The sequence below is a fragment of the Pectobacterium araliae genome, assembly GCF_037076465.1.
In the GTDB taxonomy this organism is placed as follows: Bacteria; Pseudomonadota; Gammaproteobacteria; order Enterobacterales; family Enterobacteriaceae; genus Pectobacterium; species Pectobacterium araliae.
Genome location: NZ_AP028908.1, coordinates 1,095,429 through 1,556,801 on the forward strand (window position 1 = coordinate 1,095,429; position 461,373 = coordinate 1,556,801).

Here is a 461,373-nt window from a genome sequence, read left to right on the forward strand (position 1 = left end):
GACTCCAGGCTCCGCCTGCACCGACGCTAATTCCGGTGTAAATCTTGTTACCCAACGTTACGGCGACCGTTGCACCAGCAGCGATATTCACATTGCTGACAACGCCGCTGATAACCTGGCTGGTCGCGACATCCGCCGCATTCAGCGCGCCATCTGTAAACGCTACCACGGAATCAATGACTGGCAGGGATTTCAGTACGTCAATATTGACCAGTTGATTCTTCACGTTGCCGTGTGAATCGACGATGTCGACATTAACCGCCAGCAGGCCATTGGTGAGGCTGGTGAACAGATTTGGGGCAAGCGCGACGCTCCAGGCGCCGTTGGCTCCCACGGTGGCTTCCACCGTACTTCCCAACACGGTGACCTGTACTTTTGCACCCAGATAGTCCCCCGTCGCGTGACCGCTGATGACCTGCGTGACCAGTGATTCGGCCAGATTGAGGATGCCATCATTACCGAAGATATCGGTAATACCCGCGCCGAGCGTCTTGTTCAGTGCTACATCCAGCGTGACATCAAGGTGTGTGCTATTGCCGGAAATATCGGTCAGCGTCACGCCAATGACCTGCGGTCCGTCGAACAGGTTTTGCAAATTGGCGGACAACACCGGAATCGTCCAGGTTCCGTCAGAGCCGACGGTGGTTGTGCCGACTAACGGCCCTGCGGTTAGCGTAACGGTGGCACCTATCTCGCCTGTCCCTTTAATCACTCCGCCAGCCAGCGCCTCAGCCAGCGTCAGAATATTGTCATCGAACAACGTCACGCTGAGCAGTGGAATACCCGTATCAACGGTAACGACCTGCGTATCCGTGGTGGTATTTCCCGCTTTGTCCGCGAGTGTTGCCGTAATGGTGTGGCTGCCATCGCCCAACTGTGCCAGATCGGCAACGGATACGCTTACACTCCAGGTGCCGTCGGACTGAACTTGAGCGCTGTAGGTTTTGCCATTCAGCACCACGCTGACGAGCTGTCCGGCCTCCGTGGTGGATGCCGTCCCTGTAATCGTCTGTGCAGTACTGGCTTCCGTACCGTTCAGTACGTTGTTACCTGCAAAAGCCTCGATATCCAGCGTGGGCGCGATGGTATCGACCAGCACGGTTTTGGTGTCAGTTATTAGCGGTATGGGGAATACGGTGGTTGCCGAGACATTAACACTACCATCGGTCGTGAAATAGTCGCGGGCGGAAATGGTGATTTCCCAGATGCCATTGTTGTCGGTCGTGATCGCGCCAATAACGGGGGCGCCCCCGATTGATACGGCTATTGCGCTCATCGGCAGAATGCCAGTCACTCGCCCAGAGATAGTGATATTACCGTTTATCTCGGCGGCGTTGATGATGTCGTCGGTTGCTATTGCGTCGATCACCATGGTTGCAGGCGTTTGTGTCAGGTTGACGTCGAACCCCACGTTGGCTTGTGTCGGATTACCCGCTTTATCCGTCGCATCGGCGGTGATGGTGTACGCCGTATTCGCCAGAGCTTGCAGCGCAGCAGGAGGGATGCTTACGCTCCAGGTGCCGTCGGCGAGAATTTTTGCCGTGTACTCGACGCTATTCAACTTGACGGTCACGTTTTGCCCCACCTCTAACCCGGTGGAGGTGCCACTGACGGTCTGCGTGGTACGGCTTTCCGCATAGTCGAGAGTTTTATCCGCTCCGCCAACGTCGTTAATCGCCAGAGTCGGTGCGGTTTGCGCGATAGTCGCCTGAGAATTCAGCGTGGTGGTGTTACCTGCGGCATCCGTGGCTGTGATAACGATATTGTGCGTTCCGTCAGCAAGCAGGCTGAGTTGTGTTGGCGTCAGCGTAGCTGTCCAGACGCCTCCGCTAAGCTGTGTAACGAGTGATTCTCCACCAAACGTCACGGTCACGCTCACGGCATCCCCCGCGTTACCACTAAGCGTTCTGCCCAGCAGGGTGCCCGCTTCCGCGATACTCAGGTAGCCGTCGTCAAACGGCGTATTTAAGGTGATCGCTGGTGGTGTGAAGTCACTGGTAAACGGTATCGGTGTAGCGCCGATATTGCCCGCAGCGTCGGTCGCGGTGACGGTGACGGTATGTTGACCATCGCTCAGCGAGTTCAACGCATTTTGTGGGAGCGTCACCGACCAGTTACCCGCATTATCCACCGTGCCAGTGTAGCGAATCCCGTTGAGGTCGATCTCCAGTTTCACGTTTTGCCCATTACCGCTAATCTGGGTGCGACCAGAGAAGGTGAGGGGGGAGGCGGCTTCGGCGCTGCTCAGGATATTGTCGACCCCAAATGGGCTTACATCGACAAGCGGGGCAGGCAGCGTTTGCGCCGAACTGACATCGACTGAGGTACTGGTATTGCTGTTGCCCACCCAGTCGGTGACGGTGACGCTAATGCTGTAATTGCCTTCGGTGAAGAGTGCCAAATCGGCAGGACTCAGCGCTCTGGACCAGCCGCCTAACCCGTCTGCGGTGGCGGTAAAGGTGGTATCTACCTGCGTGGTTTTGTTGGTCACGGTAATGGTGACGTCCTGACCTGCGCTGCTAATACCGGTTTTACCCGTTAAGGTCTGGATGGCCTGAATTTCAGTAGTGTTAAGGATGCCGTCGCCAAATGGCAGATCCAGCGTTGCCACCGGCAGGGTGGTGGTCAGCACATTTGCCGTAGCCGCAGTCGTGCTGGTGTTGCCCGCCGTGTCGGTCACAGTGACAGTGAAATTCACCGTGCCATCCGGTAAGTCGATCAGCGTCTGGCGATCCAACGATAATGACCAACTGCCGTCGGCGTTCACCGTGGCAGGGAGGCTTGTGCCGTTAATGCTGACCGCCACGGTTTGCCCTGCATTGCTGGTGAGCCCGGTTTGCCCGGATAGCGTGGCGCCCGGCTGCGCATCGGCCAGACTCAGTTTGCCATCGCCGAACGGGGTATCCAGCGTAGCGACAGGCACGCCCACAATCACGCTGATGAACGTGTCGCTGCCTGTTCCTGTATTGCCTGCGTGATCAGTCACGGTCACGTTGATCGTGTGTGTGCCATCGCCGAATGCAGACAAGTCGGCGGCGGGCAGTATGACACTCCACTGGCCGTTTGCCGTTACCGTTGCGTTGTAGGTGGTGGTTATCGTGCCGTTGGTGATCGAGACAGACACGCTCTGACCAGGATCGAGTAGACCCGTAGTCCCTGTCAGCAGTTGATCCGTTGTGCTTTCTGTCTGGTTTAGCACCCCGTCAACAAACGGTGGGGTGATACTGATGGAGAAATTGGTGTGGATGACGACATCCAACGTTCCGCCCGCGCTGCCAGTATTGCCTGCGCTATCGGTTACCGTCGCACTGACCTGCACGTTGCCATCCGCCAGAATAGTAAGCGCATTGGCTGGAATGGTGGCACTCCACAAGCCGCCTGCAAGCGTGATACCCGTTACGGTGTAAGCCCCTATCGTGACCTGAATCGCTGTCCCGACGGGCAGATGGGTATAACTACCGCCGATCGTCGTTTCTGTCGCCAGTTCTGCGCTAGTGAGAACATTGTTGTCATAGAGTGCATTCAGCGTCAGCGTTGGAAGCGCCTGTGTTTTTAGCGTGATATCGATACTGATGGCGCTGGCATTGCCTGCACCATCGGTTACTCTGGCTGCCAGCGTTTTCACACCGTCACCCAGTGCCAGCAGGTCGTTCGCCGCAATGGCGATTTGCCAGATACCGTTGCTGTCGGCTACTGCACTATAAACGGCCGTACCGACTTTAATGGTGACTTGAAGACCGGCTTCGGCTTTGCCGCTTAGCGGTAGCCCAGCCAGCGCATCGGCTAAACCGATATCGCTGGAATCAACCAGCATATCGATGGACAGCAGCGGTGGAAGGGTATCGACCGTAAACGGATGCGTCGCTGTGGCCGGATTTTGTGCGAGGTCACTGACGGTTGCCGTCACATTCTGACTGCCTTGCGGCAGATTTTGCACATCACTGGCGGGAACCGTCGTGCTCCAGCTACCGTCAGCGCCAACGGTCGCCAGATACGTTTTGCTATTCAGCGTCACCGTGAGGTGCTGTCCTGCTGAAACATTCGTCGTTGAACCGGAGATGAGCAGATCGGATTGGCTATCCTGCGCGTTGATGACATCATCGTCAGATAGCGTCGCAATGGTGATACCAGGCAGGTTGGCGACATCGGTGATGACGGTAATCGAGTGGGTGGTTGAACCCAGGTTGCCGCTCACGTCGGTTACGCTGGCGCTCACGGTTTGCTTGCCGCCAGGTACATTGCCGACATCCGTGGCGGGAACCGTTGTGCTCCAACTGCCATCTGCTCCCACGGTGGCGAGGTAGGTTTGGTCGTTGAAGGTGATAGTGACCTGCTGGCCCTGCTCGACATTCTGGCTGCTACCGCTGATGGTTAACGGTTGGCTCGATTCGGCCAGGTTGAGGTAGTCATCGGTTGAGAGCGTGGCTATCGTCAGGGTTGGTGCTTGGGCTGGATCGGTATCCAGCGTAATCGAATGGCTGACGGTGCCGGTATTGCCTGCGGCATCGGTCAAGGTGGCGGTGATGGCCGTGATGCCGTTCGGCATGTTTTGCAGGTCGCCTGCCGGGACGGTAACACTCCAGGTGCCATCGGCCTGTGCCAGTCCCTGATAGATTTGCCCATTGATGGTGACGTTGACAATCACGGGGTGACCGCTGTCGTTGACGGGGGATGTCCCTGTGATTTGCAGCGGTAGCAGGCTTTCCGCGATGTTGATGATATCGTCGACGCCAACCGGATTGATGGTCAACACCGGCGGGGTTAAATCCACGAATGCGCTGCCCTGAACGGTGGAAGTATTGCCTGCTGCATCAGTAACAGTAACGGAAATGTTGAGTATGCCGTCTGGTTGCGTCGTCAGCATGGCGGATGGCAGTTGAAGACTCCAGTTGCCGTTACCGTCAACCGTACCAGAATAAACTGTGCTGCCAATGGTGATGCTGACAGTTTGACCCGAACCACGCAGACCGGTGGTACCAGAAAGTGTCTGTCCTGCCTGTGCGTCACTCAGATTCAGGTAGCCGTCGCTGAATGGCATATGCAGCGATGCCACCGGTGGGTTATTGATACTGACACCTAACTGCTGAGTACCCGACAGCGCATTACCTGCCTGATCGACGGCGGTGACATGCACCGTAATGACACCATCGCCCAGCGCTTTCAGGTCGATGGAGGGAATACCCGCACTCCAGGTCCCGTCTGGTTGCACCTGTGCCGTATAGGTTTTTCCGTTCAATATGACGTTGACATCGGTACCCGGTGCTACGTTGACGGCACCGCCGCTAATCGTAATGCCGTTGCCCGCTTCCTGCACATTCAGCTGGTTATCCCCGGTGATTGGCGCAATAGACAGCCCGCTCGCATTCGTATTAATCGTGACGGTACTGCTGGACGTCGCGGTATTGCCGGAGACATCATTCACGTTAACGGTAATGGTCTGGCTGCCGTTAACCAGCAACGCCATATCGGTATCCGAGATCGTGGTGCTCCAGTTCCCATTCGACAGAACCTGTGCGGTATACGCTTTGCCATTGAAGCTAATCGTCACCGTCTGGCCTTGCTCTACGTTTTTACTGGTGCCACTGAGTATTTGGCTGACTCGCGCTTCTGCACCGTCAATAATGTTGTTGCCCGCAAAAGTACCAATGACGATGACCGGTGCGTTGAGCGGGCTGGCATCGACGCCAATAGTTTGCGTGGTCGTGGTGGTATTGCCCGCGATATCGGTCAGACGTGTCACGATGCTGTAACTGCCATCGGACAAGTTACTCAAATCGGCAGAGGGAATACTGATGCTCCAGGTGCCGTCATTGCCGACGATACCGCTGTAAGTTTTGCCGTTCAGCGTGGCGGTCACGGTTTGCCCCGCGCTGGACGGTGAGGCCGTACCGGTTAACGGCTGATTGCTCAGTACTTCGGTACTATTCAGAATGTTGTCGGTAGCAAAACTGGCCGTCGTTAAGGTAGGCGGTGTGCGTGCCACGGTAACATTGCTGGTTAAGGTACTGCTGTTTCCGGCTGCGTCGCTGACGCTAACCTGCAAAGCAGCGGCGCCGTTCGGCAGGTTTTGCAGGCCGTTCACAGGCAGAGAAATCGTCCAGTTACCCGCCGTATCAACGATCCCAGTGTATGTCACACCGCCGAGTGTGGCGGTGACGGTTTGCCCTGGTGAGGCGATACCCGTGGTGCCGCTGAGCGTTTGAATAACGCTCGCTTCTGCGGCATTGAGTATGCCGTCGCTGAACGGGGTGTTCAGCGTCAGCGTCGGGTTACTGTGGGTGAACACATCAATGGTACGGCTACCGCTTAACACATTCCCGGTATTGTCTACCGTCGTTACGGTCAGGGTTGAGGTGCCATCGGCCAGTGCGCTGACATCCGCTGAAGACACGCTGATGCTCCACGTACCGTTTGACTGTATCACGCCATCGTAGCTTTTCCCGTTTAGCATGATCGTGACGGTGGTGCCCGCTGCGACGTTCTGGCTACTGCCGTTGACGGTGAGGGCTTGCGCGGCTTCGACCTGATTCAGTTTGTCATCGCCCGCGATGGTATCGATGGCAATGCCGCTCAACGCGGTATTCACCGTAATCGTCTGGCTGAGTGTTGCCGGGTTACCGCTGACGTCGTTGACGCCAATCGTGACGATATGCGTGCCTTGTGCCAGATGAAGGAGATCGACAGACGGCACGCTGACGCGCCATTGGCCGTCGCTGCCAACCGTTGTGATGTAGGTATTGTCACCGAGTGTCACGGTAACGCGCTGTCCCGCCTCGACATTCAGGCTGCTACCGCTGATGACTTGCGCGACGTTGATTTCACCGCCATCGATGATGTTGTTGAGTGCGATGGCGTTGATGGTGAGCAGCGGCAGGTTGGCAGGGTTAGCATCCAGCGTTAATGATCCGGTGCTGGTCGTGCTGTTGCCTGATGCACTTGTCAATGTTGCCGTCACGGTGTAATTACCGTCAGCCAAAGCCTGGAGATCGGCGGTGGGAATCGTCGTACTCCAACTGCCGTCAACCTGAATTTGCGCCTGATAATTTTTATTGTTGATCGTGACAATGACGGTGCGTCCGGCATCCGCCTGTAGTGCATTACCGGAGATCACCTGATCGTTCAGGCTCTCGGCGGCGTTGATGATGCCGTCGCTGGTCAGCGGTTTCAGCGTCAAAAGGGGACTAACCCTATCGACGGTAATATCACGAGTGCTTTCTATGCTGTTGCCTGCGGTATCCGTCGCCTCTACGCGGATGGTTTGTACACCGGTTAGCAGAGATTGCAGGTCGGTGGCAGGGAGTGTCGTACTCCAGTTACCCTGGCTATCCACGGTAGCCGTATAGGTTTTGCCGTTCAGCGTGACGATGACGCTTTGACCTCCTCCGCTGATTCCGGTTTTCCCTGTCAGGTTCTGCCCGCTGGTCGATTCAATGATGTTGAGTATTCCATCACCAAAAGGCGGGTCAATGGTGGGCTGTGGCAGGTTATTAATATGGATATCAATATTGCGGCTGACGGTCACCGGCACATCGCCGGGGTTGGCGACGCTAGCGGTAATGGTTGCGGTGCCATCCGGTAAGGCGAGCAGGTCACTGCTGTCGATCGCGACGGTCCAACTGCCGTTCGCGGCAATCGTACCACTATAGGTCTTGCCATTAAGCGTAACGGTAACGCTTTCTCCCGGTGTGACGTTGGCCGTAGAACCCGAGATGGTTAGCGGCTGTGAGGCTTCGAGGCGATTGAGCTGATTATCAAGTGCGACAATACTGATGGAGATACTGTCATTGCTAATATCCACATCGGACCAGATTTCATGGTTTCCTTCATTACCGGCTATATCGGTGACTTGTGCAGAGATGGAGACCGTCCCCTCGCTGAGTTCAGCCATATGCTCAGCCGGAATTTCCACACTCCACTTTCCGTCGTTCTGGATGGTGGCGAAGTAGAATTTACTGTTGAGAACAATGGTGGCGACCTGACCCGTTTCCACATTGTCACTGGTTCCCGTCAGCCACTGGCTGACTTTGAGATCTGCCGCACTAATGGCGTTATTCTCATCAACAAACGCGTTAACGAAGATTGTCGGCTGGAACGCCGGATCGGCGCTGAGCGTAATGGACTTCTCGACGCTAGTGGTATTCCCGACGGAATCGGTTAGCGAAGCAGATAGCGTGTAGCTGCCATCGGCCATGCCGCGCAACGCGGCCGTCGGTAAATTGATGCTCCAGTTGCCATTGTTGCCAACAACGCCAGTGTAGAACTGCCCATCAAAAGCGATCACGACGGTGCGACCCACTTCGCTGAGTGAGGCGGTGCCGTTAACAGATTGATTACTTTGTGATTCCACTAGATTAATGGTGTCATCACCTGCAATCGTACCGATAGTCAGGGTCGGGGCGGTTAAATCGGTATGGCTGACAAACGTATGGCCTGCCTGATTGCCTGCGGCATCCTGTGCGGTGACCCGCAGCGTGTTGTCACCTTCTGGTAGCTGCTGGAGGTCGGCCGCAGGCACGGTGACTTTCCAGTTACCTGCGGTATCTACAGTTCCCGTGTAAGATTTCCCGCCGAGGGACACGACGACACTCTGTCCTGCGCCGCTGATGCCCGTATGGCCAGTAATCGTCTGGCTGACCAATGCCTCTGTGCCGTTTAGGGAACCGTTGCCGAACGGGGTATCAATCGTCGGTTGAGGCAGGGTATGAATATGCACGCCGAGCGTATGAGCGTCTGTTACAGGAGCGCTTCCCGCCACATTCACGCTGGCGGTGACCGTCGCATTACCATCTGACAGGAGTTGGAGATCGGCGCTAGGGATTTGCAGCGTCCAACTGCCGTCAACGGCCACGGTGGTGGTATAATTTTTCCCGTTCAGCGTCACCGTCACCGTCTGTCCCGCAGGAACATTGGCGGTGTTGCCGCTGATCGCCAGCGGCTGGAGCGATTCTGCCTGGTTTAACAGGTTATCGCTGGCGATGATGTTGATGGCGATGCTGTCGCCAGATTTATCAACGCTGATAGTGTGACTTTCGCTCGCGGCATTGCCCGCTTTGTTATTCACGTTGACGCTAATGCTGTGCGCGCCGTCCGCCAGCAGGGCGATATCTGCGGTTGAAACGTTGACGCTCCAGACGCCGCCAGACTGGACGGTAGCAAGATACGTCTTTCCATTCAGGCTAATGGTAACCACTTGCCCAGTCTCAACGTTGGTGGTGGTCCCACTCAACTGCTGGCTGACTTTGGCTTCCGCGCCGTCAATGATGTTATCGCCCGCGACGTTATTGATGGTAATGGTCGGGGCGGTGGTCGCGCCGCTGTCAATGATCAGCGGGCGGGTAACCGTAGTGGTGTTACCTGCGGCGTCGGTGAGTGCTATGGTCAGATTCTGGCTACCGTCCGTAATAGCAACCAGATCGGCCGTTGGCAGCGTAATGCTCCAGTTGCCGTCGTTGCCGACCGTCGTGGTGTAGGTCTTGCCGCCGAGCGTCGCGGTGACCGAGCGACCCGCTTCGCTCAGCGATGCCGTTCCACTGATGACCTGATCGACCGCCAGTTCCGCACCGTTGAGGATATTGTCCTGCGCGACCGCAGAGACAGTGAGCGTCGGTGGCGTGGTATCAACGCTGATGTTTCTTGTTACCGTCGTTTCGTTACCTGCAATATCGCGGACGACAATCTCCAGCACGCTGACGCTATCCGATGGCAGGTTTTGCAGGATGTTTTTGGGGATCGTGACCGTCCAATGCCCGTTGGTATCCACCGTTCCCGTCACGGTATTCCCACCAATCGTCAGGCTGACGGTTTGACCCCTGCCGCTAATCCCCGTTTCTCCGCTGATGACTTGATCCTGCGCGGCTTCGGCTGCGTTTAATACGCCATCGGTGAACGGCGGGGTGGGGAGTGTGATCGTCGGAAGCGTATTGATGTGGACATCCAGCGTATGGTTGACGGTGACGGTTTCTCCGCTGATCCCTTGCACGCTGGCAGTGATGGTATTACTGCCGTCAGTCAGGCCAAGCAGGTCAGCGCTGGGGATACTCACAGACCATTTGCCGTCAGCGTCCGTCGTGGTGGTGTAGGACTTTCCGTTCAATGTGACAGTCACGGTTTGTCCTGCGGCAACATTGGCGGTCGTCCCGCTGACCGCCAATGGCTGTCCTGCTTCTGTGGCATTCAGGCGGTCATCGGTTGAGACGATACTGATGTTGACCGCTTCGGCGCTGGTGTCCACCGTGATGGTTTGCGGCGGTAGTGTAGTGGTGTTGCCTGCTTTATCCGTTAGTGACGCCACCAGAGTGTAGGTGCCGTTAGTTAGCGGCTGGATATCGCCGGCAGGAATGAGAACACTCCACGAACCATCACTTCCTACCGTTGTCGTGTAAGTGATGCCGTTAAACGTCACCGTTACGGTCTGTCCCACATCCGACAGAGAAGCCGTACCGGAGACAAGCTGTGAGGATTGGAGTTCGTCGATGGTGAGTTTATTATCCCCGGTAAACGGCAACAGAGACAGTTCTGGCGGCGTGGTGTCGACAATGATGGTGTGGTTGACCACGGTGATATTTCCGGCATTGTCACTAATCGTGAACGACAGGGCATGTTCGCCTTCGTTCAGCGCACGCAGGTCTGCGGCAGGAACGGTCAGAGTCCAGTTCCCGGCTGCATTGATGGTCGTGGTATAGGTTTTGCCATTGAGTGTGATGGTGACGTTTTGACCGGCCTCACCTGTGCCGTTGAGAACCTGGCCGTTTGCCAGTTCTCCTACGGTGAGGTAATTATCACCCGTAAATTTATCCACGGTTAAATGCGGAGGCAGGGTATCAATGGTGAGATCGAGGGTTTTCTCGTGGACGATGCCGTTCGCGTCTGGCACGCTCACTTTTAATGTGTAGATGCCATCTTCCAGTCCGGTAAAGGCATCCGCTGGTAGCGTCAATTGCCAGGTGCCGTCTGTGGCCACCGTCGTGGTGTAAACTACGCCGTTCAAGGTGATAGTGACGGTTTGCCCCGTGCTGACACCCGTCGTTTTCCCGCTGAGAATATGGGGTTCCCCGATCTCTGTGCGGTTCAGGATATTGTCTTCAGCGAAGGGGGTGATTGTTAAGGACTCAGGAGGGGGAGGCGTGGTGGAATGGTTGTCGTCACTTGACGAGCTGGCAGCGATGGCTGCTCCACCGATGGCTATGGCACCAAGAATACCCCCCAGTGTGGCAGCAGACACTGTGCTAGTGGCGGTACTGCCAATCAGTAATGACGTTATATCGCCCAGTGCGGCGTATTCTGGCGTGAGGGCAATGGCTTCTCCCGCGAGTGCTGCCCCTTCTGCGGCTGCCGCGCCGGAGAATTGTGCGTGGACCAGTCGGGTGCCATCATCAAAAACCAGCTCACTGTGATAGCCTGCGGCATCCAGGGTGAAGAAACTTTCGTAACGGACGGTGGTACCGTCTTTCATGTGCAAGATAAGATCGTCGCCGAGGCGCTCATAGCGAGACACCATGTCGGGTGTGCCATAGATTCTGACTGTACTGCTTTCCAGTAGTTCGATATTTTGGGTTCCGCCCGGCACGGCTCTGATGAATTGACCATCATGGCGCGACAGGATATTTGTATTTCCCGCAATAACATTCATATCTGACATGAAATAGCCTCTTACTTATCTGCAACCATCGTCTGCACACTTCTCCTGGCAGAACGAATGCCGTTTGGGAGAGGTATGGGTATATGCGCAACCAAGAGGAGCGCTAAAATAGACCTGGTTTAGAAATGGAAAACAGTAAAGCGTGGCTAGATATATCGCTGTTTATCTCTCTTCCATGAGGACTAGGTTATCGGGATGATGTTTACCCGATCCTTGATATTTATAGGTGTGGCTTAACTAAAAATCCAATTTTTTTGAAATGTTTTGAAAACAAAAAAATATAACAGCATTCTTATTGATTAGATGAGATATCGATTATTTTTTTTAAAATCATTACCGCGCTAATCACAATCATTAATTATCGTCAATTAGTGATTGGAAATCGTAATTTCATGGTTTTTTGTGCTGAAATGATCGGGATAAAATGGGATGTTCGTCTCGGTGCATGTTTCTATATCTTTATTTATTGTATCAATTTGTGTTTTTTATTTTTAACGGTAAAACGTAAATGTTAATGCGATACGTTGTTGGGGGAATGATAACCAGGCGTGATTATTTATCATTTTTTCTAATGCATTTTACTGACGATGTTGGATATGGAGTTTGAGTGGCGTCTGATGTAACGCCGGATATGAGAATTATTCTTGATATCACGGTTATCCCTATTACACTGCGGGCAATGTTTTCATTATAGAGATTAGGTTGTTATGGAGTTGCTCCGCATTGTTTACCAACAATACCGCTGGCCATTTCTTGCCGTTATCATTTTAAGTTTGCTGAGTGCCGCATTGGGTATTGGGTTGATTGCTTTTATCAATTTGCAATTGATTGAAACGGTCAATCACTCACTCCGTGTATTGCCGCAATTCCTGGGATTACTGCTGCTTTTGATGGGCGTGACGCTGGCGTCTCAACTGGCGTTGACCACGCTCGGGCACCATTTCGTTTATCGTCTGCGTGGGCAGTTTATCAAGCGCATTCTGGATACTAACATTGCGCGCATTGAGCAGATTGGCAGTGCGCAGTTGCTCGCCAGCCTGTCCAGTGATATCCGTAATATCACCATCGCATTTGTACGCCTGCCGGAGTTGATTCAGGGTATTGTGCTTACTATCGGCTCAGTGGCTTATCTTGCGTGGCTTTCTCCCAAAATGCTGGTGGTGACATCCGTCTGGATTGCGGTAACCCTCTGGGGCGGATTTATGCTGGTGTCCCGCGTCTACAGTCATCTTACTCAGGTTCGGGAAGCGGAAAACCGCCTCCAGAAAGATTATGAAACCGTGATTAACGGGCGTAAGGAGCTGACGCTCAATCGGGAACGGGCACAAAAACTGTATGAAGACGTTTATCAGGCCAATGCGCAGGATTATCGACAGAATGTGATTCGTGCCGACACCTTCCATCTCAGCGCGGTGAACTGGTCAAATATCATGATGCTGGGCGTGATTGGCGCTGTTTTTTTCATGGCAAACAATCTCGACTGGGCAGATACCAATGTTGCCGCGACGTATTCACTCATGCTGCTTTTTTTACGCACGCCGATGTTGCAAGCCGTTGGCGCACTGCCGACGTTGCTGAGCGCACAAGTCGCGTTTAATAAGTTGAAACTTTTAGATTTGGCGGATTATCAGGAAGCGTTTTCCGCAGCGGCTGCCCCTGCTGACTGGCACACGCTGGAACTGCGTGATGTGGTATTTCGCTATGACGATTCCAGATTTGAAATTGGGCCAATCAATCTGGTGATAAAGCGTGGTGAACTGGTGTTTCTGATTGGCGGCAATGGGAGTGGGAAATCTACGCTGGCGATGCTGCTGACCGGGATTTATACCCCGATTTCCGGCTCGCTACTGCTGGATAACCGCCCCGTTACGGCGGAAACGCGAGAAGATTACCAAAAGCTATTTTCTGCCATCTTTACCGATTTCCACCTGTTCGGGCAGATGATGGGGCCGCAGGGAACGGAGCCGGATACGGCGCTGGTGGATGGGTGGTTGGATCGCTTAAATATGCGGCATAAGTTGACGCTGGAGCATCATCAGGTGATGAACTTACAGCTTTCTCAAGGGCAGCGTAAGCGCGTGGCGCTTTTGTTGGCTGTCGCTGAGCAGCGGGACATTCTGCTGCTGGATGAATGGGCGGCCGATCAGGACCCGCAATTCCGTCGCGTGTTCTATCTTGAGCTGCTACCGCAGTTGCGTGCATTGGGGAAAACGATTGTGGCGATTAGCCATGACGATCACTACTTTGAACATGCCGATCGCCTGCTTGAAATGCATCAGGGAACGCTGTCAGAACTGACGGGCGACGCGCGCGAACAGGCCTCGCAGGATGCCGTGGCACAGATTAGTCGGTAACGTAAATCGGCGCGGCGGAACACCGCGCTGTGAGGTATCACACACCGCTAGCGTGAAGTCTGACAGGTATATATTAATTCGTTGAATTCTGGGGCATGATAAGCGCCAATGTTGGTGGTTTGCCAACAGAGTGAGGATTTTTACTTACAGATCAGGCACCTGACGTATCTGATCTGCCACCTAACTCAATAAATTGGTATAGGTTATGAAAAGGATGTTTAACGCATTATTTGTTGTTGTTTTTGTTTGTTTTTCGTCTCTGGCGAATGCGGCAGAAAATTTACCTAACATTGTCATTCTGGCAACGGGCGGTACGATTGCGGGTTCCGCAGCGGCCAACACGCAAACCACGGGATATAAAGCCGGTGCGCTGGGCGTAGAAACGCTGATTCAAGCGGTGCCAGAGCTGAAAACGCTTGCCAATATCTCAGGTGAGCAGGTTGCCAGCATCGGCAGTGAAAATATGACCAGCGATGTATTGCTGAAGCTGAGCAAGCGCGTGAACGAGCTGCTGGCACGCAGCGATGTCGATGGCGTGGTGATTACGCACGGTACGGATACGCTTGACGAATCGCCTTACTTCCTAAACCTGACGGTGAAGAGTGACAAGCCGGTGGTCTTTGCTGCTGCAATGCGCCCGGCAACGGCCATCAGCGCCGACGGTCCGATGAACCTGTACGGTGCGGTTAAAGTGGCTGCGGATAAAAACTCTCGCGGTCGCGGCGTTCTCGTTGTGCTGAACGACCGTATTGGTTCTGCCCGTTTCATCAGCAAAACCAACGCCTCTACGCTGGATACCTTTAAAGCGCCGGAAGAAGGTTACCTGGGCGTGATTATCGGTGACAAAATTTACTACCAGACGCGTCTGGATAAAGTTCACACCACGCGTTCTGTGTTTGACGTGACCAACGTTGATAAACTGCCCGCTGTCGACATTATCTATGGCTATCAGGACGATCCAGAATATATGTATGACGCCTCTATCAAACACGGTGTGAAAGGCATCGTGTATGCAGGGATGGGCGCAGGTAGCGTATCCAAGCGCGGCGACGCCGGTATCCGTAAAGCGGAAAGCAAAGGTATCGTTGTTGTGCGTTCCAGCCGTACCGGTAGCGGAATCGTACCACCAGATGCAGGCCAACCTGGTCTGGTTGCCGATTCTCTGAGCCCGGCTAAATCACGCATTCTGCTGATGCTGGCACTGACGAAAACGACCAGTCCGGCTGTTATTCAGGATTACTTCCACGCCTATTAATCGCCCGAGCGGTTTTTTAGTGTGATAGCCCCGCCTTTAAGCGCGTAATGCGATCGTTTAAGGATCGAGATACACGGGGCGACCACAGGGGTGAGGCCTCCCTGCGGGAACCTCCCCCTGTGTTTCCCCTAACAACGGGCTTAAGTGACGAGTATTAGCCTTTAAGCGCGGGGCTTTTTACTGTTGCTCATTTCAGCTTTTCATTCCCACTGAGAAGTCACTTCCCTCTCTGTCGATTTTATCGGTATGATTCAGTCCACGACAAAGCAGGTAATCACCCCATTTATCTTTGAGACCCGGAATAATTCGAGCGGCGGGACTGCCTACGCGCGTCCAGCTTGAAGTATGACGGAGTGGGTGAATAAAGAAGAAGGATACGTCATTACATGACACACCCCATTTTTATGGTTGGTGCCAGAGGCTGTGGGAAGACTACGGTAGGGCATCAATTGGCACAGGCGCTAGGATATGACTTTGTCGATACCGACCTGTTTATGCAGCAAACGACCAATATGACAGTGGCTGATGTCGTTGCACAGGAAGGATGGCATGGCTTCCGCCAGCGTGAAAGTCTGGCGCTTCAGCAGGTGACGTCTAACCGCTGCATCGTCGCGACAGGTGGCGGTATGGTGTTGGCGGAAGCCAATCGGCGCTTTATGCATGAGAAAGGCACGGTTATTTACCTCCATGCGGATGCGGAGCTACTAGCTCAGCGGTTGGAAGAAAACCCGCAGGATAACCAGCGGCCTACGCTGACAGGTCGCCCTATTGCAGAAGAAATGGCCGATGTACTGGCCGCGCGTGACGCGCTTTATCGCGGTGTAGCGCATCACGTTATCGATGCATCGCAGGCACCCGAAGCGATCGTAGCAAGCGTGTTGAAGGCGCTGCGTTCATCGGCAGCGTAAAGGCGTCGGTAAGGGCACTGGTAAAATAATCATCAGTCAGTGTTACTGAACACTAACTTTCAATGAATAGATCGTGACAGTGGCTCGACTCTCCTTTTAAGATGAATTTCCTGAATTTTTTCGACGATAGGTGCCGCGCTATGCTGAATGTAAATGAGTATTTTGCAGGGAAGGTCAAGTCAATCGGTTTTGAAGGCGACAGTATTGGCCGCGCCAGTGTCGGTGTTATGGATGCGGGTGAGTACACGTTTGGAACCGGGCAACCGGAAGAAATGACGGTCATCACCGGAGCATTGAAAGTGTTGTTGCCTGGCTCACCGGATTGGCAGGTTTTCACTCCGGGAGAAACGTTTTTCGTTCCGGGAAAAAGCGAGTTCAATTTACAGGTCGCCGAGCCGACTTCTTATTTGTGTAAGTACCTGTAATATCTATTCTATTGCTGTAATTTAGATCATTCTCGCCGCATTATGTGCTACATAATGCGGCGTTTTTTTATGCTGATTCTGCCTCATTCCCACTTTTCATCCCGCTCTGCGCGTACGCCTTTCTGCCATTCTTCCCCTGATGTGGGTAAATAATGCTGCAAAAATGTTAAGTGGTTCAAATAATGAACGCAAAGGTATTTAAAAGGTATTGTTAATTGGTATTTTAAAGGTGTACCTGACTCTGTCATGAAGGATGTAAATATGAAAACTACAGCAAAGCTGTCGTTCATGATGTTCGTTGAATGGTTTATCTGGGGAGCCTGGTTTGTTCCACTCTGGCTATTTTTGAGTAAAAGTGGGTTCACGGCAGGTGAAATCGGCTGGTCGTATGCCTGTACTGCGATTGCCGCTATTTTGTCGCCGATTCTGGTGGGATCGCTCACTGACCGTTTCTTTGCTGCGCAAAAGGTGCTGGCGGTGCTGATGTTCGCCGGAGCGATACTGATGTACTTCGCGGCGCAGCAAACGGAATTTATGTCTTTCTTCCCGCTGCTGTTGGCCTATTCGTTAACCTACATGCCGACGATTGCATTGACTAACAGTATCGCCTTCTCGCATGTGGCCGATGTGGAACGGGATTTTCCACGCATCCGGGTATTGGGAACGATTGGCTGGATAGCCTCTGGGATCGTCTGCGGCTTTCTGCCGACATGGCTTGGATTTAGCGATATTTCTCCCACCAATATTCCGCTGCTGATTACCGCTGCCAGCTCCGCGTTGCTCGGCTTCTTTGCGTTTTTCCTCCCCAATACGCCACCGAAAAGCACCGGCAAGATGGATGTTAAAGTCATGCTGGGGCTGGACGCGCTTGTGTTGCTGAAAGACAAAAACTTTCTGGTGTTTTTTGTCTGCTCCTTCTTATTCGCGATGCCGCTGGCGTTTTATTACATTTTTGCCACGGGCTTTCTCACCGAAGTCGGCATGAAGAATGCGACAGGTTGGATGACGCTGGGGCAGTTCTCAGAAATCTTCTTTATGCTGGCGCTGCCGTTTTTCACCAAGCGTTTTGGTATTAAAAAGGTATTATTACTGGGATTGGTGACGGCGGCTATCCGCTATGTCTTCTTCGTCTACGGCGATGCTTACCACTACTTCACGTACGCACTGCTGTTCCTCGGCATCCTGCTGCACGGCGTGAGTTACGATTTTTATTATGTCACGGCCTATATCTACGTTGATAAAAAAGCGCCGGTACATATGCGCACAGCAGCACAAGGGCTGATTACGCTCTGCTGTCAGGGCTTCGGCAGCCTGCTGGGATACCGTTTGGGTGGCGTAATGATGGAGAAACTTTTCGCCCACGGCGAGCCGGTGAATGGCCTGACCTTCAACTGGACCGGCATGTGGCTGTTTGGTGCGGTGATGATCGCGATTATTGCGCTGATCTTTATCCTGTTTTTCCGTGAATCGGATAAGACGATCTCGACCATTGATGTAGACGGTGCAAAAAACAAGTATTTCAGTACAGAGGAAAACAAATGAAACAAGAACGTATTCTCGGTGCCTTATACGGCCAGGCTTTAGGGGATGCGATGGGTATGCCATCGGAACTGTGGCCCCGGACGCGAGTGAAAGCGCATTTCGGCTGGATTGATCGCTTTTTACCGGGGCCAGCGGAAAACAATGCAGCGTGCTATTTTGGTCGCGGCGAATTTACGGACGATACGTCGATGGCGCTGAGTCTGGCCGACGCTATCATTGAGTGTGATGGGAAAATCAATGCCGATGCGATTGGTCGCCACATCCTGAAATGGGCGGAATCGTTCGATGCGTTTAATAAAAATGTGCTTGGCCCAACGTCTAAAATTGCGTTGAAGGCGATTCGACAGGGCACGCCGGTCAGTGAGCTAGAAAACAATGGCGTCACGAACGGCGCGGCGATGCGGGCGTCTCCGTTAGGCTGTCTGCTGCCTGCTCACGATCTCGATGAATTTATCGATCAGGTGGCGCTGGCCTCCAGCCCGACGCATAAATCCGATGTGGCGATTGCGGGAGCGGTCGTGATTGCCTGGGCTATTTCCCGGGCGATCGACGGTGCCAGCTGGCAGGAGATTGTCGACGCACTGCCGTCTGTGGCACGCCATGCGCAGGAAAAACGTATCACCACGTTTAGCGCTTCCCTCGGCGCACGTCTGGAGCTGGCGCTGAATATTGTGCGTTGTGCAAATGGTACGGAAAGCGCCAGCGAGCAGCTTTATCAACTGATTGGCGCAGGAACGAGCACCATTGAGTCCGTTGCGACGGCCATCGCGATGGTGGAACTGGCGCAAACCGATCCCAATCGCTGTGCGATCCTGTGTGCCAACCTCGGTGGCGACACCGATACTATCGGGGCGATGGCGACCGCAATATGCGGTGCATTGCATGGGGTAACGGCGATTGATGCCGGGTTGAAACAGGAGCTGGATGACATTAACCCGCTGGATTTTCAGCGCTATGCCAGTCTTCTCCTGCAATATCGCTCCGCACGGGAGGTGTGATGAAGGCCAGCGAACTTGCCGCAAAACTGGATGGACTAACCACATGTCAGCCGCTGACCATCATCGGGGCTGCGGTAATTGACGTGATTGCCGATGCTTATGCGCTGCCGTATCGCGGATGTGATATCGAACTGAAGCAGCAAAGCGTGAATATTGGTGGCTGTGCCTTGAATATTGCCATTGCGCTTAAACGCCTTGGAATGGAAGCACAGAACGCTTTGCCTGTCGGGCAGGGCGTGTGGGCGGATATCATTCGTCATAGTCTGGAAAAACAGAGCCTTACCACGGTGGTTCAGACCGATTCGGGCGACAACGGCTGGTGTCTGGCGCTGGTTGAACCGGACGGTGAACGGACGTTTATGTCTTTCAGTGGTGTTGAGAACCAGTGGAATGACGGTTGGCTGGCATCGTTATCCGTCGTAGCGGGAAGTTTGGTCTATCTTTCGGGCTATCAACTGGCGGCACCGTGCGGTGAGCGTCTGGTGGGCTGGCTGGAAACGTTGCCCAACGTCACGCCATTCATTGATTTTGGCCCACGTATCGCCGATATTCCGTCCGGTCTTATGGCTCGCATTATGGCGCTTCACCCGGTGGTTTCCCTTAATCGTCAGGAAGCGGAAGTCGCAGCGGAAATGCTCGGCGTGGCGGTTGATGTACAAACGCTGGGGCGTGCCTGGCGAGAGACGTACCGCGCACCGGTGATTATTCGGCAAGACAAAGCGGGAGCGTGGTATTTCGATACCGCTTCTGAAGGTATCATCGCGCCGTTTCCGGCAACGATGGTGGATACCATCGGCGCGGGAGACAGCCACGCAGGCGGGACGCTGGCGGGTCTGGCAGCGGGCTGGTCGTTGGCGGAGGCTGTCACGCTGGGGAATGCCGTTGCGGCATATGTCGTGAGCCATCGTGGCGGAGATTGTGCCCCCACAAAGGCTGAACTACATACCCAGTTACTCCTCGCAGACGAACACGTATAGATCGCTACGGCAATAGCTGATGCTGTACTCGATGGGGCGGTTCTGCGGGTCGAGCGCAATCTGCTTGATGACCAGAACCGGCACTTTATTATCGAGCTGAATGTGGGACTGAAACTCGGCGTCAGGCATTCGTGCGCTAACGCGGCTGCGTGTACGCTGCGGATTGATGTTCTGGCTGCGGAAATAGTCGTAAAGCGAGACGCCAATATCGTCAGCGTCAGCGATCAGATCAACCGGGACATACGACTCTTCAATTGAAACCGCGTCCTCATCCACATAGCGAATACGTTTCAACAGAAAAACGGGGGTTTCTGGCGCAATCGCCAATTGTTCGGCTACTTCCTTGCTGCTTTTGACGACCTGTTTGTTTACCCACAGCGTATTGGGTTTTTTGCCCCGCAGTACGACCTGCTGTGAAAACCCACGCGCTTCTTTCAACGAATACTCGAAAATATTATTGATTTGCGTACCGTAGCCGCGTACGCGGGTCACTACACCTTCTTCTTCCAGCGTCTGCATGGCTTTACGCACGGTAATACGTGATACGCCGGCCAACTGGCTCAGATCGCGTTCACCCGGCAAAATATTGCCATGCTCCAGCATGCCGTTGCGCACGGCATTTTTTACCGTTTCGGCAAATTTTAGGTAGAGCGGGGTATTGTCTGCTGCCGCAAAGCGCTGAGTAAGTTGTTCTATTAGTTGAGTATGCGCGTGTTCCATTCTTCTCTGATCCTAGCCAGCCTGCGTAGGTTCTATAATACCACTGGTATTATTACCGCTATATCGAAAATGGCAACCGTAGTGCCTCCATATAAAATAAAAGAGAATTAATTATTTTTAGCATTTTTATCTGTTACGGAATATTCACTATTTCTTGTAGCACGAATCATTAATTCCATATATGAGTTATTTTATTTAATTGTACTTATTAATTAATAATAAGACAGAATGGTGTGTTTATTAAGAATTATCCCTGAATTGTTAAAATAAAATGAATAATGAGTATCATCAATAATTTTTTATTATGGTAAATAATAAGTGATTTATTCTTATTTGTTGGAGAATTATGGGTTTTTATTTCGGTTTTTGAGGTGGTTATTCATTACGCCACTTTTTTTTTGTAATGGATTGGTCGAACGTATTAATTTTAAAAGCAGCTTTTAAGATAAATGGTGGCTGTAGAGTGTGATCGCATTCAAGTTTTATTTCTCTGTGCCGTTATGGGTAGTATAACTATTCTACGCAAAGAGTATTTTATGCTGAAAACGACGCGATCCCGCATTCTTGCGGCTTGTTCGACCATTGTTGTGCTTTCACTTGTTATCAACACCTTTCTAAATTACACCATTGCCAATAACGCCAATAAAGAATCGAACCAGAATACGCTGGATGCGGTTGCGACTAGCCATAGTATAGCCATTAGCGACTGGGTTGCTTCTAAAACCCTGATGATTTCCGCGCTACATGACCGCGCGATAAAGGATGAAGACCCGATCCCGCTATTTAAGCAGATTGTGGCATCTGGCGGTTTTTTGAATGTGTATATGGGCTACGCCAATGGTACGGCTAAGTTTGCCGATCCCGGCGGTATTCCTGCTGATTACAACCCGACCATCAGGCCGTGGTATCAACAGGCACTGAAAGAAGGTAAGCCGTTAGCGACTGCGCCGTATGTCGATATGGTGACCAATACGCTGGTGGTTTCTTTTGTTGCTCCCGTGCGGGAAGGAAGTACGGTGAGGGGCGTAGTTGGCAGCGATGTCACGATGCAAAGCGTGATCGAAAACGTAAAAGCTATCAATCCTAGCCCAGCGAGTTTCGGTGTATTGATTGATCGTAACGGTACGATCATTGCGCACCCAGATGAAAAACTGACGCTGAAAAATATCACCGATATTGCCCCTGCGATTAATCTGAATGACATTCTTTCCGCAGATAGCGCCCGCGATGTGGATTTTTCTGGATCGACAAAGCTGGTGTTGGCAAAACCGATCACTGGTACGAACTGGTACATGCTGGTGGCGCTGGATAAAGCCGAAGCGACTGCTGGCATGCGTTCACTGCTCTCCACATCGGTCATCACGCTGGTTGTTATCGCGCTGTTGGGGACGCTGATTATCGGCTTCATCATCACGTCAACGCTCAAGCGCCTGCTGCAAATCCGTGATGCAATGGATGATATCAGTAACGGCAACAATGATTTGACGCAGCGCCTGCCGGATGAAGGGCATGATGAAGTGTTACAAATTGCCCGCTCGTTTAATATCTTTGTCGATAAGATTAGCCAGGTAATGATGCAGATTCGCGATATTAGCGCATCGCTTCAGGTCGCGGCGGATGAAATCTCGGCGGGGAACAACGATCTCTCTGCGCGTACTGAATCTGCGGCGTCGAGCATTCAGCAAACCGCTGCCTCGCTGGAAGAAATCTCTGCGGCGGTGACCCAATCGGCAGGATCGGCGCAGCAGGTTAACGCGAAAGCGCTGCTGCTGTCGAAAGATGCGGGCACGGGCGGAAAAGTGGTGTCCGATGTGATTGTCACGATGGAAGAGATCGTGGTCGCGTCGGGTAAAATCGGCGATATTATCGGTGTGATCGATGGTATTGCATTCCAGACTAACATTCTGGCGCTTAACGCCGCAGTAGAAGCTGCGCGAGCGGGCGAGCAGGGGCGCGGTTTCGCCGTTGTTGCCGGCGAAGTTCGCAGCCTGGCACAGCGTAGCGCACAGGCCGCAAAAGAAATTAAAGAGCTGATTGAATCAACCGTCTCCAGCGTGACATCTGGCTCAGTGCAGGTGCGTCAGGCCAGCAACACGATGAATGAAATTGTCGGCGGTGTGTCTACGGTGAGCTCGGTGATGTCTGAAATTACGCATGCGGCAGATGAGCAAATGCGTGGCATCAACGAGATTAACAAAGCGGTCGCGCAGTTGGATTCGATGGTGCAACAGAACGCCGCGCTGGTGCAGGAATCGGCTGCTGCGTCTGGGGCGTTGCAATCACAGGCTGAAGAACTGAACGCCGTCGTTGGGGCATTTCGGGTCTAACAGGATTCGATACTGAGGATGTATTGCCCGCCAGAACGGTGGCGGGCAATAACGGAGAACGTTAACGTTGGGCTTCACCACCCAACGCTTCAATGAGATTCGCAATCAATGCTGCCAGCTCGCTGGTCATCAAAATGAAATCGGCATCAAACCGCTGAGCAAAATCTTCCCGATCGATATCGTCATTCTGTTCCCGTAATGTATCTGAGAACTTCAACCGTTTTACTGAACCATCGTCAGACAAGACCAGTTGAATGCGCTCCTGCCAGTCCAGCGCCAGCTTGGTGACCAGCTTGCCTGCTTCAATATGCACAGCAATTTCATCGCAGACCAAATCCTGTTTTTTACAGCGGATAACGCCGCCGTCTTCCAGAATAGCTTTCAGCTCGGCTTCATCTTGTAGCGCGAAACCAGCCGCTGGCTCACCTGAACGAACCCATTCGGTCAGCGTTAGCTCGATGGGGTTTTCCATCGTCAATGGCACAACGGGTAGGGAACCCAGCGTCTTACGCAGCAGCGCCAGCGTATCTTCCGCTTTTTTGGCGCTGGCGGCATCAACCATAATCAGGCCGTTAACCGTATCGATCCACAACCAGACCTGGCTGAAACGGCTAAATGCACGGGGTAGTAGGCTATGCAGCACTTCGTCTTTCAGCGAATCTTTTTCGGTTTTTTTCAGCTTGCGGTGCTGCTCCGCTTCCAGACGTTCAATTTTGGCCTGAAGGGTTTGCTTGATGACCGGAGACGGCAGGATTTTTTCTTCTTTACGGACACAGATAACGATTTGCCCATTAACGACGTGTGTTAATGCATCGCTATGCGATCCCATTGGCGATACCCAACCCGTTTTCATCATATCCTGACTGCCGCACGGGGTGAATGTGAAGGCGCTGAGCCGTTTTTCCATTTCATCCGCAGATAAAACGTTATCTTTGGACAGCACGCTGTCCCGGCTTAGACGGTAAATCATTAAGTTCTTAAACCACAACATGGTGTTATCCCTGACTGGGCGCGCAGATTTGCACGCGGGTTTGTAATGTTGCGCGCATGATAACGAATTCGAAGCCGTGATGTGGAATAAAATACCCGGATTCAGAGGAATACCTATCACGCTTTGGATTGCAGCTGATGGGTTTCTCTGGTTATCTCTATACCAGAAAGTTTTCAGGTCGGTGACAAATTTACTGCCGCTCGGCCAACTTTGTCGGCAACCTCATTATTTCGGGGAATCCGAGCCTATTTACCACACGTGGGGGGACATCATGAGAATCGGTATCGATCTGGGCGGGACGAAAACGGAAGTCATTGCGTTGGATGACGAGGGGAAAGAACGCTTTCGGCAGCGTATGCCGACGCCAAGAAATGATTATCCTGAAACGTTGCGGACTATCGCCACGCTGGTGGAGATGGCTGAAAAAGCGACTGGCAGCCGTGGCAGCGTTGGCGTGGGGATCCCCGGTACGCTGTCGCCGTTTACCGGTAAGGTAAAAAATGCCAACTCCACCTGGCTTAACGGTCAGGCGCTGGATCTCGATCTTGCCACGCTGTTAAATCGACCCGTGCGGGTTGCGAATGACGCGAACTGTTTTGCGGTTTCAGAGGCCGTTGACGGTGCAGGGGCAGGGAAGCAGACCGTCTTTGCAGTAATTATCGGTACTGGCTGTGGATCGGGGATTGCGCTGAACGGCCAGGCTCACGTCGGCGGTAATGGTATTGCAGGTGAATGGGGGCATAACCCGCTACCCTGGATGGATGACGATGAGCTGCGCTATCGGCAGACGGTCCCCTGTTATTGTGGCAAGTCCGGCTGTATTGAATCTTTTATTTCCGGTACGGGATTTTCGGGAGATTATCAACGCCTGAGCGGCCAGCCGCACAAAGGTGAGGCAATTATTGCCTTAGCGAAGCAGGGTGATCCTATTGCGGAACTGGCATTACAGCGCTATGAGCACCGTTTGGCAAAATCGCTGGCGCATGTGATTAACCTGCTTGACCCTGACGTAGTGGTGCTGGGCGGTGGAATGAGCAATGTTTCCCGCCTTTATCAGACCGTGCCAGAAAAGATTAAACAGTGGATCTTCGGCGGCGAGTGCGAAACGCCAGTGCGTCAGGCGATACACGGCGACTCCAGCGGGGTACGCGGAGCCGCCTGGCTATGGCCAAAGACGGAGTAATGGCTAAACGGCGTATTGAGACGCGAGTCGGCTGACGCCCAGTCCGTTCACCTTTTGCACTTTGATCTGTACGGGAATGCGTTCTTTCATCGCTTCGACATGGCTGATGACGCCGATGGTTTTACCGGAGGCGTTCAGGTTATCGAGCGCATCCAGCGCGATATCCAGTGTTTCGGCATCCAGCGTACCGAAGCCTTCGTCCAGAAACAGCGAGTCGATGCTGGCTCTATGGCTGACCAAATCGGATAACGCCAGCGCCAGTGCCAGACTCACCAAAAAGCTCTCGCCACCGGATAGCGTTTTTGTATCGCGCTCGGCATCTGCCTGCCAGGTATCCATCACCAGCAGTTCCAACTCGCCACCGGGTTTCCGTTTTAGCTGATAACGATCGTGCAGGCGTGAAAGCTGAAGATTAGCGAGATAGATCAGATGGTCCAATGTTAGCCCCTGAGCAAACTTGCGGAATTTATCCCCTTTGCTTGAACCGATCAGCGCGTTTAACGTATCCCAGTCGTCATATCTTTGCTGACTTTGGGCTATCTCGTTAAGCAACGCTTGCTGGTTCTGGCGCTGCTGTCGATCGTCAGATAGCTGCCGTTGGCATTCGCCCTGTTGTCGCAGGTTGGTTTTCAGCGTTTCATCCAGCGCTGCCAACTGCTGTTGCACTGATTCCTGCGTTGCTTCTTCTGGTTGAGATGTAGAGCGTTTTTGTTGATGGGCAAGCAGATCCCGCTCAGCCTGCTGGTGAAGTGCCGCCGTCTGCTGCAAGCTTTGATACAGCGTTTCCTTCCATGCCTGCAACGTCTGACGTTCTTGCTCATCAAGCAGCGCATTGAGGAACGTCGTTTCATCAGCGAAGGGGCTTTGCTGTAAAGCATGACTAAAGCGCTCCGTCGCACTTTCACGCTGGCGGGTGCTCTGCTCATACTGCTGTTGCGTGCTCGCTAGCTCCCCCGTCAGACGGCTCAACGTGGTTTCGGTTTGTTGCCGAGCTGACTGGGCTAGGCGGAGCATATCGTCATACTGTTGGCTGGTTCGCTGTAGCTGTTCGCGCACAGCCGCGATTTGCCTGCCGCCGAAAAGTGCCAGCCGTTCCTGTTGGCTTGTGCTGAGTAGTGCGAGGTGTTGCTCCAACTGCTGCCGCTGCGCCTGTAGTTGCTGCTTTGCCTCGGTTATGCTGTGATTCAGATGCTGAAGATCGCTGTCCAGCGTGGCTAACAGAGGAATTAAGCGAGATTGCTCCTGCTCTTTGGCTTTCCAGTCTTGCCATTCGCTTTCACGCTGAGCTAACCAGCTATTCTGTGCAGCGGTTTCTGGCAGAAGAAGGCCCGCATTTGCCAGCGTCTGTGTGATTTCCTGAGTGTACTGCTCTAGCTGCCGCTGTATATTTTGCAACGACTGGACGATTTCTTCCTGCGTAACGTTTAACGAGGTTTGTTGCTGGGTGTTTAGCGCGATTTTCTGATCGAAACCCCGTAACGATGCTTCTGCGGTAGTCAGTAAATCCTTACTTTCCTGCCACTGTTTTTGCAACTGTTCGCGTGCGGTGATCTGCTGTCGAATATTTTGTTCTTCGGCTTCGCGTTGCGCAATCCAGGCGGTAATCTCGCTCTGCTGCTCCAGTATGTAATTAACTTGTAAGCGCTCACTGACATCTTGCCACTGTTGTAACAGCGTTTGATGTTCGCTATCGAGCTGAGTGATGTCCTGTCGGTGTTGTTCTCGCTGCTGCTCTAGCGAAGCCAGCCGTGCTGTCGTATTCGCCAGCGCCGTTGTTAACTGATTCACTTCCTGCTGTAGCGCTGTCAGGCGGCTTTGGGTTTCAGACGGTTGCAGCGCCTGATAGCGTTCGATAGCGGGATGCTCGGTCGAACCACATAGCGGGCACGCCTCTCCGGCCTGTAGCCGTTGGCGTTCGGCTTCCAGCTTAACGATACGTTCTTCCTGCCGGTACACCGTTTCCAGATCGACCAGATGCTGGCTTCGTTGCTCATGCTCGGATTGCTGATGTTTCTTTAAGATTGCTGACTGGCTGATATGCTCTTGTACCTCATCCTGTTTGGCGAGGTACTGCTGCTTGCGAACATGTAGACGCTGGAACTGGTCGCTGATTGTCGCGAGCCGTTGGCGTTCAGCACGCTGGTCAATGTGTTGATTAAACTGGTGTTGCAGGACGGAAAGCGGCTGATGGGCTTCCTGATGCTGCCGTGTCTCATCGTGTTGCGTGAATTGCTGGCGGGCTGCATCAACGACCGCTTGTTGTTCACGCTGCTGTGCCGCCAGCGTCACCGTCTCTTGCTGTAGCGCTGCCGATTGTGCGGTATGTTGCGCCTGTTTTTGCTTCAGATTTTGCTGATCGTCCTGAATCTGGCGCAGTTGCCGAAACTGGGTGCGCCACAGAGGAAGTTGTTCTCCCCATTGCTGATGATGCGCGTATTGCTGACGGTAAAACTGGATCTGTTCAAGCTGTTGTTTAGCCTGCTGTTGTTCCTTCGCTGTCTGCGTTTGTTTGCTTTCATCGGCGTGCAGACGAGTCTGCGTTTTTGCCAGTTCATCCTGTTGCTGCGTTTTTTGCTGCTCCAGCGTGGTAATGCGGTGGTCAAGCGGCACAACCTGTTCGTTGATCACCTGCTCTTGCTGTTGTCGTATTTGCTTGTGCTCACTAACGTCCTGCTCTGCTTTTTCTTCCTGCTGGCGTAGCGCGGTTAACGTCACCTGCTCGGTGGCCTGCTTCTCGGTCAGTTGTTCAATCTGCTGGGAGAGTGCAAAGGACTCCTGTCGATAGCGCTCTTTTTCCTGGTGTAGTGGCCTCAGTTTTTCTGCCGGTTCGCTGCTGGCTAATTTGTCGAGCTGCGGCTTGGCCTGCTGAATAGCCGATTCGGCACTTGCATGTTGCACCTGCGTGTTGGTGAGTTGCGCCTGCCGCTGCGTCAATTGCTCAAACCAGCGCAGCGTAGTCAGTGCTTGCTCACGTTCGGCGTTGGCCTGTTGCTCTTGCTGTAGCAACTCGGCAAGCTGTACTTCCACCTGCTGACGCTGCTCATCGGTCAATAGCTGAATACCTGATGCACGGGCCTGTAGCGTGTTCAACGCGATGTTTGCCTGTTTGTGCTTGTCATAGACGCGCTCAGAAATCAGGCCATAAATATCTGTGCCAGTCAGTTCCTCCAGCAGTTCCGCTCTGTCGTCTGCTTTCGCGTTTAGGAACGCGGCAAATTGCCCCTGTGACAGCATCATAGATCGTGTAAAGCGTCCGAAATCCAGCCCGGTGAGCTGTGTGATCATCTCTTTCTTATCATTGAGCTTTTCACACAGAATCTTGCCGCCTTCAATGAGTGCGAGTTCAGCCTTCGGGGACTGTAAGTTACCTTCAGGGGTATTTCTTGCCCGACGCTGGCTCCAGAAAGCACGGTATCCCACGCCTTTAACTTCAAATTCGACCTCGGCGAGGCACTCCGCGGTGTTGCGCGTCATCAGGTCATTATTGCCTGCGGAAAGCTGACCCAACCGTGGTGTTTCGTGATACAGCGCCAGACAGATGGCATCCAGCAGCGTGGTTTTTCCTGCGCCAGTTGGGCCGGTAATGGCAAACAAGCCGTTGCTGGAAAAGGGCTCCTGCGTGAAGTCGATCTTCCATTCGCCTTTCAGCGCGTTGAGGTTTTTTAAGCGCAGACTGAGGATTTTCATTGGGCAGGCTCGCTATTTTCCAATTCATTAATAACCTGAGTAAACAGCGTGCGAACGCGCTGTTGGCGACCCTCTTCCATTGCCGTCTCCGTTGCCAGACGACGCTCAAAAACGTCATATACGCTCAATTCGTCCAGCGTTTCCTTGTCCTGTTGTGTAATTGTCTGCATACGCTGTTCGCGCGTGCGACGTAGCAGAAGCACCTCAACGGGCAGGTTCTCAGTCATCGCTTGAACGCGTTTTTGCATGTCGCTCAGATAATCCTGTGTACTGAGTTCGATATCCAGCCAGACGGGTTTATCGCCCTGATAGTTCTGGAAAACGGACAGTTGTTGCTCAATATCGCTCAGACTGCCTTTAATCAACTGCATCGGCTGGGTTACGGGAATGGGCAGTATGTCTATTTGCGGTGGCGTGTCTGGTGCAAAACTCACCAGACAGATGGACTTCTCGCTGTTGAGTTCATCAAAACTTAGCGGGATAGGCGAACCGCTGTAGCGAATGTGCTCACTTTGTGTCACGCGCTGTGGGCGGTGAATATGCCCAAGTGCAATGTAATCCGCAGGGGGAAAAGCTTGAGCAGGGAAGGCATCGAGTGTGCCAATATAGATCTCGCGCACGGATTCTGAGGCGGTTGCGCCAATCGTCGTCAGATGGCCGGTTGCAATAATCGGCAGTGGCAGGCCAAGCTCGTCGCGTTTTTGGCAAGCCAGTTGATAGCACTGCTGGTAGTGCTCGGTAATCGCTTCCTGTAGCGCCAGCTGTTTTTCATCACCGGATTGTCCAGCTTTGCTGGTTAGCACATCACGCGGGCGTAAAAAAGGAATCGCGCAGAGCAGGGCACCGGGCTGCCGCTGACGGTTTTCCAGCAGGAGTACCTGCTGGGCGGGATCGTCGCTGGCACAGGCAATGACGCGCGTATTCAGGCAGGCCAACAACTCGCGCGATTCATTCAACATTGCGACGGAATCATGGTTGCCGCCGAGAATGACAAGTTGGCAGCCTGTGCGCTGGAGTTCTACCACGAAGCTATAATACATTTCCCGTGCATAGCTGGGGGGCGAACCGTTATCAAAAATATCACCTGCGACTATAATGGCATCGACCTGATGGTGTTCCACCTGAGCGATAAGCCAGCGCAGAAAAGCCTGATGTTCAGCGGCGCGGCTTTTGGTATAAAAGTATTGCCCTAAATGCCAATCGGCTGTGTGGATAATGCGCATCGTGTTCTCTCGATATTCATGCCGCGTGGCGTTGTCATTATTCATGATGTGAAAGAGGGCGTTGTCGCTATAGCGCTTTGTCACCGTAATGCCATGATTATATATAGCAGGGATGACGGCTGTCGCGGTGGAATCAAGAGTTTGGAAAGCGGCTCGAAAAATCAGATGTATGCGCTGTAACACCAGACGATGAGTGGCCGTGTGTTTTTCATAAATCTGTCATAAAACTGACGCATAATGCCTTTCGCCTGCTAACAGCGACGATGATTAACGACAGGATTAACAATGGCAAAACGCATATTAGTCGTGGAAGATGAAGCACCAATTCGTGAAATGGTTTGCTTTGTACTGGAACAAAATGGCTATCAACCAGTGGAAGCCGAAGATTATGACAGTGCGGTCACGCAACTGTCAGAGCCGTTCCCAGAGCTGGTGTTATTGGACTGGATGCTGCCAGGCGGTTCGGGCCTGCAATTCATCAAGCATATGAAACGCGAGGCGCTAACGCGTGATATCCCGGTAATGATGTTGACCGCGCGTGGCGAAGAAGAAGACCGCGTGCGTGGGCTTGAAGTGGGGGCGGATGATTACATTACCAAGCCGTTTTCGCCCAAAGAATTGGTGGCGCGTATCAAAGCCGTGATGCGCCGAATTTCACCGATGGCGGTGGAAGAAGTGATTGAAATGCGTGGCCTGAGCCTCGATCCTTCCTCGCATCGGGTGACCACCGAAGAGCACGCGTTGGACATGGGGCCGACGGAATTTAAACTGCTGCATTTCTTTATGACGCATCCTGAACGTGTTTATAGCCGGGAACAGTTGCTGAATCACGTTTGGGGCACTAACGTTTATGTTGAAGATCGTACTGTCGATGTCCATATTCGTCGCCTGCGTAAAGCACTGGAAACCAGCGGACATGACAAAATGGTGCAAACCGTTCGGGGAACGGGCTACCGTTTTTCAACGCGTTACTGAGGTGATCGTAACCGGAGAAACATTAACGTGCTAGAACGTTTATCCTGGAAAAGGCTGGCATTGGAGCTGGCTTTTTTTTGTTTGCCCGCGTTGCTGCTGGGGCTGATTTTTGGCTATTTGCCCTGGTTTCTGCTGGTCGCCGTATTAGGCTTACTCTGCTGGAATTTTTATAACCAGCTTAAACTCTCTTATTGGCTGTGGGTTGACCGCAGCATGACGCCACCGCCCGGCCGCTGGAGCTGGGAGCCGCTATTTTATGGACTTTATCAGATGCAGTTGCGGAACCGACGCCGACGCCGAGAACTGGCGCTCCTGATCAAGCGGTTTCGCAGCGGTGCCGAATCCTTGCCGGATGCCGTGGTGATCACCACCGAAGAAGGGACGATCTTCTGGTGTAATCATTTGGCGCAGCACCTGCTCAATTTTCGCTGGCCGGAGGATAACGGTCAGAATATCCTTAACTTATTGCGCTACCCCGAGTTCACGAATTACATGAAAGGACAGGATTTTAGCCGTCCTCTCACGTTGCAGTTGAATAATTCCCACCATGTTGAATTCCGTGTGATGCCGTATTCTGAAGGGCAACTTTTGATGGTGGTGCGTGACATTACGCAAATGCATCAACTCGAAGGCGCCAGACGTAACTTTTTTGCCAACGTAAGCCATGAACTGCGTACGCCGCTGACGGTGTTGCAGGGTTATCTGGAAATGATGCAGGAAGAAACGCTGGATGCCGCACTACGCGGGAAGGCGTTGAATACGATGCAGGAACAGACTCGACGCATGGACGGGCTGGTCAAACAGCTGCTGACCTTGTCCCGCATTGAGGCGGCGACGGCGATCGATCTGAATGAAAAAGTCGATATTCCGTTAATGCTGCGCGTATTACAGCGTGAAGCGCAGACGCTGAGTCAAGGGCGTCATGAGATCGTCTTTCGTGTGAATGAAAATCTCCGCGTGTTTGGTAACGAAGAACAGCTGCGTAGTGCAGTATCCAACCTGGTGTATAACGCAGTCAACCATACGCCAGCGGGGACGCGTATCGAAGTCTGCTGGCAGAAGATCCCACAGGGGGCGCAGTTTCAGGTCAGCGATAACGGGCCGGGGATTGCAGCCGAGCATTTGCCGCGCCTGACTGAACGTTTTTATCGGGTGGATAAGGCGCGTTCGCGACAGACTGGCGGTAGCGGGCTGGGGCTGGCGATTGTTAAGCACGCACTTAGCCATCACGATTCCCGTTTGGAGATTATGAGTGAAGACGGTCTGGGATCGCGTTTTGTCTTTACGTTGCCGAATCGGTTGATTGTCCCTACCTCTGTGGCTGAAAATACGGCGAAACCTTCTGCCTGACGGAAAACGTTATTCATGATAGTCGCCACACGTATCGCAGTTGCTTTTTTACTGCTGCTCAGTGCGTTTTGCTCCGCGCAGCCCCGTCAAATGCTGGCGGGTAATCTCTCCAGCGCGGGGTCAGACACGCTGGCTAATCTGATGGCTTTTTGGGCGGCGGATTTCAGCCAGCATTATCCGAATGTGAATTTACAGATTCAGGCTGCGGGTTCGTCCTCTGCACCTACGTCTCTGGCGTCGGGTGCCGCCCAGCTCGGGCCGATGAGCAGAGCGATGAAGGCCAGCGAAATTGAGGCGTTTGTTCAGCACTATGGCTATCCGCCGCTGGCGGTGCCAGTGGCGATGGATGCGCTCGTCGTATTGGTTAATCAGGATAACCCGCTGTCTGGACTAAATTTGTCACAGTTGGATGCTATCTTTTCGATTACGCAGCGCTGTGGTAATCAGCAGCCGATAAAACAGTGGGGCGATCTCGGGTTACGCGGTAGCTGGGAGAAACGCACGCTATTACGCTATGGGCGAAATTCTGCCTCAGGAACCTATGGGTTCTTTAAACAAAAAGCGCTATGTCGCGGCGATTTCCTGCCTCAAGTCAATGAATTGCCAGGTTCGGCGTCCGTTGTACAAGCGGTTGCGGCATCAACGGATGCGATCGGTTATGCCAGTGTGGGGTTTCGTACCAGCGGCGTAAAGATGCTGCCATTAGCTGCACAAGGCACGGACTACATTTCCCCTTCAACTGAAAATATCCGCAGCGGTTTATATCCCTACACCCGTTATCTCTATATCTATGTCAACAAAGCACCCGGTCAACCGTTGGAAGCGCTGACGGCGGCATTTCTAGCACGCGTGTTGTCCGAAACGGGGCAGTCGCTGGTGAATCAGGACGGTTATTTACCGCTGCCGGAAGAAACGCGTCGTCAGGCGCATCAGATGATTGGCCTGCCAGAGTAATTCCTCTCCCTATCAATAATTGGTGCTATTTTCACACCATATGAATTTTATTCACATGACGTGAAAATTCTTCCATTGCCCTGAGATTCTTCACGTGACAGGATAGTTTCAAATTTAGACGTCCAGATGGCTAAATAAGATTAAATGTAACTATCCCTCTGGGCAAATATTTCATATTGAAACTATCTGCCAGTACACTTCTTTTCTAAATATAGGTGCTGGTAACATGTCAGGAGCGACAGATGGCGAATACCTTATCCCCTTTCCGTGCCGATATCGTCGGCAGTTTCTTGCGTCCGGCTGCAATTAAGCAGGCACGCCTTCAGCATCAGGCGGGCGAGATTGATGATGCCGCGCTGCGGAATATTGAAGATCGTGAGATTCTGCGGGTGGTAGAAAAGCAGCGTGAAGCGGGCTTGCAGGTTGTGACAGATGGTGAACTGCGTCGTGCCTGGTGGCATTTTGACTTCTTTGCCGACTTGCACGGCGTAGAGCGCTATGAAGCCGATCACGGTATTCAATTCAACGGCATTCAGACCAAATCCCATGCGATTCGCGTCGTGGATAAAGTGAGTTTCAATCCTCAGCACCCAATGCTCGATCATTTCCGCTACCTGAACAGCATTTCTGGCGATGCGGTCGCTAAAATGACGATTCCTAGCCCAAGCGTGATGCATTTTCGCGGCGGACGAAAAGCGATTGATGCGACGGTTTATCCCGATCTGGCTGACTACTTCGACGATCTGGCGCAAACCTGGCGCGATGCGATCCACGCATTTTATAATGCAGGCTGCCGCTTCCTACAACTGGATGACACCGTGTGGGCCTACTTGTGCTCTGACGATCAAAAACGTCAAATCCGTGAACGTGGTGAAGATCCTGCACAGTTGGTGCGGACCTATGCCAATGTCCTGAATAAAGCGCTGGCTGATAAGCCAGCCGACTTGGTTATCGGTTTACACGTTTGTCGTGGTAATTTCCGTTCGACCTGGATTTCTGAAGGTGGGTATGAACCTGTAGCAGAAATTCTGTTTGGTGAAGTGAACGTCGATGCGTTCTTCCTGGAATACGATACCGAGCGAGCGGGGGGCTTTGAGCCGCTGCGTTTTGTGAAGCCAGGCCATCAGCAGGTGGTGCTGGGGCTGATCACCACCAAGAACGGCGAATTGGAAGACACCGAAGTGGTGCAGGCACGCATTGCGGAAGCGGCAAAGTATGTCGATCTCAGCCAGATTTGCCTGAGCCCGCAGTGTGGTTTTGCTTCAACGGAAGAGGGCAACAGCCTGACGGAAGAGCAGCAGTGGAATAAACTGAAACTTGTCGTGGATATCGCCAATCGCGTGTGGTGACACCGATGAAGTAACTTTATCCCTATAATGGATATACAGAGGCTGGATCATACGATCCGGCTTTTTTTGTGGCTGTTATCCCGCTTTCCGTTCGCGACGATTTTGTGCAATATGTTTTTTTATGATCGAATGACGCATTTTATGCCGGTTTTTGTCAGTTATATTGCAATGAAATATTGATAAATGCGCAAATCATGTGTTATGCAAATCAGTATAAACCAATTTATATCCTTATTTTTTAGTATAAAAAGGCTAGATACTCTGGTTTTTAGATCTCCACTTGTCTTTTTACGCTATAAACGGTTTACTTAGCACCCGATATGGCTGCGCAAAAAATAACTCCTCTATGCTCGTCATACTTCAAGTTGCATGTGCGTTGGCTGCGTTTAGTCACCCGAATTATTTAGAGTATATGACCGCCATTTTCGTGTCGCCGGAGTGCTAGCGTCATGCTTCGAGCTAGCCCTTTGTGAACGACTTCTGGCGGCGATAAACGACACGATTTTCTTTTTATCGATTTGATACAGGCAACACGACATAACTATGAGTCATCGTTTAACTTCCAAAGATATTGTGGCATTAGGTTTCATGACCTTTGCTTTATTCGTGGGGGCAGGAAATATTATTTTCCCGCCGATGGTGGGATTGCAGGCTGGAGAGCACGTTTGGACGGCGGCAGTTGGCTTCCTGTTGACGGCGGTGGGTCTACCTGTGTTGACCGTCATCGCGCTTGCTCGGGTTGGCGGCGGCGTCGATGCGCTAAGTTCGCCGATTGGTAAAAAGGCCGGTGTGGTCTTGGCTACCGTGTGTTATTTGGCTGTTGGGCCACTGTTCGCGACGCCGCGCACGGCAACCGTCTCATTTGAAGTCGGACTGGTTCCTTTGGTTGGCAATGGCGCTTCTCCTCTGTTGATTTATAGCCTGATTTATTTTGCTATCGTCATCGGGATTTCTCTGTATCCGGGCAAACTGCTGGATACGGTCGGCCATGTGCTGGCACCGTTGAAGATCATTGCTCTGGCCGTGTTGGGCATTGCCGCAATGCTGTGGCCTGCGGGGACGCGAATTCCTGCAACAGAAGCGTATGAGCATCTGCCGTTTTCCAATGGCTTCGTTAATGGCTATCTGACGATGGATACGCTGGGTGCGATGGTCTTTGGTATCGTGATCGTCAATGCGGCGCGCTCACGTGGCGTGACAAGTTCAGTGCTGCTGACGCGTTACACCGTGTGGGCTGGGTTAATTGCCGGCATTGGCCTGACACTGGTCTATTTGAGCCTGTTCCAGCTTGGTTCTGTCAGTGGTGAACTGGTGCCGCAGGCGCTGAACGGCGCGGAGATTCTCCATGCTTATGTGCAACACACGTTCGGCAGCATGGGGAGCAGCTTCCTGGCGTTATTAATCTTTATCGCGTGTCTGGTGACGGCGGTGGGGTTAACCTGTGCGTGTGCTGAATTCTTTGCACAATATCTGCCGTTGTCCTATCGCACGCTGGTATTTGTGTTAGGAACGTTCTCGATGGTGGTGTCCAACCTTGGCTTGAGCCATTTAATCCAACTTTCCATTCCTGTACTGACGGCGATTTACCCACCGTGTATCATTCTGGTTTTACTGAGTTTTACGCTGCGTTGGTGGAATAGTGCTTCACGTATTGTGGCTCCCGTCATGCTAGTCAGCCTGTTATTTGGCATGATTGATGGTATAAAATCATCGGCTTTCAAATCGCTGTTGCCAGAGTGGAGCCTTAATCTGCCACTGAGTGAGCAAGGATTGGCCTGGTTGCCACCGTCGCTGCTGGTTTTACTGGTTGCAGTGATTTACGACAGACTTTGTGGTCGTCAGGAAGTTACGGTACATCAATAATATCGTTAACACCTGATAGCGCAGGGGCGGTAGGAGTATCCTACTGTTCCTGCACTGCGTTGGGTTTCTGCACCACAGGTTTCTGCCTGTGGTTTTTCTTTTTGTAATGTTTTTCTCTTAAAGACAGGGTTGCTTATCAATGGAACAACCATCTTCCAAGCTCAAGCGTGGGTTAAGCACGCGGCATATCCGCTTTATCGCCCTTGGCTCGGCGATCGGAACCGGTCTGTTTTATGGCTCCGCTAGCGCGATCCAAATGGCTGGCCCCAGTGTGTTGCTGGCTTACCTGATTGGTGGGATTGTCGCGTATATCATCATGCGCGCCTTGGGCGAAATGTCGGTGCATAACCCACAGTCCAGCTCGTTTTCTCGCTATGCGCAGGATTATCTCGGGCCGCTGGCGGGCTATATCACCGGCTGGACTTATTGCTTTGAGATGCTGATTGTCGCTATTGCCGATGTGACGGCGTTTGGTATCTACATGGGCGTTTGGTTCCCTGCGGTGCCACACTGGGTGTGGGTCTTGAGCGTGGTGCTCATCATCGGTGCCATCAACCTGGTGAATGTGAAAGCGTTTGGTGAACTGGAGTTTTGGCTCTCTTTCTTCAAAGTTGCCACCATTATCATCATGATCGTTGCCGGAATCGGCATTATCGTTTGGGGGATTGGCAACGGCGGAGAGCCTACTGGTATCCATAATCTATGGAGCAATGGCGGATTCTTCAGTAACGGTGTGATGGGGATGATTCTATCCCTACAACTGGTGATGTTTGCCTATGGCGGCGTGGAGATCATCGGAATCACCGCCGGTGAGGCCAAAGACCCGCATAAATCCATCCCGCGTGCGATTAACTCTGTACCGTGGCGTATTCTGGTGTTCTATGTCGGTACGCTATTCGTCATTATGTCGATTTACCCGTGGAATCAGGTAGGCACCAACGGTAGCCCGTTTGTGTTGACGTTCCAGCATATGGGGATTACGGCTGCGGCAGGTATTCTGAATTTTGTCGTGATTACCGCGTCGCTGTCGGCGATTAACAGTGATGTCTTCGGTGTGGGTCGTATGCTGCACGGGATGGCGGAACAGGGTCATGCACCGAAAGTGTTTAGCCGCATTTCCAAACGTGGTATTCCGTGGGTAACAGTCGTTGTGATGATGGCAGCGCTGCTGGTGGCGGTGTACCTGAATTACATCATGCCTGGCAAGGTTTTCCTGGTGATTGCTTCACTGGCAACGTTTGCGACGGTGTGGGTGTGGATCATGATTCTTTTTTCTCAGATCGCCTTCCGTCGGCGTTTGAGTCCGGATGAAGTGAAAGCGTTGGCGTTCCCCCTGCGCGGGGGGATAGCGACCTCTGTGTTCGGTATCATCTTCCTGTTCTTCATCATCGGTTTGATTGGCTACTTCCCTGATACCCGCGTATCGCTGTATGTCGGTATCATCTGGATAGTGCTGCTTTTAGTGGGCTATGTCTGGAAGAAGAAGCGTCAGAACGCGGTAGCTGTGCAGAATTAAGCTAGTAGCTTGCTATCAGAAGAAGCGCTTAGGTTATCTGTTGACTAACCTATTTGCCGAACGAAAACGGGAGTAACGGAATAGAAGAGTAAAGCGTTTGCGCCAGGGATGGCGCAATCCGAGCTTACAGGGACGTACTCGCAGCGTCTTTACGATCTATCCGTTACTTCCGCACTACGGACTTTGTTAGCAAGCTCAACGCTCCCATTGGAGCGTTCAGATTGATGACAAAGTCCTGGCCGTGAAGCCAGGATTTTGATCTAATAAGGTTAGTGCAAAAAACGGACTGACCGCCATGCTCAGAGAACCCTCCCCGCAGCAGTACCAGTTTGAAACCATCACCCTCGACGAACTTGTCCCAGAAGACCATCTGGTCCGTAAAATCGATGCTGCCATCAATTTTGAATTTATCCGCGATGCCGTTTCCCACCTCTATTGCCCCGATAACGGCAGGCCTGCTATCGACCCCGTTCGCCTGATTAAAATGATGCGGTTGGGCTACCTCTTCGGTGTCCCCTCTGAACGCCGTCTGGTCAAGGAAATCCAGGTCAATGTCGCTTACCGCTGGTTCCTGCGCATGGGCTTGACCGAGAAGGTCCCGGACGCCTCTACCCTTAGCCAGAACCGTATCCGTCGATTTAACGGCAGCGATGTCTTCCAGCAGATTTTTGACCATATCGTGTTACAGGCCCTGAGTCAGGGTATGGCAAACGGTCGTGTGCTCTACACCGACAGCACCCACCTGAAAGCCGATGCCAACCCGCGCAAAGCCGTGAATGAACTGCGCCCTGAAGGGGTCAGTGAATACTTCACGCAACTGAATGACGCGGTGGAGGCCGACAGGAAACAACGCGAAAAAAAGCCGCTGCCCGCCGCAAGAAAAGCAACCCAAAACGACGCCGTTAAAAACACCAAAGTGAGCACCACCGACCCGGAAAGCGGCTTTATGCACCGGGACAACAAGCCGAAAGGCTTCTTCTATCTGGACCACCGCACAGTAGACGGAAAGCATGGCATCATCATGGATACCCATGTGACACCAGGCAATGTGCACGACAGCCAGCCCTTTATCGGGCGACTCGAGCGGCAGGTAGAACGCTTCGGTCTGGAGCCGGTGGCGGTGGGCGTGGACGCGGGTTACTTCACGGCGGCGGTGTGCCAGCTCACTCAGGAGATGGGTATCGCGTTGGTTCCGGGCTATCGCCGGCCACACAAGGGTCAGAACGCGTTCCAGAAGAAGCACTTCAGGTACGATGAGGAGCGCGATGTGTATGTGTGCCCGGCAGAGGAGTTACTGAACTACAGCACGACAGACCGTAACGGCTATCAACATTACCGTTCAGACCCGACAGTGTGCCAACGGTGTGAGCAGAGACGGCAGTGTACGCAGAACAGCAAAGCGCAGAAAACGCTAACCCGGCACGTCTGGGAAGCATCGAAAGAGGAAGCCAACAGGTTACGGCTGACGAAATGGGGCAAAAAGATATACGCCCGGCGTAAAGAAACGGTGGAGAGAAGCTTCGCGGATGCGAAACAGCACCATGGTCATCGATATGCCCGGTTCCGTGGACTGTCGAAAGTACAGATGCAGTGCCTGCTTGCGGCCACAGCGCAAAATATGAAGAAGATGGCGCTGCTGGCGCTTCTTTATTGTCTTTATGTGTGGCTGAAAAGGTCTTGTGAAGGTCAATACGCCGTCTTGGGTAAGCAGAAAGCTCAAATGACGAGGTTGTGGAAAAATATCGCGATCGCGACCTGCGGTCGCTAAAAAAGAAGAACCCCACCTGAAAAAGTGGGGTTAGTCAGCAGTCTGAACGCTCCCATTGGAGCGTTTTTTTGTGCCTATTTTTACGCTTTCGGAGCCGTCATTTGCTGCCCCATGACCCGCATGTCGTGACCAGTAGGCGTTTGATGAACGCGGAGATCGAACTCCGGTAAGATCGCAAAGATATGGTCGAAAATGTCAGACTGAATGCTTTCATAATCAACCCAGGCGGTCGTATTGGTAAACGCATAAATTTCCAGTGGTAACCCTTCTGACGTTGGCGCAAGCTGGCGCACCATCAGCGTCATCCCTTTATGAATGCCCGGATGCGTGCGTAGATAAACCTGAAGATAGGCACGGAACGTGCCCAAATTCGTTAGACGACGGCCGTTTAGCGGTGATGTCAGGTCGGAATCGGATTGCGCGTTGTGCTGCTCCAGTTCGCTCTTTTTGTTCTGAATATAAGGCGACAGTAGCTTGCTGCGCAGCAATCGCGCCTGCTCGTCTTCCGTCATAAAATGCACGCTGGTGGTATCAATATTGATACTGCGCTTGATGCGTCGCCCTCCTGATTCTGACATCGAACGCCAGTTCTTGAAGGAGTCGGACACCAACGCATAAGTGGGTATGGTGGTGACGGTATTGTCCCAGTTTTTCACCTTTACCGTCGTTAGCCCGATGTCGATAACCGCACCGTCAGCGCCGTATTTCGGCATTTCGAGCCAGTCTCCCAGTGTCAGCATGTCGTTAGCGGAGAGCTGGATGCCCGCGACCAGCCCCATAATCGGATCTTTGAACACTAACATCAGCACGGCGGCCATCGCACCTAACCCACTAATCAGAAGCAGCGGCGATTTCCCGATGAGTAGTGATACCACCATAATGCTGATGACGACGGTGGCGATCAGTTTCAGACTCTGGAAGATTCCACGCAGCGGCAATTGAGCGGCGATTTTAGTTCGAGCGGAGACATTGAGCAGCACATCGAGTAGCGAGAACAGGGACAGCAACGCAAAAATCATGATCCACACTTGGGAGCAAATGATGAGCGCTTCACGGGTTTCACTCTGTGAGGGAAGCCACACAAAAACCTGAATATTCAGGATCACCCCTTGTAGCAAGAAGGCCAGCCGGTTAAACAAGTTGTGTTGCGTCAGTGCCTGTTTCCACCCGCGTCCCTCGGTTTTTCCCGGCTTATTCAGTGAACGAAGAACCATCCGTTTCAGCACAACCTGATGAAAAATCAGATGGATGACGGCAGAAATGAGCAATATCAGCCCAAGAACAATCAGTAACGCAATGATGCTAGCGTGTTCTATTCCAGCTTCTCTCAGCCACAGTGCGAGGTTTTGTTGCATGCGTTCTCCTTTTATTCCAATCAATCTGTCGTGCGTTAACACGATGTGATATTAAGGCTAAGGATTTAGCGCATTGAGTCAACCTTTTGTATTTTCTGGGATCGCGTAGGAAAGGTGAGCAGTGGGGACACACACATCACGAAAAAAAGCCAGTCACATAGCAACTGGCTTGATTATCACATTACCGAAAGGGCAACGGTGAAGGATTACAGCTTGTCGGCGTTTTCAGACAGGTATTTCGCTACGCCATCTGGTGACGCGCCCATACCTGATTTCCCTTTTTCCCACTGTGCCGGGCAGACTTCGCCGTGCTCTTCGTGGAATTGCAGAGCGTCAACGGTACGCAGCATTTCATCAATATTACGACCCAGTGGCAGATCGTTCACCACCTGATGGCGAACCACGCCGTTTTTGTCGATCAGGAAAGAACCACGCAGTGCAACACCCGCTTCAGGGTGCTCAATGCCGTAGGCCTTCTGGATTTCGCGCTTAATGTCAGCAACCATCGCATATTGCACTTCGCCGATGCCGCCTTTGTCCACAGGGGTTTTACGCCATGCGTTGTGAACAAACTCAGAATCGAAAGAAACACCAACCACTTCTACGCCACGTTTCTTGAACTCGGCATAGCGGTGATCGAAAGCAATCAGTTCTGATGGGCAAACGAAGGTAAAGTCCATCGGCCAGAAGAAGATCACGGCAGCTTTACCGTTGATGTGCTTCTTCAGGTTGAAATTTTCGACGATTTCGCCACTGCCTAAAACGGCAGCTGCTGTGAAGTCTGGGGCTTGACGAGTTACCAGGACCATAATTACTCCTGTAAATAGCGGTTAATGAACGGAAGATGTAAAAAACAGCGATCAGTATAGGGATTCTGCCTGAGTGAATACAGGCAAAGAGACCAATCAATGAGATAGTTTCTGCCTATTGAACTCATCGCTATTTCCTTTCAATAGACTACATTAACCCTTTTAATAGAAAGGACAATAGGTTGCGTAGAAAAACGGAAAAGTTGTGAGCTCACAGCTGTTGCGCCTTCGCTAACTGCATCATGCGTGGATAAAATTGCCAGAAAAGTGTTTCAAATTGGTGATAGTGCGGTTCGATATCCTGAAAAGAGCCGGACAGCGCGGCCAGCTTCGGGCGGCGTACCGACATTCTGTGCAGCACATCGGCGATAAACGGCAGTTCCGCATAGCGCGTCAACCAACGTTCTGGCCACAGATAGCGATTCAGGTTTTGAAAGCGTTCAGGCGTTTGCGCCAGATGCGGCTCGATTTGTGATTGTGCATCGTCGATAAAGGCTTGCAAGGGCGTATCCGGCACCAGCTGTAGCCAGTGACGCGCAAGATAGTGATCCCACAACACATCCAACGTAATTGGCGACACGCGGCGGAATTCATCGCTGAAATACTGACGCGCCTGTTTGACTTCCGGCAGGCTGTCAGTCAGCGAGTCAACGCGGCGATGTAGACGAATACCCGCGACGATGTCGTCAGCGTAGCTGTCCTGTGGGTTGCCGCGCACAAAATCCGCCATCAGATTACCTAATAGGGAGCTGTCGGCCAGCGTGGCCAGATGTAGGTGTGCAAGAAAATTCATCGTGACAGTATAACCCTTTTCTATTGGGTATAATGCATTCCGCGACTCAGATGCTTATTTCTTGCAGCCATGCGCTTGCGGCTCTAGACTAGGCCGCCCATTTTTATGTACTAACAGTTAAGTGAATTGCCATGCGTGTTGCTGATTTTTCGTTTGAACTTCCTGAATCATTGATTGCTCATTATCCACAAGCGGAACGCAGTGGTTGCCGTTTGCTGTCGCTGGATGGGCCGACGGGAAATCTGACGCACGGCGTATTTACCGATTTGTTGGAAAAACTGAACCCAGGCGATCTGCTGGTGTTCAATAACACGCGCGTGATTCCGGCACGTTTGTTTGGCCGTAAAGCCAGCGGCGGCAAGCTGGAAGTATTGGTGGAGCGCGTGTTGGACGATCGTCGGGTATTGGCGCACGTTCGGGCGTCAAAAGCGCCAAAACCGGGCACGGAACTGCTGCTAGGTGATGACGAAAGCGTCAAGGCCACGATGGCGGCGCGTCACGATGCGCTGTTTGAGCTGCATTTCGATGATTCCCGCGATGTTCTGTCGATCCTGAATGCTATCGGCCATATGCCGTTGCCACCTTACATTGACAGGCCTGATGAAGACGCTGACCGTGAGCTGTATCAGACGGTGTATAGCCAGCGTCCCGGGGCTGTAGCGGCGCCGACGGCGGGGTTGCATTTTGATGAGCCGATGCTAGCCGCGCTACGCGAAAAAGGCATTGAAATGGCGTTCGTCACCCTGCACGTCGGTGCGGGAACTTTCCAGCCAGTACGCGTCGATACGATTGAAGATCACATCATGCACGCCGAATATGCTGAAGTGCCGCAGGAGGTCGTCGATGCTGTTCTGGCATGCAAAGCGCGGGGGAATCGCGTGATCGCTGTGGGTACGACATCGGTTCGCTCACTGGAAAGCGCCGCTCAGGCCAGTCAGGATGCACTGATTGCACCGTTCTTCGACGATACCAAAATCTTTATCTATCCGGGTTATCACTACCGCGTTATTGACACGCTAGTGACCAATTTCCATTTGCCCGAATCGACGTTAATCATGCTGGTGTCGGCCTTCGCCGGTTACCAGAACACGATGTCTGCCTACCGTGAAGCGGTAGCAGAGCAATATCGTTTTTTCAGCTACGGTGATGCGATGTTTATTACGCACAACCCGATGGCTGAACAGGAAAAAGTGGGATAAATCCTGCTTTCCGCACAATAGAAACGTCACAGACCACGCTCTGTCAGGCGTTAATACATCATTATCATCAGACTGTTTTTCTGATGCCGGAGGTTAAGTGAAGTACGAATTACAAACAACGGACGGCCGTGCGCGACGCGGTAGATTGATTTTTGAACGTGGCGTAGTAGAAACCCCGGCTTTTATGCCCGTGGGGACGTACGGCACGGTGAAAGGCATGACGCCGGAAGAAGTGAAAGAAACTGGCGCACAGATTTTGCTCGGCAATACGTTCCATCTGTGGCTGCGTCCCGGTCAGGAAATCATGAAGCTGCACGGCGATCTGCACGATTTCATGAACTGGCACGGCCCGATTCTGACGGACTCCGGCGGTTTTCAGGTATTCAGCCTCGGCGATATTCGTAAAATTACTGAGCAGGGCGTGCATTTCCGTAACCCAATCAACGGGGATTCGATTTTCCTCAGCCCAGAGAAATCGATGGAGATTCAGCACGATCTCGGTTCCGATATCGTGATGATCTTTGATGAGTGTACGCCGTATCCTGCCGATTGGGATTACGCCAAGCGCTCCATGGAGATGTCCCTGCGCTGGGCGAAACGTAGCCGCCAGCGTTTTGACGAACTAGAGAATAAAAACGCGCTGTTCGGTATTATTCAGGGTAGCGTTTACGAAGATTTACGTGATGTATCCGTAAAAGGTCTGGTAGACATTGGCTTTGATGGGTACGCTGTGGGCGGTTTGGCAGTGGGTGAACCGAAAGAGGACATGCACCGCATTCTGGAGCACGTTTGCCCACAGATTCCAGAAGATAAACCACGCTATCTGATGGGCGTGGGCAAACCGGAAGACTTGGTTGAAGGTGTACGCCGCGGTGTGGATATGTTTGACTGCGTAATGCCAACGCGTAACGCACGTAACGGACATCTTTTCGTGACGGATGGCGTGGTGAAAATCCGTAATGCGAAGCATAAAGATGACGTCAGCTCGCTGGATGAACACTGTGATTGCTACACGTGTCGCAATTATAGTCGTGCCTACTTGCATCATCTTGACCGTTGCAACGAAATACTCGGAGCACGACTCAATACCATTCATAACTTGCGTTATTATCAGCGTTTAATGGCGGGTTTACGTCAGGCCATTGAAGAGGGTAAATTAGAGCACTTTGTGGTGGATTTTTACCAACGGATAGGCAAACCCATTCCGCCGCTTGCTGAAAAAGACGTTGCCGCAAGCAACTGACAGCCCGTTTGCTATGAAGCGTTTTTACGATTGTAAGGTTGATAATTTATCTTTTTGATAGCTTATCTTTTGACAAAAAAGAGGATATTTACATGAGTCTTTTCATCTCCGATGCTGTAGCTGCAACCGGCGCTCCGGCTCAGGGAAGCCCGTACTCTCTGGTTATTATGCTGGCCGTTTTTGGTCTTATTTTCTACTTTATGATCCTGCGTCCTCAGCAAAAACGCGCCAAGGAACACAAAAAGTTAATGGATTCCATCGGCAAAGGTGATGAAGTCTTGACGACTGGCGGTCTGGTGGGTCGCGTGACCAAAGTGTCTGAAACGGGCTATATTGCGATTGCGTTGAACGAAACCAATGAAGTGGTTATCAAACGTGATTTCGTGGCTGCCGTGCTGCCAAAGGGCACGATTAAAGCCCTGTAATTTTTGATTTTCCCGAAGGGAACTGCCGTGTTAAACCGTTATCCTTTGTGGAAGTATTTGATGCTGGTCGTGGTGTTATTTGTCGGCCTGCTTTATGCACTTCCTAACCTATATGGTGAGGATCCGGCGGTACAAGTTACTGGCGCGCGGGGAACCGCCGCCAGCGAAACGACGCTGATCCAAGTCCAGAATGTCTTAAAAGAACAAAATATTACCAGTAAGTCGATTGCATTAGAAAACGGTGCAATTCTGGCTCGCTTCTCTAACCCTGATATTCAGCTCCGCGCGCGTGAAGCGCTCGTTAATGAGCTGGGTGAAAAATTCGTTGTCGCACTTAACCTTGCTCCCGCCACGCCAACCTGGCTGCGAGTGCTGGGCGCAGAGCCGATGAAGCTGGGGCTAGACCTGCGCGGCGGCGTTCACTTCCTGATGGAGGTGGATATGGATACGGCGCTGGGTAAATTACAAGAACAAACCATGGACTCTTTGCGCAGCGACCTGCGTGAGAAGAACATTCCTTATGCCGCTGTGCGTAAGATTGATAATTACGGCGTCGAAATTCGCTTCCGTGATGCTCAAACGCGTGATGACGGCATCAACTATCTAACGTCCCGTCATCGCAATCTGGTTCTCAGTAGTAGCGGTAGCAACCTGATGCGTGCGGTGATGTCTGACGAACGTCTGCGTGAAGCACGTGAATATGCCGTACAGCAGAATATTAATATCCTGCGTAACCGTGTGAACCAACTGGGCGTTGCAGAACCACTGGTTCAACGCCAAGGTACTGACCGCATTGTCGTTGAATTACCGGGTATTCAAGACACCGCGCGCGCGAAAGAAATTCTTGGTGCAACGGCTACGCTGGAATTCCGTCTGGTCAACAGCGATGCTGATGCGACCGCGGCGGCAAACGGTCGTGTGCCGGGTGACTCCGAAGTGAAGAATATGCGTGACGGTTCACCCGTTGTGCTGTTCAAACGCGTCATTCTGACGGGCGACCACATCACGGATTCCACCTCAAGCAATGACGAATACAACCGTCCTCAGGTGAATATTTCTCTGGACAGCGCGGGTGGCAACACCATGTCCAACTTCACCAAAGACAGTATCGGAAAGCTGATGGCGACGCTGTTTGTGGAATATAAAGACAGCGGCAAGAAAGATGCGACGGGTCGTTCGATACTGGAAAAACACGAAGAAGTGATCAACGTGGCGACGATTCAGTCGCGGCTGGGTAACAGCTTTCGTATTACCGGCATTGATAACCCGAACGAAGCGCGCCAGCTTTCTCTGCTGCTGCGTGCGGGTGCGCTGATTGCTCCGATCCAGATTGTAGAAGAACGTACTATTGGGCCAACGCTGGGGATGCAAAACATCACTCAGGGGCTGGAAGCCTGTTTGTGGGGCTTGATCGCGTCGATTCTCTTTATGGTTTTCTTCTACAAGAAGTTTGGTGTGATTGCGACCAGTGCTCTGGTTGCTAACCTGGTGCTGATTGTCGGCGTGATGTCGCTGTTGCCAGGTGCAACGCTGACCATGCCGGGTATTGCCGGTATTGTGTTGACGCTGGCGGTCGCCGTGGATGCGAACGTATTAATCAACGAACGTATCAAGGAAGAACTCAGTAATGGTCGCTCAGTGCAACAGGCTATTCATGAGGGCTATAAAGGGGCATTCAGTTCCATTGTTGATGCGAACGTCACGACGTTGATTAAAGTCATCATCCTGTACGCAGTGGGAACGGGTTCTATCAAAGGGTTTGCTATCACCACTGCGATTGGGATTGCGACCTCAATGTTTACGGCGATCGTCGGTACTCGTGCCATCGTTAACCTGCTTTACGGCGGTAAACGCATCAACAAGCTGTCTATCTGAGGAGTGCGTTGTGGCACAGGAATACAACATTGAACAACTAAACCATGGGCGTAAAGTCTATGATTTCATGCGCTGGGACACATTGGCATTTGTGATTTCCGGTCTGCTGATCATTATCTCTATCGCGATTATGGGGGGGCGTGGTTTCAACTGGGGGCTCGACTTTACCGGCGGTACGGTCATTGAGATTAACCTTGAGAAACCGATCGATCTCGATGTCCTGCGCAGCTCACTGGAGACCTCTGGGTTTTCAGAGCCGCAGGTACAAAACTTCGGTAGCAGCCGTGACGTGATGGTGCGTATGCCGCCAGTTTCTGGTAGCGAGAACGAAGCGCTCGGCAACAAAGTGCTGACGGTGGTGAATGATACCTTCCAGCAGCATGCAACGGTGAAACGTATTGAGTTCGTTGGGCCGAGTGTGGGGAGCGATTTGGCACAGGCTGGCGCATTGGCGCTGCTATCTGCACTGGTTGCTATCCTCATCTACATTGGCTTCCGCTTTGAGTGGCGTCTGGCGTTGGGTGCTGTCTTGGCGTTAGCGCATGACGTGATCATTACGATGGGGCTACTGTCTCTGTTCAGTATTGAGGTTGATCTCACGATCATTGCCTCGCTGATGTCGGTAATTGGTTATTCACTTAACGATAAGATCGTGGTGTCTGACCGTATTCGTGAGAATTTCCGCAAGATTCGTCGTGGAACACCTTACGAAATTACCAACATTTCTCTGACACAGACGCTACACCGTACCATCATCACGTCAGCGACTACGCTGGCGATGATTTTAATTCTGATGTTCTTTGGCGGTGCGTTATTGCATGGTTTCTCGATGACGATGTTTATCGGTGTCATCATCGGTACTATCTCTTCTATCTATGTTTCTTCAGCTTTAGCGCTGAAACTGGGAATGAAGCGTGAACACCTGCTGATTCAGAAAGTGGAAAAAGAGGGGGCGGATCAACCGTCTATCCTGCCTTAATTTGCTGGTTGTAAACATAAAAACCCCGCGTCGCGGGGTTTTTTGCATCTTAGCGTTGGGAAATGCGTTAAGGAGATTCGGTTGCAGCAACAGGCGGCGGACTCTGTATTTCCTGAACCTGATGTAAACGAATAAAACCAAGCTCTTCCGGCGATAACCCGCTCAGACGCAATTCAATAATCGCTTCAGCTTTGGGTAACAATGTGGGCGAGACAACAAAGGACTGTGTTTGCGTATCCCCCACTAAAGGCTTCCCGCTCACGGGGTCGAGGCGTCCCCAGTCCAACTGTGCGCTAAAGGCGGGTAATCCCTTCGCATCAAGCGTGCGAATATGTAATAACGCGCTGGTTCCGTTCGCTTCTGTCTCTATATTGCGTAACGAGATGCTGAGCCTGCCAATGCTGCTTTCTAGCTGTATGCTCGTCTGCGCCGCCGGCAGTAAATAAACACCAGAGGTAGATTGGGAATTCAACGCATTTTGCCGCTCTAACGCCGTGGCCTGATCGGTCAGCGTTTGTAATTGGTGGTTTAGCTGACCTATCTGATTCTGCAATTTGGGCATCTGGCGTTGTTCGGCGCACCCCGCTAACAATAACAGCGCTGGCAGGAAGGTCAGTACGCGATATCGGGTTCTCATGTCTGTGGTTCCCCTTTCGATGTCTTATTCATTGATCCCTGTAGCTGAGTTTAGCCGTGATTAAGCCTAAGTCATAGGTGAGACAGCTTTTTTCATCCGCTTACCGGAAGAGATGCGAAACCCTTCGCAACGTGAATCAGGAGTTTTGGTTAGTCCGTTAATTCAGGGTAAACTGTCTTTACGTTAAGGATTACTGGTCAGGACGCATCATGCATTGCCCATTTTGTTCCGCTGTTGATACTAAAGTCATTGATTCCCGTCTGGTCGGCGAAGGTTCGCAAGTCCGTCGTCGTCGGCAGTGTCTGGTTTGTCATGAACGCTTCACCACGTTTGAAGTGGCTGAACTGGTGATGCCGCGAGTCATCAAAAGCAATGAAGTACGCGAGCCGTTTAATGAAGACAAATTGCGTAGCGGGATGTTGAAAGCGCTGGAAAAAAGGCCAGTGAGTTCTGATGACGTCGAAATGGCGATTAATCACATAAAATCTCATCTTCGTGCGACCGGAGAGCGCGAGGTGACGACCAAAATGGTAGGCAATCTGGTAATGGAAGCGCTGAGAAAGCTGGATAAAGTGGCTTATATCCGCTTTGCCTCGGTGTATCGCAGCTTTGAAGATATTCGTGAATTTGGCGAAGAGATTGCGCGTTTGCAGGATTAAGTCGTGTCGACTCGACAAAGATAAGAGGGACGGGAATGAGCGTTTTTCAGGAAAACGGCCAATTGCCGCAGGATGAATTCTACATGGCGCGTGCGTTAGAGCTGGCGCGTCGTGGCCGTTTTACGACGGCACCTAACCCCAATGTTGGCTGCGTGATCGTGCGTGATGGCGAAATTGTGGGCGAAGGCTACCATTTCCGTGCGGGTGAACCCCATGCCGAAGTGCATGCGCTGAGAATGGCGGGGGAACGCGCACGTGGTGCGACGGCCTACGTCACATTGGAGCCTTGCAGCCACCACGGCCGAACGCCGCCTTGTGCCGACGCGCTGATTACCGCTGGTGTTTCCCGTGTGGTGGCCGCGATGCAAGATCCAAATCCACAGGTCGCAGGTCGTGGTTTACATCGCTTACAGCAAGCAGGGATTACCGTTAGTCATGGCGTGATGATGGCTGACGCTGAGAAGGTGAATGTCGGTTTTCTGAAACGCATGCGAACGGGTTTTCCTTACGTTCAGCTCAAAATGGCGGCGTCTTTGGATGGACGTACTGCGATGGCCTCGGGAGAAAGCCAGTGGATCACCTCGCCGCAGGCGCGGCAGGATGTACAGCGTTTTCGCGCGGAGAGCGCCGCGATTCTGAGCAGCAGTGCGACTGTATTGGCCGATGATCCTTCTCTCACCGTGCGGTGGTTAGAATTGGATGCTGATGTTCAGAAGCGCTATTCAGAAGCGGATCTCAGGCAGCCAGTTAGAGTGATTGTGGACAGCCAGCAGCGGGTCACGCCGCAACATCGTGTTGTTAACCAACCGGGTGAGACCTGGCTGGCACGCGTGCAGGCAGATGAACAAGCGTGGCCGCAGGGCGTTGAGCAAGTCATGCTACCGCAGCACAATGGCGGTGTTGATCTGGTGGCACTGATGATGGTGCTAGGGAGACGGCAGATTAACTCCGTCTGGGTTGAGGCCGGAGCGAGTTTGGCCGGGGCGTTGCTTAATGCGGGTGTCGTTGATGAACTGATTGTTTATCTTGCCCCCAAACTGTTGGGTGAAAATGCCCGTTCGCTGTGCCTCTTGCCAGGGCTAGATCAACTGTCTCAGGCACCGGAATTTGACCTCGCAGAGGTTCGCCAGATTGGTCCAGATTTGCGATTACGCCTGAGACCCAAATTCTGATACAGATGTAAATACGTGGCACAGGCCCGACAAAACCGGATACGTGCCAACAAAAATTATGATAGAATCCGCCCCCCTGCGGGCCATAAAGACCAGATACAAGGAAAGCTATGAACGTTATCGAAGGTGTTGTTGCTACTCCTGATGCCCGTGTGGCGATTGCGATTGCGCGTTTTAACCATTTTATTAACGACAGCCTGCTGGAAGGTGCGCTTGATGCATTGAAACGCATCGGTCAGGTTAAAGACGAAAACATCACCGTTGTGTGGGTGCCGGGTGCTTACGAACTGCCATTGACGGTTCGTGCGCTGACCAAAAGTGCGAAAAATGGCGGATATGATGCCGTGATTGCTCTGGGAACGGTCATCCGTGGTGGAACAGCGCATTTTGAATTTGTTGCTGGCGAATGTAGCTCTGGCTTGTCCTCCGTTGCGATGGACAGCGAAATCCCTGTCGCTTTCGGCGTTCTGACGACGGAAAGTATTGAACAGGCGATTGAGCGTGCTGGCACGAAGGCGGGGAACAAAGGTGCAGAAGCTGCCTTGACCGCGCTAGAAATGATTAATGTATTGAAAGCGATTAAGTAAGCCTGATTAAGTAAGGGGAATTCCGTGAAACCTGCTGCTCGTCGCCGCGCTCGTGAATGTGCGGTTCAAGCGCTTTACTCCTGGCAATTATCTAAAAATGATGTTGCCGATGTTGAACACCAATTCCTGAGTGAGCAGGATGTCAAAGATGTCGACATTACCTATTTCCGTGAATTGCTGACGGGTGTTGCCACTCAAGCTGAGAAGCTGGATCAATTGATGGCTCCTTTCCTGTCTCGCCAAATCGAGGAATTGGGACAGGTTGAAAAGGCGATCCTGCGTTTGGCGATGTTTGAGCTGAGCAAGCGCGAAGATGTTCCTTACAAGGTGGCGATTAACGAGGCCATCGAACTGGCTAAAACTTTCGGTGCCGAAGATAGCCATAAGTTTGTAAATGGCGTGCTGGACAAAGCGGCTCCGAGCGTACGGAAAGGCAAGAAGTAAAATGAATCGAGTCAGGGCCGGATATCCGGCCCTGGTTGCTTTTGAATGATAGGCTGGCTGGAAAGGTTATGGTTGAAGGTGAGTTTGACCTTATTGCCCGCTATTTTAATCGGGTGCGAAGTTCACGTCGCGATGTTGAGTTAGGCATCGGTGATGATTGCGCGTTACTGACAGTGGCAGATAAGCAGATGTTGGCAGTGAGTACCGACACGCTCGTATCTGGCGTTCATTTCTTACCTGATATCGATCCCGCCGATCTGGGCTACAAATCTCTGGCTGTTAATCTAAGCGATCTGGCTGCAATGGGCGCCGATCCTGCCTGGCTTTCTCTGGCTATTACTCTACCTAAAAGCAATAGCCAGTGGCTGTCTGCCTATAGCGACAGCTTGTTTGAACTGCTTGATTATTATGGCATGCAGTTGGTCGGCGGCGATACGACGCGTGGTCCATTGAGCCTGACGTTGACTATCCACGGTCTGGTGCCTGTGGGTCGGGCATTGACGCGCCGCGGGGCGAGAATTGGCGACTGGATTTATGTTACCGGTTCATTAGGCGATAGCGCTGCCGGTCTGGCTATCCTCCAGAACTCACTGCATGTTGATGATGAGAACACGCGTCAGCGATTGATTCAGCGTCATCTGCGTCCTCAGCCTAGAATCTTGCAAGGGCAGGCGCTGCGCGATCTGGCCAGTTCAGCCATCGATCTTTCCGACGGCCTCATCTCCGATTTACAGCATATCCTTAAAGCCAGCGAGTGTGGTGCACGTATTCATCTGGATGCGATTCCGCAATCTGATGGATTGCGAAGCTGCACTGACGAAGAACAGGCGTTGCGCTGGGCGCTATCTGGCGGTGAAGATTATGAGTTGTGCTTTACCGTGCCGGAAATTAATCGCGGTGCATTGGAACTTGCGTTGGGGCATCTTGGGGCTGACTATACCTGTATCGGGCAAATCGGGCCATCATCCGAAGGGTTACGCTTTTTCAGAGATAATAAAGTGACCGAGTTGAGCTGGAAAGGGTATGACCATTTTAGCGAGCAAGACTGACGCCGCGAACAAAATGAAAGGTACTGGTGTAGCAAAATGCCGCTTACGGTTGAGTAACCCGTGGCATGTGCTGGCGGTGACTCTACTGTGTTATTACACCGGGGCTATGTGTCGCCCCGGTTGTCGGTAGTCTCTTATTTCATCCACTGTATGATTTTGCGCTCGATGCCTGCGGCATCCAGATCGAAGTCGGCGCGGATCTCTTCTTGCGAGCCTTGCGGGATAAAGACATCGGGTAGCCCGATGTTCAGCACCGAGACGGCAAGGCGTTTCGCCATCAGAAACTCATTCACGCCGCTCCCGGCACCGCCCATGACTGCGTTCTCTTCCAGCGTCACGAATGTGCTGTGGGACTGTGCTAACTCTTCAAGTAACGCTTCATCTAGCGGTTTCACAAAACGCATGTCGACGAGCGTGGCGTTCAACTTCTCAGCCGCAATTTGAGCTTCCGGTAATAGCGTACCAAAATTCAGAATAGCGATCGTTTTACCCTGGCGACGCACCACACCTTTACCGATTGGCAGTGCTGATAATGGCGTCAGTTCCGTACCCGTACCGTTTCCACGCGGGTAACGCACCGCTGTCGGGCCTTTCTGGTAGTGATAGCCGGTGTGCAGCATCTGACGACACTCGTTTTCATCGCTGGGTGTCATGATGATCATATTCGGGATGCAGCGTAAGAAAGAGAGATCGAACGCGCCCTGATGCGTTTGCCCATCTGCACCAACAATACCGCCGCGATCGATCGCAAACAGAACCGGCAGATTCTGAATTGCCACATCGTGGATAACCTGATCGTAAGCACGTTGCAGGAAAGTAGAGTAAATCGCGACGACGGGATGATAGCCACCAACGGCCAGACCGGCAGCAAACGTTACGGCATGCTGCTCGGCAATCGCCACGTCAAAATATTGTTGCGGATAGTCACGGGAAAATTGCACCATGCCGGAGCCTTCGCGCATTGCTGGCGTGACCGCCATGAGCTTGCTGTCTTTGGCGGCAGTTTCCTGTAGCCATTGTCCGAAGATCTTGGAATAGGTGGGTTGTGCGCCTTCTTTGCTTTTTGGCAATGTGCCGCTGGCAGGATCGAATTTTGGCACCGCATGCCAACTGATCGGGTCCTGCTCGGCGGGGGCGTAACCCTTGCCTTTCTTCGTCATGATGTGCAGAAGCTGTGGGCCTTTCAGATTACGCATATTTTTCAGCGTATGCGCCAGAGCCTGAACGTCATGACCATCAACTGGGCCAATATAATTAAAGCCGAGTTCCTCAAATAGCGTACCCGGTACGACCATGCCTTTAAGGTGCTCTTCGGTGCGTTTCACCAATTCTTTGATAGGGGGCAAGCCGGATAACACCTTTTTACCGCCTTCACGCAAACTGGCGTAGAGTTTGCCGGATAGCAGTTGTGCCAGGTGGTTGTTCAAGGCACCGACGTTTTCCGAAATAGACATTTCATTGTCGTTCAGCACCACCAGCAGATCGGATTTGATATCGCCTGCGTGGTTCATCGCCTCAAAGGCCATGCCCGCAGTAATCGCGCCATCGCCAATCACACAAACGGTACGACGGCCTTTGCCTTCACGCTCGGCCGCAACGGCCATGCCCAGTCCGGCACTGATTGAGGTGGATGAATGCCCGACGCTTAATACGTCATATTCGCTTTCATCACGCCATGGGAAAGGGTGCAAACCGCCTTTTTGACGGATCGTTGAAATACGATCGCGACGGCCTGTCAGGATCTTATGCGGATAAGCCTGATGACCAACATCCCATACCAGATGATCAAAAGGGGTGTTGTAGACGTAGTGCAGCGCAACCGTCAATTCAACTGTCCCCAATCCTGAAGCAAAATGTCCGCTTGAACGGCTGACGCTATCCAGCAGATATTGGCGCAGCTCGTCGCACAGCGTTGGCAGGCTCTCTTTCGGCAACAGCCGAAGTTCATCCGGTGTTTCCACTAACGCCAATGTAGGGTACTTCGCGGTATCAAAACTCATAGAGACTCATTAGGTAATTACTTATCGCGTTCAACGATGAAATTCGCCAGCGCTTGTAGTGGTGCAGTATTCAGGGACGTTGAGCCAGATGCAACGAGATCGTCCAGCGAGGCTAGTGATTCCTGATAAAGCTCCTGTGCTTTTTTTCGTGCGTTATCTAACCCCAGCAGGCTGGGGTAGGTGCTTTTACCTAACTGCTGGTCTGCCCCCTGACGTTTGCCTGTTGTCGCACTGTCGCCAACAACATCGAGAATATCGTCCTGAACCTGAAAGGCGAGCCCAATTGCGTTAGCATAACGATCCAGGTGAGGTAAGGCTGCACGTCCAGCGTCACCCGCGGCCAATGCGCCCAGTCGGACCGCGGCGCGGATCAATGCACCCGTTTTGTGGCGATGAATCCGCTCTAACGCAGCCAAATCAACCTGATGGCCTTCAGCTTCCAGATCGAAAGCCTGACCCCCGCACATGCCCGCTACACCACTTGCCTGGGCTAATTCTGAAATCATCGCCAGTCGATCGCGGTCAGAGACTTGCGGCATCGGTGCATCGGCCAAAATGGAGAATGCCAGCGTTTGCAGTGCATCCCCCGCCAGAATGGCATTCGCTTCACCAAATTTAATATGGCAGGTTGGTTGTCCGCGGCGTAAATCATCGTCATCCATTGCTGGCAGATCGTCATGAATCAATGAATAGGCGTGGATACATTCTACGGCCGCAGCCGGGGCATCCAAACTTTCTAGCGATATGCCAAACAGTTCGCCAGTAGTATAAACCAGAAACGGACGCAGGCGTTTGCCCCCTAAGAGTGAGCCATACTCCATTGCATTGACCAGTGGACTACTCTGAAAGGGGAGGTCAGCGATGAAATGCCCCAACATGCGGTTAGTGCGTTGGTAATGCGCATTTAGCTGCGTGTTGAAATCGGTCATAGCGTGTCATTATCCGGCGTAAACGGTGACAACGGTGCATCGGGATCGTCGCTCAGCAGGATTTGTACGCGCTGTTCCGCTTGTTGCAGCTTTTGCTGTCCCTGACGAGCGAGCTGGATGCCATGTTCGAACGCATTTAGCGCATCATCCAGCGGCAGTTCACCTGATTCGAGGCGGGTAACGATTTTTTCCAGTTCGTTCAGTGAGCTTTCAAAGCTGACTGGCTGCTCGGTCTTCTTAGGCATAGTGGTTTCAGAATCCTGGTGTTATACGCCGTTGGCTTGTGGCGGCAAAGCGTGGTATCGCGTTTAGTCATCTATGGATGGCGTGACGATTATACGGTTAAAACGCACAGTATATCTGCATATAATGATATACTCCGCGCCCTGGATGCTATTGGTAAAATCATCTCTGTTCTGGCTGATTTTACCGATAACGTGATTTTAGTGCTCAGGGTAAATTTATTTACACCTGTCTGACCAAGTAACGACAGCCACCATGAAGTTTATCATTAAATTGTTCCCGGAAATCACCATCAAGAGCCAATCTGTGCGGTTGCGCTTTATCAAGATTCTAACCGGAAACATTCGCAACGTATTAAAACACTATGATGAAACGCTGGCGGTTGTCCGTCACTGGGATCATATCGAAGTTCGGGCCAAAGATGAAAACCAGCGTGGCACGATTCGTGATGCGCTGACGAGAATTCCGGGTATCCACCATATTCTGGAAGTTGAAGATCACGCCTATACCGACGTGCACAACATCTTTGAACAGGCGTTGGCGCTCTATCGTGAACGGCTGGAAGGCAAGACGTTTTGTGTACGAGTAAAACGCCGTGGTAAGCATGAGTTTAGTTCACAGGACGTGGAACGCTATGTTGGCGGTGGGCTGAATCAGCACATTGAAACGGCGCGGGTCAATCTCACGGCACCGCAGGTCACGGTCCATCTGGAAATCGAGCAGGATCGTCTGCTGCTGATTAAAGGTCGTTATGAAGGGATTGGCGGCTATCCGATCGGTACGCAGGAAGATGTTCTGTCACTCATTTCTGGCGGTTTCGATTCCGGTGTATCCAGCTATATGTTGATGCGCCGAGGATGCCGCGTGCATTACTGTTTTTTCAATCTTGGCGGTGCGGCACACGAGATTGGTGTGAAGCAGGTGGCACACTATCTGTGGAACCGATTTGGTAGTTCGCATCGGGTGCGTTTTATTGCTATCGATTTCGAACCCGTTGTTGGTGAAATTCTGGAGAAGGTCGACGACGGCCAGATGGGCGTCGTGCTGAAGCGTATGATGGTGCGTGCGGCATCAAAAATGGCTGAGCGCTACGGTGTTCAGGCGTTGGTGACCGGTGAAGCGTTAGGGCAGGTGTCCAGCCAGACGCTGACTAACCTGCGTTTGATCGATAACGCCTCTGATACCCTGATTTTGCGCCCGCTGATTTCTCATGATAAAGAGCATATTATCAAACAGGCTCGCGAGTTGGGGACGGAAGATTTCGCCAAAACGATGCCGGAATATTGTGGTGTGATCTCCAAAAGCCCGACGGTGAAGGCGGTAAAAGCGAAGATCGAGGCCGAAGAAGGCCACTTTGACTTTGCTATCCTGGATCGTGTGGTGAGTGAAGCGCGGAATATTGATATCCGTGAGATCGCCGAGCAGACCAGACAAGACGTGGTTGAAGTAGAAACGGTCGCGTCGTTTGCGCCAACTGACGTGCTGCTGGATATCCGTGCGCCGGATGAACAAGATGATAAACCACTTCAACTGGATCAGGTCGAAATCAAATCCTTACCGTTCTACAAACTGGGTACGCAGTTCGGCGATTTGGATCAGAGCAAAACCTACCTGCTTTACTGCGAGCGTGGCGTGATGAGCCGCTTGCAGGCGCTGTACCTGCGTGAGCAAGGTTTCAGTAATGTGAAGGTATACCGTCCGTAATCTGAAAAGGCGCACAAGCGCCTTTTTCGTCAGTCTTAATCGCGGTAGTTATGAATTCCCGGCGGCAGGATAAGCTGCTCAGCAACCTCGGCCGCTTTTTCTTTCCCTAGTAGTAAATCGATGATCTTTAGTGCGAAATCCATACTGGTGCCCGGCCCTTGTGTGGTGAGTAGGTTCACGCGTGGATCGTAGACGACACGTTTTTCCATCCATTTTTCTGGTGCAATCTTATCCTTGAACGCAGGATAGCCCGTCATGTTTCCCACGGGGAACAGCTGATGATATTCAAGCACCAGCGCCGGTGTCGCGCACATTGCGGCGACAATTCTTCCTTCCAAATGCGTTTGTCGAATACATTCCACCAGAATTGGGCTATCGCGGAAGCACTCCGCACCTTTCAAGCCACCCGGTAGCACCAGCACATCGAAAGGCCGATCGGCAATGGTAGCCAGTGGAGCATCCGCCAGTAGCCTTACCCCGCGTGAACAGACGATTTCAAGGTTGCCATCGCTGGCTACGCTGGCAAGCGTTACCTGAATGCCCGCACGGACAAGCAGGTCTATAGTCGTGACGGCCTCAATTTCTTCACTACCAGGCGCCAGACACACCAGTGCCGATACGGTCATAATCATTTTCCTTTTGCTTAATGTAGTCAAATAGACGGGCATTTTCGGGGAGCGTCAGGCCATGGAGACGCGCACGGTGCAGCAAATACCCGGTAATGTAGTCAATTTCGGTATGTCGCTGAGCGATGATGTCCTGCAACATCGATGAGGTGTTTGCCGCGGTGTTCTGAATAATTTGATTAACGTAGAGCAGCAGGTTATCTCGTGATGTATGGAAGCCTTCCCGCTCCATGACGCTGGTCACTTCCTGACAAAGTGGTGCGATTAGCTCTGGATAGGCGGCAAGTTCGCCATTGGTGCAGTGATATTTCACCGTGAGCGGATTGATGATGCAGTTCGCTGCCAGTTTCAGCCAGCAAGTTGCGCTGATATTGCTGTGCCAGGCGACATCCGGTAAGGCTTGATGGAGTATTTCAGCTAAATGACTTTGGCTACTGTCCCCGTTAAACGTACCTATGTGCGTGGTGCCTGCGGCAACGTGTACAACGTTGGTGGCGTCGCGCCGTGCGGCATGGGTGGTGACGCCGAGCACCAATGGTTGCAGTAATCGCGGTAATTCTTCCTGTGTACCCATGCCGTTATGTAATAGCAGAATCGTGCACTGCGGGTTGAGTTGGGGCAATAGGATGGTAACGGCATCGGAAACCTGCCAGGCTTTTAGCGTGACCAGCAGCAACTCGCTCTGGGCAAGATGATCGGGATCGTTAGCCGTCAGGTTAAGATTACAGTGCTGGCCGTCCAGCAGGGTGACATTGACCGCACAATACGGTTGCGGAATGCGTAGCCATCCCTGGACATCATGCCCTTGCTGATGCAACGCTGCGAGCCAAAGTTGCCCCAGCGCGCCACAGCCAAGAACAGTGATTTTCATGTGCGTCTCCCTTATTTGATACGGGTACTGTCGATCTCCTATCACAGGCCATCATTCACACCATAATTTTGTGTTATTCGGCCTGCTTACCTGATACCGCGTAAAAATCGAGATCGTGTCTGGCATCTTGCTTATCGCAGAAGAGCGGTTATTATGCTCGCCAGCCAAATTTGTCAGGAGAGCGAATTATGCCATCTTTCGATATTGTTTCGGAAATTGATATGCAGGAAGTCCGTAACGCGGTGGAAAATGCGACGCGCGATCTGAGCACCCGTTGGGATTTTCGCAATGTTCCGGCCAGCTTTGAACTGAATGAGAAATCACAAAGCATCAAAGTGGCCAGCGAGTCTGATTTTCAGGTACAACAGCTGGTTGATATTCTGCGCGAAAAGCTGGTTAAGCGGGGTATTGAAGGCGGTGCGCTGGAGATCCCAGACGAAATGGAACACAGCGGAAAAACGTACAGCGTGGAAGCGAAGCTGAAGCAAGGTATTGAAACGACGCTGGCGAAGCAAATCATCAAGCTGATTAAAGACAGTAAACTGAAAGTACAGGCGCAGATTCAAGGGGAACAGGTTCGCGTCACTGGGAAATCACGTGATGATTTACAGGGTGTGATGGCGTTGATTCGTGGTGGAAATTTGGGACAGCCGTTCCAGTTTACTAACTTCCGCGATTGAGACTTTTCGTTCCACGCTGATGAACAATAAGGCCAGCGAACGCTGGCCTTTTGCTTAACTCAAACTTGACCTGCTACTTGTTCTAGCTGTTGCCGATTGGTCTTTTTGTTGTCGATCTTCACATAGGCGCTGTACTCATCCGGCACGATAACCACTTCAGCAACGCCGGGCTGGGTACGAATTCTCTGTTCTAACTCACTATCCTGCAAGGCTAAATCGGTCAGCGAGATTCTCAGACTACTGAGATAGGGCGGTTCCTGCATGGTGACGCTGAGGAATAGCCAGATAGCTGCAATGGCTGCGCCAGCCATAAACACGACAGATGCGCCATAAAGCTCAAACAGCCCGCCACCAAGACTCCCGCCAATTGCTACACCGATAAACTGTGTGGTGGAGTAAACACCCATTGCGGTGCCTTTGTATCCCGCAGGCGATTCTTTGCTGATTAACGACGGTAACAGTGCCTCCATGACGTTGAAAGCCAGGAAGAACAGCTGTACACCGATGATAATTTGCCAGAGGTGGTTACCTGCATCCCACAGGACGATTTCTGCGGCAATTAATACCACAATGCAGCCGATGAAAACCTGTTTCATCCGCCTTTTCACTTCGGCATAGATAATGAAGGGGACGACACCGGCAAAGGAGACCAGCATGGTGACGAGATAAACTTTCCAGTGATCCTGCGGTTCTAACCCTGCGGATTCCATTGCGCGGGGTAGGGCAACGAAGCTCGACATCAATAAAATATGCAGGCACATAATGCCGATATTTAGTTTAAGCAGGCGGCTATTACCGAGCACCTTGCGGAAACTGCCACGTACCATCGCTGATTCTCGATTCAGAACGTGTGCTGGCGCGGAAGGAATCAACGTCAGCGTGATAGCAATGCCTGCGAGTGATAGAACGGCGATGCCCCAGAAGAGCGCCTGTAAGCCGAAAGCGTGAGTAACAATGGGGCCAATGACCATGGCAATAGCAAAGGTAACGCCGAAGCTCACGCCGATAAACGCCATCGCTTTGGTTCGGTTCTGTTCACGCGTCAGGTCGGAAAGCAGCGCCATGACGGCGGCGGAGATGGCACCCGCGCCTTGCAATGCTCGGCCAAGAATAATGCCCCAAATCGAGTCACTCAGTGCAGCGATGACGCTACCAAGTGCAAAAACTAGTAGCCCCCCGACGATCAGCGGTTTTCTGCCGATGCGATCGGAGACTAAGCCGAAGGGGATCTGGAAAATAGCCTGCATCAAGCCATAGATACCAATCGCAATCCCGATCAGCGCTTCACTGGCACCTTGTAATGCCATACCGTAGGTGGTCAGAACGGGCAACACCATGAACATGCCAAGCATGCGTAGTGAAAAAACGGCACCCAAGCCCCATGTGGCGCGTAATTCGCCTGGGGTCATTTTATTATCGTTCATTCATTACCTCTGAAAACAATTGGCGCTATTTTAGTGCGTTATTGGCCAAACAGTAAACGGTAGGTTTGTTACGTGATTTGGCGGGAGAAAACACAGGGGAAGGTATAAAAACGCAGGACGCACGTCATAAAAAACAGGCGGACGAGCCACCTGTTTTTCTTAATGCATAAAACGCAGCTTGTGGTTAACGCAGGTAGGTCAGCAGAGCTTCATGCGCTGGCGCCATGGAATCCACAGACATCATCACGCTCAGTGAGGTAATCGCGACGATGGAGAAAACGAACAGCTTTCTTGCCCATATGCGGTCATCAATCGCGTTTTTATAACCTGACAACGCCATACCTAACCACCATACGCTAACTGCTGCGGCAACGATCAGGTATTTGTAGCCAGCATAACCGCCGAGAGACAGCATCAATGTTGCTACCGCAAACGCGACGATATAGAGCGTGATGTGGTTTTTCGCAACGGAGATACCTTTCACGACAGGCAGTACCGGGATATTAGCCGCTTGATAATCCTTGAAGCGGAAAATCGCGATCGCGTAGGAATGCGGCATCTGCCACAGGCTAAAGATCAACAGTAGAATCAACGCACCAGCGTCGAATTGATTGCTGACAGCGCAGTAACCAATAACCGGTGGTGCCGCGCCGGACAGGCTGCCAATCAGCGTGCCATAAACAGAGTGCCGCTTCATGTACAGGCTATATACACCGACATACACAACGAAACCCATCACCGCCAGCCACATCGCCAGCGGATTAGCCGCGATGTACAGCAGAGCAAAGCCCGCAATACCTAACAGCGATGCGTAAACCAGCGTTACCTTCAGCGAAATCAGTCCTTTTACCAGAACCCGATTTTTGGTTCTCTCCATTTTCTTGTCGATGTCGCGGTCAATGACGTTGTTAAACACGCAGCCAGACGCAACGACTAACGACACACCCACGAGTGTGGCGAGAAACAAGGGATAATCAATGCGGCCTTGGGCCGCAAGGAGAAACCCACCGATAACGGAAATCAGATTTCCGAAAATAATTCCTGGTTTAGTAACTTGCAGGTATTGCTTAATCATCTTTTACGGCTCTGTTACTGGATCATCATATTGTGGTGTGCGCTCATCATAATCCAGATGGAGCCCACGACGACAATCGCGATAATCAGGACGGCAAACACAAGAGCCACCACGTTCCAGCGCTCTTCTGAGGACGTATTCAGGTGCAGGAAGTACACCAGATGCACCAGAATTTGAACCACTGCACATCCCACCACGGTGAAAAGAATGGCGTTATGCGATACAGTGCCGCTCATGACCATACTGAAAGGAATGACTGTCAGAATAACAGACAGAACAAAACCTATCACATATGACTTAACGCTACCGTGGCTGGCACCTGAATGATCGGTAGTTGAATGACTCATTAGATTGCCCCCAGCAGATAAACAACGGTGAAGACACAAATCCACACCACGTCAAGGAAGTGCCAGAACAGGCTCAGACACATCAGACGCGTTTTGTTGGTTGCAGTCAGGCCACGTTTGGACACCTGAATCATCATGATGACCAACCAGATCAGACCGCCCGTTACGTGCAGTCCGTGAGTCCCGACCAGCGCGAAGAAGGCAGACAGGAACGCGCTGCGATCCGGGCCGTAGCCTTCAACGATCAGGTGATGGAATTCATAGATTTCCATCCCGATAAACACCAGACCGAACAAGAAGGTCACACCCAACCAGGCATTCACCTGAGATTTGTTGCCCTTGTTCATGGCGATCATTGCCATGCCGTAGGTAATACTACTGAACAACAGCGCAAAGGTTTCTACCAGCACGAAGGGCAGTTGGAAAATGTCCTTTCCGCTTGGGCCACCTGCTGTACCGTTAACCAATACTGCATAGGTCGCGAACAGTGACCCGAAAATGATCAGGTCGCTCATCAGGTAGACCCAGAAGCCAAATACCTTATTGGCGCCTGTGTCGTGGTGCCCATGCTCGGCATGGGCGGTATTGTGGTTAGTCAGAGTTTCAGTTGACATGTTTCACGCCTGCCTTACTGAGTTGATCAAAATTCTGATTCTCAATTTGCTCAATTTCTTTAACTGGCACGTAGTAATCCACGTCCTCATTAAAGCTATGCACAATCCAGGTCACAATCATGCCTGCGAAGCCGACGATGGCCAGCCACCAGATATGCCAGATCATAGCAAAACCGAATACCAGGCTGAATGCAGAGATAATCACACCAGCGCCGGTATTCTTCGGCATGTGAATCTCTTCATAGCTGGCAGGGCGCTTGTAAGCTTCACCTTTCTCTTTCGCTTCCCAGAAAGCATCACGCTCGTCAACATGTGGCACGATAGCGAAGTTGTAGAACGGCGCAGGAGAAGACGTTGCCCACTCCAGCGTGCGTCCACCCCATGGGTCGCCCGTCAGATCGCGGTTCTGGTCACGGTCACGGATACTGACGTAGAACTGGATAACCTGGCACAGTACGCCGATACCGATTAATACTGCACCGATGGAAGCCACAACCAACAAGGCGTGGAACTCAGGGTTGATTTGCTGGCTCAGACGACGCGTCATGCCCATGAAGCCGAGAATGTATAGCGGCATAAAGGCAACGAAGAAGCCGATAATCCAGAACCAGAACGCGCGTTTACCCCACGTTTCGTTCAGGGTGAAACCAAAGGCTTTCGGGAACCAGTAAGTAATACCCGCGAAGCAACCAAACACCACGCCGCCGATGATCACGTTATGGAAGTGAGCAATCAGGAACAAACTGTTGTGTAGAACGAAGTTCGCGCCTGGTACGGCCAGCAGTACCCCTGTCATCCCACCGATGGTGAAGGTGATGATGAAGCCCGTCGTCCACAGCATCGTGGAGTGAGACTGAATACGACCTTGATACATGGTGAACAGCCAGTTGAAGATTTTAACCCCGGTCGGGATTGAAATAATCATGGTGGCTATACCAAAGAAGGCGTTGACGTTCGCGCCGGACCCCATGGTAAAGAAGTGGTGCAGCCAAACGATGAACGACAGAACCGTAATCGCAATGGTTGCCCATACCAATGAGGTGTAGCCAAACAGACGTTTTTTACAGAAGGTAGCAACCACTTCGGAGTAAACACCGAATATCGGCAGCACCAGAATGTAAACCTCAGGATGACCCCATGCCCAAATCAGGTTGATGTACATCATCATGTTGCCACCCATATCATTGGTAAAGAAATGGGTACCGAGGTAACGGTCAAGCGTCAGCAACGCAATGGTAACGGTCAATATCGGGAATGCGGCAATGATCAGCACGTTGGTACACAGCGCTGTCCAGGTAAATACCGGCATTTTCATCAGCGTCATGCCTGGCGCACGCATCTTCAGAATTGTCGCGAAGAAGTTAACCCCCGTCAGCGTGGTCCCTATACCGGATATCTGTAGACTCCATATCCAGTAATCGACCCCGACGCCGGGACTGTACTCCTTACCTGACAACGGCGGATAGGCTACCCAGCCAGTTTGCGCGAATTCACCCACCCCAAGAGAGAGGTTGATCAAGACAACACCAGCCACAAAAAACCAGAAGCTGAGGGAGTTCAGGAAGGGGAAAGCAACGTCACGCGCACCGATCTGCAAGGGAACCGCAAGGTTCATCAAGCCAACAACGAACGGGGTCGCCACAAAGAAGATCATGATGACACCGTGCGCGGTGAAGATCTGATCGTAGTGGTGAGCGTTGAGGAAGCCCTCTTGCCCGGCAGAGGCAAGAACCTGCTGACCGCGCATCATAATGGCATCGGCAAAGCCACGTATCATCATCACCAAACCGACGATGATGTACATGATACCGATTTTTTTGTGGTCGACAGAGGTGAACCATTCGGCCCACAGCCATTTCCACTTACCGAAATAAGTTATTGCTGCCAGCAGCGCAAGGCCACCAACGATGATCGCCGCCACGGTGACCATAATGATGGGTTCGTGGTACGGAACCGCATCGAGTGTAAGTTTTCCGAACATCGTATTATCCCTCGGCTCCTTTGTGCGAGCTATGCTCGCCCATGTTCATACCCTCACCGTGTTGCATGTTTTCATCGGGCTTCATGCCTTCACCATGATGTTGCATGTTCATGTCGTTGCCTATGAATTTGCGAATAATATTATTGAACAAATCCGGCTGGACACTGGAGAAGTATTCGACAGGATGGAATTCACTTGGCTTAGCCAACGTATTGAATTCATCCATAGTATTCAGTGTTTTGGCGGACGCACGAACGTTCGCAACCCACTGATCGAATTCCTGTTGGGTTGGTGTGGCAATTGCAGTGAACTTCATACCAGAGAAGCCTTTACCACTATAGCCGCCAGAGATACCGTCATATTTGCCCGGTTCGTTAGCGATTAAGTGGAGCTTCGTCTGCATTCCAGCCATGGCGTAAATCTGTCCGCCAAGACGAGGGATGAAGAAGGAGTTCATCACGGAGTCGGATGTGATCTTGAATGCAACAGGCACATTGGCAGGGAAAGCCAATTCGTTAACCGTAGCAATACCAAGGTCTGGGTAAACAAACAGCCATTTCCAGTCAAGCGAAACCACTTCGACATTGATAGGCTTGACGTCTGATACCAGCGGCTTGTACGGATCAAGCGAGTGAGTCGTCTTCCAGGTAATGGTGCCAAGAATAACGATAATGATAATTGGTACAGTCCAAACTACGGCTTCTATCTTGTTGGAGTGTGACCAGTTCGGGGTATATTTTGCCTTTTCATTGGAAGCACGAAACTTCCAGGCAAAAGCTATCGTCATAACGATAACGGGAATCACAACGATCAACATCAGCCCGATGGCAGTCAGTATTAGCGATCTTTGTTCTAACCCGATCTCTCCTTTGGGGTTCATCAGCGCCATATCGCAACCGCTCAGTAGAACAGTGGCTGCAAATAAAGACAGCATCCCAAAAATTTTATTGTATTTCTTGAGTCTCATCTAGCGACCTCAATAACAAGGGCTCTATTGTCATTTCATGCGAGCGGGCATTTTACGGGAAGGTTACTGCACTGTAAACATGATTAAGGTTATGTCAGCCGATTGTTGCTGTTTTTTGCCCTTAATGTCACAAAGATAGCCAAAATAAAAATGATATTTAAAAACAGCAAATTAAATGGCTACCCAGATGAGAGTATGGATGGATAATAAGAAATTACAACGTACCGTAACGCTTATTTTCTATTTTTAGTTTGCAGGGAATTTTTCCCAATCTGTGTTTTTGATAACGAATGAAATTCGTTCTGGAGAGATTTTACGAGAAAATAAAATCCCCTCTAGCAAGATAATTATGAAAAAAATAATTAAATAAAGGAATGGGGTAATTGGTTAAGGCAGCAGGAGGCGCTGCCTTAACCAATATCGTTAGTGTACGGACGGCTTAGATGCACGTCTGAGCGACAGATAGTCCAGTAGGCTACCGAAGAAAATGCCCAACAGCGCGAGCGCACAGCCTGCGGCGAGCAGGTATTCCGCTAACCGCGGCAATGAAGACCATTCTAGCGCGTTACTGATGAGCAGGATGAGCCACAATGCCAGCAAGATCACACCCAATCCCAGCACGTGTAGAGCTTTCTTGTAATAATTCTGGAAGTTTGTGCGTAACTGAAAGGTGTCTGTTTTCTGGGTAAATTCCAGCGTCTCACGGCAAATCATCAAGATCGCCAGACCCGGTAATGCAGCAAAAATTGAGAACAGATAGAACCATGCCCAGCCGTAGGATTCGACAAACCAGCCTGCGATAGGGCCAACGTAAACCCGTCCGACGGCGGCAAGGGCAGAAAGCAGGGCAAACTGTGTGGCGGAGAATGACTTATTACACAATGTCATCAGCAGGGCGACAAATGCTGCCGTTCCCATCCCGCCACAGAGATTTTCCAGAAAAACCGCGCTGGCCATCGTGAACAGACTTTTGTCTGTGATAGCCAAGAGCCAGTACCCTGCATTGGAAACGGCTTGAAGGATGCCAAATAGCATCAGCGCTCTGAACAATGAGAGCCGTTGCATCAGTAATCCGCCATAAATTGCGCCGACAATGGTGGCGAAGAGTCCAAGGGTTTTGTTAACCAGCCCAACATCGCCAGCATTGAAGCCAACGCCGCGTATCAGGAAGGTTGTCGTCAGGCTGATCGCAAAAGCATCACCGAGTTTGTATAACACAATCAACAGAAGAATGAGCCAGGCGTTGTTGCGTTCGAAGAAATCGCGCAGTGGGGCAACAATGGCTTGTTCCATACTGCGCGGCGCGGGCTGACTATTCAGTGGTTCTGGAGCTAATAGGGTAGCAAATACACCGATCAGCATTAATCCGGCCATTAGCCAATAGGTTGACTGCCAGCCGAGGTAGCGATCGGCCATCCACAGTGCTAAGCCGCCAGAAACCAGCATGGCAACCCGATAGCCTAATACCGAAGTGGCCGCCCCCGTGCCGCGTTCTTCAGCGGGAAGTAGATCCGTTTTATAGGCATCAAAAACAATATCTTGAGACGCGGAGCAAAACGCGACCAGAACCGCTAGCGCAGCTAGCCACCAGAGATCGCGTGCCGGGTTCATAAATCCCATACCAATGATCGCAGCAATCAGCAGAAGTTGGCTGAGAATCAGCCAGCCACGGCGTCGGCCAAGAAACGGTGGGGTGTAGCGGTCCATCAGGGGAGACCACAGAAACTTGAATACGTAGGCTTGACCCACCAAAGAAAAGAAACCAATGGTTTTTAGATCGACATTTTCGACGGTCATCCAGGCTTGCAATGTGCCTGATGTCAATGCCAGTGGTAAACCGGAAGCGAAGCCAAGCAACAGCATAAAAAGCGAATTACGTTGGCTGAACAAAGCAATGATGCGACTAAACATGAAGAGTCCTTTCCCTTGCCCCGAGAGAAATCAGGAGCAAGGGAAGCGGCGTGCGGAAATTAACGAGCGTTTTCTTTGACGAAGCTACTTACGCTGGTGTCTTGCGCCATATCGTTGATGACATCGCCTAACACGGTGTTAACCGCATCGGTGATTTTTTCGTTGCTCGCAGTGAAAGCGCCCTGAACATTATAGGTTGAGCGGTAGTTTTTCACCTGTTTGTTGCCATTTGCTGCCTGAGAAATAATTGAGATATCTGCTTTGGTCGTGATGTTGTAGCGCAGGTTACCTTCGGAGACATCGGCATACAGATGGTTAACCACAATCTGCAAGGCGACTGGGCCGCCAGTGCCGATCATATAGCCACGCGCGGTCATTTGTTTTTCCAGCGCTTCTTGCAGTAGGAAACGCAGATCGCGGGAAGGTGTCAGCGTAAGCAGTTGACCGTCGCGATTCACTTTTGCCAAAGCCTGATCGGCACGCTGGTCTGCACCGTTGATGCTAATCGTTACGCCCATCAGCGTCGGATCCTGAGACGGCAGGCCAATTTTTGGGGTGATGTTCAGCGTGTTACTTTTTGCTGCACACCCGGCAAGCAGAATGACGGTCAGAAGAGGGAAAAATAATTTTTTTAACATTCGTATTTTCTCAGTAATGATTTAGTGTGGTGAGCTGACAAATATTGTTGATATCATATCATCGCCACTGGCAGGAAAAAGAGCAGATAGTAGGTAAATTGTCCTGAAACTCATCTTTTTCATGCTTTTGACATGAAAAAACGTTTTATCACATCAGGCTCGTCGATGACATATCAACCTGTTGCGAACATTTTTCTTCCTTTATATGCCGTCTTTTTGCGCACTTCAGTTTGAAAAAACGCTAAGGTTATAATGATTCGGGCATCGGTGAATGACAGTCATGTCGCGTTGATATCAATTTTCCCCAAGCTGAAAGGGTAGCCGTATGATGCGTGAAACAATAGAAGAAAAGCTGCGTGTGGGGTTTGAACCCGCCCACTTAGAGGTGATTGATGAAAGTTATCGTCACAACGTGCCTGCGGGAGCGGAAAGCCATTTTAAAGTTGTGCTGGTTAGCGATAAATTCATGGGCGAACGCGTGATTGGGCGACACCGTTCGGTCTATGCCGTATTAGCTGCGGAACTGGCAGGCTCCGTACACGCCTTAGCGCTACATACATACACGTCAAAAGAGTGGACCAGTTTGCAAAACGCGGTCCCTTCCTCACCCCCCTGTGGTGGCGCAGGCATCCTCTCTTAAGCCATGAATATGACCCGTTCCTGACATAATCGGAGCGGGTTACTGACAAAAGTGTGAATCTGTTGCTGTAATAGTCTGCCCGCCGTTCTCGACTCATCCTCTCTATATCGCTATAATGCGGCGTCTATTTTTCCTGAATGTATTCGGGACGCTTCTGACTACAAGGACGGGGGTTGGCAATTTCCCGGTTCTGCAGGGTTGATTCGGGCTGTGCGCCTTGGTGCTAGCCGTCTGAATTCATCTTGCTGTCGTGAGAGTTTTTCGTCGCGAGAATAGTTTTGGGGTTGACCGATCACTGTGATTTTTTGAGGTAACAAGATGCAAGTTTCAGTTGAAACCACTCAAGGTCTGGGACGTCGCGTAACGATTACCGTTGCTGCTGACATCATTGAGAGTGCGGTGAAGAGCGAGCTGGTCAACGCGGCCAAAAAAGTACGTATTGACGGTTTTCGTAAAGGCAAAGTGCCGATGAATGTTGTTGCTCAGCGTTACGGTGCCTCTGTGCGTCAGGACGTATTGGGTGATCTGATGCAGCGCAACTTTGTTGACGCTATCATCAAAGAAAAAATTAATCCGGTTGGCGCGCCTAACTATATCCCTGGCGAATACGCTGTCGGTGGCGACTTCACTTACTCTGTTGAGTTTGACGTGTATCCAGAAGTCGAGCTGAAAGGTCTGGAAGCTATCGAAGTTGAAAAACCGGTTGTTGAAGTGACTGACGCTGACGTTGATACCATGCTGGACACGCTGCGTAAGCAACAGGCTACCTGGAAAGAAACTGACCGCGCTGCGACGGCTGAAGACCGTGCCACTATCGATTTCACTGGCTCTATCGACGGTGAAGTCTTCGAAGGCGGAGAAGCGTCCGACTTCGTTCTGGCCATGGGTCAGAATCGCATGATCCCAGGCTTTGAAGATGGCATCGTTGGGCACAAAGCGGGCGAAGAATTCACTATCAACGTGAACTTCCCTGAAGATTACCACGCTGAAAATCTGAAAGGAAAAGCGGCTCAGTTCGCTATCGTCCTGAAGAAAGTTGAAGAGCGTGAGCTGCCTGAACTGACTGAAGAATTTATCAAGCGTTTCGGCGTGGCTGATGGTTCTCAGGAAGGTCTGCGTGCTGAAGTCCGTAAAAATATGGAACGTGAGCTGAAAGGCGCGGTGCGTAACCGTGTGAAAACTCAGGTTCTGGACGGTCTGATCAACGCAAATGAAATCGACGTGCCTGTTGCATTGATCGATGGCGAAATTGATGTTCTGCGCCGTCAGGCTGCACAGCGTTTTGGCGGCAACGAGAAGCAAGCGCTGGAATTACCGCGTGAGTTGTTCGAAGAACAAGCTAAACGCCGCGTTGTTATCGGTTTGCTGCTGGGCGAAGTGATCAGCACTAATGAGCTGAAAGCTGATGAAACGCGTGTTAATGCACTGATCGAAGAAATGGCTTCTGCTTACGAAGATCCGCAGGAAGTTATCGAGTTCTACGGCAAAAACAAAGAGTTGTTGAACAACATGCGTAACGTTGCGTTGGAAGAACAAGCGGTAGAAACGGTTCTTGCTAAAGCGAAAGTTGTTGAAAAATCAGTAAGTTTCAACGAATTGATGAACCAAACGGCTACAGCATAAGCCTTGTTGATATCAACATTGTTTATTGTGTAGCGGGGATGCTTCCCTATCAAAAGCCCGTGCCTTATGGCGCGGGCTTTTTGCTTATAGCGTTCTGATACTGATGATTAGCGTTTGGACGCTATGCTATCTCCGGTTTCCTGTCAGAGAAAGCCCAAGGCATGATTGCCTGAAATTGCACTATTATTAACCTGAGTGAAAAATTTATTAGGTCAGGCAAAGGGTTAAACTACAGATTTACTGTGCCGATAACGTGTTAATAATAAAATATTTGGCGCTTTAATACAGTGCGATTGATAGTGTAAGCTTGAAATACAATGTATGTGCCCCCACTCATTTGAAGAGGAAAAGCTGGCACAGCAGCAGGTAAAGATTATCGGCGGTTGGGTTGTTCAACAGAGGCTCAGGGACGGATAGGGCAGGGTTCCATAGTCATCCCCCTCTATCTCTAGTAGAATTGAGTAATACAATGATTGAACGACGCAATAAGAGTGCCGGACGCATTTTATCTAGGAGACGTGAATGTCATACAGTGGCGAACAAGAAAGACAAGCACCTCATATGGCGTTAGTGCCGATGGTGGTTGAACAGACCTCACGTGGGGAACGTTCTTACGATATCTATTCCCGTCTGCTAAAAGAACGGATAATCTTCCTGACTGGTCAGGTGGAAGATCATATGGCGAATCTGGTTGTGGCACAGATGCTGTTTCTGGAAGCCGAAAACCCAGAAAAAGACATTTATCTGTACATTAACTCGCCAGGTGGCGTTATTACGGCGGGTATGTCTATTTATGACACCATGCAGTTTATCAAGCCGGATGTCAGCACGATCTGTATGGGGCAGGCTTGTTCAATGGGCGCTTTCCTGTTGACGGCTGGCGCAAAAGGCAAACGTATTTGCTTGCCTAACTCGCGCGTCATGATTCACCAGCCGTTGGGTGGTTTCCAAGGGCAGGCAACGGATATTGAAATTCATGCCAAAGAAATACTGAAAGTGAAAGCCAAAATGAATGAGCTGATGGCGAAGCACACGGGGCAACCTCTTGAAGCGATAGAGAGAGACACTGAGCGCGATCGTTTCCTCTCCGCAAGTGAGGCGGTAGAATACGGTTTAGTAGACTCCGTATTCACTAATCGTGGGTGATAATTCGCCATAGTAGCGGTCTGGTGTGGCTAAAAATCAGTGTTCGACCGATAGTCTGTTGTGCGGGGTTGTTTTACGCGTATTGGCTATAAGTATCGGCGTTCGTTGTAGCGGTATCGCTGTGGTTGGCCTGCGGGCAAAAGACGAAAAGAGGTTTGACTCATGACAGATAAGCGCAAAGACGGTTCAGGAAAGCTACTGTACTGCTCTTTTTGCGGCAAAAGCCAGCATGAAGTGCGTAAGCTGATTGCCGGGCCGTCGGTGTATATCTGCGATGAATGTGTTGACTTGTGTAACGACATTATTCGCGAAGAAATTAAAGAAGTAGCGCCCCACCGTGAGCGCAGTGCGTTGCCGACGCCGCACGAAATTCGCCGCCACCTTGACGATTATGTCATTGGTCAAGAGCAGGCCAAGAAGGTGTTGGCCGTTGCGGTCTATAACCACTATAAACGCTTGCGTAATGGTGACAGCAGCAACGGGATCGAACTGGGTAAAAGTAACATTCTGCTGATTGGTCCGACAGGGAGTGGTAAAACGCTGCTGGCCGAAACGCTGGCACGCTTCCTGGATGTTCCATTCACCATGGCGGATGCGACCACGCTGACTGAAGCGGGTTACGTCGGTGAAGACGTTGAAAACATCATTCAGAAGCTGTTGCAGAAGTGCGATTACGATGTGCAGAAAGCACAGCGTGGTATTGTCTATATCGATGAAATCGACAAGATTTCTCGTAAGTCAGATAATCCGTCGATCACCCGTGATGTGTCGGGTGAAGGCGTGCAGCAGGCATTGCTGAAACTGATCGAAGGAACCATTGCCGCAGTTCCACCGCAGGGTGGCCGTAAGCATCCGCAGCAGGAGTTCTTGCAGGTTGATACCTCCAAGATCCTCTTCATCTGTGGTGGTGCATTTGCAGGTCTGGACAAAGTGATCGAGCAACGTACCGATACGGGACGCGGTATTGGCTTCAATGCGACGGTTAAAGGATCCGCTGAAAAAGCGACTGAAGGTGAACTGTTAAGCCATGTTGAGCCGGGTGATTTGATCAAATTTGGTTTGATTCCTGAGTTTATTGGACGTCTGCCGGTTGTCGCAACGCTGAGAGAATTGAGCGAAGACGCATTAATTCAGATTCTGCGTGAGCCGAAGAATGCACTGACCAAACAGTATCAAGCACTGTTCAATCTGGAAGGCGTTGAGCTGGAATTCCGCGATGAAGCACTGACGGCGATTGCGAAGAAAGCGATGGTGCGTAAGACCGGTGCACGTGGTTTGCGTTCTATTGTTGAAGCCGCATTGCTGGAAACGATGTACGACCTGCCGTCGCTGGAAAGTGTGGATAAAGTTGTTATCGACGAATCCGTGATTGCTGGACAATCGGAACCATTATTAATCTATGGCAAGCCAGAGACACAGCAGGCTTCCGGCGAATAATTAATCAATTTGGCAGTATCAAAAAATAAAAATGGGGGATTTATCCCCCATTTGTTTTTTACGTATGCTGGTCGTTGAATGTGAGACATTTATCCCCATATACTCAAATACCTATTTGATGAAACCGTGAAAACCGCGTTTCACGAGATTCCCATAACCTGGCGGAAACGAAACTAAGAGAGAGCTCTATGAACCCTGAGCGTTCCGAACGCATAGAAATCCCCGTATTGCCCTTGCGCGATGTGGTGGTTTATCCGCACATGGTCATTCCGTTGTTTGTTGGTCGGGAGAAATCGATTCGGTGCCTTGAAGCCGCAATGGATCATGACAAGAAGATCATGCTGGTGGCACAGAAAGAAGCTTCAACGGATGAGCCAAGTATTAACGATCTTTTCTCGGTAGGGACGGTAGCCTCAATTCTTCAAATGCTGAAACTGCCCGATGGTACGGTAAAAGTGCTGGTTGAGGGGTTACAGCGTGCGCGTATTACGACGCTATCTGATAGCGGTGAGCACTTCGCTGCACACGCCGAATATCTTGATTCTCCGGCGATTGACGAGCGCGAGCAGGAAGTGCTTATGCGTACGGCGATCAATCAGTTTGAGGGATACATCAAACTGAATAAGAAGATCCCGCCGGAAGTGCTGACATCGCTGAACAGTATTGATGATGCTGCGCGTTTAGCGGATACCATTGCTGCGCACATGCCGCTGAAATTGGCCGATAAGCAGTCTGTACTTGAAATGTTCGATATTACTGAACGTTTGGAGTACCTGATGGCGATGATGGAATCTGAAATCGACCTGTTACAGGTAGAAAAACGAATCCGCGGCCGTGTTAAGAAGCAAATGGAAAAAAGCCAGCGTGAGTACTATCTGAATGAGCAAATGAAAGCTATTCAGAAAGAGCTGGGCGAGATGGATGACGCACCGGATGAACACGAAGCGTTAAAGCGTAAGATTGAAGCGGCAAAAATGCCGAAAGACGCGCGTGAAAAAGCCGAAGCTGAATTACAAAAACTGAAGATGATGTCGCCAATGTCTGCGGAAGCGACAGTGGTGCGTAGCTATATCGACTGGATGGTGCAGGTGCCATGGAATGCGCGCAGCAAAGTGAAGAAAGATTTGCTGAAAGCGCAGGAAATGCTGGATACCGACCATTATGGTCTGGATCGCGTCAAAGAACGCATCCTTGAATATCTCGCCGTACAGAGTCGTGTCAGCAAAATCAGAGGACCTATTCTGTGTCTGGTGGGGCCTCCTGGTGTGGGTAAAACGTCGCTCGGTCAGTCTATTGCCAAAGCGACCGGCCGCCAGTATGTGCGCATGGCGCTGGGTGGCGTGCGTGACGAAGCGGAGATCCGCGGGCATCGCCGTACTTATATCGGCTCCATGCCGGGCAAACTGATCCAGAAAATGGCGAAAGTCGGGGTGAAAAACCCGCTATTCCTGCTGGATGAGATCGACAAGATGTCTTCCGACATGCGTGGCGATCCTGCTTCTGCCTTGCTGGAAGTGCTCGATCCTGAGCAGAACGTGGCGTTTAACGATCACTATTTGGAAGTCGATTACGATCTGTCCGATGTGATGTTTGTTGCCACGTCTAACTCCATGAACATCCCAGCACCGTTGCTTGACCGTATGGAAGTTATTCGTCTTTCCGGCTATACCGAAGATGAAAAACTGAATATTGCCAAACAGCATCTGCTGCCGAAACAGATCGAACGTAACGCGCTGAAAAATGGCGAACTGTCGGTAGAAGACAGTGCGATTGTTGGCATTATCCGTTATTACACCCGTGAAGCGGGTGTGCGTAGCCTTGAGCGTGAAATCTCCAAGCTGTGCCGTAAAGCAGTAAAAACGCTGCTGATGGATAAATCGACTAAGCATATCCAGATTTCGGGCGATAACCTTAAGGATTTCCTTGGGGTACAGCGTTTTGACTATGGCCGTGCGGACGATGAAAATCGCGTAGGGCAGGTGACGGGGCTGGCCTGGACAGAAGTCGGTGGCGATCTATTGACGATTGAAACCGCCTGCGTTCCGGGCAAAGGTAAGTTGACTTATACCGGTTCGCTGGGTGAAGTCATGCAGGAGTCGATTCAAGCTGCGCTTACTGTGGTTCGTGCCAGAGCGGAAAAATTAGGCATCAATGCTGATTTTTATGAGAAACGTGATATCCACGTTCACGTTCCAGAAGGTGCGACGCCGAAAGATGGGCCAAGTGCGGGTATTGCTATGTGTACCGCGCTAGTTTCTTGTCTGACAGGAAATCCGGTGCGTGCTGATGTGGCAATGACGGGTGAAATTACTCTGCGTGGCTTGGTGCTTCCGATCGGTGGTCTGAAAGAGAAACTGCTGGCTGCACACCGTGGTGGAATCAAGACGGTATTGATCCCGGATGATAACAAACGCGATCTGGAAGATATTCCACAGAACGTGATTGCCGATCTGGAAATTCATCCGGTGAAACGTATCGAGGAAGTGTTGGCGTTAGCGTTGCTGAATGCGCCTTCTGGCATCCAGGTGGTCTCGACCCCTAAAGCCAGAGCCAAGGCCAAGGCAAAATAGTGACCTGTCGCAAAAACCCTTGAGAAAATCAGGGCTGGTGAGTGAAATCGTGCTTGCCAGCTTTTTTTTGTACCGCTAAGTTAGAGCACTGTTAGTTTTAGCCGTAACTGGCTAAGCATGACAGTATTGATAATAAATTACGTGTCGCGTCTTGGGATATTGAAGCGCGATAAGAGAATTCCAGAGGGGATGACAGAGTGAACAAGTCACAATTGATCGACAAAATTGCCGCAGATGCTGATATTTCCAAAGCGGCAGCAGGGCGTGTGTTAGATGCAATTATTGGTTCCGTTACCGAATCCCTGAAAGAAGGGGATGATGTTGCTTTGGTTGGTTTTGGTACTTTCTCAGTGCGTGAACGTGCTGCTCGTACCGGCCGTAACCCGCAAACGGGTAAGGAAATCAGTATCCCTGCGGCAAAAGTACCAGGATTCCGTGCTGGTAAAACGCTGAAAGACGCCGTTAACTGATTATTACGTCACAGGTTTGGCTGATAACCACTTTGGGTGCCAAACAATACCTGACGCAATGATATTGGTAAGGTAAGATACGAGGCGCATCATTTTGTGATGTGCCTTTTATTTATATAGGATTTTACATACCCGACACATGGCAGAACGTGGCGGGCAATAAGCTTAAGTGCGCCCTAGCCTTGTATTGGGCTATAGCAATCGCAAGGATGCAGGCTTCGGCCAGCGCAGGGAGTTTTATCCATTCTACAGCGGAGTGTTGTCACATTATGATGGACAATTTACGTACGGCCGCGAATAACGTCGTGCTCAAAATTATTCTTGCTTTGATCATCGCATCATTCGTTTTAACTGGCGTTGGTGATTATCTTATTGGTGGTTCAGGAGATTACGCTGCAAAGGTGAACGGGCAGGAAATTACCCGTGGACAGCTTGAGCAAGCGGTACAAAACGAACGCAGTCGTCAGCAGGAAACCCTGGGTGAGAATTTCTCTATCCTGGCGAGTAATGACGGTTACATGCAGCAATTGCGCAAGCAGGCACTCTCCCAACTCATTGATGAAACCTTGCTGGATCAGTATGCCAATAAGCTGGGATTGAACATCAGTGATGAGCAAATCAGACAGGCAATCTTTGACGTTCCTGCGTTTCAGACAAACAACCGTTTTGATAATGAAAAATATCTGGATCAGGTTCGCCGCCTTGGCGTAACGCCAGAGATGTATGCTCAAATGCTGCGTAAGCAATTGACTTCACAACAGTTGATTCGTGGTTTTGGCAACACCGCATTCCTGCTGCCGCAGGAGATTGATAACCTGGTGAAACTGGCTGCACAAGATCGCGTTGTTCGTGTGGCGACGATTGATGTCGCAGCCAAGGCGAAAACCCAGACGGTCGCTGATGATGAAGTCCTGAGTTATTACGATCAAAACAAAGGGCGTTTCATCGCACCAGAAGAATTTAAGGTCAGCTATATCACGCTGGATGCGGCAAGTATCATGGACGGTGTGAAAGTGGATGATAAAGCCATCAATGATTTCTACGAACAGAACAAGAACGACTATTCTCAACCCGAACGCAAGAAATTCAGCGTCATTCAGGTGAAGAATGAGGCCGATGCAACGTCTGTTCTGGAGGCGCTGAAGCAAGGTGGTGATTTCGCGACGCTGGCGAAAGAAAAATCAACGGACGTTATCTCGCGCCGCAACGGTGGCGATCTGGGATGGATGGACGAAAGCAGCATGATTGATGAGCTTAAGCAGGCAAAACTGACGGAGAAAGGTCAGGTTTCCACAGCGATTAAATCCTCTGTTGGCTATCTGATTGTGCGTCTGGATGATGTTCAACCGCAGCTGGTCAAACCGTTGAGTGAAGTGAGTGCTGAGATCGCTGAGAAAGTGAAGCATGAGAAAGCACAGGATGGCTACTATGCGTTGCAACAAAAAGTCAGCGAAGCGGCCAGCAATGACAACGAATCTCTGGCTTCAGCAGAAGAAGCGGCTGGTGTGAAAGCCACGCAGACCGACTGGTTTACGCGTGAGCAGGTTCCTGCCGCGCTGAACTTCCAACCGGTAATGCAGGCCATCTTTAGCGGTGCGCTGCTGGGTGAAAACGGTGCCGCGGGCAACAACTCCGATGTAATTAACGTTGACGGTGACCGTGCTTTCGTTCTGCGCATCACTGAGCATAAGCCTGAAAGCACTCGCCCTCTGGATCAGGTGCGTACCGAGATCGTAGACGCGCTGAAGCGTCAGAAGGCTGAACAGCAGGCTCGTGTGGACGCTGAAAAAATTCTGGCTGAGCTGAAGCAAGGTAAAGATGATGCACTGAAAGCCGCAGGATTGCGCTTTGGTGAGGCAAAAACGCTGTCATCTATCTCTCAGGGCGATGCAACGGCCGAGACCATTTTTGCTATGCCGCATCCAGAGAAAGATAAACCATCTTATGCGATTACTCAGGATCAGGCTGGTAATGTCGTATTGGCTGCGCTGGATAGCGTGACGCCGCATCAACTCAATGATGAGCAGAAAACACAGTTTGCCAGCCAGGTTCAGCAAGGCTCTTTGGGCGCGCTGTTTGATTCTCTGCTGTCCAGCTTACGTAGTGAAGCGAAAATCAAGATGGGCAATGCGGCGCAAGAACAGCAATAAGCTCCGCAAAAATTTGCAAATCGTTGCAACAACCAAAGGCCGCTTTCGCGGCCTTTTCCACATTTAAATTCTGCTGTTTGCGGTGTTGATCGGTCTGCGGCAAGGTAGCCGTGCTGTCACACACAAGGAGGAAACAGCATGAAAAAATCAGGAATCAAAGCACTGTGCTTAATCATTGGGATGAGTTTGTCCGGGTTGCCGTTGCTGGGTCAGGCGGCACCTAAATCTGCCGACAGTACGGCGACAGCGGTGAAGTCTGCACCAGCAGATCAGAAAGCGGAAAAAGCAACGCTTCCTGATGGTGATGAGGATAAGGTAAGCATTAATGCAGCAAGCGCTGAGGATTTGGCTGAAATAATGAACGGTGTCGGCCTTAAAAAGGCGGAAGCGATCGTTAACTATCGTGAGCAAAATGGCCCTTTTACCCAGATCGATCAATTAACTGAAGTCCCGGGAATTGGAGCAGCGTTAGTTGAGCGTAATCTCTCTCGGTTAAAGCTGTAATGTTTTTAAAACCATGATGCTTTTAATACTGTGATATCAGTCGCAGCCCAGTTGAACGCTTTCTCTGGGCTGTGAACCTCTGCTAGGCTAATTATTAGGTCATACCAGTTGTCGGTTTCGTCACAGGAGCATCACCGCTATGCAGACTTTCATTACCGTTCGTGGTTATCACATTGATGTTTATCAGCACGTTAATAACGCGCGCTATTTGGAGTTTCTGGAAGAGGCGCGTTGGCAGTGGCTGGAAACGTTGCCCGCGTTTGGCTGGATGCAGCGTAACAATATTGCTTTCGTGGTGGTGAACATCAATATCAACTATCGCAAACCTGCCGTTCTCAGCGACGTGCTGCGTATTGATAGTGCGCTGCGACAACTGAATACGAAAAGTGGGGTGATCAGTCAGAAGATAACCCGAGTGTCTGATGACAGTGACGTGGTGGATGCCACACTGACGTTTGTCTGCATTGATTTATTGACGCAAAAAGCGCTGCCGCTGGAGGGAGAACTGCTGGAACACCTGGACGAAATTCGTCATTAACATCAAGCAGCAGGCCATCGCTATACGGAATAGTCTGCTGTTTTTTTATTGATGTAATATCTCAGTGCGATGGCGTGAAATATCAGCGTAACCCGACTTTCTGCTTCAGTGAGGCCATGATAGTCGCGGAATTATTTTGGTATTGTGCGAGCCCGTTTGCGCGTAAATGGCAGGCGGCACACTGGCCACATCCATCACCTTTGATGCCGTTATAGCAGGTTAGCGTGTGATAACGCACGGTATCGAGCTGCTGGTAGTATTCCGCCAGTGCCCAGGTTTCGGCCTTATTGAGCCACATCAGTGGGGTTTCAAAACGGATATCACGGGCAATACCTAAAACAATCGCTTGATTCAGTGATTTTACGAATTCGTCGCGACAGTCCGGGTAGCCGGAGAAATCGGTTTCGCATACGCCGGTAATGACGGCTTCTGCACCCACCTGGTAGGCGTAGATTGAGGCTAACGTCAGGAAAAGAATGTTTCTTCCCGGAACGAAGGTGTTGGGGATGCCTTGTGCATTGGCGTCATACTCAGGAACTGGAATGCTATCACGCGTTAGGCTGCTGGTGGCGAGCTCATTCAATAAGCCGACGTCCAGGACTTTATGCGCTGTTGCCCCCAATTTCTGGCTGAGTTCCCGAGCGACATCAATTTCCGCACGGTGGCGTTGCCCATAGTCGAAGGTGATGCAGTGGACATCATCATAATGTTGCAGAGCTTGGATCAGGCACGTTGTGGAGTCTTGTCCACCGCTAAAAACGACAACAGCACGCTTCATTCTTCATTCACCTTAACGTGACGTTAACCGCAATACATTTGTAATGCACTGCGGTACAAAGCCGCTATGTTACCTCAAAACCATGTTACCTGAAAAATAGCCTGTATTCAGCGCTGCAACTGCGTGCTGAATACACCAGCCTTACACCGGGCTGAGTTCCGGCATCATAGGTAACATTTCTGGGGTGTTCAGAGCATTAAGGTAGGGGCTTATGTCGCCGATATTTTTTTCTACCCAACTGCTGTTGTAGTAGGTATCCAGATAGCGTTCACCGCTGTCGCATAGCAAGGTTACAATCGCGCCTTTTTGACCCCGACTCACCATTGCTTTGGCCAGTTGCAGCATTCCCCAGGCGTTGGTGCCAGTAGAGGCTCCCGCTTTGCGGCCTAATACGCTTTCCAGCCAGTACAATGTTGCGATGCTGGCAGCGTCCGGTACTTTAATCATGCTATCAATAACGTCTGGAATGAAAGAAGGCTCGGCACGCGGGCGGCCGATACCTTCTATTCGACTACCGCAGGGGCCGATGAGGGAACGATCCCGTTTCTGGTAGCAGTCGTAGAAGACGGAGTTTTCTGGATCGACAACGACCAATTGCGTATTCAATCCCTGATAACGAATGTAGCGTCCGAGCGTTGCCGACGTGCCGCCAGTTCCTGCGCTCATCACGATGTAGTCCGGTACGGGATGCGGTTCACGTGCCATTTGTCGGTAAATGCTGTCAGCGATATTGTTATTGCCACGCCAGTCGGTGGCGCGTTCTGCATAGGTGAACTGATCCATATAATGGCCGTTCATCTCTTGCGCTAACTGTTCAGATGCGGCATAGATTTGTCCCGCCTGTTCAACAAAATGGCAGCGACCACCATAGAAAGCGATTTGCTCAATTTTTCTTTTTGCTGTGCAGGAGGGCATGACGGCGATAAACGGCAGGCCGAGCAAGCGTGCAAAATACGCTTCTGACACGGCTGTGCTGCCGGATGATGCTTCGATAATTGGTGTGCCTTCTTTAATCCAACCGTTGCACAGCCCGTAGAGAAACAAAGAACGAGCTAACCGATGCTTCAGGCTACCGCTGGGATGCGTGCTTTCATCTTTGAGGTAAAAATAGATACCGGGATAATCCGGCAGGGTCAGACGGATGAGATGCGTATCAGCCGAACGCTGAAAATCTGCTTCGATAGCGCTGATGGCATTTTTAACCCAGGTATTGGTCATGATGAAAACTCGGTTAGATAACTATGAGAATAGATTAACGAGTTTTCAGGATAAAAAAATTATCTTTTTATCTATTCATGACCGATTTGATAGAATTAATTACCTCTTTAATTTCTATTTGGAGCTTAATTTTCTATTAAAATACTCTTCAACATTACTACCCAAAGATCATAGCAATCGCGGCGGCTATTGCTACAAGAGCCATCAAAGTAAATGCCATATTGATGGCACTAATAATGAAGGGGAATGCGATGACGGCGATGCCGAGCATCGCTGCGCTTATGCAAGGTCTGGCAGATTCACGGCGAGAGAAGCCGAAAACGGCGAAAATAATCGCGAGACAGCCTAATGCGGATGTGGCGGCAATCACTAATCGCTGTTCATTGAATGAGGATTGTGGTGCGGGTGTGGGGGCAACTTTTCCCATTAGTCTATCCAACGTGGTATCACGGATGGAAACAATCTTCTCTGCTATTCGTTCTTCAATCGGCACTTCAGGTGTCAGTGGTCCAGTCCAAAAATAGGATACGGCAACGACTAATCCGATTGCGCCGAAAATCATACCTATCATGCTGAATTTATTATTTTTATCTTTTGTCATCGTTTCGCCACTCCTGGTTGGCATAAAATATATCACTGGCTGATACATAATGAATTGTAGAAATCAGTTTGCCAGTTTGTCGTATCACCTTTCGTGAAAGGCAATTAAATTCGATACTATACAATTTGTTATGTTTTTTCATTATCGAGTGGTGATGTGGTTTTCTGATGTCGTCAGTGAGTGTTGAAGCCAATTTGGGGCGGAAAGAACATTGCTTTTCTCTCTCAATGGCGGAAAGTAGAGCAAAATTTTCTATGGAGTGGCGCTATGTTGGATAAAATTGATCGCACATTGCTGAATATGCTGCAACAGGATTGCACGCTCTCGCTACAGACGCTGGCCGAAGCGGTCAATTTGACATCCACACCGTGCTGGAAACGTCTGAAGCGTTTGGAAGAAGACGGGATCATCAGAGCGCGGGTGGCGCTGTTGGATAATGAACGTCTGGGACTAGGGCTGACGGCGTTTGTCTTATTGAAGACGCAGCAGCACAATCGTGACTGGTATCAAACCTTCACCCGCGTGGTGTCAGACATGCCGGAGGTGCTGGCTTTCTATCGCATGGCTGGTGAGTACGACTACCTGATGCAGGTTCAGGTCGCTGATATGAAAAGCTATGATGATTTCTATAAGCGGTTGGTGAATGGTATTCCCGGGCTGGTCGATGTAACATCTAGCTTTGCTATGGAACGAATCAAACATACCACGGCATTGCCCTTATCCCTGTGATTCATCATCCATACTCGTCATACTTCAAGTTGCATGTGTGTTGGCAACGTCCAAATCTGCCTATGACAGATTTGTCAGTCACCCGAATTATTTAGTGTCTATCCGTCTTTTGTATAATCACCTTTCTGAGTCTGTCATGACCTGTCTGGTTAATGGAATGAGAACCACGTGAGACTGTTTGCTCAACTGAGTTGGTATTTTCGCCGTGAATGGCGGCGCTATCTGGGCGCTGTTGCGCTGTTGATTGTGATTGCCATTCTGCAATTATTGCCCCCTAAACTGGTTGGCGTGATTGTCGATGGTGTGACGCAACGTGGCATGTCGATGGCCGAAATGATGCAGTGGATTGGTGTGATGCTACTGACCGCCGTCATGGTCTATCTGCTGCGCTATGTGTGGCGTGTATTCCTGTTTGGGGCGTCATACCAGTTGGCGGTCGAGTTACGACAAGACTTTTACCGCCAGTTAAGCCACCAGCATCCTGCATTTTATCAACGCCATCGTACTGGCGATCTCATGGCGCGTGCGACTAACGATGTCGATCGCGTGGTCTTTGCTGCCGGAGAAGGCGTGCTGACGCTGGTCGATTCGATGGTGATGGGCTGTGCTGTGCTGGTGGTCATGTGTACTCAGATCAGTTGGGAGCTCACTTTACTGGCACTGCTCCCGATGCCCATCATGGCACTTTTCATCAAACGTTACGGCACCCAACTGCATAACCGTTTTAAATCCGCACAGGCGGCGTTTTCTTCGCTTAACGATCAGGCGCAGGAAAGCTTGACCAGCATTCGAATGATTAAAGCCTTTGGGTTGGAAAATTATCAATCTGCGCGTTTTGCGCAGGTTGCTGCGGATGCTGGTGCTAAAAATATGCACGTCGCTCGCGTCGATGCCCGCTTCGATCCCACGATTTATATTGCTGTCGGGCTATCGAATTTGCTGGCGATTGGCGGTGGCAGTTGGATGGTGATCAAGGGTTCGCTGACACTCGGTTTGTTGACCAGTTTTGTCATGTATCTGGGATTGATGATATGGCCGATGCTGGCGCTGGCCTGGATGTTTAATATTGTTGAGCGCGGCAGTGCGGCATATGGACGTATTCGGCAGTTACTCGCTGAAGAAGCGGTGGTGAAAGACGGTGAGGAATCATTGCCTGCCGGGCGGGGCGTGTTAACGGTGAATATCGCCGCGTTTCGCTATCCCGATAATACCCGTGATGCTTTAAAAAATATTCAATTTACCTTGGCGCCGGGTAGTATGTTGGGGCTATGCGGACCGACAGGATCGGGAAAAAGTACGCTGCTAGCTCTGATCTTGCGTCATTTCGATAGCCAATCGGGAGAGATTCGTTATCACGATCGTCCATTGAGCGCCATTCGGTTGGATGAACTACGGAGCCGTTTTGCCGTTGTCGGACAAATGCCTTTTTTGTTCTCGGATTCGGTGGCACAAAATATTGCACTGGGTCGCCCTGACGCTACCCAACAGCAGATTGAACAGGCAGCACGGCTTGCGAGTGTTCATGATGATATTTTGCGTTTGCCTCAGGGTTACCTGACAGAGGTTGGTGAGCGCGGCGTGATGCTGTCTGGCGGTCAAAAACAGCGGATCGCGATAGCCCGAGCGCTACTACTGGATGCTGAAATTCTGGTGCTGGACGATGCGCTGTCAGCGGTTGATGGGCGAACGGAGCACCAGATTTTGCAGAATCTCAAAACATGGGGCGAAAAGCGGACGCTGATCATCAGTGCACACCGCCTGTCAGCCCTAACCGAGGCCAATGAAATTGTGGTGCTGCAACAGGGGCAAACCGTGCAGCGTGGCACGCACCGAGCGCTGGCGGCAGAACCTGGCTGGTATCGGGATATGTATCGTTATCAACAGCTGGAGGCGGCGCTGGATGATGTGCCGCAGTTGGAAGGATCGAAAAATGAATAGCCCCCAACAGTTTTGGCCAACCCTGAAACGTTTGCTGGCCTATGGTTCCCCCTGGCGAAAACCGCTGATGTTCGGTGTCCTGATGCTGTGGGTTGCGGCTATCGCTGAAGTCTCTGGTCCCATATTGGTGAGTTATTTCATTGATAATTTGGTGGCTAAGGGGCAATTCCCGTTGGCAATTGCGGCTGGCCTGGCAATGGCCTATATCCTGCTGCAAATCTTGGCGGCTTCTCTGCACTATTTTCAGACGTTGTTGTTTAATCGGGTCGCGGTTGGTGTCGTGCAGCAACTGCGTATTGATGTCATGGATGCTGCATTGCGCCAACCGCTGAGCACATTTGATACGCAACCTGTCGGGCAGTTGATTTCACGCGTCACCAATGACACCGAAGTCGTGAAAGATTTGTACGTCATGGTGGTGTCAACCGTATTACGCAGTGCGGCGCTGGTTGGTGCGATGCTAGTGGCAATGTTCAGTCTGAACTGGCAGATGGCGCTGGTTGCGTTGATGATTTTCCCCGCAGTCGCGACGGTTATGGCGCTTTACCACCGTTTTAGTACGCCGATTGTGCGCAAGGTGCGAAGCTATCTGGCGGACATTAACGATGGTTTCAACGAAGTCATTAATGGTATGGGCGTCATTCAGCAATTTCGCCAGCAGGCGCGTTTTGGGAAGAAGCTAGGCGTAGCCAGCCATGAGCATTACGAAGCGCGTATGAAGGCTTTGCGTCTGGAAGGCTTTCTGCTGCGGCCGCTGCTTAGCTTATTTGCCGCGATGGTGCTGTGTGGGTTGTTGATCCAATTTGGTTTTAGCTCGATGGGATCGGTTGGTGTTGGTGTTCTGTACGCGTTTATCAATTACCTTGGTCGTTTGAATGAACCGTTAATTGAACTGACGACCCAGCAATCGATGTTGCAGCAGGCGGTTGTTGCCGGCGAGCGTATCTTTGAGTTGATGGATGGCACAAAGCAGAGCTACGGAAATGACGCTCTTCCTCTGGCCTCTGGCCGCGTTGATATTAACGATGTCTCTTTTTCATATGGCACAGAAAAACGCGTGCTACAGAATATTTCTCTGACAATACCCGATCGCGGGTTTGTTGCCTTAGTGGGGCACACTGGCAGTGGAAAAAGTACGCTAGCCAGTTTGCTTATGGGATATTACGCGCCGGATGAGGGGGAGATTCGGCTTGATGGACGCCCGCTATCGACGCTTTCTCATGCTGTTTTGCGCCAAAATGTGGCAATGGTGCAACAGGACCCCGTTGTGTTGGCGGAGTCTATGTTTGTGAATGTGACGCTGGGGCGTGATATCAGCGAAGAGGCTGTTTGGCGGGTGCTGGAAGTGGTACAACTCGCTGAGTTAGTTCGGGATTTCCCTGAAGGGCTGCATACGCGTGTCGGTGAGCAGGGGAATAACCTGTCTACCGGACAAAAACAGCTGTTGGCGATTGCGCGGGTGCTGGTGCAAACGCCTAAAATCCTGATCCTTGATGAAGCGACGGCGAATATTGACTCGGGTACGGAGCAAGCGGTACAAAAGGCGCTGCGAATTATTAGGGAACAGACAACCTTAATTATTATCGCACACCGGCTTTCCACCATCGTCGAAGCCGACACGATTATGGTGCTCCATCATGGACAAAGCGTTGAACGGGGAACACATAAGCAACTGCTGCAACAGCAAGGGCGCTATTACCAAATGTATCAGCTGCAACTGGCCGGAGAGGGTCTTGCTAGCACCAGTACCGAGTCTTGCACCGTATAACACCATTATCTGTAATTCCACGTTCTGCACCGCCTCGTGTGGTGCAGACTGACAGTCTATTCATGGCTTCGCACCATCAGCAAGCATCGTGATTCTGGTTTTCCCCCGCGCTGCACTAAAAATACCCCTGACGCACTAAAGTGGTGCATTTTTTGCCCAGATCTTCCTGTATTTCTTTCTCATACTGTTTGCTTTTTGCTCTTTTCTATCTCTAATCACGTTCTCCTTCCTGATTTATGCCAGATAAATCATTTATGGCACACCCTTTGCTTTAGTCATGATGTAGACCTACTTCATAGAGCGTGTAATCGAACAAGTGGCAGGCGAAAGTCTGAACGTAATGGCTAGGGGGAAGATAAATGAAACTGGTTACTGTGGTGATAAAACCATTCAAGCTGGAAGATGTACGTGAAGCGTTATCTTCTGTCGGCATCCAGGGGCTGACTGTCACTGAGGTGAAAGGATTTGGTCGTCAGAAAGGGCATGCGGAGCTATACCGTGGCGCAGAATACAGCGTTAATTTTTTACCCAAGGTAAAAATTGATATCGCGATTGCAGATGACCAACTGGACGAAGTTATTGATGTCATTAGCAAAGCTGCGTACACCGGAAAAATTGGTGATGGCAAGATTTTTGTCGCCGAGCTGCAAAGGGTTATCCGTATTCGTACGGGTGAAACTGACGAAGCCGCACTTTAACAACACCTAGCGTAGATACGTAAATAGGGATGGATGAAAATGAAAAAACTACTCTCTTCATTAGGTCTCGGTGTGGCGGCATTACTCCCGACCTGGGCAATGGCTGCGACACCGACGATTGATAAAGCGGATAACGCTTTTATTATGATTTGTACCGCGCTGGTACTCTTTATGACTATACCGGGCATTGCTCTGTTTTATGGCGGCCTGATCCGCTCAAAGAATGTTCTGTCTATGATGACGCAGGTGAGCGTAACCTTCGCAATGGTCTGTATCCTGTGGGTTGTTTATGGATATAGCCTGGCCTTCAGTGAAGGTAACGCGTTCTTCGGTGGGTTCAGCACCTTTATGCTGAAAGGCATTGGGATTGAGTCTATCAGTGGCACCTTCTATCAGTTTGTGCACGTAGCGTATCAGGCTTCCTTCGCCTGCATCACCGTTGCGCTGATTGTCGGGGCAATTGCGGAGCGCATTCGTTTCTCTGCGGTGCTGATTTTTGTTGCACTGTGGCTGACCTTCTCTTATCTGCCAATGACCCACATGGTGTGGGGCGGTGGTTATCTGGCTGCGGATGGTGCGCTGGACTTCGCTGGTGGTACGGTCGTTCACATCAACGCCGCAGTTGCTGGATTAGTCGGTGCTTACCTGCTGGGAAAACGTGCTGGCTTTGGTAAAGAAGCCTTCAAACCGCATAACCTGCCGATGGTGTTTATCGGTACGGCAATCCTGTATATCGGCTGGTTTGGTTTCAATGCAGGCTCTGCGGGCGCGGCGAACGGTATCGCTGCTCTGGCTTTCCTGAACACGGTTGTCGCTACTGCTGCTGCAATTTTGGCATGGGTTGGTGGTGAGTGGTTGGTACGCGGTAAACCTTCTCTGTTAGGGGCGTGCTCTGGCTGTATCGCAGGTCTGGTAGCGATTACCCCAGCGGCGGGTACAGTCGGCGTGGGTGGCGCATTGATTATCGGTCTGGCTGGTGGTGTTGCAGGTCTGTGGGGCGTAACCGTACTGAAAAGATGGCTGCGTGTGGATGACCCGTGTGATGTGTTCGGTGTTCACGGTGTATGCGGTATCGTTGGTTGTATCCTGACGGGGGTATTCACGTCGGCTTCGTTGGGTGGTACTGGCTATGCAGAAGGTGTGACGATGGCGCATCAGGTTTGGGTTCAGTTGTTCAGCGTCATTGTTTGTCTGGTATGGTCTGGCGTGGTGGCATTCGTTGCTTTCAAAGTGGCGGATATGGTTGTCGGTCTGCGTGTACCTGAAGATCAAGAGCGCGAAGGTCTGGACGTCAACAGCCATGGTGAGAGTGCTTACAATCAGTAATCGTACTTAAAACCAGTAAGTGGTGTGATAGACAGTAAACAGGCGTGGGGGGAACTCCACGCCTGTTTTATTTACGACATAATAGTGAATTTACGGCTGGCGGCGACGCATGACGCCTTCCTGCATGCTGGAGGCAACCAGCACGCCTTCCCGGGTATAGAATTGCCCACGCACGAAGCCACGAGCACCGGATGCGGACGTGCTTTCCACGGAATAGAGCAGCCAGTCATCCAGCCGGAAATCACGGTGGAACCACATTGAGTGATCGATCGTAGCGACCTGCATACCCGGTTCCAAAAAACCGACGCCATGAGGCTGCAAGGCGGTGAGTAAAAAATTACAGTCAGACGTATAACCGAGAAGATATTGGTGAATGCGCCTATCGTCCGGCAGCGTGCTACTGGCACGACACCAAACGTGTCGCACTGGCTCATCCACTTCTCCCTTCAGGGGATTGTGGAACTTAACCGGACGCATCTCAATCGGGCTGGCCTGAATAAATTTATCGCGAAAGCGGGGGGGGAGAAGGTGCTGCATATCTTGTGCGATTTCTTGTTCAGATTTCAGTGCTTCTGGCGGTGCGACGTCTGGCATCACATTTTGGTGCTCAAACCCTTCTTCATGGCTTTGAAAAGAGGCCGTCATATAAAAAATGGGTCGACCGTTCTGGATAGCGCTAACGCGCCGGGCGCTAAAGCTGTTGCCATCGCGTAGGTTTTCAACGTCATAAATAATCGGTTTCTGGCTGTCGCCGGGTAACAAAAAATAGCTGTGAAAAGAGTGAATGTTGCGCTCGGTAGGGACGGTCTGCTTGGCGGCTGACATCGCCTGACCCACGACTTGCCCACCAAAGACCTGGCGTAGCCCTAAATCATCGCTTTGTCCGCGAAATAGCCCTTCTTCGAGTTTCTCTAAATGCAAGAGGTCGAGAAGGTGTTGTAGTGATTGACTCATGGTATCGGCCTCAATGGATGCGGTGGTTAGTTATCTATTTGTTCTTTAAGGTTTAAAATATCTATTCGTGGCCTTTTACTATAATAAATATTCGGTTTTTAGAAAAATATCAGAATATTGCACCATCATTATTGTGTTGAGTGAATCATACTAGTAATGAGTGCCGGTTTTCGATGCCGGTAGCCTGACAATAATAAAGGAGACTGACCGAATGAAATTATGGCATATCTTAGGCGGTATCACGTTATCGATGACTCTGGTTGCATGTGCACAGAGAAGTGATTATGGCGTTTCTCCTCAGACCGGTGCACCTGTTACCTCTGTTTCCTCACAACGACCCGCTGTCGCGATGCCTGCGGTAACGGGTACAGTGAATATTCGTCAGCGTATTGCGCTACCTCACAACGCCGTTCTGACGGTTACCGTATCTGATGCATCGCTGGCGGATGCGCCTTCAAAAGTGATTGCTCAGCGTGTGACGCGTACAGAAGGAAAGCAGGCTCCTTTCCCATTCGAGTTGGCGTATAACCCAGCTGATATTCAGCCTAATGCGCGTATCTTACTCAGCGCTGCGGTTGCAATCGATAATCGCATCGTGATGGTGACGGAGAACGTCCTACCCGTTATTAGCAACGGGGTGAACAGTGCCGATTTGGTGCTGGTGCCTGTTGCGTCTGTCCCGTTACCTGCGAAAAATCAGGGACCGATGATATCCAATCCGACGAATCAGACTCCTCATATGCTTCAGGGGCAACCTGCTTCGTCATCTGTGGCTCCGCAGCCAGTCTGGTAATTCATCTGGATACGCGCCGTTATGGCGCGTATTGCCAGCGATATTTCGCAAGATCAACTTTTCCCTGACGATTGAAAATCACGCCTTCTGCCTGTAGCGCTGATTTTTGGCGTATGTAATCTCCGCCGACGAGTGATATTTCGCCTTTACGATTAATGACCCTATGCCAGGGGAGTTTGCTGTCTTTCGGTAAGCGTTTTAACACTCCGCCGACTTGCCTCGATGCTCTGGGTGAGTCGGCAAGTTGCGCGATGTCGCCATAGGTTGCTATTTTTCCATAGGGAATCGCCGCGACGATTTGAAAAACGCGTTGGCGGAAATTATCGTTTTCTTCTGACATCAGCGCATGTTCCTGGCTGTTCCTGAACCGATTGGATGCCATAGTGGCACAGCGGGGTGAGTAAGAAAACAACGGTTAGCGTGTGTTAGCTTGCAATTGCCTATCCCATCGCTGATAATGCCCACCGCTTTGTGACATGTTTTCGTTGTAGCGGAAATAGCTAACGCAAAAACGGTTATACAGTCGTCAATGGAGGCCCTGTCGGTTCTCCCGCAACACTAACCTGTGGACTCGGTCAGATCCGGAAGGAAGCAGCCGCAGCAGGAGACGTGTGTGCCGGGATGTAGCTGGCAGGGCCTCCACCATTTCTGCTCTTGTATGGATGTTTCATCATCGACTAGGTGTCCGTCCTCTACCTATAAACTCGACTTACTGCCATAACCCACTCTCATATATAAAATTTTGAGCCCTCATTCTCGTTTCTACTGGCTTGCTGCTTAATTCTATTTTTTTGGAGGATTTCTGGGTCTCTTTACTTCGCGATTAATCATTGCGCCAATTATTACGCCCCTGTTTTCATCACGGGATAAACTATTCATGATGATATCAATGCCATTGTTATATACTCGCCATACTTCAAGTTACATGTGCGTTGGCTGCGTTCATTCACACGAATCACTCACCGGAGTAAACTCATCGGGATGAAATGAGAGGTGTCCTATCTCTCACCGAAGGCCAGCAGTTGGCTGGTCAAATTCGTTCCCGACGAATTTGTCCTTTCCTTGCCGCGTTATTCAAAACGAACTCGTTTTGTCCTGAAACTCGAATTATTTAGGGGATAAATGATAAACGGTGGGGGTAATAAGTAAATGAGGTGAAATGGCATTTCATTTTCATATGATAAATACAATTTGTTACAAGTCTTGCTTAATTAATTCGTTAAAAAGATAATAAAAACAAAGGCCGATAATATTATCGGCGCAGTGTGTTTAATGTCAGTTTTTGTATGCGCACCGTTAGAAATTAACGGACGTATCGCCATACTGCGGTGGGAACTTTGTCGTAGAGTTTGTTCATCGTCAGCTCTGCCAGGCGATGATCGGCTGCAGAAAAGAACATCTCCAGCTCATCATTGGAGAGTTCATACTTGTTTTTTTCAATAACGCGTTCGAGAGTGTCTATGGTTGTGCATTTACGCAAACGCATCAAATAATCGATTTTTTTCATAATGGCCTATGCAAACAGTACCTGGTGGTTAAAAAATATAAATTATTGCTTAAGTTTTAGCAGGCGTACAGACGTTCTCCCCTGAGAACATTCCGAATAATTTTGCTTTAGACTTCTGCCAGCGTCGTAGTTCAGCATCATTAATACCATAGTTGCTAAACAAGACGTAAGTATCATCCAAATACTTTTCAACCTGCTCTGAAAGCTCACTTTCGTTAGGGTATTTTATTTTAAATGTGAGAATAAATGTAGCGATATGCTCAATAAGCTCATTTAATTGGAGATTGATCGCAGAGGTTGGATCATTGACCCAGCCATGGCTGCTATCGCCTAACGTTGCTATGCTTTCATCACACAGATTCTCACACAAGAATCTGAGTTGGGCAATATCATAATGTTTTGGTGTGTACTCATCCATATCAATCCCTCCGTTAAGCCGTTATTCAGTGTTACTGTGGTTAACACCTGGTAAACAGGTAGACTGATGAAGCCTGCAAGATAAAGATGTTAGCATTGTTTCGTATTGATGTTGTTACAGACAATGCGTTTAGCCATTGTGATTCGTTCAGCATTAAATGAGACAATGGCGGTTTTCGTACCTCTCACATATTACTATGTCGTGAAATAGGGTTGGCGTAAATACCAACATATCATGACTTAACCTTAAGTATAGTTCTACCAAGCTGGCTACGATTACGTCATTCTATATATGACTATAGCAAAAGCGTTCGTAAAATTCGCGGATAATAGGTAAGGTTTTCATCGCTATTTATTTTGATTAATCCTCTGTTTTTTTGTAACAATAAGCATGGAATAAACTCGCCTGCGGATTATTTAATTATTTCTATCTGAAAATATGAGAAAGGGTAGAAGGAAAGCGAAGAGAACATTCGGGGGGTAAGGTTGCGTGGTTGTTGTTATCTTATTGTTTAATAGGTTTTTTATGGAAGTGCATCCCGTACGGTCATACTCGCGTCATAACATAGACTGTATCGGGATGCGGTAGAGAAAGATTAACCTTTTTTCTTTTTTCCGCCCTGCACGGCCTTAAAGCGTGGATTGGATTTACATATAACGTAAACTCGTCCGCGACGGCGGACCACAATACAATCTTTGTGACGATTTTTTGCTGAACGCAGCGAACTAAGCACCTGCATTTAATAACCCTCTCTGATTACTTGAAGAAGTTCCCAAAGCGCTGCTGGAAGCGCGCAGTGCTGCCTTCCTTGGAATATTCTTTTTGCTTCCCAGTGTAATAGGGATGCGATGCCGAAGAAACATCAATGGTTACGTAAGGGTAGTTGACGCCCTCAAGTTCGATTGTCCGATCGGTTTTAATGGTTGACCCTGTCCTGTAATAGACATCCGCGCTGGTATCATGAAATACCACTGTGCGATAGTCAGGATGAATGTTCGCTTTCATAGTTATCCAACTTGTTATGTTATAACGCATCTTTAATATTGCGCTTTTTTTGCATCAGGATCAACCATTATGTGTGGCGAAGCGGCAGCACTCGCTAAGTAACGACAGAGACAAAGAAAGTGAAATGGTACTCACGCCGTTTAGTGCGAATTAGCCATCACTTTAACTTGGACTGATGGAGTAGGGTAGGATCGTAAAAAAGGCCGCTAGGCGGCCTTTCAGATTGATGACAAAGTCCTGGCCGTGAAGCCAGGATTTTGATCTAATAAGGTTAGTGCAAAAAACGGACTGACCGCCATGCTCAGAGAACCCTCCCCGCAGCAGTACCAGTTTGAAACCATCACCCTCGACGAACTTGTCCCAGAAGACCATCTGGTCCGTAAAATCGATGCTGCCATCAATTTTGAATTTATCCGCGATGCCGTTTCCCACCTCTATTGCCCCGATAACGGCAGGCCTGCTATCGACCCCGTTCGCCTGATTAAAATGATGCTGTTGGGCTACCTCTTCGGTGTCCCCTCTGAACGCCGTCTGGTCAAGGAAATCCAGGTCAATGTCGCTTACCGCTGGTTCCTGCGCATGGGCTTGACCGAGAAGGTCCCGGACGCCTCTACCCTTAGCCAGAACCGTATCCGTCGATTTAACGGCAGCGATGTCTTCCAGCAGATTTTTGACCATATCGTGTTACAGGCCCTGAGTCAGGGTATGGCAAACGGTCGTGTGCTCTACACCGACAGCACCCACCTGAAAGCCGATGCCAACCCGCGCAAAGCCGTGAATGAACTGCGCCCTGAAGGGGTCAGTGAATACTTCACGCAACTGAATGACGCGGTGGAGGCCGACAGGAAACAACGCGAAAAAAAGCCGCTGCCCGCCGCAAGAAAAGCAACCCAAAACGACGCCGTTAAAAACACCAAAGTGAGCACCACCGACCCGGAAAGCGGCTTTATGCACCGGGACAACAAGCCGAAAGGCTTCTTCTATCTGGACCACCGCACAGTAGACGGAAAGCATGGCATCATCATGGATACCCATGTGACACCAGGCAATGTGCACGACAGCCAGCCCTTTATCGGGCGACTCGAGCGGCAGGTAGAACGCTTCGGTCTGGAGCCGGTGGCGGTGGGCGTGGACGCGGGTTACTTCACGGCGGCGGTGTGCCAGCTCACTCAGGAGATGGGTATCGCGTTGGTTCCGGGCTATCGCCGGCCACACAAGGGTCAGAACGCGTTCCAGAAGAAGCACTTCAGGTACGATGAGGAGCGCGATGTGTATGTGTGCCCGGCAGAGGAGTTACTGAACTACAGCACGACAGACCGTAACGGCTATCAACATTACCGTTCAGACCCGACAGTGTGCCAACGGTGTGAGCAGAGACGGCAGTGTACGCAGAACAGCAAAGCGCAGAAAACGCTAACCCGGCACGTCTGGGAAGCATCGAAAGAGGAAGCCAACAGGTTACGGCTGACGAAATGGGGCAAAAAGATATACGCCCGGCGTAAAGAAACGGTGGAGAGAAGCTTCGCGGATGCGAAACAGCACCATGGTCATCGATATGCCCGGTTCCGTGGACTGTCGAAAGTACAGATGCAGTGCCTGCTTGCGGCCACAGCGCAAAATATGAAGAAGATGGCGCTGCTGGCGCTTCTTTATTGTCTTTATGTGTGGCTGAAAAGGTCTTGTGAAGGTCAATACGCCGCCTTGGGCAAGCAGAAAGCTCAAATGACGAGGTTGTGGAAAAATATCGCGATCGCGACCTGCGGTCGCTAAAAAAGAAGAACCCCACCTGAAAAAGTGGGGTTAGTCAGCAGTCTGAAAGGCCGCTAGGCGGCCTTTTAGAGTCGGTGTTGGGGCAGTCTTAGTGAGCGGTTGTATCGTCCACTTTTTTACCGAAGCGACGACGAACAACAACGAAGAATACCGGAACGAAGAAGATGGCCAGCACGGTTGCTGTAATCATCCCGCCCATTACGCCAGTACCAACGGCATTCTGTGCGCCGGAACCTGCACCACTACTGATTACCAGCGGCATTACGCCGAGGATAAAGGCAAGTGAGGTCATCAGGATTGGACGCAAACGCATACGAACCGCATCCAGCGTTGCCTCTATTAGCCCTTTACCTTCTTTTTCCATCAAGTCTTTAGCAAATTCGACGATCAATATGGCGTTTTTCGCCGATAGCCCAATGGTTGTCAGCAGGCCTACCTTAAAGTAAACGTCATTTTCAAGACTCGTCATATTCGCTGCAATCAATGCACCGATGATCCCCAATGGAACAACCAGCATGACAGAGAACGGTATTGACCAGCTTTCATAAAGTGCCGCCAGACATAGGAACACGACAATCAATGAAATGGCATAAATTGCCGGAGCCTGATTACCAGACAGCCGTTCCTGATAAGACATTCCCGTCCATTCGTAACCGATACCTTGCGGTAATTGGGTCACGAAGTTTTCCATCAATGCCATGGCTTCACCGGTACTCTTACCTGGAGCAGCTTCGCCCTGTATCTGCATGGATGGTTGGCCGTTATAACGCTCCAGACGCGGTGAACCATATTCCCAGTGGCTCTGCGTGAAAGCCGAGAATGGCACCATCTGTCCGTTGCTACCGCGGATGTACCAGTTTTTGATGTCATCTGGCAACATACGGAAAGGCGCATCGGCCTGAACGTAAACTTTCTTCACACGACCACGATCGATAAAGTCATTCACGTAAGAACCACCCAGCGTGGTTGCCAACGTTGAACTGACATCCGCCAGTGACACGCCAAGCGCTTGTGCTTTTTCCTGGTCGATATCAAGACGGAACTGCGGTGTATCTTCCATCCCATTAGGACGAACTTGTACCAGCGTATCAGGGTGTTGTGCCGCCATACCCAGCAATTGGTTACGTGCTTCTGTCAGTTTTGCATGCCCAAGGTTAGCCTGGTCAATCAACTGGAAATCAAAACCTGTTGCGGTACCCAATTCGATAATCGCAGGAACGTTGGCCGCAATCACGATAGCTTCTTTATATTGACTGAAAACCGCGTTAGCTCTGCCTGCAATGGCCTGGACTTTATTTTCCGTACCGCTTCGTTCACTCCAGTCATTCAAGCTGGCAAAGGCCAAACCGGCATTCTGCCCGCGACCAGAAAACCCGAAGCCCGTCACGGTAAACACAGACTTGACGTTACTTTTCTCATTTTCGAGATAGTACTGCGTCATTCTGTCCATGATTTTCTGTGTGTTTTCCTGCGTTGCCCCTGAAGGCAACTGAACAATATTCAGCAGAACTCCCTGATCTTCATCCGGCAGGAAAGACGTTGGCAAACGTAAGAACAACAGTGCCAGACCCACAACAATCAATAGATAGATGACCAGATAACGACCCGTGCTGCGCAGGATATTTGCCACGCTATCGGTATAGTGATTAGTGCTTTTCTCGAACAGTCTGTTGAACCAGCCGAAGAAGCCTTTCTTCTCACCGTGATCGCCTTTGGCAATCGGTTTTAACAGCGTTGCACAAAGCGCTGGCGTCAAAATCAACGCAACCAGAACCGACAGCACCATTGCAGAAACGATGGTGATAGAGAATTGACGGTAGATTGCCCCTGTGGAACCACCGGTAAATGCCATTGGGATGAATACGGCAGACAGAACCAACGCAATACCGACCAGCGCCCCCTGAATCTGCTCCATGGAACGTTTTGTTGCTTCTTTCGGCGGTAACCCTTCTTCCGCCATCACTCGTTCCACGTTTTCCACGACGACGATGGCGTCATCCACCAGAAGCCCGATGGCGAGCACCATTGCGAACATCGTCAAAGTGTTAATGGAGTAACCAAACACCGAGAGGATAGCAAACGTTCCCAGCAAGACGACCGGCACCGCGATGGTTGGGATCAGCGTGGCACGGAAGTTCTGCAAGAACAGATACATCACCAGGAAGACCAGTACGATGGCTTCCACCAGCGTTTTCACCACTTCGTTGATCGAAATCTTAACGAAGGGGGTGGTATCGTACGGGTAAACGACTTTTAGGCCAGAAGGGAAGAACTCTTCCAAATTGGTTAGCGCAGCCTTTACTGCGTTTGCGGTATCCAATGCGTTCGCACCGGTTGCCAGTTTGATACCAATACCGGCCGCGGGGTTACCATTGAAACGGGCTATAACGTCGTAGCCTTCTGCGCCCAACTCAACGCGGGCAACGTCTTTAAGGCGAACCTGAGAGCCATCCGTATTAACTTTTAGCAGTATTTTAGAAAATTCTTCTGCTGAGTTCAGGCGGGTCTGCGCAATGATTGATGCATTCAACTGTTGGCCAGGAACTGGCGGCGCGCCACCTAATTGCCCAGCGGCGATCTGGTTGTTTTGAACTCGAATTGCGGCGGTGACATCACCTGCAGTTAATTGGTAATTGTTCAGTTTGTTCGGATCCAGCCAGATACGCATCGCGTATTGGGAACCAAACAGCTGCGCGTCACCTACACCGGAGGTACGGCTGATAGGATCTTTAATGTTAGCAGCCACGTAGTCAGCGATATCTTCCTGTGACATTTTACCGTCTTCACTGATGAAGGCGGCAACCATGAGGAAGCTGCTGCTTGATTTCCGAACGTTAACCCCTTGCTGCTGTACTTCCTGTGGCAACAGCGGCATGGCCAGTTGCAGCTTGTTCTGCACCTGGACCTGCGCGATGTCTGGATCAGTACCTGCGTCAAAGGTCAGCGTAATCTGGACCGTACCTGAAGAATCACTGCTTGATGACATGTACATCAGGTTATCGATACCGTTCATATTCTGTTCGATAACCTGCGTAACGGAATCTTGCAGCGTTGATGCATCGGCCCCTGGATAAGTTGCTGTTACATCAATCGCAGGCGGTGCGATTGTTGGATATTGGGCAATAGGTAATTTAACAATTGCCAGCAACCCCGTCAGCATCACCATGATGGCGAGTACCCATGCAAAAATGGGTCGATCTATAAAAAACTTAGCCATGAGTTGTCCCGGCTCCTGTTAGAACGTCTTAAGACTTCGCGGGTTCTGCTGACGCTTGTTGCGCCTGCTGATTTTCTGGAGCGACTTCTTTAGCTTTCACCTGTGCACCGGGTCTGATTTTTTGCAGACCAGTGACGATAACGCGATCGCCCGCTTTCAAGCCCTCGGCAACCAACCATTTGTCACCAATTGCTTTACTGGTTTTCAGCATGCGAGGTTCTACTTTATCGCCTTCTCCCACTACCATCGCGGTAGCCTGACCACGAGGATCGCGCGTGACACCTTGCTGGGGAACTAATAAGGCAGTCGGGTTAACGCCGGAATCGAGACGAGCCCGGACAAACATACCGGGAAGCAGGTTATGCTGTGGGTTCGGGAAGATAGCGCGTAGCGTGATGGAACCTGTGGTTTCATCTACCGTAACATCAGAGAATTCCAATGTACCCGCTTCGGCATATTCAGTGCCGTTTTCTAACAGCAGACGGACATTCGCTTTGCCTTCATTCTGCTTCAGCGTGCCGCTTTCCAGTTCTCTTTTCAATTGCAGGAAATCGTTACTGGACTGCGTAACATCGACATAGATTGGATTAAGCTGCTGTACCGTCGTTAATGCTGTTGCTTGCCCGGTTGCCACCAACGCGCCTTCTGTGACCGTAGATTTACCCACGCGGCCTTCGATTGGCGAATTAACCTTGGTGTATGCCAGATTGATTTGTGCCGTGTCGACGGCTGCTTTAGCTGCCTGAACTGCCGCATCAGCCTGACGAGAGGTAGCGACAGCCTGATCGTAATCCTGCTTGCTGACGTAGTTGGTGCCCAGCAGCGGTTTATAGCGGTTGACTGTCAGGCGGGCAATTTCTGCCTGAGCCTGTGCCTGAGCGAGTGAGCCTTTGGCGCTATTGTAACTTGCCTGATAGGTCGCAGGATCGATTTGATACAGCGATGCGCCAGCTTTAATGTCAGACCCTTCAACGAAGTTGCGTTTGAGAATAATACCGCCAACCTGTGGGCGAACTTCGGCAATGCGGTAAGCACTTGTGCGGCCCGGCAGCTCGGTCATGACATTCAGTGCTTCCGTTTTTAACGTCACAATACCCACTTCAGGCATCTGCTGCTGCGCGCCGCCTTGCTGATTATTGCCGCTATCACATCCTGCGAGCATTAAGCCGCCAGAAAGCATCAGAACTGCCGCCAGAGGCGTTAGCCCTCTGTTTTTGTTCATAGATAAACCTCAAGTGTCCGATTTGAAATTGACCAATGGATCACAAGCTTAAAAACCCATTGCTGCTATAGTCTTATGTTCATGCTATGTTACATACATTCTCGAATGTATGTAAATCACGCTTTCCTTCAAATACAGCGATATGGCACGAAAAACCAAACTATCATGGTACGAAAAACTAAAAAACAGGCTCAGGAAACCCGACAACATATACTAGATACTGCGTTGAGAGTCTTCTCTGAGCATGGTGTGTCTGTGACGTCATTGTCTGACATTGCCACCGCTGCCGGTGTGACCCGCGGTGCTATTTATTGGCATTTTAAGAACAAAGCCGAAATTTTTGATGAAATCTGGGCGCTGGCTGAGTCAAAACTCAGTGAGTTTGAAATAGAGTATCAGACAAAATTCCCTGATAATCCACTCCGTGTGATGCGTGAATTGTTGATTTATATGCTGCGTTTAACCGGCAGTGATACTCACTGGCGCTCTATCATGGAAATTGCATTTCACAAATGTGAGTTTGTCGGTGAAATGTTGCAATCGTATAATGCGCGTAAAGCGCTTTATCTTTCCTGTTATATCGATATTGAAGAAAACCTGATTAAGTGTATTCGTATGGGAATGTTGCCGACGGATATTTATCCCCGCCGTGCAGCGATCGCGCTACGCGCCTACTTTTCCGGCGTGATGGAGAACTGGCTATTTATGCCAGAAAGTTTCGATCTCGATCAGGAAGCACCGGAACTGGTGGATGCTTTTATCGATATGTTACATTTTAGCCCTGCGCTGCGTAAACCCGCCGGGTAAGTGGCTGTTCGCTCGTATTCATCTACCTTACCCATTCGCACAGAGCTATTTGCGTCGTGCAGAAGATTCCGCGTTAGTTTCTCTTTGCGCGATCTTTTTTTCAAAATCAGTTCGTACCATGGCCAATGCCGCTAGCGCGATATCGGGTTCGATCTGGTTCTCTTCCAGTAGCATAATCAAATCAACCGCCAGCTTGACCTCGGGTGGGGCATTTTCAAGTGACATGAATCAACTCCTCTTTTTTCTCTGCGAAGCCGCCGCATTATAATCCTTGTTCCCGGCGTTCGATCTGACGTTCCAGACGTGATAGTGCCTGACGGCAGCGTGCAAGTCGTCCTTCCAGCGCCGCCAGTTCTTTTTGCAGCCGCTGTTGCTCGCTGAAGAGCGTCTGCGTGATGAGCAGACTTTCTCTATCCTGAATCATGGAAAGCAAACGGCGTTCATAATCCTGATGCTCCGCGAGCTTGTGATACACATCTCCATCTGGATGTGGCGTGGTACGTTGCTCTTGTCGGCGTAGTGACTGTGTTGCCAGTTCACGCTGCAAGGCGGCTATCTGACTGACCAGCTTTTCAGCCAGAAAGGCTACGCGATCGGTGCGCTGCTCTACCACCAGTTGTTTTATGGCGTACAGGTTTTGTTCAACCTCGGCGCGATAATCACGTAGCCGGGTGCCGTAGCTGCTAAACAGCTGACGATCAAAGCGTGATTGCGGCACGGCTTTATCCGCCAGCGGTTCCAGCGCTTTCGACAGCGTACTAATTTGTTGCTCAAGCGCCTGCAGCAATTGATGCGTGTTCACTTTTTTCCCTTACGGTTAAGGTCAATGATTCAGCCAGCCAACTCAGACGTAATATGTCAGCGTGGTAAGTTATACGGTGCTTTGTGGCTTGCATGAGGATATCTTAACTAATCCATTGGGCAAGGTGGTGATAAAGTGTGATGAACATTGTCGTCGACAAAACTTAGTGGTAGCGAACAAAGCGTAAAGGTGAATATGTATCGCGTGTTGCTGATTATTCTGGGGTGGGTTTCCGTTGCGCTGGCAACGTTGGGTGTCGTGTTGCCCTTATTACCGACCACGCCTTTCTTGTTATTGGCCGCCTGGTGCTTTGCTCGCTCGTCCCCGCGTTTCCATGACTGGCTACTGTACCGCTCCTGGTTTGGCAGTTATCTGCGTCATTGGCAACAACATCGGGCGTTGCCACCGGGAGCAAAATGGAAGGCTGTCACCTTGATTCTGCTGACGTTTGCACTTTCGCTCTGGCTGGTTAAGCTGGTTTGGGTCAGGATCTTGCTATTAGCGATTTTGGCGATTTTGCTGACCTTCATGCTTCGTTTGCCTGTGGTTGATCCAGAACAACAAATGCAAGGCGTGAATCCGAAAAGATAGCGTAAGCGGCGGTCTCTGTGACGGGAATACAAAAACTACCCACCCAGAGTGCGGGTAGTTGCATTTGTTCGCCACTTTGACTAGATTTGGGCGTTTTCGTGCGCGGGTCGCCATTTTCCTCTTTGTCATAATGCTTATTCATCACATCATGCGATGGTGAAAGCCTTGTGGCGACCGGCATTTGTATGTTTAGAACGTTTTATCAGGCACAATTATGATGACCGTAACAGCGCAGCAGCAGGCAGAATTAATTAAAAACAGTATCAAAAGCATCCCCGATTATCCGAAACCGGGCATACTGTTCCGTGATGTTACCAGCCTGCTGGAAGATCCTGTGGCCTATGCGGCCAGTATTGAGATGCTGGCGAACCGTTACCGCAATACCGGAGTGACGAAAGTTGTTGGCACGGAAGCGCGTGGTTTTCTGTTTGGCGCACCGGTTGCGCTGGCGCTGGGTGTGGGTTTTGTTCCCGTGCGTAAGCCAGGCAAACTACCACGTCCGACGATCAGTGAAAGCTATGAACTGGAATACGGTTCCGATACGCTGGAAATTCATGCCGATGCGATCTCTGCGGGTGATAATGTGCTGGTGATTGACGATCTGCTGGCAACGGGCGGTACGCTCGAAGCTACGGTGAAATTGATCCGTCGTCTGGGTGGTACGGTTAACGATGCCGCTTTTATCATCAATCTGTTCGATCTGGGCGGTGAGCAACGCCTGACCGAGATGGGTGTCACCTGCTATAGCCTGGTTGACTTCCCCGGACATTAATCATAACAGTCTCGCCGATAGCGGCGTGGCTGTGTTAGCATGATCGCCTCAATAACTCGACTGTTGCGGTATTGATGAGCTATCAGGTTCTTGCCCGTAAGTGGCGTCCCCAAACCTTTACCGATGTTGTCGGTCAGGAACATGTCCTGACCGCGTTGGCTAACGGCCTTTCCCTAGGCAGAATCCATCACGCTTATTTGTTTTCTGGCACTCGCGGTGTTGGGAAGACGACCATTGCCCGTTTGCTGGCTAAAGGGCTGAATTGCGAACAGGGCGTGACGGCAACGCCGTGCGGCCAGTGTGACAACTGCCGCGAAATCGAGCAGGGGCGTTTTGTCGATTTAATCGAAATCGATGCTGCGTCTCGTACTAAAGTCGAAGACACGCGCGATTTGCTAGATAATGTGCAGTACGCCCCTGCGCGTGGGCGATTCAAAGTGTACCTGATTGACGAAGTGCACATGCTATCGCGCCACAGCTTTAATGCGTTGCTGAAAACGCTGGAAGAACCGCCTCCGCACGTCAAATTTTTGCTAGCAACCACCGATCCGCAGAAACTGCCGGTGACCATTTTGTCACGTTGCCTGCAATTTCACCTCAAAGCGCTGGATGTCGAACAGATTCGTGCACATTTGGAACAGGTATTACAGGCAGAGAATCTGGTCAGTGAACCACGCGCGCTACAACTCTTAGCGCGTGCTGCTGATGGAAGCTTGCGTGATGCGCTGAGCCTGACCGATCAGGCTATTGCCATGGGGCAAGGGCAGGTGACGACGGATTCAGTCAGCCACATGCTGGGAACGTTGGACGATGAACAACCGCTGGCACTGATTGAAGCGCTGGCGAAAGGCGATGGCGCACAGGTGATGTCGCTGCTAGACCAAGTCGCGTCACGGGGCGTGGACTGGGAATCGCTGCTGGTGGAAACCCAGACGCTGCTACACCGTATCGCGATGGTTCAACTGCTACCTGCGGCATTGGGCGATGATTATGCTGCCGTTGAAGCGCGTATGCGAGAGTTAGCTCGTGCGCTGCCGCCTGCGGATGTACAGCTTTACTACCAGACGATACTCATTGGCCGCAAAGAACTGCCTTTTGCACCCGATCGCCGGATGGGCGTGGAAATGACGCTACTGAGAGCGTTGGCGTTTCATCCCAGTCAGATTATTGCCGAACCTGTTGCACCAATCAGCGTAGCGCCTGCTCAGGTGACGCGTATGCCTTCTGTGCAGAAGCCGGTTGCCACCGCGTCGGTGACGGCTCGTGCGCCAATGCAGCAACACACTGAATCTCATGATGATGTGCAGCCGTCATCTTATTCTCCTGAACCGACAGTGGATGCCTCTGCCTATGCACCGCCGTTAGGGGAAACGTCTGCTTCAACTGGTTCTGCGGATCAGCTGGGTGAGAGCGAATTGCCTGATGCGACGTCTCAGCTATTACAGGCGCGTAGTCAGCTCTTGCGAAAACAGGGGAGTACGCCACCAAAAAAGGCTGATCCGGCAGCGTCTGACAACACGCGGCCGGCAACCTCAGCGCTGGAGCGATTGGCTTCGGTGACTGAGCGCAGCATTCAACGGCAAAACGCGAAAACGTCTCCCTCCGAGCCCAAAAAGCCGGAAGCGTATCGTTGGCGGGCGCAGAATAAAGTCGAAGAAGAGAAGGTTGATGTCGCAACGCCAAAGGCGCTGCGTTCGGCCTTAGAGCACGAAAAAACGCCAGAACTGGCGGCACGGCTGGCGGAAGAGTCTCTGGAGCGGGATGCCTGGGCGGCGGAAATCCATCGCCTGACGTTGCCAAAGCTGGTACAACAGCTGGCGCTTAATGCGTTTAAAGAGAGTGACGAGGCAGGCAAGGTTCATCTGCATCTGCGTTCCTCCCAGCGACACCTGAATTCACCTGCGGCGCAAAAGACGCTGGTGGACGCATTGACGGCTCACTATGGGTATCCTGTAGAATTACTGATTACTGAAGACGACAACCCGGCGGTGCGGACGCCGCTGGAGTGGCGTCAGGCTATCTATGAAGAGAAGCTGGCGCAGGCACGTCAGTCAATTCTGGCCGATACAACGATTCAAACGCTGCGGCGTTTCTTTGATGCGGAACTGGACGAAGAAAGTATCCGCCCTGTTTAACCGCTGCGAGTGCGCAGCCCGACGTGATAGAGAGAAAACTATGTTTGGTAAAGGTGGAATTGGCAACCTGATGAAGCAAGCCCAGCAGATGCAGGAAAAAATGCAGCAGATGCAGGAAGAAGTGGCGAATCTGGAAGTCACGGGTGAGTCGGGTGCGGGTCTGGTGAAAATCACGATCAACGGTGCGCATAACTGTCGCCGTGTTGAGATCGATCCAAGCCTGATGGAAGACGACAAAGAAATGCTGGAAGACCTGATCGCTGCGGCGTTCAACGATGCCGCTCGTCGTATTGCTGAAACGCAAAAAGAGAAAATGGCGTCGGTTTCCAGCGGCATGCAATTGCCGCCGGGCTTCAAGATGCCGTTCTGATGCAGACCAGTCCGCTTCTTGAGTCATTGATGGAAGCACTGCGCTGCCTGCCGGGCGTTGGCCCCAAGTCGGCGCAGCGCATGGCGTTTCAACTGCTGCAACGCAATCGCAGCGGCGGTATGCGTCTGGCGCAGGCGTTGACGCGGGCGATGTCCGAAATCGGTCACTGTAGTGATTGTCGGACATTTACCGAGCAGGATGCTTGTGCGATTTGCTCGAACCCACGCCGCCAGCAAAATGGGCAAATTTGCGTGGTAGAAAGCCCGGCTGATATTCATGCGATTGAACAAACGGGGCAGTTTGCCGGTCGTTACTTTGTGCTGATGGGGCATTTGTCGCCGCTGGATGGCATTGGCCCAGACGACATCGGTTTGGGGCGGCTGGAAGAGCGACTGCAAGTGGAATCGATCAGCGAAGTCATTTTGGCTACTAACCCGACGGTAGAAGGTGATGCCACGGCGAATTATATCGCTGAGCTCTGCGCGCAACACGGCGTGATGGCCAGCCGCATTGCACACGGTGTTCCCGTTGGCGGTGAGTTGGAAATGGTTGACGGCACCACACTCTCGCATTCGCTCGCGGGTCGCCAGCCTTTCCGGTTTTAAGCTGTCGGCTGCCTGCGTCATTGTCTGGCAGCCGCAGTCCGCTTTTCTTTCCCCTTCATTTTCTCGAATCGCTGAAATTTACCCCTTGAAATCACCCCGATTTATCCCCATCTGCTACTTATCGTCAGTTTAATCAGCCTGAATAATATTAGGATTGAGGTAAGCAACAATGAGTATGAAAGGCCAAGAAACTCGCGGGTTCCAGTCCGAAGTTAAGCAACTCCTGCATTTGATGATCCATTCGCTTTATTCCAACAAAGAAATTTTTCTGCGTGAATTGATCTCTAACTCCTCCGATGCGGCGGACAAATTGCGCTTCCGCGCGCTGTCTACCCCTGAACTGTATGCAGGCGATGGCGATTTGCGCGTGCGGGTGTCTACCGATAAAGAAAAACGTACACTGACGATTTCTGACAACGGTATCGGCATGAGCCGTGACGAAGTGATTGATAATCTTGGTACGATTGCGAAATCCGGCACTAAGGCCTTTCTGGAATCCATGGGTTCCGATCAGGTTAAAGATAGCCAGCTGATTGGTCAGTTCGGTGTGGGCTTTTACTCTGCCTTCATCGTGGCGGATAAAGTGACTGTCCGCACCCGCGCAGCGGGGGCAAATGCCGATCAGGGCGTGTATTGGGAATCTGCTGGTGAAGGCGATTACACCATTGCCGACATCACCAAAGACGATCGCGGCACGGAAATCACGCTTCATCTACGCGAAGGTGAAGACGAGTTTCTGGATGACTGGCGTGTGCGTTCCGTCATTAGCAAATATTCCGACCATATCGCGCTGCCGGTAGAGATCGAATCCCGGACAGAAAGCGAAGAAGAAGGCGGTGAGTCCACCGTTAGCTGGGAAAAAATTAACAAGGCGCAAGCGTTGTGGACACGCAGTAAATCTGAAGTCAGCGATGATGAGTATAACGAGTTTTATAAGCACATCTCTCATGACTTTACCGATCCACTGAGCTGGAGCCACAACCGTGTGGAAGGCAAGCAGGAATACACCAGCCTGCTCTACATCCCTGCACACGCACCATGGGATATGTGGAACCGCGATCATAAACACGGCCTTAAATTATACGTTCAGCGCGTCTTCATTATGGATGATGCCGAACAGTTCATGCCGAACTACCTGCGTTTTGTTCGCGGCCTGATTGATTCCAACGATCTGCCGCTGAATGTTTCCCGTGAGATTCTGCAGGACAGCCGTGTGACGCAGAACCTGCGTAATGCGCTGACTAAGCGTGTGCTGCAAATGCTGGATAAACTGGCGAAAGATGACGCGGAAAAATACCAGACGTTCTGGCAACAGTTTGGACTGGTATTGAAAGAAGGCCCGGCGGAAGATGGCAGCAACCGCGAAGCGATCGCGAAACTGCTGCGCTTTGCTTCTACGCAATCCGACAGCTCCACACAGACGGTATCGCTGGAAGATTACGTCAGCCGGATGGTGGAAGGTCAGGACAAGATCTACTACATCACCGCAGACAGCTATGCGGCGGCGAAGAGCAGCCCGCATCTGGAGCTGTTCCGTAAGAAAGGCATCGAGGTATTGCTGTTGTCCGAGCGCATTGACGAATGGATGATGAGCTACCTGACCGAGTTTGACGGTAAATCCTTCCAGTCGGTTAGCAAAGCGGATGACACGCTGGACAAACTGGCTGATGAAGAAAACGATGCGCAGAAAGAAGCACAAAAAGCGCTGGAGCCGTTTGTTGAGCGTGTGAAAACCTTGTTGGGCGAGCGCGTTAAAGATGTGCGCTTCACCTACCGCTTGACCGATACACCAGCGATTGTCGTAACAGATGCCGACGAGATGAGCACCCAGATGGCGAAACTGTTCGCCGCAGCGGGCCAACAGGCACCGGAAGTGAAGTACATTTTTGAACTGAACCCGGAGCACGCGCTAATTAAACGTGCGGCTGACGTTTCTGATGAAGCCGAGTTTGGCGAGTGGGTTGAGCTGCTGCTGGATCAGGCTTTGCTGGCCGAACGTGGTACGTTGGACGACCCGAATCTGTTCATTCGTCGTATGAATCAGCTATTAAGCGCCTGATAGTCATGCCCTCCAGATCCCGGTGCCAACCGGGATCTTCCCCGACTTTTACGCTTCCTTCCTCTGACGAGAGTTTATTCGTCTACACTGAATGGCAACATTGGGCAGGCGGCAAACCGTATTTTTAGGTATCTGGCTTTTTTTCATCTGCCTACACATTGCTGAAGCGAGCCCGTTCCTTGAGCATAAGCGTCTGGAATGGTATGGTTTAGCGTTTTTCAAATTTATTTTATAAATATTACATAGCAAGGGGATTTACGCGATGCGTATTATTCTGCTGGGCGCTCCGGGCGCAGGCAAAGGTACTCAGGCTCAATTCATCATGGAAAAATACGGTATTCCGCAGATTTCCACGGGTGACATGCTGCGTGCAGCGGTAAAAGCGGGTACTGAATTGGGCAAGCAGGCTAAAGAAATCATGGACGCGGGTAAACTCGTCACTGATGAACTGGTCATTGCTCTGGTTAAAGAGCGCATCGCCCAGGAGGATTGCCGTAACGGTTTTCTGCTGGATGGCTTCCCACGCACCATTCCGCAAGCTGATGCGATGAAAGACGCTGGCATCAATGTGGATTACGTTATCGAATTTGCCGTTCCTGACGAACTGATCATCGATCGTATCATTGGCCGTCGCGTTCATGCGGCGTCCGGTCGTGTCTATCATGTAAAATTCAATCCGCCTAAAGTTGAAGGCAAAGACGACGTGACGGGTGAAGATCTGAGCATTCGTAAGGACGATCAAGAAGATACCGTGCGTAAGCGTCTGGTTGAGTACCATCAGCAGACTGCGCCGTTGGTTTCTTACTATCAGAAAGAAGCGGATGCGGGTAACACGCGCTATTTCAAAGTGGAAGGCACGCGTAAAGTGGAAGAAGTTCGCACAGAACTGGAAACTATTCTGGGCTAATTTTTCTCAGTGAATCATGCACCATCCTCTGAGTGCCAGACGACCGTCTGGCATTTTTTTCATCCTAACACCCTCGTTTGCTTATTTCCCTCTATTGATAGCATCGGCGTTACCCCTGTTATCTACCCGTATTTGTTTAGCTTTTTTTCGCTACAATAGACATTTGATGTTACGCACTGGTGGGCTGAAAGAAAGCCCGCTCTCCATAAAAGGAAGACGGCGATGAAACAAGAGAAATACGGCGTGTTGATGGTGAACTTAGGAACGCCCGATGCCCCGACGCCACAGGCGGTGAGGCGTTATCTTGCCGAGTTCCTGAGCGATCGGCGTGTGGTGGATACGCCGCGCCTGCTCTGGTGGCCGCTGCTGCGCGGCATCATTCTGCCAACTCGCTCACCACGTGTGGCGAAGCTCTATCAATCGGTCTGGATGGAAGGGGGATCGCCGCTATTGGTGATTAGCCGTCGGCAGCAGCAGGCACTGGCTGCACGTATGCCGGAAACGCCTGTTGAGCTGGGCATGAGCTATGGTTCACCGAGCCTGCGTTCAGCGTTGGATAAGCTATTGGCGCAGGGTGTAACGCAACTGGTGGTTTTGCCGATGTATCCGCAGTATTCCTGCTCAACGACCGCTGCCGTGTGGGATGGGCTCGCGGCACAGCTACGTGATAATCGCCAGTTGCCTGCGATTCGCTTTATCCGTGATTACGCTGAGCATCCTGCCTATATTGCAGCGTTGAAGCATCGTGTTGAACAGTCTTTTGCGGAGCATGGTGAGCCGGACAGGTTGGTGATTTCCTATCACGGTATCCCTGTGCGTTATGCAAATGAAGGGGATGACTATCCGCAACGCTGTCGGGCGACGACAGAAGCACTGATTGCTGCGTTGGGGCTGCCGGATGGAAAAATAATGATGACCTTTCAGTCGCGTTTTGGTCGTGAACCCTGGCTGACGCCGTACACGGATGAAACCATGCAAGGATTGCCTGCGCAGGGCGTTAAACATATTCAAATTATGTGTCCGGGGTTTGCTGCTGACTGCCTGGAAACGTTGGAAGAGATTCAGGAACAGAACCGTGAAATTTTCCTGCACGCAGGCGGAGAAGTGTTCCACTACATTCCTGCACTCAATGACGATCCGCTGCACATCGATCTGCTGGAAGAGCTAGTTGGAAAAGTGGAGTAGGGACAAGGTTGCTTTTGTTTGGCGATACTTAAAGGCATGGTATTTGTATCGTACAGCATAAAAAACGGCGGACCTGTTTGCCCGCCATTTTTTCTCTAGTGTGTAGCCAGTTAGATAGGGCACGCCTGAGGTGCTGGAGGGATTTCATCCAGCTTCAATAGCGTAATCATACTGTTGGCAATTTCTCTCTCGCCCATTACCACCTCGTTGGCACCGTGCTCGGTAATGTAGCTGACTTCATCGTCATAGTGTGCGCGGGCAATAATCTCCAGATCGGCGCGTTTCTCACGGGCTGCTGCGACGATTTCCCCTGCCTCATAGCCGTTCGGAATCGTCAGTAATAACCAACGGGCGCAGTCCAAACGCGCAATATCCATGATTTCAGGCTTGGTGGCGTTGCCCAATACGGCTTTAATACCCTGTTCGCGCAGTGCATCGACCCGTGTTCGGGAATTCTCAATCACCACGACGGGAATACCAGCCTGATGCAACTTAGCGCCAATCAGACTACCAACTCGACCATAACCGACCAGCAACGCATGGTTGCACATATCGACAGGAATCTGTTTCTCTTCCTCGATAGCTTCTTCCACGATCTGTTCTTCTATTGTTTCATGCTTTGCCAGATAGCGCTCAAGCAGCGTAAACAGCAGCGGGTTTATCATGATGGAGAGAATGGCGCCGGCGAGTACTAGACTTCGTCCTTCTTCGGATAACAACCCCAACACAATGCCGAGCCCTGCCAGAATAAAGGCAAATTCGCCGATCTGCGCCAGACTGGCAGAAATCGTCAATGCTGTCCGTTTTGAGTGACCAAAGAGACGAACCAGCGCGAAAGCGGCGGCTGACTTACCGAACACGATAATAGCCAGAGTGATCAGCACGGAAATCGGGTCGTTCAGCAGAATCATCGGATCAAACAGCATACCGACGGAAACGAAGAACAATACGGCGAAGGCATCACGCAGCGGCAGCGTATCATGCGCTGCCCGCTGGCTGAGTTCAGATTCGTTCAGTACCACGCCTGCGAAGAACGCGCCCAATGCAAAGGAGACATCAAACAGTTTCACCGCACCAAAGGCGATACCGAGAGCCATCGCTAACACTGCCAGCGTGAAAAGCTCGCGTGAACCGGTGCTGGCGCTTTTTGCCAACACCCACGGCACCAAACGACGCCCTACCACAATCATCAGGGTGATAAACGCGATGACTTTACCGATGGTCCAAGCCAAATCGGCCAGCAGTTTGCTGGTGTCGGCATGTTCAGCCCCGATCATGTCGCCGAAGGCGGGCAACAGAACCAGTGTAAGCACCATCGCCAGGTCTTCAACAATCAGCCAGCCGATGGCGATTTGGCCACGCTGGCTATCAATCAGCTGTCGTTCTTCCAGCGCGCGCAGCAGAACCACAGTACTGGCGGTGGATAGGCAAAGGCCAAAAACCAGGCCGCTCGCCAGGCTCCAACCCAACATGGCGGATAACCCCATTCCAAGTAGCGTAGCCACGGCAATCTGGGCTATCGCACCGGGAATGGCGATGGACTTTACCGCCATGAGATCTTTCAACGAGAAGTGCAGGCCAACGCCAAACATTAGCAGGATTACGCCAAGTTCAGCTAGTTCTGATGCCAGTGAGGCATCGGCAACGAAGCCGGGGGTAAAAGGGCCGACGAGTACGCCTGCGGCAAGGTAACCAACAAGGGGAGAGATACGCAGGCGGTGTGCCAGAATACCAAGGAGGAAGGCAAGAACGAGCCCCCCAGCGATAGTAGAAATTAGCGGTGTTGCAGCATGCATCCCAACTCCTTGTGCCATAGGTGAAACGTAATTGAGCGGATTTACCCTTCTTGCCTTGAAGTTACAGCGTGGTGAGCGGCCTTACGTACCCTTATCACTTTTATTATGTACCGAAAAGCGTATTGGGATTCGTTCGTTTGCTGTCTGGCTGCAACGCCAATTATTCTGGGTATACATAAATTCTATTGCATGTAGCGAAATGTTGCTTGGATAAAAGTGGTATTTTATTAAAAATATCAGTTTCTCCAGATAAAGATAGTGTAACACAGATTTAGTGATGGTTTCTGGCGATAAGCATTGATAAACATGCGTAATTATTCTGATAGCGTGATGTTCTGGCTGTAATGCCTTACTACTTTTCTGTGTATTCAGTGAAAAAAAATTTCCCACTGGTGTAAAACCTCGGAAAACAGAGAATAAACGGTGTGATACGGAGTTATTCCAATGAAGCATCCATATTAACAAGAGTTCATGACGGCGCGACGACAGTGCTATGCCAGCGCGACGTTACTCTCGCTGCGATACCTAATCTGATTTTGTTGGCTATCGCACATTGCTGACGAACGGCGTGAACGTGCTTGGCGCATTGTTCATCTGGCTGTGATAATTTGTGCAATGAATTTCTCAGTGGTTCCACTGTAGCTTTAAAATAAACGGAGATTTATCATGCGCTTTTCACTAAAAGCTCTGGGATGTGCGATAGCCGTATCGCTAGCGCTAACGCCTGTTATGTCAATGGCTTGGGAAAAAGATAAAACATACGCCATCACTATTTTGCATACCAATGACCACCATGGTCATTTCTGGCATAACGATCACGGCGAATACGGTTTGGCGGCACAAAAAACGTTGGTTGATCAGGTTCGTCAGGAAGTGGCGAGTCAAGGTGGTAGTGTACTGCTGCTTTCCGGCGGTGATATTAATACCGGCGTCCCTGAGTCTGATTTGCAGGATGCGGAGCCAGATTTCCGCGGTATGAACATGGTTGGCTATGATGCCATGGCACTTGGCAACCACGAATTCGATAATCCGCTGTCTGTCCTGCGTCAACAGGAGAAATGGGCGAAATTTCCGCTGTTATCGGCCAATATCTATCAAAAAAGTACCAGCCAGCGCTTATTCAAGCCTTATGCCCTGTTCGACAAGCAAGGTGTGAAAATCGCGGTTATCGGCCTGACAACGGACGATACGGCCAAATTAGGCAATCCTGAGTATTTTACCGATATCGAATTCCGTAACCCTTCCACGGAAGCAAAGCAGGTTGTTGAGCAATTGCGGAAGAGCGAAAAGCCAGATGTGATTATTGCCGCGACGCACATGGGGCACTATGACGATGGTAATCATGGCTCGAATGCGCCGGGTGATGTGGAAATGGCGCGTAGCCTGCCGGCCGGGTATCTAGATATGATTGTTGGTGGTCACTCGCAGGATCCAGTCTGCATGGCACAGGAAAATAAAAAACAGGTGGACTATGTTCCTGGCTCGCCTTGCGCACCCGATCGCCAGAACGGCACCTGGATTGTTCAGGCGCATGAGTGGGGTAAGTATGTCGGTCGTGCTGATTTCACATTCCGCAATGGTGAATTGAAACTTGAGCACTATCAGCTGATACCGATCAACCTGAAGAAAAAGGTAGAGAAAGACGGCAAAACCGAACGTGTCTTCTATACGCATGAAATCGCGCAGGATTCTGATGTCATGAAAATGCTGACGCCGTTCCAGGAAAAAGGACAGGCGCAGTTGGGTATTAAGATCGGTAGCGTGAAAGGGAAACTGGAAGGTGACCGCAATCAGGTGCGTTTCCGTCAGACCAATCTGGCACACGTACTGCTATCTGCACAGCTTGAGCGTGCAGAGGCCGATTTTGCCATTATGAGCGGCGGTGGTGTACGTGATTCGATTGAACCGGGTGATATCACTTATAAAGATGTACTGAAGGTTCAGCCATTTGCGAACACGCTGGTTTATGTCGATATGAAAGGCAGTGACGTCGAGAAATATCTGGCTGTCGCCGCCAATAAAAAGGTGGATTCCGGTGCCTATGCGCAATTCCTTAACGTCAGTCTGACTGCCGATGGTCAAGGTGTGCAGAGCGTGAAAATCAAAGGTGAACCGTTGCAGGCCGATAAAGTTTATCGTATGGCAACGCTGAACTTTAATGCGATGGGGGGGGATGGTTACCCACGCCTTGATAACCTACCGGGCTATGTGAACACCGGCTTTGTCGATGCGGAAGTGTTGAAGCAATACATCGAGAAACATTCACCGCTGGACGCAGAAGCCTACGCGCCGAAAGGTGAAATTGTTTATAAGTAACTCATAATTATGGCGGTTTTTGTCTCTTTGCTGATGGCGAAAACCGCTGTTTTTGTGAAGTAGAATTCTGAAATACGGTGTTGCATTTAGGCCCTTAATGACTCCTGTTGGATAAGTTTAATTTACTGATTTAATTGGATAAATGCGTTTAGTGAATTGCGTTAACTTAGTGCAATAGAACTGCCAAATAGACGATACTTCTGATGTACCCTCACTAACGGTCTCTCAGCCATCACTCCGCCGTTTCTCTCCAGCCACTTACTGCGCCATTCTAACCGCTTAGCGCGCTATTCTGCCGCCTACCTAAATACCCACCTCACGCGCGCGCACGATGACGTATTGTGCCGCCACTATCTTCCTGTATCTGAAATACGCGATGACTTGCGTTATCGCACGACGCTTTACCCGAGTTCCTTTTTCTACAGCTAATAAAATCAACCGATTACTGATTTTTAATTGAAGGATGTCTTATGAAGAGCAGTTCCATTCTTAAACACATCCCCTGGATGATTCTTGGAATCATTGGGGCTGCCAGCCTTGGCGTAGTCGCACTACGTCGTGGCGAGCATGTCAGTGCATTATGGATTATTGTTGCTTCTGTCGCCGTTTACCTCGTGGCTTATCGATACTACAGCCTGTATATCGCACAAAAAGTCATGCAGTTGGACCCAACCAGAGCAACCCCTGCCGTTGTCAATAACGACGGTCTTAATTATGTGCCGACGAACCGTAACGTCCTGTTCGGGCACCACTTTGCTGCTATCGCTGGTGCGGGCCCGTTGGTTGGTCCTGTACTGGCCGCGCAGGTCGGCTACTTGCCGGGCACCTTATGGCTGCTGGGCGGCGTGGTGTTGGCGGGTGCCGTGCAGGACTTCATGGTGCTGTTTATTTCTACCCGCCGCAAAGGGGCGTCGTTAGGCGAAATCGTGAAGGAAGAGCTCGGCTCAGTTCCTGGAACGATTGCACTGTTCGGCTGCTTCCTCATCATGATCATTATTCTTGCCGTACTGTCGCTGATTGTGGTGAAAGCGTTGGCGGAAAGCCCGTGGGGTGTCTTTACCGTGTGCTCTACGGTGCCGATCGCGCTGTTCATGGGTATTTACATGCGCTTTATCCGTCCAGGTAAAGTCGGTGAAGTCTCGGTGATAGGGGTCGTGCTGCTGGTATTGGCGATCTGGTTTGGTGGTGTGGTTGCACACGATCCGTACTGGGGCCCAGCGCTAACCTTCAAAGATACCACCATCACCTTTACGCTGATTGGTTATGCCTTCGTATCTGCACTGCTACCAGTATGGTTGATTCTGGCACCGCGTGACTATCTGGCGACCTTCCTGAAAATTGGTGTCATCGTTGGTCTGGCGATTGGTATCGTGATCCTGAACCCGGATCTGAAAATGCCAGCGGTAACGCAGTTTGTGGATGGATCTGGTCCGGTCTGGAAAGGTACGCTGTTTCCGTTCCTGTTTATTACCATTGCCTGTGGTGCCGTGTCTGGCTTCCACGCGTTGATCGCTTCCGGCACCACGCCGAAGCTGCTGGCGAACGAAATGGATGCGCGCTTTATTGGCTATGGCGCAATGTTGATGGAATCCTTCGTGGCGATCATGGCGTTGGTTGCCGCGTCTATCATTGAACCAGGACTGTACTTCGCGATGAATACTCCGCCAGCGGCGTTGGGTATTACGATGCCGGATCTGCATCGACTGGGCACGGCGGATGCGCCGATGATTCTGGCACAGTTGCATGACGTATCCGCACATGCGGCGGCGACCGTTAGTTCCTGGGGTTTCGTGATTTCTCCTGAGCAGATTCTGCAAACGGCGAAAGACATCGGTGAACCTTCCGTTCTGAATCGTGCTGGCGGTGCACCAACACTGGCTGTCGGTATCGCACACGTGTTCCACCAGATCATTCCTGGTGCCGACATGGGCTTCTGGTATCACTTCGGTATTCTGTTTGAAGCGTTGTTCATTCTGACGGCGCTGGATGCGGGGACGCGTTCTGGTCGCTTCATGTTGCAGGATCTGCTGGGTAATTTTGTTCCATTCCTGAAGAAAACGGATTCTCTGATTGCCGGTATGATCGGTACGGCAGGCTGCGTGGGTCTGTGGGGTTACCTGCTGTATCAAGGCGTGGTTGATCCGCTGGGTGGCGTGAAGAGCCTGTGGCCGTTGTTTGGTATCTCCAACCAGATGCTGGCTGCGGTAGCGCTGGTGTTGGGGACGGTTATCCTGATTAAAATGAAACGCGCTCAGTACATTTGGGTCACGCTGGTTCCGGCGGTTTGGCTGCTGATCTGTACTACTTGGGCACTGGGCCTGAAACTGTTCAGCGACAACCCACAGCTGGAAGGTTTCCTCTATATGGCGAATATGTTCAAGGGCAAAATTGCCGAAGGTGGTGCCGATTTGAGCGCCCAGCAGATTGCCAATATGAACCATATTGTGATCAATAACTACACTAATGCTGGCCTGAGCATTCTGTTCCTGTTCGTGGTGTACAGTATTATTGCGTACGGCATTAAAGCGGCGCTGGCGGCACGTAAAGTGGCTGAACGTACCGATCAGGAAACACCGTATGTACCAGTTCCTGAAGGTGGCGTTAAAGTCTCTTCCGGCCACTAAGTGACTCGCATCCGTCAGATTTTGCGAGACAGCTAGCAAGGCTGAACGTGAAAGATGACGGGTACAGATACCCTGTATAATGTATAACGTTATACAGGGTATTTTTTATCTAGCCGCTATTGCAGGCGTGGTCTGGAGGTAATGATGTTTGGCAATCTGGGAAAAGCAGGAAAATATTTGGGCCAGGCGGCGCGTATGCTGGTCGGTATGCCAGATTATGACACCTATGTGCAGCATATGCAGGCTAATCACCCGGATAAACCTGCGATGACGTACGAAGAATTCTTCCGCGAACGCCAGCAGGCGCGTTACGGCGGAGACGGCAAAGGCGGGATGCGTTGCTGTTAACGACTTGGGATCTGTTATGACTCAACCACTTTATGTCACTATTCTGACCGGGTTTCTCGGTGCTGGGAAAACCACCTTATTACGGCATATCCTGAATGCCGAGCACGGCTATAAGATTGCCGTGATTGAAAACGAATTCGGCGAAGTCCCGATTGATAATACGTTGATCGGTGAACGTGCCAGCCAGATTACGACGCTGAGCAACGGTTGCATCTGCTGCACGCAGTCCAATGAGCTGGCCGATGCGCTGCTCGATCTGGTTGATGGCGTAGATAACGGCACGCTGGATTTTGATCACGTCATCATCGAATGCACGGGTATGGCCGATCCGGGGCCAGTTGCACAGACCTTCTTCTCGCATGAGGTGATCTGTGAACGCTTTGTCCTTGATGGGATTATCACGCTGGTGGATGCGGTTCATGCGCAACAGCAGCTCGATCAGTTCACCATTGCACAATCGCAGATTGGCTATGCTGACCGCATACTGCTGACCAAAACGGATGTGGCAAGTGAGGACGAAACACTGCTACCGCGTCTTCAGCGTATTAACGCGCGTGCACCGATCTACCCTGTGGTACACGGCGATATCGATCTGAGCGTGCTGTTTAACATCGACGGTTTTGTCCTCAGCGATAAACTGGACGTGAAAACGCCGGTATTTCGCTTTGTTGCTCCCACGCAGAATAACGTGCAGTCGATTGTGGTGTATCTTGATGATGCCGTTGAGCTTCAGGCTGTCTCCGATGTGATGGAAAATCTGCTGCTGCAATTCTCCGATAATCTACTGCGTTATAAAGGCATTCTGGCTATCAACGGTGACGACCGTCGCCTGCTGTTTCAGGGCGTCCAGCGCTTGTATAGCGCCGACTGGGACAGAGAATGGCACGCTGATGAAGAAAGAAAGAGCGTGTTGGTGTTTATTGGTGTGAATTTACCCGAACAGGAAATCCGTGACGCTTTTTCCCGTCTGATGCCGTAACGTTTCTGTCTTATTTGTGCTGGTCACTCAGGCCAGCACCATTGATTCAATCCTATTCTCGCTATATTCCTGATTCTGCTTATGTCGCGTTCTGTCTGGCAGGGGAGTGCCGATTCTCAAAATGGGAATAGTGCAATTGCACTAAAAAATAACTACCTTATTGTAATTATTACGAATACATCTAAAACGTGATCGCCTCTCGTTTTTTAATGGAATATTGGTGGTATTTTATTAAAACGATATTTCATTATTTAGTGAGGTTAAGTATGCGTAGTGGTCTTGCTCTGTCATTAATGGCTTCCTGCATCACATTGGGTATCCAGGCTGGTTCGGCACAAGCGGCCAGTTCAGTAAAATTCCCGGATAAAACCTGTGACGTTACGCAATACGGGGCTGAGGGTCACCGCCTACAGATCGCACTGAATACTCAAGCTTTTCAGAAAGCGATTGATGATTGCGCTGCGGCTGGCGGAGGTACGGTACACGTCCCTCGCGGTAACTATCTGGTTGATCCGCTGTTCCTGAAAAGTAACATCAGACTGGATCTGGCAAAAGATGCCACGATTGTTGCATCGACGGAAGAAACGGCATATCGCGCAACGGAACAAACCAAATACGCTGAAGCGGAAAATGGCTGGCTTCCCTTTATCAGTATTGCTGATGCACAGAATGTGGCTATCACCGGTCAGGGCACCATTGATGGACAGGGGGCTGTCTGGTGGGAGCGCTGGCGTGCCAATATTCGTGCAACGGGCAAGAAGGGCGGGACCGATCGCCCCCGTCTGATTTATATCAAAAGTTCCAGCAACGTGCTGGTGGACGGTGTCACGTTAACCCATTCCCCGAGCTTCCATGTTGTGATGCGTTACTCGCATGATGTGGATGTCAACGGTACGCGAATTCTGTCGCCGTGGCATGCGCCAAATACTGATGCTATCGACCCGATCGACAGCCAGAACATCCGTATTACCAACAACTATATCGACTGTAATGACGACCATATCGCGATAAAAGCGGAGAGGCCGGATAGCCGCTTCCCGAATGGCGTTGTGGATAACATCTATATCGCCAACAATATTCTGAAGCAGGGACGCGGTATTTCCATCGGCAGCGAAACCTCCGGCGGCGTGAATAACGTGCTGGTTGAAAATAACCAGTTCGAAGGCTCCATGTATGGTATCCGCATTAAAACTCTGCGTGGTAAAGGCGGTGAAGTGAAAAACATCACCTACCGTAATACCAAAATGGTGGATGTCGAAATCCCGCTGGTGTTTGCTGCTTACTACAAAGCCGCGCCGATTGTGCAGGCAGAGGTAGACAAGATGCTGGCCGAAGGTGGCTTCACGATGGGCGAGCAGATTTATCCGCCGGATACCGATCCTGAACAGCCGTTTGATCAGTACAAGACGCCGCATTTCAGCAATGTGACGATCGAGAATTTGGAATCGACCGGCAAGACCAAAGCCGCGGCTTACATTATCGGCGTACCGGAAGCGCCACTCAGTGGTTTCCACTTTGATAATGTACGCATTGATGCGGATAAAGGCATTCGCATCAGGAATGCAGAGCTGCAAACCAAAGGACTGACGCTGAATGTGAAGGAAGGCCCGGTGATGCAGTTGGATAAAGGGGCAAAAGTCGATCAGTAATCGATTATGAAGCGATAGCAGGGGACACACTGGCCGTGGAGTCCTCTGCTATCTGCTTCGTTCTGATATGATAGTGTCCGACAGACTATGCGCGTTTTAGCTCGACATTAATCATTCTTGGCAATATCGGCAAAGGTGGCGCGCAGCAACCGAGCCAAATCGTCTGCTGACAGTTCAATGTCCAGCCCGCGTTTACCGCCAGAAATAAAAATGGTACCGAATTCGCGTGCTGGTTCATCAATCACCGTCGGCAGCAGTTTCTTCTGTCCAAGCGGGCTGATCCCTCCTACCAGATAACCTGTGACACGCTGAGCGATGATCGGATCGGCCATATCGGCTTTTTTGGCGGACAGTGCACGGGCGACTTTCTTGAGATCTAACATGCCAGCGACCGGCGTAACGGCCACGGCGAGGTTTTTCGCATCACCATTTAAGGAAACGAGTAGCGTTTTATAAACCTGCTCTTTATTCAGACCCAGCTTTCTGGCCGCCTCCTCGCCAAAATTGGTTTCGTCGCTGTCATGGTGGTAGCTGTGTAGCGTAAAAGCGACCTTGTTCTTCTCAAGTAAATTGACTGCGGGTGTCATGATTTCACTGTCCTTAAACCCTTTGTGGGCCTTATCTTGCGGGCGCGGTGGCGCGTCATCGTGTGTTCTTTTACGGGGTTTCTGAATGGCTATTTTTTAGCAGTGAAGGTAAATTTTCATCGCCATACAGATGCAGTGCGCCGACGGCCACAATGTAATTTCCAGGTGGTAGCGCCTGAAGCTGTTGTTGCCAGCGACGGTTGCGTTGACCCATCAGCAGGTCGGACATTTCATTGCTGAACGTCGCGGGAATATCCGGTTTATATTTTCCGGGTCTGCTGTCTAGCCACCAGCCTACCATCGTTTGCAGCAGACGGGCATTAGCGTGCCAGTGTTTAATCGTATCTTCCAGCAGTAGCTGGCCGCCCTGCGGCAGTTGTTGTAACAGATTAACCTGCGTCTGCTGTCCTTCCAGTTCGATAACCTGAATGCCATGAGATTTTGCCGCATTAATTAACTGATAATCAATGCCGTAGTCGGGGCGTAAGCCCAGAAGTTGGGCCTGTCTTGCTTGCAGCATTAGCGCGACCTGCCAGCCTGGCAGTGTATTGATCGTGTGCTCATCGAAAGAGAGCGATTCGCAGATTTTCTGCAACTGGCGATAGTTTTCTGGGCTGAGGCGCTGTGCAAGCGGTGGCTCAGCATCGTTCTTACCGAAGGGGGAATGAGAGTCTGAGATATCGGCTTCTACGATAAGAGCAGTTGCCTGTCGAAGTTGCTGTAGCAGCGTAGCGGGCAGCGGAGCCATATCCTGGCTACCCATATGAATGCTGCCGACCAGATGCAACTGTCGTTCGTTGGTGAGTTGAACATCTATCGCCGGGTAGGCATAAGCTAGTGGTGAAATAAAGCCAAGAAAAGTCGCGATCCTACGCAGCAGTTGCCCCATTGATTCTGCCTCCTGATGTGTGAATAACTATGCTAAACGCTAGGTGCGGAACAATACAAGAGATACCGAAGTTAGAGTGAGCGCGGTTAAATGGGGCTGGCGGACGGCGATAAAGATCACGATGATTTTCGGTAAGGGAAAATGCGGCGAGTCTTAACAACGCGCCGCATTTTTATTACTGATTTTTAGGTTTAAAACGCAACAGGCGATTGGCGTTGCTGACCACAGTGATGGAAGAAAGCGCCATTGCGGCACCCGCGACTACTGGGCTGAGCAGCGTTCCGGTCAGCGGGTAGAGCACGCCCGCCGCAATCGGAATACCCAATGAGTTATAGATAAATGCGCCCAGCAGATTCTGCTTCATGTTGCGCAGCGTGGCATTGGAGAGTGCCAGCGCATCAGCGACGCCGTGCAGGCTGTGACGCATCAGTGTGATAGCCGCGGTCTCAATGGCAATATCGCTGCCGCCGCCCATCGCAATGCCGACATCGGCCTGCGCGAGTGCGGGCGCATCGTTAATGCCATCACCAATCATCGCCACGCGTTTGCCTTGCGCCTGTAGCTTTTTGATGGCCTCTGCTTTGCCGTCTGGCAGCACCCCAGCAATCACCTGATCGATACCCGCTTCTTTAGCGATGCTCTTTGCCGTGAGTGGGTTGTCTCCCGTTAGCATGACGAGCTGATAGCCCTGTTGGTGCAGGCGCTGCAAGGCGCTGACGCTATCCATCCGCAGTGGATCGTGAATAGAGAACACCGCAATGATGTGACCATTTGCTGCGAGCAACACGGGTGTAATGCCGCGCTGAGCCTGCTCGCCGATCAGCATTTCACCTCCGGTGATATCGACCTTATGCTGTTTGAGCAGCGCGGGATTCCCCAGCAGCAGGTCGACATCCGAGATCTTGCCGCTGACGCCGAGACCGCGCAGTGTGCGGAACTGTTCGGTTTGCATGAGTGTCAGATTCTCTGCTCGTTCAAGAATTGCTTTTGCCAGCGGATGATTAGCACCTTGCTCCAGCGACGCTGCCCAGATCAGTGCCTGTGCTTCCGTCACATCACAGAAGGTATGAATCGCCACGACGCGAGGCTGCCCTTCGGTTAGCGTACCGGTTTTGTCAAACACCAATACATCCAACTTGCTGGCCTGTTGCAAGGCATCGGCATCCCGTACCAGAACGCCAAACTCCGCTGCACGTCCAACGCCGGAAATAATCGACATCGGCGTTGCCAGTCCAAGCGCACAGGGGCAGGCAATGATCAGAACGGTCGTGACGATAATGAGCGTATAGACCATCTGCGGTTGTGGCCCCACAAAGAACCAGACTGCGCCGCTGAGAAGCGCGATGGCCACAACGACGGGAACAAACACGGCAGAAATACGATCTGCGAGCTGGCCGATAGCGGGTTTGCTACTTTGCGCCTGCCTGACCAGCCGAATGATTCGCGATAGGGTGGTTTGGTTGCCGATTGCATCAGCCCGGAAGAGGACGCTGCCATCGGAAACCAGCGTACCAGCGTGAACCGTATCGCCAGTCGTTTTGGCTTGCGGGATCGGTTCCCCAGTCAGCATGGCTTCATCCACCCACACTTCGCCTTGCAAAATCTCGCCATCGACAGGAATTCGGTCGCCGGTTGTCAGGCGCAGCGTCATGCCGGACTGCACGTCAGACAGTGGAATGGATTTTTCGCCTTCTTCTGTCACGACGCGGGCTGTCGGGGGCGTCAGATCGAGCAGCCGCTCCAGCGCACGAGAGGATCGCTGGCGGGCACGCTGTTCCAGCGCATGGCCTAGATTGATTAAACCGATGATCATCGCGCTGGCTTCATAGTAAAGATGGCGCGCCGCCATGGGGAAAAGATCCGGCCACAGGTTGACGGTAATAGAATAAAGCCAGGCGGCGCCCGTTCCCAGCGCGACCAGCGTATCCATGGTCGCCGTGCCATTTTTCAGACTACGCCAGGCATTACGGTAAAAATGACTGCCAGCGAATACCATCACTGCCAGCGTCAGAATACCGATGACGAGCCACGGCGTTTGGCTTTCCGGCGTCAGGCTCATGCTGCCGCCCAATACCCCCCACAGCATCAGCGGCACACCAAGCAGTAAACCTAGCGTTGCCTGCCACTGAAAGCGTCTGATAGCCTGTTGAGAGGTTTGCTGCTGGCGCGCACGACGCGCCTCTTCATCCTGAATAATTTCTGCGCCGTAGCCCGCTTGTTCAACGGCTGCAATCAGCGCCTCAGGCTCAGCGTGACCGCTCACTAACGCGCTGCGCTCAGCGAGATTCACTCGCGCCTGCGTAACGCCGCTGACGTTTTGTAGCGCCGTCTGTACGCGATTCACACAGCTGGCACAGCTCATTCCCTGAAGCAAGATCTGCACGCTGTCGTCATCGTTAGTGAACGGTGTTGTCGTTGCCGGAAGAATACTCTCGGCCGCTGGCAGCGTTTCCGGCGTTGTCGCTACCTGTGCCAGCGGCTCAATTTTTGGGTGAACGCTCTCCTGCACGCTGGCGTGATAGCCAGCTTCTTCAATAGCGCTAATCAGTAGCGTGGCCTCGACGTTGCCGTACACGTCCGCCTGCTCTGTGGTGACATTCGTCGCTACGACACCGGGAAGGGCTTCCAGCACTTTACGCGTAGCGGCGACGCAGTGGTTGCAGCTCAGGCCGGAAAGCTGGAGAGAGACATCCGGTGTGGCGGCAAGCTGTGCTTCGTAGCCCGCCTGCTCGATAGTGTCGATCAACGTCTGCGAATCAACGTCACCGCTGACGCTGGCGTACTGTTGAGTGACGTTGGTTTGTTCAACCGCAGGCAGCGCGTCCAGGGCTTTTTTAACGCGCTGAATACAGTGCCCGCAGGTTAACCCCTGCAAGGACAACACGATGGTTTGTGACATAATAATTTTCTCCCGTGATCACAGCCGGAGGTGAAAGACGTTGACCGGCTATCTGATTTCTACTAGTTATTGAATAAGGTAAACCTTCTAGCAAGGGGAGGGTCAAGGGGAAATCATGAATATCAGTGATGTTGCGAAAAAAACCGGTCTTAGTAGTAAAACCATTCGCTTTTATGAAGAGAAAGAACTTCTGACTACACCGCTACGTTCTGAAAATGGTTATCGTAGTTACGACGACCATCATGTCGAAGAGCTGACGCTGCTACGTCAGGCGCGCCAGGTTGGTTTTAATCTGGATGAATGCCGGGAATTGGTCACGCTATTTAACGATCCGCTGCGGCGAAGCGCGGATGTAAAAGCGCGTACGTTGCAGAAAGTGCAAGAAATTGAGATGCATATCGAAGAGTTGAAAACGATGCGTGAACAACTGCTGGCGTTAGCCGATCAGTGTCCAGGGGACGGGAGCGCGGAGTGTCCGATCATTAATAATCTCGCAGGCTGTTGTCAAAAAACAAACCGTGAGAAAGGGGAGCCGGACTCCCCTAAATAGTGTGTTCTGTTAGTGCTCAATCGGCCGTACACGTAGTGTGATGCCGTCAACGGCAATCACTTCAACCTGCGTGCCAGCAGGCAGATCCTGCTCTGATTTCACGCGCCAACTGCTATCACCGATGTTGACCCGGCCAAATCCGTTAGTCACTGGATCGGTCAGTGTAGCGCGCAGGCCAATCAACTGTTGTCCGCGTTGGTTGAGCGTTGAAGGTGGGCGTGACAGCGTTCGCTTACGCAGCCAATACCACCAGAGCAGCGCCGTAATGATCGTCATGATGGCGAAAATTGCCCCCTGCCATGGCCAGCCCAGCGGCATAACCCACGTTAGTAGCCCAACCAATACGGCCGATAAGCCGCTCCACAGCAGATAACCACTGGCACCTAGCATTTCGGCGGCTAAAAGCAGGCCGCCGAGCGACAGCCAGAACCAGTGTGCATTTTCCATCACCAGTTCAACGCCCATTATTGACCTCGGCTGTCTTTGCTATCTTTAATCAGTTCGGTGATCCCGCCAATAGCTCCCATTAGGTTGCTGGCTTCTAACGGCATCATGATCACTTTGCTGTTATTGGAAGAGCCGATCTGCTGCAAGGCATCGGTATATTTCTGGGCGACAAAGTAGTTAATCGCCTGAATGTTACCCGCCGCGATGGCCTCGGACACCATTTTGGTCGCCTGTGCTTCAGCTTCTGCCGCACGCTCACGCGCTTCCGCTTCAAGGAACGCGGACTGGCGTTGGCCTTCCGCCTTCAGAATTTGTGACTGCTTTTCCCCTTCGGCTTTTAGAATGGCCGCCTGACGTACCCCTTCTGCCTCCAGAATATCGGCACGCTTGTTACGTTCTGCTTTCATTTGCGCATTCATCGCGGCAATCAGTTCAGCAGGCGGGCGAACGTCGCGGATCTCAATACGCGTGATTTTAACGCCCCACGGGTTGGTGGCTTCATCAACGATGTGCAGCAGGCGGGTATTGATGCTGTCGCGCTGAGATAACATTTCGTCCAGCTCCATGGAACCCAGAACGGTACGGAAGTTGGTCATGGTGAGGTTGACGATAGCCTGTTCCAGATTACTGACTTCATAGGCCGCCCGCGCGGGATCGATCACCTGGATAAAGCAGACGGCATCAATCGCTACATTGGCGTTATCGCGTGAGATAATTTCCTGTGAGGGGATATCTAACACCTGTTCCATCATGTTGATTTTACGACCAACACGATCCATGAACGGCACGACCAGATTAAGCCCCGGCATCAGCGTTTTGGTATAGCGACCAAAACGTTCTACAGTCCATTGGTATCCCTGAGGTACGATTTTGATGCCTGACCAGACGATGATAAGTGCAACAAAGATCAAAACGGGAATGACGGTAAGCATATTCTAAAACCTCCAGGTTGTTTTATAGCAGTCGAAAGACGATTCAGTGAACAGTGTAACTCACTGAGTATGAAAGCGGGCAGGAAATACGCCCGCCAGTTAAGCGTGATCGGTGGGGGCGGGAGCTAAATATCCAGCTCGATGTCGCCTTGCGGCATACAGCAGCAGGGTAGAATTTCATCCTGTTGGATACAGGCTAGCGGGGGTTGACGGTACGCGACGTTGCCTTTTATCAGACGCAGCCGACAGGAACCGCAATAGCCAGACCGGCACTGATATTCAATGTTGACACGGTTGGATTCCAGCACATCCAGCAGGGAAGGGCCGTCGTCTGAACAGGAAAACTGCGCACCGGATGTGCGCAGCGTAATCGTTGGCTTGCTCATTGATTACAGTTGGAAATCGCTCAGGTCGTCATCGCTGATTTCTGAATCGATCTGACCGACCAGATAAGAGCTGACTTCGACTTCCTGCGGGGCGACTTGTACGTTATCGGATACCAGCCAGGCGTTGATCCACGGAATGGGGTTAGTACGCGTCTGGAATGGCAGCGGCAGACCTACTGCCTGCATACGGATGTTGGTGATGTATTCCACGTACTGGCACAGAATATCTTTGTTCAGACCAATCATCGAACCGTCACGGAACAGGTATTCCGCCCACTCTTTTTCTTGCTGGGCGGCGAGTACAAACAGGTCATAACACTCTTGCTGACACTCTTCGGCAATCTGCGCCATTTCAGGGTCGTCATGACCGGAACGCATCAGGTTCAGCATGTGCTGCGTGCCCGTCAGGTGCAGCGCTTCGTCACGAGCGATGAGCTTGATGATTTTGGCGTTACCTTCCATCAGTTCGCGTTCTGCAAAAGCAAATGAACAGGCGAAACTGACGTAGAAACGAATGGCTTCCAGCGCGTTAACGCTCATCAGACAGATATACAGTTGCTTTTTCAGCGCATGCAGGTTCACGGTCACACTCTTGCCGTTAACCTGATGTGTCCCTTCACCCAGCAGATGATAGTAGCTGGTCATCTCAATCAGCGAGTCGTAGTAACCTGAGATATCCTTGGCACGCTTCAAAATCTCTTCGTTCGTCACGATATCGTCAAACACCAGCGACGGATCGTTCACGATATTACGAATAATATGGGTGTAGGAACGCGAGTGAATGGTTTCCGAGAATGCCCAGGTTTCTACCCAGGTTTCCAGCTCAGGGATAGAAATCAGCGGCAGTAGCGCAACGTTTGGGCTACGTCCCTGAATTGAATCCAGCAGCGTCTGGTATTTCAGGTTGCTGATGAAGATGTGTTTTTCATGATCGGGTAATGCCTGATAGTCAATGCGATCGCGAGATACGTCAACTTCTTCCGGACGCCAGAAGAAAGACAGCTGTTTTTCGATCAGCTTTTCGAAAATTTCATATTTTTGCTGATCGAAACGTGCAACGTTAACTGACTGGCCGAAGAACATGGGTTCTAGCAACTGGTCATTTTTATTCTGTGAAAAAGTGGTATAGGCCATTAATCTCTCCAAAAAAATGCCGTGAGCATTTTTAACGCCGCTTGCGGCTGCGGGTAGGACGCCCGCGCTAAAAGGATAAAAGGCTGCATCGCAGCCTTTTATTATTGGCTTAAATCTTACACGCGCCGCCTTCGCAGCCGTCGTCCTGCGGTTCTGCCAGCAGGTCGTCTTGTACGTCTTCAGCGCCGTCACGGGTGTTTTGGTAATACAGCGTTTTAACGCCGAATTTGTAGGCCGTGACCAGATCTTTCAGCAACTGTTTCATCGGCACTCGACCTGACGGGAAGCGGGATGGATCGTAGTTGGTGTTGGAGGAGATCGCCTGATCGACAAATTTCTGCATCAGACCCACCAATTGCAGATATCCATCGTTATTTGGCATTTCCCACAGCAGTTCGTAGGCATCCTTCAGCGTTTCATACTCCGGTACCACTTGACGCAGAATACCGTCTTTGGACGCTTTGACGCTGATGTGGCCGCGCGGCGGTTCAATACCGTTGGTGGCGTTGGAGATCTGAGATGAGGTCTCAGACGGCATCAGTGCGGACAATGTGGAGTTACGCAAGCCGTATTCTTTGATGTCACTACGCAGCGCTTCCCAGTCGAGATGCAGCGGTTCGTTGCAAATCGCGTCCAGATCGCGCTTATAGGTGTCGATCGGTAAAATACCCTGTGAGTAGGTGGTTTCATTAAACCACGGGCAGGCACCTTGCTCGCGTGCCAGCACATTCGATGCCTTCAACAGATAGTATTGAATCGCTTCAAACGTTTTGTGCGTCAGGCTATTGGCGCTGCCATCGGAATAACGCACGCCATTTTTTGCCAGATAGTAAGCGAAGTTGATGACGCCAATACCTAATGTACGGCGACCCATTGCACCACGCTCTGCGGCCTTGATCGGGTAATCCTGATAATCCAGCAGGGCATCCAGCGCGCGCACGGCCAGCGTCGCCAGCTCTTCCAGATCGTCTAAGCTATTGATGGCACCGAGGTTAAACGCTGACAGCGTACACAGTGCAATTTCACCGTTTTCATCATTCACGTCGTTCAACGGCTTGGTCGGCAGCGCGATTTCCAGACACAGGTTGGACTGGCGAACCGGCGCAATCAGCGGATCGAACGGGCTGTGCGTGTTGCAATGGTCAACGTTCTGAATATAGATACGGCCCGTGGAAGCACGTTCCTGCATCATCAGGGAGAACAGCTCGCCTGCTTTGATACGCTGTTTGCGGATGCTGGCATCCTGCTCATATTGCACATACAGGCGTTCGAATTCATCCTGATCGGCGAAGAAGGCGTCGTACAATCCGGGTACGTCTGACGGGCTGAACAGCGTGATTTCCTCACCTTTTACCAGACGCTGATACATCAGTTTGTTCAACTGCACGCCGTAGTCGAGGTGACGAACGCGGTTGCCTTCGACACCACGGTTGTTTTTCAGCACCAGTAGGCTTTCTACTTCCAGATGCCACAGCGGATAGAACAGCGTGGCAGCCCCGCCGCGTACGCCGCCTTGGGAGCAGGATTTCACTGCTGTTTGGAAATGTTTATAGAAAGGGATGCAGCCGGTATGGAACGCTTCACCGCCGCGAATTGGGCTACCGAGCGCACGGATGCGGCCCGCGTTGATGCCGATACCGGCACGCTGGGAAACGTATTTCACGATGGCGCTGGACGTCGCGTTGATGGAATCCAGACTGTCGCCGCATTCGATCAGCACGCAGGAGCTGAACTGACGCGTTGGGGTACGCACGCCCGCCATAATCGGCGTCGGCAAAGAAATTTTGAACGTGGAGATCGCGTCATAAAAACGTTTAACGTAATCCAGACGCGTCTCACGTGGATAGCCGGAGAACAGGCAGGCGGCGACCAGAATGTACAGGAACTGGGCGCTTTCGTAGATATCACCGGTGACGCGGTTTTGTACCAGATATTTCCCTTCTAGCTGTTTCACCGCCGCATAAGAGAAATTCATGTCACGCCAGTGATCGATGAAAGCGTCCATCTGCGCGAACTCTTCGACGCTGTAGTCTTCCAGCAGGTGCTTGTCGTATTTACCCAGTTCTACCATGTTGGTGACGTGGGTCAGCAAGGCTGGCGGTTCAAACTGGCCGTAGGCTTTCTTGCGCAGATGGAAGATAGCCAGGCGAGCGGCCAGATATTGATAATCCGGGCTTTCGCGAGAGATCAGGTCGGCAGCGGCCTTGATGATGGTCTCATGGATATCAGAGGTTTTGATGCTGTCGTAAAACTGAATGTGGGAACGCAGTTCCACCTGAGAAACGGAGACATTGTGTAAACCTTCTGCGGCCCAAGCAATGACGCGGTGGATTTTATCCAAATTGATTTTTTCTTTACTGCCATCGCGTTTGGTAACGAGCAAGCTCTGGTTCATGTTGGGATTTACCTGTTGATGAAAATAAAAAAATATCCCCCGTTTATTCACAGAAATTCCTCTGTGACTAACTCTGTGGATAAATACTAGATATGGATATTTTTTGATAAATGGCTACTACATGGTGAGTATTCTAGTCTGGATTCGTTTGAGTACAAGGCTTGATTTTGGTGTTGATTTCAGGTTGCTGAAGCGTTGGTTTCTCGAAATCCTGATTTTGTAAGGGCTAAGAGGATGTCAATATTCTGTAAAAAAAATAAGTCGCGGCCATTTTATTGGTTTTTCAGATAAACCCAGAAAATTGCGCGGTGAAAAACCACGCAATTTTTAAGAACATTCTTAATTGTTTTATTTATCGTGCCGGGTATGTAGCATGTAGTTCACGTCGACGTTTGGACCGAGTTTAAAATGGTCCGTCAGCGGGTTGTAGTGCAACCCGGTGATATGCTTTTCACGCAGCGGCGTGCTGTCAACCCAGTGCATCAGCTCCGCCGGACGGATGAATTTCTTGATGTCATGCGTGCCGCGCGGCACCATTTTCAGGATATATTCTGCACCCACTATCAACTGTATCCACGCTTTCGCATTGCGGTTGATGGTGGAGAAAAACACGTGTCCGCCAGGCTTGACCAACTTAGCGCAAGCCTGTACGACGGATTGCGGATCGGGAACGTGCTCCAGCATCTCCATGCAGGTGACCACATCGTAAAGGCTCGGGTGAGCGTGTGCATGGGCTTCTACCGTTTCCTGCACGTAATCGACAGTGATACCGCTTTCCAGCGCATGTAAACGCGCAACGTCTAATGGCTCTGCGCCCATATCCAGCCCGGTGACGTCCGCGCCTTCACGCGCCATGCTCTCGGCCAAAATGCCGCCGCCGCAGCCGACATCCAACACTTTTTTGCCGAATAACCCTTCTGCATGCTGCGAAATATAGCCCAGACGCAGCGGATTAATGCGGTGTAATGGTTTAAATTCACCCTCTAAATCCCACCAGCGGGAGGCGATAGCCTCAAATTTGGCAATTTCCTGATGGTCAACGTTCGGAGTTTGATTTTCTACATTCATCTGTCATCACTGCCTTTCGTTATCTTCAACTGCCGCGAGTATACTCCCTTCGTGTCGCAACGTGCAGCGCTGTCCGTTTTCACTAAGGCATATCCGGGGAATAAACGACCATTGGGAAAACCGTCTGTTCAGGGCGGAAGGGAGTTTCCCCCGAAACGGCGGTTTGTGATATAATTTTTCACCTTTTGAACAGTTCACCTAATCTGAACGGTTCACTTTTCTGAACACGGGTAGATGCCTAAATAGAGGGATAGCGGCTCCATGAGCGACCTTGCCAGAGAAATCACACCGGTCAACATTGAAGAAGAGCTTAAAAACTCGTATCTGGATTATGCGATGTCCGTTATTGTCGGGCGTGCATTACCAGATGTTCGTGATGGACTGAAACCGGTACACCGCCGCGTACTGTATGCGATGAGCGTACTGGGTAACGACTGGAACAAACCGTATAAAAAATCCGCCCGTGTCGTCGGGGATGTCATCGGTAAATACCACCCACACGGCGACTCTGCCGTTTATGAAACCATCGTGCGTATGGCGCAGCCTTTTTCACTGCGCTACATGCTGGTTGATGGTCAGGGCAACTTCGGTTCGATTGACGGCGACTCCGCGGCGGCAATGCGTTATACCGAAATTCGCATGTCGAGAATTGCTCATGAACTGCTGGCCGATCTCGAAAAAGAGACGGTCGATTTTGTGCCGAACTATGACGGCACCGAGCAGATTCCTGACGTCATGCCAACGCGTATTCCCAACCTGCTGGTTAACGGTTCTTCCGGTATTGCCGTCGGGATGGCAACGAACATTCCACCGCACAACCTGACAGAAGTCGTGAACGGCTGTCTGGCGTATATCGACGATGAAAACATTAGCCTTGAAGGGCTGATGGAACACATCAACGGCCCGGATTTCCCGACGGCGGCGATCATTAATGGCCGACGCGGCATTGAAGAAGCCTATCGCACCGGGCGCGGTAAAATTTACATCCGCGCGCGTGCCGAAGTGGAAGCGGACGCGAAAACCGGACGTGAAACCATTATCGTGCATGAAATTCCGTATCAGGTGAATAAAGCTCGCCTGATCGAGAAAATTGCCGAGCTGGTTAAAGACAAACGTATCGACGGCATTAGCGCACTGCGTGACGAATCCGATAAAGACGGTATGCGTATCGTTATCGAGATTAAGCGTGACGCCGTGGGCGAAGTGGTACTGAATAACCTGTATTCCCAGACGCAGCTTCAGACGTCATTCGGCATCAACATGGTAGCCCTGCATCAGGGCCAGCCGAAGATCATGCCGCTGAAAGATATTCTGGTTGCGTTTGTGCGCCACCGCCGCGAAGTGGTGACGCGTCGTACCATTTTTGAACTGCGTAAAGCCCGTGACCGTGCTCATATCCTGGAAGGTCTGGCGATTGCACTGGCGAACATCGATCCGATTATCGAACTGATTCGCCGTGCGGCGTCACCTGCTGAAGCGAAAGCGTCACTGATTGCTCAAGCATGGGAACTGGGCAGCGTGGCTACCATGTTGGAACGTGCGGGCGATGATGCTGCGCGTCCAGAGTGGCTGGAGCCAGAGTTCGGTATCCGTGACGGTCACTATTCCCTGACGGAACCGCAGGCGCAGGCGATTCTGGATCTGCGTTTGCAGAAACTGACCGGCATGGAACACGAAAAGCTGCTGGATGAATATAAAGCGCTGCTGGCGGAGATCGCCGAGCTGCTTTATATCCTCAATAGCCCTGAGCGCCTGATGGAAGTCATCCGCGAAGAACTGGAAGCGATCAAAACGCAATACAGCGACGAACGTCGTACGGAAATCACGGCGAACACCGCTGACATCAACATCGAAGATCTGATCAACCAGGAAGATGTTGTCGTTACGCTGTCTCATCAGGGTTACGTGAAGTATCAGCCACTGAGCGACTATGAAGCCCAGCGTCGCGGTGGTCGTGGTAAGTCTGCTGCACGTATAAAAGAAGAAGACTTTATCGATCGTCTGCTGGTGGCCAACACCCACGACACGATTCTGTGCTTCTCCAGCCGTGGTCGCTTGTACTGGATGAAGGTGTACCAGCTTCCAGAAGCCAGCCGTGGTGCGCGCGGTCGTCCGATCGTTAACCTGCTACCGCTTGAACCGAATGAGCGTATTACGGCGATTCTGCCAGTGCGTGAATACGAAGAAGGCCGCCATATCTTCATGGCAACCGCCAGCGGTACGGTGAAGAAAACGGCGTTAACGGAATTCAGTCGTCCGCGCAGCGCGGGGATCATCGCGGTGAACCTGAATGAAGGTGACGAACTGATTGGCGTTGACCTGACTGATGGCAGTGATGAAGCGATGCTGTTCTCTGCGGAAGGTAAAGTGGTTCGTTTCTCTGAGCAGGCGGTGCGTTCGATGGGGCGTACGGCAACGGGCGTCCGTGGTATCAACCTGCAAGGCGAAGATCGCGTCGTTTCGCTGATCATTCCTCGTGGCGAAGGCGATATCCTGACCGTCACACAAAATGGCTTTGGTAAGCGTACTGCGGTGAGTGAGTACCCAACCAAGTCGCGTGCGACGAAAGGGGTTATCTCTATCAAGGTCAGCGAACGTAACGGTAAAGTGGTTGGTGCGGTTCAGGTTGATGCCGCAGACCAGATCATGATGATCACCGATGCGGGAACACTGGTGCGTACACGCGTGTCTGAAGTCAGTATCGTTGGCCGTAACACACAGGGTGTGACGCTGATTCGTACGGCGGAAGATGAACATGTTGTCGGCCTGCAACGTGTTGCCGAACCGGTAGAAGATGAAGAGTTGGATGGCGTGGTAAAAGTTGAAGGCGAAATTGCCGAAGACGATGATGCTATCGACGACATTGATGGCGATGATGATATCGCTGAAGATGACGAGTAAGCCTTTTCCTTAAACCGGAATGAGCCGAGTAAGCCAGCGCGATGCGCTGGCTTTTTTTATCGACACTCGGTAGTGTATCGGCAAACGGGTTCTTCCATCATTCAACGGCATTCACTTGAAATATCTCGCCTCATTCCATACCACATTAAAAGTCTCCCGCTATTTGTTCCGGGTTTTGGCGATCATGCTATGGGTGTTGGGCGCGCTAATCTCTGTTTTCTATATAACTAAAGTATTGAATGAAAAAGAGTCGGAGCTGCGTCAGGAATATAATCTTAGCTTTGATCAGTCGCAGGGATACATCCGCCATGCTGCGGATATTGTGCGCGAACTTCAGTATCTGGCGGCAAACCGTTTGGTGCTGGCGAGAGAAAGAGCGGAACCGACAACGGAAGGGGGGCCGGGTGTCTCTGTTTATGCGCTTACGCCCGGTGCAAGCTGTCCCACGCAATATGGCGGGAATGCAGCGCTGCTCTCATTGAGTCATTTTTTCAATGGCTGGCAGGATAACTTCTCTGCTGTCTACGATCTTAATCGGGTCTTTTTTGTCGGCGGCGATCGGCGCTGTATGGTTGATTTCGGCATTCGTAACCAGTCGCTTGACCGTGATAACTTGCTTAAAAATGTGCAGGATCGGTTTCAGGATCAGAAGACAAATCGAACCCAAACCGGGCGTGATGAGACGCTCTATTGGATTACCCCTGCGTCCATTCCCGATGTCGGCTATTTATATGCACTGACGCCGATCTATGTAGATAACAAGCTGGAAGTCATCATGGGCATTGAGCAGACGATTCGTCTGGATGACTTGGTCACCGCCAGCCAATTTCCGCTCAATGCTAAACTGTTGGATCAATATAATCAGGTCGTTTTACAGTTTTCCGATGACAAAGGGCTCTCCGCTTCCTCGGTAGAAGGCTATCCCTCCGCTCATAACTATTTTGGTTATGCGAATGGTTATGATGAACTCATTCTGAAGAAGGCGCTGCCGCCGACTTCGTTCAGTATTGTGTACTCGTTGCCGCTGAAGGTGCTGTTGTCCCATATCAGTGCATTGATGATCAATATGCTCGTGCTGAATATGCTCTCGGCAATGCTATTGTTTGTGTTGGCGCTGGTGTTTGAGCGAAAAATGCTATTGCCTGCGGAAGTGAATGCCTTTCAACTGGAAGAGAACGAGCAATTCAACCGCAAGATCGTGGCGTCGGCACCGGTAGGCATTTGTATTCTGCGTATTAGTGACGGTACAAATATCCTCAGTAACGAACTGGCGCACAACTACCTCAATTTACTTACCCACGAAGACAGGCTGCGAATTACCCGCATTATTTGCGAACAGCAGTCTAAGTTTGTGGATGTGATGACCAGCCGTAACCACCACCTGCAAATCAGCTTTGTCCATTCGCGCTACCGCAACGAAAATGTGGCGATTTGTGTGCTGCTGGACGTTAGCGCGCGCGTCAAAATGGAAGAGTCGCTACAGGAAATGGCGAATGCCGCCGAGCAGGCAAGCCAGTCTAAATCGATGTTCCTTGCCACCGTCAGCCATGAATTGCGCACGCCGCTTTATGGCATTATTGGCAATCTTGATCTGCTGCAAACCAAGTCGCTGCCGCAGGATGCCAACCGTCTGGTTGTGGCGATGAACAACTCTTCCTCACTGCTGCTGAAAATCATCAGCGATATTCTCGATTTCTCCAAGATTGAGTCGGAGCAGTTGAAGATAGAGCCTTGTGAATTTGCACCGCATGAAGTGATCAGCCACATCGCCAGTAACTATCTCCCACTGGTGGTCAAAAAACGCCTGATGCTGTACTGCTTTATCGATCCCAATGTACCCGTCAGCCTGTTTGGCGATCCTGTGCGTTTACAGCAGGTGCTGTCTAACCTGTTGAGTAACGCTATCAAGTTTACGGATACGGGATGCATCATTTTTGAAGTTGGCTGCCGCGATGGTTATCTGGAATTTGTGGTGCGTGATACCGGTGTGGGTATTCAACCGCGTGAGGCAGTGAAGTTGTTTGATCCGTTCTTCCAGGCGGGGAGTGGTGTACAGCGCCATTTTCAGGGCACAGGGTTAGGGTTGGCAATTTGTGAAAAGCTGGTCAATCTGATGGATGGCGACATTACTATCGAGTCGGAACCCGGGCTTGGTAGCCTGTTTGGCGTCAGGATCCCGTTGTATAAAGCGCATTATGCTCCCGTGGCGATCAACGCCAGCCTGCAAGGGAAAACATGCTGGTTGAGCGTGCGCAATGCCCGACTTGAGGCGTATCTACTGACGTTGTTGCAGAACCAGGGCGTGCAGGCTGTGCGTTACCAAAATCAAACGGTATCGCCTGATGATGTCATGATTAGTGATTACACCCCGCGAGAGGATGTTACTGTTCGGGCACATATTATGATCAGCGGTGCACATAACGGGTCGGCACAGAAAGTGAGTGAGGGGCATTGGGTACAAGGGACATCGACACCTCAACACCTGCCAGATTTGCTGGAGAAAATCTATCGCTCAGAAAGTGAAGACAATACTCGTGAGGATATTTCGCCGCCGCTGGCGCACTATGAGCGGGTTGAGAATGGCGACATTATGATTCTGGTCGTTGATGATCATCCTATCAATCGCCGATTGCTGGCGGATCAGTTGGGTTCTCTGGGTTATCAGGCGATGACGGCCAATGACGGCGTAGATGGGTTGAGTGTATTGAGTAAGAACCACATTGATATCGTGCTGACGGATGTCAACATGCCGAATATGGATGGTTATTTATTCACCCAGCGCATGCGGGAGCAGGGGCTACGTTTCCCAGTCATTGGCGTGACGGCGAATGCGTTGGCAGAGGAAAGAGAACGCTGCCTTGGGGCAGGGATGGATCACTGTTTGTCAAAACCGGTGACGCTGGATACGTTGCAGCAGGCGCTGGCGTATTACAGTAATGTGGTACGTCAGGTGAGAACAGCCGAGAAGTGACCTGCACCAGCGCGGTTGCTGATGCAGGGAGCAAAATTTAGTCGACCTGCGTTGTGCCGCCGTTAACGGAGGACAGGTAGTTGAGCAGGGCAATATCGTTCTCGACGCCCAGCTTCGTCATGGCTGATTTCTTCTGGCTACTGATCGTTTTGATACTGCGATTCAGTTTTTTGGCGATTTCGGTGACCAAAAAACCTTCTGCAAACAAGCGTAGCACTTCACTTTCTTTTGGTGATAGGCGCTTATCGCCGTAGCCACTGGCACTGATTTTCTCCAGCACTTTGGATACGCTGTCCGGCGTGAATTTCTTTCCTTTTTGCAGTGCTGCTAGCGCTTTGGGTAAATCGGTCGGCGCGCCCTGTTTCAGTACGATGCCTTCGATATCCAGATCCAATACCGCACTCAGAATCGCCGGATTATTGTTCATGGTGAGAACAATGATAGAGAGATGAGGAAAGTGACGCTTAATATATTTAATGAGGGTGATACCATCGCCGTATTTATCGCCTGGCATGGATAAATCGGTGATTAAAACGTTAGCATCCAGCTTGGGCAGATTATTGATCAGCGCTGTTGAGTCTTCAAATTCGCCAACCACATTGACCCATTCAATTTGCTCAAGCGATTTTTTGATGCCAAAAAGGACAATAGGATGGTCGTCGGCAATAATTACGTTTAGGTTACTCATCGTTTTGGTTACTCATCTTGTTGGCTACCTTGCTGCCCTTTAGGTTCGCTTGGGGATAGTAATGCACTGACAAACCGTTCAATTTCATGAAGGTTAGTCTCAATCTGTATACTATCGTGCGCGGTAATATGCTGTTCAAGCTGTTCACACAACTGTTTGCCAGGGTGAAGATTCAGCATAGCAAACACGCCTTTCAGCCGGTGCGCCGTCTGCGAAAGTGACGGGAAATCGCCTGCTTCCACTTCAGTATACAGCCTCTTTAAATCATCCGGTACTGTCTCCACGAACAGCGAATAATAGTCGCTTGACGCCAATTGTGCGGCGTAAAATTCGACACCGTTCTGTTCTCCTTCCTGCGTCACATCGGGTGGTGTTTCCAGTTGCAGTTCAATCAGCTTAAGCAATGCCTCCAGCAGGAGGTGGCTGATATTGTAGTTCACCCGCAAACGGCGCGGGCCCAAAGGCGTTAACGTGTCATCGTCATGACTCAACAGCAGCGTATAATCTGCTTTTTTCTCTGGGTCATCGGTAATAAAAATATCGGCTTCCTGCGTAATCTGGCGTTCATCGCTGATCAGATAATTCGCTCCCCAGCCAGCCAGCATATTACCGACAATATTCTGCACTTCATCAGACGTCACATCCAGCAGAACGGTAATACCATCCAGCAGTTTTTCGTCCTCAACGGGCAGCGCTTCCGGTTCCAGTTTTAACGTCAGAATATAGTGTGTGCCTAGCCCAGATTTACTGTTGATGGCTAACGCACCGCCCAGTCTATTACAGAGTTGATTGCACAAAAATAAGGTCAATCCTGAATTTTGTCCGAAACGGTCGGAGGTGGCAGGATGAAGGAAAGGATGCCGAATGTTTTCCTGTTCTTTGCCTGAAATATGTGTTCCGGTATCGCTGACCTGAATAACCAGCTTGTCCGGTTCATTATTTTTTCTGTCAACCGATACCGTAATTTTTCCGTAATCCGTATTGGTCACTGAATAATTTAGCAGCAGTGCCAGCATTTTTTTCAACAGCTCGGCATCACCTACATAAGTTTGATTACTATCCAGATGATAATGATGGAATAGGGTTAACCCTTTTTGATTCAATCGTGGCAGCAGCTCAAGGAGAACATTATCGATAAGCGCTAACGGTGAAAAACTGGCGTTGACCACCGTCCATTCCCGCGCCTCCAGCTTTTCATGCAGGGCGATATTTTCCAGCAGCTCGATCGCGCAGTGGGTATCTGCTGTTAGTTGATCCAGCGTCTGTGCTTGTATGACCGCCGTATCACTGTGGCGTATCGCATGAATATGTTGTTGCAGTGAGATCAACGGTTGTTTGAATTCGCTGAGCAGGTTTTGGAATAGGCGTTTTCTGGCATGAATATTCTTTTCGTATTCACGTTGGGCGAGCAGTAATTTCCGCTGTACCAAAATCTCTTTATCCTGTTCGCGCAGCAGGAAGAGGCAATAATCTGGCGAATATTGGCTACGAATTTGGCGGATTTCATACATTTCATTATTAATGGTGACCTGAATAACGCCCTGATGTTCGTCAGCCATATTGGTGATTTTTTGCAGGCTCAGGTGAGGAAGCAGATGTTCTGCACGCTCATTTTGTATAATGATCTTGTTGCTGCTGAAATCATAAACCAACACGCCCATCGGGATTTCCCCCGTGGTTTCGCGGTAAATATCCAGCTTATTTTCCAACTGACGGGATACGTCTTCACTGGGGTGTGCATACCCCCGCCGGAAAAGATAAAAACCGATAACGGACAAACTCAGCAGAACCAGGTTCAGCAGCAGAAACCAGATGTTATTACGCAGTACATCAATAATCAGCGCTTTCACGGGCACCTGAAAAACGATTTTTAGCGGTGCATTAACGGGTGTGGCGGAGATTTCAAGATTAGAGCCATGAAGCTGCACATCAGCTGCGCCTTCGCCATTATTGCTGCTGTCAATATTGCTGGTCGCCGGTGTATCTGGCTTCAGCATAAGATGCTCGCGCAGGATCGTGTCCGGAATTAAATCGTTAATTGGCAAATCGAATGCCAGAATCGTTGCCAGATGGCCCGGCTGATTGAATGTGGTGCGTAGCGTAAAATAGTAGTCGTTATAGAAGCGTAATTTACGCAACGGGGAAAAGCTTTCGCGTTCGTCTAATATATTCGCCTGTTGCAGCATTTCCGTCCGGCGGGCTTCGGCGATGACGGTAATATAATTGCCGCGGAACTGTGAAGAGATATCTTTCAGCGTTTGCGTGGAAATCATCGTCAGGCTATTGTCGATACCATTCAGATAATACAGGGAATAGACGTTATTCTCTGCTCCCCAGAGAATATCGAGATAGCGTGATATCCGACGAACCGACGTCAGCGTTTCTTTATCGTGTTGCCCAAAAATCAACGCATCCGTTTTCTGACCGTTTTTTTCTACATAGAAAACATTGGGCATTAAATTAATCGCACTAATGTTGGCGTCACTGGCGGATGGTTCACTGTTCAAACTGCCGTAAATTTGATAAGTGAAAAAACGATAAGTATCGATGCGTTTCTGTATACCCTGAGCAATGGTCGTCAGTGCATGTTTTTTATCCGCCAGCAAATTGTTGATGTAGCTATAGCTAAACGTTCCGGTAATCAGGAGCGATAACACCGTAAGGAGGGAAAAATAACGCAAGATCGTGACTGGCATCAATTAACGCTCCTGATTAGCGGATGACTGCTCGTGCACTGGCGCTGACGGCCAGCAACAGCAGTGCGACAAACCCGAATGCGGTAGCCAAATTGCTGAGTTGTGCAATAAAGCCGAGAATGGTTGGGCCAATCAGAATGCCCGCATAGCCTACTGTGGTAATGGAGGCGATGGCCAAATTGGGTGGCATGATCTTTTGATTTCCCGCCGCACTGAAGAGGATTGGAACCACATTGGATGCGCCGATCCCCACCATCACGAAGCCAATAATGGCGGTCACTGCATTATCAATACTGATTGTTAACAGCAGACCGAGTGCGGCACAGAGGCTGCCGCCAGTAAGAATCGCGTAGCGCCCAAGCGCATTAACAATGCGATCGCCATTTAGTCTGCCTAGCGTCATCGCGACGGAAAATGCCGCATAGCCCATACCCGCCTGTGCGCCACTCAGGTTGCGCTCAACGGTTAGAAAAAGGGCGCTCCAATCCAGTATCGAACCTTCGGCGAGGAACATGATGAAGCACAGTGAACCAATAAACATCACCCAGCCGCGTGGGATTACAAACAGCGGACCGCCTTCATTTTGGTTTGTGGTGCGTAGCAGGTGCTTGTGCGCCGCTGCCATGAATATCAGCACCAACGCAACAATAGTCAGTATTGCCATTAACGGGGACAGGCCAAGCCACAATAGAGCGCTGACGCCACCAGCACCGGCAATCCCTCCGATGCTAAAGAAACCATGAAAACCGGACATCATCGCTCGGCCGCTGGCGCGTTCTACGATGACGGCCTGAATATTCATCGCGACATCGATCATACCTATAGACGCGCCAAAAAAGAGCAGCACGATTGCCATCAACGTCAGCGTTCCTGCTTGCGTCAGGGCGGGCAATATCAGACAAAGTAGCGCACTTGCCAGCAAAATAACGCTACGGCATCCCCATTTACTGGTGAGTAAACCGGTGAGCGGCATGGCCAATAGTGAACCAATGCCCAGAGAAAGTAACAACATCCCGAGAGAGGCATCACTGATAGCCAGTCGCGCTTTAACAAAGGGCACCAGTGGTGCCCAGGAAGCCATAGCAAAACCTGCAACAAAGAAAGCGATGCGCGTGGCCGCCTGTGCTTTTTTGCCTGGCAGATTCTGATTAATGTTTAACGAGTTGGAATGCAGTGTCGTACTCATCCTGAACGAGGCTATCCGGTATACGTAACAAGGGTCTATTTTTACCATAATTAGCGGCCTGAATGGAAAGAATCCTGCTGCCCATCAAGCCTATAATTGACAACCCGCTTTGCTGGCTATTCCCTCTCATACTCCTTTAGTTGCTTTTGGCTTGCAGATCATATGTGGCACGGGCTTGCTCGATGGTTTCAAGGTTTTGCTCAGCCCAGACCCACACGCCACAGAACGCCGCTCCAAGCCCAAGACCGAGATCCGTCAGGCGGTACTCCACTTTTGGGGGAATGACGGGATGTACGGTGCGGATTACCAGCCCTTCGCGTTCCATCTCGCGCAGAGTTTGCGTCAGCATTTTCTGGCTGATCCCGACCACTTTCTTTGCCAATTGTGTGAAGCGTAATTCTCCGTTTTCAGCCAAAACCTCAAGGATCAACATTGTCCATTTGTCCGCAACTCGGCCGATCACTTCATTAACCAATGCTTCTACGCGTGGGTCCTGTGTCGTTGATGAAAGCTTTCTCTGGACTTCTGCGTGTTTAACGAAGTCGATGCTCATAGGCCACTCTCTTTCTTTTGGGTAATCGTGATCATTATGGTGCTTTTCCTTCCCGAAGTTTGCGTCTGGCGGTGTTGAGAGTCAAGTATCGACGTTCCTCAAAGTACGTATCATCTATGCTTACTTTTTGGTGAGTATTGTACTTTATGGTGCCTACTTCCAAAAAGTTTGTAAGGTGCATATTCTTTGAAGCCTACCCACGTTCCGGTAGAAAAGTGCGTCAGGCATGGGGGCGAAACCTCTGTTTCTTTGTACTGTGACGTTGTTCCCTATTGCGCACGAATACTGTCGGAAGGTGGGCATCGACTATGCGGCTGCATAGTTCCTGAATTTAAGCGAGAAGGCGAAGCTAATCATGCAAACGGCAAATAACACAATACTCATTACGGGAGGCGGTTCCGGCATTGGTCGCGAGCTGGCACTGCGTTTCAACGATCTTGGCAACACGGTCATTGTGACGGGTCGACGAGCTTCTCTCCTGCATGAGACGATCCATGGACGGGAAAATATGTACGCGTTCGAATTAGATATCGACGATCCAAAGGCTATCAATGCGTTTGCACAGCGGATCGTGAAGGAATATCCATCCCTCAACGTCCTGATGAATAATGCGGGCATCATGCGTTACGACGATCTGAGTACTGGAAGCGATCTGTGCGATGCACAGGCGCAGATTACGACAAACGTGCTTGGGCCTATCCGCCTCACTAACGCCCTTGTCGATCACCTGAAGAGCCAGCAGCATGCTGCGATCGTCAATGTATCTTCCGGTCTGGCTTTCGTTCCGCGTGCTGATGCGGCGGTTTATAGCGCGACTAAGGCTGCGGTTCACTTCTACACGGTGTCATTGCGTCATCAGCTTGCGGACCAGGTAGAAGTCATCGAGCTTGTGCCACCAGGTATCCAAACTGAGCTCACGCCGGGGCAGTCGGATCGCGAAAATTATATTCCCCTGAACGCATACATCGATGAAGTTATGACTCTGTTTTGCCAGCAACCGACGCCAAGCGAGATCGTTGTGGAACGCGCTCAACGGCAACGCCAGGCTGAGCGGGAAGGGCGCTTCGAACAGGTGTTTGATTTGCTCAACGTGCAGGCAGTTAAGCAACTGCGTTAAGGGTAAATAAGCCGTACCCATAAAGGCGGTATCACTTTCTGCCGCAATCTCAAATCAACACTGAAGGGTTTCGTTATGTCTACACAAGATTTCAACAACCCCATTCGTTCTGATGAGACTCGCCTTTCCAGACGCAAGATCCTGACGGCTGCTGCTATAGCCGTGCCTGCCGCATTGATTCTTGGTTCGGCGAGTGGTGTAGCTGCCGCGGCGCAATCTAATGCTACCACTAACAAATCGGCGCTGGTGACGGGTTCATCACGAGGAATTGGCGCGGCAATTGCGAAGCGACTGGCTCAGGATGGATATGCGGTGACCGTTAATTATCTTAACAATCGTGAACTCGCGGCTGGGGTTGTGCGTGACATTGAGTCTGCGGGCGGAAAAGCTATTTTCGAGCAAGCTGATGTCAGTGACGCCAAGGCTGTGCGGCGTCTTTTTGACAAACACCGTGAAGCGTTCGGTCAGGTGGATATCGTTGTCGCGAATGCGGGAATCCAAAGGCTAGGGGCGTTCGCCGATATGAGTGACGACGACTATGTCAGGTTGATCGACGTCAACATGAAAGGTGTTTTCCACACGCTGCGTGAGGGCGCAAGGCAGGTCTCTGATGGCGGACGCATCATTGCTCTTTCATCAGGGACTACCACTATGCGCCCGCCCACTTACGGTCCATATGCTGCCAGCAAAGCAGCCGTGGAAGTGTTCGTCAACATCCTTGCGAAGGAACTGGCTGGACGGATGATTTCCGTCAATGCGGTGGCACCAGGTACCACGAATACGTCTCTTTTTACCGACGGTAAGACGCCAGAACAGATCGCGGGTTTTGCCCGGCAGACACCGTACAAACGACTTGGGGAACCGGAAGACATTGCTAACGTCGTCTCAATCCTTGCTGGAGGCCGCGGAGGCTGGATCAATGGCCAGGTGGTGAATGCCAACGGCGGTCTGGTCTAGGGTCATCCCTGTCAATACGTCGATGTGTCCCGCAGAGAGGGGCTTGTCGACGCAAGCTATGTGCTACAACGCCAAGTTAACCGATCTTCAATATTTGAGGAACATATCATGAGTATGAAAAATGACAACGAATACGCCGGTAGTGCCGGAGCTGAAACCAATCTCCATCGACGTAAAATGTTGACCGCTGCCGCCATGGCTGCACCAGCAATGCTGCTAATGGGAGCTGCAAGCCAGGGAGTTCAAGCCGCACAACCCAAGCCAGCTACTGGAAAAGTAGCATTGGTTACGGGGTCGTCACGTGGGATCGGCGCAGCCACTGCCAAGCGACTGGCTTTAGATGGCTTTAATGTCACCGTCAACTATCTAACCAACCGCGAACTGGCAGCAGGCGTTGTGCGGCAGATCGAGCAGGAAGGTGGCAAGGCCATCAGCGTACAGGCCGACGTCAGTGACCCTTCAGCCGTGCGCCGCTTATTTGAAGCTAATAACGAGGCTTTTGGAAACATCGACGTCGTGGTGAGCAACGCTGGCATCATGCAGTTGGCACCGTTTTCTGAACTCTCTGACGAGCAGTTCGATCGTATGATGGCGGTTAACGTGAAGGGGAGTTTCAACGTCCTACGCGAAGCTGCCAGCCGTGTACGCGATGGCGGAAGAATTCTTACGCTGTCTTCAAGCATCACGAAATTGCGCAGCCCTACCTATGGTACATATGCTGCGTCCAAAGCTGCACAAGAGCTCTTTGCCAATATCCTTGCCAAGGAATTGGAAGGCCGTATGATTTCGGTCAATGCCATTGCTCCGGGATTAGTCAACACGACCCTCTTTACCGATGGTAAGACGCCACAGCAAATTGCTGGTTTTGCCCAGCGCACGCCGCACAAGCGATTGGCTGAACCAGAAGATATTGCCAACGTCATTTCTATGCTTTGCAGTAACGATGGCGGGTGGGTGAACGGTCAAACCGTGTTTGCCAATGGCGGCATCATCTGACGGTGAGCAAGTGCATGTCTTTCTATAGATGATGGATGGCGACAACGAGCGCTTGTCCAGAGACACGATAAAACAAAAATGCCGATTAGATAATCGGCAAAAAATCGGTCAATTGAAGCAATAATAATGATGATGAAATAAGATTTTAGTGCGATCTGTATGTACTGTTTTGCCGTTTGATGCGATTTCACCCGTGTACCACGCCGCTGTGGTCATGTGGATAGTACTAGTGGGTAAAAAATTTCCAGGAGAAATTTTTAACGTTGCGCAAGCAACGGCCCGTAAGGGTGACGGCCAGGGATGGCACGTCATAAAAATGTGCTGAGGCGTACTCTGCTGGAGGGGGCTTTTGCGTCTTGTGTAACGTCTCACCCACGACGTGTTTTTTTCCCGTATAATCCCCTACTTTGTGTTAGGTCTCCGGGGTGACGGTGAAACAACTTTCCGACTTGCTGCGCCATATGCAGCAAGATTTGCGCGAGCCACAGCCTGAACGCGCAGGTTTCAGACAAATAACGCGTTCTTTAAGCCTCAGTGAGGCGTCAGAACTCTTGCCGTGGTTGGCGACTCAGCCTGTGTATCCCCAGTTCTATTGGCAGCACCGTCAGGATAGTGAAGAGGTTGCCGTTTGTGGCAAGGTGTGCGGGTTTCGTCATATTCAGGATGCTGAGGCATTCCTCGTTCAGCAACAGTGCGATCCCAATGTCCGCATCTGGGGGCTGAATGCGTTTAACCAGTCGAAAGAAGAGGGCGCGTCGTCACCTGGCTACCTGTTCTTGCCCCGTGCGGAATTGCGACGTCAGGATGATACGCTCAGCCTGAGTATTAACCTGTTCAGTGAAACGTCATTGCAACAAGATACCGTCGAAGCCTCGGCGTTTATTAACCTGCTGCTTCCACCCGCCTCATTGCCTCTTTTGCATGCGGAAGTGCGGTCTGTTGCGCATCAGCCTGAGCGCCTGGAGTGGATTGATTTGCTTCAGCGGGCGCTGCATGACATCAAAACAGGGCTAATGGAAAAAGTCGTTCTGGCGCGGGCAACCACGCTAACGCTGACACAACCACTACAGGCAACGACTTTTATGGCCGCCAGCCGTGCGGCGAATCATCACTGTTTCCATTTCATGCTGGCACACGATGCGCGTCATGCGTTTCTTGGTTCCAGCCCTGAGCGGCTTTATCGCCGACGGGGGGGCGAATTGGAAACGGAAGCCCTGGCAGGAACGGTGGCAAGCGATCGCGATGCACATAAAGCCGCTGAACTGGCCGATTGGCTGATGAAAGACACCAAGAATCAGTGCGAAAACATGCTGGTGGTGGATGATATTTGTCAGCGACTACAGCAATCCGCGCTGTCGCTGGATGTCATGCCGCCAGAAATTGTGCGTCTGCGTAAGGTGCAGCACCTGCGTCGCACTATCCATGCCTCGCTGCGCACCGCGTCCGATAGCGCGTGCCTGAATACATTACAGCCCACGGCGGCAGTAGCCGGTTTGCCGAGACAGGAAGCGCGCCGCTTTATTGCGGATCATGAACCGTTCGAGCGCGGCTGGTATGCGGGTTCTGCGGGTTACTTGTCGCGTCAGCAGTCTGAATTCAGTGTGGCACTGCGTTCGGCAGAGGTGCGAGATCATGTTTTAACGCTCTATGCCGGTGCTGGAATTGTGGCAGGTTCTGATCCAGAACAAGAATGGCAGGAATTAGAGAACAAAGCGGCTGGGCTGAGATCGCTGTTAGACGGTGATATGTCATAGTTTTGTTTTATGGTTGTTGTGCCAGGTACTGGTTTATATCAAAGTCAGCATGGTAAAAAAAAATATAATAAGGCTGATCGCGATAGTCGTTGAAGGGCAACCAGGCCGCCAACAGTTAGATCAAGAGTATTTGTTTTATAACCTGCAACCTGAGTTGTTGAGTACAACATGTCAACAAGTGTATTTAATCGCCGCTGGGCTACATTATTGCTGGAATCGCTGACCCGCCATGGCGTCCGGCATATCTGCATCGCGCCTGGTTCTCGCTCTACCCCGCTGACACTGTCTGCGGCAGATAACCGTGCACTGATTTGCCACACGCATTTCGACGAACGGGGGCTGGGGCATCTTGCGCTCGGGTTGGCAAAGGCTTCGCGTGAACCGGTTGCGATTATCGTGACGTCAGGTACTGCCGCTGCCAACCTTTATCCGGCAATTATTGAAGCCGGGTTGACCGGTGAGCGATTGGTGGTTTTGACGGCTGACCGCCCGCCGGAGTTGATTGACTGCGGTGCGAATCAGGCGATTCGTCAACATGCCCTGTATGCTTCACACCCCACGCTGGCGCTGGATTTACCGCGTCCTACGCCAGATATTCCCGCTAACTGGTTGGTCTCCTCTGTGGATAGTGCCATGGCGCGGCTGACGCACGGTGCGTTGCACATTAACTGTCCTTTTGCTGAACCACTTTACGGTGTCGATGACGGCACGGCGTGCCAGGACTGGTTGATGACGCTGGGCGACTGGTGGAACAGCCGTGAACCCTGGTTGCGTGAAATGCGCCAAAGTACGCTGGCGGTACAACTAGACTGGTTGCAGTGGCGACAGAAGCGGGGCGTCGTTCTCGCTGGGCGCGTGAGTCCTGAACAAGGGGCACAACTCGCCGCGTGGGCAAACGAACTAGGCTGGCCGCTGATTGGCGATGTCCTGTCGCAAAGTGGACAACCTTTGCCCTGTGCAGATATTTGGCTGGCGCATCCTGAAGCGGTAAACCTTTTACGACAGGCAGACATCGTCCTACAGTTCGGCGGTAGCCTGACCGGTAAGCGCCTGTTGCAATGGCAGGAACAGTGTCAGCCGCAAGAATTTTGGTTAATTGATGACCTGCCGGGACGGTTGGATCCGGCTCATCATCGCGGGCGCCGTCTGGTGGCTGACGTTGGCGAATGGCTGTCTGCGCATCCTGCACATAAACAAGCACCGTGGGCGGATTTGCTGGTGGATATTGCCGACCGAACGCAGCGGCAGGTCGACGCACATCTGGCTTCCCGTTTTGGTGAAGCACAACTGGCGCAGCGTATACCAGCGCTGTTGCCGCCGGACGGGCAGTTGTTTGTCGGCAACAGCCTTGTTGTACGTCTAATCGACGCATTGGCACAGATCCCGCAGGGCTATCCGGTGTACGGTAACCGTGGTGCCAGCGGCATTGATGGCCTGATTTCCACGCTGGCCGGTGTACAGCGTGCTACGTCAAAAGCCACGCTGGGCATCGTCGGCGATCTTTCCGCGCTATATGATTTGAATGCGCTGGCGCTGCTGCGTCAGTCCCCCGCACCGCTGGTGTTGATCGTGGTGAATAATAACGGTGGGCAGATCTTTTCCCTGCTGCCGACGCCGGTTGACCAGCGCGAAGCATTTTATTGCATGCCGCAAAATGTGGAATTCGGACACGCTGCTGCAATGTTTGGCCTGAATTACGTGCGTGCCGACAATTGGGAACAACTCGCGGATACGGTGTCCTATTGCTGGACACAGGGCGGCGTCACGCTGCTGGAAGTGGTGGTTGAACCGAAAGACGGCGCGGAAACGCTCAATGAACTGGTCGCGCAGGTGGCGGCATGGGCGCACTAGATTTTCATAGACCAGGTTTTCAGAGGCTAAGCTGCCGGAAAGTGACGCATGGCGCAGTTGCTTTGACGCAGCCGTGGCTGGTGTGCCTGCATGGTTTATTAGGCAGCGGTGAGGATTGGCTGCCAGTCCTTCCATTTTTGCGTGACTGGCCGGTGCTGCTGGTGGATTTACCCGGACACGGCGCGTCGCGAACGATTTCCACAACAGATTTTGCCGATGTCAGCCGCCAGTTAAGCAAGACGCTTTTGGATCAAGGCATTGAGAATTATTGGCTGCTGGGCTATTCGCTCGGTGGACGCATTGCGATGTATCACGCCTGCAACGGGCAGTATGACGGCATGCTCGGGCTGCTGGTCGAAGGCGGACATCCTGGTTTGGCGACGCCAGATCTGCGTACGGAACGTATTCATCATGATGCTCGCTGGGCGCAGCGTTTTCGTCAGGAGCCGTTGCCAGCGGTCTTACAGGACTGGTATCAGCAGGCGGTCTTTGCCGATGTGGATTCAACGCAGCGTGAACAGCTGATTGCTCGTCGGAGTGTGAATCACGGCGCATCCGTTGCCGCGATGCTGGAAGCGACTTCGCTGGGGCGACAGCCTTTTTTGGCCGAGCGCTTGCGGCATCTGTCGATACCTTTTGTTTACTTATGCGGTGCCAGCGATGTGAAATTTCAGACGCTGGCGGCGCAATACAGCCTGCCGTTACTGAGCGTGGCTCAGGCGGGTCATAATGCTCATCAGGCGAACCCAACGGCCTATGCTGAACGGGTTCGTACTTTTCTTTCGCCTCCCGTTAAGGATTGATAACTATGCTTTATCCGAGTGAAGACCTGCTTTACGCCCCGATTGAATGGCACGATTGCAGCGGCGATTTTGCCGATATTCTCTACCATAAATCTATCGATGGCATTGCTAAAATCACCATTAACCGTCCTCAGGTACGCAATGCGTTTCGCCCGCAAACGGTAAAAGAGATGATTCAGGCACTCGATAATGCCCGTCATGACGACGGTATCGGGACGATTATCCTGACCGGTGCAGGCGATAAAGCATTCTGCTCCGGTGGCGATCAGAAAGTACGTGGCGACTACGGCGGTTATCAGGATGACAGCGGTGTGCATCACCTGAACGTGCTGGATTTTCAGCGCCAGATCCGTACTTGTCCAAAGCCAGTCGTCGCGATGGTCGCAGGGTATTCCATCGGTGGTGGACACGTTCTGCACATGATATGTGACCTGACCATTGCGGCAGAAAACGCCATCTTCGGCCAAACGGGTCCGCGCGTCGGCTCCTTTGACGGCGGCTGGGGCGCTTCTTACATGGCGCGCATCGTGGGTCAGAAGAAAGCGCGTGAAATCTGGTTCCTGTGCCGCCAGTACGACGCGGCGCAAGCGTTGGATATGGGATTGGTGAACACGGTAGTACCGTTGGCGGATCTGGAAAAAGAAACCGTGCGCTGGTGCCGTGAAATGCTGCAAAACAGCCCAATGGCGCTGCGCTGCCTGAAAGCGGCGCTGAACGCAGACTGTGACGGTCAGGCGGGCTTGCAGGAGCTGGCGGGTAACGCCACCATGCTGTTCTACATGACAGACGAAGGGCAGGAAGGTCGCAATGCGTTCAACGAAAAACGTCAGCCCGACTTCAGCAAATTCAAGCGGAATCCGTAATGCGCCAGGTCACTCTCTATCGTTACAGCGTGCCGATGGAAGCCGGGGTGGTGCTGCGCAATCAGCGCCTGAAAACCCGCGATGGGCTTATCGTTCGCCTGCAAGACGGTGAGCGGCTAGGCTGGGGGGAAATTGCGCCGCTGCCGGAATTCAGCGTGGAAACGCTGGCAGAGGCGGAGTCCGCCGCGCTTGAACAGCTAAAATCGTGGGCGGCAGGGCAAGCATTTTCTGACGATCTTCCGCCGTCCGTTGCCTTTGGTTTGAGCTGTGCGCAGGCCGTGCTGGATCAGCGCCTGCCGCTGGCGGCGGACTACCGCAAAGCGCCGCTGTGTAATGGCGATCCTGATGAACTGTTTGAGATGCTTCAGGCGATGCCGGGCGAGAAAGTGGCAAAGATCAAAGTCGGCTTGTACGAAGCCGTGCGTGACGGGATGATCGTTAACGTCCTGCTGGAAGCTTTGCCGGATCTGAAACTCCGTCTGGATGCCAACCGCAGTTGGACACGAACCAAAGCGGACGGCTTCGCCCGCTATGTTGCGCCGTCATTGCGTTCACGCATCGCCTTTCTCGAAGAGCCTTGCAAAACCCGTGAAGAATCTCGCGAGTTTGCGCGGGAAACGGGCATCAACATTGCCTGGGACGAAAGCGTGCGCGAGGCGGATTTTCGGGTGGAAGCCGAGCCGGGCGTGAGCGCGATTGTGATCAAGCCGACGTTGGTCGGCAGTCTTGCACGCTGTCAGCAACTGGTGCTGGAAACACATCAGGTTGGATTAACGGCAGTGATCAGCTCCAGCATCGAATCCAGTCTGGGTTTAACGCAACTGGCACGTCTGGCGCACTGGCTGACGCCGGACACAGTTCCTGGGCTGGACACGTTGGATCTGATGCAGGCGCAGGTGATTCAACACTGGCCGGATAGCGCGTTGCCACTGCTGGCTGCCGAGCAACTGGACGTGGTATGGCAATCCTGACTGACTGGCCGTGGCGATACTGGGCTAGCCAGACGCCCCAGTCTGTCGCATTGATTGAAGATGAAACCCGCTGGAGCTGGCAGTCGCTTGCCCTGCGGGTAGATCAACTGGCAGAGCGTTTTACCCAGCAGGGCGTTATGCCCGACTGTACGGTCGCGCTACGCGGGAAAAATAGCGTCCAGATGCTGTTCAGCTATCTGGCGCTGTTACAGTGCGGCGTGCGTGTACTGCCGCTGAATCCACAGTTACCTGATGCATTAAGCGAGGCGCTGCTGCCTGCGCTGAATGTAACGTATGGCCTGTGCCTGAATGATAAATCGTGGGCGAAGGCTGTACGCACGCTTTCTTTGCCGTCTGACCCTTTCCCCCTGTGTGATGCTGAGGAAGGCCGCCGTACCGATCGATTATTCTGGCAGGCCGATCGGCTCGCGACGCTAACGCTGACATCCGGTTCTAGCGGGATGCCTAAAGCCGTGGCGCATACGTTTGCGGCTCATTTCTCCAGCGCGGAAGGCGTGGTTCAGATGATGGCATTTTCCTCCAACGATAGCTGGCTGTTGTCACTTCCGCTCTTTCACGTTTCCGGGCAAGGTATTGTCTGGCGCTGGCTGGCTACTGGGGCGACGGTGGTTGTCCGTGCGCATCAGCCTCTGGAAAGTGCGCTGCGCGATTGCACCCATGCTTCTCTGGTGCCGACGCAACTGTGGCGACTGCTGTCGGAGGAGACATTGCCTACGGCACTGAAAGCCGTATTGCTCGGTGGTGCGACGATCCCGCAGGCGCTGACGCAGCAGGCAGAGGCGCGAGGCGTCAGCTGCTGGTGTGGCTATGGTCTGACGGAACTGGCGTCTACAGTCTGCGCGAAACGTGCCGATGGTCGCTCGGGCGTCGGTACGCCGCTACAAGGACGAGAGATCCGGTTGTCGGAGGAGGAGATTCTGCTGCGTGGCAGCACGTTAGCGGCGGGCTATTGGCGTGACGGAAAACTGATTCCGCTGGTCGATGATGACGGCTGGTTTCACACGCGAGATCGCGGGCTATTTTCCGAGGACGAGTGGCACATTCTGGGGCGTCTGGATAATCAATTCTTCAGCGGTGGGGAAGGGGTTCAGCCGGAGAATATCGAAGCCGTGCTGTTGACGCATCCCGATGTGCAACAGGCCTGTGTTGTACCCATTGACGATGTGGAGTTTGGCCATCGCCCTGTTGCGGTAGTAGAGGTGGCTTATTCCACGACGACGCTTGATGCGGTACGTGAGTGGCTACAGCCGCAGCTTGCCGGATTTCAGCGTCCGGTCGCGTATTATGCGCTGCCCACTGAACTAAAAAATGGTGGAATTAAGCTTTCTCGCCAGTTGGTGAAAAGCTGGGTTAATGCCATGCGCCATCAGCTCAAACCGTAGTGTGACTTGGCTTTACACTATTTCATGCTGGAGTGAAGGTGCGTTTCGGGTAGAATCGGCAACGATAACATCTTTACACGCGCGTTTACGACGGTTTTAAGGATATTGAAAATGAAAAAATTTGTGATTGCCTGTGCGGGAAGCCTGTTACTTGCAAGCGCTTCTGTACATGCCATTAGCCTTTCTGGGGAAGCAGGCCGTGATTACGCGGGGGCTAGCGCGGGTTTCGGTCTGGGTATTCCTGGGCTTGCAGGTAACGTGAGCTATTCCCATGGCGACAACAGCAATGATGTATACGGTTTTGGTCTGGGATACACCCTCCCTGTTGGCCCACTCAAGCTAACTCTGGGCGGTAAAGCGTTGTACCTGAATCAGGATCATGGCAATGATGGCTATGGTGTTGCATTGGGCGGTGGCGTGCAGTGGCCGCTGAGCCGTCAGTTCTCGCTGTACGGCGAAGGTTACTATGCACCTGATGCATTCTCCAGCCATGTTGATCACTATGTTGAAGGGAAAGCTGGCGTACGTTGGCAGGTGTTTGCACCGCTGAGCGTCGATGTCGGTTACCGTTACATCAATATGGCACGTGAAAACGGCCCAGATAACAAGTTAGCTGATTCGGCCTATATCGGCGTTGGTCTGAACTTCTAGTATATCGTCATACAGTAAGCCGCAGGTGTACTGGCTTGATGTTGTGACCGGAAAGAAAAAAGAGCGTGAATGTTGAGTTCACGCTCTTTTTTATGGTGTGCATCCTGCACGCGATAGTAAAAAACGCGTCCTGCGTTTTTTACCCTGGGTCAGCCGATCGCGACGTTAATTGATTGATGGCAGCCAGCCCGCAACCATCGCCAACTGGATCAGAATAATGCCCACGCCGCTGGCGAAGATCAGCACCAACACGGGGGCGCCACCGCGCGTCGCGCGTATTTCAGGACACTGCTTGCGCACCTGCCAACTCAGCAGGGCAGGCATGAGTAACGCCAGCACGGCTAGTGCAATTGCTGCATAGCCCAACGCCATCACAAAGCCTTGCGGGTAAAAGAGCGCGAATATCAGTGGTGGAATAAAGGTCAGCAGGCCCGTTTGTGCACGCCCTACGACGCTATTCTTACGCTTAAACAGATCGGCTAAATAATCGAATAACCCTAGCGCTACGCCGAGGAACGAGGTCGCCAGAGCCAGATCGGCAAACAGGTGGACAGCCAGTTCAACGTGCGGTGAGGAAACCAGTGTGCGGATAGCCTGCATCAACCCATTCAACCCGGCCTGATCGGCCAAGATAGCATTGAATGTTGAAGAACTGAGGCTACCCAACATCACGAGCTGCCAGAAAATATAGGCAATCAGCGGTATCACGCTACCGATAAGGAATATCTTGCGCAGCTTGCGGATGTCTCCCCTCATGTAGTGAACAATGCTGGGGATACTGCCGTGAAAGCCGAATGAGGTCAGAATGACAGGCAATGCCGAGAGCGTCAGACCCTGTTGCAGTGGCAGCGTTAAAAGATTGACGCGTTGAATGTGCGGCACCATGACGGCGAGCATGATGACGAGCATCAGCACTTTGCCGCTAAACAGGATACGGTTAAACAAGTCGACTGAGGATGTGCCGATACAGACGACGCCGCCAGCAACCAGCGTGAAGAGCAGAATGCCCGCAGCCAGTGGAAGTGAGTAGCCACTCCACTGGCTGATGCTGCTGGCGAGTAGTTCGCCTGCGCCGCTGATATAGGCCGCTGTGAGCGCATACATCAGAAATAGCATGCTGAAACCGGTAATCCACTGTCCCCAGCGGCCGAGGTAGATTTTTGCCAATGTGCCTAATCCGGTGTGCGACGGTTGATGCTGATACACTTCAACGAGCAACAAGGCGCTGTAGCACATCAGTGCCCATAAACCGATTAATATCATCAGGGTAGTACCAAACCCGACGCCAGCTGTTGCCAACGGCATCGCCAACATTCCTGCTCCAATGGTGGTGCCAGCAACGATAAAAATGCTGCCAAGAGTACGATTTTTCACCTATTCCTCTATAAATAGCGTGGCTATCCAGATATTTTTGGCAGCAGGGTAGAGTATTCAGTGATTTCTGTCAAAACGCCGTTACGAGAAGTGTAATCTTATATTTACACTCGAAGCATCCCATCGGCTGCGGTGCGTAATTAGACAGACCGAAAGAAATATTGTGTTTGTTCATCCGACTTTCTAAAGTGGATTCAGGATTATCATCAGGAGTGAAAAAATGCTTAGGGTTGAGATGTTATGTACCGGCGATGAGGTGCTGCATGGTCAGATTATTGACACCAATGCGGCCTGGCTGGCGGATTATCTGTTTGTGCAGGGATTACCGATGACTAGCCGGATGACGGTGGGTGACGATCTCGATGCACTGGTGACCGCAATCACGCAGCGCAGCCAGATAGCCGATATCCTGATTGTGAACGGCGGCCTGGGGCCGACTAGCGACGATCTCAGCGCATTGGCGGCGGCCACCGCCGCAGGAGAAGGGCTGGTTGAGCATGCGGAATGGCTGGCGCGTATGGAGGCTTTCTTTGCCGAACGCGGTAGAGTGATGGCACCCAGTAACCGTAAACAGGCGCACATCCCTGCCAGCGCGGAAATGGTCGATAATCCGGTAGGTACCGCCTGTGGTTTCGCGCTGCAATTGAACAAGTGCCTGATGTTTTTTACACCGGGCGTACCGTCCGAATTTAAGATCATGGTCGATCAGCAAATTATGCCGCGCCTGCGTGAGCGTTTTGCCGGGGCGGAAGCACCACTGTGCTTGCGTTTGACGACCTTTGGCCGTTCAGAAAGCGATCTGGCAAGCCAGTTAGATGGTATGGCATTACCGCCGGGCGTGGTGCTGGGCTACCGTTCTTCTATGCCGATTATTGAACTGAAATTAACTGGTCCGGCGGCACAGCAGGAAAAGATGGAGCAATTGTGGGAAACGGTGCGTACTGTAGCTGGAGAGCATACCCTCTTTGAAGGCACGGAAGGCTTACCGGCACAGTTGGCACGACGTCTGGCCGAGCGCGATGTGACGCTGGCGGTGAGTGAACACTTCACGGCAGGATTGCTCAACTGGCAGCTCCAGTCGGCGAACGTTCCGCTGGCGGGCGGAGAACTGCTGGCAACCGTTGACGATACCAGCTTGTCTGGGTTAGTGGACTATGCTCGCCATCTGGCGGAGCGTCATGGGGCGTCATTAGCGCTGGTCGTGGGGAACCAGAACGATGCGGAGCTGTCATTAGCGCTGCATACGCCGGAAGGATCTTTTGCCCAAACCATACAATTCAACGTACAGCGCTACAGCCTGAAAACTCATCAGGAAGTCGTTGCGATGCTGGCGATGAACATGCTGCGCCGCTGGCTAAATGGCTGGTCTGCCTACGGTGGCCATGGCTGGATCACGGTGTTGAAGACGTTATAGTCAGCGGGGGATCTAAGACTGCCTCTGAGTCGCATTTTTATGCCGCTATCGAGGCTGTTTCGTGCGCGATGATACCGTCATTTTCATGCTACTTCATAGCACGCGCCCGACACGGGGCGTCTCAAGCGCCGCTCGCCCCGTGACCCCTAGGCTTTTTGGCGTGAATTACGCCGCTACGCGGTGCCTTCGGCGATCGTTCCCGCTTGTCGAGCCGCCAGTGACGCGTTCCCGACGCGGCACTGGCTTTCGCGGCGTCCATGCCGCTCACTCGGCGGTAACGCTCACCTCAGCGCAATTTTTACGCCGGGTTAGCACGCCCGAAACTATCATGGTAATTCAGCATAAGACGATAAAAAAGCAACGCTAATGCTTGCCTGCAAATAAAAAGGCCAGAATCAACGTTCTGGCCTTTTTCACAAGATAAATCAATATAATAACGAATAGAGCTGGCGGCGGTAGCGGGCGGCGAGGGCGTCACTGGTGCCGAGGGCGGCCATGATGTCCATCAGCGTTTTACGTGCGCTGCCGTTAGCGACGGCCAGGTCCTTCTTCAGGAATCCCATCAGCAGTTCAAGCGCTTCTTCGTTACGGCCGACCTGATGCAGTTGCAGAGCCAGCTGTACCGCCAGATCCGCATTTTGCGGGTCAGCGTCCAACTGCTGCTGTAAATGCTGAATTTCTGGCGTGTCTGCTGCCTGTTTCAGCAACTCAATCTGCGCCACGAGGCTGTGATAGCGTGTGTCCTGATCCTGCAAAGGAATGGTCGCCAGCACGGCTTCGGCGTCTTCACTGCGTTTAATTTGAATCTGCACTTCTGCCAGCATCAGGCCAATGTCGCTGCGCTGCTGGCTGAGGTGCCAGGCGTCTTTCAGTAGCTGCATTGCTTCCGGCAGTTTATCTTCCTGAATCAGCTGCTGTGCCTGTGCGACTTTCAGTTCTTCTTCTTTCGGCAGGGCGCGTTTCAGCAATTCGCGAATCGCTTCTTCCGGCTGTGGCCCTTGAAAACCGTCCAGTGGCTGTCCGTCTTTAAATAGGTAAACGGTTGGGATTGAGCGCAAACCAAACTGAGCCGCGACGCGCTGTTCGGCATCACAGTCAACCTTCGCCAGAACAAACTGTCCTGCGTATTCCTGTGCCAGTTTGTCCAGCACTGGCTCCAATTCCAGACAGTGCTGGCTACGTCCCGACCAGAAGTAAAACAGGACTGGCAGTGTCGCAGAGTGTTCCAAAACCTGATGCAGATTGGATTCGTTAACGTCAACGATAGTCGCTTGTTGTTCTAACATGAGTAGTCTCTCTTACTTCTTGAATTCACTTGACCTTTAGATGGGGCCTGTCGGTGTCACTTACAAGCCTCGTGCAGCGGTGAGTGTGCAATCCGTCACCTTCTGCTGCCTTATCCTCGTAAGACTTTATCCAGCAAACACCCGGGTAGCAGACGGCGCAGCCAGGTTAAGGCATGGGCTACCAGCGTCACGGGATAGCGTAATTTAGGCCGAGAACTTTCCAGCGCATGATGGAGTTTCGGCAAGATCGCCTCCGGCGGTAGCGTGAAGCGTTTGGCGATGCCGGGGTTGGTGACCGGTTTGTCCGTCTGCGTCTGTGCCACGTTGTTGGTAAAGCGTGTACTGATCGGACCGGGTTCGATCAGGCTGACGTGTAAGCCGCTGCCATGGAGCTCCATACGCAGCGCATCTGACCAGGCTTCTAGCGCATATTTGCTGGCGGCATACGCGCCGCGCCCCGGCGTGGACACCAGCCCTAGCACGGAACTGGTCTGGATGATACGACCTTCGCCATGCGACAGCATCGCGGGCAATAACAACTGCGTGAGCTGGTGCGTGCCGAACAGATTGCTGGAAAATTGTTGTTCAAGCTGCTGGCGCGAAATGGTATTCAGCGGGCCATACAGGCCGTATCCGGCGTTATTAAACACGCCGTACAAGCGATTATCGGTCAGCCTGATGACCTCCGCAGCGGCCTGTTCAACGCTGGTGCTGTCATCCAGATCGAGCGTGATTGCCTCCAGACCCAGTTCAGTCAAACGAGCGATATCCTCTGCGCGGCGGCAGGATGCAATCACGCGATAGCCGCGTTTTTGCAGATCCTGAGCGGCAATCAGGCCAATACCGCTGGAGCAGCCCGTAATGAAGACCGTTTTTTGCATAACTTTACCTAATTCAAAAGCCTATTTATTAAGACTCATGGTTAACTAAGGGTTCCAGCTGCTTCGCCATCCATTCTGCGATAAACGGTTGGGCATCACGGGTTGGATGGATGCCATCTTCCATCATCCACTCCGGTTTAAGATACACCTGCTCCATAAAGAAAGGCAGCAGCGGAAGCGTAAACTGCTCCGCAAGTGCGGGGTAAATATTGCTGAATGACTCGGTGTAGCGGCGGCCATAGTTGGTCGGTAAACGAACCTGCATGAGCAGCGGCTGGGCGTTAGCCTGTTTGGCTAGCGTAATGATTTTCGCCAGATCCTGTTCGATATTGGGTGCCGGAAACCCTCGAAGCCCGTCATTGCCGCCCAGTTCAATCAATACCCAACGTGGCTGATGCTGTTTCAGCAGGGCAGGAAGACGCGCCAGCGCTTGTGCGGTGGTGTCGCCGCTAATGCTGGCGTTAACTACCTCGATGCCTTTTTTCTGCGTCTGCCACTGCGTGTTCAACAGCGTTGGCCACGCGTTAGCGATCGGCATCTGATAGCCCGCGCTGAGGCTATCGCCCAGAATTAATAATGTGTCAGCGGCGAAAGCGCGTACGCTGCATAATCCCAGAAGCAAAAGGACGAAAACATGTTTGCGAAGACCAGCCCAGCGAGTGCTACGCCAAGCAAAACTGCGCACGTAGAAAACATTCTTGAAGTTCATCATCTTAGTAAGCACGTTGGTCAAGGAGAAAATCGGCTTTCCATCCTTACCGGAGTTGAGCTTATTGTCAAACCTGCGCAGACAATTGCCCTGATTGGTGAATCGGGTTCGGGGAAATCCACCTTACTGGGGATTTTGGCCGGACTGGATGATGGCACAGAAGGTGACGTTAGCCTGATGGGCAAATCGCTGAGCGCATTGGATGAAGAAGGCCGTGCGGCACTGCGTGCTCAACACGTCGGTTTTGTGTTCCAGTCTTTCATGCTGGTGCCGACGCTGAATGCGTTGGAGAACGTACAATTACCCGCGTTGCTGCGTGGTGAAAGCGACAGCCACAGCCGTGGACAGGCCGAACAGCTTTTGCAACAGCTCGGGTTGGGTGAGCGCTTACATCACCTGCCTGCTCAGCTTTCTGGCGGTGAACAGCAGCGTGTGGCGCTGGCGCGGGCATTCAGCGGGCGTCCTAACGTGCTGTTTGCCGATGAGCCAACCGGGAATCTGGATCGTAAAACCGGTGAGCGCATCGTTGATCTGCTGTTCTCTCTCAACCGCGATTATGCCACTACCTTGATTCTGGTGACGCACGATGAGCAACTGGCGGCACGCTGTGAGCGACGCTTGCGATTAGTCGACGGCAAGCTGCGGGAGGACGCATGATCTGGCGGTGGTTCTGGCGCGAGTGGCGCTCTCCTTCCTTGCTGATTGTCTGGCTGGCGCTAACGCTGGCAGTAGCCTGTGTGCTGGCGCTGGGCACCATCAGCGACCGCATGGAGAAAGGGCTCAGTCAGCAGAGCCGTGATTTTCTGGCGGGCGACCGCGTACTGCGTGCGTCGCGGCCCGTCGCGGAAGACTGGCTTGTGGATGCGCAGCAGCGCGGGCTGACGCTCAGTCGCCAGATTTCTTTTATGACCATGACGTTTGCAGGCGATACGCCGCAATTGGCACAGGTTAAGGCAACCGACCAGCGTTATCCGCTGTACGGTAATTTGCAGACGCGCCCTGAAGGGCTGCATGCGGAAGCGGGAACGGTGTTGGTGGCTCCGCGTCTGCTGGCGTTACTTGGACTGAAGGTCGGTGACATGCTGGACGTCGGTGATACCGCGTTGCGCATCAGCGGCGAGCTGATTCAGGAACCAGACTCCGGCTTCAATCCGTTCGAGACTGCGCCGCGTATTCTGATGAATCTGGACGATGTTGAGAAAACCGGGGCGATTCAGCCTGGAGGGCGCATTACCTGGCGCTACATGTTTTCCGGTGATGAGAAGCAGATTAGTGAATTCAGCAACTTCATCAAACCCCAGCTCAAGCCCGATCAGCGCTGGTATGGCATGGAAGATTCCGAAGGTGCGTTGAGCCAGTCGTTAAAGCGGTCGCAGCAGTTCCTGTTGCTGTCGGCGCTGCTGACGCTGCTGCTCTCTATCGCCGCAGTGGCGGTGGCGATGGGGCATTACTGCCGTAGCCGTTATGACTTGGTCGCTATCCTGAAAACGCTGGGAGCAGGCAAACAAGCGCTGAGGCGATTAATTATCGGGCAGTGGCTTTCCGTGCTGGGTCTGGCTGCGGTTTGCGGCAGCGTGCTTGGTCTGGGATTTGAGGCGTTGTTGATGAAAATGCTGGCGCCAGTGCTGCCTGCCGCATTGCCTGCATCCGGGCTGTGGCCGTGGGTATGGGCGCTGGGATCGCTGGTGCTGATCTCGCTGCTGGTTGGGCTACGTCCGTATCGACTGCTGCTGGCGACACAGCCGCTGCGCGTGTTGCGTCAGGATGTGGTGGCGAACGTATGGCCGCTGCGCTACTACCTGCCGATTGTTCTACTTATCGTTGTCGGGCTGCTGTCGGTATTGTCCGGCGGCGGCGTGCTGTTGTGGTCGCTGCTCGGCGGCGTGGCGGTGTTGTCGCTACTGCTGGGTGTCATTGGTTGGGGCGGTCTGTTGCTGTTGCGGCGTTTGACGGTTAAGCGGCTGGCGTTGCGTCTGGCGATTAATCGACTGTTGCGTCAGCCGTGGTCGACGCTCAGCCAACTGGCGGCTTTTTCGCTGTCCTTCATGCTGTTAGCGCTGCTGCTGGTGATGCGCGGTGATTTACTGGAACGCTGGCAGCAGCAGTTACCGCCGGGCAGCCCGAACTATTTCCTGCTGAATATCACGGCGGAACAGGTGCCGCAGGTGAGGGAGTTCCTCTCTCAGCATGATGTGGCACCGGAGACGTTTTTCCCGATTATTCGTGCGCGGCTGACGGAGATTAATCAGCAGGTTGCGACGGAAGTGATCCATGAGGACGATCCGGGCGGCAATACGGTGAACCGTGAACTGAACCTAACCTGGATGAACGGGATTCCACAGCACAACGTATTGGTGGAAGGCGAAGCGCCGAAGGCGGGGGAAGTCTCGATGGAAGCGAAAGAAGCCAAAGAGATGGGCATCAAGATTGGCGATACGCTGACCTTTACTGGCGACACGCAGCCGTTTAGCGCCACGGTGACCAGCTTCCGTCAGGTGGACTGGGAAAGCCTGCGTCCGAACTTCTTCTTTATTTTCCCCGCAGGGGCGTTGGATAACCAGCCACAGTCTTGGCTGACCAGCTTCCGCTACGATGGTGATGAGAAGATGATCACGCAACTGAACCGCCAGTTTCCGACGGTGAGCGTACTGGATATTGGCAGTATTCTGCGTCAGGTTGGACAGGTCTTGCAGCAGGTGAGTCGCGCGCTGGAGATTATGGTCATACTGGTGCTGTTCTGCGGCGTCCTGCTGTTGCTGGCTCAGATTCAGGTTGGGATGCGTCAGCGACGTCAGGAGTTGATGGTATACCGTACGCTAGGAGCCGGGTTGCGCCTGCTGCGTACCACGCTGTGGTGTGAATTCGCGGTGCTGGGACTGGTGGCGGGAACCGCTGCGGCGATTGGCGCGGAATCGGCTCTGTGGCTGTTGCAGCGTAAGGTCTTTAACTTCGCCTGGGAACCGAATATCGCGATGTGGATAACGCTTCCGTTAATCGCGGCGTTCCTCCTGTCGCTCTGCGGCGGCTGGCTGGGGCTAAGGCTCTTGCGCGGTAAAGCGCTATTCCGGCAATTCGCGGGTTAACATTGCGGATGAAATACGCCATTTTCTCTGTGTTTGCATAAAACGAGCTTAAGATACGTGCGAAAAGAGGAAGTAAATCGCTTGAGGCCAGCAATGCTGGCCTTCTTACCTTACTGACTGAGGGAGCTTCCTGGTGCTTCGCCGCCAGTTTCCGTCACGGTTTTGTGCTTCGCCAGATATTGATGTTGGAAAATGCACATGCGGATTGTGTTGCGGTATTCACCGTTGATGAAAAACTCGTGGATCAGTTCACCCTCGACCTCAAACCCTAGCTTGCTGTAGATATGGATCGCTTTTTGGTTTTCCTTATCCACAATCAAATACAGCTTGTACAGGTTCAATACCGAGAAGCCGTAATCCATCGCCAGCTTGGCCGCTACGCTGGCGTAACCGCGGCCCTGATAGGCGGGATCGATGATAATCTGAAATTCCGCGCGACGGTGAATATGGTTAATCTCCACCAGTTCAACCAAACCGACCTTCGTCTGCTCGTGTTCGATAATGAAACGCCGTTCGCTCTGGTCATGAATATGCTTGTCGTACAGATCGCTGAGTTCGACAAAGGCCTCATAAGGTTCTTCAAACCAATAACGCATCACGCTGGCATTGTTATCCAACTGATGAACAAAAGTGAGATCGTCTCGCTCCAACGGTCGTAGCCGAACGGAATTGCTCGTACCGGACATAGTGAATCCTTAATTGATTAGATAAACGTGAAGCGGCATTACCGGAGTCACGCTGGCATGAGTATGCCAACGCTAGTATAGCGGTGGAGAGGCTAGTGCTGAACTCCCAATGTGGAATGGCAAATCGCAAGATGCCCCGTATCGATGTGACACGGGGCTAAAATACACGAGAAATTGTGGCAGAATTACTCGGCAGCATAACCCTGTGGTGGAATGCGAACGCTGTCCAGCCAGGCTTCATTCTCACGCATCACCAGTCTGCCGTTCAGGAACCAGTTGATGACCATCGGGTAAATCGTGTGCTCGTGCGTCTTCACGCGCTCGCTCAGGCTTTCTTCCGTGTCGTCACTAAATACGGGCACTTTCGCTTGCAGAATCAGTGGGCCGCCATCCAATTCATCGGTGACGAAATGGACAGAAGTCCCATGTTCCCGATCGCCATTTTCCAGTGCCTTGCGGTGCGTGTGCAAACCGGGATATTTTGGCAGCAGAGAAGGGTGAATGTTCAGCATTTTGCCAGCAAACTGGGCAACAAATTCCGGGCTAAGAATCCGCATGTAGCCTGCTAAAATCACCAACGCCGGTTCATATTGCTCAATTTCGTTTGCCAGTGCGGCATCAAATGCAGCACGGTCGGCAAAATCTTCAGGATTCAAGACGCACGTAGGAATATCCGCATTTTGTGCGCGTTCTAGCCCGTAAGCCTCCGCATTATTACTGAATACGGCGACGATCTTTCCTTTAAGGCGTCCGTTCTTACTGGCGTCAATCAACGCCTGTAAGTTACTTCCATGACCTGAAATCAGCACAACGATGTTTTTCATCAATTAATAACCACTGCGTCTCCGGCATCGGTTTGAGTAATGACGCCGATTTTCCATGCGTTTTCGCCGCTGCTGTTGAGTAACGCAACGGCCTCGTCTGCCTGTTCGGCTGGCAGTGCGATGATCATACCAACACCGCAGTTGAAAGTACGATACATTTCGTGGCGGCTGACATTACCAGCCTGTTGCAGCCAGTTAAAGACAGCAGGCCATTGCCAGCTGGATTCGTCGATCGTCGCCTGCATGCCTTCTGGCAGCACGCGTGGGATATTTTCCCAGAAGCCACCGCCAGTCAGGTGAGAAATCGCGTGGACATCCACTTTCTCAATCAGAGACAGGATAGATTTCACGTAGATTTTAGTCGGTGCCAGCAGGTGGTCGGCCAGTGATTTGCCTTCCAGCTCGAACTGCTCTGGATCGGTTTTGCTGACTTCAAGCACTTTACGCACCAGCGAATAGCCGTTTGAGTGTGGGCCGCTGGACGCGAGAGCAACCAGAACATCGCCGTTCTGAACTTTGCTGCCGTCAATAATTTCTGATTTTTCTACCACGCCGACGCAGAAGCCAGCAACGTCGTAGTCTTCGCCGTGATACATACCCGGCATTTCAGCGGTTTCACCACCGACCAGTGCACAGCCTGATTGCTTACAGCCTTCCGCGATGCCGGTAATCACGCTGGCAGCGGTGTCGACATCCAGCTTGCCTGTGGCGTAATAGTCGAGGAAGAACAGCGGCTCCGCACCCTGAACCACCAGGTCATTCACGCACATCGCAACCAGATCGATACCAATGGTATTGTGGCGTTTCAGATCCATCGCCAGGCGCAGTTTGGTGCCGACTCCGTCAGTGCCGGAAACCAGAATCGGTTCGCGGTATTTTTGCGGTAAGGCGCACAAGGCACCGAAACCACCCAATCCACCCATAACTTCCGGGCGACGAGTCTGTTTCACTACACCTTTAATACGGTCTACCAATGCATTGCCTGCATCGATATCCACGCCTGCGTCTTTATAGCTGAGAGAGGTTTTGTCGGTCACTGCTGAGTCCCCACGAAGGTTACGGGTCGTATTCAGAAAACACGGTATTGAGAAAACATACTGTGGTAAAAATAATGCGCGCTAATTCTAACAGTGTAGGCAATCGTTTGCGAGTGATGAGTCATCGGCTGGCTATTTTTCGTTAATGACGACAATTTCTCTTATCGGTTGATCTGGATCAGGCTTAATCATATGGCACTAAGTAAAAAAGGCGGTATAATCCCGCGATTTTTTTTACGACGGGCTCTCGTGCCCGCCGCCCTGCGGGCCGCCGCAAGCGGTGTTTAAAAACGCGTTTGGCGTTTTTGTCCGTCCATTAGCCGATGGGGAGATAATGATGAAGATCGTCGAGGTGAAACACCCACTCGTCAAACATAAACTGGGTTTGATGCGTGAGAACGATATTAGCACGAAGCGTTTTCGTGAGCTGGCTTCCGAAGTGGGGAGTTTGCTGACTTACGAAGCGACGGCTGACCTGGCAACCGAAAAAGTCACCATTGATGGCTGGTGCGGTCCGGTTGAAGTCGATCAGATCAAAGGCAAGAAAATTACCGTCGTACCGATTCTGCGTGCAGGGTTAGGAATGATGGAAGGCGTGCTGGAAAATGTCCCTAGCGCACGTATCAGCGTTGTCGGCATCTACCGTAATGAAGAGACGCTGGAGCCTGTACCCTATTTCCAAAAGCTGGTTTCCAATATCGAAGAGCGCATGGCGCTGGTGGTTGACCCTATGCTGGCAACCGGTGGCTCAATGATCGCGACGATCGATCTGCTGAAAAAAGCGGGTTGTCACAGTATTAAGGTACTGGTGCTGGTCGCGGCTCCAGAAGGGATTGCCGCGCTGGAAAAAGCTCACCCAGATATCGAACTTTACACGGCATCCATCGATAAAGGCCTCAACGATCAGGGTTACATCATGCCGGGCCTCGGTGATGCGGGCGATAAAATATTTGGTACGAAATAACAGGTAAGCCGACGTGATAGTCGGCTTTTTTTTGGCGCAAACCTACGTATTTCCTATGGTTCGCCGCAGCCTGTGTGACGTCACACGCGGTTCTTTTATTACATAAGCAGTCAACATCATCCTGCTTCGCTACGGTGGGGCGGGATGAGTTTGGCTGTGATAAAAGTGTGGGTCTACCTGCACACACAAATAGCAACACTACAGAGGATATTGAAGATGACTCGTCGCGCCATCGGGGTGAGTGAACGACCCCCCTTGTTACAAACCATCCCGTTGAGCTTCCAGCATCTGTTCGCGATGTTTGGCGCTACCGTTCTGGTTCCCATCCTGTTCAAGATCAACCCAGCGACCGTACTGTTATTCAACGGCGTGGGTACGCTGCTTTATTTATTCATTTGTAAGGGAAAAATCCCTGCGTATTTGGGGTCGAGCTTTGCGTTCATTTCCCCGGTTTTACTGCTGCTGCCACTGGGGTATGAAGTCGCACTGGGGGGCTTCATCATGTGCGGCGTGTTGTTCTGTTTGGTGGCGCTGATTGTTAAGAAAGCGGGCACTGGCTGGCTGAATGTGCTGTTTCCGCCTGCGGCGATGGGGGCGATTGTTGCCGTTATCGGCCTTGAACTGGCGGGTGTCGCGGCGGGAATGGCTGGGCTGCTGCCTGCCGATGGCACATCCGTTGATTCCACCGCAGTAACGATTTCTCTGGCGACGCTGGCGATCACCATTCTGGGGTCGGTGCTGTTTCGTGGTTTTCTGGCGATCATCCCGATTCTGATCGGGGTACTGGCTGGCTATGCGCTGTCGTTCGCGCTGGGTGTGGTCGATTTGACCCCGATTCGTGAAGCGCACTGGTTCGCGATGCCGACTTTTTACACGCCACGCTTTGAGTGGTTTGCCATTCTGACGATCCTGCCTGCGGCGCTGGTGGTGATTGCGGAGCACGTTGGCCACTTGGTGGTAACGGCAAATATCGTGAAGAAAGACCTGATGCGTGAGCCGGGGCTGCACCGCTCCATGTTCGCCAACGGGATTTCTACCGTGCTGTCTGGCTTCTTTGGTTCTACGCCGAACACGACCTACGGCGAAAATATCGGCGTGCTGGCCATTACCAAAGTGTACAGCACCTGGGTGATCGGCGGTGCGGCGATCCTCGCGATCCTGCTCTCTTGCGTGGGCAAACTGGCCGCGGCGATTCAGGCTGTACCGGTTCCGGTTATGGGCGGCGTGTCGCTGCTGCTGTACGGCGTAATTGGTGCGTCCGGTATTCGTGTGCTGATTGAATCCAAAGTGGATTACAACAAAGCACAAAACTTGATCCTCACTTCCGTGATTCTGATCATCGGCGTCAGTGGCGCGAAAGTGCATCTGGGCTCGACCGAACTGAAAGGCATGGCGCTGGCGACAGTTGTCGGTATCGGCATGAGTCTGGTGTTTAAGGTCATCAGCCTGTTCCGCAAAGAGGAAGAGATCCTCGATGCGCCGGAAGAGAACGACGCGCGTTCATAACCGCGCTATTCCCCCTGTTGAGGCCGTGTGTATCGCGACCTCAACAGGGCCCGGTTTCTGTGATAAACTCGATCCGTTTCCTGCCCGTTTTGCTTGAGGTGATTCTGAACACGCCGGCACAGCTTTCATTGCCACTCTATTTACCCGATGACGAAACCTTTGCTAGTTTCTATCCGGGTGAAAACGCGTCTCTTCTTGCCGCCGTTAATAATGCTTTGTATCAGGAGCATGGTAGCTATATCTATTTCTGGTCACGCGAAGGGGGCGGGCGCAGCCATCTGCTGCACGCTGCCTGCGCTGAACTGTCGCGTCAGGAACGCGCGGTGGGTTATGTGCCGTTAGATAAACGCGCCTACTTTGTACCGGATGTGCTGGAAGGCATGGAACAGCTGGCGCTGGTGTGTATCGATAACATCGAATCTATCGCGGGCGATGAAGAATGGGAAATGGCGGTGTTTAATCTGTATAACCGTATTCAGGAAACGGGGCGTGCCCGGCTGTTGATTACTGGCGATCGTCCGCCGCGTCAGCTAAATTTACGTCTGCCCGACTTGGCTTCTCGTCTCGACTGGGGACAAATCTATAAGCTGCAACCGTTGTCGGATGACGAGAAAGGCGAAGCGCTACAACTACGTGCCAGACTGCGCGGGTTCGAATTGCCGGAAGACGTCAGCCGTTTTCTGCTTAAGCGTTTGGATCGAGAAATGCGCACGTTATTTATGACGCTGGATCAGCTTGACCACGCTTCTATCACCGCCCAGCGCAAGCTGACCATTCCTTTTGTGAAAGAGATCCTCGGGCTGTAATTGACGATCGCTTCCGGCTATTGTTTACAGTTATCGTTTACAACTACAGTATTTCCAGTACCTGCTCTGGCGGGCGACCAATACGTGCCTGGCCTTGCGCCACGACGATGGGGCGCTCGATGAGCTTCGGATTATCGATCATCGCCTGAATCAGCTGTGCTTCCGTTAGTGCGGCATCTGACAGCCCCAACTGCTGATAAATTTCTTCTTTGGTTCTCATCAATTCGCGTGCGCTAGTAAAGCCCAACTGCTTGATAAGCTGACCCAGCGTTGCGGCATCGGGCGGTGTGTTGAGATAGAGCACGACGTCAGGCGTAATATTGTGTTCCTGCAACAGCGCCAGCGTTTCACGGCTCTTGGAGCAGCGTGGATTATGATAAATCGTCACGGGTTTTTGGCTTGAAGGCTGTGTCATCGTCATGCTCCTTATCAGGATTTCTGGTACTGGCGGAAACGCTGCTGCAACTGGCGGAGCTGGTCGATGCGGGCATCGTAGCGAGCTTGTTCCAGGCTCCCCAACTTGACCAATGAACTCGCGTTGCTCAATAGCCGAATAGATTGATCAAGCTGACCGTTAAGCGCCAGACTTTCCGCTCGTGCGGCCAGTTCTTCCGCCCGCTGTCCTTGGGCTGCTGCGGCCTGCGCCAGCAGGTCCCAGCCGTTCGAATCGTCAGGGTGTGCGTAGGTATAGCGATACAGTATTTTGCTGGCGGCAGCAGGTTGTTTCCCTTCCACATAAGCATTCGCCAGATTAAGCTGAAGTACCGGGTTCGCCTGCATTCCGGGCACGTTTTGTAAGCGGGCGATAGCCTGTGTCGCACGGCTTTGTCCCAGATCGATGTCCGTCATCATATCCAGAAACCACGGATTTTCAGGTGTGCTGCTTAGCAGCGGTTGCAGTACATTACGCGCTTCATCGTACTTCTTCGCCTGATAAAGCTGAATCGCACGACCATACTTCGCGGCTAGCTGCTCCCGCACGTTGCCTTTTTCCCATTGCTCCAGCAGATCGTTGTTAAGCGGGCGATCCGGTGAGCCGTACATACCAAAGGTGCGTATTTTGGCGAACAAGAAATCCTGGGAGGATTGTACCGGCGTTGAACGCATTTGGTTGGCGCGGTTGCGTGCATCGGACAGACGGCTTTCCGGCAAGGGGTGCGTCAGCAACATTTCTGGCGGTCTGGACGCATAGCGTGATTGATCGGCCAGCTTTTGCAGGAAATTCGGCATGGCCTGTGGGTCAAAGCCCGCGCGCTGCAACACCTGAATCCCGATGCGGTCCGCTTCTTGTTCATTCGACTGCGTGAACGTAATCATGCCCTGCTGCGCACCCGCCAGCGTGCCGCTGAGCGCCGCCATCCCCAACTGTGGATTAGCCATTGCCAGCAAGATGGAGCCGAGTGCGCCGACCCAGGTGAGCGGGGCGCTACGCTGCTGTGATTCCATACTGCGTGCCAGATGGCGTTGGGTAACGTGAGAGATTTCATGCGCCAGCACCGAGGCCAGTTCGCTTTCACTGTCGGCATAGCGGAACAGCGCGGAATGCAGCACCACGTTGCCGCCGAAGAAGGCGAAGGCGTTGATGTCGTCATTACGGATCAGATAAAAATGGAACGGCGTGCGCACGGAGTCGGCCTGTTTGACCAATCTGTTACCGAGCTGATTAATGTAATTAGACAGCAGCGGATCGTTGATAAGCGGTGCGCCAGCTCGCAGTTGGCGGACGTAAAAATCGCCCATCGCCAGCTCCTGATTGATGCTGAGCGTACCGCCTGCGGTGGTGCCGATATCCGGTAGCCGATCCTGCGTGTCGGCTTGAGCAGGAAATAGGTTGCCAGCCAGTAATGTCCCAAACAGGACGGACATGAGCGTTTTTCTTAACCGAATCGCCATAACGGAAGATAACCTTATCAACAGCTAACGTGAAAGCATTCTGCCGACTATCTTAGCCAGCGATGGCGGACAAAGAAATGCCCGAGCGGGAAAAACGTGGAGAAGAGTGGATCGGCATGGAAGAAATTTCGTGGCACAAGGTTCAGTTTATCAGATCTGGGTTGGTTTCAATGCCTCCAGGCGCTGCAACCAGCATTCAAAATGAGGGCATTGCTGACGAATCGTATCCAACCCAATATCGGCGGCAACCAGTGGTCCATGTAGTGTTTTTTGATATTCTGGTATGGCAGCAAGAATACGTTTGGAGGGGGCGGTCTGTGGGCTATTATTAATGGATTCAGGAGAATCGAACGCAAGTTTAATACTGTTAAGTTGCGCTATCGCTCTTTTATCCTCAAGCCAGTCTGCGAATTTATCGGGTTCGCAAAACAATAGTGCTTCAAACTCATGTACTAAAAAATTAGGGATAAAATTAGGCTGAGCAATATCAGCATGAAAGGCATTTTCCAAATCTGAAACCCATGAATAAATATCACCGTTAACGGGTTTTCCTTGCCCAACCAGAGGGAAATCCGTCGGTAAGCCATAATAATCAATCAAGGTTGTTACCCAGGCTTTCTTATCTTGCTGACAAAGTTGGGTAATTTGATGCTTCACTTTCCCATAGCTGACTATCCCGCCTTTATGGCCTCGACTGGTTTGTGCCAGAATCGCGTTAAGGTAAATACCTTGCCGCACAAAGTAAGGAGCCAGCGTATCGCGAACAAATGTTTCTTCTGTTTGTCCTTCAACAAAAACATTAATCCTTGTCATGATTATCGCTGTGGCCTCCCGCCAAGTATATTTTTCTTCCACAGTTCCCCTAAGCTGTAATCTTCCAGCCAGTTTTTCAGCGTGTCCTGATCCAAACGTTTAAATGTAGATGCACCAAGGTGCTTATCGACGACGATAAGATCTTCGGCTTCGAATTCGTTAACCAGCTCAACAGATTGTGTTGAAACAATGAGTTGGTGCTGCTCGCTCGCGCTTCTGATGAGTGCGGCGAGCACTGTGATAGCATAGGGATGCAGGCCTAGTTCTGGTTCATCGATTATTATGGCGCTGGGCATGTAGGTTTCTGGTTGTAGCAGCACGGTCGCGAGAATAATAAAACGCAGTGTGCCATCGGATAATTCATTGGCTTTAAACGGAATATCCTGATCTTTTTCGACCCATTCGAGCTGAATATTATCTGGGTTATCCGGCGTTGAGCGGAGATAAAAATCACCAAAGAAAGGGGCAACCATCTGAATCGTTTTCACAATACGCTGATAATGTGCAGCATGATTTTTTTGCAACCGGAATAGAAACGCGGCCAAATTCGCGCCGTCTTCCCGTAAATAGTCATTATCATTAATGCGGTGGATTTGTTTTACTCTGGCGCTTTCACTGGTGTCGTTTAAATGATAAACCCTCAAGGTTTCCAGCAAAGGAAGCACATTATCAAGTTTGTTTGTGCCATCATAGCTACGATATTTTTTATGTTGTGATTCAAAATGACCATGGGTCGCTACTTTTTTGTCGAAAGAATTGTTAGATATATCCTCAGATTGAAACATCATCCGATTATCGTTCGTTGGCACTAGAGAGAAATGGTAGCTTGTTTCTGTAAAGAATACTTCTCCAGCCAGATAAGGGCTCTTTTTACGGCCAAAGTGAAGTAGCGCATCCGGCCCGCCATTCTTACCTACAAAAAGTTGCAGGCGTTGAGCGAGTAAATTTGTTATTAGGCGAAAGAAACTAATAAAGTTGGATTTTCCCGCACCATTCGCACCGATCAAAATATTTAACGTGCGCATTTCCACATCACAGTCGGCGATGGACTTATACCCTTTAATCACTATGCGGTTTAGATGATCGCTCTTAGTTACCGTATTCATGATGGTGTTGTTGCCTTATATGACAGAGTTACTCGCATTTCACGATGACGTTGCATGTTGGTCTACTGTGGTATAGCAGAAAGAGAAGGTGAGGTCTTGTGCTGCCTATCTGATTTAACGAACTATTGTGAGCGTTTTTCCAGAATCAGGAAAAAACCGGCACGTATGGCGGTGCCGGTGGACGAGCTGAAAACCGCGAATTAGGCGCTTTTCAGATAATCGAGAACGATGTCGTGGTGGTTGCTGGTTTTGAAGTCGTCGAACACCTTCTCCACCTTGCCGTTTTCATCGATCAGGAAGCTAATGCGATGAATACCGTCATAGGTTTTCCCCATGAAGGTTTTTTCTCCCCAAACGCCAAATCCTTCTGAGACCTGATGATCCTCATCAGAAAGCAGGGTGAAATTTAAGACTTCTTTCTCGACGAAGCGGGACAGTTTTTCTGATTTGTCCGTACTGATACCGAGAACTTCAACGCCATGTTTTTTCAAATCGTCCATGTTATCGCGCAGGCCGCAAGCCTGAACGGTGCATCCTGGCGTCATCGCTTTAGGATAGAAATACACCAACACTTTCTGTCCCTGGAAGTCGGTTAAATTTACTTGTTCGCCATCTTGGTCGGGCAAGCTAAATTTCGGTGCAATATCACCGGCTTTCAGTGTGTTCATCACGACTCTCCGTCTTGTTTCTCTTTATGCTGTGGATATACCCATAATCTTGCAGCGTTATGCTATTGGGCATAGTTAACGACGCTAATACTGCCTTGTGCGTGCAATTCTGTACATAGCTGATGAAAGGCTGGTTCAATAATTAAGCTATCAAGCGTTGCAGAGCTGTGTGCGGCAATCTGAATATACAGCTGCGGTGGTTTTCCGCCTTCTGCGGGCTGCGTTTTTGAAACTAGCTCGGCAATGTTTAACTGGTGAGAATCGAACAAATCAGTGAAACGTTCAATAATGTGAGGAGAATCGGCGACGTCAACCTTCACCCAAACGGTAGAGGGTGTAGGCTGGCTGGCCTGTGACTCCGTTCGTTTCATCACAATCAGTAAATCCATCTCCGCGCCTTTCAGCGGCAGGGTTGATTCAATCAGCGTTATCGCGTTCCAACTGCCGGACAGCAGCATAATAAACGTGAACTCTTTGCCCAGCATAGCAAGACGGCTATCTTCGATATTGCAGCCACAGCTACTGACGTGGCGGGTAATCGCATTGACAATACCGGGGCGATCAACCCCCAGCGCGGTAATAACCAGATAGTGTTCTTGTGAGCTTGGCAACATCATGCTTCCTGTCTTTTTCCCATGAATACATGGTAAACATAAAAAATTGCCTGGAGCAATTTTTAACGCCGCTTGCGGCGGCCCGAAGGGCGGCGGACAGGGATAGCCCGCCGTAAAAAACCTGGAGCAATTTTAGCTATCCTGGCCCACCTATTTCCCTAAAACGTCAGAAGCATTTTTAATTTCGTTTACTGCGTCATAAAAAAACCTGCGTCAGGCACCTACAACGCCCTTGTCCGCTTGCTTTTGCATAGAGGTCAAAAGTACCATGAAGCACTTGTTTGTGGAGGGGATGGCCAATGTTTACGGGAAGTATTGTTGCGCTAGTTACGCCGATGGACGCCAAAGGCGCCGTCGATCGGGCGAGCTTGAAAAAACTGATTGATTATCATGTCGCTAGCGGTACATCGGCGATTGTCTCTGTCGGCACGACGGGCGAATCCGCCACGCTGAGCCACGACGAACATGGCGATGTCGTGTTGTTGACGCTGGAACTGAGCGACGGGCGTATTCCCGTTATCGCTGGAACCGGTGCGAATGCTACCGCCGAAGGCGTTTCACTAACCAAACGCTTTCATGGCTCCGGTGTTGTTGGCTGCTTGACGGTTACACCGTACTACAATAAACCGACGCAGGAAGGTCTGTACCAGCACTTCAAAGCGATTGCCGAGCATACCGATCTGCCGCAAATCCTGTATAACGTACCTTCCCGCACTGGCTGCGATATGCTGCCGGAAACCGTTGCCCGTTTGTCCGAAGTGAAAAATATTGTCGCAATTAAAGAAGCGACGGGGAACTTAAGTCGGGTAAGTCAGATCCAAGAGCTGGTTAGTGAAGACTTCATTTTGCTGAGCGGCGATGACGCCAGCGGTCTGGACTTTATGCAACTCGGCGGTAAAGGTGTGATTTCCGTAACGGCGAACATTGCTGCGCGTGAAATGGCGGAACTTTGCAAGCTGGCGGCGCAGGGCAATTTTGTCGAAGCGCGCCGTTTAAATCAGCGCCTGATGCCACTGCATCAGAAATTATTTGTTGAACCCAATCCTATTCCGGTGAAGTGGGCCTGTAAGGAATTGGGACTCATGGCGACCGATACGCTGCGCCTGCCGATGACACCGCTGACCGATTCCGGCCGTACGGTGATGGGGCAAGCACTTAAGCAAGCGGGTTTGCTGTAATCGTTAGGGAGATTTAATGAGTTATTCATTACAAAAGTCGATGGTGGCGAAAGTTGTTGGCATATCACTCGTGATGTTGCTTGCGGCTTGTTCCAGCGATCAGCGCTATAAGCGTCAGGTCAGTGGCGATGAATCCTATCTGAAGGCACCGGCGCTGCACGCGCTGAATACGCCTGCCGGGATGATTTTACCGGTGCAGAATGGGGATTATGATATACCGCCAGTTACCCTGAATGGTGCGGTCGGCAAGGAGCTGGATATTCGTCCTCCTGTGCAGCCATTGGCCTTGTTGAATGGTTCTCGTACCCAGGTTTCGGGGGATACGGCCACGCTGTTGTTAGAAAACAGCGCGCAAAACAGCCAGCTCTGGTCTCAGGTTATCCGCGTGCTGCAAGACAAAGCATTTACCATTGCCAGCCGTCAGGATGCCAGCCAAACGCTGACAACCGACTGGATTTCATGGCCGCGTGAAGATGAAGACGTCCCGTATCAAGGGCGTTATCAGATTTCCGTGCAGCAACAGGGGTATCAGGTCGCACTGGTTGTGAAGCTGCTGGGATTACAGCTGAACGGTCAGCCGGTGACGACGGGCGATCAGGCTCAGCGCTACACGGGTCTGATGCTGAATGCGCTTAGCAATGGTCTGGATTCTCAGGCAACCGCACGCGAAAACGCACTGGCAAACCGCACCATCGGTTCGCTGGATGTGCAGAGTGGGGCGGATGATACAGGCTTGCCACTGCTGATTGTGCGCGGTCCGTATACCGTTGTGTGGGATCGTCTGCCTGTCGCATTGGATAAGATCGGCATGAAGGTTAACGATCGTAGCCGTCCGCAGGGTTCTGTCTCCGTGACGTATCGTGCGCCGAGCGGCGGAACCTGGGATGACCTAGGCGCGAAAAATCCTGAACTGCCTAACGGTGATTACAAATTGCAGGTCGGCGATTTAGACAACCGCAGCAGTCTGCAATTTATCGACTCCAAAGGGCATACGCTAACCCAGTCTCAGAACGATGCACTGGTGGCCGTATTCCAGGCGGCGTTCGGTAAATAACGCATAAACTAAGGGTCGGATTATCCGACCCTTCTTCATTCAAGCTCTCTACCCGAATTGGTGGGCGTTGTTGGCAACCGTTTGGGGAAGCGTTAAATATACGGGTCGTATTTTTGGCCCTCACTGTGTGGAGTAATTAAAGATGCAAAAGCTAGCTGAGCTGTATCGTGGAAAGGCGAAAACCGTCTACACCACCGAAGATCCCGATCTACTGGTGCTGGAGTTCCGCAATGATACATCAGCAGGAGACGGTGCGCGCATTGAGCAGTTTGACCGTAAAGGAATGGTAAATAACAAGTTCAACCATTTCATCATGAGCAAACTGGAAGAAGCAGGAATCCCAACCCAAATGGTGAGCCTGCTGTCTGACAATGAAGTGCTGGTGAAAAAACTGGAGATGGTGCCAGTCGAGTGTGTCGTGCGCAACCGCGCGGCGGGATCGCTGGTAAAACGTCTGGGTATTGAAGAAGGCATCGAGCTGAACCCGCCGTTGTTCGATCTGTTCCTGAAAAACGATGAGATGCATGACCCGATGGTGAACGAATCTTACTGCAAGACGTTCGGCTGGGTGAATGAAGAGAATCTGGCTCGCATGAAAGCGCTGAGCTACAAGGCGAACGACGTGCTGAGCAAACTGTTTGGCGACGCCGGGCTGATTCTGGTCGATTTCAAGCTGGAGTTTGGTCTGTTCAAAGGTGAAGTCGTGCTGGGTGATGAGTTCTCACCAGACGGTAGCCGCCTGTGGGACAAAGAAACGCTGAACAAAATGGATAAAGACCGTTTCCGTCAGAGCCTCGGTGGCTTGATTGAAGCGTATGAAGAAGTTGCGCACCGTATCGGCGTAAAATTAGACTAACTGCGCAATCGTTTACGTTTAATACGCGGAGCTAATGATGCTCCGCGTATATTGTGAGAGAATGCTTCTAAAGCTGAGGTGACCCAGTTTAAAATATGTGGGTAAACACTTTGGATAATCTTACTTCGTTGCGATCCTTGATGTGCCACAGATAAAAAGTATCGCTTTTCCCTACAGGCTTTTTCCACACTTCGGAATCACCAAATCGTTTGATTTCTTTCTCGTAGCCGAGTTTTTTAAGATAGTCCCGCAACGGGGCTAGGTCACTAGCATCGCTGAAGATAATTTCATTCATCGGTGCGTAGCCATCGCCAATATGATATTCAAAATAATAACGCTCTGAAATTTTTGGCACGCCTGCGATATCTGTATCGGTAAAATATCGATAAACCACCATGTCGCTTTTTTCGTAGGCTGGATTGTCGCTGATTCTCTTATCAAGCCAACTTTCCAGACTGAAAACACCTATGGTGTAAAGAACCAGCGCAATCAAGAGCCATTTTAAATATTTTTTCAAACTTAACATTGTCCTGGATACACTCGTTTTTTGGCTGAAAATGTAGTGCCATTATTTGTGAAGACTTCAACCTCGCCGGAAGTGAAATCATTCCAGGGAGTTATCCACGTAATGAAATGCGGTAGTTTCCCCTTATATGGAATATGACGAATACATAAATCTTGTGGATCGGGGTAAAGCGTTGGGACAAATCCCCTATTTTTGTTCGCCCCAACTGGACCATAGTGATCCCAACGTCGGAGTGCGGATGCATAGCTGACAGGTTGGACTTGATAGGCGTAGTGTCCTGGTATCAACGTCCTATAAAAACCGAACAGGTTAGAGACTAAATCCTCACCACTAAACCCGCTATCGGTATACCAGGAGAACTGTGGTAGAGACTGTAAGCCTTCAAAATTGGATGCCGTATTCTCATCATCATTGCCAGCATGATTCGATTTATTTCGTCGCGAGTTTTCCCTTTACGAATAACCCATGTTGAATATTTTCCTATTCCCAAACAGCGGTTAAAGCGATTTATATACATACTCTGATCATACATAATCGTGTAATAGGGAACGTTATTAGCTTCACCAGCCTGAAATTGGAGCTGAAGCGCCCTTATGTCGTCGCCCCTTGCATGCCCCATGTCGAGCCAACCTAAGATTTTGGTATAAACCAATCCATTGCGAAGCGAATCAAATAGAGCGCCATCTTTAATATCTTGTCTGCTACTCATAAACTATCCCTGTTTATCCGTCATTTTTCATTCTATTGGTGAGGGTGATGTGGGTCAAGTTGATGTTTCACATGAAATATTAAAAAATAAAATCAATTTAAGTATTAATGTCATAATATCATTCGATGATATTTGCTATGCATAAATAATATATTTCACTTTTTTGTTATTAATCATTGGTCGTTTATATTGAGCAATTATCGTGAGAACGATCTCCAGATTGCGCAGGTTGTACGAAGGCGAACCGGAAATTTTTATAGGAGAGAATCGACGGTCGGTTCATTAATGCTATCATCGCGGTTTGCTTAACGCGCAACCTGATGACTTTTCGGCAGACTCGCATCCATGGCTTACATCGATCCAACATTGTTAATTCTGCTCGTCCTGGCGGGGCTGGGTATCATCAGCCACAACATGACCGTCACACTGGCGATTCTGGTGCTGCTGGCGATACGCATCACGCCTTTGAATAGCTATTTTCCGTGGGTAGAAAAATACGGCCTGAGCATCGGTATCGTCATTCTGACGATTGGCGTGATGGCACCGATTGCCAGCGGAAAAATTACCGCCAGTGAAGTGATGCATTCCTTCCTGCACTGGAAATCCCTGCTGGCGATCCTCATTGGTGTTGTCGTGTCCTGGCTTGGCGGACGCGGCGTGTCGCTGATGAGCAACCAGCCTTCCGTTGTGGCCGGGTTGCTGGTGGGGACGGTCATGGGCGTGGCGCTGTTTCGCGGCGTTCCGGTTGGTCCGCTGATCGCCGCAGGGCTGCTTTCTCTGCTGATCGGCAAGACCTGATTGATCCGGCGCGTGTGATGATGTTTCGTGATTTTCTCCACAGTCAACGCCAGCAGCAGCGCTATGGCGTCCGGCGATTGCTGGTGCTGAGCGGTGAAGCGAACTGGTGTGAAGAGCAGGCATTGGCGCTCAGTGGCCAGTTGTCCGGCGACTGGCTGTGGGTTAGCGAACACGCGCCTGATTCCGTCACCGCGCTGCCAGCCAGTCGAGTGCGGACGCTGCTGGGGCGGGAGTTTCTTCACGCAGTGTTTGATGCACGTAGCGGCGTGGATGTCGAGGCGCTGGCGATGCTGTCAGGCACGCTACAGGCGGGGAGCTGGCTGATTATATTGGTGCCGTCGTGGCAGGCATGGCCGACACAGCCGGATCAAGACAGCCTGCGTTGGAGCGAACAAGAACAGCCGATTGCTACCCCGCACTTTATCCAACATTTGCAGCGCCAGCTGTTAGCCGATGAGGACGTTGTTCTCTGGCAGCAGGATCAGGCATTCGTGATTCGGCCATTGGCCGTGCGATCGGACTGGCAGCCAGCTAGCGGTGAACCGACAGCGCGGCAGCAGCACATTCTGCATGAATTGAGTGTTGCTGAATCTGGCGTATTGGTGGTTACTGCACCGCGTGGGCGGGGGAAATCGGCGATGGCAGGAATGCTGACGCAGCGGAGCCGCGGTGCCTGCTGGATCACCGCACCTTCCCGTGCTGCGACCGATATTCTGCAACAGCACGCGCGTGCTGATACGCAGTTTTGGGCACCGGATGCGCTATTGGCACACTGTTGCCTTCATGGTGCACCCAGTGTCGACTGGTTGTTAATTGATGAAGCGGCGGCGATCCCGTCTTCCGTGCTCTCCGCGCTGTTACCATATTTTTCCCGCATTCTGATGACCACGACGGTTCAAGGGTATGAAGGTACTGGACGGGGTTTCTTGCTGAAATTTTGTGCTTCGCTGCCGCAGTGGCGGGCGTTTACGCTGGACGATCCGCTGCGCTGGGCCGTTAACGATCCGCTGGAGAGGGTGTTGGAGCAGGCGCTGCTGTTCAATGAGCCTACTCTGTTGCATTCTCGGCTGAATCCCGTTGCGGGTTCGCGGGCTTTGCCCTCTGCCGAACTGGATATTCGCACCGAACGTGCCGCCGACTGGCTGATACATCCTGAGCGTCTGACGTGGTGCTACGCGCTCTTGTGCAGTGCGCATTACCGTACCTCGCCGCTGGATCTGCGCCGTCTGATGGATGCGCCGGGCATGCATATTGCCAGCGCACAGGTAGCAGGCGAGATGTGTGGCGTACTGTGGCTGGTGGAGGAGGGGGGGCTGTTTGCCTCATTGGCGCATGAGGTATGGGCGGGGCGGCGGCGTCCGCGCGGTAATCTGGTGGCGCAGTCGCTGGCAGCGCACGCTGGTTTGTGGTATGCGCCGATGCTGCGTGCGCGCCGCGTGAGCCGGATAGCGGTGGCATCGCCATCTCGCCGACAGGGTATCGGCAAAGCGTTAATTGCAGACCAGACACGCGAGGCGCAACGACAGGCGCTGGATTACCTATCGGTCAGTTTCGGTTATCAGCAAGACCTTTGGGCGTTCTGGCAATCGTGTGGCTTTCAACTAGTGCGCATCGGCAGCCATCTTGAGGCCAGCAGCGGCTGTTATAGCGCGATGGCCGTACTGCCGCTGAGTGAGGCAGGGCACAAACTGGCGGAGCAGGGAAGTCAGCAATTGACGCGTGACTGGTTTTGGTTACAGCGCCTGATTCCGCTGAACCTTGCGCTGCCGCAGACAGGAAATACCGAGCTGAATGAAGACGACTGGCGTGAACTGGCGGGGTTTGCGTTTGCACATCGACCGATGGAAGCCAGCTTTGCTTCACTTTGTCGTTTATTGCTGAATACTTCGTTGCCGCTGCCTGCGCTACGCCTGCTGGCGGAAAAACCGGGTGAAGGTGAGCAAATAGCGACGACGCTGGGGCTGAGCGGCAGGAAAACGCTTTTGAAGCGCTGGCGAGAAGAAACGGGCACTGCGCTGGTCGAGCTCGATGCACAGCGGTGTGAACATTGGCAACAATGGGGACTTTCAGCCCCTTCGGCGGAGGATGCGCCTCATCCCTGAGACGCAGGCTACGGCGTTAGCCCAACTGCGATTTGAAGGTAGGTGCGCGGCGAAGCAATCCCCACATCGTTTCTTGCCAGCGGATTTTTTGCGCCTCTAACAACTGCGGATAACGCTGATAAAACGCGTCCTCTTTCGCGGAAAAATCCGGGTTCTCCTGAAGCCATTGTTCACGTAGCGCAGTAATTTGCTCATCCGTGAGCTGTTTATTGGGCGTGGCGTCTTCCTGTTCTTTAAACCAACGGAAGCGCTGATCCGGCGTGGCGCGTTCTTCTCTGCTCCATCCGTCGTTAATTTGCAGGATCTGCGCCAGCGTGAAGCCGAGCGTGGTACTGATGCCTAGCCAGCTATTAACATCGGATGCGGCAGGTGGCGGCGATAGGCTGGCGAGTATTGTCGCAATATTTTTTTCCAGGCCGAGTTCGCTGGAGGCTTTCTCCCCCCAGCCGATCGCTTGCTGATGCAGCGTCGTCCATTCGCTTTCCGCCACGGTTTCACTCGCCAACAACCGCGAAATAGCGCTAATCCACTGCTGGCGCAGGTTGTCTACCGTGCTGTCTGCCAGCCAGTCTGACCACGGATTGCCCGCGTCGTCTAACCACTGCTGTAGCCATTGTAGCGCGACGCCGTCTACGGTTTTTCCGGGAGCGATGGCGGCAAAGAGGGCGTCAACCTGCGCGGGCGTGGTGCTCGGCAGTTTTTCCAGCAGCAAGCCGAGTGCGGCAGGCAGTCCGGTGACGCGTTCAAAGACACGAATGTCCTCGCTGTGCACCAACACGGTAGAGATTGAGCCTTTGTTATCCTGCCAATAGGGTGAAAAGGCGTGTTCAATATCGCCGTCTGCCGCATGCTGACGTAGCCGCTGGTGGAGAAACGCGTGCAACGAAGTATCGCCATAGAACGAGCCCCATTCCACGCGGGTATCAGCCAGCGGTTGGGCGGTATTTTGTATCGTAATCTGGTGCGATTCTAGCCAGCCGCGTAGCTGCGCCAGCGTTTTCACACCGATCTGCCGTGAAACCTCCTGTCCATTTTTAAACAGCAGTAGCGTAGGAATACCGCGCACCCCAAAACGCTGCATCAATGCCGGATATTGCTCCACATCCAGCTTGGCGACGGTCAAGTTGTCTGGCGTGTTATCCGCGATGGTGTCCAGCAGTGGAGCCAGCGTTTTACACGGCTGGCACCAGGGAGCCCACAGATCAAGCAAAATGGGTTTGTCGTTATTATTGAGTAATGCATCCAGCGAGGTATCGCTGGCAGTGATAATGGCGTCGGACATGGTGTCTCCATTCAGCGAAAAATTGTGAACAAATGCGCAGGAAACGGGCAATAAACCGTGGCGACATGGCTTATTGTGAGCCGCCTACGGTCATGTTGTCGATGCGAAGCGTTGGCTGGCCGACGCTGACGGGCAAGGATTGACCTTCCTTAGTACACGCGATATTGCCGTCATCTAAAGCCAGATCGTTGCCCACCATTGCGACGTGCAGCAGTGCTTCCGGCCCGTGACCAATCAGCGTCGCGCCCTTCACTGGACGGGTGACGCGCCCGTTTTCAATCAGATAGGCTTCTGTGGTGGAAAAGACATACTTCCCGCTGCTGATATCCACCTGTCCGCCGCCGAAGCCGACAGCATAGAGGCCGTTTTTGACCGACGCGATCACTTCTTCTGCCGGGTACTGTCCTGCCAGCATGTAGGTATTGGTCATACGCGGCAGCGGCAGCGCGGAGTAGGACGCCCGACGTGCGTTGCCCGTTAGCGCAGTATTCATCAGTCTGGCGTTGAGGCTGTCCTGTAAATAGCCGCGCAGGATGCCGTCCTCAATGAGCGTCGTACACTGTGACGGCGTGCCTTCATCGTCCACATGCAGCGAACCCCGTCGGTTGGCGAGCGTGCCGTCATCTACGACGGTAATACCCGGTGCGGCGACGCGTTCTCCTAATAAACTGGAAAATGCGGAACTGCCTTTACGGTTAAAGTCGCCCTCCAGACCGTGTCCGATGGCTTCATGCAGCAAGATTCCGGGTGAACCAGCGCCGAGAATCACGCTATAAGTGCCTGCGGGCACCGGACTGGCGTCCAGATTATTCAGTGCCTGATCGACGGCCTGATTGACCCAATGGCTGACCGTTTCTTCATCAAAGAATCGGTAGTCGAGGCGTCGCCCGCCACCGCCGGAACCATTCTCCCGCCGGCCCTGCTGTTCGACGACGACATTAATGACCAGATTCACTAGTGGCCGAACGTCGGTAGCGAGCCGACCGTCATGTCGGGCAATGAGAATAGTTTCATGTGAGGCATTCAGGTAGGCCGTTACCTGTGTCACACGGGGATCGCGGGCGCGCGCCTGACGATCGATAGTAAATAGCAACTGGCGTTTATGTTCTTCCGTGATAGCAAGCAACGGATTGTCTGCCGGATAGAGCGCGGTGGTGCCGTGCGGTAGCGATGCGGGTAATGCCACGCTAGCGCTTTGCCCCTGGCGACTGATTTCTCTTACCGTACTGGCAGCTTGCAGAATAGCCTGTGGACTCAGGTCATTGGTGTAGGAGAAGGCGGTTTTCTCACCGCTGACGGCGCGGACGCCAACACCTTGATCGCGATTGAAGCCGGTAGGACGCACAATCCCGTTTTCGAGCTGCCAGCCTTCCTGCTGACGACGCTGAAAATAGAGATCGGCATAGTCCACCTGACGTTGCATGATGTGGTTCAGCGCGCGCGTTATCTCCGTCGTTTCCAGCGAAAATGCCGACAGCGCAGGTGAGACTGACGCTCTGGAAGCGTGTATTGCCATGATGGTGATCCTGTTTCTATGACGCGATGTGGGATTACTGCCCGGCGATCTGCATCTCTTCAATCAATAGGGAGCCGCAGGAGAGGTTGCCCTGCGTGTGGATATCTGCACCGAGAGCGACGCATTGCAGGAGCAGCGTTTTCAGGTTGCCTGCAATGGTGATTTCTTCGACGGGATACTGAATTTCGCCGTTTTCGACCCAAAAGCCCGCCACGCCTTGAGAATAGTCGCCCGTCATCGGGTTCAGCCCATGCCCTAGCAGTGTGGTAACCAGCAGCCCCGTGTGCATACGGCGCAATAGCGTCGGCAAGTCGGCATCGGTGTGGTTCTGGCTGCTGCTGACGGCCAGATTGTAGGCTCCCCCAGCGTGCCCGGTCGTTGTTAGCCCCAATCGTCGAGCGCTGTAGCTGGAGAGAAAGTAGCCTTGCGCGATGCCATCATCAATGACGCAGCGGCGGGTGGCAGCGACGCCTTCGGCATCAAAGCAGGAACTGGCCAGTGCGCCGGGAATAAACGGATTTTCATGCAGGCTCAGATGGGGAGCGACGATGGTATCGCCAAGGCATTGTCCCAGAAATGACGTGGAGCGATAAAGTGCCACGCCGCTTAGGGCATTGACCAGATGATGAATCAGGCTGTGCGCCACAGGGGCTTCAAACACGACTGGGGAGCGACGAGTTGAGAGTTTTCGTGCCCCAAGTTGTGCTGCGGCAAGTTGTGCGGCGGTTTGCCCGATAGCTTCAGGCGAAGCCAGCAGTGACGGCGATCTGCCGGTGGTGTGCCAGAATCCCTGCTGGCGCTGCGTATCGTTACGGGCGATCGCATGGCTCCACAAGGAGTGTAGTGACGTTGGGTAGCCCGCTGAAAAACCGGCAGAGTTCGCCAGAATAAAGTCTCCCTGCTGCGAGGTGATTTCCGTACTTTCGCTGTAGCCATGCTGGTGTGCGGTATTGGCTGCTTGTTCGGTTCGTAGCGCCAGCGCCAGCGCTTGTTCTACCGTCAGCGTCTCCGCACTATGCAGCGCAAGATCGTAAATATCGCGCGCGAAATACTGCGTTTCTGGCAGGCCGCTACACGGGTCTTCATCGGCGTATTTTGCCAGCGTGCTGGCGGCGTCAACGGCATCCTGCAACGCTTCCTTGCTGAACAAGGTAGAGGAAACGGTGCCTGCACGCTGACCGAAGTAAACCGTAACGGACAGGAAGCGGCTTTGGTTTTGCGTCAGCGTATCAATATCTCCGTTCCTGACGCGGATCGTACGGCGGTTTCCTTGCGAGACGCTGACGACAGCCTGACTCGCGCCTTTGGCGGCGGCGAAGTCCAGTACGTTTCCAGCCAGCGACTGGAGCGTATCGGTCTGTGGTGTAGCAAAAACGGGAGATTCATCATGAGAAGGCATTATTCAGTATCCATGCGTGACAGTGTTCTACTCATGATGTGCAATGAAGAAAGAAAATCGTCACTGTGTGACGAAATTTTTTTATGCTGAGGGAGAATAAATAGTGGGTGCCCTGACGCTGGTTAGACCGTCAGCATCAGGGAGGAAGAGATCATCAGGGTGTTTTAACGGGTTGCAACACAAAATCAATTTTGCTCAGGCCGCGCTGCTGGGCGCTGGTCATCACATGGGCCACGCGTCCATATTCTACCGCCTGATCGGCGAACAGTCGGATGTTCGGGCGCGTCGTTTCTGACGCTGCCGCATCGAGCCGCACCAGTAACTGCTCGTCATCGATGGCTTCTTTATTCCAGTTGATTTGCCCGGTTGCGGTGATCGAAATATCCACGGCTTGTGGATCTTTCTTTATCTTTTCAACACTCGCCTTAGGCAGGTCGACTTTGACTGCATGATTGATAACGGGCAAGGTAATCATAAACACAATCAGCAGTACCAACATGACATCAATAAATGGTGTCATGTTGATATCGTTAAGCAGAGCCTCTTCCTGATTTCCAACAAAAGGGGATGACATACTCATGGCGATTTATCCTCTCAGGCTGAACGTTCAACGGGTGCTGACGATTCCTCATCTGCGACGAGACGTGATTCCGTGAGCGTGGTATCGACGCGGGCACCGGTCAACAGGTAGGCATGCAGATCATGTGCGAACCGATTCATGGCGTGCAATACCACACGATTGCGACGATTAATGGCATTGAATCCTAAGACGGCGGGAATAGCGACAAACAGCCCGAAGGCGGTCATGATCAGCGCTTCCCCTACCGGACCGGCAACCTGAGCCAGATCAGGTTGACCGATCGAACTGATGGTTTGCAAGGCGTGGAAAATTCCCCACACTGTTCCCAACAGGCCGATAAACGGTGCGGTACTGCCGATGGACGCTAATGTGCCGAGCCCCGATTGCAATTTGCCGACGTTAGTATCCAGTGTATTGCTCAAACCTCGTACCAGCCAATCACTAAGATCAACATGGCCGCCCAGCGTCGAAGAAAACTTGTGCGGATGTTTCAGCAAGGCATGCCCTTCAATCACTAAATCGCGAAAAGGGTTGAAACGCGCAGTGCCAAACTGATCCAAGCTTTCCTGTAACGATGACGCGTGCCAGAACGCCTGTCTGCTGTGGTTCATACTCTTATTCAGCATCACTAACTGCCATGCTTTAGCCAGCATGACAGTCCAGGAGAGCAGCGACATTACCAGCAGAATGACGGCTACGGAGTGGGTAACCGCATCGCCTTGTTGCCAAAAATGATAAATGTCTAACGTGTTCATGTATTACCTCTTAATAAATAACCTGTTTCAGTTGCTTCCAGAATATGACGTACCGTGCTGGCAACGGCTTAATGGGATAGTTTGAATTTCACCGGCTGTAGTGTCATGACAGTAATGGCTTGGCCATTTTCCCGATACGGCGTACAGCTTGTTTTGGCAATGGCATCCATAGCGGCCTCGTCCAGGGCTTCGTAACCGCTGCTCTTGGCAAGTTCATGTTTCAATAAACGGCCTTCCGGACTAATCACCAATCGAACCAATACATCGCCTTCTTGCTGGAACCGTCTGGCGCGGCGTGGATATTCCGGTTGCGGTACGGCGCATCCTACTGACGTAACATTTTTAGGTTCCGCACCCGGTGTGTTCTGCATCATCGTCCCTTTGCTAGCATTCGGAATAAGCCCCGAAGCTGCCGTTGGTGTGGCTGTCGCTGGCGTCGCTTTCTGTTCCGTTTTGGCGACAGGCAGTGGCTCAGTGATAGTTTTAGGCCGTACTGGCTTAGGTTTGACGACAGGCTTAGGTGGAACCTTTTTCACTTCCTGTTTGACTGGCGGCGGCTCAGGCAAGGGTTGCTGCTTTTCCACGATGGGTTCGATCTCACGTTCCCCTTGTTCCGAGGTTAACACCGGAGGTTCCGGTGAAATTTCGGGAACAGGTTCCGGCTCCGGTTCTTCAACCATCGTGGCCTGAATGCTGACACTCTCCGCAGGCGTGATCAGGTTTAGCGGTTTATATTCGGTTGTACGGGTAATGAGCCACGCAACGGTCACCATATGTAACAAAGCGACTGCAAGAAAGCTGAGAACGATTTTTCTGCCTTCACCATAAGCGGATTTTCTCACGCTATGATCGAGTCTCTGTGTATCTCCATCCAATGTGACGGGCAATACACGCTGTTTTAACAATGCCTGCTGCACGTTTTCCTCTGCTTTTCTTATCTTTGCCGGACAACCAAGCCTGTTCTGTTGGTCAAGAACACTCTCTCTTACTTACTATGTGCAGCGGGAAAGGAAAAGTGTCACCCTGATTGATAAAATTTTTATCTATATCTAAAGGTGTTTCATCGTTTAGCTGCGCGGATGTTGATCCAGTAGTCCGTGGTATGCACGATGGCGAGAGGCATGGTCTGTGCCAATGAATCCAGGGTGTAATTGATATCATCTAGCGGGAAGTTGCCGCTGACGCGCAGATCGGCAACCGTGGGATCAAGGCGGATCACGCCAGGGCTATAATCACGCAAGGTATGGATAACTGAGGCCAGTGATCGATCACGCACTTCCAGCCGTCCCTGAACCCAGGCAACTTCGGCTTCTGGGGTGATGGCGGTTTTGTAGAGCGAGGAACGATCAAACCAGGCACCATGACCGGCCTGAACCTGAATGCTTTGACCAAGCTGGTTGGTGATTTTGGCGATATTATCCAGGACACCGACATGTACGCCGCCGTCTTCATAACGAAGATTCACTTGAGATTGCAGCGCGACGATATTGCCCATGGTAGTGGAAATCATGAAAGGGCGCTGGGCGTCGTGAGCAATATTGGCCAGAATACCACCACTACGCAATGTTACCTGCCGTAAAGCGGCATCTGGCTGAATATTGATATCAACCGCAGTGCGCGCATTCAGCGTCAGCATGCTGCCATCATTGAGCGAAACATTCTGTCGCTGAGCGGTGGCGGTTTTAACATCGGATAAAATCGGTGAAAGCGGATAATACTGGTTTAATAACAAACTGCTCAGTGAGCATACCGAAATCATCCCCAGACCATATTGCAGCACTTTCCGCCGACTGGAAGGTGCCAACAGCGCTTGGCGGATTGGTTCATTCGGCAATGCTTGCAACAAGGGTTGGAACTGCCCCAGTGTTTTCTCAATCCGCAGGCACGCGCGATCATGCAGTATATCTGCGTGCCGCCAGTGCTGGTAGTCGTCATAGTCGGTCTGTGTCGCCTCACCTGAGCGCAACATCACCATCCATTCGATCGCCTGTTGGGCAATCTGATCATCCTTGTGTCGTCTGGCCATGATATTCACCTGTCATTCGTCAACATCTTGAGTAGCCAAATAACAATTAGTTAGCGCTTTAGCAATATATTTTCTGATCATACTGACGGAAACACCCAACTCGTTGGCAATTTCCGCATAGGTCATACCATCCAATTGGCTGTATAAAAATGCCTGTCTGGCTTTGATGCACAACCCTTCCAGCGCCTGATCGATGATGAACAGCGCCTCCATCAGCAACTCTTGCTGTTCGGGGGAAGGGTGGTACATTTCAGGCTTGTTCGACAATGCAGCCAGATAAGCCTTTTCCAGATCACGCTTACGCCAGTTTTCATACAATACGCGTTTGGCAAGCGTGGTCAGCATAGCGCGTGGTTCCTGCACGCTGGATAGATTGGGCAGTTGAGCCAGCCTTAAGAAGGCCTCTGAAGCCACATCTTCCGCTTCGCACCCATAAGCAATACGGCGCCGGAGTCTATCTGTCAACCAGCGGTAATCACTACGGAATATCAACGAAAGTAAATCAGGTTTTTTATCTAGCCTAGCGTCGGAATACATGGGCATCCTCAATAGCATAAATCACAACTGGAACTGATAATCTTTGAGTCTGGATACCCCAAGACCGCAAAACCACGATGAACATTGCGTCCAAAGCACGTTTTAAGGCAAATTTCGGATTAGTCAAACAACATTTTTCTTATATGTTTATTTACAATTGTTATTTTGCTAAGTAATTGGTAGACGAAATTTTTCTGATTTATCCCTGAAAAATAGCGAATGATATTGTTTTTTAACAAAAAATAAATGATTCGCTATTTTCATGTAAACCAAAATAGAATTTTAAAATTAATTCAATCATTTTTGGAAAAAATAATTTCAGAAAAAAATCCATTCCCACTGTCACTTTTGCTGCTTTGTTGCACAGACCATACGAAGATTAATAAAAATCTGATATGTCGCAATAATTGATGATGGAAGGGAAAATGAAAAAAAGCTACGACAGACAGAGTGGTTCAGCGCTTAGCCTAAAGAAACGTCTGTTTTTCGGTAGAATGCTGAGTATAAACACTGCGCTGTTATTGAGTGCAGCGGTGATACCGATGACCACGTATGCCGCAGGCGAAAATGACACCATTGCATTTTCTATTCCGGCTGGTGATTTGCAAAAAGGATTACTGGCGATAGCCAACCAAAGTAAGCAAACCATTTCCTTTAGTCCCGGATTGGTAGCGAATTACCAAAGTGCGGCGTTGACGGGCAATTATTCGACTCGACAGGCTATCTTACGTTTGTTGCAAGGTACGCCGTTATTATTAACCACCACGGATAATGGCACGTTGACCATTATTTCTTCCTCATCTCAAGATGTGGATGCGGCGAAAGCCAATGATAAAACGCTGCCGGCGATTACGGTTAACGCGGGCAGTGAAGATGAAACGGTGTTGAATCCGAATGCTTCCTCTTCGGCGTTGCGCACCAATACGTCACTACAGCAGACGGCACAATCTGTATCGGTAATCAGCAGTAAACTGCTTAACGATCGTCAGGTTACTTCGCTGGCGGAGGCGCTGAAAAATGCAGGTGGCGTAATTACAAGGCGTTCAAACCGTGGTGAGGCGAATTTTTATATCCGTGGTCAAAAGGTAACCTCCGGCTTGACGGACGGTGTATCTGGATCCAGTAACGTAGGTATTGGACAGGGTACCGCTATTGAAGGTATCGAACGCATTGAAGTATTGAAAGGGCCGCAGTCAGTGTTATCAGGCAGCAGTTCTCCTGCTGGCACGATTAACCTGGTACGTAAAAAACCCGTCACTGAACCTTTGCATCGTGTGAAAATGGAAGCCTCACAGTACGGTGAATTTAAGACGGCGATGGATCTGGGTGGCGCACTGACGGACGATAAAGCGTTCAGCTATCGGCTAAATGGCTCGACCATGAAGTCAGATAACGCTTTTCCTGATTACAACGGCGATCATGCCGACTATCTGGCCCCTGCGCTAGCGTGGAAGGGGGAGTCAACCCGGGTGTTGGTTGGCGCAGAGTTCAGTCAAGGGCGTAACTCGGGACCTGCAGGCACGGTTCACATCAATGGACAGATACAGAAACTGCCTAAATACCGCCTGGGAGACAAAGACGATCATTTCAAAAACAAAACGACCAATGCGTATTACGAAGTAGAGCAAGATCTGATCGGGGGCTGGACATTTAACAGCAAGGCCAATTACCAGAGCACTTATGGCCAGTTAAAAATGAATGAAACCCTGGCTGTTGACAACAATGGTTACAAAACCAGTCATCCGTTATCGACCAAATATACCAACCAGACCTGGAGCCTGCAAAATGATGTGCGTGGCGTGATTGAAACCGGTCCAGTCAAGCAGACGTTGTTGTTGGGACATGATTATAAATATGAGCGCTATGCCAGTTATGAAGGCAATTTTGTCACGCTGACCAACGGCAATATCTTTGTTCCAGGGTCATTGTCCTTTCCAGGTATTGGCGAACCCACCAATCAGCGGTATACCAGTAAGTTGATTCAAAATGGTCTTCTGCTCCAGGATCAAATTGATTTATGGGAGAGAACGCATCTGCAGCTTTCCTTAAAACATTCTAGTTGGGACAACAGTTACCTGACGAGCGGTAAACCTGCAACGTACTCCACCAGTAAGTGGATCCCAAATTACGGTATCAGTTTCGATATCACACCAGATGTTACGGCGTATGCTAACTATCTCAACAGCTTTGAGGGCAGTCCATCGATCAACTTGTCGACGGGGAAACCGATACCACCCTCGACCGGCAAATCGAAAGAGGTTGGCCTGAAATTTAATCTGTTGGAGGATGACCTGACGTTGACGACCGCCTTATTTGATGTACGGCAAAATAATATCGTGGTCTTTAGTAATGGCCGTCAGGTGGGCACGGAAGGCCGTGCCAGCAAGGGATTGGATATTGATCTGAATGGGATGCTGTTACCAGGATGGGAAGTAACGGGAAGCTATACGTATACTAAAAATAGCGATCCTGAAATAGCGCCTTCCGCTGAGACACCGCGCCATAGTGTCAGTCTATGGAGCTCCTATGAAATTCAGACCGGTGTACTTCAAGGCGCCGGGGCATCAGCTGGCTTCCGTAGCGAATCGAAAACCACTGAGAATGGTTATCAGGGGGAATACTTCAAAATTGGCAGTCAGACGTCGGTTGATGTCGCTATTTTCTACCGCCAGCCAGCCTGGTCGTTGCAATTTGGCGTGGATAACATTTTCGATCGCGATCTTTTTTATTCCACAGCCACCCCACTTTATCTTGGTGTCCAGGATGGTCGGACATGGCGCTTAACCGGCACTTATTCGTTCTGATAATCCGTTCGGCAACTAACAAGAACGGTCATTCACACGAATCAGCAGGTAGAAACGGCGTATGAACACAAGTGAGACGAGTACGGCAAGACCGGGCGTCAGCCAGATTCTGATGCCCTATTGGCTGACGTCGGAGAAATATCTGGCGCTGCTTATTCTGGCGATGATTATTAGCATCAATTTTGGCACGGCCTACATTAGTGTGGAGGCAAACCGGGTATCGGGCAAGTTTACCGATGCGCTGATTGGGCTGGATTGGGAGCAAATAAAACCGCTGTTTATCTTCAGTTTCGTACTCGGTTTGGGTGCCATGATGCTGAGATGGATAAACGTACTCGGTCAAGGCTATCTGGCACTGCGCTGGCGCACTTGGATGACACTCCACTATATCCGGCGATGGACGGGGACATCGGCTTATTACGAAATAGAAAGGGACGGTGCGCTGTCGAATATCGATCAGCGTATCGCCGATGATGTTAATGAGCTGGTGTCGGCCTCGCTGAATTTTTTTCTCAGCCTTATTTCGGTCGTCATCAGTACCGTAACGTACACGGCGCTGCTGTGGTCGGTTTCTGGGGTACTGCGCTTCTCGTTTATGGGCAGCGACTGGGCGATATCCGGCTATATGGTTTATGCCCTTTATATCGAATATTTTCTGCAAATTCTGCTGTCGCATTGGCTTGGTAAGGCACTGATAAAACTGAATATGAACCAACAGAACGCGGAAGGAGACTTCCGCTTTTTGGGCGTCCAATTACGTGAAAATGCCGAACAGATTGCCTTCTATCACGGGGGCGCGCGGGAAGGGGAACGGCTTGCCCAGCGGTTTGCTCGCGTGCGTGATAATGCGCTCTCTGTGTTGTTGCGCGGCTTCAAAGTCTCGTTTGGTCAAAGCCTGTTTAGCCATTTTCTTTCCCCGCTGCCGACGCTATTGGCGTTGCCGCAGCTATTGCGTGGGGAGATCACCTTTGGCGACTTGACGCGAATTCAGATGGCTTACGGTTCTCTCGGTGCGACACTGAGCTATTTTATGCAGGCTTATCAGTCGTTTACCCGCTGGTTGGCGCTGACGAAGCGTTTACAGGATATGGAGGAAGCGCTGAACAAAAGCGTGCGGACATCATCGCCTATTCGGGTAACGGAACACGCTGGATCTGAATTTTCCTGTCAGGGGTTGCGGCTGCGAACGCCGGATGGTCGGGCGCTGACGGCGTTAGACCACTGGCAGGTCTTACCGGGAGAACGTTGGATGATCAATGGAGCATCTGGCGTGGGGAAGAGCACGTTGCTACGTGCCTGTGCCGGACTATGGCAGCACGGTAGTGGCGTCATTACACGACCTTGTGGCCGTCGCTATCTGTTTTTACCACAAAAAAGTTACCTCCCGACGGGAACATTCAAAGCGGCGCTGTGCTACCCCGGCACTGCGCGTGATTTTACCGATGAGGAATGCCGACAGGTACTCATCGACTGCGCACTACCGGACATGGCCTTGCAGTTGAATGATGAAGATCGCTGGCAGCAGCGGCTATCCGGTGGCGAGCAGCAGCGATTGGCGATAGCTCGCACATTGCTGCATCGGCCCGATTTTATTTTTCTGGATGAAGCGACGAGTGCGCTCGACTCCGAGACGGAACAGCGGGTTTATCAGGCATTGGTTGCCAGTCTGCCTGATAGCGCGATTATCAGCGTGGCACATCGAGAAACGCTGTCTGCTTTCCATACTCATCATCTACATCTGACCCCACCAACGGAAAGTGATAATTGTGACGAACGGGAAACGCAAACAGGTGATGACGCACCGCAGCATCAAAGCGCTGACAGGGCTTTTGGCGAGCGCAGCCTTGCCTGGCGGGGCGAATAAAATTTTAGGCTAGAGGGGATCATCCGCGTTTTCCTCGGCAAATAATATATTCATCATGCTTTGTGGGTTGTTCAAAAACTGACGCGTGATTTGATAATGTTCCGTATCCTGCCACGCGACCTGCTGAATGCCGCTTTCATTAAACTGATAAATCACTGAATTGGGATAGGCCAGAATAATGGGCGAGTGGGTAGCGATGATAAACTGACACCCGGTGTTCACCAACTGATGGATACGCGCCAGTGCCGTGAGTTGTCGGGTGGGGGATAACGCAGCTTCCGGTTCGTCTAGCAGATAAAATCCGTTGGCGCTGAAACGATGGTTTAACAGTGCCATAAACGATTCGCCATGCGACTGCTGGTGTAGCGAAATACCACCGTAAGCCAGTTGAGCCAGAGCGGGATCAATATTTTCTATTTCCGTCGCCACGTTGAAAAAACTTTCGGCGCGCAAAAAATAACCGGTACGCGGACGTTTTACCCCTTTGACAGTACGGAGGTAGTCACTCAGGTTGGAATGGGAGTCACGGGTACTGAAATTGAAATTACGCGAACCGCCTTCCGGATTGAATCCCATCGCGATGGCCACGGCTTCTAAAAAAGTCGATTTACCCGATCCGTTCTCTCCCACCAGAAAGGTGACATCAGGGTGAAAGCGGATCTTTTCGAGATCGTTTATCGCCGGAATGGTGAAGGGATAAGCGTGCGGGTCGCGTGTTTTTTGCGGATGAAAGTAGACGCGCTGTAAATAGGGCTTATTACTCAGTTCCACGGTATTTCCCCTTTGATACTGAGAATCTTTTACTTGTTGCCGGAGGGGGCTTTTTTATTCGCTCGATGAAATATTTTCAGCGTAATAAGAGTGCCTACAAGTAGGACAGCACCGAACGTTAACGCTCTAATCAGCGGAGCCGAACCTTGCAGGAACAGGCTGGAAATAACCGTGCCCAGAGAGAATAATATCGTGATTATAGTAATAACGGAGACATCATATTCTGAGATTTTACGCTTAAAGAGTAGGGTTTTAATCGCCAGAACGATGATAGTGCCGATGAACCACCCGGCAATGGATATAGCAATATCTGAATAAGGATTCTCAGTGGCCGCAAGGTAGCCTGCGACGAGTACGATAAAAAGGCTGAAAAGAACAAATAATAAAACATTCCTGTTCATGGTTTTTCCTTATGTTGAAACGACTTAATAGTTGAGGCGATGGGGTAACGCTGGCATTCGATCATTTTACGCAATTTACGGTATCTGGCCTATTTTATATTTCATAACTAAATTGGCATAGCATAGATAAAATATGGGTATAGCCTGTTGAGATCGGTCTCTAGAAGAGTGAATAAATGTTTTGAGTCGCAAACATAGTCAGAAAAACTGCCAGTCCTCTGTCTATACCTGTCCGGTAACGGAAAAAAAATCTTTTAATGGTAGGACGCCCAAAGATCAATGCCACAAAAAAATACCATGAAAACTCCAGTGCGCTACATATTATTACTGCCACAATTTGTTCTGTTGGCGATCGCGTTACAGCAAGAAAACCAGACCAGATGCTTATCATGAAAGCAATAGTTTTCATATTGAAAACATTAGTTAAAGCGCCTGTGAAGTAGGCTTTTTTCATCCCGCCAAAAAAAACTTCATCGGGATGAGTATCCGGGCCTGTTGATGTCTCCCGATTAAACGTACTACGTAAGATAATGTATGCAATATAAATGAGATATAAAGCTCCTAATACGACTGAAACTTTAGAGAATGATGGAAAAACGTGAATGATACTGGATAGTCCAAGCAACGATAAAATTGAAAAACATGCGCCAACTGAGCAAATGCCAAGTGTTACGGCAAGCCCTTGTTTGACTGAACCAAGAGCTGAATAACGACTTACCAGTATGAAGTTTGGACCAGGGCTTATCACCGCCATTATATAAATAAATACGGCATAAAACATTTTATTTCGCTCTGAGTGGGATTTCTGGTGATTATGTTATCGCTGATGTACAGCTATTCATATGAGATTTTTTATCTCAAACCATTAGCCATATTTTTTGACGGATTATGGCAGGTATGAGTTTCAATGCGTTAAACACCTTGATTTTTACCATACATCTCCAAGTTGAACTATTTTTTTTAATATAAATTAAATAGTTTAATATAGATAAAATCTGATATATCAAATAAATATGACGCCGATCTAAAGATAATCGGCGTCATTTGCTTATCAGAAGGACACGTCAACACCGCCGCGCAGCACTTCTTCGTTACCGCGATCGGCAAAGTGTTTGTCGGCGCGCAGGAAGAAGCGGGCATCGGCCGCTTTACCGATGTCCAACCGCACACCTGCCCACTGCGAGTCTTTGTCCAGACGAATGCCCGGAATATCGAGGCGCTCACCTTCACGACCCAACCCGCTCCAGCGTGCGGCCACGTCCAGCGATGGGTTGGAGAAAGCGTGCTGGTATTCGCCGTTGACGCTGACGCTGCTCCACCAGCCTTTTTCCCACTGCAACAACGCCCGCAGATTAACCCCCGTCAGACCCACGGTGCGGGAATAATCATCTCCTTCGCCCGTCAGACCGAACTCGCTGCCGGTGTCGGTAAAGCCGCCGGTGGAGAGATAGCTGTATTTCAGCCCGGTATAAGGTTGCACGCTGAAGACATCATTGAGTGCCAGTTCATAGCCGGTTTTCACCAGACCTTGCCAGCCGTCGCTGGAGGTGCTGCTGGAAACGGCTTCAACATCGTCCAGCAGGATAGAACGTTTCAGTTTATCGCGACCGTGCTGATAGCTCAGGTTGCCCTGAACGTACCATTCCGGGGTGAGGTTATAGCGGGCATAGGTCATGACGCCTTGCAACTTGTTTTCACTGTTGCCGCCGCTGCCCTGATAGTCCGCTTTAATCTGGCTGTTGGTATAGGCAACCCCTGCGCGCAGTCCCGGGGTGTCGAAATCGGTATCCGCGCCGATGGCGGTCAGCGTGATATCGTAATGGCTGCCGAGATAGCCGGATTGTTGCAGATCGCCGCGCAGCTTGCCGGTTTCGATCCACAGGCCGTAGTCTTTGCCGTCGGCAAGCAGATCCAGACGGTTATTCAGCAGTTGGTTTTGGTAATCCAGGCTGTTAAACAGTATGGCGTTGCTGGAGGCGTGCGCCTGGCCGGACAGCGAGTCCAGCGCGGTGGCTGCGGCACTGGCGCTGCCCAGTTGCTGGAAGGCGGCGGCTTTGGCTAACACACTGGATTGTTGCGCGGTAGTGGTGGTGAGCGCAGACCAGCGATCGGCCACTTGCAGAGCGGATTCGACGTTGGCGGCGGTTTGTAACTGTGCGGCGCTGTGTAAGCCGCTGTTTGTGACTGCGTCGACGGTGTTCAGTCGGCTGAAGGCACCGGTGACATCGTTGGCACCGTAAGTCAGATCACCCGTCAGGAACAAACCGAGATCGGTGGTTTTAAAGGTGCCGCTGACGCCCTGATTGCTGTGCAGCAGGGTTTCCTGCGTTTTGACGACATAGGTTTCGCTGGGCAGACCGACGCGTAATGTGCCATCCAGTGAGGCGCGACCTGCAACAGTAAGCGGATTGGACAATGTCACGTTCAGCAGGCCATTACTGCCCTGGGTGTAATTACCGGCGACGGTCAGGCCGCCTTGCGCGGTGGTGGCCACCGTACCGGTGTTACTCACGTTGCCGCCGATACGTCCTTTCCCGGCCAGTGTGCCGGTTCCTGAAACTGCGGCATCGCCAGCGATCGAACCATCGACAAACAGGCTGTTGGCGGTGATTTTGGTGTCGCCTTTATAAGTGTTGTTGCCGGTCAGACGTAGAATACCATCGGCATTGTCGGCGCCAGTCACGATAAGGCCGTGCTCACCGCTAATGTTATTGGCGAAAGTATAATCGCCGGCGGTGAGACGGGCGGTAAAGTCATCGGCGTAGAACATCGCTGGGCCTTTCAAGGCTTTATCAATGTTCAGATCGCCCCAGCCAAAAGTATCGTTAAAGGGACGGCCGTTGGCGGTATCGGCGATTTTGGTCTCGGTACGCTGCCAGATAGCATTCCCGTCTTCATCGTAGAGGAAGTTGCCTTGGTCATCCTTTGCGTAGCCGCTGGTAATCATGCTATGGGCATCGGTGTGATAGGTCGCGGTAGTGAGTAAGGTCTGCTGCAGGTTATAGCCGGTCATCCAGGGATAAGTACCTTTGACCAGCGATGCTGCCCCTGAAATGCGTGGCGCGGCAAATGATGTACCATAGCTTCGTTCTGTTGTATCACCATTTTCAGCGGGGCTATCAACATAACCCGGCGCTGCCATGCAATATGCCGCGACTTTGCCACAGGCATTAAATATAAAGAGATCGGAAGGCCGGGTTGTGCCATCTGAGCGCAATACCCCTTCTGAACTTTCCTCTCCTGGCGCGTAGCCAGTGGCAGCCAAAATTCCTTTTTGTAGCGAAGGATCGTTAAAAATCAACGGCACTTGGGTATCTGGCGATGGAATCGCTGAGTCGTTATTTCCTGTGGCAACCACACTTAACGCTTCTGAATCAACGATTTTTCTTAAATCGTTATAAATTAATTTGTATTGATTTTCAGTTTGAGCTTTTTTGAAATCCTCATCAGTCACCAATCGTTCATCTGAAGAGTAGGACATATTAATAATTTGGACGCCCGAGTTAAGCAACCAATCCACAGAGGCCGAGGTTTTTAAATAATCAAAGCTGTTATTTTTAGATGCCTGGGCAATATAGAGTTCACTGTCTGGTGCAATACCGCCTGAATAGACCTTGGTCGCAAGCCCTGCTAATGTTAGTGCCACCAGCGTCCCGTGACCACTGACGCCAAGGTTATCATTAACTTGCGAACCACCATCGGAAAAAGATCTAAAACTTACATTGTTGTAATTGAATTCTGAGCGACCTGATGCGAGACCGGAATCAATAATCCCTACTTTTACGGCGGGTGGTGTCGGCGTTTCCGGTTCTTCCGGGTTAGTCGGGTTAGTCGGATTGCCTGGGTTCATCGGCGCCACGTTTCTACTGCCACCAGTGCCACCGCTGCTGCAACCAGCCAACACCAATAGAGCGATACTGATATTGGCGGCTAATACCGATTGTCGGAAAGTTTGTTTTTTCGGCGATAATAAGGACGTTGCTATCGTCATTCTATTTTCCTACTCTTTGTCATTTAGAACATAAAACCACTTCCCAAAGAAAGCAGGGATTTGGCTAAAGGCATCTGTTTGTTAATACGGCATACTATTCTGACGAATAAAACCGCCGATTATGAACAAGACTAAAGGATAAGGATCTTGATACTTTTTAAGTAAATATCTCATTTTTCTATGTGGCCCTGTCTTCATGTTTATTATCATAACCGCTTGTTACATCATCAAATGTTGCCAGTTAGGCAAGAGCGCATTAGCCCTTCATTGGTATTTGTGCAATAAGATGGCAAAAGCGACAGCGACAAATGGAATTTATCGTTACCCATTTTTCCTTGCTGAGCTTTTGGTGGCGGTTTAGCAATCGGTTTTGGGCTGGTTCTGGTATTTACAACCTGTGGTATCTGAGATGGGATGTTGAGGTAACGGTATGTCTGTCATTTACGGTACTCTCGGCAGACTGCCAGCCATCGGCATGACAATCTCCACCCTTTATTCGAGGTAAGACGATGCTTGAATTACGCCCCAACTGTGAAAATTGCGATTGTGATTTACCACCCCATGCTGAGAGCTATATCTGTTCCTACGAATGTACATTTTGCCCAGATTGTACGGATAAGATATTTGAACAGGTTTGCCCGAACTGTGGTGGAGAGTTGGTCAAAAGACCCGTGCGTCCGGTACGTTGCTTAACTGAGGATCCGCCATCGTTTACCCGGATTGTAAAAAAGCATTGATTGGTGTTGATGGCGGCACGTTATCAACCTGTTTATTGTAAAAAGGGCACATCGCATCAACCTGTTGATAACGTGCTTGTTTACTCCGCCATTGTTAAATCCGTCCCATAATGGATCTTTTCATGTTAAACCGTGGTGGAATTACGGTTTAACATGGCAATCCCCCCAGTCTGTTGATTTCGGAAGGGCTTCGGCGATCAATGAGTAGAGCTTGGGATCATAGGTTTTGAGTGCTTGGCGTGTGTTGATTTTATTGTGAATACCGTTGGGCGGGTCGGATTTGGCATTGGTGTTATACCAGTCCTGTACGCCTTCGGCCCAGTATTCATCCATGTTGGTGTCACGATAGGTTTTGATCAGAAGGCCGTTAGAATGTGCGTCGTTAAACGCGCTTTTCAACCGCTTAAGAAAATCGGGTTCTACCTTATTAAGCGCATAGGGCAAAGAGTGTCCAAACTCATGGACGCAGATACTCTCGTTTGGGTAACGATCGCCTACCGAACACAGCAGATTTTCCTCGCCGCATGAGGTCGTTTGTCCGCCGAGACCCCTCGCCCGATCGTTTAACGCTTGTTTCTTTGATGGTGGCGCATTCTGGTAACCATATTCCGGAATATCTGCTGTCCCCTCATTTTTGCCGATGACGGCGAAACGAACATGATTTTCCTGTAATTTTGCAAGAATGTCGCTACGGTGAGAAGTCATGTTGACGATCAATTTACAGGCGAGTAATAGCGCCTTGTCTTCTGGCGCATCAGAGGAGAGTACTGGTATGCCATTTGCATCGACATACTTATGGTAAAAAGCAGAGAGTGAATAGTCTTTACGCACCGCATTGGGGACGGCCTCCACATGGGAGCACATACCCGGCACCGGTGCCTTGCTTTCTCCCCAGGCGCGAGAGTAAAAACAGAGCATTACAGGTATCACCAGGTAGAAAATTTTTTTCATATCGGTCTTCCTTATGTCCTTGTCGTTCCGGTCTGGGGCATTGCTATACTGGCATCAGCCAGCAGCCGAAGAATGGCCCGGCGGTATCGCCTCGTTGTGGTTCGAAACGGATCTGGAGTGTTTGCCCGACCAATAATTCATTGGGTAACGGGTAATCACGATCGACAAAATCGATGACGCTAGAGCGGTCGACTTCTACTTTTACTGCCAACTTGCCATTGATCAGAATATTGAAGCGACCGCGATCGCTGCCCCAGTAGCGCAAACGTAGCACCAGCGGGCTATTTCTGTTCTTCATCGAAAACTCGAGGAAACCCCCGCTACGCACATCGCGGCAGGGACTTCTGCGGTAGTAGCCGACGAAGGACATCTCGCTGGTTAAGTGGTGTGCCTGTTCTGAGGCGCTATTACCGAACTCGATCAGGTCGATCGATTTGCTCACCAACGCGGCATTTTCTGCCGCTATAAGTCCGCGGCGCTTCTCTTCATTTGCCCAGTTTTGTGGTGTCATGCGTTGGAAGTACAGCGCGCTACGTCGCTCGTACTGAGCATAGAACGGGACGAAGCGTAAGCCGACAGGACGTGATGTTTTGACCAGATAATGACCTGACTCGGGTAGCTCGACAAAACCTTCTAACGGCGAATGGTCGGCGACCAGTGTCGGTGCCGGTGCGTTGTATTGTTCGTTCATTGATCCCACATCGGCCGCCATCACTACAGGCCCGCGTAACACGGAGACCACCTCCTTCGCGCCAGCAGCTGATTCCAGCCTGAGCGGGATGGCGAGATCCAGAGTGATTACATCACCGGTCATCCAGACCCGTTTGATGGTCACATAGCCGTCCACCGCTTTGTTGTGCGATATTTGACCATTGATATGCAATTCAAAACGCCCCTCGCTCCAGGCTGGAATGCGTAAAGCGATCTGCGCGGGTGCTTGAGCGCTACTTTTTCGCACGGTCAGACGCACTTTGCCGTTAGTTGGCACACCGCTATCCAGATCCAGCGCAAAGCTGCGCGCTTTCCAATCGAGATGACAAGGGATGTAAAGATTGACATAGAGCGTGCTACCGTCTTCCCAGAAGATGGTGTCGCTGAACTGTGCGTGAGCTTCCATACCGCTGCCGACGCAGCACCAGAAGGAGTGAAATTTATCTGAATAGAAGCGAGTGCCGCCAGCTATCATCGGCATCATATAGGCAAACATGCCGGTAGTCGGGTTCTGTGCTGCCAACGTGTGGTTATATAGCGTGCGTTCGTAGTAGTCGATATAGCGCGTTTCTGGTGTCCACTGGTACAGGTGTCGGGTCAGCTTGAGCATGTTATAGCTATTGCAATGCTCACAGGTTTGCTCGGTGAGGAAATCGACGGTGCTGTCGGGTCTTTGAAAGTATTCACGGTCAGCGTTGCCGCCGATCACATACGTGTGGTGGTTAACCACGGTTTCCCAGAAGAAACGTGCGGCCGCGGCTGAATCAACATCGCCGGTCAGCTCGAATTGACGCGCTTCAGCGATCAGCTTGGGGATCTGGGTATTGGCATGGTGGCCTGTCAGAATGTCTTGCTGTACGATTAGCGGATCGACGATGCGTGCGTGTCGAAAACGCTTACCCAGCGCCAGCCAGCGCGGGTTACTGGTTCGCTCGGACAGTTCAAGTAGCGATTCGCCGATGCCGCCAAATTCGGTATTCAATACTTGCTGCATTTGTTTGTCGTCGAGTGCGGAGAAAACCCAATCCAGATAGCCAGCCAGCTTCACTGCGACAGCGAGGGCCTGCGCGTTACCGCAATGAGACTGAGCGTCGAGCAGGCCTGCGAGCAACTTGTGCCAGGTGTACAACGGTGCCCAGCAGCCATTGAGGTTGAAAGCAGCGGCATTGATGGTGCCTTGTTGAACCTCCTCAAACACTTTACGACCACTTTCCTGTTTGCCCTGGCTGTCTTTGCGGTAGAAGCCCGCCACGTAGCCATCCTTTGCTTGCACGCGGGCGAGTTCGGCAACAATGATGTGTACCCGCTCTAGCATGGGTTCATCGCCGGTTTGAGCATAGGTTAGCGATAACGCACTGAGGTAGTGGCCGAGCGTATGTCCGGCAAGGGTATCCGACTCCCAGCCACCGTAGACTTCCCCTTTGGTTTCCAGCCCGGCGAACTGATAGAAATTGTGCAGTAGCCGATAGGGATCCAGTTCCAGTAGATAACGTCGGTTGGCTTGCAGCGATTCAAGAAAGATCGATGGCATGAGTCGCACATTTGCCAGTGGCAGAGGACGTATCCTGCCGGCGACCGATGCTGCCATCGCGAGAGGGAAATGCAGAAAACCGGCGGCGCTGGCCAGTGCACTCCATTGCAGAAAACGCCGACGCGACAGATCGCCAACGGCGGGATCACCTTTTTCCGCCGATCGCCCGCCGACCTGCGATGATAGCGGGTGGTCGGTGGCCGTATGCGGTTGCTTCTTGATTGACATTTATCGCTTTCCTTTTACAGAAGGTTTTACCGTTCGGTTAGCACCACCAGGACGACTCAGCAGACAAGAAGCGCTGTTTTGCTTAATCACAGTCATTTTCCTGCGTTGGCGCGAATGTGGTTGTGGGAGGGACATACTGTGGTGTGGGTGCCAACGCCTCCCATTCCTGCACTGCCAGCGCGGCATGTCGCTCACCTTCGCCAGAGGCTTCAAGCACGGCACGCAGGCAGTGAGTGGTCACCGGAGCAAACTGCACCGACTCAATCTGTTGCGGTCGATTATGGTCGCCGTTTTTGGTGTTGATCGATATCCAACGATCACCTTGGCGATAGGCCAGATACCAGGATTTTGGTGGTGCCACGCCGATGCTGCTGCCTGGCAGATGGTCGGCCCAGAACACGATGCGTACGCCGTTGAGGGTGACAGGGTGATCCCAACGGTACTGAATCCACTGGCTTGACGGGTTGTTTAATGTCCCACTGCCCCACATCTCCGGCGGTAGCGGATTGGCCTTGATCACACCGTCGTTGAGCGCGGCAATCCAGTACTGGCGTGGAATGTCCGATTCATTGGACGCTGAAACTTGCGCCATCGGTGCGATGTTGCGCTGCGGTGGTGTTTTGGGCAGCGGACGGCGCGTTGGTATGACTTTACGCATCCGTGCGGGGGTAGCGCTATCGTCCCATTCCAGTTTATCGATCGCCACACTGCGGCGAAAATGACCGCCACCTTTGGCATCGGCAGTATGATAGACCAGATACCATTGCCCTTTGAATTCGATGATGCCGGGATGGGAAGTGGTTGAGGACACCGGGTCGAGTACAACACCGCGATAAGTCCAGGGACCCAGTGGGGATTGAGCAGTGCCGTAGGCAATGCAGGCGTGATAACGCGTTGGTGTGCAATCCGATGTCGGTCCCGTCTGATTGCCGGCATAAGCCAGATAATACGTGCCATTGCGCTTGAACAACCACGGCGCTTCGAAGAACCCGTCCAGCGTATTCACAGTCACGGCGTCGCCCTTGGGTGTAACCATATCGCGTTGCAACTCAATGCCGCGCAATTGATTGAACGATCCCCAGTACAGGTAAACGCGATTATCATCGTCCACCAGTAGTGTCGGATCGATATTATGGAGGGTGTTGTTGGTCGGTAGCGACTGCGAAATAATCGGTCCTTGTGGGTGCGCGTCCCGCCATGGTCCGAGCGGATGGTCAGATACCGCGACGCCAATGGCGAATTGGTCGGTATTGGTAGAATTACGCTCCACTACGGGTGCGTATAAATAGTAGCGACCATCCGCGCCACTTACGATCTGGCTGGCATAGGCCCGGCCCGGTGTGGCCCAGGCAAAGACTTGCTCGGGATACAGTAGTGCGGGGTAATGGGCCCATTTACCGGTCACAACGTCATCGGTAGCCAGCATTTGCCAGGCTTTCATGACAAAATCATTGACGTCCGGTGCTGCCTCATCGCGCCCGGCCAGAATGTACAGTCGACCATTGGCGACCAGCGGTGCCGGATCGGCCGAATAGACGTTGCCGTCGGCAATAATCGGGTTGGCGGTCGCCTGTACCTTGCGTGTAGTGAGTTCTGCCGAGATGGGCAATGTGATAAGAGCCGAACTTAGCAATATTAGCAACAGCAACGGTATATGCCGCTCTTTCTGTTGGGTAACCATCACTGTTCACCGCCAGAAACGACTATCACCTTAATGTGCACTGTTCTTGTGCCGCTGTTGCCCCGACCTGCCACTTGGCCTTCCACTGTGAACTCACCGGGTTGCACATAGCCAGTATTCACCGCGTCCCAGATAATGGGACGACGTTCACGTGAGCCGTCATTGTACTGTACTGTGGCGAAGTCGGGCAGGGCAGGCGCGTGCGCGACAGTGGTATGTATGGCAGGCAATGTATCGACAGTATTCACCTGTCCGGGTTCACTTGCGCGGACCCAGACGGTGGCCGAAACGATGGCACCGCCATCGCTTAGTCCGCGCAATGTTACCCGACCATCGGCGGTCAATCTATCCGCGTCAATGGTCGGCCATGTCACCGCGACCTTGATTTTGCTGCCATCACGGTACCAGGCGGTGATTTCGGATGGCAGGTGAGGTGGTAGCCCAATCCCGGTACGCACGTCAATTTGTTCCAACCGTTCGGGTATGTCGGCGAACACTTGCCATTCCTCCACACCCAACGCAGCAGGCGCGCCAGCGTTGTCAGCCGCCGTCAATAATGCGCGTAAGGCGGTGGTTTCGATGGGAGCAAAGTATGCTCGATTGGCAACTGGTCCAGGATTATGGGGATAACCTGCTGCAGAATTAATGTCGATCCAGCGTCCATCCTGACGATATTGTAGTTTCCATGCCGCGGGCGGTGCGACACCGCCGCCTGGTTGATCGTTCCAGAAATGCAACGCACTTGAAGCAATACGCACCGGATGTTGCCATTCGTATTGCAACCAGGTCTGCTTCGGTTGCCGACCCGACCAGTTGCCCCAACGGCGGTCAGCCGGCACTACGCCATTGGTTTGCGTCGAGACAATACCATCATTGAGCGCAGATAAACGATGATGACCCGCTGTGTACTCGGCGCTGGCTTTGGCTTTTCCCTGGATTTCGATGTCGTCAGTTTTCTCTCGCGGTATTGCGTCCACTACCACATCGGCATGTGAGGTCAGCGCACCATCGCTGGCACTGAGGCGCAAGCGGTAGCGCCCTGGGGCAGTAAAACGCACCAATGTCTCTGCGGAGTTGACATCGTCGATGATTGCTTCCCCCCCTGCTGGGCCGTCGACCCGACGCCAGCGCACGGCTAACTTCCCATCGGGTAAACCATCATCACCGATCTGACCAGACAGCTGCAACGCACCGAAATGCCTACCGCCGTCTTGTAGCCAAGCGAGTACCTGTGGTGCGTGATTGCTGACTGGTTGCGGTGCTGCCGCCCCTGTATGATAAACTTGGATCGCTTTGATGCCGGTTCTTGCCGCGCCCGCATGGGTTACTTGTACGCGCAGTTTTTGCGTGGTGATCGGCGGAAAACGAATCCGATTACGGTTGCCTTGGGCGAATGGGGTATCGCGCACTTGCTCTGGTACATTCTTCCATATTCCTTTGTCATCGTATTGCAACAGATACAGCCACGGCGGCGCGTAGCCAGCGCGAGTTCCTGTGACAGCGCCATTCTGCGCGCCCTCCGCCGAGGAACTGCGGTAGAAATACAGGCGAACGTCATCGATAGGCTGAGGATGGCCAAAATCCAATGCGATCCAGTCACTACCGTGTGGCGAACCCACGGTGCCCCAGAAAGGTTCGTTGGCGGTGCTGCCATCGATTGCTCCTTCAGGACCAAAGCCCGGGGTCGCATAGCTGCAGGACGTGGTGGCGTTGCTGGCCCAATCTTGTACGCCTTTGGGCAATGTTACGTCGATACCCGCTTTGGCCAGCATTTCGACAAGGCGAGTGTTAGTACTAAAATTGACTTGCTCTGGCCGCGGTAAGGTCATCGTGTTAGCCGTCAGCACTTTTGCCCCCGGCTGGTCGGTATGGTTTTGTATTATCTCTACTTGGCCGCTGGCTGGGTCATAGACCACATGATCCAGCCGATCCACGGTGAAAGCCAACTGACCATCAAGGTAGACAGAATAACCCGCTGGTCCGCCATAGCGGCTACCGTCGCGATCCCAGATAATCGAAAGATCGCGATCTCGATAGCGCAGATTGTCGACAGTGAAAAAGTCCCAGCCAATGTCGATCGGCTGTAGTTCGATCTTCGCGTCGGTGCGTGGCTTCAGACCCGCTACATCTTCGATGATCGTGAAATTGGTCGTCCCAAGTTGGGTATGGTGGATCCATGAGCGGTAGCCAATATTGCCACCATTTTCGGCGCTGCCATTCGCCCAGAATTCATTTTGGTCGGGATAGCGGTTATCGCCATTGATGTAGTGCGCCCAGGCGTTCCAATACAGCAGTTTGCGGTACGACTGCTCATCCAAATAGGTACTGGGGTAGTCCCGTAATGTCGAACTTAAAATACGAAACAGTACGGTCGAATTAATCACCGAGAAGTTGTTGGAACCTTTATCGCCGCGTGCCAACTGGTCAGCCTGGTTAGCGGTATAGAATGGAAACAATGGGTATTGTTTGGTATCTGCGAACAGACGCAATGCCTGAATGTACTTCGGATCATAGTCAGGTTCGCCGCGCTTTGGCATCAAACCGACGGCGAATGGGTAGTAATTATTGATCTCCTTCCAGTCGACTAACGCCTTTGGACCTGCCGCTTGACGATGTTTGAGCAAATTGCCATGCAGTCCCATCGAATCAGGTGTTTTGCTGTTGTCCTGCCACAATAGATCCAAAACCGACTTACGAATGGTCGCTGCCACCGTTTCCATCTCGCGTGCCATCGCGGCGTCTCCAGACAAGCGCGCGGCTTGCGCTGTTGCCAACGCATTGGCGTAGACATAAGCACTTTCGGTGCGATCCATTCTTTTTTGGCCATGCAGCCTGGCCCAATCGAATGATACTGCATCGGCGTCGTTACCGGTCATCGCCGACCAGTCATACTCGATCAATCCATTGCCATTTTTGTCATAGGTCCGCAGTAGGCTGAGGACATCGCCACGACCGTAACCCGCTAGCTTGCCAGCAATCTCAATCGGGCCGCCGTGTAATTGGTAAGCACGCCATGCCGCTGCGGTGATGTATTGGGTAAAGGAACTCGACCAGTTCTCCGGTGAACCAGGATTATCGACATACTTACCGCCAGCCGCGACTTCACCCGCGCCGATCCAACTGCCGTAAGCATAGGTCGGATCGCGCAAGTACTTCAAATCGTCAATAAACATGCCCGTGGTTAGCACGATGGCGTTGTTATAGCCCAGTACGCCCTCAATGGCGATCGGGAACTGATAGTCGTTGCCCGGCACGTCGGCATCAAGGGAATTGAAGCGCAACAGCCACCAGCGGTAGAACAACGACTTGTTGATGTTGTCCTCCGGCGTATCCAGATAGGGGAGGTTATCTGCCCACCAGCGATTATAACTGGTCACGTGTTGCTGGTATGTTTGCTGCGATGACTGGGCGCGGATATGTTGGTACGCCGCCAGCGAATCAGGTAGCTCCTGCGTGGTCAGTCCCAGTTGTAGTTTGATTGTTGGGGTCTTGCCGCTGGCAGGCACGTTAACAACACGTACCAAAATCTGGTTTTCAACCTGGAAGTTGTCGCCAGAAAAGCGAGGGAATACGGTGGTAATCGCGTTGCGAGTCTGGAACGCGCCAATTAATTCATCTTTATCGGCATGTGTGGTCATCGGTGACAGCGCTTTCAGCGTGAGCGCATGCGGCTTGCCGTCGGTCGCGGACAGGTGCGCTTCCGCCACCGCAACGTTCTCGTGGGTGATGAACTTGACCAGATTCATGCGCACGCCTGTGGCAGTATCCTCAAACACGGTGCTGAAGTAGCTTGGTGTCTGTCGGCGTAACGCGCTGATTTCCGTGAACTGCAACGGTTTTCCGTCTTGCTCTGCTTGTAGCTTAAATAGCGTATCATGACCGGTCTTGTGCCAGTAGGCGACTTCGCCGACAAAACCGGGTTGCTCTGGTTGGTGGGTATACATATAGGCGGCGCGGCCACGGGTGAACAGCCAGTTGTTGCTATCCCCGTACCCCCCGCCAGTACCTTCGCGAGCCAGTATTTGGTCGATCCAAAAATCCTCGCCAGGATTACTACCGGCGCCACGTGCCTGATCAGCGTCGAATACTCGTCGTAAGTAACCGCCGGGTTTGAACTTAACACCGTTGTCTGTAATCGGATGGGCCAATCCCTTGAATACCGGATACCCAATGTCGGCGTTACGAACCGACACTGACTCCTTTGCGCTGATGGTTGCTGACACCATGACGGCAATCAGTCCGGTAATGTGGAAAATTATCCTCATTTTTTAATTGTCTCTTAATATCGTTATTGCGCTGTAATAGCTCTTGATTTTCCCGCAGTGGCATACTGTTTATTCAATATATCTGTGCAACGACGAGAAAAAAGTGACAATAAAAATAAAATTATTTTTCTTTATTGTCAGAATGATCCGGAAAAGCTTGTCACTCAAATCTTCTGTTAGACATAACTTGATACTTAGACTCGATTAAATCGCATTTAATGTATAGCCGCTGCTAATCAATAGGGGGCTAAATGGTTTATTCAAAATAATAGATAACCCAGAGGGCACTCAGTCAGAGTAGTGGGGGGACAGTCGGAACATATCGAAAATCGTCAACCGGGTTGCGCTATGACGAGCATAAATCGGTTTTTATTATCCACAATAAATAGAGGTGGCTATTAATGATGTTGATCGTCATCTAAATTGGCATTTTTATTGCTGGATTATTTATAGGATAAGAACAAAAATAATAATCAATCTTTCATAATTGAAGAGAGAGATATAATTAGTCAAATACATTTTTTTGCTATGTTTATTTGATATTATAATATTCACGAAATGTATCCTTTATTTAATTCTGAAATTTTCACAAATATAGGATAAAAAATTGTTTTTTAAAATATGTTCAATATTTTTAATTTAAACGCATCGCTTAAATAGATTTTTACGCCTGATTTATTTTTTATTTAAAGTGACTTTTATAATAAATAAATTTATTTTCATTGTCGCTTTTTCTTTGTTGCCACACAAAGCAAACAGAGGGGAATAATAATTTTCTAAACCAAAATAACTGACAAAGGGAAAGTGAAAAATGAAAAATAAATACGGTATCTCTCGCTCTTCTGGTCTTGATGTGAGGAGGCGTATCTTTTTAACTGGGGTGCTTAATATTAATACCGCATTGCTTTTGGGGAGCACGGTAATACCTATAACAACCTATGCTGCGAGCGAGAATGACACCATTGCATTTTCGATTCCTTCTGGTGATTTGCAAAAAGGATTATTGGCCATTGCAGAACAAAGCAAGCAGACTATTTCCTTTAATCCTGCATTGGTGGTGAATTATCAAAGTGCCGCGTTAACCGGTAATTACTCGACCCGGCAGGCGATTTTACGTCTGCTACAGAGTACGCCATTATTGTTAACTACGACGAATAATGGCACGTTGACCATTATCACCTCCCAATCTGATAATGCTGATGTGGCGAATGCCAATAGTAAAACCTTGCCAAGTATCACGGTTAGCGCAACGGGGGATGATGGCTTTTTGTCTTCGAGTACGACAACAACGCGTAGCGGTGCGCCATTGCGAACTACCCCTCAAACCATTAATGTTGTGAACAGCAACGTCATGGAAAAGCAATCTGCCAGAAACGTCACCGATGCATTGCGTAATATATCCAGCGTTACCGTGTTGCCTGGATCGCTTGGAAGCTCTACCGTCCAAATTCGTGGTTATCAATCTAATGTACTTATTGATGGTTTGAATGTTTCAGGCAGTTCGCCCCTTAACCTTCCTGCTATTGCATTAGACTCTGTCGAGGTAATCAAAGGACCTTCAGCGATGCTGAATGGTGCCGGTTCTAATGGCGGTATTGTCAATTTGGTAAGAAAAAAACCTCAGGCCAAGCCTGCGCATGAAATAAAATTGGGATATGGCAGTTACAATGAACGAAGGTTGGAGATTGATAGTACCGGGGCATTAACTGATGATGGGCGTTTGAGCTATCGTCTCATTGCTGCAGGGGCACAAAGTGATGATAGTGCCGCGCATTACGACGGTAAGAAAGAGTCTTATTTTTCACCAACCTTAGGTTGGAAAGATGATACGACGGATTTTCAACTGGGTTTTACCCGGAATATCCAAACTACGCCCTTTATGCCCTATACCTTAATGTATAGGGGAAAACCTTGGACGGGTGACCTGCCGAAACCGTTAGGTAATAAGAACGATCAATTCAAACTGCGGCAGAGTGTTTATTATTACAATCTAGAGCAGACGTTGTCCGACCAGTGGACCTGGGTCAGTAAGGCCAGTTACGAGAACAGCGAGTCGTGGCAGTATGGCTGGTATAATGCCTACCCGCTTAATGATGATATGACTACCTACCTAAATTCGTTTGCTCAAGGGGGGCATTATCGTTCTCTTAATACTGAAAATTATCTACGTGCCGAATATCACTGGGATGACGTGAAATCCACGACGGTATTGGGTGTCTCTGCTACCCGGCAAAATAATACGTCTTTCCCTACCTACTGGTCGAATAACTGGACCTTAATCTCCATTCGCGAACCTCTGCCTAATTTGCCGTTTGCCAAGAATGCGCATACAAAAGCATGGTCAGAGCAGCGACCATTGGGTGGATTTGTCTCACAGAATATCGACTATGACCGTTGGCACCTAGCAACGGGCTTACGTTATGATAGCTCATGGCACGGGGTATTCAATCATGGCGAGGCCAACGCCAATGAGCGTGAGGAAGTCTGGTCGCCTTCGGTTGGGCTGCTGTATGAAATTACTCCCTGGGTTGCTATTTATGGTAGTCACCAGAAAGGATACCAACCTTCGAACTATTTCGATAAAAATGGGGCTTTATTGCCTGCACCGATCACTTCGCAAAATGAATTCGGCTTAAAATTTGACCTACTCGATAGTCGTCTCAGCGTGACAACGTCGGCTTATCGTATTCAATATAAAAACAGTGTCTATTTCGATAATAATGAAGGTGGTTATGCCATTTCTCCGAATAAAGGCAGCCTCCGGGGAATTGAACTGGATATCCAGGGTAATGTATTGCCTGGATTGAACGTTATTGGCAATTATAATCTTCTCAAAAGTAATGTCGGCGCAGGTGCAACCAAACGGTTGGGGAACCCCCAGCAACGGGCTTCGTTATGGTTAGATTATGATTTTCAGTCTCCCCTGTTAGAAGGATTCTCCACCGGACTGGGAATGATATACAGCAGTGCTATTTATTCGGTCAATGCAGGAAAAAATTACACCGTTCCTTCACAGTTGGAAACCGATGTCAGAGTAGGGTATAGCTACCGTAATTATAGTCTGGACCTGACTGTCAAAAATATTTTCGACGAAGATCTCTATGTTGGCACACCAAGCGGACAACCTCAGTTTGTCCCGCTACTACAGCCGCGCTCGTTTCTGCTGACGGCCAGTTATAAGTTTTAATCCGATACGGGTTCCTGGATGTGTGCTCAGGAACCCATTTATTTATTACGTGGTATTTATCTATTTATGTTCAAATCTTTTTTCCCCAATCCTAAGCCTTTTTTCTTTTCTGCTCTGGTATGGAGCGTGTTTTGTATTGTGGTTTGGTTCGTATGGGTGCGCGATTATGCGGGATTTACCGACACCACATTACCGGTGACTGTCAGTCGATTTGTGTCGTGGCCTTATTTGTGGTTTTACTGTTATTACCTGATAGCCTCGATGTCATTTGGCATCTTCTGGCTTTTGTTTTGTCCCCATCGCTGGCAACGTTGGTCGGTGCTGGGCTCGATCTTAATCATTTTTATGATGAATTTTTCGGTTGAAATCGGTGTGACACTGAATGCCTGGTATGGGCCTTTTTATGATTTGATCCAGAAAGCGTTGACCCAACCTGGTGCGGTAACGTTGGCGGAATTTTATCAGGGCATTTTCACGGTATTGCGTATTACCTTGCTTTCCCTGACGGTAGGTGTTTTTAACCTGTTTCTGACCAGCCACTATATTTTCCGTTGGCGCAGCGCAATGAATGAGTTCTACATCGCGCATTGGTCGGTATTGCGCCATATTGAGGGTGCGTCGCAGCGCGTACAGGAAGACACTATGCGTTTCGCCTCTACGTTGGAAGGGCTAGGGATTCAACTTATCCAGTCTATCATGACGCTGGTCGCGTTTCTTCCGGTGCTGGCTACGCTCTCCAAACACGTCGGTAATCTGCCGTTGCTGGGCGATATTCCTTACGGTCTGGTGATCGCCGCAGTGGCATGGTCGTTGGTGGGAACGGGGCTGATTGCGTTGATCGGCATTAAATTACCTGGCCTGGAGTTTAACAACCAACGGGTGGAAGCCGCCTACCGTAAAGAGTTGGTCTATGGCGAAGATCATGCGGATCGCGCTGACCCGTTAACTGCGGCAGTGTTGTTTACCGCCGTCAGGAAAAATTATTTTCGACTTTATTTTCATTATACCTACTTCAATGTCGCACGAATGTTCTACCTTAGCCTGGACAATATTTTCAGTCTACTACTGCTATTCCCGGCGATTATTGCCGGTACGCTAACTCTGGGCCTGATTACTCAAATTACCAATGTGTTTGACCGGGTGCGTTATTCATTTCAATATTTGATCAATTCTTGGTCGACGATTATCGAATTACTCTCAATTTATAAACGTTTACGTGCATTTGAATCGGTAATGGATAAAGAAGAAATATAATCTTATTGCAAAAAATGGTATAGCTTATTCAAAAAATCCCAATTTTTCTCGATGGCACATAAGTATCTACTTTCAATTATATGACAATCAGGAAGTGAGAACGCATCAACCTCCTGATTGTCATACCTCGAGAATCCCATGTTTTTTTCATGGTTTATTGTCATGATCTGCATTCTTTAATAGTAAAAGCCAGTGATATCGGCGATGTAATAAAAATACAGATTAATCAAATGATATTCTTTGCTATCATTATCTAATTTTGTGATATTTGATTAATTTTAAATATATTTTATTCTGGTTTTTTTATAAAAAAAGAAGGAATGTATCGATTTTTGTTGTGATGATAAGTGTTTGTTTTATGTATTAATGGGATGCTGGTTCTTTTCAATTTATAAATTTATTTTTTTATTGATTATTAATTAAAAAGAAATTTATTCTTGTTGTCATTTTTCCTTTATCGATGCACAGAACATAAGAAGATTAATAAAAATCTGTAAGTCACCATAATTAGCTAGGGAAAAATGAAAGTATGAAAAAGAGATATGATACGCGCAACACCTCCGGCGCAGGTCTTAAGAAGCGTCTGTTTTTCACCAGTATGTTGAATATCAATACTGTGTTATTACTCGGGGCGACGGCAACTCCGATGCTAACCTATGCGGTGGGTGTAAATGACACTACCTCGTTTGCTATTCCAGCGGGGGACTTGCAAAAAGGATTATTGGCGATTGCTGAACAAAGCAAACAGACCATTTCTTTTAATCCTGCACTGGTGGTGGATTATCAAAGTGCCGCGTTAGTGGGCAACTACTCAACCCGACAGGCTGTTTTAAGTCTGCTACAAGGCACACCACTGGTATTAATCACCACGGATAATGGTACGCTGACCATTGTTTCGTCCCGATCTCAAGATGTGGATACGGCAAAATCCGATAATAAAACGCTGCCGGGTATTACGGTCAGCGCTGCGGGGGAAGAGGGATTTTTATCCTCAAACACGGCAACAACACGTAGCGGTGCACCTTTACAATTGACACCACAGTCTGTGGCGGTCGTTAACAGTGAGGTTATGCGTAAACAATCGGCTCAGACAGTGAGTGATGTATTACGCAATGTTTCCGGCGTGACGGTGATGCCCAGTTCGCTGGGATCCTCCAGCGTTAATATTCGCGGATACCAGGCCAGCGTTCTGGTTGAAGGGTTTAATGCGTCGTCCAGTAGCACGCCATTGGATTTCCCTGCTATTGCACTTGAGTCGGTTGAAGTCCTTAAAGGACCGGGGGCAATTCTGGTGGGATCAAGCTCTCCGGGCGGCGTTGTCAATATTGTGCGGAAAAAACCTCAGGCTGAAGCCAGAAATGAAATAAACATCGGCTACGGTAGTTATAATGAGCACCAACTCGGTCTTGATAGCACTGGCGCATTAAATGATGACGGACGCTTAAGTTATCGGGTTATCACCTCGGGAAGTAAAAGTGATCGCAATGCGGCACATTACGATGGCAAAAAAGATTTTTATTTTGCGCCGTCACTACGCTGGAAAGATGACACCACTGATTTTACGTTGAGTTTCAGCCGTAATGTCCGAACCACGCCATTTAACCCTTACACGGTGATGTACCACGGTAAACCCTGGACCGGGAACCTTCCTGAGCCATTGGGACGCAAAGATGACAAACTGACCCTGCGGCAAAATGTTTTCAGTTACAGTCTGGAACAAGTGCTGTCTGACCACTGGACATTTTTCAGTAAAGCAACCTATGACGATAGCCAGTCTTATCAATATGGTTGGTATAATGGGCTCGAATTAGCAGAGGATATGACGGTCTGGCTCAATACCTTTAGTCAGGGAGGCGAAAGCCGTGCGTTAGATACCGAAAACTATCTGAAAGCGAAGTATGAATGGGGGGATTTAGCCTCTACCAGCATTGTGGGTGTCTCTGCATCGCGTACCAATTCGGTGACCTATCAGGCGTTGTCTTTTGGTGACTGGTATAATGTCCCTATCCAGCAACCTTTGCCGGATTTGCCATCGGCGAAAGCACCTTATCGAAAATACTATGGTGAAAGCCGACCACTTGGCGCTTTCCTACAGCAGAACGTGGATTACAACGACTGGCATCTTACCTCCGGTTTGCGTTATAGCAGCGAGTGGCACGGTGTGTTCAATCATAGTGAAGCCAGCGACAGTGAGAGGGAAGAGGTCTGGTCGCCTTCCGTTGGGCTATTGTATGAAATCACCCCCTGGGTTGCTATTTATGGTAATTACATTAAAGGCTATCAACCCCCTTCCTACCGAAAAAACAATGGTGATCTGCTTCCTTCCCAGATCAGTAAACAGAATGAAGTGGGGCTAAAATTTGATTTGCTTGATAGCCGACTAAGCATTACCACGGCGGCTTATCGAATCAGATTCAATAATTATCAATATTTTAGTTATACCTCGGAGGATTATGTCTCGGGGCCGGGATATTCCAGTGAGGGATTTGAGGTCGATGTTCAAGGGAACGTATTACCTGGGCTGGATATTATCGGCCACTATAATTACGGCAAAACGGATTTCAGCGTGGATAGCGATGCGCATGAAGCATTACCACGTCATCACGCCAGTCTGTGGGCAAACTATCAGTTCCAATCGCCCCAGCTTAGCGGGTTTTCTGCTGGTGTGGGGTTGACCTATTCCAGTGCGGCAAACATGGATCGCCAGAAAGCGTACACCATTCCTGCTCAGCTACAAACCGATGCCAGTCTGGCCTACATCTATGGTAAATACGGTCTGAATTTCACGGTTAAAAATCTCTTTAATCAGGATCTCTACGTCTCATCACTTGGTGGCGAACCGCAGTTTGTACCATTGCAGCAACCGCGCTCGTTTTTGCTGACCGCCAGTTATCAGTTTTAATCTGATCAATGTGGGGCTGGAGCTTATCTCTGAAGCCCTGCTTGTCCATCATGCTGTATAGAGATCCACTATGTTCAAATCTTTTTTCCCCAAACCTAAGTCGTTTTTCCTTTCAGCCTTGATATGGAGTACGTTTTGTATTTCCGTCTGGTACGGTTGGGTTCGTGATGATGTGGGGATCGCAAACAGTTCGTTGCCGACGAATGTCAGTCGATTTATTTCGTTACCCTACCTGTGGTTTTATGGTTACTACCTGATCTCGGTGGCGTTATTTTCCATCTTTTGGTTTTTGGTTTATCCCCATCGCTGGCAGTATTGGTCGGTACTCGGTTCAGCATTAATTATTTTTATGGCTTATTTTTCAGTGGAAATCGGCGTGGCGCTGAATGCCTGGTACGGGCCTTTTTATGACTTGATTCAAAAAGCGCTGGTTACCCAAGGTTCGATAACCGCGTCGGCATTATATCAGGAGGTTTTTACCTTTCTCGGAATCATTATGCTTTCTGTTGCGGTGAGCGTTTTGAATCTGTTTCTGGTCAGCCACTATATTTTTCGCTGGCGAAGTGCGATGAACGAATACTACATCACTCACTGGCAGATATTGCGCCATATCGAAGGTGCAGCGCAGCGCGTGCAGGAAGATACTATGCGCTTTGCCACGACGCTGGAAGGACTGGGGATTAATTTGATTAATGCCATTATGACGCTGGTGGCGTTTCTTCCGGTGCTCATTACGTTTTCTCCACATGTCCCTACTTTACCGATACTGGGTGATATGCCTTATGGCCTGGTGATAGCCGCAGCAATATGGTCATTGGCAGGAACGGGACTGATTGCCTTGGTGGGTATTAAATTACCTGGTCTGGAATTTAACAATCAGCGAACGGAAGCCGCCTATCGGAAAGAGTTGGTGTACGGTGAAGATCATGCAAATCGCGCTGATCCGCTAACCGCCGCCGAATTTTTTAGTGCCGTCAGAAAAAATTATTTCCGACTCTATTTTCATTACACCTATTTTAATATCGCAAGATTCCTCTATCTGCGAGCGGATAGCATTTTCAGCTTAATTTTACTGTTCCCAGCGATTATCGCCGGGACGCTTACTCTGGGCCTGATGACGCAGATTACCAATGTGTTTGACCGGGTGCGTGATTCCTTTCAATATTTGATTACCTCATGGTCGACGATTGTTGAGTTGCTCTCCATTTATAAACGGTTACGGGCTTTTGAGGCGATAATCGATCAGAAAAGCGATGATGTTATTGCAAAAAATGGAACATCTCATTCAATAAATCCCGATTTTTCCCGGTGATGTGTGGCGTATAGTGAATAGCATATATCAATGAGCCGTTGCCGGCGATAAACCACGCACGGTTGCCAGCAGGAGAAAGAGAATGGATCAGGAATATGTTGTTGTACAAAATCCTATCGCACCACAGCGGTTGTTTTTACTTTTTCACGGTGTGGGTGATACCGCGACTGGGATGGCACCAATCGGCCACTATTTTGCGACTGCTTTTCCTGACGCGTTGGTTGTTAGCATTGGCGGACCATTCAGTACGGGATTCGGCGAAGGGCGCCAATGGTTTTCCGTGCAGGGCGTGACAGAGGAAAATCGGCTATCACGCATTGAAGCGGTGACCTCGCGCTTTGTTGAAACGGTACGGTCCTGGCAGCAAAAAAGCGGCGTGGATTTTGCCCGAACCACGCTGATTGGTTTCTCGCAGGGGAGCATCATGTCACTGGAAGCGTTAAAGTCGGAACCTAAACTGGCCGGACACATTGTGGCCTTCAGCGGACGTTTTGCGGTATTGCCCGATAATGCATTCAGCGATGTGGTCGTTCATTTGGTTCACGGCGAGGCCGATGGAGTCATTGTCGTCGATCATGCACGTGCCGCGGCGCAACGTTTTAAAACGCTGGGGACGAAGTTCACATTGGATACCGTGCCGGGTGTCGGACATGGCATCGATCAGCGCATGCTGAATCACGCATTGGCATACCTGAAATAAGCAGGTCTTTCTCTATACCGAAAGATGCTGGTCGAAAGAATCCCTAGACGCTTACTTGGGTAAGTGCCTGGGGATTTACGTCTTAATCTCTGCTGGTGCAACCCTTTTTATTTTTAGCTTATTGTCGATGCGTATTCTAATCGCGTATCAGCAATGTGTTTTTATTTTTTTAAGGCTGGATTTTTATCGGGTTATATTTTTTTTGATGATTATTTTATCCATGTTTTAAATTGTTTAATCCATATTTAAATGTCGGTTTGTCCGTGGAAATATCTTTATTTGTGCCGAAGGATAAATATTTGCCTTCTTTTTTCCGATATAACTATATCGTCCTTATGGAAAAAGAGGGTGTGACATGTTTAAACGTATTAAAGTGATTACCATCCTTATTATTGTCTTGTTTATATTAGGGATATCTCAATTTTTCACCGGCGCGTTATCGGTTCGGGCGCTGATTAACGACAAAGAGGGGTTTCTTGTTTCTCAGCGTTCTAACCAGAATGTTGCCGCATTTACCGATGCATGGATCATGATGAATCAGACGCGCATTGCTATCGGTTCCATTGTACAAAATATGATGATGGGGAATGCGGATAAGGAGGGCATGCAGGCACTCTTGCAGCAAGCGAAGTCACAGTTGGCCGCATCGGAGAACAGCTATAAACAGTACCTGTCAATTCCTAACCCTCCGGGAATGGATGAAAACCTTGCTAAAAAACTTGAGGATAGCTACAGCGCGTATCAGAAACTGCTCAATGATATTATTGATGCGCTTTCCGCAGGCCAGGCGGGATCGGCGATGAAGTTGCATAACGGGGCGACGGCACTTAATGTCACGATGCAGGACGCCTATATTGCGTGGCGCGCGGCACAAAACCAGCTATCTGACGAGGGGCTACGGAAAAATAATCTCGCCTTTGAAACGATGTTGTGGCTATTGGGCGCAACGACGGTGATCGTTGTCCTGGCGATTATTCTCAGTTGGATCGGGTTACAGCGTATTTTATTGCAACCACTACACGCATTAATGCGACATATTAGTGCCATCGCCGAGGGTGATTTGACGTTGCCTATTAGCGCTAACGGGCGTAATGAAATGAGCCAGCTTGCAGAGGGATTACGCCATATGCAACAGTCATTGATCAATACGGTGGGCCTGGTTCGCGATAGTTCACACGCTATCTATTCGGGAGCCAGTGAAATTTCGGCTGGCAGTAATGATCTGTCATCCCGTACCGAACAGCAGGCGGCATCATTGCAGGAAACTGCGGCCAGTATGGAACAATTGACGTCCACCGTGAAGCTGAATACGGACAATGCCCGACAGGCGGCCGAACTGGCAAAAAATGCTTCGGAAACGGCAGGGAAAGGTGGGGCTGTCGTGGAGAATGTGGTGAAAACCATGAACGATATCTCGGATAGCTCGCAAAAAATCGCTCACATCACCGGCGTGATTGATGGCATTGCTTTCCAAACCAATATTCTGGCGCTGAATGCGGCGGTGGAAGCGGCTCGTGCGGGAGAACAGGGGCGTGGTTTTGCTGTGGTGGCGGGTGAAGTGCGAACGCTGGCACAGCGTAGCGCACAGGCGGCAAAAGAGATCAAATCGTTGATCGACGATTCGGTCAGCCGAGTCAGTACGGGGTCGGCACAGGTTAACGAAGCGGGCGATACAATGAAAAAAATCGTCGACGCGGTGAGCCAATTGACGGATATCATGGGCGAAATCGCCTCTGCGTCGGACGAACAAAGCCGCGGTATTGATCAGGTGGGACAGGCGATCACCGAAATGGATCGCGTTACGCAACAAAATGCCACGTTGGTGGAAGAATCGGCTTCTGCCGCCGCCGCATTGGAAGAGCAGGCCAAATTTTTGCAGAACGCGGTTGAGGTGTTCAACATTAATCGGGCGACAGCGCAGGCACATCGTGTCGAGAGCGGTCCTTCTCCTGCTGCATTACCGACATCGCTATTGCCCAAACCTACGTCTGGCAGATCATCGAATGCGAATTGGGAAATGTTTTAACCGAGGTGTTGGGTTGAAACGTATAGCACAAACAAATCAATGCAGGCTGTTATGGCCTGCATTGATTTTGCTGGCAATAACCCGCTTTAAACGCGTTCGACGATCATGGAGATACCTTGACCACCGCCGATGCACAGCGTCGCTAATCCCAACGTTTTGTTATAGTTATGCAGCGCGTGTACCCGCGTGACGAGAATGCGTGCACCGCTTGCGCCGATAGGGTGACCCGCTTCAATCGCGGCAACGGCTTTCTGCTGTGATGCCAGCGCCACCCGATCTTGCTCTTCACGCGTGAGCCGATAGGGCGCGGCGCTCATGTTTTCCATCCCGCCCGTCACGCAGACCTGATTGTCACCGGATAGGATAGACTGTGCGCCCAGCACGACGGCCTTCAAATAAATAAGAACGGAAATGGCTGGCATCAATGACTTTATTATTCATTGCGTGTTTACTCTGAAAGTTATTTCTCTGAAAATGGCCGCACGATTCCCCATAGGTAAATAAATACCTGTTAATCGTGGCGGCAAATTTGTGTTATTTAGAAAATAGGGTGGGGAATATATAAATCCCACCCGTTTCTCTGTTATCGAATTAAATATTGATATCCAGTATGGCCGAACTTAATCCCTTGCCGTGCATATCCAGCGCCAGCGAGCGGGTGACACCGCCGCCGAGTGCGCCGTACATGACGAAGTTCAGTGCGCCAATGCTGGGTAACTCATAGCGAACGACATCGCCTGTTACGATATCGGCAAACCAGGATTTCACTTTTTCGGCAGTGATCTTTTCTTTCAGTACGTCGTAATCTTCCGCACGGTAGGCAATGAGCGAAATATTGGAGGTCTTGCCTTTATCGCGCTGACTGAAACGGATAATTTCACGCGCGCTGCTCAGAAAATAAATCTCTCTCAGCCTGCATTCAGTTCCCGCATGCTATTTGCCGATAGTTTTTATCTGATTTGCCAGCACTCGCACCTGCTGGCGCAGCGTGACAGTGTTGATGTCGCCGATGTAGCGCAATACCCGTTTGTCGGGTTCTGCAAAGGCACTAGCATTCGGCAATACACCGATCAGCTTATCGAGCCGGAGGGCTTTAACTACGTGCTTGAAGTGCGTTAGTTGACCACCATGATGGGGCTGGTGGCAGCAAATTATGGTGTGAGTCTTGTGACGGGGCTGACGCGGTTTCAGTTTCAGCACAAAGACATTGCGATTATTCCGTTTAGGGATTTATCACTACAGCGTGGCATCTATCTGGTGACGGATAAAGAACGCCAATTGTCGGTGTGCGCGAAAGAGTTTTATGATTTTCTTCTGGAGCGGGCGGAAAGTTTTGTTCCCGCAGCGTGAGAATCCAAACCGCCCGCAGCGCGGGACTTCGCTCGCGTGCAGGTAGTTTGGCGATGACCGATGTCAGGGCTTTTTCTGCGGCCAGTCGTCGTCTTCATTGTCCCATTTATCGTTGTTGTCACGATGCGGGGGCAATTTCGGTTTGTTGAGCAGAAAACGCGTATGGTCAACGTTGCGCAATTCTTTGATGCCGTTAATCAGCATGCCTATCAGGACAATCAGAATTATCCACCAGTAATCAGCCAGCCATGCCATGGTTACGCCTCATCAACGTTATGAATGTAACGGGTAAACAGTTGCGGCAGGTGCTGGCAGAGCCAGTGGTAGCCCGCAATATCTTCGTCTTGCCAGGCAGCAAGGATGAGATCCGGCGTAAGCTGTTCTTCCGCATACTGTGCTAATGGATAATAGCTGATATGCCAGGGTTCGGCTGCGACACCGCCGAGATCGTGTGCATAAGGCCGATAAAAACCGTATTCATGCATATGCGCACTCAGCCATGCACTCAGAGCGGTAAAATAACCGCCTTCTTCATATTCCCACGGTTCCAACTGGAGCGAGCTGCCTGCGGGTAATAAATCAGGATCGTAAATATCCAGATCGCTGCCCCAGTGGTGACGACTGGAACCGGGCATCGCAGACCAGCGCAGAATTGCCTCACAGCGTGCACTTTCGTCCAGAGATAACACGTCCAGCGGCTGGCTGTTGGCATCCATGACGGGACGTTCGCCGCGAAATTTGCCATTCCAGATCTGGCGCTGGCGCTCGAAATCACGAAACGTACTGGCAGGCTGTAGGTTAAACCCTGCCGCTTTGGCCGCCTGCTGTAGCGCCCGAAACGCGGTTACCGCCTCTGGCTGAAGACGATGGCGACCATGTAAAGCGACTAAATGCTGGTCGCTTTTACCGGTTAACATAGCTGGCGTCATCATGCGATGAGCTGCTCCATAATGCGCTGGTACATCCGGCTCAGCAGTTGCAGATCTGCTGCGCTGACGCATTCGTCCACTTTATGGATTGTGGCGTTGACGGGGCCTAGCTCAACCACCTGTGCGCCCATGCGGGCAATGAATCGTCCATCGGAGGTGCCACCATTGGTCAGAAGTTCTGGTGTAACTTCATTGTAATGTCCGACGGCATTCACCACGGCATCGACCAGTTCGCCGCGAGCGGTCAGGAATGGCTGGCCGGAGAGCTTCCAGTCGATGGTGTAATTAAGCTGGTGGCGATCCAGTAATTCTGCGACGCGTTGCTGGATTAACACATCGGTTAATTCGGTGCTGAAGCGGAAATTAAACTGTACAAACAGCTCACCGGGGATGACGTTATTACTCCCCGTACCCGCCTGAATATTGGCTATTTGCATGGTGGTTGGCGGGAAGAATTCGTTGCCCTGATCCCACTCGGTAGCGATCAGTTCGTTGAGTGCCGGTGCTGCGCGGTGAACGGGGTTGTCTGCCAGATGAGGATAGGCAACGTGCCCTTGTACGCCGTGTACGCGCAAATTCGCGGTGATAGAACCCCGACGGCCGTTTTTGACGACATCGCCCACGGCATGCGTACTGGACGGCTCGCCGACCAGACAATAGTCCAATCGTTCGTTGCGCGCCATCAGCGCCTCAACCACTTTTACCGTGCCGTTAACGGCGCTGGCTTCTTCGTCCGACGTAATCAGGAACGCGAGACGCCCTTGATGATTCGGGTGGGCGGCGACAAAGCGCTCGGCGGCAATCACCATCGCGGCCAGTGAACCTTTCATGTCTGCCGCGCCGCGGCCGTACAGCATGCCGTCACGAATGATGGGCTCAAACGGCGGGTGCTGCCAGTGGGTTTCATCGCCGCTGGGAACCACATCGGTGTGTCCGGCAAAGGCCAGCGTTTTTCCCGCGCCGCGCCATGCCCAGAAATTTTGGGTATCGCCAAAATCCATCGCTTCGACGGTAAAGCCGATCGCCGTCAGGCGTTCAATCATGAGTGCCTGGCAGCCCTCGTCATTTGGGCTGAGGGAAGGGCGTTTAATTAACTGTTGAGCGAGTTCTATGACTGGGCAAGACACGTTATTTGTTCTCCGCAATAAATTTCTGATAGCTGTCGATACTGAATCCAAGTAGTGCATTGCCGTCATCGGCAATCAGCAACGGTCGTTTAATCACTGCTGGCTGTTCCAGCATCAGATTTTTAGCAGCCTCTGCGCTGTCGCGGGTATCGCTGTTGATCCGTTCACGCTGTTCTTCGCTGAGCTTACGCCAGGTCGTCCCGCGTGTGTTGAGTAAGGCCTGAAACCCCAGTTGATCGATAAAACGCTGTAGCAGTGGTTCATCCAGACCGTCGGCACGGTAATCATGAAAGTGGAACGCTACCTGTTGATCCTCCAGCCAGCGGCGCGCTTTCTTTATAGTGTCACAGTTTTTGATGCCGTATAGGGTTAGCGCCATAGGGGTAAAATCCTTTCTGCTTATTAGGTTGCATGACGATTGCTGTACTGGACAGCGCGGCTTGGTGGAGCCTAATCGTGCGATAGCCCAGCATGCCGAAAAAAGGCGGGGAGATCTACTGTGAACTGTGTAGCAGAAATAGGCGGTAGTACGCTTTTTATACTTTCATAACACTTTTACCTGATTAAAAAGTGTGCGTATAATGCGTCGCCGTTAATCACCAAGAGGTTCGCATGGTAGAAGTAGAAGTGAGTACTTGGAAAGATTTTATTGAAGCAATGTTACGCAAATAATAACAAGAAGTACCGATAATCATTGCATACCAGGAATAAAATCATATGAAGAAGCAGTATTGAGTCTCTCAATGCTGCTTTTTTTCTATGTGAAAAGAGGAAACCTGAGTAAATAAAAGAGGGTATTATTAATTTTCTTATGAATTCTATTTTCTTTTTTTAATTCATATTGATAGTTCGTTAAGCGCAAATTTCGCGGCGGAAATTGCGTGAAGCTTGCTGGTATCAAAAAGAGGAACTTTCGCATCCTGAGCGCTGATTAACAGTGGGATCTCTGTACAGCCAAGAATGATACCTTCTGCGCCTTGCTGTTCGAGTTGCTGGATAATGTCCCGATACACCAGCCTTGATGCGTCATTAATGTTCCCCAGACACAGCTCGTCGTAAATGATGCGGCTAACAGCTTCTTTCCCCACGGGGTCGGGAACAATTACGTCTACGCCAAACCGTTCCTGAATGCGCTGACGATAAAAGTCTTGTTCCATCGTGTAGCGGGTTCCCAGTAAACCCACTTTCTTTACTCCGTGCTGTTTCAGGCTGGCGCCAGTGGCATCGGCAATATGTAGAAGAGGGCGCTGGCAGGCGCGTTCAACGTCATCAGCGACCTTATGCATGGTGTTGGTACAGATGACGATAGCGTCTGCCCCCGCTTGACGTAATCCTATGGCGATATTACCCAGCACGGTAGCGGCCTGCGACCAATCACCCTGTGACTGCAATTGTTCTATCTCGTGAAAATCGACACTGTGAAGGATGATCTTGGCGGAGTGTAGGCCACCCAGTTGGTTTTTCACATATTCGTTAATCATGCGATAATACGGGATAGTGGATTCCCAACTCATACCCCCAATCAAACCCAGCGTTTTACTTACCATCGCGTCTCCCTTCGATATCATAAAAAGTAATGAATCGGCCAGAACTGAACTCTCCGCGTTCTGCATTGGATTAAAATAGGGCAACCGGATTATCCGGTATACATTTTTAGCGATTTTTATCACTTTTTATCCAACTTCAACTGGACAAAAGGTCAATCTATTGTTGTACTGTACCTGACACAGATTTTGTGTCTTTCATTCATGTAAAGGTAAGTTTGATGTCTAAGATTAAAGGTAGTGTTAAGTGGTTTAATGAGTCCAAGGGCTTCGGTTTCATTACTCCAGAAGATGGTAGCAAAGACGTGTTCGTACACTTCTCTGCCATCCAGAGCAATGGTTTCAAAACTCTGGCTGAAGGTCAGCGTGTAGAGTTCGAAATCACTGACGGTGCCAAAGGTCCTTCTGCTGCTAACGTTAACGCTATTTAATTATACCGATTTCGTGAAAAACCCGCCGATGGCGGGTTTTTTTTTATTTGTGCGCCGGGCATGGCGCGTAGCGCCTTGACGGGCGCTGTCCGTTGACTGTAGTGGTCAAGGGGCGACTTGGCGGTGAAAGTCCTCTACACACCCGGCAAGGGGAAGTGTTAGCCGAACGGCAAGGGTGCCCACCGCGAGGTGGGATCTGAAGGAAGCTGAAGGCAAAATGCTGGCCTGACGAACAGGAAGCAGTTTAGGCGGCACAGCGGGGTAAGGTGGCAAATATCATCAAAGCCCAATACTTGCACAGAACGCTGTGACGTAAAGCTGACAGGCATAAGCAGGAAGGTCGCGCGAATTACCCCGGGAGGGCTGCACGTTTGCTTCAGGGCTACCGAGCGTCGAGAGGCGACGGGATGAACGTGCAGCAGTCAGCCGAAGCCGTAGTAGTGCTGCATAACTGGCAGCATGAAGGGCTGAACATGATTAACCGTGATTAGGACACCGATACTCGATGGGAATTAATGAGGCACAAGCGCAGAGCACTGCGGCCAGCGGCAGAGGAGACGGACAGTATCCGTCAGTGCTGCATGAGGGTGCTGAAATCCCCACGGCGGTCGGTGGGCAAACGAAAGCGGAAATGCCGTTGACGATGGAAACGGTGATAACGAGAGAGAACCTGATGCTGGCCTATCAGCGCGTGGTGGAAAACAACGGCGCGGCAGGGGTAGATAACCTGAAAGTGACGGAGTTGAAGCCGTGGCTGAAACAGAACTGGGCGAGTATCAGGCAGGCATTGATTACGGGCGCCTACCAGCCGCAGGCGATACGCAGAGTGGATATCCCAAAGCCGGACGGCGGCGTGAGAACCCTGGGTATCCCGACGGTAGTGGACAGGCTTATCCAGCAGGCGATAGCACAACAACTCAGTCCGGTCGTGGAGCCGCACTTCTGCGAATCGAGTTACGGGTTCAGAAGTAACCGCAATGCGTGGCAGGCAGTGCAACAGGCACAGCGCTACATACAAAGCGGGAAACGCTGGGTGGTCGATCTGGATCTGGAAAAGTTCTTTGACCGGGTGGATCATGACATTTTGATGTCACGTCTGGCGAGGCTGTCAGGGATAAACGGCTGTTGAAACTGATACGTCGCTACCTTGAAGCGGAAATGACGAACGGGTGCGAGACAGAGAAGCGAGGTAAGGGAATGCCGCAGGGCGGACCGTTGTCGCCGCTACTGTCGAACATTCTGCTGGATGAACTGGATAAAGAACTGGAGCGTCGAGGTCACAGCTTCTGTCGCTATGCGGATGACTGCAACATTTACGTGAGCAGTCGCAAAGCAGGCGAGCATATCTTTAGGGCAATCAGGGTGTACCTGAGAGACATACTGAAGCTAAAGGTCAATGAGCAGAAGAGTGCGGTGGCGCGACCGTGGGAGCGTAAGTTCCTGGGATACAGCGTGACACGGCACAAACAGACCCGACTGAAGATCGCAGGGAGCAGTGTCGAGAGGCTGAAGGAGAAGATCCGTAGCCTGACGACAGGGCACGCGACGAAATCAGTGAAAGGCGTAATCAATGAACTCACACCGATACTGCGAGGCTGGATGAGCTACTTCAGATACACGGAAGTAAAAGGAGTTCTGGAGAAGATTGACGGCTGGGTCAGGCGTAAACTGCGCAGTCTACTGTGGCGGCAATGGAAACGAACGTATACGCGAGCCCGAATGCTAATGCGAGCGGGCTTGTGTGAAAAGCGAGCGTGGAGGTCGGCGAGTAACCAGCGAGGAGCGTGGTGGAACGCGGGGTCGAGTCACATGAATGATGCGATAAAGACGGCGCAGTTCAGACGACTCGGCTTGATATCACTAGTGGAGCAGCAACGGCAGTTCCAGAGTTAACATGAACCGCCGTATGCGGAACCGCACGTACGGTGGTGTGAGAGGACGGCGGGAGTAATCTCGCCTCCTACTCGATTCCACGTCATGTCAATGTGTTGTCACCCACGTGACTAATGCAAACGCCAGTGCAGTCATAAGCAATGAACCCACCAGATTCAACAGTATGTGCAACCCCGCCGCAGCCACTTGTCCGCTTTGCAGGAACATGACAACCTCTGCCGAAAAAGTAGAAAATGTCGTTAGGCCGCCGCATAGCCCGGTGGTGATCAATATTTTCCAGTCCTGATCGAGATGAGGATGGCGCAGGAAGTAGGCTAACGCGCCGCCAATAACAAAAGCACCAATCAGGTTGGCAAGCAGTGTGCCCAAAGGTAGCGCCGGGTACAGATTGTTAAACTTCACTCCCAACTGCCAGCGTGCGACGCTACCGACCCCACCACCAATAAATACCGCGAGTAATGTACTAAACATAGAAACCTTTTTTGGATTGCTTTTACCTAGATTGTTTTTGCAATCTCGAAGAGCGTTGGGCAGGGGGCTACGCCCTCTCTGCGAGATGGCCGTAGACATCATTAGCCGACTGGCGGTTGTACCCTGTGCGTTAGGATGCCAGCATTTTGGCTGCGCGAGGGTAGGGAGGAATGTCATCTCCGCGTAGTGGGGAAAGTGTACGCCGTCAGAAAATTTTTTTGTAGTGATGCTGAGGTGAAAGTTGTAAAGCAATCTGAATACGTGTGAAAGCGCTTTTGCCGCGTCTTACTTTGTTACAGATGGAGATTGTGTCCTGCTGCGTAAGGTTTTAGATAGAGGACATAAGGTACAACGTGTTTTCTCAACAAAAATCGTTCTCGTTTGCTGGCGTTTCCAGCCTCTGTAATCAGGTAGGTTTGTATGGAAGGTATCAGTATTGCCAAACTGTTGGTGATTGGCGCATTAATCATTCTGCTGTTCGGTACGAATAAACTTCGTAGCTTAGGCGGTGATTTGGGCGCGGCGATTAAAGGCTTCAAAAAGGCGATGAATGACGATCAGCCTGCGAAGGCGGATGATACGACCGCGCTGAATGATTCGTCTCGTAAAGAATCCTGATGGCACACCACACAAAAAAACGGACGGCAATGGCCGTCCGTTTTCTATTCCACACAAAAAATATGTAAAAAACTATGAGCGCTTATTTTACTTCGATGCCTTTTGCCTGTAAGTCAGCATGGTAAGACGAGCGAACAAACGGGCCGCAGGCCGCATGGGTAAAGCCCATCGCCATCGCTTCGGCTTTCATCTCATCGAACTCATCCGGGCTAACGTAGCGTTGTACTGGTAGGTGATGGCGGCTCGGCTGTAAGTATTGCCCCAGCGTCAGCATTGTTACACCGTGGCGACGCAGGTCGCGCATGACTTCCACGATTTCCGCATTGGTTTCCCCCAATCCCACCATCAGGCCAGATTTGGTGGGGATGTCGGGATGCGCGCTCTTGAAGTTTTCCAGCAGCTTCAGTGACCATTCATAGTTTGCGCCAGGGCGAACCTGACGATAAACGCGCGGTACGTTTTCCAGATTGTGGTTGAACACATCCGGCGGCGTGGCGGTCAGGATCTCTAACGCGCGATCCATACGACCGCGGAAGTCTGGCACCAGCGTTTCGATACGGATATTCGGATTCTTGCGGCGAATGGCGCTAATACAATCGGCAAAGTGCTGAGCTCCACCGTCGCGCAGGTCATCACGGTCAACGGAGGTAATCACGACATAGCGTAGACCCATGTCATGGATGGTCTGTGCCAGTTTCTCAGGCTCATTGGCATCCGGCGCAATCGGGCGGCCGTGGGCAACGTCACAGAACGGGCAGCGACGTGTACAAATGGCACCCAGGATCATGAAGGTAGCCGTGCCGTGGTTGAAACACTCTGCCAGATTCGGACAGGACGCTTCTTCGCAAACTGAGTGCAACCCGTTTTTGCGCATGGCCGCTTTGATTCCCTGTATACGGCTCGAATCCGCTGGAAGTTTAATCTTCATCCATTCAGGTTTGCGCAGAATCTCTTGGCGTTCGGTAACGACGGTACGTACCGGGATTAGCGCCATCTTATCGGCATCGCGGTATTTGACACCGCGTTCGATCTGAATCGGTTTACTCATGTTTGCGTAAGTTCCAGTTCTGAATCGTTTCTTTAAATTTGTTATCCAAATTCAAAGGATTATGTTTTTGGTTAAACTTTTTTTTAAAAAACTCTAAAAATTATATCATCTTGCCTAACCACAATCAGCCCTTGCACGATCAAAATGAAGAAATTATGTGAATAAAATGTAATTTATCAAAAAGCGATCGTCTAACTGACAGATTTTTATTGACAGGATGAATCACGTCAACCAGAAAGTGGCTCACCCTGCGTGTCTAGATTCCACGGGATAAATTCGGGTGCGGAATAGCCGACTAACTGCAAAAAGGTGTTCACTAGCACGGACGCGGTATCATCCAGCGTGACGCCTGGTACTAGATCGCTTAGCTGCGTCATCTCCATACCGGCGTAACCACACGGGTTGATGCGCAGGAAAGGAGAGAGATCCATGGCGATATTCAGCGCCAGCCCATGAAAAGAGCAGCCTTTGCGAATACGTAGCCCCAGCGAACAGATTTTACGCTCACCCACATAGACGCCGGGCGCATCAGGGCGCGCATGGGCTTCGACCTGGAAGTGTGCCAGTGTACCAATTACGGTATCTTCTATCGCGGTGACGAGTTGGCGTACGCCGAACTTACGGCGCTTTAGGTCAATCAACACGTACATAACCTGCTGACCGGGGCCGTGGTACGTCACCTGACCACCTCTGTCGCTCTGAATCACGGGAATATCGCCGGGCATAAGGATATGTTCGGCTTTGCCTGCTTGGCCCTGCGTGAATACGCGGGGATGCTGAACCAGCCAAATTTCATCTGGGGTTTTATCATCACGTCGGTCGGTGAAATTATGCATCGCCAGAGAGACGGGCTCATACGGCTGTACGCCAAATTGGCGTACGATGATCTTATCCTGTAGCAAGTGTGTCATCTTCAGGTTAAGGAAAGGTGGGGGGATTATAACGGCGGGAGGCCTCAGCGAACAGCACGTTGCAAAATTATGTCGTGCTCTACCGGTTTTCCCGCTCGTTTTTTTTCAGAACGCGATTGCCTTACAGAACCATGCGCACGATATCGATGTTACCCAGCTCTTCATACAGCGTTTCCACCTGCTCAATGTGAGTCGCAGTGATGGTGATGGAAACCGAATGATAGTTCCCTTTGCTGCTGGGTTTGATCTGCGGGGTGTAGTCGCCAGGCGCATGACGCTGTACCACTTCAACGACCAGATCGACTAACTCCGGTTTTGCCTCGCCCATGACTTTGTAGGTAAAAACACAAGGGAATTCAAGCAATTCGTTTAATTTGGTTTTCATTTGCGCTCCAGAAAAGGTAATACATCGGCATTATTCCGACGGTATTAGCCACGATATAATGACATTATACTAAAAAATATAACTCCCGCGTTGTGCGGGAGTTATGGATGGTATTTATATGGGGGCGTTTTGACCCCATACAAGAGGGGGATTAGCCGAACCAGTGATGGAACATCAGTTTGATGTAGTCGATCATGCGGCCAAAGATCCCGCCTTCTTTCACTTCGTTCATGACGACCAGTGGGCGCTGATCGATGGTTTTACCATCCAACTGGAAGTTGATAGAACCCACAACCTGGTTTTTGGCTAATGGCGCATGCAGTTCCGTGTTGTCCAGCACATAGCTGGCTTTCAGATCTTTCATACGGCCACGTGGAATGGTCAGGTAGGCATCTTTCTCCACGCCTAGCGCAACGCGGTCGCTATCGCCAAACCAGACGGGTTCAGACGCGAATTCTTTACCTGCTTTCAACGGCGCAACGGTTTCAAAGAAGCGGAAGCCCCAGGTTAGCAGTTTCTTACTTTCTGATTCACGCCCTTTAGCATTGCGTCCACCCAGTACCGCCGAGATCAGGCGCATCTGACCTTCTGTTGCCGAAGCGACCAGATTAAAGCCCGCTGATGACGTATGGCCCGTTTTGATGCCATCGACATTCAGGCTGGAATCCCACAGTAAGCCGTTCCGGTTAGGCTGGCGAATATTGTTGAACGTGAACTCTTTTTCTTTGTAGGTTGCGTACTCTTCTGGCACATCGCGGATCAGCGCCTGACCGATCAACGCCATATCACGTGCCGAACTGAACTGACCCGGCGCATCAAGACCGTGTACGGTTTCAAAATGGGTGTTTTGCAGCCCCAGCGCTTTCACGTAACCGTTCATCAGGTTGACGAAAGCATCCTGGCTGCCTGCAACGTAGTCGGCCATCGCGACACAGGCATCGTTACCAGATTGCAGGATAATACCGCGATTCAGTTGGGAAACAGGAACACGGTCGCCTGGCTTCAGGAACATCAGGGAAGAGCCCTGGAAAGTCGGATTACCGGTTGCCCACGCATCTTTACTGACGGTAACGATGTCGTTCGGGCCGATTTTTCCTGATTTAATCGCCTGACCAATAACATAGCTGGTCATCATTTTCGTTAAGCTGGCTGGATCGCGGCGCGTGTCGGCATTCATTTCCGCCAACACTTTCCCAGAGTTGTAATCAATCAGGATGTAGGATTCAGCATCGATTTGCGGGACGCCGGGGATCATCGTTTTAAGATTGATATCTTCGGCATAGGCAAAGGAAGAGGCACTAATGACGAGCAGTGCGCCAAGCGCAGTACGCTTAGTAAAACGAGACGTGTTTACAGTATTCATGATTGGAACAACAACATCCGTGGGTATAAGTTAAAAAACGAGCCACACTATAGCAGATGAGGAATGGGCAGGCATCAGGCATTACGTTACGTGATTTTGCAAAAGGGCGGTATGTTCAATGCCATAGCCGCCGCTTTCGCTGCGTGAGCCTGCCGATTATCCGTGACTAGAGCGTACCGGGTGCGGCGGTGATAAACGACTGCTGCTGAGCTTCGACTGACAAACGTTGTTGAAGTTCAGCGGCTTGCTGACGATTCTGGAATGGTCCCAGTTGGATACGGTACAGCCCACCACTCGCGGTGACCTTACCCGCCACGTGGAAGCGTTCACTCAGGCTACGCTGCCAGGTTTGCGCGCGCTGCTGATCGCTCAGTGCACCGACTTGAACCACATAGCGACCCGCGGTGGAAGATGTTGCAGCCACAGGAGCGGCAACCGTCGCCGCTGGCGCGATGTTCATTGGCGCAGCAGCGGGTGGTGTTGATGTTGGCGTTATGCTGGACTCAACCACGCCAGCACGCAACGCGGAAGGCGCACCCAAAAAACCGCCGCTGTGCGATGGCGTGCTGCTCGGCGGTTGCATGCTTTCTGCTGGCGCACTCAGGCTGCTATTACTGATCGGGCGCACGGCGCTATTGGGCGTGGGGGAAGTGGTTTCCATCATGGGTGTACCCAGCCCGCTGGCACCGAAGCTCGGACGTTCCGGCAGAGCGAAGCTTTGCTTGGCGACGGTGGTGCCCACGGTTCCGGGACCGGAAAGCGTGCCGTCTGGCGCGACGTTGATGAAATCCACTTTCACTTTGGTATTGTTCGAGATATTCAGCCGATCGCCTGCGGCCTTCGACAGATCGATAATCCTGCCCGGCGTATAGGGCCCGCGATCGTTGACGCGTACAACCAGACGGCGGCCGTTGCTCAGGTTGGTGACGCGGACATAGCTTGGCAGTGGCAGCGTTGGGTGAGCGGCCGTTATCGCGTTAGGGTCAAACGTTTCGCCGATTGACGTGCGGTTGCCGTTGGCCTCCTCGCCGTACCATGCGGCTAAGCCTGTCTCACTAAAGTTTTGTGGATCTTTGACAATTTTATAGCTCTTGCCTTTGACGCTGTAGTCTTGCAACGTACCCTGATTGTAGGGTTCATAACGCGGTTCCGCGCCGCCAATCTCTTCCGTCGGGCCGCTGTAAACCTGTGTAACGGGCGGTGCAGGCTGCCGCTGTTCCGTTGTGGTACAGGCCGCAAGCGCCAGAGTTGCTACGCCGACCCAAAGCCAATCCTTACGCATCGCTCACCTCGTATTATAAATTCTTGGATAGCAGTTTGCGGTGAGTATGTATCGACATGACGATACCGAATCCCGCCATTAAAACGACCAGCGCCGATCCGCCGTAGCTGATTAGCGGTAGCGGTACGCCAACGACGGGAAGTATACCGCTGACCATCCCGATATTGACGAAAACATAGAAAAACAGAATTAACATCAGCCCGCCGACCATCACTCGGCCGAACGAGGTTTGCGCATTAGCGGCAATGACCAGACCGCGCATAATCATGAACAGATACATCGCGAGTAGAATCAAGACGCCGATTAATCCAAGCTCTTCTGCTAACACAGCAAAGATAAAGTCAGTGTGCCGCTCCGGCAGAAACTCTAACTGAGACTGTGTGCCATGCAGCCAGCCTTTGCCAGACAGGCCACCTGAGCCTATCGCAATTTTCGACTGAATAATATGGTATCCCGCACCGAGCGGATCGCTTTCTGGATCGAGCAGCATCATGACCCTGGCACGTTGATAATCGTGCATCAGGAAGAACCAGAGTATCGGAATAAACGCGGCGAGTAGCAGCACGGCGATGCCAATCAAGCTCCAGCTCATACCCGCGAGAAAAAGCACAAACAGGCCAGATAATGCAATCAGGATCGAGGTGCCTAAATCCGGCTGTGCGGCAACCAGCAGCGTAGGAACAAAAATCAGGATCAACGCGATCGCCGTATTTTTTAGCGACGGTGGACACATATCACGGTTAATAAAACGGGCAACCATCAATGGCACGGCGATCTTGGCTATTTCCGATGGCTGGAAGCGGATAAAACCTAAATCCAGCCAGCGCTGTGCGCCTTTACTTATTTGTCCGAAAATATCTACGATAAGCAGCAAAATGACACAAACTACATAGAGGTAGGGAGCCCAGCCTTCATAGACGCGAGGCGGAATTTGCGCCATCACGATCATTACCGTAAACCCTAGCACGATTTGAACGACTTTTCGCTCCATCATGCCGACGTCCTGTCCGCTCGCGCTCCATAAGACAAATAGGCTATAGCCCAGCAGTGCCAGGATGCAGAGAAGAAACGGGAGGTCGATGTGGATTTTCGCCCAGAACGAACCCTTTTGTTGGCTATCGGTCATGAATGTCTGTTACTCACTCTCGCTACCCGGCGGCGCAGGCGGCGCGCTGGGTAAATCGGTATTGTTATCACCCAGCAGGATATGATCAAGGATCTGGCGAGTGATAACGCCCACGGTCGGACCCGCCCCACCGTTTTCCAGAATAATCGACATCGCGACTTTTGGATCCTTATACGGGGCAAAGGCGACCATTAATTTATGGTCACGCAGATGCTCTGCGATCTTATGCGCATTATAGGTTTCGTTTTCTTTCAGGCCGAAAACCTGCGCCGTACCGGATTTTGCCGCGATCTTATAGGGTGCATCATCGAAACTCTTGTGTGCGGTGCCGTTAGCGCGATTCGCTACGCCATACATCCCGTCCTTCGCCACTTCCCAATAGCCAGAGTGGATATTGCCAATCTGCTGATTCTCAGTCTGTCGGAAAGGCACGATAGCGCCATTTTCCCGTGAGCTATAAAGCAGGTGTGGCGTTTTGACCTGGCCGTCGTTGATGAGCGTGACCAGTGCCTTATTCATCTGGATAGGTGTTGCCGTCCAGTAGCCTTGGCCAATCCCGACGGGGATCGTATCTCCCTGATACCAGGGTTTCTTAAATCGCCTGAGTTTCCACTCACGGGTTGGCATGTTGCCAGCGCTTTCTTCCGAAATATCAATGCCGGTTTTCTCGCCATAACCAAATTTATTCATCCATTCAGATAGGCGATCGATTCCCATGTCATAAGCGACCTGATAGAAGAAGGTATCCGCAGATTCTTCCAGTGATTTGGTGAGGTTAAGACGGCCATGTCCCCATTTTTTCCAGTCGCGGAAGCGCTTTTCGGAGCCGGGTAATTGCCACCAGCCAGGATCAAACAGGCTAGTGTTAGTGGTGATAACGCCAGCCGTCAGGGCGGAAACCGCGATATAGGGTTTAACGGTGGAGGCCGGAGGATAAATGCCCTGCGTTGCACGATTGATCAATGGACGATTGGGATCGTTTTGTAGTTTGGTATAATTTTTGGTGGAAATCCCGTCGACAAACAGATTGGGGTCGTAACTGGGCGTGGAAACCATCGCCAGAATACCGCCGTCGCGTGGATCGGTGACAATGACGGCGGCGCGGCTACCTTCCAGCAGTTTCTCGATGTAGATTTGTAGGCTCAGATCCAACGTTAGATAAATATCACGCCCAGCCTGCGGGGGCTGTTCGTGGAGTTGGCGGATCACGCGGCCGCGGTTGTTCACTTCAACTTCTTCATAACCGGGTTTGCCGTGCAGCAGGTCTTCGTAATGACGTTCGATACCGAGCTTGCCAATATCACGCGTGGCGGCGTAATCGGCAATTTTTTCTTCTTTGGTCAGCCGTTCTACGTCTTTATCGTTAATTTTGGAGACATAGCCCGTGACATGCGTTAACGCAGAACCGTAAGGGTAATAGCGGCGTTGATAACCTTTAACTTCCACGCCAGGAAAGCGGTATTGGTTGACGGCAAAACGGGCGACCTGAATCTCATCAAGCCCAGTTTTTACTGGAATGGAGGTAAAACGGCGTGAACGCTTGCGTTCTTTTTCAAAATTTTCCAGATCGTCATCGGTCAAATTAACGATGGGACGTAGCGCTTCCAACGTTTCTTTCAGGTTGTCGACTTTGTCAGGCACCAGTTCTAATTGGTAAATGGTGCGGTTCAACGCCAGCGGCGTGCCATTACGATCGTAGATAATGCCGCGGCTGGGCGCGATAGGAACCAGCTTAATACGGTTTTCGTTAGAGCGAGTGCGATAGTCATCGACACGCAAAATTTGCAGATGATAAAGATTAACGACTAATACACCAGAAAGCAGCAAAATGCCCAGGAAGGCTACCAAAGCACGGCGCACGAACAGAGCGGACTCCGCCGTATAATCACGAAAGGGTTTGCGTTCTACTTTCATCCAGTGTTATTTCACATGTTTCATCATATCGCCTTACTCCCGATGGTAAGGGTGATTAGTCGTAATGCTCCATGCACGATACAGGCTCTCTGCCACCAGTACGCGAACGAGAGGGTGCGGCAGCGTTAATGGCGAGAGCGACCAGCTTTGTTCCGCTGCGGCTTTGCATTCTGGCGAAAGCCCTTCTGGCCCGCCAATCAGCAGACTGACATCGCGCCCATCCTGTTTCCAGCGCTCAAGCTGCTGCGCCAACTGTGGCGTTTCCCAGCGCGTACCTGGAATATCTAGCGTAACAATACGGTTGCCTTTGCCCACCGCAGCCAGCATCTGTTCGCCTTCGCGCTCCAGAATGCGTTTAATATCCGCATTTTTACCCCGCTTCCCCGCCGGAATTTCGAGTAATTCGAAAGGCATGTCCTTCGGGAAGCGTCGCAGATAATCGGTGAAACCAGTCTGCACCCAGTCGGGCATTTTGGTGCCAACGGCGACCAGTTGCAGTTTCATGCTAGCCCCACAGTTTTTCCAATTCGTACAACTGACGGCTTTCTTCTTGCATGACATGAACCATCACGTCACCTAAATCGACAACAACCCAGTCAGCGGCGTTTTCACCTTCTACTCCGAGTGGGATCAAACCCGCGGCGCGTGAGGATTGCACGACGTGATCGGCAATAGACGCGACATGGCGCGTAGAGGTGCCCGTACAGATAACCATGTAATCGGTGATGCTGGACTTGCCCTGGACGTTGAGTGCAACGATATCCTGGGCTTTTAAGTCATCGACCTTATCAATAACGAAGTCTTGGAGTGCTTGACCTTGCAAAGGTTCCCCCTCAATCGCGTTCTGTCAGTCACTGATGAACGCGTGTGGCGCTGAATGGTTTAAGAAAAAGGTAAATCACCGAATAATTGCCGAAAATTCCCGCTTTTCCCGGTGATTGAAACCAGCCGCGGAGTATATCACGCACTTTTGCCGAGTGGTATAAAGCCCGTGGCTGATGGATGGGAAAACCTGCGCTATTGGTACAGGCCGTGTTCGTCGATGTAGTTGAGTACGATGGGAGGCAATAAATCGTGACAGTCCAGACCGTGCTGTCGCCGTTGGCGAATCTCCGTGGCAGAAATGGTGACCAGTGGGGTGTCTGCCAAAAAGATTCGCCCGTGTGATTGCTGATGAAGATCGTCCGGCGTGTGCGTCAGATGATCGTCCAGCCACTTTTGTAATTCGGGAGTTTCCATCGCCGAGCGATAGCCGGGGCGAGCGCACACCAGCAAATGGCAAACGCTGAGTAGATCTTGCCAGCGGTGCCAACGATGTAGCGTCAGCAGTGAGTCCTGTCCGATGATAAATCCCAGCGGCGTATTAGAGCCTTTTTCCGCCCGCAGTGCTTCCAGTGTCTCGATGGTATAGGAGGGGGTTTGTCGCTGTAGTTCTCGATCGTCCACGGTAAAGAGTGGATTATCTTCAACGGCCAGCTCAGCCATATGAAAACGCTGCCGAGAGCTGGCTTCGGGCTGCTGTCGGTGCGGTGGAACATTATTGGGCATCAGGACGATGTTAGTCAGTCCCACGAGTTTTGCCAGCGCGGTCACCGGTTGAAGGTGGCCATAATGAATGGGGTCGAACGTGCCGCCAAAAAACGCGGTCAGCGATGGCGCTGTGGGTGACATATTCAGATGAATGCCTCCGGCAAGGCCTTGCCGCACAGCAGCATGGCAAGCGATTCTAGTTCAGACCAAACGGACTGACCATAGTCTTGCTTTAGGGTTATTTCCACCTGCGTCAGTAATCGCACGGCCTGCTGTAACTGCTGAAGGGAGAGCCGCTGTAATGCCTGAGTGAGCAGATCACGCCGGTTTTGCCACACTTTTTGCTGATCGAATAACGTACGTAGTGGCGTGTCTGACATGCGCCGTTTCAGCGCCAACAGCTGTAGTAGCTCGCGCTGTAGCGTGCGCAGCAAAATGACAGGTTCGCAATCTTCCTGTTTTAGCTGCTGCAAAATGTGCCAGGCGCGTTTGGCTTTACCTGCCAACAATGCATCAAGCCAGTGGAAAGGCGTGAAGTGAGCGGCATCGTTTACCGCATTTTCTACGCGTGGCAAGGTCAGCTTGCCATCGGGATACAGCAGCGCTAGCCGTTCTAATGCCTGAGACAGTGCGAGAAGGTTGCCTTCATAGCAATAGCAAATGAGCTGCGTGGCCTGTTCATCCAGCGTCAACTTCATGGATTTGGCTCGCTGAGCAACCCAACGGGGAAGCTGTGTTTGTTCTGGTGTCAGGCAATTGATATAGACACTGTCTTGTGCCAGCGCTTTAAACCAGGCGCTGTTTTCCTGCGCTTTGGTCAGCTTATGACCACGCAGAATCAACAAAATATCCGGGTGCAATAATCCAGAGAGCTTAACCAGATTTTCACCCATCGCGGCATTCGGGCCGTTTTCCGGCAAGACCAGTAAAAGCGATTGGCGTGAGGCAAACAGGCTGAGCGCCTGACAGGTACTAAAAATCGCATCCCAGTCGGTATGCAGATCCAGAATGAAGCTGAAATGCTCGCTGAATTCGTGCTGTTGAGCGACGCGCTTGATGTTATCGAGACTTTCTTGCAGCAGGAGCGGGTCTGAACCAAAGACTAAATAACAACCGCGCAGCCCCTCATGGAGCTGCGCGGTGAGTTGTTCGGGGTAAAGCCGAATCATGAACGCTTAGTGGCAGTAGGTGAATCAGTGGACTGCAACCGATTTTTGACTTCCTGACTACCGTTTATGGTCAGCAATTTACGCACCAACTGTTGGGCAGCCTGCTCTCGCATTTCCTGACGGACGATGTCCTGTTCGGCATCTTTCGCCAGTGCAGCCAGCGGGTTATCAAAGAACGTGCGGAACACTGTCACGCTGATCGGATAAATATCTTCGCCCGGCATCAGCACCTGCGCCTGCAACGTCAGCACCATCTGGTACTCCGCTGTTTTACCGTCCTGAAAAATAGAGACGGTATCGCGCGTTTCGCTTGAGCCCAGTACCCGCAGAGACGGGATATCCTGACGCGTCGCATCGTCAACAATTTTTACATCGCTGAGACGGAGCTGCTCGCGTACCGCACGTGTTAGCGGACCATAAGGGTCATTGCTGTCGACGACGAGTGTTTGTAACTGCGCAGGCACTTGTGTCGTGCCGCGCAGATGAAAACCGCAGCCAGCGGTGATTAACACCGCCAGCCCCAGCAACAACGTGAATAGACGATGTCGCACAGTTCCTCCTTGCCTTAACCCACAACCAGGTTAAGCAGTTTGCCAGGGACATAAATCACTTTACGAACCGTGACGCCGTCCAGATATTTCGCGACCAGCGGTTCCTGAGCAGCGCGTTCGCGAACCTGTTCTTCGCTGGCGTCAGCGGCAACGGTAATTTTACCCCGTACTTTACCGTTAACCTGAACGACGACCAGTTTGGAGTCTTCCACCATCGCGTTCTCATCCGCAACCGGCCACGGCGCGGTATCCACATCGCCTTCACCTTGCAGCGCCTGCCACAGTGTGAAGCAAACGTGCGGCGTAAACGGATAGAGCATACGAACGACGGCCAGCAGTGTTTCCTGCGTCAGCGCGCGATCCTGATCGCTGTCCTGCGGCGCTTTCGCCAGCTTGTTCATCAGCTCCATGATGGCGGCGATCGCGGTGTTGAAGGTCTGGCGACGGCCGATATCATCGGTCACTTTAGCGATCGTTTTGTGCAGATCGCGGCGCAGTGACTTCTGATCTGCGGTCAGTGTGGCGACATCCAGCGCCACTACTGCACCTTTCTCTGTGTGCTCAAAGGCTTGTCTCCAGACGCGTTTCAGGAAGCGGTTTGCGCCTTCTACGCCGGATTCCTGCCATTCCAGCGTCATTTCTGCCGGAGAAGCAAACATCATGAACAGACGAACCGTATCCGCACCGTATTTCTCTACCATGACCTGCGGGTCGATGCCGTTGTTTTTGGACTTCGACATTTTGCTCATACCCGCGTAAACCACGTCACGGCCTTCGTTATCGACGGCTTTGACGATGCGTCCTTTCTCATCACGTTCAACGGTAACGTCGGTCGGAGAAACCCAGATGCGTTCGCCGTTATTACCCAGATAATAGAAAGCATCCGCCAGCACCATACCCTGACACAGCAGGCGTTTGGCCGGTTCATCAGACGTAACCAGACCTGCGTCGCGCATCAGTTTGTGGAAGAAGCGGAAATACATCAGGTGCATGATGGCGTGTTCGATACCGCCGACATATTGGTCAACGGGCAACCAGTAGTTGGCGGCAGCCGGATCTAACATCCCCTGATCGTACTGTGGGCAAGTATAGCGTGCGTAGTACCAGGAGGATTCCATAAAGGTGTCGAACGTATCCGTTTCACGCAGTGCTGGCTGACCGTTAACGGTGGTCTTCGCCCATTCTGGGTTAGATTTCAGCGGGCTGGTGATGCCATCCATCACGACATCTTCTGGCAGGATCACTGGCAACTGATCTTCTGGCGTCGGGATAACGGTGCCATCTTCCAACGTCACCATCGGAATGGGCGCGCCCCAGTAGCGCTGACGGGAGACACCCCAATCGCGCAGGCGATAGTTGACTTTACGCTCGCCGATGCCTTTTTCTACCAGCTTATCGGCAATGGCATTGAATCCAGCTTCGAAATCCAGACCGTCAAATTCGCCGGAATTGAACAGATTGCCCTTTTCGGTCATCGCCTCGGCGGACAGGTCAGGTTCACTGCCGTCGGCATTGAGAATAACCGGCTTGATGGACAGATCGTATTTGGTGGCAAATTCCCAGTCGCGCTGGTCGTGGCCCGGAACGGCCATGACTGCGCCTGTACCGTATTCCATCAGGACGAAGTTGGCGACCCAGATAGCGACTTTCTCACCGTTCAGCGGGTGAATCGCATGCAGGCCAGTGGCCATGCCTTTTTTCTCCATCGTCGCCATATCGGCTTCGGCGACTTTGGTATTACGGCATTCAGCAATGAAATCGGCCAGCGCTGGGTTGGTTGCAGCAGCTTGCGCAGCGAGAGGGTGACCGGCGGCAACAGCAACGTAGGTCACGCCCATGAACGTGTCTGGGCGCGTGGTGTAAACGCTCAGTTTCTCTTCACTGGCCGCCACATCAAAGGTGATTTCCACACCTTCAGAACGACCGATCCAGTTACGTTGCATGGTTTTGACCTGCTCAGGCCAGCTTTCCAGCGTATCCAGATCGTTCAGCAGTTGGTCTGCGTAAGCGGTGATTTTGATAAACCACTGTGGAATTTCTTTGCGTTCGACTTTGGTGTCACAGCGCCAGCAGCAGCCGTCGATAACCTGTTCGTTCGCCAAGACGGTCTGATCGTTCGGGCACCAGTTAACGGCAGAGGTTTTTTTATACACCAGACCTTTTTCGTACAACTTGGTGAAGAACCACTGTTCCCAGCGGTAGTAGTCTGGTTTACAGGTCGCGACTTCACGATCCCAATCATAGCCAAAGCCCAGCAGTTTGAGCTGGTTTTTCATGTAATCGATGTTGGCATAGGTCCAGGGCGCTGGCGCGGTATTATTTTTGACCGCAGCCCCTTCTGCTGGCAGACCAAACGCATCCCAACCGATCGGTTGCAGAACGTTTTTGCCCAACATGCGCTGATAGCGGGAAATCACGTCACCGATGGTGTAGTTACGGACGTGGCCCATATGTAGTCGACCAGAAGGGTAAGGTAGCATGGAAAGGCAATAGTATTTTTCCTTGCCAGGCTGTTCGGTGACTTTAAATGTCTGCTTCTCTTGCCAGTGAAGCTGGACGTCCGCTTCTATCTCTTCTGGGCGGTATTGCTCTTGCATGGCTGCCAGGGGTCCTGTTTAGTTAAGAATTGCTACGTGAGTAGCCTCTTCTGATTCATAACAAAAGATCCGCATAGCATAGCCGTAAGCGGCGCGGGCAACAACACCCAGCGCCCGACTGAGGAATATTTCTGCTCTGTGAGCGACATACTGCGAGGCGTTGCGCAAATTGGCGACAATTTATCAGGCGTACCGAAAAAATAATCTAAAATAGAGAGATAGGTAACGTATCGGTTTTGGCCAGCTATGCTAGACAGCGAATAGGCGTTCTTTACCACCCTTCAACCCGCTTAATTCAGGAGGAAGCATGAATAAACTAGCCCGCTATTATCGCGAGTTAATGGCTTCAGTGACGGCTCGGCTGAACAATGGTGAACGCGATCTCGACAGTCTGGTGCTGAGCGCCCGCAAAACCTTACAGGAAAGCTCGGGACTGACGCAGAAAGAAATAGAGCAGGTGATTCAGGCTGTTCAGCGCGATCTCGAAGAGTTTGCCCGCAGCTATAACGAAAGTCAGGACGAGTTTACCGACAGCGTTTTTATGCGAGTGATCAAGGAAAGTCTGTGGCAGGAGCTGGCGGATATTACGGATAAAACGCAACTGGAGTGGTGTGAGATCTTCAAAGATGTGAATCATCACGGGGTGTACCATAGCGGTGAAGTAGTGGGGCTCGGTAATCTGGTGTGTGAGAACTGCCATCATCATATTGCGTTCTACACGCCGGAAGTTTTGCCACTCTGCCCGAAATGCTCACATGACCTGTTCCACCGCCAGCCGTTTCAGCCGTAGAGCTGTAGGGGCGGTGAGCGGTGGTAATGGGTAGATCGTAAAGACGCTGCAAGTACGTCCCTGTAAGCTCGGATTGCGCCATCCATGGCGCAAACGCTTTACTCTTCTATCCCGTTACCACCGTTCTAGTCCTGCAAAGTATGCCTGCAGATATTAATGCAGGATTTTCGCCAGGAAGTCTTTAGCGCGTTCGGACTGTGGGTTATTGAAGAAATCCTCCTTGCGGGTATCTTCAACGATTTTGCCCTCATCCATAAAAATCACGCGGTGCGCCACTTTACGGGCAAAGCCCATTTCATGCGTGACGACCATCATGGTCATGCCTTCCTGCGCTAACTCAACCATGACGTCCAACACTTCGTTGATCATCTCTGGATCAAGCGCGGATGTCGGTTCGTCGAATAACATCGCGATAGGATCCATACACAGTGCGCGGGCAATCGCGACACGTTGCTGCTGGCCACCGGATAGCTGCCCAGGGAATTTGTTGGCGTGTGCCGCCAGCCCCACACGTTCTAACAGTTTCTGTGCTTTGGCTTTGGCGTCTTCGCGTTTACGCTTTAGCACTTTTACCTGCGCCAGCGTCAGGTTCTCGATAATCGACAGGTGTGGGAATAGTTCAAAGTGCTGGAACACCATCCCGACTTTGGAACGCAACTGAGCTAGATTGGTTTTTTTATCATTAACGGCGATGCCATTAACGGTAATTTCACCTTTTTGAATCGGTTCCAGCCCGTTTACGGTTTTGATCAGGGTTGATTTACCGGAGCCAGAAGGCCCGCAGACGACCACAACTTCACCTTTTTTGACTTCTGTGGAGCAGTCGGCTAGCACCTGAAATTGGCCATACCATTTAGAAACATTTTTCAGGGAAATCATCAAACCGTCCTTTTTTTCAGGTAACTGACCAGCATTGAGGCAGTAATGCTGAAGAGAAAATAAATGAACCCAGCAAATAGGATCATTTCAACTTGTGTTCCGTCACGCTCGCCGATGGTGGAGGCGGTACGGAAGAAATCAGCGAGGCTGAGTACATAAACCAGTGAGGTATCCTGAAACAGAACGATACCTTGCGTCAGCAACAGCGGCACCATGGCGCGGAATGCCTGTGGCAGAATAACCAGCTTCATGGATTGCCAGTGCGTCATACCTAATGCTAACGCTGCGGAAGATTGACCGCGCGATATGCTGAGGATACCCGCACGAATGATTTCCGAATAATAGGCTGCCTCGAACAGCGAGAAGGCTACCATAGCTGAAATCAGTCGAATATCGGTTTTCGGTGATAGCCCAAGCACATTTTGTAATAAGCTAGGAACCACCAGATAGAACCACAACAGCACCATGACGAGAGGAACGGAGCGGAACAGGTTCACATACAGTTTGGCGAACCAACTAATGGGCTTTATCGGCGACAGACGCATCACCGCGAGAATCGTCCCCCAGACAATCCCGAACACTACTGCCGTTAGCGTAATTTTGAGTGTGACGACCATCCCCTGAATCAGGTACGGCATACTTGGCCCAATTGAGCTCCAGTCAAATTCATACATGATTTATTTGCTCCCCATGTTGCCCGGTAAACGGGTTTTTCGCTCAACGACTTGCATGATCAACATAATAATGGCGTTGATGCCAACGTAGGCTAGCGTGATAGCGGTAAAAGATTCATACGCGTGGGCGGAATAATCCAGCAGTTTCCCTGCCTGTGCTGCCATATCAACCAGGCCAATCGTGGACGCGATAGCCGAGTTTTTTACCAGGTTCAGCATCTCTGACGTCAACGGCGGAACAATCACGCGGTACGCATTCGGCAGTAATACATAGCGATAGGTTTGCGGCAGTGTAAGGCCCATCGCCAGCCCGGCGGCTTTCTGCCCACGTGGTAAAGACTGAATCCCCGCACGTACCTGCTCACAAACGCGCGCTGCGGTGAAGAGCCCCAGACAAATCATCGATGACAGGAAGAATTGAATATTCGGGTCTAACTCGGCTTTAAACCACATGCCGATGTTGACGGGAAGCAGTTCGGGAACCACCAGATACCAGGTAAAAAATTGGACAATCAGTGGGACGTTGCGAAATAGCTCGACGTAGCAGGTACCAATGCCCGCAAGGAAACGATTTGGGACGGTACGCAGGATTCCAAATAAAGAACCAATGAGAAAAGCGATAATCCAGGCACAGATAGATAGTGTGACGGTGACTTGCAGACCGGACAAAATCCACCCGAGGTAGGTTGTGTTGCCGAAGGGGGCGGCTTGTAGAAATATGCCCCAGTTCCAATCTATTGACATAACGAACTCCGGTAAAAAAAGGGTAGCGGAGCTACCCTGAAGATTGATGAGCGGCCATATTCCCGTTCTGTTTCAAACTACAGGTGTAGTGTTTATTTTCCTGTTTATTGAAATTTCTTGGGCAACATGTGATGGGGAACGACCATCACATGCCTGTCTGTCCTGCCACGAATCAGCAATCAGAGGGCAGACGACTCTGCCCTTATTCTCATTATTAATTAGTTGAGCGCTTTGTCATTTGGCGCGTTGAACAGCGCTTTCATTTCGTCTGACAGGGCAAAGTTCAGGTTAAGATCTTTTGGTGGAATCGGCTGTTTGAACCAGCGATCGAACCATTTTTCAGCTTCACCGGAGGTCTGGACTTCGGCGATCGTGTCATCAACCAGTTTCTTGAATTGCGGATCGTCTTTACGCAACATGCAGCCGTAGGCTTCTTCAGATTGTGCCTTACCGACGATATCCCACTGATCGGCGCTTTTCGCTTTCGCGCGTTCGCCCGCCAACAGTGCATCATCCATCATAAAGGCGACTGCACGACCGCTTTCCAGCGTGCGGAAAGAGTCGCCATGGTCTTTCGCACTGATGATGCGCATCTTCAGTTGTTTTTCTTCATTCAGCTTATTCAGCAGAACTTCAGACGTTGTACCGGAGGTCACTACGACAGTTTTACCTGCCAAATCTGGGAAGTCTTTTACGCCGGAATCTTTTTTGGTTAACAGACGCGTACCGACAACGAAAATGGTATTAGAGAACGCGGCTTGTTTCTGACGCTCCAGGTTGTTGGTTGTTGAACCACATTCCAAATCGAATGTCCCGTTCTGTAACAGTGGGATGCGGTTTTGAGAAGTGATAGGGAGCAGTTTGACTTGCAGATTAGGCGCATCCAGTTTTTTCTTAATCGCGTCGACAATTTTGTCAGAGTAGGCCTGAGAATAGCCAACGACTTTCTGCGTATTATCGTAGTAAGAAAAAGGGACGGATGATTCGCGGTGGCCAATGACGATCACGCCATTATCCTTGACCTTTTTCAATGTACCGGCCAGATCTTCAGCCTGAGCTACGCTGGCGGCGGTGCCAAGCAGAAGCAGTGATAATGCCAGTTTACGCATTTGCATGTTCTAACTCCTTTGCTGTCGTTACAGTGCAATAGTTATCGCGCTGTCATTACTAACCATATGGTTAATGTGCCCGTTATCTTCACGTTAACATCGTATCTGTGTCGCTGAATCACTCATGACACTTTGCTACTTCTCTGTGATAACGCTGCACCGTTAAGGCGCGAAGTTACTGTCTATACAGTTAAAAAGTAGCTGATTGTAAATAGATTGAAATAGAAATGTTTGTTTTTTGCGATGTCCGCCGCACCAAATGGCAGCAATGTCAAAGGGTGGCACCAATTTGGTGCGTTACTTGCCCCAATAGAGCACCTTACGCCGACGTAATATCCAAAAAAATACAGAAACAACCATTTACAAGGTAATAAGAGGCAAATACCGTGCCACAAATAAAAAAAGCATGCAAAAGCATGCTCTTAGGGAAGTGAGGAGGCGCTGACTATCGGCGACGTAAACCAAAGAAAACGGCGGTGATACCGCCTAGCAGCGTAACGATCCAGAGCGGCCAGGAACCGAAGCGGGCATAAGGTGTTATTCCCGTTGCGGGAACGACCCGCGTGTCCAGCACTGCTCGTGTGAACTGCGGCAGACTGGCGCTGACCTGGCCATCTGGTGTAATCACCGCGGTGACGCCGTTGTTGGTACTACGCACCAGAGGACGCCCTAATTCTAGCGCACGCATACGCGCCATCTGGAAGTGTTGCCACGGGCCGATGGAGTGGCCGAACCAGGCATCGTTCGAGATGGTCAACAGCATATCGGTGTCTGGCCGGAAGTTATCACGCACCTGTTGGCCTAAGATAATTTCATAACAAATGGCGGCGTTGAGCTTGAAGCCATGGACAGAAAGCTGTGGCTGAACATAGTCCCCTTGGCTAAACGACGACATAGGAAGATCGAAGAACGGCGCCAGCGGACGCAGTAGCGTCTCCAATGGGACGAACTCGCCAAAAGGCACCAGATGATTTTTGTTGTAACGGTTCGTTGTGGGGTAGTGATACGGATTTTTATCGCCCAAAACGATCACTGAGTTATAAAAATCGGTTTTATTACCCTCACGCCGGATATCGACGATACCCGTAATCAGGCTGCTATTTCGGCTACGCAGGATATCGTCAATCTGCTTCAGATAGGCGCCCTGACGGCTTTCAATATCGGGAATAGCGGTTTCCGGCCAGATAACGATGGGCGCTTTGTCCATATAGGGCAGGCTGTTATCCAGATAGATTTTCAGCGTGTTCAACAGCTCGTCTTGTTCCCACTTCATAGCCTGCGGGATATTACCCTGTACCAGTGCGACATTAACGGCGCGTTCAGGTTGCAGGGTGTACCACTGCACGTTGCGCAGCGGCCATGATAAAACGAAAACGCCGATAGCAATGGCCGCTGGTAGGATTTTTCGCTGGTTGATGGCATAAACGAGTAGCCCGCTGAGGCTCATCAGCAGGAAGGTAATGGTGTCGATACCCAGAAGGGGCGCGATACCTTTCAGCGGGCCGTCAATTTGACTGTAGCCGAATTGCAACCACGGAAAACCGGTGAGCACCCAGCCGCGCAAAAATTCAGTTAGCTGCCAGAGCACAGGGGCAGCAAGCGTCAGACGCCACAGCGTTGTTTTCGGCGACAGTCGTGAGAGCAAGGCAGAAAACAGCAGGGGATAGAGCGACAAATAGGCTGCGAGCAGGATAACCAGCGCAATATTGACAGAGCCCGGCATCCCGCCAAATTGCGCAATACTGACGTAAACCCAGTTAACGCCGCTGCCGAACAGGCCCAATCCCCAGCAAAACCCTATCCAGGCTGACTGGCGAGCGGTGCGGTTGAGCGTCAGCGCTTGTAGACCCATGAGCGAGATAATCGCCGCAGGCCAGAAATCAAAGGGAGAAAACGCCAGCGTGCCACAGACACCAAATAAGAGCGCCAGCAGGGCTTTAACCTGCTGGCGTTGTAGAAAAGAAGCGACAACCATTGCCAAATTATTCTTCCAATTTTGGTTGAGAGGCATTGTCAGGAATTCTGACATGAACCTGAATAATACGGCGACTGTCTGCCATCGCAACTTTAAACAGGTAACCTTCTATGTCGATGGTTTCGCCACGAGCAGGAAGATGGCCGAAAGACTGCATGACCAAGCCACCGATGGTGTCGACTTCGTCATCGCTGAACCGTGTGCCGAAAGCCTCATTAAAATCTTCGATATCGGTTAACGCACGAACGGTGTAGGTCTGGCGGTTAAGCTGACGAATATCTCTGTCTTCTTCATCGTCATATTCGTCTTCTATTTCGCCGACAATCAGCTCAAGAATATCTTCAATCGTGACCAGGCCGGATACGCCACCAAACTCATCAATGACAATCGCCATGTGATAGCGCAGTGAGCGGAACTCATTCAGCATCCTATCAACGCGTTTACTTTCCGGCACAACCACGGCGGAACGCAGAACTTTATCCATACTGAACGGTTCGGAGTCGCTGCGCATAAACGGCAGCAAATCCTTGGCCATCAGGATGCCTTCAATGTGATCTTTATCTTCGCTAATGACGGGAAAACGAGAGTGGGCGGATTCGATAATCACGTCCAGACACTCTTCCAACGTTTGATCGCGTTTGAGCGTAATCATCTGCGAGCGAGGGATCATGATGTCGCGTACACGCTGATCGGCGATATCCATGACGCCTTCGAGCATATCTCGTGTTTCAGGATCGATCAGTTCATTCTGTTCGGAATCCCGAATCAGAGTGAGTAAATCGTTACGATCTTTTGGCTCGCCGTGAAAAAGCTGATTAAGAATAAGAGAAAAGAAGCCCTTTTTGGGACTGGGTGCATCGCTGTTTTGGGAATGGTCGTCGCTCATGCGTTTTAATTAACATCACTCTTGTTAAAGGATTATTGCCAGCAACTGGAAGCGGCACAGTGGCTGATGTGTAAAGACAAATGCCCGATATCTTCCCGATCTCGGGCTATACAAAATGTATTTCTGTTTATTCGGTGAGGCCATCTTTTTCTGCAAGGTAGGGATCGGCATAACCCATGCCCTGCATAATTTCGGTTTCCAGCGCTTCCATTTCTTCGGCTTCGCTGTCTTCGATATGGTCGTACCCTAGCAGATGCAGGCTACCATGGACAACCATGTGCGCCCAGTGCTCTTCTACGGTTTTTTCCTGCTCGGTGGCTTCGTGCTCCACCACCTGACGGCAGATGATTAAATCGCCAAGCAGAGGAAGTTCGACTTCAGGCGGTGCCTCAAAAGGAAATGACAGCACGTTGGTCGGCTTGTCTTTACCTCGATAGGTGTTATTCAGGTCTTGGCTCTCAGCTTCATCTACGATACGGATGGTGATTTCAGCGACGTCCTGAAACTGTGGCAGAACGCCTTCCAGCCAGCGCTGAAAGTCTTTTTCTTCTGGTAGCCCTTGTGCTTGCTCGCTGGCGATTTGTAAATCCAGAATCACCTGACTCATTTTTGCTCCTGATCGGATGCCGCTGCCTGCGCTTCACGCTTACGCTGTTCTGCTAAGGCGTCTTTACGTTTCTGTTCGGCATTTTCCCACGCTTCATAGGCATTCACAATCCGTGCAACCACCGGATGGCGCACTACGTCCTCGCTGTGGAAAAAGTTAAAGCTAATTTCTTCCACATCGGCCAGCACTTCAATTGCATGGCGTAAGCCGGATTTCAGATTTTTCGGCAGGTCGATCTGTGTGACGTCACCGGTGATAACCGCTTTTGAGTTGAACCCGATACGCGTCAGGAACATTTTCATCTGTTCGATGGTGGTGTTCTGGCTTTCATCCAGAATGATAAAGGCATCGTTCAGCGTGCGGCCACGCATGTAAGCCAGTGGCGCGACTTCAATTACGTTGCGTTCGATAAGCTTCTCGACGCGCTCGAAGCCCAGCATTTCAAACAGGGCATCATAAAGTGGGCGCAGGTATGGGTCGACTTTTTGGCTTAGATCGCCAGGTAGGAAGCCCAGCTTTTCGCCAGCTTCGACTGCCGGGCGCGTTAACAGAATTCGGCGAATATCCTGACGCTCCAACGCATCTACGGCGGCAGCGACAGCTAAGTAGGTTTTCCCCGTTCCCGCTGGGCCAACGCCGAACGTAATGTCGTGAGCGAGGATGTTGGCGACATACTGCGCCTGATTCGGCGTGCGCGGTTTGATCACACCGCGTTTGGTGCGAATATTGACCACTTTGCCATAGTCAGGAACGTGTTCCACAGACTGCTCCAGCACGCGAGATTCTTTAATCGCAAGGTGAATTTGCTCAGGATCGATATCACCGATGACACCACGTACCGGCGCAGTATCAACATACAGACGTTGCAGGATATCGGCGGCAGCTTGCGTCAACAGGCTTTTGCCAACCAGTTTGAACTGATTGTCTCGGCGATTGATCTCGATGCCTAAGCGGCGCTCTAGCTGTTTAATATTGTCATCAAACGGACCGCAAAGGCTGAGCAGGCGTTGGTTATCAGCGGGTTCAAGGGCAATCTCTTGTGTCGTTACGTTCAAATTATTCCTCTTGAGCGTTACTGTGCTGGCTCCATCCTGCCCGCACAAAGTGAACAGTAGTCAGACGGTCTGATGTGTCCGCCCTATGAGTGAATTATTCATCGTGAATGCCCGATGGTGCAAGTCACAATCATGATATTGGGATGCCGCCTCGCAAAAGCAAATGTAAGCGGCATGAAATTGAAACGGATTATTGGTGTAACAGCCTGCCATAAAAAATGGGTGGCAAAGCCACCCACAATAATATTCGAGCGAATGAACGTTGATTACGGTTGGTAGAACCCGACACCGATCTCGTTTTCTTTACGAGTGCGCGCAATCACGGAAGACGGTGATTCATGTACGCGCAGATCCATTTGATCTTCGGTGCGTACCACGATGCCACGCAATGAGTTGGTATAAACATCAACGATTTCGACATCGACGAATTTACCGATCATGTCCGGCGTACCTTCGAAGTTGACGACGCGGTTGTTTTCCGTACGGCCAGACAGTTCCATCACGCTCTTACGTGAGGTGCCTTCCACCAGAATACGCTGGACGGTGCCTAGCATGAGGCGACTAAATCGCATTGCTTGCTGGGTGATGCGTTCTTGCAGAAGATACAGACGCTGTTTTTTCTCTCCTTCCGGCACATCATCAACCATATCCGCAGCCGGCGTTCCCGGACGAGCGGAATAGACAAAGCTGTAGCTCATGTCGAAATTCACATCGGCAATCAACTTCATCGTCTGTTCAAAGTCAGCCTGCGTTTCGCCAGGGAAACCGACGATAAAATCAGAACTGATCAGGATACCCGGACGCGCATTGTGCAGTTTACGGATGATAGCTTTGTATTCCAATGCGGTATGGCGGCGCTTCATCATCGTCAATACGCGGTCAGAGCCGCTTTGCACTGGCAAATGCAGGAAGCTGACTAATTCCGGCGTGTCTTCATAAACGCTGATAATATCGTCTGTGAATTCAATCGGATGGCTGGTGGTAAAGCGAACACGGTCGATCCCGTCAATGGCGGCGACCAGACGCAGCAGCTCAGCAAAAGAGCAGATTTCACCGTCATAGGTTTCACCGCGATAGGCATTAACGTTTTGTCCTAAGAGGTTAACTTCACGCACGCCTTGCGCGGCCAACTGAGCGATTTCGAACAACACATCATCGCACGGGCGGCTGACTTCTTCGCCGCGGGTATAAGGCACCACGCAGAATGTGCAGTATTTATTACAGCCTTCCATGATGGAGACGAAGGCCGTCGGCCCATCGGCGCGTGGTTCTGGCAGGCGGTCGAATTTTTCGATTTCAGGGAAACTGATATCAACGATGGGGCTACGCGTGCCCTGAACGTGATTAATCATTTCCGGCAGGCGATGCAGGGTTTGCGGACCAAAAATAACGTCAACGTAGTGCGCACGTTCACGAATATGTGCACCTTCCTGCGAGGCAACACAGCCACCGACACCAATAATCAGGTTCGGATTAAGATCTTTCAGCGCTTTCCAGCGACCAAGTTGATGGAAGACCTTTTCCTGCGCCTTTTCACGGATCGAACAGGTATTGAGCAGCAGAACATCGGCTTCTTCAGCGATTTCAGTCAGCTCATAGCCGTGCGTACTTCCCAGTAAATCAGCCATTTTTGATGAATCGTACTCATTCATCTGACAGCCCCAGGTTTTAATATGCAGTTTTTTTGTCATCGACTTGCCATTACTCAGTGCGGATAAGAAAGATTCCCCTCATTTGGGCGGGGTATTGTAATCGTTCGCTGACGTTGTGACCAGCGCCGGAAACCACGCTGATTTGATAACCCCTTACTTTCTATAAAAACGCGGCTTTTCTGAAAAGTTACCCGCAAATCCAGTACACTATTTTCATGCATTTTTACTGGTGTGAATAAACCAGAACCAGAGAGGATAAAGCCAATATGCATTACGATGCGATTGTGGTTGGCGGTGGCATGGTCGGTGCGGCCGCCGCGCTTGGGCTGGCACAGCAAGGGTTTCAGGTTGCAGTGGTTGAGCAGGAAATGCCGACGCCGTTTGATGCCGCCAGTCCGCCAGATTTACGGATCTCGGCGATTGGCTATGCGTCGGTTGCGTTATTGAAAGAGCTGGGAGCATGGCAGCGAGTACAGCAGATGCGCAGTGCGCCCTACCGCCGGTTGGAAACCTGGGAATGGGCGAATGCCAGAGTCATTTTTGATGCTGCCGACATTCACCTGCCCGAACTGGGTTTTATGGTGGAAAATCGCGTGCTGCAACTGGCGCTCTGGGAAAGTTTGCAGGAAGAGGATCGCTGCCAATGCTATTGCCCGGCTACGCCGCAGAACCTGCAACGCACAGATAATGGCTGGTGTTTACAGCTTGCTGACGGGCAGACACTGACGGCTGCGCTGGTGATGGGTGCCGATGGCGCGAATTCTCAAGTTCGGCAGTGGGCGGGGATTGGTATCAGCGGCTGGCAGTATCGTCAGTCTTGTATGTTGATCGGCGTAGAGACCTCGCAACCGCAGCAGGATGTAACCTGGCAGCAGTTCACGCCGAGTGGCCCGCGTGCATTTTTACCGCTGTTTGAGCAATGGGGATCGCTGGTGTGGTATGACAGCCCGCAACGTATTCGCCAGCTTCAGGCGATGCCGCTTGTACAGCTGGATAAAGAAATTGCGGCCGCGTTTCCTGAGCGATTGGGCACGGTCAAGGCGCTCTCCGCCGGATCATTTCCGCTGGTCAGACGCCATGCGCAAACTTATATCAAGCCCGGTTTGGTACTGTTGGGCGATGCTGCGCATACCATTAATCCGCTGGCGGGACAGGGCGTTAATCTCGGATATCGTGACGTTGAGGCGCTGCTGGATGTGTTGATCAACGCACGTAATGCGGGGGAAGAATGGGCTTCTGAGCGCGTGTTACGCCGTTATCAGTGCCGCCGTATGCCGGACAACCTGATGATGCAAAGCGGGATGGATTTATTCTATAACGCATTCAGTAACGCGCTACCGCCGCTGAGCTTTGCACGCAATATGGCGCTGATGGTCGCACAGCGCGCTGGTGTGTTAAAACAGCGCGCCTTGAAATATGCCATTGGTGTTTGATTGATGATAGTGGGGACGCCGCCGTTACTGCACTGGCTCGGCGGTGAAGATAATATCGGTGTCCTCATTGGTTGTTGTTGTAAAGCGAACCTTTCCTACCTGCCGAACGCCTTTACCTGAGGTCTGGCTATCCTGAAGCAGGCCGAACATCATCTCGGTGACCTCAGGGCTTTCAAGATTGTTCTCGTCCAATAGTGCAGAAAGCGCGGCTGTGATGATTTGCAAATTCTGTCTTGTCGCTTCGGCGGATTCTGATGTGGCGCTGAGTAGTACGAGTCCATTAAGCTGTTGGCTTGTACTCTCTACCGACCCAATTAATCCAACATGCTCGTTAAAAATGTGTTGAAAGTCATCGACAGATGTTCCCTTTTCCAGATTAATGGTCAACTTGAGAGGGATATTGAGTTTCGTCAGATTGGCATTCATTCGGTCAGCGAACGTTTGCGACGACATCGTGAAAGCAGGGGCGCTGGCGGCATAAGTTTGTGTAATGAAGCAAAACAGCAGCGCTACGCTGAGTAGCAGCTTGCTCAATTGCGCACGTATGACAGACCATCGCGATTGGCCGACGTCATTTTGCTGTGGCTGCACAACGTGGCTGAAATCATGAGTCACAGAGGATGTAGATAAAACCTTCATGCTCGCCCTTTTAGGAAAATCGAATGATTGATTGGGATATGTTAGCACCAGACTATGCTAATAACAGACGATGTTAATACCAGACATAACAAAACGGGGCGACATCTTTCGATTGTCGCCCCGTTTCTGAGCTATTTTACGAGCTTTATTTGGCTGGGGTACGAGGATTCGAACCTCGGAATGCCGGAATCAGAATCCGGTGCCTTACCGCTTGGCGATACCCCAAAAATGTGGTGGCTACGACGGGAATCGAACCTGTGACCCCAGCATTATGAGTGCTGTGCTCTAACCAGCTGAGCTACGTAGCCAAATGTACTGCTATTGTTACTGCATTTCAACAAAATCTTCTACTATCAAGTAGATGGCTGGGGTACCTGGATTCGAACCAGGGAATGCTGGTATCAAAAACCAGTGCCTTACCGCTTGGCGATACCCCAACAGAACAACAATTTTTAGCATGTATTATGAAATGGCTGGGGTACCTGGATTCGAACCAGGGAATGCCGGTATCAAAAACCGGTGCCTTACCGCTTGGCGATACCCCAATCACTACAAAACACTAACAGGCTTCGAAAAGCGATGTTAAGCCGAAAAAATAACATGGTGCGGGAGGCGAGACTTGAACTCGCACACCTTGCGGCGCCAGAACCTAAATCTGGTGCGTCTACCAATTTCGCCACTCCCGCAAAAGATGGTGGCTACGACGGGAATCGAACCTGTGACCCCAGCATTATGAGTGCTGTGCTCTAACCAGCTGAGCTACGTAGCCATCTTTTCCGCGTCACCTTCATCGGCGTTGCGGGGCGCATTATGCGTAGTTGGCCTAATTGCGTCAACTAGTTTTTTCCCGAAAAGTGTCCTCAGTGTACCGTTTGTTTGGGTTGTGAACAGTATGGTGAGAAAAGCGCCAAAAAGCACGAAATCCCAGTCAATTAAGCGTACAAAAACGAGCCATGAAAGGCCCGTTGATTGACGAAATTAAATCAAATTATTTGTAGGCAGATTGGTGCACACCAACCGCGCGGCCTGATGGATCATCCAGTTTTTTGAAGGATTCATCCCACTCAATCGCTTTAGCAGACGAACAGGCGACTGACGGGCCGCCAGGCACACATTCTGCTGCGCTTGGAACGGGGAACAATTCTTCGAAGATTTCACGGTACAGATACGCTTCTTTGGAGCCCGGCGTGTTGTACGGGAAGCGAAAACGTGCGGTTTCCAATTGTTGATCGGTAACCTGATTGGCTGCCACTTCTTTAAGCGTGTCGATCCAGCTGTAGCCCACGCCGTCAGAGAACTGTTCTTTCTGACGCCATGCAACGCTGTGCGGCAGGTAGGATTCAAAGCACTCGCGCAGGATGTGTTTTTCCATCTTGCCGTTGCCACACATTTTGTCTCGTGGGTTGATGCGCATCGCGACATCGAGGAAGTTTTTGTCCAGGAATGGTACGCGAGCTTCCACGCCCCAGGCTGACATCGCTTTGTTGGCGCGGGCGCAGTCGTACTGGTGCAGTGCTAGCAGCTTACGCACGGTTTCTTCATGCAGTTCTTTGGCGTTTGGCGCTTTGTGGAAATAGAGGTAGCCGCCGAATACTTCGTCAGAACCTTCACCAGACAGCACCATCTTGATGCCCATCGCTTTGATTTTGCGGGACATCAGGTACATCGGCGTTGAAGCGCGAATCGTGGTGACGTCATAGGTTTCGATGTGATAAATCACGTCGCGAATTGCATCCAGCCCTTCCTGCACGGTGAAGTGAATTTCGTGATGCACGGTGCCTAAGTGGTTAGCCACTTCCTGCGCCGCTTTCAAATCTGGCGCACCTTCCAAACCGACAGCGAAAGAGTGCAACTGAGGCCACCAGGCTTCACTGCGCTCGTCATCTTCTACGCGACGGGCGGCATATTTTTTAGTGATTGCAGAGATAACGGAAGAATCCAGGCCGCCAGAGAGCAACACGCCGTAGGGCACGTCAGACATCAGGTGGCTTTTCACCGCTTCTTCCAGCGCATCGCGCAGCGCTTCTTTATCCGTTTCGTTGTCTTTTACTGCGTCGTAATCAAACCAGTCACGTTGGTAATATTCGCGAATTTCGCCGTCTTTGCTCCACAGATAGCTGCCCGCTGGGAATTCTTTGATGGTGCGACAAACTGGCACCAACGCTTTCATTTCAGAGGCGACGTAGAGGTTACCGTGCTCATCGTAACCCATATACAGTGGGATGATACCGAGGTGATCACGGCCAATCAGGTAGGCGTCTTTTTCGCTGTCATACAGGGCAAAGGCGAACATACCGCGCAGTTCATCCAGGAATTCAGGGCCTTTTTCCTGATACAGGGCGAGGATGACTTCGCAGTCGGAGCCAGTCTGAAACGCGTAACGGTCGCCATATTGCTGACGCAATGCCTGATGGTTATAAATTTCACCGTTAACGGCCAGAATGTGGGTGCGCTCGGCATTGTAAAGCGGCTGTGCGCCCGTGTTGACGTCAACGATAGACAGACGTTCATGCGCCAGAATGGCTTTGTCGCTGGCATACACACCGGACCAGTCTGGGCCGCGGTGACGCATTAAACGGGATAATTCCAGCGCTTTCTTACGCAGTTCAACAGGATCGCTTTTCAGATCAAGCACACCAAAAATAGAACACATACATGACTCCCAGTAATTACGAATTCGACCTTAGTGGTATTGATTTAGCATCAAAACGCCATAGGAATTCAATATTGATTAATGAAAAAAGCTATTCATATGATGTTTCGTTAATTTATTCGTGACTTTAGTGTTGATTCGTCAAATTAATAGAAGGGAAAAGCCGAATTTTTAGGGATTATATAATCCGGCCAGAAAGGGAATCAGGCGTTTTCGAGCAATTGCTGTAGCAGCACACCGTTTAGCATCGCCCGTTTGACCAACGCGAACGCGCTGATAGCGGAAAGATGATTGAGGCTGGAGACCTCAATTGGCAGGTTATGACGAAATTCTTTCAGTACCTGCGTGTTGATGCAGCGCTGAATTGCAGGAAGCAGCGTTTTTTCTGCTTCGGTAATTTCACCCGCAATGACGACTTTCTGAGGATTGAACAGATTGATCGCGATGGACAGTGCTTTGCCGAGATTGAGCCCAGCCTGTTCGATAACTTCACAGGCGAGGGCATCACCTCGATTTGCCGCTTTGCAAATCGTAGAAATCGTACAGTTGTCGGTAGAAAGCTTGCTGGGGTAGCCCTGACCCAGCAGGTGTCGTACGCGCTGTTCAATGGCGGCGTTGGCGACGATAGTTTCCAGACAGCCGAAATTACCGCAGTGGCAACGATCGCCGAGTGGATCGATCTGGATATGGCCGATCTCGCCCACGTTGCCGTTACTGCCGAGAAAAATTTGTCCGTTGACGAGAATACCCGCCCCCGTACCCCGATGGACGCGTACCAGAATGGAATCTAGCGAGTCGTGGGTGGCACCGAAGTAGTGTTCGGCCAGTGCCAGACTGCGGATATCGTGACCGACAAAGCTAGTAACGTTGAAGTGACGTTGCAGGTTTTCAACCAGTTGCCAGTTATTTACACTTATATGTGGCATATAACGGACAATGCCCGCAACAGGATCAACCAACCCCGGCAGCACCACAGAAATTGCAATAAGCTCGCGGATACGGCGCTGGTGGCTGACGATAAAGTCGCTGATAGACTGAAAAAGCACGGCTTCCAGCGATGCCTGCGTTTTTTCTTGCAGTTCGTAGTGTGCCTCTTCCAGTGCTTTTCCCTGCAAATCGTATAACGCAATGGTGGCGTCGTAACGGCCGAGACGAACGGCGATGGTATGGAAAGGACGATTTTCGGTGATAATCGAAATGGCGCGTCTGCCGCCGGTGGAGGCTTGCTGATCGACTTCTTTGATGAGCCCACGTTCCAGAAGCTGGCGGGTGATTTTGGTGACGCTGGCGGGTGCAAGCTGGCTCTGTTCTGCTATCTGAATTCGTGAGATCGGGCCTTGCTGATCAATCAGGCGGTAAACCACCGCGCTGTTTAATTGTTTAACCAGATCGACATTCCCTATCTGCGCTTGTCCGCCTGTGGTCATTAAGAAATTACTCGCTTAGGTTTAACTCAACGTTGGGTAAACGTTATCTCCGGTTACCCAACGAATTTCCGCGTTACCCCAAGGCGTTTCTCGTTTTATCCCCAAACAGGATTACCGCTAACAAACGTCTTGAGAATGTGATAGTCACGGTCAAAGACGGTCAGGTTGGCCACTTTACCGCTTTCAATACTGCCTAACTGCTTATCGACGCCGATGGCGCGAGCGGGATAGAGCGTTGCCATCCGAATCGCTTCATCCAGCGCAATACCCGCGTGTTCGACGCTATTACGCACGGCGTCAATCATAGTCAGTGCCGAGCCGCTCAGGGTGCCGTGTTCATCGACACAAACGCCATCACGGTAGTATATGGTTTTACCAGCAAAAATGAACTGGTCAATATCCGCACCTGCGGGAGCCGTGGCGTCGGTCACCAGCACCAGTTTATCTCCCTTGATACGTTTACTGTTGCGAATATTGGCCCAGTCAACGTGTCGTCCATCCGCGATAATACCGCAATAGACTTCCGGGGCGTCGTAAATCGCGCCAACGAGCCCAGGTTCGCGGCCAGTCAGATACGGCATGGCGTTGAACAGGTGGGTGGCGAAACGAATACCCGCGGCAAAACCCCGCTTAGCCTGTTCCCAGGTGGCATTGGAATGCCCAGCAGAGACGATGATACCCGCCGCTGTCAACTGGCGGATGAACGACGGCTCGACTTCTTCCGGTGCCAGCGTGATTTTCGTAATGGCATCTGCATTGGCGCACAAAAAGTCGACCAGTTCTTGCGTCGGTTGACGAATAAAAGCAGGGTCATGCGTGCCTTTCTTTAGCACATTCAGCCACGGACCTTCGAGATGCAGCCCAAGCGCCTGATGCTGATTCTGCGTCAGCCAGTTTCTCATCACGTTGATGCTGTGCTTCATGAACGCATCGCTGGAGGTAATCAGCGTAGGTAAAAAGCTGGTGCAGCCTGAACGCTGGTTCGCTTGCTGCATGATCTCCAGCGTGTCGACGGAGATTGTGTCCAGCGAGTCATTAAACTGCACGCCGCCGCAGCCGTTCAGTTGGAGATCGATAAACCCCGGCGCGAGAAACGCGCCGCCCAGGTCGTGTTGTTCAATGTCGGCAGGAAGCTCGGCAAGTGGGCAGACCTGCTCGATCAGCCCATCGGCAATCACGACAGCGTGATTATCCAGAATCTGATGGCCGGTAAAAATCCGGCTATGGGTTAACGCGTACATCATCAACTCCCGCGATCGGTTAGAGATTTTTCATACTTTCCGTTTCTAACTCACGGAAATATTTAACAGTTTTCACCTTCAGCTCCATTGTTGAAGGCTCGTCACAAACCATGATGGCTTTGGCGTGAAGTTGCAGACAGCTGATGGTCCACATATGGTTGACGTTACCTTCTACCGCAGCCTGTAGCGCTTGTGCTTTGTTGCGTCCGGTCACCAGAATCATCACTTCTTCGGCATCCAGCAGCGTCCCAACGCCCACGGTTAGGGCGAATTTAGGCACCAGGCTGACGTCCCCGCCGAAGAAACGGGAATTCGCGATACGGGTTTCTTCCGTCAACGTTTTGATGCGGGTGCGGGAAGCCAGAGAAGAAGCGGGTTCATTGAAGGCGATATGCCCATCATTGCCCACGCCTCCCATGAAAAGATGAATTTTCCCGTAGGATTTTATTTTCTCTTCATAGCGGCGACATTCTGCTGTGGTGTCTTCGGTGTTGCCGTTCAACAGGTTAATGTTTTCACGCGGAATATCAATGTGATTGAAGAAATTCTGATACATGAAGGTATGATAGCTTTCTGGGTGGTCGGTTGGCAGGCCGACATATTCATCCATATTAAAGGTCACAACATATTTGAAGCTCACCAGGCCAGCGTTATGCATGGCGACCAGCGATTTGTAAGCCTCCAGCGGTGAACTGCCTGTTGGTAACCCGAGGATGAAAGGGCGATCTGCGCTGGGCTTGTAAGTGTTAATTCTTTCAACGATGTGGCGGGCGGCCCATTTTCCGACGTCGGCGGCGGTGGTTAAAGGAATGAGTCTCATCAGCGCTCTCCTGATTTTCTAGTGGAATTAAATACGTTATTGCGAAAATCGCGCCAACTGCGCGTTTAGTCTATGCATTAAAATTAGTTTACTCTGTTTTTTTTAATCTTGAAATAAGTTGGGATTTTATTCAGGTATAAACTTTTTGTATGCAGTTTTTTGGTGACTTTTATCACATAATTACGGGGTTTAATTTGTGTAGCGAATTATTTTTCTTACACTCCCCCTGGAACCACCGCTGGCCATGTTTTTTAACAATGAAGCTTTCGACAGTGAAGTTTTTCGGCAGTGAAATTGATTGGCAGGTTTGTTTGCCCCACAACATTTCATTTACCTCGCAAAGGTAAGAGAGGGAAAAGTGAGTACTCTGAGCTATTTACAAAAAGTCGGTCGGGCATTGATGGTGCCTGTCGCGACGCTGCCTGCTGCCGCTATCCTGATGGGGATAGGTTATTGGATTGATCCGGTTGGCTGGGGAAGTGAGAACGCGTTGGCGGCACTTCTCATCAAATCGGGTGAGGCGATTATCGGGCATATGGCGATGCTGTTTGCGGTCGGCGTTGCTTACGGTATGTCGAAAGATAAGGATGGTGCGGCAGCCTTGACCGGTTTTGTCGGTTATCTGGTGCTGACTACGCTGTGTTCACCTGCCGTGGTTGCTATGATCCAACGCATCCCCGTTGAACAGGTGCCCGCTGCGTTTGGCAAGATTGAAAACCAGTTCATCGGGATTCTTGTCGGTGTCATGTCCGCTGAGCTGTATAACCGCTTCAGTCAGGTTGAATTGACTAAAGCGCTGTCGTTCTTCAGCGGACGCCGTCTGGTGCCGATTCTGGTGTCTTTCCTAATGATTCTGGTCGCGTTCATTTTAATGTACGTCTGGCCGGTCATTTACAATGCTCTGGTATCATTCGGCGAATACATTCAGCAGTTGGGTTCGGTTGGCGCCGGGGTTTACGCCTTCTTTAACCGCTTGCTGATTCCTGTTGGGTTACACCATGCGTTGAATTCCGTGTTCTGGTTTGATGTCGCGGGTATCAACGATATTCCTAACTTCCTGGCGGGTCAGCAGTCTATCGATTCTGGCAAAGCCTTGGTGGGGATCACCGGACGTTATCAGGCGGGTTTCTTCCCGATTATGATGTTTGGCTTGCCGGGAGCCGCGCTGGCGATTTACCACTGCGCACGCCCTGAGAACAAAAGCAAAGTGGCCGGGATTATGCTGGCGGCAGCGTTTGCTTCATTCTTCACTGGGATCACCGAGCCGCTGGAATTTTCGTTTATGTTTGTTGCGCCCGTGCTGTATTTCCTGCATGCGTTACTGACAGGGGTTTCCGTCTTTATTGCTGCGAGCATGCATTGGATCGCTGGTTTTGGTTTCAGTGCTGGTTTGGTGGACATGGTGCTGTCTTCGCGTAACCCGCTTGCCACTCAGTGGTACATGCTGCTCGCACAGGGGCTGGTATTCTTCGTCATTTACTATGTCGTGTTCCGTTTTACCATCACGCGTTTCAATCTGTTAACGCCGGGGCGCGAGTTGGCAGTGAGCGGTAGCGAGGCCGATGGCTATGACGTGATTAAGGCATCTTCAGGTAAGAAGTCAAACGATACAGCTGAATTGGCACAGGGGTATTTGCAGGCGCTTGGTGGCAAAGCCAATCTGATTGGTATCGATGCCTGTATCACGCGTTTGCGTTTGAACGTGGCTGATTCCTCTCTGGTTGATGATGCACTGGCGAAACGTCTTGGCGCGGCGGGTGTGATTCGCCTGAATAAACAAAGCGTACAGATTGTCGTGGGTACGCAGGCTGAATCGATCGCCACTGCGCTGAAAGCCGAGTATGACAAAATATAATAGTATGACAAGGCGTAATATAATGGCGGTGGTGGTGTAACGCCGTGTCATGTCGATGACATTAAGGGGGGGGAGAGCAATCTCGCCCCTTTTTTTCGTTATGAATAATTAACGGTTGTTTCCCAGCGTAGCTTGTTGGATCATTGTCGGTTATACGTCGTTTTAGCATTGAGGAATGAAGAATGAGTGAGGCTGAAGCCCGCCCGACTAACTTTATCCGTCAGATTATTGATGAAGATCTGGCCTCCGGTAAGCATGATCATATTCAGACGCGTTTCCCGCCAGAGCCGAACGGCTATCTGCATATTGGGCATGCCAAATCTATCTGCCTGAATTTTGGTATCGCGCGTGACTATCAGGGGCAGTGCAATCTGCGTTTTGACGACACTAATCCGGTAAAAGAAGATATCGAATACGTTGAGTCGATCAAACGTGACGTCGAGTGGCTGGGTTTTTCATGGAGCGGCGACGTTCGCTATTCTTCTGATTATTTCGATCAACTGCATGCTTATGCGGTTGAGCTGATCGGTAAAGGACTGGCTTACGTTGATGAACTGACGCCTGAGCAGATCCGTGAATACCGCGGCACGTTGACGGCACCGGGCAAAAATAGCCCTTACCGCGATCGTACCGTGCAGGAAAACCTGGCGCTGTTTGAAAAAATGCGCAACGGCGGGTTTGCTGAAGGTACAGCCTGTTTGCGTGCAAAAATCGATATGGCATCGTCCTTTATCGTGATGCGTGATCCGGTGTTGTATCGCATTAAATTTGCCGATCACCACCAGACCGGTAATAAGTGGTGCATCTACCCGATGTATGACTTCACCCACTGCATTTCCGATGCGCTGGAAGGGATCACGCATTCGTTGTGTACGCTGGAATTCCAGGACAACCGCCGTCTGTATGACTGGGTGCTGGATAACATCACTATCCCTTGCCACCCACGTCAGTACGAATTCTCTCGTCTCAATCTCGAATACGCGATTATGTCCAAGCGTAAGCTGAACCAGCTGGTAGTGGAAAACGTGGTTGAAGGCTGGGATGATCCGCGTATGCCGACCATTTCAGGCTTGCGTCGTCGTGGCTATAGTGCGGCATCCGTCCGTGAGTTCTGTGTGCGCATCGGCGTAACGAAGCAGGACAATAACGTGGAAATGGCGGCGCTTGAATCCTGTATCCGTGACGATCTGAATGAAAATGCTCCGCGTGCGATGGCAGTGTTAGATCCGGTCAAGGTCGTGATCGAGAATCTGCCAGCCGAGCACGAAGAGTTTGTGGCGATGCCAAATCATCCGAACAAGCCGGAAATGGGCTCACGTCAGGTCGCATTCAGCCGCGAAGTTTACATCGATCGCGCTGACTTCCGTGAAGAAGCTAACAAGCAGTACAAGCGTCTGGTGTTGGGTAAAGAAGTGCGTCTGCGTAATGCCTATGTGATCAAAGCCGAGCGCATTGAAAAAGACGAGCAGGGCACCATTACCACGATCTACTGTAGCTATGATGCGGAAACGCTGAGCAAAGATCCGGCTGACGGCCGTAAAGTGAAAGGTGTTATCCACTGGGTTTCTGCGGCGCATGGCGTTCCAGCGGAATTCCGCTTGTACGATCGTTTGTTCAGTGTGGCGAACCCTGGCGCGGCGGAGGATTTCCTGTCGACGATTAACCCAGATTCACTGAAAATTACGCAAGGTTTTGTAGAAGCAAGTTTGGCACAGGCAGAAATAGAGAAAGCGTATCAGTTTGAGCGTGAAGGTTACTTCTGTGCCGATCGTGTTTATTCCAACACAGAACATCTGGTGTTTAACCGAACGGTTGGTCTGCGCGATACCTGGGTAGGCTAAGGCCACGAGGTAGAAGATAAAAATAAAACCGCCTCGGCGGTTTTATTTTTTGATGCGGTCGATTTATCGCGTGGAATCGTGCAGAGTTTCGTCTTCTCGACAATCCCCTTCACTGCAATGCCCATAGAGATACAGACTGTGGTTGGACAGTTTAATGCCGTGTCTTTCTGCGATCTCGCGCTGACGCGCTTCGATAGATTCATCGCGGAATTCAATGACTTTGCCACAGTCGAGGCAAATTAAGTGATCGTGATGATGCTGCTGCGTCAATTCAAAGACGGATTTGCCACCTTCAAAGTTATGACGGGTTACGATACCTGCATCATCAAACTGGTTGAGTACGCGATAGACGGTCGCAAGACCAATCTCTTCGCCCATATCAATCAGTTTCTTATATAAATCTTCCGCACTGACGTGATGGCAGACAGGATCCTGTAGCACTTCCAGTATTTTCAGTCTTGGAAGAGTGACTTTCAGGCCGGCCTTCTTTAATGCGATATTGTTGTCAGTCATGCGGGTTTAGTCCTGTTGCTTACTTATCAATGGAGGCTGCCTAGCCTATGACATCGGTCGGCTCAAAAAATGTAATTGCGTCTCAATTATAGAACCGCGTATGCAAAATGAAAACAAGGGAATGTTAACAATATTGTCCCCATTCATACTACTGATATACACGCAGTCCGTTGTTGATGAATGAAGAAAGAGTGAAGCACGTATAAAACCGATGGGATTATTGTACAGGTTTACTGATAGAAGTTAAAAAAATGTATCAATTATTATGAAAGGTTTTACCTATCAATACTATTTTGGCCCTGATCGAAACTATCAGGGCCAAAATGGCTTAGCCAACCAACTCTTTCAGATTCAGTTCATCGCTGATTTGTTTCACCCACGTCGTTACACGTTCGCTGGTCAGTTCAGGCTGACGGTCTTCATCGATAGCCAAGCCGATGAAGTGATTGTCGTCGGCGAGTCCTTTAGAGGCTTCAAAGTAATAGCCTTCTGTTGGCCAGTGACCGATAATCGTCGCGCCGCGAGGTTCAATAATGTCACGAATGGTGCCCATGGCATCACAGAAGTATTCCGCATAGTCTTCCTGATCGCCGCAGCCAAACAAAGCAACCAATTTCCCCGTGAAATCAACTTCTTCCAGCGACGGGAAGAAGTCATCCCAATCGCACTGCGCTTCACCGTAATACCAGGTTGGAATACCCAGCAGCAGGATATCGAAACCTTCTAGGTCTTCTTTGCTGCTTTTGGCGATGTCATGAACATCAGCAACGTCGGTGCCTAACTGTTGTTGAATCGTTTTGGCGATGTTTTCCGTGTTGCCCGTATCACTGCCAAAGAATATTCCGATGAGTGCCATGAATTGAATAACCTCTTGATTCCTAATGGTATGGTGTAATATTTCACCCATTTATCTGTTAATAATAACAGACACTCACATCGGGAGAAACTCGTATCGGTAAGGAGGCGTAAATCAAGATCGCGTGAAATGCGAAGGTAAGTAAGAAAACGAAAATATCTCTACTGATACTGAATTCCCTATAATCAATGTGGTCTATGTTATCGTCTGAGATTACGGATATATTTCTTTAACATAGCGGCGGCTATTCATTTGTAACGGTACTTCATTTTTTATGAATGTGCTTTTTATTTTATGATTTATTCCGCTTGTAATTAAAAGCAGGCTTTTGTTTGTGAAGAATAAAAATCACGGAGCGGTACATTATTATTCGTGGGAATTAAAATACTTACAAAAGATAATGTTTTTATAGAATTGAAAATTTGTAACATTTCGCGGGAACATTCCTAATAAAGGAAGATAAGAATTATAACTATTTACAGCTGAAACGATACAATTTTAAAGGGGAAATTTTAGCTTTCTGATGTTAAAGAATAAAATGAAATTTCATTCAAATTACTTTTCCATCTGATCGCCTATCCATGCCAACGCACGTAGGACGTGGTCGTGCAGCACATGCGCTTGCAACCCTATGATTAAAAACCTTATATTTATAAAAATAGAATAATGTATTATCCGTGCGAAAAATTATATTAATAAATATAGCAAGAATGCTAAATATTCTCTGTATTTAGCCGATGAGTTAGCGTGGTTTTTGAGTTTTCAACTCGGTGAAATGTGAACGCTAGGGAGAAGTGACCTGTTTCATGGTGTGAATTTTCTGATACATATCGGTTGATTAGCGATAAAAATCTTTTCAACCATTTTCCTGATTTGGAGTGAGCTATGGGACTTATTAAAAATATTGCCATCAGAACCGCTATGCTATGGGTGCTGGGCATTTTTTGTGTTCTTTGGGGCGGCGTATCAATATATACCATGTTCTCTTTTAAAGAGATGACGGCGACCTCGAAAACCAGCACCTTACTAGTTCAGAACATGAACTTTATCAACCAGGGCAACGATCAATATTTCCGTATGGTAACCCGTTTGGCGCGTGCGGTTGATGCTCGCCGCAGCGGTGATAATGCCACTGCGGATAAAGAGCAGGCTTCTGCACTTGTCGCGCTGGATAAACTGAAATCTGATTTGGTGGCGTTTAATGCTATCGATCACGCAAGTCTGGACGATGCGCTGGTGCAGGCTGTCAGCCGTGACTGGAATAATCTGGTTGTGCAGGGCGTTGAGCCACTTTATCAAAAGGCTGCTGCCAACGCGCTGGATGACTACCAAGATCAGGCCAAAAACGTTGTGCCGCCATTGAGCCGTCAATTTGGTGCTTCGCTCTCTGCATTCAGTAACGCCAGTGCGGAAAAATTCGCTGCGGCGGGTGTCCGTTTTGAACAAATCACCACGGTTGGACAGAACATTGTGCTGAGTGGCTTGGTTATCGGCCTGATTATGTTGTTCCTGACCGACCGCTATCTGGTGGTGTGCCTGGTTCGTCCATTAAACGATCTGCGCTATCACTTTAGCGTGATTGCTTCCGGCCATCTGGGCAAGCCGATTCTGGACTTTGGTAATAACTGTGTGGGTCGTTTGTTCCCACTGCTGCGTGAAATGCAGGGGAGTTTGGCCAGTACAGTTAGCACGATCAGAAACAGCACGGATTCCATCTATCAGGGCGCTTCTGAAATTGCCGCGGGTAACAACGATCTGTCTTCACGTACCGAAGAACAGGCTTCTGCGTTGGAAGAAACCGCAGCGAGCATGGAGCAACTGACGGCGACGGTGAAACAGAACGCCGAAAACGCCAACCACGCCAGCCAACTGGCATTACAAGCCTCGACAACAGCGAAAAAGGGCGGTGAAATCGTTGAAAACGTGGTGAAAACCATGGCAGAAATCTCTGGCAGCTCGAGAAAAATTGCAGAGATCACCACCGTGATTAATGGCATTGCTTTCCAGACCAACATTTTGGCGCTGAACGCGGCGGTAGAAGCGGCGCGTGCGGGTGAACAAGGCCGCGGATTTGCCGTTGTGGCGGGCGAAGTACGCAGTCTGGCGCAGCGCAGTGCGCAAGCGGCGAAAGAGATTGAAGGGCTGATTTCTGAATCGGTTCGCTGCGTGGACACCGGCTCCAACCTGGTTAGCGATGCCGGAGACACGATGCAGGATATCGTCCGTGCGGTGACTAACGTGACGGATATCATGGGAGAAATTGCGTCGGCATCGGAAGAACAGAGCAAAGGGATTGCACAGGTGGGTCAGGCCGTGGCGGAAATGGACAGCGTAACGCAGCAAAACGCCGCGTTGGTTGAACAGGCCTCGTCAGCTGCCTTGTCGTTGGAAGAGCAGGCGGCGCTGTTGAACCAAACTGTGTCGCTGTTCCAACTGTCCGATACGCAATCAGGGCTGCAAGTGGCGGCAAAACCGGTGCAGAAAACGCAGGCGATTACCCCGCGTGCAGCCAAAGCGCTACCAGCCAGTAACGACAACTGGGAAAAATTCTAAGCGTCGTTTTAGCCTGAGATAGCGAGTTTACTCTTGGGTGAATGTTCAGGCGGTGTCAGAAATGGCGCCGCACAAGATGTGATGCTATGTTATATAAATGCTGCGTTATATAAACACCGCGTATAACTATCGGGTTACGCCAATCAGGACTGCTGTTCGGCCAACTGCGCGAGCAGCATCTCTTCAATCAATTCACTGCGGCTAATGTTCCGCTGTTCAGCAAGGCTGTTCAGGATATCGACAGCGTCGCTATTAATCTTTAATTCGACACGGCGCAAGCCACGCACTTTATCGCGACGTAGTTGATTACGCTTGTTAATTCTTAGTTGTTCGTCACGTGTGAGCGGATTGGTCTTGGGGCGGCCCGGACGACGCTCATCTGCGAACAGATCCAGTGTAGTACGATCCGTTTGTTCTTTTGCCATAAGTAATGATACTGCAAGGTATTCGGATCAAAATACACCGAGCTGCCCGTTCCGTCCTACAGATAAAATCGATGCCTACTCTCACTCTGCAATAGAATTGTCAGGGCGCGGTTTGGCTATCTGTTGAACATGCTGGGAAATTACGCGTGCACTTTGATGAAGTGGTTACAATGACTTGTGGCTGAATCAGCCGTCCCTCTACTGCGAGCGCCATCATACCCTAGCCGCACTGGCGGCGACAACGGTTAACTGCCCCTGTTGCCATGAATCCGCCTGTGTGAGTATGGTCTGGTTAATTCATGTCCAGAAAACGGTGGATAGCGCGCAAAACCGCATCGGGTTTTTCTGAGTGAACCCAGTGACCTGCTCCGCTGACAACATGCGCCCGCGCAGACGGGAACTGACGCAGCAGTGAATCGCGGTAGCGATCGTCCAGATAGGGGGAATCGCCGCCGCGAATGAACAATATTGGCCCTTGCCAGGCCGGAACCTCTTGCCAGCCAACAATGTTTTCGTACTCATCCCACAAGACCGGTACGTTAAAACGCCATTCTCCCTGCTGGAAGGATTTCAGCAAAAACTGAATCACGCCTTCTTCTTTTATGTGTTGGCGCATGAGTGCTGTCGCTTCGGTTCGTGATGTCAGGCCCGCTTCCGTTACAGCACGTAGTGCGGCGAAAATGGTGTCGTGGCGGCGCACGTGATAATCCACTGGCGCGATATCAATCGCGACCAGCTTGTCCAGTCGTTCGGGAATGAGCGCGCTGAGCGCCATGGCGACTTTTCCACCCATCGAATGACCAATCACGATAGCGCGTTCGATATGCAGCTCATCTAACAGTGCCAACACATCCTCCGCCATGGCGGGGTAGTTCATCTGTGATGAGCGTGGTGATAAACCGTGGTTACGTAAATCGATTTGCAGGATGTCATGCGTATTTTGCAAATCCCGCCCTAATACACCAAGGTTATCGAGTGTGCCAAACAGGCCATGAATCAGGACAACAGGACGTTTATCTGTGGGCTGGTGCGCATAAAGCCTACGATGATTCAATTTCATGGTGAAGTTCATTCAGAGAGACATGGGCTTAGGGTATCATGACTTTAGAAGCAATGTTGTCACTGAAGGAATGGTAAGGGACACGTATAGCTACTTGAATGGATGTGAAAGGCATTGGGGCATCGTCTGACTTTTGGTATTGTCCCGTTATGCCGCTGTTCGATAATGTTTGAACGCCTGTATAATCCTTTTGATTTGAGTCATCTACCCATCGATGTCGGGTTGCAGAAGAAAACGTCTCTGTAATTTGCACGATAATGGGTAAAAACAGCACTGGATAAAGATGAAAACTATTGAAGTCGACGAAGAGCTTTATCGTTATATTGCCAGCCACACACAGCATATCGGTGAGAGCGCATCGGATATTTTACGGCGCATGCTGAAATTTACTGCTGGGCAGCCAGTCACCACGCCAGCGGTAGAGGCAACGGCAACGTCTCAGCCCGCCGCTGCGCCAAGCCCGCGCGATCGGGTACGAACCCTTCGTGAACTGCTGCTGTCGGATGAATACGCCGAACAGAATAAGGCCATTAATCGCTTTATGCTGGTTCTGTGCACGTTATATACCCTATCGCCGCAGGAATTTGCTTCTGCGACGGAATCGCTCCATGGCCGTACCCGAGTCTATTTCGCGGGCGACCAACAAACATTGCTTCAGCATGGCACACATACAAAGCCTAAACATATTCCAGGCACGCCATACTGGGTGATTACCAATACGAATACCGGTCGTAAACGCAGCATGGTTGAGCACATCATGTTGACGATGCAGTTCCCTGCGGAACTGACAGAAAAAGTGTGCGGAACCATCTAATCATCTATCTATTCCCTAAATCATTCGAGTTGCGTGAAGCCAACGCACAGGCAGTTCGAAGAATGAGGGGAATAACATTAACCACTTATCTAACTACACTAACTACAGCGTTAGGGAGAAGCGCCAATGGCTAATCACCCAAGGGCCGGACAGCCTGCCCGGCAGAGCGATTTGATTAATGTGGCACAGTTAACGTCACAATATTATGTGCTGCGCCCAGAAGTCGGCAACACAGCGCACGCGGTGAAATTCGGTACGTCTGGCCATCGCGGTAGCGCGGGGCGTCATAGCTTTAATGAACCGCACATTCTGGCAATTGCGCAGGCGATTGCTGAAGAGCGTAAAAAGCAAGGCATCAGCGGCCCGTGCTATGTAGGTAAAGACACGCATGCGCTCTCTGAGCCTGCATTTATTTCCGTGCTGGAAGTGTTGGCTGCCAACGGCGTGGATGTGATCGTTCAGTTGGATAATGGGTTTACCCCAACGCCAGCGGTGTCTAACGCGATTCTGGTTCACAATCGTCAGGGGGGGGCGCTGGCGGACGGCATTGTAATTACGCCGTCCCACAACCCGCCGGAAGATGGCGGCATCAAATATAATCCGCCGAACGGTGGCCCGGCAGACACCAACTTGACCAGCGTGATTGAGACGCGCGCGAATGCGTTGCTGGCAGATGAACTGCGTGATGTGAAGCGCATCACGCTGGATCAGGCCTTGAAAAGCGGACACGTCCACGAGCAGGATCTGGTTCAGACTTATGTAGAAGGTCTCGCGAGCGTAGTGGATATGGCGGCGATTCAACGCGCGGGTCTGAAACTGGGCGTTGATCCGCTGGGTGGTTCCGGTATTGCCTACTGGCAGCGCATTGCAGAACACTACAAGCTGGATCTCACGCTGGTTAATGACGCTGTCGATCAAACATTCCGCTTTATGTCGCTGGATCACGACGGCGTGATCCGTATGGATTGCTCGTCAGAATTCGCCATGGCCGGGCTGCTGGCGCTGCGTGACAAGTTCGATCTGGCGTTTGCCAATGATCCTGACTATGACCGGCACGGTATTGTCACCCCGGCAGGGCTGATGAACCCGAACCACTATCTGGCGGTGGCAATCAACTATCTGTTCCAGCACCGTCCGCAGTGGGGGCAGTCTGTTGCTGTCGGCAAAACGCTGGTATCCAGTGCGATGATCGATCGCGTCGTGGCTGATTTGGGCCGTAAGTTGGTGGAAGTTCCCGTTGGCTTCAAATGGTTCGTTGACGGTTTGTATGACGGCAGCTTTGGCTTTGGTGGTGAAGAAAGCGCGGGGGCTTCCTTCCTGCGCTTTGACGGCACGCCGTGGTCGACGGACAAAGATGGCATCATCCTGTGTCTGCTAGCGGCGGAAATTACGGCCGTGACGGGTAAAAACCCGCAGCAGCACTACGATGAGCTGGCACAGCGCTTTGGCGCACCGAGCTACAACCGTATTCAGGCGTCTGCGACGCATGCGCAAAAAGCGGTGCTGTCCAAATTGTCTCCTGAACAGGTGGCAGCCAGCACGCTGGCGGGCGATCCGATTACCGCACGCCTGACTGCTGCTCCGGGTAATGGAGCGTCGATTGGTGGCCTGAAAGTGATGACGGAGAATGGCTGGTTTGCTGCGCGTCCTTCCGGCACGGAAGAAGCCTACAAGATTTACTGTGAAAGCTTCCTCGGGGTGGAACACCGCGAGCGCATCGAGAAAGAAGCGGTAGAGATTGTCAGTGCAGTACTCGCAACGGCTAAGTAAGTGAAAAGGGCGCTGCTTGCAGCGCCCTTTTAATCTTGTGCAGCGATAAAACGTAGACTGTATTTATCCCAAGGCAACAAGTAACGCTCCCACAGAAATCAGTGCCACACCGGCTCCTGCCATCAGCGAAATTTTTTCTCCCAGCAGTATGACTGCCAGCACGACGGCGAAGACCACGCTGAGCTTATCGATCGGTGCGACCTGTGCGACGTTGCCGTTCTTCAACGCGACAAAGTAAAACAGCCACGATAGCGCTCCCGCGACGCCGCTAAGTACAATGAACAACAGCGCTTTCTTATTCGCGATAACTTCACCGACCAGCGTCAGCTTACCTTGCGCGACCACGACACCCACCAGAAAAAGTGCCATGATGACGGCACGAATCGCGGTCGCGGTATTGGCGTCCAAATTTTGCAGACCGATCTTGCCAAATATTGCGACCATCGCGGCACATACCGCGGACAACAATGCATAAATTAACCAACTACTCATGACGACGGATTCCTGAAGAAAAGGCAGGCGCGTGCAGCGGGAGGGATCCTCCACGGGCATAGCCTGATACAGGAAGATGATTTTACGGCATAAATCGATAACCGATAGCGGTTTCAGTCAAGAGATGGCACGGTCTTGCCGGGGTGGCGCTTTCCAGCTTCTGGCGCAGATGCCCCATATAAATACGCAAATAGTGGCTGTGCTCGACGGCGTTTGGCCCCCAGACCTGGGTCAGCAGTTGGCCCCAACATCCGGCTCATCCCCGCCACGCCGATTTCAGATAGCATGGTCGGGATCAGACAGACGAACAGGCCGCCTGAGACGATGCTAAGCGTCACAACACACTTCCAGAACAAAATAGACAACGTCAGGGTAGGAAAACGCAGGAAAAGAAGGTGCAAATTTCCCGTCTGTGGGCGTAAAAAAAGTATAAAAATGGGATGAAAAGTAGGCGTTGTGGCGTCAGCAAAGCTGAAGGCAGCGAGAAGAGAACATTAAAGGAGAGGGAATAGAGTGATCCAATCTAAAAACCATAAATTAACTAATGTTAAGTTTATTTTTAACGTTACTGTAACTTAATGACGTGATGACGAAAATAATTGGCGATTATTTCATCTTTTACTGGTCAGATGAGTAGTAAGCTTTCAGGAAAAGCGGTAAAATTTTAACCAATATCACAGTTCTTATTTTATCGTTATGAAAAGCACCGCTGAACAAGGGGGCTTATCCCAGAGGAGGATCGTTATGTCGCTTTATACTACTTATCCCTTGCACCGTATTCTCCTGCGTCGCGCCGCCGTGGTTGCTATTGGTGTGCTGGCATTACCAGTGATGCTGTTCCGCCGCGATCGGGCACGTTTTTACAGCTATTTACACCGTGTCTGGCTGAAAACCAGCGATAAGCCGGTATGGATGGCGCAATCCGAAGCCGCCGCCTGCGATTTCTATTAAGGCCAACGTCTAAGGTCTCTCGTGTTTATCTGCTCTCTCTGGCGGATAAACACGAAAAATGAATCGGTGAAGTCTTGGTTTAAGGATGTTTTGACGCGGTTTACCCTTTTCCCCTCCGGCGGTTCTTCCGTTATTTCTCCCCAATCTTATGATTTATTGCTTTATTCTTTGCTGTGACTGCACTGAATCGCGGTGAAATCCGCTATGCTGGTCAAGAGGGTTTGCAGAATGCCAACGCACATGCAGCTTGAAATATGACGGGTATAAGGATAAATCATGACGCTCGAACTCATCCCTGTTGGTATCAGCGCCTGTCTGCTCGGTAATCCCGTGCGGTTTGATGGTGGACACAAGCGTTTGACGTTTGCCGCTGAACAACTGGCACCCTATTTTCGTTTTGAGCCGGTCTGCCCGGAAATGGCGATTGGTTTACCCGTACCGCGTCCGGCACTCAGACTGGTACGCGAAGGGGAAAACCACATCACACTACGTGCCAGCAATGGCTCACCGCTGGATGTCACCCAGCAAATGACGGTGTTTTCTGCTGACAAAGTCAGTCAGCTTCAGCATTTATGCGGTTATATCGTCTGCGCCAAATCGCCGAGTTGCGGTATGGAACGCGTGAAGGTTTACAATGAAGCACAAAAGGATGCGCGTAAAAGTGGTATCGGCCTGTTTACGCAGGCGCTGATGCGGCAAATGCCCTGGCTTCCTGTTGAAGAAGACGGCCGCCTGCAAGATCCCGGCTTGCGGGAAAATTTCATTGAGCGCGTTTATGCGCTGCACGAACTGAATCAGCTATGGCAAAACGGGTTGAGTCGTGGCGCGTTGATTGCCTTTCATAGCCGCTATAAATTATTGCTGCTGGCGCACTCCCAGCCGGAATACCGCGAACTGGGGCCGTTTGTTGCGGGGATCGATAAGTGGGAATCACTGGAAGACTATATTGTTGAATACCGGATGCGGTTGATGAAGCTGCTATCGACACCTGCGACGCGACGTAACCACACCAATGTGCTGATGCATGTACAGGGCTATTTCCGACGTCAGCTAAATACTCAACAGCGGCAGGAGCTGGCGCAGCTGATCGATCGTTATCGACAGGGCTTGCAGCCGCTACTGGCACCTATCACGTTGCTAAAACATTACATGGCGGAATATCCCGATGCGTATCTGGCTCAGCAGCGTTACTTTGAGCCGTACCCAGAAGCATTACGCCTGCGTTACGGACACTAGTTTGACCGCCCGAGGAATTTCATGACCACGCATGGAGTTACACATCATGTAGTTACACATGTAGTCTGGCTACGCAATGACCTGCGCGTTACCGATAATCTGGCGCTGTACTCGGCCTGTCAGGATCCGAACGCGACTGTGCTTGCCGTCTTTATCGCAACGCCTGTGCAGTGGGAAAAGCATGATATGGCACCGCGTCAGGCGGCCTTTCTACTGGAGAACCTGACGCTGGTGCAGCAGGCACTGGCCGAGAAAGGTATCCCGCTGCATTACCATGAATGTGCTGACTTTGCGGCGTCGGTTGATTGGCTGGTACAGTTTTGTGCGCAGCAGCAGGCCACCGATCTTTTCTACAATTATCAGTATGAAATCAACGAGCACCTGCGTGATAAGCAGGTGAAAGAGCGACTGACGGATAGTGTGGTTTGCCATGGTTATCATGACAGCCTGTTGCTGCCGCCGGGTAGCGTGCTGACGGGCAACGGCGAGATGTATAAAGTATTTACGCCCTTTCGTCAGGCCTTTATCAAACGCTTGCTGGAGGCCGATGTTACGTGCGTACCGGCACCGAACGTGCGCGGTGAGCCGATCGATAACACAATGGCACTGACGCCGTTCAGCTATCCGCAGCGCGAGGTGGATCGCGACGATTTCCCCTGTGGCGAACGTGTGGCATTGCAGCAGTTACGCCGTTTTTGCCGTGAGCAGGTGCAGGATTACGACCAGCAGCGGGATTTCCCTTCATTGCCCGGCACCAGCAAACTGTCTCCGTATCTGGCGCTTGGGGTTGTATCGCCGCGCCAATGTTTTAATCGCCTACGCACCGAATGCCCAGAGATGCAGGAACGACGCGAGGGCGGAGCATTCATCTGGTTTAGTGAGCTGGTCTGGCGTGAATTTTACCGCCATCTGATCGTGTCCTGGCCGCAGTTGTGTAAACACCGACCGTTCACCGCGTGGACGCAGTGGGTGAAATGGCGGGAGGCACCGGAGGATTTAGCCGCCTGGCAACAGGGAAACACGGGCTATCCCATTGTGGATGCAGCGATGCGTCAACTGAATGCAACGGGGTGGATGCATAATCGACTGCGTATGATTTGCGCCAGCTTTCTCGTCAAAGATTTACTGATAGATTGGCGTGAAGGCGAACGCTACTTTATGTCGCAATTACTGGATGGCGATCTGGCGGCGAATAACGGCGGCTGGCAGTGGGCGGCGTCGACGGGCACCGATGCTGCACCTTATTTTCGTATTTTCAATCCGACAACCCAGGGCGAGCGCTTCGATCCCGAGGGTCGGTTTATTCGTCGCTGGCTACCTGAGCTGGCTGCGGTGCCGGATAAAGACATTCACCAGCCCCATCGGTGGGTCGACAAACACCATCATCAACTAAACTATCCGCTGCCGATCGTCGATCACAAAACCGCCCGTCAGAGCACGCTGGCGGCGTTTGAAGCGGCAAAAAATATCGGTATGGCGGATAACGATCAGGAAGAGAAAAGTAAGTATGCGTAATGTGGAACTGGAAAGCATCATTAACGAGAAGCTGAGTACCGAGACGTTTCAGGACTACGCGCCGAACGGTTTACAGGTCGAGGGGCGTGCCGAAGTGAAACGTATTGTGACGGGCGTAACGGCCTCACAGGCGCTGCTGGATGCGGCGGTAGAAAAGCAGGCCGATGCGATACTGGTTCACCACGGTTACTTCTGGAAAAACGAACCGCAGATTGTTTGTGGTATGAAGCGTAACCGACTGAAAACGCTGTTGCTCAATGATATCAACCTGTATGGCTATCATCTGCCGTTGGACGCACACCCAGAGTTGGGGAATAACGCACAACTGGCGGCGCTGTTGGAGATTCAGGTGCAGGGCGCGATCGAGCCGCTGGTGCCATATGGCGAACTGGCACAGCCCATGACGGCGGATGCCTTTTGCCGCCGTGTAGAAAAACGGCTGGGGCGTAGTGTGCTGCATTGTGGGGATAATGCACCGCAACAGATACAGCGCGTGGCCTGGTGTACCGGTGGCGGTCAGGGCTTTATTGAACAAGCTGCCCGCTTTGGGGTCGATGCGTTTATTACTGGTGAAGTGTCTGAGCAAACGATCCACGTCGCTCGCGAAATGGGGCTGCATTTCTTTGCTGCTGGACACCATGCTACCGAACGCGGTGGTATCCGGGCGTTGGGTGAATGGCTGGCGGCACAACATGGTTTTGATGTGACATTTATTGATATTCCTAATCCGGCCTGATGGGCTGAAAATATCGGTATTACATGGGAATGATGGTGCATTTTGTAGGTTGGCATCGTTCTTGCTTGTCTATTGACAAGAAAAGAGAACAGTAAGCAACGTTAATCATTTGGCTATGTTCACCATGACGGATAAACGTGATTCAGGAGGAAAGATTGCAACGAGCACGGTGTTATCTTCTGGGCGAGAGAGCGGTCGTTCTTGAACTGGAACCGCCCATGTCGCTGGAGAGCCAGCAACGGATATGGGGGCTTGCCGAGCGCCTGAATCACCATGAAGAGGTGCTGGAAGCGATTCCCGGCATGAACAACCTGACGGTGGTGTTGGCGCACCCGCAACAGATTGCGCGGGATGCGATTGAGCGCTTGCAGCGCTGGTGGGAGGAAAGCGAATCGCTAGCGTTTGACCCACGAGATATCGACATTCCTGTCATTTATGGGGGAGAGGTGGGACCGGATCTGGCGGACGTTGCCGCTCACAGTGGCCTGACAGTGAGTCAGGTTGTGGAAGCGCATGCGGCTGCACAGTATGTGGTCTACTTTTTGGGCTTCCAGCCGGGTTTTGCTTACCTCGGCGGCTTAAATGAGAAATTGCATATGCCGCGCCGCGCCGAACCCCGTGTGCGTGTGCCTGCGGGATCGGTCGGGATTGGCGGTGCGCAGACGGGGATTTATCCGCTGGCAACGCCGGGCGGCTGGCAGCTGATTGGTCGCACCTCACTGAAACTGTTCAACCCGCAAACGATGCCGCCAACACTGCTGCGCCCCGGCGATAACGTTCGGTTTCTGCCACAGAAGGAGGGCATATGCTGAAAGTTATCCATGCCGGATTGCATACTTCAGTGCAGGACGGCGGCCGCGTCGGCTTTCGCCGTTTGGGTATCAGCCAGTCAGGCGCGCTCGATCTGCCTGCCCTGAAAATGGCCAACTTGCTCGTTGGCAACGAGGAGAATGCCGCTGCGTTGGAAATTACACTGGGCAAGTTTAGTGCAACGTTTACCACGGCCTGCTGGGTGGCGCTGACCGGGGCGGATTGTCATGCTGAGTTGGATGGAAAGCCGCTCTGGACAGGCTGGCGTTTCGCCGCGAAACCGGGGCAGACGTTGAAAATGCGTCTGCCGCGTAACGGAATGCGTAGCTATTTGTCCTTGTCCGGCGGTGTGGATGTGCCGGAAGCGCTTGGCTCGCGCAGTACCGATTTGAAGGCCGGTTTTGGTGGTTTTGACGGACGTTTATTGAGGGATGGCGATGAACTCCCGCTGGGAACACCCACTCGCGAACTGACGCGAGAAGCGGGTATCAAGCAACTGTTGTTTGGCAACCGCGTGCGGGCATTGCCGGGGCCGGAGTATCAGGAATTCAGTGAAGAGATGCAGGAACTGTTCTGGCGGACTTCCTGGCAGTTGAGTCCGCAAAGTAACCGCATGGGTTACCGTTTGGTGGGAGCTGAGCTACAGCGTACTACGTCATCAGGTAATAAACCGCGCGAGCTGCCTTCACATGGGCTACTACCGGGCGTCGTCCAGATTCCCCACAACGGTCATCCTATTGTATTGCTGGCGGATGCGCAGACCACTGGTGGTTACCCGCGTATTGCGAGTGTGATTGAAGCTGATTTATTCCATTTGGCGCAAATCCGGCTCGGTGAACCGATACATTTTATTCACTGTACGCCGGCTCAGGCGCAAAAAGCCGCAGAAGAACAGCGGCGTTACCTCGAACAATTGGCGTGGAGGCTGCATGATTATTGATCTGAATGCCGATTTGGGCGAGGGCGGTGAGAACGATGAAGCGCTGCTGAAGCTGGTGACGTCGGCCAACATTGCCTGTGGTTTTCACGCTGGTGATGCGCAGACCATGCGCCAGTCAGTACGTTGGGGGATTGGCTATGGGGTCGCGCTTGGTGCTCACCCAAGTTTTCTCGATCGTGAAAATTTTGGTCGCAAGGCGATGAATGTGCCCGCAGACGTTGTTTTTGCGCAGATGGTCTATCAACTTGGTGCGCTCAGTGCGATCGTTGCTGCCGAAGGCGGAACGCTGTCGCACGTTAAGCCCCATGGGATGCTTTACAATCAGTCTGCCAGCCAGCCAGGGTTAGCCGATGCAGTAGCCAAGGCGGTGAAGGTCGTCAATCCGACATTGCGTTTGGTTGGGTTGGCGGGAAGTGAATTAATCCGAGCCGGAAAACGACTGGGGCTAGAAACACGTCAGGAAGTGTTCTCCGATCGTTGCTATCTACCCGACGGGGCGTTGGTGCCGCGCACTCAGGCTGGGGCGTTGATTAACAGCGATGAACTGGCGCTGGCACAGACGTTGGAAATGATTCAACGCCAGCGGGTCAGGGCGATCGACGGTTCCTGGGTCAACGTACAAGCGGATACCGTCTGTATTCACGGCGATGGACAACACGCGCTGCTGTTTGCCCGTAAGCTGCGTAACTGCTTTAGCCAGCATCAGATCGCTGTTGCGGCGGCATAATCATTATTTTTGTATGGCGGGGATAACCGATGAAAACCGTTTTAATTACGGCGTTTGAACCTTTTGCGGGTGAAGCGATTAACCCCTCTTGGGAAGCGGTAAAAGTCCTTCATCAGCGGGAGGTCGGCGGTGCCCGCGTGGTGGCTTGCCGTTTATCTTGCGTTTTTGACCTGTCATTGGAACAGCTTTACCGTGCGATGGCTGAATGGCAGCCGGAAGTGGTGATCGCAGTGGGGCAGGCTGGAGGGAGCGCCGATATTTCCGTCGAACGCGTGGCGATCAACATTAATGATGCGCGAATTCCTGATAATCGAGGCAATCAGCCGATTGATACGCCCGTGGTGGAAAATGGGCCAGCGGCGTATTTCTCGACGCTGCCAGTAAAAGCGCTAGTGCAGGCATTACGCGTGGCGGGTATCCCCGCGTCGGTGTCGCAAACGGCGGGAACGTTTGTCTGCAACCATGTGATGTATGGACTCTTACATCATCTTCATCAACAGGGTGATGTGGTGCGCGGCGGATTTGTGCATATTCCCTATTCACCAGAACAGGGCGCACGACACCCCGGTGAACCGAGCATGCCAACCTCATTAGTCACAACGGCATTAGAAGTGATGATTAAGCAGTCGCTGATGCAGCAGGCGGATGTGGCGCTGACGGGGGGGGCATTACATTAGTTTAGCGAATCGCTCTGTCGCAGAGCATCTGATTTTCAGGGAGTAAAGTATGCCGGAAGGACCGGAAATTCGCCGGGCGGCCGATAAATTGGTTGAGGCAGTAGTCGGGAAAACGTTGACGCGTGTCTGGTTTGCATTTCCAGAACTGAAGCCATACGAAGCAGAATTGATCGGGCAACAGGTCAGGCAGATTGAAACGCGCGGGAAGGCGCTGCTGACTTACTTTAGCAACGAGCGGGTGTTGTATAGCCATAATCAGCTGTATGGCGTGTGGCGAGTGGTGAATGCGGGCGAGTCGCCGGAAACAAAACGGGATTTGCGCGTCCGACTGGAAACGCAGGATCGCGCCATTCTGCTTTACAGCGCGTCAGATATTGAAATGCTGACGCCGGAGACGCTCTCGACGCATCCTTTTCTACAACGAATTGGCCCGGATGTGTTGGATCTTTCGCTGACGCCGGAGCAGGTGTGTGAGCGCTTGTTATTACCGCGTTTTCGTCGTCGCCAATTCAGTGGGTTGCTGCTGGATCAGGCTTTTCTCGCGGGGTTGGGGAATTATCTGCGCGTCGAGATTCTGTGGCAGGCTCGGTTAGCCCCCCAACATACGGCAGCACAGTTGAATGAAGAACAGTTACAGATGCTGAGTCGGGCATTGCTGGATATTCCTCGGTTGTCTTACACCACGCGCGGCACGGTTGATGACAATCGACACCATGGGGCGATTTTTTCGTTCAAGGTTTTCCATCGTGAAGGGGAACGCTGTGAGCGCTGCGGCGGAATGATTGAAAGAACGATGCTGTCATCGCGCCCGTTTTATTGGTGCCCGCACTGCCAGAGGTAGTAGAAGTAAGAGAAATTCGGTTCTGAAACAACAAAGGCCGGATAGTCCGGCCTTATTGCACAGCTTGAATAGATTAATCGTGTTTCAGGTTGGACGAGAAATCACGTTTGTCGTAGCCGGTATACAGCTGACGTGGACGGGCAATCTTGATGCCGTCGTCGTGCATTTCGTTCCAGTGCGCAATCCAGCCTACAGTACGTGCCATCGCGAAGATAACGGTAAACATGGAAGACGGAATACCCATCGCTTTCAGGATGATACCGGAGTAGAAGTCCACGTTAGGATACAGTTTCTTCTCGATAAAGTACGGATCGTTCAGTGCGATGTTTTCCAACTCCATCGCCACTTCCAGCAGATCATCTTTTCTGCCCAATTCTTTCAGCACTTCATGGCAGGTTTCACGCATGACGGTGGCGCGCGGATCGTGGTTTTTATACACACGGTGGCCGAAGCCCATCAGGCGGAAGGAGTCGTTCTTGTCTTTTGCACGTTCGATAAACGCAGGGATGTGTTCCACGCTGCTGATTTCTTCCAGCATCCGCAGGCAGGCTTCGTTCGCGCCGCCGTGTGCCGGTCCCCACAGCGAGGCGATCCCCGCGGCGATACAGGCAAATGGATTTGCACCGGACGAACCCGCCGTACGCACGGTAGACGTCGAGGCGTTTTGTTCGTGATCGGCATGCAGGATAAGAATACGATCCATGGCGCGTTCCAGCACCGGATTCACAACATATTCTTCACAAGGAGTGGAGAACATCATGTGCAGGAAATTACCCGCGTAGGACAGGTTATTTTTTGGATAAACAAATGGCTGACCCAGTGAATATTTATAACACATCGCTGCGACGGTCGGCATTTTCGACAGCAGGCGATAAGCCGCGATTTCGCGGTGGCGCTCGATACTAATGTCGAGAGAATCGTGGTAAAACGCCGCCAGTGCACCGGTGACACCGCATAAAACGGCCATTGGATGTGAATCACGGCGGAAACCGTGGAACAGACGGGTAATCTGTTCATGGATCATGGTGTGACGAGTTACGGTAGTTTTGAACGTTTCATACTGTTCGACCGTTGGGACTTCACCGAACAACAGGATGTAAGACACTTCAAGATAATTCGATTTTTCAGCCAGTTGGGCAATCGGGAAGCCGCGATGCAGCAGGATGCCTTCATCGCCGTCGATATAGGTAATTTTTGATTCGCAAGATGCGGTAGAGGTAAAGCCAGGGTCAAATGTGAAGTAACCTTTGGAACCGAGGGGACGAATATCAATCTCATCATATCCTAGCGTACCGGATAGGACATTTAGCTCAATCGGTTCTTTACCTTCTAGGGTAAGTGTTGCTTTTTTATCAGCCATTTACAGTCTCCTTAGCGCTTTAATTTTAAAAATTCTCACTGAAGAAATACCGTCATGCCTGTGCACCGGACGAGTAATGACCGGTGAAACTCTGTCGTGACACAGTCGTCAAATAGGATACAGAGTAAGGCGGGTAGCCGCATTCAGGATGAAAAATTCGTTCTCCAGGTAATTAACAATCTCCAGACGATTAACAAGGTTCTGAATAGATTGTAGCCATTACCTATGATTTTTACGTGGACTCTCTCCACTGTTACATAAGTTACGCCAGTGTGGAAGTGTCCCCCGTGCTTTAACACATCATAAGAAATTCAATCCCCTAGTTGTAATTGAAATGTTGAAGTTTTGTCAAATCGGATAATTAATTTTATACAAATTGTGAAGTTCGTGATCTAAATCACTGTTCGGGGCAAATGTCACCAAACAGTTTGTATGGGAATTGTAATGAGAATGTGAAGGACCTATACTCCCGCCAGGTCTCCGGAATCACCCTGCAGTAGGAGCACCCAGTATGAAAGGATCGTGCGCTGTTTAGACACCGGAATGTCGATGTTTGAGCGCGTATCGTAAACCCACTTTCAGGGCTGCAACTTTCATGCTGTCTGACCTCACATCAGGCCCGGAGGAAGAAACAATAATAAAAGCTGTGTGGGCAAATCTGTGAAAAAACAAAGACCTGTCAATCTGGAATTGCAGACGATCCAGTTTCCCGTTACTGCGATAGCATCTATTCTTCATCGCGTCTCCGGCGTTATCACCTTTGTCGCTGTCGGTATTTTACTGTGGCTGTTAGGCACTTCTCTTTCCTCAGAGGAAGGGTTCCTGCGTGCCGCGGAAATTATGGATAGCTTCATCGTCAAATTTATCGTTTGGGGCATCCTCGTTGCGTTGGCTTATCACATTGTTGGTGGTTTACGTCACCTGTTGATGGATTTTGGCTATATAGAAGAAGACCTTGCCGCAGGTAAACGTTCTGCAAATATCTCCTTTATTATTACTGTCGTGCTTTCAATTCTGGCTGGAGTCCTCGTATGGTAAGCAATGCTTCTGCGTTAGGACGCAATGGCGTACACGATTGGCTACTGATTCGCGCTTCTGCCATTGTTATCGTTCTTTATGTTATTTATATCATTGGTTTTATTGCTACGGCTGGCGACATCACTTATGAAATCTGGCGTGGTTTCTTCGCGATGGCCCTCACCAAAGTATTCACACTGCTAACGTTATTTTCCATTCTGGTTCATGCCTGGATAGGGATGTGGCAAGTGCTAACCGACTACATTAAACCGCTGGCCTTACGCCTGACTTTACAGTTGGCAATTGTGGTAGCGCTGTTGGTGTACGTCATTTATGGAACTGTTGTGGTGTGGGGTGCGTGATGAATTTGCCAGTCAGAGAATTTGATGCAGTCGTTGTAGGTGCGGGTGGCGCAGGTATGCGCGCCGCGCTGCAAATCTCCCAAATGGGCCTGTCCTGTGCCCTATTATCTAAAGTGTTCCCAACCCGTTCTCATACCGTGTCCGCGCAGGGCGGTATTACCGTTGCGCTGGGCAACACCCATGAGGACAACTGGGAATGGCACATGTATGACACCGTAAAAGGGTCGGATTACATTGGCGATCAGGATGCCATTGAATATATGTGTAAAACCGGCCCAGAAGCGATTCTGGAACTGGAACACATGGGGTTACCGTTCTCCCGTCTGGATGATGGCAGTATTTATCAGCGTCCGTTCGGTGGTCAATCTAAGAATTTTGGCGGCGAGCAGGCTGCACGTACCGCCGCAGCCGCTGACCGTACCGGTCATGCATTACTGCATACGCTGTATCAGCAGAACCTGAAAAATCACACCACTATTTTCTCCGAGTGGTATGCCCTCGATCTGGTGAAAAATCAGGATGGTGCGGTTGTCGGTTGTACCGCGATCTGTATCGAAACCGGTGAAGTTGTCTATTTCAAAGCGAAAGCAACCGTGCTAGCAACCGGCGGTGCGGGGCGTATCTATCAGTCCACCACCAATGCGCACATTAATACTGGCGACGGTGTGGGCATGGCATTGCGTGCGGGTGTTCCGTTGCAGGACATGGAAATGTGGCAGTTCCATCCAACCGGGATTGCGGGGGCGGGTGTGCTGGTCACCGAAGGCTGTCGTGGTGAAGGCGGCTATTTGCTGAATAAGCACGGTGAGCGTTTTATGGAACGCTATGCGCCAAACGCGAAAGATCTGGCGGGTCGTGATGTGGTTGCCCGTTCTATTATGATCGAGATTCGTGAAGGCCGTGGCTGTGAAGGCCCGTGGGGACCACACGCCAAACTGAAGCTGGATCACTTGGGTAAAGACGTTTTGGAATCTCGGCTGCCGGGCATTTTGGAGCTGTCGCGCACGTTTGCCCACGTCGATCCGGTAAAAGAGCCGATCCCGGTTATCCCAACCTGCCACTATATGATGGGCGGTATTCCGACCAAAGTGAGCGGTCAAGCGTTGACGGTGAATGAGAAAGGCGAAGATGTGGTGATCCCAGGGCTGTTTGCCGTGGGTGAAATTGCCTGTGTATCGGTCCATGGTGCTAACCGTCTGGGGGGCAACTCGTTGCTCGACCTGGTGGTATTTGGTCGTTCAGCCGGTATTCATTTGCAAGAATCGCTAGATGAGCAGGGCGAAAGCCGTGATGCCAGCGAATCCGATATTGAAGCATCGCTCGACCGCCTCAATCGCTGGAACAATACTCGCTCCGGTGAAGATCCGGTTGAAATCCGTAAAGCGCTGCAATCCTGTATGCAGAACAACTTCTCGGTCTTCCGTGAAGGCGATGCGATGGCTAAAGGGTTAGAAGAGCTGAAAGTGATCCGTGAACGCCTGAAAAATGCGCGACTGGATGACACCTCAAGCGAGTTCAACACCCAGCGCATCGAGTGTCTGGAGCTGGATAACCTGATGGAAACCGCGTATGCGACGGCGGTCTCTGCTAACTTCCGTACTGAAAGCCGTGGCGCACACAGCCGCTTCGACTACCCAGAGCGCGACGATGAAAATTGGCTGTGCCATTCGTTGTATCTGCCGCAAACCGACAGCATGACACGCCGTGAGGTGAACATGCAGCCTAAACTGCGTCCGGCGTTCCCGCCGAAAATACGTACTTATTAATTGCGGAGATCAAACGATGAAAGTCGAATTTTCCATTTATCGTTACAACCCGGATGTTGATGATGCTCCGCGGATGCAGGATTATCAGTTGGAGGCGGAAGAAGGCCGCGACATGATGCTGCTGGATGCGCTGATGCTGCTGAAAGAGCAAGATCCAACGCTGTCATTTCGTCGTTCCTGCCGTGAAGGCGTCTGCGGTTCCGATGGCGTTAACATGAACGGCAAAAATGGGCTGGCCTGTATTACGCCCGTTTCCGCGTTGCGGCGTGGAAACAACAAAATTGTTATCCGTCCTTTACCTGGATTACCGGTTGTCCGTGATTTGGTAGTGGACATGGGACAGTTCTATGCTCAATATGAGAAAATAAAGCCTTACCTGTTGAATAATGGGAAAAATCCGCCAGCGCGCGAGCATCTGCAATCGCCGGAACAGCGTGCCAAGCTGGATGGGTTGTATGAATGCATCATGTGTGCCTGCTGTTCAACGTCTTGCCCGTCGTTCTGGTGGAACCCGGACAAGTTTGTCGGGCCTGCGGGATTGCTGGCGGCGTACCGTTTCCTAATTGACAGCCGTGATACGGAAACCACGTCACGACTGGACGGTCTGGACGATGCATTCAGCGTTTTCCGCTGCCACGGCATCATGAACTGCGTCAACGTGTGTCCGAAAGGGTTAAACCCGACCAAGGCTATTGGCCATATTAAATCGATGCTGTTGCACCGTAGCGCGTAACGGATAGTCAATATCTAACGCGTTATTGCATAAAGATTAAGTAGTAAAACATGTATCTCCCTCTGAAGTTGCTATTCTTCAGAGGGAGCGCAGGAAACCTTTAAAAACCGGCTTACGCGCCCGAACCGGTTTTTAAAGGTTCCTTAGGGGGGAGGGATACTCTAAGCACGTACCGATGTACGACAAGTGAACCGTTTGTACGGCACACGATATACGGACACTAATTACATGTTAACCACGGCGAAAACTGAAGCTTATTAGCTTAAGGGATCATAATGCAGAACGGCGCGATGAAGGCCTGGCTGGATTCCTCCTATTTGGCGGGTGCGAATCAGTCCTACATAGAGCAACTCTATGAAGATTTTTTAACCGATCCTGACTCGATCGAACATAGCTGGCGCTCGATCTTCCAGCAATTGCCTACGAGTGGGGTCAAACCGGATCAACTCCATTCAAAAACGCGTGAATATTTCCGCCGTCTGGCGAAAGACGCTTCGCGCTTTACCTCGTCAGTCACCGATCCCGATATTGATGCTAAGCAGGTTAAGGTATTGCAGCTGATCAATGCGTTCCGCTTCCGTGGACATCAGCAGGCTAACCTGGACCCGATCTTCCTGCGCCCGCAGGAACCCGTTGCAGAACTGGATCTGGATTACCATAACCTGACGCAGGATGACCTACAGGAATCCTTCAACGTGGGGTCTTTTGCCATTGGCAAAGACACCATGAAGCTGGAAGATCTGTATGACGCGCTGAAACGCACCTATTGCGGTTCTATCGGTGCGGAATATATGCATATGACCAGCACGGAAGAAAAACGCTGGATACAGCAACGCATCGAGTCGGTAATGGGGCAGCCGTCATTTACGGTAGAAGAAAAGCGCCGTTTCCTGAAAGAGCTAACCGCAGCCGAAGGACTAGAACGTTATCTGGGTGCCAAGTACCCCGGTGCCAAGCGTTTCTCGCTAGAAGGTGGTGATGCACTGGTTCCGATGCTGAAAGAGCTGATTCGCCATGCAGGCTCAAACGACACTCGCGAAGTGGTATTGGGGATGGCGCACCGCGGTCGTCTCAACGTACTGATCAACGTGTTGGGTAAAAAATCGCAGGATCTGTTCGACGAGTTTGCCGGTAAGCATAAAGAACACTTGGGTACAGGTGACGTGAAATATCATCAGGGCTTCTCATCTGAATTTGAGACGGCTGGTGGTCTGGTGCATCTGGCGCTGGCGTTCAACCCATCGCACCTGGAAATCGTCAGCCCGGTCGTGACGGGGTCGGTTCGTGCGCGTCTTGACCGCCTGAATAGCCAGAGTGGTCCGCGTGTTTTGCCCATCACCATTCACGGCGATGCGGCAGTCAGCGGTCAGGGGGTCGTGCAGGAACTGTTGAATATGTCGACGGTGCGCGGCTACGAAGTTGGCGGTACGCTGCGTATTGTTATTAACAACCGTATCGGCTTTACGACCTCTAACCCGCTGGATATCCGTTCCACCGAATACTGTACCGATATCGGTAAAATGGTGCAGGCACCGATTTTCCACGTTAATGCAGACGATCCAGAAGCGGTAGCGTTTGTTACGCGTCTGGCGCTGGATTTCCGCAACGCCTTCAAGCGCGATGTGTTCATCGATTTGATTTGTTATCGTCGTCATGGTCATAACGAAGCTGATGAACCAAGTGCAACGCAGCCGATGATGTACCAGAAGATCAAAAAACACCCTACGCCACGTAAGGTGTATGCCGATCGTCTGGAACAGGAAAAAACCATCACGCTGGAAGATGCTACTGAAATGGTCAACCTGTACCGTGATGCGCTGGATGCGGGCGAATGCGTGGTGGAGGAATGGCGTGAGATGGATATGCAGTCCTTTACCTGGACGCCGTATCTGAACCATGACTGGGATGAACCTTATCCGCACGCCACGGAAATGAAACGTTTGCAGGAACTGGCGAAGCGTATCAGTGAAGTGCCAGAAGGGATTGACGTTCATCCTCGCGTTGCCAAAGTTTATGCTGACCGTGCTGAGATGGCCGCGGGTAACAAACCGTTCGACTGGGGCGGGGCAGAAACACTGGCCTACGCGACGCTGGTCGATGAAGGTATTCCGATTCGTCTGTCTGGTGAAGACAGCGGACGCGGTACGTTCTTCCATCGTCATGCTGTTGTGCATAACCAGATAAATGGTTCAAGCTATACGCCGTTGAACCATGTGCATAACGGGCAGGGGGAGTTCAATGTTTGGGACTCCGTACTATCCGAAGAAGCGATACTGGCGTTTGAATACGGTTATGCCACCGCAGAACCGCGCACGCTGACCATTTGGGAAGCGCAGTTTGGTGATTTTGCCAACGGTGCGCAAGTGGTGATCGACCAGTTCATCAGCTCCGGTGAGCAGAAGTGGGGTCGGATGTGTGGCCTGGTCATGCTGTTGCCGCACGGTTACGAAGGGCAAGGTCCAGAGCACTCGTCTGCCAGGCTGGAACGCTATCTGCAACTGTGTGCAGAACAAAATATGCAGGTCTGTATTCCATCAACGCCCGCACAGGTTTATCACATGCTTCGCCGTCAGGCGCTACGCGGTATGCGCCGTCCGCTGGTGGTCATGTCGCCAAAATCTCTGTTGCGCCACCCGCTGGCGATCTCTTCACTGGATGAACTAGCCAATGGTTCCTTCCAGCCAGCGATTGGTGAAGTTGAAGCATTAGATCCAGCAGCCGTGAAGCGTGTCGTGCTTTGTTCCGGTAAGGTCTACTATGATTTGCTGGAACAGCGCCGTAAGAACGAACAAAAAGATGTTGCGATCGTTCGTATCGAACAGCTTTATCCGTTCCCACATCAGTCCGTTCAAGCGGCACTGGAACCGTTTGCCCATGTTCATGATTTCGTGTGGTGTCAGGAAGAACCGCTGAATCAGGGAGCCTGGTATTGCAGTCAGCACCATTTCCGTGAAGTGATTCCGTTTGGGGCTTCTTTACGTTACGCAGGACGCCCGGCATCTGCATCACCCGCCGTTGGCTATATGTCCGTACACCAGAAACAACAGCAAGATCTGGTTGATGACGCGCTGAACGTTGATTAAATAAAAGGATAGATAATGAGTAGCGTAGATATTCATGTACCCGACCTGCCTGAATCCGTCGCTGACGCCACCGTTGCTACCTGGCATAAAAAGCCAGGCGATAGCGTCCAGCGCGATGAAGTACTGGTTGAAATTGAAACTGACAAAGTGGTACTGGAAGTGCCGGCCTCTGAAGCGGGCATTCTGGATGCCGTGCTGGAAGAAGAAGGCGCGACCGTAACGTCTCGCCAGCTATTGGGCCGCATTCGCCGTGGCGATAGTTCCGGTAAAGAAACCAGCGAGAAATCTCAGAGTAAAGAATCGACACCGGCACAGCGCCATACTGCTGGCTTGGAAGAAGAGAGTAGCGACGCGCTCAGCCCCGCTATCCGCCGCCTGATAGCAGAGCACGATCTCGATGCGTCTGCAATCAAAGGCAGCGGCGTCGGTGGTCGAATTACCCGTGAAGATGTGGACAAGCATTTGGCTGCCCAGAAGAAAGAACCTGGTAAAGCGGCTAAGTCCGAGGCTCCGGCGGTTTCTCCGGCACCGGCTCTGGGCGCGCGCAGCGAAAAACGCGTACCGATGACGCGCCTGCGTAAGCGTGTTGCTGAGCGTCTGCTGGAAGCGAAAAACAGTACGGCAATGTTGACGACGTTCAACGAAATCAACATGCAGCCGATCATGGATCTGCGCAAACAATACGGTGAAGCGTTTGAGAAACGTCACGGTGTGCGTCTGGGTTTCATGTCCTTCTACATCAAAGCCGTCGTTGAAGCACTGAAACGTTACCCTGAAGTGAATGCGTCTATTGATGGTGAAGATGTGGTTTACCACAACTACTTCGATGTCAGCATTGCGGTTTCTACTCCGCGTGGTTTGATCACGCCAGTGCTGCGTGATGTCGATGCGCTGGGCATGGCCGACATTGAGAAGCGCATCAAAGAGCTGGCCGTAAAAGGCCGTGATGGCAAACTGACGGTGGAAGAACTGCTGGGCGGTAACTTCACGATTACCAACGGCGGCGTCTTTGGCTCTCTGATGTCTACCCCGATCATCAACCCACCGCAGAGTGCGATTCTGGGTATGCACGCCATTAAAGATCGCCCGATGGCGGTTGATGGTCAGGTTGTTATTCTGCCAATGATGTATCTGGCACTGTCTTACGATCACCGTTTGGTCGATGGTCGTGAGTCCGTAGGCTTCCTGGTGACGGTGAAAGAGATGCTGGAAGATCCAGCGCGTCTGTTGTTAGACGTGTAGTCCGACAGGTTGACTTTCGGGCGGGTAACCCTGACGGTTTCCGCCCGAAATACACAGATTATGTGCTATGCAGGCCGCTTTTTCTCAGCGGTGTTATCCAAATATATCAGAGAGTTAATGGCGTTTTTTTCTACCGAAAGATTCGGTGATGAACAATCGTCTGCCGACTTATCTCCAAACCTAAATGGATAGAACATCATGAATTTACACGAGTATCAGGCAAAACAACTCTTTGCTCGATATGGTTTACCGGCACCGACCGGCTATGCCTGTACCACACCGCGTGAAGCAGAAGAAGCCGCATCCAAGATTGGTGCGGGTCCATGGGTCGTAAAATGTCAGGTTCACGCTGGTGGCCGCGGTAAAGCGGGCGGCGTTAAAGTGGTCAGCAATAAAGAAGACATTCGCGCTTTTGCTGAAAACTGGCTGGGTAAAAAACTCGTTACTTATCAAACAGACGTACAAGGTCAGCCGGTTCATCAGATTCTGGTTGAAGCCGCAACGGATATCGACAAAGAGCTTTATCTGGGCGCGGTTGTTGACCGTGGTACGCGTCGTGTAGTGTTCATGGCGTCCACCGAAGGTGGCGTAGAAATTGAAAAAGTGGCGGAAGAGACGCCGGAACTGATCCATAAAGCAGCGATCGATCCGCTGGTCGGCCCGCAGCCTTATCAAGGCCGTGAGTTGGCGTTCAAACTGGGTCTGAGCGGCAAGCAAGTGGCTCAATTTACCAAAATTTTCATGGGTCTGGCGACGCTGTTCCTTGAGCGCGATCTGGCGTTGGTCGAAATCAATCCGCTGGTTATCACTAAGCAGGGCGATCTGATCTGTCTGGATGGCAAGTTGGGCGCAGACGGTAATGCCCTGTTCCGTCAGCCTGAACTGCGTGAAATGCGTGACCCAAGCCAGGAAGATTCGCGTGAAGCACATGCCGCGCAGTGGGAACTGAACTACGTTGCGCTGGACGGCAATATTGGCTGTATGGTCAACGGTGCGGGTTTGGCGATGGGTACGATGGACATCGTGAAGCTGCACGGTGGTTCTCCTGCTAACTTCCTCGATGTCGGCGGCGGTGCGACAAAAGAGCGTGTGACTGAAGCGTTCAAAATTATCCTGTCTGACGACAAGGTAAAAGCCGTCTTTGTTAACATCTTTGGTGGTATCGTTCGTTGCGATTTGATCGCTGACGGTATCATCGGCGCGGTAGCCGAAGTGGGCGTTAACGTACCGGTTGTGGTACGTCTTGAAGGAAACAATGCAGAATTGGGTGCCAAGAAACTGGCGGATAGCGGCCTGAATATTATTGCCGCGACCAGCCTGACGGGTGCCGCTCAGCAGGTTGTTGCAGCAGTGGGGGATAAATAATGTCCATTCTGATTAATAAAAATACCAAAGTTATCTGTCAGGGTTTTACCGGTAGTCAGGGGACATTCCACTCTGAGCAAGCACTTGCTTACGGTACGCAAATGGTCGGTGGTGTCACGCCGGGTAAAGGCGGCACGGAACATCTGGGTCTGCCCGTCTTTAATACGGTGCGTGAAGCGGTAGAAGCGACGGGCGCAACGGCATCCGTTATCTACGTTCCGGCACCGTTCTGTAAAGATTCGATTCTGGAAGCGATTGACGCAGGCATCGAGCTGATTATCTGTATCACCGAAGGTATTCCGACGCTGGATATGCTGACGGTGAAAGTGAAACTCGATCAGAGTGGCGTGCGGATGATCGGTCCAAACTGTCCAGGTGTGATCACGCCGGGCGAATGTAAGATCGGTATTATGCCGGGTCATATTCACCTACCGGGTAAAGTCGGTATCGTTTCTCGTTCAGGTACACTGACGTATGAAGCGGTGAAGCAAACGACCGATGCCGGGCTGGGTCAGTCCAGTTGTGTGGGTATCGGTGGTGACCCGATCCCAGGTTCGAACTTCATCGATATTCTGAAGTTGTTTGAACAGGATCCACAGACAGAAGCTATCGTGATGATTGGCGAAATCGGTGGTACAGCGGAAGAAGAAGCGGCGGCGTATATTAAAGAGCACGTGACTAAACCCGTTGTTGGCTACATCGCGGGCGTGACGGCGCCGAAAGGCAAGCGTATGGGGCATGCTGGCGCCATCATTGCTGGCGGTAAAGGTACTGCCGATGATAAATTCGCTGCGTTAGAAGCGGCGGGTGTCAAAACCGTTCGCAGCCTGGCGGATATCGGCGATGCCGTAAAGGCAATATTAGCGCATTAATCGACTATTCGATTAAACATACTAGCCACCTTCGGGTGGCTTTTTTATTCACATTTAACTATCGGTGCCCATTGGCACAATTGAATTGGCATGAATTTTTAGCGGCTTTATTGGATAATTTGTGTGCCTGAAACGGGCGAGTAGTGATAAATAGAAATGATGATTACTCATTGATTTGATGTAAGCAGGGAATGATTAATTAATTTTCCTTAAGGGGATGTTGTGTGAAAAGAAATATAAAGCGCTGATTCTGGCATTATCTCCATTTACCTGCGCAGCCAGCACGCAGTCAATTAATATTGAAGTACTCAGTGCGACGGTTAAAGATAAAAAGATTGATGATGCCGCCGTTATTTTGCAGAAGAACGGTGCGCAGTCAGTGACCGCTCGCTCTGATTCCGCAGGTCGTGCCGTGCTTAACGCGCCATTCGAGATGGATCAGGACAGCTTGCTGATCATTAAAAAAGAGGGATATTCCGATCTGGTGGTTAAATGCCTGTGTGATGGAATGACCTATGCGATTAGTCCAGTAATGAAAAATTTGGATGGCATGCGAATTGTATTAACCTGGGGCGAAAAATCTTTTGATTTAGATTCTCATCTTATTTATCCAGATAATCATATTTATTTCTGCCATAAAAATGGACGCAATGCTAATCTTGATGTTGATGATACCGATAGTTTTGGCCCAGAAACGATCACAATTGATAAAAAATATTTAGGCGAAAGTTATATTTATGCTGTTCATGATTATTCGAATGGTGACAAGGCTAATTCACCTGCGCTTTCGGCAAGTAGTGCAAAAGTATTTGTCTATGTCGGAAGTTCGCAGGTACGGTCGTATTCCGTTCCACTGAATAAGGTCGGGAATATCTGGACGGTTTTCCATCTTAACCCTAATGGTGATTTTGAAGATATCAATGCGGTTGGCGAGGCTGATTTCACAAAAGTGAAGGATAGTGACGTGTTGCCAATGGTGCTAAACCCTGCGCAGACGGCAGTTGCCGTTACTGGAAATACAGTACTGGCAAAAAACCTCAATCGTGATGGGGAAGCCGCCTATGGACGCGGTGAGCTAGAGCAGGCCACGACACTATTCCTGGCGCGTTCGAGCAGGATAGCGCATTTGGTCAGGCGTACAGTAATCTGGGTCTGGCTTATCAGCAACGGGGCAACATTGCCGAAGCGATTTGGGCTAACCGCAAAGCGATTACGCTGGCAAACGGCAGCAATGCGGCAACTACGCGAGCTAGTTCGTACTACAACATCGCAAAATCTACGAGAATGCAGGCCAGTTCAGCGATGCACTCCAGCATTATGAGCTTGCGAGAGGTCAAAAAATTAACACGGTTTACGATAAAGCCATCGAGCGCATGAGAGCGAAGAGGTAATCGACCGCTTACACCGCGTATCTGTAACCACTACGGAGGCCTTTTGGCCTCCGTAGTGGCATATAGTGCTGCCGGGCGATGCATAAGGGGGCGAAGAACTCAGGGAATTCACCTACGGTTTGCTAAAAAATACAACGCAGTAACCAGCAATCAAAAATAAAAATTTGACATAAAATAGAAGATAAGAAATTCATGTAAATAATCGATAACGGGAAGTAAAAATTATATTGCTGAATTAATTTAACTTAAACTTAAAAATTACATCACATTAACAATAAATGTAATAAAGAAATTAATGCAACGCATTCATCACGAGAAAGGTGTTAAATTGCTTTAGATCAAGAAACGCCTCTGGATATAATTTATGAAATAGGCTTAAATTGCGCTAGGTCAATTATCGCCCTTTGTATCTTTGGGTGGGAAAGTTGATTTGAAGCCAAAAACCTAGCCTGGGTCACGTAAAAACCTATTTATTGTAGGGGATTACAAGCGTAATATACGGCTACCTCCTTATGGGGGACGCGATTTGTAATACTTGTGATTTATCTTGAGCTTGCTGTCGGGGCGTTGCGATGTGACTGCCTTGGTGAACAGTATTTTTAGTGTTTGTTACAGCTGATGTTAAAGCAATTCTTGTTGTGTTCTTTTTGGGTGTAATGGCCGAATGTTTGGCGGCTTGTCAGCGTTTGCAAGCTAATCCCTTCCTGCGAGGAGCAAGGAGTCAAAATGTTTGATGTAGTCGAACTGTCACGTTTACAGTTTGCCTTAACTGCAATGTACCATTTTCTATTCGTACCATTAACGCTGGGGATGGCGTTTTTGCTGGCGATTATGGAAACGGTATATGTGCTGTCCGGCAAACAAATCTATAAAGATATGACCAAATTTTGGGGCAAGTTATTTGCAATTAACTTTGCTCTTGGGGTCGCTACCGGATTGACCATGGAATTTCAATTCGGGACCAACTGGTCATATTTTTCTCACTACGTCGGGGATATTTTCGGCGCGCCGCTGGCTATTGAAGGCTTGATGGCATTCTTCCTGGAATCGACCTTTGTCGGCTTGTTCTTCTTCGGCTGGGACCGCTTAGGAAAAGTGCAGCATATGGCCGTTACCTGGCTGGTTGCACTGGGCTCTAACTTCTCTGCACTGTGGATTCTGGTTGCCAATGGCTGGATGCAGAACCCCATCGCATCGGATTTCAATTTTGAAACCATGCGTATGGAAATGGTGAGCTTCGCCGATCTGGTGCTGAACCCGGTTGCTCAGGTGAAATTCGTTCACACGGTAGCAGCAGGTTACTGTACTGGCGCAATGTTCATTCTGGGCATCAGTTCTTACTATCTGCTGAAAGGCCGCGACTTGGCATTTGCCAAGCGCTCATTCGCTATCGCCGCAAGCTTCGGTATGGCTTCTGTTCTGTCTGTTATCGTACTGGGTGATGAATCTGGTTATGAAATGGGTGACGTGCAGAAAACCAAACTGGCAGCGATTGAAGCTGAATGGGAAACGCAGCCCGCTCCTGCATCCTTTACGCTGATCGGCATCCCAAATCAGGAGACGATGGAAAATAACTATGCCATCAAGATTCCTTATGCTCTGGGGATCATTGCGACTCGCTCTACTGACAAAGAAGTCACGGGTCTGAAAGAGTTGATGGTGATGCATGAAGTGCGTATTCGCAACGGTATGAAGGCGTATCACTTGCTGGAAGAGTTACGCGCGGGCAATACCGATCCTGCGGTAAAAGAAGCATTCGATCAGTCTAAGCAGGATCTGGGATATGGCCTGTTGCTGAAGCGCTATACGCCGAAAGTCTCTGATGCGACAGAAACGCAGATTAAACAGGCGGTTAAAGATTCTATCCCGCGTGTAGCACCGCTGTACTTCTCTTTCCGCATCATGGTGGGTAGCGGCATTTTGATGTTGCTGATCATCGGGCTCTCTTTCTGGAGTGTGTTACGTAACAAAATTGGTCAGAAACGTTGGTTGCTCCGTACCGCGTTGTACGGTATTCCGCTGCCGTGGATTGCTATCGAAGCAGGCTGGTTTGTGGCTGAATACGGCCGTCAACCTTGGGCCATCGGTGAAATCCTGCCGACAGCTGTCGCGACCTCATCGCTGACAGCAGGGGATATTCTGTTCTCAATGGGGCTGATCTGTGGTCTGTATACGCTCTTCCTGGTTGCAGAAATGTATCTGATGTTCAAATTCGCACGTTTGGGGCCAAGCAGCTTGAAAACAGGGCGTTACCATTTTGAACAACCTATAGCGGCTGCGCAGGAAGCACGGTAAACAGGAGTCCACTATGTTTGAATATGAAGTCTTGCGTTTTATCTGGTGGCTGTTGATCGGTATTTTGCTGATTGGCTTCGCTATCACTGATGGTTTTGACATGGGTGTGGGCATCCTGGTGCGTCTGATGGGGCGTGGGGATACCGAACGTCGCGTCATGATTAACAGCATTGCACCACACTGGGACGGTAACCAGGTCTGGCTGATCACTGCAGGTGGCGCGTTGTTTGCTGCCTGGCCGATGGTTTATGCCGCTGCGTTCTCTGGTTTCTACATTGCCATGATTCTGGTACTGGCATCGCTGTTCTTCCGTCCTGTCGGCTTCGATTACCGTTCAAAAATCGAAGACCCGCGCTGGCGTGGCATGTGGGACTGGGGCATCTTTATTGGTAGCTTCGTTCCACCGGTTGTCATTGGTGTGGCGTTTGGCAACCTGTTGCAGGGGGTACCGTTCCACGTTGATGAGTATCTGCGTCTGTACTACACCGGAAACTTCTTCCAACTGCTGAACCCGTTTGGTTTGCTGGCTGGCGTGGTGAGTCTGACGATGATCCTGACTCAGGGTGCAACCTACCTGATGATGAGGACCTCGGGCGATTTGCACGTACGTTCCAAATCTGCCGCGCAGATCTCCGCGCTGGTGATGATGGTGACGTTTGCTCTGGCTGGTGTATGGGTGATTTATGGTATTGATGGTTATGTGGTGACGTCGACGATTAACGCTGCGGCTGAGTCTAACCCATTGCGTAAAGAAGTCGTTCAGCAAGCGGGCGCTTGGCTAGTCAACTTCAATAACCATCCTGTGCTGTGGGTTATTCCTGTGATGGGCGTAGTGTTGCCGGTGCTGACTACCCTTATGGCGCGGGCAGAGAAAGGGGCATGGGCATTTTTGTTCTCTTCCCTGACTATTGCCTGTGTAATTCTGACCGCTGGGATCGCCATGTTCCCATTCATTATGCCGTCAGTCACCGTGCCTAACGTCAGCTTGACGGTATGGGATGCGACATCGAGCCTGCTGACGTTGAAAGTGATGACCGTGGTTGCGATTATTTTCGTTCCCATCGTGCTTTCTTATACGGCATGGTGCTACTACAAGATGTTCGGTCGCATTACCAAAGAGCAGATTGAGCAAAACACTCACTCTTTGTACTAAGTAAGGAGCTTAATTTATGTGGTATTTTGCCTGGATACTCGGAACGCTTCTTGCTTGCTCACTGGGGATCATCACTGCCCTGGCTATTGAGCAGAGTGAGGCAAGTAAAGCGGCTGAAGACGATAAGCAATGAATGATCGGGTCGATAAACTCTATCGCCTGATGGATAAGAGCCCGTTACGGGCTCTTTCCCTTATCATGGCGTTGCTACTGGCTGGCTGTGTATTCTGGGATCCGACGCGCTTTGCTGCGCGGACCAGCGAACTCGCCGTTTGGCAAGGGCTGCTGTTGATTTGGGCCGTTTGTGCTGGTGTTGTTCATGGGGTGGGTTTCCGTCCACATCGCCTGCTCTGGCGCGTGTTTTTCGCACCACTTCCCGCCTTTGTGATCCTGTGCGCAGGATTGTACTATTTCTTCGGTTAAAATAGTCTCCTATTCCATTTAGTTATGGGTTGCTTGCGACCCATAATTATTTTCTTTCCGCTGTCACAATCCATTCCAAACCTCATTTCTCTTGCGTATAGTAGCGAGGTTTAATGCATTACTGGGATGTAGAGTGAGTAATTCGTTGTTTCACTGGCCAGTTCGAGTCTACTTTGAAGACACTGATGCAGGTGGCGTTGTCTACCATGCACGCTATGTTGCCTTTTATGAAAGGGCAAGAACCGAAGCGTTGCGGGAACGTAACTTTCACCAGCAAGCCTTGCTAAGTGAGCATGTCGCATTTGTTGTTCGTCGGATGACGGTGGAGTACCTTGCTCCTGCGCGCCTCGATGACATGCTGGAAGTGCAGAGCGAGATTATATCGCTGCGTGGTGCTTCTCTGACTTTTGCACAGCGTATTCTCAATGCTCAGGGCACCCTGCTAAGCCATGCTGAAGTTTTGATCGCATGCATCGATCCACATCAAATGAAGCCAATTGCGCTTCCTAAGTCTATTGTCGCGGAGTTCAAGCAGTGACTGACATGAACGTTTTTGATTTGTTCCTGAAGGCAAGCCTTCTGGTCAAACTAATCATGCTGATTTTAATCTGTTTTTCTATCGCTTCCTGGGCGATCATTATTCAACGTACCCGAATTTTGAATACGGCGACGCGTGAGGCTGAGGCGTTCGAGGACAAATTTTGGTCGGGTATCGAACTGTCGCGTCTTTATCAGGAAAGTCAAAGCCGTCGCGATAGTCTGACGGGCACTGAACAAATCTTCCATTCAGGTTTCAAAGAATTTGCACGGTTGCATCGTGCTAACAGCCATGCGCCGGAAGCGGTGGTAGAAGGTGCATCCCGTGCGATGCGTATTTCAATGAATCGTGAGTTGGAAGCGATGGAAACGCACATTCCCTTCTTGGGTACCGTGGGGTCTATCAGCCCGTATATCGGCCTGTTCGGTACCGTCTGGGGGATTATGCACGCTTTCATCGCGCTCGGTGCCGTGAAGCAGGCAACCTTACAAATGGTTGCGCCTGGTATTGCCGAAGCCTTGATTGCTACAGCAATCGGTCTGTTTGCAGCGATTCCTGCGGTTATGGCGTATAACCGCCTTAGCCTGCGGGTGGGTAAACTGGAGCAGAACTACGACAACTTTACGGAAGAGTTCATCGCGATCCTGCACCGTCAGGCATTCTCCAGCGACAACAGCAAGTAATCAGGGGGGATCATGGCACGAGTACGCAGAGGTCGTCGTGAGCTGAAATCCGAGATCAACATTGTTCCGCTATTGGACGTGCTGTTGGTGCTGTTGCTGATTTTTATGGCGACAGCGCCGATTATTACGCAGAGCGTTGAGGTGGATCTCCCGGATGCGACCGACTCAAAAACGGTCTCCAGCAACGATAATCCGCCCGTGATCGTAGAGGTCTCAGGCGTAGGGCAATATAGCCTGGTTGTTGAGCAAAACCGTATGGAACAGCTTCCGGCAGAGCAGGTGGTTGCTGAAGCGCAATCACGACTGGCCACCAACCCCAAGACGGTCTTTTTGATTGGTGGTGCGAAGGATGTTCCTTATGATGAGATCATTAAAGCGTTGAATTTGTTGCATCAGGCTGGCGTAAAGTCCGTTGGTTTGATGACGCAACCAATTTGAATGAGCGCATCACGGTAATGATCGTTAAGCCTATTTCTGGCAACACTGTTTTTGGGAATCGCTTGTGCTAAAGGCAAACGAACAAAACGATAAGCTGAAACGCGCCGTTATTATCTCGGCTGTTCTGCACATCATACTGGTTGCTTTGCTGCTCTGGAGTTCGTCGACGCAAACGATGGATGCCAGCGGAGGCGGTGGAGGCTCGTCAATTGATGCAGTGATGGTCGATCCGAGCGCGGTGGTAGAGCAGTACAACCGCCAACAGCAGCAACAGACCGATGCGAAACGTTCTGAACAGCAGCGTCAAAAGCAGGCTGAGCGGCAGGCTGAAGAGCTTCAGCAGAAGCAAGCCGCCGAACAGCAGCGGTTGAAAGAGCTGGAAAAAGAGCGTCTGCAAGCGCAGGAAGAAGCGAAAAAGCAGGCTCAGGAACAGGCTGAACAGCGTAAGCAGTCTGAAGCGGCGGCTCAGCAGGCAAAAGAACAGCAGAAGCAGGCAGAAGCTGCTGCGGCAAAAGCGAAGGCTGAAGCTGAACAGCAGGCGAAAGCGGCAGCAGACGCGAAGAAGAAAGCAGAAGACGAAGTGAAGAAACAAGCCGCTGCGGCCGCTGCTGCTAAGAAACAGGCGGAAGAAGAGGCTAAAGAAAAGGCCGCTGAGGCTGCCAAGCAAAAAGCAGCAGAAACCGCGAAAGCAGAAGCGGCCAAGGCTGCCGCAGAGGCGGAACAAGCGAAACAAAAAGCAGCCGCTGAAGCAGCAAAACAAAAAGCTGACGCTGATGCAGCGAAAAAGGCTGAAGCCGCTGCGGCGGCTAAAAAAGCGGCTGATGATAAAAAGAAAGCGGCAGCAGAGGCTGCTAAGCAGGAAAGCACCGTTGATGATTTGCTGGGCGGGTTGGCCTCATCGAAAAATGCGCCGAAGTCTGGCGGTGGCGCACCTGCGGGTGCGGGCAACAATAAGAAGAGCGGTGCATCAGGTGCGGCGCTTGATAGTTATGGTGGTCAGGTTCGTTCAGCCATTCAAAGTAAGTTTTATGATTGGCAACTCTACAAAGGACGTACCTGTACATTACGGATTAAGCTGGCACCAGATGGTCTGCTGATTGATGTCACGGCTGAAGGTGGCGATCCGGCGTTATGCCAGGCCGCTATTGCGGCGGCCAAGCAGGCCAAAATACCGAAGCCACCGAGTACGGATGTTTATGAGGCTTTCAAAAATGCGCCAATAGACTTTAAACCGCAGTAACCGGGCTGTTTACCCAATAGATTTAAGATTATTACGATGGTAAATAAACCAGGTTATGTTGTTTTGTTGACATTGGTTTGTTTTTGTTAAAATTCTGCTAATTTATCGTAGACTTCGCGTCTGGATAAGGGAGATGAGATGAAGCAAGTACTGAAAGTTGCAGTAAGCTTTTTAATGCTGTGGGCAGCGGTGCTGCACGCGGAAGTACGTATAGAGATTACCCAAGGGGTAGACTCTGCGCGTCCTATTGGTGTGGTTCCATTCCAATGGGCCGGGCCGGGCGCTGCGCCTGAAGACGTAGGCGGTATCGTCGGTGCTGATTTGCGTAACAGCGGTAAATTCAACCCGATCGACGCAAACCGTATGCCACAGCAGCCTGCAACGGCCTCTGAAGTGACGCCTGCTGCATGGACGGCGTTGGGCATTGATGCGGTAGTTGTTGGCCAGGTTCAGCCGAGTGCCGATGGCAGCTACCTGGTTTCTTACCAGCTTGTCGATACGTCAGGTAACCCAGGGAACGTACTGGCGCAGAACCAGTTCAAGGTGACCAAACAGTGGCTGCGCTATGCTGCGCACACGGCCAGTGATGAAGTGTTTGAAAAACTGAGTGGTATCAAAGGGGCGTTCCGTACCCGTATTGCTTACGTCGTTCAGACTAACGGCGGTCAGTTCCCTTATGAACTGCGCGTTGCTGACTATGACGGCTACAACCAATTCGTTGTTCATCGTTCACCACAACCGCTGATGTCTCCGGCCTGGTCCGCAGACGGTAGCAAACTCGCCTATGTAACGTTTGAAAGCGGCCGTTCTGCGCTGGTTATCCAAACGTTGGCAAATGGTGCGATCCGTCAAGTTGCTTCCTTCCCACGTCACAACGGTGCACCCTCTTTCTCTCCTGATGGCAGCAAGCTGGCGTTTGCTCTGTCTAAGAGTGGTAGCCTGAATCTGTATGTAATGAATCTGGGATCGGGGCAAATCAGCCAGGTGACTGATGGTCGCAGCAATAACACGGAACCGACCTGGTTCCCAGATAGCCAAACCTTGGCCTATACTTCAGACCAAGCTGGCCGTCCTCAGGTTTACAAGGTTAATGCTAACGGCGGAGCACCACAACGCCTGACCTGGGAAGGTTCTCAGAATCAGGATTCCGATGTGAGCGCCGACGGGAAATTTTTGGTAACGGTGAGCTCGAATGGTGGGGCTCAGCATATTTCCAAACTGGATCTGGTAACGGGTGCCGTACAAGTATTAACGGACACGTTCCTGGACGAAACGCCAAGTATCGCACCGAATGGCACGATGGTGATCTACAGTTCCAAACAAGGGCTGGGTTCAGTGCTACAGCTGGTTTCGACCGATGGCCGTTTCAAAGCGCGTCTTCCGGCTACTGATGGACAGGTTAAATTCCCTGCCTGGTCGCCGTATCTATAAGTACAGATATGTACAATAAACTCGTCAAAGGACATAAGAAATGCAATTCAATAAAGTGCTGAAAGGCCTGATGTTGGCTCTGCCGGTACTGGCAGTGGCCGCTTGTAGCTCTAACAAGAATGCGGACAATGACCAATCTTCCATGGGTGCGGGCAACAACGGCATGATGGACGGCGGCAATACGTCTTCTTCTGAGCAAGCTCGTTTGCAGATGCAAGAATTACAGCGCAACAACATCGTTTACTTCGGTCTGGACAAGTACGATGTGAGCTCTGAATTCGCTCAGATGCTGGACGCACACGCTGCATTCCTGCGTAGCAACCCGTCTTACAAAGTGACTATCGAAGGTCACGCGGACGAACGCGGTACGCCAGAATACAACATCGCTCTGGGTGAACGTCGTGCCAACGCGGTACAAATGTACCTGCAAGGTAAAGGCGTTTCTTCCGATCAGATCTCTATCGTTTCTTACGGTAAAGAGAAACCAGCAGTTCTCGGTCATGACGAAGCGGCCTATGCCAAAAACCGTCGTGCCGTTCTGGTATATTAAGAGAATCGCATGAGCAGTAACTTCAGACGTCACCTGTTGGGTCTGTCGTTGCTGGTTGGCGTAGCGGTCCCTTGGGCCGCTACTGCCCAAGCGCCAATCAGTAATGTCGGCTCAGGCTCGGTCGAAGATCGTGTCACTCAATTGGAGCGTATTTCTAACGCTCACAGTCAGCTTTTAACGCAACTTCAACAGCAGATCTCTGATAATCAGCGAGACATAGATAGCCTTCGCGGGCAGATCCAAGAAAGTCAGTATCAGTTGAATCAGATCGTTGAACGGCAAAAACAGATTTATCAGCAGATTGATGGATTAAGTTCGCAATCATCTTCTACTCCGGCGACAGGCGGCACGGCTGCCGTTGCTGCGGGTACTGATACTGGTGCAGCCAACGCGGCTGCACCAGCCAGTACGGGTGATGCGAATAGTGACTACAATGCCGCCGCCGCGCTCGTGCTGGAGAAAAAACAGTACGATCAGGCTATCAGCGCATTTCAGGCATTTGTCAAAAAGTATCCTGACTCAACGTATCAACCCAATGCCAACTATTGGCTTGGTCAGTTGAATTACAACAAGGGGAAAAAGGACGATGCTGCGTACTATTTCGCCAATGTTGTTAAAAATTATCCCAAGTCACCAAAAAGTTCCGAGGCGTTGCTGAAGGTTGGGGTGATCATGCAGGAAAAAGGCCAAGCGGATAAAGCTAAAGCCGTTTACCAGCAAGTTGTAAAAATGTACCCCAATACGGAAAGTGCAAAGCAGGCGCAAAAGCGTTTAGCGGGATCGTAATACCGTATTAATTGGCACAAAAATTGCCCATTATGAGTGGTTTTTGTGCCTAAACGTCTTAAGAGTAAGCAATCAAACAGTTTTTTAAGAAAATAGGTTGCGCTGAAAATTTAAATCAGTAATATGTGCCGCCGTTGCCAAGGCAAACAGCGAAACGCTAAAGCAGCATGAAATTGGGTCGTTAGCTCAGTCGGTAGAGCAGTTGACTTTTAATCAATTGGTCGCAGGTTCGAATCCTGCACGACCCACCAATTTCAAGAGAAGTGTCAGTAAACATCAAACAAGTTCCGCATTGCGGGTCGTTAGCTCAGTCGGTAGAGCAGTTGACTTTTAATCAATTGGTCGCAGGTTCGAATCCTGCACGACCCACCACTTCGGCAGCAGATTTCCTTCCTCGAATAAATTCATTTTAAATTATATATCGCACGTATCGTGTAGGTGAGAACCTGCGCTCAGGTTCGAGCCGAGCGAAGCGAGACAGCAACGCGCTAGCGTTGACCCCGGAGGCCGAGTCATCCTGCACGACCCACCATTCAGTAGTAGAATTCCTTCCTCAAAGAAACTCACGTTATGGCCAGCGCACAAACTGTGTTGATAAGATAAAACCCATTATCATTCCCTGCTCGTTAAGGCCTTGCGATATATTTAATGCCGATTGTTTACGCATCGAGATACAGGGGGTGACCACGGGGGTGAGTCGTCCCTGTGGTCACCCCTGTGTTTCCCCTAATAACGGGCTTAAGTGACCAGTATTATTGCGGTATATTAGTTTTTTTCCCTCTCTATGGACGATATAACCCGTCAGGAACTGTTTTCTAATCCTATCGAGCAGGGGGATGGAGTCATTGCCACAGGGAAGCGCGTGTAGCCCTGTTTAGGAAGATATATGATTGGTCCGTTGATTAATGGTGCCGCTATCTTGATTGGTAGTGGTCTGGGCATTGCCTTACGCCGCTTTATTCCCCAACGCTTGCAGGATGGCCTGCCTCCGGCGTTTGCGATGGTATCGATTGCAATGGGTATTACGCTGGTTGTTAAAGTTCAGCAACTACCGGCGGTGGCGCTGGCTATCGTGATTGGTGTTGCGTTAGGAGAACTACTACGCATGGAGTCCGCCGTGCAGCGGGCGGGCACGATGATTCAAAAAGGATTAAACCGCGTTGTGCCTGCACAGGAGCACCGCTTGCCGCAGGATGTGTATACTCAAAATTTTACCGCATTAATCGTCTTGTTTTGCGCCAGTGGTACAGGCGTGGTTGGGGCGTTGACGGAAGGGTTAACGGGGGATTATCAACTGCTGATTATCAAATCTGCGTTGGATATTTTCACCGCACTGATTTTTTCCATCACGCTTGGCTTTGCTGTGATGTCAATTGCGATACCGCAGATGATTGTGCAGACGCTGTTGTTCTTCTCCGCCAAATTGATTATGCCTTTTATGACAGACATCACGATGGGTGACTTTTCTGCCTGTGGTGGGATTATCATGATTGCCGTTGGGCTGCGGATTGCGCAGATCAAATCATTTGCGGTGGTTAATTTTCTTCCCGCTTTGGTTTTGATTATTCCGATTTCTCTCTATTGGCACCGTCTCTTTGCCTAAAACACAATGTCTGGTTAGCGGCTGACGATCGAGGGTATGTCGCCGCTAAAGATCTGTATTACTTCTTGGTCAGTAAGCGGCACATTTTTGCTACATACATAAATATGCTTTCCTTGTGGGCTGATGCTCTTGGCTAGTTCTATGTAGCTGGCAAATTCTACTTGGCTATGCCCACCTTCATTCATCTCCATGGCATGGATGATGACGTTGTGCGAAGAGAACAGGTTAAACAGTCGTTTGCCTACCACCTTGCGCGTGAGTTGATCCAATAACTTCATTGCAGGAATCATCTGTCCGAGCAGTAGGCGTGCGGTGGTAAAAGGTATTTCTGATTGCTCAGTCACCTCTTTTTTAGTGTCCACGTTTCTAACCATCAGTGTATCGCGATATATTCTGATATAGAGGCTGGCCATGCCATTTCTCTCCTTGTCTCTCTTCTACGGATAACGATTTTCGTGCATTTCATCTCATCATTTTAAGCATAATAAACAAGATGGTGCGTATTTTGGAAAAAATACCGCGACTTTAGGGCGGATTTTCGGTATTTTGTTTAGGATAAAAAACTTCGATGCTGATGCTAAATCAGTATCCGGTGTTGCAACCCGAGTTGTCATCGTGGAAATCCATAATGAGTATGCTTTTTGATAGCAATGAGACCATTTATCCCTTTCCGCCAAAGCCTAAGCCATTATCGGCTGATGCAAAACAGCACTATCGTAGCAGGATAAAGGCACTGCTGCGGGAAAGAAATGCGGTCATGGTTGCGCACTACTATACCGATCCTGAAATTCAGGCGCTGGCTGAAGAAACGGGCGGCTGTGTGGCGGATTCGCTGGAAATGGCGCGGTTTGGTCGCACCCATTCGGCATCGACGCTGTTGGTGGCGGGGGTTCGCTTTATGGGAGAAACGGCCAAAATTCTCAACCCAGAAAAGACGATTCTGATGCCTACATTGGAAGCAGAATGCTCGCTCGATCTCGGTTGTCCTGTCGATGAATTCAGCCGCTTTTGTGACGCGCACCCGGACCGAACTGTAGTGGTGTATGCCAATACTTCTGCTGCGGTAAAAGCGCGTGCAGACTGGGTAGTGACATCCAGCATTGCGGTGGAGTTGATTGAACATCTGGATAGCCTGGGAAAAAAGATTATCTGGGCACCCGATCGTCATCTGGGAAGTTATGTACAAAAACAGACGCAGGCAGATGTACTGTGCTGGCAGGGCGCGTGCATTGTGCATGACGAATTTAAAACGCAGGCGCTAAAGCGCATGAAGATCTTATACCCCAATGCGGCAATTTTGGTCCACCCAGAATCGCCACAGAGCGTGGTAGAAATGGCTGACGCCGTTGGGTCAACCAGTCAGTTAATTCAGGCTGCGAAGATGCTGTCACAGCGCGAACTGATTGTGGCGACCGATCGCGGTATTTTCTACAAAATGCAGCAGGCCTGCCCGGAGAAAACACTGCTTGAAGCGCCGACTGCGGGAGAAGGGGCAACCTGCCGCAGTTGTGCCCACTGTCCGTGGATGGCGATGAATGGGTTGGAGGCGATTGCAAACGGCCTGGAGCAAGGTGGACATGCACATGAAATTCATGTCGATGCAGCCCTGCGAGAAGGCGCGTTAATCCCGCTGAATCGCATGCTGGATTTTGCGGCTTCACTAAAATTACGTGTGAAAGGAAATGCCTGACGGAGATCCAAGGCATCTGAATAGAAATTTCTTACAATAATTGAGACAGGGTGGTGAGATGGACTTTTTGAGTACTAGCAATATTTTAATTCATATCCCTTTGGGAGAAGGGGGATACGCGCTTTCCTGGATTGAGGCGATTGGTACGCTGTTTGGTTTGCTATGCATCTGGTTCGCGAGCCAGGAAAAAACCATCAACTATCTGTTTGGGTTGGTTAACGTCACGCTGTTTGCTGTGATCTTTTTCCAGATCCAGCTGTACGCCAGCCTGCTGCTGCAAATTTTCTTCTTTGCTGCCAATATTTATGGCTGGTACGCCTGGACGCGCAAAACAGATGCGCAGGAAGTTGAGTTACGCATCCGCTGGCTACCGGTGCAGAAACTCATTGGCTGGTCAGTCGTGTGCGTTGTCGCGATTGGCTTGATGACGTTTTACATTGATGCGGTGTTTGCTGTGCTGACACGTATTGCTGTTTCCGGTATGCAGGGGCTCGGGTTGTCGGTGCAGATGCCGAACCTTCAGCCAGATGCGTTCCCATTCTGGGATTCCACCATGATGGTGCTGTCGATTGTGGCGATGATCCTGATGACGCGTAAATACGTCGAGAACTGGCTGCTGTGGGTGGTGATTGATGTGATAAGCGTGGTGATTTTTGCTTATCAAGGCGTGTATGCGATGGCGGTAGAATACGCGATCCTGACGCTGATTGCCCTGAACGGCTCTTGGCTGTGGATTAAGAGCGCGCAGGAAAACCGCGTCAGTGCAGTTTCACACGGCGTGTAATCCAAACTTAATGCTTGTGGTGGTGGCCTTCTGCATCATGGTTTGCCGAATGATGACTTTCCTGATAGTGGAAAGCGCAGTGGTCATCATCACAGCGTTGATATTCCATCTGAACCGTCGCGTGTTCAATCTGGTAATGCTTCAGTAAGTATTCCTGAATGCGTCTTAACAACGCATCGTGATCGTGAGGTGGAACCACCTGCGCATGCAGCGTCATCATTGGTTTTTCGCCAACCTGCCACAAATGAACATGGTGGATATTCCTGACCTCGGGAATATTCAGCGTCAGATCTTTCTGTAGAACCTCAACGCTGAGCTGGCTCGGTGTGCCTTCCAGCAGTTCGTGAATACTTTCTTTCAATAACGACCATGCACTGCGTAGTACCAGACATGACACCAAAATAGAGAGAATCGGGTCGATAGGCGTCCAGTTGGTATAAAGGATAATGACGGCAGCAGCAATTGCGCCGACGGAGCCTAACAGGTCGCCCAGCACATGCAGTGCTGCCGCGCGGACGTTAATGTTTTTCTCTTCGCTACCGTGGTGTAACAGCCAAAATGCCACGATGTTTGCCAGCAATCCGGCAATAGCGACAAGCAACATGGGGACGCCCGCAACGGGCTGAGGCTCATAGAAACGTTGGATAGCTTCCCAGAAGATGAAGGCGGTGATCAGTATCAGCGTTAGCGCGTTCACAAAGGCGGCGAGGGTGGTAAGCCGCAAATAGCCGAAGGTATGGCGCGCATTGGGCTTACGCTGCGCGAAACGCACAGCGATAAGCGCGACGAACAGTGCGGCGGCGTCTGTCAGCATATGGCCTGCATCTGCCAGCAGAGCGAGGGAGCCGGACAACAGACCGCCAATGACCTCTGCCACCATAAATGTGGCGGTAATGATAAACGCGGCCAGCAAACGTTTACTGTTGCCGGATTCCGTGTGGCTGTGGTTATGTGCCATAAATCACCCTGAGTTGCGGTTTATCACATTTTGTTGAAACCCACAGAGAAAACCTATCCTGTGTTCACCGACCGGGCGGTTGGGCTATTTTCTGGTGAAAATAGGATGGATGCGGCCTCTTAGAGCATTTGATCGCGTAAATTCCACTGATTTCAGCGTCCTGATAACACCAGCTTGACATATAATAATCAATCTTCAATATGAAACATCCCGTTTCTCAGTCTACTCGGACTAGCGGGATAGTGCGTATTGAATGGGGCTAACATACCGTTTCGGAACCGATGGATTTATTTATGAATTACCAAAATGACGATTTAAGAATTAAAGAGATTAATGAACTTTTGCCGCCGGTTGCTTTGCTAGAAAAGTTTCCAGCCACGGAGAAGGCAGCGGAAACGGTATCGTTCGCGCGTACTGCCATCCATAAAATTCTTAATGGCAATGACGATCGCCTGCTGGTGGTGATTGGCCCTTGCTCTATTCACGACACAAAAGCGGCAAAAGAATACGCCGCGCGCCTGCTGACGCTGCGCAACGAATTGAGTGACGATCTGGAAGTGGTGATGCGGGTTTATTTTGAAAAACCGCGTACCACGATTGGCTGGAAAGGGCTAATCAACGATCCGCACATGGACAATAGCTTCCAGATCAATGACGGTTTGCGTATTGCGCGCCAGTTACTGCTGGAAATTAACGATATCGGTTTACCGGCTGCGGGTGAGTTTCTGGACATGATTACCCCGCAATACCTGGCGGATCTGATGAGCTGGGGCGCTATCGGCGCACGTACAACCGAATCTCAGGTACACCGGGAATTGGCATCCGGCCTGTCCTGCCCGGTTGGTTTTAAAAATGGCACCGACGGTACGATTAAAGTCGCGATTGACGCGATCAACGCCGCCAGCGCGCCACACTGCTTCCTGTCTGTTACCAAATGGGGCCATTCGGCCATCGTGAATACCAGCGGTAACAACGATTGCCACATTATTCTGCGCGGCGGCAAAACGCCGAACTACAGCGCTGAGCACGTGAAAGACGTGAAAATTGGTCTGGAAAAAGCGGGTTTGGCGCCGCAGGTCATGATCGATTTCAGCCATGCTAACAGCAGTAAGCAGTTCAAAAAGCAGATGGAAGTCTGCACCGACGTCTGTGGGCAGGTTGCTCAGGGCGAAAAAGCGATTATGGGCGTGATGGTGGAAAGCCATCTGGTTGAAGGCAACCAAAATCTGGAAAGCGGCGAGCCGCTGGTTTATGGCCGCAGCGTGACCGATGCCTGCATTGGCTGGGAAGATACAGAATCCCTGCTGCGTCAGCTGGCATCTGCGGTACGCGAGCGCCGTAGCAAGTAATATCTAACGGTTGCAGGATACGCACCATAAAAAACCCGGCCTGAGCCGGGTTTTTCTCATTCAGGGGTAAATAAATTACTTCGCTTTACCCTGATTCGCTACTGCGGCGGCTTTTGCAGCGATTTCGTCCGCGTTGCCCAGATAGTAACGTTTGATTGGCTTGAAGTTCTCGTCGAACTCATATACCAACGGCACGCCAGTTGGAATATTCAGTTCCAGAATTTCGTCTTCGCCCAGATTGTCCAGGTATTTCACCAGCGCACGCAGTGAGTTACCGTGAGCCGCAACGATCACACGCTCACCGCTTTTGACGCGTGGCAGGATGGTTTCGTTCCAGTAAGGCACAACACGTTCGATGGTCAGCGCCAGGCTTTCAGTCAGCGGCAGCTCTTTGTCGCTCAGAGCAGCATAACGTGGATCATGACCAGGGAAACGTTCGTCATCACGAGTTAACTCTGGCGGTGTGATTGCGAAACCGCGACGCCATTGTTTAACCTGCTCGTCACCGTATTTTTCAGCGGTTTCGGCTTTGTTCAGACCCTGCAACGCACCGTAGTGGCGCTCATTCAGTTTCCAGGATTTTTCAACTGGCAACCAGGCTTGATCCAGCTCGTCCAGTACGTTCCACAGTGTGTGAATGGCACGTTTCAGCACGGAGGTATACGCGAAATCAAAGGCAAAACCTTCATCTTTCAGTAACTGACCAGCGGCTTTGGCTTCTGAACGGCCCTTGTCGGACAGATCAACATCGTACCAGCCTGTGAAGCGGTTTTCGTTGTTCCACTGGCTCTCACCGTGTCTTACCAGTACTAGCTTAGTTACAGCCATAGCTAAACTCCTTCCTATCCTAAGATTTCTGTGATAACTGATTTCATTATAGGGGGGGAGAGCGGTTATCGGCAATCGATAGTCGCTGGCAAGCGTGATTTATCCGCAGGTTATTTGCGTAAAATCACGCTTGGGCTTTACCGTTTCAGCAAGCCGGAATCTCCCTTATGCAACAACAGATAAACCGCCGGAATCACCAGCATTGACAGCAGCGGTGCGCTGACCATCCCGCCAATCATCGGCGCAGCGATACGCTGCATGATTTCAGAACCGCTACCGCCTCCCCACATGATGGGAAGTAGCCCCGCCATAATTGTTGCCACGGTCATCATTTTCGGGCGTACGCGCAGAACCGCCCCTTCGTGGATGGCATCCATCAATTGCTGGCGTGACAGCGCCTGACCTGCCACACGGTGTTTTTCTACTGCATGATTGAGGTACAGCAGCATGATGACGCCGAATTCTGCTGACACACCCGCTAGTGCAATAAAGCCCACCGCACCGGCTACAGAAAGATTATAGCCAAGGATATAGAGTAGCCAGACGCCGCCAATCAGCGCGAAGGGTAAGGTTGCCATAATCAGCAGCGCATCTTTGATGCGGTTGAAGGTGACATACAGCAGCACAAAAATGATCAGCAACGTAAAGGGCACGACGACTTTCATTTTCTCCGTAGCGCGTTCCAGATATTCAAACTGACCTGACCAGCTTAGGGAAACGCCTTCCGGCAGCGTAACCTGCTGGGCAACGGCCTGCTGCATGTCTTCAACAGCGGATTTCAGATCGCGGCCGCGTAGGTCAACATAAATCCAGTCCGACAGGCGACTGTTTTCACTTTTCAGCATCGGTGGCCCTTCGCTGACGTTAACTTCGGCCAGCTCTGCCAGCGTCACTCTGCTGCCGTTGGCCGTCACGATAGGCAGGTCACGCAGCTTTTGTAGCGAATCGCGTAATTCACGCGGGTAGCGGATGTTGATGGGATAACGCTGGCGGCCTTCAATGGTTTCGCCGATGTTTTGCCCGCCGATGAGCGTAGCGACCACCGACTGAAGCTCCTCGACGGACACGCCATAGCGTGCGGCGCGCTGACGATCGATATCAATATCGATATAGCGCCCACCCGCTAGCCGTTCCGCCAATGCAGATGTCACGCCCGGAACCTGTTTTACTACCTGCTCGATTTGCGCAGCAGTACGTTCGATATCCTCCAGATTGTTTCCGTTAACCTTAATCCCCACCGGACTTTTGATACCGGTAGCCAGCATGTCCAGACGGTTACGGATCGGCGGTACCCACACGTTGGCGATACCCGGCAGGCTGACGGTACGATCCAACTCGGCAACCAGCGTGTCCATGGTCATGCCCTCGCGCCACTGATCGCGTGGTTTCAGCCGAATGGTGCTTTCCAGCATGGTGAGCGGCGCGGGGTCGGTTGCCGTTTCGGCACGGCCTGCTTTGCCGAAAACCGATTCAACTTCGGGCACGGTTTTAATCAGCCGGTCCGTTTGTTGCAGCAGTCGGCTTGCTTCCCGTGCGGAAATGCCGGGTAGGGTGGAAGGCATATACAGCAGATCGCCTTCATCCAGCGGTGGCATAAATTCGCTCCCCAGACGGCTGAGCGGAAACAGCGTCAGTAGCAGCAGCAGGCCGGAAATCAACAGCGTGGTTTTTGGGTAGCTCAATACCTTTTGCAACACTGGGTGATAGGCTGCAATCAGCCAGCGGTTAATCGGATTCGCCTGTTCGTCTGGTATCTTGCCGCGTACAAAATACCCCATTAGCACTGGCACCAGCGTAATCCCTAATCCGGCAGCGACGGCCATGGCATAGGTTTTGGTAAAGGCCAGCGGTGAAAACATACGGCCTTCCTGCGCCTCCAGTGAGAACACTGGGACAAACGACAGCGTAATGATCAGCAGGCTGCAAAACAGCGCGGGCCCCACTTCCACCGCAGCCCGTTCTGCCAACTGCCACCACTCGTTATTCTGTGGCTGCTTTCCAGGGTTTTTGTGCCGCCACTGTTCAATGACTTTATGCATGTTTTCTATCATTACGATGGCGGCATCTACCATCGCGCCGATGGCAATCGCTATACCGCCCAGCGACATGATGTTCGCGTTCACGCCCTGATAACGCATGATAATAAATGCCCCCAGAATCCCCAGCGGCAGGCTGATGATCGCTACTAACGCCGAGCGGAAGTGGAACAGGAACAGGGCGCAAATGACCGCGACGACGGCAAACTCCTCCAGCAGTTTGAAGCTCAGCGTGTCGATGGCGTGCTCAATCAATTGCGAACGATCGTAGGTTGGGACGATCTCCACGCCTGCGGGCAGGCTTTTTTGTATCTCCTGTAACCGCGCGTTGACGGCATGCAGCGTATTCAGCGCGTTTTTGCCATAGCGCATAACGATGATGCCGCCTGCTACTTCGCCTTCACCATTCAGCTCGGCGATACCGCGCCGCATCTCAGGGCCTTCGCGGAGTGTGGCCACATCTTGCAGCAGCACGGGAATACCGTTGCGGGTGATAATCACCACGTGGTTAAAGTCTTGTGTGGTTTTCAGGTAACCGGTGGTGCGAACCATGTACTCGGCTTCACCCAACTCCAGCACGGAACCGCCATTTTCCTGATTGGCCGCCTGAACGGCGCTGACGATCTGCTGATGGGTGATACCCTGCGTCCGCATACGCTCGGGGTCGACGACGATCTGATACTGCTTGACCATGCCGCCCACGCTGGCGACTTCAGCCACATCGGGAACGGTTTTTAGCTCATATTTTAGCAGCCAGTCTTGAAAACCACGCAGGTCGGCCAGGCTGTATTTGCCGCTGCGATCGACTAATGCGTATTCGTAGATCCAACCGACGCCGGTGGCATCCGGGCCGAGCGAGGTTTTGGCCTCGGCAGGCAGGCTGGATTGCACTTGGCTAAGGTATTCCAGCACGCGTGATCGCGCCCAGTAGGGATCGGTACCATCTTCAAACAGAACATAAACGTAGGCATCGCCGAACATGGAGAAGCCCCGTACCGTTTTGGCACCCGGCACGGAAAGCATGGTGGTCGTCAGCGGGTAGGTCACCTGATTTTCCACCACCTGTGGTGCCTTTCCCGGATAGCTAACGCGAATGATGACCTGAACGTCAGACAGGTCGGGCAGGGCATCCAGTGGCGTTTTTTGTAGGGAAAGCAGCCCCCACGCCGCCATAAACAGCGCAGCGAGTAAAACCAGCAGGCGGTTTTTAAGCGACGAGCGAATCACGTAAGCAATCATTGGTGGCCTCCGTGACGGGTATGTGGATTATCAGTGGGTAAAAAATCCAGAATATGAATCCCGCTGTCATCCATATTGAACTGGATGTTGACGGTGCTGCCGACTCCCATACTCTGTGGCAGTCCTGATGAGGGCAGCGTGAAGTCCATCGTCATTGGCGACCAGTTGAGTGCCGGAACGGCTCCATGCTCAATGGTGACCTGATTGCCGTTTATCGCCCTGATCACTCCCTGAGTTTGGTAGCCAACGGGGGCCGTCGGCGTTGCTGGGTTTGCCGATGTCTCAGCATCAAACTGCGGCAGGGTGCTGCGCAGGCTGGCTTCGGAATCAATCAGGAACTGACCGGAGGTGACCACGCTGTCGCCTTCTTTCAGTCCATCAATAATTTCCACCCAGTCGCCTAACGATGCGCCCGCGGTGACGTTACGCGGGATGAAATGGCCGCCGCCGTCGCTCAGTAAAACCCGATTTTGGCTACCGCTGACCAGCAGTGCCTCCTGCGGGATTGCCAGACGCGGCTGTGCTTGAGAATGAGAAAGCTGCACGGTCAGGTACATGCCGGGTTTGAGCTGTTGTTGCGGGTTGTCCAGTACCACGCGTGCTTTTAACGTGCGCGTGGTGCTATCCAACATGGGTAGTAGTTCGCTGATTTTGCCATGGAAGGTTTTACCCGGCCAGGCGCTGCTGGCGGCGCTGATATCGCTGCCGATTGCTAGCTGCGCCGCCTGTGCCTCGGGATAATCGACATCGACCCAAACCGGATTCAGGCTGGCAAGCTCGAATAACGGCTGAGCGGGGCTTAATTGCATGCCTTGCCGCACTTCCAACTTATTCACGTAGCCGTCTTCTGGTGCGGTAATCGCGATCCTGTCCTGTGGTTTGCCGCTACGCTCAACCTGTCGAATAACTGTTTCCGGCATGAATAGCAGCGCCAGACGCTGACGAGCCGATTGGGTCAGAACGTTGTCGCCCAACTGCCGTACCGCCAGATATTCATGCTGCGCCGCCGCCCAGGTCGGGTTCCATAACGTGGCTAGCGTCTCGCCTTTCTTCACCTGCTGTTGTAGCGCATTGACCGTGAGTTTCTCGACAATGCCACCGCTAGGCGCGACCAGCGTGTGCAATCCGCGTTCGTTGAGCGTGACGGTGCCATAACTGGTACTGTGGTCGGCAAGTTCGCGCATTTCTGCGCGGGCTATACGAACGCCAAGATTTTGCTGCTGGCGGGCGCTGACGGTGACCCCGCCGTCTTCCTGAATGTCATCGGCATAGCGGGGAACCAGTTCCATATCCATGAACGGTGATTTCCCCGGTTTGTCGAAGCGTTTATCCGGCACCATCGGGTCGTACCAATAGAGAACCGACCGTTCTGGTGCGGCGGTAGCGGGAGAATGCGGCGTTTGCTGTTTACCTACCAGATAGCCCACGCCACCCGCGCTGAAAATAGCCAGCGTCACCAGACTCAACATCAGTGATTTTTTCATGACGATTTTGCTCATCGCGTAGGGTTTCCTTGTGGCGTCAGATAGCGAATGGCAGCCCAATATTGCGCCATTTCTCGGGCGGTATCCTGAATAGCGATCCGGTTTTCGAGTAGCGCCCGACGGGCATCCAATACGGCAGACAGATTACTGCTGCCGGATTGGTATTGAGCCTGAATCAGTTTGATGCGCTGCTGTTGGAGAGGGAGAATCTCGTTGTTTTGACGCTGCCAGCGTGACTGTGCGGCCTGATATTGAGCAATCAGCGTATCAAGTTGAGCCTGATGTTCTCGTTCGGTGAGCAATACTCTGTCACGGGCTTCCATGCTGCGTGAGACGTCAGCGGCGTAGTCTTTATCCTGACGTTTGGATGTGAACAGTGGCAAATCGACCGTCACCATCATGCCCGCCATATCGTCGTAATCATCTCCGCGTTTCGCGTAATAGACTTCAACATCAACATTGGGGATGGCAGCAACGGCTGACTGTGCGGAGCGAGCCTGAGCCAGTTCGGCCTCTCGCTGTGCCTGCTGCATTTCTGGATGCTGGTGAATCGTGTGACTCAGCACGTCCGGTGACGCTGGCAAGCGTTCAAAACGGGGAAGCTCGCCGTGCACGTTAATATCTACAACGCCGGTAAGCTGTACCAGCCGAGCGTGTGCGATGCGGGTATCCCGTTCTGCATCGGCCAGTTTGTCCTGCATTGCCGCCAGCGTCAGACGGGCATCCAATACGCTGCTGGCTTCACTGCCTGCCGCCACACTCGCTTTTTGCGACGCGATCTGCCGCTGACTTTCGTTGACCAGCGCCGCGACCTCGCCCAACGCCTTCTGGGAGAGCGCCAGATCCAGCCATGCCTGTGCCGTCTCTCGTTGCAGACGAGCGCGAATGCTTTCGCTATTGCTTTGCAGCGCATCGGCTTCTACCCGAATGGCCTGCGCTTTGCTATCACGTTTACGGCTGCTGACATAGGTCTGCATGACGCCGATACGCTGCATCGTCATCCCTTCTCGTGTGAGTCGGCTACCGTTGTTGCCGCCCAATGGCAGGTTCTCGACGCCAAATTTCAACTTGGGATCGGGAAGTTGTGTAGCGGAGTCGGCCATGTTTTGTAGCGCGTTAATCTGGTGTTGATTGGCTGACAGATCGGCGGAATAACGCTCCGCTGCCTGTAAAGCCTGATCAAGACTCAGATCTGCCGCAAAGACAGCGGCAGGCAGCCACAGCAACATCGCCAGACACGCGCGTGTGGCGTCGTGTTTGGATAGGTTCATGATGTGCTCCGGTTAAGGCTGCTGTGGCGTAATCGCGGTCAGGGTATAGCCGATATCGTTCTGGATAAAGCTGAACGTGACTGGCGTATTGACAGCGAGTGGCGTTATTTCGCTCGTTGATGGCAGTGTGAATGCCATGGTCATCGCTGGCCATTTTAGGTCGGCAACGGGGGCGTGAGAAAGCGTGACGCTGTTGGCGTTCCACTGCTTAACAATTCCGGTAGTTTGATAAACGGCTGTCGTGGCCGCTGGGGGAGTCGTCGGCATCATCGCGTGATGCTGATGGTCGTTAGCCCACACGGGGAAGGTGAAGGAAGAAACAGAAAAAATCAGGCCGCTAATCAGCGCCATATCAGTGATACGCATAAAAATAATCCCAATAAAATAATTGATAAACAAGATGTAGCGCCCGCTGGCGCAGGGGTTATCAATTGCTTGGGTTATTCTCTGAATCGACAGAAGCGGATCTCAGCCGGAGGACCTGCTGCGGGAGGAGAGAGCCAGGCATCGCATGCCTGATTAAGAAGGATGGGGTTATCAGCTAAAACCAACTCACCGCTGACTGGCAGAGCTAATAATGCCAGCGAGCTATTGTCCTGCTTCACGCTATCCGGCACGCAGTGTTTTTCGCATAGCGACGTTTGCTGGTCAGCAGCAGCGTAAGACGCTGTAGCCGTATGCTGAGTATGAGAGGATAACGGCTGAACGTTAGCCTGTTGCAGATGTGCCTGATGCTGGATCGCAGGGGATATCTGGCTGAGCGACATATCGCATTGATGACCTGCGATAGCCAGTTGGGCATTCAGGAGAAGCCAGCACAGTGCCAATAGCCATCCCCACCTGCCTTTGTGGCGCAGATGATGAATGAATAATGGAGACCGTGATGATGCGGACATGGCATTTCCTTTTTGGGTGTCGTGGCAGTGTAAGCGTCTGGGCAGGAAGGGGGCAAGCGGGGAATGGCATAGTTTTGTAAAGCCGGTTGGTAAATTGGCAGATAGCTATCCGCCAATGTTATCAATGAGTTAATTATATTTAATCGAACGGTTACTGGATGAGAAATTGGTATGTGGTATCCGAGCGATAGACTTTCCCCGGTTTCAGCCAGCAGTCGGGCTGCGGCCAGTCTGGGTGATTTGGGCTGTCCGGTAGGAATTCGCTTTCCAGTGCGACACCAGCATAGTTTTCATACTGACCACCGTCTCGCGAAGGCGTTCCGGCCAGAAAGTTGCCGCTATAGAGCTGTAAAGCGGGGGCGCTGGTGAAAACACTCATCAGCACGCGACCATCGGATGACCACAGATTGGCAGCAGGACTTTCGCTGGAACCGCAGGTGCGATGCAATAAATAAGCGTGGTCGTAGCCGCCGACGGCTATTTGATCGCTGTCGTGCAGGAAATCCTCTTCCAGCGTTTTTGGTTGGCGGAAGTCCATTCCGGTCGCGTTTACCGGTGTCAGATCGGCGTTGGGAATGCCCGCACTATTGACTGGCAAATAGTAGTCGGCAAACAATTGCAACTGGTGTTTACGCACGTCAGTCAAATCGCCATCAAGGTTGAAATATGCGTGGTTGGTTAGACAAACGGGGCAGGCTTTCTCTACGGTCGCCTGATACGAGATTTCCAGCGAATTATGTTCGGTCAGCGCGTACGTCACCTGCACGTTAAGGTGGCCTGGATATCCTTGGTCGCCGTCCGGTGAGTGCAATTGGTAGGTTACCTGCGTTGCATCCTGACTGACGATTCGCCAGCGGCGAGCATGAAAGCCTTCTGAGCCGCCGTGCAACTGGTGCTCGTTCTGGTTCGGAACCAGATGAAACGTTTCGGTTTCTCGACTGAATGTTGCTTTGGCTATGCGGTTAGCATAGCGACCAATTGACGCGCCGAGATAAGCGCTTTGTCGCGGATACTGCTCGGGTGATGCACAGCCGAGTAGGACTTCGCGTACCTCACCCTCTGGTAGCGGGAGCTCACAGGAAAGCCAGGTTGCACCCCAGTCCATCAGGCTCACGCGCATCCCTGCCTGATTCTTCAAGGTTGTTAATTGAAACGGCTGACCATCTGGTGCCAGCGTGCTAAGACTTTCATTCAACATGACTTGCTCCTGTAGAGGCTCGACGAAATAGAGAAGGTTGGCCGATGTTTGCAATGTCGGGAAATTAAGCAGAAAGAAGCTTGCTGACAACGTACGCCGAGCGGTAATAATGTGCAGATCGTAAAGACGCTTTACTCTTCTATCCCATTATTACCGTTTTCGTTCCGTAAAAGGATTTGTCGACGGTCCGAACCAGCTCTGCTTATCTTCCCCTAATCCGTCACGCGACGTGAAAAAACGCCGTTATGCTTCTTCGTACCCGTTAGGGTGGTTGGATTGCCAGCGCCAGGTATCCTGCGCCATTTCTTGCAATGAGCGCGTGACCCGCCAGTTAAGATCTTTCGCTGCGCGCTCGGCATCTGCCCAATAAGCAGGCAGATCGCCCTGACGACGCGGGGCAAAATGGTAAGCCAGCGGTTTGCCACAGGCTTGGCTAAAAGCCTCGACGACCTGCAATACACTGTAGCCTACGCCTGCGCCCAGGTTGTAAATATGTACGCCAGCGCGATTTTGCAGGGTGTTCATGGCGGCGATATGACCGTCAGCCAGATCGACGACGTGGATGTAATCCCGTACCCCCGTACCATCAACAGTCGGGTAGTCATTACCGAAAATCGCCAGCGAGTCGCGACGCCCAACAGCAACCTGAGCGATGTATGGCATCAGATTATTAGGCACGCCCTGCGGATCTTCGCCCATTTCACCGGATGGATGGGCGCCAACCGGGTTGAAATAGCGTAACAGCGTAATACTCCATTCCGGCTCAGCATGCTGTAAATCTTGCAGAATTTGCTCGACCATCAACTTGCTGCGGCCATAAGGGCTAGCGGGGTGTCCGGTCGGGAAACTTTCTTGATAAGGTGTGTGTGGCTGATCGCCATAGACGGTGGCGGAAGAGCTAAAAATCAGGTTTTTTACACCTGCTTTTTTCATCGCTTCAACCAGCACGAGCGTGCCATTGATGTTATTGTCGTAGTAACTCAGCGGCTCACGGACGGATTCACCCACGGCTTTTAAGCCAGCAAAATGGATGACGGAATCAATGGCATGTTTAGCGAAAATGTCGTCCAACAGCGCGCTGTCGCGAATATCTCCCTGATAAAAAACGGGCGTTTTATCGGTTAAGCGTGTAATGGTTTTTACGACGCTAGCCTTACTGTTGCACAAGTTATCAAGAATAACGGGGGTATGCCCGGCTGCCAACAACTGTACACAAGTATGACTTCCTATGTAACCGCTACCACCAGTGATGAGAACGTTCATAATGACCTCTATTATCGCAATGCTGCAAAATAACATGGCTAGATGCTGAAAAAGGTGATCTACAGCGAGAATCCGCCTCTGTTATCGATGGTTTTTTTACGAATAAGCTTAGTGAAGCATAGGCTATAGTGTAAATGAGCCTGGTCTTCTGCCCTACATTTTATTTTGTGGTAGCGTTATCATCCCTATTTTTAAGCATTATTTACCTAGTTCATCAATCTGGTAGCGATAGATGTCATGGTGCGGAACGAAAGTGAGCCGGTGTGTGATGCACTCTGGCGCGTCTTCTGCATGGTGAGAGACAAAGAGTAGCTGTGTTTCCCCTTCTCCAATCAAGATATCCAGCCAGCGGCGCACCAGTTGGCGATTGAGCGGATCGAGCCCCTGTAGCGGTTCGTCCAGAATGAGCAGGGCGGGGTGTTTGACTAACGCGCGGGCAATCAGCGTCAGGCGCTGTTGACCCCAGGAGAGCGACTGAAATGGCGTATCGGAGACAGTGCCATTAAGTCCAAGTAGAGTAAGCCACTGTTCGGTCAGGTGGCGCTGACGGTCAGAGACAGCCTGATAAATACCGATAGAATCAAAGAAGCCGGACAGGATAACGTTACGCACGCTGGTGCTGACGCGGTAATCCAGATGGAAACTGCTGCTGACGTAGCCGATGTGGCGTTTGATATCCCAGATGGTTTCCCCGCTGCCGCGTTTACGACCAAACAGGGTGAGGTCATTGCTGTAGCCTTGTGGATGATCGCCGGTAATCAGACTGAGCAACGTTGATTTTCCTGCGCCATTTGGCCCCACAATCTGCCAATGCTGCCCGGATAAGACTTCCCACGTGAGTTCATGAAGAATAGGGCGATCGTTGTACTGCACCACCCCCTTACGCAACTGAATACGCGCCTCGTCAGCAGGAAGTGCTATATAACGCTGCGGATCTTCGGGTTCTGGCAGTGAACTTCCCGATAGCTTCTCGCTAAAAGCCAGTTGAGCCACCAGTGCTTCAGAGAGGATCGCTTCACGCTCGCCGAGGCGGGTCAAGGTACAGTCTGCCAACACACCAACATGGTTGATAAAGTCTGGAATGTCATCAAAGCGGTTGAGAATGAGCACCAGCGTATAGCCGCTACCTGCCAGTTTCCGCAGTTCATCGGCAAGCTGCTGACGGGAAGCTACATCCAGACCGTCAAAAGGCTCATCAAGGATTAGAAGGTCAGGCTGAGGCATCAGCGCCTGGCACAGCATTGCCTTGCGTGTTTCTCCCGTAGAGAGGTACTTAAAACGGCGCTCCAGCAAATGCGCAATGCCAAACTGGTGTGCCAACTGTTGGCAACGTGCGGGATCGTTGAGGTTATCTTGAATGACCTCTGCCGTGGTGCGGCCGGTGTCATCTTCGCCTTCACTGAGCAGATCGGTGTTATTGCGTTGCCACTCGTCGGAAACCAGTTTTTGTAATTGTTCAAATGATAGGCGCACAGGGCGTTGGAATCCCGTTGTGCGCTCACCACTTAAGAGTGGTAGTTCGCCGGATAACGCCCGCGCCAGTGCTGATTTACCACTTCCATTGGCTCCGACAAAGGCCCAGCACTGGTTTTGTTCAAGCGTCAGTTCGTCCAGACGCAGCATGCGGGTATCGCTGAGCCGAAATAACCCCTGCGTGATTTTCAACAATAACATCTTCTCTCCTTCGTCAGTGACCTATAGCGCTCAAGCCGTATTAACAAAGCGTGGCGATGATGACCCGGTCAGCGTTAAAACAGGCTTTCACGTCCGTTCCCTGCTGTAGTTTTTGTTGTTCGAATAAGATACTCGGTACCATGGCACACAGGGTTTCTCCCCCGGTCAGCGTAATCAGAATTTCGCTGTTTTCTACACCGTGCTGAATGGCCTGAATTTGCCCTGATAAGACGTTATCGGCTGCGGGGGCGTTGGATGTGGTTGCGTATACGTCGATCCACGGTGCTTTAATCAGTGCCAGTACCTCTTTCCCTTTCTGTAATTGCAGACGTTCGGCGCTTTGCTGCGTAATCAGTGCACTGATCGTTGTTTTACCATCGGCGAGTAAAATATCCAGATGTTGTTGTACCTGTTCTTCGCTGCGTGCGAGCACGGTTCCAAAAAACTGGTTACGTGCGCTGGTTTGCAGCGAGAAACGCGCGATGGCTGCCAGCAGGCTATCCAACGGCAGTCCGTCTTCCTGCAAGACATCAAAGGCTTTTTGCTGAATCTGTGCGAGCAAATCGTACAGTTGAAGAAGGCGTTCACCGTAGCGGGTGAGTTGCGCACCGCCGCCGCCTTTACCGCCGGTCATACGCTCAACGATAGTTTGCTCGGCCAGTTGGTTCATCTCATTGATGGCATCCCAGGCGCTTTTGTAGCTGATCCCCGCCAGTTTAGCGCCCTGACTGATTGAACCGGTATGACGAATTTGCTTGAGCAATTCAATACGCCTCGGGTCGGCGAATAAACGCTGTTGGAGTTTCAGGGTGAGGAGAATTTCAGCCTGCATAGTGGGATCACCATTAGAGAATTTAATTCGCTGTATTGTCGCTATTTTTTTCATCAGGGGCAAATCGCACAAATAGACGCACTATTTTCTATTACTGCGGTAAACTATATAATAATTACGACGATCTCGGTTTACAGTGAATTAGCACGCTCGGCTGGCTAAAGTAACGGTAACCGTTGCAATAAGTGAGGTAAGCATGTTGGAGTTATTGAAGAGCCTGCTGTTTGCAGTTGCCATGGTTCCTGTGATGATGGTGGTTATCATGGGTGCAATTTATTGCCTGGGCGAAGTGTTTAACGTGTTGTCTCGCATCGGTCATTCCGACGGTCAGCGCGCAAAGAATCAGCACTGATTCACGATCCTTTCCTATTTTAATGTCCGGCGTTTGCCGGACATTTCTTTATCTACCTCTCCACATATACCTCTTTAAAGCGCATGACACTGCTTCATTATTCGTTATATCATTATTTACACAACGATAATTGTCAGGAGACAAGAATGAAGCAGCAATGGTTAAAATGGTTTGCCGCACTAACCCTCAGTGCAGGAATGGCGTTGCCCGCGGCAGCAGAAGATAAAGTCACGGTGTTCGCCGCCGCATCACTAACCAATGCGTTGCAGGAGATCGCTACGCAATATCAAAAAGAGAAAAACGTCGCTGTCGTCGCGTCTTATGCCTCATCCTCAACGCTGGCTCGTCAGATTGAGCAAGGTGCACCTGCCGATCTTTTCATCTCCGCTGACCAACAGTGGATGGACTACGCGCAGGATAAAAACCTGATGGATACCGCGACGCGTCACACGCTGCTGGGCAATGAGTTGGTGGTAATTGCGCCGAAGGCGAGTGCGCAGAAAGACATTAAAATTGACGATAAAACCAACTGGAAAAACCTGCTGAAAGACGGACGTCTGGCCGTTGGTGACCCCGATCATGTGCCTGCTGGAATCTATGCTAAAGAGGCCTTACAGAATCTGAAAGCCTGGGATGATCTCTCCCCGCTGATGGCGCGAGCTAATAACGTGCGTGCCGCGATGGCGCTGGTGGAACGTGAAGAAGCCCCGCTGGGCATCGTTTACGGTTCTGATGCGGTTGCCAGCGACAAAGTTAAGGTTATCGGTACCTTCCCTGCTGCGAGCCACAAACCTGTCGAATATCCGATGGCGATAGTAAAAGAGCATAAAAACGCTGCGGTTACCGGTTTTTATGACTACCTGAAAACACCAGAAGCAGCAGTCGTGTTTAAACGTTATGGCTTCACGCCGCGTTAATGATGCTGAGTGATTACGAATGGCAGGCGGTTGAACTGAGCCTCAAAGTTTCCATTGTGGCTGTGGCATGCAGCTTGCCGTTTGGGATACTGATGGCGTGGATTTTGGTGCGCTGTCGGTTCCCCGGCAAATCACTGCTGGATAGCATTATCCATTTACCACTGGTGTTACCGCCAGTGGTTATTGGTTATCTGCTGCTGGTGGCGATGGGAAGACGCGGCGTAATCGGTTCCTGGCTCTATGACTGGTTCGGCTTCAGCTTTAGTTTTAGCTGGCGCGGTGCCGCATTAGCGTCGGCGATTGTCGCATTTCCGCTCATGGTCAGAGCGATTCGTCTCTCGCTTGATGCTGTCGATACGCATCTGGAGCAAGCCGCCCGAACGTTAGGTGCCACGCCCTGGCGCGTGTTTTTCACCATCACTTTGCCCCTCTCTTTTCCCGGAATCGTTGTTGGAACCGTATTGGCATTTGCTCGTTCTCTGGGGGAGTTTGGCGCAACGATTACGTTTGTTTCTAATATTCCCGGCGAAACCCGAACCATACCACTAGCGATGTATACCTTGATTGAAACGCCGGGCGCGGAGGCGGATGCTGCAAGGCTATGTATTATTGCCATCGTCTTGTCGCTGGCTGCGCTGTTAGCATCGGAATGGCTAACAAACTGGAGCCGCAAGCGGTTGGGGGGATAATGCTGCAACTCAATTTTCATCAACAACTGGGTAGCCTCGAACTCCACGTTCAGTCTGAACTGCCCGCGAACGGTATTACCGCTATTTTCGGCGTGTCTGGCGCAGGAAAAACGTCATTGATCAACGCTGTTGTCGGCCTGACTCGGCCCGATAGTGGTCGTATTGTGCTTAATAACCATGTGCTGGTGGATACGCAGCAGCGTGTTTTTCTTCCGCCAGAAAAACGGCATATCGGCTATGTGTTTCAGGATGCTCGCCTGTTTCCGCATTATCGCGTGCGTGGCAATTTGCGCTATGGTATGGCTGAAAAAATGGCATCGCAGTTCGATGATATCGTCAAGTTGCTGGGTATCGAACATTTACTGAATCGCTATCCTTTGACGTTGTCTGGTGGCGAAAAGCAGCGGGTTGCAATAGGTCGGGCCTTGCTGACGGCGCCGGAACTGTTGCTCATGGATGAACCACTGGCGTCGCTGGATTTGCCGAGAAAGCGTGAACTTTTGCCGTATTTGGAACGGTTGGCGAAAGAGGTCAATATTCCGATTCTGTATGTCAGCCACAGTCTGGAAGAGATTGTCCGGTTAGCTGATCATGTTGTAGTGCTTGATAAAGGCAAAGTGAAAGCGCAGGGTCTGCTGGATGAGGTGTGGGCTAGTAGCGCGCTACGTCCTTGGTTACCGAAAGATGAGCAGAGCAGTATTCTTAGCGCGCACGTGTTGGCTCAGCATGAGCATTACGCCATGACGGCATTGGCGTTAGGCGATCAGCAGGTGTGGGTCGGGAAAGTCGAGTTGCCGCGGGACGCCGCATTGCGCATTCGCGTGAATGCTGCCGATGTCTCTCTGGTGCTACAGCCACCGGAAAAAAGCAGTATTCGTAATGTACTGTCTGCGAGAGTGATGGAGTGTATTGATGTCGACGAACAGGTTGAAGTGAAGCTTGCGATTGGCCAGCAAACGTTGTGGTCCCGTATCACGCCGTGGGCACGGGACGATCTCGCGCTTCATCCAGGGCAAACGCTCTACGCGCAGATTAAGAGCGTGTCGATTACGGCGTAATGGACATCAATGCGGCTTTCCTCTGTTGCAGTGAGTAAGTCGATAATAAGTAGTGGCCTTCTTGTATTAATTTGTGGTTTATGGACGCAGGCTGTCAGGTTCGATTAATCATCGCTGTGTGCTGCGGTGATTAATCGAACACCTTCCCGATAATGGCTTTTTAACAATCGCTTTCTTCCCTATTATTATCAGGGTGACCAACATGTTGTGGCGACAATGTCACCGCATGTTTGCTGATTTGGGCTGTAAATCATTGAATGGCGCGAATGAGATCTTTATCGCTAGAAAGTGAGATAGCCATCGCGTAACGGGCTGTTTTCGCGCAATGTTCGGGTATCTGTTTTGCTTGAGGGAAAAGAAGAATGCCGCACGTTGTTTTAGTGGGGGATGTTGGTGGCACCAATACGCGTTTGGCGCTGTGTGACGCCATGACGGGCGAATTGTCGCAAATCGAAACGTATTCTGGGTTAGATTTTCCTTCTCTGGAAGAGGCGATCCGTGATTATCTCGATTCTCGGCAGGCCACAGTGCAGGATGCCTGTATCGCTATTGCCTGTCCGATTATCGGTGACTGGGTGGCGATGACGAACCACACTTGGGCATTTTCTATCGCTGAAATGAAAACGAGTCTGAGTTTACGCCACTTTGAGGTCATCAACGATTTTACCGCGGTTTCCATGGCGGTTCCGGTACTGGGACGTGAGAGTTTGCTCCAGTTCGGTGGCGGGGAACCTGTGCCGGGTAAGCCCGTTGCCGTTTATGGTGCAGGCACTGGGCTGGGGGTTGCTCACCTGGTTCATGTCGCCAATCAATGGACTAGTCTGCCAGGTGAAGGCGGACATGTCGATTTCGCGGCCAATAGCGATGAAGAAGACAAGATTCTAGCCATTTTGCGTCAATCATTAGGGCATGTTTCTGCGGAGCGCTTGCTGTCCGGGCAGGGGCTGGCGAATATTTACCGCGCTGTTGTGCTGTCTGACGATCGCACACCGGAAGCGTTGGAACCGAAGGATATTACCGAACGAGCGGTCAATAATACGGATGTGGATTGTCGCCGCGCGCTATCGCTTTTCTGCGTCATCATGGGGCGCTTCGGTGGCAATCTGGCGTTAAATTTAGGCACATTTGGCGGCGTGTATATTGCTGGCGGCATTGTCCCGCGCTTTCTGGCGTTTTTTCAAGCCTCTGGCTTTCGCGAGGCTTTTGAAGACAAAGGGCGGTTTAAAAGCTATATGCAAGATATCCCCGTATACCTGATTACCCATGAACAGCCAGGGTTAATGGGAGCGGGGGCTTATCTGCGACAGGTACTGGGCAGCGCGCTGTAAGCCTGTTTGCTAGCTGAACGCAATCAGGAAAGGTGATGCTTTTGCCTGCCTGATTGCGTCATTATGGGTTATGCCAGAATGCGGGTGCGGATAACCTCTGCGATGCTGGGTTCTTCATTGCTGCCAATCACCAGGTCGGCTCGCGCTTTGATCTCATCGGCGCTGTTGCCCATTGCAACCCCCAACCCAACGCCTTCCAGCATGCTGATATCGTTAAAGTTATCGCCGAATGCTACGACGTCCTTCATGCTTATGCCTTGTTCGCCAAGCCATTGCTGGAGCAATTTACCTTTGCTGTTGCCGGTTTGCGCGATATCAACCTGATCCTGCCATGACCACTCGCAGGCCAGTTCGAGCTGCTTTTCCACTTCTGCGGCGAAATGGTTCAGCGTGGGGATATCGGTATGCGTGGTCGCAAATTTCCAGATGGCCTGGGACGCTTCCGTCTGGCGCACCAAACTTTCCACCTGCGCGAAACGAGGACGCTGCTGTTCCGGCAACGTAGAAGCCCATGCCAGCGTGCGAACCACATGCCCCGTAGAATACTGATAATACATATCGTCATCGGCATACATCAGCCCATGAATATCAAATTCCTCTAGCAGCGAGACGACATTTTTTGCCTGTTCGACAGAGAGTGGATTGGTATGTGATGCTCGGCCCTGCTGGTAATCATAGACATAGGTGCCGTTACAGCAGATCGCAGGCGTATCCAACTGCAATCCCTGATAAAAAGGGTGGATTGCTGAGTGGTGGCGTCCCGTGACGATCATCACTTTTATGCCTTGTTGACGGGCGAGCGCGAGCGCACTAAGAGATTCGGGGAGGATTTTTTTCTGTTGATTCAGCAGGGTACCATCAAGATCAAGCGCAATTACTCGGTAGGTCATCGTTGTCTCGCAAATAAAAATGTAGGTATCGAATGGGTCTTACGATAAAGGACGCGGCGAAAAATAGACAGACAACAATAGGATAAATGTGTCTCATACTATTTGGTGGGGAAGCGCCGACGCAGCGGGGAGAAATAAGGATAAATGGACGGTTTGGCAATGCCTTTGTCTATTTTCTATTCTTTCAACGGGTTATCACCTATTTTTTAAGCAATTGACCACAACGTCGCTTTACAACGCGCGGCGTACTGTTTATAGTGCGCGTCATTGCGGAGGAGTGGCCGAGTGGTTGAAGGCACCGGTCTTGAAAACCGGCGACGCGAAAGTGTTCTAGAGTTCGAATCTCTACTCCTCCGCCACTTTCGATACTTCCCCTGTGTATTTTCTCGTTATTCTCTATCTTTCCTTGATGTTCTGTACTGTCACTTTTCATCACTCATCTGTTATTGCATTGTCAGCGCCCGTTAGCTAAATCAATCATTACTTAAATCAGCCATTGTTTAAATCAATAGTAGCCTTGCGGTGTCTCCGTAGAATAGAGTGATTGGTCATTTATGGTATCCGAGCGTTAGGTTGAGCCAGTTCGCTATTCTTTCAATGAACCTCTTTTGAGCCTTCCTGCGCCACCACATTCGAGTGAAATTAAGGAGAATACGATGCAGCAAGTGGTTTATGTCGCCAGCCCGGAAAGTCAGCAGATTCATGTTTGGCAACTCGGTGCTCAGGGAAAGCTGACATTATTGCAAACCGTTGACGTTCCAGGACAGGTTCAGCCGATGGTTATCGCGCCAAATAAGCGCCACCTGTATGTTGGCGTTCGTCCTGATTTCAGGGTTCTGAGCTATCGTATTGATGAACAGGGTAAATTGACGCAAGCCGGTGTCGCATCGTTACCGGGCAGCCCGACGCATCTGTCGACAGATAATGATGGACGTTTCCTGTTCAGCGCGTCTTACAGCGGCGCTTGCATTAGCGTTAGCCCAATTGGTGCTGACGGCATTGTTGGTGAGCCGATTCAGCAACTGGACGGATTGGAAGGGTGCCACTCTACCAATATCGATCCAACCAATACCGTGGTGTGGGCGCCGTGTCTGAAAGAAGACCGTATTCGCTTGTACGATCTGGCCGCAGCAGGTGAACTGAGCGTACATCGACAGGCAGAAATGACAACGGTAGCAGGAGCGGGCCCGCGCCATATGGCTTTCCACCCGAATCAGCGTTTTGCCTATTGCGTGAATGAACTGGACAGCTCAGTCGATGTGTATCAGTTGGATGACGCCAGCGGCGACGTGCAGAAAGTGCAAACGTTGGATGCCATGCCTGCAGATTTCAGTGATACGCGCTGGGCAGCAGATATTCACATTACGCCGAATGGCCGTTTCCTGTACATCAGCGATCGTACTGCCAGCCTGCTGAGCATTTTCCTGGTGTCTGAAGATGGCAGCACGTTAACGCTGACCGGGCATCAGCCGACCGAAACGCAGCCGCGCGGTTTCAATATTGACAACACGGGTGAGTTCCTGATTTCAGCAGGGCAAAAATCTCAGCACATCGAGGTGTATCACATCGATCAACATTCTGGCGATCTGCAACCGCTGGCGCGTTACGCCGTTGGTCAGGGGGCAATGTGGGTGTCGGTGTTAGCGCTGGATTAAGCCAAGTTCAATACCAAACTAAACACAACATTAAGCCCTGCGTTTATCCGCAGGGTTTTTTGCAGCTAATGTTGTGAGACGTTGAATGTCAGTAGGGGAGAAGAGAAGGCCATTAGCCTCGGTATTCGATAATTGACAAACCTGCGTTGTAGTCCGTGCTGTAGATAATGCCGTCGGCATCTACAAACACATCGCAAGACTGAATAATCTGCGGTCTGCCGAGACGTTTATCGACCATTCTGGCTGGTGCAGCAGGCACCAATGCGCCCGTTTCTTTTGGCTGATACGGATTACTGATGTCGTAAGCCCGTACTCCCGCATTTTGATAAGTGGCGAAAATCAGTGACGAACTGATGAAACTGCCGGGGCGGTTTTCATGCAGGTTATGTGGGCCAAAGTGTGCGCCTTTCTTCACATAGTCTGCCTCTTTCGGCTGCGGGAAGGTGGCGATGCTCACCGGATTACTCGGTTCACGAATATCGAATACCCAAATCAATTTCTCGCCATCTTCCTGATTATCCAACACCGCTTCATCCAGCACGATTAGCAGATCGCGATCCGGCAGCGGCAGCGCTGTGTGTGTGCCACCGCCAAACGGTGGGCTCCAGTTACGGTGGCTGATGAGCTGTGGATTGGTGCGATCGCTCACGTCCAGCAGCGTTAACCCACCATCGCGCCAGCTTCCGTAGGCGGTATCACCGCTGATGATGGCGTGATGCAGGGCGTAGCGCTTGCCATCCGGCCAGCTTGCGGTCTCCCCTCCAGCGGTGTGCATACCAGGTAACCAGTAACGCCCAGCCACTTCAGGGTGCTGTGGGTCGGCCAGGTCGATAGTCAGAAAAATATAGTCGCTGTAGCCATCGAGCAGAGCGGAGACATAGGCCCAACGTCCGCCTACGTACCAGATGCGGTGAATGCCGATGCCGTCTAGCGGCAGGAAGCTGATTTCTCGTGGTTTATCCGGCGTAGAGATATCGAAAATCCGTAACCCTGCGCTCCAGCTTTTGCCTTGCTGTTTAGTACTGACCGTGTCGGCGACGGAACGGGTGTAATAGACTTTTTCCTCAGCAAAGCTGGCGTCGGCAAATAAGTCGCGCGCGTTGACGACGAGTAGCAGGTCATCATGGGTTTGCAGGTGGATATTCCAGGTGCCGGGCGGGGCAGCAATAAACCCCGCCGGCTTGGGATTCTTGGCATCGCGCACATCCACAATCGACACACCTTGTGAAACCATATGCCCGATGTAAGCGTAGCCGCGATGCACCATCACCTGCACACCATCGGGTCTGCCGCCCTGATCGCTGTGTCCAATCAGCCGCATATTGCGGCTGTAATCGGGAGTGGGCAGAGGAGTCGATGCCATAACGTTATCTCCGTATTATTTCGCCTGTTTGGCTTCCAGTGTTGCAAACCACGGCGCGATAAAATCATCCGTATGGCCCCAGCCTGGGATGATTTTCGCCAATCCCGCGACGTTGACTGCACCCGGCTGGCTGGCTAACAGCGCCTGTGGAATGGCGGCGGCACGGAACTCGTAGGTTGCAGGTGTTGGTTCACCGGCAATCTTGTTGGCGACCAGACGCAGGTTCACTTTGCCGATCAGCTTAGGATCGACAGCCACGCTGACTTTCCACGGGCTGTTTGCTTCGCGCATCAGTTGTAAATCCTGATTGGAGATGTCGATGCTGTACAGTTTGATTTCAGTCCGGCCGTTTTCTTTCAACGCCTTATAAGCACCCTGGCTGAAGGCATCCCACGAGCCCCAGATCGCATCGATTTTGCCTTTCGGGTATTTCGCCAGTACCGCGCCGACTTTGTTGGCAGTGTCGCCCTGTACGTCAGAGGAGACGGCACCAATCGATTCCAGTTCCTTGATGCCAGGATTGGCTTTCAGGATTTGCTGATAGGCGAGCTGGCGGCGTTCCATCGGTGGGAAACCAGCGACCCATAGCTTGATGATGTTGGCTTTACCGTTGAAATCTTTCACCAGTTGGCCGAATGATTCGTTAGTCAGTGAGGCGTCATCCTGCTGCGTGACGGTCACGCCTGGAATTTCGCCATTCACGGCGGTATCAAACACGGAAACGGCAATGCCGCTGTCGACGATGCGCTTAATCAAATCGGTAGAGTAGGGATCGCGACCCTGCGACAGGATGATGCCATCATATTTCTGGCTAATTGCCTGATTCACGAAATCTTGAAAACGAGCATCGTCGCCGTTGCTCAGGAAGGTGCTGATTTTGAAGCCCAATTTTTTACCTTCTTCGAGCACACCGGAAACAAACTGTGTGGTGTTGTCATCCGATCCCAGATTGCGGATAACAGCGATGCGAACCGGCCCATTATGATTGGCGATAGCGGTTGGGACGGGAACAGTGGTGGCATTTTGATTAGCCAGAGCCGGTAACGCTGTCAGTAAGCTCAGTGCAAGCAGGGCGGGCGTAAATTTCTTCATTATCAGCTCCATGGCGTTTTATAAATTGATATCGTGTCGATGACAGTATTGTTATGTAGTTTGCGTGACTACTTTATAGCTATCTTTATGTCTGGATGTCTATTTAAAAATAATACTGCATCATAGTCGTTGAGCGATAGCCGCGAAAGAGGGGAAAGTTATGACGTTTGGATTTAAGTTATAACGATTCGTGCTGACTGTGGATAAAAGAAAAATGCCCGCGAGGCGGGCATTTCAGGAAAACGATTGGGTGAGAAAAGGGAAATTATTTCTTCGTTTCTTTCTCTTCCATTTCTCGCGCCCAACGTGGGTGGTGCTTACTCGCCCAGCGTTTGGATACTTTGCCTTCAATCATGCCTTTAATCGAGCCTTTAACCCAGAATGCCATGTACATGTGGATCAGGATGGCATGGATCAGCACGATAGCCGCAGCCGCGTGAAGCAGAATGGCATAACGCACGATATCAATTGGGAACAGGTGGGCAAAATAAGGACGCCACATAATGACCCCAGTGATCAGCAGAACCAGCGTTAGCCCCATAATACTCCAGAACATCATTTTCTGACCGGGGTTATATTTACCCACCTGAGCCACTTCATGTTCATTGCCTTTTAAGACCTCAACAATATTGAGGAACCACGGCAGATCGCGTTTCTTCGGAATGTTATGACTAACAAAACGGAAGAACATCGGGATCAGGCAAATGACGATCAGCACGCCAAAAAACGGGTGCAGAATACGCCCCATTTGCGGCGTACCAAACGTCTGCGTCAGCCATTGCAGGGTCGGAAAGAACAAGGCAATACCTGAGAGCGCGACCAGGAAAAAGCTAATCACCACAATCCAGTGACAGATGCGATCGATAAACTTGGTGCGCAAAATCATTTTTGGTTTACTCATGTTTGTCTCCCCCTTCTTTGTCTTCTCCTTCATGTTCATGATCCATTTCCTCTGTGTTTGGACCAACACCGACGTAGTGGAACATTAACCCGGCGAACGTGGCGACAAATCCTAACGCAGACAGCGGTTTCAGGATGCCTTTCCACAGATTGACTGGCGTGGAAATCTGCGGATTATCTGGCAGATTGTGATAGAGAGAAGGTCTGTCCGCGTGGTGCAGCACATACATCACGTGCGTACCGCCTACACCTTCTGGATCGTAGAGGCCTGCATGGTCGTAACCCCGATTTCTCAGATCGGCGATGCGTTCTTCTGCCAGATGCTTCATCTCTTCTTTCGTACCGAAACGGATGGCACCTGTCGGGCAAGTTTTCACACATGCCGGTTCTTGCCCAACGCTGACCCTATCGACGCACAGCGTACATTTATAGACGCGGTTATCTTCTTTATTCAGACGTGGAATATTGAACGGGCAACCGGCGATGCAGTAGCCGCAGCCGATACAATGTTCGGACTGAAAATCGACGATACCGTTGGCATACTGGATGACAGCACCCGCAGAAGGACAGGCTTTCAGACAGCCTGGATCGCTACAGTGCATACAGCCATCTTTACGAATCAGCCACTCCAGACGGTCGTTCTCTTCTACTTCGGAAAAGCGCATCAGCGTCCAGGATTTGGCGCTCAGATCCGCCGGGTTATCATAAACTCCGAAGTTATGGCCGACTTCATCACGAATGTCGTTCCACTCTGAACAAGCCACCTGACAAGCTTTACAGCCAATACAGGTGGTGACATCGATCAGTTTTGCCACTTCGCTTTTGTCATTACGCACATGCGGAGGTGGTGTAAAGCCGTTGGTGGCCGAACGTTTAATAATATCTTGTGATTGCATTGACATAGTTGGCTACCCTTACACCTTCTCTACATTAACCAAAAACGCTTTGTATTCAGGCGTTTGTGAATTAGCGTCGCCGACGCTCGGGGTGAGTGTATTAGCCAGGAACCCTTTACGTGTGGTTCCCTCATAGCCCCAGTGGCAGGGAATACCCACGGTTTCCACGCTGTGTCCGGCAATTTCTAGTGTTTTGATACGCTTGGTGACCACCGCTTTGGCTTTGATGTAGCCACGTTGGCAGGAGATTTTGATTTCATCGCCTGCTTTAATGCCTTTGCTCTTCGCCAGATTTTCACCAATCTCAACAAACTGTTCTGGCTGCACAATCGCGTTCAGGCGCGCGTGTTTTGTCCAGTGGCGGAACAATTCGGTAATTGAGTATGTTGTCGCCACATAAGGGAAGTCCTTCGCGGTTCCCATCGTTTTGGCATCGCGATCAAACAGACGCGCCGCAGGGCTGGAAACCACTGATGGGTGCAGTGGATTGGTACCGATAGGGGACTCGATCGGTTCGTAGTGTTCAGGGAACGGCCCGTCGACTAGTTTGTCCATGGAGAACAGACGTGCCAGACCTTCCGGCAGCATAATGAACGGTCCGGTGTCTTTACCCGGTGGTACGGTAGCGGCGAAATCAGGCACATCGATACCTTGCCATTTCTGACCATTCCATTCCAACAATTTACGTTTGCTGTCCCATGGTTTTCCTTGCAGGTCGGCAGACGCGCGATTGTAGAGAATGCGGCGGTTTTGCGGCCAGCACCATGACCAGTTCGGCGTACAGCCCAGCCCTGCATCGGCGTTGTCGCGTCTATCCATTTGGTTACCGGCTTCCGTCCAGCTACCGGCATAGATCCAGCAGAAGCTGGATGTAGAACCGTCATCGCGTAGCTGTGAGAAGTCCGCAACCTGCTGACCTTTCTTCAGGATCAACTTACCGCTGTCATCGTAGATATCGGCCAGTGCCATACCGTTGGCCTCGCGGGCGACTTCTTCCGGCGTTGGGTCTTCTGGGTCTTTATAGTTCCAGTTAATATTCATCAACGGATCGGGGTAAGCGCCGCTTTCTTCGCGATACAACTCGCGTAGACGCATTAGCAGTTTACCGAGGATTTTACCGTCGTGATGGGCTTCTCCTGGTGGCTCAGCCGCTGCCCAGTGCCATTGCAACCAACGCCCTGAGTTAGCAATGGAGCCATTCTCTTCGGCAAAGCAGGAAGAAGGCAGGCGGAAGACCTCCGTTTGAATGGCTTTTGTATCCACATCATTGAATTCGCCATGGTTCTGCCAAAACGTAGAGGTTTCCGTGATCAGTGGATCGATGATGACCATGTACTTAAGCTTGGAGAGCGCTTCGGTAGCTTTATTCTTGTTGGAAAACGCTGCCACGGGGTTAAAGCCCTGAACGATATAGCCGTTCATTTTGCCTTCGACCATTAGCTCGGTTTGCGCCATGATATCGTAGCTACGATCCCACTTCGGCAACCAGTCATAGCCCCAGTTATTCGACGCCTGTGCGTTATCGCCGTAGAAGCTCTTCATCATACTGATAAAGAATTTTGGCGTGTTTTTCCAAAAGTTAACCTGATCGGGCAGCAGTGCCGTCGGCGTGATCTGCCCCAGATAGGTTTTCAGGTCTGGCTGTTTTTCTGACGGCAATGGCATGTATCCCGGCAGATTTAACGACAGCAGACCCAGATCGGTATAGCCCTGAATGTTAGAGTGGCCGCGCAGAGCATTGATACCGCCACCAGCCATACCGATGTTGCCAAGCAACAGTTGGATCATGGCGGCAGAGCGAATAATCTGCGCACCGTTGGTATGGTGTGTCCAGCCTAAGGCGTACATGAACGTTGCGGTTTTATTCGGCACACAGGTTTCTGCCAGCGTGCGGCAGATTGTTTCATAATCTTTGGCCGATGTGCCGCACAGGGATGTCACCATTTCCGGCGTATAGCGGGAAACGTGCTTTTTCAGCAGGTTCCACACGCAGCGTGGGTGAGATAGCGTGGTGTCGCGTTTGGCAAAGCCGGATTCATCAAGCTCATACTGCCAACTGGATTTGTCATATTGACGTTTTTGTTCGTCGTAGCCGCTGAACAACCCTTCGTCAAAGCTGAAATCTTCTCGCACGATCAGGCTAGCGCTGGTGTAAGACACCACGTACTCATGGTGAATTTTATCTTGCGTAATAAGATAGTTAACGATACCTAGCAGAAAGGCGGCGTCTGAACCTGCCCGAATGGGCGCATAGAGATCGGCAACGGCAGCAGAACGGTTAAAACGCGGATCGACAACAATCAGTTTCGCATTGTTGTGTGTTTTCGCTTCAACGGCCCATTTGAAGCCGACCGGATGCGCTTCTGCTGGGTTACCGCCCATCACGATAATGACGTTGGCGTTTTTGATATCAACCCAGTTGTTGGTCATTGCGCCACGGCCGAATGTCGGTGCCAGTGCAGCAACGGTTGGTCCGTGGCACAAACGTGCCTGACAGTCGATGGCAACCATGCCAAGAGAGCGGGTAAATTTCTGATCGAGAAGGCCGGTTTCGTTGCTGGCGGCAGAAGAGCACAGCATGCCCGTCGTCAGCCAACGGTTGACGGTTTCGCCTTTCGCGTTGGTGCGTTGGAAGTTGGCGTCGCGGTCCGCTTTCATCAGACGTGCGATACGTTCGATCGCGTCGTCCCAGCTAATTCGTTGCCATTTGTCGGAACCCGGCGCGCGGTATTCAGGGTAGAGCAGACGGTTTTCGCTATGGATGTAGTCGACCAGGCCCGCACCTTTCGGGCAAAGGGAGCCACGGCTGACTGGATGGTCTGCATCGCCTTCAATGTGAAAAATGGACGGTTTTGCATTCTTTGCGCCATCTCCCAGGCTATACATGAGCACACCGCAACCGACTGAGCAGTATGTACAGTTGTTACGTGTCTCTTTTGCCCGCAACAATTTGTATTGACGCACTGATGCCATTGCTTCTGTGGGTGTAAAACCCAATACCGCGAGAGTGGTTCCAGCCATCCCCCCCGCGCAAACTTTAAAGAAACCTCTTCTATTGAGTTGCATTAGTTTCCCTGTGTAATTATGTGTCATTTTTGTTGCGAACAATTTAACAACACATAAAATGTGGGCTTTGCGCAAAATCAAAATTTAAGTATTTAAATCCCCATTACACCTACAAAGAGGTATATTTTTTATTCGTTATATAGTGTAATATATAGCGAGTTTGTTATTTCATGGTTACAAACCATGCAAAGCAACGAGGCAGTTGGAGGGAGATCAGCGGGTATTTGTGGCGGAATTGTTGCAAAAAAAAAGCCAGATAAAAATCCGGCTCGATGTGGTTGTTATTTGACCTGCATACCAGGCTGAGCGCCGCTGTCTGGACTCAGCAGGAAGATATCTTTCCCGCCTGGGCCTGCTGCCATCACCATGCCTTCTGATATGCCGAAGCGCATTTTACGCGGAGCCAGATTGGCGACCATCACGGTTAAACGGCCTTCCAGCTTAGCCGGCTCGGGGTATGCCTCACGAATGCCGGAGAAGACCTGACGGGTTTCGCCGCCCAGATCCAACGTCAAACGTAAGAGTTTGTCAGAACCGTCAACCAGTTCAGCCTGTTTAATCAAGGCGATACGCATATCGACTTTGGAAAAATCGTCAAAGTTAATGGTGTCCTGTACCGGATTATCTGCCAACGGGCCGGATACGACTTTTGGCGTCGTAACCATGTCCTCTTTAGACGCGTCAACCATTGCGTTGACTTTATCCAGATCCATGCGGTTGAACAGGGCTTTGAATGGATTGACCTGATGGTTCAGTAGCGGGGTAGTGATAGCATCCCAGCTTAGTTCTGTGTTTAAAAACGCTTCGGTACGCTGCGCCAAAGCAGGCAGAACCGGCTTCAGGTACGTCATCAATACGCGGAATAGATTAATGCCCATTGAACAAATTGCTTGCAGGTCGGCATCCCGACCTTCTGCTTTCGCTACCACCCACGGCGCTTGTTCGTCAACATAGCGGTTGGCGATATCCGCCAGCGCCATGATCTCACGAATGGCACGCCCGGACTCACGGCTGCTGTAGGCTTCTGCAATGCTGGTAGCAGCGTCGGTGAAGATTTTATACAGCTCAGGATCGGCCAGTTTGTCCGCCACTTTGCCGTCAAAGCGTTTATTGATGAAACCTGCATTACGCGATGCCAGGTTTACAACCTTGTTCACGATGTCCGCATTCACACGCTGGACGAAATCTTCCAGATTGAGGTCGATGTCATCGATGCGAGAAGACAGTTTTGCTGCGTAGTAATAACGCAGACAATCGGCATCCAAATGTTGCAGGTAGGTGTCCGCTTTAATGAAGGTACCACGTGATTTAGACATCTTGGCACCGTTGACCGTCACATAGCCATGCACGAACAGGTTCGTCGGCTTACGGAAACCGCTGCCTTCCAACATGGCTGGCCAGAACAGGCTGTGGAAATAAACGATGTCTTTACCGATGAAGTGATACAAATCTGCGTCTGAGTCTTTCTTCCAGAAATCATCAAAATTCAGGTCGCCACGCTTGTCGCACAGGTTTTTGAATGAACCCATGTAACCGATTGGCGCATCCAGCCAGACGTAAAAATATTTGCCCGGCGCATCGGGGATTTCAAAGCCGAAATACGGCGCATCGCGGGTGATGTCCCACTGTTGCAGACCCGAATCGAACCACTCTTGCATCTTATTGGCAACCTGTTCCTGCAATGCACCGGAACGTGTCCAGGCTTGCAGCATGTCGCTAAATGCAGGCAGATCGAAGAAGAAGTGCTCCGATTCACGCATCTCCGGTGTCGCACCAGAAACTGCGGACTTAGGTTCGATCAGCTCTGTTGGGCTGTAGGTTGCGCCACACACTTCACAATTATCGCCGTATTGGTCGGCTGCCTTACATTTCGGGCAGGTACCTTTAACGAAACGATCCGGCAGGAACATCCCTTTCTCTGGATCGTACAACTGAGAGATCGTGCGGTTTTTAATAAAGCCGTTTTCTTTAAGACGACGATAAATCAACCCTGACAACTCACGATTCTCTTCGCTATGCGTAGAGTGGTAGTTGTCATAGCTGATATTGAAGCCGGCAAAGTCCTGCTGATGCTCCTGACTCATTGCCGCAATCATCTGCTCTGGCGCAATCCCCATTTGCTGGGCTTTCAGCATGATTGGCGTGCCGTGGGCGTCGTCCGCACAGATAAAATGAACCTGGTTGCCGCGCATTCGCTGGTAACGAACCCAGATATCAGCCTGAACGTGTTCAAGCATATGACCGAGGTGAATCGAACCATTAGCGTAAGGCAGCGCGCACGTTACCAGAATTTTCTTTGCGACTTGAGTCATGAGGAACTTGCTTTCTTTTGTGAATAGAGGGAAATCGATGTTAACCGATAGCGCCTTACTGCGTAAACCGCTGGTGTGAGTAAAAACGGCAGGAAACCTCATGGCAGATGCTATTTTGCGTAGCGTTTCCACGTTTTTGACGCCGAAGGGCGTCAGGCTTCCTTCGCTCTGGTATGCTATACACGGTCTCAACGGTCAAATATGAGAATTTCAAGGAGCCGGAATGAACGCTACAGTCCCCGAACAACGTCCTGAAGCATTGCGTGCGATGGTCACCGGGGTTTTATCTACTTTTCAGCACCCGACACTGAAAAATAATCTGACGACACTGAATGCACTGCGTCATTGTGCCTTGCTGGATAATGTGTTGCACATTGAACTGACGATGCCGTTTGTCTGGCTCAGTGGTTTGGCAGTATTAAAAGAAACGGTTAGCGATGAGTTATTACGTTTATCAGGCGCAAAGGCGGTGGAATGGCGCTTAACGCACGATATCGCTACGCTGCGCCGGGTTAACGATCAGGCTGGCGTGAAGGGAGTGAAGAACATCATTGCCGTCAGTTCCGGGAAAGGCGGGGTGGGTAAATCCAGTACGGCGGTCAACATGGCGCTGGCATTGGCGGCTGAAGGCGCCAATGTGGGCATTCTGGATGCCGATATTTATGGACCTTCGATCCCTACCATGCTGGGTTCGGCCAGTGAACGACCCACTTCGCCGGATGGTCAACACATGGCGCCGATTATCGCGCATGGCCTGGCAACCAACTCGATTGGTTATCTGGTGACGGATGATAACGCCATGGTGTGGCGTGGGCCGATGGCGAGCAAAGCATTACTGCAACTGCTGCAAGATACGCTTTGGCCGGATCTGGACTATCTGGTGTTAGATATGCCGCCGGGGACGGGGGATATCCAACTGACGCTGGCGCAGAATATTCCTGTTACTGGTGCGGTCGTGGTGACGACGCCACAGGATATCGCGCTGATGGATGCCATGAAGGGGATTGCGATGTTCGAAAAAGTCAGCGTGCCAGTGCTGGGTGTCGTTGAGAACATGAGCGTCCATATCTGTAGCAACTGTGGTCATCTGGAGCCGATCTTCGGTACGGGCGGCGCGCAGAAGCTGGCGGAAAAATACCACTGCTCTTTGTTAGGTCAGCTTCCACTACATATCTCCTTGCGTGAAGACCTTGATCGCGGTGAGCCGACGGTGGTCAGCCAGCCAGATAGCGAGTTTACTGCGTTGTACCGTGAACTGGCAGGGCAGGTTGCCGCTCAACTTTACTGGCAGGGTAGCATTATCCCCAGTGAAATTTCTTTCCGAGCACTGTAGCATTTCCGTTAGTGAGTAAAAAGCCGGGATCTGTCCCGGCTGAACCAGCGTCAGCATTCGATTTCCCTGATGCGCAATACGTGGAAAGGGTGGCGTGAAAGCGGCTAACTCCCTATAATTGCACGTCAAAGCGCCCATTGGCGCATTCCCCTCTCTTTTATTTATGTTAATCAGGTCGTTAATACCATGACTGATCAGTCTCACCAGTGCGTCATCATCGGGATCTCGGGAGCGTCCGCTTCGGGTAAAAGTCTTATTTCCAGCACCTTGTATCGCGAATTGCGCGATCAGGTTGGTGATCAGCATATCGGGGTGATATCTGAAGACAGCTATTATAAAGATCAAAGCCATCTGACCATGGAAGAGCGGGTAAAAACCAACTATGACCACCCGAGTTCGATGGATCACAGCCTGCTCATTAAGCATTTGCAAATGCTGAAAGCGGGCCAGGCAATTGAAGTTCCGCAGTACAGCTATGTCGAACACACCCGTAAACAGGAAACGGTGCATATTGAGCTGAAAAAGGTCATTATCCTGGAAGGCATTTTGCTACTGACGGATGCACGTCTGCGTGATGAGATGAATTTCTCTATCTTTGTTGATACGCCGCTGGATATCTGCCTGCTGCGCCGCATGCGCCGCGACGTTAATGAACGGGGCCGTTCAATGGACTCGGTGATGGAGCAGTATCAGAAGACCGTACGTCCGATGTTCCTGCAATTCATTGAGCCCTCGAAGCAGTATGCCGACATTATTGTGCCGCGCGGTGGGAAAAACCGCATCGCGATTGATATCTTGAAAGCCAAGATAAGCCAGTTTTTTGAATAATATGTCCTGAATCATTCAGGTTGCGTGACCGAGGTTTATCCGATAGATACCCGTGTCGAATGGAGAATAAGATGAGACTGTGTGACCGTGACATTGAAGCCTGGCTGGATGATGGCCGACTGGTGATTACGCCCCGTCCGCCAACAGAGAGAATCAGTGGCGCGACCGTTGATGTTCGTTTGGGAAATCAGTTTCGCGTCTTCCGCGGACACACTGCGGCTTTCATTGACTTAAGCGGCCCGAAAGATGAAGTCAGTGCGGCACTCGATCGCGTCATGAGTGATGAAATCAATTTGCCAGAAGGCGAGGCATTCTTCTTGCACCCAGGAGAATTAGCGCTGGCAGTTACGTTTGAGTCCGTCACGCTACCAGATAATTTGGTAGGCTGGTTGGATGGTCGTTCTTCGTTAGCCCGTCTGGGATTGATGGTTCACGTCACTGCACACCGTATCGATCCCGGTTGGCAAGGAAGAATTGTGCTGGAGTTCTATAATTCAGGTAAGTTGCCGCTGGCGTTACGCCCCGGCATGATGATTGGCGCTCTGAGTTTTGAACCTCTTTCCGGGCCGGCGGCTCGCCCGTACAACCGCCGTCAGGACGCCAAGTATAAAGATCAGCAGGGTGCGGTAGCGAGCCGGATCGATAAAGACTGAGCGTCTGGTTATAGGTCTGTAACATAAAAACCAGACAGTCGCGCGTTTCGCAATGAGGATGGCATGAGAAGATTTCTGACGACGCTGTCAATTCTGCTTGTGGTGCTGGTGGCAGGAATGACGGCCTTGGTCGTACTGGTTAATCCCAATGACTTCCGTGCTTACATGGTGAAGCAGGTTGAGGAACGTAGCGGCTACCGTCTGCAACTTGATGGCGATCTGCGCTGGCATGTGTGGCCGCAACTGAGTATTTTATCTGGCGGTATGTCATTAAGTGCCCCGGGCTCCAGTGCGCCTATTGTCAGTGCTGAGAATATGCGTCTCGATGTGCAACTGTGGCCGTTGTTGTCGCATAAGCTTGCGGTCAAGCAGGTGATGTTGAAAGGGGCCATTATTCGTCTGACGCCGGAAAGTGAAGCCAGGCAGGCCAGCAATGCACCCATCGCTCCAGCGGGCTCGCAGACGCCATCCGAAGAGCGACGCTGGCGTCTGGATATCGGCAAGATAAAAATCGCCGATAGCCTGCTAATTTTGCAACGCAGTAATAATGAACAGATTAATGTTCGTGATATTAACCTTGCGATGGAGCAGAACAGCGACCGCCAAGTCAATATCGAATTATCGAGCCGTATCAATCGCGATCAGCGTGATATCGCTTTCTCTCTCGCCGCAGATGTCGATCTGTTGCGTTTCCCTCAGCAAGTCAACGCCAGTATCACCAAACTGGATTACCAACTTCAGGGCGTTGGAATACCGGCAAACGGTATCCGCGGGACAGGACGTGTTCAGGCAAGTTATCAGCAGCAGCCTGAAAAAATCACGTTCAGCCAGTTTTCACTCAACACCAATAATAGCCAACTGTCGGGGGCGGGTAGTGTGACGCTGGGTGATATCCCCCATTACGAGCTGGATTTGTTGTCTGGGAAGCTGGATCTAGATTCTCTGCTGGGGATTGCGGCGGTAAAAGAAAATAACGCTGCTACGGTAGCGATTAAGCCATTAGCCCCTGTCATTTCAAACGAAGCTGAAGCGTCCGAGCCAGAAGATAGCTTACAGCGATTCACTGCGCGTCTGTCGCTACAGGCTGCATCGCTGATTTACCGTGGCCTTGATGTCCGCCAATTCACATTACGGGCAGATAATAAGCCAGGGCTACTCGATATTTCGACTTTAAGTGGCGAACTGGGCAGCGGGCGTTTCTCATTGCCCGCGAAGGTTGTGACGAAACCATCAACGACCATCACGTTACGACCCGACCTCAAGGATATTGAACTGTCTCAACTGATGTCTGCGTTTGCGCTACCTGCCGAGTCGGTCAGCGGAAAATTGTCGATGACGGGACAATTCAGCGGCAATAGCGTTGCGCTGCCTGCTTTGTTCCAGCAGTGGCAAGGAACGGCGGCGCTGCAAGCCAATAATGTCCGTCTACAGGGCTTGAATATTCAGCAAATGGTGCAGATGGCCGTGGCACGTAGCAACGGCAATGTGCGTGGGCAAGAGCGCTACGAGCGTTATACCGAACTGCAACAGCTGACCGGAAAAGTACAATTGAACGCAGGTAAGTTACGTCTTACCGATCTCAATGGTCGCTCTGAGCTGCTGTCGCTAAGCGGTGTCGGTCAATTCGATTTGCCAGCTCAGACGTGTGATGTCAACGTGAATGTTTCTATCACGCAAGGGTGGCAAGGGGATGAGCAACTGGTCAGCGTATTGAAAAATACGGCAATTCCGTTACGCGTCTATGGCGAATGGGATAAATTGAATTACCAGTTGCAGGTAGATCAATTGCTGCGTAAACGCCTACAGGATGAACTGAAGAAACGCCTGAATGATTGGGCCAGCCAAAATCAGCAAAACCAGAAGGGCAAAGATCTGAAGCAACTGCTCGACCGTCTTTAATTTCCAGAAATGCTGTGTTCCAGGCCGATTTGCTGATTCCCGCCAGCAAATCGGCGGCTTATCCTCAATGATTTCCTTTAATTTTTCATACTTCCCCAGACAAACTTTGTGTTCGATGTCTCTTTTTTAACGCTGTATATTAATATTTTTCTCTTTTTTTATTTTCTAAAGCAGTAAACTCCGCCCCCTGTTTTCGGTGCGGTACATATTCCGCTGCCGGGGAATGTCTGTCAGATAATTTATTACTCAGGTATTGAAACTCACTATGCTCGAACTTTTGATTGGTGTTGCTGTAACGATTCTGGTTGGTCGTTACATTATAAAAGGGTACTCCGCGACTGGCGTGTTGTTGGTGGGAGGCCTGTTACTCTTGGCAATCAGTGCCATGGTGGGGAAAAACGTCTTGCCAGCCAGTGCGAAAGCGACGGGCTGGAGTGCAACGGATATTGTTGAATACGTAAAAATCTTGCTGATGAGCCGCGGTGGCGATCTCGGCATGATGATTATGGTGCTGTGTGGCTTTGCCGCGTATATGACGCACATCGGTGCCAATGATGTCGTCGTTAAGCTGGTTTCCCGCCCGCTGAAAATGATCAACTCGCCTTATTTGCTGATGATTGCGGCCTATTTTGTCGCTTGTCTGATGTCGCTCGCGGTGTCATCGGCGACGGGACTCGGTGTGCTGCTGATGGCAACACTGTTCCCCGTCATGGTGAACGTCGGTATTAGTCGCGGCGCTGCGGCGGCAATCTGTGCTTCTCCCGTGGCATTGATCCTGTCACCGACCTCGGGCGACGTGGTGCTTGCCGCACAGGCATCGCAGATGAAATTAGTGGATTTTGCCTTTAAGGCCACGTTGCCCATTTCCATCATGGCGATCGTGTGTATGGCTGTCGCGCATTTCTTCTGGCAGCGCTATCTGGATAACAAAGCGAATGTCAGCCATGAGATTCTGGATGTCAGTGAAATCGCGACGAATGCGCCGCGTTTTTACGCCATTCTGCCGTTTACGCCGATCGTGGGTGTACTGATATTTGATGGTAAATGGGGGCCGGAGCTTCATATTATTACTGTGTTGGTTATCTGTATGGTGCTGGCGGCGATGCTGGAATTTGTCCGCTCGTTCAATGCGAAAAACGTGTTTGATGGGCTGGATGTGGCCTATCGTGGCATGGCTGATGCCTTCTCTAGCGTCGTAATTCTGCTGGTTGCGGCTGGCGTATTTGCTCAGGGGCTTGGCACGATAGGCTTTATCAGCGGGCTGATCGGCCTTGCTCAGTCATTTGGTAGCGGTGGGTTGGTGATTATGTTGGTGTTGGTGGTAATCACGATGCTGGCCGCGATGACCACCGGTTCGGGCAATGCGCCGTTCTATGCGTTTGTTGAGTTGATTCCAAAGTTGGCATCGCAAATGGGTATCAATCCTGCCTATCTTGCCATCCCGATGCTTCAGGCTTCCAATTTGGGTCGTACCATTTCTCCGGTATCCGGCGTGGTGGTTGCTGTGGCAGGAATGGCAAAAATATCGCCGTTTGAAGTGGTGAAGCGCACCTCTGTTCCGGTTCTGGTCGGGCTGATTGTGGTAGTGGTGGTGACTGAGATTATGATCCCTGCCTGATAACTGAAATGAGGTAATCGGCACCTTTAGTGTGGTCTAAAGGTGCTGGCTGTTGCTGTATTGGAGTATTTCTTTGATAAAATGCTCAAAATCACTTAAACGATGGAAAATGACGTGGATGACAATATCCAGATTCAGTGCCTGATAGTCATGCACTGCAATATTTTTTAATCCCACCATTTTTTGCAAATTGTCAGACAGATCAGCAGTAATCATCTGGTTTGCAGCGAGAAGTGCGAAACTATCGCGGCTACTTTGTGGTATGCCTAGCTGCTTGATACGGATAAGATAATTAGCGATATCAATAGCGGCTTCGCAGGCGCGTTGTATATTCAGTATGACGGAATCTTGCTTGGTGAAGTTTTGACGAAACCCTTCCTCAGTATCGAATTCCTCACGAATACGACGTAGGCATCTTTGTATGGTGCTGCTTTTGTTAAGCAAGATATCTGTCATGCTTTTAGATCCTGATGAAAACTACGAATGATATCCGCGCGCTCTTTTTGCAGATGCTGGTACATCGAAAGTGTTGTCATTTCAAATTCCTCCGCTGCTGTTTCCGCATCATAAAGCAGCTTGCCGTTACGCACGATCTCCATTTTTAATACCGTTGAAGCCTGCAATAAATCGATAAGATCGACGTCATGACCCACTTCCTTTGCTAATTGATTAGATAGCTCCCAGCGTTCAACGGGATCCAGTGCTCTTGTAGCCATGATGGCGATATCAACGTCGCTGTCCGCTCTGGCATTGCCTGTAGCCTGGGAACCAAAGAGATAAATAATTTTGATGTCGGGCATCTGTTTTTTCAGTGTCAAAACGATCTTATCGAACATGTGATAGCCACCGCTTCTACGATTATCTTATTGTCTGACAGGATGGTTCGAACATCAATTTATTGCCAATCAAGGAAGGGGAGAAGTCATCTGCCCTTTATATTTCTCCTACTTCATCACACTTCAAAATCAGTCTGTGGTTCGTCATTTGGTGTGATGCGAACTTCCACAATACGGTGACTTTCTACCGCCAAAATAGTGAACTGATAACCATCGATTGATAAGGTATCACCCACCTGTGGAACCCGCTGCGCGTGTTCCATCAATAGCCCTGCCAACGTGTAGTATTCCCGCTTCTCATCCAGCGTCAACGGGACATACATCGCCAGGTCTTCCAGCGGAATATAGCCATTGACGATCCAACTGCCGTCGTCATTTTGCTGAATACTGTGGCGCGCATCCCGCTCTTCCCCTTCTCGCGGCAGGTTGCCCGCGATGGTTTCCATCACATCGCTTAATGTGACAATCCCTTCCATTGAACCAAACTCATCAACGACAAACGCAAAATGTGTTCTTCCTTCTCTAAACTGCTCCAGCGCTTGTAAAAGCGAAAGCTGTTCAGGAAAGACCAACGGCTGACGAATGAGAATACGCAGGTTAAACGGCTCGCGATTGAGCTGCTGCTGGAGTAAATCGGCAACATTGATGATGCCCAGTGGTTCATCAGAGGTATTGCTGTCGGTAACTACAAGTCGGGAATGCTGGTTGCTCGTTAACAGCTTAGCGAGTGCATCCTGAGTAATATCCAGCTCAACTGACTCGATATCATGTCGTGACGTCATGATGCTGCTGATGGTCCGCTGGGCCAGTCCCAATACCCGTTTTATCATGCGGCGTTCCTGAATATTGAAAACTTCCCTGCCTGCCCGAGTGTTGTCTGCAATCATTGACGAGGTTTGATTGTCCAGCTCGGCTTCTTCATGGTTGCCGCGCAGAATACGCAAAACCACCTCGGCGGTACGTTGGCGTAGTGGAACGGAAGAAGAAAGAAAGCGTCGACGGTTAAACAGGGACACCTGATTCAACATCTCAATCAATACCGAGAAACCTATCGCAGCGTAGAGATAGCCTTTAGGAATGTGGTAACCAAACGCGTCCGCCACCAGGCTGAATCCAATCATTAGCAGGAAGCTGAGGCATAGGATAACGATGGTCGGGTGCTCAGCGACAAAGCGGGTCAGCGGTTTACTGGCTAGCAACATCAGGAAGATGGCAATCGTCACGGCGGACATCATGACCAGCAGATGGTCGGTCATGCCGACGGCGGTAATCACGGAATCCAGAGAGAATATGGCATCCAGTACCACAATCTGGGCGACTACCGGCCAGAAACGCGCACCTTTACGCTGAGCCTGCTGCTCCTCATCTTTTCCTTCGAGTCGCTCATTGAGCTCCATGGTGGCTTTAAAAAGTAGAAATAACCCACCAACCAGCATGATGACATCACGAGCGCTGAATGCGTGCTCAAGGAACGTGAATAGAGGGGTAGTCAACGATACCAGCCAGGAAATGGACGTCAGCAAGCCCAGCCGCATAATCAGGGCAAGTAACAGACCGACGACTCTGGCTTTATCGCGTTGCTCTTTTGGGAGTTTCTCAGCCAGAATGGCGATGAAGATAAGATTATCAATGCCCAGAACCAGTTCCAGGACAACCAGCGTGGCCAACCCGGCCCATATCGTTGGATCAGCGATCCACTCCATAGCTATTTTTTCACCTTTAAATGAACATAACCTTGATAGCGTATCAGGGCGTGAACAGATGAACCAGAATTTGCAGGGATATTCTTTAGTAAGCGGTGCTGTGCGCAGAGATTATGACGTATTTTTGTCCGTTTTTTATATTCAGAATGTCAGATTAAGGTTAGCTAATGTTAAAAAAATCCCATTATCGATCTTAAACAAAATTTTATGCTGTATAACGGGGATACAGGTCGTAACATTTGATCGTGCCATGTATCCGAGCATAGAATACTGCGCTGCTGCTAATCTCCACACATCATGTGGTTTTACATCTCGAGCAGCCGTTTTTATGGCTGAAACAGGCTGAGTTTATTCTTTTAGTTGGTTTTTTATACTTATGGAGGTTGTGCCACAATGGATGTTCATAGTCTTATTCCTAAAAACCCCGCCCTAAACATCTTGTTCTTGTGCTCCCACTTGAGTGGTCAATACTATGTTAGTTCTTTGGGCTAAGTAGACCGCTTCACACTGAGGATATGGTTTACCTAATGTATCTATTGTCACAAGGGTATCCGGTTGGCGGTATACTCTATCTGTACAATAAAAATCATAACATATACGTAACTCAACGCTTTAAAATTTAAACCCCAGGACAGGGGCTGTACTTTGATAGTGCATTGGTAGCTACAAGCCAAGGGCGGTAGCGTGCCTAAAGCAAAACTCAATATGGGCTATGTACGATGGTGCAGGTATGCAAGAGTCTAGTCTCATCTTTATAAGCGCTTTTGCTTCACTTTTTTGGGCAAGAAAGGTGGCGGTTAGAATTGGATTGGTAGATAAGCCTAATGTCCGTAAAAAACATCAGGGTAATATCCCATTAGTTGGTGGTGTATCGATTTATCTGGCGTTGTGTGTCCTCTATACGCTTCAAGCTAATTTATTGCCTCATTTTTTTCTATACATGGTGTGTTCAACAGCGCTGCTGGTTGTAGGCATGTTCGATGATCGTTTTGATTTGCCTGTGTTGTCGCGAATTGGACTACAAGCGTGCGTTGCTATCGCAATGATGTCTACAGGATTGTTTATTTCCTCTTTAGGAAATATTTTCTTTAAAGATGAGATTCTTTTAGGCGCATTTGGCTATATAGTCACACTTTTTGCGGTTCTGGGATCTATCAATGCTTTCAATATGGTGGATGGCATGGATGGACTACTAAGCGGTCTTTCTTTTGTCACGCTTAGCGCTCTGGTTATCGCTTTTTATCTTGGGGGAAACAATGAACTTGCTCGCTGGAGTTTGTGTTTTCTGGTGGCAACGTTGCCTTATGCTTTGTTAAATTCGGGTATGTTGCTAGGGAAAAAATTCAAAGTCTTTATGGGTGATGCGGGCAGTACGCTGATCGGATTTTCTGTCATATGGTTACTGCTCTTGGCGACCCAAGGAGAAGGACGCGTAATCCAACCTGTGACTGCACTATGGCTGATTGCTGTTCCCCTTATGGATATGGTTGCCGTAATGATGCGGCGTTTTGCAAGAGGCGGCAATCCTTTCAAAGCCGATCGAGAACATTTGCATCACGTATTGCTCCGTTCAGGATTTACGCAGAGCCAAACGTTGGCAGTGATTGTGACTATCGCTACTTTATTTGCAACAATTGGCATCATTTGCGAGCGTAACAACATAAGTGAGTCTATTATGCTAAGCGTCTTTTTGCTGATGTTCTCTGGCTATATAGCGGCAATAACCTCTCTGATACGAGTGCTCGCATGGTTTCGTCGCTTTCTCGCTGTGGATAAGCAATAGCAGCATTGAAGTGTTGCTAAAGAGGGATTTACCCTTATTTTATACGTTAGATCTTGAGTTCATCTGAATAGTTTTTCTCTATAATTACTGACTATTTTGTGGAAATCTGAACAATTTTCTATTAAGAGCGATGGCATAGACAGGATGATAAAGCACAAACGAAAATTGATGCCCTTAATGGTATCGGTAGCGTTACTCAGTGGTTGTACTCTGGTTCCTGGTTCCCACCTTTCTACTAGCGGTAAAAATGTGGTCGAGCAGCAAGATGCGGATTTCAATATCGACAAATTGGTCAATGTTTACCCGTTAACACCTTATTTAGTCGAAAAAATGCGCCCTAAGCCGCTGATAGCACAGACTAACCCTGCTCTAGAGAAAGAATTGCAGGGCTATGAATATCGCATCGGTATTGGTGATGTCATCATGGTGACGGTGTGGGATCACCCCGAGTTGACGACGCCAGCAGGGACATACCGCACCGCGGCGGATACCGGTAACTGGGTGCATTCCGATGGTACGATCTTTTATCCCTACATCGGCAAGGTGAGCGTTGCTGGTAAAACGGTCACCGAAGTTCGCGATCAGATCATGGGTCGCTTAGCACAATATATTGAGTCTCCTCAGGTTGATGTGAGCATTGCGGCTTTCCGCTCCCAAAAGGCATATGTAACGGGTGAAGTGGCGACATCGGGGCAACAGCCGATTACCAACGTACCGCTAACGGTACTGGACGCCATTAACAAAGCGGGTGGGCTAACAGAAAATGCCGACTGGCGCAACATTGTGTTGACTCACAATGGCAAAGAACAGCGGCTCTCCCTTCAGGCACTGATGCAAAACGGTGACCTTTCGCAAAACCATCTCCTTTATCCTGGCGATATCCTCTATATTCCCCGCAATGACGATCTAAAAGTGTTTGTGATGGGGGAAGTCAAAAAACAAAGTACACTCAAAATGGATCGCAGCGGCATGACGTTGACCGAAGCGTTAGGTAATGCCGAGGGGATGGATCAAACCTTTTCTGATGCCACGGGGATTTTTGTGATCCGCTCGCTGCGAGGGACGCAAGGTCCGAAACTGGCAGACATCTACCAGCTTAATGCCAAAGATGCCACTGCGATGGTGATGGGCACGGAGTTCCGGCTACAGCCGTATGACATTGTTTATGTTACCACGGCACCGATCGTCCGTTGGAACCGTGTTATCGGCCAGCTTGTACCGACGATTTCCGGCTTTAACGAATTAACCGAAGGAACGTTGCGTGTTCGTAACTGGCCATAGAGATCACTATGTTTGATTCAATTTTGGTGGTGTGTGTGGGGAATATCTGCCGTTCTCCAACCGGAGAGCGGTTGTTGAAACAGGCTCTGCCAGCAAAAAAAATAGCCTCGGCAGGGTTAGGTGCTTTGGTAGGAAAGCCCGCAGATGGAATGGCAACTGAGGTGGCAAGCGATCACCATCTTTCTCTCGAAGGGCATGAGGCGCAACAGTTAACCTCGGCCTTATGTCGCAAGTACGATCTGATTCTGGTGATGGAGAAAGGCCACATTGACGGAGTCAGCCGTATTGCGCCAGAAGTGCGAGGTAAAACCATGCTATTTGGTCACTGGCTGAATCAGCAGGAAATTGCTGACCCTTATCGTAAAAGCCGCGAAGCATTTGAATTCGTTTACTCACAACTTGAGCAGTCTGCGCAAAAATGGGCGCAGGCATTGAATCGTTAATCATCAGAGAATCCGATGACAGAGAAAACTTCAGTAAAAGTATCTGAAACCCATTCAGATGAGATCGATTTAGGGCGTTTATTAGGAACATTGCTGGATAACCGCTGGTTGATTATTGCAGTAACAGCATTATTTACTATTATCGGTATTTTCTATGCTGTACTTGCAACACCAGTATACAAAACTGATGCGCTCATTCAGGTTGAGCAGAGTCAGGGGAATTCACTATTAAATGATATTTCTAGTATGTTGCCGGACTCTAAGCCGAAATCCGATGCTGAGATAGAACTCATTAAATCTCGTATGGTTATCGGAAAAACTGTCAATGACCTAGCATTGGATATTGATGTCCGACAACAATATGTTCCGATCATCGGCAAAGGTTTGGCTAGATTAACAGGTGAAGAACCCGCAAAAATAGCGGTTTCTCGCTTGGATGTACCGGACAGTTGGCAGGATCAAGAATTCACTGTGACGGTTCTTGACGGCAAACAATACTCCGTTGAGGCTGGGGATTCGTTAACTTTTACGGGCACAGTAGGGCAACTCGAGACGCATAACAGTGTTACGTTGCTGATTAGTGATATTGCGGCTAAACCTGGTACTGTTTTCAACATTAAGAAACTCAATCAATTGACAGCTGTTAACAACGTATTGGATCAGTTAGTCGTCGTGGATAAAGGCAAAGATACGGGAGTTCTTGAGTTAAGTCTTGAAGGTGAAGATCCTGTATTGACAAATAAAACGTTGAGTAGCATTAGCCAGAACTATCTTCAGCAAAATGTAGAACGTAAATCTGAGGAAGCAGGGAAAAGCCTGGAGTTTCTGAAAGAACAACTGCCGAATGTGCGGACCTCACTGAATGAGGCGGAAAATAAGCTTAATCAGTTTCGCCAACAGAATGAGTCGGTCGATCTTTCTTTGGAAGCGAAAGCGGTACTGGATACTACGGTAGCGGTTGAAGCGCAGTTGAATGAACTGACGTTTAAAGAAGCTGAAATTTCGAAGCTGTATACCCGTGAGCACCCCGCTTACCGCGCCTTAATGGAAAAGCGCAAAACGCTGGAACAGGAACGGGATAAGCTTAATAAACGTGTCGGGGCGATGCCTAAAACTCAGCAGGAAATTTTGCGTTTAACACGGGATGTGCAGGCAGGGCAGGAAGTATATATGCAACTGCTAAACAAACAGCAGGAGCTTAGCATTAACAAAGCCAGTACGGTGGGTAACGTCCGAATTGTCGACAATGCGGTGATTCAACCTAAGCCGGTGAAGCCGAAAAAAATGCTGATTGTGTTAATCGCAATGTTTCTGGGGGGAGTGGTATCAACCGCTTTTGTCATACTAAAAACGCTGTTACATAAAGGCATCGAAAGCCCTGAGCAATTGGAAGAATTAGGCATTAACGTCTATGCCAGCGTACCACTTTCTGAATGGCAACAGAAAAAAGACCGGGCGTTATTGGGTAAAAAAAGCAAGAAAGTCAATACGCGTGCAACGGATTTATTGGCTGTGGGCAACCCCACCGATCTGGCAATTGAAGCGATTAGAAGCCTGCGTACCAGCTTGCATTTCGCCATGATGGAAGCCAAAAATAATGTGTTGATGATATCTGGCGCTAGCCCAGCAATAGGGAAAACGTTCGTTAGCGCTAACCTCGGCGCGGTTATCGCCCAGTCTGGGCAGCGGGTGCTGATTGTTGACTGTGATATGCGCAAAGGGTACGCCCATGAACTGATGGGGACTCATGGGACGGATGGCTTGTCGGATATTCTATCGGGTCAGTGTGGTGTAGAAAAAAGCGCACGCAAAACCGCTGTGGAGAATATGGACTTTATTCCTCGTGGACAGGTTCCACCGAATCCCTCTGAACTCTTGATGCACAATCGTTTTGTCGAATTTATTAAATGGGCAGGCGAACACTACGATCTGGTGCTGTTGGATACACCGCCGATTCTGGCTGTGACGGATGCCGCTATTATCAGCCGCCATGCAGGTACATCTTTGTTAGTGGCGCGTTTTGAAATGAATACTCTGAAAGAAATTGAAGTAGCTATTCGTCGGTTTGAGCAGAATGGTACAGAAATTAGAGGGGTTATTCTGAATGCTGTAATGAAGAGAGCAGCAAGTTATTATGGGTATGGTAATTACGACTATTATACCTACGAATATAAATCAAAATAACGCTCTAAAATTCCGGTTTGCCATTGTGAATGGCAAACCGGAATATATATATTTCTAAATTTACCTCTGAGTCTTAATAAATATAATCACCATATTATCTTTATCAATAACCTTCTCATGAAAATTATTTTTATTATACTATAAATATAAATCCTTGACTTTTTATGTTACTTATTCTTTTTTAATAAAAACACAAGTGTCTATATTAATTGTGTGGATATTTATGGTTTTTATAAATCCATTTGGGGTATTAATTTAATGAATTTACGAGCTGTTTTTAGAAAAAACAATTTTGTAAAATTGTCTTTAGCGTTGTCTGATTTCTTGTTTTTTAATTTGGCATTGTTATTTACGCTATGCATGATTTATTTACTTGGATATGATGTTTATTCGTTTATCCCTGCATCTGAATTGCCAGCAAGATTTTTATCACATATAACGTTGTCATTCTTATGTGTTGGCTGGTTTTGGATAAGATTGCGGCACTATACATACAGAAAACCTTTCTGGTTTGAATTAAAAGAAATTATCAGAACATTAATCATTTTTGCAATTTTTGACTTAGCGCTAGTTGCATTTTCAAAATGGCAATTTTCTCGTTATGTCTGGTGTATTACTTGGTTGCTGGCAATTACGTTGGCACCAATTGGACGTGTGATTGTAAAAAGAATTTTAGATAAGGTTAATCTTTGGAAGAAACATACTATCATTATTGGTTCAGGGAAAAATGCCAGAGATGCATATGCCGCTCTCCAAAGTGAAGAGGTTTTAGGATTTTCTATTGGAGCCTTTTATTCAACTACCGCTATTGATAATGCCGTAGGTATATCCGGTGTACCGATTATCAATACTGAAGAAGAACTCTGGTTGCAAAGTTGCCCTAACGATACGCAGTTTATTGTCGCTTTGGAATTTGAGGAACATGCTTTGAGAGATTTTTGGTTGAAAAATCTCGCTAAGCATAATTGTCGTTCGATCTCTGTTATTCCGACATTGCGTGGCGTTCCTTTATATGGAACTGATATGTCATTTATATTTAGCCATGAAGTTATGATCCTGCGGGTAAGTAATAGTTTAGCAAAAAGAACTTCGCGTTTTATTAAAAGGACTTTTGATATTCTTGGTGCCTTGGCAATTGTTACTTTACTTTCTCCTGTTTTAATATCCCTATTTTATTTGGTTTTCAAAGATGGTGGCAATGCCATTTACGGACATGAGCGTGTGGGGCGAAATGGGAAAAAATTCAAATGTCTTAAGTTCCGTTCTATGGTGATAAACTCTCAAGAGGTACTCAATGAATTATTGAAAAATAATCCGGAAGCGAGAGCTGAATGGGAAAAAGATTTTAAGCTTAAAGATGATCCTAGAATAACAAAAGTTGGTCAATTTATAAGAAAAACCAGTCTTGATGAGCTACCACAACTTCTTAATGTCCTTAAAGGGGAAATGAGTCTGGTTGGACCAAGACCTATCATTGAAGATGAGTTAGATAAATATGCCGGGGATGTCGATTATTATTTAATGGCTAAGCCGGGTATGACAGGACTATGGCAAGTTAGCGGTCGAAACGATGTCGATTATGACACCCGAGTGTATTTTGACTCATGGTATGTTAAAAATTGGTCATTATGGAATGATATTGCCATCCTTTTTAAAACTGTCAGCGTTGTATTAAAGAGAGATGGAGCCTATTAATAGAGTTATGTCTTATAATCGGTCTGTCGCAAATTTGTATTTATTAATTAGTGAAAAATATGAAATATTTTATAGCCATTCCAACTTATAATGGTGGTGACGTTTGGAAAGATGCAGCTGAAAGCTTAAAGCGTCATGGGCCTGATGGCTTGGATGTTCAGGTGATAGACTCTGGTAGTAACGATGCAACTATTCAGGTGGCAAATAACTTAGGCTTTAATATTATTAATATTAATGCCACTGACTTTAATCACGGAGGAACACGTAACCAATTAGTTTATGCTAATGGTGACTCCGATGTGGTTATATTCTTAACTCAGGATGCAATCCCCGAGCCAGATTATATTGAGCATATTCTCTCATCTTTTAGCGATCCTGATGTAGTCTGCGCTTATGGCAGACAATTACCCCACAGGGATGCAAACCCAATCGCTCAACATGCTAGATATTTTAATTACCCAGAAAAAAATCATATTTGCAGTTTTAATGATACTGCAAGAATGGGTTTGAAAACTGTTTTTATGTCTAATTCCTTTTCTGCCTATCGCATCAATATATTTAGAGAATTAGGTGGTTTTCCTTCAAACACGATTCTATGTGAAGACATGTTCTTTACGGCTAAATCTGTTTTGGCTGGGTATAAAGTAGCTTATGTTTCAGATGCCATAGTGAGACACTCCCATAACTACAGCCCATTAGACGAATTTAAGCGTTATTTTGATATTGGTGTCTTCCACGCTGATGAGCCTTGGATTAGAGAGAAATTTGGAGGAGCCAGTGGAGAAGGTAAAAAATTTATACTTTCGGAGCTGAAATTTCTCTTGAAACGAAATTTTTTATATATTCCTTTAGCTTTCTTGAATAATTTTATGAAAATTTCAGGTTATAAATTAGGTCAGAACTATAAACGTATTCCATATGCATTAGTTAAATTATTTAGTATGCATAAGCGTTATTGGAATTGACCCTATCTATAAAATTTAGTATCGAACTATTAATATTACGAGGATAGTATGAAAATCATAGTGACTGGCGGGGCGGGCTTCATAGGGTCAGCCGTTGTTCGCTATATTATTAACCATACCAATGATGAAATATTGGTCGTGGACAGCCTTACCTATGCAGGGAATCTTGAATCATTAAAATCAGTTGCTGATAATGTGCGTTTCAAATTTGAACAAATAAATATTTGCGATCATAAAGAATTAAACCGTGTTTTTAATGCATTTAAGCCAAATGCCGTTATGCATCTGGCCGCTGAAAGCCACGTTGACCGTTCCATTGACGGGCCTACTGCGTTTATTGAAACCAATATCGTCGGTACCTATACTTTACTGGAGGCTACCCGCCAGTATTGGAACACATTGAGTGCTGATGCTAAAAAAGCATTCCGCTTCCATCATATTTCTACAGATGAAGTGTATGGCGATCTTCATGGTACTGATGATCTCTTTACCGAAACGACCCCATATTCCCCAAGCAGTCCTTATTCCGTGTCTAAGGCTTCCAGCGATCATCTGGTCCGCGCTTGGTTGCGCACCTATGGTTTGCCGACCATAGTAACCAATTGTTCCAACAACTATGGCCCTTATCACTTCCCAGAAAAACTGATCCCGTTAATTATTCTTAATGCGCTGGAAGGTAAACCATTACCAGTATATGGCAATGGTGCTCAGATTCGTGATTGGCTGTATGTAGAAGATCACGCTTGCGCATTGTATAAAGTAGTAACTGAAGGGGAAGTAGGAGAGAGCTACAATATTGGTGGACATAATGAGCGGAAAAATATTGAAGTAGTACAAACTATTTGCCGCTTGTTAGATGAAATGGTGCCAAATAAATTTACTGATATTGATAAATATGAAGAGCTAATTAGTTACGTTATTGATCGTCCCGGCCATGATATGCGCTACGCGATAGATGCTGGGAAAATATACCGCAAATTAGGCTGGAAACCACAGGAAACTTTTGAGAGTGGTATCCGAAAAACGGTGCAGTGGTATTTAGAAAATGAAGAATGGTGGCGCCGTGTTAAAGATGGTTCCTATGCGGGTGAGCGCTTGGGTATAACGAACTAATTTAGAGGATATAAAGAATATGAAAGGTATTGTATTAGCCGGTGGCTCTGGAACGCGTTTGCATCCTATCACCCGAGGCGTATCTAAACAGCTGTTGCCGATTTATGATAAACCCATGGTGTATTACCCTATTTCTGTTCTGATGTTAGCGGGTATCAAAGATATTTTAATTATTTCTACACCGGAAGATATGCCTTCGTTTAAACGCCTGCTGGGTGATGGTAGCCGTTTTGGTGTCAACTTCAGTTATACCGTCCAGCCGAGTCCTGATGGATTGGCTCAGGCATTTATCTTGGGTGAGGAATTTATTAATGGTGATCGTTGTGCTTTAGTTCTAGGAGATAATATCTATTTTGGTCAAAGCTTCGGTAAAAAGCTGGAAGCTGTATCTGCACGAACGGAAGGTGCGACAGTCTTTGGCTATCAAGTTGTAGATGCCGAACGTTTTGGTGTGGTCGAATTTGATAAAGATAATCGAGCGATTTCTCTGGAAGAAAAACCTCTGAACCCCAAATCCAACTGGGCAGTAACCGGTCTCTATTTCTATGATGATCAGATTGTCGACATGGCTAAACAAGTAAAACCCTCCGCGCGCGGCGAGCTGGAAATTACCACGCTGAATGAAATGTATCTGGAAAAGGGTTTGCTCAATGTTGAGCAATTAGGACGTGGTTTTGCCTGGCTGGATACCGGTACTCATGACAGCCTGATGGAAGCATCGCAGTTTGTTCATACAATTGAAAAGAGACAAGGATTTAAAGTCGCTTGTCTGGAAGAGATTGCCTTGCGTAAGGGGTGGCTGAGTAGAGAGCAGGTTGCTGAAGAGGCAAAAGCTTTGAGCAAAACGAATTATGGGCAATATTTAGCACGCTTGATTGGGGAGAAATAAGATGCAAGTTAAGGATACCCGTATTGAGGGCGTAAAAATCGTTCAGCCAAAGGTTTTTGGCGATGCGCGAGGCTTTTTCCTGGAAACGTTTGAAAAACGTCGCTATCAGGAAATGTTAAATATCGATCTGGATTTTGTGCAGGATAACCACTCCCGTTCCTCAAAAGGCGTATTGCGTGGGTTGCATTTCCAAAGATCAAACCCGCAAGGAAAACTGGTGCGGGTCGTTCGTGGGGAAGTCTTTGACGTCGCAGTCGATATTCGCCCAAATTCACCTACTTACGGTGCCTGGGAAGGGGTGATTCTGTCAGAAGAAAATAAAACCCAATTCTGGATTCCACCGGGATTGGCTCACGGTTTTGTTGTGCTGTCTGACGTTGCGGATTTTGAATACAAATGCACGGATTATTACGATCCGGCAAATGAAGGTTGCCTGCTATGGAACGATCCAGATGTCGGTATTGAATGGCCTGTTACTGCACCTTTGCTTTCTGAAAAAGATAAGTTAGGTACACGCTTTAAGGAGTTGGCGGTATGAAGATTTTACTGACAGGTGCAAACGGTCAGCTCGGTCGTTGTTTTCAGGATCGTCTACCTGCTGACTGGCAGGTATGGGCAACGGACACTGCCGAGTTGGATATTACCGACTATGAGAAGGTACTGACAGCGGTAAAAGCGTTTCAGCCTGATGCCATTGTCAATGCGGCCGCTTACACCGCGGTGGATAAAGCAGAAAGCGAACCGGAGCTGGCTGAATTGGTGAATAAAACCGGTCCTGAGAATCTGGCGTTGGCGGCAAAAGAGGTTGGTGCGCGCCTGGTTCATGTGTCAACGGATTATGTTTTTGATGGTAACGCCACAGTTCCTTATGTTGAAACCGACAAAACCAATCCACTTGGCGTGTACGGTAAGACCAAATTGGACGGCGAGATAGCCGTTTCTCACGTTTTTCCTGATGCCATTATTATCCGTACGGCATGGGTTTTCAGTGAATATGGCAATAACTTTGTGAAAACCATGCTGCGGTTAGCAAAAGAACGTGATGAGCTGAGTATCGTTTCTGACCAGCGCGGTTGCCCGACTTATGCGGGGGATATTGCTCAGGCCATTATTGATTTACTGAATAAAGCGATTATTGGCGAAATATATCATTATTGTGGAGATGAGGAGATATCCTGGTATGGCTTTGCTGAGGTGATTTTTGCCCAAGCTTTAAAAAAAGGGATTTTGGTCAAAACACCAAAAATAAAACCGATCACTACTGAACAATACCCTACGCCAGCTTCACGCCCAGCTTATTCAAGTTTAAACTGTAATAAAATAAAAAAATCAGGAGTAAATCCATCAAATTGGGAGCGAGCTATTTCGGATATAATCTAGTCAAGCTAATCTAATAGCAGAGAAAGATAAAATTCATGAAAAGATTAAATCTGGTTGTTATTGTTACACACAACAGCCAAAAATATATAGACTGGTGTGTGGAGCCTTTAATAAATAATGAACTATGCGATATTATCATAGTCGACTCTGGTTCTTCAGATATTGAATATCTAAAAAAATATGAACCTAATGTTAAAGTGTTATATGAAAATAATATCGGTTTTGCGAAAGCAAATAATGTTGCTTTGCAGGATGTGGAGAGATATAAAAGCGTATTATTTTTAAATCCTGATGCAAGAGTTAAAAGTAAAGAGTATGAAAATCTGATAGCAACTTGCTTTTCAAGCGAAAATGCAAATTTTCATTTTTTTTCTGTACCACTAATAAGTTACGATTTTGATAATAAGAAAGAAAGGTTTTTTTATGACTCACTAGGGATAAAATGTTCTTTTTATGGAAAGTGGGAAGATGTACGGGCTCCCATTAGTGTGGATCTTGATGAAATAACACTTCATGATGCCATTTGTGGTGCTTTTTTCTTGGTGAAAACTGAAGCATTACTTAGATCTCCCAATTCAGCTGGCTTAAACGGTTTTGAAGAAAGTTATTATATGTATAAAGAAGATATAGAGTTATCTTTAAGACTAAAGAAAAATAAATTCAAATCTAAGATAATAACAACAATTACTGCATATCATTGTCGGGGATGGAATAATGATAGAAAAAAAGTTCCTTATTGGGCTAAGTTATATTCCGCAAAAAACGATTTAGATGTGGCTTTAAAATATAAATGGCGTGCAATTCCTTTTTCATTAATGAAGCTTTTATATGTTAAAGTTTATGAAGGGAAACACTCGTGAATATTCTTTATGTTTCACACATTGCTATCGATCATTCAAATGGTGTATGGAAAAAAATAAAAAATCAAGTTAACGCCTTAAAGGGACTTGGGCATAACGTTGATTTCACTTACTTCACATTTTCAAATGGATTAGCATACCTGAGAGATAACGAAGAGGAAATATTTACTATCCCTCATAGATATCTTTATCTTTATTTTTTAAAAAAAAACATATCAAAAAAATATGATGTAATTTATATAAGAAAACCACATGGTGGATTTTACCCCCTATTTATGTCTTCATTCTTAAAAAAAATGAAGAAAATAGGAATTAAAAAAATATATCTCGAAATCCCCACATACCCATTCAAAAATGAAAGTTCTTCTGTTAAAGGAAAAATTTCAGACTTTGTTTTTGATACTGAAATGTTTTTTGCAAAAAAATATTTTGACAAAATATTTACCATCGGAAAAAGAATAGATAAATTATATAACGTGGATACGTGCAATATAATTAATGGTGTCGATCTCGATGAAGTAAATTTGATTTCCAAAGCAAAGAAAAAAAGTAACATTATTAACTTTATTGGTATTGCCAATCTGAGTTACTGGCATGGATATGATAGGCTTATTCGAAGCTTAAAAAATTATCGTGGGAACGATAATATAAATTTCTATATCATAGGTGATACTGAACCTGAACTGTCGCGACTCAAGAAGATTGCTGAAAATGTGGACATTCCGAATAGACATGTTATTTTCCTGGGGAGAAAAACGAACTCTGAAATTAATAGTATAATGTCAAATATGGATATTTGCGTTGATTCCTTGGGGCGACATCGTAGTGGAAACAACTTCAATAGCTCAATCAAATCAAAAGAATATACAGCTATGGGAATGCCCTTCATTCTTAGTCATATAGATGATGCATTTCCTGATGATGTTTTTTTTAAATATCAATGCAGTGCCGATGAAAATATCATTGATATAGATGACATTATTCACTGGTATAAATCGCTGTCAACTAACTTTAATGAAGTTGAGAGAGAGTATGCAAATGAGCATTTTTCTTGGAAAAAAATCTTTAAAAACATTTTATAAATAGAGGCATTCATGAAATATTCATTTGTTATTCTCACTTGGAACCGTTCTCCAATGTTGAAAGTTTGCTTGGAGAATTTGGTGAATTCAATTTATGATAAAAAAAACTCAGAGATAATTATCTATGATAATTCATCTCCGGATGATACATTATCAGTTATTAGTGCTTTTGAACAAAAGTATAAAAGTGATATTAATATAAAATTGGTTAAGGGTAATGAAAATATTGGGTTGCGAGCCTATAAGAAATTATTTTCCCTTGCAATTGGTGATTATATAATAGAAGTCGATGATGATATTTTGGAGTTCCCAAAATCAGTGGATTCCGTTTTTTTTAATTATCTTAGTGTATTTAAAGACTACGGGTATTTAGCATTGGATGTCGTGCAAAATGAGTTTACTACAGGTGCTAAACCATCACTAGATAAATATAAGATTATTAAAAAGAATGGTATGGTTGTAGAGAAAGGACCTACGGGGGGATGGTGTACGGGATTTCGTCGAAAAGACTATCGAAAAATAAAGTTTTTATTTGATTTTTTCGATCACTATAATTTTAAACATGGTGAAGATGGCTTTTTATGTAAGTTATTTAGATTGATCGGTAAGAAAAGTGGCGTTATCTCTGGAGTAAAATGTTTCCATGCAACCGGCCCCCATTACTCTAAAGCTTATGGGTTATTAGATCGGGATATTGAAAAGTATAGCCTGTCCGGTCGAAAAGATTTAGTTGATTGGTATTCATCGAATAAATAAACTTATAATATTTAGTCATCTGCTAAATAGCTTCGCACAATAGTAAATCACAAATTACCAATATTAACGCCTAAGCCACAATCTGATGGTCATTTGCGGATAAAACATCCTGATGCCACAAACTGCCACCAAAGTGGGGCAGTAATATGCAAAAATTTAATTATGGCATCACAACATGGAATTCAATAATAGAGTTAATCTTTGTTGTTAAATATTAATTTAATAAAGATAAACTAACCAGCATTGGTTAGTTAAGCAACTCTCATTAAGTTTTTTGCGATAATTTATTCGTTTATTCCCCAGTTAAGTTAATGGGTTAATATAATATCCGATTATTATCTGAATTGAGTGTCATGATTATATATCCTATTTCGTGATTAATGAGGTTGACTAGAACGCAGAAAACAAAAAATATTATTATACAACTATGGCATTTGGAAATGAAAGTTCATTTGTATTGATAAGAATTTAAGCCAGCTATAACCTGACGAATCCTTTTATAAATAATTGGTGGTGTCAGTTGGTGTTTGAGCTAATATAATGAAGGTGACTCGTGATATTTTTCTTTTTTTCTTTTTTTCTTTATGTATGTGCTATTATAGAAAATAAATTATTGTTTAGGGTTTCAACTTTATTAGTTGGTGGCTATTTTAGCATCACATATGCATATGCCTATGACTGGTTAAATTATTACCAATCTTATTATGCTCTTGAAAATGGTGGTGAACCTTTTTTTGCCGATCTGGCTTTTATTCTTATTATGAAATTGTGCATATTCTTTAATTTGGGATATGGTGGATTCAATCTTATAGTTAATGCTTTTATTTACTTCTTTGTATACACTTTTTGTAAAGACTTAAAAAATCCTACTTTTGCCTTTTTTGCATTGTTTTCTTTTCTTGGTTTCTTTATGTTTACTGAGCAAATTCGGCAAGGGCTTGCTCTTTCAATAATTCTATATGGTTTTTCTAAATATTACTTTACGAGCAAGAAAAAATTCATATTAACAGTATTTATCGCCACTTATTTTCATTTTTCTGCTGTTCTTGCTTTATCTTATTTTTTCATTGTAAATGATAATAGAAAAGGTATGTTGAGGGCGTTTATATTCTCATCGTTATTTTACACGATTTTTATAATTTTATTATTAAATCCAAATATTGTGACTTTTATTAAAATATTACAACAGAAATTTGAAGCATATGGTTCAATGTATAGTGATCTTGATACTGACTTCTTAACTTTCATTTTGCATTCAAAAATGCTCTTTGTTTATTTGTTCTTCTTCCTGTTGTTTTTATTTATCAAAAAACCTATCACTGGGAAATATACCATATACGGTTCGTTATATATGTTAATGTTGACCAGAAGTAGTTCTTTACTCGTTCGCGTCGGGTATTATTTTGTGCCCATATTTATATATTCAATTGATGACTTTATGTATTCATTAAATAGAGGGTTTCGTACGCATTGGGTCAAATTGATAATTTGTACTGTAGTACTTATTGTTTCAACCATTCCTTTATGGACTCCTATGTATATGATTGGCTCTCAATCTAACCTTAATATTTTCTCTACGACAAGTGATATTCACCGAGAAATAGGAAATAAATGTACTGTTTTGCGTGTTAATAGTGATATACGAACCGATGGATGCTTATAGTGTTAGAGACTTGATGAGATAATTATTCCTATTATTGCATATAGGATTATAAATCTGTTACTGGCTTTTAATTGCACTTTTGGATGAATATTCTTAAAAATATAGCTATTATATTAGTCTTTATGATTGAACCAACGCATGCTTTGGTAAATGGTGTGGACGATATTAACGTCAAATATATGGGGTAAAGAAAAGCACTGATTTAGTGGATCACTATTCTTCAGAGAAAATTAAAGATAAAATCTTGGAAAAATTATAATCAAATATTCTCAGGATGCATATCAGTTCGGCGTTACAAGTATTGATACACTTTTCATTGGGAGTGTGACAGAGAATAAAAGTAGATCAGGCGTGCTTTTTGCTATCTAAAATCAGAACATATATTTTTTCTATGAAGGTTCCGATCTCTTTTTCATATACCTCAATTGAACGTGAGAAACAGATTGTTTACGTACCGGACGCTTAATGCGGGTTCTCCGCGTCAGATTGTTACGTTCGATACGCTGGGTGAAAATCTTTCCGGTGAGAGACTTATCCTTTGGCACTTCAAGACGATAGCTGTCTCAGTCGTCGCGGGTTATCATGCCAATAGTGAACAACGGTGTGAGTAACGCCAATAATTCGCGGTAGACTTCATGATACGGGGGCTGAAAGTATACGTCAGGACCCCGCCTGTTTTCTGTTTTGGGGGTATGTGTACCAAAGTCAGTGTTGGAGAGCTTTACTGCCAATAAAACGCAATTGTTCATCAAGCTCGTAGATAAGTGCTACATCGGCATGAGTAACTGGCGAAGACTTGGAGTGAGTTTTTTAATATACGGGCGCCAACATTGAGTGTTCTTGCCGTATCGCGAACACCCGCATCGTTGAAAGCGATGTTAACAATCTGGTCTCTAACGCTGGGATTTCGAGCCTGGTAAGTATAAGTCAGTTGGAATACGCAGTGACATTCACAATACCGGAAACGTTCCTGACCTGACGGTTTTTTGCCATGACTATAAACCAGAGCAGAATCACAACGGGGGTAATGAATATTAATGCTGACCATAAGTCATCTCAAAAGGTCGTATTGTACACCTATTTCTACTAATTGAATGCGTCACCGTTATTTAGAGGAGTTGCTGTGAAAAGTGACATTGTTATATTAGTTGTTTTGTATAACAAAAAAGTTGAAGATTCAACAACAATACGAACACTATGTGAAAATAATTTCAACAACACGACCTTAATAATTCATAATAATGGCCCTCATGTTATCGATTTTCCTATTTGTATTTCTAGAAAAATAGAAGAGAAATTTGATAGTGTAATATTTATTAATACTGTTGAAAACAAGCCATTAAGTTTTCTTTATAACGATATAATAGATAAATATGATCTTGCTAAGAGATTTATTTTTTTCGATGATGATTCGCAGGTAACAGATTCTTTCGTAAGAGCTATCTATGCCGATGGTTATGATATAGAAATGCCAAAAATTATCTCGTTATCCGATAATCTTGTTTATTATCCACAGGCTAATGGTAAGGTTGTCCAAGAGGATGGTGAGCTAAACCCTTTTAATTTATTTACTATTGGTTCTGGGCTGATTATTCATAGGCGTTTAATCAATAAATTTGAAAAACACCAGATTAAGTTATTTGATGAGCATTATGCTTTATATGGTGTTGATTTTAGTTTGTTTCGAAATATATATATCCTATACAAGAAAGGTGAAGCATTTAATTTGATTACATCATCTTTTCTTTATCATTCATTATCGAGAACTGAAGGTAAGGATCCTCCTTTCAGAAAAATGGAACGGTTAATTGATTTTGCTCTTACAGTAAGGTGGTACCCATCTCTTAAATTGTACTTTATTTTCCTTATTAAATGCATGCGTGCTATATTTTTCCTCAGATGGAATGAGGTTTCAGTAATTATTTCTACCTATATCCGAGGTGACCATCCAAGATGTAAAAAATGGTTAAGTGAACATAAAAAATAATTTTTTAATAGATGTCATTTTATTTTAAGAGTTTTTATGAAAAAAAAATGGGTTACTCTTTTTGAAAGATATGAAGATTTTCATTATTGTAAGGATGTCGGGCAAATACCTTTTCATGCAAATAAATGTCTGGGATTTGATACTGAATTATGGCGGAAGGCACTAAAATCCCATCAAGAGAAAAAAGATGGTTTTCTTCTTGTTGATATAGCAACAGAAAATACTGGCACAAAAATATCAATTAAGTTGATTCTTGAAATAATTCGTCATGCGAAAGAAATAGATTATTTTCAACTGTTCCATTTTAGAACTTATACACTTTTATACGCATATATTTATAAGTTTTTTAATAAAAATGGAGTTGTGATTATAAAATGTGATATTGGTGATAGTTTAAAACCATTTGATAATAGCAATTTAATGTTTAAATTTTTAGCGAAAATCGCATTAAGGAAATTAGACTTAGTTTCGGCTGAACATAGTTCTGTTTATAAATTCTTTGAAAAAAAAGGTATTCCTTGTGCTCTTGTACCTAACGGAGTAAGTAACTATTTTTATACTCTGACTGATAACGAAAGTATGAAGAAAGTGGATGTGCCTACTATTATTTTTGTCGGAAAGTGTGGTGATCCCAGAAAAAATGCAGAACTTGCTATAAGTGCTTTTTGTAATCTTCCTAGTAATTTGAATTGGAATGCTTATTTTTTAGGGGGAGAGACTTCTGATTTCAAAATTTACTTTGATAAAAAAGTGGAATTGTATCCCTGGATTAAAGATAAGATCTTTTTTAAGGGGTTTGTAAAGTCTACTCAGAATATAATAGAATTATATAAGAAATCGCATATATTTCTAATGACTTCAAAAGAAGAGGGATATCCTATATCTTTAGTTGAAGCATGTTGGATGAGATGCTTTCCTATTTTGTCACCTGAATCTGGCGGAAAAGATCTAATTGAGAACTCGGCAGGTCAGATCTACAAAGATGAAGATGATTTGACAGCACTACTTGAAAAATCAATAAAAAATATTGAAGAAACTATTGCTCACGGCAATTGTTGTCATGATTATGTTAACAATAATAATGATTGGCGAAAGAATATTATTAAACTTAGTGGTCAACATTCTAAATGAATAAATCAATTCTTGGAACAGCGGCTATCTATACGGTAGGATCAATAATTTCTCAAATATTCACTTTTATTACGCAAGTGGTGTTGATGAAAAATACTTCATTGCATGCCTATGGTTTTTTTGGCATATCTATGGAAGTGTTAATTCTACTTCAAATGGTTGTTGGAAATGCCTTCAGAAATTTCTATTTGCAAAAACTCAGAGTTGGTGATAGAGATGTTAATTCTTTGACTCAGTATCAAATAATAAATGGTAGTTTATATATCTCCTTGTTTAGCTGTATTTTATATTTTTCTTATGGTGTGGATCTATATATTAGCCTGTCTTTAACGATTTCTTTTTTACTGACATCAGTAATACTACCTTTACAAGCGAAATTATTAGTTGAAAATAAACGAATTACCTTGATAATAAAAGATATAATAACTTCTGTTTTGTTGTTAATGACCGTTTTTATAACGGTTGTTTTATTAAAGCTATCTATAAAGTTTGTTGTTGTTATTCAATTGATTCCGTCTCTTATTGTTAGTTTTGCGTATCTTTTTATTTATCAGAAGGATTTTTTTTGCTCTGGAAGATTAAAAAATATTTTTTCTGAAAATTTTAAGCTTGAAAAAGCTCTGCTTGTCTTCATGGGGGTATTTTTAGTCAATTCCTTGCACAATAAGTTAGGCGTTTTTTATATAAAGAATTTTTCAGAACTTTCGTTTTTAGCTCTTTATCTGGCTACATTTAAATTCATAAATCCAACTTTATTCATTCAGTCATCATTAATATCGGCCTATATGCCGAAATTTATTAATGATTTAAATTTTAAATTCGATGTTAAAGTTTTCTTGACCTTTTTTGTTTGCGGAATAACAATCTCTATTGGACTTTTTTTACTTTATCCGTATGTTATTTCTATCCTCGGCTTAGACTCGTACAAAGACTCCTATCCGATAATGAAAATCGGGTGTTGGTACATTACCATCGTGTTTATTTATGGTGTTTTGTCAAACTATATTTCTGTCACTGGTGGACAGAATTATGTGTTGATGACTAATTGCATTGCTCTTTTCCTCTATGCTGTATCGGTATTTTTGCTAGGACACTATGTTTCTTCTTGGCAGTTAGTTCTTCTTGTGACGTATTTGTTCGTGCTTGCGGAAGGGGTGATTAGTATTTTTTATTTTTTTTATATAAGAAAGAAAGGGCTGAAAATAACTCCTTTTTTCTTGATTGCACCTTTGGTAATTATTTTGTTGAACACTTTTATATGCTTTCATGAATATTGATTTAGCAGTTTTATATAATTGAGTGGTAATGTATTTATTTAGTGCATATTGAGTAGGATGTCGAGAGAGACGGTTCACTGGCTGTTACAAAATCTCTTGCGTAACCGAAGTATCATTCTCCTGTGTATATTGATTTGAGATTAAAGTGAATAAATATGAAAATAGCAATAGCAGGTACAGGGTATGTTGGGCTATCTAATGCAATGTTATTATCTCAGCACAATGAGGTTGTGGCATTAGATATTATTGAAAATAAAGTTAGTTTGCTTAATGATAAAAAGTCGCCTATTGCTGACAAAGAAATAGAAGATTTCCTAGAAACTAAAGAGCTTGATTTTCTGGCGACGTCAGATAAAAAACTTGCCTATAAAAATGCTGATTTTGTTATTATTGCTACACCGACTGATTACGATGCCAAAAAAAACTATTTTAATACTAATTCCGTAGAGTCGATTATTCAGGATGTTTTAGAAATTAATCCGCGCGCGGTCATGGTTATAAAATCGACGATTCCTGTTGGCTTCACTCAGCAGGCAAAAACTCGCTTCAATACAGAAAATATTATCTTTTCTCCTGAGTTTCTGCGGGAAGGCAAGGCGCTCTATGACAACTTATATCCATCAAGGGTGGTTATTGGTGAGAACTCTGAACGTGCTAAGACATTCGCTAATTTGTTGTTACAAGGTGCAATTAAAAAAGATGTCCCCGTGCTATACACGGATTCGACAGAGGCTGAAGCCATTAAGCTTTTTGCTAACACCTATTTAGCGATGCGCGTGGCTTACTTTAATGAGTTGGATACTTATGCACAAACTCTGGGTCTTAATAGTAAGCAGATTATTGACGGTGTGGGTTTAGACCCAAGAATTGGCATTCATTACAATAACCCCTCATTTGGCTACGGTGGATATTGTTTGCCTAAGGATACAAAGCAGTTACTCGCTAACTATAATGCCGTGCCAAATAACTTAATTAGCGCAATAGTAGAGGCAAACCGAACGAGGAAGGATTTTATCGCCGACTCCATTATTGAGCGCAATCCTAAAGTCGTGGGAATCTACCGTTTAGTCATGAAAGCAGGGTCGGATAATTTTCGCGCATCCGCCATTCAGGGGGTCATGAAACGGATAAAAGCGAAAGGTATTGAGGTCGTTGTTTATGAGCCAGTTCTAAAAGAGACTGAGTTTTTCCGATCTCGTGTAATCAATGAGCTTTCCGAATTCAAGGCACTCTCTGACGTTATTGTTTCAAACCGTATGGCACCAGAATTATCTGATGTAGCAGAAAAAGTCTATACACGAGATCTCTTTGGTTCGGATTAGGTGTAATCTTAGTGTCATGAGTAGCGTAGTGGCATTACGCTATAGAGGCAGTCAACCATATAAAAACCATCAGATTGAAGAGAGTCAATCCATGACATCATTGAAAGCGATTATCCCTGTAGCAGGTTTAGGGATGAATTTGTTACCGGTGACCAAGGCCATTCCGAAGGAAATGTTGCCGCTGGTTGACCGCCCGGTGATCGAGAAGATCGTCAACGAGTGTGTGAGGGCAGGGATTAAGGAAATTGTTCTGGTAACGCACGCATCGAAAAACGCGATCGAAAATCATTTCGATACTTCGTTTGAACTTGAATCGTTGCTCGAAGAGCGCCAAAAGCGTCAGTTACTGGATGAAGTGCAATCTATTTGTCCAAAAGGTGTGACGATCATGAACGTGCGTCAGGGGGAAACGTTAGGGTTAGGCCATGCGGTGTCCTGTGCGCGCCCGATCGTTGGCGATAGCCCGTTTGTGGTAGTGTTGCCTGATGTGGTATTGGATGAAAGTACGGCCGATCAGACCAAAGAAAACTTGGCGCTGTTGATTTCCCGTTTTGAAGAAACAGGGCGCAGCCAGGTGTTGGTGAAACATCGTCCTTATGAGGTGTTGCCAGAGTATTCTGTCGTTGATTGTGACAAACCGCTGGTGAATCCAGGTGATGCCGCCGCGATTACGTCAATGATTGAAAAACCTGAGGCACCGTCCGAAAAAGGGCCTGATCTCTCTGCTGTTGGGCGTTATGTCTTAACCGCCGATGCCTGGTCATTGCTGGATAAAGCGCTCCCTGGCGCATGGGGACGTATTCAGTTAACGGATGTGATTGCCGATATGATTGCGACCCAGCAAGTTGATGCAGTGCAGATGTCGGGCAAGAACTTTAACTGCGGCCGCAAATTGGGTTATGCACAGGCATTTGTGTCTTATGGATTGCGCAATCCTGAATTCGGTGCCGAATTTAAAGAAAGTATTAAGGCACTACTGAAAAAGTAATACTGAGCGATAACTCGCTGCAAAACCGTAGATCGTTGAATCGTTCTGCGGTTTTTTCTTTTCCCTGCCATATGTTTCGATTGGGTGAGCTTTCACTATCAAACCAATCACTACCCACTCGCGCAAAGCTGAGTTACCATGTCGACCTGTTTTTAAATTGCTTGCAAGGTCGCAGCATGAGGTGTTGTCGCCGTTGCAGGCAGGTTATCCTTCAGACAGGAGTTGCTTTAATGTCCAAACAGCAAATTGGCGTTGTCGGTATGGCGGTGATGGGGCGCAATCTGGCGCTGAACATTGAGAGCCGTGGCTATAGCGTTTCCATCTTTAACCGTTCTTCTGATAAAACCGATGAAGTGGTCGCGGAAAATCCGGGCAAAAAACTGGTGCCTTCTTACACCGTTCAAGAGTTTGTCGAATCCCTGGAAAAACCTCGCCGTATTCTGCTGATGGTAAAGGCTGGCGAAGCAACCGATAAAACGATTGAATCGCTGAAACCTTACCTGGAAAAGGGCGATATTCTGATCGATGGCGGTAATACCTTCTATAAAGATACCATTCGCCGTAACCGCGAGCTGTCCGCTGAAGGGTTTAACTTCATCGGTACTGGCGTATCCGGTGGGGAAGAGGGCGCGCTGAAAGGGCCTTCTATCATGCCGGGTGGTCAGAAAGAAGCTTATGAGCTGGTGGCGCCGATTCTGGAACAGATTGCTGCGCGTGCAGACGGCGAAGCCTGTGTGACCTACATTGGCGCGGATGGTGCAGGTCACTACGTTAAGATGGTGCATAACGGCATCGAATACGGTGACATGCAGCTGATTGCTGAAGCCTATGCATTGCTCAAACAGGCTCTGAATCTGGGCAATGAAGAACTGGCCTCAACGTTCTCTGAGTGGAACAAAGGCGAACTAAGTAGCTATTTGATTGAGATCACTGCTGGCATCTTCACGAAAAAAGATGAAGACGGTAAATACCTGGTTGACGTGATTCTGGATGAAGCAGCTAATAAAGGCACGGGTAAATGGACCAGCCAAAGCTCTCTGGATCTGGGCGAACCACTGTCTTTGATCACGGAATCTGTTTTTGCCCGCTACCTTTCTTCACTGAAAGATCAGCGTGTTGCGGCATCTAAAGTGCTGACAGGCCCGACGGCTCAGCCATTCGGGGGCGATAAAGCGGAGTTCGTTGAGAAAGTGCGCCGTGCGTTGTATCTGGGTAAAATCGTTTCTTATGCTCAGGGCTTCTCACAGCTGAAAGCGGCATCCGACGAGAACAGCTGGGATTTGAACTACGGTGAAATCGCTAAGATCTTCCGCGCTGGCTGTATCATTCGTGCACAGTTCCTGCAAAAAATCACTGATGCATACGATCAGAAAGCAGATATTGCTAACCTGCTGTTGGCACCTTACTTCAAGAAAGTGGCAGACGAATACCAGCAGGCGCTGCGTGACGTGGTTTCTTACGCGGTTCAACAAGGTATTCCAACCCCAACGTTCTCTGCGGCAATTGCCTATTATGACAGCTATCGCTCAGCCGTGTTGCCAGCTAACCTGATTCAGGCTCAGCGCGACTACTTCGGTGCGCATACCTATAAGCGTACAGATAAAGAAGGCGTATTCCATACCGAGTGGCTGGAATAGTCATTTCTTATGCTTAGGTAATGTTTTTTTTAATAAAACGCCAGATTAGGAAATGTCTGGCGTTTTTATATTGCTGAATGAATGCATCGATATCATTAGGATATCTATGACTTTTTTTATGAAATACTGTAAATTTCATTAAAGAAATCTGCTTTTTTACCGAGATCATTACTGTTTATTATATCGGGATCTTGCTATTTTTAACGTTGTTGCAAAAATTGGGCTGTAGTTTTGTTTTCTGGTGTTGCTTATCAGAGTGAGTTTTATCTCATAGAGAGTTTCAGCGCCATTGCATTGTAACCGATTACTGGGGAAGATCCCGGTAGCAGTCAGTAACAAGGTGAATAGCATGTATTTGCCATCGTGCTGACTGGAATGGAGGACGGGGTATGGTCTTTTCGACGGTACTCCACCCTGAAGTACTTCATGTTAAAAAGGAAATCGTAATGAAGAAAACGTTAATCACGCTGGCTGCTGTTCTGGCCATGTCGTCAAACGCGTTTGCTGTTGATGGCGTCTCCAACTCCACCGCTGCGGGCACCACGACCACTGCGGGTGCTGCGGGTGCTGGCGGTGCTGGTTTTGCTGCTGGTACTACTGGTCTGATTGCTGTCGGTGCTGCCGCTGCAATCGGTGTTGCTGTTGCAGTTGCTGTTTCCAGCAACGATGACAGCTCGCCAGCGACGAGCACGTCAACGACTACTCGTACTTAAGTTCGGTGTAACACTAAGGCCACTTCGGTGGCCTTTCTTTTTCCAGGCTGCGCTGTTCAACGAGAACTGCATTTCATGACAAAAATAAAACGAATGGCAAAAGTGAATGCGCTGATTGCCATACCTCTTTTATCGGTTGTGCTGACTGGCTGTTCCCAGAATGTGGAGCAGGTAGGGAAAACGTTCAAACTGGCATTTTTGGGGCAGGATGACACCCATGTGACGGCCAAACAGGTTGCCAATACGCCTTATGCCTCGGCCTATCTGAAAGTGGGGAAGGCTCCACAGGCGTTTGTCGTACTCGCTTTTGTCGAGCAGAATCAGTTGAAATGGATCGGGGCCGATAAAAATATAGTCGCGACCCAACATGGTCGTTTAGTGAAAACACAGGGTTTTGGTGAAGACATTACCAATGTGGATAACCTGCAACAGGATCCCCTGACGCTAGGCCTATTGAAGGCATCGACGCCAATGACATGGCAGAGCCGGGTTGAGTGGGCTCAAGTCTTCCGCGGTGGTTACGAGACCACGTCCGTTTTTCAGGCTCGTGGCAAAGAAACGATAAAAATTCTGGATACCTCGCGTGCGCTGCTGCGTTTTGATGAACGAGTGACTGTCTCCACCTTGAATGAATCTTACACCAATAGCTACTGGCTCGATCCGGCTAACGGAAGTGTGGTGCAAAGCCAGCAGTACATGGGGCCGGGTATGGCATTGGTTACATTCACCGTATTAAAACCCTACGTACAATAAGGGGCTACAATGTTGGCATTCAATCGTATCGCTACCTTGTTGCTGCTGGTTTCCGGCGTCGCGACGGCGGCACAACTGACGGTGAAATCGCCTCAAGAGACAATCGCTGTCGTTAAACTGGACGACGGTACGCGGCTTGACAAATTTTACGAACAGGTTTCCTGGCCACAGAATATTAACTGGCAAACGGCGTTTATCTCTGATTTTGCGACGACACAGAAGGTACGTACGCAAGGGGATGTCTTGCTGCAAAAGCTGGCGGAGCTGGAAACACGCTGGCGCAACTCAGGTGATGGCGATCTGGCGATCTCCGCCTGGCTGCTGAGAAAGTCCATCAGTCCGATCAATGTTGCGGGGCGCATCCGTACCGATCTGGACCCTGACCGTGTACGTGTCTATATCCAGAATAACCGCCCTCTGGTAGGGGAATATGCGCTGTATGTGGCGCCTCATGATGACAGCGTGTCTCTGATTGGTCTGGTGAATACCTCTGCTGATGTTGGCGAGTTGGAAATATCGGGGAAAGTGGCGCTGCGTGCCGGATGGTCGGTTGAAAATTATCTCTCTGGACGACGGTCTCTTGCGGGAGCAGATAGCAGTTACGGCTATCTGATTGGGGGAAATGGCTCGTGGCGTAAAGTACCGCTGGCGCTGTGGAACCGCCAGCATATTGAGCCTGCTGCGGGCGAAACGATTTTTATCGGCTTCGATCCTTCTGTTTTACCTCAGGATATGTCATCACTTAACGATCAGCTTGCTGACTATCTGGCTAACCGGACTCCACTCGAATGACAAAGAACAGAAACGTTAAATTAAGCTGTCTGTCGTTGGCGATTGGCGGCATCCTGAGTGCACAGGCAATGGCGGCAGAGACAGAAAGCAGCCGTGCTGTAACAAATCAGAATCCGCGCTTTCAGCCTGCGGGAGTATCACAGTCTGATTTTGGCGGCACGGGACTGTTGCAGATGCCGACGGCGCGTATGGCGGAAACGGGCGAGTTTAGCCTTAATTATCGCGACAATGAAGAGTATCGACGCTATTCCATATCCCTCCAGCTCTTTGACTGGCTGGAAACGACGGTGCGTTATACCGATATTCGCACTCGTCCTTATAGCAACAATCTGTCCTTTAGTGGTAACCAAACCTATAAAGATAAAGCTTTCGATCTCAAAGCACGCTTATGGCAGGAAAGCTACTGGCTGCCGGATGTGTCGCTGGGGCTGCGCGATATTGCCGGTACGGGGCTGTTTGATAGCGAATATCTGGTGGCCAGTAAGCGTATGGGGCCGTTTGATTTCACGCTTGGCCTTGGCTGGGGAAATATGGCCGAGAGCGGCAATATTAAAAACCCGGCGTGTTCGCTGAAGGATAGCTTCTGCAATCGTACCGAAAGTACAGATACCGGTCAGTTTGAAGTCGGAAACTTCTTCCACGGCTCGGCGGCACTGTTTGGTGGGGTTGAATATCAGACGCCCTGGGATCCATTGCGCCTGAAGCTCGAATATGACGGTAACGATTACAGCCGTGAGGCCGCCGACCGCGAACGCAGCGAGAAAATTAAGCAGGATTCTCCCTTTAATATCGGCGCCGTCTACCGCGTGGGCGATGTGCTGGATACCACACTGTCGTGGCAGCGCGGCAATACCCTGATGTGGGGTTTCACTCTGCGTACTAACTTTAACAGCCTGAAACCGAACTACTTAGACGACGCACCACCGGTCTATGCACCCGTGCAGGATGGTAAAGGCACCAATTGGCAGCTCGTTTCGAAGGAGCTGAGTGATAAGGCCGGGTATAAAGACGCCGATATCTACGCGGATCAAAAACAGGTTACCATTGTTGCCGATCAGACAAAGTATCGTGATAGTGAACAGGCGACGCAGCGTGCGGCTACGGTATTGGCAAACCATGTGCCGGGTAGTATTGATGAATACCACATTGTTCAGCGCAGCCAGCGTTTGCCGATTGCCAGCACGGAAGTGGATGCCAAAGCCTTCCATCAGGTTAAGCAGGCTGCCGTTCCACTGGGTCAACCTGATCCTGAAACGCATCGCAAAGAGCCGATATCCGACATGCGTGGTCAGCAGGTGCTGCTCGCAGAACCCGATCGCCTGACGTATTCATTAGATCCGATGCTGACACAGTCTTTCGGTGGTCCAGAATCTTTCTACATGTATCAGGTCGCACTGAAAGGTAACGTGGACTACCGTCTGAGCGATCACTGGAGCGTAGGTGGAACGGCAACGCTGAATCTAGTGAATAACTATGACAAGTTCAACTATAAAACACCACCGGCGGATGGCGCAGCGCTGCCACGCGTCAGAACCTGGGTGCGTGAATATGTTACCTCTTCGGATCTACTGTTGACCAACCTGCAATTGACTCGTAGGGATAATCCGGCGCAGGACTGGTATACCCAGGTTTACGGCGGCTATCTGGAAATGATGTATGCGGGGGTTGGTTCTGAAGTGCTGTACCGTCCGTTCGGTAAAAGCTGGGCGCTAGGGTTGGATGTCAACTATGCCAAACAGCGTGACTGGAACGATATCATGAGAATGGCCGATTACGATGTGGTGACAGGTCATCTGACGGCGTACTGGGAACTGCCGTTTGTGGAAGGTGCGGTAGCGAAGGTGAGCGTGGGTCGTTATCTGGCAGGGGACAAGGGGGTAACTCTCGATCTGTCTCGCCGCTTTGACAGCGGAATTATTGCCGGTGCCTTTGCGACCAAGACCAACGTCAGCGCCGCTGAATATGGTGAAGGAAGCTTTACCAAAGGCTTCTACGTTTCGATACCGTTTGATCTGCTGTTCACCGAACCGACGGTGAAACGTGGCGCTGTTGGTTGGGTGCCGTTGACGCGAGACGGTGGTCAGATGCTACAGCGTCGCAGCTCGCTGTATGGTCTCACTGAGCATTAATCGATCTTCGTTCGTTTAGGGTGAATCAAGCCCGTCATGGCCGAGTGCCACGACGGGCTTTTTTGTGTGCGTTTGCTTAACAGAGCAATATTGTTACTTAATAACTCATTTGAACTATTTCATTTAGTCATTGTTTGTATCTTAATCATCGGATGCTGAGGATTGCACTTTTAGGGCTTGATTCTTAAGTTGTTTGTAATTTAGTAACTTAATGGCGGGTATCAGCGACAGGCTGAGAGATTTTTAAGAAGAAATGTTTCCTGTGGGTAACGGTTGAAATAGTTTCGTCATGGACGATTCATATGGCGAAACCTATTATCTCCTGCCGCAATCGCAATGGCGAAATAAAAATATTGCCATAGTCGTACTAACAGGAGAATGTAATCCGATGAATTTGCCTATTTCCGCTGTTATCTCGTTAGTGATGAGCTCAGTTTGGTGTGTTCCTCTCTATGCCGCAACGCAGGACAATCCTCTTGGTATCTATCAACTGATTCAGGATAGGATGGTGTTGATGAAAGATGTGGCGGGGTATAAGGCCCGCCAACACCTGCCTGTTGAGGATCTAAAACAAGAGGATCGTATTTTGAGTAATGTGCGGGAGCAATCTGCTGCCGTTGGTTTATCCCCTCAGAGTACCCAGCTGTTTTTTACGTCATTAATGAATTCCAGCAAAGCCATTCAGTATCGTTATATGGCGGACTGGCTTGCGACACCGGAGAGCGACTGGACGCCGCTGTCGTTGAACGGCACGGTCAGGCCCACGTTACTCACGATTGACGACCAACTCTTAGTTAGCATAAAACGTTACCTCTCGGAGGGCGGGCATTTTGCGCCTCAGCAAGAGGACGCTTTTCTTTCTTTTATTAATGTTGAGCATCTGTCACAGAACGACAAACGCCAGATTTATGCGGCATTGAGTCAAATTGAACCAGACAGCAAGTAGCTGAGTGAGGGAGAAGACGATGACTTATCAATTATTGAAAGGGAGCGAGCGCGGAAATATCGCTGATGCAACGTACCGCGAACGCTATAATGTTAATGAAAACATCAGAGTCATGCTGGTGCTGCGTTTTACTATGCCATATGACGAATATTACACCGAACTGCACGATAGTATTGATCCGCAATTTGGTGGGATCAACGCTAACAGGCCGCTGTCGAGAGCCAGCTATGCCAGAAAGTTCAGCGCGGACGAGACGGATATAGAACATGTTCGTGCGTTTGCACGCCATTACCGGTTATCTATCGAACGTGAACATCCTGCTAGCCGTACCGTCTTTTTGACAGGAACCGTGGGACAGATGGAGCAAGCGTTCCGGGTGAGCTTAGCCCAGTATGACCACAAGCATGGAACATTTCGCGGGAGAGCAGGAGGCGTTTATCTTCCGGAATATCTACAGGACGTAGTGATTGCCGTACTCGGCCTTGATGATCGTCTGGCAACGCATTGCTGCCTGCATGTGAAGGACGCGTTTTCTACTGTAGCAAAGCGTCCGTCAGGTTACACGCCGCTAGAGCTGGCGGAGCATTATCATTTCCCGGAACATGACGGTGCAGGGCAGTGTATCGGCATTATTGAACTGGGGGGCGGATATCACTTACCACAGTTGGAGCACTATTTTAAACGCATGGGCGTCAACCCACCGCAGATTGTCGATATTTGTGTCGGTGGTGCGGTGAATGCTCCTACATCGTCAGATGGCGACAAAGAGGTGAACTCCATTGATATTGAAGTACAGATGGATATCGAAATTGCGGGTACGCTGGCCCCAGCCGCTAAAATTGTGGTGTATTTTGCCCCAAACACCGATGCGGGGTTTTTAGAAGCGATCAATGCCGCAATCCATGATGAGAGAAATGCACCGTCGGTGATTTCGATTAGCTGGGGTGGCAGCGAGTCGGAATGGACGGCGCAATCGCTACAGATATACAACCAGGCCTTTCAGACGGCGGCGGCGTTAGGTATTACGGTGTGCGTAGCCTCTGGCGATCAGGGCTCGAGTGATGGTGAACCGCATGGGGAGCACGTCGATTTCCCGGCCTCCAGCCCCTATGTTTTAGCCTGTGGTGGCACGCGATTGCAAAAAATGCAGGAGGAAATCGTTTGGCACAGCCGAGATGGTAGTGCGACGGGCGGTGGTGTTAGTCAGCACTTCGCGTTACCCAGTTGGCAGTTAAGGCTGTCTCTGGTAGATAAATATGGCGGCCAGCACGCCCTACAATACCGTGGTGTTCCCGATGTCAGCGGCAATGCCGATCCTGAAACGGGCTATTTGGTTGAAGTCAACGGACAGGAAGGTGTCGTTGGCGGCACCAGCGCGGTTGCGCCGCTGTGGGCCGGTTTACTCGCACGTCTGCTCGCGTTGACCGAGTCGGCATCGCTGTTTATTCCTCCGTTACTTTACCGCAACCATAATAGCTGCAAGGATATAGTGCGGGGAGATAATGGGGTATTTGTCGCGTCTGAAGGGTGGGATGCCTGTACCGGGCTGGGGTCGCCAGATGGTATTAAGTTGCTGAGATTGTTGAAGAAACTCGTCAAACTCACTGGTGCGCAGGACATTGACGATGAGCGGTGATGTTCATCACAGATTGCCCGACCTTGGTTTGAGTCTACCGCCGTTAGCGGATATAACCCGATAAGAAGGACATGATCGGGCTAAGGCTCGAGCGAAACCTGATACGACACATGTTGTGTAAACATGCTCGTATCAGGTTTTTTACCTGAATCCATCTCGGTCGCGCACCGCCCATAACATCAGTGATGTTTTGCTGACATTATCAGCGTTTGATTACGCATCTGAAATTCTTCGCTCTGCGTTTGTTAAATCGGGAAACGGTGAACCACGGTGATGATTCCATCTATCAGGGGATTACCGAACTGATGTCGCGAGCTTATGCCAGTGCGATGAAAGTGTATGACTATGTAGAAAAGCATTACAACTGCCAACTGACTACCGATGAAATCATGTTTCTGACCATTCACATTAACCGGTTACAGCCTTCCCCATCTTAATCGAGCAGGCCATCATGGCGCATACACCCGCGGCAATAATAGATAGGGAGCGACAGTCACGGGTAAGACCACCGCGTGTTAGCACTTGTGGTACCCTATTTCGCTTTTGCGACACCAGTTCGTTTCGTTATGTAACAAAATAAATTCAAAAATCGCTCACTGTTGCTGACATGCTTTCAGCCATAATATTCTTTTTTCTCGCTATTAGTTCGTGAACCGCATGGGGGGCGTTATGTCAGCCTCGCCGCCGATGTTTTTGACGGTAGATGTACGTCGCTCAGGGCTACGCTTTTCCCAGCGAGTCTATATTCCACGCATTGTCGGTACGATACTCTGCTCTCTCTTTATTTCCTCGGTACTGATTACCCGGCCGATCCCGACGCTATTGTGGGTACTGCTCTTCCTTAACACCTTTATCTGGCCTCACATTGCCTACACACTGTCCCGACGGTCCCGCGACCCGATGCGGTGCGAAAAACGTAATCTATTGTTCGATGTGGCATTTGGTGGCATCTGGATCGGGTTTATGGGCGTGAATCTTCTGCCCAGCGCCCTGATTGTGGCGATGGTGGGGATGAACGGCACGGCTGGCGGTGGGATAAAGCTGTTTGTTCAGGGCATCGTATTACAGTGTGTCGCCTGTGTGCTGGTGTTTGTGCTGTTTGCCGTGCCGGTTTCGCTGGAGACGACGCCGATACAGCTTTATGCCTGTCTACCTATGTTGCTGGTCTACCCGATTTCTCTGGGCTATGTGACCTACACTACCGCGTTGAAGCTGGCGGAACACAAACGTATGCTGATGGAAGTCAGCATTCATGATGGTATGACTAACCTCTATAACCGTCACCATTGGGAACACCTGCTGAAACATGAGTATGACATTTGTCAGCGTTATAAGCGGACGGCGACGTTGATTCTGTTCGATATCGATCATTTTAAAGCTTTTAATGATAACTATGGGCATAACGTCGGCGATCAGGCGATATTGCTGCTGGCACGTGAACTCACGTCCGGTTTTCGGGAAACGGATGTGATTGGGCGATTCGGTGGAGATGAGTTTGCTGTTATTTTACCGCAAACCCGCGCGGGGGATGCGCTGGATGCGGTGAATCGTATTAGAGAAAGCCTATCGTTGAAGTTCCTCAATCAGACACCTCAGTTGGCAGTCTTTGTCAGTGTTGGCATTGCGGAAATGTCGCCGGATATGGGGCAGTACATTGACTGGTTAAAAACGGCGGATATGGCGCTCTACCGAGCAAAAAATAAAGGTCGCCGCCGAACCGAAGTGGCTTGAGTCGTCAAGATAAGCGTGTGGTATGTGGTCATTGCCTGTTTGAAAATGGCCGCATGTTGGCCCAGGAGACGAACGAATCGCGCTTAGGCAGAACAAAACGGGAATTGGCTTCTTTCTTACAGCGCGCCTCTTGTCAGTTTTTCTCTACTCATTCATGGTGCAGCGGCATGACGATCTCAATGCTCTCCGGCTTAATAAAACCCTGTGCGATGACGTGAGGCATAAAATAAGTATCCTTACTTATTATTAAATGGTTTCGTTTAGCCGCGCTGCTGTTTTTCACTCTGTTCCGTGCCGTTTCCCTGCCGGTAGGCTAGCGATACCATCAGCGACTGCACCAGACATAGCGTGGCGGACTGTGATCGGAACGCATCAACCTGCGCCTCCTTCACCACAAAGCAAACGTCGCTGAGCGTTGCCAGCGGGCTGATCTGACTGTCGGTAATCACGATTTGCCGTGCGCCGGCTTTTGCCGCCATCTCGCTAACCATCACCGTTTCCTGTGAATAGGGTGAGAAACTGATGGATACCACCACATCGCGTGAGTTAACGCGGCTGAGCTGCTCGCGAAACATCCCCCCCAGACCGTTGATCAGAATCGGGCTGCTTTCCAGATGGCTGAGCGCATAGGTAAGGTAAGTGGCGACGCTAAACGAGCGACGTAGCCCCACGATGTAGATCGTGTCTGCCTGAGCCAGCAGATCGACGGCTTTTTGCAGATCGTCTGGCGGGGTGCGTGCCGCTAACTGCTGCATTGCCTGCGCGTTTGAGCGGGCAAACTCATGCAGAATATCCAGCGGTGTTTCTGGCACGGCGTCGGCTTCCATCGCCCGAAACAGCCGCGCCCGGTCGGTATAGCTGGCGGTTTCCTCCACCAGATTCATGCGGAACAGCTGTTTCATTTCGTTGAAGCCGCTGAAATCAAAGGCGTTGGCGAAGCGAATCAACGTTGAGGGGGGAACATCTGCGCGTTCGGCAATCACCGCGACGGTATCAAACGCGATGCTGTTGGTATTATCCAACACATAATGCGCCACCTGCTGTAGCCGCTTGCTGAGCGAATCATAACGCTCGCGGATCTGTTCCTGTAACTCTCTCAGGCTGGTTGCCATGGGCATATCGGGTTATCTCCCAAAGTCTCATATCACAATTCTGCTCGGCCTCCGTCATGCTTTTCATGACTGCACCTGAAACGGAACAGAAAATTCATTTCTGTAGACAGCTGTTTTATCTGTACGACATTTCTGACGGCACATCGGTTAGGAATACGGTTATTTTCAGAGGCTGCTCGCCTGTCTTTATGGGCAACTGTATTCAAGTTTACATAAAAATTCGCAGCGGATCACAATAATCAACATTTATTTTATTTTTACATTAAATGGAATGTTTATTTCATATACTGTAATTCGATATCAGCCGTTTGTCTCCTCAAAAACCACAAAGGTGTAAACATGGAAACCGTATCTAGCTTCATTCAGGGGGCGATTGTCTCCAGCCGCAGCCAGCGCTACGCCGCAGTGTATAACCCGGCGACGGGCGAGCAGATTCGCCAGGTTGTGATGTCTGATAAGGCGGAAGTCGAGCAGGCCATTGCCAGTGCGGCGGCGGCATTCCCTGCGTGGTCAAAGCATTCTCCGTTACGCCGCGCGCGCGTGCTATTTCGCTTTAAGGCGCTGCTGGAAGCGCGCATGGATACGCTGGCTCGGCTGATTTCACAAGAGCATGGCAAAGTGTATTCCGATGCCGTGGGAGAGGTGACACGCGGGCTGGAAGTTGTTGAGTTTGCCTGTGGTATTCCACATCTGCAAAAAGGAGAGCATTCGGCGAATGTCGGCACGGGTGTGGATAGTCACTCGCTCATGCAGCCGCTCGGCGTGTGCGTCGGAATTACGCCGTTTAACTTCCCGGCGATGGTGCCGATGTGGATGTTCCCGATTGCGCTGGCGACCGGCAATACCTTTGTGCTTAAACCGTCGGAAAAAGATCCGTCACTGTCGCTGTTGTTAGCGCAATTGCTGAAAGAAGCGGGTCTGCCAGATGGTGTGTTTAATGTGGTTCAGGGGGATAAAGAAGCGGTGGATGTGCTGTTGACCGATCCACGCGTGCAGGCGGTGAGCTTTGTGGGGTCGACACCAGTAGCGGAATATATCTATCAGACCGCATCGGCGCACGGCAAACGCTGTCAGGCGTTGGGTGGGGCGAAAAATCACTGCATTTTGATGCCGGATGCCGATATGGACATGGCTGCCAGCGCGATTATGGGCGCGGCATTTGGTGCGGCGGGCGAGCGCTGTATGGCGCTGTCGGTAGTGGTGGCCGTGGGTGATGACACAGCAGAAGCACTGCACCAGCGCCTGAGTGCGCAGATAAAAGCAATGCGCGTCGGACCGGGTCTGGTAGACGGACAGGAAAATGAAATGGGACCAGTGATCAGCGCACCGCACCGGGCGAAGATTGCTGACTATATTCAAAGTGGTGTCGATCAAGGGGCGACGCTGCGTATTGATGGCCGCACGTTGTCTGTACAGGGGCATCCACAAGGCTACTTTATCGGGCCGACACTGTTCGATAACGTCACGCCGGAGATGAAAATCTATCAGGAAGAAATTTTTGGCCCAGTGCTGTCCGTGGTGCGCGTACCGGATTACCAGACGGCGGTGACGCTGATTAACAACCATGAATACGGCAACGGCACGGCTATTTTTACCCGTGATGGTGAAACGGCGCGTCAGTTCTGCGAAGAGGTGCAAGCGGGCATGGTCGGCGTGAACGTACCGATTCCCGTACCGATGGCGTTCCACTGCTTTGGCGGCTGGAAGCGCTCTATTTTTGGGCCGCTCAACGTCCACGGCAGCGACGGTGTGCGCTTCTACACCCGCATGAAAACCGTCACCAGCCGCTGGCCTGCCAGCGTCCGTTTGGAACAGCACACCAGCAGCTTCGTCATGCCCACGCTGGAGTGAGGATGCGTGTCACGTTAGTAACGATAACAAGAACCAGAAATGTGTTGCATCAAGAATGTGTAGTTTTAGGGGGAACACGGGATGAGGTTCCCGCAGGGACGCCTCGCCCCCGTGGTATACCCGTGTATCTCGATATTGCATCAGGGATCAGTAATTTAATCCTCCCTTACGTGAAGGAGTAGATCAATGGATACGTGTCGCATCACCATGGCGCAAGCGCTGGTCAGGTTTCTCAACCAGCAATACCTCAGCGTAGACGGTGAAGAGTCCCCCTTTGTGCAGGGCGTCATGACCATTTTTGGTCACGGCAATGTGCTGGGCATCGGCCAGGCGCTGGAGCAGGAGGCGAATCGTCTCACCGTGCATCAGGGGTGCAACGAACAGGGAATGGCGCAGATCGCCGTTGGATTTGCTAAACAGCACAAGCGGCGGAAAATCTATGCGGTAACCTCATCCGTAGGGCCGGGTGCGGCGAATATGGTGACGGCGGCGGCGACCGCCACCGCTAACCGTATTCCGGTGCTGCTGCTGCCCGGCGATCTCTTTGCCTGCCGCCAGCCGGATCCGGTGTTGCAGCAGGTCGAGCAGTATCACGATCTGTCGATCAGCACCAATGACTGCTTCAAACCCGTTTCCCGCTATTGGGATCGCATTAATCGCCCTGAACAGCTGATGAGTGCGCTGATTAACGCCATGCGCGTGCTGACCGATCCGGCCGATACCGGCGCGGTGACGCTATGTTTATCGCAGGATGTGCAGGCGGAAGTCTGGGATTATCCGGCATCGTTTTTCCGCAAGCGCGTCCATCACCTCGAACGACGCCCGCCGGATGCGGCACGACTGGATGAGGCGGCAGCGCTGATTGTGAAAAAACATCGTCCGATGCTGATTTGTGGCGGCGGTGTCCGTTATTCCGGCGCACATGACGCGCTGGCGCAGTTTGCCGAGCAATTTGCGATTCCGTTTGGCGAAACGCAGGCAGGTAAAGGCGCGATTGTTTCCTCACATCCGCTGAACTGTGGCGGCATTGGCGTGACGGGCGGGCTGGCAGCGAATCGACTGGCGCACGAGGCAGATCTGATTATCGGCGTTGGGACGCGTTTAACCGACTTTACCACTGGTTCTAAATCGCTGTTTCAGAACCCGAATGTCGAATTTTTACTGCTCAACGTTGCCGAGTTCGATGCGTTAAAACTGGATGCGCAACCCCTGATCGCCGATGCGCGTGTCGGACTGGAAGCGCTGACCGAACGCCTGACGGCGGCATCATATCGTAGCGACTGGCAGCAGGCCGTCGAACAGGCTCGTGCGGAATGGGAACGCGAGCTACAGCGGCTGTTTACCGTGCAGGATAACGGTGAATGGGTGCCAGAAGTGGTGGATGGTCTGGAAGACAAATTGGATGATTACCGCAAGATGCTGAATACCCATCTGACGCAAACGCGTGTGTTGGGCATACTGAATGAGAAACTGGAAGATAACGCGATTGTGGTGGGGGCGGCAGGGTCGTTGCCGGGCGATTTACAGCGCGTGTGGCAGGTGAAAACACCGGACAGCTATCATCTGGAATATGGCTATTCCTGTATGGGATACGAGATTGCGGCGGCGATTGGCGCACGCCTTGCGGCACCGCAGCAGCCTGTCTACGCGATGGTCGGCGACGGATCTTATTTGATGCTGCATACCGAACTACAAACGGCGGTACAGGAAGGCATCAAAATCACCGTGCTACTGTTCGATAACGCAGGCTTTGGTTGTATTAACAACCTGCAAATGAGTCAGGGAATGGGCAGCTTCTGTACGGAAAATCGCTACCGCGATGCGGAGTCGGGGCAACTGCGCGGCGCACTTATTCCGGTGGATTTCGCCAAGAATGCGGAAAGCTACGGCTGTAAAGCGTGGCGGGTGCATGATGAAGCTTCGCTCAGGCAGGCGCTGGCGGAATCACGCCTGCACTCTGGACCGGTGCTGCTCGATATCAAGGTACTGCCGAAGACCATGACGCACGGCTACGAATCCTGGTGGCGCACTGGCACAGCGCAGGTTGCCGACAACCCGGAGATCGAGGCTGCTGCCAATAGCGTGAAAGCCGCGCTCTCTCGTGCCCGCCAGTATTAAGGCCGGGACGTTGGGTTAAAACAGTTTTTGATGTGATTATCTATAAAAGCCCCTGTTCGGATCAGGGGCGATATGATTATGATTTTACGAATGGTTTCTTAGCTCGTCTGTTTAATGCATTGAGTTGGGGGCGAGAATGCATTAACGCTATCCGTTTACTATTTTCTGAAGCATAGGTTTCTATGACCATAGCACCAACAGTGAGATCATTTTGCGAAGATTTTTTAGCATTCAGAATATTAGCCATATCATTCATGGAAAGCTGTGCTGCTCTCTCAGTAATAGTTTTCGCCTCATTGCTTGCATCAGGACCAAAAATATCCATCAGTGAGCGCTCAGGGCTAGCGGCGTTTCTTTCGAATGACATAATAACTCCTTAAATCTGGTTGTTTATTATACGCCAATGTGGGCTAAATCATCAATGCTGTTGTATGAACAGGGATGAGAGGCGGCCCAGGTTGATTGAGTCACGTTATACTTTGTCTCAACGCTGAAATTGCCAGAAGAGGGTGGGGATTCATAGCGGTGGTAAATATTGAGGGTGAACTTGCTGTCGTAAGTCTTCAGCATGTTTACAACCACTTCGCGGCTTTTAATGAAATTCCGTTTCAAAATCTCAAGCGGCACAGTGCGTTTTCGTTCTTGCGCATACCTCCAGGCTTTCTCTGGGGCAAAATAGACATAATTGAGAATGATGCTGTAGTTAGCGTTTAGCGCTCTGTCGAAGTTGCTTTCAGCGATGCTAAGGCTTGAGAAAGTAGAGTCCATAATTATCTGATACCCATCAGACAAGGCTCGTTTGTAGATATAGTCAACCATTTCTGATGCTGCTTTCTGGAAATGTACCGAATTCTCCTCATTGTAGTAAGGGAACCACCATCTGAAATCATCAGCATCAATACGTACAAAATTGCTTAAATTATGCTGTTCAATGAGACGATTGAGAAGCTCCGTTTTTCCTGCTGCCGGTGAACCCGCCATGAAAAGAACCGCTTTACTCTCAGTAGGCGTCTTCTCTGTAGTGAGGTGTTCATAAAGAACCTCTTTAATTGCTTTCCCAACCTTGCGTGATAGCGGGGTTAGTAACTCACCATCCATGCACTATCTCCTTAAATATCATTTATCCAAAAGCAGAATTCACTATCAGAGAATATCACTCTTATTCTGTCATGACTCTTACGTTGATGAGGAAAACGGTCTCTGAATCTGCATAAAATGTGAAGAAGAAAGCTTGTGCAGATGAAGTTTGCGATCTTTCGTGCTGCCTAATCCTCCCCCCATACTCTCGAATCGAACTGAAACATCCATTTCATTTTTAAACCGCAGTTTCATTTTCTCTCCTATTGCGTTCCTGCGCTGCTTTGATCCCCTGATAGTTATGTATATCGCCACAAACGTTCTCACACGATGTGTGATTGGGGTTGCAGAAAACCGCGAAGATGTCATGAAAATGTTAACTGGCACGCAAAAACATAATTTTCAATTTATACAAAATTGAAATAAATGTTTTATTTTATCTATCAAGATTTGCGATAAAAAGCGGGTGATGGGGGGAGGAATGCGACTAGCCGTTATCCGTCACTTTTTCAGTCTGGCATTACATGCCACTCAGGCAGCAAGGGAGCATCTATGTTTAACATCGCTTTACTGGGCGCGGGCCGCATCGGTCAAGTCCATGCCGTGAACATCGCAGCACACAAAGAAACCAACCTGTACGCGGTGGTTGATCCCAATCCAACCAATGCCACGGCGCTGGCCGAACGTTACCATACCAAAGTAAAAACGGTTGATGAGGTCATGAACGATCCGGCGGTGCATGCCGTCCTGATTGCTTCCGCGACTGACACGCACGCTGACCTGATTGAGCTGGCTGCCAAACACGGCAAGGCCATTTTCTGTGAAAAGCCGGTACATCTGGATATTGCTCGCGTTCGCGATTGCCTGACCGTCGTCAAACAGCAGAACGTGCCATTGTTTGTCGGCTTCAATCGCCGCTACGACCCGCAATTCCGTCGTGTCAAAACCCTGGCGGGTGAAGGCAATATCGGCAAGCCGGAATCTCTCCTGATTATCTCCCGCGATCCGTCGCCACCGCCTGCTGAGTATGTCCGCGTTTCCGGCGGTATGTTCCGCGACATGACGATCCATGATTTCGATATGGCACGTTTCATTATGGGTGAAGAGCCCGTGTCGGTCTTTGCACAAGGCAGTAATTTGGTCGATCCGGCGATTGGTGAAGCGGGCGACATCGATACCGCGTTTATCGTGCTGAAATTTGCTTCTGGCGCGATGGCGACCATCGTCAACAGCCGCCGCTCCGGCTACGGCTACGATCAGCGTCTCGAATTGCATGGCGCGAAGGGCGTGCTCAGCGCGGGCAACATCCGCGAAAACGTGGTCGAGCAGTGGACCGACGACGGCTGTCTGGTGGCGAAACCCGAATACTTCTTCCTGCAACGCTATCACGCCGCCTACGCGGCAGAGTGGCAGCACTTTGTCGATGTGCTGAATGGCCTCACGAAGCCGGAATGCTCCGGTCTGGACGGTGAGCGTGCGCTGAATCTGGCGGATAAAGCCTTTGAATCCCTGGCTCAAGGCAAGGAGGTCGCCGTGTAATCGTATCGGCATCGGCACATCGCGTTTTACCTGCTTTCAACCCTACACCCATACTCATAACAGAAGCAGAGAAAAGACATATGAAAAAGATCATCAGCGTTTCCGCAATCGCCATCGCACTGGGTCTGTCTGGTTTTGCTCAGGCTCAAAATGAACAAATCGTTTTCAGTACGCCGAATCTCGCCATGCCGTTTGAAGTTCATATGCAGCGCACTGCCGTTAAAGCCGCCAAAGAACTGGGGGTGAACTTGCAGGTGCTGGATGGGCAGGGTAGCTCGCCTAAGCAGGCCGCCGATTTAGAGAATGCCATCACGCGTGGGGCACAGGGCTTTGTTGTGTCACCGAATGACGTCAACGCGGTGTCCAGCGCGGTGACCGATATTCAGGATGCCAAGCTACCGGTGGTGACGCTGGATCGTTCGGTAAAAACGGAAAAAGCGGTGCCGCACTTTGGGGCTAATAACTACAAAGGCGGTCAGGCGATTGCCGACTATGTCAAAACCAAGTTCCCGAATGGTGCAGAGATCATTCTGCTGACGGGGCAGCCAGGCTCGTCTTCCAACATCGAACGCACGCAGGGGATTCGCGACAGCCTGAAAGCGGGCGGTAGCAAGTACCACATTGTTGCTGACCAGACAGGGAACTGGATGCGTTCCGAAGGGATGCGCATCGTTGAAAGTGTGTTTCCTTCGCTGCCTAAACGCCCGCAGGTGATCCTCTCTGCGAATGACGACATGGCGCTGGGTGCGATTGAAGCGTTACAGGGTCAGGGGCTGAAACCTGGCGACGTGATGGTAACGGGCTTTGATGCCGTGCCGGAAGCGCTAGCGCGTGTACGTGACGGTTGGCTGGCGGTTACCGCCGATCAGCGTCCGGGCTATGCGGTGACCACGGCGTTAACGCAATTAACCAATAACATCCGCAGTAAAGCGCCTATCACTGGGGCTGACTACCAACCGACCATGATTACCCAAGATAACCTGAACGATGCCGAGCGCATTGGCGAAGCGGGTAAATAAACCGTTTTCCACGCCATTGTTAAATCATAAAAGGTATTCAGCAGGCCGCCTCCGCGCGGCCTTGCAAGAGGAAGGTACGCATGACGGAACCCCTACTTAACATCACCAATCTGGCAAAGAGCTTCTCTGGCGTCTGGGCGCTAAGTCATGCGCAACTGACCGTACAGCCGGGAGAAATACATGCGCTATTGGGAGAAAACGGCGCGGGTAAATCGACGCTGTTAAAGGCGCTGGCTGGGGCGCAGCCGCAGACCAGCGGTGATATCTGGTTTGGCGGCGAGACGCTGTTACCGCTCGAATCGCCCGTTGAACGCCAAAAGCGGGGGATTATCACCATTTATCAGGAATTTAATTTGCTGCCGAACATGAGCGTGGCGGAGAACATGTTCCTGGGACGCGAGCCGCAGCGTAGCAGCGTATTTGTGGACGCGCTGGCGGTGAATCGTGAGGCGAAAGCGGTACTGGATTATCTGAAATTGAACATTGCGCCGACGACACAGGTCGCGCGTTTGAGCGTGGCGCAGCAGCAGATGGTGGAAATCGCCAGAGCGCTGACGCTGAACGCCAAGCTGATTGTGATGGACGAACCGTCGGCGGCGCTGAGCGACAGTGAAGTTGACAGCCTGCACCGCGTGGTGCGCGAGTTGAAAGGGCGCGGCGTGAGCGTGGTGTATGTCACGCACCGGCTGCACGAAGTCTTCCAACTGTGCGATCGGTTTACCGTATTTCAGGACGGCCGCTACACCGGTTCTGGGGACGTCGCCAGCACCAATGTGCAGGAGATTATTCGCCTGATGGTCGGCCGTGACGTGGTGTTTAACCGCCGTCCGCCTGCGGAAACGCATCATCAGGATAAGTCGGTACGGCTGGCGGTGAAGGGCTTAAGCCGGGAAAAACCGCCGCTGGATGCGCACGGCATTGCGCTAAAGGACATCAGTTTTCAGGTACATGCGGGGGAAGTGCTCGGTATCGCAGGGCTGGTGGGGGCGGGGCGTACGGAAATTGCGCGCTGCCTGTTCGGTGCAGACGCGTTCTCTACCGGTGAATTTGTGTTGGATGACGAACCCTATTACCCCTCTACGCCACTGCATGCGCTGTCGCAAGGCATCGCGCTGGTGCCGGAAGATCGTAAGAAAGAAGGCGCAGTGTTGGGGCTGTCGATCAGGGAAAACATCTCGCTTTCCAACCTCTCGTCGCTGATGCGTTGGCGCTGGTTTGTCGACACCCGTAAAGAAGACGATTTGATTGACGCCTACCGCCAGGCGCTGCACATCAAGATGGTGAACAGCGAGCAGGAGGTGCGCAAGCTGTCGGGGGGGAATCAGCAAAAGGTGATTCTTGCCCGCTGCATGGCGCTGAACCCCAAAGTATTGATCGTGGATGAGCCCACGCGCGGCATCGATGTCGGCACCAAGTCAGAAGTCCATCAGGTGCTGTTCGATATGGCGAAACGGGGCGTCGCCGTGATTGTGATTTCCTCCGACCTGCCGGAGATCATGGCGATTTCCGACCGTATTATCACGCTCAGTGAAGGGCGGATCAGCGGGGAAATTCATGGCGATGACGCCACAGAAGAAAAACTGATGACGATGATGGCCATTTGCCACGACGCATTACACGCAGCATAACGGAGGTGACGCATGTCCCAGCAGCCGCTTTCTAAGAGTATTACGCCGTCCAATTCACGTGGACGTTTTGATCCCATTGCCTTTTTTGAACGCTTTGGCGTGTTTATTTTCATGATTTTGCTGCTGATTTTCTTTCAGTCGCAGAACAGCAACTTCCTGTCCGAACGCAACATCACCAACATCCTGACCGAAGTCTCCATCTACGGGATCATGGCCGTAGGGATGACGTTTGTCATTTTGACTGCCGGGATCGACCTGTCCGTCGGCTCGATTCTGGCGGTGTGTGCCATCACCGCCGCCTCGGTGATTAAAGGCGACAACTTCACCACCGTCGATCCTGATGCCTGGTACGGCTTGAGCTGGTTGGTTGCATTGGGCGTCTGTCTGGCGATGGGCACCTTCATTGGTTTCCTGCATGGCTTGGGGGTGACCAAACTGCGTCTGCCGCCGTTCATCGTCACGTTGGGTGGGATGACCATCTGGCGTGGGTTAACGCTGGTGATGAACGACGGTGCGCCAATTGCTGGTTTTGACCCCGGCTATCGCTGGTGGGGACGGGGAGAGATTCTCGGTATTTCGGTGCCGATCTGGATCTTCGCACTGGTCGCCTTGATGGGGTATCTGGCGCTGCATAAAACCCGCTGGGGTCGCTTTGTATACGCCATCGGCGGCAACACCGAAGCCGCGCGTCTGGCTGGGGTGAATGTGCAACGCGTACTGGTCAGCGTCTACGTCGTGATTGGCTGTCTGGCAGGTCTGGCGGGCTTTATTCTCAGCGCCCGTCTCGGTAGCGCAGAAGCCGTCGCGGGGATCACTTTCGAGCTGCGCGTGATCGCCTCGGTAGTGATTGGCGGCACCTCGCTGATGGGCGGCTATGGCCGGATCAGCGGCACCATTATTGGTTCGATCATCATGGGCATTCTGATTAACGGGCTGGTGTTGATGAACGTATCGGCTTACTACCAGCAGATTATCACCGGGTTAATTATCGTGCTGGCCGTGGCGTTCGACACCTATGCCAAGAGCCGTCGCGGCGCTATCTAAGCCGCGCTCATACCGACTATTTTTCTCACCGAGGTGGATATGAAGGATGTACGCATTGGGTTAATCGGCACGGGCTATATCGGTCGTGCGCATGCTATCGCCTACGCACAGGCACCGACGGTCTTCCCGCTGAAAGGCAATCTGGTGAAAGCCATGCTGGCGGAAGTGTCGCCGGAACTGGCGGCTAAACGGGCGCAGGAATTTGGCTTTCAGCGCTCAACGGGGGACTGGCATGAACTGGTGGCGGACCCAGACATTGACGTGGTGGATATCTGCGCGCCGAATTTTCTGCATAAAACGATGGCGATGGCCGCCATTCAGCATGGCAAGCATGTTTACTCGGAAAAACCGCTGGCGCTGAACGCGCGTGATGCCCGAGAAATGGTCGATGCTGCGCAGCGGGCAGGGGTGAAAACGCTGGTGGGGTTCAACTACATGAAGAACCCGACCTCACAGTTGGCTAAAGAGATTATTGCCAGCGGCGAGATTGGCGAGGTGGTGCACTTTTACGGCACACACAATGAGGACTATTTGGCCGATCCGAACAAACCCGCAGATTGGCACTGCTTCAAAGAAACGGCTGGGCTGGGGGCGTTGGACGATCTGGCGGCGCACATCGTCAACATGGCGCAGTATCTGGTAGGCGATATCGCCAGCGTCTGCGGCGATCTGCAAACGGTGATTACGCAGCGTCCAACGGCTCCGGGCAGCAGCGAGGTTGTACTGGTTGAGAATGAAGATCAGGCGCATGCCATGGTGCGGTTTGTCAGCGGCGCACGCGGCGTGATTGAAACCTCACGCATCGCCTGCGGCCGCAAAATGGGCCTGACCTACGTGGTGACGGGCACCAAAGGCACGCTGAGTTTCACGCAGGAACGCATGGCGGAGCTGAAGCTCTATCGGCATGACGAACCGGAACATCGGCAGGGATTTAAAACGCTACTGACCGGACCACAGCATCCTGATTATGCGGCCTTCTGCGCCAGTGCCGGACACGGTATTGGATTCAACGATCAGAAAACGGTAGAGGTGCGCGATCTGATTGACGGTATTGCGGCTGACGTCCCCATGTGGCCGGATTTCGAAGAGGGCTGGAAAGTCTCGCGAGTTCTGGATGCGATCGTGCAGTCACACGAAACGGCGCGTTGGGTGAATGTGGACGAGGTGGGCTAATACGCCAGCTGACGTGATTTCTTCTTTTTTACAGGATTGGCCGCTATGAGTAAGGAAAAGACGTTTGATGTGATTTGCATGGGGCGCGTTGCTGTCGATCTTTACGGGCAGCAAATCGGCGCGCGTCTGGAAGATATGGGCAGTTTTGCCAAGTATCTGGGTGGGTCGTCCGGCAACGTGGCTTACGGCACGGCACGACAAGGGCTACGTTCTTCTATGCTGGCGCGGGTGGGCGACGAGCATATGGGGCGCTTCCTGCGTGAAGAGCTGAATCAGGTCGGCTGCGATACCAACCATTTGATTACCGATAAGGAACGTCTGACGGCGCTGGTGCTGTTGGGCATCAAAGATCGCGATACCTTTCCGCTGATTTTCTACCGCGATAACTGCGCTGATATGGCGATCTCGCCGGAGGATTTCACCGAAGATTATATTGCATCGTCCCGCTGTCTGGCGATTACCGGCACGCATCTGTCTCATCCCAATACCCGTGAAGCGGTACTGACGGCGCTGCAATACGCACGACGCAACGGCGTGAAAACGGCGCTGGATATTGACTACCGTCCGGTGCTGTGGGGGCTGACGTCGCTGGGCGATGGCGAAACCCGTTTTGTTGAAGCGCAGGCGGTGACAGAACAGTTGCAGCAGGTGCTGTCGCTGTTTGATGTGATTGTCGGCACCGAGGAGGAATTCCACATTGCGGGTGGGAGCACGGATACTTTGCAGGCGCTGCGCAGGGTGCGCCAGCACACGCAGGCGGAGCTGGTGTGCAAACGCGGGGCGCTGGGCTGCTCGGTGTTTAGCGACGCGATTCCCGATCATCTGGATAAAGGCATCACGATCAAAGGCGTGCGCGTAGATGTGCTGAACGTGCTGGGGGCGGGCGATGCGTTTATGTCCGGCCTGCTGCGTGGCTATCTCAACGGTGAAGGCTGGGAGAAAGCCTGTGCGTATGCCAATGCTTGCGGCGCGTTGGTGGTGTCACGCCACGGCTGTGCCCCAGCGATGCCAAGCAAGATCGAACTGGATAACTATTTAGCACGGGCGGCGAGCGTGCCGCGTCCCGATCTGGACGACGAGCTTAACCATCTACACCGCGTGACGACGCGGCGTAAACAGTGGCATGAACTGTGCGTGATCGCGTTCGATCACCGTAGCCAACTGGAAGACATGGCGCTGAACTGCGGCACCGAAATCAGCCGTATTCCCGCGCTGAAGAAACTGATTCTGCGCGCCAGCTATGAGGCGGCGCAGCAGGCGGGGCTGGAGGGGAAAGCCGGCCTGCTGTGCGATGGTACGTTCGGGCAGGATGCGCTGAATGACATCACCGGAAAAGGCTGGTGGATTGGCCGACCGATTGAGCTGCCGGGGTCGCGCCCGTTAACCATGGAGCGCGGTAATATCGGTTCACAGTTAGTGAGCTGGCCACTTGAGCACGTGGTGAAATGTCTGGTGTTCTTCCATCCAGAAGATGCCCATGCACTGCGACGCGAGCAGGAAATGAAGGTGATCGAGGTCTATCAGGCCTGCTGTCAATCCGGTCATGAACTGCTGCTCGAAGTCATTCTACCCGCAGGCATGCCGCACAGCGATGCGCTTTATCTGCGCGCGATTCAACGTTTCTACAACCTCGGCGTGCGGCCAGACTGGTGGAAATTACCACCGCTGTCCACCGCAGGCTGGGAACAACTCACGCCGCTGCTGGCACAGCGCGATCCCTACTGTCGAGGTGTGGTCATTCTGGGGCTGGATGCGCCGCTGGAAACCCTGCAACAAGGCTTTAGCGCTGCCGTGGGTTTCCCGATTGTCAAAGGCTTTGCCGTCGGCCGCACCCTGTTTGCCCAGCCTGCGCAAAAGTGGCTGCGTAACGAGATCGATGACGCCGAATTGATTGAGCAAGTTAAACATAACTACCTGCAACTGATCGCCGTGTGGCGTCAGCGCGGTTAACCCATTTCTATATGATCGAATAAAGGGAAATAACATGACTATTCAACTTGGTATTAATCCACTCACCTGGACAAATGACGATCTGCCCTCTCTGGGCGCGGACACGCCGCTGGAAACCTGCCTGAGTGAAGGGCGTCAGGCGGGTTTTGCCGGTTTTGAATTAGGTAATAAATTCCCGCGTCAGGCCAGCGTGCTGGGGCCGATCCTGCAAGCGCACGATCTGCGCTTAGTCTCCGGTTGGTATTCCGGCGAACTGCTCACTCGCTCAGTAGAAGAAGAGATTGAGGCGGTGCAGGGGCATCTGGCGCTGTTGCGCGACCTTGGCGCGACGGTGCTGGTGTTTGCCGAAGTGACTGGCGCGATTCACGGCGACCAACAGAAACCCGTTCATCTGCGCCCGCGTTTCCCCGAAGAGCGCTGGCCGGAATATGGCAAAAAGCTAACCGAGTTTGCACGTTATACGCAAAGCCAAGGTGTGCAGATTGCCTATCATCACCATATGGGCACGGTGATTGAAAGTGCGCAGGACGTGGATAATTTGATGGAACATACCGGGCCGGAAGTCGGGCTGCTGCTGGATACCGGACACTTTACGTTCGCAGGTGCCGATCCGGTGGCGGTGGCGAAGCGCTGGATTAGCCGGATCAATCACGTTCACTGCAAAGATATTCGCCCTGATGTGCTGAAAGACGTGAAAAACCGCAAGACCAGTTTTCTGGACGCGGTGCTGAGCGGTGTCTTTACCGTGCCGGGCGATGGCTGTGTCGATTATCCAGCAGTGTTCAGTATCCTGAAAGCCCATAACTACAGCGGCTGGCTGGTTGTGGAAGCGGAACAGGATCCGGCTGTCGCGCATCCGCTGACGTACGCGACGCTAGGCTACAATAACTTGCAACGTTTCGCCCAGCAGGCGGAATTGATCTGATTCGTGGTGATACAGGAGGCTAAAAGATGTCCCGACTCTTATCACGTCATCGTGCCCCTGACGAACAAGGGCGTACGCAGCACATCACACCGGAAACGGCGGGTTGGCGCTACGTGGGGTTCGATGTGTATCAACTGGCACCGGAGCAGGTGCTATCGCTGCCCGCCAGCGATAGCGAACGCTGTCTGGTGCTGATCAGCGGCAAAGCAACGGTGGTCACGCCAGGTGATCGCTTCGAGCAGATTGGCGACAGGATGAGCCCGTTTGAGCGCAGGAAACCCTATGCAGTTTATGTCACGTCTGGCGAGACGATTACGGTGACGGCACACACGGCACTGGAACTGGCGGTGTGCGCCGCACCGGGATTCGGCACGCATCCGACCCGGCTGATCGCGCCGCAGGATATTGACGCCGAGCAGCGTGGCGTCGGCAACAACCAGCGCTATGTGCATAATATTTTGCCGGAGGACAAAGCGGCAGACAGCCTGTTGGTGGTCGAAGTGTACACCGATGAAGGCTGCACCAGTTCTTATCCTAGCCACAAGCATGATGTCGATAACCCGCCGCAGGAAACCTATCTGGAAGAAACCTACTATCATCGTTTGAATCCAGAACAGGGATTCTGCCTGCAACGCGTCTATACCGATGACCGTTCATTAGATGAATGTATGGCGGTCTACGATAGGGACGTGGTGCAGGTGCCGCGCGGCTATCACCCGGTCGCCACTCTTGCAGGCTATGACAGCTACTATCTGAATGTGATGGCAGGCCCGACGCGCCAGTGGCGTTTCACCTGGGAAGCGGATCATCAGTGGATCAACAGTCCTGAGTATGCGGATAAGCATAGGCAAGGACAGAAATAATCGTCTTGCCGTAAGGTGATAGTGAACGTATCTGGCATAGCGCCTCTCTGTTTTGCGGGGCCTATGCCAGTTTTACGTTTGGTCAGTGCATTTTCTCATTTAAACCTACCGTTTCTATTGGGCTACTCGTTATATTGCCTCGCAAGCATCATAAGGAATGACGGTAAGGGAATTCATGGATGACATAAAAATCTCTGCGTTAGCGGAGGCTGTTGCTGAGGCGATAAAGGATATTGTTTATAACGCGATAACCGCTGGCCTGATGAAATCGGTGACCCCAGCCGTATTTTTTACGGCAGGTTCTCCCGGTGCTGGCAAGTCTGAGTTGATTCGCCAAAGGCTCCGCGTTTTTTCTAATATTCTGGTGATAGATGCTGATGAATTTCGTCGGCTATTGCCTTACTACGAAGAAACCAATGCGCCACTCTTTCAGCGTGCAGCATCGAATCTTGTTGAATATGTTTACATGAAAGCAGCAGCCGAAGGCTTAGACATCATCATGGATTCAAATTTTGCGAGTTTTAAAAACGCTGAGTTTAATCTCTCTTTGGCTTTAGAACGTGGCTATTTAACGGCTATTGATTATGTCTATTTGGATCCTGCTCTCGCTTGGGCGTATGCCAGACAGCGAAAGCGTAAGGTACCATTGAGTGTACTAAAGAATAACTTCATGAAGTGTCGCTCGACGATCAAGAAGGTATTGAAAGATGAACGATTTACCGGAAGAGTACAGGTTACGGTGTATTATCGTGAAAAAGACTTTACGCAACCCAATAAATTTAACGTCACTCGTATCAGAAATATTAAAACAGAGACAGAATTTTTGAACTCGCATCGCTGTCCCTACACTAAACTTGCCCACCTTAATGTCATCGCTGTATAATAAATACCCAGATTTAAGGAGCGATTATGTCATCAAAATCCGAAGCCATACGGGAGAGAAATGCGTTTTCTCTTGCTGAACTCTATGGTGAAGACATTTCCCCTGATGCGGCGAATGCTGACCTGTTAGCGTTTGAGCGTTCTATGGATGATATGCTTCCTGTTTTACTTGCCTCTGACGTAGAGAAAACAGGTTTATCCGTTGAGCCTCTGAGAAAAAAATTTGCAGTGGCAGCGGCTAAAACTGATGAGATTGTTTTGGTGGAACATGCTGTTTTAGTTGAAAATTCAGGGGTGTGCAGGGATAGTGTGCCAAAGCGTCAGCGGAATAAACCGGTATTCTCTTCCAAATTCAAAAGTAAATAATAAATCGGCTTCTGATGTGAAGCCGATTTCAATTCATCGAACCGCATTGTCATTCTATTTCTAAGTTACTTTACTTCTAGCGTCGTTCCCGCCATTCCAACGTGCCTGCTTTCAAATAACCGATATGGCTGGCCATCAACTCGGCTTCCTGCTCGCTGTGCGTGACTAAGAGTGCGGTTTGTCCGGCGTTGCGCAGGATGTCACGCACTTCCTGTCCTAGTCGTTTGCGGCTGTCGGGGTCGAGACTGGGTAGCGGTTCGTCGAGCAGCAGGACGGCGGGCTGAGGGGCTAGCGCCCGCGCGAGTGCAATTCGTTGCTGTTGCCCGCCAGACATCTCATGCGGATAGCGCTGTGCTAGCGAGACGAGATCGACCAGCTCAAGCATGGCACGGACGCACGACTGCTGGAGATCTTTCGGCTGTTTTCTCAGGCCAAAAGCAATGTTCTGCGCGGCGGTCAGATGGGGAAACAGAGCGTAGTCCTGGAACACCATCCCGACATTGCGCTGCTCCGGTGGTAGGTGCATGTCAGGGCCTGCCACGCAGCGTTCTCCGACGTGAATCGTTCCCTGAGTCAGGTGTTCGAAACCCGCAAGCTTCGTCATCAGAAAGCGTGACGTTAAAGCGCGCCGACACATAATCTTTTGCCTGTACCCCGATGGCGTACTCTTTTTGGTAGTAGCGTTTCACTTCCCAACTGAGCTTATTGATGAAGTGGTTGCCCGTTTTGCTACGTTCAACCGCAAAATAGAGATGTTCAGCCAGCGTAAAGAACAGCACTGAATTCAGTTTTTCAGCGTATTGGCTTTGCGCCAGCGTGACGATCTCATGAGTAATGTCAAAAAAAGCCGCAGGGATTGTGTCGGTCAAAGAAAGGAAATGCCGTGATTTCAGGTTTTCCAGCGGAATGAAAACCTGCTCAACGTGCGTCACATCAATCAATGAACCGGGTCTGGCTCCAAATCCAATGCCTTTACCCAACAAGATCATCTCCTGCTGTTCATGGTCGACTAACAGCATGCTGTTGTTTAAGGCTTTTTTCACTTTAATCACGCGGGATTCCTCGTCACTCTCGTTCCCTGTCATTACATACCCCACCTGCGGCTGACCCCGCCCGTCAGGTGAGATCGCTGCCGTTGGTGGCGATGACTTTCTGATACCAGTAGAACGAATCCTTTCTCAGCCGTGCCAGAGAACCGTTGCCTTCGTCATCCTGATCGACATAGATAAAGCCATAGCGTTTGGACATCTGTGAGGTGCCCGCACTGATGATGTCAATGGCTCCCCAACTGGTGAACCCCATCAGTTCAACGCCTTCACTAATTGCTTCACGCATTTGCTCGAAATGTGAACGGAAGTAGTCAATGCGGTAAGGATCGTGGATTTTGCCGTTTTCGACAACGTCTTTCGCACCGAGGCCATTCTCGACAATAAACAGCGGCTTTTGGTAGCGATCGTAAAGTTCCAGTAGGGAAATTTTCAGCCCGATCGGGTCGATCTGCCATCCCCAATCCGAGGCTGGCAGGTACGGATTTTTCACGCCCAGAACGGTATTGCCCGGAATTCTCTCGGCGTCCGGCTGCGTGGATTCAGTAAGCGACATGTAGTAGCTGAACGACACAAAATCCACGGTGTGTTGCTTGAGAATGGTTAGATCGTCGGGTTGCATGGTGAGGTGAATGCCACGTCGCTCAAGGTCGCGCTTAATGAGCGGCGGATAGTCGCCGAACACCTGCACATCGGCATAAAAGTAGTTTTCGAGATTCTTTTTCAGCGCGGCTTCGACATCTTCCGGGCGGCAGGAATGCGGATAGGTCGTCAGCTTGGTCAACATGCAACCGACCTGACTGCCGGGGATTTTTTCATGGCAATCGCGGGTGACGATAGCCGATGCAACAAACTGGTGATGTAATCCCTGATAAACATCCTGTTTAGCCTGTCCCGGTGCGCTTTTTTCTTCGCGAATACCCGCGGTGGTGAAGGGGTGGCGATGGATGCTGTCGATCTCGTTAAAGGTCAGCCAGTAGCGCACAAGATCCTTATAGCGATCGAAGCAGACATTGCTAAAGCGCACGAAGGCATCCAGCACGTTGCGGTGTACCCAGCCGTTGTATTTCTCACTCAGCGCCAGCGGCATTTCATAGTGTGAAAGCGTCACCAGTGGTTCGATGCCATTCTTGCGCATCTCGCGGAACAAATCGTCGTAAAACTGTAAACCCGCCTCATTCGGTGCGCTGTCTTCTCCGGTTGGGAAAATACGTGACCATGCGATGGAAACACGCAGCACCTTGAAGCCCATTTCGGCAAACAGCGCCAGATCGCCTTGGTAGCGGTGGTAAAAATCGATGCCACGCCGTTTAGGATAGAACGCGTCATTTTTTCCGTTGAACGCATCAGCGATATTTTCGTCCGTCAGCGCCATGTGGGCATGGTAATTTTTCAGATCAAGATTCGGCTTCCAGGTAATGGCATCCGCGACCGACGGCCCCTTGCCGTCTTCATTCCATGCGCCTTCGGCCTGATTCGCGGCAATTGCGCCGCCCCATAAAAAGTGTTCCGGGAATGCGATGTTTTTATCCATTACACAGACTCCTTTAAGGTCATGATGATGGTGTGGGGATAGATGACGACGTCAGTGGCTTCCGGTATCACGTGAAAGCGCTCGCTGTTGGTGATAACCATCATGACAACGGGATCGTAACCCGCAGCGATGAGGCTATCGAGGTCAAATTCAACGAGGACATCGCCGGTATTAACCTGTTGACCGGCCGTGACTTTCGGCTGAAAGCCCTGACCATTGAGTTTGATGGTATCAATGCCGATATGGAAAATTAGCTCGGCACCGCTGTCGGTGAGCATGCTGACGGCATGACCGGTTTCAAACACGTTCTCAATGGTGCCGTTCGCCGGAGCGTAGAGCACACCTTTCTCTGGGATGATGGCGATACCGTCACCCATAATGCGTTTGGAGAAAATCTCGTCATTCACATTTTCCAGTGGAATCACTTTACCTTCAATCGGGCTGACAAACTGGCATTCGGTAACGGTGTGATGCTCGTCTTCTAGGGGCGCGGGTTTCTCTTCTCGCCAGAGGAACAGCGCAGAGAGAAAGGCGATGACAAAAGAGAGCACGGCACCGGCGATGGCGTAAACGATATTCCAGCTATTCTCTGGTGAGACAAACATGGAAATGCTCGCCAGACCAGGGCCAACCAGCGCAAAGGCTTCAATTGCCATCCAGCCAATAAACGCGCCACCGACCAGGCTACCTGCCAGCACGCTGTAGAGCGCTTTTTTATTCAGTAGCGTAATCCCGTATAGCGCAGGTTCGGTTATGCCGAACAGGGCAGAAATACCGGCTGAAAGCGCCGTCGATTTTAATGTTTTGTCTTTGCTCTTGAGCGCAATCGCCATACAGGCACCCGATTCGGCAATGTTATGCGCAAGTGACGCAGGTAGATAGAGCATCTCCTTACCAAACTGGCTCATAGAGGAAACGGCATAGGGCAGCATCGGTTTATGCATCCCCGATGCCACCATGAAGGGCAGCGCAGCGGCGAGCAACCCCGTTGCTACAAAACCGAGCTTGCTGTACAGCCAGAGAATCACGCTAGCCAGACCCGCACCGAGTTCATAACCGAGCGGACCAAGAACCAGCAGCGTGACGGGAACCGTCACCAACAGCGACAGCATTGGTGACAGGAAGATACGCAGCGCGCTCGGCTAGTAGCGGTTGAAGAGTTTTTCGGTTTGCGCATAGAAAATGACACACAGAATCGCTGGGAAAACCTGTGAGGCGTAAGCAATGTTTTTCAGGTCGAAAGAGAGAAATCCCGCGCCTTCCGCCAGTTGTTTAGACATGGCAGGCAGCACCATGACGGAGACGGCGGAAACGGCGACCAGCACATTCACTTTCAGCTTCATCGCGGTGGTGATCCCCACCAGAATCGGCAGAAAATAGAGCGGGGCGGAACCGATGTTATCCAGCACTTTGTAGGTTGAACTGTCTTTGGTAAGCCAGCCGAGCAGATCCAGCAGCAGTAACAGCGATTTGAGCACGCCGCCGCCAGCAATAGCAGGCACCAGCGGCTGAAAAACGCTGATGATAAAATCGATAACAAAAGCCGTGCGGTTGGTTTTTGCTGGCGCGGCGCGGCCTGTTTCCTTCCGGCCTGCCGCGAGGTTCTGCACCGCTTCGTACACCTGCATCACTTCGCTGCCGATAATCACCTGACACTGCACGTTAACCCGAACGCCCAACACGCCCGGTACCTTTTCCAGCTCGCGCTGGTTTACCTGACTATTGTCATAAAGGCTCAACCGTAGCCGCGTAGAGCAGTGTTCAATGTGCTCAATGTTGTCAATTCCACCGACTAACGTGATGATTTTCTCCGCAGTGGTGGCATAGGTTGTCGCGTTATTATCTGTTGCAGCGTGGCTCATACGACGATTCCCCTGATCCAGAAACGAAAAAAGACCTGAAGCTCCTCCCATGATGCGGAGTGGGAGAGCTTCAGGTCTTGCCTAGAAAACTAGTTACACGCCTGTGCTGTTGTTGTAAGTCCTCGTGCGCGAGAAAGTCAAACGGATCGTGCAGCCCTGATAGGTAAGTGTGATGGCAATAGCAGAATGGAGGGATTAGCCTGATGAGCATGCTCAGGTATCTTTGGTTGTCTGTCGCGTGGGCAGGGTACAAGGGCGCTTGTTAAGTCAAAAGACATCCAGCGCCTGTTTTTTAATGAGTAGGGGGTACTAAAGGTATATCCTAAATAATCCGAGCTGCGGGGAAGTCGATATTACCAGCCGCAGACGTTAGTATCTTCATCCGCATCGTAGCCACGTACGATATTAACCAGTTCTTTTACTGCGTCAGCCGAAATCGTCTTGTCTTTTAATTCTTCAAGTGCAGAAAAATCTTTGTCAACGGCCACGCCATTGTTATTATTCGTCACTGTCAGCAAAAAACCTTTTTTATTTCCGTTGGCTAAAGACAATTCATTAATCAATTCCTTAACGGCGCCAGCAGCAAAGTCTGGGACATAAAACGCCATCGGCTTAAGATAAACCTTCTCTGCTTTTTCATTATTGTCACGGTTCAACAGCGTTAATGAGTACCCTTTATTTTCAGTTGTCATTATATTTACCTCAACCTTCTATTAAAATTTTTGGATCGACATAAAAGTCTACGTTAAATAACGTATCACCAGATAGCGCTTCAATTCTGTGCCATTTCTCTGGAGGGAATACGCCAAATTGTCCGGCTTCGATAGTTAGCGTTTCGACAGGCTCAGGACTTGTCCCATCAGCGTAACCATAATAACGAATCGTCCCTTGCATCACGCACAAGCGTGGGTAGACGCCTTGCCGTGTTCCTGCGTCTAAATGGCGCTGCCAGATTGACGCTGGTGCAGTCTCTTTTGTCCAAAAGGGGGTTGTGCGGGTATGAACATAATTTGCAGGTATGACAATTCGTTCCATGTTTAAACCTCATACTTTACCCAGCCACATACGGGTTGGGAGGGGAAAAACCATATGATGCATATCATATACTCCTTTTAAGGCTTGTGAATTATTTTTTGCTAATTAATTTTTACAATGCCGAAACGCCTCGTAAAAGGGTGTTGAGGTAAAAACTAACACCAAGGAATAGTTACATTAAGTTATTTATTAAGAATCTACTTATTGGGGATGAGGTAATTATCAAAATATTTTCATCGGTACTCAGTTGTGGTTATTGTTAGTAAGGGAAGAAAAACCTACAATAATTTATTATCCGGCTCTGATATTGTTATCAATATTCCTGATTACAAACTGTGGGAGCAGGTTGAAGCGCTTGGTAAGTTGACTGGAAACGATACGCTATCTGAAAGCCAGATAAAATGGGGCGTTCAGGTATGTCACGATAAGTTCGCCAAAGTGGGTCTTCATACTGAAGCCTCTACCGATATTACGCCGCCTCGGGTGATTGAATGTCCTATTCAGACAGAATGTAAAACTGTTAGCACGACAGACAAAGGTCGTTTTATTCTGGTCGAATTGGACATTATCAATGTCTGGGTGGAGAGCGAATTATTAGGATCAAACGATGCTATCGACCCGTCGAAATGGAAACCTTTGATATATAACTTCCGCGAGTACGATACGACGGGTGATGCATTAGGTTTTAATTTTAAATACGGCCACTAATGCCATAGCGTAACGGTTGTCGCTGTATTAGCAAGTGGCAACCTCTCTCATTCCCTCTTTTCTGGAATTCCCAAATCTTCCTTCATTTTTTCCCTTCTTTTTTTACCAATTACCGAATTTCATTTTCTGTACTATCAAGCGTGTCACCCGTTGCAGTTACTGTTTTAGCAAATGCAGAGAATGGAAGCGAAAAAAAGACAAATAAGAGAGCTATGAAGGCTTTCATCGAAAGGGTACCCTTATATTAATAACAAGTTAAATAGATTCTTTTAGCCAATCTTCGACATTTTGAGTCTTAAGATTGTTCTTCGCATTATAGGTTTCACTCATTGGCCACCACATACCCTCACCTCGAGCGAAAGCGGTGCGGTAACGGAGCATCAGGTCATCAGGATTTAAACGCAGTTCATCGAAAAGCATTGGTAAGGTAAGTACCTTTCTGGTAAGTGACTGTTTAGTAAAATTATCAACCGTGTCGGCAAGCTTTCCGTACGAGATTGTTTCCCCTGCAATGAATACTACTTCGTTTATGATCCGAGGCTGATGTAAATAAATATCGGTAGTGAGTCGTCCAATATCAACGGGTGACGTCACGGTTACCTGGGTATCCCATCCCCCCAGAGCATTGATTGTTTTTTCAGCAAAATTAACAACATTGAAAGCAGGTTCAAAAAGAAAGCTCGTAAACATTCCGGTTGAAATAATTACCCATTCCGTTGTGTATTGTTCGCGTAGCATGTTTCTAACATCACATTGTTCATCCCAGACAGGCTGACCGCTTCCTTTGCCTACGACATCGTAATTAACGCCGAATTGCCAAGGGAAGTAACGCTTAACCTCCGCTGCCAGTACCGCCTGCGTGATCTTCAGTTGCGTACCGCTACCAGCAACAAATCCCATGCAATTTATGACAGTATCAAATGATTCAAACAGCGCTATTAACGACTCAGGCGTGGCCATTGTCATATCAACGGAAATAAATTTGGCGCCGTCCGAAGCATGTTTTTGATGACGATGAGAACGCAGTTGCCCCTGTTCATCTCTGGCGTTAGGCGAAACCATTACCGAGACAGTACCGTTACGCTGTTTTACGGCAGGTACAAGTGCGTTCAGCACTGCATTACCTAGTTGTCCCGCGCCGAGCACTAATACTTTTTCACCAGAATAAAAATCATGTTCTTGCATTTTGAGTCCTTATTGTATGAAGCAGTATGTCAACTGCAATGAAAGCAAGTTTACTGTTGCGAGACTCATTCGATAAGTATAAGGATACAGGTTAGACTGTTCGCATAAATGGGATAATTAGTCCGTTCATTAGTGTGGTGAAATATGGATAAGCTGGAATCAATGCAGGTATATGTTCATGTTGTCGATACGCATAGTTTCGCTAGGGCATCAGAAGTACTGGGTCTACCACGATCAACCGTATCCCGTGTCATTAAAGAGCTGGAAACGTATCTGGGACTTCAACTTTTGCAACGCACCACAAGAAAACTCAGTGTGACAACCGATGGATATCACTACTATGAAGAATGCAAAAGAATCCTCACTGATATCGCGACAATTGAATCTTCATTTCCTGGCAGGTCGGGTCAACCAAAAGGTCGCTTTAAAGTCGGCATGCCGCAATCCCTTGCTCGATATTGCATCATTCCCAGGATTCAGGAATTTCTGAGTCAGTATCCCGAACTGGAAATGATGCTCTGCTCAAGTGATAATGTTGAAGACATCATTCAGGAAGGTTATGACTGTGTTATCCGAACAGGAAGGGGAGAGGATTCAACCACTCTTGTTGCTCGCCCGCTTGCAAACTTTAAATGGATTGTCTTGGCATCTCCAAAGTATATTGATACGCATGGAAAACCAGAACACTTGGATGATTTAGAGAGCCACAACTCTGTGGGATATCTTAACCATCGTACCGGACGTACCACTGACTGGTTTTTTACGCTTGATGGTGCTGATCGGGCGATCCGTATGAAAGAGACATTTGTAGTAGATGATACTGATGCCTATATACAGGCAGGGGTTCAAGGCATGGGATTAATTCGTGTTGCGAGTTACTTGGTTTCTCCTTATTTGAAAAGCGGTGCTTTAATTACCTGCATGAATAATTTATCTTTTGATTTACCCTTGTCGTTGGTTTACCCGCAAAGTAGATATCTTCTCCCTTCAGTTAGATCCTTTTTTACTTGGAGCAAGGCAACGCTAAACCAATCGAATAGTGATTAATATTACTATATTTATAGTTTAAAAATATAATATCCCTGTAAGCATGAAGATAGATTATGATGCTAATTAAAGGCTTTAGGTAATAACATATTTACCTACGTCAATGATTAGGTGATGATTTTTTATCTAATGTAATTCTCCCAGTGAAGGAAAAAAGGTTAATGAATTGGCCAATAAATATGACTATCCATGCCCGTGCTGTGGTAAGCATGAGTTTGAGGCATTAGGTGAATATGACATTTGCTCTGATTGTGGATGGGAAGATGACCCTGTTCAGTCACGAGAACCAGACTATGCTGGCGGAGCAAACGAAATGAGCCTAAATGAAGCTAGGGAAGCCTTTAAGCATGGTCAAAAAGTCAAATGATGAAATACTCAAGGGAAATAATGAGTTATTCTTTATTCGATGTGATTTCTTTAAAAATAATTTTCCAGGTAAGGGATTAAAAAAAGGAATGCTAGGGGCTATTATTCACATTTATAACGAACCATCTCCTGAATATGAGATAGCGTTTTGTGATGATAATGGTGAGACACTAGTTTGTATCACATTGACACTAGACTGTTTCAGTGCGGTCAATTTTTGAGCTGTGTTATTAGAATCAAATGAATGATTTTCATTCGGTTGGCAGCCCCGAACTAACAAAGGCTGCCAATTGAATCTTTATCAGATCTCAAAATCTTCCAGCTTTTTACCGCTTTCAAGAGCAGCAGCAATCGCTTTAGGTGTACGGCCCTGACCCGTCCACTGCTTTTCGTTGCCATTTTCATCAGTATATTTGTATTTGGCAGGGCGAGGTTCACGTTTCGCTTTTCCTGATTTAGTAGCAGATACAGAGCCAAGCAGTTCAGCTGGATCGATACCATCTTCTAATAACTTAGCGCGTAAGGCTTCAATTTTAGCCTGACGCTCAGCGTTTTGTTGCTGGGCACTGGCTTCTTCTTCACGACGATCTTCAACAACCGTCGTGAGTTTTTCCAGCATTTCTTCCAACGTTGCCAGATCAAGTTCACGCGCTTGAGCACGCAGGGTGCGGATATTGTTTAATACTTTTAAGGCTTCACTCATCGTTTATTGTCCTGATGGTCATTAATTGAGATAATCATAAGACTTACGTTTTTGTTTGGCAACTTTAAAAAACAAAATAACCCCCAAAAACACGTGTCAACATAAAATAAATTGATTACCTCCTGAGTATACATTAATAAACTTCAGGAGATATCATGTTACTCAAAAAGACAAAGAATTATGTTTATTGGTCGCCAGTGGTTTTACAGCACAAGCATTATCAGCCGATAGCCTTTTTAAGGCTCTGGTAGGCAGTATCTATTCATTGAAGTATAGCCAAATTTATCGTGGTGCTCATGTTTTAACGTTAACCCTAAGCCATGTGCCATTAACACCGCCTGCGTCTGGAACTACATGTAACAGAAACACTGTTGTGGCTGATAAAACAACAGCATTATGTCAATCTGATGGTGATATCGTTCACTCCTCTGGTGGTTCTGCTGAAAAAACTCGTAAATATCTGCTATGAAATTTACAGAAAAGCCATGTAGACCAGAGAAAGCGAACAGTTATCGATTAAATAAGGATAAATATTATGATAAGGGTTTAACCGCTCTTTTGTTACTTTTGAACACTATCTGGCTAATAATATTAGACAGCACCTTCTTCTTTATGATAGGCCAGATGCAGTGTATTGGGCCTTTCCCACAAAATAAACAAGATCTCTTTTGCTTTGGGTTCACCCAGTTCAACAACGGCGTAAATTAATGTCTGGTAATGAATAAATAATGATTCCACCCAGATCAAAAATTATATACATGGTTATGCTTCGTTTTCTAACGGTAGAACTATATCCGGTAATAGGAGGGCAACTAAATCTCCTCTTCCTGTACAACCTCAAACAGTCTGAGAGTTCGTGGCGGCTAACAGCTTTTTTGCTTCATCTCGCCGTTGTCTTGCATCCGCCAGTGAAACAGCAGGGTAGACGCCGATGGAAAACACCTTCTGTTTTCCTTCGAAGCGATAGCCTAAATAGCTTTTCATAATACTGCTACACCCTTGCCTTTCCCGGGAAAGGCGAATCAGCCTCCATGAACTGGGCTACGTTCTGCAATAACTGCCACATGTAATGACAGTGATGATTTCGTGTTACCGTTTCATGCAACTTATGCCAGAGCCCTTCTATTCTGTTCAGACAGGGCGAGTAAGTCGGCAAAAACAGCAGGTTGAATTTCGGATTCTCTGCCAGCCAGCGCTGGGTTTCCTTACTTTTATGAATGATGTAGTTATCTACTATCAGTGTGATAATGCTGGCGTGCCGGTATGTGCGTTTCAGTTTAACCAACAGATTTATAAACAATTTTGATGTCTTCTTTATTCCGCCTACATAGGTCACCTTTCCTGTGTCCGCGTGCAGTGCGCCAGCCAGATAATGTTTCTGATTCTGGCCCGGCGTCACTATCCGTTTTTGGTTACCTTTCTGGCTCCACTCAGCGCCGATTTTCGGGTTGAGGGCAATATCAACCTCATCCTGATAAAACACGGGATGTTCCGAACTGTTGACAGCCAGCGCGGCTTGAATAGCGGTCATTTTTTCATCGTAATCTGGGTCGGAGAGCTTCAGTGTGGGGGCAGCCTGACGCCAGACAAGATCGGCCATCTTAACCCAGCGATACAGGGTACTTCATGAGGCATTAATGTTGAAAAAACCATTTATCTCCATGGTCAGCAATTCCAGACTCCAGCGCGAGCGTAGCCATCCGACATCCTGTGGCGAGTAATCAACCAGATGAGATAGCAGCGGCAATACAGGCTCTGGCGACCATTTCGGCGGTCGTCCTGCGGGTCGGCTTTCCAGTCCTTCGGCGCCACTTTGGGTAAACCAGTTTATCCAGCGTCCGACGGTGGAACGAGCAGCCTGAAGGTGTTTAGCCACATCGGAAACGGAGATGCCATCATCAAGCATTAGTAGAGCGGCAAGCCTGCGATAATGGTTCTTGTCGCGTGTCGTCTGCATGGTTTTCTGCATCAATTGACGCTCGTCGGGTTGGATAGGTGTTATGATCGGCATGACTCAGTCCGGTTGGTGATTTGGGATATTCAGCGATTGATCAGATCGCTCAACTTGGACTGAGTTCCCCCCAAGTGATGTGATGGACGTCCCTCCTCAACATAATCCTGCCACACTTATGTTGAGCCGTCCCATTTATAGAGGAACAACATCATGAACACGATAAAAGTCGTCGGTATCGATCTGGCTAAATCCGTTTTTCAGCTTTGTGTCTGGATGAATGATGGGACCGTTGCCTGGAATCGAAAAGTTTCTCGCAGCAAGCTGTTAGATACTGTTCGTCAATTCCCGCCGGATACACTTATCGCAATGGAAGCTTGTGCAACCTCGCATTACTGGGGGCGGACTTTCCAATCCATGGGATACGCCATCCGGCTCATTCCAACCCAACATGTAAAGGCGTTAACTCGTCATCAGAAAAATGATGCCAATGATGCTCTAGCAATATGTGAGACGGCATTTCGTCCGGGGATTCACTTTGTTGCTGTAAAAACTCTTGAGCAGCAAGATATCAAAGCGCTGCGTTGTGCCCGTCAGTTGATGGTCGAACAGCGCACCGCCGCCGCCAATCAAATTCGTGCTCTGGCCGCTGAGCAGGGCTTCGAGTTCCCGGTTGGGATACACACTTTGCAACAGCGATTACCCGATTTGATTGAAGATGCGGAAAAGCCTGTGTCTCCGGTATTACGCCATTTGCTTTCCACTTTATTGGAAAACATCCACACACTGAATGAATATATTCGTTCAACAGAATATGAAATCGCAGCATTGTGTCAACAGCAACCCCGGTATCGAGCACTGATGACTATACCGGGTGTTGGCCCGCTCATCGCCGCCGCTTTTTTAAGTGAGGTTGATGCAGAACAATTTGCTAACGGAAGACAACTTTCCGCCTGGTGTGGTCTGGTTCCCCGGCAACATAGTTCCGGCGGGAAACACATCCTCACTTCGATGACTAAAAATGGTAACTGCGACCTTCGGACACTCATCATTCATGGAGCCAGAGCGGTCATGCGCTGTGCCCAAAAGCGGGATGACCGTCTTGGAAGATGGCTTAATCATGTCACTGAGCGACGGGGAAAAATGAAAGCCACCGTGGCGCTGGCAAATAAGTTAACACGTATTGTCTGGCGGTTGCTGTCTGAACCGGTTGATTTCAATATGGATAAGGCATTTGCGATGAAGTAATGATTTAGTTCGGCACAAAGTAAAAGATTTCCTGAGTTTGCAGGCACTGATGAGAAAACGGTAAACCAACCCTGTAATAACCTGAAGTAGATCCAGGTAGAAAATACCGGTCAAGTGATAAGGAAACAGGGTGCGGATGACATCATGGCGCGGGAAAATTTTCCCAAAAAGACGCCGGATATATGACAGCAAACCGTATCACGTCAGTACTTGTACGCCACGGGACGTCCATATATGATCTATTATTTCGGAAAGCTATTTAGGTTCGGTAAGCCAATACAAAATGAACTCCGTATAAAATCAGGTTCAGCAGAAAAAGCTTTTATAATCTATCTATAGGAATAATATAATTTTCACCAGTCACTCGTCGATGAAATATAAAGGATCGCTGTAGAGGGCCTGCCAGTAAGTATATCTTTTGCGAAAATAATCACGCAACAATAGTGGTTGCTGGTTTTCTATTTTAAGGATTTCATTCTCTGCGGCCCCGTCCAGTTTTAGCCACGCAGCCTCGTAGGCAGCCATATCAGCGACAATGCGGTGTTGTTGGCTCACTGATATTGGCATATATTTATTCATGATATAACACGCAATGTATTTTATAAATGTCGTTTGGGGTGATTTTGTTATTTGTAATAATAGTAGAGAGCCCTCTTTATATAATAATCCAAAAGCGATGTAGCTGATAAAAGTGAAAATCCAAGTGCTACTCAGATTATTTTTATAATCTATGTTCTTCGGAAAGATCTTGGTTGATATTAGTGGTTAGCTTGCATTCTGGTCACAGGCTGGCATATTATCAGGCCGGCGATGTTAATTTATTTAAATAAACTAAATATGCGACATGTCGAGCGTGTCATTACGACTGACATGTCACAGTTTATAAACTAGAATATATATTTCACGCCAACAGTCGCCCGGCTATCACTGTAGCTCTTATCGCCAATTTGTTGTCCAATTGTTCCCCATAAATTGAAGTTATTATGCAGTTTTGCTTCTACACCAGTTTTTACTTCTCCAATATTATGTGCTCCGTTCATCTCAGCAGTATAACCATTGCTGGCGACGCCATAGTTTTTACTGTTATAAATCCAGTTGGCTTCGATGAAAGGTTCAAATACAAGACCCGTGCCTTTATCCGCGCTGCTTGTGCCTTTTAAATACGTCCTCATGCCGAGACGAGTCTGGACATTGTCGTCACCTTTGCTGGCGATGGTCGTTCCATCGTTCAACTGAGTATCGTCAGCTTCCACACCCATATAAGTGACCTGAAGAGAGGGGGCGACGTAGAGGTTTGAATTGGTATAGGTCGCTACCGGAAGAGTATAGCCCCCCTCAACAGAGGCTGTGATGCCCTTCGCGTCGTAGCTGATGCTTCCCTCATCGTTGCTTTTAACCGTGTTATTGAACCTGTTATAGAGCGCCCAACTGTCTACAAAGAACCCGGTCTTTTCGAGGTCGTTTTGATACCAGGTACCGTATAAGCCAGCGCTGTAACCGCTCACTTCGCTTTTCGCGCTTAAGCCTGTCTGACTGGCATTCGTACTGCTTTTCTGATTACCATATCCGCCCATTACGCCGATACGTAAACTGCCCTGATTGCCATCGTTCCATTGGCCGATATCACCGCCAATCTGTAGCACATAGCGATTAGCGGTGGTTTTTAAACCGCCATCCATAGAGAAACGGTTGTGCCCACCGGTATTACGGATCCATAAGCTTGTGGTCATTAACTTGCCCGTTTGAGGCTCAATGTAACGGGTCTCACCCAGCCGGTCATGTAGCGAGGTATTGAACAACGTATTATTTGCATGGATATTGCTGGTAAAACCGCCAATTTCCGGGCGGTAACCCGCAGAATCCAGATAGACACCGTCGGTTTTTTGATCAAGCTTATAATCAAAAAGACCCGCCGAGATTCGGTTTCCCTGAATGAAGGTCGCATTTTGATCCTGAGCGTAAGAGATGATTTGGATCCCGTCTTCTGACTGACCGCCCTTACCATTCTCATTATTGACGATGACAGTCGATGTACCGGTAGCTGCGCCCCTGATCTCCAGTTTATCGGTCAGGGAGTCGTCGCCACCCAGTACGGCACCGAGAGAAATGACGCTGTTTTGTTTGCCATCGTAACTGGCTACCGAAAGCGTGTTTCCAGCACTGTGCGAGGTTGGGTTAAGAATAAGAATATTGTTATTTACGAAATGGGTATTGAGACTGGTTAACCCGCCATCTTTGACGGTATAGATTGCATTGTTTGTCAGGGTAAAGGTTTCACTGGAATCAATATCCCCGCTGATAGCGCCTGAGTTGATTAACTCGCCGTTGAAATTGCCCAGAGAAAGTCCGTCATTTATTACACCAGTATTATTAAACTCCCCGTCTATTTCTCCTGTGTTTTTGAACCCGCCATTGATAACGCCGCTATTGACAACCCCATCTTTTATTGTGCCACTATTTAGTATTCCATTTTCAACGGTACCGGTATTGACTAAGTTGCCGTCTATTTGTTTCTTATTAAAGATGCCATTTTCAATTTTCCCAGAGTTAGTCACGCTACCGGAAATCTGAGCATTATTGACGAGAGAACCCAAAACAGTACCGGTGTTGGCAATGCCGTTTTCTTTACCACTGATCTTGCCGCTGTTTATCAGATTACCTTTGATAATACCATCGTTCTCAATTGATTGGTTAACCGTCCCTTTGTTTTCAATATCATTAACGACGATGCCTTTATTAAGAATGCTACCGACCGCACCGTTGTTTTGAATAACGTTAACCTGACCATTTTCAGCGTCATCGCCATTAATAATTGAGTTTGTTATAACTCCATTATTTAATATCCCACCATTAATCAATCCCGAATTCTGGATACTATCAGCTGTCCCGCTTTGAGCTACGAAATAATTTCCCTGCAATGCTGCATCTTTCTTGATAAGCGTTGCTTCGAGATTGCCGTAGTTAGTAATGACGTTAGCAAGTTCAGTCGATTTTCTGGGGTTAATAGCCATTCCATCAGAGTTAAATTTAAGTTCTGATTTTGTAATGCCGTATTTTGTGCCAGAATCAATTTCTACAGCGCCAATTTTTGCTGATGACAGGTTTACCAGATAATGGTCGGATTTATTAAACTGACCGTTGATATCGTTTTTACTATTTGTGAGAAATGTGTCAGCAGAATGATCATTATAAACACTCTGTATCAGATATTGATCCGATTTGCCATTTTCGAGGAATTGATTTGCAGCATGCACTTGCGCTGTCACTGTAAGTGTTATCGAAACCGCCACTAACTTTTTCTTGAATTTCATATTTTTCTCCTGAGAACACCATTATCAATGAGAAACTGTTTAATAACTTTCAGAACAGACGGAACTAACCAAAATCATCATAATAATATATCGGGCTGTCATGACATGAGCATATGAGTGCGCCTCACTTTATTTTTTAAATAGCATAAATATGGCGCTGTCTTATTTAAGTTAAGAATAACCTTAAGGTAATATTCAAATTGTTCGCATGTCAAATGAACGCGTAATTTCCATTTGTAACATTTGATTCTTCTGCACAAAAAAAATGCATTGGAAATAATTTTCTTGCTTATTAATTGAGATTGAATAGCAGTTTTATCCATATTTAAAGCATTTTATTTTATCTCGAAAACCCGCAAGTAAATGAAAATGCACAATGTTTTACACCTCTATGTTGTTTAATTTTTGTTCGGTTTTGTTAATTTTATGTGAGATATATTCTTACACATAACTGGTTTTTTTTTGAGCGATGAAGGGAGAGCCCTGAAATTTAATAAGCTGGAAATTTTCTTTTGCATGGCTTTTGGAGAGCGACCACGGCTTACTCAGTCAGTGAACCCTGTAAGGTAGCAGGCTGCAAACAGGAGTTGCCATGGCGGCTACCTGACCTGAGGAAGGTTAAACAATGCATAAATAAAAGAAGCGATACAATGTCCGGGAAGCTGGATCCGTCTAAGCCCTATATTCTTGAGCGTGTTGCTGCTGCCAGATCCCATTGGATACCGGCCAGCGTTATGCTGAGTGAGATCCAACTTCGCGGGTACTCCGGTGGATACAGCATGTTGACGGCTTTCTTGCTTCCGCTTAAGCAACAGCCGAACGATCCCGTCATGCGTTTTGAGACGCAGCCCGGCGGGCAGATGCAGGTCGATTTTACGGTGATCAGGCAGGGCCGGAATCCGTTGCTGGCATTTGTCGCGACGCTGGGCTGGAGTCGGGCAACCTTTGTACGCTTTTATCCCCGCCAGAATACGGCGGCATGGTGTGATGGCATTGAACAGGTACTTCTGGCCTTTGGTGGAACACCGAAGCACCTGCTGTTTGATAATGCCAAGACCATTATTCTTGAACGTGACGTTTATGGTGAAGGCCGTCACCGGTGGAACCCGCCATTACTGGCTCTCGCCGAGAAGTACGGTTTTACACCCCGGGTGTGCAGGCCTTATCGCGCAAAGACCAAGGGTAAAGTTGAACGATTCAACCGCTATCTGAAGCATAGCTTTGTCGTCCCACTGGGTATTGAGTTTTCTGCGTCTATCCTGACTGGCTTTCTCATTCCGTTTAAAAGGAATGACTGACTTTATTCCCTTAACCTTCAAATAAATACGAAGGCTTTTCCCTGAGTATCCCTTATCCGCCAGTACAGCTTTTGGACGCGATTTCAGACACCCATTTTTACGAATAACACCAACTCGGTTGAGCAGGTCTTTTGCATACTGGCTTTCGTGGGCTTGCCCACCGCTCAGACAGAAACTTAATGGCAATCCGGTGCCATCTGTCGCCAGATGGATTTTGGTGCCAAAGCCGCCGCGAGAGCGACCCAGCCCATGATCGTCGAGTTCATCGGGATGTTTTTTTTGGCTCCCGCAGCGGCTTTCAGGGCTCGAATATTACTGCCATCAAGCGCGATGACATCCCAGTCAATCAGTGCTTTTTCATCCAGAATTTGAAGTAGCTTATTGAAAAGGCAGTTCATTACTCCGGTTTTTGACCACCGGTTAAAGCGGTTGTAAATCGTTTTCCAGTGGCCATAGCGTTCGGGTAAATCTCTCCACGGTGCTCCAGAACAAAGAACCCAAAATATGCCATTCATGACATGCCTGTGCGCAAGATAAGGCCGTCCCCCTTTAGCTGAACCTCTCTCAGGTGGCAGCATGGGGGCAATCAGAAACCATGCATCATCAGGGAAATCGTAACGAGCCAAATTGAAGGACTCTTTGTGGTTAAACTATGCTTCGTATTGTACAAAAAATAGTTACGGGACACAGCCTAAAGTCACTTTCCCAGTCAGTTTTAAATTCATTTATTACTCCTCAAATTAAGCATAGTTAATATCATAGCGCTGAGTGACATGGCATAATCAAGGCGATTTGGTGAGTTGAGTAGCGCCCCATCATCTGAACTGGGGCAGGGCGAATTTGTATTTGTGGACAGTGCATAGCCACAGGCTACCGGGAAGTACACGTCGAACAACGATCAGAAGCTATATGTCACCTTCAGGCTGCCAGTGGGCGATGTTTTTCGTTGAACAATTGGACTATTTCGTGCGTCACCAGCCAACTGCGTAAAACCTGCTGCGGCAACTACGCTCCAGTCTTGATTAAGCTTGTGCGTCCAGTCCATATTCAGTGAATAGGCATAAATTCCAGACTTGGCATCATATCGAGTAAACCCCGATGCGGCCGACTGTGAAGCACTGACTCCGTAGTAAGTCTGCATGTACTTACTGGTTCCCCAACTACTGGTCAGCGCCAGCGTCACAGAGTTTTTCGAGGACGTATAAAGCGGGCTGACAATGCTGAAATGCAGGACCTCACCATTGCTTCGCTGAGAAACCGGTACCTCAGCCTGCAATTGCAAATTAAGCCAGTCGGTTACCTCGTATCCCATGCCAGGCACAACGATAGCGGAGCCTTTAACGTCACCCATACCGCGCAGGTAGTCGCTACCGTAGCTGAGCGAGTCGCTGTCCACGTCATGATCCTTTCGGCCTGTGCGATAACTTAGCGCAGCGCTGTAATCAAATCTGCCGATGTTGTTACCGTAACCGATACCACGCGTGGAGCTGACGAAGAAACCATTTACCATCGAGTAATCAATCACCAAGGCCGTCGTGACTCGGCTTTCATCCGAACCAGAATAACGTGGCGCAACATCCACGCCTCCCCCCAGGGTCAACTCGTTGCCCTGTTTCTGTTCAGCTGCCAGTACTGGCGTTGCCAGTAACGCCAGGATAAATCCTGATAACAATTTTTCCAGGGTATGCCCCGGGAGTGAAGGGAGGAACTTATGACTCAGCTCGATATTTCTCATTAAGGAAGTCCTTGTGGATTCAACTGACGACGATACAGGCGGTTTTAAACGCCAGAACGCTCAGTGTGAATGCTGACCCTGAAGTTCTCATGAGCCAAAAATGAAGAAATACTGAAGTAAGTACCCGTTCTGCAAACCTGATAGATTTACTGATACCGTTTTTTTCTTCAGACGTTCTTCATTCACTGTTGATAAAGTCACTATTGTGAAAATTCTCCTAATTGAAGACGACATCGATCTCGGCAATGGCGTACGTATAGCCCTTACAGACCAGGGATTAGATGTCATATGGGTTCGCCGAAAAGTGGATGCTCTGCATCAACTCGATGTCTGCGTGCCAGAACTTGTCTTGCTCGACCTCGGCCTGCCCGACGGTGATGGCATGAGCCTGATGGCGCGTCTGCGTCACCAGTTCAAGGGGATCCCCGTCATCATCCTGACTGCCCGGGGCACTCTGCAAGACCGCTTGACTGGTCTGGATGCCGGTGCAGACGACTATCTCGTCAAACCTTTTGTTCTCGCCGAGTTACTGGCCAGGGTGAGGGCACTTGTGCGGCGCAGTTACGGTTTTCAGAATGAGGTGATAGAGATTCGAGGGCTATCTCTCCATGTGCCGACTCGTCGCGTGACCGTGAGCGAAAGGCATGTTGATTTGACGGCAAGTGAATACGCGCTGCTTGAAACGTTAATGTTGCGTGCTGACCGTGTTATGACACGTAGTTTTCTGGAAGAAAGAATCTTCGGTGCAAAAGAAAATATGAGTAATGCGCTCGATGTACATATGGGAAATTTGCGTCGCAAAATCGGTGACAGCTATGTGCGAACGGTGAGAGGTGTTGGGTTTGTCATTGATACCGTACCCATTCAGAAGGGGGAGGTTGATGCGTAATTTTTGGCACTATCTGAGAATCCCAACGCTAGTACGGCGAATTATGATCGCCCAGATGCTATTACTCACGCTGATTTGGTGTATTTTTCTGACCTACATTTTATGGGATAACTTGCGTAGCCCTCCAATGCTATCAGGCAGCAAAACCTATGAAACCATTCTGACACTGGTGGATCGTATGGGGGATCGTCCGCACGATCTCACCGATGTGCTGGAAAAATTCAGCAAGGCATTGCGGGAAGGCTATGGCGGAGGCGAAGACCCAAAAATGTCAATCAGCCTAATCGTTCGCAAGAATAAAGAGATAATTTATTCATCTGATGGCGCTCCGGTAGGAGTGGCAAACACCGGTTATGGGATGATTCAAAGCATTCAGAGTAACGGTCGCACTTGGACTAGCCGTACTCTGAAGTCTAGGAGCTCCGACACAGAGGTGACACTGCTCACTCCTGCTGGCGGTTGGAACTTCTTCATATACCTGAACTCGCGCGGATATTACATATTACCGCTGCTAGTATGTATTCCCTTTCTGTTGTTTCCAGCGTGGCTGTCAATCCGCATTGCAATGCGTCCTTGGAACAAGGTGGCAAATGAAGTTTCCTTACGAACACCAGAAGATATTTCTCCCTTAAAAGTAGTGCCAAAGCATAAGGAGCTTCGCCAAATAGTTGACGCGATTAATATATTCCTTGCTAGGGTGAGAGAAAGCACTGAAAGGGAACGGACTTTCATTGCCGATGCCGCTCACGAGTTGCGTACTCCGCTGGCTGCAATGCGAGTCAATGTTGAGGCTTTGCAGTCCGATGTAAGCAACTTTAGTCAACAGGAATTGCTTGCAGGGATTATTCGTAGCAATAGCCGTGCTGCTCGTCTCGTCAATCAGTTGCTGCTGCTGATGCACAGTGAAGCGCCCATTGACACTGTTATGGAGCCTGTGCCGCTGACGACGCTCATACAAGAGCGAATGGCTGAGTTATCACCGCTAGCGGCTGAGAGCCGGATTGAGCTTGAATTCTACTTTCATGATGAAGTCTGGATTACAGGGGTCAGGGAACGGCTGATGTCGCTAATCGACAACTTAATTGAAAATGCTGTGAAGTACAGTCCTGAGGGCGGGCGGGTTGAGGTAGAAGTACGATTGTCAGATAAATCCACTCAATTGCGTATCTCAGATGCAGGGCCCGGGATCATGGTTGAATTGAGGGAACGGGTATTCGACAGATTTTTTCGTGATCCCAATCAGATACAAAGCGGGAGTGGATTGGGGCTTGCAATAGTCAAAGCGGTTGCGCAGCAACACAACAGCAGTGTTTTGCTAAGTACGTCTGCAGAAGGCGGGCTCATGGTTATTGTTGATATCCCAAATCACAATTCCGTCTGAAAGAGAACGCAATTTTAGTCCCCATCCTGCCCAGGACATTTACCAGAATAATGGAGCATAAATTGAAATATTTGGCCCTGGCTACAATATTATTTTCTCTATCACTTAGCGGATGCGCCATCACCGTCAGCGATTTAAAAAACAGCAAATCCTCCTTAGACGGGAGTTTCATTAGCAAGACGGGGTCCTCCGATACTTATAGAACCCTAAGGTATATGGCAAGGCAGTGTCTGGAATATGAGTCATATTCAGGAAATCCGGTCATCGTATTTAGCGAGTTTGACGGTGAGCGTAAAGAAGGTGAGATCACTCAAAAATTTCTTTCAGAAGGACTGTTGATCAACAACACGCTAATTCAGATTGAAAGTCATGATGGTGACAAAGCTAAGATCAGCCTGTACACAACCAAGAATATTTTGAGTACGGGCATCAGGTCGCCAAAAGTGAGTGATATTAAGCGTTGGGCTGATGGCGATAGAATTTGCTAACACGACACTCTCGTACAACTCTGACCCTGACCCAAAATCCTGCTCCATTCAGAAACAGAATTCCGGCATGATAAACACTCCCTGAAAGGAGGTGGTGCCGATGAAAAAGTCACGATCCACCTAAGAGCAGATTGTCTTTGCCCTGAAGCAGGCCGAACTGGGGACGTCCGTGCCGGACGTCTGCCGCAAGCTGGGCATTTCGGATGCCACTTTCAATACGTGGCGTAAAAAATACGGCGGCATTTCTCCTTCGGAGCTGAAGCATATGCGGCAGCTCGAAGAAGAAAATCTGCGGCTGAAGAGGCTGGTTGCAGACCTCAGCCTCGATAAGGCCATGTTGCAGGACGTGCTGGCAAAAAAGAGCTGACGCTGGCACGCCTGCGCGAATGGGTTAGGGATTTACAGGCCCGATACGATGCCAGCGAAAGACAAATCTGTTTTGCGCTGCGGGTCAGCCTCAGCTCGCTCAGGTATCGTTCTGTTGCTGCCGATGACAGTGCGCTGCGCCTGCGCATCCGCATTTCCGTAATGTAATTGGCGACTGAAAGTAAATAGAGAAATGAATGCTGCCATTAATGCATTCCTGTAAATGTCACTTTTTTAGTTTTCAGTCCTTTTTTATTTATCACGCCGACTGCTTCACGGATAGTCAGCCAGTCAGGCGAACTATAGTTTGTATTTGATAGCGTTTGTTTTTTGATATAGTGGTTCTCCTCTATTTCTATTGTTTTTAAAAAATGCCATGAATTTCCCAGTTAAATTTATTTCATGGTGCCGGTATCTATTACGTTATGAAGTTTAGATTATATTAGCTTTGGGGGCTTCTTAGCGTTTCAGACCCCCCATGTCCGGCCTCATGTTTCGCAGTGGTTGAAAAGAAGAGCAAATACCCAGTTAAACTAATTCAATACTCAAACATTATTTGAGTTGAATGGACGAGATTACATAAATCTGTCTGCTCCGCCTGATGCTTCGATTGTCTGTCCAGTAACAAACTGATTCCTTCCAGAAAGCAGGAACGCAGTAATCGCAGCAATATCTTCAGGAAGTCCAAAGCGGCCCACAGGCGTTTTCTCTTTACCCAGTAATGCCATTACCTCTTCGTCTGTTCTGTCATCCAGTTCAGGACGACGATTGCGGACATTCGGTAGCATATTCTGCGCCCAATTATCCGTCGCAACAGCGCCTACGCCGACAGCATTGACCAGAATGCCATCTGGAGCCACGCTCAGTGCTAAACTACGTGTCAGGTTGTTGATAGCGGCGCTTAGTGCGTGTGAAACAGTAAGTTGCGGATTAGGATAGATACCGCCAATGGATGAGATATTGACAATACGCCCCCAGTTTCGTTTCTGCATCCCCGGGATGATTGCCTTACAAAAACGTCGCATGGCGGAGAATTTGGTCTCAGTCATTATCTGCCAGTCTTCTTCCGAAGTGGTTAACAGCGTGCCCGCATGGGCTCTTCCGGCATTGTTCACCAGTAAATCTATACGCTGAAAAGCCTTTTCCGCTTGTTCAACCACTAAAGAAGGTAGTTTGGGATCAGTTACATCCCCGGCAACAGGCAGCACCGAAACACCGTATTTCTCTGAGATTTTTTTCGCAGCAAGAATCAGCTCAGGTTCTCGTCTGGCCACCATGACTAAATGCACACCATTCACGGCCAATTCTTCACAAATGCTGAAACCAATTCCGGTACTGGCTCCAGTTACCAGAGCCACTTTTCCAGTCAGTTTTAAATCCATTTGTTGCTCCTCAAGTTAAGCACAGTAAATAACATGAGCAGTATTAGTAACAAATCTCTTTTTCAGGAGCTTGTGCATCAGAATTCAGATGTCTGAAAAAAGCGGTCAAAGAGTTAGGTGTCGCCTTTGCTTATACTCCAGACAATATTGAGTTTAGTGCCAGGAGTGGTCAATGCGTTCGGACAATCACGAGTTTTCTTCTACCAGGATTCTTATGCTGGCGATTATTTGCTGTATTGTTGTAGCGAATATTTATTTTAATCAATCTGTCCTGAATTTGATTGCTGGGTCCTTTCCCAATGAATGGGGAGCGGTTTCTTTGATCCCCATGGCCACCCAGTTAGGCTATGCGGTGGGCTTATTCTTTCTGATCCCCCTGGGCGATTATATTGAACGTCAGTGGCTTATCCTGCGTCAAGCGCAGGTGCTTTTCCTGGCACTGATCGGCATGATGTTATCCCCAACGGCGACAGTGTTGGTGTTCTTCTCCTTCCTTACCGGGATGGCTGCAACAGTAGCTCAACAGATAGTGCCGCTTGCCGCCTCGCTCTCCAGAACTTCTGCACGAGGTAAAACCGTGGGTACGGTGATGAGCGGTGTCCTGGCAGGTATCCTTGCTGGTCGGGCTATCGGAGGCCTTATTGGTCAGTATTTCGGCTGGCGTGGCGTCTTTTTGTCCGGCGCGATCATGACATTGCTGGCTATATTTTTCATCTTACGCATTTTGCCTACTCAGTCGTTGTCAACGCCAAAGTTTAACTATCTTGCGGTATTACGTTCATTAGGACTGCTGTGGAAAAGCGAGCCGCAGGTGCGTGGTGCAACTCTTACACAAGCAATGCTGTTTGCCTCCTTCAGCGTGCTGTGGACTGTGCTTCCTTTCTGGTTAGCTCATCGCTACGATTACGGTGCAGGGGTCACCGGCACCCTGGCTGCTTTGGGGTTAATCGGTATTCTGTGTGCGCCTCTGGCGGGAAGTTTCAGCGATCGTCAGGGACCATTCCGAATGGTTGTTTTTGGTGTGATACTCATGCTGCTAGCCTGGGCTGTTTTTTGGGGATGGAACAGTATGGTGGGTATGGTGGTGGGCATTCTACTACTGGATGCGGGTGAGCAATGTGTACTGATAGCTAATCAGCACACGATTTATTCTTTGCGTCCGGATGCCAGAAACCGTCTTAATACATTATTTATGTGCGTTATGTTTATTGGCGGAGCATGTGGCTCACTGACTGCCACCTGGTTATGGGAGACAACTCATAGCTGGACGCTGATTTCTTCAGCAGGGGCCGGACTCGTGATCATGGGGATGTTGATAGCCGTAAGACGTAAATATTCAGGCCCCTATTCGGGCACATAGCGCCATAGCATTTCTTACATCCGTCGCATTGTCTGAGTCATCAACATCATGTAAAGCGTCCTGTATCAATTGTTTAGCAGCCCATTTTTCCCCGGCTTCAGCCTGCAATGTCGCCAATGAATAAGCAATACGGAGGGCCCAGCCATGAGCCTGTTGCTGGCGCGCTTTGTCCAGAGCCTGCTCCAACAGCAGGCGTTGCTCCTGAGGAGGTAATTGAGTGGCAAAAAGACGCATCAGCTCAGGAGTGCACCAGTTTTCATGATCCTGGCGGGCGGTTCTCAGCGATAACCCGATATCAATTTCTGACAACAAGGGGGAATATTGCCAGTCTAATCCCATCGCCCGCAACGAGCTAAACAGTATGGTTTGACTAACATCGGTATGACTGAACTGTTTGGCCCAAACAAGAAACAGCTCGCCGTATGTCTTCCAGAAATACAAATCATGCCTTTCTGCCAGATGAATAAGCCAGTTTGCGGCCCTTATAACCCAACGTGGATTACGATCCAGTGCCGCTGTCATACAAGCGCCTTCAGCGAGTGCACAGCAAAGAGAACAGACATGCTGCAAACGAGCGGCTTTTTTAACAGCGCGCCATGCCATCTGTTTCGCGGCCTTATACTCACCCTGTAACCACAGTAAACGAGACAGAAAGGCCTGACCGGCGGTCTCTTGATCAAGACCAAAACGGAAAGAGTGACTTAATTCGCCATGTTCATACCAGTCAAGAGATTGCTGGAGATAATCACGCCCGACGTCATGACGCCCCAAAAAATGCAGGGATACACCAAGAATACGCAGCCCGGTTGCCATCGCCTCCTCGTCACTAATGGACCGTGCTAGCTCGCACATCGATTGCGCATGCTCAAGCGCTTTATCCAGCTCGCCAGTACGGAGATAATACAACCATAATCCGTAATGAGCCTGTAAACGTATTTCTTTGTCGTCGAGCTTTTCTGCAAGTGCCAGCGCGGTTTTCCAGGCTGAATGTGTTTCAGGCGTAGGGCCTTTTGCCCAGGTTGACGCCTTACCTGCTACAGCGCTGAGATTCATTCTCTGGCGTAGCGTTAATATTACCCGAGAAGTATTTTCATAAAGCAGAGGATAGATATGGCGCTGACATTCATCGTAGAGTGAATATTCAATCCAAAAAGGGGTCATCGCTTGTAAGATCTCAAGTCCCTTAGAAGAATCGGCCCCCTCAGCCAACGTTTGCTGTAATACACTCCGCAAATCATTAAGCATATGGCTATAACGTTCACGCCACTGTCCCGTTGGCAGTATAAACCAATCACCTTGGGCCTCTTCTACCAGAACTTTATAATAACCGGCAAAACGGGCCTCAAGACCAGTATATTCACCCTGTTGTCTGAGTTTATCGCATACGAACTGGCGCATGGTTTCCAGCAGGCGGAAACGGGTCTCTGGTACCTGAGTACTGACCTGAATCAGGGATAAAGACAGCAATCTTTGCAGATCGTCAACAACCTGCCAGCGATGCTTGTCTTTAATAAGCAGAAAGTCGCTTACTGATTTCACACTGAACATATCGGTATAGATCCCCAGAGAGCAAAATAATCGTTGTTCACGTGTATTGAGTAACTGATAAGTCCACTCCAGCGTGGTCAGTATTTTCTGATGTCTGGGCACCAGAGAGCTGTGCGTATTGCTCAGTAGCTGGAAACGGTCTTCCAGTCGGCTATAGATCTCTTTGACACTCATGACTGGCAGACGGGAGGCCGCAAGTTCGATCGCCAACGGCAGACCGTCAAGATGACGGCATAATTCGCCAATCAACGACAGTTCGCTGGCTGATGGATGGAAATTATGTCGGTTGGCCTGCCCGCGTTCGATAAAGAGGCGGACACTGTCAAAAGTCAGTAACTCGTGGGTATCAGCCTCTTCGCTCTCAGGAACTTGTAATGGCGGTAGTAGATATTGTTGCTCGCCGGCGACCTGTAACGCTACCTGGCTGGTCAACAACAGTTTGATATGGGGAGCCAGGTGCAGGAGCAACGTAATCACTGGTTGCAGTTCACTAATGACATGTTCACAGTTATCAATCAGCAGTAAACATCGACGTCGTGCAAGCTGTTGCCGTAAATCGGCATCATTATGAATGGCAGCTAATGGAAGATGGAGCGCTTGTGAAATAACAGATAGCAAGCTAGATGCTTCGGTGATATGCGCCAGTTCAGCCACACATATTCCATCAGGAAAATGCGAGTGTGTAAGGCTGACGACTTCCCATGCCAAACGAGTCTTACCCACGCCCCCTGAGCCTGTAATCGTCACCAGACGGTATTGATCTAATAAGACGCATAATTCCTGCACAGCTTTATCACGCCCCAGAATCGACGCTAGAAAAGGGGTAACAACGGGCTCAGGTATTTCTGATTTAGAGAGCGGTTCAGTTGGCAGTTTGTTGATATTAAAGCGATAACCACAACCAAATTCAGTAATCAGTAGATGGCGTTCATGACCCAGTATGCGGCGTATAGCTGAAATTTGTGCCTGAAGATTATTTTCTTCGACGATTTCATTTCCCCACACTTGAGTCAGTAAAGATTCTTTACTTACCGCTTTACCTCCAGCACTCACCAGAACAACCAGAACATCAAAAGCTCTGGCAGAAATTCTTACCGGCTTACCCCGATGTAACAGAATTCTTAGCTGTGGCCAGATTTGCCAGTCAGCAAAGTGAATCTCATCAATTGATATCTTGGTGTTGAGATCTTCTGTTTTGAGCATCACGAACTCTCGGTATGGAGTAAGCCATTTCTAACGAAAGTGGTCATCAGAATCAGGCTACATGTTGAATGTGCTGCATCGGCGTATCACTATTCAATACCACTTTTACCGTTAATGCTTATAAAGCCAATAGTGCTATGTGGCATAGCTTTGCGATCAAGCTGGTTATTGCCATCAGGCCTGGCTGGAAAAGCACCCGCATGGATAATCATTCGACCAGGGATTAACCTACCAATAGCAGCGTGTGTCCATAGAACATTTAAATAATGGTGGTACGGGATGCCAATGCCAGGACTGATGGCGGTTTTTACAGTCTTATCTCATCGGCGCTAACAGCCACAGACAGCGGAAGCGGACTCGATACCATTACCATAATCGGGTCATATTGACGAATGATCCGTGCTGACAATGAGGCGACGACTGGCGCATGCATCATTATTGCAAGCACTGTGGGGGATTCCGATGCCGCCATTGCGATATCTGGTTCCATATCCGTCGCTTGCAACACATCTTCCAGGCAACATTTTCGATGGTTTTGCGTGTTTCCTGCGAAGGTATATTTTCCTGCGCTGTTGCCTTTAAGGAACATAGCAACCCTGAGCCTTTGTCACTCATAGTATTGGTATCCAACGGAGCGATCAAAGGCTAATCATTGCTATGCCGGACAGCACCACTAATGCACCGGCAATCCGGCGTGCCAGATGATTTTCACGAAACAGCCAGTACGAAAGAAGAGAGCCGATAATAATGGATGTTTCCCTGAGAGGAGCGACGAGTGCAAGTGGCATGCTCTGCATGGCTGTCAGTACAAGGATGTAGGCAAGTGGAGAGCATACAGCAATGATAAGGATTGGGATGATATCCACACGTAAAGTAGTTGAAATTCGATACCGTCGTCGCATCGCACCAGGGGTAAGAATCAGACTCTGTAGCAAGAGTGTGCTGGCGTAATAGCTCACTGGATCCAGACGCAGAGAGATTACCGAATAACCGTCCCAGAGGGTATAGCCAGCGATGGCGGCGCCTGTCGCTGCTCCCCATAGCATTCCTTGTCGTGGTTGATTCCCGCTCCTGAACGGATTGCCAGTAACGACAAAAATACCTGCGATAACGAGAAGCGCGCCGAGTAAAGCGCTTACTGAAAGATGTTCACCCATGAGCAGGGTTGCAAACAGTATTGTCAGAACCGGTCCGCTCCCCCGGGCAATCGGATAAACAACACCAAGTTCGGCGCGTTCGTAGCCAGCCTGCAAGATTAGAGAATATGCGATATGAAGCGCAGACGAGATAACTGCGCCGACGGCGAGTCGCCAGTCGAACGTTTGTTGTCCATCAACTATCAGAATGAGGCTGATCGGACCCCACAGCAGTGCTGAGGCACAGCTGTAGGCCCAGACGAACACAAGTGTGTCTTCCTTCTTGTATTTTGAGGCTATATTCCATACCGCATGAGCTACCGCAGCAGTAAGAATCATTGCCACTGCGCTTAACTGCATCAAAATATATCCGGTAAATCAATGCCCGCCCGTTCAGCACGGCGACTTTGTTCTTTATCCCGCAGAGTGAGGGTTGCGACCAGCGTATCAATAACGACGAGCTGAGCAAGCCGACTCCCCGCAGCGGCCATCTGTGCCGGTAGAGGCACTCCGCCAACAACAAGCGAAACATTGGCGAGTGTCGCCAGTGGAGTTTCGTACTGGTTAGTTATTGCGATAAGCGATGCTCCGGCCGAGGATGCGGCATCAGCGACGGCGAGTGTGGATGATGTGCGACCTGTTGAACTGACGACGACCATGACGTCGCCTGGACCGAGGAGACGGGCAGCAATCATCGCTGATAAATAATCCTGGATACTGATGGTTATCACACCCGCCGTCCGCAGACGAAAGACAGCATCAGCGGCAACCGTCGAAGAGGGGCCAGCACCAAATGCAAATACCTGGCGTGCACTCCGGATTAAATCGACCGCCTCATCAAGGGCGGAGATTTCGATAGCACCGCTGAGCGCAGTCAGTGCATCTACACCAGCACGAACTGATGTTTCCAGCACCGATGCCAGCGTCGCATCCGCTGTAAGACGTTCAGGCGGTGCAAAGAACCGGGCAGTACCACGAGCCCGGGCAATCTCTATCTTAAGTTCAGTGAAGCCAGTGAACCCGATCGCTCGCGCAGCGCGTATCACTGTCGGCGGTGATACACCTGCACGGGTGGCAACCTGGGCTGTCGTGCTTGCACCGACAAATAAAGGATCGGTAAGCAGGAGATCGACAACTTTCGCCTCACTTGCAGCGAGGTCGCCGCTTCGGGCGTGAATGCTGCCAAGCCATTGCTGTAACCGCTGCTCGCCCTCTGAAATTCTATTACCAATTTCTTTTTTCATATGTAATATATTACATTCCCTTTGTGAAGGGCACAACCACCACGTAAGTCGATTCTGTTGCAAGGAGTCCGCATTCATGAACACTGAAATCAATACGGTTGTCGCTGTTGTTGGCCCAGGTGCCATCGGCACCACAGTCGCGGCGGCGTTACACGAAGTCGGCCGCACACCATTGCTGTGTGGACGTACTCCGCGCGACCACCTGATCCTGCAAGATGGCGATCGCTTTATCACCGTACCCGGTCCGGTTCAGACGAATCCGGCACAAATCACTCGCACGGCTGATCTTGTCTTTCTGGCAGTCAAGTCCACACAAATCGCCGCGGCAGCAGAATGGCTCAAGGCGTTGACCGGCCCGGAGACGGTTGTATGCGTGCTCCAGAACGGGGTCGAACAGTTGGATAGGCTCGCTACGTACTCTCTGCCCGGACAGATCGTTCCCGCTGTCGTGTGGTTTCCCGCACAGGCGCAGTCAGATGGCTCAGTACGCTTGCGCGGCGAGGTACGCCTCAGTCTGCCAGACACGCCAACTGCCTGCGTAGTGGCTAAAGCGCTACAAGGCACGCGGTGCTCCGTAGACCTGGCCGCGAACTTCAGCTCACTGGCCTGGCGCAAACTATTGCAGAACGCAGTGGCTGGACTCATGGCGCTCACGCACCGCCGCTCGGGCATGTTCGGGCGTGCTGACATCGCCAGGCTCACGCAGGCTTATTTACAGGAATGCCTTGCCGTGGCACGGGCAGAAGGAGCCGAACTCGGTGACGAAGTGCCGCAGGAGATCCTCGACAAGTTCCAGGCGGCTCCCGCAGACATGAGCACCTCCATCCTTACGGATCGAGAAGCTGGTCGACCACTCGAATGGGATATTCGCAACGGCGTCATTGTGCGTCGCGGCCGGGTTCATAGCATTCCGACGCCTATCAGCGACATCCTGGTGCCGCTTCTTGCGGCTGCGAGCGACGGCCCCGGTTGACTCTGGAGCCGATGATCGCACTATTACTTCTCTTCTTCCTCGCCCTCGGTGCCGGCGTACTCAGCGGCGTCGTCGGTACTGGCTCGTCGCTAATCATGCTGCCCGTCCTCGTCACTCTGTACGGGCCACGGATCGCGGTACCTGTCATGGCGATTGCGTCCTTGTTCGGCAACATCGGACGGGTGATTGCCTAGTGGCACGAGATTCGTTGGCGGCCGGTATTTGCCTATTCGTTGGCGGGTGTTCCTGCTGCTGTGCTCGGGGCGCACATGCTACTGACGATTTCTCCTGCCACTGTAGATGTGTTCCTGGCCGCTTTTTTCCTTGCGATGATCTCGCTGAGTCGTCTCATCAGACGATCGAATCTTCATCTGAACATCTGGCATATGAGTTTTGCCGGGGCGATCGTCGGGTTCCTGACCGGATTCGTGCTATCTACCGGTCCGCTCAGTGTGCCAGTATTCACCAGCTACGGAATGAGTGGCGGCGTATTCCTGGGGTCAGAGGCGGCAAGCGCAATTCTGCTCTACGCTGGCAAGCTAACTACGTTCGGTGTATCGGGCGCACTCGCGCAGCCTATCATCACACGTGGACTTGCCATTGCTCGTCGGTTCGATGATTGCGAAACGTCTCGTCCAGAAACTCCAGACGCATACGTTCGAGCTTCTCATTGATGCAGTTCTCGTCGCTGGGGCAGTAGGGATAATCCTCGCTCTCAAATTAAATGGCACGCTAGGGCTGACGGCGCAAGGGTGTTGTTATCGTGTAACAGCTTTCTACAGGCAGCGACGGGTCGAGATGAAGGGGCTGACAAGCTTTTAGAAATGAATAAAGCCGTACCAGTGTATGCTGATACAGCTTTTTGTTATGGATCATGCCGCTTCGTTCTTTTTGCCCCGCTCTGTATTAAAAGGTGGTACGTATGCGAGCCGACATGTGTCCAGATAATCCGACCACCATTGCATCATCGCCTTGCGGGCTTCCAGATGCCCAGCCTTATGAATGTAGGCTGCTCGAACGCTATTCCGCTCCTGATGGCTCATCTGGCGCTCCACTGCATCCTGTGACCATAAACCGGATTCCATCAGAGAACTGCATGCCATTGCCCGGAATCCGTGACCGCAGATTTCCTTTTTCGTATCGTATCCCATCAGCCGCAATGCTTTGTTAACCGTATTTTCACACATCGGTTTATACAGGTTGTGGTCGCCGGGGAATACCAGTTCACACTCGCCGGATATTTCTTTAATCCGTTTCAGACTGGCTATGGCCTGTTCTGAAAGTGGTACGATATGCGGTGTGCGCATTTTGGCGCCGCGCACGGAATAACGTACACCAGTAATGGCTTCACGGGTGGCGGGTATCGTCCAGATTTTGTTTCTGAAATCGATCTCAGACCAACGGGCGAAACGCAATTCGCTGGAACGGATGAACAGGTGTAGGGTTAGTAATACTGCCAAGCGGGTTAATTCTCGTCCTTGCTTGTAGTCCTCAATGCGAGTCAGTAGTTCAGGTAACCGCTCCAGCGGAAGGGCAGGGTAGTGACGTTTAACGGGAGGGGTGATAATGCCGTCCAGATTGGCCGCCGGATTATGTTCTATCAACTCTTGATGCTCGGCATGACGCATGATGTTGCACATATGCTGCCGGGTACGCGCCGCCACTTCCAGCAGACCTTTTTTCTCAATCCCTTTCAGCAGCTCAATGAAGTGGCGAGTTTTCAGTTCTGTGACTGGCAGGTGTCCAATTATCGGGAAGATATGGTTATTCATGCTGGCAAGCAGTCGGTCAGCGGTGTTCTGCGACCATTTTTTATTACTTTTATGCCACGCCAGTGCCACTGTTTTAAACACCTTCTCTGGTGTGCAGGCTCCGCGTTCAGCAGTCCGCTGCTGTGCAGGGTTGATATTCAGCGCCAGCATTTTACGGATGCCTTCACGCTGTTGCCGTGCGTCAGACAGGGATATGGCAGGATAGGCACCCAGTGCAATACGGGTCTCTTTGCCATTTATACGGTACTTGAGATACCAGTGACGGGAACCGCCCGGTTTGATAAGAAGATACAGACTGTGGGAATCTGAGACTCTAAAGGGTTTATCAGAAGGCTTGATAGTACGGATTTTCGCGTCGGTAAGGGGCATGTGGGGGTCACTCCATTATCGAACTAACCTGACCCCAGATTTGACCACCAATTTTTCCCGATGCGAAGGGTAAAATCAAAATGCATCGGGAAGAGTTTTCACGCTAACCTGTTGAATCAAAATAACATAAGGATTCTCAAGGATGCATGAAAACAGTAAATTGGCTCCTCTGACTGGACTCGAACCAGTGACATACGGATTAACAGTCCGCCGTTCTACCGACTGAACTACAGAGGAATCGTGTGAACGGGGCGCATGATAACGGCGTGTGCTGCACATGTCAAAGGCGTAAACCACAAAATTGTACCGTTCGGTGAGAGAATGCGCAATCTGCCGATATTTTTGGCAAATATCGGCATTTCAGCATATTTCTCTATCGTTACGGCTGGTTTATTGGCGTTTTTTGTTTATCGGAAAAGGCACATAGCGGCTCTTTTCCTGACTGAGTGAATAGAGATATCGCCGTAAAGGAGAGAGCGATGCCGCCTAAAATCAGGTAAGTGCCATTAAAGCCGATATTGTCAGCAAACAGAACCCGTCCGTAAGCATGGAACGGGAAGGCAGGATTTCCCCGATATTACTGTCAACATTGTCGCCGTACTTTCCAGATTAACTACCGCTATGACGCCCATAAGCCCGGAACAAAAGAAAAAATTGTCGATATGGCTATGAATGGAGCTGGGGTCAAAGACACGGGGCGAGTTCTGAAAATCAGTATGAACACTGTCATGAGCACATTAAAAAACTCGCGCCGCGATAAGTAACAAGCAAACCCATCGTCTATGACGATCTCACCCTGATTTGTGAACTGGATGAACAAGGGTCATTCGTGGGGAATAAAAAAACAGCAGCACTGGCTTTGGTATGACAAAAAGAAAACAGGTTGTTGCCCCTGTATTTGGTCCCCGCACGGATGAGACCTGCCGGAAGCGGCTCGATTTGTTGAAACCTTTCCATATAGGTTTTTTCACCACCGATGACTGGGGCAGCTACGCACGAGAAATCGAGTCAAAAAAAACCTGACAGGTAAGCTATTCACCCCAGTCACTTACCGGAGTAAGTTCCTGGGGATTCGCTCGATTTCCTCCTTCACGCAACTCGAATTATTTAGGGTATATAACTGCACACTTTCGTTATTTTTTAATACTGATTTTTCAGATTAATATGGCTGCTGATGTTGAATAGCGACGCGATAGTGATAATGCGTCGCCGTGAGTAAATCATCGCGATGAACGCTGGGACTCCAGGAGTCATCGCCACCAATACCCATGTGGAAGCCATCCAGATTGAGCCAAACGCCTTTTTCCTTTTCTAATAAATGATGGTGGGTACACGTCATCAATTGCGTTAGCCCGTACTGGCTTAACCCAAAGTGGAAGTCTCCGGTGATCGTCCATTTGCCATAGGTTAGTGTACGCGTGTTACAGCGCAGCCCGTTTTCCGTTGGGAAAATGTAGGGTGTGTGGAGTTCATCTAGCGGCAGGCTCCAGTGTCCATACTGTGCTGCGAGCTGTCGGTCGGGGTAATTTTCATGCGGCCCAAGTCCGACCCAACTGACCTGAGGCGTGACGTCAGCTAACTGGCAACTCAAGCCGACTCTTGCCAGTGACGGTAGTACCGTGGCGACATCAACATCGACATCCACGGCCATCACGCCATGCGCATCAATCTGCCAGTGTTTTTTACTCCGTAGTAGGATCTGTCCGGCATGGCGGAATACATGCTCGGTGACAATGTGTACGGCATCGGCGAGTTGGTCTGCTTGAATCGCTACACATTGCGTCTGCAATTGATAAAGTCCGGCTGCTTTCCAGCGTTCGGCCCAGGCACGCGGATCAATGCGATCAACTTCGCTGATACCGATGTCATTATCTAGCGGCGCCCGAACAAACTGATCCTGCAAGGGCGTTAACAGCGTTGGGGCATCCGCCATCCACCACTGTTCTAGCCAACCGCTTTGGCGGTTAAAATGCCAACGCTGTTCGCCCTGAACGATTTCAAAATATGTATCGGACGCTTGTAGGGTTGGGGGTGTTTTCTGCCCAGGACAGGGTGCTTCGGGCTGGTGAAGCGGTGTAGGGAGTTGCCACTGATCCCACGCACAGCGATGGTTGGCTTCTGACCAGACAGTTTTTTTGGGTTGTACGACTTCAACGTTTAGCCAAAGCTCCCCTGCGCGATCGGCTATGGGAAGGGCTTCCAACAGCGTCAGAGTTTGAGTGGACTGTGGTGCAAGCGTCAACGGTAGCGAACCTTGCACAAGCGTGCCTCCGTTCAGAGTAATGCACCAGTTCAACTGCTCGTTGTCCGTATGGCGAAACAGGTATTCGCTGGTGACGCGCAGCTCACATGGGGATTCTGCCTGCCAGAAGAATTGAATGTGCTGTTGCGCCCGCTGGGCTTCGTACAGGCTGGGATGCGGAGTGCGATCGGGAAAAAGCAGGCCATCCAGACAGAACTGACGATCGTTAGGCATGTCGCCAAAATCTCCACCGTATGCCCAATAGGCATTGCCCTGTTCATCATGACGAGTCAGCGCTTGATCGACCCAATCCCAGATGAACCCGCCCTGTAACCGAGGATACTGACGGAATGCTTTCCAGTAGCGGGCGAATCCCCCTAAGCTGTTGCCCATTGCGTGGGCGTACTCGCAGAGGATGAGCGGCCGATGTTCATCCGGCATACTGACCCATTTGGTGATCGACCATTTAGGCACGCTGGGGAAGGGCTGGTCTTCATCAACACGGGCGTACATCGGGCATACAATGTCGGTTGCACGACTATTCGCGCCGCCACCTTCGTAATGAACGGGACGAGTTGGATCGTGACGTTTGATCCACTGGTAAAGTGCATCATGGTTTGCGCCATAGCCGGATTCATTCCCCAATGACCAAATAATGATGCAAGGATGATTGCGGTCGCGTTGCACCATCCTCGCTACGCGTTCACTGTAGGCTGGCAACCAGACGGGGTCATCCGACAGACGATTCATTGGCTGCATGCCGTGCGTCTCAATGTTTGCTTCATCGACAACATACAAACCGTAGCGATCGCACAGCCGATACCACAACGGGTGGTTTGGGTAATGTGAACAGCGTACTGCGTTAAAATTATGCTGCTTCATCAGCATAATATCGTGCAGCATCGTGTCTTCGTCCATGACCTGGCCGTGCTGTGGGTGATGCTCGTGGCGGTTAACGCCGCGTATCAGTAACGGCTTGCCATTTAGCAGCAGTAGGCCGTTGTGGATTTCAACTTTTCTGAAACCAACATCATAGGCTTCAGCTTCGACAAGCTCGCCTTCTACGGTTTCCAGTGCGATAACGGCGCGATACAGATGTGGCAGCTCGGCGCTCCACAGCTCCGGCTGGGGTACGTCAATATGGAGAGAGGCTTTGTCATGGTAGGCACCGCGTTCATCAACAATATCGCAACCGAATGGCTGGCGTGTTTCGCCGATAAGTCGATTACCACGCCAGAGCTGTGCATGGATACGATGGTTTTTGGCATCAACTTCAGGGAGCGCTGCCTTCACCTGAATATCCAACGTGCCTTGGTGGAAATCGGCACTAAGTGGGGTAGTCAGTTGGATATCGCTAAGGTGAATCGCAGGTTTATGTAGAAGCGTGACGTCGCGAAAAATACCGCTCATACGCCACATGTCTTGATCTTCCAGATAGCTTCCGTCAGACCAGCGTAGCACCATCACCGCCAGTCGATTCTCTCCGTCGGTCAGATAAGGACCAATATCAAACTCCGCAGGCAGACGGCTATCTTGTGAATATCCTACCCAATGGCCGTTACACCAGAGGTAAAACGCGGAATTGACGCCATCAAAAATAATCCGGGTTTGCCCGCTGCTGAGCCAGTCGCGATTGATTTTAAAAGTGAGCGAGTAACAACCTGTCGGATTATCCTGTGGTACATAAGGTGGATTGACGGGGATCGGGTATTTTACGTTGGTGTAAATTGGGACGTCATAACCCTGTAACTGCCAATTAGAAGGCACTGGGATAGTGATGGAATCAGGTAAATCCAGCTCTAACCAACTTTCCGGTACGGCTTCCGGGCGTGTGAAATAGCGGAACATCCACTCACCATTCAAGCGGCGAAGGCGCTGAGACGGTTCATCTTGCTGTGCAGTAGCGATGCTACGCCAGCTGTTGAATGGCGGATGAGCAGGGAGCCTCTGATAGTTTGTGCAAGCTGGATTTTCCCAATCACGTCGGGCAAGGATCTCTTGCAGAGTGGCATGATGGCGTGTTGGGTTCGGTAAAACGGTGTCGCCCATGATGGTTTTACTCCTGAACGTCTTGGGTCTGCCATTGCGATTGGTTATTGTTAATTGTTATCCGCTCACAATTTCTATTTCTCATAACATATCGACTCTCCTGGGTGAGTAAAGCGGAATGTGACAATAAAGTGGAAGCGATCACAAAGATCGTTTGTAAAAAGAATAGGATTACATGGGGTTTGGAAAGCGTTACGCAATAAATTAACGAGATTTAATAAATAACTTATTGTTTATCATCTTATTTTGTTAGGGTTTGGCGTCGGTAATGAGAAAGGTATTATTGTGTAAAGGGTTACAGTCTTTGGAATTGGCGTGTAATGTCCAACAGATTTTTTGTTAATTCTTGCAGTGAAGCATGGGTTGATGACTGTACGGCGGTGCTATGGCGCACGATCAGTTCGGTGGGTAACAGCAGTGAGGTAGTATGGGGAGAATCGTGCAGCGTAGCGAGCAAGCGGGTGACGCCTTCTTTACCTAATAGCCTGAAATCCTGGCGAATGGTCGTCAATGGCGGAGTGTAATACGCGCTGTCCTGTGTGTCATCAAAACCGATCACCGACATTTGCTCCGGTACGCGAAGGCCGTATTCATGCAATGCGCGCAGGACGCCAAGCGCCATTTGATCGTTCGCCACAACAATGGCGGAGATGCGCAGGGATTGTCCTAGCAGAGCCAGCGTCTGGTGATAACCAGAAGCCGCGCTCCAGTCACCGTGCAGCACTGAGACGGGGGACAACTGCTGTTTATCCAACTCGGCTAACCAGCCTTGATAACGTAGGCGAGCGGAAATCGAAGTCATTGGGCCAGTTAACAGAGCAATATGCTGGTGGCCAAATTGCACCAAATGGGCGATTGCCAACCGTGCGCCGTGATCGGGATCGAACATAACATTGAGTATGTCGGTGTGCGGATCGGCATCCATAAACAGCACGGGTGTATTGATACAGGTCTGGTTAATGTGGACGGCTTCATCCGTGGATAGCGGAACATTTACGATGACGCCGCTGACCCGCTGAGAAAGCAGGTCATTCACCGCGTTATTGCAGGTGTTGACATCCGGACTGCTCAGCATGGACATCACGATGTTGATCCCCAACTGGTTGGCGGTGCTCTTAATGGCTGCGGCAATTTGTGACGGTGCGTGCAGTGAAAGATCGGTTGTGACCAGCCCCAGCGTGGTGATGGTTTTCCCTGCCAGCTGCTGTGCGACACGGTTAGGCGTGTAATTCAGTGCTGCCATTGCCTGTTCCACTTTACTGCGAGTACGGGATGAAACATGCGGCGCTTGATTCAGCACGCGGGAAACTGTCTGATAGGAAACCCCAGCGTATTCGGCGACATCGTGTAGTGTTATGGGTTTCTGTTTCATTGCGGCTATTCCGTGCGTGGGAGGGCATTATCATAGCAAATCGCGCGGGGAATCCGTAATGAGTATGTACTCTGGTGTAATCCGAGCTTACAAGAATGTATTTGTAGCGTCTTTACGATCTCCCCGCGACTACCGCTCGACGGCCTTTGTCGCAAACCGGGGGCAAGCGCTCCCGTTATAGGGTGGATAGCTGTCCGATGTTTACTGCTCCGACAGTACAAACATGCCATAGGGATGAATTTGCAGATAGTAGCTGTCGCCCGGATTCGGCTGAAGCTGGGTGGCGTTAACCTGCAACAGCATCGATTGACCGTGCCAGTCTACCTGCACTTCATACTGCGGCTCCATGTAGGCGACTTGTGTGATATGCAACGCTGGCTTTCTTCACCCTGATGGTTGAGCGTAATGGCTTCTGGGCGAATACCGATAGTTGATTCGTTCAACCCTGCGGCAAATCCCTGTGGCGCGGGATGAGGTAGCCAGCAGCGTTTTGTGAGATAGCCGCCTGCGTCCGCCTCTAACGCGCTTTGTACAAATGCAGTGGTGTTATAGATGCTCAGAACGGCATCACCACACTTGTTGACTGAATGATGAAAAGCATATTGATAGAACGCGGAGTTATTTGACTCATTTAATCGAGAAACATACTGTTTTTTTCTTTAAATCAAGGTAGTTAGAATCTTTAAATCAATGTAGTTAGAAATCGATGTATTTACGATATCAGGTGAAACAGAATGATGACGAAATGGCGTATAACACTGGTGGCAGGAATGGTCACCGCGGCAATGGCGTTGACGGCGTGTGATAATGCTGGTAACTCTGCCAATCATATTAAAGTCGGTGTGATTAACGGCGCGGAACAGGACGTCGCCGACGTCGCAAAGAAAGTAGCAAAAGAAAAATATAATCTGGATGTTGAGCTGGTGGGGTTTAGCGGCTCGCTATTGCCGAACGAGGCGACGGATAAACGCGATCTGGATGCGAACGTCTTTCAGCATCGTCCTTTCCTCGAACAGCAAAATCGCGAACACGGTTATAAGCTGGTGGCGGTAGGGAATACCTTCGTTTTCCCGATGGCGGGGTATTCGAAGAAAATTAAAAATATCAACGATTTGAAAGACGGCGATACCATTGCGATTCCTTTCGACCCTACCAATTTGGGGCGGGCGTTGTTATTGCTGGAAAAAACCGGATTAATTACCCTGAAGCCGGATACGGGGTTATTGCCGACAGTGCTGGATATCACGACGAATCCGCATAATCTGCGTATTATGGAAGTCGAAGGTGCACAGCTACCGCGTTTGTTAGACGATCCGCAAGTGACCGTTGCGATTATCAGTACGACCTATATTCAGCAAACGGGCTTAACGCCAACGAAAGACGGTATTTTTATTGAAGGTAAAGAATCTCCGTATGTGAATATCGTCGTGACCCGCGAAGATAATAAAGCGGCAGAGAATGTCAGTAAATTCATTAAAGCCTATCAGTCCGATGAAGTCGAACAGGCTGCTGACCGTATTTTTAACGGTGGCGCGGTAAAGGGCTGGTAATCATAGTGACGTGATTATTGCGATGCTGCCATTTTTACCGAAAGATGGCAGCGTATTAATTAATGGTTAACTTATTCGCAAGGTTGTTTTACGTGCCAGACGCTTAATGCGGGTTCTCAGCGTCAGATTGTTACGTTCGATACGTTGGGTGAAAATCTTTCCGGTGAGAGTGGTGCCAATAATTCACGGCAGACTTCATCAGTTCAGGGGCCGAAAGTATACGCCAGAACACCGGCTGTTTTGGTGTTGTATGCATACCAAAGTCAATGTCGACGGGCTTTACTGCCAACAGAACGTCATTGTTCATCAAGCTTGCAGTGATATTCACAACACCGGAAACGTTCCTGACCTGACGGATTTTTGCCATGACGATAAAACGGAGCAGAATCACAACGGGGGCAATGAATATTAATGCTGGCCATAAATCGCCTCAAACGGTCGTATTGTACACCTATTTCTACTAATTGGATGCATCGCTGTTTTTTATTACACTCTTCTATGCTCAGTGTTTTATTCGGGATTGATATTCATTAAATATTGAGTGTGCGTAATATGCCACTCGGAGAAATACATTAATTCCGGATGGCATATTTATTTCAATCGGTTAATTGAAAGGATCACCTATCTAAGCAGCAATATTATTTCCAGTTGTATGGGTAAAATACCACTCGACCGTTTTCTTAATTAACTCCTCTGTCGCATCGACATAATGTTGCGGTGAGGTTTTGACTTCCTGCTCCAGAATGAGTGGAAGCTCGGTACAACCCAGAATAATTTTATCAACGCCAGCCTGCAACAGGCGATCTTTTACCGGTGACAGCCTACGATAGGCTCCAGCAATATCACCGGATTTATAAGCGTAGATACTTTCCATGACCTGGTGTTGGTCAGCATCATCCGGCGTGTAGCACTCAATATTATCAACAATCAGGTTGTCCTGATAAATTCTCGCTTTGACGGTCGCCGTCGTTGCTAATAAACCGACGCGTGTGGTCTTGGCGTTTCTAATTGCCTGACAGGTCACATCAATAATGCTGATCATTTCCGCACGGCACTGTTGTTTTAATTCATTGAACCAATAATGTGCGGTATTACATGGAATAATGATGCACTCTGCGCCTGCATTTTCGAGAATCTTCATATATTGCAGCATCTTACCCAGCGGTGACGCGCTGTGCTGGAGAATGCATTGTGTTCTGTCAGGGATATCAGGAATAGAAACCGCAATCGTCGGAATGTGGTCTTGATCCCGATAGGCTGGCGTGTTCTTTATCAGTTTTTGCATCGCATCGACGGTAGCACCCGGCCCCATACCGCCAAGAATTCCCACGAGACTGTTCATGCTGTTAACCCTGTAGCATTATGAAATTAAAAGGATAATCGCATACTGACGGGCAATGTGAATTGCTAAATTCCCATCTGCTATGTATGATTTGCATAACTATTAGTATCTCTATGCTTTTACTGGGTTTAACGGCGTGCCGTGGAAAGTATCGTTGTTGGTGATGTAAAGCGCGGGTGTAGAGAACGAAAGCATGGCGCTGAGCGTCCTGAGTGAGGGGTGATGCTAAACAATATCGAAACCAAGTGGCTCTATGACTTTATCGTACTTGAAGAACATCGTAGCTTTACGCTGGCTGCCGAGAAGCGAAATATCTCTCAATCCTCATTTAGTCGGCGTATTCAGGCGCTGGAAGCGGCCGTCGGGTTTGATATTTTCGACCGCAGCGCGCTGCCGTTGCAACTAACTGAGCAGGGGCGCGTGTTTCACGCCTATATCCGCAATACGCTGGATGATTTGGAGTATCAGCTCAATAAGTTGCACGGTGGGGATAATTACAAAAATAAGATCACCATTGCGGCAGCGCATTCGCTGTCGGTGTTTATCATGCCGGAGCTGTTAAAAGACGTGCCAGATCCGCAGGAAAAGATCTTCTATGTTGAATCGATCGATGTCGATGAAGCGGTGCTGAATCTTAAAGAAGGGCGCAGCGACTTCATTTTCTCGTTTTATAATGAGGATCTGATGGGCGAGCCCTTTATGCATGAGAAGATACTGGAATCCCGGCTTTATCCGGTCTGCGCGTGCGACAGTGCAGGGAAACCGTTGTTTGACGTGAGCGCCTCATCGGTGCCGCTGCTCAACTATACCGAGACAAGCTACATGGGGCGTCAGGTCAGCCGTTATTTATCCAGCGTCGACAGCGATAAGTTCACTGTTAATTTTGTTTCTTCCATGAGTGATTTGCTCAAACGGATGACGAAAAAAGGCTATGGTATTGCCTGGCTGCCGGACTATTCCATTCAGGAAGAGCTGAAAAACAAAGAGTTGGCGATCCTGAGCATGGAACATGCCGTGATCCGCATGGGCGTTTATCTGTATCGGCTTGATGCGCGTCTGAATGTGGCTTCCGAGAAGTTTTGGCGCTACATGAAAGGGTTGTCATCGGCGTCTGGACTATAAACGGCCTGACAATGTGGAGGGGCAACGAGAGATAAAAAAATAGCGACCCGAAGGCCGCTATAGATGAAGCATTCACTCAGCATTAGCTATTCTGCGTGGCTTGCTGAGGTTCCTTATAGGCAACGACCTCGTCGGTAGCCTCTTCCTCATCATCATCGTGGATGTCTTTTTCCAGACTGGCCACAACGGCGGTAGAGATACTGTTACCGATGACGTTAGTTGCAGTACGGCCCATATCCAGGAACTGGTCGATACCGATAATCAGCAAAATACCCGCTTCTGGCAGGCTGAACATCGGCAGCGTTGCTGCAACCACCACGATAGAAGCACGCGCTACGCCCGCCATACCTTTACTGGTGATCATCAGCGTCAGCAGAATCAGGATTTGCTGGGTGATGCTCAGATCGATGTTGTAAGCCTGTGCGATAAACAGAATCGCAAAGGACTGGTACATCATGGAACCATCAAGGTTGAATGAATAACCGAGCGGCAGCACAAAGCTGGTGACTTTTTTCGGCACGCCGAATTTGGTCAGTGCTTCCATGGTTTTCGGGTAAGCGGACTCACTGCTTGCCGTGGCGAAAGCCAACATGGTCGGTTCACGAATCAGTTTCGCCAGTACCACGATGGCTTTGCCCAGGAACAGGTAGCCAACCAGGAACAGAACGCCCCACAGCACGGCCAGGCCGAAGTAGAACTCACCGATCAGTTTACCGAAGTCGTAAAGCAGTCCCAGACCTTGTGTGGTAATCGCGGAAGCGATTGCGGCAAAGACAGCAATCGGTGCCAACGCCATCACGTAGTCGGTCACGCGGAACATCACTTTGGTCAGTTCTTCGATCATGGAAATGATCGTGGTCGCGTGTTTGTTTTTGCCTTTTACATAAGCAAGCGCGGAGCCGAAGAACAGAGAGAAAACCAGAATTTGCAGGATTTCATTGTTCGCCATCGCTTCTACGATACTTTTCGGGAAGATATGGCTGATGAAGCTTTTAAGCGTAAACCCGTCCGTATTCAGGCCAGTCGCCACCTGCTGTACGGGGATTTCGAGGTTCATGCCTGCACCTGGTTGGAACAGGTTGGCAAAGAACATGCCGATCAACAGAGAAATGAATGATGCGCTGACAAACCAGATCATCGCTTTCATACCGATACGGCCAACGGCAGAAGAGTTTCCCCCCATGCTCGCCAGACCGGAAACCAGCGTAGCGAAGACCAACGGTGCGATGATCATTTTAATCAAGCGCAGGAAAATATCGGTAACCATGTTGAAATAAGAGGCAACTTCTTTTGCTCGACCGCCATCAAGATATTGATGGCAAGCCCATCCGATTAATATTCCCAGGACGATAGCCAAGACTATCTGTACAAGTAACTTCTGCCTTTGCATATAAACCTCATGTTGATGAATTGATTCAGACAACACAATATTATTGCCGTGTGATAGTGGGTGCTTTCCCTGAATACACCAAGCCGTCACCCGAACCTGTTATTGGGGTGTTGTGTCTGCTCGCCGATATTACAACGATTCTTGCTTTTTACATTTTTTTTCTGCGGATTGTTATGTAATTGTGATCTTCATCATGCGAAAAATGCATGTCCATGTCACCTGTAATGATAAATAGGGATGTGATGTGCAGATCGCATAAATCCTAATATTTCCATTAATTCATTATTAAACAATTGGTTGGTTTGTTTTTTAGACGATGAGGGCTGACGGGGTAAGGTGTTGAATTAGTGTTGCTAATGATATGTGGCTATACATCAATAAAACATATGGTGAATTACTTAAAGATTAAGTAAAAATAAAAGAACAATTAACGAAAAGTTTATATATCTGTCATTTTTCTGAAAATATTAATTTTTTAATTATTTAAATCGTGACTTTGTTTTTATGGCTAGATCTTCATTTTTGTGTTGTTGATTTAAAGTTTAATTATTGTTCTATATGTTTCTATTTGTAACTGTCTGGGCATTTAGGGTGTTTAAAATGGTGTTTGTTATTTTTTAAACATATGTTATCGATGATTTGAGACCTCACTGTTGGTTATTTCATCGAAAAAGATCAAAGCATTATCGGTGAGGAAGGTTAAGCGTTGTCTAAACCATCTGTATTTCCTAAGCCGCCACGGTTTTTACCGGATGGCTTAGGTTCGCGGCGGCTTAGTTTAGGGGAGATTAACTGACATTTTCTACGGTGCTGCGCAGTCGATTTTTTAACTGGCTGTACTCGTGTTGCACATAAGTTTCCGCTGCCTGCTGATCGTCAATCGCTTCTAGCTTAACGGCGCAGTGCTTGTATTCTGGCGTTTTGGATACAGGATCGAGATGATCCAGCGTGAGTTCGTTACAGGCACCGATCCACCATTGGTAGGTCATATAAACGGCACCTTTATTGATGCGTTCGCTAACGGCGACACGAGAGATAACCTTGCCTCGTCGTGAGGAAATCCAGACCAGTTGCTGATCGCGTATTCCTAAACGTTCGGTGTCATGAAGGCTAATCTGCACGTAACCGGGCTCATCCGCCAACGTTTGTAGTGCGGTGCAGTTTCCCGTCATAGAGCGACAGGAATAGTGACCGACTTCTCGCACGGTACACAGCACCAGCGGGTAATCTTCATCCACTAATTCCATCGGTGGCCGCCATTCAGCCGTTGACAGCAGGCCTTTCCCGCCGGGGCGATCGAAGCGATTACCCGCGTATAGCCACGGTGTTCCAGGGCTGTCTTCGCTCGTGCACGGCCATGGCACATAGCCTAGCCCGGCCATTTTCTCGTAGGTCGCGCCGTAATACAGCGGGCAGAGCTGTCGCAGTTCGTCCCAGATTTCCTGCGTATTGTTATAGTGCATCGGATAACCGAGCGCTGTCGCCATCAGGCTGATGATTTCCCAGTCGGGTTTGACATCGCCCTGAGGCTCCACCGCTTTATAAAAGCGTTGGAACCCTCGGTCAGCGGCGGTGTAGACCCCTTCATGCTCGCCCCAGGAGGTCGCAGGTAAAATGACATCGGCAATCGCGGCGGTTTTGGTCATGAAAATATCTTGTACGATCAGCAAGTCCAGCTCGTTGAAGGCATCACGCAGCATCGATAGATCTGGCTCGGTTTGCAACGGATCTTCGCCCATCACGTAATTGGCTCTGATTTTTCCTTCTTTTATTTTGTGTGGCAGATCGGTCAGAGAGTAGCCAATTTTGTCAGAGAGTTCGGGTACGCCCCAGGCATCAGCAAATTTTGCTAGTACGGCCTTATCCGTGACGTTTTGATAACCGGGGAACATATTAGGCAGCGCGCCCATATCACACGCGCCCTGCACATTATTTTGACCTCGCACCGGCCCGACGCCAACGTTCGGACGCCCTAAATTCCCCGTTAGCAGTGCCAGACCGGATAGCCCTTTGACAACATCAACGCCTTGACCCCACTGTGTCACGCCCATTCCCCATAGAATCGTGGCGGACGGCGCGGCGGCATACATCCGCATCGCCTCTCGAATCAATTTCGGTGATAAACCAGTAATCTCGGCGACGTACTCTGGCGTGTATTTTGCGACGGTCTTACTGAATTCTTCGAAGCCTTCGGTATGACGAGTGACGTAGGATTTATCGTAACGGCCTTCATTGATCAGTACGTTAGCAAATGCGTTGACCAATGCCATGTTGGAGCCATTTTTTAAGGGCAGCCACAGATCGGCGATGCGTGCGGTTTCGATGCGGCGCGGATCGCACACAATGATTTTTGCCCCGCGTGCTTTGGCTTTCAATATTCGGCGTGCCACGATGGGGTGTGAATCTGCGGCGTTGTAGCCAAAAATTAGAATGCAGTCGGTCTTTTCAATTTCGCAGATGGAGTTACTCATTGCGCCATTGCCCAACGTAACCTGTAACCCGGCAACGGAAGGGCCATGGCAGAGCCGGGCGCAGCAGTCGACGTTGTTATTGCCGGTTACCGCCCGGGCAAATTTCTGCATCACATAATTGGTTTCATTACCGGGGCCGCGGGATGAGCCGGTGTGCATAATCGACTCGGCACCGTATTGCTCTTTAATGGCTTTCAGCCGAGAACTGGCGAAGCCGATGGCTTCATCCCAGGAGACGGCTTCAAAGGGCGCGCCTTTCTGACGTCGGATCAACGGCTGTTTCAAACGCGGAGTGAGGATTTTGGTGTCGTTGAGGAAATCCCAGCCATAGTAACCTTTCAGGCACAGTTCCCCTTCGTTGGTGACGCCGTTTGCCCCTTCTGCACCAACCACTTTGCCATTCTCTACCAGCAGGTTAATTTTGCAGCCTGACCCGCAATACGGGCAGACGGTAAGCACTTTCTGCATGATTGTTCTCCAAAGCCGAGTCTTGGATCGTAAGAACTGCAGGTTGTTGATGCAGTTGTTTAACTTTTGATAATCGCCGATAAAGAAAATTAATTTACTGATCGTGGTCATGCTCAGGGCACGACAAAGAGCCCTAACGCGTTGAGCACCGCGACCTTTTTCCATAGGATCTTTGTCTGGAAAATAACGCTACAGCATATTCATCCTCTTTATCCGTTAATGCCTATACTGTTTTTGACGATACTCATTCTATGTGCCACCGATTAGGCTGATGTATTTATGCCTGTTGGTTGTTTAAAACAACGAGGACTGGCACCTCAGGGAAGATAATGCATTCTATTGATGTAATTTTAAGCACCACTTCCCTATCCAACGGGTGATGAATCAGGGAATTCCAGAACGTCCGTTAGATCGCGTGGGATAAAGGGCGCGATACGACGGACGGCACCGTCATGAGCAAAAAAGTAAATACTTTTCCGACAGCGCGTGCGGGCGGGAAATATTTGTTAACGTCGCGGAGTGCATTATGGAATTTCTAAAAAATGTCAGCATAAAACTAATGGTGCTGGTCATAGTGGCTTCCCTGCTAGTGGCGTGGGGAGTCGCATCTGGGTTTAGTCTTTACTCGCTTTATCAGGTCACCCACTTGCTTGATAAAAGTGAGACTCAGCGAAAAACCTATTCCCATCTGGTCTATGGCGCCGATCAATATTTTCGTGCCGTAACACGTATGGAAAGGACGATGGATTATTTGCAGCGTAACGAGCCAGAAAACGCCAAACAGACGTTGGAAATGGCACAGGTGGCGCTAAAAAATACCAAGGATTCGCTGGAGAAATTCCAGACAGCGGAACATGTTGGCGTTGAGTCTGGGACGGTTGATGCGGTAAGCAAAACGTGGAATTCTCTGATTACTACCGCGATCGAACCGATGAATGCGGCACTGCAACGTAATGATTATGAAGGATTCCGACAGATATTTCGCGCCATTTATCCTTCCGTTAGCCTAACGTTTGGTGAAGATATTAAACGCTATTCTGACGGCATTACCGCCTCTTCGTTGATTCCAAGCGTGAATGAACACAATACTCAAAACCGCAATGCGCTTATTGCCGTGATGGTTATTGGCCTCATGGTGTTGATTTTCACCGAATATTACTTGAGGAACTACCTGGTTATCCCGATTTCAGTGCTTAAATCCCATTTGGCACAGCTCACGGCGGGTCGGTTGGGATGTGAACTGGTTGAATTCGGTCGAAACTGTGCGGGACGGTTGATCCCCGATATCAAGAAATTGCAGAAAAGTTTGCGTGAGACGGTAACGGTTATCCGGCAGAGCACATCAGAAATCAATAGTGGGACGTCCAATATTAAGGATGGCAATGATAATCTCTCTAGCCGCACAGAAGAGCAGGCGGCGGCATTACAGCAGACGGCTGCCAGCATGGAAGAGATTAGCTCAACGATACGGCAAACGACCGACCATGTGCATCAGGCGCGTAAGCTGGCGCAGGATGCGGCTGACATGGCGCAGAAAGGCGGAAATATCAGTACCAACGTGATGGCGACGATGGAGGGTATTAGCGCCAGTTCGCGGCAAATTTCCGATATTACTTCGGTAATTAACAGCATTGCGTTCCAGACCAACATCCTGGCGCTGAATGCAGCAGTTGAAGCGGCGCGAGCGGGGGAGCAAGGGCGAGGGTTTGCCGTCGTAGCGGGAGAAGTGCGTACGCTGGCGCAGCGCAGTGCGCAGGCAGCAAAAGAGATTGAGGCACTGATTGCGGAATCTGTCTCGCGGGTTAAAACCGGTGCTGGACAAGTGAGGCAATCTGGTGAGGCGATGACGGGCATTATCGCTTCCATCGCGCATGTGAACGATCTGATTGGTGAAATTGCGGCGGCAACGGATGAACAAACACGCGGTATTACGCAAATTAGCCAGGCGGTGCACGAAATGGATAGCGTCACACAGCAGAATGCGTTGTTGGTGACGCAATCGGCGGAGGCCGCTGCCCGGTTGGATGAACAAACCAGCGAGTTGTCGGCTGTTGTGGATGTGTTCAGCCTGGATTCGGATAGCGATCTACAGCCTGCCTTTTCGCGCTCGGCGTTGTCCGCCTCTGCTCATCGGGCTATCGGGCAGAGCGCTACACCGCTACTGTCGGGACATGGCCGCCACAATGAGGGATGGGAAAAATTCTGATCCGCAGTGAGGTTAACGTGTGGCAATGGTGGAACGCCAGTATGCAGTCAGTTTGAGATAGCCAGTGAGGCAGTGATGAACCGGCGGAAAGGAGTCTGCCCGGTTCCTTTGCTTTCCATCTAAAGGCTATTTGGGTTCTCGCCGAGAAACGTGAGTGAAAAGTGTAATGTCTTGGATTACAGCGGAAAAATGGAATTTTTCTGTAAATCTGACCGTGGTAACGTAAAGAAATATCATATTAATACTGCCGTCTCTAGGTTTTTAGTTAATGGGAAAAATAAATGGCATGGTTTTTGCTTTATTTTTGTTGTTGATTTAAGTATCAATTTTGCCGTTTTCGCAATCAAAAAACTGTATTTACCCTATGGATTAGAAAAATAGAGATTTTCGGGGTTAAAAATAAGAATCGTAACCTTTTGTTACATATTAAATCTCTCGTTGCTCATGTTTTCGTGACGTAAATCAAGACAGATAGCGACTTCAAAGTGATAATAAGAATAAATATCATTTGTGATTCATCACTCTCTTATGTCTATCTGGCAAAAAACGCTTCTGTTGTTGTGTTGGCTGTTGAGTTGTTCAGTGGCAGTTGCCGCGACCGATTACGCCTCATTTATTCACGATATCGAAACCAGGCTGGATAAAACGGCTCAGTTCTATGAGCAGCAAAAGCCGGATGACGCCCGCACTGAAGTTCAGATGGCCTATTTTGAGGTGTTTGAAAACCTCGAAGGCCCTATCCGCATCAATATTTCCGCGCAAAAAAGCTATCAGTTAGAGGCTACGTTCGGTGAAATTCGCCGCATGATTGGCGAAGGAAAACCGCAGGCCGAGGTGCAGGCAAAAATTTCCTGGCTGAAAGGTGAACTGGATGCCGTTTTGCCGGTGTTATCTGAAGGGCACAAGCTGGTCGCGCAGGAGCAGCACGGTGCCTATGACAATGCCGAGATTGCGCTGTACTGGCAGCAGAGTTTTAAAATCATCGATGACCAACTCGCGCAGGCCGTAACGGAATATCAGGCTGGCGATTACAACAAGGCGAGTCAGAGCATACAGCTGGCTCATTATCAGGGTTTTAAAAACTCTGAGATGGAGATGTCGGTCAGACAGAATCGTTCGGCACAGCAGGCCGCTTCGATTAATCAACAATTCTCCGCACTGATTACCTTAGCCAGCCAGCCCGATCAACTGACAGATGTTGCTTATCGGGTCACTACGCTGTTGCAGGACATCGAGGATGCCTTGCCGGGATTACCGACAACGCGCGATAGCCAGCAGACGACAGCAACGCCCGCCGCGAACGCCGATAGCGGTACCGTGCCGGATGCGAACTGGGCGAAAGTCTCCGACGATATCAATCAGGCTATTGCTGCCGCAATTGCACAATATCGTGAGGGGCAGGTTAAACCCGCCATCATGGCGGTGCAGGACACCTATTTCGATCTGTTTGAAGCCACTGGCATGGAGAACAAAGTGGGTTCTCGTGATGCGGCGTTCAAATCGACGCTGGAAGGGTATTTCACCCGTCTGGTGAGCATGATGAATGCCAAACAGCCTGTGGAACAACTGCAAGGGCAGGCCGATGCGTTGCAGCAGGAACTGACGAAAGCGGTCACCATGTTGGGGGACGGCGGCGAAACGCACTGGAGCCTGTTGATATACAGCCTGCTGATTATTGTGCGTGAAGGGCTGGAAGCCTTGCTAATTGTGGCAGCGATTGTGGCCTATCTGGTGAAAAACAATCAGCAGGACAAACTGCCGCTGATTCGCCAGTCGGTTTACGTTGCGCTGTTGTGTAGCGTGATTACCGCCGTCATTTTCCAACTCGTATTCACCAATTCCGGTGCCAGCCGTGAGCTGCTGGAAGGCATTACGATGCTGATCGCCGTGGTGATGTTGTTCTTCATGAGCTACTGGCTGTTGTCCAAAGTAGAAGCACGGCACTGGAAGGCTTATCTGGAAGGTAAGTTGTCCCATTCGCTGAGCAGCGGTTCCATGGTCGGGCTGTGGCTCACCAGCTTTCTGGCCGTGTACCGTGAAGGTGCGGAGACCGTGTTGTTCTACTACGCGCTGGTGGGGGATGCCAACAATATGGCGGGGCACCTCTCCATTCTGGCTGGGTTTGCCATCGGCTGTGTGATCCTGCTGATCGCTTACTTCGTCATGCGTTACACCATCGTCAAATTACCGCTTAAGCCGTTCTTCATGTTTACCGGCTGCTTTATGTACCTGATGGCGTTCGTGTTTGCGGGTAAAGGCGTGTTGGAACTGATCGAAGGCAAACTGTTTGAACCGACGTTGCTGACTGGCGTGCCGGAGATTAGCTGGCTGGGTATTTATCCTTATGTGGAAACGCTGATTCCACAGGGTGTGCTGGTGCTCGCGGCGTTAGTTGCCCTGTGGGTGATGCGGCGCAGAGCGTCTGCCGTCTGATAAAGAGAGTATCCGACGGTAATGTAATACTGAAAGCAATAAGAGCAGAAAATAACCATAACAATCCCAATCGCTTAGCAAATTAAGCGAAGAGGGACGACTGAGACGATGAGGATGGGTTTGATGAATATGCAAAAAAGTCTGATTGCGGGTGCCGTTATTGCCGGTATTTTCACGGCACCTGCCGCACTGGCGTTTAAAGAATATCCAGCGGGTGAGCCGGTTTCTCTGAACGAAATGGAAATTGCTGCCGTTTATCTGCAACCTATTGATATGGAACCGCGTGGGATGGGGCTGCCAGCCGCGAAAGCGGACATCCATTTGGAAGCGGATATTCACGCTGCTGAAGGTAACAAGAATGGTTTTGGTGCGGGTGAATGGATGCCGTTCCTGACCATCGCGTACACCCTGACTAACACCGATACCGGTGCGAAACAGGAAGGAACCTTTATGCCGATGGTTGCCAGCGATGGTCCACACTACGGTGCGAACATCAAAATGATGGGCGTGGGTAACTACAAAGTGACTTACCACATCGATCCACCATCAAAAGCCGGTATGCATCGTCATACCGATGGTGAAACAGGCGTTGGCCGCTGGTGGAAACCGTTTGATGTCAGCTTTGACTTCAAATACGTCGGCTTAGAATAAGGTCTTCTGTCCGCGATGTGCTGTCGCGGCCGGGTTCACGTCGCTGTGGGTTTGTTATTGCCACCCACAGCGACGGTGATTTTTCGGTCAGCGTGCTGATGTCACTACACATCATGCCCAACTGACACACCTGCAAAACGCAGTCAACGCACATGTAACGTGAAGTGTGACGAGCCTATGAGTTATTTCTTTATCACGACACTCCAATCCTTCCTGCCGATTGCACTATTACTGGGGCTAAGTTGGAGTCATCGTTCTACGCCGACAGTCAAATCGCTGGGTTGGATCACGCTGCTGGCGCTGTGTGCCGGTACGTTTATTGGCGTTCACTTTCCTAACGGGCAAGCGTTTCTGCTTGGGTTTACGGCGCTTCAGGCGCTTGCCTTGATCCTGTTTCTTGCCTGCCAGTGTTTTTCCCATCGGCGTCTCGGCTATTTGTGGCAGGCGCTGCTCGTGGCCGGTGCGGCGGTGCAGTGGGGCAGCGATCCCAATCTGACCGCGCTGACTTCCATCCATGTGGTGAATACCGATCTGCTGCTGAATTTCAGCGCCGTGGTGCTGGCATTTGGCTGGCTGGTATTTTGCGCCACGCTATGCGGCATGATTGTGCGCCGCATTCGTTTACTGCGTTGGCCGCTGCTGGCGTTGTTGGTCGCACTTCTGCTGTTGCCGATAAGCGGTAACCTGTTGCTGTTGCTGATGAAATTACAAGCGATCGGGTTAACCAAACCGCGCCTTAGCTATGTGGCACACGTCACCAACAGCGGGTATTTATTAAACTATCTCAGTGCGCTATTCATGGCTGTTTTGGTTGTGGGGCTGGTTTGGCCGCTGCTGTATGCTCGTCGTCAGGTGCTGGTTACGCATGAGGCGATTGAAAAGCGTAAAGTGACGGCAGGCTACCGCACCGTGCGTCGTACGCTGCTGGCGACGATCACGGCGCTGCTGGTTGTCGTCTTCGCTCAGCTCTATTGGGATAAAGTCGCGTCGCAGCCGCCTCGTCTGTCGGAAGCGCAGCCGGTGACGCTGGCGGCCGATGGCAAGGTGCATATTCCGATTGAACAGGTACGTGATGGCAAACTGCATCGCTTTGTGTGGATTGCCGATGATGGCAAGGCCGTGCGCTTTTTCATCATTAACCGCTATCCCGATCGTTTGCGTCTGGGCGTGGTGTTTGATGCCTGCCTGCTGTGTGGCGATCAGGGCTACGTGATGGAAGGCAATCAGGTGATTTGTGTCGCCTGCGGTGTGCATATTTTCATTCCTTCCATCGGGAAAGCGGGTGGTTGCAATCCGGTGCCGATTGAGGGATGGAGCAATGACGATAATGAACTGGTGATTGGACGCGCTTCACTGGCGGCAGGCACTAACTACTTCTCGACGGTGGTGTCGATGGACGTTATCGATCCGGTTGATGGTTCCAAACTGACCAACGTGAACGCGGAGCATAAATATCGCTACGGCGGTAAAACCTACTTCTTCTCGTCGGAAGCGAACTATAACCGCTTCCGTGAAAGTCCCGCGAAGTTTGCTACGGCCAAAGCAGCGGCTGGCGAACCGGCGGAGGAGGAATAATCATGCTGTGGCGACTGTTACGCCAGTCCTGGCGCAGAAATATTCGGCGTAAATCTCTGGCGGTGTTGACCGTGTTTTTGGCGGCAGGGTTGATCTCCGCGCTGCTGGCGGTGTCCATCGATATTGGTGACAAGATGGCGCGTGAGCTGAAGTCCTACGGCGCGAATATTTTGATTGAGCCCGCAGGTCAGGCGGCACTGCCCGCGTTGTTTGGCGAGCGCAGTAATCCGCTAGAAGGACAGGATTTTCTTGATGAAGCTGAGCTGCCGAACATCAAAGACATCTTCTGGCGTAATAACATTGTTGGTTTTGCGCCGCTATTGAGTGGCGATGTCGAGATCAATGGTCAGCCCGTTGCCGTATTGGGCACCTTCTTTTCCCAGCCTGTCGCCGTGCCGGATGAGGAAGACTATCGCACGGGACAAATGGCCGTTAGCCCTTACTGGCAGGTGGTAGGGCAGTGGCCGCAGGAACCGGTGACGACGGAAAACGTGGCACAAGCGCTGGTGGGAAAACAGCTGGCGATGCAAATGGGCTGGAAAGTGGGGGATAAACTTGTGCTGCGCGGCGCAAAAGGAAACGCGACGGTAGACATTAGCGGCATTCTGAGCAGCGGCGGTGATGAAGAAGGCCGATTGGTGATGCCGCTGGCAACGGTGCAATCGCTGCTGGGGCTGACGGGTAAAATACAGGCCATTCGCGTGTCGGCGCTCACGGTGCCGGAAAATGAACTGTCGCGGCGAGCGCGTGAAAATCTGGAAGCGCTGAATGCCGAAGAATATGATCTGTGGTACTGCACGGCGTATGTCTCTTCGATTGCACACCAGTTGGAAGAAGCCATTTCCGGTTCGGTCGTGCGCCCTATCTGGCAGGTCGCAGCTTCGGAAGGCGTGGTGATCGACAAAATTCAGCTGCTATTGGCCGTGGTGACCTTCGCGGCGTTGGTGGCTTCTGCGATGGGGATCGCCTCGCTGATGACCAGCACCATCATGGAGCGCGCTAAAGAAATCGGGCTGATGAAAGCACTGGGTGCGCGTCAGTGGCAGATCATGCTGCTGTTTTATCTCGAAGCGGCGCTGAGCGGGCTGGCGGGCGGTATCGCGGGCTGTGTCGCCGGTTGGGGGCTGGCAAAAGCGATTGGCCTGATGCTGTTTGGCGTACCGTTGAGTTTTGCGTGGATCGTCATCCCTTGCGTATTGGTGATCTCGATGCTGATCGCCATTATCGGAACGTGGTTCCCGGCGCGCCGGATTGCCAAATTGTATCCGGTGGAGGTGCTGTATGGGCGCTAATGGCTGGATGAACAGTATGTTCTGGCGTCTGGTGTTCCGTGCGCTACGACTGCGGATGCAGCGCGTTAGCGTGGTGTTCGCGGCACTGATGGTCGGGGCGGCGATTGTGACAGCCATGTCTGCCGTCTATTTCGATATCAACGCCAAAATGAGTCAGGAATTGCGCACCTTTGGCGCAAATTTTTACATTGGTCCGGCGCGGGGAAATTCACTTCCACAAAGCACATTTCAGCCAATTATCGATAACGCACCGGCTGGCTTGATCAATGCATCCAGCCCTTATTTGTATGGCATGGCGCGTACGGAGCTGGAAAAAGTGGTGCTGATGGGCGTGTGGTTCGAATCACTGCGGCAGTTGGCTCCGTATTGGCAGGTCACGGGTAACTGGATTGGCGTGAGCTTTGACGATCGTAATGCCATGATCGGGGTGAAGCTGGCGGAGCGGTTGAACGTCAAAGTTGGCGACAGCATCACGCTGGTGGGCGACGGCGGGAAGCAGCGGTTGCAGATTAAAGGCATCGTGGAATCTGGCGATGCAACGGACAACATGCTGATCGTGAATCTGGAACTGGCGCAAAAGTGGCTGGATAAAGAAGGCGCAATCAGCAATGCCCTGCTGAGCGTCAGTAACGATCTGGGGCAGGTCGATCGTTTCGCTGCACAACTTCAGCAACAGTATCCGCAGTTGGAGATCCGCCCGATTCTGAAAGTGTCGGCATCGGAAGGTCAGGTGCTGAATAAAATCAAAGGGCTGATGGGGCTGGTTTCGGCGGTGATCCTCGTCTTGTCTTCACTGTGTGTGAACACCACGCTGATGGCGATTGTCGGCGAACGCGCCCGCGAGTTTGCGTTACAGAAGGCGCTGGGCGCGAGTGGACGAGACATCATCCGGCAGATGCTGGCAGAAACCGGCATTATCGCGTTGGCGGCCGTGGTGTGTGGTTCGCTGGTAGGTTATTTGCTGGCTCAGGTGCTAGGCATGGCGGTATTCAACGCGACCATTTCGCTGCGCTTGCCAGTGTTTCCGCTCACGCTGGGGCTGTCTTTGCTGGTTGCGGCGGTTGCCGCTGTGGTTCCCACTCGGCGGGCGATTTATGTTGAACCGGCCAAGGTTTTGAAAGGAGAGTAGCTCGATGTCTGTAGAAGTAAACGTGCAGGAAAGGATGCAGGCAGCGGAGGCGGTGATTGAAACTCGCCAGCTCTATAAACGCTTTGGTCAGGTGACCGCACTGGAAGATATCAATATCCGCATCGCACGCGGCGAATTTGTTGCGATCATGGGCGCATCTGGGTCGGGTAAAACCACGTTGATGAACATTCTTACCTGTCTGGATACGGTAAGCGAGGGGCAGGTGCTGTTGGACGGCGTCGATGCCGCTGGGCTGGACGAGGAAGGGCGACGCCAGTTCCGTGCCGATAAGATTGGTCTGGTGTTTCAACAGTTCCACCTGATTCCATTTTTGACCGCGCTGGAGAATGTGATGCTGGCGCAGCATTACCACAGCGTGGTGGATGAAGCCGCAGCGCAGCGCGTACTTGAACAGGTTGGGTTGGCGCATCGCGTGGATCACTTACCGAGCCAGCTTTCCGGCGGGGAGCAACAGCGTGTCTGTATCGCCCGCGCGCTGGTGAATGAACCTCCGGTGATTTTTGCCGATGAACCGACGGGAAATCTGGACGAAGAGAACGAACGACGGGTGCTGGATCTGCTGAAAGATTTGCATCAGCAGGGGCGCACCATTGTGATGGTGACGCACAATCCTGAGCTGGGGCGGTTTGCCGATCGTATTATCCGCCTGCAACACGGCAAGTATTTCGGTGAAGAGGTGAATCATCATGAAATGGCGTAATGGGATTACTGCACTTTGCCTGCTGGGCGCACTGGCGCTGAGCGGCTGTAAGGAAGAACAGGTTAGCGTCGGGGCGCAGGCTCCGGCGCTGGCGGCCTACGATCTGGCGGGGCAGCAGGTCGATCTGTCGCGCTGGCAGGGGAAAAGCGTCTATCTGAATTTCTGGTCGTCGGGCTGTGGCGGCTGCATGATTGAAATGGGGGCGCTGGAGAAGCTGAACAAGGAATACGGTGATAAAGTGGTCGTTGTGGCGGTGAACACCGATCCTGACGGCGTGGATATCACCTCGATGCTGGCGCACCATAACGTGACGTATCCGGTGGTGCGCGATCAGTTGGGTATAACCAAAGAACGCTATCAGGTCAGCGGCACGCCAACCTCATTTATTATTGATGCGAACGGCAAGGTAACCGATCAGCATCAGGGCGCAAGGGATGAAGCGCAACTGACAGCACTGTTTCAGAAGCTGGCAAGCCGGACATAACAACCGACTTGCCTTATTTCCTCACTGGCCTTCACTCTGCCCGTGAAACCGGCACCTGCACTTCTACCACGACAGGTTCCGGTTTCACCCGCATGGCATAAATTACGCCAACAATCAGGCAGGTGATGCCACAGAACGTCAACAACGGCGGCCAGGATTGCCGGATGATGAAGGCATAGGTCAGTCCAGCCAGTGTTTCAAACACAATCAATGGTCCTACCAGCACCGTCGGCAGACGCTGGCTGGCTTCGTTCCAGAACAGCGTGCCGATCCACGAACAAAACAACCCAATCGCCAGCATCAGCGGGATGAAAACTTCAGGCCGTGGGCCGAACGGCTGCGTAAACGTGCTATCCGTTAGCGCCAGATGGCCGCACACCAATATATAACCCAACAGCGCCAGCGGTAGCGTGACCAGACCTTGCGCCGTGGCCCAGGTCGTCGGTGTATTGCCTTTGTGGTCGCGCAGCCAGCGGGCGTTACGCAGCGGATACCAGGTCCAGCAAATGACTGCGCAAAATGCCATCGCAATACCGCTGGCGTAACGCCATAAATCGAATTCAACGGTGGTTCCTTTCAGTTCGGCAATATTGACGCAGACCAATCCGGCGGCAATCAGCAGCAGCGAGGGCAACAGCCGACGCCAGGCCACGCGGCCATCACGCTTGCTGTACAGCACATTCGCGGTGACGGAAATCACCACGGGTAGCGTGCCAATAATCATTGTCGAGATCGGTGCGCCCGTGCGCTGAATCGCGCTGGCGAGCAGAAAGTAGTACAGCAGATTGCCGATAATCGTAAGCTTCGTGGCTTCCAGCCAGTCGCTGCGGGTTAACTGGCGCAGACGACGGCGATCGAGCCACGCCAGCGGTAAGGCGATCAGCCCAAAAGCCAGATAGCGCCCGGTGGACTGCAAAGCGGCAGAGTAGTCCGGTACGATCAAGGGGCCGACGAAAATCAGTCCCCACATCAGCCCGGCGGCAAGCGCAAATAAAACACCAATCAGCATGATAAACCCGTTTGTTCACAATATTTCATCGCGCCAGTCTAGGGAGAGTCGGCAACGAATTATTGTAGGATATTGCTGTTTATTATCAGAAGGGGACTAGCGCTGAATTGGATAAACCTGCTTTTGATAGCGAATCGGTGTGACGCCGTAGCGCTGGGCAAACGTGCGGGTCAGATGTGCCTGATCGGTCAACCCGACGGCGACGGCGACATGGGCGGCCGCCATACCCTGTGCCAGGCGTTGCTTGGCTTCATACAATCGAATCGCCATCAGCATCTGGTGTGGCGTCACATGAAACTGGGCTTTGAACTGGCGTAGGAAATGATACGGACTGAGGGAAACCAGCGCTGCCAGCTCTTTTAAGGTGATCGTGTGGGCGAAATTCTCCCGCAGATAGGCTTTCACCACATCAAAGCGATGGAGCGGTTCAACAATTTGACGCTGTGCAATACGCGCATGGGGGCGGAAAAGCGCAATCAGCGACAGCAGCAAACTCTCACTCGCCAAGGGATCGGTCGTCTGCCACATGGCGGCTAGCGTCATAGCCAGTTGGCGTGCGGTCGCAGGATCGTGGCGCACGACGTCGGTAAACCACCAGCCTTTCTCGCCGGAGACGTTTTCCAGCACATCGGGCGGAATGTAGATCATACGATAGCGCCAGCCGTCTTCCGTGGCGGACTCCCCCGTGTGTAATTCATCAGGGTTCATCAACACTAACGAATCGGCAGGCGCAATGTGCCTGGCACCACGATAACGGAATTGCTCTGCACCAGCGTCAATGGTGCCGATGCCAAACGCTTCGTGCGTGTGTGGTTCAAAGGCATAGCGGCAGACATGCGCATGGTAAAGCTCGATGCTGGGCAGCGTCGGCAAGCGCCGAAACTGGGCATAGTCTCTTTCATCGGTAAAGTGTTCCGGTACGCCCTGCATGCTGCCACCTTGTCGCTGATTCTGACCGTCATCATAGCAGCGATAGCACGCCAGCTTGAAGGAGAACGCTCTATTAGGATGCGAGGAAAGACTGAAAACGGGAATAAAGCGCCGAGGTAAATAGATCATAAAGGCATAAATCATAGCGAAATGGTTGATTGGTGCGGTGTGTAACATAAATGGGTTTTTATTTAAATATTTGATTTTGCTGTTTATATATATTCCTTGTTAGGTAATCTCTCTTGGTAGACATACCGTTAGTATAAAAAAATATAATCAACTCCATTTGCTTATTTGTTCTGTCTCTCATTCCTTGGATCAATGTTGTTATCTGTAATAAAAAGAGCAAAGGAGTGAAAGGTGAACTTTCAGCAACTGAAAATTATTCGTGAATCAGCACGGTGCAACTACAACCTGACCGAGGTAGCGAATACGCTGTTTACCTCTCAATCCGGCGTGAGTCGTCACATCCGCGAGCTGGAAGAAGAGCTGGGGATTGAAATCTTTATCCGTCGGGGTAAGCGCCTGTTAGGCATGACCGAGCCGGGAAAAGAGCTACTGGTGGTGGCAGAGCGCATTCTGAATGACGCCAGCAACATTCGTCGGTTAGCGAATGTTTTCACCAATAACGATACTGGGCAACTGGTGATCGCGACCACGCATACGCAGGCGCGTTACAGCCTGCCGCCGGTGATTAAAGCTTTCCGTTCTTTGTATCCACAGGTGCGTCTGGTATTGAATCAGGGCACGCCGGATGAAATTGTGGCGATGCTTCATTCCGGCGAAGCCGATATCGGCATTGCCAGCGAACAATTGATTAACGATCCCTCACTGGCGGCGTTCTCCTATTACCGCTGGCACCATTCGGTGATTGTACCGGAGCATCATCCGCTGACGCAGGTGCCGGTGATTACGCTGGAGATGTTGAATGCGGAGCCGCTGATTACCTATCGTCAGGGGATTACCGGTCGTTCGCGTTTGGATCGTGCGTTTCAGGCAGTCGGCATGTCACCGGATATTACGCTGAGCGCGCAGGATTCGGATGTGATTAAAACCTATGTTGAACTGGGGCTTGGCGTCGGGATTGTGGCTGATATGTCATACGATCCCGTGCGTGACAATGGTCTGGTACGGTTGAATGCCGAGCATCTGTTTGAGGCCAATACGGTCTGGTTGGGGCTAAAAAAGGGTCAGTTACAGCGTAACTACGCCTGGAAATTTATTCAGCTGTGTAATACAGAGCTCTCGCTGGATGATATTAAAGACAAGGTATTCTCGGATAACGATGAAGCGGTGATTGACTACCAAATCTGAGCCGCGACACACTTTCCTAACCTGATGCCCAGCCAGCATTTTTTCTAGCTGGGCGGATGTCTTCCTTTCTGTATCGTTGCGATTTTTTGCCACGTGACGCCAGCCGTTTTCTGTTCTTGATTCAGCATAAATATGATTTATCGTGCCGATAATCTGCTTGATCTAATCGTGGTGGAATAGTAGCATTCCTGCCATAACAATAACTTATGTGATTGTTTTTGTTAAGCGATACAAATAGTTGCGCGTTTTTATTGAATAATTATGTTAACGGATTTTGTGTCGCAGTAGAAAAATAACGATAGCAACCAGTCAAATATTCTTACTAGTCAATCACCTCCACGTTGATTTTTTCGGTTCGTATTGCGCCGGAGTCGCGCTAGCGCCATGTTTGTGATGGCGGGGAGTTTAAAACGGAAAATGACGATGAAAACACAAAAAATCAGCCTTGCCTGGCAAATCCTTATTGCGTTGGTTCTTGGTATAGCACTCGGTGCCGTGCTGCATGAACAGCAGGAAAGTCGCCAGTGGCTCATCAGCAATATTCTCAGCCCTGCGGGCGACATCTTTATCCGCCTGATTAAAATGATTGTTGTCCCCATTGTTATTGCCACCCTGATTGTCGGGATTGCGGGTGTAGGAGATGCCAAAAAGCTCGGACGTATTGGCTTCAAAACTATCCTCTATTTTGAAATCATCACGACAGTGGCGATTATCCTGGGCATCACGCTAGCCAACCTCTTCCAACCGGGTCATGGCATTGACATGTCGACGCTGACAGCCGTTGATATCTCGCAGTATCAAAAGACAACGGAGCAGGTGCAGAGTGGGTCACATAGTCTGGTTGGCACGATACTGTCGCTGATTCCGCCGAATATTTTCGCGGCAATGGCGCGTGGTGACATGTTGCCGATCATCTTCTTCTCGGTGCTGTTTGGTTTGGGTTTGTCTTCGTTGCCTAAAGAACATCGTGACCCGCTGCTGAACGTCTTTCGTG

375 protein-coding genes, 10 tRNA genes, 2 other RNA genes, 21 pseudogenes and 1 riboswitch (2 of these 409 running past the window's edge) are annotated in these 461,373 nt (G+C 50.4%); of the genes and pseudogenes, 221 read left to right on the forward strand and 187 right to left on the reverse strand.

Going from position 1 to position 461,373, the window contains the following annotated elements:
• A protein-coding gene (locus AACH44_RS04950; RefSeq protein ID WP_338659514.1) for an Ig-like domain-containing protein crosses the window boundary here: on the reverse strand, positions 1-11,638 show its 5' portion. The gene continues 2,972 nt to the left of window position 1, outside the view; only the first 11,638 of its 14,610 coding nucleotides appear in the window; it begins with the start codon at positions 11,636-11,638; its stop codon lies beyond the left edge, outside the window.
• A 707-nt stretch (positions 11,639-12,345) separates the two neighbouring features.
• On the opposite strand from AACH44_RS04950, the gene AACH44_RS04955 reads away from it, so the two are divergent.
• The 7 genes from AACH44_RS04955 to AACH44_RS04985 all read left to right on the forward strand — a co-directional run bounded on the left by AACH44_RS04955 (position 12,346) and on the right by AACH44_RS04985 (position 20,097).
• On the forward strand, positions 12,346-13,992 hold the full coding sequence (locus AACH44_RS04955) for a multidrug ABC transporter permease/ATP-binding protein (protein ID WP_261848313.1): 1,647 nt from the start codon (positions 12,346-12,348) through the stop codon (positions 13,990-13,992).
• A 205-nt stretch (positions 13,993-14,197) separates the two neighbouring features.
• Entirely contained in the window at positions 14,198-15,247 is a 1,050-nt protein-coding gene (locus AACH44_RS04960; RefSeq protein ID WP_261848314.1) for a type II asparaginase, read from the forward strand.
• 386 nt (positions 15,248-15,633) lie between these two features.
• Positions 15,634-16,155 carry a shikimate kinase AroL gene (gene aroL, locus AACH44_RS04965; protein WP_261848315.1) on the forward strand — a complete coding sequence of 174 codons (522 nt, stop codon included), beginning with the start codon at positions 15,634-15,636 and terminating at the stop codon, positions 16,153-16,155.
• Between the two features lie 140 nt (positions 16,156-16,295).
• Positions 16,296-16,580 carry a pyrimidine/purine nucleoside phosphorylase gene (gene ppnP / locus AACH44_RS04970; protein WP_261848316.1) on the forward strand — a complete coding sequence of 95 codons (285 nt, stop codon included), beginning with the start codon at positions 16,296-16,298 and terminating at the stop codon, positions 16,578-16,580.
• Between the two features lie 261 nt (positions 16,581-16,841).
• Positions 16,842-18,122: a nucleoside permease gene (locus AACH44_RS04975; protein ID WP_261848317.1), complete on the forward strand. Its 1,281-nt coding sequence runs from the start codon at positions 16,842-16,844 to the stop codon at positions 18,120-18,122.
• A complete protein-coding gene (locus AACH44_RS04980) occupies positions 18,119-19,120 on the forward strand; it encodes an ADP-ribosylglycohydrolase family protein (RefSeq protein WP_261848318.1) in 1,002 nt (333 codons plus the stop codon). Before AACH44_RS04975 ends, AACH44_RS04980 begins: the two co-directional genes overlap by 4 nt.
• Positions 19,120-20,097: a PfkB family carbohydrate kinase gene (locus AACH44_RS04985; protein ID WP_261848319.1), complete on the forward strand. Its 978-nt coding sequence runs from the start codon at positions 19,120-19,122 to the stop codon at positions 20,095-20,097. Before AACH44_RS04980 ends, AACH44_RS04985 begins: the two co-directional genes overlap by 1 nt.
• Here the strand turns inward: AACH44_RS04985 and AACH44_RS04990 are convergent.
• Positions 20,071-20,817: a GntR family transcriptional regulator gene (locus tag AACH44_RS04990; RefSeq protein WP_261848320.1), complete on the reverse strand. Its 747-nt coding sequence runs from the start codon at positions 20,815-20,817 to the stop codon at positions 20,071-20,073. The two genes, AACH44_RS04985 and AACH44_RS04990, sit on opposite strands and share 27 nt — an antisense overlap.
• 536 nt (positions 20,818-21,353) lie before the next feature.
• Here AACH44_RS04990 and AACH44_RS04995 point away from each other — a divergent pair.
• The gene (locus AACH44_RS04995) at positions 21,354-23,144 is read left to right on the forward strand and encodes a methyl-accepting chemotaxis protein (protein ID WP_338659515.1); all 1,791 of its coding nucleotides are present in this window, start codon (positions 21,354-21,356) and stop codon (positions 23,142-23,144) included.
• Between the two features lie 61 nt (positions 23,145-23,205).
• Here the strand turns inward: AACH44_RS04995 and rdgC are convergent, their stop codons facing one another.
• Complete coding sequence (gene rdgC, locus AACH44_RS05000) at positions 23,206-24,135, reverse strand: recombination-associated protein RdgC (protein ID WP_261848322.1); 930 nt, start codon at positions 24,133-24,135, stop codon at positions 23,206-23,208.
• 271 nt (positions 24,136-24,406) lie between these two features.
• Here rdgC and mak point away from each other — a divergent pair, with 271 nt between their 5' ends.
• Entirely contained in the window at positions 24,407-25,318 is a 912-nt protein-coding gene (gene mak / locus AACH44_RS05005) for a fructokinase (protein ID WP_261848323.1), read from the forward strand.
• 3 nt (positions 25,319-25,321) lie between these two features.
• Here the strand turns inward: mak and AACH44_RS05010 are convergent, their stop codons facing one another.
• Positions 25,322-29,005 (reverse strand): AAA family ATPase, encoded by a 3,684-nt coding sequence (locus AACH44_RS05010; RefSeq protein WP_261848324.1) that lies wholly within the window; start codon positions 29,003-29,005, stop codon positions 25,322-25,324.
• Positions 29,002-30,228, reverse strand: coding sequence for an exonuclease subunit SbcD (gene sbcD / locus AACH44_RS05015; RefSeq protein WP_261848340.1), 1,227 nt, complete (start codon positions 30,226-30,228; stop codon positions 29,002-29,004). The genes AACH44_RS05010 and sbcD overlap by 4 nt, the downstream gene beginning before the upstream one ends.
• 285 nt (positions 30,229-30,513) lie before the next feature.
• Here sbcD and phoB point away from each other — a divergent pair, with 285 nt between their 5' ends.
• The 7 genes from phoB (at position 30,514) to AACH44_RS05050 (ending at position 40,003) form a co-directional block, all read left to right on the forward strand.
• On the forward strand, positions 30,514-31,203 hold the full coding sequence (gene phoB, locus AACH44_RS05020; RefSeq protein WP_005975981.1) for a phosphate response regulator transcription factor PhoB: 690 nt from the start codon (positions 30,514-30,516) through the stop codon (positions 31,201-31,203).
• Between the two features lie 27 nt (positions 31,204-31,230).
• Positions 31,231-32,553, forward strand: coding sequence for a phosphate regulon sensor histidine kinase PhoR (gene phoR, locus AACH44_RS05025; protein ID WP_261848325.1), 1,323 nt, complete (start codon positions 31,231-31,233; stop codon positions 32,551-32,553).
• A 15-nt stretch (positions 32,554-32,568) separates the two neighbouring features.
• Positions 32,569-33,507: a PstS family phosphate ABC transporter substrate-binding protein gene (locus tag AACH44_RS05030; RefSeq protein WP_261848326.1), complete on the forward strand. Its 939-nt coding sequence runs from the start codon at positions 32,569-32,571 to the stop codon at positions 33,505-33,507.
• A 242-nt stretch (positions 33,508-33,749) separates the two neighbouring features.
• Positions 33,750-34,856, forward strand: coding sequence for a cobalamin-independent methionine synthase II family protein (locus AACH44_RS05035; RefSeq protein ID WP_261848327.1), 1,107 nt, complete (start codon positions 33,750-33,752; stop codon positions 34,854-34,856).
• 543 nt (positions 34,857-35,399) lie between these two features.
• Positions 35,400-36,719 carry a branched-chain amino acid transport system II carrier protein gene (gene brnQ / locus AACH44_RS05040; protein WP_261848328.1) on the forward strand — a complete coding sequence of 440 codons (1,320 nt, stop codon included), beginning with the start codon at positions 35,400-35,402 and terminating at the stop codon, positions 36,717-36,719.
• 139 nt (positions 36,720-36,858) lie between these two features.
• Entirely contained in the window at positions 36,859-38,235 is a 1,377-nt protein-coding gene (gene proY / locus AACH44_RS05045; RefSeq protein WP_261848329.1) for a proline-specific permease ProY, read from the forward strand.
• A 295-nt stretch (positions 38,236-38,530) separates the two neighbouring features.
• Positions 38,531-40,003: an IS1182 family transposase gene (locus tag AACH44_RS05050; RefSeq protein ID WP_338659516.1), complete on the forward strand. Its 1,473-nt coding sequence runs from the start codon at positions 38,531-38,533 to the stop codon at positions 40,001-40,003.
• A gap of 80 nt (positions 40,004-40,083) precedes the next feature.
• Here the strand turns inward: AACH44_RS05050 and AACH44_RS05055 are convergent, their stop codons facing one another.
• The 3 genes from AACH44_RS05055 to AACH44_RS05065 all read right to left on the reverse strand — a co-directional run bounded on the left by AACH44_RS05055 (position 40,084) and on the right by AACH44_RS05065 (position 42,960).
• Complete coding sequence (locus AACH44_RS05055; protein ID WP_261848092.1) at positions 40,084-41,358, reverse strand: mechanosensitive ion channel family protein; 1,275 nt, start codon at positions 41,356-41,358, stop codon at positions 40,084-40,086.
• Positions 41,359-41,564: 206 nt separating this feature from the next.
• Positions 41,565-42,167, reverse strand: a complete 603-nt coding sequence (locus tag AACH44_RS05060) for a peroxiredoxin C (protein WP_010299049.1) — start codon at positions 42,165-42,167, stop codon at positions 41,565-41,567.
• Between the two features lie 211 nt (positions 42,168-42,378).
• Positions 42,379-42,960: an ACP phosphodiesterase gene (locus AACH44_RS05065; RefSeq protein ID WP_261848094.1), complete on the reverse strand. Its 582-nt coding sequence runs from the start codon at positions 42,958-42,960 to the stop codon at positions 42,379-42,381.
• Positions 42,961-43,091: 131 nt separating this feature from the next.
• On the opposite strand from AACH44_RS05065, the gene queA reads away from it, so the two are divergent.
• From queA to secF, 5 genes are all read left to right on the forward strand, one after another.
• Positions 43,092-44,159, forward strand: coding sequence for a tRNA preQ1(34) S-adenosylmethionine ribosyltransferase-isomerase QueA (gene queA / locus AACH44_RS05070; protein WP_261848095.1), 1,068 nt, complete (start codon positions 43,092-43,094; stop codon positions 44,157-44,159).
• A 97-nt stretch (positions 44,160-44,256) separates the two neighbouring features.
• Complete coding sequence (gene tgt, locus AACH44_RS05075; RefSeq protein ID WP_137739347.1) at positions 44,257-45,402, forward strand: tRNA guanosine(34) transglycosylase Tgt; 1,146 nt, start codon at positions 44,257-44,259, stop codon at positions 45,400-45,402.
• Positions 45,403-45,494: 92 nt separating this feature from the next.
• A complete protein-coding gene (gene yajC / locus AACH44_RS05080) occupies positions 45,495-45,827 on the forward strand; it encodes a preprotein translocase subunit YajC (RefSeq protein ID WP_010282033.1) in 333 nt (110 codons plus the stop codon).
• A 27-nt stretch (positions 45,828-45,854) separates the two neighbouring features.
• A complete protein-coding gene (gene secD, locus AACH44_RS05085) occupies positions 45,855-47,702 on the forward strand; it encodes a protein translocase subunit SecD (protein WP_261848096.1) in 1,848 nt (615 codons plus the stop codon).
• Between the two features lie 10 nt (positions 47,703-47,712).
• Positions 47,713-48,681 (forward strand): protein translocase subunit SecF, encoded by a 969-nt coding sequence (gene secF, locus AACH44_RS05090; RefSeq protein ID WP_338659517.1) that lies wholly within the window; start codon positions 47,713-47,715, stop codon positions 48,679-48,681.
• Positions 48,682-48,748: 67 nt separating this feature from the next.
• On the opposite strand, the gene AACH44_RS05095 is transcribed toward secF, so the two are convergent.
• On the reverse strand, positions 48,749-49,318 hold the full coding sequence (locus AACH44_RS05095; protein WP_261848098.1) for a DUF3251 domain-containing protein: 570 nt from the start codon (positions 49,316-49,318) through the stop codon (positions 48,749-48,751).
• A 209-nt stretch (positions 49,319-49,527) separates the two neighbouring features.
• Between AACH44_RS05095 and nrdR the strand changes: the two genes are divergently transcribed.
• From nrdR to thiL, 5 genes are all read left to right on the forward strand, one after another.
• Positions 49,528-49,977 carry a transcriptional regulator NrdR gene (gene nrdR, locus AACH44_RS05100; RefSeq protein ID WP_005975999.1) on the forward strand — a complete coding sequence of 150 codons (450 nt, stop codon included), beginning with the start codon at positions 49,528-49,530 and terminating at the stop codon, positions 49,975-49,977.
• A 35-nt stretch (positions 49,978-50,012) separates the two neighbouring features.
• On the forward strand, positions 50,013-51,149 hold the full coding sequence (ribD, locus tag AACH44_RS05105; protein ID WP_261848099.1) for a bifunctional diaminohydroxyphosphoribosylaminopyrimidine deaminase/5-amino-6-(5-phosphoribosylamino)uracil reductase RibD: 1,137 nt from the start codon (positions 50,013-50,015) through the stop codon (positions 51,147-51,149).
• Between the two features lie 110 nt (positions 51,150-51,259).
• The gene (ribH, locus tag AACH44_RS05110) at positions 51,260-51,736 is read left to right on the forward strand and encodes a 6,7-dimethyl-8-ribityllumazine synthase (protein ID WP_261848100.1); all 477 of its coding nucleotides are present in this window, start codon (positions 51,260-51,262) and stop codon (positions 51,734-51,736) included.
• Between the two features lie 24 nt (positions 51,737-51,760).
• The gene (nusB, locus tag AACH44_RS05115) at positions 51,761-52,180 is read left to right on the forward strand and encodes a transcription antitermination factor NusB (RefSeq protein ID WP_261848101.1); all 420 of its coding nucleotides are present in this window, start codon (positions 51,761-51,763) and stop codon (positions 52,178-52,180) included.
• 68 nt (positions 52,181-52,248) lie between these two features.
• Positions 52,249-53,229, forward strand: coding sequence for a thiamine-phosphate kinase (thiL, locus tag AACH44_RS05120; RefSeq protein ID WP_261848102.1), 981 nt, complete (start codon positions 52,249-52,251; stop codon positions 53,227-53,229).
• Positions 53,230-53,363: 134 nt separating this feature from the next.
• Here the strand turns inward: thiL and dxs are convergent, their stop codons facing one another.
• Genes dxs through xseB form a run of 3 tightly spaced genes read right to left on the reverse strand, consistent with a single transcriptional unit; the run spans position 53,364 to position 56,403 of the window.
• Positions 53,364-55,229 carry a 1-deoxy-D-xylulose-5-phosphate synthase gene (gene dxs, locus AACH44_RS05125; RefSeq protein ID WP_261848103.1) on the reverse strand — a complete coding sequence of 622 codons (1,866 nt, stop codon included), beginning with the start codon at positions 55,227-55,229 and terminating at the stop codon, positions 53,364-53,366.
• Between the two features lie 17 nt (positions 55,230-55,246).
• Positions 55,247-56,158, reverse strand: a complete 912-nt coding sequence (gene ispA / locus AACH44_RS05130; RefSeq protein WP_261848104.1) for a (2E,6E)-farnesyl diphosphate synthase — start codon at positions 56,156-56,158, stop codon at positions 55,247-55,249.
• Positions 56,155-56,403 (reverse strand): exodeoxyribonuclease VII small subunit, encoded by a 249-nt coding sequence (xseB, locus tag AACH44_RS05135; protein ID WP_261848105.1) that lies wholly within the window; start codon positions 56,401-56,403, stop codon positions 56,155-56,157. The genes ispA and xseB overlap by 4 nt, the downstream gene beginning before the upstream one ends.
• Positions 56,404-56,656: 253 nt before the next feature.
• Between xseB and thiI the strand changes: the two genes are divergently transcribed.
• Positions 56,657-58,105 (forward strand): tRNA uracil 4-sulfurtransferase ThiI, encoded by a 1,449-nt coding sequence (gene thiI / locus AACH44_RS05140; protein WP_261848106.1) that lies wholly within the window; start codon positions 56,657-56,659, stop codon positions 58,103-58,105.
• 35 nt (positions 58,106-58,140) lie between these two features.
• Here thiI and yajL read toward each other — a convergent pair whose 3' ends face one another.
• Together yajL and panE are read right to left on the reverse strand one after the other, a co-directional pair.
• Positions 58,141-58,731, reverse strand: coding sequence for a protein deglycase YajL (yajL, locus tag AACH44_RS05145; protein ID WP_261848107.1), 591 nt, complete (start codon positions 58,729-58,731; stop codon positions 58,141-58,143).
• Positions 58,694-59,602 carry a 2-dehydropantoate 2-reductase gene (panE, locus tag AACH44_RS05150; protein ID WP_261848108.1) on the reverse strand — a complete coding sequence of 303 codons (909 nt, stop codon included), beginning with the start codon at positions 59,600-59,602 and terminating at the stop codon, positions 58,694-58,696. The genes yajL and panE overlap by 38 nt, the downstream gene beginning before the upstream one ends.
• Before the next feature lie 188 nt (positions 59,603-59,790).
• Here panE and AACH44_RS05155 point away from each other — a divergent pair, with 188 nt between their 5' ends.
• Positions 59,791-60,282 carry a YajQ family cyclic di-GMP-binding protein gene (locus AACH44_RS05155; RefSeq protein ID WP_261848109.1) on the forward strand — a complete coding sequence of 164 codons (492 nt, stop codon included), beginning with the start codon at positions 59,791-59,793 and terminating at the stop codon, positions 60,280-60,282.
• Between the two features lie 59 nt (positions 60,283-60,341).
• On the opposite strand, the gene AACH44_RS05160 is transcribed toward AACH44_RS05155, so the two are convergent.
• The 8 genes from AACH44_RS05160 to AACH44_RS05195 form a co-directional block, all read right to left on the reverse strand.
• Positions 60,342-61,706: an MFS transporter gene (locus AACH44_RS05160; RefSeq protein ID WP_261848110.1), complete on the reverse strand. Its 1,365-nt coding sequence runs from the start codon at positions 61,704-61,706 to the stop codon at positions 60,342-60,344.
• A 184-nt stretch (positions 61,707-61,890) separates the two neighbouring features.
• Positions 61,891-62,781 (reverse strand): heme o synthase, encoded by an 891-nt coding sequence (cyoE, locus tag AACH44_RS05165; protein WP_261848111.1) that lies wholly within the window; start codon positions 62,779-62,781, stop codon positions 61,891-61,893.
• Between the two features lie 14 nt (positions 62,782-62,795).
• Entirely contained in the window at positions 62,796-63,128 is a 333-nt protein-coding gene (locus AACH44_RS05170; protein WP_261848112.1) for a cytochrome o ubiquinol oxidase subunit IV, read from the reverse strand.
• Entirely contained in the window at positions 63,128-63,742 is a 615-nt protein-coding gene (locus AACH44_RS05175; RefSeq protein WP_015839340.1) for a cytochrome o ubiquinol oxidase subunit III, read from the reverse strand. The genes AACH44_RS05170 and AACH44_RS05175 overlap by 1 nt, the downstream gene beginning before the upstream one ends.
• Positions 63,732-65,723, reverse strand: a complete 1,992-nt coding sequence (cyoB, locus tag AACH44_RS05180) for a cytochrome o ubiquinol oxidase subunit I (protein WP_261848113.1) — start codon at positions 65,721-65,723, stop codon at positions 63,732-63,734. The genes AACH44_RS05175 and cyoB overlap by 11 nt, the downstream gene beginning before the upstream one ends.
• Positions 65,724-65,727: 4 nt before the next feature.
• Positions 65,728-66,690 (reverse strand): cytochrome o ubiquinol oxidase subunit II, encoded by a 963-nt coding sequence (cyoA, locus tag AACH44_RS05185; RefSeq protein WP_048259130.1) that lies wholly within the window; start codon positions 66,688-66,690, stop codon positions 65,728-65,730.
• Between the two features lie 423 nt (positions 66,691-67,113).
• Entirely contained in the window at positions 67,114-68,601 is a 1,488-nt protein-coding gene (ampG, locus tag AACH44_RS05190; protein WP_261848114.1) for a muropeptide MFS transporter AmpG, read from the reverse strand.
• A 59-nt stretch (positions 68,602-68,660) separates the two neighbouring features.
• Positions 68,661-69,239 carry a lipoprotein gene (locus AACH44_RS05195; RefSeq protein ID WP_261848115.1) on the reverse strand — a complete coding sequence of 193 codons (579 nt, stop codon included), beginning with the start codon at positions 69,237-69,239 and terminating at the stop codon, positions 68,661-68,663.
• A 325-nt stretch (positions 69,240-69,564) separates the two neighbouring features.
• Here AACH44_RS05195 and bolA point away from each other — a divergent pair, with 325 nt between their 5' ends.
• From bolA to AACH44_RS05240, 9 genes are all read left to right on the forward strand, one after another.
• Positions 69,565-69,879 carry a transcriptional regulator BolA gene (bolA, locus tag AACH44_RS05200; protein WP_261848116.1) on the forward strand — a complete coding sequence of 105 codons (315 nt, stop codon included), beginning with the start codon at positions 69,565-69,567 and terminating at the stop codon, positions 69,877-69,879.
• 318 nt (positions 69,880-70,197) lie between these two features.
• Positions 70,198-71,502 (forward strand): trigger factor, encoded by a 1,305-nt coding sequence (tig, locus tag AACH44_RS05205; protein WP_338659518.1) that lies wholly within the window; start codon positions 70,198-70,200, stop codon positions 71,500-71,502.
• 522 nt (positions 71,503-72,024) lie between these two features.
• A complete protein-coding gene (gene clpP / locus AACH44_RS05210; RefSeq protein WP_014700831.1) occupies positions 72,025-72,648 on the forward strand; it encodes an ATP-dependent Clp endopeptidase proteolytic subunit ClpP in 624 nt (207 codons plus the stop codon).
• Positions 72,649-72,810: 162 nt separating this feature from the next.
• The gene (gene clpX, locus AACH44_RS05215; protein WP_215483110.1) at positions 72,811-74,085 is read left to right on the forward strand and encodes an ATP-dependent protease ATP-binding subunit ClpX; all 1,275 of its coding nucleotides are present in this window, start codon (positions 72,811-72,813) and stop codon (positions 74,083-74,085) included.
• Positions 74,086-74,273: 188 nt separating this feature from the next.
• Entirely contained in the window at positions 74,274-76,655 is a 2,382-nt protein-coding gene (lon, locus tag AACH44_RS05220; protein ID WP_261848118.1) for an endopeptidase La, read from the forward strand.
• 197 nt (positions 76,656-76,852) lie between these two features.
• Entirely contained in the window at positions 76,853-77,125 is a 273-nt protein-coding gene (gene hupB, locus AACH44_RS05225; protein ID WP_005976031.1) for a nucleoid-associated protein HU-beta, read from the forward strand.
• A gap of 269 nt (positions 77,126-77,394) precedes the next feature.
• Positions 77,395-79,275 carry a peptidylprolyl isomerase gene (gene ppiD / locus AACH44_RS05230; RefSeq protein WP_261848119.1) on the forward strand — a complete coding sequence of 627 codons (1,881 nt, stop codon included), beginning with the start codon at positions 77,395-77,397 and terminating at the stop codon, positions 79,273-79,275.
• 138 nt (positions 79,276-79,413) lie between these two features.
• Complete coding sequence (locus AACH44_RS05235) at positions 79,414-79,779, forward strand: helix-hairpin-helix domain-containing protein (protein WP_261848120.1); 366 nt, start codon at positions 79,414-79,416, stop codon at positions 79,777-79,779.
• A gap of 139 nt (positions 79,780-79,918) precedes the next feature.
• Entirely contained in the window at positions 79,919-80,317 is a 399-nt protein-coding gene (locus AACH44_RS05240) for an acyl-CoA thioesterase (protein ID WP_261848121.1), read from the forward strand.
• Positions 80,318-80,399: 82 nt separating this feature from the next.
• On the opposite strand, the gene queC is transcribed toward AACH44_RS05240, so the two are convergent.
• The 3 genes from queC to AACH44_RS05255 all read right to left on the reverse strand — a co-directional run bounded on the left by queC (position 80,400) and on the right by AACH44_RS05255 (position 82,914).
• Positions 80,400-81,095 carry a 7-cyano-7-deazaguanine synthase QueC gene (gene queC / locus AACH44_RS05245; protein WP_261848122.1) on the reverse strand — a complete coding sequence of 232 codons (696 nt, stop codon included), beginning with the start codon at positions 81,093-81,095 and terminating at the stop codon, positions 80,400-80,402.
• Between the two features lie 141 nt (positions 81,096-81,236).
• The gene (locus AACH44_RS05250) at positions 81,237-82,313 is read right to left on the reverse strand and encodes a PLP-dependent cysteine synthase family protein (RefSeq protein ID WP_338659519.1); all 1,077 of its coding nucleotides are present in this window, start codon (positions 82,311-82,313) and stop codon (positions 81,237-81,239) included.
• A 157-nt stretch (positions 82,314-82,470) separates the two neighbouring features.
• Positions 82,471-82,914: a hypothetical protein gene (locus tag AACH44_RS05255; protein ID WP_261848123.1), complete on the reverse strand. Its 444-nt coding sequence runs from the start codon at positions 82,912-82,914 to the stop codon at positions 82,471-82,473.
• A 267-nt stretch (positions 82,915-83,181) separates the two neighbouring features.
• Here AACH44_RS05255 and AACH44_RS05260 point away from each other — a divergent pair, with 267 nt between their 5' ends.
• The 5 genes from AACH44_RS05260 (at position 83,182) to amtB (ending at position 89,373) form a co-directional block, all read left to right on the forward strand.
• On the forward strand, positions 83,182-83,643 hold the full coding sequence (locus AACH44_RS05260; protein ID WP_261848124.1) for an Lrp/AsnC family transcriptional regulator: 462 nt from the start codon (positions 83,182-83,184) through the stop codon (positions 83,641-83,643).
• 168 nt (positions 83,644-83,811) lie between these two features.
• Positions 83,812-85,581, forward strand: coding sequence for a SmdA family multidrug ABC transporter permease/ATP-binding protein (locus AACH44_RS05265; protein WP_261848125.1), 1,770 nt, complete (start codon positions 83,812-83,814; stop codon positions 85,579-85,581).
• Positions 85,574-87,349 (forward strand): SmdB family multidrug efflux ABC transporter permease/ATP-binding protein, encoded by a 1,776-nt coding sequence (locus AACH44_RS05270; protein ID WP_261848126.1) that lies wholly within the window; start codon positions 85,574-85,576, stop codon positions 87,347-87,349. Before AACH44_RS05265 ends, AACH44_RS05270 begins: the two co-directional genes overlap by 8 nt.
• A gap of 359 nt (positions 87,350-87,708) precedes the next feature.
• Entirely contained in the window at positions 87,709-88,047 is a 339-nt protein-coding gene (glnK, locus tag AACH44_RS05275; RefSeq protein WP_002208627.1) for a P-II family nitrogen regulator, read from the forward strand.
• Positions 88,048-88,086: 39 nt separating this feature from the next.
• Positions 88,087-89,373, forward strand: coding sequence for an ammonium transporter AmtB (amtB, locus tag AACH44_RS05280; RefSeq protein WP_261848127.1), 1,287 nt, complete (start codon positions 88,087-88,089; stop codon positions 89,371-89,373).
• Positions 89,374-89,463: 90 nt separating this feature from the next.
• On the opposite strand, the gene tesB is transcribed toward amtB, so the two are convergent.
• Positions 89,464-90,327 carry an acyl-CoA thioesterase II gene (tesB, locus tag AACH44_RS05285; protein ID WP_261848128.1) on the reverse strand — a complete coding sequence of 288 codons (864 nt, stop codon included), beginning with the start codon at positions 90,325-90,327 and terminating at the stop codon, positions 89,464-89,466.
• A 211-nt stretch (positions 90,328-90,538) separates the two neighbouring features.
• Here tesB and AACH44_RS05290 point away from each other — a divergent pair, with 211 nt between their 5' ends.
• Positions 90,539-91,120 carry a YbaY family lipoprotein gene (locus AACH44_RS05290; RefSeq protein WP_261848129.1) on the forward strand — a complete coding sequence of 194 codons (582 nt, stop codon included), beginning with the start codon at positions 90,539-90,541 and terminating at the stop codon, positions 91,118-91,120.
• A gap of 19 nt (positions 91,121-91,139) precedes the next feature.
• Here the strand turns inward: AACH44_RS05290 and AACH44_RS05295 are convergent, their stop codons facing one another.
• Entirely contained in the window at positions 91,140-91,460 is a 321-nt protein-coding gene (locus AACH44_RS05295; RefSeq protein ID WP_261848130.1) for an MGMT family protein, read from the reverse strand.
• A 199-nt stretch (positions 91,461-91,659) separates the two neighbouring features.
• On the opposite strand from AACH44_RS05295, the gene ffs reads away from it, so the two are divergent.
• Positions 91,660-91,756, forward strand: an RNA gene (gene ffs / locus AACH44_RS05300) — signal recognition particle sRNA small type.
• A 667-nt stretch (positions 91,757-92,423) separates the two neighbouring features.
• Here ffs and AACH44_RS05305 read toward each other — a convergent pair.
• From AACH44_RS05305 to AACH44_RS05320, 4 genes are all read right to left on the reverse strand, one after another.
• A complete protein-coding gene (locus AACH44_RS05305; protein ID WP_005976087.1) occupies positions 92,424-92,627 on the reverse strand; it encodes an HHA domain-containing protein in 204 nt (67 codons plus the stop codon).
• 49 nt (positions 92,628-92,676) lie between these two features.
• A complete protein-coding gene (gene tomB, locus AACH44_RS05310; RefSeq protein WP_005976089.1) occupies positions 92,677-93,045 on the reverse strand; it encodes an Hha toxicity modulator TomB in 369 nt (122 codons plus the stop codon).
• 595 nt (positions 93,046-93,640) lie between these two features.
• Entirely contained in the window at positions 93,641-93,784 is a 144-nt protein-coding gene (gene ykgO, locus AACH44_RS05315) for a type B 50S ribosomal protein L36 (RefSeq protein WP_005976091.1), read from the reverse strand.
• Positions 93,785-93,801: 17 nt separating this feature from the next.
• Positions 93,802-94,050, reverse strand: a complete 249-nt coding sequence (locus AACH44_RS05320; RefSeq protein ID WP_261848131.1) for a type B 50S ribosomal protein L31 — start codon at positions 94,048-94,050, stop codon at positions 93,802-93,804.
• 297 nt (positions 94,051-94,347) lie between these two features.
• Between AACH44_RS05320 and AACH44_RS05325 the strand changes: the two genes are divergently transcribed.
• The gene (locus AACH44_RS05325) at positions 94,348-95,820 is read left to right on the forward strand and encodes an IS1182 family transposase (protein ID WP_338659520.1); all 1,473 of its coding nucleotides are present in this window, start codon (positions 94,348-94,350) and stop codon (positions 95,818-95,820) included.
• Between the two features lie 88 nt (positions 95,821-95,908).
• On the opposite strand, the gene AACH44_RS05330 is transcribed toward AACH44_RS05325, so the two are convergent.
• Together AACH44_RS05330 and AACH44_RS05335 are read right to left on the reverse strand one after the other, a co-directional pair.
• A complete protein-coding gene (locus AACH44_RS05330) occupies positions 95,909-99,037 on the reverse strand; it encodes an efflux RND transporter permease subunit (RefSeq protein WP_261848132.1) in 3,129 nt (1,042 codons plus the stop codon).
• A gap of 28 nt (positions 99,038-99,065) precedes the next feature.
• On the reverse strand, positions 99,066-100,259 hold the full coding sequence (locus AACH44_RS05335) for an efflux RND transporter periplasmic adaptor subunit (RefSeq protein ID WP_261848133.1): 1,194 nt from the start codon (positions 100,257-100,259) through the stop codon (positions 99,066-99,068).
• Positions 100,260-100,424: 165 nt separating this feature from the next.
• Between AACH44_RS05335 and acrR the strand changes: the two genes are divergently transcribed.
• Positions 100,425-101,066, forward strand: coding sequence for a multidrug efflux transporter transcriptional repressor AcrR (gene acrR / locus AACH44_RS05340; RefSeq protein ID WP_261848134.1), 642 nt, complete (start codon positions 100,425-100,427; stop codon positions 101,064-101,066).
• Between the two features lie 45 nt (positions 101,067-101,111).
• Here acrR and rsmS read toward each other — a convergent pair whose 3' ends face one another.
• Together rsmS and priC are read right to left on the reverse strand one after the other, a co-directional pair.
• Complete coding sequence (gene rsmS / locus AACH44_RS05345) at positions 101,112-101,291, reverse strand: pleiotropic regulatory protein RsmS (protein WP_261848135.1); 180 nt, start codon at positions 101,289-101,291, stop codon at positions 101,112-101,114.
• A 37-nt stretch (positions 101,292-101,328) separates the two neighbouring features.
• Entirely contained in the window at positions 101,329-101,868 is a 540-nt protein-coding gene (gene priC / locus AACH44_RS05350) for a primosomal replication protein (RefSeq protein ID WP_261848136.1), read from the reverse strand.
• Between the two features lie 195 nt (positions 101,869-102,063).
• Between priC and AACH44_RS05355 the strand changes: the two genes are divergently transcribed.
• The 8 genes from AACH44_RS05355 (at position 102,064) to hemH (ending at position 110,492) form a co-directional block, all read left to right on the forward strand.
• Positions 102,064-102,459, forward strand: coding sequence for a DUF454 family protein (locus tag AACH44_RS05355; protein ID WP_261848219.1), 396 nt, complete (start codon positions 102,064-102,066; stop codon positions 102,457-102,459).
• A gap of 217 nt (positions 102,460-102,676) precedes the next feature.
• A complete protein-coding gene (gene apt / locus AACH44_RS05360) occupies positions 102,677-103,231 on the forward strand; it encodes an adenine phosphoribosyltransferase (RefSeq protein ID WP_261848220.1) in 555 nt (184 codons plus the stop codon).
• Between the two features lie 74 nt (positions 103,232-103,305).
• The gene (gene dnaX / locus AACH44_RS05365; protein WP_261848137.1) at positions 103,306-105,366 is read left to right on the forward strand and encodes a DNA polymerase III subunit gamma/tau; all 2,061 of its coding nucleotides are present in this window, start codon (positions 103,306-103,308) and stop codon (positions 105,364-105,366) included.
• A 40-nt stretch (positions 105,367-105,406) separates the two neighbouring features.
• A complete protein-coding gene (locus AACH44_RS05370; RefSeq protein ID WP_005976112.1) occupies positions 105,407-105,736 on the forward strand; it encodes a YbaB/EbfC family nucleoid-associated protein in 330 nt (109 codons plus the stop codon).
• Entirely contained in the window at positions 105,736-106,341 is a 606-nt protein-coding gene (recR, locus tag AACH44_RS05375) for a recombination mediator RecR (protein WP_261848138.1), read from the forward strand. The genes AACH44_RS05370 and recR overlap by 1 nt, the downstream gene beginning before the upstream one ends.
• 175 nt (positions 106,342-106,516) lie before the next feature.
• Entirely contained in the window at positions 106,517-108,400 is a 1,884-nt protein-coding gene (gene htpG, locus AACH44_RS05380; protein WP_338659602.1) for a molecular chaperone HtpG, read from the forward strand.
• A gap of 262 nt (positions 108,401-108,662) precedes the next feature.
• Positions 108,663-109,307 carry an adenylate kinase gene (gene adk, locus AACH44_RS05385; protein ID WP_261848139.1) on the forward strand — a complete coding sequence of 215 codons (645 nt, stop codon included), beginning with the start codon at positions 108,663-108,665 and terminating at the stop codon, positions 109,305-109,307.
• Positions 109,308-109,529: 222 nt separating this feature from the next.
• A complete protein-coding gene (gene hemH, locus AACH44_RS05390) occupies positions 109,530-110,492 on the forward strand; it encodes a ferrochelatase (protein ID WP_261848140.1) in 963 nt (320 codons plus the stop codon).
• A 110-nt stretch (positions 110,493-110,602) separates the two neighbouring features.
• On the opposite strand, the gene ybaL is transcribed toward hemH, so the two are convergent.
• Positions 110,603-112,288, reverse strand: coding sequence for a YbaL family putative K(+) efflux transporter (gene ybaL / locus AACH44_RS05395; protein WP_261848141.1), 1,686 nt, complete (start codon positions 112,286-112,288; stop codon positions 110,603-110,605).
• A 666-nt stretch (positions 112,289-112,954) separates the two neighbouring features.
• On the opposite strand from ybaL, the gene ushA reads away from it, so the two are divergent.
• The 5 genes from ushA (at position 112,955) to AACH44_RS05420 (ending at position 120,204) form a co-directional block, all read left to right on the forward strand.
• Complete coding sequence (gene ushA / locus AACH44_RS05400; protein ID WP_261848142.1) at positions 112,955-114,604, forward strand: bifunctional UDP-sugar hydrolase/5'-nucleotidase UshA; 1,650 nt, start codon at positions 112,955-112,957, stop codon at positions 114,602-114,604.
• 470 nt (positions 114,605-115,074) lie between these two features.
• Positions 115,075-117,228, forward strand: a complete 2,154-nt coding sequence (locus tag AACH44_RS05405; protein WP_261848143.1) for a carbon starvation CstA family protein — start codon at positions 115,075-115,077, stop codon at positions 117,226-117,228.
• Between the two features lie 144 nt (positions 117,229-117,372).
• Positions 117,373-117,576 (forward strand): YbdD/YjiX family protein, encoded by a 204-nt coding sequence (locus AACH44_RS05410; protein WP_137739549.1) that lies wholly within the window; start codon positions 117,373-117,375, stop codon positions 117,574-117,576.
• Between the two features lie 16 nt (positions 117,577-117,592).
• Positions 117,593-118,555, forward strand: a complete 963-nt coding sequence (gene yjiA, locus AACH44_RS05415) for a GTPase (RefSeq protein ID WP_261848144.1) — start codon at positions 117,593-117,595, stop codon at positions 118,553-118,555.
• A gap of 266 nt (positions 118,556-118,821) precedes the next feature.
• The gene (locus tag AACH44_RS05420) at positions 118,822-120,204 is read left to right on the forward strand and encodes a glycoside hydrolase family 28 protein (protein WP_261848145.1); all 1,383 of its coding nucleotides are present in this window, start codon (positions 118,822-118,824) and stop codon (positions 120,202-120,204) included.
• Between the two features lie 107 nt (positions 120,205-120,311).
• Here the strand turns inward: AACH44_RS05420 and ybaK are convergent, their stop codons facing one another.
• The 3 genes from ybaK to copA form a co-directional block, all read right to left on the reverse strand.
• Positions 120,312-120,791 (reverse strand): Cys-tRNA(Pro)/Cys-tRNA(Cys) deacylase YbaK, encoded by a 480-nt coding sequence (gene ybaK / locus AACH44_RS05425; RefSeq protein ID WP_261848146.1) that lies wholly within the window; start codon positions 120,789-120,791, stop codon positions 120,312-120,314.
• A 70-nt stretch (positions 120,792-120,861) separates the two neighbouring features.
• A complete protein-coding gene (locus tag AACH44_RS05430) occupies positions 120,862-121,680 on the reverse strand; it encodes a TraB/GumN family protein (protein WP_261848147.1) in 819 nt (272 codons plus the stop codon).
• A 175-nt stretch (positions 121,681-121,855) separates the two neighbouring features.
• A complete protein-coding gene (gene copA, locus AACH44_RS05435; protein WP_261848148.1) occupies positions 121,856-124,579 on the reverse strand; it encodes a copper-exporting P-type ATPase CopA in 2,724 nt (907 codons plus the stop codon).
• 115 nt (positions 124,580-124,694) lie between these two features.
• Between copA and cueR the strand changes: the two genes are divergently transcribed.
• The gene (gene cueR, locus AACH44_RS05440; protein WP_261848149.1) at positions 124,695-125,129 is read left to right on the forward strand and encodes a Cu(I)-responsive transcriptional regulator; all 435 of its coding nucleotides are present in this window, start codon (positions 124,695-124,697) and stop codon (positions 125,127-125,129) included.
• Between the two features lie 9 nt (positions 125,130-125,138).
• Here the strand turns inward: cueR and AACH44_RS05445 are convergent, their stop codons facing one another.
• From AACH44_RS05445 to ubiG, 6 genes are all read right to left on the reverse strand, one after another.
• Positions 125,139-125,594 carry an NfeD family protein gene (locus AACH44_RS05445; RefSeq protein ID WP_261848150.1) on the reverse strand — a complete coding sequence of 152 codons (456 nt, stop codon included), beginning with the start codon at positions 125,592-125,594 and terminating at the stop codon, positions 125,139-125,141.
• Positions 125,594-126,508, reverse strand: coding sequence for an SPFH domain-containing protein (locus tag AACH44_RS05450; RefSeq protein ID WP_258884503.1), 915 nt, complete (start codon positions 126,506-126,508; stop codon positions 125,594-125,596). The genes AACH44_RS05445 and AACH44_RS05450 overlap by 1 nt, the downstream gene beginning before the upstream one ends.
• Positions 126,509-126,633: 125 nt before the next feature.
• Entirely contained in the window at positions 126,634-126,894 is a 261-nt protein-coding gene (gene yfaE, locus AACH44_RS05455; RefSeq protein WP_261848151.1) for a class I ribonucleotide reductase maintenance protein YfaE, read from the reverse strand.
• Positions 126,895-126,897: 3 nt separating this feature from the next.
• Positions 126,898-128,028, reverse strand: a complete 1,131-nt coding sequence (gene nrdB / locus AACH44_RS05460; protein ID WP_261848152.1) for a class Ia ribonucleoside-diphosphate reductase subunit beta — start codon at positions 128,026-128,028, stop codon at positions 126,898-126,900.
• 109 nt (positions 128,029-128,137) lie between these two features.
• Complete coding sequence (gene nrdA / locus AACH44_RS05465) at positions 128,138-130,423, reverse strand: class 1a ribonucleoside-diphosphate reductase subunit alpha (protein WP_261848153.1); 2,286 nt, start codon at positions 130,421-130,423, stop codon at positions 128,138-128,140.
• A gap of 348 nt (positions 130,424-130,771) precedes the next feature.
• Complete coding sequence (gene ubiG / locus AACH44_RS05470) at positions 130,772-131,491, reverse strand: bifunctional 2-polyprenyl-6-hydroxyphenol methylase/3-demethylubiquinol 3-O-methyltransferase UbiG (RefSeq protein WP_261848154.1); 720 nt, start codon at positions 131,489-131,491, stop codon at positions 130,772-130,774.
• 261 nt (positions 131,492-131,752) lie between these two features.
• On the opposite strand from ubiG, the gene gyrA reads away from it, so the two are divergent.
• On the forward strand, positions 131,753-134,392 hold the full coding sequence (gyrA, locus tag AACH44_RS05475; RefSeq protein WP_261848155.1) for a DNA topoisomerase (ATP-hydrolyzing) subunit A: 2,640 nt from the start codon (positions 131,753-131,755) through the stop codon (positions 134,390-134,392).
• A 115-nt stretch (positions 134,393-134,507) separates the two neighbouring features.
• Positions 134,508-137,363: a two-component system sensor histidine kinase RcsC gene (gene rcsC, locus AACH44_RS05480; RefSeq protein ID WP_261848156.1), complete on the forward strand. Its 2,856-nt coding sequence runs from the start codon at positions 134,508-134,510 to the stop codon at positions 137,361-137,363.
• 37 nt (positions 137,364-137,400) lie between these two features.
• On the opposite strand, the gene rcsB is transcribed toward rcsC, so the two are convergent.
• From rcsB to AACH44_RS05500, 4 genes are all read right to left on the reverse strand, one after another.
• On the reverse strand, positions 137,401-138,051 hold the full coding sequence (rcsB, locus tag AACH44_RS05485; RefSeq protein ID WP_261848157.1) for a response regulator transcription factor RcsB: 651 nt from the start codon (positions 138,049-138,051) through the stop codon (positions 137,401-137,403).
• 8 nt (positions 138,052-138,059) lie between these two features.
• Positions 138,060-140,747: a phosphotransferase RcsD gene (rcsD, locus tag AACH44_RS05490; RefSeq protein ID WP_261848158.1), complete on the reverse strand. Its 2,688-nt coding sequence runs from the start codon at positions 140,745-140,747 to the stop codon at positions 138,060-138,062.
• A gap of 16 nt (positions 140,748-140,763) precedes the next feature.
• Positions 140,764-141,933 (reverse strand): MFS transporter, encoded by a 1,170-nt coding sequence (locus AACH44_RS05495; RefSeq protein ID WP_261848159.1) that lies wholly within the window; start codon positions 141,931-141,933, stop codon positions 140,764-140,766.
• A gap of 136 nt (positions 141,934-142,069) precedes the next feature.
• A complete protein-coding gene (locus AACH44_RS05500; protein ID WP_261848160.1) occupies positions 142,070-142,486 on the reverse strand; it encodes a winged helix-turn-helix transcriptional regulator in 417 nt (138 codons plus the stop codon).
• Positions 142,487-142,841: 355 nt separating this feature from the next.
• Between AACH44_RS05500 and AACH44_RS05505 the strand changes: the two genes are divergently transcribed.
• The 10 genes from AACH44_RS05505 (at position 142,842) to AACH44_RS05550 (ending at position 153,852) form a co-directional block, all read left to right on the forward strand.
• Complete coding sequence (locus AACH44_RS05505; protein WP_261848161.1) at positions 142,842-143,603, forward strand: SDR family oxidoreductase; 762 nt, start codon at positions 142,842-142,844, stop codon at positions 143,601-143,603.
• Between the two features lie 75 nt (positions 143,604-143,678).
• Positions 143,679-144,560 carry an SDR family oxidoreductase gene (locus tag AACH44_RS05510; RefSeq protein ID WP_261848162.1) on the forward strand — a complete coding sequence of 294 codons (882 nt, stop codon included), beginning with the start codon at positions 143,679-143,681 and terminating at the stop codon, positions 144,558-144,560.
• A 108-nt stretch (positions 144,561-144,668) separates the two neighbouring features.
• A complete protein-coding gene (locus tag AACH44_RS05515; RefSeq protein ID WP_261848163.1) occupies positions 144,669-145,556 on the forward strand; it encodes an SDR family oxidoreductase in 888 nt (295 codons plus the stop codon).
• A gap of 431 nt (positions 145,557-145,987) precedes the next feature.
• Complete coding sequence (gene menF, locus AACH44_RS05520; protein WP_261848164.1) at positions 145,988-147,310, forward strand: isochorismate synthase MenF; 1,323 nt, start codon at positions 145,988-145,990, stop codon at positions 147,308-147,310.
• Positions 147,311-147,478: 168 nt separating this feature from the next.
• Positions 147,479-149,161 carry a 2-succinyl-5-enolpyruvyl-6-hydroxy-3-cyclohexene-1-carboxylic-acid synthase gene (gene menD, locus AACH44_RS05525; RefSeq protein ID WP_261848165.1) on the forward strand — a complete coding sequence of 561 codons (1,683 nt, stop codon included), beginning with the start codon at positions 147,479-147,481 and terminating at the stop codon, positions 149,159-149,161.
• Complete coding sequence (gene menH, locus AACH44_RS05530; RefSeq protein WP_261848166.1) at positions 149,149-149,964, forward strand: 2-succinyl-6-hydroxy-2,4-cyclohexadiene-1-carboxylate synthase; 816 nt, start codon at positions 149,149-149,151, stop codon at positions 149,962-149,964. The genes menD and menH overlap by 13 nt, the downstream gene beginning before the upstream one ends.
• A gap of 5 nt (positions 149,965-149,969) precedes the next feature.
• Entirely contained in the window at positions 149,970-150,827 is an 858-nt protein-coding gene (gene menB, locus AACH44_RS05535) for a 1,4-dihydroxy-2-naphthoyl-CoA synthase (protein WP_261848167.1), read from the forward strand.
• Complete coding sequence (gene menC / locus AACH44_RS05540) at positions 150,827-151,798, forward strand: o-succinylbenzoate synthase (RefSeq protein WP_261848168.1); 972 nt, start codon at positions 150,827-150,829, stop codon at positions 151,796-151,798. Before menB ends, menC begins: the two co-directional genes overlap by 1 nt.
• A complete protein-coding gene (gene menE / locus AACH44_RS05545; RefSeq protein WP_261848169.1) occupies positions 151,786-153,201 on the forward strand; it encodes an o-succinylbenzoate--CoA ligase in 1,416 nt (471 codons plus the stop codon). The genes menC and menE overlap by 13 nt, the downstream gene beginning before the upstream one ends.
• Before the next feature lie 111 nt (positions 153,202-153,312).
• Positions 153,313-153,852 (forward strand): YfaZ family protein, encoded by a 540-nt coding sequence (locus AACH44_RS05550; protein WP_261848170.1) that lies wholly within the window; start codon positions 153,313-153,315, stop codon positions 153,850-153,852.
• Between the two features lie 165 nt (positions 153,853-154,017).
• Here the strand turns inward: AACH44_RS05550 and tyrP are convergent, their stop codons facing one another.
• Positions 154,018-155,226 (reverse strand): tyrosine transporter TyrP, encoded by a 1,209-nt coding sequence (tyrP, locus tag AACH44_RS05555; RefSeq protein WP_261848171.1) that lies wholly within the window; start codon positions 155,224-155,226, stop codon positions 154,018-154,020.
• A 220-nt stretch (positions 155,227-155,446) separates the two neighbouring features.
• On the opposite strand from tyrP, the gene AACH44_RS05560 reads away from it, so the two are divergent.
• Complete coding sequence (locus AACH44_RS05560) at positions 155,447-156,640, forward strand: nicotinamide mononucleotide deamidase-related protein YfaY (protein WP_261848172.1); 1,194 nt, start codon at positions 155,447-155,449, stop codon at positions 156,638-156,640.
• 425 nt (positions 156,641-157,065) lie between these two features.
• On the opposite strand, the gene AACH44_RS05565 is transcribed toward AACH44_RS05560, so the two are convergent.
• The 3 genes from AACH44_RS05565 to tesA all read right to left on the reverse strand — a co-directional run bounded on the left by AACH44_RS05565 (position 157,066) and on the right by tesA (position 159,516).
• Entirely contained in the window at positions 157,066-157,926 is an 861-nt protein-coding gene (locus tag AACH44_RS05565; RefSeq protein ID WP_261848173.1) for a co-chaperone YbbN, read from the reverse strand.
• Positions 157,927-158,036: 110 nt separating this feature from the next.
• Positions 158,037-158,807, reverse strand: a complete 771-nt coding sequence (locus tag AACH44_RS05570) for an SDR family oxidoreductase (RefSeq protein WP_261848174.1) — start codon at positions 158,805-158,807, stop codon at positions 158,037-158,039.
• 28 nt (positions 158,808-158,835) lie between these two features.
• Positions 158,836-159,516, reverse strand: coding sequence for a multifunctional acyl-CoA thioesterase I/protease I/lysophospholipase L1 (tesA, locus tag AACH44_RS05575; RefSeq protein ID WP_261848222.1), 681 nt, complete (start codon positions 159,514-159,516; stop codon positions 158,836-158,838).
• Between tesA and ybbA the strand changes: the two genes are divergently transcribed.
• Complete coding sequence (gene ybbA / locus AACH44_RS05580) at positions 159,442-160,173, forward strand: putative ABC transporter ATP-binding protein YbbA (RefSeq protein ID WP_010307452.1); 732 nt, start codon at positions 159,442-159,444, stop codon at positions 160,171-160,173. The two genes, tesA and ybbA, sit on opposite strands and share 75 nt — an antisense overlap.
• Positions 160,170-162,599: a putative ABC transporter permease subunit YbbP gene (gene ybbP / locus AACH44_RS05585; RefSeq protein WP_261848175.1), complete on the forward strand. Its 2,430-nt coding sequence runs from the start codon at positions 160,170-160,172 to the stop codon at positions 162,597-162,599. Before ybbA ends, ybbP begins: the two co-directional genes overlap by 4 nt.
• Positions 162,600-162,709: 110 nt before the next feature.
• Here ybbP and speG read toward each other — a convergent pair whose 3' ends face one another.
• The 3 genes from speG to purM all read right to left on the reverse strand — a co-directional run bounded on the left by speG (position 162,710) and on the right by purM (position 165,146).
• Complete coding sequence (gene speG / locus AACH44_RS05590; protein ID WP_261848176.1) at positions 162,710-163,285, reverse strand: spermidine N1-acetyltransferase; 576 nt, start codon at positions 163,283-163,285, stop codon at positions 162,710-162,712.
• A 185-nt stretch (positions 163,286-163,470) separates the two neighbouring features.
• Positions 163,471-164,109, reverse strand: a complete 639-nt coding sequence (gene purN / locus AACH44_RS05595; RefSeq protein WP_261848177.1) for a phosphoribosylglycinamide formyltransferase — start codon at positions 164,107-164,109, stop codon at positions 163,471-163,473.
• On the reverse strand, positions 164,109-165,146 hold the full coding sequence (gene purM, locus AACH44_RS05600) for a phosphoribosylformylglycinamidine cyclo-ligase (RefSeq protein WP_261848178.1): 1,038 nt from the start codon (positions 165,144-165,146) through the stop codon (positions 164,109-164,111). The genes purN and purM overlap by 1 nt, the downstream gene beginning before the upstream one ends.
• Positions 165,147-165,483: 337 nt before the next feature.
• Here purM and upp point away from each other — a divergent pair, with 337 nt between their 5' ends.
• The 3 genes from upp to hda all read left to right on the forward strand — a co-directional run bounded on the left by upp (position 165,484) and on the right by hda (position 168,422).
• The gene (upp, locus tag AACH44_RS05605; RefSeq protein ID WP_261848223.1) at positions 165,484-166,110 is read left to right on the forward strand and encodes a uracil phosphoribosyltransferase; all 627 of its coding nucleotides are present in this window, start codon (positions 165,484-165,486) and stop codon (positions 166,108-166,110) included.
• Between the two features lie 216 nt (positions 166,111-166,326).
• Entirely contained in the window at positions 166,327-167,616 is a 1,290-nt protein-coding gene (uraA, locus tag AACH44_RS05610) for a uracil permease (protein ID WP_137739424.1), read from the forward strand.
• Between the two features lie 98 nt (positions 167,617-167,714).
• A complete protein-coding gene (gene hda / locus AACH44_RS05615) occupies positions 167,715-168,422 on the forward strand; it encodes a DnaA inactivator Hda (protein WP_005976214.1) in 708 nt (235 codons plus the stop codon).
• A 43-nt stretch (positions 168,423-168,465) separates the two neighbouring features.
• Here hda and arsC read toward each other — a convergent pair whose 3' ends face one another.
• From arsC to AACH44_RS05645, 6 genes are all read right to left on the reverse strand, one after another.
• The gene (gene arsC / locus AACH44_RS05620; protein WP_261848179.1) at positions 168,466-168,837 is read right to left on the reverse strand and encodes an arsenate reductase (glutaredoxin); all 372 of its coding nucleotides are present in this window, start codon (positions 168,835-168,837) and stop codon (positions 168,466-168,468) included.
• 14 nt (positions 168,838-168,851) lie between these two features.
• Entirely contained in the window at positions 168,852-170,288 is a 1,437-nt protein-coding gene (locus tag AACH44_RS05625) for a M48 family metalloprotease (RefSeq protein WP_425606646.1), read from the reverse strand.
• Between the two features lie 177 nt (positions 170,289-170,465).
• Positions 170,466-171,128: a DUF4276 family protein gene (locus AACH44_RS05630; RefSeq protein WP_261848224.1), complete on the reverse strand. Its 663-nt coding sequence runs from the start codon at positions 171,126-171,128 to the stop codon at positions 170,466-170,468.
• A gap of 2 nt (positions 171,129-171,130) precedes the next feature.
• Positions 171,131-172,234 (reverse strand): AAA family ATPase, encoded by a 1,104-nt coding sequence (locus AACH44_RS05635; RefSeq protein WP_261848181.1) that lies wholly within the window; start codon positions 172,232-172,234, stop codon positions 171,131-171,133.
• 200 nt (positions 172,235-172,434) lie between these two features.
• The gene (bcp, locus tag AACH44_RS05640; RefSeq protein WP_039356343.1) at positions 172,435-172,902 is read right to left on the reverse strand and encodes a thioredoxin-dependent thiol peroxidase; all 468 of its coding nucleotides are present in this window, start codon (positions 172,900-172,902) and stop codon (positions 172,435-172,437) included.
• A gap of 62 nt (positions 172,903-172,964) precedes the next feature.
• Positions 172,965-173,516 carry a glycine cleavage system transcriptional repressor gene (locus AACH44_RS05645; RefSeq protein WP_261848225.1) on the reverse strand — a complete coding sequence of 184 codons (552 nt, stop codon included), beginning with the start codon at positions 173,514-173,516 and terminating at the stop codon, positions 172,965-172,967.
• 299 nt (positions 173,517-173,815) lie between these two features.
• Between AACH44_RS05645 and dapA the strand changes: the two genes are divergently transcribed.
• The 3 genes from dapA to purC all read left to right on the forward strand — a co-directional run bounded on the left by dapA (position 173,816) and on the right by purC (position 176,604).
• A complete protein-coding gene (gene dapA / locus AACH44_RS05650; RefSeq protein ID WP_261848182.1) occupies positions 173,816-174,694 on the forward strand; it encodes a 4-hydroxy-tetrahydrodipicolinate synthase in 879 nt (292 codons plus the stop codon).
• Positions 174,695-174,710: 16 nt separating this feature from the next.
• Positions 174,711-175,748: an outer membrane protein assembly factor BamC gene (gene bamC, locus AACH44_RS05655; RefSeq protein ID WP_261848183.1), complete on the forward strand. Its 1,038-nt coding sequence runs from the start codon at positions 174,711-174,713 to the stop codon at positions 175,746-175,748.
• Between the two features lie 142 nt (positions 175,749-175,890).
• On the forward strand, positions 175,891-176,604 hold the full coding sequence (gene purC, locus AACH44_RS05660) for a phosphoribosylaminoimidazolesuccinocarboxamide synthase (RefSeq protein WP_039488834.1): 714 nt from the start codon (positions 175,891-175,893) through the stop codon (positions 176,602-176,604).
• An 88-nt stretch (positions 176,605-176,692) separates the two neighbouring features.
• On the opposite strand, the gene AACH44_RS05665 is transcribed toward purC, so the two are convergent.
• A complete protein-coding gene (locus AACH44_RS05665) occupies positions 176,693-177,121 on the reverse strand; it encodes a hypothetical protein (RefSeq protein ID WP_261848184.1) in 429 nt (142 codons plus the stop codon).
• A gap of 2 nt (positions 177,122-177,123) precedes the next feature.
• Positions 177,124-177,839 (reverse strand): annotated as a pseudogene (locus AACH44_RS21185) (hypothetical protein).
• 345 nt (positions 177,840-178,184) lie between these two features.
• Between AACH44_RS21185 and AACH44_RS05675 the strand changes: the two are divergent.
• Together AACH44_RS05675 and AACH44_RS05680 are read left to right on the forward strand one after the other, a co-directional pair.
• Entirely contained in the window at positions 178,185-178,637 is a 453-nt protein-coding gene (locus tag AACH44_RS05675) for a DUF441 domain-containing protein (RefSeq protein ID WP_261848185.1), read from the forward strand.
• Positions 178,638-178,654: 17 nt separating this feature from the next.
• Positions 178,655-180,739 (forward strand): tRNA(Met) cytidine acetyltransferase TmcA, encoded by a 2,085-nt coding sequence (locus AACH44_RS05680; protein ID WP_261848186.1) that lies wholly within the window; start codon positions 178,655-178,657, stop codon positions 180,737-180,739.
• 16 nt (positions 180,740-180,755) lie between these two features.
• Here the strand turns inward: AACH44_RS05680 and trxA are convergent, their stop codons facing one another.
• The 8 genes from trxA to AACH44_RS05720 form a co-directional block, all read right to left on the reverse strand.
• Positions 180,756-182,021 (reverse strand): thioredoxin, encoded by a 1,266-nt coding sequence (trxA, locus tag AACH44_RS05685; protein ID WP_261848187.1) that lies wholly within the window; start codon positions 182,019-182,021, stop codon positions 180,756-180,758.
• A 70-nt stretch (positions 182,022-182,091) separates the two neighbouring features.
• A complete protein-coding gene (gene tldD / locus AACH44_RS05690; RefSeq protein WP_261848188.1) occupies positions 182,092-183,537 on the reverse strand; it encodes a metalloprotease TldD in 1,446 nt (481 codons plus the stop codon).
• A gap of 34 nt (positions 183,538-183,571) precedes the next feature.
• Entirely contained in the window at positions 183,572-184,936 is a 1,365-nt protein-coding gene (locus tag AACH44_RS05695) for a metallopeptidase TldD-related protein (RefSeq protein WP_261848189.1), read from the reverse strand.
• A 154-nt stretch (positions 184,937-185,090) separates the two neighbouring features.
• Complete coding sequence (locus AACH44_RS05700; RefSeq protein ID WP_261848190.1) at positions 185,091-185,516, reverse strand: ExbD/TolR family protein; 426 nt, start codon at positions 185,514-185,516, stop codon at positions 185,091-185,093.
• A gap of 14 nt (positions 185,517-185,530) precedes the next feature.
• Entirely contained in the window at positions 185,531-186,271 is a 741-nt protein-coding gene (locus AACH44_RS05705; protein WP_261848191.1) for a MotA/TolQ/ExbB proton channel family protein, read from the reverse strand.
• A gap of 68 nt (positions 186,272-186,339) precedes the next feature.
• Positions 186,340-187,188 (reverse strand): energy transducer TonB, encoded by an 849-nt coding sequence (locus tag AACH44_RS05710; RefSeq protein WP_261848192.1) that lies wholly within the window; start codon positions 187,186-187,188, stop codon positions 186,340-186,342.
• Between the two features lie 143 nt (positions 187,189-187,331).
• A complete protein-coding gene (locus tag AACH44_RS05715; RefSeq protein ID WP_261848193.1) occupies positions 187,332-188,297 on the reverse strand; it encodes a FecR family protein in 966 nt (321 codons plus the stop codon).
• Positions 188,298-188,309: 12 nt separating this feature from the next.
• On the reverse strand, positions 188,310-188,834 hold the full coding sequence (locus AACH44_RS05720) for a sigma-70 family RNA polymerase sigma factor (RefSeq protein WP_261848194.1): 525 nt from the start codon (positions 188,832-188,834) through the stop codon (positions 188,310-188,312).
• Positions 188,835-189,259: 425 nt separating this feature from the next.
• Here AACH44_RS05720 and AACH44_RS05725 point away from each other — a divergent pair, with 425 nt between their 5' ends.
• Together AACH44_RS05725 and AACH44_RS05730 are read left to right on the forward strand one after the other, a co-directional pair.
• A complete protein-coding gene (locus AACH44_RS05725) occupies positions 189,260-191,638 on the forward strand; it encodes a TonB-dependent siderophore receptor (protein WP_261848195.1) in 2,379 nt (792 codons plus the stop codon).
• A 61-nt stretch (positions 191,639-191,699) separates the two neighbouring features.
• Positions 191,700-193,502 (forward strand): ABC transporter ATP-binding protein/permease, encoded by a 1,803-nt coding sequence (locus AACH44_RS05730; RefSeq protein WP_261848196.1) that lies wholly within the window; start codon positions 191,700-191,702, stop codon positions 193,500-193,502.
• 9 nt (positions 193,503-193,511) lie between these two features.
• On the opposite strand, the gene AACH44_RS05735 is transcribed toward AACH44_RS05730, so the two are convergent.
• The 4 genes from AACH44_RS05735 to AACH44_RS05750 all read right to left on the reverse strand — a co-directional run bounded on the left by AACH44_RS05735 (position 193,512) and on the right by AACH44_RS05750 (position 198,665).
• Positions 193,512-194,273: an AAA family ATPase gene (locus tag AACH44_RS05735; protein WP_261848197.1), complete on the reverse strand. Its 762-nt coding sequence runs from the start codon at positions 194,271-194,273 to the stop codon at positions 193,512-193,514.
• Positions 194,274-194,302: 29 nt separating this feature from the next.
• Entirely contained in the window at positions 194,303-194,674 is a 372-nt protein-coding gene (locus AACH44_RS05740) for a hypothetical protein (protein ID WP_261848198.1), read from the reverse strand.
• Positions 194,675-194,834: 160 nt separating this feature from the next.
• Positions 194,835-195,455 (reverse strand): LysE family translocator, encoded by a 621-nt coding sequence (locus tag AACH44_RS05745; protein ID WP_261848199.1) that lies wholly within the window; start codon positions 195,453-195,455, stop codon positions 194,835-194,837.
• Positions 195,456-195,725: 270 nt separating this feature from the next.
• Positions 195,726-198,665, reverse strand: coding sequence for an autotransporter domain-containing protein (locus AACH44_RS05750; protein WP_261848200.1), 2,940 nt, complete (start codon positions 198,663-198,665; stop codon positions 195,726-195,728).
• Positions 198,666-199,174: 509 nt separating this feature from the next.
• On the opposite strand from AACH44_RS05750, the gene AACH44_RS05755 reads away from it, so the two are divergent.
• Positions 199,175-199,402 (forward strand): DUF1272 domain-containing protein, encoded by a 228-nt coding sequence (locus AACH44_RS05755; protein ID WP_338659523.1) that lies wholly within the window; start codon positions 199,175-199,177, stop codon positions 199,400-199,402.
• A 141-nt stretch (positions 199,403-199,543) separates the two neighbouring features.
• On the opposite strand, the gene AACH44_RS05760 is transcribed toward AACH44_RS05755, so the two are convergent.
• The 4 genes from AACH44_RS05760 to AACH44_RS05775 form a co-directional block, all read right to left on the reverse strand.
• Positions 199,544-200,353 (reverse strand): hypothetical protein, encoded by an 810-nt coding sequence (locus AACH44_RS05760; protein ID WP_261848202.1) that lies wholly within the window; start codon positions 200,351-200,353, stop codon positions 199,544-199,546.
• Between the two features lie 43 nt (positions 200,354-200,396).
• On the reverse strand, positions 200,397-202,823 hold the full coding sequence (locus AACH44_RS05765) for a glycoside hydrolase family 127 protein (RefSeq protein WP_261848203.1): 2,427 nt from the start codon (positions 202,821-202,823) through the stop codon (positions 200,397-200,399).
• 82 nt (positions 202,824-202,905) lie between these two features.
• The gene (locus AACH44_RS05770; RefSeq protein WP_338659603.1) at positions 202,906-204,504 is read right to left on the reverse strand and encodes a family 43 glycosylhydrolase; all 1,599 of its coding nucleotides are present in this window, start codon (positions 204,502-204,504) and stop codon (positions 202,906-202,908) included.
• Complete coding sequence (locus AACH44_RS05775) at positions 204,504-208,769, reverse strand: Ig-like domain-containing protein (RefSeq protein ID WP_338659524.1); 4,266 nt, start codon at positions 208,767-208,769, stop codon at positions 204,504-204,506. The genes AACH44_RS05770 and AACH44_RS05775 overlap by 1 nt, the downstream gene beginning before the upstream one ends.
• An 811-nt stretch (positions 208,770-209,580) precedes the next feature.
• On the opposite strand from AACH44_RS05775, the gene AACH44_RS05780 reads away from it, so the two are divergent.
• From AACH44_RS05780 to AACH44_RS05805, 6 genes are all read left to right on the forward strand, one after another.
• Positions 209,581-211,956, forward strand: coding sequence for a TonB-dependent receptor (locus AACH44_RS05780; RefSeq protein ID WP_338659525.1), 2,376 nt, complete (start codon positions 209,581-209,583; stop codon positions 211,954-211,956).
• Between the two features lie 66 nt (positions 211,957-212,022).
• Positions 212,023-213,210, forward strand: a complete 1,188-nt coding sequence (sbmA, locus tag AACH44_RS05785) for a peptide antibiotic transporter SbmA (RefSeq protein ID WP_338659526.1) — start codon at positions 212,023-212,025, stop codon at positions 213,208-213,210.
• A 529-nt stretch (positions 213,211-213,739) separates the two neighbouring features.
• Positions 213,740-216,112, forward strand: a complete 2,373-nt coding sequence (locus tag AACH44_RS05790) for a TonB-dependent siderophore receptor (protein WP_261848208.1) — start codon at positions 213,740-213,742, stop codon at positions 216,110-216,112.
• A gap of 70 nt (positions 216,113-216,182) precedes the next feature.
• Positions 216,183-217,424 (forward strand): peptide antibiotic transporter SbmA, encoded by a 1,242-nt coding sequence (gene sbmA, locus AACH44_RS05795; RefSeq protein ID WP_261848209.1) that lies wholly within the window; start codon positions 216,183-216,185, stop codon positions 217,422-217,424.
• An 82-nt stretch (positions 217,425-217,506) separates the two neighbouring features.
• Complete coding sequence (gene ypfH / locus AACH44_RS05800; RefSeq protein ID WP_261848210.1) at positions 217,507-218,124, forward strand: esterase; 618 nt, start codon at positions 217,507-217,509, stop codon at positions 218,122-218,124.
• Positions 218,125-218,479: 355 nt separating this feature from the next.
• Positions 218,480-220,150, forward strand: coding sequence for a methyl-accepting chemotaxis protein (locus tag AACH44_RS05805; protein ID WP_261848211.1), 1,671 nt, complete (start codon positions 218,480-218,482; stop codon positions 220,148-220,150).
• 86 nt (positions 220,151-220,236) lie between these two features.
• On the opposite strand, the pseudogene AACH44_RS05810 reads toward AACH44_RS05805, so the two are convergent.
• The 3 genes and pseudogenes from AACH44_RS05810 to AACH44_RS21190 all read right to left on the reverse strand — a co-directional run.
• Positions 220,237-220,389 (reverse strand): annotated as a pseudogene (locus AACH44_RS05810) (acetyl-CoA C-acetyltransferase); the annotation flags it as partial.
• Positions 220,390-220,491: 102 nt separating this feature from the next.
• Positions 220,492-220,572: pseudogene (locus AACH44_RS05815) on the reverse strand (hypothetical protein); the annotation flags it as partial.
• Positions 220,573-220,741: 169 nt separating this feature from the next.
• Positions 220,742-221,062 carry an AtuA-related protein gene (locus AACH44_RS21190; protein WP_425606647.1) on the reverse strand — a complete coding sequence of 107 codons (321 nt, stop codon included), beginning with the start codon at positions 221,060-221,062 and terminating at the stop codon, positions 220,742-220,744.
• Between AACH44_RS21190 and AACH44_RS05825 the strand changes: the two are divergent.
• A pseudogene (locus AACH44_RS05825) lies at positions 221,009-221,500 on the forward strand (LysR family transcriptional regulator). The gene AACH44_RS21190 and the pseudogene AACH44_RS05825 overlap by 54 nt on opposite strands.
• Positions 221,501-221,563: 63 nt before the next feature.
• On the opposite strand, the gene AACH44_RS05830 reads toward AACH44_RS05825, so the two are convergent.
• From AACH44_RS05830 to AACH44_RS05845, 4 genes are read right to left on the reverse strand one after another with little or no spacing between them, the layout of a single operon-like run.
• Entirely contained in the window at positions 221,564-221,755 is a 192-nt protein-coding gene (locus AACH44_RS05830; RefSeq protein WP_261848213.1) for a YpfN family protein, read from the reverse strand.
• A 2-nt stretch (positions 221,756-221,757) separates the two neighbouring features.
• Complete coding sequence (locus tag AACH44_RS05835; RefSeq protein WP_261848214.1) at positions 221,758-222,432, reverse strand: M15 family metallopeptidase; 675 nt, start codon at positions 222,430-222,432, stop codon at positions 221,758-221,760.
• Positions 222,429-223,556 (reverse strand): succinyl-diaminopimelate desuccinylase, encoded by a 1,128-nt coding sequence (gene dapE, locus AACH44_RS05840; protein ID WP_261848215.1) that lies wholly within the window; start codon positions 223,554-223,556, stop codon positions 222,429-222,431. Before dapE ends, AACH44_RS05835 begins: the two co-directional genes overlap by 4 nt.
• A 1-nt stretch (position 223,557) precedes the next feature.
• The gene (locus AACH44_RS05845; protein WP_261848216.1) at positions 223,558-223,935 is read right to left on the reverse strand and encodes an ArsC family reductase; all 378 of its coding nucleotides are present in this window, start codon (positions 223,933-223,935) and stop codon (positions 223,558-223,560) included.
• Positions 223,936-224,168: 233 nt separating this feature from the next.
• Here AACH44_RS05845 and ypfM point away from each other — a divergent pair, with 233 nt between their 5' ends.
• Positions 224,169-224,228, forward strand: a complete 60-nt coding sequence (ypfM, locus tag AACH44_RS21195) for a protein YpfM (RefSeq protein WP_137739554.1) — start codon at positions 224,169-224,171, stop codon at positions 224,226-224,228.
• 164 nt (positions 224,229-224,392) lie between these two features.
• On the opposite strand, the gene AACH44_RS05850 is transcribed toward ypfM, so the two are convergent.
• Positions 224,393-225,103, reverse strand: a complete 711-nt coding sequence (locus AACH44_RS05850; protein ID WP_261848217.1) for an aspartate/glutamate racemase family protein — start codon at positions 225,101-225,103, stop codon at positions 224,393-224,395.
• A 218-nt stretch (positions 225,104-225,321) separates the two neighbouring features.
• On the opposite strand from AACH44_RS05850, the gene cspE reads away from it, so the two are divergent.
• The 3 genes from cspE (at position 225,322) to AACH44_RS05865 (ending at position 227,424) form a co-directional block, all read left to right on the forward strand.
• On the forward strand, positions 225,322-225,531 hold the full coding sequence (cspE, locus tag AACH44_RS05855) for a transcription antiterminator/RNA stability regulator CspE (RefSeq protein ID WP_005976270.1): 210 nt from the start codon (positions 225,322-225,324) through the stop codon (positions 225,529-225,531).
• A 505-nt stretch (positions 225,532-226,036) separates the two neighbouring features.
• Entirely contained in the window at positions 226,037-226,660 is a 624-nt protein-coding gene (locus tag AACH44_RS05860) for a reverse transcriptase domain-containing protein (protein WP_338659246.1), read from the forward strand.
• Entirely contained in the window at positions 226,657-227,424 is a 768-nt protein-coding gene (locus AACH44_RS05865; protein WP_338659245.1) for a group II intron maturase-specific domain-containing protein, read from the forward strand. The genes AACH44_RS05860 and AACH44_RS05865 overlap by 4 nt, the downstream gene beginning before the upstream one ends.
• Positions 227,425-227,511: 87 nt before the next feature.
• Here AACH44_RS05865 and crcB read toward each other — a convergent pair whose 3' ends face one another.
• Positions 227,512-227,895 (reverse strand): fluoride efflux transporter CrcB, encoded by a 384-nt coding sequence (crcB, locus tag AACH44_RS05870; RefSeq protein ID WP_261848829.1) that lies wholly within the window; start codon positions 227,893-227,895, stop codon positions 227,512-227,514.
• Positions 227,896-227,980: 85 nt separating this feature from the next.
• A riboswitch (Fluoride riboswitch) is annotated at positions 227,981-228,085 on the reverse strand.
• A gap of 230 nt (positions 228,086-228,315) precedes the next feature.
• Between crcB and tatA the strand changes: the two genes are divergently transcribed.
• Positions 228,316-228,513, forward strand: coding sequence for a Sec-independent protein translocase subunit TatA (gene tatA / locus AACH44_RS05875; RefSeq protein WP_261848830.1), 198 nt, complete (start codon positions 228,316-228,318; stop codon positions 228,511-228,513).
• An 82-nt stretch (positions 228,514-228,595) separates the two neighbouring features.
• On the opposite strand, the gene lipA is transcribed toward tatA, so the two are convergent.
• The 13 genes from lipA to leuS all read right to left on the reverse strand — a co-directional run bounded on the left by lipA (position 228,596) and on the right by leuS (position 242,389).
• Positions 228,596-229,561, reverse strand: a complete 966-nt coding sequence (gene lipA, locus AACH44_RS05880) for a lipoyl synthase (protein ID WP_261848831.1) — start codon at positions 229,559-229,561, stop codon at positions 228,596-228,598.
• 227 nt (positions 229,562-229,788) lie between these two features.
• On the reverse strand, positions 229,789-230,472 hold the full coding sequence (gene lipB, locus AACH44_RS05885) for a lipoyl(octanoyl) transferase LipB (protein ID WP_261848832.1): 684 nt from the start codon (positions 230,470-230,472) through the stop codon (positions 229,789-229,791).
• Positions 230,473-230,593: 121 nt separating this feature from the next.
• Positions 230,594-230,857, reverse strand: a complete 264-nt coding sequence (gene ybeD, locus AACH44_RS05890) for a DUF493 family protein YbeD (RefSeq protein WP_005976281.1) — start codon at positions 230,855-230,857, stop codon at positions 230,594-230,596.
• Positions 230,858-231,008: 151 nt separating this feature from the next.
• Positions 231,009-232,220, reverse strand: a complete 1,212-nt coding sequence (gene dacA / locus AACH44_RS05895) for a D-alanyl-D-alanine carboxypeptidase DacA (protein WP_261848833.1) — start codon at positions 232,218-232,220, stop codon at positions 231,009-231,011.
• Positions 232,221-232,386: 166 nt separating this feature from the next.
• Positions 232,387-233,502 carry an endolytic peptidoglycan transglycosylase RlpA gene (gene rlpA / locus AACH44_RS05900; protein ID WP_261848834.1) on the reverse strand — a complete coding sequence of 372 codons (1,116 nt, stop codon included), beginning with the start codon at positions 233,500-233,502 and terminating at the stop codon, positions 232,387-232,389.
• A gap of 13 nt (positions 233,503-233,515) precedes the next feature.
• Positions 233,516-234,628, reverse strand: coding sequence for a peptidoglycan glycosyltransferase MrdB (gene mrdB / locus AACH44_RS05905; protein WP_107168308.1), 1,113 nt, complete (start codon positions 234,626-234,628; stop codon positions 233,516-233,518).
• Positions 234,629-234,637: 9 nt separating this feature from the next.
• On the reverse strand, positions 234,638-236,542 hold the full coding sequence (mrdA, locus tag AACH44_RS05910; RefSeq protein WP_261848835.1) for a peptidoglycan DD-transpeptidase MrdA: 1,905 nt from the start codon (positions 236,540-236,542) through the stop codon (positions 234,638-234,640).
• Between the two features lie 33 nt (positions 236,543-236,575).
• Positions 236,576-237,046, reverse strand: a complete 471-nt coding sequence (gene rlmH, locus AACH44_RS05915) for a 23S rRNA (pseudouridine(1915)-N(3))-methyltransferase RlmH (protein WP_005976291.1) — start codon at positions 237,044-237,046, stop codon at positions 236,576-236,578.
• Position 237,047: 1 nt separating this feature from the next.
• Positions 237,048-237,365: a ribosome silencing factor gene (rsfS, locus tag AACH44_RS05920; RefSeq protein WP_261848836.1), complete on the reverse strand. Its 318-nt coding sequence runs from the start codon at positions 237,363-237,365 to the stop codon at positions 237,048-237,050.
• Between the two features lie 194 nt (positions 237,366-237,559).
• Positions 237,560-238,213, reverse strand: coding sequence for a nicotinate-nucleotide adenylyltransferase (gene nadD / locus AACH44_RS05925; RefSeq protein WP_261848837.1), 654 nt, complete (start codon positions 238,211-238,213; stop codon positions 237,560-237,562).
• Positions 238,214-238,215: 2 nt separating this feature from the next.
• A complete protein-coding gene (gene holA / locus AACH44_RS05930) occupies positions 238,216-239,241 on the reverse strand; it encodes a DNA polymerase III subunit delta (RefSeq protein WP_261848838.1) in 1,026 nt (341 codons plus the stop codon).
• Positions 239,238-239,792 carry an LPS assembly lipoprotein LptE gene (gene lptE / locus AACH44_RS05935; protein WP_261848839.1) on the reverse strand — a complete coding sequence of 185 codons (555 nt, stop codon included), beginning with the start codon at positions 239,790-239,792 and terminating at the stop codon, positions 239,238-239,240. The genes holA and lptE overlap by 4 nt, the downstream gene beginning before the upstream one ends.
• A gap of 14 nt (positions 239,793-239,806) precedes the next feature.
• A complete protein-coding gene (gene leuS, locus AACH44_RS05940) occupies positions 239,807-242,389 on the reverse strand; it encodes a leucine--tRNA ligase (RefSeq protein WP_261848840.1) in 2,583 nt (860 codons plus the stop codon).
• Between the two features lie 307 nt (positions 242,390-242,696).
• Between leuS and AACH44_RS05945 the strand changes: the two genes are divergently transcribed.
• Positions 242,697-243,179 carry a zinc ribbon-containing protein gene (locus AACH44_RS05945; RefSeq protein WP_261848841.1) on the forward strand — a complete coding sequence of 161 codons (483 nt, stop codon included), beginning with the start codon at positions 242,697-242,699 and terminating at the stop codon, positions 243,177-243,179.
• Between the two features lie 153 nt (positions 243,180-243,332).
• On the opposite strand, the gene AACH44_RS05950 is transcribed toward AACH44_RS05945, so the two are convergent.
• From AACH44_RS05950 to miaB, 9 genes are all read right to left on the reverse strand, one after another.
• Positions 243,333-244,058, reverse strand: a complete 726-nt coding sequence (locus tag AACH44_RS05950; RefSeq protein ID WP_261848842.1) for an amino acid ABC transporter ATP-binding protein — start codon at positions 244,056-244,058, stop codon at positions 243,333-243,335.
• Positions 244,058-244,732: a glutamate/aspartate ABC transporter permease GltK gene (gene gltK / locus AACH44_RS05955; protein ID WP_129703561.1), complete on the reverse strand. Its 675-nt coding sequence runs from the start codon at positions 244,730-244,732 to the stop codon at positions 244,058-244,060. The genes AACH44_RS05950 and gltK overlap by 1 nt, the downstream gene beginning before the upstream one ends.
• Positions 244,733-244,735: 3 nt before the next feature.
• Positions 244,736-245,476, reverse strand: coding sequence for an amino acid ABC transporter permease (locus AACH44_RS05960; RefSeq protein WP_010285409.1), 741 nt, complete (start codon positions 245,474-245,476; stop codon positions 244,736-244,738).
• A gap of 218 nt (positions 245,477-245,694) precedes the next feature.
• Positions 245,695-246,591: an amino acid ABC transporter substrate-binding protein gene (locus AACH44_RS05965; RefSeq protein WP_261848843.1), complete on the reverse strand. Its 897-nt coding sequence runs from the start codon at positions 246,589-246,591 to the stop codon at positions 245,695-245,697.
• A gap of 439 nt (positions 246,592-247,030) precedes the next feature.
• Positions 247,031-248,560 (reverse strand): apolipoprotein N-acyltransferase, encoded by a 1,530-nt coding sequence (lnt, locus tag AACH44_RS05970; protein WP_261848934.1) that lies wholly within the window; start codon positions 248,558-248,560, stop codon positions 247,031-247,033.
• Positions 248,561-248,567: 7 nt separating this feature from the next.
• Entirely contained in the window at positions 248,568-249,446 is an 879-nt protein-coding gene (gene corC, locus AACH44_RS05975; RefSeq protein ID WP_261848844.1) for a CNNM family magnesium/cobalt transport protein CorC, read from the reverse strand.
• A gap of 127 nt (positions 249,447-249,573) precedes the next feature.
• Entirely contained in the window at positions 249,574-250,053 is a 480-nt protein-coding gene (gene ybeY, locus AACH44_RS05980; RefSeq protein ID WP_261848845.1) for an rRNA maturation RNase YbeY, read from the reverse strand.
• On the reverse strand, positions 250,050-251,108 hold the full coding sequence (locus AACH44_RS05985; protein ID WP_261848846.1) for a PhoH family protein: 1,059 nt from the start codon (positions 251,106-251,108) through the stop codon (positions 250,050-250,052). Before AACH44_RS05985 ends, ybeY begins: the two co-directional genes overlap by 4 nt.
• 266 nt (positions 251,109-251,374) lie before the next feature.
• Positions 251,375-252,799 (reverse strand): tRNA (N6-isopentenyl adenosine(37)-C2)-methylthiotransferase MiaB, encoded by a 1,425-nt coding sequence (miaB, locus tag AACH44_RS05990; RefSeq protein WP_261848847.1) that lies wholly within the window; start codon positions 252,797-252,799, stop codon positions 251,375-251,377.
• A 227-nt stretch (positions 252,800-253,026) separates the two neighbouring features.
• On the opposite strand from miaB, the gene ubiF reads away from it, so the two are divergent.
• The gene (gene ubiF, locus AACH44_RS05995; protein WP_261848848.1) at positions 253,027-254,193 is read left to right on the forward strand and encodes a 3-demethoxyubiquinol 3-hydroxylase; all 1,167 of its coding nucleotides are present in this window, start codon (positions 253,027-253,029) and stop codon (positions 254,191-254,193) included.
• Positions 254,194-254,217: 24 nt separating this feature from the next.
• Here the strand turns inward: ubiF and AACH44_RS06000 are convergent, their stop codons facing one another.
• The 11 genes from AACH44_RS06000 to nagB form a co-directional block, all read right to left on the reverse strand.
• Complete coding sequence (locus AACH44_RS06000; protein WP_261848849.1) at positions 254,218-254,832, reverse strand: hypothetical protein; 615 nt, start codon at positions 254,830-254,832, stop codon at positions 254,218-254,220.
• 150 nt (positions 254,833-254,982) lie between these two features.
• A tRNA-Gln gene (locus tag AACH44_RS06005) sits at positions 254,983-255,057 on the reverse strand.
• Between the two features lie 6 nt (positions 255,058-255,063).
• Positions 255,064-255,140: transfer RNA gene (locus AACH44_RS06010), tRNA-Met, on the reverse strand.
• 54 nt (positions 255,141-255,194) lie between these two features.
• A tRNA-Gln gene (locus AACH44_RS06015) sits at positions 255,195-255,269 on the reverse strand.
• Between the two features lie 33 nt (positions 255,270-255,302).
• A tRNA-Gln gene (locus tag AACH44_RS06020) sits at positions 255,303-255,377 on the reverse strand.
• 56 nt (positions 255,378-255,433) lie between these two features.
• Positions 255,434-255,518: transfer RNA gene (locus AACH44_RS06025), tRNA-Leu, on the reverse strand.
• Positions 255,519-255,524: 6 nt separating this feature from the next.
• Positions 255,525-255,601, reverse strand: a tRNA-Met gene (locus AACH44_RS06030).
• Positions 255,602-255,820: 219 nt separating this feature from the next.
• Positions 255,821-257,485 (reverse strand): asparagine synthase B, encoded by a 1,665-nt coding sequence (asnB, locus tag AACH44_RS06035; RefSeq protein ID WP_039472522.1) that lies wholly within the window; start codon positions 257,483-257,485, stop codon positions 255,821-255,823.
• Between the two features lie 203 nt (positions 257,486-257,688).
• Positions 257,689-258,912: a DNA-binding transcriptional regulator NagC gene (gene nagC / locus AACH44_RS06040; RefSeq protein WP_261848850.1), complete on the reverse strand. Its 1,224-nt coding sequence runs from the start codon at positions 258,910-258,912 to the stop codon at positions 257,689-257,691.
• Between the two features lie 95 nt (positions 258,913-259,007).
• The gene (gene nagA, locus AACH44_RS06045; RefSeq protein ID WP_261848935.1) at positions 259,008-260,153 is read right to left on the reverse strand and encodes an N-acetylglucosamine-6-phosphate deacetylase; all 1,146 of its coding nucleotides are present in this window, start codon (positions 260,151-260,153) and stop codon (positions 259,008-259,010) included.
• Between the two features lie 19 nt (positions 260,154-260,172).
• Positions 260,173-260,973, reverse strand: coding sequence for a glucosamine-6-phosphate deaminase (gene nagB / locus AACH44_RS06050; protein WP_261848851.1), 801 nt, complete (start codon positions 260,971-260,973; stop codon positions 260,173-260,175).
• Between the two features lie 358 nt (positions 260,974-261,331).
• Here nagB and nagE point away from each other — a divergent pair, with 358 nt between their 5' ends.
• Both nagE and glnS read left to right on the forward strand, forming a co-directional pair.
• Entirely contained in the window at positions 261,332-262,828 is a 1,497-nt protein-coding gene (gene nagE / locus AACH44_RS06055; RefSeq protein WP_261848852.1) for an N-acetylglucosamine-specific PTS transporter subunit IIBC, read from the forward strand.
• 182 nt (positions 262,829-263,010) lie between these two features.
• On the forward strand, positions 263,011-264,669 hold the full coding sequence (gene glnS / locus AACH44_RS06060) for a glutamine--tRNA ligase (RefSeq protein ID WP_261848853.1): 1,659 nt from the start codon (positions 263,011-263,013) through the stop codon (positions 264,667-264,669).
• Positions 264,670-264,732: 63 nt separating this feature from the next.
• Here glnS and fur read toward each other — a convergent pair whose 3' ends face one another.
• Positions 264,733-265,182, reverse strand: coding sequence for a ferric iron uptake transcriptional regulator (gene fur / locus AACH44_RS06065; protein WP_261848854.1), 450 nt, complete (start codon positions 265,180-265,182; stop codon positions 264,733-264,735).
• Positions 265,183-265,510: 328 nt separating this feature from the next.
• Positions 265,511-266,038, reverse strand: coding sequence for a flavodoxin FldA (fldA, locus tag AACH44_RS06070; RefSeq protein WP_261848855.1), 528 nt, complete (start codon positions 266,036-266,038; stop codon positions 265,511-265,513).
• 885 nt (positions 266,039-266,923) lie between these two features.
• Here fldA and AACH44_RS06075 point away from each other — a divergent pair.
• Positions 266,924-268,591, forward strand: coding sequence for a methyl-accepting chemotaxis protein (locus tag AACH44_RS06075; RefSeq protein ID WP_261848856.1), 1,668 nt, complete (start codon positions 266,924-266,926; stop codon positions 268,589-268,591).
• 143 nt (positions 268,592-268,734) lie between these two features.
• Here AACH44_RS06075 and ybfE read toward each other — a convergent pair whose 3' ends face one another.
• Positions 268,735-269,016 carry a LexA regulated protein gene (gene ybfE / locus AACH44_RS06080; protein ID WP_107168289.1) on the reverse strand — a complete coding sequence of 94 codons (282 nt, stop codon included), beginning with the start codon at positions 269,014-269,016 and terminating at the stop codon, positions 268,735-268,737.
• Between the two features lie 292 nt (positions 269,017-269,308).
• Positions 269,309-270,076 carry an esterase gene (gene ybfF, locus AACH44_RS06085; RefSeq protein WP_261848857.1) on the reverse strand — a complete coding sequence of 256 codons (768 nt, stop codon included), beginning with the start codon at positions 270,074-270,076 and terminating at the stop codon, positions 269,309-269,311.
• A 283-nt stretch (positions 270,077-270,359) separates the two neighbouring features.
• Here ybfF and seqA point away from each other — a divergent pair, with 283 nt between their 5' ends.
• Positions 270,360-270,890 carry a replication initiation negative regulator SeqA gene (gene seqA, locus AACH44_RS06090; protein WP_261848858.1) on the forward strand — a complete coding sequence of 177 codons (531 nt, stop codon included), beginning with the start codon at positions 270,360-270,362 and terminating at the stop codon, positions 270,888-270,890.
• Between the two features lie 126 nt (positions 270,891-271,016).
• Positions 271,017-272,660: a phosphoglucomutase (alpha-D-glucose-1,6-bisphosphate-dependent) gene (pgm, locus tag AACH44_RS06095; protein WP_261848859.1), complete on the forward strand. Its 1,644-nt coding sequence runs from the start codon at positions 271,017-271,019 to the stop codon at positions 272,658-272,660.
• A 63-nt stretch (positions 272,661-272,723) separates the two neighbouring features.
• On the opposite strand, the gene AACH44_RS06100 is transcribed toward pgm, so the two are convergent.
• A complete protein-coding gene (locus AACH44_RS06100) occupies positions 272,724-273,152 on the reverse strand; it encodes an EamA family transporter (RefSeq protein ID WP_261848860.1) in 429 nt (142 codons plus the stop codon).
• 82 nt (positions 273,153-273,234) lie between these two features.
• Positions 273,235-273,393, reverse strand: a pseudogene (locus AACH44_RS06105) (winged helix-turn-helix domain-containing protein); the annotation flags it as partial.
• 503 nt (positions 273,394-273,896) lie between these two features.
• Here AACH44_RS06105 and AACH44_RS06110 point away from each other — a divergent pair.
• From AACH44_RS06110 to nei, 9 genes are all read left to right on the forward strand, one after another.
• Positions 273,897-274,103: a YbfA family protein gene (locus AACH44_RS06110; protein WP_010299142.1), complete on the forward strand. Its 207-nt coding sequence runs from the start codon at positions 273,897-273,899 to the stop codon at positions 274,101-274,103.
• A gap of 276 nt (positions 274,104-274,379) precedes the next feature.
• Positions 274,380-275,339, forward strand: coding sequence for a YbgA family protein (locus AACH44_RS06115; protein WP_261848861.1), 960 nt, complete (start codon positions 274,380-274,382; stop codon positions 275,337-275,339).
• A gap of 21 nt (positions 275,340-275,360) precedes the next feature.
• Positions 275,361-276,854: a deoxyribodipyrimidine photo-lyase gene (phrB, locus tag AACH44_RS06120; protein ID WP_261848862.1), complete on the forward strand. Its 1,494-nt coding sequence runs from the start codon at positions 275,361-275,363 to the stop codon at positions 276,852-276,854.
• A complete protein-coding gene (locus tag AACH44_RS06125) occupies positions 276,847-277,590 on the forward strand; it encodes a type 2 GTP cyclohydrolase I (RefSeq protein WP_261848863.1) in 744 nt (247 codons plus the stop codon). Before phrB ends, AACH44_RS06125 begins: the two co-directional genes overlap by 8 nt.
• A gap of 155 nt (positions 277,591-277,745) precedes the next feature.
• Entirely contained in the window at positions 277,746-278,402 is a 657-nt protein-coding gene (pxpB, locus tag AACH44_RS06130; protein ID WP_261848864.1) for a 5-oxoprolinase subunit PxpB, read from the forward strand.
• Entirely contained in the window at positions 278,396-279,340 is a 945-nt protein-coding gene (pxpC, locus tag AACH44_RS06135) for a 5-oxoprolinase subunit PxpC (protein ID WP_261848865.1), read from the forward strand. The genes pxpB and pxpC overlap by 7 nt, the downstream gene beginning before the upstream one ends.
• Complete coding sequence (pxpA, locus tag AACH44_RS06140; RefSeq protein WP_261848866.1) at positions 279,330-280,067, forward strand: 5-oxoprolinase subunit PxpA; 738 nt, start codon at positions 279,330-279,332, stop codon at positions 280,065-280,067. The genes pxpC and pxpA overlap by 11 nt, the downstream gene beginning before the upstream one ends.
• A 29-nt stretch (positions 280,068-280,096) precedes the next feature.
• Positions 280,097-280,744 (forward strand): pyroglutamyl-peptidase I, encoded by a 648-nt coding sequence (pcp, locus tag AACH44_RS06145; protein WP_261848867.1) that lies wholly within the window; start codon positions 280,097-280,099, stop codon positions 280,742-280,744.
• A 49-nt stretch (positions 280,745-280,793) separates the two neighbouring features.
• Positions 280,794-281,585, forward strand: a complete 792-nt coding sequence (gene nei, locus AACH44_RS06150) for an endonuclease VIII (RefSeq protein ID WP_261848868.1) — start codon at positions 280,794-280,796, stop codon at positions 281,583-281,585.
• 73 nt (positions 281,586-281,658) lie between these two features.
• Here the strand turns inward: nei and AACH44_RS06155 are convergent, their stop codons facing one another.
• Positions 281,659-282,945 (reverse strand): citrate synthase, encoded by a 1,287-nt coding sequence (locus AACH44_RS06155; RefSeq protein ID WP_261848869.1) that lies wholly within the window; start codon positions 282,943-282,945, stop codon positions 281,659-281,661.
• A 648-nt stretch (positions 282,946-283,593) separates the two neighbouring features.
• On the opposite strand from AACH44_RS06155, the gene sdhC reads away from it, so the two are divergent.
• The 24 genes and pseudogenes from sdhC to AACH44_RS06275 all read left to right on the forward strand — a co-directional run bounded on the left by sdhC (position 283,594) and on the right by AACH44_RS06275 (position 305,916).
• Positions 283,594-283,983 carry a succinate dehydrogenase cytochrome b556 subunit gene (sdhC, locus tag AACH44_RS06160; protein ID WP_015839512.1) on the forward strand — a complete coding sequence of 130 codons (390 nt, stop codon included), beginning with the start codon at positions 283,594-283,596 and terminating at the stop codon, positions 283,981-283,983.
• Positions 283,977-284,324 carry a succinate dehydrogenase membrane anchor subunit gene (sdhD, locus tag AACH44_RS06165; protein ID WP_005973891.1) on the forward strand — a complete coding sequence of 116 codons (348 nt, stop codon included), beginning with the start codon at positions 283,977-283,979 and terminating at the stop codon, positions 284,322-284,324. The genes sdhC and sdhD overlap by 7 nt, the downstream gene beginning before the upstream one ends.
• Positions 284,324-286,090, forward strand: coding sequence for a succinate dehydrogenase flavoprotein subunit (gene sdhA, locus AACH44_RS06170; protein ID WP_261848870.1), 1,767 nt, complete (start codon positions 284,324-284,326; stop codon positions 286,088-286,090). Before sdhD ends, sdhA begins: the two co-directional genes overlap by 1 nt.
• Before the next feature lie 16 nt (positions 286,091-286,106).
• Positions 286,107-286,823 carry a succinate dehydrogenase iron-sulfur subunit gene (locus tag AACH44_RS06175; protein ID WP_261848871.1) on the forward strand — a complete coding sequence of 239 codons (717 nt, stop codon included), beginning with the start codon at positions 286,107-286,109 and terminating at the stop codon, positions 286,821-286,823.
• A 275-nt stretch (positions 286,824-287,098) separates the two neighbouring features.
• A complete protein-coding gene (sucA, locus tag AACH44_RS06180) occupies positions 287,099-289,906 on the forward strand; it encodes a 2-oxoglutarate dehydrogenase E1 component (RefSeq protein ID WP_261848872.1) in 2,808 nt (935 codons plus the stop codon).
• Positions 289,907-289,921: 15 nt separating this feature from the next.
• Positions 289,922-291,148, forward strand: a complete 1,227-nt coding sequence (gene odhB, locus AACH44_RS06185; protein ID WP_261848873.1) for a 2-oxoglutarate dehydrogenase complex dihydrolipoyllysine-residue succinyltransferase — start codon at positions 289,922-289,924, stop codon at positions 291,146-291,148.
• Positions 291,149-291,346: 198 nt separating this feature from the next.
• The gene (sucC, locus tag AACH44_RS06190; protein WP_198997136.1) at positions 291,347-292,513 is read left to right on the forward strand and encodes an ADP-forming succinate--CoA ligase subunit beta; all 1,167 of its coding nucleotides are present in this window, start codon (positions 291,347-291,349) and stop codon (positions 292,511-292,513) included.
• Positions 292,513-293,385: a succinate--CoA ligase subunit alpha gene (gene sucD, locus AACH44_RS06195; protein ID WP_180785721.1), complete on the forward strand. Its 873-nt coding sequence runs from the start codon at positions 292,513-292,515 to the stop codon at positions 293,383-293,385. Before sucC ends, sucD begins: the two co-directional genes overlap by 1 nt.
• A gap of 217 nt (positions 293,386-293,602) precedes the next feature.
• Positions 293,603-294,776: pseudogene (locus AACH44_RS06200) on the forward strand (hypothetical protein).
• Positions 294,777-295,502: 726 nt separating this feature from the next.
• Positions 295,503-297,071, forward strand: coding sequence for a cytochrome ubiquinol oxidase subunit I (gene cydA, locus AACH44_RS06205; RefSeq protein ID WP_261848874.1), 1,569 nt, complete (start codon positions 295,503-295,505; stop codon positions 297,069-297,071).
• Positions 297,072-297,084: 13 nt separating this feature from the next.
• Positions 297,085-298,224 carry a cytochrome d ubiquinol oxidase subunit II gene (cydB, locus tag AACH44_RS06210; RefSeq protein WP_261848875.1) on the forward strand — a complete coding sequence of 380 codons (1,140 nt, stop codon included), beginning with the start codon at positions 297,085-297,087 and terminating at the stop codon, positions 298,222-298,224.
• Positions 298,225-298,240: 16 nt separating this feature from the next.
• Positions 298,241-298,357 (forward strand): cytochrome bd-I oxidase subunit CydX, encoded by a 117-nt coding sequence (cydX, locus tag AACH44_RS06215; protein ID WP_069956042.1) that lies wholly within the window; start codon positions 298,241-298,243, stop codon positions 298,355-298,357.
• Positions 298,354-298,647 (forward strand): cyd operon protein YbgE, encoded by a 294-nt coding sequence (ybgE, locus tag AACH44_RS06220; protein WP_261848876.1) that lies wholly within the window; start codon positions 298,354-298,356, stop codon positions 298,645-298,647. The genes cydX and ybgE overlap by 4 nt, the downstream gene beginning before the upstream one ends.
• Positions 298,648-298,780: 133 nt before the next feature.
• Positions 298,781-299,185, forward strand: coding sequence for a tol-pal system-associated acyl-CoA thioesterase (gene ybgC / locus AACH44_RS06225; protein ID WP_261848877.1), 405 nt, complete (start codon positions 298,781-298,783; stop codon positions 299,183-299,185).
• Positions 299,182-299,868: a Tol-Pal system protein TolQ gene (gene tolQ, locus AACH44_RS06230; RefSeq protein ID WP_261848878.1), complete on the forward strand. Its 687-nt coding sequence runs from the start codon at positions 299,182-299,184 to the stop codon at positions 299,866-299,868. Before ybgC ends, tolQ begins: the two co-directional genes overlap by 4 nt.
• Before the next feature lie 12 nt (positions 299,869-299,880).
• The gene (gene tolR / locus AACH44_RS06235; protein WP_011092956.1) at positions 299,881-300,306 is read left to right on the forward strand and encodes a colicin uptake protein TolR; all 426 of its coding nucleotides are present in this window, start codon (positions 299,881-299,883) and stop codon (positions 300,304-300,306) included.
• Between the two features lie 64 nt (positions 300,307-300,370).
• A complete protein-coding gene (gene tolA, locus AACH44_RS06240) occupies positions 300,371-301,546 on the forward strand; it encodes a cell envelope integrity protein TolA (RefSeq protein WP_261848879.1) in 1,176 nt (391 codons plus the stop codon).
• A gap of 138 nt (positions 301,547-301,684) precedes the next feature.
• Complete coding sequence (tolB, locus tag AACH44_RS06245; protein ID WP_261848880.1) at positions 301,685-302,977, forward strand: Tol-Pal system beta propeller repeat protein TolB; 1,293 nt, start codon at positions 301,685-301,687, stop codon at positions 302,975-302,977.
• Between the two features lie 40 nt (positions 302,978-303,017).
• Positions 303,018-303,527: a peptidoglycan-associated lipoprotein Pal gene (pal, locus tag AACH44_RS06250; protein ID WP_103860244.1), complete on the forward strand. Its 510-nt coding sequence runs from the start codon at positions 303,018-303,020 to the stop codon at positions 303,525-303,527.
• A gap of 9 nt (positions 303,528-303,536) precedes the next feature.
• The gene (gene cpoB, locus AACH44_RS06255) at positions 303,537-304,313 is read left to right on the forward strand and encodes a cell division protein CpoB (protein ID WP_261848881.1); all 777 of its coding nucleotides are present in this window, start codon (positions 303,537-303,539) and stop codon (positions 304,311-304,313) included.
• A 175-nt stretch (positions 304,314-304,488) separates the two neighbouring features.
• Positions 304,489-304,564, forward strand: a tRNA-Lys gene (locus AACH44_RS06260).
• A gap of 45 nt (positions 304,565-304,609) precedes the next feature.
• Positions 304,610-304,685: transfer RNA gene (locus AACH44_RS06265), tRNA-Lys, on the forward strand.
• Positions 304,686-304,731: 46 nt separating this feature from the next.
• A non-coding RNA gene (locus AACH44_RS06270) (RtT sRNA) lies at positions 304,732-304,845 on the forward strand.
• A 354-nt stretch (positions 304,846-305,199) separates the two neighbouring features.
• Positions 305,200-305,916 carry a DUF554 domain-containing protein gene (locus AACH44_RS06275; protein WP_261848882.1) on the forward strand — a complete coding sequence of 239 codons (717 nt, stop codon included), beginning with the start codon at positions 305,200-305,202 and terminating at the stop codon, positions 305,914-305,916.
• A 14-nt stretch (positions 305,917-305,930) separates the two neighbouring features.
• On the opposite strand, the gene AACH44_RS06280 is transcribed toward AACH44_RS06275, so the two are convergent.
• Positions 305,931-306,329: a YjaA family stress response protein gene (locus AACH44_RS06280; protein ID WP_261848883.1), complete on the reverse strand. Its 399-nt coding sequence runs from the start codon at positions 306,327-306,329 to the stop codon at positions 305,931-305,933.
• Between the two features lie 215 nt (positions 306,330-306,544).
• Here AACH44_RS06280 and nadA point away from each other — a divergent pair, with 215 nt between their 5' ends.
• Positions 306,545-307,606 (forward strand): quinolinate synthase NadA, encoded by a 1,062-nt coding sequence (nadA, locus tag AACH44_RS06285; RefSeq protein WP_261848884.1) that lies wholly within the window; start codon positions 306,545-306,547, stop codon positions 307,604-307,606.
• A 58-nt stretch (positions 307,607-307,664) separates the two neighbouring features.
• Positions 307,665-308,390: a nicotinamide riboside transporter PnuC gene (gene pnuC, locus AACH44_RS06290; protein ID WP_261848885.1), complete on the forward strand. Its 726-nt coding sequence runs from the start codon at positions 307,665-307,667 to the stop codon at positions 308,388-308,390.
• 7 nt (positions 308,391-308,397) lie between these two features.
• Here the strand turns inward: pnuC and zitB are convergent, their stop codons facing one another.
• Entirely contained in the window at positions 308,398-309,348 is a 951-nt protein-coding gene (gene zitB, locus AACH44_RS06295) for a CDF family zinc transporter ZitB (protein ID WP_261848886.1), read from the reverse strand.
• Positions 309,349-309,641: 293 nt separating this feature from the next.
• Here zitB and aroG point away from each other — a divergent pair, with 293 nt between their 5' ends.
• A complete protein-coding gene (gene aroG / locus AACH44_RS06300) occupies positions 309,642-310,697 on the forward strand; it encodes a 3-deoxy-7-phosphoheptulonate synthase AroG (RefSeq protein ID WP_261848887.1) in 1,056 nt (351 codons plus the stop codon).
• Positions 310,698-310,772: 75 nt separating this feature from the next.
• Here the strand turns inward: aroG and gpmA are convergent, their stop codons facing one another.
• From gpmA to modE, 10 genes are all read right to left on the reverse strand, one after another.
• Positions 310,773-311,525 (reverse strand): 2,3-diphosphoglycerate-dependent phosphoglycerate mutase, encoded by a 753-nt coding sequence (gene gpmA / locus AACH44_RS06305; RefSeq protein WP_010302707.1) that lies wholly within the window; start codon positions 311,523-311,525, stop codon positions 310,773-310,775.
• 137 nt (positions 311,526-311,662) lie between these two features.
• Positions 311,663-314,800 carry an efflux RND transporter permease subunit gene (locus tag AACH44_RS06310; protein WP_261848888.1) on the reverse strand — a complete coding sequence of 1,046 codons (3,138 nt, stop codon included), beginning with the start codon at positions 314,798-314,800 and terminating at the stop codon, positions 311,663-311,665.
• A complete protein-coding gene (locus AACH44_RS06315) occupies positions 314,797-316,299 on the reverse strand; it encodes an efflux RND transporter periplasmic adaptor subunit (RefSeq protein ID WP_261848889.1) in 1,503 nt (500 codons plus the stop codon). The genes AACH44_RS06310 and AACH44_RS06315 overlap by 4 nt, the downstream gene beginning before the upstream one ends.
• Complete coding sequence (locus AACH44_RS06320; RefSeq protein WP_261848890.1) at positions 316,296-317,555, reverse strand: TolC family protein; 1,260 nt, start codon at positions 317,553-317,555, stop codon at positions 316,296-316,298. The genes AACH44_RS06315 and AACH44_RS06320 overlap by 4 nt, the downstream gene beginning before the upstream one ends.
• A 12-nt stretch (positions 317,556-317,567) precedes the next feature.
• Positions 317,568-317,921, reverse strand: coding sequence for a copper-binding protein (locus AACH44_RS06325; RefSeq protein WP_261848891.1), 354 nt, complete (start codon positions 317,919-317,921; stop codon positions 317,568-317,570).
• Between the two features lie 74 nt (positions 317,922-317,995).
• A complete protein-coding gene (locus tag AACH44_RS06330; RefSeq protein ID WP_261848892.1) occupies positions 317,996-318,451 on the reverse strand; it encodes a hypothetical protein in 456 nt (151 codons plus the stop codon).
• Positions 318,452-318,602: 151 nt separating this feature from the next.
• The gene (gene galM / locus AACH44_RS06335; protein ID WP_261848893.1) at positions 318,603-319,649 is read right to left on the reverse strand and encodes a galactose-1-epimerase; all 1,047 of its coding nucleotides are present in this window, start codon (positions 319,647-319,649) and stop codon (positions 318,603-318,605) included.
• Between the two features lie 243 nt (positions 319,650-319,892).
• Positions 319,893-320,912 (reverse strand): UDP-glucose 4-epimerase GalE, encoded by a 1,020-nt coding sequence (gene galE / locus AACH44_RS06340; RefSeq protein ID WP_261848894.1) that lies wholly within the window; start codon positions 320,910-320,912, stop codon positions 319,893-319,895.
• A 198-nt stretch (positions 320,913-321,110) separates the two neighbouring features.
• Positions 321,111-322,586: a molybdate ABC transporter ATP-binding protein ModF gene (modF, locus tag AACH44_RS06345; RefSeq protein ID WP_261848895.1), complete on the reverse strand. Its 1,476-nt coding sequence runs from the start codon at positions 322,584-322,586 to the stop codon at positions 321,111-321,113.
• Positions 322,587-322,626: 40 nt separating this feature from the next.
• On the reverse strand, positions 322,627-323,418 hold the full coding sequence (gene modE, locus AACH44_RS06350; RefSeq protein WP_261848896.1) for a molybdenum-dependent transcriptional regulator: 792 nt from the start codon (positions 323,416-323,418) through the stop codon (positions 322,627-322,629).
• 196 nt (positions 323,419-323,614) lie between these two features.
• Here modE and AACH44_RS06355 point away from each other — a divergent pair, with 196 nt between their 5' ends.
• The 5 genes from AACH44_RS06355 (at position 323,615) to glk (ending at position 327,762) form a co-directional block, all read left to right on the forward strand.
• A complete protein-coding gene (locus AACH44_RS06355; RefSeq protein WP_010285329.1) occupies positions 323,615-323,770 on the forward strand; it encodes an AcrZ family multidrug efflux pump-associated protein in 156 nt (51 codons plus the stop codon).
• A gap of 146 nt (positions 323,771-323,916) precedes the next feature.
• On the forward strand, positions 323,917-324,687 hold the full coding sequence (gene modA / locus AACH44_RS06360) for a molybdate ABC transporter substrate-binding protein (protein ID WP_261848897.1): 771 nt from the start codon (positions 323,917-323,919) through the stop codon (positions 324,685-324,687).
• Positions 324,687-325,376, forward strand: a complete 690-nt coding sequence (modB, locus tag AACH44_RS06365; RefSeq protein WP_261848898.1) for a molybdate ABC transporter permease subunit — start codon at positions 324,687-324,689, stop codon at positions 325,374-325,376. The genes modA and modB overlap by 1 nt, the downstream gene beginning before the upstream one ends.
• Entirely contained in the window at positions 325,376-326,434 is a 1,059-nt protein-coding gene (modC, locus tag AACH44_RS06370; RefSeq protein WP_261848899.1) for a molybdenum ABC transporter ATP-binding protein ModC, read from the forward strand. The genes modB and modC overlap by 1 nt, the downstream gene beginning before the upstream one ends.
• Positions 326,435-326,796: 362 nt before the next feature.
• Positions 326,797-327,762: a glucokinase gene (glk, locus tag AACH44_RS06375; RefSeq protein WP_261848900.1), complete on the forward strand. Its 966-nt coding sequence runs from the start codon at positions 326,797-326,799 to the stop codon at positions 327,760-327,762.
• A 68-nt stretch (positions 327,763-327,830) separates the two neighbouring features.
• Here the strand turns inward: glk and AACH44_RS06380 are convergent, their stop codons facing one another.
• Positions 327,831-328,652, reverse strand: a complete 822-nt coding sequence (locus AACH44_RS06380; RefSeq protein ID WP_261848901.1) for a pyridoxal phosphatase — start codon at positions 328,650-328,652, stop codon at positions 327,831-327,833.
• A gap of 271 nt (positions 328,653-328,923) precedes the next feature.
• Here AACH44_RS06380 and AACH44_RS06385 point away from each other — a divergent pair.
• Together AACH44_RS06385 and pgl are read left to right on the forward strand one after the other, a co-directional pair.
• Positions 328,924-329,011 (forward strand) — tRNA-Ser (locus AACH44_RS06385).
• 297 nt (positions 329,012-329,308) lie between these two features.
• A complete protein-coding gene (gene pgl / locus AACH44_RS06390; RefSeq protein WP_261848902.1) occupies positions 329,309-330,307 on the forward strand; it encodes a 6-phosphogluconolactonase in 999 nt (332 codons plus the stop codon).
• Between the two features lie 112 nt (positions 330,308-330,419).
• On the opposite strand, the gene AACH44_RS06395 is transcribed toward pgl, so the two are convergent.
• The 6 genes from AACH44_RS06395 to metG all read right to left on the reverse strand — a co-directional run bounded on the left by AACH44_RS06395 (position 330,420) and on the right by metG (position 339,936).
• Entirely contained in the window at positions 330,420-331,670 is a 1,251-nt protein-coding gene (locus AACH44_RS06395; protein WP_261848903.1) for an LVIVD repeat-containing protein, read from the reverse strand.
• Positions 331,671-331,685: 15 nt separating this feature from the next.
• Entirely contained in the window at positions 331,686-332,762 is a 1,077-nt protein-coding gene (locus AACH44_RS06400) for a sugar ABC transporter substrate-binding protein (protein ID WP_261848904.1), read from the reverse strand.
• Positions 332,763-333,027: 265 nt separating this feature from the next.
• Positions 333,028-333,663 (reverse strand): formate dehydrogenase-N subunit gamma, encoded by a 636-nt coding sequence (gene fdnI / locus AACH44_RS06405; RefSeq protein ID WP_261848905.1) that lies wholly within the window; start codon positions 333,661-333,663, stop codon positions 333,028-333,030.
• A complete protein-coding gene (fdxH, locus tag AACH44_RS06410) occupies positions 333,656-334,564 on the reverse strand; it encodes a formate dehydrogenase subunit beta (protein WP_261848906.1) in 909 nt (302 codons plus the stop codon). The genes fdnI and fdxH overlap by 8 nt, the downstream gene beginning before the upstream one ends.
• A 12-nt stretch (positions 334,565-334,576) precedes the next feature.
• Positions 334,577-337,624, reverse strand: a complete 3,048-nt coding sequence (gene fdnG / locus AACH44_RS06415) for a formate dehydrogenase-N subunit alpha (RefSeq protein ID WP_261848907.1) — start codon at positions 337,622-337,624, stop codon at positions 334,577-334,579.
• Positions 337,625-337,905: 281 nt separating this feature from the next.
• Positions 337,906-339,936, reverse strand: coding sequence for a methionine--tRNA ligase (metG, locus tag AACH44_RS06420; RefSeq protein WP_261848908.1), 2,031 nt, complete (start codon positions 339,934-339,936; stop codon positions 337,906-337,908).
• 223 nt (positions 339,937-340,159) lie between these two features.
• On the opposite strand from metG, the gene apbC reads away from it, so the two are divergent.
• From apbC to dcuC, 5 genes are all read left to right on the forward strand, one after another.
• Positions 340,160-341,269 carry an iron-sulfur cluster carrier protein ApbC gene (gene apbC / locus AACH44_RS06425; RefSeq protein WP_261848909.1) on the forward strand — a complete coding sequence of 370 codons (1,110 nt, stop codon included), beginning with the start codon at positions 340,160-340,162 and terminating at the stop codon, positions 341,267-341,269.
• A gap of 186 nt (positions 341,270-341,455) precedes the next feature.
• Positions 341,456-342,097 carry a uridine kinase gene (udk, locus tag AACH44_RS06430; RefSeq protein WP_005974035.1) on the forward strand — a complete coding sequence of 214 codons (642 nt, stop codon included), beginning with the start codon at positions 341,456-341,458 and terminating at the stop codon, positions 342,095-342,097.
• A gap of 71 nt (positions 342,098-342,168) precedes the next feature.
• Positions 342,169-342,750, forward strand: a complete 582-nt coding sequence (gene dcd / locus AACH44_RS06435; protein WP_005974037.1) for a dCTP deaminase — start codon at positions 342,169-342,171, stop codon at positions 342,748-342,750.
• Positions 342,751-342,813: 63 nt separating this feature from the next.
• Positions 342,814-344,649, forward strand: a complete 1,836-nt coding sequence (gene asmA, locus AACH44_RS06440; RefSeq protein ID WP_261848910.1) for an outer membrane assembly protein AsmA — start codon at positions 342,814-342,816, stop codon at positions 344,647-344,649.
• A gap of 265 nt (positions 344,650-344,914) precedes the next feature.
• Entirely contained in the window at positions 344,915-346,267 is a 1,353-nt protein-coding gene (gene dcuC, locus AACH44_RS06445; RefSeq protein WP_261848911.1) for an anaerobic C4-dicarboxylate transporter DcuC, read from the forward strand.
• Positions 346,268-346,303: 36 nt separating this feature from the next.
• Here the strand turns inward: dcuC and hepT are convergent, their stop codons facing one another.
• From hepT to AACH44_RS06460, 3 genes are all read right to left on the reverse strand, one after another.
• Positions 346,304-346,723, reverse strand: a complete 420-nt coding sequence (gene hepT / locus AACH44_RS06450; protein WP_261848912.1) for a type VII toxin-antitoxin system HepT family RNase toxin — start codon at positions 346,721-346,723, stop codon at positions 346,304-346,306.
• Positions 346,720-347,103, reverse strand: a complete 384-nt coding sequence (gene mntA, locus AACH44_RS06455; RefSeq protein WP_261848913.1) for a type VII toxin-antitoxin system MntA family adenylyltransferase antitoxin — start codon at positions 347,101-347,103, stop codon at positions 346,720-346,722. Before mntA ends, hepT begins: the two co-directional genes overlap by 4 nt.
• Before the next feature lie 116 nt (positions 347,104-347,219).
• Complete coding sequence (locus AACH44_RS06460; RefSeq protein ID WP_261848914.1) at positions 347,220-348,806, reverse strand: TerC family protein; 1,587 nt, start codon at positions 348,804-348,806, stop codon at positions 347,220-347,222.
• Positions 348,807-349,536: 730 nt separating this feature from the next.
• On the opposite strand from AACH44_RS06460, the gene wecA reads away from it, so the two are divergent.
• The 14 genes from wecA to AACH44_RS06530 all read left to right on the forward strand — a co-directional run bounded on the left by wecA (position 349,537) and on the right by AACH44_RS06530 (position 364,900).
• A complete protein-coding gene (gene wecA / locus AACH44_RS06465) occupies positions 349,537-350,589 on the forward strand; it encodes a UDP-N-acetylglucosamine--undecaprenyl-phosphate N-acetylglucosaminephosphotransferase (RefSeq protein WP_261848915.1) in 1,053 nt (350 codons plus the stop codon).
• Positions 350,590-350,733: 144 nt separating this feature from the next.
• Positions 350,734-351,870: a polysaccharide export protein gene (locus tag AACH44_RS06470; RefSeq protein WP_261848916.1), complete on the forward strand. Its 1,137-nt coding sequence runs from the start codon at positions 350,734-350,736 to the stop codon at positions 351,868-351,870.
• Between the two features lie 8 nt (positions 351,871-351,878).
• Complete coding sequence (locus tag AACH44_RS06475) at positions 351,879-352,313, forward strand: protein tyrosine phosphatase (RefSeq protein ID WP_261848917.1); 435 nt, start codon at positions 351,879-351,881, stop codon at positions 352,311-352,313.
• A 15-nt stretch (positions 352,314-352,328) separates the two neighbouring features.
• A complete protein-coding gene (wzc, locus tag AACH44_RS06480) occupies positions 352,329-354,497 on the forward strand; it encodes a tyrosine-protein kinase Wzc (RefSeq protein ID WP_261848918.1) in 2,169 nt (722 codons plus the stop codon).
• 258 nt (positions 354,498-354,755) lie between these two features.
• Positions 354,756-356,192 carry an undecaprenyl-phosphate galactose phosphotransferase WbaP gene (wbaP, locus tag AACH44_RS06485; RefSeq protein ID WP_261848919.1) on the forward strand — a complete coding sequence of 479 codons (1,437 nt, stop codon included), beginning with the start codon at positions 354,756-354,758 and terminating at the stop codon, positions 356,190-356,192.
• 59 nt (positions 356,193-356,251) lie between these two features.
• Positions 356,252-357,157: a glycosyltransferase gene (locus tag AACH44_RS06490; RefSeq protein WP_261848920.1), complete on the forward strand. Its 906-nt coding sequence runs from the start codon at positions 356,252-356,254 to the stop codon at positions 357,155-357,157.
• Positions 357,158-357,205: 48 nt separating this feature from the next.
• Entirely contained in the window at positions 357,206-358,270 is a 1,065-nt protein-coding gene (rfbB, locus tag AACH44_RS06495; protein ID WP_261848921.1) for a dTDP-glucose 4,6-dehydratase, read from the forward strand.
• A 19-nt stretch (positions 358,271-358,289) separates the two neighbouring features.
• Positions 358,290-359,159: a glucose-1-phosphate thymidylyltransferase RfbA gene (gene rfbA / locus AACH44_RS06500; protein WP_261848922.1), complete on the forward strand. Its 870-nt coding sequence runs from the start codon at positions 358,290-358,292 to the stop codon at positions 359,157-359,159.
• 1 nt (position 359,160) lies between these two features.
• Positions 359,161-359,697, forward strand: coding sequence for a dTDP-4-dehydrorhamnose 3,5-epimerase (rfbC, locus tag AACH44_RS06505; RefSeq protein WP_261848923.1), 537 nt, complete (start codon positions 359,161-359,163; stop codon positions 359,695-359,697).
• Positions 359,694-360,539, forward strand: coding sequence for a dTDP-4-dehydrorhamnose reductase (gene rfbD, locus AACH44_RS06510; RefSeq protein WP_261848924.1), 846 nt, complete (start codon positions 359,694-359,696; stop codon positions 360,537-360,539). Before rfbC ends, rfbD begins: the two co-directional genes overlap by 4 nt.
• Before the next feature lie 35 nt (positions 360,540-360,574).
• Entirely contained in the window at positions 360,575-361,399 is an 825-nt protein-coding gene (locus AACH44_RS06515) for a glycosyltransferase (protein WP_261848925.1), read from the forward strand.
• Positions 361,396-362,481 (forward strand): glycosyltransferase, encoded by a 1,086-nt coding sequence (locus AACH44_RS06520; RefSeq protein WP_261848926.1) that lies wholly within the window; start codon positions 361,396-361,398, stop codon positions 362,479-362,481. Before AACH44_RS06515 ends, AACH44_RS06520 begins: the two co-directional genes overlap by 4 nt.
• 12 nt (positions 362,482-362,493) lie before the next feature.
• A complete protein-coding gene (locus tag AACH44_RS06525) occupies positions 362,494-363,237 on the forward strand; it encodes a glycosyltransferase family 2 protein (protein WP_338659527.1) in 744 nt (247 codons plus the stop codon).
• A 553-nt stretch (positions 363,238-363,790) separates the two neighbouring features.
• On the forward strand, positions 363,791-364,900 hold the full coding sequence (locus AACH44_RS06530; protein ID WP_261848928.1) for an EpsG family protein: 1,110 nt from the start codon (positions 363,791-363,793) through the stop codon (positions 364,898-364,900).
• 345 nt (positions 364,901-365,245) lie between these two features.
• Here AACH44_RS06530 and AACH44_RS06535 read toward each other — a convergent pair.
• A pseudogene (locus tag AACH44_RS06535) lies at positions 365,246-365,948 on the reverse strand (IS1 family transposase).
• Between the two features lie 75 nt (positions 365,949-366,023).
• Between AACH44_RS06535 and AACH44_RS06540 the strand changes: the two are divergent.
• The 14 genes and pseudogenes from AACH44_RS06540 to adrA all read left to right on the forward strand — a co-directional run bounded on the left by AACH44_RS06540 (position 366,024) and on the right by adrA (position 381,942).
• On the forward strand, positions 366,024-366,887 hold the full coding sequence (locus tag AACH44_RS06540) for a glycosyltransferase family 2 protein (protein WP_261848929.1): 864 nt from the start codon (positions 366,024-366,026) through the stop codon (positions 366,885-366,887).
• Positions 366,888-366,923: 36 nt separating this feature from the next.
• Positions 366,924-368,018, forward strand: a complete 1,095-nt coding sequence (locus AACH44_RS06545; RefSeq protein WP_261848930.1) for a glycosyltransferase family 4 protein — start codon at positions 366,924-366,926, stop codon at positions 368,016-368,018.
• Complete coding sequence (locus tag AACH44_RS06550) at positions 368,015-369,295, forward strand: hypothetical protein (RefSeq protein ID WP_261848931.1); 1,281 nt, start codon at positions 368,015-368,017, stop codon at positions 369,293-369,295. The genes AACH44_RS06545 and AACH44_RS06550 overlap by 4 nt, the downstream gene beginning before the upstream one ends.
• A 155-nt stretch (positions 369,296-369,450) precedes the next feature.
• On the forward strand, positions 369,451-370,617 hold the full coding sequence (locus AACH44_RS06555; protein WP_261848932.1) for a nucleotide sugar dehydrogenase: 1,167 nt from the start codon (positions 369,451-369,453) through the stop codon (positions 370,615-370,617).
• Positions 370,618-370,708: 91 nt separating this feature from the next.
• Entirely contained in the window at positions 370,709-371,605 is an 897-nt protein-coding gene (locus AACH44_RS06560; protein WP_261848933.1) for a sugar phosphate nucleotidyltransferase, read from the forward strand.
• Positions 371,606-371,835: 230 nt separating this feature from the next.
• Positions 371,836-373,242, forward strand: coding sequence for an NADP-dependent phosphogluconate dehydrogenase (gndA, locus tag AACH44_RS06565; RefSeq protein ID WP_261849897.1), 1,407 nt, complete (start codon positions 371,836-371,838; stop codon positions 373,240-373,242).
• 446 nt (positions 373,243-373,688) lie between these two features.
• The gene (locus tag AACH44_RS06570; RefSeq protein ID WP_261849898.1) at positions 373,689-373,955 is read left to right on the forward strand and encodes a hypothetical protein; all 267 of its coding nucleotides are present in this window, start codon (positions 373,689-373,691) and stop codon (positions 373,953-373,955) included.
• Between the two features lie 75 nt (positions 373,956-374,030).
• Positions 374,031-374,708 carry a YjbF family lipoprotein gene (locus AACH44_RS06575; RefSeq protein ID WP_261849899.1) on the forward strand — a complete coding sequence of 226 codons (678 nt, stop codon included), beginning with the start codon at positions 374,031-374,033 and terminating at the stop codon, positions 374,706-374,708.
• A gap of 9 nt (positions 374,709-374,717) precedes the next feature.
• Positions 374,718-375,500 carry a capsule biosynthesis GfcC family protein gene (locus AACH44_RS06580; protein ID WP_261849900.1) on the forward strand — a complete coding sequence of 261 codons (783 nt, stop codon included), beginning with the start codon at positions 374,718-374,720 and terminating at the stop codon, positions 375,498-375,500.
• Positions 375,497-377,629: a YjbH domain-containing protein gene (locus tag AACH44_RS06585; protein WP_338659528.1), complete on the forward strand. Its 2,133-nt coding sequence runs from the start codon at positions 375,497-375,499 to the stop codon at positions 377,627-377,629. The genes AACH44_RS06580 and AACH44_RS06585 overlap by 4 nt, the downstream gene beginning before the upstream one ends.
• Positions 377,630-377,918: 289 nt before the next feature.
• Entirely contained in the window at positions 377,919-378,575 is a 657-nt protein-coding gene (locus AACH44_RS06590) for a chorismate mutase (RefSeq protein ID WP_261849902.1), read from the forward strand.
• 19 nt (positions 378,576-378,594) lie between these two features.
• Entirely contained in the window at positions 378,595-380,211 is a 1,617-nt protein-coding gene (locus AACH44_RS06595; RefSeq protein WP_261849903.1) for a S53 family peptidase, read from the forward strand.
• A 197-nt stretch (positions 380,212-380,408) separates the two neighbouring features.
• Positions 380,409-380,648: pseudogene (locus tag AACH44_RS06600) on the forward strand (PRD domain-containing protein); the annotation flags it as partial.
• A gap of 232 nt (positions 380,649-380,880) precedes the next feature.
• Positions 380,881-381,942 (forward strand): diguanylate cyclase AdrA, encoded by a 1,062-nt coding sequence (adrA, locus tag AACH44_RS06605; RefSeq protein ID WP_261849904.1) that lies wholly within the window; start codon positions 380,881-380,883, stop codon positions 381,940-381,942.
• A 260-nt stretch (positions 381,943-382,202) separates the two neighbouring features.
• Here adrA and AACH44_RS06610 read toward each other — a convergent pair whose 3' ends face one another.
• Positions 382,203-383,060, reverse strand: a complete 858-nt coding sequence (locus AACH44_RS06610; protein ID WP_261849905.1) for a MurR/RpiR family transcriptional regulator — start codon at positions 383,058-383,060, stop codon at positions 382,203-382,205.
• Between the two features lie 333 nt (positions 383,061-383,393).
• Between AACH44_RS06610 and AACH44_RS06615 the strand changes: the two genes are divergently transcribed.
• Positions 383,394-384,905 (forward strand): CoA-acylating methylmalonate-semialdehyde dehydrogenase, encoded by a 1,512-nt coding sequence (locus AACH44_RS06615; RefSeq protein WP_261849906.1) that lies wholly within the window; start codon positions 383,394-383,396, stop codon positions 384,903-384,905.
• Positions 384,906-385,091: 186 nt separating this feature from the next.
• Complete coding sequence (iolD, locus tag AACH44_RS06620) at positions 385,092-387,023, forward strand: 3D-(3,5/4)-trihydroxycyclohexane-1,2-dione acylhydrolase (decyclizing) (protein WP_261849907.1); 1,932 nt, start codon at positions 385,092-385,094, stop codon at positions 387,021-387,023.
• Between the two features lie 76 nt (positions 387,024-387,099).
• Here iolD and AACH44_RS06625 read toward each other — a convergent pair whose 3' ends face one another.
• Positions 387,100-387,390, reverse strand: coding sequence for a hypothetical protein (locus AACH44_RS06625; RefSeq protein WP_261849908.1), 291 nt, complete (start codon positions 387,388-387,390; stop codon positions 387,100-387,102).
• 26 nt (positions 387,391-387,416) lie between these two features.
• Complete coding sequence (locus tag AACH44_RS06630; RefSeq protein ID WP_261849909.1) at positions 387,417-388,121, reverse strand: zeta toxin family protein; 705 nt, start codon at positions 388,119-388,121, stop codon at positions 387,417-387,419.
• Between the two features lie 531 nt (positions 388,122-388,652).
• On the opposite strand from AACH44_RS06630, the gene iolG reads away from it, so the two are divergent.
• The 10 genes from iolG to AACH44_RS06680 all read left to right on the forward strand — a co-directional run bounded on the left by iolG (position 388,653) and on the right by AACH44_RS06680 (position 399,489).
• Positions 388,653-389,639: an inositol 2-dehydrogenase gene (gene iolG, locus AACH44_RS06635; protein WP_261849910.1), complete on the forward strand. Its 987-nt coding sequence runs from the start codon at positions 388,653-388,655 to the stop codon at positions 389,637-389,639.
• 80 nt (positions 389,640-389,719) lie between these two features.
• A complete protein-coding gene (locus tag AACH44_RS06640; RefSeq protein WP_261849911.1) occupies positions 389,720-390,658 on the forward strand; it encodes a substrate-binding domain-containing protein in 939 nt (312 codons plus the stop codon).
• Between the two features lie 80 nt (positions 390,659-390,738).
• The gene (locus tag AACH44_RS06645) at positions 390,739-392,286 is read left to right on the forward strand and encodes a sugar ABC transporter ATP-binding protein (RefSeq protein WP_261849912.1); all 1,548 of its coding nucleotides are present in this window, start codon (positions 390,739-390,741) and stop codon (positions 392,284-392,286) included.
• A gap of 12 nt (positions 392,287-392,298) precedes the next feature.
• Positions 392,299-393,330 (forward strand): ABC transporter permease, encoded by a 1,032-nt coding sequence (locus AACH44_RS06650; RefSeq protein ID WP_261849913.1) that lies wholly within the window; start codon positions 392,299-392,301, stop codon positions 393,328-393,330.
• 39 nt (positions 393,331-393,369) lie between these two features.
• Entirely contained in the window at positions 393,370-394,503 is a 1,134-nt protein-coding gene (locus AACH44_RS06655) for a Gfo/Idh/MocA family protein (RefSeq protein ID WP_261849914.1), read from the forward strand.
• A gap of 45 nt (positions 394,504-394,548) precedes the next feature.
• Positions 394,549-396,453, forward strand: a complete 1,905-nt coding sequence (locus AACH44_RS06660; RefSeq protein ID WP_261849915.1) for a bifunctional 5-dehydro-2-deoxygluconokinase/5-dehydro-2-deoxyphosphogluconate aldolase — start codon at positions 394,549-394,551, stop codon at positions 396,451-396,453.
• A gap of 34 nt (positions 396,454-396,487) precedes the next feature.
• A complete protein-coding gene (iolE, locus tag AACH44_RS06665; protein ID WP_261849916.1) occupies positions 396,488-397,378 on the forward strand; it encodes a myo-inosose-2 dehydratase in 891 nt (296 codons plus the stop codon).
• Positions 397,379-397,404: 26 nt separating this feature from the next.
• Positions 397,405-398,241: a 5-deoxy-glucuronate isomerase gene (gene iolB / locus AACH44_RS06670; protein WP_261849917.1), complete on the forward strand. Its 837-nt coding sequence runs from the start codon at positions 397,405-397,407 to the stop codon at positions 398,239-398,241.
• 175 nt (positions 398,242-398,416) lie between these two features.
• Positions 398,417-399,124 carry a zeta toxin family protein gene (locus AACH44_RS06675; RefSeq protein ID WP_052237876.1) on the forward strand — a complete coding sequence of 236 codons (708 nt, stop codon included), beginning with the start codon at positions 398,417-398,419 and terminating at the stop codon, positions 399,122-399,124.
• Between the two features lie 26 nt (positions 399,125-399,150).
• A complete protein-coding gene (locus AACH44_RS06680; protein WP_261849918.1) occupies positions 399,151-399,489 on the forward strand; it encodes a hypothetical protein in 339 nt (112 codons plus the stop codon).
• Between the two features lie 76 nt (positions 399,490-399,565).
• Here the strand turns inward: AACH44_RS06680 and AACH44_RS06685 are convergent.
• From AACH44_RS06685 to AACH44_RS06710, 6 genes and pseudogenes are all read right to left on the reverse strand, one after another.
• A pseudogene (locus AACH44_RS06685) lies at positions 399,566-400,084 on the reverse strand (ABC transporter ATP-binding protein); the annotation flags it as partial.
• Positions 400,083-400,541, reverse strand: a pseudogene (locus AACH44_RS06690) (CAT RNA binding domain-containing protein); the annotation flags it as partial. The pseudogenes AACH44_RS06690 and AACH44_RS06685, both read right to left, overlap by 2 nt.
• 64 nt (positions 400,542-400,605) lie before the next feature.
• The gene (locus AACH44_RS06695) at positions 400,606-402,069 is read right to left on the reverse strand and encodes a glycoside hydrolase family 1 protein (protein ID WP_261849919.1); all 1,464 of its coding nucleotides are present in this window, start codon (positions 402,067-402,069) and stop codon (positions 400,606-400,608) included.
• Positions 402,069-403,931 (reverse strand): annotated as a pseudogene (locus AACH44_RS06700) (beta-glucoside-specific PTS transporter subunit IIABC). Before AACH44_RS06700 ends, AACH44_RS06695 begins: the two are co-directional and overlap by 1 nt.
• A gap of 353 nt (positions 403,932-404,284) precedes the next feature.
• Positions 404,285-404,623, reverse strand: coding sequence for a DUF1869 domain-containing protein (locus tag AACH44_RS06705; protein ID WP_261849920.1), 339 nt, complete (start codon positions 404,621-404,623; stop codon positions 404,285-404,287).
• Positions 404,624-404,633: 10 nt separating this feature from the next.
• Entirely contained in the window at positions 404,634-404,966 is a 333-nt protein-coding gene (locus AACH44_RS06710; protein WP_261849921.1) for a DUF1971 domain-containing protein, read from the reverse strand.
• Positions 404,967-405,224: 258 nt separating this feature from the next.
• Here AACH44_RS06710 and AACH44_RS06715 point away from each other — a divergent pair.
• Positions 405,225-405,674, forward strand: a pseudogene (locus tag AACH44_RS06715) (flavin reductase family protein); the annotation flags it as partial.
• A gap of 255 nt (positions 405,675-405,929) precedes the next feature.
• Here AACH44_RS06715 and AACH44_RS06720 read toward each other — a convergent pair.
• Positions 405,930-406,859 (reverse strand): aromatic alcohol reductase, encoded by a 930-nt coding sequence (locus tag AACH44_RS06720; protein ID WP_338659529.1) that lies wholly within the window; start codon positions 406,857-406,859, stop codon positions 405,930-405,932.
• Between the two features lie 144 nt (positions 406,860-407,003).
• Between AACH44_RS06720 and AACH44_RS06725 the strand changes: the two genes are divergently transcribed.
• From AACH44_RS06725 to AACH44_RS06735, 3 genes are all read left to right on the forward strand, one after another.
• Positions 407,004-407,906: a LysR family transcriptional regulator gene (locus AACH44_RS06725; protein ID WP_338659530.1), complete on the forward strand. Its 903-nt coding sequence runs from the start codon at positions 407,004-407,006 to the stop codon at positions 407,904-407,906.
• 166 nt (positions 407,907-408,072) lie between these two features.
• Entirely contained in the window at positions 408,073-408,273 is a 201-nt protein-coding gene (locus AACH44_RS06730; protein ID WP_261849925.1) for a CPCC family cysteine-rich protein, read from the forward strand.
• Positions 408,230-408,493, forward strand: coding sequence for a DUF4926 domain-containing protein (locus tag AACH44_RS06735; protein WP_261849926.1), 264 nt, complete (start codon positions 408,230-408,232; stop codon positions 408,491-408,493). The genes AACH44_RS06730 and AACH44_RS06735 overlap by 44 nt, the downstream gene beginning before the upstream one ends.
• 80 nt (positions 408,494-408,573) lie before the next feature.
• Here AACH44_RS06735 and AACH44_RS06740 read toward each other — a convergent pair whose 3' ends face one another.
• The 3 genes and pseudogenes from AACH44_RS06740 to AACH44_RS06750 all read right to left on the reverse strand — a co-directional run bounded on the left by AACH44_RS06740 (position 408,574) and on the right by AACH44_RS06750 (position 410,986).
• A complete protein-coding gene (locus AACH44_RS06740; protein WP_261849927.1) occupies positions 408,574-408,975 on the reverse strand; it encodes an H-NS family nucleoid-associated regulatory protein in 402 nt (133 codons plus the stop codon).
• 861 nt (positions 408,976-409,836) lie between these two features.
• A pseudogene (locus AACH44_RS06745) lies at positions 409,837-409,947 on the reverse strand (Arm DNA-binding domain-containing protein); the annotation flags it as partial.
• 19 nt (positions 409,948-409,966) lie between these two features.
• A pseudogene (locus tag AACH44_RS06750) lies at positions 409,967-410,986 on the reverse strand (IS630 family transposase).
• A 153-nt stretch (positions 410,987-411,139) separates the two neighbouring features.
• On the opposite strand from AACH44_RS06750, the gene AACH44_RS06755 reads away from it, so the two are divergent.
• Positions 411,140-412,174: an IS110 family transposase gene (locus AACH44_RS06755; RefSeq protein ID WP_261850241.1), complete on the forward strand. Its 1,035-nt coding sequence runs from the start codon at positions 411,140-411,142 to the stop codon at positions 412,172-412,174.
• Positions 412,175-412,534: 360 nt separating this feature from the next.
• Here AACH44_RS06755 and AACH44_RS06760 read toward each other — a convergent pair whose 3' ends face one another.
• On the reverse strand, positions 412,535-412,741 hold the full coding sequence (locus AACH44_RS06760; protein WP_338659531.1) for a hypothetical protein: 207 nt from the start codon (positions 412,739-412,741) through the stop codon (positions 412,535-412,537).
• Between the two features lie 320 nt (positions 412,742-413,061).
• The gene (locus tag AACH44_RS06765) at positions 413,062-415,485 is read right to left on the reverse strand and encodes an autotransporter outer membrane beta-barrel domain-containing protein (protein ID WP_261850202.1); all 2,424 of its coding nucleotides are present in this window, start codon (positions 415,483-415,485) and stop codon (positions 413,062-413,064) included.
• 659 nt (positions 415,486-416,144) lie between these two features.
• Between AACH44_RS06765 and istA the strand changes: the two are divergent.
• A pseudogene (gene istA / locus AACH44_RS06770) lies at positions 416,145-416,720 on the forward strand (IS21 family transposase); the annotation flags it as partial.
• 3 nt (positions 416,721-416,723) lie between these two features.
• Here istA and AACH44_RS06775 read toward each other — a convergent pair.
• A pseudogene (locus AACH44_RS06775) lies at positions 416,724-417,409 on the reverse strand (IS5 family transposase); the annotation flags it as partial.
• A 272-nt stretch (positions 417,410-417,681) separates the two neighbouring features.
• Positions 417,682-418,518: a MipA/OmpV family protein gene (locus tag AACH44_RS06780; protein WP_261847782.1), complete on the reverse strand. Its 837-nt coding sequence runs from the start codon at positions 418,516-418,518 to the stop codon at positions 417,682-417,684.
• A 205-nt stretch (positions 418,519-418,723) separates the two neighbouring features.
• Between AACH44_RS06780 and AACH44_RS06785 the strand changes: the two genes are divergently transcribed.
• From AACH44_RS06785 to AACH44_RS21200, 4 genes and pseudogenes are all read left to right on the forward strand, one after another.
• A complete protein-coding gene (locus AACH44_RS06785) occupies positions 418,724-419,407 on the forward strand; it encodes a response regulator (protein ID WP_261847783.1) in 684 nt (227 codons plus the stop codon).
• A complete protein-coding gene (locus tag AACH44_RS06790; RefSeq protein ID WP_261847784.1) occupies positions 419,400-420,788 on the forward strand; it encodes a sensor histidine kinase in 1,389 nt (462 codons plus the stop codon). Before AACH44_RS06785 ends, AACH44_RS06790 begins: the two co-directional genes overlap by 8 nt.
• A gap of 50 nt (positions 420,789-420,838) precedes the next feature.
• Positions 420,839-421,276, forward strand: coding sequence for a hypothetical protein (locus AACH44_RS06795; protein WP_261847785.1), 438 nt, complete (start codon positions 420,839-420,841; stop codon positions 421,274-421,276).
• A 130-nt stretch (positions 421,277-421,406) separates the two neighbouring features.
• Positions 421,407-421,795 (forward strand): annotated as a pseudogene (locus tag AACH44_RS21200) (transposase); the annotation flags it as partial.
• Positions 421,796-422,217: 422 nt separating this feature from the next.
• Here the strand turns inward: AACH44_RS21200 and AACH44_RS06810 are convergent.
• A complete protein-coding gene (locus AACH44_RS06810; RefSeq protein WP_261847787.1) occupies positions 422,218-423,024 on the reverse strand; it encodes an SDR family NAD(P)-dependent oxidoreductase in 807 nt (268 codons plus the stop codon).
• A gap of 214 nt (positions 423,025-423,238) precedes the next feature.
• On the opposite strand from AACH44_RS06810, the gene AACH44_RS06815 reads away from it, so the two are divergent.
• Positions 423,239-424,384, forward strand: coding sequence for an MFS transporter (locus AACH44_RS06815; protein WP_338659532.1), 1,146 nt, complete (start codon positions 423,239-423,241; stop codon positions 424,382-424,384).
• Here the strand turns inward: AACH44_RS06815 and AACH44_RS06820 are convergent.
• The 4 genes from AACH44_RS06820 to AACH44_RS06835 all read right to left on the reverse strand — a co-directional run bounded on the left by AACH44_RS06820 (position 424,361) and on the right by AACH44_RS06835 (position 429,515).
• Positions 424,361-427,135: a winged helix-turn-helix domain-containing protein gene (locus tag AACH44_RS06820; protein ID WP_261847789.1), complete on the reverse strand. Its 2,775-nt coding sequence runs from the start codon at positions 427,133-427,135 to the stop codon at positions 424,361-424,363. The two genes, AACH44_RS06815 and AACH44_RS06820, sit on opposite strands and share 24 nt — an antisense overlap.
• 307 nt (positions 427,136-427,442) lie before the next feature.
• On the reverse strand, positions 427,443-427,724 hold the full coding sequence (locus AACH44_RS06825; RefSeq protein WP_261847790.1) for a hypothetical protein: 282 nt from the start codon (positions 427,722-427,724) through the stop codon (positions 427,443-427,445).
• Positions 427,725-427,773: 49 nt separating this feature from the next.
• Complete coding sequence (locus AACH44_RS06830; protein WP_261847791.1) at positions 427,774-428,631, reverse strand: DMT family transporter; 858 nt, start codon at positions 428,629-428,631, stop codon at positions 427,774-427,776.
• Complete coding sequence (locus AACH44_RS06835) at positions 428,631-429,515, reverse strand: MurR/RpiR family transcriptional regulator (RefSeq protein ID WP_261847792.1); 885 nt, start codon at positions 429,513-429,515, stop codon at positions 428,631-428,633. The genes AACH44_RS06830 and AACH44_RS06835 overlap by 1 nt, the downstream gene beginning before the upstream one ends.
• Before the next feature lie 76 nt (positions 429,516-429,591).
• Between AACH44_RS06835 and AACH44_RS06840 the strand changes: the two genes are divergently transcribed.
• From AACH44_RS06840 to AACH44_RS06850, 3 genes are read left to right on the forward strand one after another with little or no spacing between them, the layout of a single operon-like run.
• Positions 429,592-430,488, forward strand: a complete 897-nt coding sequence (locus AACH44_RS06840) for an oxidoreductase (RefSeq protein ID WP_261847793.1) — start codon at positions 429,592-429,594, stop codon at positions 430,486-430,488.
• Positions 430,489-430,499: 11 nt separating this feature from the next.
• Positions 430,500-430,682, forward strand: a complete 183-nt coding sequence (locus AACH44_RS06845) for a hypothetical protein (RefSeq protein ID WP_261847794.1) — start codon at positions 430,500-430,502, stop codon at positions 430,680-430,682.
• A gap of 60 nt (positions 430,683-430,742) precedes the next feature.
• Entirely contained in the window at positions 430,743-431,162 is a 420-nt protein-coding gene (locus AACH44_RS06850) for a hypothetical protein (protein WP_261847935.1), read from the forward strand.
• Positions 431,163-431,360: 198 nt separating this feature from the next.
• Here the strand turns inward: AACH44_RS06850 and AACH44_RS06855 are convergent, their stop codons facing one another.
• The 3 genes and pseudogenes from AACH44_RS06855 to AACH44_RS06865 form a co-directional block, all read right to left on the reverse strand.
• Complete coding sequence (locus tag AACH44_RS06855; protein ID WP_261847795.1) at positions 431,361-432,629, reverse strand: tyrosine-type recombinase/integrase; 1,269 nt, start codon at positions 432,627-432,629, stop codon at positions 431,361-431,363.
• Between the two features lie 161 nt (positions 432,630-432,790).
• Positions 432,791-432,866 (reverse strand) — tRNA-Asn (locus AACH44_RS06860).
• Positions 432,867-433,008: 142 nt separating this feature from the next.
• Positions 433,009-433,152, reverse strand: a pseudogene (locus tag AACH44_RS06865) (MFS transporter); the annotation flags it as partial.
• A 145-nt stretch (positions 433,153-433,297) separates the two neighbouring features.
• Here AACH44_RS06865 and AACH44_RS21205 point away from each other — a divergent pair.
• A complete protein-coding gene (locus AACH44_RS21205) occupies positions 433,298-433,393 on the forward strand; it encodes an IS1-like element transposase (RefSeq protein WP_425606648.1) in 96 nt (31 codons plus the stop codon).
• 100 nt (positions 433,394-433,493) lie between these two features.
• A complete protein-coding gene (locus AACH44_RS21210; RefSeq protein ID WP_425606633.1) occupies positions 433,494-433,652 on the forward strand; it encodes an IS1 family transposase in 159 nt (52 codons plus the stop codon).
• A 136-nt stretch (positions 433,653-433,788) separates the two neighbouring features.
• On the opposite strand, the gene AACH44_RS06875 is transcribed toward AACH44_RS21210, so the two are convergent.
• The 4 genes and pseudogenes from AACH44_RS06875 to AACH44_RS06890 form a co-directional block, all read right to left on the reverse strand.
• Entirely contained in the window at positions 433,789-436,920 is a 3,132-nt protein-coding gene (locus AACH44_RS06875) for a beta-galactosidase (RefSeq protein ID WP_261847836.1), read from the reverse strand.
• Between the two features lie 295 nt (positions 436,921-437,215).
• On the reverse strand, positions 437,216-438,292 hold the full coding sequence (locus AACH44_RS06880) for a LacI family DNA-binding transcriptional regulator (RefSeq protein WP_261847837.1): 1,077 nt from the start codon (positions 438,290-438,292) through the stop codon (positions 437,216-437,218).
• 201 nt (positions 438,293-438,493) lie between these two features.
• Positions 438,494-438,762, reverse strand: a pseudogene (locus tag AACH44_RS06885) (TOBE domain-containing protein); the annotation flags it as partial.
• Positions 438,763-438,774: 12 nt separating this feature from the next.
• Positions 438,775-438,855 (reverse strand): annotated as a pseudogene (locus AACH44_RS06890) (DNA-binding response regulator); the annotation flags it as partial.
• Between the two features lie 171 nt (positions 438,856-439,026).
• Between AACH44_RS06890 and AACH44_RS06895 the strand changes: the two are divergent.
• A complete protein-coding gene (locus tag AACH44_RS06895; RefSeq protein ID WP_261847838.1) occupies positions 439,027-439,842 on the forward strand; it encodes a MetQ/NlpA family lipoprotein in 816 nt (271 codons plus the stop codon).
• A gap of 84 nt (positions 439,843-439,926) precedes the next feature.
• Here the strand turns inward: AACH44_RS06895 and AACH44_RS06900 are convergent.
• Together AACH44_RS06900 and AACH44_RS06905 are read right to left on the reverse strand one after the other, a co-directional pair.
• A pseudogene (locus AACH44_RS06900) lies at positions 439,927-440,264 on the reverse strand (IS1 family transposase); the annotation flags it as partial.
• A gap of 203 nt (positions 440,265-440,467) precedes the next feature.
• Positions 440,468-441,184, reverse strand: a complete 717-nt coding sequence (locus AACH44_RS06905) for an aspartate/glutamate racemase family protein (RefSeq protein WP_338659533.1) — start codon at positions 441,182-441,184, stop codon at positions 440,468-440,470.
• A 222-nt stretch (positions 441,185-441,406) separates the two neighbouring features.
• Here AACH44_RS06905 and hypT point away from each other — a divergent pair, with 222 nt between their 5' ends.
• On the forward strand, positions 441,407-442,306 hold the full coding sequence (hypT, locus tag AACH44_RS06910; RefSeq protein WP_261847840.1) for a hypochlorite stress DNA-binding transcriptional regulator HypT: 900 nt from the start codon (positions 441,407-441,409) through the stop codon (positions 442,304-442,306).
• 82 nt (positions 442,307-442,388) lie between these two features.
• On the opposite strand, the gene AACH44_RS06915 is transcribed toward hypT, so the two are convergent.
• Both AACH44_RS06915 and fdhF read right to left on the reverse strand, forming a co-directional pair.
• The gene (locus tag AACH44_RS06915; RefSeq protein ID WP_261847841.1) at positions 442,389-443,696 is read right to left on the reverse strand and encodes a dicarboxylate/amino acid:cation symporter; all 1,308 of its coding nucleotides are present in this window, start codon (positions 443,694-443,696) and stop codon (positions 442,389-442,391) included.
• 788 nt (positions 443,697-444,484) lie between these two features.
• A complete protein-coding gene (gene fdhF / locus AACH44_RS06920; protein ID WP_261847842.1) occupies positions 444,485-446,635 on the reverse strand; it encodes a formate dehydrogenase subunit alpha in 2,151 nt (716 codons plus the stop codon).
• Between the two features lie 526 nt (positions 446,636-447,161).
• Here fdhF and AACH44_RS06925 point away from each other — a divergent pair.
• The 8 genes from AACH44_RS06925 to AACH44_RS06960 all read left to right on the forward strand — a co-directional run bounded on the left by AACH44_RS06925 (position 447,162) and on the right by AACH44_RS06960 (position 457,126).
• The gene (locus tag AACH44_RS06925) at positions 447,162-448,841 is read left to right on the forward strand and encodes a methyl-accepting chemotaxis protein (RefSeq protein WP_261847843.1); all 1,680 of its coding nucleotides are present in this window, start codon (positions 447,162-447,164) and stop codon (positions 448,839-448,841) included.
• Positions 448,842-449,369: 528 nt separating this feature from the next.
• On the forward strand, positions 449,370-451,274 hold the full coding sequence (locus AACH44_RS06930; protein ID WP_261847844.1) for an FTR1 family iron permease: 1,905 nt from the start codon (positions 449,370-449,372) through the stop codon (positions 451,272-451,274).
• Positions 451,275-451,397: 123 nt separating this feature from the next.
• On the forward strand, positions 451,398-451,925 hold the full coding sequence (locus AACH44_RS06935; RefSeq protein ID WP_025918878.1) for an iron transporter: 528 nt from the start codon (positions 451,398-451,400) through the stop codon (positions 451,923-451,925).
• A 177-nt stretch (positions 451,926-452,102) separates the two neighbouring features.
• Positions 452,103-453,500 (forward strand): Fe-S-containing protein, encoded by a 1,398-nt coding sequence (locus tag AACH44_RS06940; RefSeq protein ID WP_261847845.1) that lies wholly within the window; start codon positions 452,103-452,105, stop codon positions 453,498-453,500.
• 2 nt (positions 453,501-453,502) lie between these two features.
• Positions 453,503-454,792 carry an ABC transporter permease gene (locus AACH44_RS06945; protein WP_261847846.1) on the forward strand — a complete coding sequence of 430 codons (1,290 nt, stop codon included), beginning with the start codon at positions 453,503-453,505 and terminating at the stop codon, positions 454,790-454,792.
• Positions 454,782-455,921 (forward strand): ABC transporter permease, encoded by a 1,140-nt coding sequence (locus tag AACH44_RS06950; protein ID WP_338659534.1) that lies wholly within the window; start codon positions 454,782-454,784, stop codon positions 455,919-455,921. Before AACH44_RS06945 ends, AACH44_RS06950 begins: the two co-directional genes overlap by 11 nt.
• Positions 455,922-455,925: 4 nt before the next feature.
• Positions 455,926-456,642 (forward strand): ABC transporter ATP-binding protein, encoded by a 717-nt coding sequence (locus AACH44_RS06955; RefSeq protein WP_261847847.1) that lies wholly within the window; start codon positions 455,926-455,928, stop codon positions 456,640-456,642.
• Positions 456,629-457,126: a TlpA family protein disulfide reductase gene (locus AACH44_RS06960; protein WP_261847848.1), complete on the forward strand. Its 498-nt coding sequence runs from the start codon at positions 456,629-456,631 to the stop codon at positions 457,124-457,126. Before AACH44_RS06955 ends, AACH44_RS06960 begins: the two co-directional genes overlap by 14 nt.
• Before the next feature lie 31 nt (positions 457,127-457,157).
• Here the strand turns inward: AACH44_RS06960 and AACH44_RS06965 are convergent, their stop codons facing one another.
• Both AACH44_RS06965 and AACH44_RS06970 read right to left on the reverse strand, forming a co-directional pair.
• Positions 457,158-458,135 (reverse strand): DMT family transporter, encoded by a 978-nt coding sequence (locus tag AACH44_RS06965; protein ID WP_261847849.1) that lies wholly within the window; start codon positions 458,133-458,135, stop codon positions 457,158-457,160.
• A gap of 96 nt (positions 458,136-458,231) precedes the next feature.
• Positions 458,232-459,065 (reverse strand): AraC family transcriptional regulator, encoded by an 834-nt coding sequence (locus tag AACH44_RS06970; RefSeq protein WP_261847938.1) that lies wholly within the window; start codon positions 459,063-459,065, stop codon positions 458,232-458,234.
• Positions 459,066-459,425: 360 nt separating this feature from the next.
• On the opposite strand from AACH44_RS06970, the gene cbl reads away from it, so the two are divergent.
• Positions 459,426-460,379, forward strand: a complete 954-nt coding sequence (cbl, locus tag AACH44_RS06975) for an HTH-type transcriptional regulator Cbl (RefSeq protein ID WP_261847850.1) — start codon at positions 459,426-459,428, stop codon at positions 460,377-460,379.
• A 423-nt stretch (positions 460,380-460,802) separates the two neighbouring features.
• Positions 460,803-461,373: the beginning of a glutamate/aspartate:proton symporter GltP gene (gltP, locus tag AACH44_RS06980; RefSeq protein ID WP_261847851.1), read on the forward strand. 746 nt of this gene lie beyond the right edge of the window; only the first 571 of its 1,317 coding nucleotides appear in the window; the start codon lies at positions 460,803-460,805; its stop codon lies off the right edge, out of view.

Coding starts and splice junctions, on each gene's coding strand:
- AACH44_RS04955 (WP_261848313.1), top strand. CDS start 12,346: ATGGAGTTGCTCCGCATTGTTTACCAACAATACCGCTGGCCATTTCTT.
- AACH44_RS04960 (WP_261848314.1), top strand. CDS start 14,198: ATGAAAAGGATGTTTAACGCATTATTTGTTGTTGTTTTTGTTTGTTTT.
- aroL (WP_261848315.1), top strand. CDS start 15,634: ATGACACACCCCATTTTTATGGTTGGTGCCAGAGGCTGTGGGAAGACT.
- ppnP (WP_261848316.1), top strand. CDS start 16,296: ATGCTGAATGTAAATGAGTATTTTGCAGGGAAGGTCAAGTCAATCGGT.
- AACH44_RS04975 (WP_261848317.1), top strand. CDS start 16,842: ATGAAAACTACAGCAAAGCTGTCGTTCATGATGTTCGTTGAATGGTTT.
- AACH44_RS04980 (WP_261848318.1), top strand. CDS start 18,119: ATGAAACAAGAACGTATTCTCGGTGCCTTATACGGCCAGGCTTTAGGG.
- AACH44_RS04985 (WP_261848319.1), top strand. CDS start 19,120: ATGAAGGCCAGCGAACTTGCCGCAAAACTGGATGGACTAACCACATGT.
- AACH44_RS04990 (WP_261848320.1), bottom strand. CDS start 20,817: ATGGAACACGCGCATACTCAACTAATAGAACAACTTACTCAGCGCTTT.
- AACH44_RS04995 (WP_338659515.1), top strand. CDS start 21,354: ATGCTGAAAACGACGCGATCCCGCATTCTTGCGGCTTGTTCGACCATT.
- rdgC (WP_261848322.1), bottom strand. CDS start 24,135: ATGTTGTGGTTTAAGAACTTAATGATTTACCGTCTAAGCCGGGACAGC.
- mak (WP_261848323.1), top strand. CDS start 24,407: ATGAGAATCGGTATCGATCTGGGCGGGACGAAAACGGAAGTCATTGCG.
- AACH44_RS05010 (WP_261848324.1), bottom strand. CDS start 29,005: ATGAAAATCCTCAGTCTGCGCTTAAAAAACCTCAACGCGCTGAAAGGC.
- sbcD (WP_261848340.1), bottom strand. CDS start 30,228: ATGCGCATTATCCACACAGCCGATTGGCATTTAGGGCAATACTTTTAT.
- phoB (WP_005975981.1), top strand. CDS start 30,514: ATGGCAAAACGCATATTAGTCGTGGAAGATGAAGCACCAATTCGTGAA.
- AACH44_RS05030 (WP_261848326.1), top strand. CDS start 32,569: ATGATAGTCGCCACACGTATCGCAGTTGCTTTTTTACTGCTGCTCAGT.
- AACH44_RS05035 (WP_261848327.1), top strand. CDS start 33,750: ATGGCGAATACCTTATCCCCTTTCCGTGCCGATATCGTCGGCAGTTTC.
- brnQ (WP_261848328.1), top strand. CDS start 35,400: ATGAGTCATCGTTTAACTTCCAAAGATATTGTGGCATTAGGTTTCATG.
- proY (WP_261848329.1), top strand. CDS start 36,859: ATGGAACAACCATCTTCCAAGCTCAAGCGTGGGTTAAGCACGCGGCAT.
- AACH44_RS05050 (WP_338659516.1), top strand. CDS start 38,531: ATGCTCAGAGAACCCTCCCCGCAGCAGTACCAGTTTGAAACCATCACC.
- AACH44_RS05055 (WP_261848092.1), bottom strand. CDS start 41,358: ATGCAACAAAACCTCGCACTGTGGCTGAGAGAAGCTGGAATAGAACAC.
- AACH44_RS05060 (WP_010299049.1), bottom strand. CDS start 42,167: ATGGTCCTGGTAACTCGTCAAGCCCCAGACTTCACAGCAGCTGCCGTT.
- AACH44_RS05065 (WP_261848094.1), bottom strand. CDS start 42,960: ATGAATTTTCTTGCACACCTACATCTGGCCACGCTGGCCGACAGCTCC.
- queA (WP_261848095.1), top strand. CDS start 43,092: ATGCGTGTTGCTGATTTTTCGTTTGAACTTCCTGAATCATTGATTGCT.
- yajC (WP_010282033.1), top strand. CDS start 45,495: ATGAGTCTTTTCATCTCCGATGCTGTAGCTGCAACCGGCGCTCCGGCT.
- AACH44_RS05095 (WP_261848098.1), bottom strand. CDS start 49,318: ATGAGAACCCGATATCGCGTACTGACCTTCCTGCCAGCGCTGTTATTG.
- nrdR (WP_005975999.1), top strand. CDS start 49,528: ATGCATTGCCCATTTTGTTCCGCTGTTGATACTAAAGTCATTGATTCC.
- ribD (WP_261848099.1), top strand. CDS start 50,013: ATGAGCGTTTTTCAGGAAAACGGCCAATTGCCGCAGGATGAATTCTAC.
- ribH (WP_261848100.1), top strand. CDS start 51,260: ATGAACGTTATCGAAGGTGTTGTTGCTACTCCTGATGCCCGTGTGGCG.
- thiL (WP_261848102.1), top strand. CDS start 52,249: ATGGTTGAAGGTGAGTTTGACCTTATTGCCCGCTATTTTAATCGGGTG.
- dxs (WP_261848103.1), bottom strand. CDS start 55,229: ATGAGTTTTGATACCGCGAAGTACCCTACATTGGCGTTAGTGGAAACA.
- ispA (WP_261848104.1), bottom strand. CDS start 56,158: ATGACCGATTTCAACACGCAGCTAAATGCGCATTACCAACGCACTAAC.
- xseB (WP_261848105.1), bottom strand. CDS start 56,403: ATGCCTAAGAAGACCGAGCAGCCAGTCAGCTTTGAAAGCTCACTGAAC.
- thiI (WP_261848106.1), top strand. CDS start 56,657: ATGAAGTTTATCATTAAATTGTTCCCGGAAATCACCATCAAGAGCCAA.
- yajL (WP_261848107.1), bottom strand. CDS start 58,731: ATGACCGTATCGGCACTGGTGTGTCTGGCGCCTGGTAGTGAAGAAATT.
- panE (WP_261848108.1), bottom strand. CDS start 59,602: ATGAAAATCACTGTTCTTGGCTGTGGCGCGCTGGGGCAACTTTGGCTC.
- AACH44_RS05155 (WP_261848109.1), top strand. CDS start 59,791: ATGCCATCTTTCGATATTGTTTCGGAAATTGATATGCAGGAAGTCCGT.
- AACH44_RS05160 (WP_261848110.1), bottom strand. CDS start 61,706: ATGAACGATAATAAAATGACCCCAGGCGAATTACGCGCCACATGGGGC.
- cyoE (WP_261848111.1), bottom strand. CDS start 62,781: ATGATTAAGCAATACCTGCAAGTTACTAAACCAGGAATTATTTTCGGA.
- AACH44_RS05170 (WP_261848112.1), bottom strand. CDS start 63,128: ATGAGTCATTCAACTACCGATCATTCAGGTGCCAGCCACGGTAGCGTT.
- AACH44_RS05175 (WP_015839340.1), bottom strand. CDS start 63,742: ATGTCAACTGAAACTCTGACTAACCACAATACCGCCCATGCCGAGCAT.
- cyoB (WP_261848113.1), bottom strand. CDS start 65,723: ATGTTCGGAAAACTTACACTCGATGCGGTTCCGTACCACGAACCCATC.
- cyoA (WP_048259130.1), bottom strand. CDS start 66,690: ATGAGACTCAAGAAATACAATAAAATTTTTGGGATGCTGTCTTTATTT.
- ampG (WP_261848114.1), bottom strand. CDS start 68,601: ATGTTTAGTCGCATCATTGCTTTGTTCAGCCAACGTAATTCGCTTTTT.
- AACH44_RS05195 (WP_261848115.1), bottom strand. CDS start 69,239: ATGTTAAAAAAATTATTTTTCCCTCTTCTGACCGTCATTCTGCTTGCC.
- bolA (WP_261848116.1), top strand. CDS start 69,565: ATGATGCGTGAAACAATAGAAGAAAAGCTGCGTGTGGGGTTTGAACCC.
- tig (WP_338659518.1), top strand. CDS start 70,198: ATGCAAGTTTCAGTTGAAACCACTCAAGGTCTGGGACGTCGCGTAACG.
- clpP (WP_014700831.1), top strand. CDS start 72,025: ATGTCATACAGTGGCGAACAAGAAAGACAAGCACCTCATATGGCGTTA.
- clpX (WP_215483110.1), top strand. CDS start 72,811: ATGACAGATAAGCGCAAAGACGGTTCAGGAAAGCTACTGTACTGCTCT.
- lon (WP_261848118.1), top strand. CDS start 74,274: ATGAACCCTGAGCGTTCCGAACGCATAGAAATCCCCGTATTGCCCTTG.
- ppiD (WP_261848119.1), top strand. CDS start 77,395: ATGATGGACAATTTACGTACGGCCGCGAATAACGTCGTGCTCAAAATT.
- AACH44_RS05235 (WP_261848120.1), top strand. CDS start 79,414: ATGAAAAAATCAGGAATCAAAGCACTGTGCTTAATCATTGGGATGAGT.
- AACH44_RS05240 (WP_261848121.1), top strand. CDS start 79,919: ATGCAGACTTTCATTACCGTTCGTGGTTATCACATTGATGTTTATCAG.
- queC (WP_261848122.1), bottom strand. CDS start 81,095: ATGAAGCGTGCTGTTGTCGTTTTTAGCGGTGGACAAGACTCCACAACG.
- AACH44_RS05250 (WP_338659519.1), bottom strand. CDS start 82,313: ATGACCAATACCTGGGTTAAAAATGCCATCAGCGCTATCGAAGCAGAT.
- AACH44_RS05255 (WP_261848123.1), bottom strand. CDS start 82,914: ATGACAAAAGATAAAAATAATAAATTCAGCATGATAGGTATGATTTTC.
- AACH44_RS05260 (WP_261848124.1), top strand. CDS start 83,182: ATGTTGGATAAAATTGATCGCACATTGCTGAATATGCTGCAACAGGAT.
- AACH44_RS05270 (WP_261848126.1), top strand. CDS start 85,574: ATGAATAGCCCCCAACAGTTTTGGCCAACCCTGAAACGTTTGCTGGCC.
- glnK (WP_002208627.1), top strand. CDS start 87,709: ATGAAACTGGTTACTGTGGTGATAAAACCATTCAAGCTGGAAGATGTA.
- amtB (WP_261848127.1), top strand. CDS start 88,087: ATGAAAAAACTACTCTCTTCATTAGGTCTCGGTGTGGCGGCATTACTC.
- tesB (WP_261848128.1), bottom strand. CDS start 90,327: ATGAGTCAATCACTACAACACCTTCTCGACCTCTTGCATTTAGAGAAA.
- AACH44_RS05290 (WP_261848129.1), top strand. CDS start 90,539: ATGAAATTATGGCATATCTTAGGCGGTATCACGTTATCGATGACTCTG.
- AACH44_RS05295 (WP_261848130.1), bottom strand. CDS start 91,460: ATGTCAGAAGAAAACGATAATTTCCGCCAACGCGTTTTTCAAATCGTC.
- AACH44_RS05305 (WP_005976087.1), bottom strand. CDS start 92,627: ATGAAAAAAATCGATTATTTGATGCGTTTGCGTAAATGCACAACCATA.
- tomB (WP_005976089.1), bottom strand. CDS start 93,045: ATGGATGAGTACACACCAAAACATTATGATATTGCCCAACTCAGATTC.
- ykgO (WP_005976091.1), bottom strand. CDS start 93,784: ATGCAGGTGCTTAGTTCGCTGCGTTCAGCAAAAAATCGTCACAAAGAT.
- AACH44_RS05320 (WP_261848131.1), bottom strand. CDS start 94,050: ATGAAAGCGAACATTCATCCTGACTATCGCACAGTGGTATTTCATGAT.
- AACH44_RS05325 (WP_338659520.1), top strand. CDS start 94,348: ATGCTCAGAGAACCCTCCCCGCAGCAGTACCAGTTTGAAACCATCACC.
- AACH44_RS05330 (WP_261848132.1), bottom strand. CDS start 99,037: ATGGCTAAGTTTTTTATAGATCGACCCATTTTTGCATGGGTACTCGCC.
- AACH44_RS05335 (WP_261848133.1), bottom strand. CDS start 100,259: ATGAACAAAAACAGAGGGCTAACGCCTCTGGCGGCAGTTCTGATGCTT.
- acrR (WP_261848134.1), top strand. CDS start 100,425: ATGGTACGAAAAACTAAAAAACAGGCTCAGGAAACCCGACAACATATA.
- rsmS (WP_261848135.1), bottom strand. CDS start 101,291: ATGTCACTTGAAAATGCCCCACCCGAGGTCAAGCTGGCGGTTGATTTG.
- AACH44_RS05355 (WP_261848219.1), top strand. CDS start 102,064: ATGTATCGCGTGTTGCTGATTATTCTGGGGTGGGTTTCCGTTGCGCTG.
- apt (WP_261848220.1), top strand. CDS start 102,677: ATGACCGTAACAGCGCAGCAGCAGGCAGAATTAATTAAAAACAGTATC.
- dnaX (WP_261848137.1), top strand. CDS start 103,306: ATGAGCTATCAGGTTCTTGCCCGTAAGTGGCGTCCCCAAACCTTTACC.
- AACH44_RS05370 (WP_005976112.1), top strand. CDS start 105,407: ATGTTTGGTAAAGGTGGAATTGGCAACCTGATGAAGCAAGCCCAGCAG.
- recR (WP_261848138.1), top strand. CDS start 105,736: ATGCAGACCAGTCCGCTTCTTGAGTCATTGATGGAAGCACTGCGCTGC.
- htpG (WP_338659602.1), top strand. CDS start 106,517: ATGAAAGGCCAAGAAACTCGCGGGTTCCAGTCCGAAGTTAAGCAACTC.
- adk (WP_261848139.1), top strand. CDS start 108,663: ATGCGTATTATTCTGCTGGGCGCTCCGGGCGCAGGCAAAGGTACTCAG.
- hemH (WP_261848140.1), top strand. CDS start 109,530: ATGAAACAAGAGAAATACGGCGTGTTGATGGTGAACTTAGGAACGCCC.
- ybaL (WP_261848141.1), bottom strand. CDS start 112,288: ATGCATGCTGCAACACCGCTAATTTCTACTATCGCTGGGGGGCTCGTT.
- ushA (WP_261848142.1), top strand. CDS start 112,955: ATGCGCTTTTCACTAAAAGCTCTGGGATGTGCGATAGCCGTATCGCTA.
- AACH44_RS05405 (WP_261848143.1), top strand. CDS start 115,075: ATGAAGAGCAGTTCCATTCTTAAACACATCCCCTGGATGATTCTTGGA.
- AACH44_RS05410 (WP_137739549.1), top strand. CDS start 117,373: ATGTTTGGCAATCTGGGAAAAGCAGGAAAATATTTGGGCCAGGCGGCG.
- yjiA (WP_261848144.1), top strand. CDS start 117,593: ATGACTCAACCACTTTATGTCACTATTCTGACCGGGTTTCTCGGTGCT.
- AACH44_RS05420 (WP_261848145.1), top strand. CDS start 118,822: ATGCGTAGTGGTCTTGCTCTGTCATTAATGGCTTCCTGCATCACATTG.
- ybaK (WP_261848146.1), bottom strand. CDS start 120,791: ATGACACCCGCAGTCAATTTACTTGAGAAGAACAAGGTCGCTTTTACG.
- AACH44_RS05430 (WP_261848147.1), bottom strand. CDS start 121,680: ATGGGGCAACTGCTGCGTAGGATCGCGACTTTTCTTGGCTTTATTTCA.
- copA (WP_261848148.1), bottom strand. CDS start 124,579: ATGTCACAAACCATCGTGTTGTCCTTGCAGGGGTTAACCTGCGGGCAC.
- cueR (WP_261848149.1), top strand. CDS start 124,695: ATGAATATCAGTGATGTTGCGAAAAAAACCGGTCTTAGTAGTAAAACC.
- AACH44_RS05445 (WP_261848150.1), bottom strand. CDS start 125,594: ATGGGCGTTGAACTGGTGATGGAAAATGCACACTGGTTCTGGCTGTCG.
- AACH44_RS05450 (WP_258884503.1), bottom strand. CDS start 126,508: ATGCTTACCGTCATTCCCGTTTTGATCTTTGTTGCACTTATCATCGTC.
- yfaE (WP_261848151.1), bottom strand. CDS start 126,894: ATGAGCAAGCCAACGATTACGCTGCGCACATCCGGTGCGCAGTTTTCC.
- nrdB (WP_261848152.1), bottom strand. CDS start 128,028: ATGGCCTATACCACTTTTTCACAGAATAAAAATGACCAGTTGCTAGAA.
- nrdA (WP_261848153.1), bottom strand. CDS start 130,423: ATGAACCAGAGCTTGCTCGTTACCAAACGCGATGGCAGTAAAGAAAAA.
- ubiG (WP_261848154.1), bottom strand. CDS start 131,491: ATGAATGTAGAAAATCAAACTCCGAACGTTGACCATCAGGAAATTGCC.
- gyrA (WP_261848155.1), top strand. CDS start 131,753: ATGAGCGACCTTGCCAGAGAAATCACACCGGTCAACATTGAAGAAGAG.
- rcsB (WP_261848157.1), bottom strand. CDS start 138,051: ATGAGTAACCTAAACGTAATTATTGCCGACGACCATCCTATTGTCCTT.
- rcsD (WP_261848158.1), bottom strand. CDS start 140,747: ATGCCAGTCACGATCTTGCGTTATTTTTCCCTCCTTACGGTGTTATCG.
- AACH44_RS05495 (WP_261848159.1), bottom strand. CDS start 141,933: ATGAGTACGACACTGCATTCCAACTCGTTAAACATTAATCAGAATCTG.
- AACH44_RS05500 (WP_261848160.1), bottom strand. CDS start 142,486: ATGAGCATCGACTTCGTTAAACACGCAGAAGTCCAGAGAAAGCTTTCA.
- AACH44_RS05505 (WP_261848161.1), top strand. CDS start 142,842: ATGCAAACGGCAAATAACACAATACTCATTACGGGAGGCGGTTCCGGC.
- AACH44_RS05510 (WP_261848162.1), top strand. CDS start 143,679: ATGTCTACACAAGATTTCAACAACCCCATTCGTTCTGATGAGACTCGC.
- AACH44_RS05515 (WP_261848163.1), top strand. CDS start 144,669: ATGAGTATGAAAAATGACAACGAATACGCCGGTAGTGCCGGAGCTGAA.
- menD (WP_261848165.1), top strand. CDS start 147,479: ATGTCAACAAGTGTATTTAATCGCCGCTGGGCTACATTATTGCTGGAA.
- menH (WP_261848166.1), top strand. CDS start 149,149: ATGGGCGCACTAGATTTTCATAGACCAGGTTTTCAGAGGCTAAGCTGC.
- menB (WP_261848167.1), top strand. CDS start 149,970: ATGCTTTATCCGAGTGAAGACCTGCTTTACGCCCCGATTGAATGGCAC.
- menC (WP_261848168.1), top strand. CDS start 150,827: ATGCGCCAGGTCACTCTCTATCGTTACAGCGTGCCGATGGAAGCCGGG.
- menE (WP_261848169.1), top strand. CDS start 151,786: ATGGCAATCCTGACTGACTGGCCGTGGCGATACTGGGCTAGCCAGACG.
- AACH44_RS05550 (WP_261848170.1), top strand. CDS start 153,313: ATGAAAAAATTTGTGATTGCCTGTGCGGGAAGCCTGTTACTTGCAAGC.
- AACH44_RS05560 (WP_261848172.1), top strand. CDS start 155,447: ATGCTTAGGGTTGAGATGTTATGTACCGGCGATGAGGTGCTGCATGGT.
- AACH44_RS05565 (WP_261848173.1), bottom strand. CDS start 157,926: ATGTTAGAACAACAAGCGACTATCGTTGACGTTAACGAATCCAATCTG.
- AACH44_RS05570 (WP_261848174.1), bottom strand. CDS start 158,807: ATGCAAAAAACGGTCTTCATTACGGGCTGCTCCAGCGGTATTGGCCTG.
- ybbA (WP_010307452.1), top strand. CDS start 159,442: ATGTTTGCGAAGACCAGCCCAGCGAGTGCTACGCCAAGCAAAACTGCG.
- tesA (WP_261848222.1), bottom strand. CDS start 159,516: ATGAACTTCAAGAATGTTTTCTACGTGCGCAGTTTTGCTTGGCGTAGC.
- ybbP (WP_261848175.1), top strand. CDS start 160,170: ATGATCTGGCGGTGGTTCTGGCGCGAGTGGCGCTCTCCTTCCTTGCTG.
- speG (WP_261848176.1), bottom strand. CDS start 163,285: ATGTCCGGTACGAGCAATTCCGTTCGGCTACGACCGTTGGAGCGAGAC.
- purN (WP_261848177.1), bottom strand. CDS start 164,109: ATGAAAAACATCGTTGTGCTGATTTCAGGTCATGGAAGTAACTTACAG.
- upp (WP_261848223.1), top strand. CDS start 165,484: ATGAAGATCGTCGAGGTGAAACACCCACTCGTCAAACATAAACTGGGT.
- uraA (WP_137739424.1), top strand. CDS start 166,327: ATGACTCGTCGCGCCATCGGGGTGAGTGAACGACCCCCCTTGTTACAA.
- arsC (WP_261848179.1), bottom strand. CDS start 168,837: ATGACACAGCCTTCAAGCCAAAAACCCGTGACGATTTATCATAATCCA.
- AACH44_RS05625 (WP_425606646.1), bottom strand. CDS start 170,288: ATGTCCGTCCTGTTTGGGACATTACTGGCTGGCAACCTATTTCCTGCT.
- AACH44_RS05630 (WP_261848224.1), bottom strand. CDS start 171,128: ATGACAAGGATTAATGTTTTTGTTGAAGGACAAACAGAAGAAACATTT.
- AACH44_RS05635 (WP_261848181.1), bottom strand. CDS start 172,234: ATGAATACGGTAACTAAGAGCGATCATCTAAACCGCATAGTGATTAAA.
- bcp (WP_039356343.1), bottom strand. CDS start 172,902: ATGAACACACTGAAAGCCGGTGATATTGCACCGAAATTTAGCTTGCCC.
- AACH44_RS05645 (WP_261848225.1), bottom strand. CDS start 173,516: ATGTTGCCAAGCTCACAAGAACACTATCTGGTTATTACCGCGCTGGGG.
- dapA (WP_261848182.1), top strand. CDS start 173,816: ATGTTTACGGGAAGTATTGTTGCGCTAGTTACGCCGATGGACGCCAAA.
- bamC (WP_261848183.1), top strand. CDS start 174,711: ATGAGTTATTCATTACAAAAGTCGATGGTGGCGAAAGTTGTTGGCATA.
- purC (WP_039488834.1), top strand. CDS start 175,891: ATGCAAAAGCTAGCTGAGCTGTATCGTGGAAAGGCGAAAACCGTCTAC.
- AACH44_RS05675 (WP_261848185.1), top strand. CDS start 178,185: ATGGCTTACATCGATCCAACATTGTTAATTCTGCTCGTCCTGGCGGGG.
- AACH44_RS05680 (WP_261848186.1), top strand. CDS start 178,655: ATGATGTTTCGTGATTTTCTCCACAGTCAACGCCAGCAGCAGCGCTAT.
- trxA (WP_261848187.1), bottom strand. CDS start 182,021: ATGTCCGACGCCATTATCACTGCCAGCGATACCTCGCTGGATGCATTA.
- tldD (WP_261848188.1), bottom strand. CDS start 183,537: ATGGCAATACACGCTTCCAGAGCGTCAGTCTCACCTGCGCTGTCGGCA.
- AACH44_RS05695 (WP_261848189.1), bottom strand. CDS start 184,936: ATGCCTTCTCATGATGAATCTCCCGTTTTTGCTACACCACAGACCGAT.
- AACH44_RS05700 (WP_261848190.1), bottom strand. CDS start 185,516: ATGAGTATGTCATCCCCTTTTGTTGGAAATCAGGAAGAGGCTCTGCTT.
- AACH44_RS05705 (WP_261848191.1), bottom strand. CDS start 186,271: ATGAACACGTTAGACATTTATCATTTTTGGCAACAAGGCGATGCGGTT.
- AACH44_RS05715 (WP_261848193.1), bottom strand. CDS start 188,297: ATGGCCAGACGACACAAGGATGATCAGATTGCCCAACAGGCGATCGAA.
- AACH44_RS05720 (WP_261848194.1), bottom strand. CDS start 188,834: ATGTATTCCGACGCTAGGCTAGATAAAAAACCTGATTTACTTTCGTTG.
- AACH44_RS05725 (WP_261848195.1), top strand. CDS start 189,260: ATGAAAAAAAGCTACGACAGACAGAGTGGTTCAGCGCTTAGCCTAAAG.
- AACH44_RS05730 (WP_261848196.1), top strand. CDS start 191,700: ATGAACACAAGTGAGACGAGTACGGCAAGACCGGGCGTCAGCCAGATT.
- AACH44_RS05740 (WP_261848198.1), bottom strand. CDS start 194,674: ATGAACAGGAATGTTTTATTATTTGTTCTTTTCAGCCTTTTTATCGTA.
- AACH44_RS05745 (WP_261848199.1), bottom strand. CDS start 195,455: ATGTTTTATGCCGTATTTATTTATATAATGGCGGTGATAAGCCCTGGT.
- AACH44_RS05750 (WP_261848200.1), bottom strand. CDS start 198,665: ATGACGATAGCAACGTCCTTATTATCGCCGAAAAAACAAACTTTCCGA.
- AACH44_RS05755 (WP_338659523.1), top strand. CDS start 199,175: ATGCTTGAATTACGCCCCAACTGTGAAAATTGCGATTGTGATTTACCA.
- AACH44_RS05760 (WP_261848202.1), bottom strand. CDS start 200,353: ATGAAAAAAATTTTCTACCTGGTGATACCTGTAATGCTCTGTTTTTAC.
- AACH44_RS05765 (WP_261848203.1), bottom strand. CDS start 202,823: ATGTCAATCAAGAAGCAACCGCATACGGCCACCGACCACCCGCTATCA.
- AACH44_RS05770 (WP_338659603.1), bottom strand. CDS start 204,504: ATGGTTACCCAACAGAAAGAGCGGCATATACCGTTGCTGTTGCTAATA.
- AACH44_RS05775 (WP_338659524.1), bottom strand. CDS start 208,769: ATGAGGATAATTTTCCACATTACCGGACTGATTGCCGTCATGGTGTCA.
- AACH44_RS05780 (WP_338659525.1), top strand. CDS start 209,581: ATGAAAAATAAATACGGTATCTCTCGCTCTTCTGGTCTTGATGTGAGG.
- sbmA (WP_338659526.1), top strand. CDS start 212,023: ATGTTCAAATCTTTTTTCCCCAATCCTAAGCCTTTTTTCTTTTCTGCT.
- AACH44_RS05790 (WP_261848208.1), top strand. CDS start 213,740: ATGAAAAAGAGATATGATACGCGCAACACCTCCGGCGCAGGTCTTAAG.
- sbmA (WP_261848209.1), top strand. CDS start 216,183: ATGTTCAAATCTTTTTTCCCCAAACCTAAGTCGTTTTTCCTTTCAGCC.
- ypfH (WP_261848210.1), top strand. CDS start 217,507: ATGGATCAGGAATATGTTGTTGTACAAAATCCTATCGCACCACAGCGG.
- AACH44_RS05805 (WP_261848211.1), top strand. CDS start 218,480: ATGTTTAAACGTATTAAAGTGATTACCATCCTTATTATTGTCTTGTTT.
- AACH44_RS05830 (WP_261848213.1), bottom strand. CDS start 221,755: ATGGCATGGCTGGCTGATTACTGGTGGATAATTCTGATTGTCCTGATA.
- AACH44_RS05835 (WP_261848214.1), bottom strand. CDS start 222,432: ATGATGACGCCAGCTATGTTAACCGGTAAAAGCGACCAGCATTTAGTC.
- AACH44_RS05845 (WP_261848216.1), bottom strand. CDS start 223,935: ATGGCGCTAACCCTATACGGCATCAAAAACTGTGACACTATAAAGAAA.
- AACH44_RS05850 (WP_261848217.1), bottom strand. CDS start 225,103: ATGGTAAGTAAAACGCTGGGTTTGATTGGGGGTATGAGTTGGGAATCC.
- cspE (WP_005976270.1), top strand. CDS start 225,322: ATGTCTAAGATTAAAGGTAGTGTTAAGTGGTTTAATGAGTCCAAGGGC.
- AACH44_RS05860 (WP_338659246.1), top strand. CDS start 226,037: ATGGGAATTAATGAGGCACAAGCGCAGAGCACTGCGGCCAGCGGCAGA.
- crcB (WP_261848829.1), bottom strand. CDS start 227,895: ATGTTTAGTACATTACTCGCGGTATTTATTGGTGGTGGGGTCGGTAGC.
- tatA (WP_261848830.1), top strand. CDS start 228,316: ATGGAAGGTATCAGTATTGCCAAACTGTTGGTGATTGGCGCATTAATC.
- lipA (WP_261848831.1), bottom strand. CDS start 229,561: ATGAGTAAACCGATTCAGATCGAACGCGGTGTCAAATACCGCGATGCC.
- lipB (WP_261848832.1), bottom strand. CDS start 230,472: ATGACACACTTGCTACAGGATAAGATCATCGTACGCCAATTTGGCGTA.
- ybeD (WP_005976281.1), bottom strand. CDS start 230,857: ATGAAAACCAAATTAAACGAATTGCTTGAATTCCCTTGTGTTTTTACC.
- dacA (WP_261848833.1), bottom strand. CDS start 232,220: ATGAATACTGTAAACACGTCTCGTTTTACTAAGCGTACTGCGCTTGGC.
- rlpA (WP_261848834.1), bottom strand. CDS start 233,502: ATGCGTAAGGATTGGCTTTGGGTCGGCGTAGCAACTCTGGCGCTTGCG.
- mrdB (WP_107168308.1), bottom strand. CDS start 234,628: ATGACCGATAGCCAACAAAAGGGTTCGTTCTGGGCGAAAATCCACATC.
- mrdA (WP_261848835.1), bottom strand. CDS start 236,542: ATGAAAGTAGAACGCAAACCCTTTCGTGATTATACGGCGGAGTCCGCT.
- rlmH (WP_005976291.1), bottom strand. CDS start 237,046: ATGAAACTGCAACTGGTCGCCGTTGGCACCAAAATGCCCGACTGGGTG.
- nadD (WP_261848837.1), bottom strand. CDS start 238,213: ATGTCACCCACAGCGCCATCGCTGACCGCGTTTTTTGGCGGCACGTTC.
- holA (WP_261848838.1), bottom strand. CDS start 239,241: ATGATTCGGCTTTACCCCGAACAACTCACCGCGCAGCTCCATGAGGGG.
- leuS (WP_261848840.1), bottom strand. CDS start 242,389: ATGCAAGAGCAATACCGCCCAGAAGAGATAGAAGCGGACGTCCAGCTT.
- AACH44_RS05945 (WP_261848841.1), top strand. CDS start 242,697: ATGAATAAACTAGCCCGCTATTATCGCGAGTTAATGGCTTCAGTGACG.
- AACH44_RS05950 (WP_261848842.1), bottom strand. CDS start 244,058: ATGATTTCCCTGAAAAATGTTTCTAAATGGTATGGCCAATTTCAGGTG.
- gltK (WP_129703561.1), bottom strand. CDS start 244,732: ATGTATGAATTTGACTGGAGCTCAATTGGGCCAAGTATGCCGTACCTG.
- AACH44_RS05960 (WP_010285409.1), bottom strand. CDS start 245,476: ATGTCAATAGATTGGAACTGGGGCATATTTCTACAAGCCGCCCCCTTC.
- AACH44_RS05965 (WP_261848843.1), bottom strand. CDS start 246,591: ATGCAAATGCGTAAACTGGCATTATCACTGCTTCTGCTTGGCACCGCC.
- lnt (WP_261848934.1), bottom strand. CDS start 248,560: ATGGTTGTCGCTTCTTTTCTACAACGCCAGCAGGTTAAAGCCCTGCTG.
- corC (WP_261848844.1), bottom strand. CDS start 249,446: ATGAGCGACGACCATTCCCAAAACAGCGATGCACCCAGTCCCAAAAAG.
- ybeY (WP_261848845.1), bottom strand. CDS start 250,053: ATGAGTCAGGTGATTCTGGATTTACAAATCGCCAGCGAGCAAGCACAA.
- miaB (WP_261848847.1), bottom strand. CDS start 252,799: ATGACAAAAAAACTGCATATTAAAACCTGGGGCTGTCAGATGAATGAG.
- ubiF (WP_261848848.1), top strand. CDS start 253,027: ATGCATTACGATGCGATTGTGGTTGGCGGTGGCATGGTCGGTGCGGCC.
- AACH44_RS06000 (WP_261848849.1), bottom strand. CDS start 254,832: ATGAAGGTTTTATCTACATCCTCTGTGACTCATGATTTCAGCCACGTT.
- asnB (WP_039472522.1), bottom strand. CDS start 257,485: ATGTGTTCTATTTTTGGTGTGCTTGATCTGAAAAGCGATCCTGTTGAA.
- nagC (WP_261848850.1), bottom strand. CDS start 258,912: ATGACCACAGGCGGACAAGCGCAGATAGGGAATGTCGATCTGGTTAAA.
- nagA (WP_261848935.1), bottom strand. CDS start 260,153: ATGTACGCGTTAACCCATAGCCGGATTTTTACCGGCCATCAGATTCTG.
- nagB (WP_261848851.1), bottom strand. CDS start 260,973: ATGAGACTCATTCCTTTAACCACCGCCGCCGACGTCGGAAAATGGGCC.
- glnS (WP_261848853.1), top strand. CDS start 263,011: ATGAGTGAGGCTGAAGCCCGCCCGACTAACTTTATCCGTCAGATTATT.
- fur (WP_261848854.1), bottom strand. CDS start 265,182: ATGACTGACAACAATATCGCATTAAAGAAGGCCGGCCTGAAAGTCACT.
- fldA (WP_261848855.1), bottom strand. CDS start 266,038: ATGGCACTCATCGGAATATTCTTTGGCAGTGATACGGGCAACACGGAA.
- AACH44_RS06075 (WP_261848856.1), top strand. CDS start 266,924: ATGGGACTTATTAAAAATATTGCCATCAGAACCGCTATGCTATGGGTG.
- ybfE (WP_107168289.1), bottom strand. CDS start 269,016: ATGGCAAAAGAACAAACGGATCGTACTACACTGGATCTGTTCGCAGAT.
- ybfF (WP_261848857.1), bottom strand. CDS start 270,076: ATGAAATTGAATCATCGTAGGCTTTATGCGCACCAGCCCACAGATAAA.
- seqA (WP_261848858.1), top strand. CDS start 270,360: ATGAAAACTATTGAAGTCGACGAAGAGCTTTATCGTTATATTGCCAGC.
- pgm (WP_261848859.1), top strand. CDS start 271,017: ATGGCTAATCACCCAAGGGCCGGACAGCCTGCCCGGCAGAGCGATTTG.
- AACH44_RS06100 (WP_261848860.1), bottom strand. CDS start 273,152: ATGAGTAGTTGGTTAATTTATGCATTGTTGTCCGCGGTATGTGCCGCG.
- AACH44_RS06110 (WP_010299142.1), top strand. CDS start 273,897: ATGTCGCTTTATACTACTTATCCCTTGCACCGTATTCTCCTGCGTCGC.
- AACH44_RS06115 (WP_261848861.1), top strand. CDS start 274,380: ATGACGCTCGAACTCATCCCTGTTGGTATCAGCGCCTGTCTGCTCGGT.
- phrB (WP_261848862.1), top strand. CDS start 275,361: ATGACCACGCATGGAGTTACACATCATGTAGTTACACATGTAGTCTGG.
- AACH44_RS06125 (WP_261848863.1), top strand. CDS start 276,847: ATGCGTAATGTGGAACTGGAAAGCATCATTAACGAGAAGCTGAGTACC.
- pxpC (WP_261848865.1), top strand. CDS start 278,396: ATGCTGAAAGTTATCCATGCCGGATTGCATACTTCAGTGCAGGACGGC.
- pxpA (WP_261848866.1), top strand. CDS start 279,330: ATGATTATTGATCTGAATGCCGATTTGGGCGAGGGCGGTGAGAACGAT.
- pcp (WP_261848867.1), top strand. CDS start 280,097: ATGAAAACCGTTTTAATTACGGCGTTTGAACCTTTTGCGGGTGAAGCG.
- nei (WP_261848868.1), top strand. CDS start 280,794: ATGCCGGAAGGACCGGAAATTCGCCGGGCGGCCGATAAATTGGTTGAG.
- AACH44_RS06155 (WP_261848869.1), bottom strand. CDS start 282,945: ATGGCTGATAAAAAAGCAACACTTACCCTAGAAGGTAAAGAACCGATT.
- sdhD (WP_005973891.1), top strand. CDS start 283,977: ATGGTAAGCAATGCTTCTGCGTTAGGACGCAATGGCGTACACGATTGG.
- sdhA (WP_261848870.1), top strand. CDS start 284,324: ATGAATTTGCCAGTCAGAGAATTTGATGCAGTCGTTGTAGGTGCGGGT.
- AACH44_RS06175 (WP_261848871.1), top strand. CDS start 286,107: ATGAAAGTCGAATTTTCCATTTATCGTTACAACCCGGATGTTGATGAT.
- sucA (WP_261848872.1), top strand. CDS start 287,099: ATGCAGAACGGCGCGATGAAGGCCTGGCTGGATTCCTCCTATTTGGCG.
- odhB (WP_261848873.1), top strand. CDS start 289,922: ATGAGTAGCGTAGATATTCATGTACCCGACCTGCCTGAATCCGTCGCT.
- sucC (WP_198997136.1), top strand. CDS start 291,347: ATGAATTTACACGAGTATCAGGCAAAACAACTCTTTGCTCGATATGGT.
- sucD (WP_180785721.1), top strand. CDS start 292,513: ATGTCCATTCTGATTAATAAAAATACCAAAGTTATCTGTCAGGGTTTT.
- cydA (WP_261848874.1), top strand. CDS start 295,503: ATGTTTGATGTAGTCGAACTGTCACGTTTACAGTTTGCCTTAACTGCA.
- cydB (WP_261848875.1), top strand. CDS start 297,085: ATGTTTGAATATGAAGTCTTGCGTTTTATCTGGTGGCTGTTGATCGGT.
- cydX (WP_069956042.1), top strand. CDS start 298,241: ATGTGGTATTTTGCCTGGATACTCGGAACGCTTCTTGCTTGCTCACTG.
- ybgE (WP_261848876.1), top strand. CDS start 298,354: ATGAATGATCGGGTCGATAAACTCTATCGCCTGATGGATAAGAGCCCG.
- tolR (WP_011092956.1), top strand. CDS start 299,881: ATGGCACGAGTACGCAGAGGTCGTCGTGAGCTGAAATCCGAGATCAAC.
- tolB (WP_261848880.1), top strand. CDS start 301,685: ATGAAGCAAGTACTGAAAGTTGCAGTAAGCTTTTTAATGCTGTGGGCA.
- pal (WP_103860244.1), top strand. CDS start 303,018: ATGCAATTCAATAAAGTGCTGAAAGGCCTGATGTTGGCTCTGCCGGTA.
- cpoB (WP_261848881.1), top strand. CDS start 303,537: ATGAGCAGTAACTTCAGACGTCACCTGTTGGGTCTGTCGTTGCTGGTT.
- AACH44_RS06275 (WP_261848882.1), top strand. CDS start 305,200: ATGATTGGTCCGTTGATTAATGGTGCCGCTATCTTGATTGGTAGTGGT.
- AACH44_RS06280 (WP_261848883.1), bottom strand. CDS start 306,329: ATGGCCAGCCTCTATATCAGAATATATCGCGATACACTGATGGTTAGA.
- nadA (WP_261848884.1), top strand. CDS start 306,545: ATGAGTATGCTTTTTGATAGCAATGAGACCATTTATCCCTTTCCGCCA.
- pnuC (WP_261848885.1), top strand. CDS start 307,665: ATGGACTTTTTGAGTACTAGCAATATTTTAATTCATATCCCTTTGGGA.
- zitB (WP_261848886.1), bottom strand. CDS start 309,348: ATGGCACATAACCACAGCCACACGGAATCCGGCAACAGTAAACGTTTG.
- aroG (WP_261848887.1), top strand. CDS start 309,642: ATGAATTACCAAAATGACGATTTAAGAATTAAAGAGATTAATGAACTT.
- gpmA (WP_010302707.1), bottom strand. CDS start 311,525: ATGGCTGTAACTAAGCTAGTACTGGTAAGACACGGTGAGAGCCAGTGG.
- AACH44_RS06310 (WP_261848888.1), bottom strand. CDS start 314,800: ATGATTGCTTACGTGATTCGCTCGTCGCTTAAAAACCGCCTGCTGGTT.
- AACH44_RS06315 (WP_261848889.1), bottom strand. CDS start 316,299: ATGAGCAAAATCGTCATGAAAAAATCACTGATGTTGAGTCTGGTGACG.
- AACH44_RS06320 (WP_261848890.1), bottom strand. CDS start 317,555: ATGAACCTATCCAAACACGACGCCACACGCGCGTGTCTGGCGATGTTG.
- AACH44_RS06325 (WP_261848891.1), bottom strand. CDS start 317,921: ATGCGTATCACTGATATGGCGCTGATTAGCGGCCTGATTTTTTCTGTT.
- AACH44_RS06330 (WP_261848892.1), bottom strand. CDS start 318,451: ATGTCCGCATCATCACGGTCTCCATTATTCATTCATCATCTGCGCCAC.
- galM (WP_261848893.1), bottom strand. CDS start 319,649: ATGTTGAATGAAAGTCTTAGCACGCTGGCACCAGATGGTCAGCCGTTT.
- galE (WP_261848894.1), bottom strand. CDS start 320,912: ATGAACGTTCTCATCACTGGTGGTAGCGGTTACATAGGAAGTCATACT.
- modF (WP_261848895.1), bottom strand. CDS start 322,586: ATGTTATTGTTGAAAATCACGCAGGGGTTATTTCGGCTCAGCGATACC.
- modE (WP_261848896.1), bottom strand. CDS start 323,418: ATGCAGGCTGAAATTCTCCTCACCCTGAAACTCCAACAGCGTTTATTC.
- AACH44_RS06355 (WP_010285329.1), top strand. CDS start 323,615: ATGTTGGAGTTATTGAAGAGCCTGCTGTTTGCAGTTGCCATGGTTCCT.
- modA (WP_261848897.1), top strand. CDS start 323,917: ATGAAGCAGCAATGGTTAAAATGGTTTGCCGCACTAACCCTCAGTGCA.
- modB (WP_261848898.1), top strand. CDS start 324,687: ATGATGCTGAGTGATTACGAATGGCAGGCGGTTGAACTGAGCCTCAAA.
- modC (WP_261848899.1), top strand. CDS start 325,376: ATGCTGCAACTCAATTTTCATCAACAACTGGGTAGCCTCGAACTCCAC.
- glk (WP_261848900.1), top strand. CDS start 326,797: ATGCCGCACGTTGTTTTAGTGGGGGATGTTGGTGGCACCAATACGCGT.
- AACH44_RS06380 (WP_261848901.1), bottom strand. CDS start 328,652: ATGACCTACCGAGTAATTGCGCTTGATCTTGATGGTACCCTGCTGAAT.
- pgl (WP_261848902.1), top strand. CDS start 329,309: ATGCAGCAAGTGGTTTATGTCGCCAGCCCGGAAAGTCAGCAGATTCAT.
- AACH44_RS06395 (WP_261848903.1), bottom strand. CDS start 331,670: ATGGCATCGACTCCTCTGCCCACTCCCGATTACAGCCGCAATATGCGG.
- AACH44_RS06400 (WP_261848904.1), bottom strand. CDS start 332,762: ATGAAGAAATTTACGCCCGCCCTGCTTGCACTGAGCTTACTGACAGCG.
- fdnI (WP_261848905.1), bottom strand. CDS start 333,663: ATGAGTAAACCAAAAATGATTTTGCGCACCAAGTTTATCGATCGCATC.
- fdxH (WP_261848906.1), bottom strand. CDS start 334,564: ATGTCAATGCAATCACAAGATATTATTAAACGTTCGGCCACCAACGGC.
- fdnG (WP_261848907.1), bottom strand. CDS start 337,624: ATGCAACTCAATAGAAGAGGTTTCTTTAAAGTTTGCGCGGGGGGGATG.
- metG (WP_261848908.1), bottom strand. CDS start 339,936: ATGACTCAAGTCGCAAAGAAAATTCTGGTAACGTGCGCGCTGCCTTAC.
- apbC (WP_261848909.1), top strand. CDS start 340,160: ATGAACGCTACAGTCCCCGAACAACGTCCTGAAGCATTGCGTGCGATG.
- udk (WP_005974035.1), top strand. CDS start 341,456: ATGACTGATCAGTCTCACCAGTGCGTCATCATCGGGATCTCGGGAGCG.
- dcd (WP_005974037.1), top strand. CDS start 342,169: ATGAGACTGTGTGACCGTGACATTGAAGCCTGGCTGGATGATGGCCGA.
- asmA (WP_261848910.1), top strand. CDS start 342,814: ATGAGAAGATTTCTGACGACGCTGTCAATTCTGCTTGTGGTGCTGGTG.
- dcuC (WP_261848911.1), top strand. CDS start 344,915: ATGCTCGAACTTTTGATTGGTGTTGCTGTAACGATTCTGGTTGGTCGT.
- hepT (WP_261848912.1), bottom strand. CDS start 346,723: ATGACAGATATCTTGCTTAACAAAAGCAGCACCATACAAAGATGCCTA.
- mntA (WP_261848913.1), bottom strand. CDS start 347,103: ATGTTCGATAAGATCGTTTTGACACTGAAAAAACAGATGCCCGACATC.
- AACH44_RS06460 (WP_261848914.1), bottom strand. CDS start 348,806: ATGGAGTGGATCGCTGATCCAACGATATGGGCCGGGTTGGCCACGCTG.
- wecA (WP_261848915.1), top strand. CDS start 349,537: ATGCAAGAGTCTAGTCTCATCTTTATAAGCGCTTTTGCTTCACTTTTT.
- AACH44_RS06470 (WP_261848916.1), top strand. CDS start 350,734: ATGATAAAGCACAAACGAAAATTGATGCCCTTAATGGTATCGGTAGCG.
- AACH44_RS06475 (WP_261848917.1), top strand. CDS start 351,879: ATGTTTGATTCAATTTTGGTGGTGTGTGTGGGGAATATCTGCCGTTCT.
- wzc (WP_261848918.1), top strand. CDS start 352,329: ATGACAGAGAAAACTTCAGTAAAAGTATCTGAAACCCATTCAGATGAG.
- wbaP (WP_261848919.1), top strand. CDS start 354,756: ATGAATTTACGAGCTGTTTTTAGAAAAAACAATTTTGTAAAATTGTCT.
- AACH44_RS06490 (WP_261848920.1), top strand. CDS start 356,252: ATGAAATATTTTATAGCCATTCCAACTTATAATGGTGGTGACGTTTGG.
- rfbB (WP_261848921.1), top strand. CDS start 357,206: ATGAAAATCATAGTGACTGGCGGGGCGGGCTTCATAGGGTCAGCCGTT.
- rfbA (WP_261848922.1), top strand. CDS start 358,290: ATGAAAGGTATTGTATTAGCCGGTGGCTCTGGAACGCGTTTGCATCCT.
- rfbC (WP_261848923.1), top strand. CDS start 359,161: ATGCAAGTTAAGGATACCCGTATTGAGGGCGTAAAAATCGTTCAGCCA.
- rfbD (WP_261848924.1), top strand. CDS start 359,694: ATGAAGATTTTACTGACAGGTGCAAACGGTCAGCTCGGTCGTTGTTTT.
- AACH44_RS06515 (WP_261848925.1), top strand. CDS start 360,575: ATGAAAAGATTAAATCTGGTTGTTATTGTTACACACAACAGCCAAAAA.
- AACH44_RS06525 (WP_338659527.1), top strand. CDS start 362,494: ATGAAATATTCATTTGTTATTCTCACTTGGAACCGTTCTCCAATGTTG.
- AACH44_RS06545 (WP_261848930.1), top strand. CDS start 366,924: ATGAAAAAAAAATGGGTTACTCTTTTTGAAAGATATGAAGATTTTCAT.
- AACH44_RS06550 (WP_261848931.1), top strand. CDS start 368,015: ATGAATAAATCAATTCTTGGAACAGCGGCTATCTATACGGTAGGATCA.
- AACH44_RS06555 (WP_261848932.1), top strand. CDS start 369,451: ATGAAAATAGCAATAGCAGGTACAGGGTATGTTGGGCTATCTAATGCA.
- AACH44_RS06560 (WP_261848933.1), top strand. CDS start 370,709: ATGACATCATTGAAAGCGATTATCCCTGTAGCAGGTTTAGGGATGAAT.
- gndA (WP_261849897.1), top strand. CDS start 371,836: ATGTCCAAACAGCAAATTGGCGTTGTCGGTATGGCGGTGATGGGGCGC.
- AACH44_RS06570 (WP_261849898.1), top strand. CDS start 373,689: ATGAAGAAAACGTTAATCACGCTGGCTGCTGTTCTGGCCATGTCGTCA.
- AACH44_RS06575 (WP_261849899.1), top strand. CDS start 374,031: ATGACAAAAATAAAACGAATGGCAAAAGTGAATGCGCTGATTGCCATA.
- AACH44_RS06580 (WP_261849900.1), top strand. CDS start 374,718: ATGTTGGCATTCAATCGTATCGCTACCTTGTTGCTGCTGGTTTCCGGC.
- AACH44_RS06585 (WP_338659528.1), top strand. CDS start 375,497: ATGACAAAGAACAGAAACGTTAAATTAAGCTGTCTGTCGTTGGCGATT.
- AACH44_RS06590 (WP_261849902.1), top strand. CDS start 377,919: ATGGACGATTCATATGGCGAAACCTATTATCTCCTGCCGCAATCGCAA.
- AACH44_RS06595 (WP_261849903.1), top strand. CDS start 378,595: ATGACTTATCAATTATTGAAAGGGAGCGAGCGCGGAAATATCGCTGAT.
- adrA (WP_261849904.1), top strand. CDS start 380,881: ATGTCAGCCTCGCCGCCGATGTTTTTGACGGTAGATGTACGTCGCTCA.
- AACH44_RS06610 (WP_261849905.1), bottom strand. CDS start 383,060: ATGCCCATGGCAACCAGCCTGAGAGAGTTACAGGAACAGATCCGCGAG.
- AACH44_RS06615 (WP_261849906.1), top strand. CDS start 383,394: ATGGAAACCGTATCTAGCTTCATTCAGGGGGCGATTGTCTCCAGCCGC.
- iolD (WP_261849907.1), top strand. CDS start 385,092: ATGGATACGTGTCGCATCACCATGGCGCAAGCGCTGGTCAGGTTTCTC.
- AACH44_RS06625 (WP_261849908.1), bottom strand. CDS start 387,390: ATGTCATTCGAAAGAAACGCCGCTAGCCCTGAGCGCTCACTGATGGAT.
- AACH44_RS06630 (WP_261849909.1), bottom strand. CDS start 388,121: ATGGATGGTGAGTTACTAACCCCGCTATCACGCAAGGTTGGGAAAGCA.
- iolG (WP_261849910.1), top strand. CDS start 388,653: ATGTTTAACATCGCTTTACTGGGCGCGGGCCGCATCGGTCAAGTCCAT.
- AACH44_RS06640 (WP_261849911.1), top strand. CDS start 389,720: ATGAAAAAGATCATCAGCGTTTCCGCAATCGCCATCGCACTGGGTCTG.
- AACH44_RS06645 (WP_261849912.1), top strand. CDS start 390,739: ATGACGGAACCCCTACTTAACATCACCAATCTGGCAAAGAGCTTCTCT.
- AACH44_RS06650 (WP_261849913.1), top strand. CDS start 392,299: ATGTCCCAGCAGCCGCTTTCTAAGAGTATTACGCCGTCCAATTCACGT.
- AACH44_RS06655 (WP_261849914.1), top strand. CDS start 393,370: ATGAAGGATGTACGCATTGGGTTAATCGGCACGGGCTATATCGGTCGT.
- AACH44_RS06660 (WP_261849915.1), top strand. CDS start 394,549: ATGAGTAAGGAAAAGACGTTTGATGTGATTTGCATGGGGCGCGTTGCT.
- iolE (WP_261849916.1), top strand. CDS start 396,488: ATGACTATTCAACTTGGTATTAATCCACTCACCTGGACAAATGACGAT.
- iolB (WP_261849917.1), top strand. CDS start 397,405: ATGTCCCGACTCTTATCACGTCATCGTGCCCCTGACGAACAAGGGCGT.
- AACH44_RS06675 (WP_052237876.1), top strand. CDS start 398,417: ATGGATGACATAAAAATCTCTGCGTTAGCGGAGGCTGTTGCTGAGGCG.
- AACH44_RS06680 (WP_261849918.1), top strand. CDS start 399,151: ATGTCATCAAAATCCGAAGCCATACGGGAGAGAAATGCGTTTTCTCTT.
- AACH44_RS06695 (WP_261849919.1), bottom strand. CDS start 402,069: ATGGATAAAAACATCGCATTCCCGGAACACTTTTTATGGGGCGGCGCA.
- AACH44_RS06705 (WP_261849920.1), bottom strand. CDS start 404,623: ATGACAACTGAAAATAAAGGGTACTCATTAACGCTGTTGAACCGTGAC.
- AACH44_RS06710 (WP_261849921.1), bottom strand. CDS start 404,966: ATGGAACGAATTGTCATACCTGCAAATTATGTTCATACCCGCACAACC.
- AACH44_RS06720 (WP_338659529.1), bottom strand. CDS start 406,859: ATGCAAGAACATGATTTTTATTCTGGTGAAAAAGTATTAGTGCTCGGC.
- AACH44_RS06725 (WP_338659530.1), top strand. CDS start 407,004: ATGGATAAGCTGGAATCAATGCAGGTATATGTTCATGTTGTCGATACG.
- AACH44_RS06735 (WP_261849926.1), top strand. CDS start 408,230: ATGAAGCTAGGGAAGCCTTTAAGCATGGTCAAAAAGTCAAATGATGAA.
- AACH44_RS06740 (WP_261849927.1), bottom strand. CDS start 408,975: ATGAGTGAAGCCTTAAAAGTATTAAACAATATCCGCACCCTGCGTGCT.
- AACH44_RS06755 (WP_261850241.1), top strand. CDS start 411,140: ATGAACACGATAAAAGTCGTCGGTATCGATCTGGCTAAATCCGTTTTT.
- AACH44_RS06760 (WP_338659531.1), bottom strand. CDS start 412,741: ATGCCAATATCAGTGAGCCAACAACACCGCATTGTCGCTGATATGGCT.
- AACH44_RS06765 (WP_261850202.1), bottom strand. CDS start 415,485: ATGAAATTCAAGAAAAAGTTAGTGGCGGTTTCGATAACACTTACAGTG.
- AACH44_RS06780 (WP_261847782.1), bottom strand. CDS start 418,518: ATGAGAAATATCGAGCTGAGTCATAAGTTCCTCCCTTCACTCCCGGGG.
- AACH44_RS06790 (WP_261847784.1), top strand. CDS start 419,400: ATGCGTAATTTTTGGCACTATCTGAGAATCCCAACGCTAGTACGGCGA.
- AACH44_RS06795 (WP_261847785.1), top strand. CDS start 420,839: ATGGAGCATAAATTGAAATATTTGGCCCTGGCTACAATATTATTTTCT.
- AACH44_RS06810 (WP_261847787.1), bottom strand. CDS start 423,024: ATGGATTTAAAACTGACTGGAAAAGTGGCTCTGGTAACTGGAGCCAGT.
- AACH44_RS06815 (WP_338659532.1), top strand. CDS start 423,239: ATGCTGGCGATTATTTGCTGTATTGTTGTAGCGAATATTTATTTTAAT.
- AACH44_RS06820 (WP_261847789.1), bottom strand. CDS start 427,135: ATGCTCAAAACAGAAGATCTCAACACCAAGATATCAATTGATGAGATT.
- AACH44_RS06825 (WP_261847790.1), bottom strand. CDS start 427,724: ATGTTCCTTAAAGGCAACAGCGCAGGAAAATATACCTTCGCAGGAAAC.
- AACH44_RS06830 (WP_261847791.1), bottom strand. CDS start 428,631: ATGCAGTTAAGCGCAGTGGCAATGATTCTTACTGCTGCGGTAGCTCAT.
- AACH44_RS06835 (WP_261847792.1), bottom strand. CDS start 429,515: ATGAAAAAAGAAATTGGTAATAGAATTTCAGAGGGCGAGCAGCGGTTA.
- AACH44_RS06840 (WP_261847793.1), top strand. CDS start 429,592: ATGAACACTGAAATCAATACGGTTGTCGCTGTTGTTGGCCCAGGTGCC.
- AACH44_RS06845 (WP_261847794.1), top strand. CDS start 430,500: ATGATCGCACTATTACTTCTCTTCTTCCTCGCCCTCGGTGCCGGCGTA.
- AACH44_RS06855 (WP_261847795.1), bottom strand. CDS start 432,629: ATGCCCCTTACCGACGCGAAAATCCGTACTATCAAGCCTTCTGATAAA.
- AACH44_RS21205 (WP_425606648.1), top strand. CDS start 433,298: ATGAATGGAGCTGGGGTCAAAGACACGGGGCGAGTTCTGAAAATCAGT.
- AACH44_RS21210 (WP_425606633.1), top strand. CDS start 433,494: ATGACAAAAAGAAAACAGGTTGTTGCCCCTGTATTTGGTCCCCGCACG.
- AACH44_RS06875 (WP_261847836.1), bottom strand. CDS start 436,920: ATGGGCGACACCGTTTTACCGAACCCAACACGCCATCATGCCACTCTG.
- AACH44_RS06880 (WP_261847837.1), bottom strand. CDS start 438,292: ATGAAACAGAAACCCATAACACTACACGATGTCGCCGAATACGCTGGG.
- AACH44_RS06895 (WP_261847838.1), top strand. CDS start 439,027: ATGATGACGAAATGGCGTATAACACTGGTGGCAGGAATGGTCACCGCG.
- AACH44_RS06905 (WP_338659533.1), bottom strand. CDS start 441,184: ATGAACAGTCTCGTGGGAATTCTTGGCGGTATGGGGCCGGGTGCTACC.
- hypT (WP_261847840.1), top strand. CDS start 441,407: ATGCTAAACAATATCGAAACCAAGTGGCTCTATGACTTTATCGTACTT.
- AACH44_RS06915 (WP_261847841.1), bottom strand. CDS start 443,696: ATGCAAAGGCAGAAGTTACTTGTACAGATAGTCTTGGCTATCGTCCTG.
- fdhF (WP_261847842.1), bottom strand. CDS start 446,635: ATGCAGAAAGTGCTTACCGTCTGCCCGTATTGCGGGTCAGGCTGCAAA.
- AACH44_RS06925 (WP_261847843.1), top strand. CDS start 447,162: ATGGAATTTCTAAAAAATGTCAGCATAAAACTAATGGTGCTGGTCATA.
- AACH44_RS06930 (WP_261847844.1), top strand. CDS start 449,370: ATGTCTATCTGGCAAAAAACGCTTCTGTTGTTGTGTTGGCTGTTGAGT.
- AACH44_RS06935 (WP_025918878.1), top strand. CDS start 451,398: ATGAATATGCAAAAAAGTCTGATTGCGGGTGCCGTTATTGCCGGTATT.
- AACH44_RS06940 (WP_261847845.1), top strand. CDS start 452,103: ATGAGTTATTTCTTTATCACGACACTCCAATCCTTCCTGCCGATTGCA.
- AACH44_RS06945 (WP_261847846.1), top strand. CDS start 453,503: ATGCTGTGGCGACTGTTACGCCAGTCCTGGCGCAGAAATATTCGGCGT.
- AACH44_RS06950 (WP_338659534.1), top strand. CDS start 454,782: ATGGGCGCTAATGGCTGGATGAACAGTATGTTCTGGCGTCTGGTGTTC.
- AACH44_RS06955 (WP_261847847.1), top strand. CDS start 455,926: ATGTCTGTAGAAGTAAACGTGCAGGAAAGGATGCAGGCAGCGGAGGCG.
- AACH44_RS06960 (WP_261847848.1), top strand. CDS start 456,629: ATGAAATGGCGTAATGGGATTACTGCACTTTGCCTGCTGGGCGCACTG.
- AACH44_RS06965 (WP_261847849.1), bottom strand. CDS start 458,135: ATGCTGATTGGTGTTTTATTTGCGCTTGCCGCCGGGCTGATGTGGGGA.
- AACH44_RS06970 (WP_261847938.1), bottom strand. CDS start 459,065: ATGCAGGGCGTACCGGAACACTTTACCGATGAAAGAGACTATGCCCAG.